Source organism: Methylobacterium sp. UNCCL125 (assembly GCF_900116795.1).
GTDB classification, from domain to species: domain Bacteria; phylum Pseudomonadota; class Alphaproteobacteria; order Rhizobiales; family Beijerinckiaceae; genus Methylobacterium; species Methylobacterium fujisawaense.
On the sequence record NZ_FPBW01000003.1, the window covers coordinates 1 to 353,278 of the forward strand.

Genomic DNA, 353,278 nt, shown 5'->3' on the forward strand with positions numbered 1-353,278 from the left:
GCTTATTCCCGCGGTTCGCCCGTCGGGTCAAGTGTGTGGCTGGCACGTCATATCCAGCGCGCCGGCCACTCGCGTAGGTTGATCGCCGCGACGAGGGGACGACGATGCGGTTGAGAACGGTTTGTGCGCTAGCAGGGCTGCTGGCGCTCGGCGGCTGCATCCAGTCCGTGACGATCCCGGCCCAGATGACCGCGCTGAAGGACGCCTGTCACGGCAAAGATCGGCCAATGGCGGGTGCGGGCGACTTATCGGTCTGGCGCTGCGGCGAGGGCGATAAGGCGAAATATGCCGTCTACAGGGGCGACGTCTTGGTGAAGGAGGCGAACGAGCTGGAGGCGTCCCAGGTCGCAGGTGGCCTTTCGTGTCTCTCCCGAGGGTTCAAAGCCAAGACACCCGAGTTCGAGGCGTGCGCTGCTAACGTCCAACAAGTCGCCTTGTCGGCGACAGGAAACTTGCGGGACCGTGAGAACGCCGAGGCCGCAGCGCGCCGTGAGCGAGCTGCTGATGCGCTGATCGCTGCTGGGGCATCGCTCCAAGCGACGCAGCCACAGACCGTAAACGTGCAGGCGAACTGCACCTCGATGCGAACCGGCACCATGGTGAGCACGTCCTGTAACTGATCCGTGCTATCGTCGCGTCATGCGACCGACCCGCACCCAGGTAGTCCTCTGCTGGCTGCTCTTCACCGCCGTGATGGCCGGCCTCTCGTGGTTGCTGCACGCCTACGTGCCGCCGATCATGACCAGCATGCAGGACGCGATCGGCGTCGGGACGCTCGGCATCCTGATGCTGCTCGGATGGCTGGTGCTCGCCTTCTTCGGGTACCGCCCCCTACTGCGTAATTGGCTGGCGCGCCGGCGCTGCACCCGCATTCGCCAGCGATAGCAGCCGGCTCGTGAACAGCTCGGCGTTCTTGCTGCCGGGCGGGGACTTCGCCAGCGCCCGCAGGTCCGGGAGCGCCTTCGGGTCAAACATCAGTCGCGCCACGGCCTCGCCCGAGTTCAGCATCCGCGCCCGCATCATGGCGTCGCCGATCCCGTGCTTCGCGCCGACGGCCAGACCGGCGATGCCGCCCTTCACGCCGCCGGCCGCTGCACCTGCCACCATGCCGGTGACCGCGTCTGAGACGGCCTGCCCGACGTGGGTCTTGCCGGACTGGAATTCCTTCTGGATGGCGTGGTTGAACGCCGTGTCCGAGCCCTTCGCCGGCCGGTAGCCGGTCGCCTCCAAGGTCGTCAGGAGCCGGTCGAGGCCGCCCCACCGCGTCTCACCCTCTGGCAGCGCGCGGATCACCGCTTCGAGGTTATGGCGCTGCTGCGCGTTGCCCCGGATCGCCGAGGCGAAGCCAGCGCCGCCGTACTGCGAGGCGATCCCCTTCGACTGCTGCGTCGCTTCGTTGAACACGGTCTCCAAGTAGGTCCTGGCGAGGCTCTGGGCGGCCCGGGCATCGTTGCGGGCCAGCGCCTGCATCGCGCTCGCCACCTCGACATGGCTGCCCGGCCCGGGGTTCGGCGCGAACAGGGCGCGGGTCGCGGCGGCCACGTCCGGACGCTGGGCGGTCTGCCCGAGCGGCGAAGCCTCGATCCGGGCCATGCCCTCGCGGGCCATCGTTAACCGCGACAGCCGGTCTCGCACCTCGGGGAGGGCGTCGAGGACGTCGGCATGCTCGCGCATCGCCGCCCGCAGCGTATCCGCCGAGAGGTCGCCGTTCCCGCCGGTGGCCCGGTCGAGGATCTGCGTCTCAACGTGGCGGCCGAGGGCTTGGCGCGCGTTCGGCGCCGGCTGGGCCAGCATTTCGCGCGCGGCGGACGGCTGGCCGACGATGCCCGGCACCTGCTCGGCCGGCGTCGCCATGCGGCCGGTGAGATCGTCCCGCCGGACCACGCGGCCGAGCGGGTTGTTGCCGGTGAACGGCTCCAGCGGGGCCGAGTTGGCGGCGAAGTTCGCGTCGGCCGTCGCCACCTCCGGCACGCTCTTCAACTGCGCGTCGAGCGCCGAGCGCGTGGCTTGGAGGTCGCGCACCTTCGTGGCGTCGCCGATGTCCTGCGCGGCGCGGATGCTGAAGTCGAGCCGCTCGCGGGCGTGCAGCAGGCCGGCAACGCTCATGTCGAGGTCGCCGCCGGGCTCGCGCAGGTCGCGGCCGGCCGCCGTTAGGGCGCCCCGCACATCACCCTTCGCCGTGCGACCCTGCTCCGCGACGGCGGCCAGCGCCGGGCGCGGGTCGACCTGCCCGAACCGGACGTCGGGGATCTCCTCCGTCACCGTCGGCGTCTTCACGAGAGGCCCGGGCTGCTCCCGCATCGCGTTCACGGTGCGCTCGAACGCGTCGAGGGGCTCCGCGGTCTCCCCGCGCATCAGGGCACCGAGGGTCCGCGACCGGAGATCGGGGTGGACGCTGGCGGGGTCGATGCCGACGGCGCGCAGGTCGCCGTTCAGCCGGGTCTCCGCCTGCGAGAGGGCGGCGGCATACTCGTCCCCGAGCTGCCCTGCGGTCGGACCGGAACCCATCGCCCGGCTGGAGCCGAGCGGGTACGAGGGGACGCCACGCTGCTCGTTCTGGAGCTTGCGCAGCAGCTCGGACGAGATGTCCCGCGCCATGCCGCCGTCGGCGTCGGGGCGGAAGTAGCCCTCCTCGATCAGCCGCTCGCGCCAGAAGTTGTCGATCGACTTCCCGCCCGGACGCGCCACGTTGCCGAGCCCGGGGATGCCGAACTTGTGCAGGTCGGTGGCCAGCACGTCGCCCTCGAGCGGCAGGCCGCCGTTCTGGGCGATGAACCGCCCGAGGCTGACCGGGCCGGCCTCTTGGATGGCGCCGTCGGCACGGCCCGGGGGCGGCCCGAGCGGCGCGGGCGCGCCATCCGCGAACTGCGGACGGCTGTACTGCTGCGGCGTCACGATGGGCTCGCCGGGGCGCTCCACCGTGGTCGTGCGCTCGATGCCGACCGTCTCCGGCGCGGCGCGGGCGGCGCGATAATCGATGTCCGCCTGCGCGGCTCGGCGGGCCTCTAGGCCATCGGCCACACCGCGGAGCTCGCCCTGGATGGTCCGACCAGCCTGCTCCGGAGTGATCCGGGGGCCGGTCGCCGCGCGCGCCTGGGACAGCGCCGTACCCTCCGGCGTCTGCATCACGCCCTGGCGCGCCGCGGTCTGGACGTCAAAGCCGAGACCGGTCGGGCTCGCGGGCTCGGCGCCGATGCGGTCGAACAGGGCGCGGCCGGCGTTGTCGACCTGCGCCGGACGGGCCGCGTAGAACTCACCCGCGATCCGGCTGCCCTCGCCGCCCGAGTTCGCCGCCACGCGGGCGAGCTGCGAGGCTCGCACCGCCTTGCCGCCGGTGGCCGCGTTCAGCGCCTCGTCCACCGACAAGGCGACCGGGCCGCCCGGGCTGTTCATCGCGCCATCGCGCAGCGACTGCGCCGCGGCCAGCTCGGATTCCGTGAGGCCGTGGGTCGCCTCGCGCAGGAGGTGCTCGCCCGGGTTGCCGCCCTTGATCGCGCGCACGACCCGGCCGACGCCGATGCCGATCGCCGGACCGGCCGCTCCGAGCCCGCCGCCGATCGCGGCGCCCTGCTCAATCGCGCCGAGGTCGCCACCGGACCGGACCGCCGCATCCGCCGCTCCGAGGCCGGAGCCGGAGACTGCGGAGGCTGCCATCCGTACGGGCAGCGCGGCGCCGGAGATCCCGAACGCCGCGGGCGCGGCCGCCATCAAAGGCAGGGCGCCGACAACGCCACCACCGACTTCGCCGGCACCGGCCGCGATCGGATGCTCGGCTGCCGTGCGCTCGCCGAAGCGTTCGACGGTCGCCAGCTCGTCGGAGAAGCGCGTGTCGTTCTTCAGCGCGCGGATGCCGGCGGCGGCGCGGTTCGCGCCCGCGAGCAGGTACGGGCCTACGACGGGAATGCCGTCGATCAGCCCACGGCCGACCGCGGCCGAGGCGTCACCCGGCTCGCCTGCGGTCGGAGCGTCCGAGAAGCCGCGGTGCAGCTTCAGCAGGTCCGCATCCGACAAGCCGGCGAGATCGGCCTTCGGCGCGGCGCCGGACGTCGCCTGAGGCGCAGGCGCGCTCTGGTAGAGGCGCTGCAGCTCGTCGTCGGAGATCTTCGAGAGATCCATCAGCGCATCATCCCGCGGCGGCGCATTTCGGCCTCGACCGCCGTGCGATCAGGGGCGGCCGGACGGTACTGGTAGATCTCGGGCTGCTCCACCTTGAAGAAGCCCGCGCGCTGCGCCGTCTCCGGCGTCGCGAACCGATCCACGCTCGCGTTGTGGTGGGCGATCGTGTTCTTGGCGAGGATCTCCTGCGCCTCGATGCCGGCGCGCAGGGCCGCCTCGACGCTGGACCGGTCACCCGACGAGATGGTCTTGCCGAGCTGGAGATCCATGTTGGTCGTGTGGCCGGACTGCGAGATGGCCTTCGCCAGCTCGGCGCTCTTCTGGGTCGCCGCCTGGTCGAAGAGCTGCGAGTTCGTCACGTAGCTGTCCGGGATGCCCAGGACCTGCGCGGTGATCGCCCGTGCCTGCGTCCGCCAATCGGCGCCGGCGCCCGCCACGATGCCCCGGTCGAGCGCCTCCTTCTGCCGGTTGATGGCGGCGATGGTGCCGATCGCGCCCTCGGCCTTCGCCCGGCTCTCGGTGATCGCCTTCACGGCGGCCTGATCCAGCTCGGCGTTGGCCTTCTGCGGAAGCTGGTTCGTGCCCTGCGTGAGGGCGACGTGCGGCATGCCCTTCTCGTCGTACGCACCAGGAGTCCCCGCGGGGGTGCCCGGGGGCGGCTCGATCATCCGACCGTCGGCGCCCATCGTGCCCCAGACCCGCGCGCCGCCCGTCGCCGGGGCGACCGGGGTCAGCGCGGACGGGCCATCGGTCTCGCCGATCCGGGACTTGTTCACGCCGACGATTGATCCGTCGGGGCGGGTGATGACCTGTACGTCATCCTTCGCGCCGGCCGCGGTGCCCTCGGCCTGCGCCTGCGCGCGGGCCTTCAGCGTCCCGAGGTCCTGCGGACCACCCGCCACCGGCACGAGGCCGGTCGACGTCCGGACGTAGCCCTCCGGCGCGCCGTAGTTCCCCGAGAGGAAGCTCTTCACGAAATCGGGGTTGCCGGCGAGCGCGACGGCGTCCTCGGCGGATGTGCCGGGCAGCTTCGTCATGATGGCGCGGGCCGTCAGGTTCTGGACGCCCTGCTCCTGCTGCGCCTTCCGGGCCTTCAGACCGAACTCGGCCTGCGCCAGCGCGGAGGCGGCGCGCTTCCCCTCGTTGTCCTGGTAGGCCTTCAGCCCAGCCGCCGCGCCGCGGCCGAACCCGGGTGTCGACATCAGGCCGATCCCGAGGGACGTCAGCAGGTCGCCGCCGCCGTTCGCGTTGAGATTTCGCAGCCCGTCGCCGATCCGGTCCAGGAGCGACGGCTCTGCGGCGGGCATGCCTGCCGTCGGGGCGGCTGCGGCGGGGGGCGCGGTTGACCCGGTCGTCGCCGGAGCGGCGGGCGCCGGCAGACTGCCAAAAGTCAGCGGGCGCGCGGGCGCGGCGGCCGGCGCCTCATCATCACCACGAGGCGCGGGTGGCGCGCTGACCGGCAGAGCGGGCGCACGCGAGCCGACGAGGCTCGGCAGCGGCGACCGCTCCGGCTCCGCAGCCACGGGCGCCGACATCTGCGGCGGCAGCGCGCCGAACATGCGCAGCGGCGCGCGCGCGGGTGCCTCGGGCTCGACCGCCGGCGCAGCGGCGGCGACCTGCGGCTGCATGGTCGGGGCCGTCGGGGGCACGAAGCCGGTGAAGCCGGGCGGGATCGCCGCCGGGACGTCGTCGGCCGAGACATCGACCTGCGGCCGCGCCTGCTGCATCAGGCGGGCGATGTCGGCCGGGGAGAGGGCGCCGAACGGCGTGAGACCTGCGGACACGACGCGCTCCTACTTGCCCATGAACTTCGAGGCGGTGCCGGCGATGGCCAGCCCGCCGCCGAGCAGCTGCTGGAGCACGCCCGGCTGCGGGATCTTCTGCACCGACGTGCCGCTTGAGGAGCCGCCGAGGCCCGCGATCGGATCGACGATCCCGGCGTAGAGGCCGAGTTGCTTCCAGGGCGACGCCTGCTGGTCGGCGAACTGCTCCTGCGCGGCGTCGAGCTGCGCCTGGCGGTCCGCGTCGAGGGCGGCGCCAACACCGGCCAGGGTGAGCCCGGGCTGCTGGAGATTGGCGATGTTCGTCCCGACCATGCCGAGGCCCTGGAGCGCCGCGGCCCGGTCCGCCTGTGCGGCCGACAGCTTCAGTCCGGCGGTCTGGATGCCGTTCTGGATGTTCTGATTGTCGATGCCGGCCAGCGCGGTCGCGCCGCCGAGCGCCGTGGTGTTCGTCGAGTTGTAGAGGCCGGCCCCGGACAGGGCGAGGCCGGCGTTCGCCTGCTCGGCGTTGTTGATCGACCCGTAGAGCCCCTGCTGGAGGCTGGTGCGGGCGTTGCGCGAGCTATCGATCGCCGTGGCCGCCTGCATCTGGCGGGTGCGCTCGTTGTCATAGTCGGTGTAGCGAGCCTGGGTGCCGATCGCGCCGAGGGAGTCGGCGATCGTCGCCGCGTACCGGCCCGAGCCGCTGCGGCCGGCCGCACCCATGGACTGGGCGATCTTCGAGGCCGCCTCGCCCTGGCTCCGCCCGATCACCGCGTCGAGGTACGGGTTGGCGCCACCGAGGAACTTGCCGTCGGCGGCATCCTGCAGCGACTTCTCCGTCTGCGTCTGCCCGGACAGGCCGTTGAGCAGGCCGGTGTAGCCGTCGGTCGAGAGGTTATAGTCGCCCCGCGTGAGCGCTCGCGCCGTCGAGTAGGCGAGGTTGTTCGGGTCCGCCATCTGGTCGGCGAGCTGGCTCACCCGCGACGTGTCGATCTTCCCGATGCTGTCGAGGCCCGAGAGCGCGGCCTGGATGCCCGAGGTGCTTCCGCCATTCGACAGCAGCCCGGTCAGGAAGCTGTCGCCAGCCTTGGCCGCGCCCTGGCCGGCGTTGGCGTTGCCGGCGATGGTGTCGAGCGCGGCCAGCGAGGTGTCGCCTAGACCGGCATAGCGCGGGCCGGTGTAGACCTGCGAGCCGACGCCCGAGTTGTACGCCGCGGTCGCGCCGGCGAGCACGCCCTGGAGCGCAGGCTGTGCCGGCGCCCACGGGTCGTTGTTCTGCTGCTGGACCGTGGTCTGGGTCTTGGTGCCGCCGCCCATGTCAGGCCCCGATGCGCTTGGTGAAGTGGTGGCCGAGCTCGCAGGGCGCGGCGGTGTAGTCCGGCAGCACGCGGGCCCAGCCGCGGCGGCCGACGAACTCGACGGTGGTGCAGCCCAGCCGGGCAGCGCCGCGCTCGACAGCGGCGATCACCGAGCGCCACGGGCCCGCCGCGCGGCCGCCGAGGGAGAGGACCCAGCAGGACAGGCGCCCGCCGCGGTGCTGGCGAACCTGCGTCACGCCCGCCGCCACGAACCGGTCACCCTCGAAGATCCCGACGAGCTGGGCCTCGCCCGCGGCGCAGGACGCGAGCAGGCCGCCCACGGTCAAGTCGCAGCGGGGCAGCGCGCAGGCGGCGCCCAGGCATGCCTCGACGCGCTCGGCGAGGTCAGGCGCGAGCGGCATCGACAGGGGCTGGAGGCGCATTCAGGCCCGGCGCATCTCGAAGCGGAAGGTGCGGTCGGTCGCTGGGTTCAGATCGTGCCCGAGCGTGAAGCTGCGGCGGTCGGCCGAGACCAGCCACACGGTCGCCCTCGACGCGGATTCCGTGATCGGGACCCAGCGCGGCAGCGCGCCCGGGCCGCCGTTTTCGCAGGGCACGACGGTTCGCGAGACCCCGTTGGCCAGGGTGAAGGTGTTCGACGAGATCGCGTTGGTGGCGCCGCGGGCGAGGTCGTCGATCGCACGGCTGAAGAGCGACAGGTCCTTCTCGTTCCGACCGGGGACGTTCATCGCGAGCCCTCTGCCGTGGCATCCGGCTCGATCGCCGAGACGTAGGACCAGGTCGTGCCGGCCGGGATCCGCACCCGGGCGCGGTGGTACCGGCCCGACGCGCGCGCCGGCGCGAACCGTTCGACGGTCGGCGCGGACTCGCTGAGCCAGCGGACGGGGGTCGAGGCCCCAAGGCTCTCGCGCACGCCCAGGGTCAGGCGCCAGTCGTCGGCATCCGTGTCGACGCGGCCCGCGCGCACGAAGGCCCGGTTCGGCCGCGCCAGCATGGCGTCGGGGGTCTGCACCACCGCTTCGAGCGGCGCCCCGTCGAGCACGGCGAGCCGGTTGTCGGTCGTCATCACCGCGAGCAGCGTCGCGCCGCCCTGGTACATCGGGTCGTCGAGCGAGGGCTGGGCCGGATCGTCAATCGACCCCTCGATGCTGTCGACCGAGGTGTCCGGCGTCGCGGCCGACATGCCGAAGCGGATCGGGGTGTTGAGGAACGACCAGCGGTCGAGGAGCCAGTCGTACAGCAGCGCCTCGCCCAGCAGGGACGGGTCCGAGGCGTCGGTGCCGGCGAGCCGGTAGGCGAACAGGATGCGCTCGCCGGTCGGGTCGCGGAACGCCACCGTCATGCCGACCCGCTCCGGGTCGACGCGGCCCTGGAAGAACCGGTTCACCCGCTCGGCGCCGATCGGCTGCGACGGGCCGCCGCCGATCACCAGGGCGTAGAAGCCATCCCGGTCGAGGAAGAAGATGCGCGGGCCGACCTTGGCGATGCACCAGGGCGCCACCGCGCCGCGGTTCTCCTCGAGCACGGAGCAGTCGAAGATGTTCCCGGAATCCGGGCTCAGCGTCATGCGCCGGATCGCCCGCTCCTGGAAGATCACGCCGTACTCGCCGCCGGCGAAGCCGGTCACCGCGCCGCCGTCGGGGAGCTGCTGCTCGTCGGCCTCGTGACCGTCGAGGCCGAGGCCCCACTGCTCGATGTCGCCGCTGTCCGACCACCGCACCGACTGCGGGCTATCGGGCAGCCCAGCCAGCACGAGGAAGTCGCCGACGACGCCCATGTGCCGGGCCCGGGGCGGGTTGCCGCCGAGGTCCGCGAACGGTTGTGTGCCAGCCTGGACGACGTCGATCGTGATCTTCTGCACCGGGGTGCCGGCCGAGCAGGCCAGCAGCAGGGTGCCGTAGACAGCGAAGGACCAGTAGTCCCCCGGCGGCACGCTGTAGGAGGTGTTCGGGTTCGTCACCTCGTGCCACGCCTGATCCGTCGTCTTGTAGACGAACAGGCCCTTCGACGTGCCGGCGACGTAGATCGGGAAGTTGTAGGTCGGCGAGAACACCGCGATCGCGCCGCGGCACTCCGCCGGCAGGGCGAGCGACAGCGGTACCGGCGCCAGGACCGGCCCGTAGCCATCCGAGCGCGGCACCACGTTGGTCGCGACCGCCGAGACCGCGGCGTCGACCGAAGCCGTATCGGGCGCGAACGGCGCCAGCTTGATCGGATCGGGCACGGCTTAGTTCGGCGTGTCGCGGGCGGTGGCCTCGGCCTGATCCTCGGCCGTGCGGCGCGGGCGCCCGCCCGTCTTCTGGGAGTCGCCCTGGCCCATCAGCGCCTGGAGGAACGCCATGCCGTCGGCGAGCCACTTCTGGTTCCGGGCCTCGTCCTTCTGGAACCGGTAGGCCTCGGCCATGACGCCGTAGAGGTACAGCTCCGGCGCCTTGGTCAGGAGCCAGTTCGTCGGCGAGGCGGCCGAGAGCGCCGGGATCTGCCGGTAATAGGTCAGGGAGACCTTGCCTGGCTGGAGCGAACGGGTCTGCACCTGGTCGCCGAGCACGGTGAAGTACTGCGGGTCGCCGTTCGGCCGGAACCGGTGCCGAAACTCCGGGCTGTCCGGCTCGACGTAGCGCAGCATCTGCACGCGCGAGAGGTCGGCCGAGGACCACTGGAGCGCGATCCACTCCAGATAGTCGGCCGGGATCGCGTACCCGGGCGTGCCGTCGACCCCGAGCAGCCCGGCGGTGGCCATCATCTCCCGGGTGCGGAGCTGCCGGTTGAGCCACGCCTCCGTGACGCGCACGAAGTAGGGCAGGAACTCGGTCAGGTCGGTGCGCGCGAGGTAGTTCTCGAACGCGGCCGACAGGCTCGGGTAGTCCGTGATCTCGCTGGCCATGGGCGCCTCAGGGGGTCGGTTCGGTGGCGCGCATGCGCGAACGGCCCCAGCGCGCGTCGCGGTCGAGCGCGGTCAGGTCGGCCATGGCTGCCTCCAGCATGGCGCGCCACGTCGCGACACGGGCGTCGCGGCGCAGGAATGGCTCGGCCTCCAGGAGGGCGGCGTAGAGGTAGAGGTCGGGGTGCTTGGCCAGCAGCCAGTTCGACGGCCGGCGGTCGCTGAGCGGCGGGATGCCCTGCCGGTAGACGAGGTTCACCGAGCCGAACGAGGCCGGCCGCACCCGCAGGAAGGCGTTGTCGAGCCCGAACTGCCACGCGTCGGTGGAGTCCGGGATCTCCTCCAGCGAGATCGATCCGAGGATCGTGAACACGCCCGCCGCGAGACCGGTCCCGCCGTGGGGCAGGAGCGGGTCGTGGAACATCGACGCGAAGGCGTGGGGCGGCACGTACTCCAGCCGCTCGCCACAGGGGCCAGTGAGCGACCGCCACGCCCGGTAATCGTCCGGGAGCGGCGTGGCGCCGTCGACGAGCGCGAGCGACAGGGCCGTCTCGTTGTCCGCGAGGTTCAGCCGCCGGTCGAGGCGGACCTCGGCCAGACGGATGAACGTCGGGATCCGGGAGCGCAGGTCGGCGCGCTCGAGGTAATCCTCCAGCGTGCCAGTCAGGTCGTCGAGATCGTCGAAGCCGGCCATCGGATCAGATCCGGCCCGCGCGGGTGCGGAAGCGGGCGTGGTTGCTGTCGTTGAGCCAGCGCGACAGGTACGCGCGATCCTGCTGCACAATCGCCGGCGCCAGCCGGTTCGACCAGATGTGCATCGGGACGCGGGCGACGAGCGCCATGTCGCCGAACGGCCGGTTCAGGTTCTCGACCTGGAGCGCGGCATTCTCGGCGAGGATCTCGTCGACCGGCATCACCTCCCGGATCCGCAGCTTGCCGCCCTCATCGAGCGCCCAGACCTGCTTACCGGTCAGCGGATCGTGGTCGATCAGGCACCAGTCGCCGTCGAACACGAGGTCGGATTCCGCCACGACGGCGGAGGTCGCGGCGGACTGCATCAGGCGACCTTCGCGCGATCGCGGCGGCCGATGCCGGCCTCGACGACGTCCATGGCCTCGTCGACGCCCAGCTCGGCGCTCTCGCCGGCGCGGACGCGGTACTCCTGGTCCTCCGGCAGGTCGGCCGGACGCGGACCCTTCGGCCAGTAATCGCGCTCCATCACGACGAGGACGGTCGCGGCGGGGACGGCGGCGGGCTTGTCGGTCGGCTTGGGGGCCGGGTTCGGGTTCGGGTTCTCGGCCACGCTGGCCTCCGGGTTCGAGGGGGCAGAAACGCGAACGGGGCGCCGGTTAGGGCGCCCCGCTCAGGGTCGTGTCAGGCTGTCAGCCGAGGATCAGGTCAGGTCCTCGATCGTGCCGTGGGCGGCCTCGTTCGAGACCTCCAGCGTGTACTCCGTCAGGAGCATCCGCTTGGTCGCGTCGCCGGTCTGGGCCGGCTTCACGACCTGCATCGGACGCAGCCACGCGAGCTTCACCATGGAGGGGTCGATCATCAGCACGCGGTTGGCCACGAACTGACGGTTCGGCACCGCGGACAGCGGACCGAAGTCGCCGACGTAGACGTCCGCGGCGGCCACGATGGTCGCCGCCTTGTTGCCGGTGTCGCGGCGCTGCTGGGCGATGCCCGGGAAGGCCGAGAACTGGCGCTTGTAGGCGACCGGCATCATCAGCATCGAGGGATTGCCGCCGGCCGTGTAGCAGGACTGCTGGATGTCCTTCACCTGGCTCTCGGCGAAGGCCCGCGCCGTGCCGGCGGTCGGAGCGACCACCTGCCCGGTGCCCTGATTGAAGCCGCCGTTGGCGCCACCGGCACCGCGGGAGACGTTCGTCACGAGCCAGGACGGGAAGCCGCCGAGCTTGCGCGGGGTGTTGGTGCCCCCGTTCGAGGTGGAGCCGCCGGCGTTGGAGGCCTGCGCGGACAGGAGGATGGCCTCCTCGTCCTTTTTCAGCTCCTTGCCGGCCTTCAGGCTCTGGTACTTCACCTCGGACTTGCGGCCCGCCTTGTCGACGGCCTCCGCAGTGCCCGAGACGATGATCGGCTTGCGGCTGATCTGGCAGACGTTGCCGACGCGGATGGTGCCGGCGCGCTGGGTGTACGAGAACTCGTCACCTTCCAGCTGCGCGTTGGTCGTGTCGGCCGGCGCCAGGGCGTCGGTCTGCCACTCGTGCTTCACCGCCTTGGCCTTGCCGCGCCCGATGTTCGAGATGAACGGCGTGTCGGCCTTGGAGATGTTGTAGATCGCGTCCTGGAGGTCCTCGCGCTGGCCCTTCTGGACGTAGGTATCGAGGGTGCCCGCAACCTGGGTCATGATATCCTCGGAGAGATGATCCGCCGGCGCCCCTCAGGCGAACGGACGGCTCGGGTCAGGAGAAGAGGCTGTCGTCGAGGAGGTCGGCGGCGGCCTCGATGGACCCGTCGCGCTCGAGCCGAGCCCGCGCCGATGCGACCGCATCCGCACTCCGGGTGCCCGGGGCCTGCCGTGCGGCGGCCCGGATCGGAGGAGCGGCCTGCGCGCGCTGGACGGCGGCGGGCTTCTTCGCCTGCAGCTCTCGCCACTTCGCTGCATCGGACAGCACCAGGAGGGCCCGGTGATCCTGGATGCCCTGCACGTCCTGCGGGCTGAGCCCGTAGTGCGCGCCTGCGGCCTCGGCCCTCGCGAAGAAGGCCTTGTGCCCCTCGGGCGTCCGGAGTTCCGGAACCTTGGACTGGAGCGTCCGATACTCGTTGGCGATCGCGTCGCGCTGCGCCGTCTGGGCCTGCTCGTCCGCGGCCTGCCGCTCCTGCTCGGATCCGGCGTTAGCGGTCTTGCGTGCGTCGGCGAGCTTCTGGAGCTCGGCCATCGCGGCCTTGTAGGCGCGATCCTGCTGCATGTAGCCGACCACGTCCGTGTCGATCAGCGCGGGGTCCGGCTCCGGGGGGAGGTGGGCCTTCACGATGTCGGTGGCGAGGTCGAGGATCGAAGCGAGCTGCTGGCGGTCGTTCGTGACGGTGGTGCGCTCGGCCTGGAGGGCTTGGCGCTCGGCCGCCACCTCCTGGGTCTTGCGCGTGTAATCGGCCTGGCGGAGGTAGCCGTTCTGCACTTCCTGGAGGGGTATCGCCTTCCCGTCGATGACGACGGTCTGCGGTCCATCGGTGGTCGGCTCGGGCTGCTCGGGTTCGGCCGGCGGCTCCTCCTCGGTCGGCTCGGGGGGCAGATCGCCCTCCGGCTCTTCCTCGGTGGGAGCCTCTTCTGCGGCGGGCTCGGTGCCGCCCTCGGGGTGCTCCTCGGAGGAGTCCTCGGCCAGCTCGAACGCGTCGTCGGGAACAAGGTCCGCGGCTGCGGACATGTCGAGTTCACCAGTCTCGGCCGGGGCCGAGGTGTTGGCATCGCTCATCGGTCAACTTTCAGAGGTGGATGGCCCCGCCCTCAGGCGAAGGAGGGCCCGGGGCGGTCGCTCAGCGCGGCGTTGGTCACGATGGACTCGACGTGCCGGCGGACGGCTCTGACGGCCTGAATGAGGGCCGTGTGTTCGATCAGCGCGGCCGGGTCGGCCACGTTGGCGCGGGCGAGGGCGTCGACGGCACCGGCCTCGATCTCACCCAACGCCTCGACGAAGGTCTCGTCGGCGAGGAGGGCCTGCGCACGCAGCGCGCGGGACGCGGGATCGCGGTCGCTCATCCCTGCCTCGGAATGTCGGTCTGGGCCGGCGAGTGCATCCCGGCCAGGATCTCGGTGCCCTTGAGCTGCGCCTCGAGGCCCATCTCCTCGCGGCGCAGGGCAAAGTCGCGCTCCAGCCGGTCGCGCTCCAGCGCCTCCTCCGAGACCATGCGCTCGCGCTCGACCTGGATGTGCGCCTCGGCCCGGGTGCGGTCGCCCTCGACCTGCGCGGCGATCTTCTGCTGATTGCCCTGCACCTGGGCCTGGATCTTGGCGACCTCGGCCTGCGCGCGGGGATCCTGCTGCTGCGGACGGCTCGCCATCCACTTCGCGAAGTCTTCGTCCGACACGTCGGCGAAGTAGGTCTCCGGCGCCTTCAGCCCGGACGCCTCGACCATCTTGTGCAGGGTCTTCACGTACATCGAGGGCGTCACGACCGGGTTGTCCGGGCCGAGCGTCTGGATGATCTTCTCCTGCCGGGCCGCGACACCGGCCAGCATGGTGAGGTCTCGCTCGCGCGAGCCGGTGCCCATGCCGATGTTGACCTCGACGTCCATCGACGCGTTCCAGGCGCGCGGATCGAACTCCACCCACTGGTCGCGGAGGCGTATCGTCCGCGGCCGGTCCTGATTGCGCACGATGATGCGCAGGATTTTCGAGAACAGCTTCTTGACGCCGAGCTTCGCCATGTTGCGGGCGATCAGCTCGACGCGGGCGTAGCTGGCGTCGTGCTCCAGCTGCTCGGCCGTGGCAGTCTGCGGCTCCAGGGCAGTCGCGTCGAGCGAGGCGGTCGCGCCGGAGACGCCGGTGCGGCGCTGGGCGATGCCGTCCACCGCCTGGATCGCGACGAGGATCTTGTCGGCGATCTGCGGGGTGACGACGTCCCGGACCGCGCCGGCCTTCTTCACGCGGATCACGCCGCCGAAGGTCGGGTTCAGCACCTCGTCCGGGTTGATGATGTCGTCCTGGACCGCCTCACGCTGCGGGCGGTTCTGGGCGTACGTGTTGTCGAGGACGCCGCGCCAGAGCGAGGTCTTCACCCGCATCAGATCCATCACGTCGTCGGCGATGGAGCGGCCCATCCAGCGATGCGGGACCACCTGCGGGGTTAGGTCCGCGAACGGGCGATCGTCGCTCCACTCCTCGTTCTTGAGGAGCTTGCGCCCGCCCGCTCCGCCGGCCGTGACGACCTTCCGGGACTCCGCGATGCCGTCACCATCGCAGTCGGCGAAGACGTAGGCCTCGACGATATCGATCTCGGTGTTCGCGCCCGAGCCCTCGGCCCCGACACCGGCATCCTGCTCGCGGTCGACCGTCTCGGACGGGGCGCCGTCGGAGGCCGGCAGCGACCACACCAGATCGCGCTTGTACCCTTGCTTGAGCAGGTCGGACCGGGTCAGCTTCGTGCGGTGCCAGACGCACCGGGCCGTGTCGACCGACTTCCCCCGGCGCGAGATGCCGAAGTCTTCCGGCGGCACGTTCTCGATCACCAAGCGGCCGGACGAGGTGCGGCGGCGGATCTTCACATCGTGCAGCGGCAGCGGCACCGACTGGCCCGTGGCCGGATCCTGGACCATCTGCGGCCGCTCGGCGTAGCCGACCACCTCGACGTCGGGGTCGTCGAACAGGATCACCAGCTGCTCGTCGGATAGCCCGGTGAACTGCTCGGCCTCCGTCTCCGGCGTCGGATCCCAGTAGGCCTTCACGATGCCGTTGCGGACCTGGAGGGCATCCATGATCCAGGTGAGCAGGATCAGGTAGCCGTCGCAGTCGTTCGCCCAGACGTGGTTCACGTAGTCCGTGGCCTGGTCGGCGCTCTTCTCGTCGCCGGGGCGGGCCGGGCTGTAGACCGCGACGCGATCCGAGCCGTCGAACACCCGCATCAGGCCGGGCAGCATGGTCCCGATGATGTCGGACACGTCGCGCGACACGACCTGAGACCGGCCCGTCTCGGCCGGGAGGTCGCGCACGACGCCGTCGAAGTACTCCAGCGCGGTCTCGCGGTCGCCCTTGGTCGAGCTGGTGCGACTGCGGCGCTCGCCGTTCAGCGTGAGATCGTTCTCGAAGGAGATGCCGCCGGCAATCTCCTCGTCGATCAGGCGCAGCAGATCGTCGTCGCTGACCGCATCGGTGCGCGCCATCGAGGATCCTGCAGATTGTAGAGGGTGACAACGAGACGGGGCAGCGCCCGCACGTCTCGCGGCGATAGCTCTCTGACGGGGTTCGCCCGTCGGGTCAAGCGAAAGCGTTTACGAAGACGGCAGCACCACGATGCCGACCTGCATGCCCGACGCCGAGGTGGCGTTGAGGTTCAGCCCGAGCGTCGCTGCGGCCGTCAGCGCGGAGAGTGTCAGGTTCCCGCCCTGCTCGATCACGCACTTGATCGAAGCGGCAGTGGCCGACGAGGCCGTGATCCAGCACTTCGGGATCCCGGTGCCGGCGTAGACCGGGCCGAGCACGACCTGCACCGGAGCCGAGAGCGCGCCTTGCGCGGTCCAGTCGAAGGTCGCCGTGCCGCTCGCGTCGAGCGTGACCGTCTTCGAGCGCGTGATCCGCGGCTGCACCGCATCACCGCGGCGGAAGGTGAGCGCCGACCCGGGCGCGCCGCCGGGCTGCTCCATCGGGGGCGCCGCCGTGGCAGGCTGCGGGATCTGCGCCTGCACGGCCGAGAGGGCGCCCTGCGTCGCATAGGCGGACAGGTTCGGCGGCGTGCTGGTGGGGCCCGCCGCCAGGGCAGGACCACACGCAAGCAGGAGGGCAACAAGAACGCGCACGACTGCCTCAGTAGCTCATCACCGCCACGGAGCCGCCGGCCGCCGAGCACGCCACGAAGATCGCGGCCTTGGTCCGGCCGGCGTCGTCGAAGGTGAAGGCCTGCCCGACCGCGAGCGGGTAGCCGGTGCCGTAGGCGCCCGCGCTGGGCATGATCTCGCACGCCACCGAGCCGATGTTCGACACGGTGCGGCGGTTGGCCGGATCAGCGGCCGAGACCTGCACGCCGGTGGTACCGATGCCGGTGGTCCGAGCGACCGAGAACGAAGCCGAGCCGCCGGTCGTGATGCATAGCTTGCCGATCGCGTCGACGACGAAGCTGGTGCCGTCGCCGGACGTGAGTACCGGACCGGCGCAGCCGGAGAAGACGCGCGCCTGCTGCGCCTCGGCCGGGGCGGCGCAGGCGAGCGCGAGCACTCCGGCGAGAGCGAGGAATCGGGGCTTCATGACGAGGTCCTGTGCTGCGGATCAGGAGATCCAGGCCGTGCTCGGCGTGCCCCAGTCCTGAGGCTTGGTCTCGATCACCGGCTCGGCGAAGGTCAGGGCGACCGCGTCCCAGAGGTCCGGCGAGGGGATGCCCATCGAGCGCATCTTCTCCTTCGACCAGAGCTGGATGTACCCGCGGCTGTTGTGGCTGTAGCCGGTCGAGCAGGCATCGGCCTGCAGCTCGTCGTCGTCCGGCAGGTCGACGCCGGCCGGGTCCATCAGCCAGTCGAGCGAGTTGAGCCAGATCTCGGCGCGGCGGTTCAGCGGGCCGGGCAACTCCTCGTCCGTGGTCGGCGAGACCCGCGCGGGCTGGAGCGGCGCGCCGCCGAAGTTCACCGGCACGACGATGTTGCGCCCCTCGGGGCCGTACCCACGCTCGACGAGGATGTCGTAGACGCCCGCGCCGTAGCCGCCGGTCACGTCGATGAAGCACTTGATCGGGCCGTCCCGGTCGATGTGGCCGGCGACGTAGTTCGCGCTCTCCGGGATCGACAGGCCGGGCTTGCCGCCCGCCCACAGCACCTTGCGGCCGCGGCGCTTGGCCAGCGCGTGCCGGTCGCCGCCCTGGTGCGCCGGATCGTACCCGAAGACGAGGGGGCCCGAGGGCTGCACGGTGCGCTTGCGGGCGGCCACGACCAGCTTCGAGCTGATGAGGCCGTTCGTGTTCGCCATCTGGAAAGCCTCGGCCGCATTGGCAGGGTATTCCTGCCGGAACAGGGTCTCGCCCAGGTCCGCGATCTTCCGGCGCCGCCAGAACATCTGCTCCGCGTCGAGCCCATAGGCCTCCGCGTAATCGACCTCGGACTCGCCCTGCTCGTCCGGGTCCGGCGACAGGGTGAAGTCGGGCGGGGACGCCTTCCGGTACTCGTCCTGCCAGAACCAGGGCACGAAGATCGCCTGGAACTCGCTCTCCCCACGCTCGGCCTTGCGCCACTGCTGGTGGAAGTAGTTCCCGACCCCGTTGGCCGTACTCTCCAGGATCACCTCGGTGCCCGGCTCGTCGGCGATGGCCTGGAGGATGCCTGAGGCGTGGCTCTGCGCGTGCGGCCAGAACCCGACCTCGGAGCCGTGGAACAGCTGGAGCGTGTTGCCGCGCCCGACCGCCTTCGAGCCGGCCGTGCCGACCTTGTAGCCGCTGTCCAAGCGGTCGAAGAGCAGCTCCTTCGCGTTCGCTGCGCCGGCCGAGGGCCGCACCAGCGAGGGGCAGTGCTCGTGATAGCGCGAGACCATCTCGAACAGCGCGGCCGTGGAATCGTCCTGGTGCGTCAGGATGAAGGTCCGGACGCCGCGCTTGTGGGTCGTGCGCCAGAAGAACCGGCCGCCGATGTAGGTCGAGGCGCCCTGCTGCCGCCCCTTCAGGATCAGCGCACGGACGCTCCCCGACGTGCGGAGCTGATCCTGCAAGCGCTCGTGGATGTACCGCTGCGCCCGGTTCAGCGTGAACGGGACGATCTTGCCCGACTTCGTCCGGATGCGCAGGCAGCGCGGCGCGTAGTGCTCGAAATCGTCCTTCAGGCGCTGGCGGATCTCGCGCTCGCGATCACTCAAGGTCGCCGAGAGCGTCCTCGTGGCTGCGGACGGTGTGATTGGCATCGATCCGCTGGCGGTTGGTGAAGACGTCGCCGACCTCCTTCGCCGCCTGGACGACGAGTTGGGCGGCCAAGGCGATGTTGCCCTGCGTCTCGGCGCGGTCGGCGAGCCGCTGGAGCGTCCGAAGGCGGGTCACGCGGTGCGAGATGCCGATCGACGCGGTGTCCTCGAGGAAGGCCTCGCGCGTGACACGGAACAGCTCGCGAAACTGCTCGCTCAAGCCCTGGCCGGCCCGGCGCTCCGGGTTGTAGGCCTCGACCTGCTGCGGCGTGACCACCTCGCCGAACTCAGCCTTGACCGCCTTCACCACCACCGAGGGCGGGTCGAAGCATGCAAGTTGCTGGACGATGAAGGTTTTCAGCTCGTCAGACAGCGCGCTCACGGGTGCATTTCCGTCAAAGCGGGATCAAACCCGGCGCCCGCAGGTGCCGCACGCGCCGACGATGTCCGCCTCGCACACGATCGGGGGCCGGTTCGCCGCCTCGACCAGCGCCGCGGTCTGGCCCGCCGCCGCACCGACGCCGTAGCGGGCGACGACGCCGACGAACTCTTCGACGTCGTGGCCGTGCATCGTGAAGATCGGCCGGCCGCTCGCCTTCGAGAACCGCGGGGCGCCGAACGCGTCCTTCGCCTGCGCGCAGTGGTACAGCTCGTGCTCGACGAGGGAGCAGAACGTGGCGTCGTCGGCTTGGTCCGCGAAGCCAGCGTCGAGCGTAATCATGAAATCCGGGACGAGGCCGAACCACGCCTCGACCTGCTGAAAGAACCGGGCCCGAGCCCACTTCCCGCCCTGGATGGACGGGATCTCGGCCTGCCCGACGACACCGTTCCCGCCGCGCGCGTTCGGCACGGACGTCCACATGAAGCCGAGCGTCGCCTCGCGGAGGTGCGCGTGCTCCTCGTTCAGCAGCACCGCGTCCTCGCTGATGAAGGCGGCGCGGGCCCAGGCCTCCAGCTCGGGGGCGGGCTCGAACGGGAGCGCCGTGAGGGCGCCTTCCTGTCCGAGCAGCCGCTCCGGCGGGCGAGGGCGGGCGAGGTTCATGCGCCGACCATCCCGTCGACCGCCACGCAGCGCGCCGACAGCGTGCGGCCGCGCGGGGCCTCGCCGAACTGCTCGATGGTGGAGGCGTGGCCCTCGCAGGCGAAGCGGCCGCCCCAGCGCCTACCGGAGACCGGTAGCAGCCGGCAGTCGGAGCCGCGGCAGGCACGGACCTCGATGCGGTAGCCGACCGTCGCGGCCTGCGCGGGGCGATCGAACACCCACACCCACGCCCAGCCGGCGACGAGCACCAGGAGGATGCCGGCGAGGTGCCGGAAGCCGACGATCTCGCGCATCAGCGGAGCACCTTCACCGGGATGCCTAGCAGACGCTCCGCATCCGCGCGCGGCAGCTTGGCGATCGGGCCGGTCGGCGCGCCGAGGTTCGCGGCACCGACGGACAGCTCGTGCTCGCCGCGATGGACGCGGGCCGGCGCGGGCCTGGCCGGGCGCGTGCCGAGCAGCCAACGGAGAACGATGCGCTTCAGCAGCATGGCCGGGCGTTCCTCATCGCCATGGAGCGGCGGACCTCGAACTCGCCGGCCCTGGCCTCGTCGAATGGCGTCTCGGCGGGGAGTTGGACCGCGGCCGGGATCAGCCCCTTGCGGCGGAGGTGGTCGCCGTAGGCCTGGGCTGCCGGGTCGCGCTGGAGGCGCTGCGCGTGGCGGAGCGCCCGGTCCGCGTCGGCCGGGGTGAAATCCGGGCGTGCGGTCACGCGAAGGCCTGGCGCAGCGCCGATGCGAACGCCGGGCGCGCAGCCTCGGCAGCCTCGCGCGTGGCGAAGCCCTCCTGGACGAGGCCGCCGGCGAGGCGAGCGCGCAGCAGGAAGGGACGAGGCCCGGCGGAGGGCTCGTGGACGAGTTCGATGCGCATCAGAGGAACCGCTTTCCGGCGTGGTCGTCGAAGGCGCGCGCGCGCCGGTCGTACTTCTGGAGCGTCGTCACGGCGGTGTGCCGGGTGACGTGCATGACCTTCAGGACGTCGGCTCCGGCGGCGAGCGCCGAGGTGACGAAGCCGGCCCGGAGGGAGTGGCCGGAGAAGAGCGAGGCATCGAGGCCGGCCGCCGCGGCGTGCCGCTTCACGATGTCGGCCACGGATCGATCGGTGAGGCGCTCAGCCGAGACCGCGCCGCCCTTGCCGACGGACCGGAACACCGGCCCCGCCGTGATGCCGGCGACCTTCAGCCAGGCGTCTAGCGCCTCGCAGGGCTTGAGCTTCGCGCCGCGCGGGACGGCGATCTCCTGGCCCGCGCCCTCCTGATCCGTCTTCGAGCGGCGGACGTGGACGATGATGCCGTCCGGCACCCGCTCGAGGTCCGCAACGTCGAGGGCGACGAGCTCGGACCGGCGGAGCGCGGCGGCGAACCCCAGCAGGATCAGCGCGCGGTCACGCAGCCCTGCCGGGCTGTCCGGGATCTTCCGTAGCATCTTCCGCAGGGTCTCGGCCGTGGCCGGCGCCTTCTGGGTCTGGCGGGTGCCGAGCGCCCGGCGGGCGCCGCGGATCGTGGCCTTCACCGCCTCCGATGCGGTCGGGTTGTCAAAGCCGGCGGCCCGGTGCGCCGCGGCGATGGCCGCCACGTGCAGGTCAATGGTCGCCGGCTTCCGGCCGGTGTCCGCAAGGTGGGCGACGTAGGCCGCGACAGTGGCGGGACTGGCTGGCAGCGTGTCGACCTGTCCCGCGGCCCAAGTCACGAACACGCGGAACGCCGAGATGTAGGCGACCCGGGTGCGATCCGACCGGGACGCCCCGGCATAGGCCTTCGCCCGGTCGAGCGAGACGACCGTATCCGCCGGCGCGGCGGGCACCGGCAGAAGGGACATCGTCACCCCGGAATGGTCTCAGAATATTTCGAGCGGATTTTTCCGCCCTCACGCTCTGCGGATCACTTCCGACAAGTTCCCTTGTCGGATGCGATCCGAGGCTCAGATCAGGCCGCTTTTCGCCGCCTCGCGACGGTGAACGGCTTGCCCTTCTCGCTCACCCCGGACTGGCCGAACGTACGCTTCTCGACGGTGCCAAGTTGCGGCCGAAGCTGGCGCACGAGCGCGGCGATGCGCTTGCAGTGCGAGTCCTTGGCTTCGAGATAGTCCGCCTGATCGCGGAAGCGCCGCCGGCAGAAGGCCGCGGCCTCCTGCTCGATCGCGGTCACTGTCGCATGCGCGCTCACGCGGGTGCGCCCGGCTGGATCATGGTGGAACGACCATATCGCGGAACCGCTGCCGCGTCTGCCGGAGCAACGCCTAAGCTGTTGAGCGGGTTCGGTGAAGTGGGGGGCGGACATGCAAAACGCCCGGCGGTCGTTCGACCCCGGGCGCGCGTCTCGCTTCATATAGATTCCTGCCGTTTCGCCCGTCGGGTGTCAAGCCGGGGCGGTTTCGGAGGCCTCCGCCTCCGCGGCCCGGGCCTTCAGCGCGGCGACCCGATCCGGCACCGTCGCGGCGTCGGCGGAGTAGATGTCGTCCGGGGCGTAGCGCCGGGCGCCCTCCGCGGTGTGGAAGTGATCCGTCACCGATTCCAGCAGCCACCGGAAGCGATCCCCGACCCGGCCCACGCCGCGGTCACCGCCCCCGACCGTGCACGAGGCGTAGGTCTTGAGGGTGTGGCCTTCGACCAAGATGGCCTTGAGGAAGCGAACCCCGATCCAGCCGATGACGCCGGCCAGCTTCTCGTCGAGTTGGGTGACGGCGCGGACCCGGAACACCTGCCGAAGCATACCCATCTCGCGAGGGGCGAGGTCCTCGCCGGACTGGCCGCCGGGCAGGATCCCGTATTGCGCGAGCCGATCCAGGCGACCGTCGACCTCGGATCGATCGCCGACCCACGCGGCCTGGAGGAGCCGACCGACTGCGAACTCCTGATCGCTGATCCGGCTGGCCGAGTGCTCCATCGTCAGGACGTCGAGCTGCTTGTTGACCTGCACCTCGACGAAGCTGCCGAGCTTCGTCGGATCGGTGACGATGCGCCGGCCGGGCTTGATCGTGGCGTCCCGCTCGACGTGCGGGTTGAGGCGCAGCCGCTTGCGCTGCTGGTTCGCGCGATGCCGCTCCTGCGGCGTCTCCAGTTTCCGGCGCGCCCGGGCGTCGGCTTCGCGCTTCTGGATGCGGTCGATCACGACCTTGCAGAGGTCTTTCGTCGTCGCGTCCTCGGCCGCTTGCTTGGCGGCGAGCCGCGCCTTCAGCTCGGCGTTGTCGGCCCGCTTCTCGGCGAGATCCGCCTGCCGGGCCCGAAGCACGGCGAGGCGGTCGACGGCGCCCGGCGGGTGGGAAGCCGGCGAACCGGCGAGGGAGACGGCCTTGTTCCTGGACGATGCCACGGTGAGCCCCTTGAGCTGGCCGGCCTTCCGCCGATCCGTGATACCCGATCTGCGTCCCGTTTTTGGACACACGCAAGCGTGATCTATGCCTGCGTCATTCCGATCGGCCGGTATCGCGTGCGTTCCAAGCATCGGCGAGCCGCTCGCAGGCTCTCTTCCAGCGCCGGTCGAAGGTCCGCCGCCAGATGCCGAACTCGCGGCAATGATCCGAGATCGTGCCGCCGGGCACCTCCTTCAGCAGACGGAGCCGGCGGTGGCGCTTGATCCGCCGCCGCGCCTTCGCCCGGGCCCAGGTGAGCAGGGCGATGCGCTCCTCGCTGTCCACGCCCAGGACATCGGCCGAAAAGTTGACCCAGTCATAGGTTCCTGGCGCCGCGTTCAGACTGAGCGGCGTGCCAACCCCCGCCCGGGCCGAGAAGATCGGCGTGTCGGGCAGGGCCTGGAATGCCGCGACGAGCCAGCGCGACACATCCTTGCAGTCGACAGCCGGCGGGTCCGGGCCTTCGATCCGTAGCGGGTTCGCCATCAGCACCGGACGCGGGTTCTCCCTACCGACCGTGCTGCTGGATCTGGTTCAAGCTCTGGTAGACCGACGTCTGGAACGCCATAAGCGGCCCCTGGAACAGGTGCTCCACGCCCTTTACCAGCGCCTGCGCGACGCCGCGCCCGAGCACTTCGTGAACGACGGCGTCGATCTCCTCCCGACGGGCATCCATGTGCTCTCGGATCGCCGCATCCACGCGCTCCTGGACGAGGCCAGCGACATAGCCGGGAAGGAATGGGGGTTCGTAGCGCTGGACCGTCTCGGTGCCCCAGCGATCCTTGCCCATGACCGGCCGCTGCTTGAACAGGCTCTCCTCGACGGCGCGCTCGACGAGCCCGCGCAGGACGTCATCCGGCATCAAGTCGCCGATGGCACCGCGGATGCGCTCCGCCACCCGCTCTTGGAAGTCGCCCTGCGTCAGGGAAGTGGTCTCGGCCATGGTGTGCTCCTGGTTGAGCTGGGAATCGGTCAGGCCGCCGAGCGGCCGAACAGGTCGGCCGCCGGCGGATCGGTCCGCGCGGTCTCGGCCGGCATCGGAGGCACAGCGGCGCGCGCCTCTACGATCGCGAGGCACTCTCGGTCGGCGCACGACCACATGCCGTCGCTGCGATTCCGAAAGACGCCGAAGCCGAACGAGGCGCCAAACACGCCGCACGAGGCGCAGGTGTGCTCGCCCGGCGGCTCTCGCTGAGCCTCAGCCGCCTTCCGCGCGGCCTCGCGGTCGCGCAGCTCCGCTTTCCAGAGATCGGGGCGTCGGCTCACCGCGCGCCTCCCGTCAGGCCATGTCGCCGGTCGTAGTGGGCGATCAGCCGGCCGATGTCGGGCCCGTGGCCGGTGGCGCGGAGCCGGGCTAGGTCCTCGTCCAGCTTCGCCCGCTGCGCCTGCGCGATCTCGGCCGGCGTCTCGGCGCGGTGACGATTCGAATCCGCCTCGCGCATGCGCTGGAGATGCGCCTCGGCCGCCTTCGCAACCTCCGCGCGCTGCTCCGCCGTCGGCACGTCGTAGATCTCGGCCTCAAGCACGCGGCGGATGCGCAGGAGCTGCGTCCGGAGCGGGATCAGGCCCTCGCGCGCCTCGTCGGCGAACTCGGCCGGGGAGGGCCGCCAGCGCTTCACCCAGGGCCGCAGCGTCTCGCCCGACCGGAAGCGCTCTGCCGCCGCGTGAATCGCGGCCAGCGGAAGGGCCTTCAGCGCCGCCACGTACTCCGCGATCAGCACCTCGTTCTCGTCGTCGCCGCGCCCGCGCCCCTGCTCGAATCCGAGGAGAACCCGGGTCACGACCGTGTCGACGTGTCGGGGATCCGAGGGCGCCGTCAGCTCGGCGTTAAGCCGCGCGGCGACGTCGGAGAGCACTCGACGCTCGGCTGTCGTGGCCGCCCTGTCCCGCCGCACGCAGCAGCGGGTCGGAAGGACGGGATGCGCCTCCAGCCTGCCATGGAGTGCCGAGATCCTCTCCTCGACCTGGGCCGGCGTCGGGGTCGTTCGCGTCGATGGCAGGCGGTTCGACATCGTAGGCTCCCATCTGGGATGCGGCGTGCTGACGGATGAGGCGGGCCGCGAGGCCCGTAGGCGCTGGCTGGGCAGGGCGGCCGCGGTCCGGGCGCCGACCCATCGCTTCGCGGCGGGCCTGGAGGCGCCGGTCGACCCAGCTCGTGAAGTCGGCCAGCTCGCGGCCGTCGGCGTCCTCGATCAGGCCGAGCACCACCACCGCCTCGTCCTGGGCGATCGCCAGCCAGTGGCCGATCAGGGCCAGGGCGGACCGCTGGGACCGACCAGTGTTCGCGCAGATCAGCGCGGCACCCCGGGTCAGCAGATCCCGGCGGAAGGCTCGGGCCTGCTCGGCCGCGCCTGCGCCAGCTTGCCCGACATCGTCGGCCGACCCGTCAGGGTCGGAACCGGGGGTCGGGGAGGGGTTAAGGGGTGGGGGTGGAGGTGCAGGAGGAGGGGGCGGACCATTTGGGGAGGGGACGGGGGGTGAATTACCGTCGCGTGACTGTAACGTTACGGTAATGCCACCCTTCTTCGTGTCCCTGTGCTTGCGGACCCGCGCGGCCTGCTTGGCACGTCGCTCGGCATCCTTCGCGAGTTCAGCCTCCTTGGCTGCCTCGACGCATCGAACCGCGATCTCAATCACCTCGATGGTGGCGCCGGCGGCCCGGAGTTGGGCGATCAGTTCGGAGATGCTCATGCACCCCTCCACTCTTCAGGGGTGCGATCCTTCTTGGCCGTGTTGCAGGACTTGCAGGACACGACGAGGTTCGCGGCATCGGTCGCGCCGCCCCGGCTCCAGGGCAGCACATGGTCCAGTTGCGGGTAGGCGGTGACGCGCTGGCAGTAGCGGCACACCGGCCCGTCACGGGCGATCACCTCGGCTCGAAGCTCAGGCGAGATGTGGCGCCCGTCGAGCACCACCAGGTCGCCAGCCTTCTCGTCGGCCTCGATCACCACGAGCAGCATCTCGGCCGAGGCTCCGGCCGCCACGAGCGCGCGGAGGGCTTCTGAACGGATCGCCATCGCCTACTCCGCGGCCATGAGGAGGGGATCGGCGCCGGCTTCGTCGGTGAAGTCCTCCCAGGACATGCGGCTGAGCTGCGTCGGGCCGCGATGGGAGAGGTCCCAGACGAACCACGCGAAGGCCATGTTCGAGGAGGCCTTCGGGCCAACCCAGCCGTCGCGGTGCATCATCGGCAGGCGCTTGCGGAAGCAATGCACCCGGGCCAGCGTGCCGGTGTCGAGGATGGAGCCGCGTGAGATGCTCTCGTAGAACGAGAACCGCAGCAGCATCATCACGCGCGGGCAGAGCCGCACTGCCTGCTCCACGAAGGCGCGAGCGTCCTTGTAGGGCGGGTTCGTGACGATGCAGTCGATGCCGTCAGGGGCCGCGTCGACCTTCAGGAAGTCGACGTCCGAGACCTGCCCCTTCCAGCCATAGTCAACGAGGTCGGTGGCCAGCACGTCGTGCCCGGCCGCGTACAGCTCGCGCACGATGGCGCCGGGCCCGCAGGCTGGCTCCCAGATCCGTTGTGGCAGCCATTCGGTCCCGATCAGAGCCCGCACGGCGACGGCCGGCGTCTCGTAGAGGTCGTTCCCCCGCTCCGCGTGCGCGTGCGCCTTGTTCTCGCGATGGGTCACAGTGCGGACCTCCGCAGGCGCGAGGATTCGGCGCTGGCGCGCACGACGAGGGAGATGCTGCCGGAGAGCGCGCGGCCCGCGAGGATGGGGCGGTGCCATGTCATGCCACCGCCTCCAGCGGAGGGCGCACAGGGGCGATCGGCTCAAGAGCGGCGCCATCCGAGAGGCCGCGCACCGTGGCGGCGACCTCATCGTGCTCGGCGTGCCACTCCAGGAGCGCCCGCACCGCGTTCCGGTCGTTGTCGACGACGCCGTGCCGCTGGAGCAGGTCGGAGATCGCCTTCACCGAGTTGTCGAGGTCCATGCGGGACGAGCGCGGCACGGCCAGGAGCAGGACGTACGCGCCCGGCACCCGGCCCGGCCGCTGCGCCTGGAGGCGCCAGCCGGCGCCGTCGATCCACGCCCGATAGACGTCGGAGCGATGCGGCCCCTTGCCCCTGCCGTGCCGATAGAGGACGTTCACCGAGGGCGGGACCGGCAGGAGCACGGTCACGGAATCGACCACGCGGCGGCCGGGTGGCGCGAACACGGGGCCATGGGAGGCGATGGGGCGGCGCATGGCGATCATCGGCTCGACGCGATGGCGTCTTCGAGGTCGATCTGGCGAGCGGCAGAGCCGCCGCGGCGGTTGCGCTGCGCGTGCGCCTCGACGCCGAGCGAGGCCGATGCGCGGGCGAGGCCAGCGCCGGTAGTCTCGACCGGCTCGATGCCCGGCCCGGAGATTGTGATGCGGGCCTCCGCGAACTCGCGGCTCACCGCGGCGCGGCCGAGCGGCGTGTCGGCCAGCATGCCCAGGGCCTGCATGTAGAGCTCGAGGATTGCCTCCTGCTCCTGGCGCTCGGAGTGATCCTGCTTGCGGATGCGGAGGATGGTCCGCATCGCTTTCGTGTCGAAGCCGCGGCCCTTGGCTTCGGCGAACACCTCTTTGATGTCGCCGAGGATGCCGGCCTTCTCCTCCTCAAGCCGTTCGATCCGCTCGATGAACTGTCGAAGTTCATCCGCGGCGACGCCATCGGCGGCCGAGACTTGATCGGGGGAAGATCTTGTGGCCTTCATAGCTCAACCCGTCGCAGGGGATTTCATCGTCCGCCCGGTCTGTTCGCGCAGGCCGGGCGGTTCTCGTTTCAGGGGTGTGGGCGGTTGCCTGGCAGGCGCGGGTCGTGGCCGTGGCGGCGCGGCACACACGGCTCCTCGACCGGCTGAGACCAGTTGTTGAGCGGCGGGTGGAGCTGCTGCTGCGCGGGCGCCGGCGTCTTCTCGGCCAGCATCTCCGCCATCCGCTCAGCCCAGACGAGGAGCGTGAGCAGCCCGTTCCGCACCAGCACGTTCGCGGCGGTCGAGGGCACGTGCTTCTCGACGCCCTCGCGCAGGGTCGCGAAGTGCGTCGGCAGGGTGGTGACGAAGGCGCCGTCGGACATGGTCAGGCTCCGAACGACAGGGGCGCGCGGGCCAAGCCCAGGAAGTTCTCGCGGGTCAGGCCGAACACACGGCGGCGCGGCCGCTTGTTCTTCTGCTGCTCGGCCTGAGTGGCCCAGCGGACATTGCCCGGCGCATAGTCTCCGAACGTGTCCCTACGATCCACAGTGTGCTTCGGCGTCGGACGAGGACCGATCTCGGCCAAGAACTGCTCGAAGCTCGTGAACAGGCACCGGATGCCAGCACCGCCATAATTGGCGTACTTCTTCGCCGCCTTGTTCGTGCAACGGGCCTTCATTGTCATGAAAATCCCATACTCGGGCGTGCCGACCGCCCCGTGCGTACGGCGAGCGGTAATCCGGGACGCGGCAGCACACGCATCACATCCGACCGGCGCCGGTGTCCTCCGGAGATTGCCGCCGCGCCTCGCGCACTCGGCGCCGCAGTCGCAGCGACACCGCCAAGCGGCGGTTCCGCGGGAGGTGCGGACCGCCTCGATTGCCACGAGGCCGCCGAAGCGCAGACCGGCCATCTGTCGGAAGTCGCGACGGGCCTTCATCGACCGGCATCCGCCAGGGACTGCCGAAGTAGGTACCCTTCGAGCGGCCAGAGCTGCCGGAAGGCATTGTCGTAGGCGTAGCGCTCGCCGACCTGCTGGTCGTAGTTCTCCGGGGCGGCTGGCGCGCTGTGGCCCTCGACGAAGAAGCCGTTCCGCAGCGTGATGATGCAGATCGTCAGGTGCCGGACGCGGAAGTACTCGACATCGGCGATCTTGGCCTTGATCGACGCTTCGGTGACGCGAGGCGCCGTCTTCGTCTCGACGATCGCCTGCGTCTCGCCGAGCGACAGCGCCGGCTCACCGCGGGCGTCGGCTTGCTGCGAGACCGGCGCATAGCCCGCCTCGAACACGCTGCGCGGCGAGTGCGAGAGGTAGCCATCGCTCTGCCCGGGGACCGGGGCGTACCGGACGAGGTAATCGCCCTCTTGCGGTGCCCCACGTGAGGCGAAGCCGGCCGGCACATCGACAACAGCACCGCCCTTCAGCGCGATGCGCCCGGAACCATCCGACCGGAACTCGGCCGCGGCGATCGGATAGGCCTCGACCTGCTTGTGCGAGACGTGCGTGGGCGCGAACGGCGGCAGGGAGCTGCCGACGATAACGCCCTGATCCGACGGCACCACGTCGCTGCCGGAATCCTTCGATCCGCACTCCATCGTTCACTCCTCCTCGTTCGCGGCCCGCCACAGCGGCAGGTCGTTCAGTTCCACCGGAAGCGCTTGAACCGGCTGGCGAAGCGGACGCGCCACGCGCGCAGCTGCGCCTTCAGCCGGGCGGTCTGCCGCACGAAGAAGAGCTTCACCCGCGCGCACAGCAGGGTGCGCAGGGCCAGCGATGGCGGCGGTGACCTGGACGTCATGGGCGAGCCTCCTGAGTTGCCGCTCGCATTCGGCGGCGTGGGCGGCCTCGATCCGCGCCAGGATGTGCGAGGCGATTTCCTTGGGCGGCCGGTACCGGAGCGCCCACAGCTTCCCGAAGGGGATGGCGGCGCGCGTCGCGATCCGGCGCATGGCGTTGGCCGTGTCGCCTGGTCCGCGGATCTCGAGGCGCAACAGCTCGTCGAAGGCGCTACGCGCCCGGATCACGTCAGCGTCTGGCATTTGAGCTTTCCGCAAAAACCTTTTGCACATCAGCAAATCCGTCCGTGGTTACTTGTGACCACGGATGGAGAGGGCCGACATGCAGAGGGAGTTCTTGAGGGTACGCACGACACACAGCGCGACCGCTGGCTTGGCGGCAGGGACGGGCGCGCAGGAGAAGGGACGACCCGGCCGAGGGTCCGAGTTTGCGATGGTCTCGGCCGGGTCGCTCGCTGGCGGGAGGCGTGAACCTGCGACCGCTGCGATGGGAGGAAGCTGTGCACAGCCGTGCGACAGCCAGTAAAGACGATGTCATGGCCCGTGCGTTACAGTTCTCGCGGACGAGAACGGCAGAACCGGCGATGTGCACGGGCAGCGACATTTCAGGCCGCCTTCCGGAAGAAGCGGCCAACCGCGCGAACGACGCACTTCAGTGTGCCGGCATCGTTCGTCGCGGGCCGAGGCTGCTCCGGCTCGCGAATGACAACCGCAAGGGGGAGCAGCAGCACGTCGCCGCCGGCGGCGCGGTGCGCAAGGTAGGCCTGCAGGTCCGCATCCGCCGCTTGGCGATCCAGCTCCTGCGCCGCTTCGTGCATCCCGAGCGCCAGCAGCGCGATGTCCGCGCTCCGGCCCGTCGCCGCTTCCTCGGGACGGCGGCGCTGGATCTGCTCCACCTCAAGGAATAGCCCCGAGGCGCCGAAGCGGAGGATCCGCGCGAGTTGCATCAGGCGATCGGCGGCGGTGAGGGCTTGCGGCATGGCAGTCGTCCGGAGGGAGACCGCCACCGAGGCCGCGGCCTCGACGCTGGCGACGGCAGGGGCACGCGGCGAAAGGCGAGGGGCGGCGCTCACTGGAGCGCTCCGCCGCAGACGATCAGCCCGGCGCCGACAACGAGGCCGACGTGGCTCGCGCGGCGAACCAGCGCGTCAGACGGACCACCCGAGATCAGGGCGCGCCCAGCGGTGCAGCTCAGGACGCACCACGAGCCGAGGAGGAGAGATGCGAGCCCCATCAGCGCCGGCCCTCCGCATCGGGGAGCAGACGCGCGTCCTCGGTCGCCTCATCAGCCGAGCAGAGGGTGCCGTTCACGATGCGGCCGTCCTCGGTCACGGCCCGGTACCGCACGGCGAAGGGCTCGCCCCACGCGCAGGGCCGACCGGTCAGCGGCGCCCGCGAGAGCGCGATCCCGTGAAAGCCGAGTTCGGTCAGGGTCGCCCGGGCGGCGATCGGGTCAGCCTCGCAGCCGGCCAGGACGAGCGTCGCGGCGAGGAGGAAGGCGCGGCGCATTACGCCGCCGCCCCCTCAATAGGCGCGCCGTTCTCACCGGGGATCCGGAAGAACTCGGGGCAGAGAAGGCGCCGGCTGATGCCGCATGCCTTCTCGATCCGCACGGCGAGGTTCGGCGAGCACCGCCCAACCTGCTTTGCCTTGTTGATGGCCGCCTGAGAGACCCCGCAGGCCTTGGCCAGCCTGGCTTCCGATCCACGGTCGCGGATCGCGGCTTCGATGAGAGGGCGAACGTCCGTCATGGCCGAGAATATGATCGGTTCGGTTGTTGGTTGTCAACAACCAGAATTCCCGAGCAGTTCCACAACCGAGGTTGTAGGATTCCACACGATGAGCTGGCACGAAGAGATCCGCGAGGCGCGCATCCGAAAGGGCTTGGGCCAGAAGGCCTTGGCCAAGCTCATCGACGTGTCTCAGGCCACCATCGCGAAGATCGAGGTCGGCCAGGTCCGCAGCACCGAGCACCTAGCGAAGCTCTGCGAGGCGCTGGACATCGACCCGTCCACGATGCCGGAGGAGGCGTTCGGCCGGTCGCGGCCGCCGCAGCGCCCAGCGCCGGCGAGCGCCGCGCCTGTCCCTGAATATGCGCGTGATCCGGCCTACTGGGCGGCGGCTGCCGGCCTTGTCGGCGACGTGCCGCTCTACGCGGCGGCGGAAGGCGGAGCCGGCGCGCTCATCATCGAGCGCGAGCCGATCGGTAGCGCCAAGCGGCCGCCGATCTTGCAAGGCGTGAAAGACGGCTACGCCATCTATCTAGTTGGTGAGTCCATGGTGCCGGAATTCGAGCCGGGCGATACGCTTTTCGTCAATCCACGGCTGCCAGTTCTGGCGAACACGTCTTGCGTTTTCTACAGCTCGAAAGCCGATGAGCCTCGCGCTATGGTAAAGCGCTATCTCGGCGCCTCTGATAGCGAGTGGCACGTACGGCAGTACTCACCGTCGAAAGATTTCGGTCTCGACCGCGAGGAATGGTCGACCCGCCACCGGATCGTATCGAAGAACTTCCGGTAGCCCTCAGAACGGCAGGTCCTCCTCGTTCGCCTCGCCGAGGCTCCGGACGACACGCGGCTCGTCGAACTCGCCTGTCTCGGGATTGCCTGTCCGAGCGAAGACCATCACGGAAGCTTTCCGCGGCGCGATGCGCTCAGCCATTCGAACCGCCGCGGCCTCGGTCCTCGCCTCCTGAGGAGGATCCATCCGGACGCCCTGTTGGTCCCGAGTGAAGCTCTGCACCACGTAAAACGTTCTCTCGACGCTACTTTGCGACTTCATCAGGTGCTCCCGGGACGTAACGCCCGGTCCAGATGTTCCTCGTTCGTTCTACCGTAAGTCAACTGCGGTTGTAGAGTGCGACCTGTGGACAACCACCGAACACCGGCTGCGGTAATTCGGTAGTTGACAACCAACAACCACGGTTATACCGTCCCTCCATCGCCTCCCTACGAGCCGATGGAGCCGCAGATGCTCACCGCCCTCGAAATCTACCTCTCGACCGCGCCGCTCCCCGAGGTGCTGACCTACGTCGGCCTCGGCATTCTGACGGTCGGCCTCGGCCCGTTCGCGCCGGCGTTCATCGCCCAGCACGTGGCCGCTGTCCGGGGCGCCCGCTGATGGGCGGCCGCATCGTCAGCGACGCCGACCGTCGCATCGCCGAGCGCGTGAAAGCCGCTCGCCTCTCGGCCGGCGTCAGCCAGACCCAGCTCGCGACCGCTCTCGGGATCAGCTTCCAGCAGATCCAGAAGTACGAGGCCGGCGCGAACCGCTGGTCGGGCGGCATGCTCCAGGGCGCCGCGCTTCGGATCGGCGTGCCGGTCGCCGGCTTCTTCGACGACGCGTCTGAGGCGGCCTGACCATGGCGCGTCTCGACCTCCCCGCCGGCTACCGGATCACCGGCTCCTCCGCCGGCTACGCCCTGCGCGGCCCCTACGGGCCCCTCGGCGACGACTTCGACTGCTGGGCCGAGGCCTGTTTCGCCGCCCAGGACCACGCCGATTCCCTCGCGCTGGAAGCCGCCGACGAGATGGCCGCCATCGCGGACTTCGAGGCCGATCAACTCCGCGAGGCAGCATGAACGCCTTCCGTGAAGCGCACCGGCACGCCCTGCCGGCCGAGAGCCTCGACGCGCTGGAGCCCGTCGCCTTCCCGAGCGGCGTCGCCCTGGCCGACGCTGTCGCCAGCTTCCTCCGCGCCTTCGACCACGGCCACCTCGGCTCGTTCGGGCGCTGCGGGGGCGAGGACAGCGCCTGGATCGCCGACATGCGCGAGCAGCTCGCCGCCTTCCGTGCGGACCGCGCCCTCGTCAGCAACCTGCAGGATGGAGGCGTCCGGTGAGCGCGACCCAGCCTCTGACCTTCAACCAGGAGGTCTTCATCGCGGCGGTGGACGAGCGGGCCGCGCTGCTCGGCCTGCCGACCTACAGCGAGATCGCCCACGCGCTCCCGCGGCACGTTGCGGCCCACGGGATGGCCGAGCGCAACAGCGCCGACCTCTACGCGATCCTGCGCACCCTCGAGGGCCAGGTCGGCGAGTTGCAGGTCCTCCTCGCCCGGACCGGCCTCGACCAGCCGCGCGCCGTCGTCGAGCTCATCCTGGAGGAGGCGCTGGAGAAGGCCACGGCCGCCAGCATGGCCGCCGGCATCGCGCTCTTCACCGCCGAGACCCGCGTCGACCTCGACGGGCGCGACGACGTCACCGTGCTCGCCGACGCCCGCACGCGGCTCCGAGCCGCCGGGAGGCGCGGATGAGCTTCGAGAAGCGGCTCCTCGACCTCTGCCTCGAAGAGATCCGGCAGACGCGCGGGTTCGAGGCCTGCGCCGACCTCACGCACATCGTCGCGTCGGCGCTCGCCGCGACGATCGCCGCCACGACCCAGGGCGATCCCACCGCCTCGACGCTGCTCGCAAGCGTCATCGCCGAGGAGCTCCCGGAGATGGTTGCGAAGCGCGCCGCCGTGTTCCGCCGCCCCGATCAGGGGAGGGCGCAATGACCCTCCCGCCCTTCACCCAAACCGAGGCCGTGATGACCCGCTCCGTGCTCCCCTTCGAGATGCCCGAGCCACGCGCCGTCACGCCCGCCCAGCGCGCGACCTTCCTCGGCATCCGGGCGCCGGTCCGTGTCTGCGAGAGCACCCTGCGCGGCCTCGCCGACGCCGACGGGACGGTGTTCGCGCTGATCCTGTCGACCGGCTCGCCGGGCATGGACCGCGAGCGGGCCGAGATGCTCGCCGCCGCCATCAACGCTGGGCTCGGCGTCGCCGGCCTGCCCATCACCGCAGAGGCGTGACGATGGCGCTGCTCGCCCCCGACGCACCCGCGCGCCCGTCCACGGTGCGCATCCACGCCGGCCTCTATCAGGGCACCGAGGAATGGGCTGCGGCCCGCTGCGGGATGCTCACCGCCAGCGAGATGTCGCTGATCCTCACGCCGACCCTCAAGGTGGCGCGGAACGAGAAGGAGCGCTCGCACCTGTACGAGCTGCTCGCCCAGCGCATCACGAAGTTCGTCGAGCCCCGGTACGTCAGCGACGACATGCTGCGCGGCCGGGACGACGAGGTCGAGGCGCTCACCCTCTACGCGAAGCACTACGCCGAGACCGAGACCGTCGGCTTAATCACCAACAACCGGTGGGGCTTCACACTCGGCTACTCGCCCGACGCGCTGGTCGGCAGCGACGGCCTCGTGGAGTGCAAGTCGCGTCGGCAGAAGTACCAGATCGAGACGTGGCTGGTGCACGTGCCCGAGGGCACGATCCCGGCCGAATACGCCCTCCAGATCCAGACCGGTCTCCTCGTCTCCGAGCGGCTCTGGTGTGACCTCGTCTCGTACTCCGGCGGCCTGCCGCTCGCGGTGATCCGCGCCTACCCGGACGAGAAGATCCAGCAGGCGATCGTCGACGCCGCCGGCGACTTCGAACAGCGGCTCCGCGACGCGATGAGCCGCTACCGCGACGCCGTCTCGTGGGCCGGCGGCATCCCGACCCAGCGTGTCGACAGGGAGATGATCTGATGAACGATCTCTCGCAGACCATCGCGCCGCGCAGCGACCAGCTCAACGCCGACGACCTGATCGGAGGCCCGCGCACCATCAAGGTTCGGCAGGTCTCCATCTCCAAGGGGGCGGATCAGCCCGCGTCCATCTTCTTCGAGGGCGACGACGGCAAGCCGTACAAGCCAGGCCTCTCCATGCGGCGCGTGCTCGTGAAAGTGTGGGGCAACGACACCACCCGCTACGTCGGACGACGGATGACGCTCTACCGGGACGACAAGGTCCGGTTTGGCGGTGTGGACGTCGGCGGCATCCGCATCAGCCACATGTCCGACATCGACGGCGTCGTCACGATGGCGCTCACGGACAAGAAGGGCAGCCGCAAGCCCTTCACGGTGAAGCCGCTGGCCGAGGAGCGCAGGCCGGCGCCGGAGAAGCTGAAAGGCGAAGTTGCGCCTGCTGGCGAGGAGCAGGGGGCCACGCGCCAGCCGGGCCCGCGCGAGCGTATGTTCGCCGCGGCCAGGGTCGAGGCCGCCAAGGGTAGCGATGCGCTGCGGGCGTTCCGCGACGGGCTTCCCGAGCGGGCTGATCGCGTCCTCGACGAGATCGGCGCCGAGCTGGAGCGGATCGCAGCCGGCGCGGACGTCGCCGACGACGATGGCTTCCCCGGCTTCGCGCCGCCGGCCGAGGAGGCCGCCTGATGTCCTGGCCCAGCCTCTTCATCGGGATCGTCATCAGCCTCGCCCTGGCCGGCGCCGTCTGGGCGCTCGTGTCCTCGCACCGCGCCCTCAAGGCCGAAGACGCCGCGCGCGCTGCGCCCGCCGATCAGCCCGAGAGGGACATCTGACCATGTGCAACGCGTGCGGGAACTACTGCTGCGGCAGCGACGTGTTCGACCGGTGCGGCTGCGACGGCTGCCGCGAGCCGGACTGCTGGAGTGACGAGGCCGACGACATCGACTTCGGCGACGACATGGGCGGCCCCGATCCGGACGACGGTGGCGTGCTGATGCCGCTGGCCGCGTGCGGTTGCGCGGCGGTGGCACGATTCATGTGCGAGGCGGTGGGTGAGCCTATCTCAGGCCGCGCGAGCGTCCTGCGCCACCTGGAGATCGAGCCAAAGGTCCAAGCCAAGCGGGCCCTGCTTGCGCAGAGCGACACGGGCGCGCCAGACCTCGCCATCACGCATGAAGGTCAGGTGCTCTGGGATGCCGCCGGCGGTGACCACGCGCACGTGGGCGGTCGCTTCGCTGGACGACAGCATCGTGCACGGCACGTCGAAGCTGCCGAGGCGGATCGTGGCCGTCGGGTGCGTGGACGCGTGAGTGAAGTGCTTGTTGGCCATGCTGAGCGTGTCCTCCAGGTGGAAGCGCCCAGGGTAGGGACCGCTTGGTTACCTGTCTGTTGCAGCGCAGCAACGACCGAAGCGGTTGCGGTGGCGAGATCATGACCGCGCTCCGCTGCCCCCGCTGCCCCCGCACGCTCGCCAGCACTGGGTTGCTGTTCTCGCACCTGAAGGCGAAGCACGGGCTCGAGGCCGCCCGCTTCTGCGTGTCGGATCACCCGGTCTTCGTCCGCGAGGCTGAGCGCCGCGCGCGGCGCCAAGGCCGCGACCCCGAGCCCAGCATGGCCGACCTCGTGATTGAGGCCACGCTCAACCGAGCCATGGGCCTGCCTGTCGATCGCGACATTGCGGAGATGTTCGATGTCTGAGGGCCTGAACGCGCCGGTCTTGCGCGTCCTCTCGCTCGGCGCCGGCGTCCAGTCGACGACGCTCGCGCTCATGGCAGCGCATGGCGAGATCGGCCCGATGCCGGACTGCGCCATCTTCGCCGACACGGGCGATGAGCCGGCCGCCGTCTACGAGCACCTGCACTGGCTCGCATCGGGCAACGTGCTGCCCTTCCCGGTGCACATCGTCTCCGCTGACAAGCTCAGCGAGCGCCTCCAGGCCGGCGAAGACCTCGCCCGGATCCCGTGCCACGTCGGTGCAGGCGGCATGTCGGGTCGCCAGTGCACCCGGAACTACAAGCTTCGCCCGATCCGGCGCGAGGTGCGGCGTCTGCTGGATGTCGGTCCGCGCGGCTACATCGCGCCCGGCGCGGTAGAGATGCGGGTCGGCATTTCGACCGACGAGGCGATACGGATGAAGCCGTCCGGCGCCGCATTCCTGACGAACCGGCACCCGCTGATCGAGCGCTTCATCTCGCGCGAGGACTGCAAGCGCTGGCTCGCCACGCACGGTTATCCGCTGCCGCCGCAGTCCCGCTGCATCTACTGCCCCTTCCAGAGCAATGCGGGCTGGCGCGGCATCCAGGCCGTTCCGGCGGAGTGGTCGTTCGTCGTGGACCTCGACAGGTGGCTGCGCGAGCCTGCCCAAGTCGCCCGCTTCCATGGTGAGCTGTTCCTGCACAAGAGCAAGCGGCAGCTGGAGATCGCTGACCGGTCCGAGCCGGCCCTGCCGCTGTTCGGCGGCGAGTTCGCGCACGAGTGCGAGGGGATGTGCGGTGTCTAGAACCGAAAGACCACGGGCCCTGTTTCCATATCGTGAATATTCAGGAAATGAGCGCCCCATTGAGCTTGATTGCAAGCTGATGATTGGCCCTTCTAGCCTCAAGAAGTGCTTTGCCAAGTGCAACTACGTGCCGACTGAATTCATTTCTGCGCTCCGCCCATTGGTCACCGAGAAGCCCAACAATCTCACTCTGCTTAGCATTGGCGATATATGGATATCCAGGGCTTGCAGCCCTGCTACTATCTCTAATAAAACTGACAGCAAGAAGATTCATGTCCCTGAGCGAAGCAACAACGGGACTGACATAGCCGACCAGTTCGGGCCCCCCGAAATATTTCCCCTCAAAATCGGAGATTTCTCCAATAATCTCGCCAAGCGCACCTATCTGATCCCTTATTTGGTTGTGGACCTCCGAAAAAATATTACGATCCCCGCCGCGATAGGCGGCAAGTTTCCATTCAATCTCCAGCGCGACCCTATTAGTATCAGCAAGGCGAGTGTGCACGGGATCGAACGAAACAATTTCCTGAGATCTCCTCACGATCAAGTCGTAGACTTGCACAGATCGTGCTTTTTCCATCTCCATGCGGCTTTCATTCATGCTTCTGAGCTGGAGGCCGTAGATAATGGCAGTGACGACTGCCGCTACCACGGCCAGCATTGTTTGATAGCGGTTGAGCCAAAAATCGAGACATCCCAGCTGAACAGAGCCGGCCTTATTATCGAAACCTGTTTCTCTACATATCTCAGCCATGGAGGCGCCGGTCGCCGTAATTGCAGCTATTGCAACTCCGATAATAAATATGAGTATTGGCGGATTTTTCTTCAAATAATCAACGATCGATCTCACCCAAGCTCTCCCACGGGCCTGCATTTTTTCAGACTGAATATGTTTCGATCGGGATCTAAATTTTTGCTTCAGGATACACCGTTGTTGTCGAGTGAGAGCCCGACAAGGCATCAGTTAGGCCGCTCGCCTGAGAGGCAATTTATGCGCCGTCAGGCGTTTGCTGGCTTTGCCGACTGCTTGCGGGGTAAAGCGCTCGGGGTTTTCGAGAATAAGGTACTCGAACAAATAGTCCGACAGGCCGGCGTCAACGAGTCTATGGAAGCCTCCAGAAGGTTGGCTAGATGCAGCGAGATCATTGAGCGTCTGCACGACACCTACTCGTTTCACTTTCTCTCGAGTGCGGGATGCACGCGACGTACGCCCATTCTCTTTTGTCAACAGTTCCTCAAAAACGGAGATGATCTCCCAAAAGCGTCTTTCGATCGGATCGGCAAATTGTCGTCCTTCGAGCTCGGAGATCCGACGGATGCAGGCCGTGACCAGATCCTGAACCTTCAGGCGCTCAGCGCTGGCCATCAACGCCCGCACCTTGTTCAGATCGTCGAGGTTTTGAGGATCGACGGGCCAAGCCATTTGCTGCTTCTCCAAAGTACGCTGGAGGATGCGCAGCAGGTCGTTACTCTAAGGTTGCACTCTCGGTCTGAGTGCCTGCCTGCCGGCCGCCTCCTCGACGGCGTGAGGCACGATGGCATGCCGGAGGTGCGCTCCTAATGGTCGCCTACAGCTTCAAGAAGCAATTCGGTCCGCCGATCTTGGCGAACACGAAGACCCAGACCATCCGGGCCGAGCGCCTCGGCCGATCGCGGCACGCCCGCCCAGGCGAGCAGGTCCAGCTCTACAGCGGTATGCGAACCCGCCAGTGCACGAAGCTCGGAGAGTCGCCCTGCATCGCCGTCTGGCCGATCGAGCTGCACCTGCGCGACAGCATCGTGTTCGCCAACGGCGGCTGGATCCGGACCCAGGAGGACCTCGACGCCTTCGCCCGACAGGACGGTTTCCGCGACTGGTCCGCCATGGTCGCTTTCTGGGCGGCCGAGCATCCCGGCGTCGAGGTGTTCGAGGGCGTGCTGATCCGGTGGCAGCCGCTCGCGCCGATCGCCGAGGCCGCGGAATGAGTACGGATCCCAAGCTTCTCGCCCATGCGGCCGCTCTAGGCCACGGGGACCTCGCGAAGGCGCTAGAGTACTTCCGGCCCCATCCTGGCACGAACGGCCCCGTTTCCCTTCGTGGGCCCGAGATGAGGCGTCACCTCGCGGTGATCGAGGCCGTGCTGGCTGGCGGCACGGCGTTAGAGATCCAATGCGCCGCCGCAGCGATGAGACAGGCAGCGCAGGACGTCGCTCACGGTCACGCGGATGCAATGGAGGGCAACCCGCCGACGGACGGCGAAACCGCCGCACGCCGCATCGCCGAGGACATTCGAGCGCTGCCCATCAGCGGCGAAGACAACGGAGGCGCAGCATGACGAAGCGCGCCCCGAAGCCCCTCCCGCCGCCAATCGACGACGAGCGCCGCCGCGCGGGTGAAGCCGCCCGAGCCCTGCGCGACGCGATTGCCGACCCATCGACCATGGGCGCGAAGACTGTGGCGCATGTCGACCTCGCGCGCCCCCGCCGCGGCGAATGGTGGGAGAGCTGGGCGAACCTGCCCGGTTTCCACCGGATCAACGGCAGGGCCGGACGCTACATCCACGAGCTGCTGCCTGGCTGGAGCTACGAGCGGCGCGAGATCCGGGCCGAGATGATCCCGGACCTCGAGGCGCTGGCCGAGCGCGGCGAGCGGCCGACCGAGGCGACGAGCGGGAGGGCCGCGTGAGACCGCTATCGAAGCTGATCGAGACGATTGCCGGAGCCGCCCGCGCCTTCCGTCAGAACGGGTGCCGACACGACTGGCGCCCCGAAGGCAATCTGATCGTGCGGCCCGGCAGACGTTTGGAAACCGCGGAGCAACGCTATCGCTGCCCAAAATGCGGGGCGACGCGTCAGGAGGGCATTTTCTGATGAGCCGCCGCTACGCCGCCGACACGTCGGTCCCGATGGACCGCAGCATCTCCGAGGTCCGGACCACCGTTCGGCGCCACGGCGCCAGCGAGTTCGCCCACATGGAGAGCGACACGCAGGCCGCGATCCACTTCACCATGCGCGGCCGGCGGATCCTGTTCCGGCGCGCGATGCCAGATCCGAAAGACGCCGATTTCACGAAAACCGAAACCGGCCGCGATCGATCCGCCTCGGCGGCCGAGACCGCATGGGAGCAGGCCTGCCGGTCGCGCTGGCGGGCGCTCGCCTTGGTCATCAAGGCGAAGCTGGAGGCAGTCGAGGTCGGCATCGTGGTGTTCGAGGACGAGTTCCTCGCCAACACGGTGCCGCCAGGCGCCAGCGTCACCTTCGGCGAGGCCGTCCGCGAGGACATGCGGCTCGCACACGAGAAGCGCGAGCTGACACCGCTGTTGCCGTACCTGGGAGGGAGCAGTGCCGCGTAGCGTTCGCACATCCGAACGGCCGGAGCGCCCCGCACTTCCGTTCGCACCCAAGGGCATCTCGCGGTTGGAGGCCGCCCGCTACGTCGGCGTCTCCGTGACCACCTTCGACGAGATGGTACGAGAGAGGCTGATGCCTCGGCCGAAGCAGGTTGGCTCGCGCGTGCTTTGGGATCGCGCACAAGTCGATCTATTCTTCGAGGCGCTGCCGGAACGCGAGGCGAACCAGGAGAGCGACGAGGATATCCTGGCGAGGCTCGGGTGACGCGCATCCGAGTGAAGGGGTTCAAGATCTTCGCGGACCGGCACGGCGCGATGCGGTGCTACCACCGGACGACCGGCGAGAAGATCGACCTGAAGAAGGCGCCGCTTGGATCCGCTGCGTTCTTCTCGGAGGTGGCGCGGATCGGGAAGAGCGCCGAGACCGCCGCTGCGCCCAAGGCCGGCACGCTCGGCAGCCTGATCGTCGCCTACCGCGCGCACGCGGCCTTCACCGACTTGGCCCCGCAGACGCGCGCCGACTACCAGAAGGTCCTCGACTATCTGAAGGACATCGACGGCACAGACCTTGAGCGGTTCACGCGCCCTTTCGTGGTGAAGGTCAGGGACCGCGCGGCCGAGCGGAAGGGGCGTCGATTCGGCAACTACGTGAAGGCGGTGCTGTCGCTGATGTTCGCCTGGGGGTCGGAGCGCGGCCACCTGCCGGCGAACACGGCCACCGGCATCAAGGATCTGCGCAAGAAGAAGGGTGAGCCCGACGCCAACCGCCCTTGGTCGGACGCCGAGCGCGAAGCTGTGCTGGCCGCCGCGCCGCCGCACATCCTCACTCCGGTCGCCTTGATGATGTTCACCGGCCTCGGACCGAAGGAGGCGCTCGGCCTACCGCGGGAGGCCTTTCGCGATGGTGAGCTGTCGACGAGTCGCGCCAAGACAGGCGAGCCAGTGTTCTGGCCCGCGCCGCTACCGCTCACGATGATCCTGGCCGCCGCGCCGGAGCACACGGCGCCGACCCTGTGCGCGAACTCCGAGGGCAAACCCTGGACGCTCAGCGGATTCCGCGCGTCGTGGCGGCCGATTCGATTGAAGCTGGAGAAGGCGGGGAGGGTGCAGCCAGGCCTCACGCTCTATGGGCTGCGGCACACCCTGGCCGTCGTGCTACGCGAGATCGGGCACGACGAGAGAGCCATCGCCGACGCGCTCGGACAGCGCACGATCGAGATGGCCCGGCACTATGCGAAGGGTGCGGATTTGGCACCGAAGATGCGAGCGCTGGTGGCTTCGCTGGACGCCGAGTTTGCGCGCCGAAGCGCGGGCGGCCGTCAAACCCAGAGGCCAGAAACGTCAAACCCGCCGGAAGGCGGTTTGGGTCAAACGAGCAAAATCAAGAAGTTAGGTGGTAGCGAGGGAGGGATTTGAACCCCCGACACAAGGATTATGATTCCTCTGCTCTAACCAGCTGAGCTACCCCGCCACGCGGCACGACCGTCCGCGAGGACGATGCGTGCAGTGGCCGCGGTATAGGAAGAGCGGACGCTCGCTGTCAACGGTTTTGGGTGCGCAAAGCGCGCGTCCGGATCGGGCTCGATCCATGTCCCGCCGATCGCGGACGGGACAGCCCGGCTGTCACCGGAAGTCGACCGTCGCCGATGCGGCGGCCATGTGCGGTCCGTCGAAGCCCGCTAGGTTGACACACGGGCCGCCTGAAGGCCCGTCACATCGCGGAGCGTTCGATGACAGCGCGCACGAACCATCGTTGGAACACCAGCCTCGCCGCCCTTCTCGTGCTGGGCGTGCCGCTCCTCGCCGGCCCGGCCATCGCGGCGGGCAACGACGCCACCTATCGCGCGGCCCTCACCGGCAGCAGCGAGGTCCCGGCGACCACAGGTGCCGGCACGGGCGAGATCACCGCGACCTTCGATCCTGCCGCCAAGCGCCTCAGCTGGTCGGGACGATACAGCGGTCTCACCGGCCCGGTCACGGCCGCCCATTTCCATGGTCCGGCCAAGGCCGGTGAGAATGCCGGCGTGCTGGTTCCGGTGACGGCGGCGAGCAGTCCCTTCTCCGGCGAGGCGATCCTCGACGACGCGAAGGCCGCCGATCTCGCTGCGGGCCGCATCTACTTCAACCTCCACACCGCCGCGAACCCGAAGGGTGAGATCCGCGGCCAGCTGGAGCGCGCGCCCTGATCCGGAACGGCGAGAGCCTCGACGTTCCCGATTGCGCCCGGTAGGCGGATCCCATCCTCCTGCCGGAGCTTTCGATGAAGCAGATCGACGCCATCATCGCCTGGACGCCCCTGCGTTGGGCAGAGCTGAAGCCGGAAACCGCCGGGCAGGTCGTCGTCCTGCCCGCACCCGACACGGCGGGCGAGGCGAAGCGCTACATGATGCGCGCCGGCGCCAGCTCGTCCGCCCTGGCCGCCCTGTCGGAAGAGGCGCGCATCGCCCGCCTCTTCATCGACTTCCAGACCCTCGTGGTCCGCGACGGGATCGACCCGCAGGCGGCCCACCGGGCGTTTCTGACGATCGACGAATATCGGTTCCGCATAGCCCCCGACACCGAGGGTGCGGAATTCGAGGATCCGCCCGAGGAGGATTAGCCTTCTGCCCGCGGCCGGCCGTTGCGTCGTGCTCACGCAAGCGTGAGAATTATGAATGCACACAGGCCGAAGCCGCCCTATCTTCCGATGGGTCGTGATTTCGTCCGAGGCCGGCCATGCCCGTATCCCGTCGCGCCGTCATCGCCGCAGCGGCCCTCGCCCCGCTCGCAGGGCGATTCGCCACCGCGGCGGAGCCGCTGATCCGCCGCCCGATCCCCTCCACCGGCGAGATGCTTCCGGCCATCGGGATCGGCACGTCCCGACGCTACGAGGTCGAGCCGACGCCCGACGCGGTGGCGCCGCTGAAGGAGGCGGTGAAGACCTTCGTCGCCCTCGGCGGCTCGGTGATCGACACGGCCCCGAGCTACGGGACCGCCGAGGACGTCCTCGGATTGATCCTGGCGGAGCCCGGCCTGCGCCAGAAAATCTTCCTCGCCAGCAAGGTCGACACGACCGGCCGCGATGCGACGCTGGCGGAGTTCGAGCGGTCGCTCAAGCGGATGAAGGTCGATACACTCGATCTCGTGGCGGTCCACAATCTGATCGACGTGACCGAGAATCTGGCGATTCTGCGGGATCTGAAGGATCGCAAACGCATCCGCTATGTCGGCGTCACGGTCTGGCGCGACAACCAGCTCGACGCGCTCGAAGCCGTCATGAAGCGCGAGACGCTCGACTTCATCCAGGTGAACTACGCCATTGACAACCGTGCCGCCGCCGAGCGTGTGATTCCGCTCGCCGCGGACCGCGGTGTGGCGGTGATGACCAACGTGCCGTTCGGCCGCGACCGCCTGTTCAAGGCGGTCCAGGGCAAGGAACTGCCGGCTTTCGCCAGGGACCTCGGCTGCGCGAGCTGGCCGCAGGTCTTCCTGAAATACGTGCTCGGCAATCCGGCCGTGACCTGCCCGATCCCCGGCATGGCGAAGGCCGCCTATGTCGAGGACAACCTCGGCGCCGCGCGGGGCAAGCTCCCGGATGCGGCACAGCGCAAGCAGATGGAGATGTTCATCGATGCGGTCTGATCTCACCTCGCGCCGCGCGGCGCTCGCCCTCGCGGCCGGACTCGCCGTCGCCGCGGCCATGCCCGCGCTGGCCCAGGACGGCCCGAAAAAGATCCGGATCGGCGTCATCGGGGCCGGAAATATCGGCGGTACGATCGGGACGCTCTGGGTCAAGGACGGCCACGAGGTGATGTTCGCCTCCCGCCACCCGGAGCAGTTGGCGGCGATGGTCTCGGAGCTGGGACCGAAGGCCAAGGCCGGCACGCCCGAGGAGGCGATCAAGTTCGGCGATGCCGTGTTCATCGCCGTCCCCTACAAGGCCTATCCGGAGCTCGCGAAGGAGATCGGCCCGGCTCTCAACGGCAAGGTCGTCCTCGATGCCGGCAACGCCACGCAGAAGCGCGACGGCGCGCTCTACGACGAGGTCCAGGCCAGCGGGATCGGCGCCACCTCGGCCAAGTACTTTCCCGGCGCCAAACTCGTGCGCGCCTTCAATGCGGCCAACTACAAGGTCTTCGCCAAGGAAGGCGCCGATGGCGGCAAGGGTCGCGCGGGCGGACGGATGGCGATCCCGATCGCCGGGGATGACCCGGAGGCTCTGAAGGTCGCCGAGGGCCTCGTCCGCGACGCCGGCTTCGATCCGGTGGTGGTCGGTCCGCTCAAGGAGGCCGACAAGTTCGCCATGGGCTCCCAGGGCTTCGGTCACGACGTGACCGCGTCGGAGATGCGCCAGAAACTCGGACTGGCGCAGTAGGGGCGTCATCCGATCCGTCGCCACGCCGTGCGGAGGCGACGGGTCGGACCGAGTCTCCGTGAGGGAGGCTTGCCCGAGGGAAAGCCCATTCCGGTGAGATCGGCCCATGTCTGAACCCGCACCCGCCCGCGGCACGCTCGCGCGCCTGATCGACGTTCAGCCCGGCGAGGGTCGGGCGCTGGCGTGGTCCTGGGCCTACATCTTCTCGATCCTGGCCGCCTACTACGTGCTGCGCCCGATCCGGGATCAGATGGGCGTCGCCGGCGGCATCGAAAACCTGCCCTGGCTGTTCACCGCCACCCTGGTCGGCATGCTCGCCCTCAACCTGCCCTTCGCCTACCTGGTGAAGCGGATGCCGCGGGCGCGGTTCGTGCCGATCACCTACCGGTTCTTCGCGGCCAACATCCTGGCCTTCGCGCTGACGCTCTATCTCGCCCCCGCCGAGTGGGGCGTGTGGATCGGCCGGGTGTTCTTCGTCTGGCTGTCGATCTTCAACCTGTTCGTGGTCTCGATCTTCTGGGCGACGATCGTCGACGTGTTCTCGAACGCCCAGGGCAAGCGCCTGTTCGGCTTCATCGCGGCCGGCGCGACGCTCGGCGCCATCGCGGGTTCGGCGACCACCGCGATCCTCGCCAAGAACGTCCCGACCTGGGGCCTGATGCTCTGCGCGGTGGTGCTCCTCGAGATCGCCGTATTCTGCATGCGCGGTCTCGCGGCCTTGTCGACGCAGCTGCACGAGGTGCCGGGCCGCGACCGCAGCGCCGATGACGGGCAGGATCGGACGATCGGCGGCAGCGTGCTCGCCGGCGTCACGCGAACCTTCGCGTCCCCCTACCTGCTCAACATCTCGCTGTTCCTGCTCCTGTTCTCGGTGACCTCGACCTTCCTGTATTTCGAGCAGGCGGGCATCGCCAAGCGGAGCTTCTCGGACCGGGGTGCGCAGACCGCCTTCTTCGCCAGCGTCGACCTCGCGGTGAACGTCCTGACGCTGGGAATCCAGCTGTTCCTCACCGGCCGGATCGTGAATCGCATCGGCGTCGCCCTGACGCTGGCGATCCTGCCGGCCTTCAGCATCCTCGGCTTCGCGGCGCTCGCCGTCTGGCCCACGATCGGCGTGATCGTCGCGTTCCAAGTCCTGCGCCGGGCCGGCAACTTCGCCATCGCGCGACCGGTGCGCGAGGTGCTGTTCACCGTCGTCCCGCGGGAGGATCGCTACAAGGCCAAGAGCTTCATCGACACGGTGGTCTACCGCCTGGGCGACCAAGTCGGCGCATGGTCGTTCACGGGCATCCAGGGCGTCGGATTCGGCAGCGCCGGCGTGGCGGGCGCCGCGATCCCGCTCTCGGTGGCGTGGCTCGTGAACAGCCTCTGGCTCGGGCGCGCACAGGACCGGCGCCGGGACGAGCAGGCGGCGGAGCCGGTCGGTGAGTCTGCGCGGCCCATGCCGTTCGGTCGCGGGGCGGCCTCGCCCGGTCGGTGAGCGACGCGGGCCGGCCTACCGGTGCCGCATGAAGTCCCAGATCAGGTAGGCCGGGAACGGCAGCATGATCGCGAAGAAGATCCAGTCGAACATCTGAGGCATCAAGCCATCTCCCGCTCGGCCCCCTCTGGTTCTACCGGCATGGCCGTGTGAAGTTCCGCGCGGCGGCGGCGGTCCGTTAAGAGGCGGTTTACCCTGACGGGCGACGTATCGCGCTCGGTCCGGGCGGGAGAGAGACATGGCGGGACCCGCATGGTCGGCGCCGCGGCGCTGGTGGCGCTCCGCCCAGCTCGCGATGGCCGTGCTCGGGCTCCTCGCCGTGACGCCGGCTCCGGTCGCCGCGCAGGAGCCGCTCTACATCCGCATCCGCCCCCTGCCGGACGCCGAGGCCGCGCGCGTGGCCCGGGAGATGCTCTGGGCGCGCCGGCAGGCCCATGCCCGTGCGGTGATCGAATCCGTCTGCACCGGCTGCCTCGGTGCCTGGAAACCCGAGACCGTCCCGGCGCCGAGCCCGGCTCCGGCGCCGACGGAGGACCGGATTGCGAACCTCACCGTTCCGATAGGGGTTGAACTCGACCCCGGCTCCGGGGCATCCGACCCGCATCCAGATTCATCGACCTCCGAGAGGCATCCATGACGCAAGCGCATCCGACCAGCGGCGCCGAGCCCGAAGTCGATTGCCCGGTAACCCTCGAGGTCCTGGGCTCCGTCTACCGGGCCGACGACTTCGACCTGCCGCTGATCCTGGAGCAGATCCCGCCGCTGAAGCGCGCGCAGCTGGCCACCTACCTCTACGGCAAGAGCCACATGCACAAGCTCGGGCTGAAGGTCGCCCGCTCCTGCGAGCGCGACGACCTCATCCGCGTGGCGGGCGAGATCGGCTCGGTGATCCACGGACAGGCGCACCTGAAGCCGTCGCGGCCGGCACCCGAGCCGGCCCCGCAGCTGCGCGCCAAGACTCCGCCCGGCCAGAAGAAGGTGAGCCTCGCCGGCGCCGCCGCGAAGCCCGCGATCAGCCTCGGCGGCTCGGCCAAGGTCCGTAACTTCGACTGAGAGCCGACGCGTCGGGTGAGCCGAGACCACGTCGCGCGCCTGAGCGGATCGGCCGATTCGGGTCCCGGGTCGCGCCGCGTGGCCCCGGGACGACGCAAGAGCGTACGACCGACGGGCGGAATCCGGCATTCCGTCGGCGTCAGCGCGTCGGAAGACCGGACAACCCGGACTTGTGCGTTGCACCCGCCCCGGCCTTCGGATAATCGCCCGCGATGAACACCGACCACGACAAGATCCTGATCGTCGATTTCGGCTCTCAGGTGACCCAGCTCATCGCCCGCCGGGTGCGGGAGGAGGGCGTCTACTGCGAGATCGTGCCCTTCACGAAGGCCGAGGCCGCGTTTCGCGAGCAGAAGCCCAAGGGCGTGATCCTCTCCGGCGGCCCCGAATCGGTAACCGTCGAGGCCTCGCCCCGCGCGCCCCAGCTCGTGTTCGATTCGGGCGTCCCGGTCTTCGGCATCTGCTACGGCCAGCAGACCATGGCGGCTCAGCTCGGCGGCGCCGTCGAGGGCGGACACCACGCGGAGTTCGGCCGGGCCGAGGTCGAGATCCTGGCCGATTGCCCCCTGTTCAAGGGCGTCTGGCACAAGGGCGAGAAGTACCCGGTCTGGATGAGCCACGGTGACCGCGTCACCAAGCTGCCGGACGGCTTCACCACCGTGGCGATCTCCAAGAACGCGCCCTTCGCGGCGGTGGCCGACGAGGCCCGCAACTACTACGCGGTGCAATTTCACCCGGAAGTGGCACACACCCCCCACGGCGCCCTGCTGATCCGCAACTTCGTGCGCGACGTGGCCGGCTGCTCGGGCGACTGGACCATGGGCGCCTATCGCGAGGAGGCCATCGCCAAGATCCGCGAGCAGGTCGGCTCCGAGAAGGTGATCTGCGGCCTGTCGGGTGGCGTCGATTCCGCCGTGGCGGCCGTGCTGATCCACGAGGCGATCGGCGACCAGCTGACCTGCGTGTTCGTCGACCACGGCCTCCTGCGCCTGGGCGAGGCCGAACAGGTCGTGGCCCTGTTCCGCGACCACTACAACATCCCGCTGGTCCACGTTGAGGCGTCGGGGATGTTCCTCGCGGCCCTCGAGGGCGTCTCGGATCCCGAGGTCAAGCGCAAGACCATCGGTCGCCTGTTCATCGACGTGTTCGAGGCCGAATCGAAGAAGATCGGCGGGGCGAAGTTCCTGGCGCAGGGCACGCTGTATCCGGACGTGATCGAGAGCGTGTCGTTCACGGGCGGCCCGTCCGTGACCATCAAGAGCCACCACAATGTCGGCGGCCTGCCCGAGCGCATGGACATGAAGCTCGTGGAGCCGCTCCGCGAGCTGTTCAAGGACGAGGTCCGGGTCCTCGGCAAGGAACTCGGCCTGCCCGAGGGCTTCGTCGGCCGCCACCCGTTCCCGGGCCCGGGCCTGGCGATCCGCTGCCCCGGCACGATCACCGCCGAGAAGCTGGAGGCCCTGCGCAAGGCCGACGCGATCTACCTCGACGAGATCCGGCAGGCCGGCCTCTACGACACGATCTGGCAGGCCTTCGCGGTGATCCTGCCGGTGAAGACCGTCGGCGTGATGGGCGACGGCCGCACCTACGATCATGTCTGCGCGCTGCGCGCCGTCACGTCGGTGGACGGCATGACCGCCGATTTCTACCCGTTCGACATGGCCTTCCTGGGCCGGGTCGCGACCCGGATCATCAACGAGGTGAAGGGCATCAACCGGGTCACCTACGACATCACCTCGAAGCCCCCGGGCACCATCGAGTGGGAATGAGCAGGCCCGCAGCCGTCATCGCGAAAGCCGCGAGCCGATTCTGGGGAGCGTGACGGCAGGATTCCGGGCGCTCCCGGATCGCGCCGCGTCGCGCGCCGGGACGATGCGGACACCGTGCCGTAGACCGCGCCCCGTCACGGCCCGCAGAGCGCCGGCTCGACCGCCTTCAGCGCCGGCCGGAACGCCGCGAGATGCAGCCCGTCCCGCAGGGCACCGGGCTTGGCATAGCCGGTGTCGCCGTCGCGCAAGGCCGCGAACGGGTCCGTGAACACGCAGCCGAGCCGGCCGCACAGGTTGCGCAGGCGCTGCGAGTAAACTGCCACCGCGCCGGCATCGACGAGCTTGCTGAGCTCACGCCCGACCGGGGGGAGGGCCGTCACCACGACGCGCGGGCTCAAGGTCTGGAGCCGCTTGATGATCGCCTCTGCGGCGGCTTCGAACTGCGCCGTCGGCCTGTCCAGCCGCGGGTTGTTCTTCACGAGGATGTCGTTGGTCCCGATCGTCAGCGCGGCGAGCCGGGGAGGGACCTTGAAGGTCAGGCGCGCGAGGTGGTCCGCATAGCTGGCCGCGGTCGAGCCGCTGATCCCGCCGTTGAGGAAGTCGAGGCCGCAGGGCCGCTGGCTGCCGGGCTGCAGTTCCACCTGGGAATCGCCGGCCCAGAACACGTAATCCGGCGGCGCCTCGTCGAGGCTGACCTGCACGGCGATCAGGCGCATCTCCGCGTAGGCCCGCGCATCGGCGGCCGGCCTATGCAGGCGCCACCCGGCGAAACCGCCGATCGCCAGCAGGGCGAGCCCACCGAGGATGAGAAGGGCGACGCGCCTCACGGCTCGGCCCCGGCCCGGTCGACCTGCGCGTCCAGCCGCGCATCCGTGGAGGCGTAGTAGGGTTTAATGTCGAGGAGCGGCGTGCCGTCGAGGCAGTCGAGCCCGCGCACGCGGAGCGTGTCGCCGTCGCGGCCGAGCAGTTCCACCACCGACAGGGCGATCGGGTTGGGACGGGCGGGCGAACGCAGGGAGAAGGTGCCGCGGGGACCGTCGGCGTGGCGCGGGCGCTGGATCACGAGGCCGCGGGTCGCCCGGTCCATCCAGTAGAGCAGGATCAGGTGCGTGCAGCCCGTGACGTTGCGCAGGCCGGGGACGTAGGCCGGATCGACCTCCACGGTGCAGACCGCATCGGTCTGCAGGCCGTTCTTCGGACAGTCGGATCGCGCCTGCCAGGGCGTGCGCAGCCGGCCGATGAAGTGGAGGCCCGCATCGAAGGTCGTGGGCAATTCTGCCCTCACTTCGCCGGGACGGGTTCCGAACTCATCCGCGTCCATGCCGCCTCGCTCCGCGCCGGCGGGCTTGTCGGCCATGTCTCCGCAGCCCGCAACCCCGCATCTCGCCCCCGGATGGTGCGGGGTGTAGATCCGGCAGCAGGAACGGAGGCGACATGATCGAGCGGGAATTGCGGCCGATGCAGGCGGTGGCCGATGCCGGGACCGCCGTCGACCGGCTGGTCGAGCTCTACGACGACGCGGCCGGCGCCCTGCGAAATGCCCTGGAGCGCTACCTCGCGGGGGGGCCGCCGCCGGACGCCACCGAGCGGCTCGCCTTCCGCTACCCGGAGCTGCGGATCAGCTATCGCCCGGACGGGCCGCTGCCGCGCGTCCGGCGCGCCACCGCCAAGCTCCAGGCGGCCGGGACCTACGCCACGACGGTGACGCATCCGGCGTTCTTCCGGACCTACCTGACCCGTCAGCTGGAGCCGCTGATCGCGGATTACGGCATCGCCATCGAAGTCGGGCTGAGCGCGCAGGAGATCCCCTATCCCTACGTGCTGGAAGCCGGGCTCGACGCGGGCGGCCGGGCGGTCGACGGCGCGGATCTCGCCACCTACTTCCCGGTCCCGCTCCTGTCGCTCGTCGGCGACGAGATCGCCGACGGGACCTTCGACCAAGTGGCGGGCGAGCCGCTGCCCCTGGCGCTGTTCGACGGCGTGCGGGTCGATTACTCCCTCCGGCGGCTGGTCCATTACACCGGCTGCGACTGGCGCGACGTCCAGCCCTGGATCCTGCTCACCAACTACCACCGCTACGTCGACCAGTTCGTCCGCCACGGCCTGGAGCGGCTGGCCTCGGGCGCGGAGGGGTTCGAGCGGCTGGTCCTGCCGGGCGGAGTCTCCGTGAGCCGCGCCGAGGCCGCCGAGGCCGACCCCGCCGCGGTGATCGCCGCCTCGCCCTGGCACCGGCACCAGATGCCGGCCTACCATTTGGTGGCGCGCGACGCCGACGGGACCCAGCAGGGCACGACGCTGGTCAATATCGGCGTCGGCCCCTCGAACGCGAAGACGATCACCGACCATCTGGCCGTGCTGCGCCCGGATTGCTGGCTGATGGTCGGCCATTGCGGCGGCTTGCGGCAGTCGCAGACGATCGGCGACTACGTGCTGGCGCACGCCTATCTCCGCCGCGACCGGATCCTCGACGAGCTCGTGCCGCCGGACGTCCCGGTCCCGGCGCTGGCCGAGGTGCAGGTCGCGCTCCAGAGCGCCGCCGCTTCTGTGACGGGCGAGCAGGCCGATGCCCTGAAGCGGCGCCTGCGCACCGGCACGGTGGTGACCTATGACGACCGCAACTGGGAGCTGCGCTTCAGCCAGGAGCGGCGGCGGATCAACCAGTCCCGCGCGATCGCGGTCGACATGGAGAGCGGCACCGTCGCCGCGCAGGGCTTCCGCCTCCGCGTACCCTACGGCGCGCTGCTCTGCGTCTCCGACAAGCCGCTCCACGGCGAGATCAAGCTGCCGGGCGCCGCCAATGCGTTCTACGACCGGGCCGTCTCGGAGCATCTCCAGGTGGGATTGGCGGCACTCGACGTGCTGCGCGCCGACCGGCACGGTCTCCACTCGCGCAAGCTGCGCAGCTTCGATGAGCCTCCGTTCCGGTGAGGGGCGCCCGGCGCGGTCTTCATCCGGTCCGCGCCCGAGGACGGCTCTCGCGACGGACTGCCACGTCGCCCCAAATACTCAAGCTTGGATATCGCGGCGTTTTGAAGTGTTGGGAGATTAATACACCTCGCTTCAAGCTGAGATTTCCCATGACTCGTATCGCACTTGTTTCGACCGCTCTTCTGGCAGCGGTCGCTTTCGCTCCGACCGGTGCGGATGCGCGCGGCTTCGGCGGGGGTGGCTTCCACGGCGGAGGCTTCGGCGGTGGCGGATTTCACGGCGGCGGGTTCGGCGGCGGCTTCCCCGGTGGCAGCGTGAGCGGCGGATCGTTCCGGAACGGCGGCTTCGGCGGCGGTGCCTTTCAGAACGGCGGCGTCGGTGGGGCGCGGGTCGGCGGCCTGGGTGGTGGCTTCCGGGGCGCGGGGCTCGGCGCTGCCGGCGTGGCCGGAGCCGGCGGGCTTCGGGGCGGCGGCCTCCGGACCGGCGGATTCCACGATGCCGGCCGGTATGGCGGGATCGGGAACCGCGGGATTGTCGGGCGTGGCTACGCCGACCGCGGTTACTACGGCCGGCGCTATGGCCGCGGCGTCGGCTACGGCCTTGCGGGGGTCGGGCTCGGCCTCGGGGTCGGCTACGGCCTGAGCGGCCTCGACTACGGGTACGACAATTGTGCCGACACGTACGGCTACGGGGCTTACGACCCGGCCGCCTGCAACGGCTACTACGGCTACGGCTACTGAGCCACGCGAAGCGGGTCCCCAGACGCCCTTTGAGACAGCACCGCGCCCGGCCGGCTCTCGGCCGGGCGTCCGCGTTCGTAAGCAGGCCGGCGCGGCCCATCGCACCGAGAGCCTTCGCGGTTGGCGAAGGCTCGCTCAACAACTCCCGAATTGCGAACCGTTCCAATACTACGAGGATGCCGCCTCCGGCGTAGCGTGGTGCGGGGACGATCGCGGTGAGCGGGGAGGGGTCGATTGCGGCGACGGCGGCACTGCTCTTGGCGTGCATGAGCCTCTGGGCGACCGCCCTGCTGCCCGAGATCGTCACGGCGCTCGCCTTCTTCGGACTGGCGATGCTGCTGCGGCTCGGCTCCGCCGCGACGGTGTTCTCCGGCCTCTCGTCCTCCGCCTTCTGGCTGGTCCTGTCCGGCCTGGTGGTGGGGCAGGGCATGACCCGGACGGGCCTCGGCGCCCGCATGGCGCGGAGCCTCGCCCTGCGCCTCTCGGGCTCCTACGGCCACTTCATCACCGGGCTGGTGGCGCTGAGCTTCCTCATCGCCTTCGTCATGCCGTCGAATCTGGGCCGCATCGCCCTGATGATCCCCGTGACCCTGGCGCTCTGCGACGCCTTCGGCCTCGCGGTCGGCCGCCCGGGACGGACGGGCGCGGTGCTGGCGGTCGGCATCGCCACGCCGATCCTGTCGGCAGCGATCCTGCCCGCCAACGTGCCGAACCTCGTCATGGCCGGCTCGGCGGAACACCTGCTCGGGCTGCAGCTCTCTTACCTGTCCTACTTCGTCCTGCACGCCCCGGTCCTGGCCGCGGTCAAGGGCGTCCTGCTGGTGGCTCTCATCGTCCGGCTGTTTCCGGACGACCTCGGCCCGACCGCGCCGACCCTGCCGGTGCTGCCGCCGCTCTCCGCGCCCGAGCGGCGCCTCGCGGTGATCCTCGCCTGCACGCTGGTCCTCTGGATGACCGACGCCCTGCACGGGCTCGCCCCCGCCTGGGTCGGCCTCGCCGCCGCGGTGGTCTGCCTGCTGCCGCGGATCGGGGTGCTGCCGCCCGAAGCGTTCCAGCAGGTCAACCTGCGGACCTGCTTCTACATCGCGGCGCTGCTCGGTCTGGTCGCCCTGGTCAACGAGACCGGTCTGGGCGGGCGTCTCGGCCATCTGCTCCTGGCGGTCGCGCCCCTGGCGCACGACGCGCCGACACAGAACTTCGCGGTGCTCACCGGCATGGCGACGGTGCTGACCCTGCTCGTCACCGCCAACGGCGCGCCGGCCCTCTACACGGCCCTGGCGGGCGAGATGACGGAGGCGAGCGGCCTGTCATCCCTCGCGGTCGTCTCCCTGCAGGTGATCGGCTACTCGACCATCTTCTTCCCTTACCAAGCGCCCCCGATCGTGTTCGCCAGCGAGCTCGGGGGCGTCCGCCTCGGGGACGCGACGCGCCTCACCGTGAGCTTCGGTCTCCTGTCGTTGCTGGTGGCCGCGCCCCTCGACTATGCGTGGTGGCGACTGCTGGGGCAGCTGAGGTGACAGAATCGGCAAAGTGTCGCCCCAGACGGCACATTGCGCCGCACCATGGCGGATTGCGGGTTGCCCGCTCAGCCACTAGCGCTACCAGATTAGAGATGGTCCAGTTCGCAGCTGCGAGGCTTCAACCCGATGGCACCCACCGCCCGCCCGACAGTGGCACAGCCGCTATCGCCCCATCTCCAGATCTATCGCTGGACCTGGACGATGGCGATGTCGGTGTTTCACCGTATCACCGGCACCGCGCTCTATGGCGGGACTGCACTGGTCGCCATCTGGCTCGTGGCTCTGGCTTCCGGACCGGTCGGCTACTCTTACGTGGCCGGCTTCTTCGGCTCGCTGTTCGGGCGCCTGATCCTGTTCGTCTATACGTGGGTGCTGATGCACCACATGCTGGGCGGCATCCGGCACCTGATCTGGGACACGGGCGTGGGCTTCGATCGGGAGAAGCGCCTGTCGATGGCCCGGCTGACCCTGATCGGCTCGGTCGCGCTCACCCTCGTCATCTGGGCGGTCGCCCTTCTGGTCCGCTGAGGAGGCCCACATGGCTCAGAAAGAGGTCCGGCAGGACACGCGCGTCTCGATCCGCACCCCCCGCGCCCGGGTCCGCGGCCTTGGCGTCGCGCACCACGGGGCCGGCCACTGGTGGCTGCAGCGGCTGACCGCCATCGCCAACGTCGTGCTGATGCTGAGCTTCGTGGTGATCGTCGCCAAGATGTCGGGCCGCGGCTTTGCGGAGGCGCGGCTCCTCGTCGCGACCCCCCTGGTGTCAATTCTCCTGATCCTGGCACTGCTGTCGGTTACGATCCACATGCGGCTCGGCATGCAGGTGATCATCGAGGACTATGTGCACGCCCCGGCCATGAAGATTGCGGCGGTTCTCGCCAACAACGCCTACGCGGTCGTCGTGGCCGTGGCCTGCCTCTACGCGGTGCTGCGCATCGGCTTCGGACAGCCGGCCTGAACCCCGCCAACCCCTATTTCGAGGAGCCGAACATGGCCGCCAACGGCACAAACGGCAGCGGGCCTGCCTACACCATTCACGATCACGCCTTCGACGTGGTGATCGTCGGCGCGGGCGGCGCCGGCCTGCGTGCCACGGTCGGCTGCTCGGAAGCCGGCCTGCGCACCGCCTGCATCACCAAGGTGTTCCCGACCCGCTCGCACACCGTGGCGGCGCAGGGCGGCATCTCGGCGTCCCTCGGCAACATGGGCCCGGACGACTGGCGCTGGCACATGTACGACACCGTGAAGGGGTCGGACTGGCTCGGCGACCAGGACGCCATCGAGTACCTCGTGCGCAACGCGCCCGCCGCCGTGTACGAGCTGGAGCACTGGGGCGTGCCGTTCTCCCGCACGGAGGAAGGCAAGATCTACCAGCGCCCGTTCGGCGGCATGACCACCGATTACGGCAAGGGCACCGCCCAGCGCACCTGCGCGGCGGCCGACCGCACCGGCCACGCCATGCTGCACACCCTCTACGGGCAGGCGGTGAAGAACCAGACCGACTTCTTCATCGAGTATTTCGCCCTCGACCTGATCATGGACGAGGAGGGCCGCTGCCGCGGCGTCATCGCCCTCGACCAGGCCACCGGCGAGATCCACCGGTTCCGCGCCCAGATGACCATCCTGGCGACCGGCGGCTACGGACGCGCCTATTTCTCGGCGACCTCCGCGCATACCTGCACGGGCGACGGCAACGCCATGGTGCTGCGCGCCGGCCTGCCGCTGCAGGACATGGAGTTCGTGCAGTTCCACCCGACCGGCATCTACGGCGCGGGCTGCCTGATCACGGAAGGCTCCCGGGGTGAGGGCGGCTATCTGACGAATTCCGAGGGCGAGCGCTTCATGGAGCGCTACGCACCGTCGGCCAAGGACCTCGCCTCGCGCGACGTGGTCTCGCGCTCCATGACCATGGAGATCCGGGACGGCCGCGGCGTCGGCAAGAACAAGGATCACATCTACCTGCACCTCGACCACCTGGATCCGAAGATCCTGCACGAGCGCCTGCCGGGCATCTCGGAATCCGCGCGGATCTTCGCCGGTGTCGACGTGACCAAGGAGCCGATCCCGGTCATCCCGACCGTCCATTACAACATGGGCGGCATCCCCACGAACTATCACGGCGAGGTGCTGACGCTGCGCGACGGCAACCCCGACACCGTGGTTCCGGGCCTGATGGCCATCGGCGAAGCAGCCTGCGTCTCCGTCCACGGTGCCAACCGCCTGGGCTCGAACTCGCTGATCGATCTCGTGGTGTTCGGCCGCGCCGCCGGCAACCGCTGCGCCGAGATCGTCGAGCCGAACGGCCGCGCCATGGAACTGCCGAAGGGGGCCACCGACAAGGCCCTCGAGCGCCTCGACCGGTTCCGCTACGCCAACGGCGCGACGCCGACCGCGGAACTCCGCGCCGAGATGCAGAAGACGATGCAGAACAATTGCGCCGTGTTCCGCACCGGCGAGGTTCTGGAGGAGGGCAAGGGCCTGATCCACAAGGTCTGGAACGCCGCCGCCGACGTGAAGGTCACCGACCGGTCGCTGGTCTGGAACACCGACCTCCTGGAGACCCTGGAGTTCGACAACCTGATCGGCCAGGCGGTGGTCACGATGGAATCGGCCGCCAACCGCACGGAATCCCGCGGCGCCCATGCCCGCGAGGACTTCCCGGACCGCGACGACAAGGACTGGATGAAGCACACCCTGTCCTGGCTCGACGAGGGCCGTCACCAGGTGAACATCGATTACCGTCCGGTGCACACCTACACGATGTCCAATGAGATCCAGTACATCGAGCCGAAGGCCCGCGTGTACTGATACGAACCTCTGCTCAACGACTGCGGCGGCGGGGCTTCTGCCCCGGCCGCCACGTCCTGCTCTAGCGGAAGCCGTCGAGAACCATGGCCCAGTTCAACCTTCCGAAGAATTCTCAGATCACGCAGGGCAAGTCCTGGCCGGCGCCTCCCGGCGCCAGGAACCTGCAGACCTTCAAGATCTACCGCTGGAACCCGGATGACGGGGCCAACCCGCGGATCGACACTTATCAGGTCGATCGCGAGGATTGCGGCCCGATGGTCCTCGACGCGCTCCTGTGGATCAAGAACAAGGTCGACTCGACGCTGGTCTTCCGCCGCTCCTGCCGCGAGGGCATCTGCGGCTCCTGCGCGATGAACATCGAGGGCCAGAACGCGCTCGCCTGCACGATGGGCATCGACGAGTGCAAGAGCCCCGACAACGCGCTGCCGGTCATGACCCGCAAGGACGAGGACGGGGCGATCCGGATCTATCCGCTGCCGCACATGCCGGTCCTGAAGGACCTCGTGCCGGACCTCACGAATTTCTACGCCCAGCACGCCGCCATCGAGCCCTGGCTGCAGACCGAGACGCCGGCCCCGGAGAAGGAGTGGCGCCAGACTCCGGAGGACCGCTCCCGCCTCGACGGTCTGTACGAGTGCATCCTCTGCGCGTGCTGCACCACGTCGTGCCCGAGCTACTGGTGGAACGGCGACAAGTTCCTCGGCCCGGCAGCCCTGCTGCAGGCCTATCGCTGGCTGATCGACTCGCGCGACGAGAACACGGGCCACCGCCTCGACGGGCTGCACGACCCGTTCCGGCTGTACCGCTGCCACACGATCATGAACTGCGCCAACACCTGCCCGAAGAGCCTGAACCCGGCCAAGGCCATCGCCGAAATCAAGAAGATGATGGTGGAGCGCACGCTCTGATTGCAGAGCCGGGCCACGTATTGAGGCCTGAAGGCCACACTGGGCCGAAAAGCCCGGCTCTCCGCAGCGGAGTCGTCTGAGCTTGGGAGGGCCGCCTTGCGGTCAGCGCAATTGGCACGGAGTCAGGGGCAAGCGCGTACGCGCCTCCAAGCCTGACCCAAAGTGGACCGATGCTGCGCCCGAGCCTGTCGACGTTCGCCGTTCTCTGCCTGGGCGCCAGCCTCGGCGCCTGTGCCTCGAGCCGCCTGGATGGGCCGAGGACGCGGGCGCCGTCGCCGCAGGCCTCCCTGGACACGGTGCCGGCCATGCCGTCGGGCACCGTGACCGCAGCCCCCCTGGCGCCTCCGCCCGGCGTGGCCGCGAGCCCCGACGCGCCGCCCCCGCCCGGTGCCCAGGCGGCCGCGCCACCCGCCGGTCCGACGGTGATCGCCGAGCCGGTCGCTCCGCCGGCGCCGCCGCCGCCGGTCGCCACCGGCGGTCGCTCCTCCGTGGTCGGAAGCTGGGATGCCCGCGATGCCACCGGAGCGAATTGCAAGGTGACGCTCTCGAGCACGCCGGCCCTCGACCTCTACAGGGCGACGGCGACGGGCTGCCCCAACAAGGATCTGGCCCGGGTCTCGGCCTGGGACTTCCGCGACGGGGAAGTCTACCTCTACCAGCCGGGCGGCTCCGTGGCGGCGCGGCTGCGCCAGGGCGGCGGCGGCCTGGAAGGCGCCCTGACCAAGTCGGGCGCCGCGCTGGCCCTGAACCGCTGAGACACCGCGGCGGCGCGACCACTCCGCACGGTTGGCGCGGGGCCGGTCGCGCTTACATGAGGGGCTCCCGCCGCGTCACGCCCCCGTAGACATGTTCCTCGATTGGCTTGAACGCCGCGTCGACCCCTTCGCGCCCTTCGACGAGGCGCGGATGCCGCCGCGGTCGATCATCGGCTTTGCCTGGTTCTACCTGCGCCCGATCCGCGCCGCCCTGGCGGCCCTGTTCGTCATCGCGGTAATCGCCGGCACGGTCGAGGCGTCCCTCTACCTCGTGATGCGCTGGTTCATCGACCTGCTCGGCTCGGCCGATCGGGCGACGGTGCTATCGGACCACGCGGTCGAACTCGGCCTCGTGGTCGTTCTCATCGCGGTGGTGCGTCCGCTGTCGATCTGGGCGCACGAGGTGCTGTCCAACCAGCTCATCGTGCCGCAATCGACCAGCCAGATCCGCTGGCGGGCGCATCTCTACACCCTCGGGCACGCGCTCTCGTATTTCCAGGGCGACTTCTCCGGCCGTCTGGCCAACCGCGTCGTCCAGGTGGGCCCGGCGGTGCGGGAACTCGCGGTCGTCTTCATCGACACGCTCCTCTACGTGGCGATCTACGCGATCACGGCGGTCGGGCTGTTCAGCGCGATCTCGCCGTGGCTCGCCGTCCCGGTGCTGCTCTGGATCGCCGCCTACGCGGCCCTGACCGCGTGGTTCGTGCCCCGGGCCCGGGCGCGCTCGCACAAGACCGCCGACACCCGCTCGACGCTCATCGGCCGGATCGTCGACAGCTACACCAACATCCTGACGGTCAAGCTCTTCGCCCGCGACCGCGAGGAGCGGGCCGCGGTGCAGGACGCGGTGGACGTCCACACGGCCGCCTATCTTCACCAGTTCCGGCTGGTGACCCTGACCACCAGCCTGCTTGGACTCCTCAACAGCACGCTCCTGATCGCCACCGGTGCCGCGTGCCTCGTCCTGTGGCGCGACGGCGGCATGACCACCGGCGAGGCGTCGGCGGGTCTCGCCCTCGTGCTGCGCCTGATCGCCATGTCGGGCTGGGTCATGCAGACCGTGCGCGGTGTCTTCGAGAATGTCGGCGTGGTCCAGGAGAGCATGCAGACGATGGCCCGGCCGCACGCCCTGGTCGATGCGCCGGACGCGCAGTCCCTCGTCGTCACCGGCGGCGAGATCCGATTCGAGGAGGTCGGCTTCCATTACGGACGCGGCGACGCCACGGTCATCGAGGATTTCTCCCTGACGATCCGCCCCGGCGAGAAGGTCGGGCTGGTCGGCGTCAGCGGCGCGGGCAAGTCGACCCTGGCGGGTCTGCTCCTGCGCCTCTACGACGTGGAGAGCGGGCGCATCCTGGTGGACGGCCAGGACATCGCCGCGGTGACTCAGCAATCGCTGCGCGAAGCCATCGCGATGGTCAGCCAGGACACGTCGCTCTTGCACCGCTCCATCCGCGACAACATCGCCTATGGCCGCCCCGGCGCCAGCCAGGCGGAGATCGAGCGGGCGGCCCGGCTGGCGCATGCGGACGCGTTCATCGCCGATCTCGTCGATCACAAGGGGCGGCGGGGCTACGACGCCCAGGTCGGCGAGCGCGGCGTCAAACTGTCCGGCGGGCAGCGGCAGCGGATCGCCATCGCCCGCGTCATGCTGAAGGACGCCCCGATCCTGATTCTCGACGAGGCGACCTCGGCCCTCGACAGCCAGGTCGAGGCGGCGATTCAGGACTCCCTCGACACCCTGATGGCCGGCAAGACCGTGCTGGCCATCGCGCACCGCCTGTCGACCATCGCGGCCCTCGACCGGCTCGTCGTCATCGACCGCGGCCGGATCATCGAGGAGGGGACCCACGCCGAGCTTGTTGCGCGCGGTGGCGTCTATGCCGGATTGTGGTCGCGCCAATCCGGCGGCTTCCTGGACGACGGGACGGCCCGATACGACAGCGCCGTCGCGTGAGCGCCGCACCGGCAGCGTTACCGGCAACATACCGCGACGATCGCGGGTCGACCTTATCGCCGCGCCGCACACAGCGGCTTGACTCGGGGGCGTCAGACAGTCTCATTGCTCAGATTAGAACCATAATGCTTTGTTCCTGGATCGAGCCGGGACGAGGGCACCTGCGGCCCTGACGCCGACGCATGGAGTTCCGAACCTTGGCGAACACATCAGCCGCCGCTCCCGCGGCCTCTGGTCATGAGGGCAGCCGCCGTGACTTTCTCTTCCTGGCGACCGGCGCCGGGCTGGCGGTCGGGGCCGCAGCCGCGGCTTGGCCGCTGATCTCTTCCATGGCGCCCGATGCGGACACGATCGCCGCCGGGGCGCCGATCGAAGTCGATCTGACGCCGATCCAGGACGGCCAGATCGTCAACGTCTTCTGGCGCGGCAAACTGATCTTCGTGCGCAAGCTCACCGCCAAGGAGGTGGGCGACATGAAGGCGGTCCCGCTCTCGGCGATGATCGACCCGGCCGCCTTCCCGACGCGGGTCAAGAACGGCCACGACCAGTGGCTGGTGGTCTACGGCAACTGCACGCATCTCGGCTGCGTGCCGATCGGCCACCAGGGCAATTTCGAGGGCTGGGCCTGCCCGTGCCACGGCTCGCAATTCGACGCGGTGGGCCGCGTGCGCCATGGACCCGCGCCCATCAACCTGCCGATCCCGCCCTACGCCTTCGAGACGGACACCAAGATCCGGATCGGCGAAGGCGGCAAGGAAGCGGCCTGAGGAGGACGGAAGCATGAGCGGAACGGCCAGCACCTACGTCCCCAAGAGCCGCGTAGCCAAATGGTTCGAAGCGCGCCTGCCCATCGCCGGGCTGGTGCACTCGTCCTTCATTGCCTACCCGGTTCCGCGGAACCTCAACTACTTCTGGACCTTCGGGGCGATCCTCGCCGCCTTCCTGGGCATCCAGATCGTCACCGGCGTCTGGCTGGCGATGCACTATGAGCCTTCGGCGACGGGTGCCTTCACCTCCGTCGAGAAGATCATGCGCGATGTGAACTACGGATGGCTGCTGCGCTACGCGCATGCCAACGGCGCCTCGATGTTCTTCGTGGCCGTCTACGTCCACATGTTCCGGGCGCTTTATTACGGGTCATACAAGGCCCCGCGCGAGGTGCTCTACATCCTCGGCGTCGTCATCTACCTGCTGATGATGGCCACGGCCTTCCTGGGCTACACGCTGCCCTGGGGCCAGATGAGCTTCTGGGGCGCGACCGTCATCACCAACATCCTGGCGGCGATCCCGGTGGTCGGCGACACGATCCAGACCCTGCTCTGGGGCGGCTACTCGGTGGGCAACCCGACCGTGAACCGCTTCTTCTCGCTGCACTACCTGCTGCCGTGGATGATCGCCGGCGTGGTCGTGCTGCACGTGTGGGCGCTGCACGTCACCGGCCAGAACAACCCGGCCGGGATCCCGATCAAGTCGGGCAAGGACGCGGTGCCGTTCACGCCCTACGCGACGATCAAGGACGTCTTCGCCACCTGCGTGTTCATGATCCTGTTCGCCTGGTTCCTGTTCTACCAGCCGAACTTCCTCGGCCACGCCGACAACTACATCCAGGCGAACCCGGCCGTGACGCCGGCGCACATCGTGCCCGAATGGTACTTCCTGCCGTTCTACGCGATCCTGCGTGCGGTCCCGAGCAAGCTCGGCGGCGTCATCCTGATGTTCTCGGCGGTGATCATCCTGGCCTTCGCGCCGTGGCTCGACACGTCGCGGATCCGCTCGTGCAACTACCGGCCGCTCTACCGCCAGTTCTTCTGGGTGTTCATCGGCGCGACCCTGCTGCTCGGCTGGCTCGGCTCGCAGCCGCCGGAGGGGGGCTACGTGCTGGCCGCTCAGGTCTGCACCATTTACTACTTCGCGCACTTCCTGATCGTCATGCCGCTCTGCGGCCTGTTCGAGACGCCGAAGAAGCTGCCGGGCTCGATCCTCGAGAGCGTGACCGGGCCGGGCAAGCAGGTGAGCGGATCCGGCATGCCGGCGGGCGCTGCCGCCGCACCGACCACCAAAGGCTGACGGGCTGACGACAGGACCATGATGATGACCCGCGTCCTCTCGACGACCGCCGCGGCCGCCCTGGCGGCCCTTCTGATCGGCGCCGTGCCGGTCTCCGCCCAGGAGGGGCATGGCGGGCCGATCCCGGCCCGCGTGAACTGGAGCTTCGCCGGCGTGTTCGGCCGCTTCGACACCGCGCAGCTGCAGCGCGGCTTCCAGGTCTACAAGGAGGTCTGCTCCGCCTGCCACTCGATGAAGCTGGTCTCCTTCCGCAACCTCGCCCAGGAGGGCGGACCGGACTTCACCGCCGGGCAGGTGAAGGCCCTCGCGGCGACCTACCAGGTGAAGGACGGCCCGAACGATGCCGGCGAGATGTTCGAGCGGCCCGGCCGGCCCGCCGACACCTTCCCGCCGCCCTTCCCGAACGATCAGGCGGCAGCGGCGGCCAACGGCGGCAAGGCCCCGCCGGACTTCTCGGTCATCGCCAAGGCGCGGACCTTCTCCCGGGGCTCGCTCTACTTCCTGACCGACTGGCTGCCCTTCGTCGGCTACTCGGAGCAGGGCCCCGACTACATCCACGCCCTGCTCAACGGCTACGAGGAGCCCCCGAAGGACTTCGCCCTGCCGGAGGGTGGCCACTACAACAAGTACTATCCCGGCCACATCATCGCGATGCCGCCGCCGATCACCGACGGGCAGGTCTCCTACCCGAAGAACGATCAGGGCCAGCCGGTCGTGCCCGAGACGGTCGATCAATACGGCAAGGACGTCTCGGCCTTCCTGATGTGGGCGGCCGAGCCGCACATGATGGACCGCAAGGCCCTGGGCTTCCGGGTGATCCTGTTCCTCATCATCCTGTCGGCACTGCTCTACTATGTGAAGAAGAAGATCTGGGCCGATGTCGGCGGCGAGGTGCACGGCCTCCAGCCGGAGCTGCACAAGACCTACTGAAGCGCGCTGCCGCGATCGACGAGACGGATGGGCTCCCGAAAGGGGGCCCATCTTTTTTGGGCTGGATCGCCATGTTAACCCGTGGCCACCGCGACGATCGGCTGGACGGAAGCGGGTTGAACCATCCCTCAACCTCATCCTGAGGTGCTGCGCAGCAGCCTCGAAGGACGGCTCCAGAGATCGCTGCGAATTCTGGAGCCCTCCTTCGAGGCCTCCGCTTCGCTCCGGCGCCTCAGGATGAGGTGGCGGATGGATCAGGCGGCCGTTATGTGCTGCGCGACCAGGGGAATACCTTCATGACGGCAGCGGTCCTCGGAGTGATGGGCGGGTCCGGCGTCTACGACCTGCCGGGTCTCGAGGACGTGCGCGAGGAGCGCGTGACGTCGCCCTGGGGCGAGCCCTCGGACGCCCTGCGCATCGGGCGGATCGGCGAGACCAAGGTCGTGTTCCTGGCCCGGCACGGGCGGGGACACCGGCTCTCGCCGTCGGGCATCAACTACCGCGCCAATATCGACGTCCTGAAGCGGGCCGGGGTCACCGACCTCGTCGCCCTCTCGGCCTGCGGCTCGTTCCGCGAGGAGCTGCCGCCGGGCCTCTTCGTACTCGTCGACCAGTTCGTCGACCGCACCCACGGGCGCGCCACCTCGTTCTTCGGCGACGGCTGCGTCGCCCACGTGTCCCTCGCCCATCCGGTCGGTCCGGGGCTGCAGGCGCGGATCGCCGTCGCCGCGAAGGCCGAGGACATCGCGGTGCATCGCGGCGGCACCTATGTCTGCATGGAGGGGCCGCAATTCTCGTCGCTCGCCGAATCCCGGGCCTACAAGGCCCAGGGCTTCGACGTGATCGGCATGACCAACATGCCCGAGGCCAAGCTCGCCCGCGAAGCGGAGATCACCTACGCCACCATCGCGATGGTCACCGACTTCGATTGCTGGCACCCGGGCCACGACGCGGTGGACGTCGCCTCCGTGATCGCGGTCGCCCGGGCCAACGCCGACAAGGCGGCGCGGCTCGTCGCCCGTCTCGCCCGCGATTTCCCGGCCGAGCGCGAGCCGTGCCCGGCGGGCGCGCACCGGGCGCTCGACGGCGCGATCATGACGGCGCCCGCGGTCCGGGATCCGGCTCTGCTCGCCAAGCTCGACGCCGTGGCGGGACGGGTCCTCAACGGGTAGCCGGCCGCCCTTTCCATTCGGCGGCGAGTCCCTCTAGAAGGCGCGGGCGGCCGCGGCCGCCCCAGACGCGAAGTCCAGACCGAAATGCGCAGCGCCTCCATCAGCCGGAAGACCGCGGAAACCGATATCGCGGTCACCGTCCATCTCGACGGGACCGGGCGATCCAATATTGCCACTGGGATCGGCTTCCTCGACCACATGCTGGATCTGCTGGCGCGGCACGCCCTGTTCGACCTGGACGTGAAGGTCGTGGGCGACCTGCATATCGACCAGCACCACTCGGCCGAGGATTGCGGCATCGCCCTGGGCCAGGCCTTCGCCAAGGCACTCGGCGACAAGCGCGGCGTCACGCGCTACGCCGACATCCACTTGCCGATGGACGAGGCGCTGACCCGGGTCTGCGTCGACATCTCGGGTCGCCCCTTCCTGGTGTTCCGCACCGCCTTCCGCGTGGAGAAGATCGGGACCTTCGACACAGAGCTGGTGCGCGAGTGGTTCCAGGCCTTCGCGATGAATGCCGGCCTGACCCTCCACGTGGAGACTCTCTACGGCGACAACGCCCACCACATCGCGGAGAGCTGCTACAAGGGGCTGGCCCGGGCCTTGCGGAAGGCCGTGGCGATCGATCCGCGGGAGGAGGGGCGCGTTCCCTCCACCAAGGGCTCCCTGTAGACCTGTTGTCGCCGGGCGCCCGGATCGGCCACGCGGCCGTCGCGGCGCACGCTGTCGGAGTTTCGCGATGCGGATGCGCAGCTACACGCTCCACCTGCCGGCCGATGCGCGGCCGGGCGAGTCGGTCGAACTCGACCGGGCCGTGCTGGTGCGGGACGGCTTTTCCTGGCCGGCCTTCGCCTTCACGGTGCTGTGGTTCCTGTTCCACCGCCTCTGGATCGCCGCCCTGGTCGTCCTCGTCGGCCTCGTGGCATTGGCCGCGGCCGGCTTCGTGCTCGGGTTGCCGACCGGTGCCGGCCTGATCGTCTCCCTGCTGGCCGCTTGGCTGATCGGCCTCGAAGCGTCGAGCCTCCGCCGCTGGACCCTGGCCCGGCGCGGCTGGCCGGCGCGTGACGCGGTCATCGCCGCGACGCCCGAGGAGGCCGAGGCCCGGGCCCTGAACCGCTGGCTCGAAGCCAGCCCGACAACGCCGCGGGCCCCGTTCCCGAGCGGTCCCAGCCGGCGGTCCGAGCCGGTGATCGGGCTGTTCCCCGCCCAGGAAGGCGCCCGGTGAGAGTCCGGGTGAGACGCGCATGAGCACCGAGACCGTCGCGATCATCGATTACGGGTCGGGCAACCTCCATTCCGCCGCCAAGGCCTTCGAGCGCGCCGCCCGCGAAAGCGGGTGCGATGCGCGGATCTGCCTGACCTCGGATCCGGAGGTGGTGGCCGCGGCCGACCGCGTCGTGCTGCCCGGTGTCGGCGCCTTCGCGGATTGCCGCCGCGGGCTCGATGCCGTCCCCGGCATGGTCGAGGCGATGACCCAGGTCGCGCACGAGGCGGGGCGCCCGTTCCTCGGGATCTGCGTGGGGATGCAGCTCCTGGCGACCCGCGGGTTGGAATATACCACGACGCCGGGCCTCGGCTGGATTCCCGGCGATGTCGGTCCGATCCGGCCGTCGGATCCGACCCTGAAGGTCCCCCATATGGGCTGGAACACCCTGCGGACCGAGCGCGACCATCCCCTGCTCGCCGGCATTCCCACCGGCGACGACGGGCTGCACGCCTATTTCGTGCACAGCTACGCGCTCAATGCGGAACGCCCGGACGACGTGGTGGCGCGCGCCGAGTACGGTGGCCCGGTCACCGCCCTCGTCGCCCGCGACAATGTCGCCGGCACGCAGTTCCACCCCGAGAAGAGCCAGCGGCTGGGCCTCGCGCTCATCGCCAACTTCCTGAACTGGCGCCCGTGAGCGCCGTTCGGCCCAGGCAAGAAGGACAGAAGCGCCCGTGATCCTGTACCCGGCGATCGACCTGAAAGAGGGGCGTTGCGTCCGCCTCATCCAGGGGGACATGGCGCAGGCCAAGGTCTTCGGCGACGATCCGGCCGCGCAGGCCGCGATCTTCGAGTCGCAGGGCTTCTCCTGGCTCCATGTGGTCGATCTCGACGGCGCCTTCGCGGGCGCGCCGCGGAACGCGGAGGCCGTCGACGCCATCCTCGCGCGGGTGAAGATCCCGGTCCAGCTCGGCGGCGGCATCCGCGAGATGAAGACCCTGGAGGGCTGGCTGAGCAAGGGCGTCGCCCGGGCGATCATCGGCACCGCGGCGGTGCGCGATCCCGGCTTCGTCCGGGAGGCCGCCCGCAAGTATCCGGGCAAGATCGCGGTCGGGATCGACGCCAAGGACGGCCGCGTCGCGGTCGAGGGCTGGGCCCAGACCTCCAGCATGACCGCGGAGGAGCTGGGGCGCCGGTTCGAGGACGCGGGCGTCGCGGCGATCATCTACACCGACATCGCCCGCGACGGCATCCTGAAGGGCCTCAACGTCGAGATGACCCTGGCACTCGCAGAGGCCGTGCGCATCCCGGTGATCGCCTCGGGCGGCCTCGCGTCGATCGACGACGTGCACCGGCTGCTGCAGCCGGATTGCGCGCTGATCGCCGGCGCGATCACGGGCCGGGCACTCTACGACGGCCGCATCGATCCGGAGGCGGCCCTGGCTGCGATCGCTGCGGCGCGCGGCCCGGCCGCGTGATAGTCTGAGGCCTGCGATATGAGACGGCGCCCGTGCTGAAGACCCGCATCATCCCCTGCCTCGACGTGAAGGACGGGCGCGTCGTGAAGGGCGTGCGCTTCGAGGGCCTGCGCGACGCCGGCGATCCCGTCGAGGCCGCCAAGGTCTACGACGCGGCCGGCGCCGACGAGCTGTGCTTCCTCGACATCACGGCGAGCCGCGAGGCCCGCGGCACGCTGCTCGACATCGTCAGCCGCACCGCCGAGGCCTGCTTCATGCCGCTCACCGTGGGCGGCGGCGTGCGCACCGTCGAGGACGTCCGCGCCCTGCTGCTGGCCGGCGCCGACAAGGTCGCGATCAACACCGCGGCCGTGAAGGATCCCGACCTCGTGGCCCGGGCTGCCGAGAAGTTCGGCGCGCAGTGCATCGTCGTGGCGATCGACGCCAAGCGCGTCTCGCCGCCCGGCGCGCCGGCCGCCTGGGAGATCTTCACCCATGGCGGCCGCGACCCGACGGGGATCGACGCCGTGGGCTTCGCGCGGCTGGTGGCCGAGAAGGGCGCCGGCGAGCTGCTCGTGACCTCCATGGACAAGGACGGCACCCGCTCCGGCTACGACCTCGCGCTGACGCGGGCGATCAGCGACGCCGTCACCGTGCCGGTGATCGCCTCGGGCGGCGTCGGCGGCCTCGACGACCTCGTGGCCGGCGTGGCCGAGGGCGGCGCCAGCGCCGTGCTGGCGGCCTCCATCTTCCATTTCGGGCAGGCGAGCGTCGCCGAGGCGAAGGCGCACATGGCGGCGGCCGGCCTCGCCATGCGCCTCGACGGCCCGGCCTCTTCCGCGAGGGCGCCCCTGTGAGCAGCTATCTTCTGGCGAACGCCAACCTCCTCGATCCCGAAACCGGCCGCGAGACCGCCGGCGCGGTGCTGGTACGGGACGGCCGCATCGCCGACATCGCCGCCGGTGCGGCGCCGGGTGCCCCGGCCGACGCGAAGCGCGTCGATTGCGCGGGCCGCGTGCTGACCCCCGGGCTGATCGATATGCGCGCCTTCGTGGGCGAGCCGGGGGCCGAGCACCGCGAGACCCTGGCCTCGGCGAGCGCCGCGGCGGCCGCGGGCGGCGTCACGACGCTTGTCTGCATGCCCGACACCAACCCGGTGATCGACGAGCCGGCCATCGTCGATTTCGTGCTCCGCCGCGCCCGCGACACGGCGAGCGTCAACGTCCTGCCGGCGGCCGCCATCACCAAGGGGCTTGCCGGCCGGGAAATGACCGAGTTCGGTCTGCTCAAGGAGGCCGGCGCGGTCGCCTTCACGGACGGGCTGCGGGCCGTGGCGAACGCCCAGGTGCTGCGTCGCGCCCTGACCTATGCCCGGGATTTCGACGCCCTGATCGTGCAGCACGTGGAGGAAGCCTCTCTCGTCGCCGAGGGCGTGATGAACGAGGGCGAGCTCGCCTCGCGCCTCGGGCTGATGGGGATCCCCCGCGAGGCGGAGACGGTGATGCTGGAGCGGGACATCCGCCTCGTACGGCTCACCGGCGCCCGCTACCACGCGGCGATGATCTCCTGTGCCGATTCGGTCGAGATCGTCCGGCGGGCGAAGCAGGACGGCCTGCCGGTGACCTGCGGCGTCTCGGTGAACAACCTCGTCCTCAACGAGAACGACATCGGCCATTACCGCACCTTCTGCCGGCTCTCGCCGCCCCTGCGCCACGAGACCGACCGGCAGGCGGTGGTGCGTGCCCTGGACGAGGGTGTGATCGACGTCGTCGTGTCGGATCACAACCCGCAGGACGTCGAGACCAAGCGCCTGCCCTTCGCCGAGGCGGCGGATGGGGCACTGGGCATCGAGACCCTGCTCGGCGCCGCGATGCGCCTCGTCCATACCGGCGACCTGGCGCTGCCCAAGCTTATCGCCGCGCTCACCGTGAACCCGGCGCGGATCCTCGGCCGCGAGGCTGGCCGGCTGGCGGTTGGTGCCCCCGCCGACCTGGTCCTGATCGATCCCGATCTCCCCTACGTCCTCGACAAGCGCCGGCTGAAGTCGCGCTCCAAGAATTCCCCGTTCGACGAGGCGCGCCTCCAAGGCGCGGCGGTGCTGACGCTGGTCGGCGGACGGATCGTCCACGCGGTCGACGATCTCGCGGCCGCCGCATGATGCTTCCCGATCTCGCGACCCCGGCCGCCCTCGGCGGCCTCGCCCTCGGCTACGCCCTGGGCTCGATTCCGTTCGGGCTGATCCTGACCAAATTCGCCGGCCTCGGCGACGTGCGGGCCATCGGCTCGGGCAATATCGGCGCCACCAACGTGCTGCGGACCGGCCGCAAGGGCCTTGCCGCGGCGACCCTGCTGGGTGACGCCCTCAAGGGAACTGTCGCCGTCCTGCTCGCCAAAAACCTGGGCGAGGGTGCGGCGCTCGCCGCGGGGCTCGGTGCGTTCCTGGGGCACCTGTTCCCCATCTGGCTCGGATTCAAAGGCGGCAAGGGTGTCGCGACCTTCATCGGCGTGCTCCTGGCCTTCAATGCCGCGGCGCTCGGTCTCTTTGCAGCGATCTGGCTCGGGCTCGCCTTCGCGCTCAAGTATTCGTCGCTGGCGGCACTTGCGGCATCCGCGGCGACACCCTTGGCCCTGTGGGCTCTCGGTGCGCCGGCCCAAGCTTTGCTGTTCCTCATCTTGGCCGTGCTGCTATGGTGGAAGCACGCGCCCAACATCCGCCGGCTCGCAAACGGCACCGAGGGGCGCATCGGCCAGAAAGGCTGAGCGCACGCGCGCCACGCGCGGACCTTGGGGAAGTGCATGCAGCTCACCGACGCGCAGCGGCTCGACTGGCTGCGGCTGATCCGGACCGAGGGCGTCGGGCCGCGCACTTTCCGGAGGCTGGTGAACCGGTTCGGCGGCGCGGCGGCCGCCCTGGACGCCCTTCCGGATCTCGCAGGCCGCCAGGGTCGGCGGATCACGCCTCCGACGCGCAGCGAAGCCGAGGCCGAGATCGCGGCGCTCGCCCGCCTCGACGGCCGCCTGATCGCCACGGGCGAGGCGGACTATCCCCGGCTCCTCGCGCAGGTCGACGCGGCGCCGCCGCTCCTGGCCCTGCGCGGCGCCGGCATCCTGAACCGCCCGGCCGTTGCGCTCGTCGGTTCGCGCAACGCCTCGACGGCAGGGCTCGCCTTCACGGAGCGGCTGGCCCGCGGCCTCGGGGAGGCCGGCCTCACGGTGGTCTCGGGCCTCGCCCGCGGGATCGACGCCCGGGCGCACAGGGCCAGCCTTCCGACAGGAACCATCGCCGTGATGGCGGGCGGCCAGGATCGGATCTACCCGGCGAGCCACGCGGCCCTGGTCGAGGCCATCCTGGGGGAGGGCGGCGCCGTCCTGGCCGAGATGCCCATGGGCTGGGAGCCCCGCGGACGCGACTTCCCGCGGCGCAACCGGATCATCTCCGGCCTGTCCTACGGGACCGTCGTGGTCGAGGCCGCCCGCCGCTCCGGCTCGCTGATCACGGCGCGCTACGCCCTGGAGCAGAACCGGGAGGTCTTCGCGGTCCCGGGCTCGCCGCTGGACCCGCGCGCCGAGGGCACCAACGACCTGATCCGCCAGGGCGCCACCCTCGTCTCCGAGGTCGCCCACGTCGTCGAGGTGCTGGGCCCGATCATCGAGCGCGGCCCGGACGCGGAGGCGGCGCCGGCGCGCGGTCGGCCGGACCTCGCCGAGCAGCCGGATTTCTGGGACGAGATCGAGTTCGACGCGACCGGCGCGGATTGCGATCCGATCCCGCTGTGGCCCGACCGCGAGGCTGCCGGCCGCCCCGTCTGCGAAGACGAGCCGCCCCAGCCCGCGGATGACCGGGCGCGGATCGTCGCCCTGCTCGGCCCGAGCCCGGTGGGCACCGACGAGCTGGCCCGGAGCGCCGGGGTCGGCGCTCGGACCGTGCAGAGCGTGCTTCTGGAACTGGAGCTCGACGGACGGATCGAGCGCCACGGCAGCGGCACGGTCTCCCTGGTCAGTCGCTGAGGAAATCGTCCTCGGTGTCGGCATCCGCGTCGGCGAGATTGCGCATGACGTCGAGGCAGCCCTGCAGGATGTAGGCGGCGGCGAGCTTGTCCACGAGTTCGCCGCGCCGCGCCCGGGAGGCGTCGGCCTCGATCAGCGCGCGGGTGACCACAGCGGTCGAGAGACGCTCGTCGAAGAAGACGTGGGGCAGGGGGAGGATCGGCGCGAGGTTGCGCATGAAGGCGCGGGTCGACTGCACCCGCGGCCCCTCGCTGCCATCCATGTTGAGCGGCAGCCCGACCACCAGGCCGCCGACCGCGTGCTGCCGGCAGAGGGTCGCGAGCCGCTGCGCGTCGGGGGTGAACTTCACCCGGCGGATCGTCTCCAGGGGTGTCGCGATCTGGCGGCCGAGATCCGACAGGGCGAGCCCGATCGTCTTGGTGCCGAGATCGATGCCGATCAACCGGGCGCCGCCGCGGGACTCGGCCGCGAAGGCGCGGATCGCGTCGAAGTTCATGACTCCGCCTGTTCGGTGCGCGCCAGGGTGGCCTCGGCAATACCCTCGAACCGGGCGGGGAGGGGCTCCGCGCCCGGCCCCAGAACCAGCGCCGCGGACGGCGCGGCGACCCGGGTGAAGAAATCGTCGAGGCTCTCGCCGCCGAACCGCACCGTCTCCAGATCGGGCGCGAGCAGCCAGACGTCGTACTCGCCGTCCGTCCCGGAGACGTCCCAGAACAGGAAGCTGCCATCCTCGCCCGCGCCGAAGAAGCAGGCGCGCTCGACGACGCTCGCTTCGCCGCCCTCGACATCGAAGCGGTGCGGCTCCGCGCCCTCTTCCAACATGGCGACGGCGGCACCGACGCTGTGGGCGATGAGCCCCGCCTGGGTCACCAGATCGCAGGCCGCGAACGGCGCCGGCACGGCGATGCGGAACTGCCCCCCCGCGAGGCCGACGCCGCAGGTTCGGCAGAAGGCGCGATAGGAGGCCGGCAGCGGAAAGCCGAGATCCGCCGCCGCACGGTCGAGAGCCCCTTCGTCCGGCACGAAGCCCGGCGCGAGATCCGCGAAAACCTGCTCCCACATCGATCCCGCTCCACCGTCCACAGGCTTCAGCTCCTGCGCAGATCGCCCCCGGTGCGCGCGGAGCCGTTCGCGTCTAGGTAGGTTAATGTTCCGTTAAACCACACTGTAGGGGCCCGCCTTGTCGACGAACGGCCAGCTCTCCTGTTCCGCACCGTCCGGATATCGGCGGGCGATGCCGCGCAAGCACCGCTGGATGCTGCTCCTCGCCTTCGAGATCCTGGTCGCGGGCTTCACCCAAGCCATGATCCAGCCGGTCCGGCAACCGGGAATCACCATCGAGATGTCGGTGACGCCCCACCACGTCGTGACCTGATCGGCCCCACACGAGTGTCGGCCTGCGAGTTCGGTCCCGGTGGCGTCGCCCGGGCCGGCCTTCGTCTGCTCTGGCACGCCGGCCTCCCGTCCGCTTCGACCCGCGTTGCAGCGCGTCGAGCGCCGATGCTATAGCCCGACCGACTTCGGGAGAGTGCTCCCGGGCAGGGACGAACGGGACGGCATGTCGGTCGACGAGAAGACGGTTCGGCGCATCGCGCATCTGGCGCGGATCGCGGTCACCGACGACGAAGTCGGGCCGCTGCAGGGCGAGCTGAACGCCATCCTTGCCTTTGTCGAGCAACTCGGCACGGTCGACGTCACGGGCGTCGAGCCGATGACCTCGGTGACGCCGATGGCGATGAAGAAGCGCGAGGACGTCGTCACCGAGGGCGGCCGCGCCGCCGACGTCGTCGCCAACGCGCCCGAGACCGAGGACAATTACTTCCTGGTCCCGAAGGTGGTCGAGTAGGCCGAGGACGGCCCGGACCTTGCGGACCGGATTTCTGGCGGGCAGGCGCGCGACAGCGCGCGCGGGGACGTGAACAGCGTGGATCCGAACGAACTCACCCTGGCCGAAGCGCGCGATGCCCTGAAGGCGAAGCGGATCTCGGCCCGCGAGCTGACCCAGGCGCATCTCGACGCCATGGCCAAGGCCCGCGTCCTGAACGCGTATATCCGGGAGACCCCGGACCGCGCCCTGGCGATGGCCGAGGCTTCCGACCGGAAGATCGCATCGGGCGAGGGCCGCCCCCTCGAGGGCATCCCCCTCGGCATCAAGGACCTGTTCTGCACGCACGGCGTGACGACCACGGCGGGCTCCAAGATCCTCGAAACCTTCGAGCCGCATTACGAATCGGCCGTGTCGGCCAATCTGTGGCGCGACGGCGCCGTGATGCTCGGGAAGCTCAATCTCGACGAGTTTGCCATGGGCTCGTCCAACGAGACCAGCGCCTACGGCAACGTGGTCTCGCCCTGGCGGCGCAAGGGATCGGACACGCAGATCGTGCCCGGCGGCTCCTCGGGCGGCTCCGCCGCGGCGGTCGCCGCGCGGCTCTGCCTCGGCGCCACCGCGACCGATACCGGCGGCTCCATCCGGCAGCCCGCCGCCTTCACCGGCACGGTGGGGATCAAGCCGACCTACGGGCGCTGCTCGCGCTGGGGTACTGTGGCCTTCGCCTCCTCCCTCGACCAGGCGGGCCCGATCGCCCGGACGGTGCGCGACTGCGCCATCCTCCTCGGCTCCATGGCGGGCCCCGATCCCAGGGATACGACCTGCACCGATCTGGCGGTGCCCGATTTCGAAGCCGCCGTGTCGCGCGGCGTGAAGGGCCTCACCATCGGCATCCCGAAGGAGTACCGGGTCGACGGCATGCCCGCCGAGATCCAGAAGCTCTGGGACGAGGGCGCCGCGTGGCTCAAGGCTGCCGGTGCGACGATCCGGGAGATCTCGCTGCCGCACACCGCCTACGCGCTGCCGGCCTACTACATCGTGGCCCCGGCGGAGGCCTCCTCGAATCTGGCGCGCTACGACGGCGTCCGCTACGGCCTGCGCGTGCCCGGCAAGGACATCGCCGGGATGTACGAGAACACCCGGGCCGCCGGCTTCGGCCGCGAGGTGAAGCGCCGGATCATGATCGGCACCTACGTGCTCTCGGCCGGCTACTACGACGCCTATTACGTCCGCGCGCAGAAGATCCGCACGCTGATCAAGCGTGACTTCGAGGCGGCCTACGCCGCCGGAGTCGACGCGATCCTCACGCCGGCGACGCCGTCGGCCGCCTTCGGCATCGGCGAGAAGGCCTCGGCCGACCCGGTGGAGATGTACCTCAACGACGTGTTCACCGTGACGGTGAACATGGCGGGCCTCCCGGGCATCGCCGTGCCGGCGGGGCTCGATGGCCAGGGCCTGCCCCTCGGCCTCCAGCTCATCGGCCGGCCCTTCGACGAAGAAACGCTGTTCGCGGTCGCGCAGGTGATCGAGGAAGCGGCGGGCCGCACCGTCCTGCCCGAGCCGTGGTGGTCATGACCGTCCCCTATTACCCCTGGACGATCTGGATCTGGGCCGGGTTCGATCCGGCGCTGATCGTGGTGGCGGTCTATCTCGGCTGGACCGCCAGCCAGTTCGGCAAGGTCTTCATCGCGGCGATCGCGGCGCTCGGATTCTCGGTGCTGTTCTCCTACGCGGTCAGCGCCGCCGGCATCCCCTGGCCGGCGCCGATCACCCGCGACGGCCCGACCTTTTTCCCGGTGCGCGCCGTCGCGGCTCTCCTCTGGGCCATCCTCGGCTACGGCGCCCGGCAGGCGGTCAGACGCCGCGCTTGATCTTTTCGCGACGCCGCCCGTAAGTGACCGGACGACATCCACGCCCACCCGCGCCCTCATCCTGAGGTGCCCGCGTGAGCGGGCCTCGACGGAGGCCTCCAGCCGGCCGCGCGATCCCTGGAGCCCTCCTTCACGGCTGCTGCGCAGCACCTCAGGATGAGGGCGTGGGTGGGGGGATCACGCCAAGCTCCTTTTCTCGGCCCGGACGACCATGAACGCACCCGTCGACCCCAAGAAGCTGATCAAGGGCGGCCTCCATGATTGGGAGGTGATCGTCGGCATGGAGATCCACGCCCAGGTGTCCAGCCGGGCGAAGCTGTTCTCCGGCGCCTCGACGGAATTCGGCGGGGAACCCAACGACCACGTCTCCCTGGTCGATGCCGCGATGCCCGGGATGCTGCCGGTGATCAATGCGGAATGCGTGGCCCAGGCGGTGCGCACCGGCCTCGGCCTGAAGGCCAAGATCAACCTGCGGTCGGTGTTCGACAGGAAGAACTACTTCTACCCGGATCTGCCCCAGGGCTATCAGATCTCGCAGTACAAGGACCCGATCGTCGGCGAGGGGGAGGTTCTCGTGGATCTGCCCGACGGTGCGTCGATCACCGTGGGCATCGAGCGCCTGCACCTCGAGCAGGATGCCGGCAAGTCGCTGCACGATCAGGACCCGACCCGGAGCTTCGTCGACCTCAACCGCTCGGGCGTGGCGCTGATGGAGATCGTCTCCCGGCCGGACCTACGCTCCTCCGAGGAGGCGAAGGCCTACGTGACCAAGCTGCGCACGATCCTGCGCTACCTCGGCACCTGCGACGGCGACATGGAGAAGGGATCGCTCCGCGCCGACGTGAACGTCTCGGTGCGCCGCCCCGGCGAGCCGCTGGGCACCCGCTGCGAGATCAAGAACGTCAACTCGATCCGCTTCATCGGGCAGGCGATCGAGACCGAGGCGCGGCGCCAGATCGCCATCCTCGAAGACGGTGGAAAGATCGACCAGGAGACGCGCCTTTTCGACCCGACCAAGGGCGAGACGCGCTCGATGCGCTCCAAGGAAGAGGCGCACGATTATCGCTACTTCCCCGATCCGGACCTGCTGCCGCTCGAATTCGACCAGGCCTATGTCGACACCCTGGCCGAAGGGCTGCCCGAGCTGCCGGATGCCAAGAAGGCGCGGTTCGTCTCCGCATTTGGCCTCTCGCCCTACGACGCCGGCGTGCTGGTCGCCGAGCGTGCCTCCGCCGACTACTACGAGGCGGTGGCCAAGGGCCGGGACGGCAAGGCCGCGGCCAATTGGGTGATCAACGAGCTGTTCGGCCGCCTCAACAAGGAGGGCCTGTCCATCGAATCGACGCCGGTCTCGGCGGACCAGCTCGGCGCGATCATCGACCTGATCGGCGAGGGCGTGATCTCCGGCAAGATCGCCAAGGACCTGTTCGAGATCGTCTGGACCGAGGGCGGCGACCCGCGCGCCATCGTCGAGAGCCGCGGCATGAAGCAGGTGACCGACACGGGCGCCATCGCGGCGGCGGTGGATCAGATCATCGCGGCCAATCCCGACAAGGTCGCCCAGGCCAAGGAGAAGCCGACTCTGCTGGGCTGGTTCGTCGGCCAGACCATGAAGGCCACGGGCGGCAAGGCAAATCCCGCGGCGGTGAACGCGTTGCTCAAGGCGAAGCTCGGGATCGATTGACACCCGATGGCCCGAGCGGCGCGAAGCAGGCCAGCTCTGGGATATCGCGTGTGGGCCGAGCCATCGGCGCGGCGACATCGCAGGCCGATTGACCCGGAGCGCGGACGGCGCGCCCGGGCGCTCGAACCACCGTCGGTGCAAGATCGCGTCGTGACGGCAGGCCTGCCTTCCGGGCTCCGCTACGCGGTTCCGGCCTGACCGGCGGACGAGACCACCGGTGGGCTCAGCTTCGCGCAGACAGGCGGTGAGCCGGCCGCCCTCGGGGCCACGACGAAATCCCGCCACGGCGAGGCCGGGCAGGCAATGAACCATCAGCTTCTGTCTTAGGGAAACCGCGGCGGAACGGCTCAAAGTGGGGCATTTTGCGTGTTCGAAGGCGCGCCATAATTGGCCGCTTCTGCGCCCCTGGAGCCGCGTCCGTCCGGCTGTCCGTGTGCTGCCGCTAAGTTCCGGGCCGAACCTGTCCCTGAACCGTCTAGGCGGCTTTCCGCTGCGGTGGAGTCATCCCTGTCTCCTCCAGCTTCCGGCAACCGGACGTCTTACGAAACCTGACACCGTCAAGGTTTCCGTACGGTCGGTGCCGGCTTTCGCCAAGCACAGGTGGAGACTGCGCCCGTCTTGCCGAGCCGTCAATAGCCATTTTGCCGGCACAGCGGCACCTCGCACGACATCGCCGGGGGATCGCAGTGCAGCGCCAAGCCCATCAATCACTTGGATCGATCCTTCGGCGCTGCGAAATATCGGCTGGGGGGCGCGTTACTTGCCGGCACCCATAGTGTTCTCGACGAGAAAGCGAATACCGCGGTCGAAAGACTCGTCCGTGTTACCGCGCAGGTCGACGCTGTAGGCCCGCTCGGGCGCGTCGCCGGTGAGGGGCTTCACGTAGACGTTCAGGTTGAGGATCAGGTTCGAGACCTTCTGCACCTCGCCGGTGATGGCGACGTCGGCGCCGAGTTCGCGGGCGAAGTCATCCGCACAGCCGTTGCAGCGCCGCAGGTCCGCGCTCTTGGCGACCGCCGCCCGGACCGGATCGGTCGAGATCACGATGTACAGGCCCTTTCTCTCCAGCAGAGCGCGCAGTTCGGCGCTCACCCGCTTGAGGCGCGCGGCGTCCGCTGCATCGGTCGGCACCGGGGACAGGTTCGAGAACTGGAAGTCGAACACCGCCGCCTTCAGCGGCGCGGCCGCGGCGGGCCCTGCGGTCAGCAGGAGGCAGGCGAGTCCAAGCCATCGGTTCATCGGAGTCTCCCACGCGGTGGTGTCTCCGGGAAACGGCATCACCGGCCATCGGGATCGCAGCGGCGCGGCGATTCACCTCTGATCGGCCGCCGCGGTGGGTCCGGCTGCCGGCGTCGTCAGGGCGGAGACCCGGTCGCGCAGGTCCATGAACCAGTTGGGCGCCGGGCCGCGGCCGCCGTTGACGAACACGGTCGCGGTCATGCCGGCGATGAGCGGGACGCCCGGCGGAACATGGTCGATGCGGATGCGGACCGGGACCCGCTGGGCGAGACGCACCCAGGTATAGACCGGGTTGACGTCCGGCAGCCCCTGCGTGCTCGCCGCGGCATTGGCCGTGGAGATGCCCAGCGTGATGCTGTGAACCGTCCCGGTGAGATGCGGATCGAAGCCCATCAGCTTCACGTCGGCGGTGTCGCCGACCCGGATGTTGGACATTTTGGTCTCTTCGAAATAGCCGTCGATCCAGAAGGAATCGGTGTCGACCACGTTGATGTTCGCGGTGCCGGTCCGGGCATAGTCGCCGACGCGCATCAGCAGGTTCGTCACCCGCCCGTTGACGGTGGATGTCACCCGGGTGCGCTCCAGGTTGACCTTGGCCTGCCGCAATTGCGCCTGGGCGCTCTCCAGCGCCGCCTCGGCGATCTTGGCCGCGCCGGCAAATTGCTGCTTCTCTTCGACGGAGGTCGACACCGTCGAGAGCGCCTGCCGCCGGGCCGACTGGGCGTTCTTCACCTGCAGGTCGGCCTCGCGGTTCTTGACCTCGGCATCCGCCGACGCGACCGCGACCTCGAAGTCGATCGGGTCGATGACGTAGAGGACGTCGCCCTTGCGCACGGTCTGGTTGTCCTGGACGCGGACCTCGACGATCTGCCCGGCGACCTGCGGCGCGATGTTGGCGACCTGCACCCGGACCGTGCCGTCGCGCGTCCAGGGCGCCGCCACGTAGAATTCCCAGACGAAGGCCGCCGCCAGGATCGCGGCGAGCAGGATCACGCCGGTGGCCGCCAGCCGGAAAGTCTTGGCGGCTCGGCCCCGGCGCGGGATCGCGGGCAACGGATCGCGCCGCCCCGGCGCATCGTCGCGGGCGGCGGGCTTCGGATCGTCCTCGTCGGCGGTCGTGTCGGGCATCAGATGAACGCTATCAGGAGGGCGAGAACACAGACGTAGAGGCCGGCCTCGGCGAGCGGGGCGTTGGCGACGTAGCGGCTGAAGCGGAGGCGCGCGAAGGCGAAGCGCAGGATGATCAGGATCACGAACGCCGCCAGGGCATAGGCGACGAAGGCCGTGACCAGCACCCCGCCGACATGGATGTCCTCGTGCATGGTAACCCCGGAAGAAGTCGCCCGTCAGAAGAGCGCGATGTCGAGGCGATGGAGGAATCGCCGGTGGCGGGTGATGGTCCGTGATGCGGTGACGAGATCGCTGGCCGCGCGGGCGGTGGTGAGCCGCACGGCCCGGCCCTGGCCGGCGGCGGCCCGGATCAGGTCACGCGCCGCGGTCTCGAGCCCGCGATCGTCGCCCGAAGCCAACGCGTCCCGTGCCCGCGGGATCGCGCCACGCAGGGCCTCGATGGACCAGAGGCGGCGCAGCTCCGCATGGGCCCGGGCGGCGGCGGCCTCCAGACGGGCGAGGGCGAAGGCGTGATGCAGGTTCGCCCGCCGCACGGCGCCGCTCCCCGAGCTGTAGCCGGCGAACTGAAACAGCCGGTCGGCATTCAGGCTGGTGCGGGTGGTGGCATCGCCTCCCTGGCCGATTAGCGCGTCGGCGAGCGCCCGCCGGGCCGAATCGAGGGCGAAGCCCCGCTGCTGCGCAGGTGTGACCGGCAGGACCAGGCGGACGACGATCGACAGGATCACGGCCGCCGCGACCACGAGGAACGCGTTCAGCAGGAAGGTCAGGGCGTCGTAGGTCTGCGGATTCGAGGGGCCGAGCAGGACTGGAAAGAACACGATCAGGATGAAGCCGATGCCGAAGGTCTTCGGGTTCAGCGACAGGAAGCAGCCGAGGAAGATCACCGGCGCCATGACGATCGCCAGCATCGGGAACCCCTGGACACCGTTCAGGAGCGCGAAGCGGGCGATGCCCGCAAGGGTCGCCGCGAGCGTCATCCCGATGACGACCCCGTTGGCGAATTTCTTCGGATCCGGCGTCACGGAGGACAGGGCCGCGGTGGCGGCCACTTGGACCAGCGCGAACGAGGCCTGCGGCAGGCCGAGCGCCACGAAGGCGGCGGCCGTCACGGCGAAGCTCAGGGCGACCCGCAGGGCGCCGCGGAGGGCGACCGGGAAGTCGCGATGGGTCGGCAGCCGGGCGTCGCGCAGGGGCTCGTGGCCGTCCGCCACCGCGCGGATGCCGTCCTGCGCGAAGGTGGCCGCACAGACGAAGTCGAGGGCGCGCTGGAGAACCACCACCTCGTCGAGGGGCCGGTTCCCGTCCCGGATCGCGGAATCGACCAGGTCGCGCAGGCGCTCGTCGTCGCGATCGAGGACATCGGGATCGGGCGCGTCGGCCACCCTTCGGCAGATCGCCATCGCCTCCGCGACCGCCGGGCTCGGATGGCGCAGGCACGCGGCCGCAGCCGCCACGCTGCGGATCGCGGCCGCCATCGCGTACAAGGCGGCGATGCAGCTGCGCGCGCCGGCCGCACGGAACCGGCCGTCGTCGAGTTCCCCCGTGATGGCGCTGGCATCGGCCCGCATCGGCGCGATGGTGCGGATCAGCGCGGCGGTCCGCGTCGCGCCGAGATCGCCGGATTCCAGCGTCTCCCGGGCATAGCTCCGCGTGTCGTCCCAGCCCTTGCGGAGCTGCGGCAGCAGCGCCCGCCACGTGCTCGGGGAGGCGAGGGCGTCGTTGATGAAGGTGATCACGACGATGCCGAGAACGATCACGGCGACGCGGGACACGGCGGCGTCGAAGGTGCCCTGCGGGTCGTCGATCTGGCCCAGGGCGACGATCGCCACGGTATAGCCGGACAGCATGGCGCCGTAGGCCCGTGTGTCCTGCAGGTACTGGGCGACGAAAACGCAGAGGCCGAGCCAGACGGTGAAGCCGAGGAGCAGCAGCACCCGGTCTTGCCCGAACAGGGCCATGAAGACGATCGACACCGCGGCCCCGATGAGCGTGCCGAGAAGGCGGTAGACCGCCTTGGAAATGGCCTGCCCGCGCTTGGGCTGGGCGAGAATCGCCACGCAGGTGGCGGCAGACGAGGCGCTGTCGAGCTGGAGCCAGAAGGCCATCGCCAGCGCCAGCATCATGGCGATCCAGATGCGCAGGGCAAAGGCCCAGGCCGCCGGCTTGGGCACCCAGGCATCGAGGAACGCCACCGCGCGGTCGAGAAGCGACCCGGCCGACGGATCCGCGGCGGGCGCGACGGTGGCCTCAGCCATGCCGGACCCGGCGCGGTGCGCCGTCCGCCGCCCGTGGGGACGGATGAAGGTCCAACATGTCCTCGCCTTTCCCGCCGCCCCGCCGCGGATATCTGAACAATCAAGAAGCGCTGCGGTTCGCGACCGGCTCAGGCTTTATCGCCGCCCTTCAGCCGCTTGTTGCACTTGCTCCAGTACTGCGGCCATTTCGGCCCCTGCGCGGCCTTCTGAGCGTCGGTCAGGGCGCGCCACTCGGCGCCGCAGGTCTTCTGCCGGTCGCGGGCAGCGGACTGGCCGGCGCTCGGCTGCTTCGCTGCGGGCGAGGCCGGCGCCGCCGAGGGCGCCTCGGAGGCCGGCGGCGCCTTGGCTGTCGACTCCTTGGCAGCCGGCTCCTTGGCGAGGACAGGCTGGGCGGCGAGCAGCGGCACGGACAGGATCGCGATCCTGACGAGACGATCGATCATCGGAAATTCCCCCTCGGGCGTCGTTGCGACGCCCGAGACGCAGTCTCGCCGCTCGCCCCGGGAGACGGCAAGCCCGGCGCCGCAGCCGCCAACAGCTGCCGCCACGCCGTGTCGAATCCTCAGGCCCGCTCTCGGGATGCCCTTGAGCGTGGCCGGGAAATCGTCTTCACTGTCGGGGTTGTCCGGAAAAGGCGGAGGACCATCGCACCGCCGACGATTGGGTCCAGGAGCAGACAGAGCATGGCAGCGGTGTCCGGGCGGCCGATCGACGTCCATACCTGGAGTACGCCGAACGGCTGGAAGATCCCGATCATGCTGGAGGAGTGCGGGCTCCCCTACCGCATCGTTCCCGTGGACATCGCCAAGAACGAGCAGTTCGCTCCCGATTTCCTGGCGATCTCACCCAACAACAAGATCCCGGCCATCGTCGATCCGGAGGGTCCCGGCGGACAGCCGATCTCGGTCTTCGAATCAGGCGCGATCCTGCAGTATCTCGGCCGGAAAACCGGGCAGTTCTATCCGACCGACGAGCGCGCCCGCGTCCTCGTCGACGAGTGGCTGTTCTGGCAGGTGGCGGGCTTCGGACCGATGCTCGGGCAGACGCACCACTTCAAGATCTACGCGCCCGAGAAGCTGCCCTACGCGATCGACCGGTTCACAGCAGAAGCCAAGCGTCTGTACGGCGTGCTGGAACGACGCCTCGAGGGCCGCGCTTTCCTGGCCGACGACTATTCCATCGCCGACATCGCGACCTTCACCTGGGCGAAGCTGAACTTTAAGCAGGGCGTCGACATCAACACCCTGCCGAACGTGGCGCGATGGCTCGAGAGCATCCTGGCGAGGCCGGCGGTGCAGCGCGGCCTCGCAGCGATCTGACAGGCGCTCAGTTCTTGTTCGCCGCCTGCTGGTTCACGTCCGGCACGCGGGTCCAGGTCTGGGATCCGCACAGGATCTTGAGCATGCAGCCCGAGACGTTGAGTTCGGCCTCGCTCTCGCGCTCCAGGCTGACCGTATAGATCTTGCCTTCTTCGATGTTGTAGAGTTCGCCGGTGTATTTCTCGTCGTCCGGCTTGAGCCCTTCGATGAGCTGCAGGCCGATCACCGGCCGCGCGCGCTTCTTCGGGTCGGGATTTTTGAGATCGGTGCGGGGAGCGCCGTTGTCGAAGGTCGGCGTCTTGAGCCAGACGACCTTGCCGCAGACGAGCTTCTGACCGGGCCCGCAGCGATCGATCCGGATCTTGGCGCGGCCGTCGCCGGTGAGCCAGGTGCCGGACGGATCCTTCGCGGTGTCGGCGGCGGCGGCGGTGAGGCCGGCGAGAAGCAGGCTGGCGCTGAGAGCGAGTCGCATGGTTCGTCTCCGGGATTGGGGCGTCGCGGACGCCCGAGGGGTGGACGAAGTCGGTTGGTGCGCGACTAGGCCGTCGCAATCGGGCGATTTTTCGGCCGTGTTGCGGCAGAGCCACGGCTGCGCTTGGACCGGCCGGATCCGGGACGCCGCTTGAGGCACGGGGGGGCGCCCGCTATAAGCCCGGCGCCGAAGCGAAATTTTCGCTGCCGCGGCGCGTCCGGCCTCCCGGCGTGCCGCAAACCTTTTCCACAGACAGACCGGACGCACCATGGCCACCGAGCGCACCTTCTCGATCCTGAAGCCCGACGCGACGCGGCGGAACCTGACCGGCGCGGTCAATGCCGTGATCGAGGAGGCGGGCCTCCGCATCGTCGGCCAGCGTCGCATCCGCATGACCAAGGAGCAGGCCGAGAAGTTTTACGAGGTGCACAAGGAGCGCCCGTTCTTCGGCGAGCTCGTGACCTTCATGACCTCCGGCCCGGTGGTAGTCCAGGTTCTCGAGGGCGAGAACGCGGTGGCCAAGTACCGTGAGGTGATGGGTGCGACCAATCCGGCCCAGGCCGCCGAGGGCACGATCCGCAAGAAGTTCGCCGAGTCCGTCGGCGAGAACACCGTGCACGGCTCCGACAGCGCCGAGAACGCCAAGATCGAGATCGCGCAGTTCTTCAAGGATTCCGATATCGCCGCTTGAGGCAACGGGCGGTGGCGGGTTGGGCACACCGACCCGCCATCGTCACGCACCGCACCCGGCGGCATCGGGAATGCCGCCGTGTGTGACCGGGCCGTCCTTGACGGGACGGAGCCCGGAAGCGTCCAACAGCCGAGCTTAGCCAACCTCAGCCCTCGGACGACCCCGACCATGACGATGCGCCGCCTGCCCCTGCTGATCGCGACCGGCCTATTCGCCCTCGGCGCGACCGCCGCCCTCGCGGGCGGATCCTCGGCCCCTTTCCAGCAGTACGAGCCGGATCCGGCCCTCAAGACCGCCAGCAAGGCCAATCTCGAAGGCCGCGTGCGCCACGCCTGCACGATCGTCCAGGCCCGCATGACCAGCGCCCCCGAGGCGTCCCTGGAGCGCCCCTGCGGCTGCTACGCCAAGCAGACCCTGCGCAGCCTCGACGCCGCCGAGATCGAGGCCTACCGGACCACGGGCTACTTCAACGATTCCGCCCGCGCGAAGGCCCTCTCGGCGCTGGACAGCTGCAAACTGCAGCGCCCCGTCTGAGGACGCAGACAGGGCTGCTTCGGTAGATGTCGCCTCTGCGAGCGCAGCGAAGCAGCCCAGCGCATCGGAACGTCGGCGAGCGGGCGATGCCGGATCGCCGGGCTCCGCCCGCAGGGACGATGGGCCGCCCGCTAAAGGCTTAACAGAACGCCGTCGGGCGCCTCGTCGGCGATCACCACGCGGTCGCCGTCCAGGCGGGCGCGGCCGCCGGCCACCAGGGCGAGCACGGCCGGGTAGAGACGGCGCTCCTGCACGATCACCCGGTCGGCGAGGCTGTCGGGATCGTCGTCCTGGCGGACCGGGATCGCGGCTTGAGCGACGATCGGACCCGCATCCAGTTCCGGCACGACGAAATGCACGGTGCAGCCGTGCAGGCGCACGCCGGCGTCGAGCGCCTGCCGGTGCGTGTGCGTGCCCTTGAACAGGGGCAGGAGCGACGGGTGGATGTTGAGCATCCGGCCGGCCCAGGACGCCACGAAATCCGTCGTCAGGATCCGCATGAAGCCCGCGAGGCACACGAGGTCGACCTCGGCCCCCCGCAGGGCGGCGTCGAGGGCGGCATCGAAGCCGGCGCGGTCGGCGAAGGCCTTGTGGTCGATGGCCTGCGTCGGGATGCCCGCCTCCGCCGCGCGGGCGAGGCCGGCGGCTTCCGGGCGGTTCGACACGACGAGCACGATCTCGGCCGGGAAGGCGGGATCCTGCGCCGCCTCCAGCAGCGCGACCATGTTCGAGCCGCGCCCCGAGATGAGGATGGCGACGCGGGTCTTGCGGGCGGTCGCCATCAGAGGGCGAGGTTTCCGCTGAAGGTCACGGGCTCGGAGCCGCGCGCCGTGATCCGGCCGAGGCGCACGGGCGTCTCGCCGGCCCGGGTCAGGGCCTCGTCGACGTCGTCCACCGCGTCGGCGGCGGCGATCACCACCATGCCGATTCCGCAATTGAAGGTGCGCAGCATTTCCGCCTCGGCGACGCCGCCCTCGCGGGCGAGCCAGCCGAAGACCGGGGGCGGGGTGACCGCGTCGAGGTCGATGGCGATGCCGACATCGTCCGGCAGGACGCGGGGCAGGTTGTCCGGGAAGCCGCCCCCCGTGATGTGAGCGAGCGCCCGGATCCCGTCCGTGGCGCCGAGCGCCGCCAGCAGGGGCTTCACGTAGATCCGGGTCGGCTCCAGCAGCGCCTCGCCGAGGCTGCGCCCGGGGGCGAACGGGGCCGGCGCGTCCCAGCCGAGGCCGCTTTTCGCGACGATCCGGCGGACCAGCGAGAAGCCGTTGGAATGCACCCCGGAGGAGGGCAGGCCGAGCACAACGTCGCCGGGCCGGATCCCCGGACGCGGCAGAAGCGTGCCGCGCTCGGCGGCTCCCACCGAGAAGCCCGCGAGGTCGTAGTCGGATCCGTCGTAGAGGCCCGGCATCTCGGCGGTCTCGCCGCCGATCAGCGCGCAGCCCGCCTGCCGGCAGCCTTCGGCGATGCCGCGCACGATTTCGGCGCCGACGCCCGGGACCAGCTTGCCGGTGGCGTAGTAGTCGAGGAAGAACAGCGGCTCGGCGCCCTGGACGATGATGTCGTTCACGCACATCGCCACGAGATCGATGCCGATCGTGTCGTGGCGCCCGGTCTCGATGGCGATCTTGACCTTGGTGCCGACGCCGTCATTGGCCGCCACCAGGATCGGATCGTGGAAGCCCGCAGCCTTCAGGTCGAACAGGCCGCCGAAGCCCCCGATCTCGGCGTCGGCGCCCGGGCGCCGGGTCGAGCGCACCAGCGGCTTGATCGTCTCGACCATGGCGTTGCCGGCATCGATGTCGACGCCCGCCGCCGCGTAGGTGAGCCCCGTCTTCGGCTCGTTGCCGTCTTTGGCCGTCATGCCCGCGCCACCTCGTTCCAATCTGGCCCCGCTCTAGCGGCTTCGCGCGCGCCACGCGAGTCGGCTGCGGCGGCGCCTTGATCGGCACGCGCCGCATACCCACTCTGCCCGCGGGCGGGGTGTCTGGGGGAGCGTCGACGTGCGCGCACGGGCTGTGATCGGGCTGGCCGCCGTGGTCGCTCTGGGATTGATCATCTACCTCCTCCGGGAAGTGATGCTGCCCTTCGTGGCCGGCATCACCCTGGCCTATCTCCTCGATCCCCTGGCCGACCGGTTGGAGCGCCTCGGCCTCGGCCGGCTGGCTGCGAGCCTGCTGATTCTGGCGTTGTTCGTCGTCGTCCTCGTGGTGACGCTGCTGATCCTGATCCCGCTCACGGCCAATCAGGTCGTCGCCCTGGTCAATGCGCTGCCCGGAATGGTGTCGCGGCTCCAGGCCATCATCGCGGAGCGCTCCGGGTCACTGCTGGAACGCGTCGGCGGCGCGAATGTCCTCACGGAGCTGCAATCCTCCGTCGGAACGCTGGCGACCCAGGCGGGGACGTGGCTCCTGGCCTTTCTGAAATCCCTCTGGTCGGGCAGCCAGGCCCTGATCTCGATCGCCTCGCTTCTCGTGGTGACGCCGGTCGTCGCGTTCTACATCCTGGTGGATTGGGACCGGATGGTCGCGGCCATCGACGGCTGGGTGCCGCCCCGGCACCGCGCGACGGTGCGTGACCTCGCGCGCCAGATCGACGGCGCCGTCACCGGCTATGTGCGCGGCCAGACCCTGGTCTGCCTCATCCTGGGCAGCTTCTACGCGATCGGCCTCTGGCTGGTCGGCCTCAACTTCGGCGTGCTGATCGGCCTGATCGCGGGGTTTCTCACCTTCATTCCCTATGTCGGCACGCTCACCGGCTTCCTGCTCTCCGTCGGCGTCGCCCTGGTCCAGTTCTGGCCATCCGGGGACTGGCTGTATCTCGGCCTGACCGTGGGCGTGTTCCTCGTCGGGCAGTTTCTCGAAGGCAACGTCATCTCGCCGAAGCTCGTCGGCGATTCCACCGGGCTTCACCCGGTCTGGCTGATGTTCGCCCTGCTCGCCTTCGGCACGCTGTTCGGCTTCGTCGGGCTGCTGCTCGCTGTCCCGATCGCGGCCTCCATCGGCGTGCTCGTCCGCTTCGCCCTGGCCCGCTATCTGGAGAGCCGCCTCTACCATGCCGGACAGCCGATCTTGATCGAGCACGACGGCAAGGACGCTGCGGCCTTGACCTCCACGGGCGGGGGGTGATCCTGGGCGACACATGCGCGAGAACGCACCACCCCGACAATTGGCCTTCGACCTGCCCCTCGACCCACGCTATGGGCGCGAGGATTTCCTCGTGGGACCGGCCAACGATGCCGCCTACGCGCTGATCGAGGCTTGGCCGGACTGGCCGGACAGTGTCCTGGTCCTCACCGGTCCCTCGGGCAGCGGCAAGAGCCATCTCGCGGCGATCTGGGCAGAGCGCGCCCATGCCTGGACCCTCCCGGCCGCCGAGCTGGGCACCGACGCGATTCAGCACCTCATCTCGAACGGCGCTCTGGTCATCGAGGACATCGACCGGACGGAACGGCTCGACGAGGCGGCGCTGTTCCATCTGCTCAACCGGGCGCGGGAGCGCGCCTGCCCGATCCTGCTGACGAGCGGCACCGGGATCGACGCCCTCGGCCTCGCCACGCCGGACCTGCGCTCGCGGCTCCGGCTGGCGCCGCGCATCGCCATCGAGGCGCCGGACGACGCCCTGCTGCGGGCGGTCCTGGTCAAGCTGTTCGTGGACCGTCAGCTGGTGGTCGATCTCGGGGTAATCGATTCGCTGGCCCTGCGCATCGACCGGTCGCTGGGCCGCGCCCGGGACGTCGTCGCCGAGCTCGACCGCGACGCCCTCGGGCGCGGACGCCGGATCAGCCGGCCGCTCGCGCTGGCCGTCCTGCGGCGCATGGGACTGGACGACGAGCCCGATCCGGCCGGCTGAACGCGGAATGCGGCGGCCGTCACGAAACTGTCGTGAAGGCCGCCGGTCTAGGGTGATACACGCTCCGCCGCCGCGAGGAGCGACGCGTAGAGACAGGGATCGGGGATGGAATCGACGCAGAAGCCCGTGGACCGCGACGCCGCCGACGAGGCAGCCGAGCCCCGTCGGCGCGCGGCGGCCAATCCGACGACGCGGCGCGCGCCCGCGACCCGGCGCACGCAGACCGACTCGATCGCCGCCGGGGCCGCTCCGGCAGCCGCCGCCGACGCCAGTGACGAGTGGCCGGCAGCCGCGGCTCCGGCGGAGCCCGTTGCCGGCGCGGCCCGCGAGCCGGTGCTGGAGGCCGGTCGGTCCCTCCGCCACTCGCCGGAGCGCTTCGTGAACCGCGAGCTGTCCTGGCTGCAGTTCAACCGGCGCGTTCTGGAGGAGGCGTCGAACCCGAATCATCCGCTGCTGGAGCGCCTCCGCTTCCTGTCGATCTCGGCCAACAACCTCGACGAGTTCTTCATGGTCCGCGTGGCCGGCCTGATCGATCAGGTGCGGGCCGGGATCACGGTCCCGTCGCAGGACGGCCTGTCGCCGTCCGAGCAGCTGGCCCGGATCGGCGTGGAGGTCTCGCGCCTCGCCGCCGACCAGCAGGCCCGCTGGCGTGAACTGCGCGCGGAGCTGCACGCCGCCGACATCGACATCGTCGAGCCCGCCGCCCTCTCGGCCGATCAGGCGGCGTGGCTGGAGGAGTATTTCCTCAACCACGTCTTCCCGGTCCTGACGCCGCTCGCGATCGATCCGGCCCACCCGTTCCCGTTCATCCCGAATCTCGGCACCACCATCGCGCTGATGCTGGTGCGTCCCAAAGACGGCCGGCTGCTGCGCGCCCTCATCCGCCTGCCCGGCGTGATCGACCGCTTCGTGCGCCTGCCGGTGAGCGACAGCGAGACCGCGGCGCGGCTGATCACGATCGAGCAGGTGATCGGGATGTTCACCGGGCGGCTCTTCCCGGGCTACCTCGTCAAGGGCAGCGGCGCATTCCGCGTCGTCCGCGACTCCGATCTGGAAATCGAGGAGGAGGCGGAGGACCTCGTCCTGCATTTCGAGACGGCCCTGAAGCAGCGGCGCCGGGGCGTCGTGATCCGGCTCGAGGTCGAGGCGGGCATGTCGGAGGATCTGCGCAGCTTCGTCGCCGACGAGCTGGAGATCGCCGCGGACGCGATCTTCATCGTGGAGGGCATGCTCGCCCTGAACGAGCTGTCCCAGGTGGTCGGGATCGACCGGCCGGACCTGAAGTTCAAGCCCTACAATCCCCGATTCCCGGAGCGCATCCGCGAGAGCGGCGGCGATGTCTTCGCGGCGATCCGACAGAAGGATTTCATCGTCCACCACCCCTACGAATCCTTCGATTCGGTGGTGCAGTTCCTCGCGCAGGCCGCCCGTGACCCGAACGTGGTCGCGATCAAGCAGACGCTCTACCGGACCTCGTCCAACTCGCCGATCGTCGCGGCGCTCGCCGAAGCCGCGGAGCTGGGCAAGTCCGTCACCGCGCTGGTGGAACTGAAGGCGCGCTTCGACGAGGAAGCGAATATTCGCTGGGCGCGCAACCTTGAGAAGGCCGGCGCGCAGGTGGTCTTCGGCTTCGTGGAGCTGAAGACCCACGCCAAGCTGTCGCTGGTGGTCCGTCGGGAGGGCGACAAGCTGGTCACCTACTGCCACGTGGGCACCGGCAACTACCACCCGATCACCGCACGGGTCTACACGGACCTGTCCTTCTTCACGGCGGACCCCGCCATCGCGCGGGACGTGTCGCGCATCTTCAACTTCATCACCGGCTACGCCGAGCCCGCGGAGCTGGAGCGGATGGCGGTCTCGCCATTGACGCTGAAGAATCGCCTCCTCGAGCACATCGACGCGGAGGTCGCCCATGCGAAGGCGGGTCGCCCGGCGGCGATCTGGATCAAGTGCAACTCGCTGGTCGACAGCCAGATCATCGACGCGCTCTACGACGCCTCGGAAGCCGGGGTTCAGATCGACTGCGTGGTCCGCGGCATCTGCTGCCTGCGGCCCGGCATCCCGGGCCTGTCGGAGACGATCCGGGTGAAGTCGATCGTCGGGCGCTTTCTGGAGCACGGGCGCATCTACGCCTTCGGCAACGGCGTCGGGCTGCCGCACCCGAAGGCCACGGTCTACATCTCCTCCGCCGACCTGATGAGCCGGAACCTCGACCGCCGCGTGGAGGCGCTGCTGCCGATCACCAATCCGACGGTGCATCAGCAGGTGCTCGATCAGATCATGCTGGCCAACCTGCTCGACAACCGTCAGAGCTGGCGCCTGCTGGCTTCGGGCGGCTGCGAGCGGATCCAGCCGGCCGATGGCGAGGAGCCGTTCAATGCCCACAAGTACTTCATGACCAACCCCAGCCTCTCGGGACGCGGGAAGGCCTCGAAGAAGTCGAGCCCGCGCGCCCTGAGCCGGCGCGCGCAGCGCAGCTGAGTTTCGCCGCGCAGCGACACTGGGCTAAACCTCCCGCACGGCGCGCCGGCAGGCGCACCGGGCTCATGAAGGACTCGGACGCTTGGGCAGCCCTCGTGCCAACCTCACCCTCGCGCATGATGCGGAGACGATCGGCAGCGCCGCGCATCAGCCGGTGGCAATCATCGATATCGGCTCCAATTCGGTGCGGCTCGTCGCCTATGACGGCCTGACGCGGGCACCGACGCCGCTCTACAACGAGAAAGTGCTGTGCGGTCTGGGCCGCAACGTCCTGACGACCGGTCGGCTGAACGAGGAGGCGGTGACCCGGGCGCTCGCCGCCCTCGCGCGGTTTCGGGTGCTGTGCGAGACGATGCGCGTGGGCCAAGTGTTCGTGCTCGCCACGGCGGCGGCCCGGGACGCCGAGAACGGTCCGGATTTCCTGCGCGCCGCGGAGGCGGCCTGCGGCCAGGAGATCCAGCTGCTCTCCGGACGGCGCGAGGCAGAATTGTCGGCGCTCGGCGTCGTCTCGGGCTTCCACGCGCCGAACGGGGTCGTGGGCGACATGGGCGGCGGCTCCCTCGAACTCGTGGACGTTCGCGGGACCGTGGTCGGTCAAGGGGTGACCATGCCCCTCGGCGGCCTAGCCCTCCAGGATCTGTCCGGCGGCTCGCTCAAGAAAGCATCGAAGATCGTCCGCGAGTATATGCGCAAGGCCGCGCCGCAGCTCGAGACCCTGCGCGGGCGGACCTTCTACGCGGTCGGCGGCACCTGGCGGGCGATCGCGCGGCTTCACCAGGCGGCCCGCGGCTACCCCGTCCACGTGATGCATGGCTACGCGGTGGAGCCGAGCGACGAGCTGAGTTTCCTGCAGGTCGTCGAGCAGACGGATGTGGCGCTGCTGCAGGACGTCGACGCGATCTCGGAAGCACGGCGCCCGCTGCTCGCCTACGGCGCCGTCGTGTTGGAGGAGATCATCCGGGTCGGACGCCCGCGGGAGGTGGCGATCTCGGCATCGGGGGTCCGCGAGGGCCTGCTGTTCGAGCAGCTCGACCGCGACACCCGGCTGCTCGATCCGCTTCTGGCCTCGGCTTCGGAGTTCAATGTTCTCCGGGCGCGCTCGCCACGCCACGGGGAAGAGTTGATCGCCTGGACGGACCAGTTCGTCGCGACGCTCGACGGTCACGAGACCGCCGACGAGCGCCGTCTGCGCCATGCGGGCTGCCTGCTGTCGGATGTCGGCTGGCGGGCACATCCCGATTATCGCGACGAGCAGAGCATCGCGGTGATCCAGAACGCGGCGTTCGTCGGTGTCGACCATCCGGGGCGGGCCTATCTCGCCCTGGCGGTATCGCTGCGGCATACCGGGCTCGCCCCGGAAAAGGCGAACCCGATGCTCCGGAGTGTGGCCGGTCCGCGCCTGTTCGAACGGGCCCGTCTGCTGGGCGCGTTGCTCCGCGTCGCCTTCCCGATCTCCGCCGGCATGGACGGTGCCCTCGGGCGGGCCCCGCTGGCCGTCGAAGACGGCCGCGTGGTGCTGCGGCTGCCCCATGCCTGGGAGGCCTTGAGCGGCGACCGCCTGTTGAACCGCGTTCGCGGTCTCGGACGCATCATCGGCCTCGACGGGCGCGTCGAGATTACGGGCGGATCCTTCTGATCTGATCCAGGCCGGGACCGGACGGAGCGACAGCGCACCTACGAGTCCGCCGCCGCAGGTCGGGTGAGCGACGCGGCGGATTCTTCGCCCTCGGGAATGCGGCGCGTCGCGTTCCTGCGCGCCCTCGTCGCGAACGCGCGATACGCCTCACCGCGACCCAGGCCTCGCAGGCAGCAGTTCCGAAGATAGGCAGACCGGCGCAGGCCGGTTCTCGGACGCGATGGGCATTCCCCCTTAGAACGAGCACGACACAGCGAAGCATTGCGCTAGATATCGCATCTCTTGAGATTTCATTTTTTCGTTTTCAATTTCTATAGGGACAGAATTACTCATAAGGCCGCTTAATAACAGTCGTAATTATCGATACGACCTCGTCAAACCAAGAACGATTCATTTTTAGCGCGTGCAATCGGCAGATTATTCCGCTAAGAGGCTGGAATAAATTTCTCCCAGAACGATCTTGGAATAAATCGGCATGAATTTGCTCGGCAAATTTTCAATTAGAGCAATGATGCTCACGATCATAATTGTAATGGCCGTTATGCTTCTGGGCTATTCGGGAGATAATCTGGTCTCTGCACACCTGACGGCGCAGCAGGCCCGGGAAGCTGTCAGTCTGTCCCGCGCGAGCCGGCACCTGCTCAAGACGATTCTTCCAGTACGGCTCGAACGGGGCTCCTCTCTTACCCTCGGCGGTGAGGACGTCGCCGACAATGACAGCCTCGCCGCCATCGCCACGAACCGCGAGGCGATGATCACAAACCTCAAGGTCGTCCTGGACCTGCTGCGGGACCAGAACGTGCCCGCCGTGACTGCAACACTCAACCGTCTCCATGCGGCTCAGGAGGCCGTGAACGCGCTCCGTCCCCGCGTGGATGCCGCCCTGCGTGTCCCGAAGGCGCAGCGAGACCCCACGCTGCTGCCGATGGTCCTCACCGCCTTTCAGGAACTTCTCGACGCGCTGACGGCGACCACGGACGCCGTGGATGCGGCGATCCCGCGCTCCGACGCGATCCTGCAGCGCTATCTCGTCCTCAAGCGGTCCGCCTGGACGACCCGCGTCGCAATCGGGAACGTCGCCCTGCGGGTCCAGACATCGTTGGCCGCCGGAACCTCTTGGTCGCTTCCCGAGACGGTGGCCGCGGCCGAGGAGCGGGCTCAGGTCCGGACAGCCTGGCTGAACACGAGCGAGGCTGCCGCCGACCTGTCGGAGACCGCGCGCGCGGCGTTCGAGAAAGCCAAGCACAACAATTTCGAGGGTGAGGCCGCCGCCGGGGCCAAAACGATCTTCGATGCCCTGAGCCAGCAGCGGCCCGCGCCCTACACGTTCCAGCAAGTGCGGCGACGGAACACCGCCGAGCAGATGACCATCGTCAATCTCGCCGATTCGGCCCTGGACGAGATGGTCGCCCGCGCCGAGACCCTTTCGGACTTGGCACGCCACGGTGTTCTGCGCAATGCCGCAGCCCTCCTGGCGGCCGCGCTGCTCGTCGTCCTGGGGCTCATTGCCCTGGTCGGGGGCGTGCTGCGGCCACTCCGGATCGTCGCCGGCGCGATGCGGTCGCTGACTGCCGGCGAAACGACGGTCGATCTTCCCGTGGCCGCGTATCGGAACGAGTTCGCCCCGATCATGGCGGCCGTGCAAGCGTTCCGGGACAACCTGACCCGCACCCGCGAATTGGAGGTCGAGGCCGAGCGGGCGCGCCTGGATGCCGATGACCAGCGGCGGGAGAGCCTGCGCCAGATGGCCCAGCGCTTCGAGCAGGCGGTCGGCGGCATGATCGGCCAGGTCGGGACGTCAGCCTCCGCACTGCAGGTGACGGCGCAGACGATGACCGCGACCGCCACGCAGACGGCCGGACAATCGGCAACGGTCGCGGCCGCCGCCGAGCGGGCGTCCAAGAACGTCAACACCGTCGCGGTCGCCGCCGAGGAACTGGGTGCATCCGTGCAGGAGATCGGGCGTCAGGCCGATGGTTCGGCGGAGCTCGCGCAGGTGGCTGCGGCCGAGGCCGATCGGACCGCGGCGCGCGTGCGAGAGTTGAGCAGCGCCGTGGACAAAATCGGCGACGTCGTGGGGCTCATCTCATCGATCGCCGAGCAGACCAATCTGCTGGCCCTCAACGCCACGATCGAGGCCGCCCGCGCCGGCGCCGCCGGTCGGGGCTTCGCGGTCGTGGCCTCCGAGGTCAAGGCACTGGCTGAGCAGACGGCCAAGGCCACGGCGGAAATCTCCGGCCAGATCGCGGCGGTCCAGGCGTCCACCGGTCAGGCGGTCGAAGCCATCGGGGCGATTACCGCCCGGATCCAAGAGATCAACGGCGTGGCGACCTCGATCGCGGCGGCCGTGGAGGAGCAGGGCGCGGCGACCCAGGAGATCGTGCGCAACGTCGGGCAAGCCGCCGTCGGAACCGGGGAGGTCACCAGCAATATCACCGGCGTCGCTCAGGCGGCGGAGAGCACCGGACAGGCCGCGAGTCAGGTTCTCGATGCGGCCTCCGTCCTGTCGAATCAGTCCGAGCACCTGACCGCCGAGGTCGGACGATTCCTGGCCAGCGTCCGCGTGTCCTACGCCGTTTCGGCCGCGCAGGTCAGGCTGGTGCAGGACAGCTTCGCGAAGGTGCAATCGCTGGGCGACACCGCCTCGGACTTGTTCTACGGGCGCCTCTTCGAGACCGCCCCCCAGGTCCGCTCGCTCTTCTCGAACGATATGAGCGCGCAGAAGCGGAAGCTGATGGCCATGCTGGCCCTGACGGTGGCGAACCTGGATAAGCCGGAAGCTTTGGTCGCGACGGTGCGCGACCTCGGGGATCGGCACGTCGGCTACGGCGCCCTGCAGGCTCATTACGAGCCCGTCGGCGCCGCGCTGCTGTGGACCCTGGAACAGGGTCTGGGCTCGGACTTCACGCCGGAGATCCGACAGGCATGGTCCGAGACTTATCGGGTCATCACCGGTCTGATGACCATGGCCGGAACCGCGAAGGCCGCATGAGCCGGTTTCCCTGCGCAGGCTCGATCGACATCGGCCTCTCCGCGCGCATGATCGCCCGGAGATGACCTGGAGAAGCGCGACGCCGTCCGTGATCGGGGCGTCGCCGCATCTCAGGCGACCCGATCGGAGAAGATCGCCTTCTTGACCACGGCGTGGACGCCCCAATTGCCGTCCACGACCTGCGTGATCCCGAAATCGACCGCCACCGACATCAGCGAGATGGCCTCGTCCTCGGTGAGCCCCTTCGCGTGCATCAGGAACTGGCGCATCTTCCGGAAGGCGTCGCGCATGGCGAGGTCGATGGAGGATTTCTGAAAGATCGCAGTCTGTGCGTCCGGGCCGAGATCGCGCAGGTAGTTCGGGTAGCTGAAGCCCGACAGCACCCAGTCTTCCCGGGTTTCGATCATCGGGAAATCGAGCGCTTCGAGCGGCGTTCCGGGCAGGTCGGCCTTCTTGTGCAGGATGAACTGAAAGGTGCCGGTGAGCGAGCACTCGATCGCGGTGCCGCACAATTCGGAATCGCCCTGGCTGGCATGGGGGTCCCCCACTGAGAACAGGGCGCCCGGCACCGCCACAGGAAAGTACAGCGTCGCGCCCTTGCCGATCCGCCAATTGTCGATGTTGCCGCCGGTATAGCTCGGCGGGATCGTGTTGACCCGGTCGGCCTCGGCCGGCGCGACGCCCATGGTGCCGAAGTGCGGACGGATCGGTACCCGGATGCCCTTGAGAACCTCGTAGGTCTTCTGCGTCTTGGAATGATCGACCGGCAGGCCGGGATAGTCGATGGTCGGGTGGGAGACGCCGAACGGATCGGTGACCCCGGGCCAGCGGAAGCTGTAGACCGCCCGGGCCCAGTCGCGCTCGCCGGTGGCGTCGACCTCGTAGATCGTGACGACCTCGCGCGGTTTATCGCCGGTGATCAGGTCGTTGTAATGATAGCCCCACCAGGCTGCCGCGTTGCTGCCGAAGGCGAGACCCTTGTATTTGGGATTGGCGCAGGGGCGGGGCGCCACGTCGAGGATCCGCACTTCCAACACGTCGCCGGGCTCGGCGCCGCGCATCGCCACCGGGCCGGTGCAGATATGAACGCCCTGACCGCCGCCGGGGCCGATCTTCGCGTCGAGGGCGCCGGCACCACGGGGCGAGACGCCCATCTTATCCTTGGTCCAGAGATAGACGCTCTCGGCGCCCGGATCGCCCTGGATCATCCGCTCGGCATCGTCGCTCGCCTGATGGGTGAGCGTCTCGATGGTGACGAAGTCCCCTGAGCCGATCTCGACCTTCGGCTTGAGGCTGCGGCTGAAGAAGCCCCAATGGACGGTCTCGGCATTCGCCGGCAGGTGATAATGCGCGGTGGCGGCGATCTTGGCCCCGCTCGCCTGGGCCAGAGCCGGGCTCACCAGCGAGGGGCCGCCCGCCGCGAAGGCCGCGGCGGCGCCGGTCGCCGCGAAGCTGCTCTTCAGGAACGCGCGCCGTTCCGGTTCCAGATCCCGCCGGAACCGGCGGCGATGCTCCTCGAAGGCGTGGCAGGTTGGATCGTCGCCCGCGCACATAGCGTCTTCTCCCGATGGTTTCGTAACCGCGGGAGCGGTAAGCAAATCGACGGCCACGCTCGCGGCCGTCGACCGGCGTTCCTCATTCGGAGATCATGCCGACGCCGCTCTCTTCGACCCTGGCCGAAACGGCCTCGTCCGCCTGAGCCTCGACGACGGCCGCAGCCGTGACGTTGACGATGCCGCGCGCGGTCACCGAGGGCGTCAGGATGTGAGCGGGCTTGGCCGGCCCGATCAGCAGGGGGCCGACCGGCAGGGCATCCGCCAGCACCTTGGCGAATTGGAACGCGATGTTGGCCGCGTCGAGATTCGGGAAGATCAGGACATTGGCCGCGCCCTTCAGCCGCGACCCCGGAAGCACGCGCTCCCGGACCATCTCGCTCAGCGCCGAATCCGCCTGCATCTCGCCGTCGACCTGAAGCTCCGGGTCACGCCGCTGCAGGAGCGCGAGGGCGTCGCGCATCTTCATCGCGGAGGGCGAATCCGACTGGCCGAAATCGGAATGGCTCAGGAGCGCGATCTTCGGGGTCATCCCGAAGCGGCTGACATGGCTGGCGCAGGCCTGCGCCACGTCGGCGATCTCCTCGGCGGTGGGGTTCTGGCGGACATGGGTGTCGGCCAGGAAGTAGGCGCCGTTATGGGTCACCACGAGGCTCATCGCCGCGCATTGCTCCACGCCCGGCGCGAGCCCGATCACGTCGCGGATGATGCGCAGCCGGGTCTCGAACCGACCCTCCAGGCCGCAGATCAGCGCGTCGGCCTCGCCCCGGCGCACCGCGATGGCGCCGATCACGGTGTTGTTGGTGCGCACCAGCGTGCGGGCCGCGTCCGGCGTGATGCCGCGCCGGCCCGCGACCTCGAGATAGGTCTGCACGTAGGCGCGGTAGCGGGGATCGTCCTCGGGATCGATCAGCTCGAAGTCGCGGCCGTGCTCGATCGACAGGCCGAAGCGCTTCAGCCGGGTCTCGACCACCCGCGGACGGCCGACCAGGATCGGCCGCGCGACCTTGTCCTCGACGATCGCCTGGACGGCGCGGAGCACCCGCTCGTCCTCGCCCTCGGCGTAGATCACGCGCTTGGGCTCGACCTTCGCCTTCGAGAAGAGCGGCTTCATGATCAGGCCCGACCGGTGCACGAACCGGTCGAGGCTGTCGACATAGGCATCGAAATCCGCGAGCGGCCGGCCGGCCACGCCCGAATCCATCGCCGCCTTGGCGACCGCCGGGGCGATGCGCAGGATCAGCCGCGGGTCGAAGGGGCTCGGGATCAGGGATTTCGGCCCGAACGGCCGGGCCTCGCCGCCATAGGCGCGGGCGACCACATCGGAGGTGGTCTCGTGGGCCAGACCCGCGATCGCCTTCACGGCGGCCTTCTTCATCTCCTCGTTGATCTTGTGGGCGCCGACATCCAGCGCGCCGCGGAAGATGTAGGGGAAGCAGAGGACGTTGTTGACCTGGTTCGGGAAATCCGACCGGCCGGTGCAGATCATCGCGTCCGGCCGCTCTTTCTCGGCCAGATCCGGCATGATTTCCGGATAGGGGTTGGCGAGCGCCATGATCAGCGGCTTCTCGGCCATCTCCTTCAGGTATTCGGGCTTCAGCACGCCGCCGGCCGAAAGGCCGATGAACACGTCCGCTCCCGGGATCACCTCGGCGAGCGTCCGCTTGTCGGTCTCCTGGGCGTAGATGTCCTTCCAGCGGTCCATCAGCTCCGGGCGGCCCTTGTAGACCACACCCTTGATGTCGGTGACCGTGATGTTCTCGCGGGTCGCGCCGAGCGAGACGAGCAGGTTCAGGCAGGCCAGGGCCGCCGCGCCCGCGCCGGAGGTGACGATCCGGACGTCCGACAGGTTCTTGCCGGCGAGTTCCAGGCCGTTGAGGACGGCGGCCGCCACGATGATCGCGGTGCCGTGCTGGTCGTCGTGGAAGACCGGGATGTTCATCCGGGCCCGGCACTGCTCCTCGACCTCGAAGCACTCGGGAGCCTTGATGTCCTCGAGGTTGATGCCGCCGAAGGTGGGCTCAAGGGCACAGACCACATCGACGAGCTTGGACACGTCCTTCTGGTCGACTTCGATGTCGAAGACGTCGATGCCGGCGAATTTCTTGAACAGGACGGCCTTGCCCTCCATCACGGGCTTCGAGGCGAGCGGACCGATATCGCCCAGGCCCAGCACGGCCGTGCCGTTGGAGAGCACCGCCACGAGGTTCTGGCGGATCGTGAGGGTCGCGGCCTCCTGGGGATCGTCGTGGATCGCCATGCAGGCGGCGGCGACGCCCGGAGAATAGGCCAGGGCGAGGTCGCGCTGGTTGCCCAGCGGCTTGGTTGCCTGGATCTCCAGCTTCCCGGGCTTGGGCAGGCGGTGGTAGACGAGCGCCCCGGCCTTGAGGTCCTCGGACATGTTATCGGCCATCGCCCACGCTCCCGCTCACCTTTTTCACCGAGGACGACGCGGTCGCGCCTCGCACGGGCTCGCGTCTTGACCGGTCTGTTGCACCGGCTGCGCAGGGGGCGCAACCCGCACAACGAGACGCGGCTCCACCTCGCCAAACTGGCGAGGACCTACGGCTTCTCCATAGGCGCCTATTCGTATGGGCGTCCAAAAGTCCGCTTCCCGGAGAGCGGGCGGCGGCTGACGATCGGCCGGTATTGTTCCATCGCCGACAAGGTCGAGATCCTTCTCGGGGGCGACCATCGGCTCGACTGGGCGTCGACCTATCCATTTGCGGCCATGCGCGGGCTGTTCCCGCATGCCCGGGCGCCCGAGGATTACCATGCCTCCCGGGGCGACGTGGTGATCGGGCACGATGTCTGGCTCGGGTCCGGCTGCATGATCCTGTCCGGCGTCACGGTCGGGCACGGGGCCGTGGTGGCGGCAAGGGCCGTCGTGACGCGCGACGTGCCGCCCTACGCCATCGTGGCGGGCAACCCGGCGCGGGTGGTGCGGCACCGGTTCGACGCGGCCACGGTGGCGGCGCTCGTGGCGGCGGCGTGGTGGGATCGGCCGCACGACACGGTCACCCGGCTGGTGCCGCTGCTGCAGAGCGGCCGGATCGCGGATCTGCTCGCGGCGTTGCGCGTCAGCGCGGATTCCCGTACCGGCGGGGCCCAAATCGACGACGACCCGAGACCTGGACGATGACCGACACGCCTCCCGACCGCCTCGCCGCCAACCCCAACAGCCCGTTCTACGACGAGAAGGCGCTGGAGCGCGGAGTCGGTGTCCGATTCAAAGGGGTCGAGAAGACCAACGTCGAGGAATATTGCGTGAGCGAGGGCTGGGTCCGGCTCTCGGCCGGCAAGACCCTCGACCGGGCCGGCAACCCGATGACCGTGAAGCTGAAGGGTACGGTGGAGCCTTATTTCCGGGACCCGTCCGCGGAGGCCTGATCGCCCTTCCTGGCAAGAGCGCCCTGGAAGTTGCGCACGGCCTCTGCGACGAGAATCCGAAGTCGCTCCGGGGAGCTCGGTCCGTCGATGATGAGGCTTGCGAGAATATCGGTGCGGCGGGACCGTTGCTTGGCGGTGCGCGGGTGGTTCGAGACGCGCAGGTGCCACGGGCCATCGGGCCGCTTCAGATACAGGCTGTCGCCGCGTTCGTTCCGGGCGACGACCGTGAAGCCGTTGGCCTCCAGCATCCGCGCCGCGAGGGCCAGCGCCTTCAGCGGCGAGAGCGGCCCGTCGGCGCTCACGATCCGGCGGGCTCGATCGTGCCGAGGCGACGCCGACCCAGCGCCCGCACCTTGAGCGCCAGGGCCGGCCGCTCGATTCCGTACCAGGACATGGCGGCGACCGGTACGGTCAGGGCGAGGGCGGGGGCCAGCAATGCGGCTCCCGAGACGTCCGGCCACAGGGCATGCAGGCTCTGCTGGATCGGCCAGCCGTAGAGATAGATCCCGTAGGACAGGTCGGCCGGCGGATCGAACGGTCCACGCGCCAACGGGCCGAGGGCGAGCCAGACCACGCCGTAAGCCTCGGCCAGGAACAGCAGGGCCGGATAGGCCGGTGTCCGCGCGAGGACGAACGCGCCGAAGGCCAGGCAGGCGAGGGCGGCGGCCGAGACCCGCAGGCGGGCGCGCCACAGATAGAGCCCGGCCCCGGCCGCGAAGATCATCGGCAGGCGCAGTGCCGTCTCGGTGCCCTTGGGCAGGTCGAGGCCCCGCAGGGCGCCCATGACGACCAGCGCCAGCGCCAGGCCCACGACAATGATCAGGGCCGACCAGCGCCGCCGGAGCAGACCGCACAGGGCGGCGACGAGAACGCCGAGATAGCACAGCACCTCGTATTTCAGCGTCCAGACCGTTCCGAGGGGCGCCCGGTACGGGTTGCTCTCGAAGACGCCGGGGAGGGCGGCGTTGCTCTTGAAGGTCGTCAGCGTCCCACGGATGAACGACCACAGGCCGGGGTCGCCCAGATACGCGGAGACGGGCAGGCGAGTCATGGCCGCGCCGAGCCCCAGCGATACGACCAGCGTCGCCGCCACGAGTCCCGGCAGGATCCGCAGGGTCCGGGCGATGGCGTAGTCGCGGATGCCGCGGCGGTCGCAGCTCATGGTGACGAGGAAACCCGACACGGCGAAGAAGCCGTTCACCGCGTGCTCCCCGAGCGTGTAGCCGGTCAGACGGGCGAGAGGCTCGTCGCCGGCCGCGCCGGTCGCGACGCTGAACGCGTGGGACACGACGACCGCCAGGGCCAGCATCAGCCGCAGGCCGGTGAAGCCGTTGCGCTGGGCTTCGAGTGCGGCCGCGATCGTCGAGGCGCTCATTCGGTCAGGCCCTCTTGGGCCAGGGCGTCACGGCCGCGCAGGAAGGCGAGGGCGCCCGCGGCCGAGCCGCCGTAGCGCTCCATGCCCGACCGGCGCAGAACCAGCGCCGACAGCAGCGCCTTCGGGACGTTGGTCATCAGGGTGGCGCGGCTCGGGTCAGGAAGGCCGTACTTGCGGCTGACATAGGCGCGCGACCAGGCCTGATGCCAGCGCGATCGGAACACGCGGCCCGGCTCCGGCGCCGAGGACCGGCCGCGACCGTGCAGCGCTTCGGCCCCGTGGACGTGGATCAGCGCTCGGCCGCGATCGGCGACGCGCCGGCAGAGATCATCGTCCTCGTAGAACAGGAAGATGTTCTCGTCGAAGCCGCCGAGATCTAGGAACAGGGCGCGCGGCATCATCAGGCAGGCCCCGGAGAGGAACGGTGCGCAGGCATCGCCCTGGGGCAGCGCAGGCCGGCCGCCGGGATTGACGAGATAGGGCGCCAGCAGCGAGCGTGCCTGGAAGAAGAAGCGCCCATCGGATTCGACGAGGCGCGGGGCCAGAAGGCCCGCATCGGGCCACATCCGGGCGGCCTCCAGCAGGGCATCCACCGCCCCCGGACGCAGGACCACGTCCGGGTTGACGATCAGGATGTGCTCCGCCGTCTCGGCGGCCCGGACGCCCCGGTTGTTGGCGCGGCCGTAACCCTCGTTGCGGGCGTTGCGGATCACCTGCGCGCCGGCAGCTTCCGCGACCGCCGCGGAGGCGTCGCGGCTGGCATTGTCGACCACGATCGCCGGGACGTGCTGACCGGCGAGCGCGGCGAGGCAGCCGGGCAGCACCGCGGCGCTGTCGTGGGCGACGACGATCGCGACGAGGCTCGGCACCGCGCGGCCGGTCCGCGGCCGGTCTAAGCGGACCTCAGGCCTTCTTCTCGGGCAGGTTGAGGCGGATGTGCAGCTCGCGCAGCTGCTTCGGGGTCGCCTCCGAGGGCGCGCCCATCATCAGGTCCTCGGCGCGCTGGTTCATCGGGAACAGCACCACCTCGCGGATGTTCGGCTCGTTGCACAGGAGCATGACGATGCGGTCCACACCCGGCGCGATGCCGCCGTGCGGCGGGGCGCCCATGCGGAGCGCATTCAGCATGCCGCCGAACTTCTGCTCCAGCACCTCGTGGCCGTAGCCGGCGATGGCGAAGGCCTTCTCCATCACGTCCGGGCGATGGTTGCGGATCGCGCCCGAGGACAGCTCCACGCCGTTGCAGACGATGTCGTACTGGAACGCCTTGATCCCGAGGATCCGCTTGGTGTTCGCGCCGTTCTCATCCTCGCTGGCGAGGGCGTCGAGGTCGAGCGCCAGGAACTCCTCGCGGTCGATGTTCGGCATCGAGAACGGGTTGTGGGAGAAGTCGATCCGCTTCTCCTCCTCGCTCCACTCGTACATCGGGAAGTCGGTGATCCAGCTGAACGCGTACTGGTCCTTGTCGCAGAGGCCCAGCTCGTCGCCGATGCGGATGCGCGCCTTGCCGGCAAGGCCGGCGGCCTTGGCCTCGGGACCGGCGGAGAAGAAGACCGCGTCGCCGGCCTTCGCGCCCGCCCGCTCGGCGATCAGCGCCTGAACCTCGGCCGGGATGAACTTGGCGATCGGCCCCTTGCCGGAGAGCTGGCCGTTCTCCTCCTCGAACACGACGTAGCCGAGGCCCGGCGCGCCCTCGGAGCGGGCCCAGTCGTTGAGCCTGTCGAAGAACGAGCGCGACTGCGCCGCCGCGCCAGTCGCCGGAATCGCCCGGACCGCGCCGCCGGAGGCGATCACGCCCTTGAACGCCTTGAACGCCACGTCATCGCGGGCGAACAGGTCGGTGACGTCGGCGATGATCAGCGGGTTGCGCAGGTCCGGCTTGTCGACACCGTATTTCAGCATCGAATCCGCGTAGGTGATGCGCGGGAATTCCTTCGTGACGCGCTTGCCGTCGGCGAACTCCTCGAACACCCCGCGCAGGACCGGCTCCACCGCCTGGAACACGTCCTCCTGGGTGACGAAGCTCATCTCGATGTCGAGCTGGTAGAACTCGCCCGGCGAGCGGTCGGCGCGGGCGTCCTCGTCGCGGAAGCAGGGCGCGATCTGGAAATAGCGGTCGAAGCCCGCGATCATCGTCAGCTGCTTGAACTGCTGCGGCGCCTGCGGGAGGGCGTAGAACTTGCCGGGATGGACCCGCGACGGCACGAGGTAGTCGCGGGCGCCCTCGGGCGAGGAGGCGGTCAGGATCGGGGTCTGGAACTCGAAGAAGCCGCCGTCGCGCATCCGGCGGCGGAGCGAATCGATGATCGCGCCACGCTTCATGATGTTGGCGTGGAGCTTCTCCCGACGCAGGTCGAGGAAGCGGTACCGCAGCCGCGTCTCCTCGGGGTATTCGAGGTCTCCGAAGACCGGCAGGGGCAGCTCGCCCGCCGGGCCGAGCACCTCGAGGTCGTCGATGTAGACCTCGACCGCGCCGGTCGGCAGCTCGGCATTCTCGGTGCCGGCCGGGCGCGTGCGGACGCGGCCGTCGATCCGCACGACCCATTCCGAGCGCACCGCCTCGGCGGCCTTGAAGGCCGGGGAATCGGAATCGATCACGCACTGCGTCAGGCCGTAATGGTCCCGCAGATCCACGAACAGCACGCCCCCGTGGTCGCGGATGCGGTGGCACCAGCCGGAGAGGCGGACACTCTGCCCGACGTCGGACGGGCGGAGCGCCCCGCAGGTGTGGGAACGGTAACGGTGCATGATGGGCTTCTTCTGAGGGAAGGCCGGCACCATTCACGCAAGGCCCCCCAAGTCAAGCGCGCGGCAAGCAGGACCGCTCCGAAAGCCGCGCCGCAATCGCCGTGCGGCCTACCGGGCGGACCCTCGAATCCCCATATGATGTCCATGAACGACAACGTTTTTTTCGCGCCGGAGCGACCCGCGAGGCCCGCGCCTGGAAGCGCTCCTGCCGGGTGGCGGACCCTGCCCCTCGCAGGCCATTTCGACCTCGTCTACGAGGACGCGGCCGGCGCCTGGAGCAACCGCTCCCTCGACGCGCGCGAGCTCAGGCTCGGTCCGGGCCGGACACTGCTCGGCGGCATCGATGCGCGACGCGGTGGCTATCGCGGGTTTCGGGTCGACCGGATCCGCCGGCTCGTCGATGGGGCGACCGGTGAGCGTATCGAAACCGGGATCCTCGACCGTCTGCTCGGGCGCGCGGAGGCGCAGCGACGGGCCGACGCCCTGCGAATCCGCCGGCAGACGCGGCTGCGCCGAAAGGCGGCTGTGGGGTCTCCGGCGTGACGAACGTCGCGCGGCGGTAACGGAACGCGCGCGAAAGATGGGGACCCGAGCGGGTGCGTCTCCCCATGTCGGCTGCGGTTGCGTATAGCCGATGCATGGACCTGATCACCACCACTGACGCGCTGCGCCAGATCTGCACACGTCTCGCCGAGCAACCCTTCGTGACCGTCGACACGGAGTTCATGCGCGAGACGACGTACTATCCGAAACTCTGCCTGATCCAGATGGCGGCCCCGGACGGCACAGGCGTCCTGGTCGATCCGCTGGCGCCGGGGATCGACCTCGAACCCTTCATCGCGCTCATGGCCGACGAGCGTACGGTCAAGGTGTTCCACTCCGCCCGGCAGGATCTGGAGATCATCTGGCTGATCGGCGGGATCCTGCCGCATCCGTTCTTCGATACGCAGGTCGCCGCCATGGTCTGCGGCTACGGCGACTCCGTCTCGTACGAGCAGCTCGTCAACGACGTCGCCAAGGCCAAGATCGACAAGTCTTCGCGGTTCACCGACTGGTCGCGGCGACCGCTCTCCGAGGCGCAGTTGAGCTACGCGCTGTCGGACGTCACCCACCTCGTGAGGATCTACGAGGTTCTCGTGGCCGAGCTGCTGCGCACCGACCGGGGCGCGTGGCTCGACGAGGAAATGGCAGTGCTGACCTCGCCCGAGACGTACCGTGCCGATCCCGCCCAGGCGTGGCGGCGGCTCTCCGGGCGGATGCGCAAGCCGCGGGAAATCGCCGTGCTGATGGAAGTGGCCGCGTGGCGCGAGAGCGAGGCGCAGGCGCGCAACGTTCCGCGCGGGCGGATCCTGAAGGACGAAGCGGTCATCGATATCGCATCCGCGGCGCCTCGGAACGCCGAGGCGCTCGGGCGGCTGCGGACGATCCCGGCGGGATTCGAGCGGTCCCGGACCGGGGCCGACATCGTCGCTGCCGTGGAGCGCGGGCTCGCTCGCGACACCAGCGCCGTCCGGATGCCCGAGCGGGTGCGGCGGAGCGGGGGCAACGGGGCCATCGTCGAGTTGCTGAAGGTGCTGCTCAAAGCGGTCTGCGAGACGGAGGGCGTCGCGCCCAAGATCATCGCGACGGTCGACGACCTGGAGGCGATCGCCGATGACGATACCGCCGAGGTTCCGGCCCTCCAGGGCTGGCGCCGGACCCTGTTCGGGGACAAGGCCCTGGCTCTGAAGCAGGGACGTCTGGCGCTCTCCGTCGAGGCCGGCCGCATCGTGGTGCGCCCGCCCCAGGGTGACACCGCGCCGGACGGCGTCGAGCGGGCCGGATGACAGCGCCGAGCCCGCAACGGGACAAATGACGCGCTCGGGCGTGACTCGCAGAAGGGCCGGGATTAAATGGCAATCGGATTGCCGCTTAGTCCCGCCCTTGCGCCCCGCGTATGTTCGAATCCAACGAGATCCTGAAGACGCTGACGGGGCGCGGTCTCGTATCGGCGGAGGGCTGTGAACCGGCTCGCGTCCGCTACCGGCTCGTGGTCGAGCGGCGCGAAGGCGGCATCGTCGCGTACGGCAACCTCTACGGCAGTTCAGCAGGCCTCCGGCCGATATGGCTCGAGCCGGATGCCCAGCTCAGGCTCTCCAACGGCCGCCGGCTCAACATCTCCGTGACGGATCTGGTCGGCGACGTCGCCGAGTTCGAGAGTACGGGACCGGTCGGCGCACTCTGACGCCCCGTCCAACACAGCACACCTGACAATCAGGCCCCCGGCGGCATCGCCCCGGCCAGAAACCGATCGTTCCGGATCCGGGACGATTCGGCAATTTGTCGCGCCTGACGCAGGCTGCGACGGACCGGATCCGCGAAAAATTCGGATGCGGCGACTGGGCGCAGACGGGCAAACCGGGAAAATTCGGCAATGAACGGGCGTCGGACCGTTCTGCAGTGCAGTTGACTCGCCGACGTCCCGCGCGTTCGCTTCGACCCGCCATGCGGCCAGACCAAGCGGGCGGCGCATGCAGACACCCAGCAAAGCTTGTTCGTTTGCAAGATCCGCATGGGAGGCGCCGACGTCTCCGTCAGTTCTGCCTCAAAGAACGGCAAGCTCCTTGTGCATCGCAGCATTTCTTTTCGCAAACGCATGACATCGACCATGCCTTTGTCATGCGAAGAGAAGCTTTCACCGTGTGACCACAGCCCTCGAACGGCGAGTTGACGGCGCTCAAAAATCTCTTAAGGTCCGTTCAAGCCTCGGTTTCGAGGGAGCCGCCTCAGGGATGGCGGTTCCTGGCTAGGGGATCAGTAGATCTCCTCGAAGTCCACTATGCCCGCTACCGAGGCGTCCATCCCTGTCGCAAACAGTCAGGTCGGAGTCCGCGTGACGCCGTTATCGCTGCGCGTCGCAAATACTCTCAAGACTTGTCGGAGGAACCCATGAGAGCGGTACATCTCCTTGCGCTCGGCGCAGGTGTCGCGGCCGTCGCCGCGCCGGCGCTGGCCAATGAAAGCGTCATGAAGGGCATCGCCAACCCGGCGGAACAGGTTCTTCAGACGGTAGATTACGCGAATACGCGTTATTCGAAGCTCGACCAGATCAACGCCAAGAACGTCAAGGATCTCCAGGTCGCCTGGACGTTCTCGACCGGCGTTCTGCGCGGCCACGAGGGCTCGCCGCTCGTCGTCGGCAACATCATGTACGTGCACACGCCGTTCCCGAACATCGTGTACGCCCTCGACCTCGACCACGAGGCGAAGATCATCTGGAAGTACGAGCCGAAGCAGGATCCGTCCGTGATCCCGGTCATGTGCTGTGACACGGTCAACCGTGGCCTGGCCTATGCCGACGGCGCCATCCTCCTGCACCAGGCCGACACCACCCTCGTGTCGCTCGACGCCAAGACCGGCAAGGTCAACTGGTCGGTCGTGAACGGCGATCCGAAGAAGGGCGAGACCAACACCGCCACGGTTCTGCCCGTGAAGGACAAGGTCATCGTCGGCATCTCCGGCGGCGAGTTCGGCGTGCAGTGCCACGTCACCGCCTACGACCTGAAGACCGGCAAGAAGGTGTGGCGCGGCTACTCCGAGGGCCCGGACGATCAGATGATCGTGGACCCGGAGAAGACCACGTCGCTCGGCAAGCCGATCGGCAAGGACTCCTCGCTGAAGACCTGGGAAGGCGATCAGTGGAAGACCGGCGGCGGCTGCACCTGGGGCTGGTTCTCGTACGACCCGAAGCTCGACCTGATGTACTACGGCTCGGGCAACCCCTCGACCTGGAACCCCAAGCAGCGTCCGGGCGACAACAAGTGGTCCATGACCATCTGGGCGCGTAACCCGGATACCGGCATGGCCAAGTGGGTCTACCAGATGACCCCGCACGACGAGTGGGACTACGACGGCATCAACGAGATGATCCTCACGGATCAGAAGGTTGACGGCAAGGACCAGCCGCTCCTGACCCACTTCGACCGTAACGGCTTCGGCTACACGCTGAACCGCGAGACCGGCGCCCTGCTCGTCGCCGAGAAGTTCGACCCGGCCGTCAACTGGGCGTCCAAGGTCGACATGGACAAGGGCTCGAAGAACTACGGCCGTCCGCTGGTCGTGTCGAAGTACTCGACCGAGCAGAACGGTGAGGACACCAACTCCAAGGGCATCTGCCCGGCGGCGCTGGGCACCAAGGATCAGCAGCCTGCGGCCTTCTCGCCGAAGACCAACCTGTTCTACGTGCCCACCAACCACGTCTGCATGGACTACGAGCCGTTCCGGGTGACCTACACCCCGGGCCAGCCCTACGTCGGTGCGACCCTCTCGATGTACCCGGCCCCGAACTCGCACGGCGGCATGGGCAACTTCATCGCGTGGGATGGCGTCAACGGCAAGATCAAGTGGTCCAACCCCGAGCAGTTCTCGGTGTGGTCCGGTGCTCTGGCCACCGCTGGCGACGTCGTGTTCTACGGCACGCTTGAGGGCTACCTGAAGGCGGTCGACGACAAGACCGGCAAGGAGCTGTTCAAGTTCAAGACCCCGTCGGGCATCATCGGTAACGTGATGACCTACCAGCACAAGGGCAAGCAGTACGTGGGCGTCCTCTCGGGCGTCGGCGGCTGGGCTGGCATCGGCCTCGCGGCCGGCCTGACCGACCCGAACGCCGGCCTCGGCGCGGTGGGTGGCTACGCGGCTCTGTCGCAGTACACCAACCTCGGCGGCCAGCTGACGGTCTTCGCCCTGCCGAACTAATCGGCCGCAGGGTTAGACGTGAAAAACGATGCCGGCGCGGGTTCCCGCGCCGGCATCCTTGTGATTAGACTTTCTCGCAAGAGGCTGCGGCTCGAGGGAGACGAAGAGCCTCGATCCAGGGAGACACATGCGTTGCTCAACCTCAGCAAGATCGTAACGCGGCCGGTTATCGCCGCCCTCGCCCTAGCGACCGTCTCGACGGTTGCCGTACATGCTGAGGATGCCAAGCCCGCCGACCCCAAGCTCGCCAATTCCTTGAACGCGAACGACAAGACCGCCGAGCAGGATCCCAAGCTGCTGAAGCAGGATGCTGCGACGAAGGTCGAGGACGGCAAGTATTTCGATGCCGACGGCCACCCGACGTTCCACGTGACCCAGGACGGCAAGATGCTCGACTGGTACACCTACTCGGGCTACCGCCGCTATCACGCCGAGTGCCACGTCTGCCACGGTCCGGACGGCATGGGTTCGACCTACGCGCCGGCGCTGAAGGATTCGCTGAAGCACCTCTCCTACGAGGAGTTCATCGGCATCCTGGCGGGCGGCAAGCAGGAGGTGAACTCCGCCGAGCAGAAGGTGATGCCGGCCTTCGGCGACAACAAGAACGTCATGTGCTACTCGGACGATCTGTACGTCTACCTCAAGGCGCGCGCCGCCGGGGCGATCGGGCGTATCCGTCCGTCGGATCATGAGGACAAGCCCGACACGGCCAAGAAGGCCGAGAAGGAATGCATGGGCGGCTGATGTCGTCTCTTGCCCGGATCGCCGTCCTCTGCGCCCTGACATTCACCGGGGCGCAGGGGGCTCTCGCCCAGCATCTGCCGGATACGGTCACCACGGACGTGCTGCGCGTCTGCGGGGATCCGGGCAACATGCCGTTCTCCGAACGCAAGGAGGACGGCTTCGAGAACAAGATCGCGGCGATCATCGCCGACGAATTGAAGATCAAGGTCCGCTACTACTGGCTGACCCAGGGGCCCGGCTTCGTGCGCAACACGCTCGGGACCGGCCTCTGCGATCTGATCATGGGTCAGGCCTTCGGCAGCGACCTCGTCCAGACCACCAATCCCTATTATCGGTCTGCCTATACGCTGGTCACGCGCAAGGGTGAGTACGAGGGCGTGACCGCCCTCGACGATCCGCGCCTGAAAGGCAAGAGCATCGGCGTGATCGCCGGGACGCCGCCGGTCAACCGCATGGGAGATCTCGGCCTCGTCTCGACCATGAAGGCCTACGCCCCCTATCAGCTCGACCCGGCCCGCAAGCATCAGACGGTCGCCGCCGAGATCATCGCGGCGCTGGCCGCCAAGGAGATCGACGCGGCCGTGCTGTGGGGGCCTGCGGCGGGCTGGCTCGCCAAGCAATCGGGCGTCGCGATGAATGTCGTGCCCCTGCTCAAGGAGCCGGAGCGGCCGCCGATGGCCTACCGGATCGCCATGGGTGTGCGGATCGGCGAGAACGATTGGAAGCGCTCGCTGAACACCGTCCTGCGCAAGCGTAAGGCCGATATCGACGCGGTCCTGCGCGCCTACGACGTGCCGCTCCTCGAAGAGGATGACAACAAGCTCGCGGAGCCGGCCGAGCGCTGACGCACCGTTGCGGGTCGCCGCTCGACGGCGACCCGGCCGGGTCGGCTCAGACGCGCGCGATACCGGTCCGGTCGAGCTTCGCCAAGGCATCCACCACGCGCTCGCCGCCGATCACGAGGTCGGGTGCGATCTCGGCCAGCGGCACCAGCACGAAGGCCCGTTCACGGACATAGCGGTGCGGCAGGACGAGACGCGCGTCGTCGACGGCGGCGCCCTCGTAGGCCAGGACGTCGATGTCGATCACCCGCGGCCCCCAGCGCTCCTCGCGGACCCGGCCGAGATCGTGCTCCACGCGGAGGCAGGCGTCGAGCAGGCCATGCGGATCGAGACTCGTCTCCACCGCCACGGCCCCGTTGAGGAACCAAGGCTGATCGGTCTTGCCCCAGGGCGGCGTGCGGTAGTCGGAGGACCGCGCGACGAGGGTGATGCCCGGATCCGCCGCGAGGCCCGCGACCGCGCGGTCGAGCATCGCGGCCATGTCGCCGACATTGCTGCCGATACCCAGATAGGCCCTCATCGGCCGGCTCCGCGACGACGCATGATCTCGATGCTGACACTGTCCAGAATGGCGGGAACGGGAGCGCTCGGCTTGTCGACGCGGACCGTGACGGCGTCGATGAGCGTGAAACGCGCCAGGATCTCCGCGGCGATGGCTTCGGCCAGGGCTTCGATCAGGTTGAATCGATGCTCGGTGGCGATCGCGACCGCCACCGCGGTGAGATCGGCGTAGCTCACCGTGCCGGCCACATCATCCGAGCGGCCCGCCGCGCCGAGGTCGAGCTGCGCTTCGAGGGAAATGTAGAAGCGCTGGCCGAGCACGGCCTCTTCGGCCAGCACGCCGTGTCGGCCGAACACCGCGATGCGGGTGACGCGGATCAAGTCGCCGGCCATGCTCAGCGCGCCTCCGGCCGCATCACGGCATCGACGACGCGCATCGCGTCGACATGCGCCGCAACGTCATGCACGCGCACGATGTCGGCGCCGAGCGTCGCCGCGACGGCGTGGGCCGCGAGGGAGCCGGTGAGCCGGTCTGCCGGCCGGGTCTCGCGATCATGCAGGCGTCCGAGAAGCGACTTGCGGGAAACACCGACCAGGACCGGAAACCCGAGGGCGCGGATCTCGGGCAGCCGCCGCAGCGCCTCGAGATGCTGGTTCCAGCTCTTGCCGAAGCCGACACCAGGGTCGAGCACGATCTCGGAATCGGCGAGGCCGGCGCGATGGGCGATGGTGAGGGACCGCTCGAAGAAGGCGAGCATGTCGGCCACGATGTCGAGATCCGGGTCGATCGTCTCCCGGTTGTGCATGATGATCACGGGCGCGCCGTGCGCCGCCGCCACGGAAGCGATGTCGGGCTCACGCTGGAGCCCCCAGACGTCATTCACGATCCGGACACCGGCCTCCAGCGCGAGGCGGGCCGTGGACGCCTTGTAGGTGTCGATGGAGATCGGCACCGGCAGACGGGGCGCGATTGCCCGGATCACCGGCAGGACGCGCGCCTGCTCCTCCTCGGCCGGGACCGGAACGTGACCGGGCCGGGTGGATTCCCCACCGATGTCGAGTATCGCCGCGCCCTCCGCGACGAGGCGCTCGGCCTGGGCCACGGCTTCGGCCTCCCCGGCGAACAACCCACCGTCCGAGAAGGAATCGGGCGTGACGTTGAGGATGCCCATGACCAGCGTGCGGCCGCCCAGAGAAGGCAGCAGAGCGGACAGGCTGGAGGAGGGTGTCACGGTGCGGGTCCCGTTCACGAGCGCGGTTCGGGAGCCGGTGTGCGCGAATCGCGAGGCCGGCGCAACGCCGGCCTCGCCTCGCAACTCAGCCGTGATAGCAGCGAATCTCGGCTTCGGCCTGGGCGCGGCGCAGGTCCGCCACCTTGTCGTCGAAGATCTTGGTCGATTTGAACTCGTTCGCCCGATTGCCGATGCCCTGCCGCATCGACAGGATGGTGCTCGCCTGGACGTACTTGTCGTACGGCAGGATCGCGGCGAGCTGGTCGAGCGAGCAGGAGCATTTCTGCAGGCTCTCGCGAGTCTGGCCGTTGGCGGCCATGCAGCCGAACACGTAATCGACCCGCGCGTCGGTCGGGTAATCGTTCTCCTCGGCGGCCCAGCCGGCCAGGCCCGACAGCGTCAGGGCGAGGGCAGCCAGGGCGCCCCGTTCAGCCAGCCTTCTGATCATAGTTCAGCTTCTCCTCAAGCAGCTCACCGCCATCCGCGCTCTTCGACGACGCCTCGATCGAGACGATCTCACCCGGGACGGACGGGGCAGTGACGAAGGTATAGGTCATGTCGTCCAGGCCGCGCATGCGCTGCGCCATGGAGTCGCCCTGAAAGGGCTTCGTTACCACGCGCCAGCCGTCGACTTCGCGGCCGCCGACCGTCACCTTCGTCGGCGTCACGGTCGCCTTCTCACGCAGACCCTTGCGGATGGCGAGCTTGAGGTAGCGCGGATTGGCCTCCAGCACCTTGGCCAAGCCACGCAGGTGGTTCTCCAGGAACAGGGAGACGATCGGGTTGCCCGCCATGTCCTCGAACGGGCCGGCCGGCACACGGTTCAGCCCGGAAAACATCACGACGCTGATATCCCGGCCTTCCGCGCTCTTTCCGGGCTCGACCTTCAGCTGGACCGTGTCTTCCAGCGGCGCCCCGAACGGCCCCTTCGCGATGCCCGAACGGCGCAGATAATCATAGGTCAGCGTCGACCCCGGCGCCGCATTCTTCATATGCGGCTGGTCGAACAGCAGATCCGCGGCGGACGGCGCAGCGGCCGCGTTGGCCTGGGTCACGATGGCGGGCTTCGACGCATCCTCGGCGAGGGCCGGCAGCACGGCCAGCCCGAGCGCGACGGACGTCGTAGCAAGACCCTTTACGACAAGACCTCTCACGAGTGGACTTCCTCCTTGAGCGGCGACCGAACGTTGCTGCCGATCGTCCGATAAATGTAATCCGGCGGGTTTTCCGCAGCTTCCTCCGCGGCAAGGGCCCGCACCTTGGCGTGGAGCGGGGAGAGCGAGCAGGCAGGATCGGTGGCGGCCGCGTCCCCGGCAAGGGCCAGGGCCTGACAGCGGCAGCCGCCCCAGTCCTTCTCGCGCCGGTCGCAGGAGCGACAAGGCTCCTTCATCCAGTCGGTGCCGCGATAGGCGGTGAAGGCGGGCGAGTCGCGCCAGATCTCGCCCAGCGTGTGATCGTTGACGTTCCAGAATTCCAGCCCCGGGATCGTCTCCGCCGCGTGGCAGGGGAGGACCTTGCCCTGGGGCGTCACGTTCATCAGCTTGCGGCCCCAGCCGCCCGCGCAGGCCTTGGGATATTTCGCATAATAGTCCGGCACGACGAGGTCGATGACGAGCTGGCCCTTCAGGCGCTCCCGGGCTGCCTCGACGATCCGGATCGACTCGTCCACCTGCGCCTTGTCGGGCATCAGCGCCGCGCGGTTGACGTAGGCCCAGCCGTAATACTGCGTGTGCGCCACCTCGAGCCGCTTGGCGCCCATCTTCACCGCGAGGTCGATGAAGCCCGCCACCTCGTGGATGTTGCCGCGGTGAATCACCGAATTCAGCGTCAGGGGCAGGCCGAGTTCGACAACCTTGGCGGCGAACTCGAACTTCTGCGGCTGGGCGTTCTTGAGGCCGCCGATCTTCTCGGCATTCTGCGCGTCGACGCCCTGCACCGAGAGCTGCACGTGGTCGAGCCCGACATCGTAGAGCGCCTGGAGCTTCGCGAGCGCCCCGCCGACGCCGGAAGTGATCAGGTTCGAGTAGAGGCCGAGATCGGCGCAGGTCTTGGTGATCTCGACGATGTCGTTGCGTGCCGTCGGCTCGCCGCCGGACAGGTGCACGTGCAGGACGCCGAGGGCCGCGGCCTCCCCGAGCACGCGCTGCCACGTCTGCGTGTCGAGCTCGCCCGACCGGCGGTCGAGTTCCAGCGGATTCGAGCAATAGGGGCAGCGCAGCGGGCAGCGATGGGTCAGCTCAGCGAGCAGACCCACCGGGGCCGGCGCATCGGGGAGGTTCGGCGTCAGCGCATTCATCGCTCAAGAACCCGTTTCTCCGCGAGGCCGTCGAGCATCACCAGGATGTCGGCCTCAATGGCCCGCGGCTCGGCCGCGTACGTCTTTCCGAGCTCGTCCGCGATGTCGGCGACGCTGCGCGCGCCGTCCACGAGCTTGAGCACCGCGACGGCGTTGTCGTCGAGATCGAAGGTGCGCTCGGGGGCGAGCAGAACCCACTTGCCGCGGGTTTCGTCGTTGCGCAGCCGGACGCCGCGCGGCAGCCGCGGACGGTCGCCGGCCGCCATCTTCCGGTTCCCGCCCACCCGGGCCGGAGACGCCTCGTTCACGAGGCCCTCGCCCGGTTGCCACGCGTCCGGGGGGACCATCCCGGGGGAAACGTAGGCGAAGTACAGGGCGTCGAGCTGCGTCCAGAGGACGTTGCACTTGAATGTCAGCGCCGCCATGGCCTTCCGCTGCAGCTCCGGCGTGGTCGCGTGCTGCTTGACGTAGTCCAGGGCGAAATCGGCATCCCGCGGCGCCTGGGTGAGACGCTTGTCGAAATACGCCAGCGTCTCCTTGGTGATGAAGTCGTAGTTCTTCAGCATCCCGGCGACACGCTCCGAGATGATCGTCGGCGAGAACATCTCGGTCAGCGACGAGGCGATCGCCTCCAAGAGCGTCTTCTCGGTGACGAAATGCACATAGGCCTCGACCGAGAACTTCGTGGCCGAGAGAATGCCGCGGGTCGACAGGACGTAGTCGCGGTCGAAGCCGACGCCCTCGGCAAGCTTGAGCCACCGCTCGATACCGCCGTCACCCTCGTGGTCGCCGTCATGATCGACGATGCGCTGGCGCCAGATCCGCCGCAGCGCCGCGTCGGTCATGCGCGCCAGCACGGCGGCATCCTTCACCGGAATCATCGCCTGGTAGTAGTAGCGGTTCAAGGCCCAGGCCCGGACCTGATCCTTCGACAGCTTGCCGTCATGGAGCAGGCGGTGGAACGGATGCAGGTTGTGGTAGCGGCGCGCGCCGATGTCGCGCAGGGCGGCTTCCAGCTCCGCGGGGCTCAGGAGACGCTGGCTGTCGGCGGTGTCGGGGGTCGGGAAGACTGCGTTCATGGCGTTTCCGGCGTCCGTCCTCGGGTCGCGTTTCCTGTGCGGTCGTTCCGCCCTCGGCAACGGGGCGAATGCCGTGCTTCAACGACAATATAGTGCCGGCGGCTTCCAGGCCCAACCGGATGACCCGGACGCGTGCCCCATTCGCGCGGCCAGCACCTGCGACACAGGGCGCGTACGAAATCCGTCCAACCTCTCGGTCGCCGAGGCACCTCGCCTGATGCGACGGAGACTCAACGCTCGACCCCAGCCTGGGGCGCGGCGATGCCGCGACGGAGTCCTCCTCGGACGCCTCAGGATGAGGATGCGGAAGGGGTCGACCGGATTCTACGTGCGCTCCACTGTCGTCACAGCCTCAAAGCGACAGGCTCAGGCCGTCATGCGCCACGGTCCAGCCGGCGGCCTCGACATCCGCCCGTTCCGGAGAGCCTTCGACCAGGACCGGATTGGTGTTGTTGATGTGCACGAAGATGCGGCGCCCGATCTCGACGGCCCCCAGGGCCTCGATCGAGCCGTTCTCACCGCGCATCGGCACATGGCCCATGCGCCAGCCGGTCTTGGTGCCGACGCCCGCCCGGATCATGTCGTCGTCGTGCAGGACGGTGCCGTCGAACAGCAGCGCGTCCACGCCGGCGATGCGGGCGCGCAGCCCGTCCGTCACCCGGGCACAGCCGGGGATGTAGGCGAGGCGCCGGCCACCAGCCTCGATCAATGCGCCAACCGTGGTCTCGGTCTCGGCGCCGATCTCCAGGGTCTCGTCCTCGAGCCAGAGCGGCACCTTGCCGGGAACGGGGAAGAGGGTGACCGACAGGCCGGGCAGGGGCTCGAAACGCTGATCCATCCCGATCGGCTGGCGGGCGACCACGCCCTCGGCCATCACGTCGAACACGCGATTGGCATTCACCGATTCGAGGATGCCGCGGGTGCCGTAAAGCGTGTAGGGCTGGCCTTCGCGGAGGGTCAGAAGACCCGCAACGTGGTCGACATCCCCGTTCGTCAGCAGTACCGCCTTGATCGGCGAATGGCGCAGGCCCTCGCGCGGGTGCATCTGCGCATTGTCGAAGAGCTGTTGCCGGATGTCCGGCGAGGCATTGATGAGCAGCCAATCAGACCCGTCGGCGGAGACCGCGATACTCGACTGGGTCCGGGGGCGTACCCGGTCCGGTTCGGACCGTGCCAGCGAACAGATGGGGCAGCGGCAATTCCACTGGGGAAGGCCGCCGCCAGCCGCAGAACCGAGGATCACGACGCGCATGTGCGGCTCCCGAGATCCCCGGTCCGTAAAACTCAGTTGAAGGTGTCGATCTCAGCCGACTCGTAGCTCGTCACTTCCATGCCGACGCAGATCTCGGACACGATCGGGGCAGCCCACTTCATGGTGTTTCTCCTCAGGCGATATCTTCACCGAGCGTCACGCGGATCCTAAGAGGACCCTAAGACACTGATGGCGCTCTCATTTCTGGCGCGGGAGAGGTATCGACGATTCAGGCGCGGGCTTCAAGCACTAAGTTGCCGGATCCTCCCAAATTTTTCGTGAGAGACTTCCTAAACGCCCGGAAACCATCACGAAACGCGCCGCCCTGCGACTAAAGTACAGTGGCTCACTGTCGAAAGTCGGGACCGCGCAGTTCGAGCATGAATCCCTTGCCACGCACCGTGACCAGGCCGGGACCGCCGTAGCGGACGAAATCGGCCATCTTCGAGCGCAGATAGCCGATATAGACGTCGACCACGTTGAGCGAGAGGCCACCCTGGCTGGCCCAGAGCCGGTCGAAAATATCGGCCCGGGAGACCGGCTTGCCGATGTTCTCCATCAACATGCCGAGCAGGTCGGCCTCGCGGGGGGTGAGGCGGGCGCTGGCCTCGCCGCAGCTGGCCTGCCGGGTCTCGAGGTCCAGCATCAGCTTGCCGACGGTGATGCGCGACCGCGGTGCCTCCGCCTGCTCGCGCCGCATCAGATGGGTCCGCAGGCGGGCGACCAGCTCGTCGAACTCGAAGGGTTTGATGATGTAGTCGTCGGCGCCGAGCGCCAGCCCTTCGGCCCGGTCACGAATCTCGTCCCGGGCGGAGAGGAACAGGATCGCCCCGGGAAAGCCGCCCTCCCGCAGGGAGCGGCAGACGTCGTGCCCCGACCCGTCCGGGAGGTTGATGTCGAGAAGCACGGCGCCGGGGGCCGGATCGTGGGCGGCCTTGAGCGCCTCGTCCACGCAGGCTGCCGTCCCGACTTCGAATCCCTCGGCTTCCAGGCCCCGAGCCAGAAGGCCGCGGATGTCGATGTCGTCCTCGACGATCAGGATCCGCGTCATGCGGCCGACTCCTTCACCTGCCCGCCGGTCGCGCCGTCGACCGGCCCCGCATCCCATGCCGGATCGAGGGCCGGGATGTCCAGGGTCACGCGGGCGCCGCGCCCGTCGGGCCCGGCACCGAGCCGAATCGTGCCGCCATGCTGCTCGACGATCCAGCGCGCCAGGGCGAGGCCGATGCCGAACCCGGTCTCGTCGGGACCCGCCCCCGATCCACGCCTGAAGCGTTCGAACAGATCGGCTTCGGATGCATTGAAGCCCGGACCGTCGTCCGTGACGGTGATCCGCCCGATGGGTCCCGGGCCCGCCGCCAGGGCAACCTCGACGCGGGTGAGGCCGGCGGCATGACGCAGGGCGTTGTCCACGAGGCTCTCGACGGTCTGGCGGATCCATTCGCGGTCGGCGAGGCACTCGACGTCCCGGGTGCCGGGATCGAGGCCGAGGCCGACGCGACGGCGAGCCGCTTCGGAGCTCATGTTGTCCACCGCCTCCGCGAGGAGCTGAGCGAGTCCCAGACGGCGCTTGTCGAACTCGATCTCGCCGGATTCCGAGCGCGCAACCCGCAGCAGGTCCTCGACCCGCAGCTTGAGACGCTGCGCCCGCTTCTTGATCGTCGCGAAAACCGGATTCGGGTCAACGCCCCGGGATGCGCCGCGCAGGGCGAGGTCGCACTCGCCCAGGATGACCGTGAGGGGGGTGCGCAGTTCGTGGCTGACATCGGCGAAGAAGCGGCGCCGGGATTGGTCGACGGCTTCGAGGCGGGCGTTGGCGGCCCGCAGATCGGCCGTGCGTGCCGCCACGGTATCCTCCAGCGCCGCCCGGTCGGCCGCAACCCGCGATTCCCGCCGGGCGAGGCGGGCGGCCATGCGGTTGACGTTGGTCATCAGCAGTCCGAGTTCGTCGCGCGTGGCGACGGAGAGCCGGGTGTCGAGGGCGCCGTGGCCGATGGCGCTCGCGGCCCTGCGGACCTCCTCGATCCGCGCCAGAGTCGGCCGGGTGACGCCGCGGTAGAGGATCGCCAGCAGCACGAGAGCCGCCGCCACCGCGGCGGCGGCGGCCAGACGCAGGCGCTCCGACAGCGCCCGGGCCTGCTCGGAGCCGAGGGCCATGCTGCGCCGTTCGGCCTCGATCAGGAAGGACAGGGGCTGGCCGGTCATGGCCCCGAAGCCGTTGAGCGCCCCCTTGATGGCGTCCTGGCGCCGCTCCGGATCGGTCTGGCGGCTGATCAGCGACACCTGCCGGTCCAGGACGGCGCGGGCCGCGCGCAGCTGGGCCATGGGGCGCGTACGGGCGGCGTACTGCATCCGGTCGGCCGGGTCGTCGCTCGGCGGGAAGCTCTTGGCGAGCGCCTCATCCACGGTGGTCAGGGCGCGGTCGGCATTGTCTCGGGCGATCGCCATCGCCTCGGGCTGCCCGTCGGGATTGCCGACGGTCTCCACGGCCGCCATGCCGAACTGGGTGAGGCGGCCCGACAGCTCGGCCAGAAGTTCCAGGCGACGCTGGGCCTCGAGGGTGCGGTCGACGGTCCGTTCCGCCGCCCCGATCGCCGCCAGCGCGGCCGCGGCCGCCAGCATCACGACGATGGCGGTGCCCCCGAGCAACAGGGCGAAGCGGACCTTCAGCGAGCGCATCGTGGTCGTCCCGCCGTCAATGCGGGACCGAGCATGTCACCGTCCGGCCGCTGAACCAAGGTGCCGTCACAGATCCTTCGGCAGGCTGCCCTTGGCGGCGCAGCGCCAGCGTTCCACGTGCCATTCGGGATGCGCGGCCTGCCAGGTCGCCAGCGCACTCTGCGAGTTGCGCAGGCAGACGAACGGGCTCGCTTTCTCGAACGACATCTCGATCCGGTCCTCTCGGCAGGTCGAGGGTTGGGCGACGAGGCAGATCGACAGCAGCAGCAACATGGGCGCGTCCCCGGGTTGCCGGCCTCGATCGGGCCGGCTTGGCGGAGAGCATAGGACGCGTCCACGCCCCTTGCCCAGGCGGCGTCAGGCCGCGACCCAGATCTCGCCCTTGGCGATGGTGGCGAGGTCGCCCGAGTAGCGACGCAGCGGCTTGGCGAGCAGGTCGGCATGCTCGGCGCTGAGGCCGCGCAGCGCCTTCCCCAGGAGCCGGAGGAACACGAGATCGTGCGTCCCCGTCTCCACGAAGGTCGAAGCCATCCGGCCGTGCGCACCCAGGAGAAGCGTTCCGCGGCGCATGCCGAGACCGGGGTGATCGCCCACCGCGAGGGCCGCCAGGGTTCCGGCGATCATGCGCGAGCCCGCGAAGGCCCCCGCGCGTCCGGCCACGATCGTCCCGCGCCGCATCCGGTCGCCCAGATGGGCGCCGGCCGTGCCGCGAATGATCAGCGTCGCACCGTCGAGTCCGGCCTTGGCGGCATAGACCGCACCGCCGGCGTAATCTCCGGCATCGCCCTCGATGGTGATCGTGCCGCCGGTGGCGCCGGAGGCCGCATAGGGCCCGGCATGGCCTGTGACGGTGACGCGGCCGCCCGCCATGCCGGCGCCGAGGCGCTGGCCGACATCGCCGGTGACCCGGATCGTGCCCGCCGACAGGGAGGCGCCGACCCGGTCGAGGCGCTCGTGGCCGCCCTCGAGGGTCAGGGTGTCGGAGCCGTCCAACGAGACGGCGAAGCAGTCGCCGAGGCGCACGCCGGTCCGGGTGGTGCCGATCTCCAGGCGCTCGGCTTCGCCCTGCGACAGGCGGCTTAGAGCCGCGGGGTTGATGTTGAAGAAGTCCAGGCGCTCCGGCGGAGCCGCACGCAGGGTGAGGGTGCTCACGGCTCAGCCCTCCGTCTTGGCGTCGTCGCGCGCGATCAGGTCGCGCAGATGGTAGTGGTGGCGGCCGAGATTGCCGCCGTAATTTCCGGCCGTGACCGCGATCAGCCCGTGCTTGCCGCCGATCTCGGTGGCCGCGTGCAGGCCGGCGCGCATCGAGTCGGACACGCCCTGCGAGGTCAGGGCGTCGATCACGATTTCCAGCACCACGCCGCACTCGGCCGGGAGCGCCGAGCCGGCGCGCCCCTTGAGGGTTGGGCAGTAGGCGTCGTTGGTCGAGGCCATCATGCCCTTGGTCCGGCCGCCGACCTTGGAGCCGGAACGGACGATGCCGCCGGGGAACGGCAGGATCGCGCCCGGCACCGCCTTGGCGGCCTCCACGGCGATCTCGGCGACCTTCAGCGTCTCGGCATGGTTGCGGCCGAGGAACAGCAGGTTGCCGCCACCGACGGCGCCGTCCACGGCCCGGACCGTGTCCTCGCAGAGGAACTCGCCGTCCATCACCGGAATGCGCCAGTAGCGCCGGGCCTTGCCGGTGGCGTCGGGCAGGCGCTTGGCCACCGCGAAGCCGTCACCGAAATAGCGGATCGCGCCGCCGAGCTTGATCTTGGTCGGCCCGTCGACGCCGGCGTAGCAGGCGGTACCCGGGCAGGTGAGGATGCACTGGCCGACCCGCTTGATCAGCTGGTCCTTGAGGCCGTTCGGCTCGAAGCCGAACAGCAGGATGCGCACGCCCGGCCGCCCGTCGGGAGTCTCCTCCGGCGACAGCTCGGCGTCGATGCCCGCCTCAGCGCCGCAGCCGATCACCGAGGTGGCGAAGCCCGTCATCGTGGTGGCGGCGATCATCGCCCACTTGGCGGTGTCGTTCGTGACGATGATGGCGGTGCCGGCCACATCGAACGCCTCCGCGAAGGTGTCGATGACCGGGATGCCGTTGAGGGAGAGATCAGACATCGTTCTTCCCGCGGCTCGCCCCTCTGATCACAACCGGCATGGCACCGCCTCGAAATTGTCCGGACCGTCGCCGAAGGCCGCGTCGGGCACGGCGAAGCTGTCGAGGCCCTCGCCGAACCGCTCCGTCAGGTAGGTGTCGGCGCGCTTCGCCATGGCCTTGTCGGACTCGACCGTCAGCGACAGCGTCCGGCCGGCCCGCCATTCCACCACCTCGCCGTCCTCGACGATCGGCACGCCGTCCTTGAGGACGAGCTTGGCGGCGGTGAACATCGCGGTTCGGTCGGTGTCGTCCCGGTAGACCGCCACGTCCGCCCGGGCACCGGCCCGCAGATGGCCGCGGTCGTCCAGCCCCAGCAGCTTGGCCGGACCCGACCGGGTCAGCTGCGCGATTTCCGAGAGCGTGTACTCGCGCTCCAGGCCAGGAAGGCCGGAGCGCTCGCCCACGATCTTGGGCAGCGTCGCGATCTCGCGGTCACGCTCCGACTTGTCCATCAGCAGGTGGATGATGCGCGGGTACTGGGTGAACGGGCCACCGTTCGGGTGGTCGGTCGTCAGGATCGTCCGCTCCGGATCGGTGGAGAGCAGCATGATCTCCAGGCCGATCGCCCATTGCAGCGAGCTGGTCGGGCCCCGGGGCCGGTACAGGAACGGCACCACGCCGCCGCCTTCGGCGTCGCCCGCGTTCAGCACCCACTTCTTCGGCTTCGCGCCCTTCCGGCCCGCGAACTGACGGAGGATGTCGAGGGACACCGTCACCGTCTGGCCGAACACCACCTGCCCGATGTCGAGGGTGGCGTTCGGACTGTCGGCGATCGCCTGCGCGATGCGCTCGGCGGCCGAGCGGAAACCGCCGGTGCCGGGATTGGCCGGATCGACCGCGCCGTAGGCGTAGAACTGCGCGTGGGCGAAGTGGATGCGCCGGCCCTCCGCTGCATCCAGGGTCGCCATGAAGCTGTCGTCCGCTCCGGGCAGGCCCAGGTTGTTGCAGTGGACGTGCAGCGGGTGCGGGACGCCGATCTCCTCGACCGCGTCGAGGAGCGAGCCCATGATCTGCCGGGTCGAGAGCCCGTAGCAGGGGATCTCGTCGTCCAGCGACAGGCGCAGCGCCCCGTCCTTGAAGGCGGAGGCGCCGCCCGCGTTGATGCACTTCACCCCGAGGCCGCGGGACTGGGCGACCGACAGGGCGACGAGGTCGCGCACGGCGTTGCCGCCCTGGCGCTCGCGCAGCATCTCCAGAAGCTGGTCGTCGTTGCCCATCACCGTGAGGGCGCCGCGGTCGAGCAGCGGGATGTCGGCGAGCTCGAGCTGCGTGCCCAGGGCGTGGGTCGGCGGCATCGCCGGCTCGACGGCCGTGGTGTAGCCCATCCGCGCGTAGGTCGAGCCGATCCAGGCCGCGGCCCCGCCCGCATGGGCGAAGGGATGGCCGTCGGGGGCCGCCTCGCTCACGTAGAGGTCGGGCAGGAGCAGCCGCGAGGTGATCACGTTGCCGCCGGCGATGTGCGAGTGCACCTCGACGCCGCCGGCCATCACAACGCAGCCCGCCGCATCGATCACGGCGTCGGGCTCGCGGCCCGGCGGATCGATGATGCGGCCATCCTCGATCCAGACGTCACCGACAGAATCGCGGGACGCGGTCGGATCGACGACGCGCCCGCCCCGGATCACGCTCAGCATGCGGAATCACTCCTCGACGCGGCCTGCAGCGTGGCCAGACGCTCCTTGAGCGCGGCCAGCACCGACGCGGCCGACGGCAGATCCGACGGCGCAGTGGCCGGCCAGAAGGTCAGGGCGGCGCGCTGCTCGTTCCACAGGACGCCGCCGTGGTCGCGGCCAGGCTGGCCGACAGAGATCACCACCTCGGCAGCCTGCGCCTCGCCTTCCGCGACTAGAGCCACGGACGGCACCGTGGACAGCCAGTCCGGGCGCGCCACCGGGACGGCACCGAGCCAGAGAACGGCGTCGGCCTCGCCAGCAGCGACCTGCCGGGCGGCGTCGAAGCGCCAGGGATCATGCTCGGGGACGCGGCGCCCGAAGCCGCTGCGCGGCGCCTGACCGGTCGTCCAGGCCGAGACCGGCACGACGGCCCGGTCCTGCCCGGCCGCACCGACCGCCAGGGTGAAGCAGCGTGTGGTCTCGCTCAGCTCCATGGCGAGGCCCTGGAGCATCTCGACACCGAACTCGCCGAGTTCGGCCGGATCGTAGAGCAGCACGCCGTACTGCGCGGCCGCGAGCCGGGACGCGATCTGCCCCGGCAAGGCGTCACCGGCGAGATGCCCGCGGGCATAGGCCCGCAGCTCGGCCACGGCCTCCGGCAGCCCGCCATCGGCGGGCCAGGCCAGCGCCGCACCGGCGTTCGCACCGACCGCCAGGAGGGCCCTGTCGGATCCGGCGGCACGCCCACGGGTCGGCTTGGCGTCGATCAGGCGTTTCATGAGCGGCGCCTGCCAGGGGGCGGCACCAACGACGAGAACCGTGTCGGCGCGTCCGACGGCCTCGGCAGGCGTCGTCGTGAGGGCACCGACCCGGCTCAGCGCTCCGAGCTCGGCATAGGTCCCGGCCGCGCCGGCGGTATCGACCGAGGCGCCGATGCGCCCCGCGAGATCATAGGCTGCGCGGATCGCAGCCACGTCGGCGCTGAGGCCGGCGATCACCGGCGCACGCGCCTTGGCGAGCAGGGATGCGGCCGCCTCGACGGCGGTGCCCGCGTCCGTCGCGCCACCCTTCACCCAGGCTGCCATGCTCCCTCTCGCAACGTTCTTGCTTGGTTTCGGAGCGGGCGACGGCCGTAAGACCGGACGAAGCAGGTGCGCCTCAGCATGAGGGTTCCCCACCGAATCGGAATGGCGCATCCGCCCGGCATGTCCGGGCAGCGGCAAACTCGGCGCGCCGTCGCAACCCCTAGGTTTGCATTCATCCGCGCACCGCGGCAAGGGGGGTCCGGCGGCGATCCGCATCGCAAGGTGGATCGCCAGGGGGTTTGCAAGGTGGTTCGCGAGGTGGATTGCGCGGATGGGCCGGCGCCGCCCCGCGATCCTGCGGACACCTTGTGCGGACAGGCCGAGCGACCGCGCAACCTGAACTGGAACCGAGCGCCGGAATTGCCGTGATGGCGGTGCGATCCAGGCCTGTCCAAGTTGCCTGGCCCCGGGCCACGTGTGAAAAGCGCGCCGCGCATGCGCCGGGCCTGCGGGATTCGAGGGACGTGTGTTGGGCGAGGTCCCTGAAAGGAACGAGGTGGCAGCGGACGGTGCCGTGCGGGTCGAGGCCCCGGCACGGCTGCATTTCGGATTCCTGGACCTGCACGGCGGTCTCGGCCGCCGGTTCGGCAGCATCGGGCTCGCCATCGATGCGCCGTCCCTCGCCCTGAGCGCCCGTCGGGCAGCGCGGCCTTCCGTGGAGGGCCCTGAAGCCGACCGCGTGCGCGGCTATGTCCGTGCCGCCGCCGCCCATCTCGGGCACGGCGAAGACGTGGCGGTGACGGTGGAGCGGGTCATCCCGGCCCATGCCGGTTTCGGTTCGGGCACGCAGCTCGCCCTCGCGGTGGCGGCAGCCATGGCACGGCTCAGCGGCGAGCCCTTCGCGCCGGATGCCTTCGCGGCAACCCTGGACCGGGGCAACCGGTCCGGCGTGGGCCTGCGCGCCTTCACGGAGGGCGGCCTGATCGTCGATGGCGGCCGCGGCGCGGACGGGGGCCCGCCTCCGGTCATCGCGCGTCTGCCCTATCCCGAGGCCTGGCGGATCGTCCTGATCCTCGATCCGGGCATGGCGGGCGTGCACGGGACGCGCGAGGTCGAGGCGTTCCGCGATTTGCCGCGCTTTCCCGAGGCCCAGGCGGCGGAGATCTGCCGGATCGCGCTGATGCAGGTCCTGCCCGCGGTCGCCCTGGCCGAGCCCCAGGGCTTCGGTGCCGGGATCACCCGAATCCAGACGCTGATCGGCGACCATTTCGCGCCCCATCAGGGGGGCCGCTACGCCAGCGCCGCGGTGGCGGAGGCGCTGGCGAGCATCGCCGCGCAGGGCGTGCCGGGCTACGGGCAGTCCTCCTGGGGGCCGACCGGCTTCGCCCTGATGGCGTCCGAGGCCGAGGCCCGCGCCCTGGTGGCCGGCCTCGACCGCGGCGGTCCGCTCCGGTTCGTCATCGCCCGGGGTCGCAACAGTGGCGCTTCGGTAACCGGTCCGGCGTGAGCCGCCCACCCCGGACTTGACCCGGGGCACCGCTCCGGGTTTGGACGGTGGACAGGCGCATCTGTCGCGCGCCGCATGAGGATTCTATGGCCCGCTCGATCCTCCACATGCTGACGCCGCTCCGGCACATGAGCCCGTTCGACGTGAACATGGCCGTGGATGCCGGGTTCGAGACGGTGGTGACCTACACCGAGGTCAGCCTCGCCGACGTTGTCTCGCTGACCCAGGATTCGATCTTCTCGCGGTCGCCGGCCGACGGGACGCGAACGGGCATCTTCATCGGCGGCAAGAACGCCGAGGACGCCCTCGACATGGTCGACCGCGCCAAGAAGGCCTTCGTGCCGCCCTTCGTGAATCACGTCTTCGCAGATCCGGCCGGCTCGTTCACCACCGGCGCGGCCATGGTGGCCCAGGTCTCCCGCGCCCTGCCGCAGAAGTTCAACACCGACCTCACCGGCAAGCGCATCGTGATCTTCGGCGGCGCCGGCGTCGTCGCCTACGTGGCCGCGGTGATCGGCGCCCTGCAGGGCGCCACCACCGTTCTGGTCGGGCACGACGGCGAGGAGCGGGTCTCGAAGATCGCCTTCACGATGAAGTGGCGCTTCGGCATCGAGGTCGGCGCTGTCGACGGCACGACCCCCGAGGATCGCCGCGCCGCCATCCGCGACGCCGACGTCATCCTCTCCGCCGGGCCGGCGGGCATCCCGATCCTCACCGCGGAGGACCTGAAGTCGGCGCCGAAGCTGCTCGTCGCGTCGGATGTCAACGCCGTGCCGCCTGCCGGCATCGCGGGGATCGACGTGAACGCGGTCGATGTCGCCCTGCCCACCGGCAAGGGCGTCGGCATCGGCGCGCTGGCAGTCGGCAACGTGAAGTACCAGACGCAGCGGCGCCTGTTCGACCGGATGCTCGCCTCCGACACGCCGCTCTGCCTCGATTTCCGCGACGCCTACGCGCTCGCGGTGGAGATCGCCGGCTAGTCCGATACGAGCCGGCCCCGGATGGCGGATGCGGTCCTGATCGCCGCCCAGGCCGGGCGCGCCCTGGCCGAGGCGGCGCGGCGTGCCGGGCTTCGTCCTTACGTAGCCGATCTGTTCGGGGACGCGGATACGCTCGCCGCCGCCGAGGCCTACCGGCCGCTGCCCGGCCGCTTCGGAACCGCGCCGGCCGTGGACGCGACGGTGGCCGCGCTCGACCATCTGGCCGGAGCCGCCGGCCGCCCGATCGGGCTCATTCTGGGCAGTGGCTTCGAGGACGCGCCGGACTTGATCGGGCGCCTCGCCGCGCGGCACCGGCTGATCGGCGCGTCGGCCGAGACCGTCTCGACCCTCAAGGCGCCCCTGGCCTTCGCGGCCCTCTGCACACGCCTCGGCGTGCCGCATCCCGCGGTGGCAACCGACCCGCCGCCGGATCCGCGGGCGTGGCTGCTCAAGCGCGCGGGCGGCAGCGGCGGCAACCACATCCGGGCTGCGACCCGGTCGCCGGCACCGCAGGGCCACTACTTCCAGCAACGCGTACCGGGCCGGCCGCACGCCCTGAACTTCCTCGCCGACGGCCGGACGATCCGCATCCTCGCCGTCACCGAGCAATGGTGCGCGCCGTCGCCGATCCGTCCCTTCCGCTATGCCGGGGCCCTGGCCCGCGGTGCCGGGGAAGCCCCGGCGCTCCCCGTTGCGCTCGTGGACGCCATCGCCGCCGGCACCGAGCGGATCGTCGCCGCGACCGGCTTGCGGGGGCTCGCCAGCGCCGACCTGCTGGTCGAGGGTTCGGCGTGGTGGCTCACCGAGATCAATCCCCGGCCCGGCGCGACGCTGGACATCCTCGACCGGCGCGGGATTCCGCTGCTTCCCGCCCATATCGCGGCCAGCCTCGGCACGATGCCGGACCCCGGGCCGCATCCGGCGGATGCGGCGGCCGCGCAGATCTGTTACGCGGACCGGGAGCTTGCGCCTGTTCCGGACCTCGAGTGGCCGGACTGCGTGCGCGACCGTCCGTGCCCCGGCTCGGTGGTCCGCCGCGACGCGCCGCTCTGCACGGTGCTGGCCGAAGGCGCGGACCGGGCGGAGGTGCTCGCCCTGTTGGAAACGCACACGGCGCGCCTGCGGGCCGTCTGCGCGGCGAAGAAAACTCACCCCGAGGAAGCCCTGTCATGAGTGCCAGCCAATCCTATCCCAGCATCAACGCGCTCGCGGCGCCCCTCGTCGAGCGGCTCGTGGCGGATGCCGCGACGCTGCGGCTCTCCGTGACGCAGGCGGCCGGCGGCGCCCGGATGGTCGATGCCGGCGCGCAGGCGAGGGGGTCGATCGAAGCCGGGCGGCGCATCGCCGAGATCTGCCTCGGCGGCCTCGGCACCGTCACGATCGCGCCGACCGGACCGATCGCCTCGTGGCCCTATTCGGTGACGGTCCACGCCGCCGACCCGGTCCTCGCCTGTCTGGGGAGCCAGTATGCGGGCTGGAGCCTCGCGGACGAGACCGGTGATTCCGGCTTCTTCGCCCTCGGCTCGGGGCCCGGCCGGGCGGTGGCGGCCGTCGAGGACCTGTACCAGGAACTCGGCTTCCGCGACTCCGCCACGAAGACCGCCCTCGTGCTGGAAGCGGCGGGCGGGCCGCCGGAGAGCGTCGTCGCCAAGGTCGCCGAGGCCTCCGGCCTGAAGCCCGAGGACCTGACCTTCATCTTCGCGCCGACCCAGAGCCTCGCCGGCTCCACCCAGGTCGTGGCCCGCGTCCTCGAGGTGGCCCTCCACAAGGCCCACACGGTCGGCTTCGACCTGCACGCCATCGTGGACGGGATCGGCTCGGCGCCGCTGTCGCCGCCGCACCCGGACTTCATCAAGGCGATGGGCCGCACCAACGACGCGATCATCTACGGCGGACGCGTGCAGCTCTTCGTGGATGCCGACGATGCCGATGCCAAGCAGCTCGCCGAACAGCTGCCCTCGACGACGTCGAGCGACCACGGCGCGCCCTTCGCCGACATCTTCGGCCGGGTGAACGGCGACTTCTACAAGATCGACGGCGCCCTGTTCTCGCCGGCCGAGGCGATCGTCACGTCGGTGCGCACCGGCGTCACCTACCGCGGCGGCCGTCTGGAGCCGACGCTGGTCGACGCGTCCTTCGCGTGAAGCACGCCGGGCTCCCTCTCCCCTGCGGGAGAGGGAGCCCCAACCGGATCCGGATGGCGACATCTTCCTGGCCCCCCCGCAGGCGGGTGGCAGCGTGACGATCAGGACCCCCATGCGCATCGGGCTCGCGGCCGATAACGGCACCTGGCACAAGAACCGCCTGCTGGCGGCCCTGCGCGCGAGCGGCGTGGAGCCGGTCCTGTTCTCCCTGGCGGACGTCGCCGTGGTCACGGGCGGCAGCGAGCCCCTGCGCGTGCCGGGCTTCCCGGACGCGCTGCCGGACGGCGTGCTGATGCGGACCATCGCGGGCGGCACCTTCGAGGCGACGACGATGCGGCTCGGGGTGCTGCACGCCCTTGTCGCGTCTGGTGTCACCGTCTGGAACGCCCCGACCGCGATCGAGCGCTCGGTGGACAAGGCCGCCACGTCGCTGCTCATCGACCGGGCCGGGCTCCCGACGCCGGAGACCTGGGTCTTCTCGAAGCGCGAGGCGGCGGCGTCCCTGGTCGCCGCCGAGGCACGGCCGGGTGCGCCCCTGGTGCTGAAGCCGCTGTTCGGGTCACAAGGCGAGGGACTTGCCCTCATCGAGCGCCCGGAAGACCTTCCCGACGAGGAGGCAGTGGCGCGGGTCTACTATCTCCAGCGCTACGTTCCCCGCCGGGACGGATTGTGGCGCGATTACCGGGTGTTCGTCTGCGACGGACGGGCCATCGCCGGCATGATCCGCGAGGGCGACGGCTGGATCACCAACGTCCACCGGGGCGGCCGGCCGCTCCCCTGGGCGATGCCGCGTGCCGCCGCCGAGTTGGCCGAGGCGGCCGCCGCCGCGGTCGGCGTCGATTATTCCGGCGTCGACCTCGTCGAAGACGGGGAGGGCGGGTTCTCGGTCCTGGAGGTCAATTCCATGCCGGCCTGGTCGGGCCTCCAGACCGTGTGCGAGACCGATATCGCCGCCGCGGTGGTGCGCGGCTTCCTCGCCGCGGCCCGCGGCGCCAGCCGTCCCCGGCTCGTGGTGGCATGAGCGGACCAGGCACGAGCGGAACCGGGATGAGCGGCCTCGACGCGGCGCTGATCGGCACGCTCTACCGGGCCGCCTGCCTCGCGGAGCTCGACGCCCTCAAGCCCGGCAATGTCCACGCCTACGCGCCCGGCCATCGCATGGTGCTGGCGGATTTCGTCATCAGCGCCGATGTCTCGGCGCCGGCCCTGGCCCGGGCGGGCGCCGGCGTGGGCATGCGGATCCGCGACGGCGTCGCCGCCACGATGGCGGCGGTGGGCCAGAACACCAATCTCGGCATCCTGCTCCTCTGCGCCCCCCTGGCCGTCGCGGCCGAGCGGGGCCTGACCGTCGCGACGGCGCTCAAGACGCTGAACACCACGGATGCGGACGCCGTCTTCGCGGCCATCCGCCTCGCCAATCCGGGCGGCCTCGGCCGAGCCGAGCACCACGACGTCGCCCACGCGGCGCCCGCCGCCCTGCACGATGCGATGACGGAGGCCGCCAACCGGGACCGGATCGCCCGCGCCTACGTGACGGACTTCTCGGAAGTGCCGGCGATCGGGCTCGCGGCCCTGGCCGAGGCCCGCGCTGGGGGGCTCGACACCACATGGTGTACGACCGCGATTCATCTCGCCTTTCTCCAGGCGGTTCCCGACAGCCATGTCGCCCGCAAGCACGGGGCGGCGGCGGCCGAACGCATCCGCCGGGAGGCCGAGGCCCTCCGCGCCAGGATCGACCTCGCCGCACGGCCGGTCGACGCGCTGCTGGCCTTCGACGCGTCGTTGAAGGCGCGGGCCATCAATCCTGGCACGAGCGCCGATTTTACGGTCGCGACGCTGTTCTGGGACGCCCTTGCGGCTGCAGGCGCACGGCTGGCCTGACCCGGGTGCACGATCCGGGGATCGCGGCACCGGACAGATGGAAATTCCTTCGTGTCAGAGCCTTGCGCGGGTTGTGAGCCGCTGGGCCCCGCTGTAGGGTCCGCCGCGCTGTCCGGCCCAACCGGCTCGGCCCATCCGGCTCGGCCGGCATGGTCGGGCGCCGATAACAAGGATGGCTTCCCGGCCGCGGCACCGCCCGGCGCGCGGCTCTATTTCGGAATCCAGGGAGAGACACCGAATGGCGAAGATCACCAAGGTTCAGGTCGGCGAAGCGCTCGTCGGCGAGGGCAACGAGGTCGCCCACATCGATCTCATCATCGGACCGCGCGGCTCGCCCGCCGAGACGGCTTTCTGCAACGGCCTCGTGAACAACAAGCACGGCTTCACCAGCCTGCTCGCGGTCATCGCGCCGAACCTGCCGTGCAAGCCGAACACCCTGATGTTCAACAAGGTCACCATCAACGACGCCCGTCAGGCCGTCCAGATGTTCGGCCCGGCCCAGCACGGCGTTGCCAAGGCCGTGCAGGACGCGGTGGCCGAGGGCATCATCCCGGCGGACGAGGCCGACGACCTGTACATCCTGGTCGGCGTGTTCATCCACTGGGAGGCGGCCGACGACGCCAAGATCCAGAAGTACAACTACGAGGCGACCAAGCTGTCGATCCAGCGCGCCGTCAACGGTGAGCCGAAGGCTTCGACGGTCACCGAGCAGCGCAACTCGGCGCAGCACCCCTTCGCCGCCAACGCTTAGATCGGGGACGGTCCTGGGCAGAGCGAGCCTCCGCCCGCACCGCGGGGCCTGCTCCAGCGACTGGCTTCGATCTTCCTTGGCCGATAGGTAAGCCTTTGAACGGGACGGCGAAAGCCGTCCCGTTTTTCGTTCGTCGCCTGCCACTCGAACCGCCTTGAGACGGGGCTTCGGGCGCCGGCGCGCTGGACTCGTCACGGTCGGCGCGCGCGACCGCGGACGCGCGGACTGAGCCCGAGACGTCGGCCTCCCCTCGACCGCTGTGCGCCTTCGCGGCAGGGTGAGGCGCGGTCGCACCGGTGACGCGGCGGCGCCGCCGACGTCGAGGCTCCGCCGTTGATGTGGAAGAACTCCATCGCGGCGCGCGGATACTCTGTTGTCGCGGCCGCGCCAATCAGAGCCGCAAGGTCAGGTCATGCCAACAGCCGCCGAAGAATCCGCAGCCCTGCGCGATGATTGGATGCACGGCGGCCATCTGGTCCTCGCCGCGGATCCCGATCCGTCGGATCACGCGGCGATCCATGCCTGGATCCTCGACGTCATCGAGGGCGGCGGCGGAGACCCCGATCAAGACGGTATCCGCGACCTGATCTACCACAGCCTGAACTTCGACATCCCTTTCCAGGCGACCGAGCGTGTCCGGCAATCCTTGATTGCCACTGTGCGAGCCCGCCTTCAGGCCCCGGCATCGCGTCAAGGCCGCTGAGCCCGACCAGACTCCGCCGCGCGCGCCGAGCAGCCACGGCAGCGCCAAAAGAAAAGGGGCCGCCTCTCGGCGACCCCCTTCCTCCGTCATGCGCGGTGGCGTGGACTTAGAAGTCCATGCCGCCCATGCCGCCGCCCGGCATCGCCGGAGCAGGGCTGTCCTTCTTCGGGGCGTCGGCGACCATCGCCTCGGTGGTCACCAGCAGGCCGGCGACCGAGGCCGCGTCCTGCAGGGCGGTGCGCACCACCTTGGCCGGGTCGACGATGCCGGCCTGGATCATGTCGACGTACTCTTCGGTCTGGGCGTTGAAGCCGTAGGTCTCGGAGTCCGCCTTGTCGGTGATCTTGCCGACCACGATCGAGCCCTCGACGCCCGCGTTCTGGGCGATCTGGCGGATCGGGGCCTCGAGAGCCTTGAGGACGATCTTGATGCCGGCCTGGACGTCCGGAATGTCGGACTTCAGGGCAGCGACCGCCTTCTTGGCGCGCAGGAGCGCGGTGCCGCCGCCGGGGACGATGCCTTCCTCGACCGCCGCGCGGGTGGCGTTGAGGGCGTCGTCGACGCGGTCCTTCTTCTCCTTGACCTCGACCTCGGTCGCGCCGCCGACGCGGATCACCGCGACGCCGCCCGCGAGCTTGGCCAGACGCTCCTGGAGCTTCTCGCGGTCGTAGTCCGAGGTGGTCTCCTCGATCTGCGCCTTGATCTGGCTGATCCGGCCCTCGATGTCGGCCTTCTCGCCGACGCCGTCGATGATCGTGGTGTTCTCCTTCTCGATCCGCACGCGCTTGGCGCGGCCGAGCATCGGGAGCGTCACGTTCTCGAGCTTGATGCCGAGGTCCTCGGCGATCATCTGGCCCTTGGTCAGGATCGCGATGTCCTCGAGCATCGCCTTGCGGCGGTCACCGAAGCCCGGCGCCTTCACGGCCGCGACCTTCAGGCCGCCGCGCAGCTTGTTGACGACGAGCGTGGCGAGCGCCTCGCCCTCGATGTCCTCGGCGATGATCAGGAGCGGCTTGCCGGTCTGGACCACGGCCTCGAGCACCGGCAGCATCGCCTGGAGCGAGGAGAGCTTCTTCTCGTGGATGAGGATGTAGGGATCCTCGAGCTCGGCGACCATCTTCTCCGCATTCGTGATGAAGTACGGGGACAGGTAGCCGCGGTCGAACTGCATGCCTTCGACGACGTCGAGCTCGGTCTCGGCGGTCTTGGCCTCCTCGACCGTGATGACGCCCTCGTTGCCCACCTTCTGCATGGCGTGGGCGATCATCTCGCCGATCTCCTTGTCGCCGTTGGCGGAGATCGTGCCGACCTGAGCGACCTCGTCGGAGGTCGAGACCTTCTTGGCGCGGGCGATGATGTCCTTCACCGCAGCCTGGGTGGCGAGGTCGATGCCGCGCTTCAGGTCCATCGGGTTGATGCCGGCGGCGACGTACTTGGCGCCCTCGCGGACGATGGCCTGGGCCAGCACGGTCGCGGTGGTGGTGCCGTCACCCGCGATGTCGTTGGTCTTCGAGGCCACTTCGCGCACCATCTGGGCGCCCATGTTCTCGAAGCGGTCGGCGAGCTCGATCTCCTTGGCGACGGTGACGCCGTCCTTGGTGATGCGCGGGGCGCCGAAGCTCTTCTCGATCACGACGTTGCGGCCCTTCGGGCCGAGCGTCACCTTCACGGCGTCTGCGAGGATGTCGACGCCGCGCAGCATCTTGTCGCGGGCGTCGGCGGAGAAACGAACGTCTTTCGCTGCCATTGTGTGCCTCTTATCTGGTTGGGTTGCGCCCCAAGACTATGGAAAGTCTCAAAGGGCGGTGAGAGGTGATCCGATCAGACGGCGACGACGCCCATGATGTCGGATTCCTTCATGATCAGGAGGTCCTGACCGTCGATCTTGACCTCGGTGCCGGACCACTTGCCGAACAGGACGCGGTCGCCGGCCTTGACGTCGAGCGGGTTGACACGGCCCTGCTCGTCGCGGGCGCCGGGACCGACGGCGACGATCTCGCCTTCCTGCGGCTTCTCCTTGGCGGTGTCCGGGATGATGATGCCGCCCTTGGTCTTCTCCTCGCTCTCGATGCGACGGACGACCACGCGGTCGTGCAGCGGACGGAACTTCATGAGCTGCCCTCTTGCTTCAGGTCTGGAGTTGGCGTTGATGCGGCCGGCGGGACCGCTCGCGAACTCGACTGTTAGCACTCTGTCTCGGCGAGTGCCAAAGACGGCGGCGAGATAGGCTCGCTGCGGTTCCGAGTCAAGGCTGTCGCACCCCCGCGCGACGGTGCGATGACGCGCCGGCGGCCTTCCTTCTCGCCCCATGGATAATGCGCCGTCATGTTGAGCCTGCACGGACCCGAAGGCCCGGTGGCGTTGCAACCCGGCAGCCCGATCGCGCGCCATACGGTATGGCTCGACCTGAACGACCCGAGCCCGGAGGAAGCCAAAGCGGTCGAGGCGGCGACCGGTCTGCGCGTGCCGTCCCGGGCGGCGCTGTCGGAGGTCGAGACGTCGAGTCGCCTGCGCCGGGTGAAGGGCGGCCTGTCGCTCTCGACGCCGATGATCACCTTCGAGCAGAGCGCGTCGCAGGTGAAGCCGCTGGGCTTCCTGTTGACCAAGGACCACTTCGTCACGATCCGCTTTCACGACCTGCGCGCCTTCGACTCCTCCGCGAAGCGCATCGCGGAGGGCGATGACAGCACGACCCCGAGCGAGATCTTCCTCGTCGTCCTGGAGGAGCTGGTCGACAGCCTCGCGGACGCCCTGGAGGACATGGGATCGGAACTCGACACGCTCTCGACCCGGATCTTCGACTTCGACGTCCGGGGTGCCGAGCGGCGGCGCCTGGAGAGCCCGCCGCCCCGGCGCCGCGACCTCGCCCTGCGCCGGATCCTGCGGGGCATCAGCAACCGCGGAAAGGTTCTGGGGAAGATCCGCGCCAGCCTGCTCGGGCTCGAACGGATCGTGCCGTTCGTCGCCGCAGCCTGCGACGGCATCGGCCTGCCGGAGGACGCGCGCTTCGAGACGATCAAGCGGGACATCGAATCCCTCGACGAGTTCGAGACGCGCCTCGCTGAGAACGTGCAGTTCCTGCTCGACGCGGCCCTCGGCCTCATCACCATCGAGCAGAACAACGTCTTCCGGGTGCTCACCGTCGTCTCGGTGGTCGGCGTCCCGCCGACGTTGATCGCGTCGATCTACGGCATGAACTTCAAGCATATGCCGGAGCTGGACTGGACTCTCGGCTATCCCTACGCGCTCGGCCTGATCCTTTTCAGCGCCATAGCGCCTATAGTATACTTTCGAATGCGCGGTTGGTTCTGATATTCAGACTGTTTTAACAGCACAAAAAGCGTCTCGCCAAGTGTTAATAGCGCTGAAATCGTCTACCCCGACCTCGAAGGCACTCCGTCATCGCGATCAAAAGTCTTCGATTGTCTACCGCCAAACGGAGACCAGCATAACGCAGCAAGAAAGAGTTCATTAACGCTGCGATGCGATACCCGCGGGCGAGGAATGCGAGTGTCGAAATGTTCAACCGTACGACTTTCAACGAAGCCCAGGCCAAGATCGATGCCCTGGATCGTTCGCTCGCGATCATCGAGTTTTCGATGGACGGAAACGTCGTCCATGCGAACAAGAATTTCTTGAAGCTGATGAAGTATGATCTGCCGGATATTCAGAACCGGCACCACCGTCTCTTCGTAGATAGGGCCTATGCCGAGACCGCAAAGTATACGGAATTCTGGGACAAGCTGAAGACGGGCGAGTACGTCACCGGCGAGTTCCTCCGCCTGGACAAGGACGGCAACTCGGTCTGGCTGGAGGCGACATACAATCCCGTCCTCGACGCCCGTGGCCGGCCCGTGAAGGTGGTCAAGTTCGCCTCGGACATCTCCGCCAAGAAGAAGGAGATCAACCGGCTCCTGACCATGATCGACAACGTTCCGGTGGCCGTCATGACGGCCGACCTCAAGAACGACTTCAGGATCGACTATATGAACGCCACCTCGCGCCGGACCCTCGGGACGATCGACCAGCATCTGCCGGTGAAAGTCGACGACATGCTCGGCCGGTCGTTCGACATCTTCCACAAGAATCCGAGCCACCAGCGCACCATGCTGGCGGATGCGAGCCGGCTGCCGCACTCCACCAAGATCAAGGTCGGACCCGAGACCCTAAACCTGCGCGTCACGGCCGTGAACGACGAGAAGGGTCAGTATCTCGGGCCGATGCTGACCTGGGCCGTGGTCACCGCGCAGGTGAACATGGAGACCGACGTCAAGCGGGTGGTCGAGGCGGTGGGCTCGGCCATCCAGGAGATGCAGAACTCGGCCGAAGGGCTGATGCAGTCCGCCGAATCCGCACGGCACAAGGCCTCGTCGGTCGCGGCAAATTCCGAGCAGATGAACGGCGCGATCCAGGAGATTTCCGGTCAGGTCGGGCGCGTCTCGGAGCGCGCGCAGCAGATCGCCGCGCAGGCCGGGACCACGGACGCGACCATGCGCCAGCTCGCCGAGAATGCCCGCAAGGTCGACGCGGTGGTCAGCATGATCAAGTCGATCGCCGACCAGACCAATCTCCTGGCGCTGAATGCGACCATCGAGGCGGCGCGGGCGGGGGCCGCCGGCCGCGGCTTCGCGGTGGTGGCCTCCGAGGTCAAGGCGCTCGCAGAGCAGACCGCCAAGGCGACTGGCGAGATCACACAGCAGGTCTCGGCGATCCAGAGCGCCACCGGCGAGGCGGTGGGAGCGATCGAGATGATCACCGCGGCGGTGGGCGAGTTGTCCAAGCTGACCCTGGCGATGGCGAGCGCCGTCGAGGAGCAGGCGGTCTCCACCCACGAGATGGCGGGCAATATCGGCGGTGTTTCCGAGGCCGCCAATGCCACCGGTCAGCTCGCCCGGGCCGTCCAGGATGTCGCCGAGAGCCTCGCGGGCCACTCGGCAAGCCTGTCGGACAGCGTGACCCGGTTCATGAAGACGGCCTGAGGCCGGATCAGACCGGGCGCCTCGCCGCGGCGCCGTCCTGCCGAACGAAGCGAGGCGATCCCGTCGGCGCGGCGCATCGAGACGACGCGCCGCGCGAACGTGCGCGGGATGACGGGCGCGCTCAGTCCCGGGCGAGCTGCGCCCGGCCGATGGCGAAGACCCGGCCGTCGCCGAGGAGGTGGGCGGTGAATCCCTTCGGGAACAAGCCCTCGATGGCCTTGTCGCGCACGTTCAGCCCGCCCGCATAGGCGCCGAAGGCCGGCATCACCAGCCGCGTGCCATCCGTGACGAAGCAGCGGCGGCGGACGGCCCGCCCCCGCATCGCGACCTTCCCGCAGGGATGGAGATGGCCGGCGATCTCGCCGGGAACGGGCTCCGGGCTCGGCTCGTGGCGCAGGACGAGGCCGCCGAGGGTCAGCGCGTCGGCGTAGCGCCCGCCGACGCCTTCGTTCACGGCCGCATCGTGGTTGCCGGCGATCCAGACCCAGTCCCGGCCCTCCTGCAGCGCCGCCACCAAGGCGCGGTCGCCCGGCTCCATGCGCTCGGGCCCGCGGGCGTCGTGGAAGGAGTCGCCCAGGGCGACCACGCGGGCGGGCTCGTGACGCGCCACCGCCTCGTGGAGGCAGGCGAGCGTCTCGCGGGTGTCGTAGGGCGGCAGGAACTGGCCGGATCGGGCCGCGTAGGACGAGCCCTTCTCCAGGTGGAGGTCGGACACGATCAGCGTCCGGTGCTCCGGCAGCCAGAGGCCGCCGCAGAGATCGAGCACCAGGGTCTCGCCCGCGAGCATCAGGGTGGGGTGCTTGTGAGTCTTCTCGAGTCTCAGGCCGGCCGCCAAGATCGCATCCTCGGTGTCGTCGGGGGAGGGCGGATCGACGGTCAGGACAGAGCCTCTTGGAGAAGCTCCGCCTCGGCCTCGGCCAGGATCTCGTCGGCGCCCTCGCCGTAGACCCGCTCGCGCCCGATCTCGAGCATCACGGATACGGAGAGCGGCGAGACCCGGTCGAGAGACCTTTGGATGATTCGCCCCTGGATGCGCTCTAGCATCATGCCGAGGCGCCTCACGTCGAGGAGTCCGGTTGCCGCATCCTGCCGCGCCGCCCGCAGCAGGAGGTGGTCGGGCTGGTGCTTGCGCAGTACGTCGTAGATCAGATCGGTCGAGATCGTGACCTGCCGGCCGGATTTCTTCTGCCCCGGATGGTGGCGCTCGATCAGCCCGGCGATGACGGCGCATTGCCGGAAGGTGCGCTTCATCATGGCCGATTCGTCGAGCCACGCCTCCAGATCGTCGCCGAGCATGTCGACCGCGAAGAGGTCGCCGATGAAGTCGGGATCGCGGGCGGCGCGTTCGGAAACGTCGCGGGTCGTCCAGATCGCGATGCCGTAATCGTTGGCCGCGAAGCCCAGCGGCCGCAGGCCGTCGCGCTCCAGCCGGCGGGTGAGCAGCATGCCGAGCGTCTGGTGCGCGAGGCGGCCCTCGAATGGGAAGGCGGTCAGATAGTAGCGTTTGCCCCGCGGGAACGTCTCTACGAGCAGATCGCGCTCACCCGGCAGGACCGAGCGGCGGCGCTGCTGGACCAGATACTCGCCGATCTGCTTGGGCAGGCGATCCCACGCGAACGGGTCGGCGATGAGTGCCCGGACCCGGGCGGCGAGGAAGGTCGAGAGCGGGAATTTCGCGCCCGCGTAGGACGGGATCGCCGGGTCGGTGCCGGGCGGGGCGCGGGTCACGAGGCACTCGTCCTCGGCGAGGCCCTCGAAGCGGAGGGTCTCGCCCGCGAACAGGAAGGTGTCGCCGACGGTCAGCGTCTCGGCGAACTCATCCTCGATCTCGCCGAGCACCCGGCCGGATTTCGGCAGGACCGTGCCGGGCTTGCCGCGCAGGGTCCGGCCCAGACGGACCCGGACCCGCGCCGCCTCCACGATGGTGCCGACATTCATCCGATAGGCCTGCGCGGTGCGGGCGTCGCGCACGCGCCAGAGCCCGTCCGGGCCGCGCAGGATCTTGGCGAAGCGTTCGTAGGCGCGCAGCGCGTAGCCCCCGGTGGCGACGTAATCGACCACCTGCTCGAAAGCTTCCCAGGTGAGCCCGGCATAAGGCACCGCCGAGACGATCTCGTCGTAGAGATCGACCGGGTCGAAGGCGTCGGCGCAGGCCATGCCGAGCACGTGCTGGGCGAGGACGTCGAGGGCGCCCTGGCGGGCATCGGGGGTGTCCTGCGCGGCTTCCTCGACGGCGTCGAGCGCCGCCTGGCACTCCAGCATCTCGAAGCGGTTGCCCGGGACGAGATAGGCCTTCGAGGGCTCGTCCATGCGGTGGTTGGCCCGGCCGATCCGCTGCATGATCCGGCTCGCGCCCTTCGGCGCACCGACATTGACCACGAGATCGACGTCGCCCCAGTCGATGCCGAGATCGAGGGTCGCGGTGCAGACGATCGCCCGCAGCTGACCCGCCGCCATGGCGGCCTCGACCCGGCGGCGCTGCTGCGCGTCCAGCGAGCCATGATGGATCGCGATCGGCAGCGCGTCCTCGTTGAGCCGCCACAGCTCCTGGAAGGTGTACTCGGCCTGAAGCCGGGTGTTCACGAAGACCAGCGTGGTCCGGTGCTCCTTGATGAGCTCGTAGATGGCCGGCATCGAGTGCCACGCGGTGTGGCCGGAGATCGGCAGCGCCCGGCCGAGATCGAGCATGCGCAGATCCGCCTTCGCGCCGCCCGCCACCGTGACGAGATCGGCCATGGGGGGCGCGACCTGCCCCCTCTCCCGAGCGGGAGAGGGCTGGGGTGAGGGACGAGGAGTCTCAGGATCAGGCACGTCGGCGCCGGGCGTCGCGGTCGAGTCAGGTTCTGTGAGTTCTCGTTCTTCACCCTCTCCCGCTCGGGAGAGGGGACCCACGCCCGGTCCCACAACCGTGTCGGCCGTTTCGTCGTGCAAAGTGGGAGGCGCACCCGCAGACGGGGGGAAGGGAAGCGGCCCCTGCGGCACCAGATATTTCCGCAGCTCATCCGGCTCGCGCACCGTCGCGGACAGCCCGATCGCCGCGAGCCCCGGGCTCAGGCGATGCAGACGCGCCAGCGCCAGCGACAGCAGGTCGCCGCGCTTGGACGTCACCAGCGCGTGCAACTCGTCCAGCACCACGCACCGCAATCCGGAGAAAAACTCGGCCGCCTCGCGGTGGGCGATCAGCAGCGCCAGCTGCTCGGGCGTGGTCAGCAGGATGTCGGGCGGACGGCTGATCTGACGGGTGCGCTTGTGCGCAGGGGTATCGCCGGTGCGGGTCTCGACGCGCACCGGCAACCCCATCTCGGCGATCGGCGCGTCGAGGTTTCGGGCGATGTCCACCGCCAGCGCCTTGAGCGGCGAGACGTAGAGGGTGTGGAGCCCCGCCGGCTTCAGCTTCTGCGTCCCGCGCTCAGCGAGGGCGACGAGGCTGGGCAGGAAGCCGGCCAGCGTCTTGCCGGCCCCGGTCGGCGCCACGAGGAGGGCCGACCGGCCGGCGCCGGCGATCCGCAGGAGATCGAGCTGGTGCGGCCTGGGCGCCCAGCCGCGGGCCGCGAACCAGGCCTGGAACCGCTCCGGAAGGACCTCGGACAGGTCGCTCAGGCGAGCGCCATCAGGAAACGGTCGATCAGTTCCAGGGCCCTCTCGCTCATCGGGCTCGGATAGCGGGCGAACACGTGACACCCGCCGGGATAGACCGCGGTGTGGCCGCCATTGCCGGCCGCCGCCCAGCGCGCCGACATGTACAGCGTGTCGTCGAGGAGGGGATCGGCAGTGCCGATGGTGAACAGGGCCGGCGGCAGCCCCTTCAAGTCGGCATAGATCGGCGACACGTCCGGCCGACGCCGGTCGATGCCCTCGCGGACATAGCCGTCGGCGAACTTGGTCAGGTCGCGGGTGTTCACGACGAGCCGCTCCTCGCCCCAGTTCCGGACCGATGGGGTGAGGCCGAGGTCGAAGAAGCCGGCATTCAGGTTGGCGCCCCGGAAGGCCCGCGGCAGGTTGTGCTTGTCGCGCAGCCGCAGCAGCACCATCACGGCGAGGTGCGCGCCCACCGACTCGCCCCCGATCGTCAGGGCGTGAATGCCGAACTCGACCTTGCCGGGGCCGGCCAGCCAGAGGGCCGCGGCCTCGCAATCGTGCAGCGCCGCCGGATAGGGATGCTCCGGGGCGAGCCGGTACTCCACCGAGAGGGCGACGAAGCCGCAGGTGTCGGCGATCCGCTCCAGCCAGGGATCCTGCTCGTCGGCGGAGCCCCAGACCCAGCCGCCGCGATGGATGTGCAGATAGGCGCCGCGCAGCTTCGTACCGGGCTTGGGCCGGACCACGCGGAGCTTGAGAGGACCACCGGGCCCGTCGATCGTCAGCCACTCCGCCCGGGCGCTGTGCGGCATGGCCGGCGCCGCCTTGGTGCCCAGGCGGCGGCGCTCGCGGACTTCGGCGATCGGCAGCGACCAGGGATCGGGCAGGGCGGCATGCGCCGCCACGATCTCGGCATTGATCCGGATCGTCTCGGGATCGATCGTCGCCGGGTCGAACAGGGCGTGGTCGATCATCGTGCGTATGGTCCCGTCGGCACTCGAGCCTCTCACAACACTCCCATATCCCGGGAGTTCTCCCTTTGGTCGAGGGGGCGCTGCGACAACCCGGCGTCGTGCCCCACCCCGTCCTGCATCTTGGCCCTGCATCTTGGCGTGCGCGTCGCCGCTTGCCATCTGCACGGCGCAGGAGAAACCCGCCAACGCCCGATCCGCGTTCCGGTTTCGACGCGGTGTGGTGCGCCGGCCACGGTTCCGCCCGCTTCGTCGCCGATCCGAAGGCCCTGAGGCTTCACGAGGACGCAATGCTCGTCGATCACGACCGGCGCCGGCAAGGCTATCAGCAGGGCGCGCCGCCGAACGCCCCCTACGGGGCGGAGACCTACCGGTCACGACCCTCGGCGCTCCGGCGCTTCCTCGGCGGCTCGCCCGCCGGCGTGTTCCTGCGCCTGCTGTTCCTGTCGGTGCTGGTCGGCGCCTTCATGTCGATGCTCGGCCTCACGCCCGGGCGGCTGTTCTGGCACGTCTATGATTCGGCGCGGGCGCTGATCGATGTCGGGCTCGCCTCGCTCCACGATTTCGGCGGCTGGATCCTCGCCGGGGCGATCGTGGTCGTGCCGCTCTGGCTGATCGCGCGCCTCTTCGCCGTCTCGCGCTGACCGAATCCGAGGCCGACCGGCACAGTCAGGCCCGTCATCCCGGCGCCGCGGAGCGGAGCCTGGGAGCCTGACCCGCCGATGCCCTCGTCCGGCTTTGCGCGGACGGCGCAGCTTTCCAGCGTGAGGCCTGATGCACGCCGCCAGTTCCGGCCGCCCGACGAACCGCCGCGTCCTGGCTCTGGCGCTGCCGATGACGGTCGCCAACGTCACGACGCCGATGCTCGGCTTCGTCGGGGCGGCGGTGATCGGCCGGCTCGGCGACGCAGCGCTGCTCGGCGCCATCGCCCTCGGCGCGGTGATCTTCGACGCGATCTTCTGGTCGTTCGGGGCGCTTCGCATGGCGACCGCCGGCCTGACCGCGCAGGCGGTCGGCGGACAAGACGAGCCCGAGGTCGATCGCATCCTGGCCCGGGCGCTGGCGGCGGGCGCCCTGATCGGCCTGGTCCTGGTGGTCCTGCAGGAACCGCTCGCCCAGCTCGCCTTCCGGATCAGCGGGGCGAGCGAGGCCGTGATTGCGGGCCTTGCGACCTATTTCCACATCCGCATCCTGTCCGCGCCCTTCGTGCTGGCGAGCTACGGCGTGCTCGGCTCGGTCCTGGGGCGCGGGCGCACCGATCTCGGCCTGCTGCTGCAGGTCGCGATCAACCTGACCAATGTCGCGCTGACGCTCACCCTGGTCCTGGGCTTCGGCCTCGGGCTCGCCGGGGCGGCGCTGGCGACGCTGGGCGCCGAGGCGCTCGGGCTCGGCCTCGGGTTGGTCCTCCTGGCGCGCCTCGGCGCGCGGCCGTTCCGGGTGCCGCTGCGCGATCTCCGCGACGCCACGGCGCTCCGCCGGACGCTCAGCGTCAACGGCGACGTGATCCTGCGGACGCTCGCCCTGATCACCGGCATCGTGCTGTTCTCGGCGCTGGGCGCCCGGCAGGGCGACGTGGTGCTAGCGGCGAACTCGGTCCTGTGGAATCTCTTCCTGATCGGCGGGTTCTTCCTCGACGGCTTCGCCACGGCGGCCGAGACCCTCTGCGGCCAGGCGGTGGGCGCCCGGGACGCGGACGCATTCGATGCGGCCGCCACCCTGTGCCTGCGCTGGTGCCTCGGCTTCGGGCTCGCGGTCAGCCTGCTGTCGCTGGCGGGCGGCGCGGCCTTCATCGATGCCGTAACGACGAACGGGCCGGTGCGCGAGGCGGCGCGCTCCTACCTCGTCCTCGCGGCCCTGGCGCCGCTCGCCGCCGCTGCGCCCTTCGCGTATGACGGGATCTACATCGGCGCGACCTGGACCCGGGCGATGCGCAACCTGATGGCGTGCGCGCTCGCCGCCTATTGCGCGATCCTCGTGCTGGTCGAGAGCCTGGGCCTCGGCAATACCGGGCTGTGGCTCGCCTTCGTGGGCTTCCTGGGCGCCCGGGGCCTCGGACAGGCGATCGCCTTCCCGGGCCTCGCCCGGGACACGTTCCGGGAACCAGCGTCATCCGCACGCGAACAGGCGGCCTAGGCGGATTCCGCGTCCGTGCGAGGCGAGCGGCCTGCTAGCGCGGATCCTTCCAGGTGGTGGGCTGGGCGGACGGCGCGGCGCGGGCGACGGTGCCCGTGGTGCGCGGCATGACGGCCTCCGCCCGACGCGGGTAGGACCGGCGCGGCGCCGCGGAGCCGTAGCGGCGGCCCCGGCGGACATGGCGGCGCCCGCGCTCCGTCGAGTTCCCCACGAAGCCGCCGACCACGGCGCCCGCGACGGCACCGATCGGCCCGCCGACCAGCGCCCCCGCGACCGCGCCGGAGCCGACGCCGAGGGTGGTCCGGCTCTGGGCCCGGGCCGCCTCGGGTGCCGCCAATGTCCCGAGCAAGGCCAGGGTGACCAAGACTTTGCGCATCGTCGAGTTTCCGGGTTCCAAGAATTGGTTTCGTCCGGCCTTTAAGCGGCGGAACATGACCAAACCGCGGCTTCGATCTGCGCAGAGAGGCCGCGGTATCAAACCGCCCGGGAACTCACCGGCCCCGATCGTCAGGGTGTGGCGCGGCCGGTTTCGTGCTTTAGGGTGCAGTGCAACGACAGGAGGCCGCGCGACGGCCCAGGAGGGAGAAGCCGATGGCCACGACGACCGATCTGCGCCTGCGCCGGAGCGTGCTCTACATGCCCGGCTCGAACCAGCGGGCGCTCGACAAGGCCAAGACCCTGCCGGTGGACAGCATCATTCTCGACCTCGAGGATGCCGTCGGTCCGGAGGAAAAGGAGATCGCCCGGGAGCAGGTCTGCGCAGCCGTGAAGAGCGGCGCTTACGGCAGCCGCGAGCTGATCATCCGGGTCAACGCCCCGCAGACCCCCTGGGGTGAGGCGGATCTCCACGCCGCCATCGAAGCCAAGCCCGACGCGATCCTGATGCCGAAGGTCTCGTCGCCGGCGGTGCTAGAGAGCATCGCCGACCGGCTCGAATCCCTCGACGCCCCGGAGGGCATCGCGATCTGGGCGATGATCGAGACGCCGGCCTCGATCCTCAACATCCAGGAGATCGCACGGGCCAAGCGCGATCCGCGCAACCGCCTGACCTGCCTTGTGCTGGGCACCAACGACCTCGCCAAGGACACCTGGGCCAAGATCGTGCCCGGCCGCGTGCCGATGCTGCCCTGGATGATGATGGCGCTGGCCGCGGCCCGGTCGGAGGGCTTGGCCATCCTCGACGGCGTGTACAACGACATCGCCGATACCGAAGGCTGTCGCGAAGAGTGCCGTCAGGCCCGCGACCTGGGCTTCGACGGCAAGACGCTGATCCACCCGACGCAGCTGGAGCCCGCCAACACGTCCTTCGCCCCCACCGAGGAGGAGGTGCGCCGGGCCAAGCTGGTGATCGAGGCGTTCGAGCGCCCGGAATATGCCAAGCGCGGCGCGATCAAGCTGGAGGGTCGGCTCTACGAGCGGCAGCACCTCGGCGTGAACCGCCGGGCGGTCACCTGGGCCGAGGCGATCAAGGCGAAGGGGTTCTGAACCGTCTTCCAGCCCGCAGCGCCACCCTCTGCCGTGTCGCGCGGGCCTGGGTCATCGCGCGACCCTCGTGATGACGGGTCCGCACTTGTTCATCATGTGGCGCACCCGGCGGATTCGTAGCGCGTCCGCTGGGTGCGCCCATCGCGCGCCGTGACCACGACGAGCCCGGCCTCCTCCAGGCCGACCAGCGACCGCAGCACGAGCGCGTGCTCCACCCCGACGGTGCGGGCGAAGGCGCGGCTGTCGCCCGGCAGGCCGAGATCCAGCGCCGCCAGGAGACCCGCCGACAGCGGGTCGAGGCCGGGATGAGCGGCCGAAACCCGGTCGAGGGCGGCGACGAACGCCGCCTCGTCGGGGCCCTGGCTCACGCGGCCACGGGCGCCTGCAGGGTCACCAGCACGGATTTGGAGGTCGGCGTGTCGCTCTTCTCGCCGAAGGTCGACAGGGGCACCAGCACGTTCAGCTCCGGATAGTAGCCGGCCAGCGATCCCCGCGGCATGTCGAAGGGCACGAGGCGGAAATTCTCCGCGCGGCGGGTGATGCCGTCGTCGTGCGTGCCCACGATGTCGACGCGCTCGCCGAGCCGGTCGCGGATCGCCGCAAGGTCGTCCGGATGGGCGAACAGGACGCGGCGCTCGCCGTAGACGCCGCGGTAGCGGTCATCCATCCCGTAGATCGTGGTGTTGTACTGGTCGTGGCTGCGGAACGTCTGCAGCACGAACGTGTCACGGGCCTTCCGGGCGGCCTGATGTTCGGTTTCGGCCGGAAGGGCATCCGCCGAGAAATTGGCCCGGCCGGTGGCCGTCTCGAATACCCGCTCGGCGGCGAGGTTGCGCAGCATGAAGCCGCGGGGCTTGCGCACGCGGGTGTTGTAGCCGGTGAAGCCCGGGATCGTGGCGGCGATCGCCTCGCGGATCCGGTCGTAATCCGCGGCGAAGCCGGCCCAGTCGATGGCGGAGGCGCCGAGAGTCGCCTGCGCCATCCCGGCGATGATGGCGATCTCGGACCGCAGCTCCTTCGAGGCCGGCTTGTTGATGCCGCCCGACCCGTGGACCATGCTCATCGAATCTTCGACGGTCACGATCTGGATCTTGCCCTCTTCGGTCCGGTCGATCTCGGTGCGGCCGAGGCAGGGCAGCAGGTAGCCGACCGCGCCGGGCACCAGATGGGCGTGGTTGAGTTTCGTGGCGATGTGGACGGTGAGCCGGCACGACGCCAGCGCCTGCGCCACCACCGGCGTGTCGGGCGTCGCCCGCAGGAAGTTGCCGCCGAGCCCGATGAAGGCCTTGGACGTGCCGTCCCGCATGGCGCGGATCGCCGCGAGCACGTTGTGGCCGTGCCGGCGCGGCATGGCGAGGCCGAAATGCTGCTCCAGGGCGTCCAGGAAGGACGCGGAGGGGCGCTCGTTGATGCCGACCGTGCGGTCGCCCTGAACGTTCGAGTGGCCCCGGACCGGGCACAGGCCCGCGCCGGGGCGGCCGATATGGCCGCGCAGGAACAGGAGGTTGGCGATCTCCCGGATCGTCGCCACCGAGTGCCGATGCTGGGTCACGCCCATCGCCCAGGTGGCGATGACCCGCTGCGCGCCGAGATAGACGTCCGCCATGGCGGCGATCTCGTCCATCGTGAGGCCGGACTGGTCGAGGATCGCGTCCCAGGAGGTCGCCTCAACGGCCGAGCGATAGGCGTCGAGACCGGCGGTGTGGTGCTCCAGGAAGGCCTGGTCGAGGAGCGACGGCCGGCCGGCCGCCAGGGCCTCGGCGTCGCGGGCGAACACGATCTTGGCGATGCCCCGGAAGGCCGCCATGTCGCCGCCCGAGCGCGGCTGCAGATAGTGGCTGGCGATGGGGCGGCTCGAGCCGCGGAGCATCTCGACGGTGTTCTGCGGATCGGCGAACCGCTCCAGGCCGCGCTCGCGCACCGGGTTGAGCACCACGACCTGGGCGCCGCGCTCGGCCGCCCGGCGCAGGTCGCCGAGCATCCGCGGATGGTTGGTCCCGGGATTCTGGCCGACGCAGAAGATCGCGTCCGCCTTCTCGAAATCCTCCAGCAGGACCGTGCCCTTGCCGATGCCGATCGCATCGATCAGCGCCACGCCGCTCGCCTCGTGGCACATGTTCGAGCAGTCGGGGAAATTGTTGGTCCCGTAGGCCCGGGCGAAGAGCTGGTACAGGTAGGCGGCCTCGTTGGAGGCGCGGCCCGAGGTGTAGAACTCGGCCTGGTCCGGATGGTCGAGCCCGCGCAGGGTCGCGCCGATCTCCGCGAAGGCCGCGTCCCAGCTCACCGGCAGGTAGCGGTCGCTCGCCGCGTCGTAGCGCATCGGATGCGTCAGGCGGCCCTGGCCCTCGAGGGCGTAGTCGCTCCAGTCCCGCAGCTCGGTCAGCGTGTGCTTGGCGAAGAAGGACGGCTTCGTGCGCTTGTCGGTGGCCTCCCAGGAGACCGCCTTCACGCCGTTCTCGCAGAACTCGAAGGACGAGCCGTGCTCCGGGTCGCCCCAGGCGCAGCCGGGGCAGTCGAACCCGTCGGGCTGGTTGGCCTTCAACAGCGCGCGGGCGCCGGTGAGGGGCGCGCGGCTGCCGAGCAGGTGCTTGCCGCAGCTCTTCAGAGCACCCCAGCCGCCGGCGGCGGATGAGCGCTTGGAAGACCCTTCAGATTGGGCCATGAACCGTCCTGGATTGGCTGACGCGACGTGTCTCGCAGACGCGAGATAAGCGGCTCTCCAGGTCCCTCACAATGGCGTGCGGGCGCAGGCCCCTCATGCATGGGGCACAGGCTAAGCTCCCACTCCGCAAAGCCTTTCTAAACTGGCGCGTCCCCTCTCACGCGGTGCGGGCGAGTTCCGCGGCGTCCCGTCCGACCACCGTGGCGAGGCTCGTGACGCCGGCCCGGTCCATCTGCGCCAGCAGGCCCGCCTTGATGCGCCCGACCAGTCCCGGGCCCTCGTACACGAGCGCGGAGTAGAGCTGCACGAGACTGGCCCCGGCCCGGATCTTGGCCCAGGCGGCCTCCGCCGAATCCACGCCGCCGACACCGATCAGCGGAATCGTGTTTCCGACCCGCAGGCGCGTCTGGGCCAGCATCCGGGTCGCCGGGCCGAAGAGCGGCCGGCCCGACAGCCCGCCGGTCTCCCGGGCGAGCCCCTGCTCGCGGAGGCTCGCCGGACGGGCCACGGTGGTGTTGGACACGACGAGGGCCTGGACGCCGCGCCGTTGCGCCGTTGCGCAGACCGCGTCGAGGGCGTCCAACGCCATGTCGGGGGCGATCTTCAGGAGGATCGCCGCGTCGGCACCCGCCGCGTCGCGGGCCTCGACCGTCCGGGCGAGCAGTTCGTCGAGGAAGGCCTCGCCCTGGAGGTCGCGCAGGCCCGGGGTGTTGGGCGAGGAGACATTGACGGTGACGAAATCGACCAGCGGCGCGAGGGCGGCAGTGCAGGCCGCGTAGTCGGCGAGGCGGTCGGTGGACTCCTTGTTGGCGCCGATGTTGACGCCGACGATCCCGGAGCGGCCTTTCCGGACACGCAACCGGCCGGCCACCACCGACACCCCCTCGCTGTTGAGGCCGAAGCGGTTGATCACCGCCCGGTCGGCGGTCAGGCGGAACACCCGCGGCCGCGGGTTGCCGGGCTGCGGTCGCGGCACCACCCCGCCCACCTCGACGAAGCCGAAGCCGAGGCTCAGCAACGCGTCGGGAACGCGCGCGCCCTTGTCGAAGCCGGCGGCGAGGCCGACCGGGTTGGGGAAGCGGCGCCCGAGCAGGTCGACGGCGAGCCGCGGGTCGTCCGTCGGCGGGCCAGCCGCCGGAAGGAGCGCCAGGGCGTGCAGCGTCAGGTCGTGCGCGCGCTCCGCGTCAAGGCGATGGAGGAGCGGCCGGACGAGCGGGAAGGCGGCGTCGATCATGCCGGCAGGATCCCGGCCGGAAATGCGTGCCGCCCGTCGCCGTCCAGCGGCATTTCGTCCACCGCGACCACGGCCGAGAGCGGCAGCGGACCGTAGAGGTGCGGGAACAGGTCGCCCCCCCGGGAGGGCTCGTAGCGCAGGCCGTCGTCGAGCGCCTCGGCCTCGACCGCAACGAGGAGCAGGTCGTCCTGTCCGGCGAAGTGTCGGGCGGCCGTCTCGGCGACCTGGGCGGCCGTCGAGAAATGGATGAAGCCGTCCTGGCGGTCGATCGGCGCCCCCGTGAATTGGCCCGCGGCCTCGGCCTCGCGCCACAGGGCACGCGGACAGATCTTGTAGATGAGCGGCATCGAAGCTCCCCGGAACCGACGCGTCGATAGAGGCGCCGGGCGCCGGCGGCAACACCGATGCGCTTTGCCGATTCGAGGAGCGATTGCAATCTGACGCCCGTAGTTCTACTTTCCTACAACTAGGCTGGACGTCACACAGCCCTGTCCGGACCGGCAGAGCGGATCCGGAAAGTAAATTGTCAAGTATCTCCGCGCGTACCCGGCGGGTTTTGAACGGACCCGGCGGACAAACCGTCTCCGTGCCCCCGAGGCAGCCGGATCCCGGCTGGTGAGACGGGGGTGCCGGCCCGCTGAGGGTGAGCCTCCGAGTCCGCGATGCTGTCGCACGAGCAGATCTGGAACGCCATCGACCGGCTCGCCGAGCGCCACGGCTACTCGGCCTCCGGGCTCGCCCGCCGCGCCGGCCTCGACGCCACGAGCTTCAACCGCTCGAAGCGCGTGGGCGCCGACGGCCGCAAGCGCTGGCCCTCCACGGAATCGGTGTCCAAGGTCCTGGCTGCGACCGGATCGAGCCTCGACGAGTTCCTGCGGCTCATCGAGGCGCGGGAAATTCCCGCCCGCACCATGGTTCCGCTGATCGGCCTGACGCAGGCCGGCGCCGGCCGCCTGTTCACCGACGAGGGCATGCCCACCGGCGGCGCGGGCTGGGAGGAGATCGAGTTTCCGGATCTCGGCGAGGAGCGGGCCTTCGCGCTGGAGATCCAGGGCGATTCCATGCTGCCGCTGTTCCGGGACGGCGACGTGCTGATCGTGTCGCCCACGGCCAGCGTCCGCAAGGGCGACCGCGTCGTGGTCCGCCTGCATGGCGGCGAGGTCCTGGCCAAGGAGCTGAAGCGGCGCACGGCCCGGACCGTGGAGCTGGCCTCCCTGAACCCCGAACACGAGGACCGAGTCCTGAATCTCGGCGAGATCGCCTGGATGGCGCGGGTCATGTGGGTGCGCCAGTAGCTGGTGCTCGCGGCGGCCGGCGCTTGGCCGTGACGCCGTTCATCGCTATCGCTGGCCCGTCGCGGACCTTCCGCATCCGCTGAGCGCGAACGCAGCATGGTGCAGCCCGGGACGGATCACAGTGCGGGCAGGGGGGAGCCGCTCGGCGGCGAGGCCCGCTCGCTCCTCGACGCGCTGCCGACGCCCAGCCTCCTGCTCGATCCGCAGGGCCGTGTCCTCCACGCCAACCCGGCCCTGGAGCATCTCGCCGGGTATCCGGCCGAGCGGCTCGCCGCGCAGGGTCTGGACCTCATGCTGGCCCATCGCACGACGGCGCTCGATCCCGCCGGCCCCGCGAGTCAGGAATTCCTGGCCGCACGCGCGGACGGGACCACCTTCTGGGCCCATCTGGACACGGCGCCGCTTCCCGGCACCCGCAACCGCATCGGCCAGATCCTCGACGTCACGGCGCGCCGCGAGGCCGAGGGGGCGCTCGCCCTCTCCCGCCAGCGCGAGGCACTGGGGCTGCTGACCAACAGCGTGGCGCACGAGTTCAACAACTTCCTGCAGATCCTGATCGGCTACATCGACGGGCTGAAACGTCGCCTCGGAGACCGGCAGGAGCCGTTCATCCAGCGGGCGATCGCCCGCTCAGCCGACGCCACCGAGCGGGCGGCGATCCTGACCCGGCACCTGCTGGCCTATTCCCGACGCATCGCGCCCGACGTCCGGGCGGTGGACCTCGACGCGATCGTGGCGGATCTCGCAGGCCGCCTCGAGCCCGATCTGCCGCCCGGCATCCGTCTCACCGTCGCGGCGACGCCGGGCCTGCCCCGGGCGATCAGCAATCCGACCCAGATTGAGTTCGCCCTGCGGCATCTCGTCGCCAATGCCTGCGAGGCCATGCCGTCCGGGGGAACGCTGACTCTGTCGACCTTTCGGATCGATCCCGGCGACCGGTCCTTGCAGCAGCCGGGCCTCGGCAGCGTCGGGATCGCGGTCGGGGATACGGGGCTGGGCATGTCGCCCGAGATGCTCACCCGGGCCCTGGCGCCGTTTCAGACCAGTCACGAGGCGGGGCGCGGCGCGGGCCTCGCGATCGTGCATGGGCTGATGAAGCGCCAGAACGGCACCATCACCCTCGACAGCCGCAGCGGGGAGGGGACCCAGGTGCGCCTCGTCTTTCCGGCGGCTCCCGAGCGCACTCTCCACTGAGCCGCCGGGTCCGACGCGCGGCGCAACGCAACCCCGGGCAGCGGGCCTTCGGCGTGCCCGGCTCGGCCGGATCGCCGTTCACCGCGTCCATGGACGGGGGGCGATCCCGTGGAAAACGTCATCCCGGCGCCGTCGGGCAGGACTAAAACCCGAGCCGGGCCGTTCCCATATCGTCACTGGCGCTCCGCGCTCTTCGGTTCTCGTCCTCTGAGGCGTGTACATGTTTACTGAGATTTCGCGCCGCCGGCGTGTGGCCGCCCTCCTGGCGCTGGCCGCTGCGCTGACCGTCGCGGCGCCCGTCGTGGAAGCCCGTCCGGGCGGCGGCGGATCGTTCGGATCCCGTGGCTCGCGCACCTACACGGCCCCCTCGGCCACGCCGACGGCCCCGGGTGGCGGCATGACCATGCAGCGTTCGCAGACCGCGCCGTCCCCCGGCATGGGCAGCCCCGGCATGCAGGCTCCGGCCGCGCCCGGCCGGCGGTTCGGCGGCGGCTTCTTCGCGGGCCTGCTGGGTGCCGGCCTGATCGGCGCACTCCTCGGCGGCGGCTTCTTCGGCGGCCTCGGTGGCCTCGCCTCGATGATCGGCCTGCTGTTCCAGGTCGGGCTCGTGGTGCTCGTGGTGATGCTGGCCCTGCGCTTCTTCCGCCGCCGGAACGAGCCGGCCGGCGCCGGTGCCCCCTATGCCCGCTCGTCGCTCAACGACGAGCCCGGCGCGCGCGGCCCGATGGGCGCTGCTCCGGCCGGCCCCGCCGCCGGCATGTTCGGCGGTGGCCAGCGGCCGCCGCAGACACGCCCGGTCCAGATCGGCCCGGCCGACTATCAGGCGTTCGAGCGGCTGCTCGGCGACGTTCAGGATGCCTATTCCCGCGAGGATCGGGTGACGCTGGGCAACCTGTCGACGCCCGAGATGGTCGGCTACTTCGATGAGGAGCTGCGCAACAACGCGGCCCGCGGCGTGGTGAACACGATCTCGGACGTGAAGCTGCTGCAGGGCGATCTTGCGGAAGCCTGGGGTGAGGATCGCACCGACTACGCCACCGTGGCGATGCGCTACGCCCTCAAGGACGTGATGGTGGAGCGGGCCAGCGGCCGCGTCGTCTCGACGGATACGTCCGAGGCGACGGAGCTCTGGACCTTCCTGCGCCAGCCCGGGCGCGGCTGGGTGCTCTCGGCGATCCAGCAGACCCGCTGATTGCGCCGCGCTCCGGCCTCCGGGCCGGAGCCGCCGTGCAGGCTTTCAAGCCGGCGCCGCCCCCGCGGTGCCGGCTTTTCTGTGCGCGTCCCACCGGTTCGCCAGATCGACGAAGCCTGCCACCGGGATTTCCTCGGCCCGCGCCGTCTCGACAAGCCCGGCCGCGGCCAGCAGGATGCCGGGCTCGGGCGTCAACGCCTTGAGGCTCTGACGCAGCATCTTCCGGCGTTGGCCGAAGGCCGCGCGGGTGACGGCTTCCAGCGCACCGGCGCGGCAGGGCAAAGGCTCCGCCCGCGGCACAAGCCGCACCACGCTCGACGTCACCTTCGGTGGCGGCACGAACGCCGAAGGGCTCACGTCGAACAGGATCTCGGCCTGGGTCCGCCAGCCGCAGAGCACGCCGAGCCGGCCGTAATCGGCCCGCTCCTCGGGACTGGCGACGATGCGCTCGGCGACTTCCCGCTGGAACATCAGCACGGCCTGATCCCACCAGGGCGGCCAGGCTTCACCGTCGAGCCAGCCGGTGAGCAGCGCCGTGCCGACATTGTAGGGCAGGTTGGCGACGATCCGGGCGGGCCCATCGCCCACCAGCGGCCGCGGATCGAAGGCGAGGGCGTCGGCGTCGACCACCTCGAGGCGTCCCGGATAATGGGCGGCGATCTCGGCGAGCGCCGGCAGGGCGCGCGGGTCGCGCTCGATCGCCACGACGCGGGCGGCGCCCTCGGCGAGGAGCGCGCGCGTCAGGCCGCCCGGACCGGGGCCGACCTCCACCACGGTCACACCCGCGAGGGGACCCGCTGCCCGGGCGATCCGCCCGGTCAGGTTGAGGTCGTACAGGAAGTTCTGGCCGAGCGCCTTCTTCGGCTCCAGGCCGTGGCGGGCAACGACGTCGCGCAGCGGCGGAAGACCGTCCCCTGCGCTCATGATGGCTCTCTCACAGCTCGTCCTCGGCGTCGAAGTGGTGGGCGCCCGGGGATCGCGGCCGCCCGGCATAGACGCTGAACGGAATGATTTCGGCACCGCCCAACGGACTGCTTCGCAGCGCCGCGTTGGCGGCCAGCCGATCGGCGAGGCGCAAAGCCGCCACGAGGCTGTCGGGCCGGGCGATGCCCTGACCGGCGATATCGAAGGCCGTGCCGTGGTCCGGTGAGGTCCGCACGAAGGGCAGGCCGAGGGTGACGTTCACGCCGTCGTCGAACGCGATGGTCTTGATCGGGATCAGGGCCTGGTCGTGCGTGGGCGCGAGGGCGACGTCGTAGGTGGTCCGGGCGCGGGCGTGGAACAGGGTGTCGGCCGGGAGCGGCCCGCGGATGTCGATGCCCTGTGCCCGCAGCCGCGCCACCGCGGGGGCGAGGACGTCGCGGTCTTCATGGCCGATCGTCCCAGCCTCGCCCGCATGCGGGTTGAAGCCCGCGAGGACGAGGCGCGGCTCCGGCAGACCGAACCGGTCGCGCAGGTCCCGGGCGACGATCAAGGCGGTCTCCTCGACGAGGTCCTGGGTGAGGAGAGCCGGCACGTCCTTCAGCGGCACGTGGATCGTCACCGGAACCACCGAGAGCTCCGGGCTCCAGATCATCATCACAGGCCTGGGCGGCGTCTGGCCGGGCGGGACCGAGAGGGCGGCCAGGAACTCGGTGTGGCCCGGATGGGCGAACCCCGTCCGGGTCAGCACGAACTTGGCGATGGGGTTGGTGACCACTGCGCTCGCGCGTCCGGCCTTCACGAACGCCACCGCCGCCGTGATCGACTCGATGGTCGCGCCGGCATTGACGGAATCGGGCACGCCCGGCTCGGCGGCGACGCGGGCGCCGCTCGGCAGCGACACCACCGGGAGGGCGCGCGGGAACACCTCGGCGGCGGTCTCGGGATCGACCTCGGCCACCGGAACGGGGCGGCCGAGGCGGTGGGCGAGGCGCTCGACGAAGTCCGGATCGGCCACGAGGAAGAACGGCGGCAGCGGCTCCGTGCCGCCCCGTCCGAGCCACGCGCTGAGCGCCAGCTCCGGACCGATGCCGGCAGGATCTCCGAGGGTGAGGGCGAGGGGCGGCATGGGCGGTCTATAGCGCCGGCGGGCCGCGGGCGCATCCTCGGCGCCACGGGTCCGAGCCGCCGGGGAGCGCGGGTCCACGGATAGTGGCTCCCGAGGCCCACAGACGCGGAGAGCGGGACTTTACCGCACCGAGGCGATGCCGTCCGCGGTGGTGGCGGTGCCGACGTTCTGGCGCAGATCCGCCTCACCCAGCGTCTTGAGTTCGACCCGCAGCAGGACGGTCTGGTTGCGCTCGCGGACGCCGGTGGCCGTCGCGATCGGGGAATTGATGTAGTTCAGCGAGACGGTGGTGCATTCGTCCTGATAGCCGCCGCCGAAGCTCGCCCCCGAGAGATAGAAGCGCCCCGGATTCTGGTAGATCGGCACGGTTCCGATCGGGTTCGCCAGATAGGAGCTCAGGGCATCCGTATAGGTGTTGCGCACGTCCAGGTAGTGCGTGAGGTCGACGAGCAGCGAGCCCGACACGAACCAGTTCGGCGTGATGTTGTAGGTCGCGGACGCCGTGACGCCTTCGCGATAATGGCTGTAGCCGAGCAGCGGCTGCGCCTCGTAGTAGGAATAGAAAGCCGACAGCGTCAGCGGCGCGAACGGCGCGAATCGTGCCGTCACGCCGGTCTCGAACCGCGCCACGTGGAAGTCGGCCTGGTTGAACCGGGCACGGCTGATGAACGTGATGTTCTGGTTCGGCGAGACCTGGAACCGGCCGACGAAGTCCGATCGCTGCGTCTCGAGCCCGGAATCCAGGCCGGTATTGGCGATGTCGCCGCGACGGAACGAGTTGACGCCCGCGAGCTGGATCGACTCGCCGAACAGCACGTTCGCGTACCAGCCCGACGGGGTCACGACGGAGTACTGGCCGCCGAGATTGGTGCGCACGCCGCCTTCGACCCGGTCGTAGCCCGAGAACTTGTCCCATTCGAACAGCGACGTGTCGTCGAAGACGAGGCTCTGCGCGTCCTCGTTCGGCAGGCGGCCGATCCGGGTCTCCGACGGGCGCGCGATGATCTGGCCGATCGGCTCCAGGGTGTGGACGCCGAGCGCGCCGAAATTGGCGACGAACGGGTAGCGGTAATCGAGGCCGATCGCCGGCATGACCCGGCCGGCGAAGCCGTCGTCGATCTTCGCCACCTGCGGCGCGAGATCGTTCTGGTAGCCGGAGAAGCTCGGATTGGTGAAGAACGCGTCGGTGCGCAGATACGCGAACGGCGTGAACTTCTGGCCCCAGTCGTCGATGAAGCTGCGGCGCCAGGACAGTTCCGCGGAGGCGCGGGTGTTGGTGCCGGCGAGCCCGTCGATCGCGCAGAGGCCGCGCTGGAAGACCGTGCAGGTCTGGTAGAGCGGGAAGCTGACGCCGTTGACGCTCGGCGAGAACAGGTAGCTCGAGGTCCGTGGCAGGCCCTGGTACTGCGTGGTCTCGCGGGTCAGGCTGGTGATGTTCGCCTGGAAGCGGACCTCGCCGCCGATCTCCGAGGGACCGTTGACCCGCTTGTCGTAGTCGATCACCGGGGCGACGATCGGCTGCTGCTTCTGCCAGTCGAAGCTCGACAGGCCCTTGAAGTAGTAGCCCCGCGCCTCGAACCACGAGCGGTCGCCCTGGCCGATCAGGTACGCCGTCGAGGTCGCCTCACGGAAATAGTCCGTGGTGATGTTCTGGTTGCGGATCCGGTAATTGTCGAGGAACCACTTGTCGGTGACGCCGACGAGGTCCCAGCCCGTACGCCAGCGCGGGTTGATGTAGAACCGGCCCTGCGACTCCACCGAGCCGCGGAAATCGCGCTCGCCGGCGCCGAGGGGGCTCGGCAGGAAGGCCGAGGGCGTCGTCTGCGAGATGCCCGAAAGGCGGATGTTGTAGAAGCCGTTGTCGATCCGCTGGCGGAACTCGCCCTGCGCGAGCAGGCCCTGCCGGCTGAGCAGCGTCGGCGTCACCGTCAGATCGTAGTTCGGCGCCAGATTGATGAAGTAGGGAAGCGACACGCCGTTGCCGAGGGCGGTCGTCGTGATGAAGCGCGGCGTCAGGAAGCCGGTCTTGCGCTTCACCGTCGGATCCGGCGCCTCGAAATACGGCAGGTAGGCCACCGGGATCCCGGCGATCTCGAGCGTCGAGTCGTCGAAGTAGACCGTGTGGGTCTCGTTGTCGTGGATGATCTTCTTCGCCTTGATCTGCCACAGCGGCGGCGTCTCAGGGTTGTCCTTGCACGGCTCGCAGGCCGTGTAGCTGCCGGATTCGAAGCTCGTCTGCTCGCCGTTCAGGCGCTCGGCCCGCGGCGCGGAGAACCGGGTGCGCACGGTCTCGAACTTGCGCTGGACGGTCTGCTGGCCGCGGAAGGCATCCACGAAGCCGGTCTTGAAGTCGTCGGTGAGCTCCATGCGCGCGCCGGTCACGACGCCGCCATCGGCCTCGGTGAGGCGGACATTGCCCTCGGCGAAGACCCGGCCGGAAGTCCGGTCGTAGCGCACGCGGTCGGCCTGCAGGGTCCGGGGCCCGTAATGCAGCTCGGCGTTGCCCCGCGCCGTCACGGTGCCGTGGTCGTTGTCGTAGATCAGCTCGTCAGCTTCGACGAGGAGCTTGTCGCCGGGCTTGCCGGCCGTCACGGCGGGCAGGCCCTGGGCATGGGCGGACAGGCCCCCCGCCAGCGGCGCGGCGAGCGCCAGCACAGCTCGGAAACCAGCCTTCCGCAGGATGTCGGCGACCTTACGCAACGCGCGTCCCAACCCCTGTGACGTCTGCCGCCACCAACCTCAACACCCGTCTCCCGTCCCGCGAAGGCTCGCGGAAGTCAGCCGTCTTCCTGGTACAGAAGCGTGAGCGTACCGAGAAGACTGCCTACCACGGCCGGGAACCAGGCCGCCACCGGTGCGGCGACGAGTCCGGACGCCCCGAGCCCCTCCATGACCTGTCGGACCACGTAGAGAGCGAAGCCGGCCGCGACGCCACCGAGCACGAGTTTTCCGACACCACCAAAGCGGAAGAACCGTAAGGAAACGGTTGCGGCGACGATGACCATGGCCACGAACAGCACCGGCCTTGCCCACAGGACATCGTACTGGAGCCGGTATCGGGTGGCGTCCAAACCGGCCCGCTCGGTCCGCGCGATCGTTGTGGGAAGTTGCCAGAAAGGCACAGATTCGGGGGGCGTGAACCCCTGACGCACCTGTGCGGGGTCGAGGTTCGAGGCGATCAGGTAGGTGTCGAACGACTCAGGGGGCGTGTCCGGTGTGAGAACGCGCACATCGGAGAGTTCCCAGTAGCCGTCGTGCAGCGTGGCGCGGGCCGCGACGAGCTGCTCGGCGAACTTGCCGGCCGCGTCGAAGGTGAAGACCGACACGCCGGCGAGGGTGGTCGTGCCCTCGATGGCGGTCTCGGCGCGGAGGATCGCCTCGCCGTCGAGGCCCTTCTGGCGGATCCAGAGGTCCTTGCCCGAACTCACCTTGGTGGATTTGGCGAAGATCTTCGCCTCGATCTCGGTGGAGCGCTGTTTCAGCAGCGCCGAGACCGGGTTGTAGACGCCGACGGCCAGCGCACCGAGGGTGAGGGCCACGAAGAAGCCGGGCTGCAGGAACTGCCACGCCGAGATCCCGGCCGCCCGCGCGACCACCAGTTCCAGCTTGCGCGAGAGCTGGAGCAGGGCCGCCATGGAGCCGAACAGGATCGCGAAAGGCAGGACGCCCTCGGCCACCGCGGGGGTGCGATAGAGCGAGAGCTGCGCCATCAGCCCCGCGGAGGCGCCCTGGGCCTCGCCAGCGCGGCGGAGGAGCTCGACGAAGTCCAGGGTGTAGACCAGGGCGAACACGGTGACGAACACGCCGAGCACCGTGCGGAGGAACCGGGCGGCGAAATACCGCCCGAGGGTGGGGCCGATCAGCATCATCGGGTTCAGGCCGCCGGCGCCAGGCGCGGGCCGCGGAACAGGCCGCGCACGATGCGGGCCAGGGCGGCGTTGAATGCGCGGACCCGCGGTCCGAAGAAGATCAGGAGGCTCGACAGGACGATCGCCAGAAGCGGCACGCCGTAGACCGCCCCCACGGCCGCCGGGCTGCGCGCGGCGGCGCTGACCGCCGCGAAGCCGCCGATGCGCAGGGCCACCACGGCGAGGATTGCCCCGGCGACCGCGACGCCGCGCCCCTGCCGTGTCGTGCGTGGGTCGCCCAGCGCCGCGAAGGCGATGAAGACCAGGGCCAGCGGGTAGAGACAGGCGGAAAGCCGGTCGTGCAGCTCCGCCCGGAATCGGCCCTTCTGCAGCTTGTAGTAGCCTTCGGTCGTGTCGGGGAACAGGAGCTGCGCCGTCGATCGCTCCCGGGGCTTGTAGATCGTGTCGGAATCCGGGGGCGCGAAGGCGGCGAGGTCGATCGTGTAGCGCTCGAAGGTCAGGATCGACGAATCGCGGGAATCCTTCTGCTGCTGATGGACGCTGCCGTTCTCCAGGATCAGATAGCTCTGTCCATCGACGTCGGCCGCGTTGCCGCGCTCGGCGAGGTAGACCTTCGTCTTCCCGGCCTCACGCCGGTCCTGGATGAACAGCCCCTTCAGGGTGCCCCCCGGGCCGCGCTCGCGGAAGTGGAAGGTGATGCCGTTGTCGAGCTGGGTGAACTGCCCCTCCTTGACGACGTTCGCGATGAAGTCGCCGCGGACCCGGGTGATCACGTCGCGCAGCTCCTGGAAGCTCGCGGGCATCACCACCACCACCAGGAATCCCACCAGGAAGCTGACGAACAGCGCCAGGGTCAGGAAGGGGCGCAGGAGCGAGCGGGGCGGCATCCCGGCCGCCGACATGACGATCAGCTCGGAATCGCCGTTCAACTTGTTGAGGGCGTAGATCGTGCCGATGAACAGGGCGACGGGGGCGATCACCACCACGAGGGTCGGCAGGGACAGGCCCGTGACGAAGAGGAAGACCAGCAGCGTCTGGCCCTTGGCGGTCACGAGGTCGAGCTCGCGCAGGGCCTGCGTCAGCCAGATCGTGCCCGTCAGCCCGATCAGGCAGGCGAGGGTGGCGCCCAGGGCGATCCGAAAGATGTAGCGCTCGATCTGCCTCATCGGCCCGGCAGTCCCGCTTCAGCATCGTCCCGAAAGGTGGTGCCGGCTTTCGGGCAAAGACGATGCGAATCCAAAGCTCGAGGCCGTCGTGCCGGATCCTTCAAATCCGGCATGATGGTCCCATCCTCTTGCGCCCTCGGAGCGGCAGGGACCCGACAAAAGGGGCGATTCCAGGGCTGTCACGCCGCGTTGCGTTCTCCGTCTCAGCGGCTACACAGAGCGGATGGCCCGCGCCTCGGCGCGCGGGTACGTAGTACGGCTCCGGGATAACGGGCAGGGCGACGGGTATGGCGGACGGTATCGAGATCGGTTTCGGTCCCCTGGAGCAGAGCGGCCACGGCCCCGGCGGATCCGGCGATCTCGTGGTCTTCGTCGGCGACGACCTGTCGCTCGGATCGGCGGCCCGGGAAGTGCTCGGCGCCTCCGGGGCGGATCTCGTGGCCCGCGCCGCGGCCTCCGAGAAGTTCAAGGGCCGCGCGCTCAGCGCGCTGACGCTGCCGGCCCCTTCGGGCGTCGGCGCCGACCGCCTCGTGGTCGTGGGCCTCGGCTCCGAGAAGGATCGGGCCAAGACCGACTGGCCGGCGCTCGGCGGCTTCACCGCCGGCAAGGTGGCGGGGCGGACCGCCCGGGTCGTGCTCGACTGGCCCGGCACGACGGTCACGGCGACGCAGGCCGGCGAGTTCGCCCTCGGCGCGCGCCTGCGGACCTACGCGTTCGACCGCTACAAGACCAAGAAGAAGCCCGACGCCGACGACAAGTCCGTCACCGCGCTGACCCTGCTGCTCGCCGATCACGGCGCGGCCGCCCGCGAGGGCGAGGGCGCCCGGAGCCTGTCAGACGGCGTGATCCTGGCGCGCGACCTCGTGAACGAGCCGCCGAACGTGCTCTTCCCGGCGGAATTCGCCCGCCGCGCCTCGGAACTCGCCAAGCTCGGCGTCGAGATCGAGGTGCTGGAGCCGGCCCGGATGCGGGAACTCGGCATGGGCGCGCTGCTCGCGGTGGCGCAGGGCTCGGCCCGCGAGCCGCGGATCGTGATCATGCGCTGGAACGGCGGCCCCGCGGCGGAGCCGCCCGTGGCCCTCATCGGCAAGGGCGTCGTGTTCGATTCCGGCGGCGTCTCGATCAAGCCCGGCGGCGGCATGGAGGACATGAAAGGCGACATGGGCGGCGCGGCCGCCGTGGTCGGTGCCCTGCATGCCCTCGCCGCGCGCAAGGCGCGCTGCAACGTGGTTGGCGCCATCGGCATCGTGGAGAACATGCCGGATGGCGGCTCCTACCGCCCCTCCGACATCCTGACCTCCATGTCCGGCCAGACCATCGAGGTGATCAATACCGACGCCGAGGGCCGGTTGGTGCTGGCCGACGTGATCACCCACGTCATCCGCAGCACCAAGCCGAAGGCGCTGGTCGACCTCGCGACGCTGACGGGCGCGATCATCGTGGCGCTGGGCCAGGACATCGCCGGCATGTTCTCGAACGACGACACGCTGGCGGGCAACATCCACGCCGCCGGCGAGGCGACCGGCGAGAAGGTCTGGCGGATGCCGCTGATCCCGGCCTACGACAAGGCGATCGATTCGAAGTTCGCCGACATGAAGAACACCGGCGGCCGTCACGGCGGCGCCGCCACCGCGGCCTCGTTCATCAAGCGCTATGTTGAGGACGTGCCGTGGGCGCATCTCGACATCGCGGGCGTGGCGATGTCGTCGAACGCCAGCGAGATCAACCGCAGCTGGGGCGCGGGCTGGGGCGTGCGCCTCCTCGACCGGCTGATTCGCGACCATTACGAGGCCCGCTAAGGCGGCCGCGACGGTCCAGACGCCGCGCGCCGGTCCGGGCAATCTCAGCATGGCCGCACACGCCAACGCCGCGCGCGATCGGGCCGATCCGGGTGACGGGACGTCCGGAGGCCGCGTCGGCGGCCTCCTCCTGGCAGCCGTCGGGCCGATTCTCGCCATGCTGGCCGCCCTGGCGCTCGTCGCCGTCACCGGCCTGAGCCAGCGTGGTTCCGTGCCGGAGGCCCTCGAGCCCTGGATCTTCGGCTACTTCATCGGCCGCTACCCGCTCTTCGCCTTCGCGCTGGTCTACGGGCTGGGGCATCTCGCGCGCGCGGCGGCGGAGCCGGGTCCCGCCTCCGTCCCGCGCCGGGTCCTGTTCGGCCTCGCGGGGGCGGCCGCCCTTCTCGCCGCCGGGCTCTATCCCACCTTCGGCGGCCTCATCCTGCGCGGTGCCTTCGCCACCGGCGGCATGGCGTTCCTCACGCATCAGCCCCTGTGGCTGGCTTTCGGACTCGGCGCCGCTGTGGGTGCCCTGCTGTTCGGCGGCGTCCTCGGGCTGTTCGCGGTCGCGGCCAACCGCCCCCTGCGGCCGCGCCTGCGCCGGATCGGATTCGGAGCGCTCGCCTTCCTGGCCCTGTGGTTCGGCGCGATCCTGATCGGCCTCGCCGGCGACCTAGGCGTCGGCCCCTGGCCGCGCCGGGCGATGCGACCGGAGGAGGCCGCGCTCGCCGCGGGCCTGCTGATCGCCGCTGCTCTGCCCCACACCGCTCTGGCGACATTGCGCCGGCATCGTCGGGGCGTCTGAGCCCCCTGCCTTGCGGGCCGGCCTCCGTTCCCGCAGAGTCTGCGCGACAGGCGTAGCGAGACCCGGCCACCGAGAGTCGGGCCCGCGGGAGGCATCGCGATGCACGAGGCGAACGTGATCGAGCACGGCGCTCAAGCCGCTACGGCCGGCGCGTTGCCGGCCACGCCAAGCGGCGGGTCCTCCGACCGACCCTGGCTGGCCTCCTACCCGTCCCGGGTTCCGGCGGAGATCGACGTCGCGGCCCTCGGGACCCTGGTCGGCCTGTTCGAATCCAGCATGGCCGCCTTCGCCGACCGGCCGGCGATGCTGTGCTTCGGCTCGACCATGACCTACGCGACCCTCGGCCAGCAGGCGCGCGACCTCGCGGCCTGGCTGCGCGGACAGGGCCTGGCAAAGGGCGACCGGGTTGCGATCATGCTGCCGAACGTCCCGGCCTATGCGGTCGCGATCTTCGGCGTTCTCTTGGCGGGCGGGACGGTGGTCAACACCAACCCTCTCTACACACCCCGGGAATGCGCGCAGCAGATCAACGATTCCGGTGCGCGGATCCTGATCGTCCTGGAGAATTTCGGCGCCACGGTCGCGGCAGCCCTGCCGGACGTCGCCCTGGAGCGGGTCGTCCTCGTGGGCCCGGGCGACGGGCTCGGGCTCAAGGGCCACGTGATCACGCTCGCCAGCCGGCATGTGCGCAAGGCCGTGCCGCCGTTCCGCCTTCCGGAGGGCCTCGCGATCCCCTTCGCCACCGTCCTGCGCCGGGGCCGGTCGATGCCGCGGGCGACGGTCCCGGTCGAACCGGAGGACCTCGCCTTCCTGCAATATACCGGCGGCACCACGGGCATCGCCAAGGCGGCGATGCTGAGCCACCGCAACATCATGGCGAATGTCGAGCAGTCGCAGCTCTGGTTCAACTCGAAGGATCCGAGCGTCCCGCGCTGCGTGGTCACGGCCCTGCCGCTCTACCACATCTTCGCGCTCACGGCGTGCTTCTTCCAGTTCATGCGCAGCGGCGGATCCTGCCTCCTGATCCCCAATCCGCGCGATTGCGACGGCATGGTCAAGACGCTGAGCCGCACCCGCTTCACCCACCTGATGGGCGTGAACACCCTGTTCAACGTGCTGATCAACCACCCGAAGATCGGCACGGTGGATTTCGCCAACCTCGACTTCGTGGTCGGCGGCGGGACCGCCGTGCAGCGGGCGGTCGCCGAGCGCTGGAAGGCGCTGACCGGCAACACGATCATCGAGGGCTACGGCCTATCCGAGACCTCCCCGGTCGTGTGCGTCAATCCGCACGGCATGCGGGATTTCTCGGGCACGATCGGCTACCCGCTGCCCTCCACCGAGGTCTCGATCCGCGACGTCGCCGGCGAACCGGTCCCGATCGGGCAGCCCGGCGAGATCTGCGTGCGCGGCCCGCAGGTGATGCGCGGCTACTGGAACCGACCGGAGGAGACGGCCCGGGCGATGACGGCGGACGGGTTCTTCCGGACGGGCGACGTGGCGATCCTGCAGGCGGACGGCCAGATCCGGATCGTCGACCGGATGAAGGACATGATCCTGGTCTCCGGCTTCAACGTCTATCCCAACGAGGTCGAGGACGTCCTGGCGGCCCACCCCGCCGTGCTCGAATGCGCGGTGGTCGGCGCACCGAGCGAGGAAACCGGCGAGATGGTGGTGGCCCACGTGGTCCTGAAGGATTCGTCGGTCTCCCCCGAGGCACTCCGGGCGTATGCGCGCACCCAGCTCACCGGCTACAAGGTGCCCCGCCGCGTGGTGTTCCACGAGACGCTGCCCAAGACCAATGTCGGCAAGGTGCTGCGGCGGATGCTCCGCGACGAGACTCCGCCGGCCTGAGCTCGGCCGATCGTCGGGCGCCCGCCTGCGTCCAGGTGCCGCTCACCTGCGGCGTAACGCCGGGATGCGGGTCGCCGAAAGGTGAGGCTGCGGCGCTTGCGCCCCTGTCGGCTGCGGCCGATCTGTGGGTTGTGCGCGCAGGACATCCGAGGAGACGGCCATGTTGATCAAGCGCAAGCGCGGTTGGGAGATTCCGGAGCATCTGGCGACGCCGGAGGCCGTCTTCATCAACCGGCGGGCCCTGATCGGCGGTGCGGCCGGGCTCGCGGCCGGCTCGCTCCTCGGCCCCCGTCAGGCCCTGGCGGCCGCAGGCGACCCGTCGCTCTATCCGGCGCCACAGAACCCGGCCTACACCCTCGACCGGCCCCTGACGCCCGAGCGCTTCAGCGCCGACTACAACAATTTCTACGAGTTCGGCACGTCGAAGACGGTGCTACCGGCAGCAAATGCCCTCAAGACGCAACCCTGGACCCTGAAGATCGACGGCCTCGTGGAGAAGCCGTTCGAGATCGGCGTCGACGACCTGATCCGGAAGGTGGGTCTGGAGGAGCGGCTCTACCGCCACCGCTGCGTCGAGGCGTGGTCCATGGCGGCGCCCTGGACAGGCTTCCCGCTGGCGAAGCTCGTGGCGCTCGCCAAGCCCGCCTCGGGCGCGAAGTACATCCGCTTCGAGACCTTCATGGACAAGGCGATGGCCCCGGGCCAGCGGGCCTTCTTCTACCCCTGGCCCTACACGGAGGGCCTGACATTGGCCGAGGCCGGCAACGACCTCGCCTTCATGGTGACGGGGGTCTACGGCAAGCCGCTGCCCAACCAGTTCGGGGCGCCGATCCGCGTCGCGGTGCCGTGGAAATACGGGTTCAAGTCGGCCAAGTCGCTGGTGAAGATCTCCTTCACCGCCGACCGGCCGAAGACCTTCTGGGAGGGGCTGCAGGCCTCCGAGTACGGCTTCTGGGCCAACGTGAACCCGGCCGTGCCGCATCCGCGCTGGAGCCAGGCCACGGAGCGGGTACTCGGGACCGACCAGCGGGTGCCGACGCTGATCTACAACGGCTACGGCGAGCAGGTCGCCGGCCTCTACAAGGGCCTCGAAGGCGAACGCCTGTTCGTGTGAGGGGCTGCTCGGCGACACCCCCTCAGGCAAACCCGCCCGAGCCTCGCCCCACCGGGCGGGGCTTCAGATCCGTGTCGTCACGCGCCTGTACGCGGTATCGGCGTCCACTGCGGCGGCGCGCACGCTAGCGCGGGCAGCCATGGGCGCGCTCGAAGGCCTGCAGCTCCGCCACGGTCGCCTGTTCCTGGCGCGAGAGCGGTATGCGGTCCATGGCGTCGTACCGGCAATCGGTATTGCCAAAGGTCCGGATCGCCCGCGGCGTGCTGAAACAATAGCCGGCCTGCTTGTAGATCAGGTTGCGCTGGTACCAAGCTTCCGCGCAGTCATCCGCCATCGCGTTGGTCGAACCCGCGACGAGGATCAGAGCGTAGAGGGCAGCGCGCATCGAATCGTCTCCGTGAGAAGACGCGACTCAAGCATCGGATGCTCAGTAGGTCCAGCGCTGCGCCTTGGAGACCAGGAAGTCGCGGAACGCCTGGACCCGGGCGACCGAGCGCATCTCCTCGGCATAGACGAGGTAGCTCTCGAGGCTCGGCATCTCGGTCTCGCGCAGCACCTGCACGAGCTGCTGACCGCCATCCACCGCGTAGTCGGGCAGAATCCCGATCCCGGCTCCCGCCTCCATCGCGCGCTGGAGGGCGCCGATGTTGTTCACGGTCAGGTGGACCTGACGCCGGTCCCGGCCATCGCGGCCGGCATCCGCCAGCCAGTGGGCCGCGAGCAGGTACGACGGCTCGTTTCCGCCGAACGAGACGAGGCGGTGATCGTCGAGTTCTTCGATGGTCTTGGGCTCGCCGAAGCGCTTGACGTAATCCGGGCTCGCGAAGGCATGGTAGTGCACGGTGAACAGCCGGCGCTGGATCAGATCCGGCTGGGCCGGCCGCCGCATGCGGATCGCCACATCGGCTTCGCGCATGGCGAGATCGAGTTCCTCGTTGGTGAGGATCAGCTCGATGCGCACATCCGGGTAGAGGTCGAGAAACTCGCCCACCCGCTGCGACAGCCAGGAGGTGCCGAGGCCCACAGTGGTGGTGACCTTGAGATCACCGGTCGGGCGCTCGGAGGTCTCCACGAGCCGGGCGCGGGTATTCTCCAGGCGCAGCTTCATGTCCCGGGCGGCGCGGAACAGGAGATCGCCCTGTTCGGTCAGCAGCAGGCCGCGGGCATGGCGGTGGAACAGAGGCGCCTTCAGCTCGCGCTCCAGGGCGCTGATCTGGCGGCTCACCGCCGATTGGCTGAGCCCGATATCGTCACCCGCCTTGGTGAAGCTCCCCGCCTCCGCGACGTTGAGGAAGATCCGGATCTTATCCCAGTCCAAGGCAAGAACCCCTACCAGCGCGCGCCCGCGGGTCGCGCCCGGGTCAGGATGGGCACGAAGCAGCGGGCAGATCACCGGGCGAACTGCGCGGCGCCGAGGGCGGATGACCGCTCGCGGCACCGCGCGGGCATGCAATCGGTGCATCCCGGCGCAGTCAGCACTCCTATGCACACAGCGCATGATGCGACGCAAGCGGTGAAGGCGGGAAGTTGTTGAAATGGTGGGCGCTGCGGGCGAAGCGCCGCGGCCGGTGCCGCCGGCATTCCGCTGCGCCGGCCTGGACCGGGCTCTCGCCGATCGTGCGGCTGGCGAGGAATGTCTCGGCCTCCGGCGCCGCCCGTCAGCCCATGCCGGCGGCGAAGAACGCCGTCTCGCCCGCTCTGCCCGGCGGCACCGCGCGCTGCCGTCCGAGCGGAGGTGCTCCCCCTGTCATTGCGGGAGCCGCATCTGCTTGCGGAAGCTTTTATCGAAGGCGCTTGCGGGCACGAAACGGCGCAGCAGGCTGACCCGCCGGGCCATCTTGCCGGCGGTGTACCGGCTCTTCGGTACCGCCGCGGTCGCCGCCGTCACGACCCTCTCGGCCACGATCCCCGGCGCGTCGGCAACCACCATGACGTCGCGCATCAGCCGCTCCTGGCCGGCGCGCGCGGCGTCGTAGACGGCGAGCGGCGCATCCGGCGTAACGAGGTTCCGGTCAAATGCCGTGCGGGTATAGGCGGGCTCGACGAGGACGACCCGGATGCCCTGGGTCCTGACCTCGTGGTCGAGGGATTCGGAATAGCCTTCGAGCGCATGCTTGCTCGCAGCGTAGAGCGCCATGTACGGGGCCGGGACGAGCCCGAAGGCCGAGCTGATGTTGACGATGCGACCGCCTCCGCTTGCCCGCATCAGGGGCAGGACGGCCCGGGTCATGCGGATGGCGCCGAACAGGTTGACGTCGAACAGGGCCTGAGCCTGCGCGGTGGTGGATTCCTCCGCGCCGCCGCTGATGCCGAAGCCGGCGTTGTTGACCAGCACATCGATCCGCCCCGCCCGGGCGAAGATCGCCTCGACAGCGCCCGCGACCGACGCATCCGAGGTGACGTCGCAGGGCAGCATCGTGATGCCGCCTTCCACGACACGGTCCACCGTTCGGCTGGTGCCGAACACCCGGTAGCCCGCGGCCTTCAAAGCTCTCGCTGTCTCGAGGCCGATGCCCGAAGCGGCCCCTGTCACGACCGCGATCCTGGTTTCGCTCTGCTGCACGATGGTCTCCTTCCGAGGCGGCCTGCATCGCAACCGCTCCCCATATAGATTATGATCATAATCTATAATGACAAGGGGAAAGCGTGCCCTGTCGCCGCGGAGGCGCGCCCCTATCCCCTCTTGGAGGGTCCCGCCGCCGTATCCCGTTCGGGCGCTTCGGCACCCAGCGAGACGCGAGCCGCCCCCAGTATCTCCTCGGCCAGCGCTTCGTCGTCGACCGCGCGAGCCAGGACGACGGCACCGACCAGCGTCGCGAGCGAGGACAGCGCACGCTGCCGCCTCTTCTGTTTCGGCGTCTTGGGCACGAGGGCCGCCATCAGGTCCACCATCCCGCGCACGCCTCGCGTGAAGCGGGATCGGACCGGGCTGTCCGGGGCTTCCCGTGCGACGTCGTTGGCGAGCGCAGCGACGGGACAGCCCATCCCGGGGGCGCGCACATGGGCGATCGACAGATAGTTGGACACGAGGCTGTCCAACTGTCCCCGTCCATTGTCGGTCAGCGCGGTCTCGAAGGCTTCGGCCGCCAGCGCGTCCTTGTTGGCGAATTGGCCATAGAAGCCGCCATGGGTGAGCCCCGCGGCCCCCATGATGTCGGCGACGCCGACGCCATGGAGCCCCCGCTCACGAAACAGGGTCGCCGCGACCTCGACCACACGCTGGCGGTTGAGTTTGGCCTGCTCCTGCGAAACTCTCGGCATCCCCGGATCCTCAGTGCGCCGCGACCATGTTCAATTTAGATGTTTAGTATCATTTTTGAAGGGATCGGCTGTCGCGTTCTCTGCCCCAGCGCGGGCGGTAGCTATGCAATAGCTGGCGGACGTTTCGCCTCGATTGCGGTGCGTTCGGGGACGATCGGCGCGTGGATGTCCGGCGGAGGCTTGCCGTCGGGGACTTCACCCGGCACGCGGATGTCGGTCTCGAGCACCGCGTCCGCGTTGCGGATCTCCAGGTTGGCGATCTGGGCGAGCGGCCTCGGATCGCTTCGAGACCTTCTTCCGACGCCCGCAGAACGTCCGCTTACCCACACCCGACGGCCGAAGCGGACTGACCGCCTCCGCCCAAGTTCGGTCCTCTGGGACCTGTCGGTGTCGTGGAGGCAAGGCACGCCGTTCCGGGAACGCTTCGAGCCGTAAAGGTCGGCTTGCGCGGTGCCGAGGAGCGTTTTGAGGCCGCTTCAGGCAAGAAAGGACGGGCTGGTACCCTGGGGCAAGAGCCAGAGGATGGGGCCGCCGGGCCATGCGCGCGCCAGGGTCGTGACCTCCAGCGCGTCGAAGCCCGGCGCCGCCACGTCAGTGCGGCGCTGGATGCAGGGCGCGCGTCCGCTCGCCTAGTCGTAGGCGCCGATCATCTCCGGTTCCTGCAACTCCTCGGTCCTGACCTTCGGGTCCGGGGAGTGCTCGGCGAGGAACTTCTCCGCCTCGAGCGCCGCCATGCAGCCCATGCCGGCAGCGACTACCGCCTGCCGGTAGACGAACTCGGCGCAATCGCCGGCGGCGTAGACGCCCTCGACGCTGGTCCGCGTCGTGCCCGGCACGATCTTGATGTAGCCGCCCTCCAGCAGTTCGAGTTGGCCAGCGAAAAGCTTCGTCGCCGGGTCGTGACCGATGGCGACGAAAAGGCCGTCGGCAGGCACGTCCCGCGTTGCGCCGCTGCCGGTGTCGCGCAACCGCACGCCGGTGACGGCCTTCACCGGCTCCCTTCGGCCGAGGACCTCCTCGACCACGTGGTTCCAGATGACCGAGATCTTCGGATGGGCGAACAGCCGATCCTGCAGGATCGGCTCCGCCCTGAAGCGGTCGCGCCTGTGGATGACGGTGACCTTCGAGGCCAGGTTGGCGAGGTACAGGGCTTCCTCGACGGCGGTGTTGCCGCCGCCGATCACGACGACCTCCTTGCCGCGATAGAAGAACCCGTCACACGTCGCGCAGGCCGACACGCCTGCCCCGTTGAACTCGATCTCGGAGGGCAGGCCGAGCCAGCGGGCCTGGGCCCCCGTGGCGGCGATCAGGGTATCGGCGACGTAGGTGTCGCCGGAATCCCCCTGGGCCACGAAGGGGCGCTGAGACAAGTCGACCGACACGATGGTGTCGGAGAGGATCCGGGTACCGACGTGCTCGGCCTGCAGGCGCATCTGTTCCATCAGGTCGGGCCCCTGAACGGCGGTCGCGAAGCCCGGATAATTCTCCACGTCCGTGGTGATCGTCAGCTGGCCGCCGGGCTGGATGCCCGTCACGAGGATGGGCTTCATGTTGGCCCGGGCGGCGTAGATGCCCGCGGTGTAGCCGGCCGGTCCGGCCCCGATGATGAGGACCTTCGTCTTGTGAGTGGTCATGGCGAGCCTGGACGTAGCGAGGGAGCGGAGATGTCTTGAATGTGCTCTACGCCGCAGCTTCAAGCACGGGCCGCGGACGGTCGTCGTTCGCCGGGCAGGTGTTAGGATCCACACACATCCGGGACGCCAGCGGTTCGGAAATCGTCGCGAGCACGTTCGGGATCTCGGTCCCGGCGGTGCCGGGCGTCTCGCTCCGGGAGCCACCGTGGCACATGGGCAAAGACCCGTCGCTGATCGCCGTGGCCGGTTGACTGGGCGGCGCGGGGATGGGCTTCATGTCGGCCAAGGCGGCACAGAAGCCCAACGTGCCGGCGGCGTGCCCGGAGCCGACGATCACGCGTTTGGCGTATGTGTGGGCCATCTGTTTCGGCCTCCTCAGGCCGGTCCGGCCGCGCGTCGTGCGGCATAGACGTCGGCGAGCGCCTGAGCGATCACCGGCGTCGCGTCGATCGGCTTGTACGTCAGCTCCGCCAACTGACCGGTGAACGGCCGCAGCGCTCCGGCGATGGCAAGCCCGGCGAACATCCGCCGATGCCGAATATAGGTGCGCGGCAGGTCGAACAGCAGGACCGGCGCGCCGGTCGCCACCGCTTCGCTCACCATGTTGGCCGAGTCGGAGGTGACCACGATCGCCTCGGCGAGCGCCAGCATGGCGACGTAGGGATTGTCGCCGGACCCGTCCCAGAGGAAGCCGCCGGTCTCTGCCGCAAGGGCCTTCACGGCTTCGCGGAGCGGGTTGGGCGTCCGGCGGGAAATCGTCACCATGAGCCGGCAGCCCTGCGCCGCCAGCCCGCGCAGATCCTCCACGAGACGGATCATGTCGGTCTTGCGGTAGCTCAGATGCCGGCTGTCGCCGCCGACCAGGACCGCCACCCGCGGACCGTCGAGGCGCGCGAGGCGCGGATCCGGGTGGGCCCGGGCGGCGGCCAGTCGCGCGGCCGTGACGAGATGCGGAGCCGTGAGGGTCGTGAAGACGTTCGGGCCGCGCAGGTCGTCGTAATCCGGCACCCAGATGAAGTCGGCGCTGTCCGCGCCCATCCGCGGATCCTTCAGGAAGGCCGTGAAGGTCCGGCCACCCGTGGCGCGGCGCACCGCCCGCAGGTAGGGCACGGACCGGCGCCCGGACGCGATCAGGATGTCGGGGTAGGGGCCCGACAGGGCGCCGGCGCGCCGGCGCGGGCCCTCGCGGGGGTCGATCGGCCCCCACGGTGCCATCCACCCGAACGGTCCGGAGGCGGGCACCTTACGGGTCTCGAAGGCGAGCCCCAGGGTCTCGGCGATGCCGACGCACTGGTTCTCGTCGCCGGCCTTGCCGTCGGTGACGATCCAGGCGCGGGCGCGGGCGAGTTCGGGCAGGCGCCCGGGCCGCGAGTCCAAGCGGCTGAGCGGCGCGGTCTGCGACTCCGTCACGTCGATGCTTGCCATGCTCCTCACCGGAAACGCCCTACGCCGCGGGCCGGGGCGGACGGCCCTTCTCTAATCCCGCGGCAGGTCGCGGGCGAGCCACTGGGCATAAATGTCGGCGATCGCGGCCAGCCGGCGTTGCTCGAATTGCGGATCGTACCACGCGCCCCCGTAGCTGGACGGCGTCGCGGTCATCTGCGGATAGCGTCCCAGCACTTGGCCCTTGGGCCCGACCAGCAGGGCTTCGCCCTCCATGTAGTCGGTCTGGAAATTGCTGCCGAAGCCGGGCCGGTCGCCACTGCCGACATAGGGGCGCAGCGACAGACTGGTGACGACCACGACGAGGCGCGGCCCGCGGCCGCCGATGCGACCGGCGAAATTCTTCCGCAGGGCCGATGTGAGATCGGAAGCCAGCGCCTCGGCCTGCAGGCCTGCGCCCTTGTCCACGAGCGGCCGCACATCGACCCGGATGTCGGAGAAGACGGCGGTGGCGGGAAAATCGCCTGCCGCCGCGGATCCCGCGACGACACCGAGAATCAGGCCGGCAAGCCAGCCCCAGGAACGCGGGCGCATGCCTCAGCCGCCGTACTGGACGGCGACGACCTCGTAGGACTTGCCGCCACCGGGGGTGGTGACTTCGACGGTGTCGCCGACGCCCTTGCCGATCAGGGCGCGGGCGATCGGAGACGTGATCGACACGCGCCCGGAGCGCACGTCGGCTTCCGGCTCGCCGACGATCTGGTAGGTCTTCTCCTCTTCCGTGTCCTCGTCGACGAGCTTCACGGTGGCGCCGAACTTGATCTTGTTGCCCGAGAGCTTGGTGACGTCGATGATCTCGGCCCGCGCGATCATGCTCTCCAGCTCCATCACGCGTCCCTCGTTATGGGACTGCGCCTCCTTGGCGGCGTGATATTCGGCATTTTCCGACAGGTCGCCCAGGGCACGGGCCTCGGCGATCGCCTGGATGATGCGCTGACGCTCCACCTGCTGCCGGTGCTTCAGCTCCTCTTCGAGGGCTGCGAAGCCGCGCACCGTGATCGGAACCTTGTCTATCGTCATCGTCTCGCGCCACAATGAAGAGGCCCGGCCGAGAGTGGAGCACTCTCTCCGGGCCACGAGATAAAGTCAGCGGAACCCTCAGGTTCAGGCCGCGAAGTATTCCTGCAACGCGCGGACCTTGAGATCGCCTTCTAGATAGGCCTTGATCCCCTCGGCCGCGGCCATCGCGCCGGCTAGAGTGGTGTAATACGGCACCTTATGCAAGAGGGCCGCGCGCCGGAGCGAGCGCGAGTCCGAGAGGGCGCCAGCCCCCTCGGTGGTGTTCAGCACGAGGTGGATGCCGCCGTTCTTGATCGCGTCGACCACGTGCGGCCGGCCTTCGAGGACCTTGTTGATCCGCTCGGCCGGAACGCCGTTCTCGACCAGATAGCGCTGCGTGCCGCCCGTGGCCAGGATGGTGAAGCCGAGATCGGACAGGAGCTTCATGGTCGGCAGGATGCGGGCCTTGTCGGCATCCCGCACCGAGACGAACACGGCGCCCGCCTTCGGGACCTGCGTGCCCGAACCGAGCTGGCTCTTGGCGAAGGCCACGCCGAAGCTGGTATCGAGCCCGATCACCTCGCCGGTGGAGCGCATCTCCGGACCGAGGAGCACGTCGACGCCGGGGAAGCGGGCGAACGGGAAGACCGCTTCCTTGACGGCGATGTGCGGCAGGGTCTTCGGCTTCAGGCCGAAGGTGGACAGCGCCTCGCCCGCCATGAGCCGGGCCGCGATCTTGGCGATCGGCTCGCCGATGACCTTGGCGACGAATGGTACGGTGCGCGAGGCGCGCGGATTCACCTCCAGCACGTAGATGACGCCGTCCTTGATGGCGTACTGCACGTTCATCAGGCCGACGACGTTGAGCGCCAGCGCCATCGCCTTGGTCTGCCGCTCCAGCTCGTCCATGATCTCGGGCGAGAGGGAGCGCGGCGGCAGGGAGCAGGCCGAGTCGCCGGAATGGATGCCGGCCTCCTCGATGTGCTCCATGATGCCGGCGATGAACACGTCCTTGCCGTCGCAGACCGCGTCGACATCGACCTCGACCGCATCCGACAGGTAGCGGTCGAACAGGAGCGGGTTCTTGCCCAGCACCGTGTTGATCTGGCCGGTCTTGTCGTTCGGGTACCGGGCCTTGACCTCTGAGGGGATCAGGCTCGGCAGGGTATCGAGGAGGTAGTCGGCGAACTGCGTCTCGTCGCGGATGATCGCCATGGCGCGGCCGCCGAGCACGTAGCTCGGGCGCACCACGAAGGGCAGGCCGAGATCGGCCGCCACGAGCCGGCTCTGCTCCACCGAATAGGCGATGCCGTTCTTCGGCTGCTTCATCCCGAGCTTGTCCAGCAGCCGCTTGAACTGGTCGCGGTCCTCCGCGAGGTCGATGGCGTCGGGCGAGGTGCCGAGGATCGGCACCCCGGCGGCCTCAAGGGCCCGGGCGAGCTTCAGCGGGGTCTGGCCGCCGAACTGCACGATGACGCCGTGCAGCGTGCCGGCCTGCTTCTCGGTCTCGATGATCTCCAGCACGTCCTCGGCGGTGAGCGGCTCGAAATAGAGCCGGTCCGACGTGTCGTAGTCGGTGGAGACCGTCTCCGGGTTGCAGTTGACCATGATGGTCTCGTAGCCCACCTCCGACAGCGCGTAGCAGGCGTGGCAGCAGCAATAGTCGAACTCGATGCCCTGGCCGATCCGGTTCGGGCCGCCGCCGAGGATCACGACCTTCTTGCGGTCCGAGGGTTGCGCCTCGTCCACCACCGCGCCCGCGAAGGGCGCCACGTAGGTGGAGTACATGTAGGCGGTGGGCGACTTGAACTCGGCCGCGCAGGTGTCGATGCGCTTGAAGACCGGGCGCACGGACAGCGCACGCCGCGCCGCGCTGACCGCGGCCTCGTCGGTCTTGGCGAGGACGGCGAGGCGCGCATCCGAGAAACCGGCGGCCTTGAGCTGGCGGAAGGCGCCGGGGGTCTTCGGCAGGCCGTGCGCCTTCACCCGGTTCTCCAGGTCGATGATCGCCTGCAGCTGCTCCAGGAACCACGGATCGATCTTGCACGAGGCATAGACCTGCTCGTGGCTCACACCCAGCCGCAGGGCCTGCGCGACCTTGAGAAGCCGGTCCGGGGTCGGCGTGCCGATCGCCGCCTTGATGGCGTTGTGGTCGTCGCCCTTGCCGAGGCCCTCGATCTCGATGTCGTCGAGGCCGGTCAGCCCCGTCTCCAGGGAGCGCAGGGCCTTCTGGAGCGATTCGGCGAAGCAGCGGCCGATCGCCATGGCCTCGCCCACCGACTTCATGGCGGTGGTCAGCGTCGGCTCGGCGCCCGGGAACTTCTCGAAGGCGAAGCGCGGGATCTTGGTGACGACGTAGTCGATCGTCGGCTCGAACGAGGCCGGGGTCGCGCCGCCGGTGATGTCGTTGGCGATCTCGTCGAGCGTGTAGCCGACCGCGAGCTTGGCGGCGACCTTGGCGATCGGGAAGCCGGTGGCCTTCGAGGCCAGCGCCGAGGAGCGCGACACCCGCGGATTCATCTCGATCACGATCATGCGCCCATTCTCGGGGTTGATCGCGAACTGCACGTTGGAGCCGCCGGTCTCGACACCGATCTCGCGGAGCACCGCCAGCGATGCGTCGCGCATCACTTGGTATTCCTTGTCGGTGAGCGTCAGCGCCGGGGCGACGGTGATCGAATCGCCGGTATGGACGCCCATCGGGTCGATGTTCTCGATGGAGCAGACGATGATGCAGTTGTCGTTCTTATCCCGAACGACCTCCATCTCGTACTCCTTCCAGCCGAGCACGCTCTCCTCGATGAGCACCTCGTTGGTCGGAGACGCGTCGATGCCGCGCTCGACGATGTCGAGGAACTCCTCGCGGTTGTAGGCGATGCCGCCGCCGGTGCCGCCCATGGTGAAGGACGGGCGGATGATCGCCGGCAGTCCGACCTCGGCCAGCGCCATCAGCGCCTGCCCGATCGCATGCTCGCCGTAGCGCTTGCGCCGGTCGGTCTCGCCCGCGGCCCAGCTCTTCTCGAAGGCGGCCAGCGCCTTCTGCCGCGCCTCCGGCTCCGCGTTGGCGGCTTCGATGCGGGCGATCTCGGCGAGGTAGGCCTGCCGGTCGGCCTTCTTGGCCGTTGAGGCGTTGGCCAGCGCCGATTTCGGGGTGTCGAGCCCGATCTTGGTCATGGCGTCGCGGAACAGGCTCCTGTCCTCGGCCTTGTCGATCGCCTCCGCGGTGGCGCCGATCATCTGCACGCCGTACTTCGCCAGCACGCCCATCTTCTGGAGCGACAGGGCGCAGTTCAGCGCCGTCTGGCCGCCCATCGTCGGGAGGATCGCGTCGGGGCGCTCCTTCTCGATGATCTTGGCGACGATCTCGGGGGTGATCGGCTCGACATAGGTCGCGTCCGCCATGTCCGGATCGGTCATGATGGTCGCGGGGTTCGAGTTCACCAGGACGATCCGGTAGCCCTCTTCGCGCAGCGCCTTGCAGGCCTGGGTGCCGGAGTAATCGAACTCGCAGGCCTGTCCAATGATGATCGGACCCGCACCGATGATCAGGATCGAGGAGATGTCGGTGCGTTTGGGCATCTGCGGCCTTGTCGGGCCAAGCGCGCCCGATCGGGCAGGGCTGACTTCAGCCCTGCTCCCGGACGCGCGTGGCGGGATTGTCGTTGAGCCCCGCGTTTACACGGGCCACGGGCGCATTGGAAGGCCGGGACAACCGCGCATCCTCACGGTGCGTTCGACGCATGGATGCGACGCCGGTCGGCCGAATTGGAGCTCTTATAAATGAACGCCCGCGCGGGAAGATTTCTTGCTGGGTTCCGGAGCGATTTGTAGGCCTCGATCGATCGGCCGATCCGTCGATCGATACCACAACGAGTCGAGACCGAAGATGCTCTGGCCAGCCCCTATTTCCGCAATGCTTCTGATCGGATCGATCCTGGGCGCGAACGCTTCGGAAGTCGCCATCAAGACCCTGAACAGCGGTCCGGGCGGGATGATGGTCTTCGACCCGGCCTACGTGAAAATCCAGCCCGGCGACACGGTGCGGTTCGTGCCGGCCGACAAGGGGCACAATGCCGAGCTGATCAAGGGCATGGCACCCGAGGGGGCAGCGCCGTTCAAGACGGTGGTCGGCAAGGAGGAGACCGTGACCTTCGACAAGCCCGGCCTCTACGGAATCAAGTGCTCGCCGCACTACATCATGGGCATGGTCGGCCTGGTCCAGGTCGGCGACAAGCCCGACAATCTGGAGGCGGCCAAGGCGGTCCCGCAGAACAAGCTGGCCGCCAAGCGCTTCGAACCGCTGTTCGCGAAGGTCGAGTAGGCAAACGGGGTGGCGCCAGGCCGCCCCGTCCCGACTCAGAGGCCGGCGTGAAGCGCCGCGACGGCCCGGTCGATCGAGAGATAGAAAACCCCGAAGGCCACCACGGCGGCGGCCGCGAACTCGACGGCGACGTTCGAGAGCGTCTGCGCGCGGCGCAGCGCCTCGCGGCCGAAGTAGAGAGAAACCCAGGCGAGGGCGAGGACCGCCGGCAAGGCGAACAGGTAGGACACCGTGCTCTCGACGCGGTCGAGCCCGCCCGTCGGATCGATGAGGGCTCGGATGTTGCGCACCCAGGGGGCGTAGAAGGCGGCATAGACGGCGGTCAGCCAGGACAGACCCACGGCGACGCCAAGGTGGAACGTGAAACTGCGATGCAGGCGGGAGAAATCGTCGCGCGCCTCGTCGATGGTCATCCGGCAATCCCCTGCGACGGGCCGAATGCGCGGGACGCGGATGCGCCGCCGTTCAGGGGCCGTCGTGGGCTCTCTTAAGCTGCCCGATCTGGCGGATTTTATGGCCCCGCCGCGGCCCGATTGGGATCGGGCCGCGGGAGCAACGCGGGCTCGGATCCGGTCTCAGGCGCCCTTGGCGGTTTCCGGCGTGCCGGAGCGCATCAGCGTCACGAAACGCTCGAACAGGTAGTGGCTGTCGCGCGGGCCCGGGGAGGCCTCCGGGTGGTGCTGCACCGAGAAGGCCGGGCGGTCGGTGAGCGTCAGGCCGCAATTCGAGCCGTCGAACAGCGACACATGCGTCTCGACGGCTGTCTCCGGCAGGCTGTTCGGATCCACCGCGAAGCCGTGGTTCATCGAGACGATCTCGACCTTGCCGGTGGTCTTGTCCTTCACCGGATGGTTCGCGCCGTGGTGGCCCTGGCCCATCTTCACGGTCCGGCCGCCGAGGGCGAGGCCCATGAGCTGGTGGCCGAGACAGATGCCGAAGGTCGGCACCTTCGCGTCCAGGAGCTTGCGAATCACCGGGACCGCATAGGCGCCGGTCGCCGCCGGGTCGCCGGGGCCGTTCGACAGGAACACGCCGTCCGGCTTCAGCGCCAGAATCTCCTCCGCCGCGGTGGTGGCCGGAACCACGGTGACATCGCAGCCGGCCTGGGCGAGGAGGCGCAGGATGTTGCGCTTCACGCCGTAGTCGATGGCCACGACCTTGAGGCCCTCGCCGGGCGCGCGCTTGCCGTAGCCGTTGCCGAGCGCCCACACGGTCTCCGACCATTCAGACGGTGCACGGCTGGTCACCGGCGGCACGAGGTCGAGCCCTTCCATGGGGGCGAGGGCCGCCGCCCGGGCCTTCAGGGCCTCGCGGTCGAACTTGCCCTCGGGATCGTTGGCGATCACCGCGTTCGGCATGCCCTGGTCGCGGATCCGGGCGGTGAGCGCCCGGGTGTCGACGCCGGTGATGCCGACGATGCCGCGGGCCTTGAGCCAGCCGTCGAGATGCGACGACGAGCGCCAGTTCGACGGCTTCGTCACCGCCGAGGCGATCACCGTGCCGCGCACGCCCGAGGCCGGCGCCGCCTCCAGGCTCTCCAGATCCTCGTCGTTGGTGCCGACATTGCCGATATGCGGGAAGGTGAAGGTGACGATCTGGCCGGCATAGGAGGGGTCCGTCAGGATCTCCTGGTAGCCGGTCATCGCGGTGTTGAAGCAGACCTCGCCGTCGGCCACGCCGGTCTGACCGATGCCGAAGCCCTCCAGGATGGTGCCGTCAGCCAGCACCAGCAGAGCTGTCGCGACGGGCTCGGCCCAGGGCTCGGGCGCCCGAGTCTCGGGGGCATGCGCGGCGGCGTCTTGCAGCATGGGCTGAGTCTCGCTTATGTCCGGCCGAAGGCGGGCACCGGGTTGCGGCGCTCTCGGCTTGCAGCATGATCGTGTGCGGCGCTCTTAGCGAGCGGCCCGCGATGGGGTCAATGTGGTCCCGGCGCCCGCAGGGCTCAACACCCGCAAACCGCAGGCCAGTCCCCCGCTTCGACCGTTGGAAGGTTCACCGAGATGCTGCGCGCGCGCTTCACCACCGAGATGAAGGAGGCCATGAAGGCCGGCGACAAGGAAAGGCTCGCCACCGTCCGCATGATCCAGGCCGCCCTCAAGGACAAGGATATCGAGGCGCGGGGTCTCGGCAAGGAGCCGGCCTCCGACGAGGAGATCCTGTCGCTGCTCCAGAAGATGATCAAGCAGCGCACCGAATCGGCGTCGGTCTACGAGCAGGGCGGCCGCCCGGAACTCGCCGCCAACGAGCGCGCCGAGATCGCCATCATCGAGAGCTTCCTGCCGAAGCAGATGGACGAGGCCGAGATGAAGGCGGCCGTCGAGGCGGCGATCGTCGAGACCGGCGCGGCCGGGCCCAAGGACATGGGCAAGGTGATCGGCGCCCTGAAGGGGACCTTCGCGGGCCGGATGGATTTCGGCAAGGCGAGCGGTCTGGTGAAGGCGGCGCTGGCCGCGAAGGGCTGAGCCTCTCCCCGCAATCCTCCACCGGATTTCGAGCGCGTGAGGGACTCCGTTACGCCTCACGCGCTATAGGTGCGGGTTCACGCAACCCATCCCAGGCCCCGTGCGCTATCCGCCCCACATCCTGGAAGAGATCCGCTCCCGGCTGCCGGCCTCGTCGGTGGTCGGCCGCCGCGTGCAGTTGAAGAAGGCCGGCCGCGAGTGGCGCGGCCTGTCGCCGTTCAACGCCGAGAAGACGCCGTCCTTCTACGTGAACGACCAGAAGCAGTTCTATCACTGCTTCTCGTCCTCCAAGCACGGCGACATCTTCACCTTCCTCATGGAGACGGAGGGTCTCAGCTTCCCCGAGGCGGTCGAGCGGCTGGCGGGCGAGGCCGGCGTCAGCCTGCCGGCCCCCACCGAGGACAACCGCGCCAGCGAACGCAAGCGCGCCGGGGCGATCGAGGTCATGGAGATGGCCGCGCGCTGGTTCGAGGACCGGCTTCGGGCGGGGCAGGGCAGCGAGGCCCGCGCGTATCTCGAACGCCGCGGGCTCAAGGACGAGACGCAGCGAGCCTTCCGCCTCGGCTACGCGCCGAACGATCGCTACGCCCTGCGCGACCACCTCGCCGGGCAGGGGGTCGACAAGGCGCTGATGGTCGAACTCGGCCTCATCGCGGCCGGAGAGGGCGTCTCGGTCCCGTACGATTATTTCCGCGACCGGGTGATGTTCCCGATCACCGACACACGCGGCCGGGTCGTGGCCTTCGGCGGGCGGGCTCTCGCCAAGGAGGTTCGCGCCAAGTACCTGAATTCCCCCGAGACGCCGCTCTTCCACAAGGGCCGCACGCTCTACAACCTCCACGGCGCGCGGAAGGCCGCGCACGAGCGCGGGTCGATCATCGCGGTCGAGGGCTACGTCGACGTCATCGCCATGACGCTCGCCGGCCATCCCGAGACCGTTGCGCCCCTCGGCACCGCGCTGACGGAGGATCAGGTCGGCCTGCTCTGGCGCCACGCCGACGAGCCGATTCTCTGCTTCGACGGCGACAAAGCCGGCCAGCGGGCGGCCTTCCGGGCTCTCGACATCGCGCTCCCGCTCCTCGCGCCCGGCCGCTCGCTCCGAATCGCGCTGCTGCCCGGCGGCCAGGATCCCGACGACCTGCTGCGGTCGGGCGGCCCGGCGGCCATCGATCAGGTGCTGACGGCGGCGTTGCCGCTCTCCGAGCTGCTGTGGCGGCGCGCCCTCGAAGCGGGGCCGGTCGACACGCCCGAGCGGCGCGCCGGCCTGACGCAGACCCTGCGCACCACCGTCGCGACGATCCGCGACGAGACCGTGCGGCGCTATTACCGCGACGATATCGAGGAGCGCCTGCGGAGCCTGTCACCCCGCAGCGCGCGAGCCGCCGCCGGCGGGGCTCCGCGCGGACGCCCGCGCTTCACCCGGCCCGGCGAGCCCGTTTCGCCGCGCATCACCGGGAGTCCGAGCCCCTCCATGACGGCCTCGGCAGGCTTCACGGGCGCCGCTTCGGTGCGCGAGGCAGTGATCGTGGGCACGCTGCTTGCCCATCCCGAGATGATCGCGGAGTTCGGCGAAGAGACCGCCGATCTCGATTTCGAGGATCCGGATGCCCGGGGGATTTTATCGGTCCTCCTGGCCTGCGCCGCCGAAGACGAGCATCCGGTGCCGGAAGTGTTGCAGAATCGCATCAATCGCGCCGGACTCGCTGCGGCTGCCGAGAGAATCCTCGCCCTGGCCCGCTCTCGGGACCGCACGACCCTGGCCCCGCACGCCGATCCCGCGCACCGCGCAGACGCCCTGAGACAGGCGATGATCTTGCACCGGCAGGCAGGAGCGCTACATAGCGAACTTCGCGAAGCACGGCAGGCGTTTGAAGACGATCCGACCGATGCCGGATGGGCATGGCTCTGCGAAGTGAAGGCGAGGCTGGAAACCGTCATCGCCGCCGAGGCGGAGGCCGACGCACCGGTGTCGAGCGACTCGACGGCCGCGTGATCCCTGTGTCATGGCGGTGGCGGCGGGCGGAGTCTCGCCATAGTTAACAATCGGTCAAGCCTCAGGCTTGCATACGGAAACCGACGACTCAAGGCGACTGGAGCAATCCGGCGCCGATCTCATACAGCGGCGCCGACGGCGTGGAGCGGCCCCATCGGGGCCTCCGCAACGCGCCGCGTGCGAAACAATAGGCTGATCATGGCGACGAAGGCAACGGAACGGGACGAGACGGACGCTGCCCCCGAGCAGCAGACCGACGGGCCGCTCCTCGACCTGACGGATGCTTCGGTCAAGCGGATGGTGAAGCTCGCCAAGAAGCGCGGCTACGTGACCTACGAGGAGGTCAACGAGGTTCTGCCTGAGGGCCAGTCCGATCCGGACCAGCTCGAGGACGTGCTGTCGCAGCTCTCCGAGATGGGCATCAACGTCGTCGAGGCCGAGGAGACCGACGAGGCGGCCGGCGAGAAGGCCGCCGAAGGCGAGGAAGAGGAGGCCGAAGGCGGCGAGGTCGCCGAGGTCGCGCCGGCGCGCGCCGTCACCGTCGCCACGACCACCAAGGAGCCGACCGACCGGACCGACGATCCGGTGCGGATGTACCTGCGCGAGATGGGCTCGGTGGAGCTCCTGTCCCGCGAGGGCGAGATCGCCATCGCCAAGCGCATCGAGGCCGGGCGCGAGGCGATGATCGCGGGGCTCTGCGAGAGCCCGCTGACCTTCCAGGCGATCATCATCTGGCGGGACGAGCTCGTGGAGGGCAAGGTCCTCCTGCGCGACATCATCGATCTCGAGGCGACCTACGCGGGGCCGGACGGAAAGAACGCGCCGCAGCTCGGCGAAGGCGAGGAAGGATCCGAGGACGGCGAGCCGCCGGCGCCCCCAGAGGGCGGCGACGACGAGGACGACCTCGAGAACAACGTCTCGCTGGCCGCCATGGAAGCCGAGATCAAGCCGCGGGTCCTCGAGACCTTCGACGCGATCGCCGCGAACTACCGCAAGCTGCGCAAGTTCCAGATCGAGGGCACCGAGCGCAAGGCGGCGGGCGAGCAGAACACCCCGGCCCAGAACCAGAAGCAGGCCGAGCTGAAGGACATCGTCGTCGCCGACGTGAAGTCCCTGTCGCTGAACAACAACCGCATCGAGGCGCTGGTCGGTCAGCTCTACTCGATCAACAAGCAGCTGATCGGCCACGAGGGCCGGCTGATGCGCTTCGCCGAGAGCCACGGCGTGGCCCGCGACGAGTTCCTGCGCCACTATCAGGGTTACGAACTCGATCCGAACTGGATGGAGCGCGTCGGCACGCTGGGCGGCAAGGGCTGGAAGAACCTGGTCGAGCGCGGCTCGAAGCAGGTGGCGGAGCTGCGCGCGCAGATTCTCGATCTCGCCTCCGAGACGGGCTTGGAGATCGGCGAGTACCGCCGGATCGTCAACATGGTCCAGAAGGGCGAGCGCGAAGCCCGGCAGGCCAAGAAGGAGATGATCGAGGCGAACCTGCGCCTCGTGATCTCCATCGCCAAGAAGTACACGAACCGCGGCCTGCAGTTCCTGGACCTGATCCAGGAGGGCAACATCGGCCTGATGAAGGCCGTGGACAAGTTCGAGTACCGGCGCGGTTACAAGTTCTCGACCTATGCCACGTGGTGGATCCGGCAGGCGATCACCCGGTCGATCGCCGATCAGGCCCGCACGATCCGCATCCCGGTGCACATGATCGAGACGATCAACAAGATCGTCCGGACCTCGCGCCAGATGCTGCACGAGATCGGCCGCGAGCCGACCCCGGAAGAGCTGGCCGAAAAGCTGGCCATGCCGCTGGAGAAGGTCCGCAAGGTCCTGAAGATCGCCAAGGAGCCCATCTCCCTCGAGACGCCCATCGGCGACGAGGAGGACAGCCACCTCGGCGACTTCATCGAGGACAAGAACGTCGTCCTGCCGATCGACGCGGCGATCCAGTCGAATCTGCGCGAGACCACGACCCGGGTGCTCGCCTCGCTCACGCCCCGCGAGGAGCGTGTGCTGCGCATGCGCTTCGGCATCGGCATGAACACCGATCACACCCTCGAGGAGGTCGGCCAGCAATTCTCGGTGACCCGCGAGCGCATCCGTCAGATCGAGGCCAAGGCACTGCGCAAGCTGAAGCACCCGTCGCGCAGCCGGAAGCTCAGGAGCTTCCTGGACAACTGAGCCCACGCCGCGGATTACGCGGCGCTTTCCCGTCGACCGCGTTGCTTCGGCGCTGCGCGGCATCCACTCTGGCGCCATGCTCGAACGCCGCCCGCCACCGCCCGGATCCCCGACGGCCTTCGCGGACGGATCGGAGGCCGACGACGTGCCCTTCGGCGCGCTCCAGCCCTCCGTCGGCATCCGCGACTGGCTGCTCGGCGAGGGGGCGCGGATGCCCAACGCCGAGGAGATGCTCACCGGGCTCGCAGAGCGTCTGATCGCCGTCGGCGTACCGGTGGACCGGGCATCGACGGCCATCGACACCCTGCATTCGGAATATGCCGGCGTTGGCCGGATCTGGACCCGGGACGGCGGCACCACCGTGCGGCTGTTCCCGCACGGCGCCCGCTCGACGGACGCCTATCTCAACAGCCCGTTCCATACGGTCCACGCCACCGGCGATTGGCTGATCCTCGACCTGTCCAAGACGCCGGACGACGCCTACGCGATCGTTCCGGACCTGAAGGCCGGCGGCTACACCCACTACGTGGTGGCGCCGTTGTTCTTCACGAACGGCACCCAGAACGGCATCACCTTCGCCACGCGGGCCCCTGATGGGTTCCGGGACGACGACATCGCGATCCTGCGCTTCGTCATGCCGGCGCTGGCGGCCGTGATGGAGATGCGCGTCCTCAACAAGCAGCTCGACCACGTCCTGCGGCTCTATGTCGGCGACGAGCCGCACCGGGCGATCCTGGCCGGCGACATCCGCCGCGGACAGGTGACGCGGATCCGCTCGGCGATCCTATTCGCCGATATGCGCGACTACACCCGGACCTCCGCCGACATGACGCCCGAGGAGGCCGTCGGCCTGCTCAACGTGTTCTTCGACTGCCTCGTGCCGCCGATCGAGCGGGAGGGCGGCGAGGTCCTGAAGTATCTCGGCGACGGTCTGCTGGCGATCTTCCGGGAGTCCGGTGACGACCTCGGTGGCGCGGCCAAAGGTGCGCTCACAGCGGCCCAGCACGCCCTGGCGGCCCTCGACGAAGCGAACGCCCTGCACCAGTTCCCGGTACCGGTGGCCGCGGGCATCGCGCTCCACCACGGCGAGGCCGCCTACGGCAATGTCGGGTCCGGCTCCCGCCTCGACTTCACGGTGATCGGCCGCGACGTGAACCTCGCGAGCCGCATCGCGCAGCTGAATCGCACCCTCGGCGAGCCGCTGCTGATGTCCAAGCCCTTCGTGGACTTCCTCTGGGGGGATCCGATCCCGCTGGGCGAGCACCGGCTCAACGGGTTCGACGAGCCCATGGCGGTCTTCCGGCCAAAGTTCCTGCGCCCGCGCAAATCCAGCTGAGCCCCTCTCCGATCGCGTCCTCGATCGGCTCTCGGCGTCAGGAAGCCGTCCCACCCGTCCGCCGTGAACCCGGGCTCGCAGCCGATCCGTGCGCCGCTCGGCTCACCACGTCGGCACGAACGGCAGAGTGTAGGGGTTGTGCCGGCAACCCCAGACCGGGTCGATCATCCTCGCCATCACCTCCCGGGCCAAGGCGCCGGCATGTATGGCCACCTCCTTCGGGACATGCCTCCGTTCGAGGATCTTCAGGCAGGCATGTCCGCACGCGCTGTACTGGCCGATATGGTACGCGTTGATGGCGAACTCTTCGAGCATGCCGTATTGGTAGACCCACGGATTCAGGGAAATCCCCTCGCTCGGAAGTTCGAGTGCCAGGCCCGCCTCCGCGTATCGATATCCGTCCGCGAACCGCTTCCTCAACCGGCAGAACCGACTGGCCCCGTGGCGCGCTTCCGCCCGCGCGGGGCGGACGGAGGTCGCGCGCTCGTAGAGCTGCAACACCCTGTCCTCCGGCTCATCGAGGCGCTCCGCGTTCACGGCGGCCATCAGCAGATTGTAATAGACCTCCTCGTCCCATCCGCCCAGCTCTGCTCGTTTCAGAAAGCATTCGAGAGCTTTCCTGTATTCTCCAGCAGCATTATACGTTGTCCCGAGGTACATCGTGTATCGGGCGATCATGTGGGGATCGGTCTCGACCGCCAACGCCTTCTTGAGAACGGCGATATCCCGCGCGTCCGCCGAGGTGTCTCGGTGACGGGCGCCGTCATCACCCCGGCGCATCGCGAGGGGAAGGACCGGTGTCTCGGAGACGCCGGGGCAGCTGAGAAATTCGTGCAGGACGCCCCGGTAGCGCCAGTTTTCCCGGCATCTGACCAACTGGGTGCGCCAGTATCGCGTCTGCTCGTCGATGATCTCGAACCGATAGCCGGGCGCATGCAACTTCGGCATCGTGAAGTCGGCCGGGATGACCAGCTCATCATCCGCATCGATGATCAGAGCGTACTGCGCGTGACGCCGCGCGAGTTTCAGGGCCTCGTTCCGATTGAAGGCAAAATCGACCCAGGGGCGCTCGACCAGGGCCCCCGGTATGTCCGCGAGCGCGGCACGGATAATATCCTGTGTTCCATCCGTCGATCCAGTGTCAACGATGATCCAATGATCGATGATCGGACGAACAGAGTCGATGCACCGACGGATCACGTGGGCTTCGTTCTTCACGATCATCGATAAGCAGATCGCGGATTCGCGATTCTTCATCCTGAAGCCGCCCCGTCATGCACTCACGCCTCGAACGCGCAGTCATCACGGCTACTAGCACCACATCAGCGCATTGACAAAACGACCGATTGCTCCATGACAATTCTGATTGATCGGCGTATTTGCAGCTTTATCGGGGTCAAACTCAGAAATATTCAAACACAATACACTAAGATCTATAAATTAACCGATAAAGATTGAATTATTCAACCGGTCGGGGACCATCCATCATCGGGCCGTCCGTGGCCTGCGCACCGAATATTTTCCGCACAGGATCGGCCGCGTGATCGACCTGGTCCCGCAGCCGATCCCGGGGAGACGGGCCGCGCCAGCCGCCGTTGGCGCACCGCGACCCCAGAAATCGGCATGGGCGTTCGGGCGTTTCAGCCCCTCAAAGTCATCGTGCTGCCGGAGACGCCGAAATCGCGCAGGCGTCTGAGGAATGACATGCCCAGCAGGCTGGTGGACAGGAGCCCGCGCGGGATCACGACCGCATCGACGTCTCGCACCGTGATCGATCCGATCTGCACGATCGCGATCCGGATCGGCGCCACGCGAACCGTCCCGTTCGCGGTGTTCCAGACGCGCGTGAAGTCGGACGCAGCGACCTGGATCCCGATCCGCGCGGCGTCCTCCTCGGAGAACGCGCAGGCGCTCGCCCCGGTATCCACCATCATCGGCAGCGAACGGCCGTCCAGCAGAGCGTTGACGAAGAAATGGCCGTTGCGGCCAGCCTGGAGGGCCACACCGGCGGCGGCACGGCCTGCGAGATCCGGCTCCGGCAGCGGTGCGACGGCGAGCGCGACCGGCGCCGCCCGCATGCCATCGCGCACCTTCAGGACGGCCGTGACGCCGAGAAAGCCGAGCATGCAGATCAACAGGATTGTGCGCACGCAAATTCGCCCGTGACGTGGAGTGCCGGCGCCCGGAGGAGGTCCGGGATCCCGGCGATCAGATCCCAGACGCGTGAAGGGATGGTGCGCGCCGCCTATCGCGACCGCTGTCCGCGCGCCGATTCCGGTCCGCTTGGTGTCTGGACTGTCACCGCGACCCGCGGATTGTCACGGGAATGATGCAGGGGCGGCGGCGCGGGGTTGACCGACACAAGCCGTGACGCCACATCTGCGTCTGTTCCAGGGAGATCCCCGGCAAGGGGCTGAGAAACCGCTGGCACGTCCCTCAGGACCTGCGGCGCGGAAATCCTTCGAACCTGATCCGGCTCATACCGGCGTAGGGATTGGACCGCGGCCGCCCGAAAGGCAGGCCACAGCTTCTGGCAGAAGCGCACGGCCCGCTCCCCGCGACGGCAATCCGCGGAGATGCCTGTGCCCTTCGACCGACCTGCCTCACCGATCGGCCGCCGCCGCAATCCCGAGGGCGTCGTCGCGCCCGCCGTCCTGCCGGCGCGGACCGACGTCGCCGTCATCGGCAGCGGGCTGATCGGTCTGTCGATCGCGTGGCGGCTCGCGCGGGCCGGCCGCACGGTGACCGTGCTGGAGCGGGAGACGATCGGCGCGGGCGCGAGCCTCGCGGCCACCGGCATGCTGGCTCCGGCCGCCGAGCACGAGCCCGGCTCGGACCCGCTTCTGCCGCTCGCCCTGGACTCGCTCCGGCTCTGGCCCGGCTTCCGCGACGCCCTTGAGGCCGAGTCCGGCCGAACCATCGACTATCGGGCCGACGGCACCCTGGTGCTGGCGGTCGGCCGCGACGAGGTCGAACGCCTGCGCTTCCGCTACGACCTGCAGCGCCGCTCGGGACTCGACGCCACCTGGCTGCCGGGCAGCGAGGTGCGGCGCCTGGAGCCCGGCCTGCGCCCCTCCGTCACCGCCGGGATCCACTGCCCGCCGGACCATCAGGTCGATCCCCGTCTGGTCATGGAGGCCCTCAACGAGGCTTGTCGCCGGGCCGGCGTGATCCTGGTGGAGCGGACCGCCGTCACCACCCTCGACTGGTCGGGCGGCCGCGTGACCGGGATCCGCGCCGGCGACCGCGTCGTCGCCGCGGAGACCGTCATCCTGGCTTCCGGCGCCTGGAGCGGGGAGGGCGGTCTGCTCCCCGACGCGCTCGCCCTTCCGGTCCGTCCGCTGAAGGGCCAGTCCCTGGCGCTGCGCACCACCGCCCGCACCGGCACCCTCGCGCGGATGGTCTGGACCGAGCAGGTCCACATGGCGCCGAAGAGCGACGGCCAGCTCATCGTCGGCGCGACCGTGGAGGATTGCGGCTTCCGGCCCGGCGTTACCGCGGGCGGGCTCTACGCGCTGCTGGAGGGCGCCCGCCGGGTGCTGCCCGGTATCGAGGAGATGGAAGTCGAGGGCGTCTGGAGCGGCTACCGCCCGACCTCGGACGACGACGCGCCGATCCTCGACACCATCGCACCGGGCCTCGTCGCCGCCACGGGGCATCACCGCAACGGCTACCTGCTCGCCCCGATCACCGCCGAGGCGATCGCCGCGCTGGTGTTGCACGGCGCGCTGCCCGAGGTCGCCCGTCCCTTCACCCGCCTGCGCTTCGGCCAACCGGACGCGCTGAGGGCCTCGGCATGAAGCTCGTCGTCAACGGTGAGCCGCGCGACTGCGCGGCCGAGACGGTGGACGCGCTGTTCCGCCTCGAGGCCGCGGAGAGCGGCATCGAGAGCCCGCAGGGCGTCGCCATCGCGCTGAACGGCCGGGTGCTGCGCCGCCGCGACTGGGGGGAAACCCGGATCGCGGAGGGCGACCGCGTCGAGATCGTTCGCGCCATGCAGGGAGGTTGAGCATGGATCAGACCCATACGCCGCTGCGTCCCGAAGGTGGGGATGACAGCCTGACCATCGCCGGCGTGAGCCTGTCGTCGCGACTGTTCATCGGCACCGCCGGCTATCCGACGCAGGCGATCATGCGCGACGCCGTCCAGGCGAGCGGCGCCGAGGTGGTCACCGCCTCGATCCGCAGGGTCTCGCTGCAGGGCCACGGCTCGGACACGGTCAAGATCCTGAAGGGCAAGCGCTTCCTGCCGAATACCGCCGGCTGCGAGACGGCCCGCGACGCGATCATGACCGCCGAACTCGCCCGTGAGGCGCTCGATACCAACTGGATTAAGGTCGAGGTGATCGGTGACCGGGAGACGCTCTACCCGGACGTGATGGAGCTGATCGAGGCCTGCCGCCATCTCGTCGATGACGGCTTCGTGGTGCTGCCCTACTGCAACGACGACCCGATCGTATGCCAGCGCCTGGAGGATATTGGCTGCGCCGCCGTGATGCCCATGGGCTCACTGATCGGGTCTGGGATGGGCATCGCCAACCCGGCCAATCTCGAACTGATCTGCCGCCGGGCGAAGGTGCCGGTCGTGGTCGATGCCGGGATCGGCACCGCCTCGGATGCGGTGATCGCCATGGAACTCGGCGCCGCCGCCTGCCTGATCAACACCGCGGTGGCCAAGGCCGACGATCCCGTGCGCATGGCCCGCGCCATGGGCCGGGCGGTGGAGGCCGGACGCGACGCGTATTGCGCCGGGCGCATTCCCCGCCGCGGCCGGGCCGAGCCATCGAGCCCGCAGCTCGGCCTCGTCGGCTCGTGAGGGCGCTGCCGTCGCCGCTGCTCGCGGTGACGGACCGGCACGGGCATCCACGGCCGCTCGCCGAGACGGTGCAGGCGATCCTCGATGGCGGCGGGCGCTGGATCTGGTTCCGGGACCGCGATCTGGAGACGGACGCCCGTCGGCGCCTCGGCGAGGCCGTGGCAGAACGCGTGCGGGCCGCGAAAGGCGTCCTGACGGTCGGCGGTGACGTCGCGTTGGCGCGCGCCCTCGGGGCCGACGGCGTCCATCTCGGCGGCGGCTCGAGACCGGAGGCCATCGCGGCGGCACGGGCGGCGCTGGGAGAGCGGGCGCTGATCGGCGTGTCGGCCCATGCGGCGCACGAGGTCGCCCAGGCGGCGTCGGCCGGTGCCGATTACGCCACCCTCAGCCCGATCTATGCGACCGCCAGCAAGCCGGGCTACGGCCCGGCGCTCGGCCTCGCGGGGCTCGCGGCGGCCTGCGATCGCGAGCTTCCGATCGTGGCGCTCGGCGGTCTCGACGCGGACCGAATCGGCGGATGCCGGGCCGCCGGGGCGGCGGCGGTCGCCATCATGGGTGGGCTGATGCGAGCGCGCGAGCCGGCCGAGGCCGCGCAGGCCGTCCTGAAGGCCTGGAGCTCGGCCGATCGCGCCCCCGTCTGAGGGGCGCCAGCCGGTCGGCGCACGGGCCTCGCGACCGGCACGGACCCGGGGCCCTTTGCTCCGCTCGGGACGACGGGCGGGGCGATATCAGCCGCAAGTCCGCGCGGACACGGCGCCGGATCGGATCTTCGCGCAAGCCCTATTTGTCCGCCGGCCCGTAAGGCGGCCGCGGGATGGCCCGATGCGCGGCCCGGAGCGCCGCCGACCAGCGCTCGCGCAGGTCGTGGAAGTAGCCCTCACCAGCCTCGATCCGGTGATTCACTTCCAGCGTCAGCGCGTTCCGGCGAACCAGGGCGATGTCGATCGGCAGCCCCACGCCGAGATTCGACCGCATGGTCGAATCCATCGAGACGAGGCTGACCTTCAGGGCGTCGTACAGCTCGGTCGTGTATCTCACCGCCCGGTCGAGGATCGGCTTGCCGTACTTGTGCTCGCCGATCTGAAGGAAGGGCGCATCGGTGCTGCACTCGATGAAATTGCCGGCCGAATAGATCAGGTACAGGCGCATCTCGCCATTCCCGATCTGGCCGCCGAACAGCAGCGAGATCGAGAACCGGATGTTGGCCGCCTCGAACCCGTCCTTCTCGATCGCCCGCACCCGTCGGATGGCCCGGCCGATCAGCTGCGCGGCCTGGAACATGGTCGGCGCCTCGACGAGCTTCTGCGGCGGCTCGTCGTCCTCCTCGCCGGGCACGCCCTCCTGAAGCATGCTGAGAACAGACTGGGTGATCGAGAGATTACCGGCCGAGGCGAGCATCATCACCCGCTCGCCCGGTACGTTGAAATGGTGCAGCTTTCGGTAGGTCGAGATATCGTCGAGCCCCGCATTGGTGCGGGTGTCGGCGACCATCACCAGCCCTTCCTCGACCAGGACACCGACGCAGTAGGTCATCGTCTTCGGGTTCTCCTACGGCCGGCGGACCGGTGTCTGAACGATCAGGATTGGGCGGCGGTCCTGCCTTGCTCGACCCGGAGCTTCACGTCCAGTGTTTCGGTGCCACCCCCCGTGCGGCTGCCGCGGATCGGGGCTGCGCCGAGATAGTCCAGGCCCGTTGCGACGCGGATGTAATTGTCCGAGGGGCTGACGTCGTAGCACGGATCGAACGCCACCCAGCCGAGATCCGGCACCAGGGCCTCGACCCAGCCATGGGGCGCCTCGACATCCGCCTGCCCGTCGTCCCGGGCCCGGTAACCGGCCACGTAGCGGGCCGGGATGCCGATGTGGCGGGCGGCGGCAAGGAAGACGTGGGCGAGATCCTGGCAGACGCCGCTCCCGGCCGCGAAGGCCTTGGCGGCTGGAACCGCGCTGGAGGCGGGGCCGGGCTCGTAGGTCACCGCGCCGCGGACGGCGCCCATCAGCCTGTGCAGGAGAGCCAGAACCGCACCGTCGCCCTCCGCGGCGACGCGTTCCGCGAAGGCGTGCAGCTCGGGGCTCGCCGCGCACAGATCCGTGTCGCGCAGGAAGAACTGATCCGGCAGGCGCTCCACAGTGCCGCGCACGACACCGTTCGTGTCATCGGTATCGACCTCGCCGGTCACGCGGATGGTGAGGGCGTCGGCCGGCTCGTCCGGGGTGAACCAATGGACGACATTGCCGAACCCGTCCTCGCGGGCGGTGAGCCGCCCGTCGATGGTGGTGTCGATCCGCCACGTGCGGACGTATTGGCCGTCATGATCCCGGGGCGTCAGCCTCAGGACCTGCACGAGCCCGCGGGCCGGTTGCTCGTAGGTGTAGATGGTCTCGTGAACCACGCGGATGCGCATGCGCTGTCCTGTCCGTCTCGTTCAGCCGACCAGATACTGCTTGGCGATCGCCTCGCCCACCCTGTTGTTCTCGGCAATGAACACTTCGACGAATTCGTGCAGCCCTGAGGCGAAGACTCGGTTGATATCCTCGCCTTCCAGTTTCGCCAGCATGTTGCCGGCGAGCCGCTGGCTCGGGCCCCGGCGCCCGTAGGCGTCGGCGATGAGATCCAGATACTCGACGATCACGCCGTAGCAGTTGGCGAAGGAGCGCGGCATCTGCTTGTTGAGCATCAGCAGGTCGGCCACCAGCAGCGGCTTGACGCTCTCGCGATACACCCAGTGATAGGCATTGAACGCCGAGACTTCGCGCAGGATCGTGGTCCACTGGAAGTAGTCGAGGCTGCCGCCCACCGTCTCGTCGTGCGGCAGCAGGATCTGGTACTTCACGTCGAGGATGCGGGCGGTGTTGTCGGCCCGCTCGATCGCCGTGCCGAGCCGTGTGAACCAGAAGGCGTCGTTGCGCAGCATCGTCCGGAAGGCCGAGCCATCGAAGGTCAGCGAGACGGTCTTCACCCAGTCGAGGAAGCGGCCGAATTCGTCGCGGTTGAGGTCCTTGCCGGCGTAGTTGCGCAACTCCAGCCACGCGCCGTTGATCGCGTCCCACATCTCGGTGGTGAGCGCCGTGCGCACCGAGCGGGCATTCTCGCGGGCCGCCTCGATGCAAGAGCGGATCGAGGACGGGTTGTGCGGGCTGAAGGCCAGAAAATCGCAGACCGTGTCGGCGTTCACCGCACTGTAGTGCGTCTTGAACGCGTCCGGGTCGCCGGCTGAGGCGAGGGCGGATTCCCACTCGTTGCTCCCGCCGCCGCCGTAGCTCGTCGGCAGCGAGGCGAAACGGTGGGCCGCATCGAGGATGCGGGCCACGAAGTCGGCCCGCTCCACGTAGCGCGAGAGCCAGAAGAGATTGTCGGCAGTCCTGGAAAGCATCGGTCTTCAGCCAAGTCGTGCGGACCACGGTGTCCGCGCCTCGGAACGTCCGGACGTCGCGGACCTTAGGCGTCGAGCACCCAGGTGTCCTTCGTGCCACCGCCCTGGCTGGAATTGACCACCAGGGATCCTTCCTTCAGCGCCACCCGGGTCAGACCGCCCGGCACGATCCGGATCTTGTCCGCCCCGCACAGCACGAAAGGCCTCAGGTCGACGTGACGGGGCGCAACGCCGGAGGCCACGAAGGTCGGGCAGGTGGAGAGCGAGAGAGTCGGCTGGGCGATGAACCCGTCGGGCGCGTGCTTGAGCTTTCGGGCGAAGTCGTCCAGCTCGCGCTTGCTGGCGTGCGGGCCGACCAGCATGCCGTAGCCGCCCGAACCGTTGACTTCCTTCACCACCAACTCGGAGAGGTTGTCCATCACGTACGCGAAGGCGTCCTTCTCGCGGCAGCGATAGGTCGGCACGTTGTGCAGGATCGGCTCCTCGCCGGTGAAGAATTTCACGATCTCCGGCATGTAGCTGTAGACGGCCTTGTCGTCCGAGATGCCGGTGCCGACCGCGTTCGCCAAGGTGACGGAGCCGCGCTCGTAGGCGTTCATCAGGCCGGGCACGCCCAGCACCGAATCGGGCCGGAAGACCAGCGGGTCGAGGAAATCGTCGTCGAGGCGGCGGTAGATCACATCGACCTTCCGCGGCCCCTCGGTGGTGCGCATGTAGACCACGTCGTCCTTGGTGAAGAGGTCGGATGCCTCCACCAGCTCGACGCCGAGCTTGTCGGCCAGGAACGAGTGTTCGTAGAACGCAGAATTGTAGCGGCCTGGCGTCAGCAGCACGACCGTGGGGTCCCGGGTCGTCGAGCCCGGCGCGAGGCTGCGCAGGGTTGCGAGCAGGGAGTCCGGGTAGTTCTCCACCGGCGCGACCCGGTGCTTGGAGAACAGGTCCGGGAACAGGCGCAGCATCACCTCCCGGTTCTCCAGCATGTAGGAGACGCCCGACGGGATCCGGGCATTGTCCTCCAGGACGAAGAAGTCGTTCTCGCCGGTCCGCACGATGTCGATGCCGGCGATGTGGACGTAGAGGTCGTGGGGGACCCGGAAGGACCGCATCTCCATGCGGTAATGGGCGTTCCGGTAGACGAGATCGGCCGGGATGATGCCGGCCTTGATGCACTCCTGGGCGCCGTAGATATCCTTCAGGAACAGGTTGATGGCGGTGACCCGCTGCTTCAGCCCACGCTCCAGGAAGGCCCATTCCGGCTTGGTGATCACCCGGGGAATGATATCGAACGGGATCAGGCGCTCCGTCGACTCGTTGTCGCCGTAGACCGCGAAGGTGATGCCGATCCGTCGGAAGAGCAGCTCGGCCTGGCTGCGACGGGTGTTGAAATGCTCGGGTGGCGTGGATTCCAGCCAGGCCTTGAGCTGGCCATAGGCGTCACGGACGGCAGCCGGATCGGATGCGCCGATCCCGTTCATCTCGTCGAAGGCCGTCACCGCCATCTCACTCCTCCCGTACGCTCCCGCTTCTGAGGCAAGAGGCGCGCCATTCATTCATGGCTATATCCGCAGGCGATAACGCTCAAGGCGGCCGGAGGATCAGATGAGCTTCAGGCCTTTCAGGCTAGCGTGACCGTTGCGGCCGAGGATCACGTGATCGTGCACCACGATCTTCAGCGGCGCCAGGACGGTCACGATCTCGCGGGTCATCGCCACGTCGGCGGCGGACGGGGCCGGATCGCCGGACGGATGATTGTGGGCCAGGATGATCGCGGTCGCCGACAGTTCCAGCGCCCGGCGGGCGACCTCGCGGGGATAGACCGGCGTGTGGTCGACGGTGCCGCGCCCCTGCACCTCGTCCGCGATGAGGTGGTTGCGCTTGTCGAGGAACAGGATGCGGAATTCCTCGCGCGGCGCGAACGCCATGGTGGCGCGCAGGTACTCATGCAGCGCGCTCCACGATGCCAGAAGCGCGCGCTCGCGGATCGCACCGCGGGCAAGCCGCCGGCCCGCCGCCTCGATCACCTTGAGGTCCGAGGCGACCCCGGCGCTCACCCCTTCCACCTCCAGGAGCCGCGCCGGCTCGGCGCTGACCACCTCGGCGAAGCTGCCGAACCGGGCGACCAGCGCCTTGGCGAGCGGCTTCACGTCGCGCCGCGGGATCGCCCGGAACAGGACGAGTTCCAGCAATTCGTAATCGGGGAGCGCGTCGCCGCCGACCGTCGCGAACTTCTCCCGCAGGCGGTCCCGGTGGCCGTGGTAGTGCGGCGGCTCCTTCTCCACGGACGACGGGACGGCACTGTCAGCGAACAGCCCCGCCTCACCCTCGTCCGGCCCCGGCGCCACGGCCGGTCAGGCCGCCGGGTTGACGGGCTGGTGCAGCCCCTTCGGCGAGATCGTAAAGATCTCGACGCCGGTCTCGGTGACGCCGACGGTGTGCTCGAACTGGGCGGAGAGCGAACGGTCGCGGGTCACGGCGGTCCAGCCGTCGCCCAGCACCTTCACGGCGGGGCGCCCGAGATTGATCATCGGCTCGATCGTGAAGAACTGGCCGGGCTTGAACGGCACGTCGTAGCTCGCCTCGACGTAGTGCAGGATCGTGGGCGCGTCGTGATAGGTGCGTCCGAGCCCGTGTCCGCAGAAGTCGCGCACCACCGAGCACCGCTCGCTCTCGGCAAAGGATTGGATCGCCCGGCCGATGTCGTTGGTCGAGCCGCCGGGCTTCACCGCCGCGACGCCGCGCATCAGCGCCTCGTAGGTGATCTCGCACAGGCGCTGGGCCTTGCGCGGCACCTCGCCGACATAGGCCATGCGGCTCGAATCACCGTGCCAGCCGTCGAGGATCAGGCAGATGTCGAGGTTGACGATATCGCCCTCGCGCAGGGGCTTGTCGTTGGGGATGCCGTGGCAGACCACGTGGTTGATCGAGGTGCAGATCGACTTCGGATAGCCGCGATAGAGCAGCGAGGCCGGATAGGCGCCGTGATCCATGGCGAAGGTGTAGGCGAGCTTGTCGAGCTCCTCGGTGGTGACGCCGGGCTGCGTCGCCTCCATGAGCAGGTCGAGGGCCTCGGCGGTGAGGCGCCCGGCCCGGCGCATGCCCTCGAAGCCCTCGGGACCGTGAATCGGCGGTTCCGGGGCGCGGCGCGCACCCTGCGCACTGGCCTGTTCCTGCTGCATGGTCGGGACTTTTTCGCGGCGTCGTCAATCGGGCGTCGCTCTATGTACGGTGCGGCGCGCTGGAGGCCAAGCCGCGTCCGATGCAGGAGGAGCGAGGCTTGCGCCGGCTGCGGGGCTGGCGGCATAAGCGGCCGCGAGGCGCCCGGGCGCGCGCGGGCAGATTCGCTGCGCGATCGGTCACGGGGCAGGCGAGGGCCGGATGGCAGGCAAGGCGGTACCGCACTTCCACAACGAGCCGGGCGTGCCGGTGATCACCGTGGGCGTGAAGGAGTTCATGTGCATCGGCGCGCTGCCGCCGTTCGACCACCCGCACGTGTTCCTCGACATGGGCGCCGACAACGAGATCATCTGCCAGTACTGCTCGACGCTCTATCGCTACCGGGCCGGCCTGAAGGCCGACGAGGCGGAGCCGCAGGCCTGCGTGTGGCGGGACGACGCCAAGCTCGCGGCGGAGTAGGCGCCGCCCCCCGTGCCCTCTGACAGGCCATCTCTGCGGATCGGGATCGTCGGTGCCGGGATCGGCGGGCTGACGGCGGCTTTGGCGCTGTCGGATGCCGGCCATGCCGTGACGGTAATCGAGCGCCGGACCGGCTTCAGCGAGGTCGGGGCCGGGATTCAGATCTCGCCCAATGCGAGCCGGGTTCTGGCCGGCCTCGGTCTCTCGGCCGCCCTGCGCCGGGCGGCGAGCGAGCCGCCGTCGGTGGAGATCCGGGCCCTCGACAGCGGCCGCCGCATAGGCAGCGTGGCGCTCGGCGCGCAGGCGCAGGCGCGCTTCGGCGCGCCCTACTACGTCATCCACCGCGCAGACCTGCAGACCCTGCTCCTCGACGCGCTGCGCAGTCGTTCGGCGATCCGACTGATGATGGGCCGCACCGTGACGGCCGTCGCCCAGACACCGTCCGAGGCCGCCCTCACCGTCGAGGGCGCGAGCGGTGCCCAGGATGTCGCCTTCGACCTCGCGATCGGTGCGGACGGGATTCGGTCGCGCCTGCGCGCCCATCTCGATACGGCGCCGCTTCGCCCGGGCCAGGCCGCAGCGTGGCGGGCGCTGATCCCCATGGAGGCGGTACCGGAGGAGTTGCGCGGCGCCGCGACCGGTCTCTGGCTCGGCCGCGGCCGGCACGTGGTGCATTACCCGGTGCGGGACGGCCAGTTCCTCAACGTCGTGGCGGTCGTTCCCGAGGCGGTGAGCGACGAGGGCTGGGGCCGCCTCGGGGAGCCGGCCGTCCTTCGCGGGCATCTGCGCGGCTGTGCCGGGCCGCTGCGCGACCTTCTGAGCCTTCCGGATTCCTGGCTGGTCTGGTCGCTCGCCGACCGGGCCGTGGCGCGTCCGCTCGCTCGCGACCGGGTCGCGCTGATCGGCGACGCGGCCCATCCGGTCCTGCCCTACCTCGCGCAGGGGGCGGCCCTGGCGATCGAGGATTCCGCAGTCCTGACGCGTGCCCTCGCGGACCATGCGGATGTGCCGGCGGCGCTCGCCGCGTTCTCGGGCGCGCGGACCGCCCGGGTGCGACGCGTCCAGAAGGCGGCACGGAGCAACGGCCGCACCTATCATGCCGGCGGCGTGGTGGCGCTCGTGCGCAACGCCGTGATCGCCCGGCTCGGCCCGGACGGCATGCGCGACCGCTACGCCTGGCTCTACGGCTGGACGCCCCACGCTTGATCGGGCCCGCCGCCCCCGCTACCGAGGGCGCATGCGGACGTGGCGGAACCGGTAGACGCACGAGACTTAAAATCTTGCGGCCGCAAGGCCGTGCGGGTTCGAGTCCCGCCGTCCGCACCACCCCGCCATCGCGACGCGCCCGTCCGTGCGGTCGCAACCGGTTCGCAGCCCCGTGAAACCCAGCCCGCGCACCGCCCGTCGGACCGGGGCGCCGGAGGAGAATGGCGTGGTCTACGTGCTCATCATCATGCTCGCCGGCTCGGGCTCCGCGATCGGATCGGTCGAGTTCAACAGCAAGCAGGCCTGCGAGGCCGCCGCGAAGCAGATCGCCGAAGCGGAGCGGCCCTATGGCGGGGCCTCCCCGGTCACCGTGTGTGCGCCGCGGGGTTGAGACGCCTGCGGCGCGGGTCGGCCGGGATCGGTCGCATTTGAGCGATCACCGAAACCGGCTCTTGTCGTCTCCCTGCCAGGATCGCCCGCGGGGAGATTCCGACATGATCGACGCCCTTCAGACCGCCACGACCGGCATGACCCGGGCCACCGACCGGCTCGGGAACGCGGCCGAGACCATCGCGGCGAGCGGTGCCCCGGTCGGCGACACGGCTCTGCCGCCCGCCGCCCAGGTGGATCTCACGAGTGCCGCCGCGGATCTGGTCGGGTCCAAATCGGCCTTCGCGCTCAATGCCGCGGTGGCGCGCACCGCCGACCGCATGATGGGCCAGCTTCTCGATATCAGCGCCTGAGGGCGGGCAGGGCGAGGCAGGCCAGGATCGCGGCCGCCGCGAACAGCAGCGCCACGCCGACGAGCCGATAGGCGACCACACCCACCAAGCCGCCGCCCAGGAAGGCGCCGACGGTCAGCAGATACAGCCGCAGCCGCACCGGATCATGGGGTTTCAGCCGATCGGACGCGGATGCGTCGCGGTCCAGCCAACGCGCGAGCTCGATCCCGATATCGGTGATCATGCCGGTCACGTGCGTGGTCCGCACCCGCGCCTCGGAGATCTTGGTCACCGCCGCATTCTGCAGGCCCAGGATGAAGCTCAGGCCGAGGACAAGGGTGTGGCTCCGGACCGGCTCGGCAAGCGGCAGGACGAGCAGGCCCACGGCGACGAGGAGGAGCGCCTCCGCGCAGACGCTGTAGGCATATGCGCCGGGACCGGCCTTCCGGCGGCGGCGCCGGATCATCAAGGTCGAGGTCGTTGCCCCGAGCACGAACAGGACCACGAGCAGGCAGGCCTGCGCGGCGAGGACGAGATCGCCCGTGCCTGTGCGGTCGGAGATCGCCGAGACGTTCCCGGTCATGTTCGAGGCGTAGAGGCCGACCGCGTAGAACCCGGCGGTGTTCAGCGCGCCGGCCACCCCCGCAAGCGACAGGGCGAGCGCCCTGTCGGCCGCCGGGCTGCGCGTCTCGCCTTCGTGGACCAGCATGGATGCGTCGGTTGAGTGTCGGAGGCCGAATCGGCCCGATGCCGCCGCCGTCTTAAGCCACGCGCCCGGGCGCCGTCACGGCACCCGGAGCGCCCCTGGGCTCCCTAAAACTAACCAGCCGCGATAACCGTAGCCGCCATCCCAGTCGCCGCGCCAGTCACCGTGCCAGTGGCGGGCGGGGCCGTAGCCGACAGGAACCCGCTCGTACGTCACGGTCCGGCGTGTAGCGTAGACCGGCGCATCCTCCTCGTAGACGCGGTAGACCGGGGCCGGCCGTACCGCCACCGGGGCGGGGGCGTAGCCGTAATCGGCATAGCCATAGCCGTAACCGGGCGCCGCATGGGCCTGGGTTGCGGCGCCGATCAGCGCGCCGGCCGCGAGGCCGCCGATGATGCCCGCCGCGATAGCGCCGCCGCCGCGGGCTTCAGCGGTCGTGGAGGCCAGGGAGCCCGCGCCGATCAGCGCGGCGGCCGAGAGCAGAGCGATGCGTGTCATGACCTGTCTCCAGAAAACCGGGGACCGCCTGCGGCGTCCCGGATCACGAGAGAGACAGTGCCAAACCCGCGCTGCACCGAAGCTGAAGCCGCCCTGCAGCAACTGTTCAGCTTGTCGGCGCGCCCTCCGGATCGGGGGCGGTCCGGATATACCCGCGGGAGATCAGGCGGCTGCGCTCACGGGTGCGCCGCTCGGCCTCCATCAGGTCGGACAGAGCGTCGGCGATCGCGCACCGCAGGGCGATGCCGGCATCGCCGCCGGCAAAGCCGAGATACGCGGTGCTGATCGCCTCGACGGGGCACACGTGATCATCGCGCTGGGCCAGGACCTGGGTCAGCATCGGGTTCTCCTTCGTTGCGTCCGGGAACGAAAAGAGAACAAGCCATAAGGGTTAACGTTCCGTCAACGTCGCCCCGGCCGTTCGCGCAACGCCCTCCGAACCCTGTGGAAAACACCGATTTCCCAGCTGAAGGGCTGTGGATAAGCCGGCTCACTCGGGCAGGCGCGGCAGGGGCTTGCCGTCCGCGGGAATCGCATAGCGCGCCGCGTTCAGCTCCATGGCCAGGAACGTGTAGTAGCCCGAGATCGCCGCCAGATCGACGACACCGGGCTTGCCGAACCGGGCCTCGGCCCGCGCGAAGGTCGCGTCGGAGACGCGCTTGGTGTCCTGCAGTTCCGCGGTGAAGTCGTAGACGATGGTCTCGTCGTCGCTCATCTTCGCAGGCCGGCGGCCGTCGCGGATCGCCGCGATGATCTCGGGGGCGATACCGGCCTTCTCGGCGATCGGCGCGTGGACGTACCATTCGTAATCCTGCGTCCAGCGGCGGGCGGTCATCAGGATCACCAGTTCCGAGAGCGTGGTGCCGATCTTCGGCTTGAAGCGCAGGTAGTCGCCCATCGACCGGGCCAGCGTCATCACCTCCGGGGAATACATGAGCGGCTCGAACGGCCCGAAGGGCGGCTTGCCCCGGGCCTGCGCGAAGGCCTCGGCCGCCTGCTTCTGCTCGGGGCTGTAGTCCTTCGGCGGGATGGTCGGCAGCCGGTCCTGCGCCTGCGCGGCGGCCGTCGCCAGCGGCAGGGCCAGGGAGAGGGCGGCGAGCGTCAGCGCGCGGCGGAAGGGGTTCATCGGTTCTCTCATTCTGGGTGTTGTGCCGTCAGGCCGCACGATCGCGGCAGCGCCGTCCATATGCCAGGGTCCGCACGGCGAAGACCGTGTCGAAACCCGCGCGGCGTCACGGACCGGCCAAGCCGGTTGCGCTCGACGCCGCGCCGCGCCATCAGCGGCCGCGATGGCCGGCTCCGCATCCATGCTGCCGATCGAGGCAGCGCTCCCCGATCTGCGTCGCGCGCTCGCCGCGCGGAATGCCGCCGTCCTGGTAGCCCCTCCCGGAGCCGGCAAGACGACCCGCGTGCCCCTGGACCTGCTGGGGGCGCCGTGGCTCGACGGGCGCAGGATCATCCTGCTCGAGCCGCGCCGCCTCGCCGCCCGGGCAGCGGCCGCCCGCATGGCGCAGACGCTCGGCGAGCCGGTCGGCGGGACCGTCGGCCTTCGGGTCCGCCTCGGCTCGAAGATCTCGGCGCGGACGCGGATCGAGGTGGTCACCGAGGGCGTCTTCACCCGCATGATCCTGGACGATCCGGAACTCTCCGGGATCGGCGCTGTCCTGTTCGACGAGTTCCACGAGCGCTCCCTGGACGCCGACCTTGGCCTCGCGCTGGCGCTCGACGCGCAGGGCGGCCTTCGGGAGGATTTGCGGATCCTCGTCATGTCGGCGACCCTCGACGGCGCCCGGGTCGCGCGGCTGCTGGACGACGCGCCCGTGATCGCCTCCGAGGGCCGCGCCTTTCCGGTGGAGACCCGATACGCGGAGCGCGATCCGAACCGGCGGATCGAGGATTCGATCGCCGAGGTGACGCTGCGGGCCCTGCGGGCGGATCCCGGTTCGATCCTGGTGTTCCTGCCCGGACAGGCGGAGATCCGCCGGACCGTCGACCTGCTGGCCGAGAAGGTCGGACCGGACGTGCAGCTCGCGCCTCTCTACGGGGCGCTGACACCCGCCGAGCAGGACCGCGCCGTCGCCCCGGCGGCCGCCGGAACCCGGAAGGTCGTTCTCGCGACGAGTATCGCCGAGACCTCGCTGACCATCGAGGGCGTCCGGATCGTGGTCGATTCGGGACTGGCTCGGGTTCCGGTCTACGAGCCGGGCCTGGGCCTGACCCGTCTGGTCACGGCCCGCGCCTCCCGCGCCTCGGTGGACCAGCGCCGCGGCCGCGCCGGCCGCACCGAGCCGGGCCTGTGCTGGCGCCTCTGGTCCGAGGCCGGCACCAACGCCCTCGAACCGTTCACGCGGCCGGAGATCCTGTCCGCCGACCTCGCCGGGCTGCTCCTCGACTGCGCCGCCTGGGGCGTGACCGATCCGGGCACGCTCGCCTTCCTCGACCCGCCCCCCGCGCCGGCCCTGACGGAGGCCCGCGCCCTGCTGACCGAACTGGGGGCGCTCGATGCCGATGGGCGCCTGACGCCGGTCGGCGCGCGCCTGCGAGCCCTGCCGCTTCCGCCGCGGCTCGCCCGTATAGTGGCGGTCGCGGCCGGAAACGGCCACGCACGGGCCGCCGCCGACCTCGCCGCCGTGCTGGTGGAGCGCGGCCTCGGGGGGGACAGTCTCGACCTCGACGAGCGGGTCGAGCGGTTCCGCCGCGACCGCGGCGGACGCGCCGCCGACATGCGCCGGCTCGCCGACGGCTGGGCCCGGATCGCCGGGGCAGGCAATTCCGCGCTCCCGGATGCCGGCCCGGTCGCCGCCGGCCCGCTCCTGGCGCTCGCCTATCCCGACCGGGTGGCCCGGGCGCGCGGCCGCGACGGCGAGTTCGTGATGGCGAGCGGACGGGCCGGTCGCCTCGACCCGGCGAGCCCGCTCGCCCGCGAAACCTATCTGGTGATCGCCGATCTGGCGGGATCGGCCGCGAGCGCCCGGATCCTGGCCGCGGCGGCGATCGGGGCCGAGGCGATCGAGCGCCTCTTCGCCGACCGGATCGAGTCGCGCACCGAGATTGCCTTCGACCCGCAGGCCGCCGCCCTGCGGGCGCGGGCGGTCCGGCGACTCGGCGCGGTCAGTCTCGGGTCACGGCCGCTGCCGGTGCCGTCTGATCCGGAGAGCGCCGAGATCCTGGCGCGGGGCATCGCCGATCTCGGGATCGAGCGACTGCCGTGGACGCCGGCCCTGGCGCAATGGCGCGCCCGGGTGATTTTCCTCCACGCCGCCGAGGGCGACACCTGGCCGGACCTGTCGGACGCGGTGCTGGCCGGAACCGCGGAGACGTGGCTGGCGCCGTCCCTCGTGGGGCGCGCCACCCTCGCGTCGGTCACCGCGGACGATCTCGCCGGCGCCCTCCAGAGCCTGGTGCCCTGGGCGCTGCGCGCCCGGCTGGACGCGGAGGCGCCGACCCACGTGGAGGTCCCGACCGGCTCGCGCATCCCGGTGGATTACACGGCCGAGGAACCGGCGCTGGCCGTCCGGGTCCAGGAGCTCTTCGGCCTCGACCGGCATCCCCGGGCCGGAGGACGGCCGCTCGTCCTGCACCTGCTGTCGCCGGCCCAGCGGCCGATCCAGATCACCCGCGATCTGCCCGGGTTCTGGCGCGGATCCTGGGCGGCGGTGCGGTCCGAGATGCGCGGCCGCTATCCGCGCCATCCCTGGCCGGAGGATCCGCTCAGCGAGGCGCCGACCCGCCGGGCCAAGCCGCGCGGAACCTGACGGCCGCAACGCCCTTCCTCCGCATCGACACCAACGGATCGGACGCGATGACCACGGACACGACCGCTTTCGACCCCGCAGCCGCCGGCTGGGCGCTGGTGGAGGACAAGGGCTTCATCGCCCATGTCGGTCCGCTTCATGTCCGCGGCACCGACGGCGCCTACGCGTTTCGGGCCGAGCAGAAGCACGCCAACCTGATCGGCGTGGTCCATGGCGGCATGCTCATGAGCTTCGCCGACCGCGCGCTGGGCGAGACCGCGATGCAGGCCGCGGGCGGCGCCAATTGCGTGACGATCCAGCTGGAGATGAAGTTCATCGATGTCGGCCGCCTCGGCGACTGGATCGAGATCCGGCCGCAGGTGGTCAAGCGCACCGGCTCCCTCGTGTTCATGCGTGGCGACGTCCGCGACGACACGCGCCTCCTGGCCTCGGCGGACGGCGTGTGGAAGATCCTGCGCCGCCGCCCGGATTGACCATCTCAGGACATCTGTCCTAGCTTGCCGCCGCGCGTCGCGTCGTTCCGACCGGGTGCGCAATGGAGGATCGCATGCGATCGTCGCAGACCGATACATCCGGCGTCGAGGCGAAGCGCGGTCCGGCTCGACCCTCTCGACGCGCGATCCTCGCGGGGTTGGCGGCCTTCGCCGCAACGCCCGACGGAGCGGAGGCGCAACCTAAGCCGCCCAGCACGGTGACCAATCCGCCGCGCGACTTCCGGCCCGGCGCGGCCCCCACCACCTACTTCACCGATCCGGACGTCGTCGCGGTCGACCCGGCCTTCGAACCCTACATCGTGCCGAACAGCGCCATCCGCCGGCTCTGGACCGGCGCCCTCTGGGCGGAGGGGCCGACCTGGAACGCCGTCGGCCGCTACCTCGTCTGGAGCGATATCCCCAACAACCGGCAGATGCGCTGGCTGGAGGAAGACGGGCACGTCTCCGTCTTCCGGATGCCGAGCAACAACGCGAACGGCAACAGCTTCGATCATCAGGGGCGGCAGATCAGCTGCGAGCACGCCACCGGTCGGGTCGTGCGCTACGAACTCGACGGGGCGGCGACGATCCTGGCCGATGCGTTCGACGGCAAGCCGCTCAACTCGCCCAACGATGTGGTCCAGCATCCGGACGGCGCCTACTGGTTCACCGATCCGCCCTACGGCGCGCTGCTCTACGAGGGGCTGCCGGACGCGGCGGGCGGCCCGAGCAATCCGCAGGGCCATCTCGACCCGCGGCTCGGCCAGCCGGCCGGGACAGCGTCCCGGCGGCGGGTGCTGCCCAACGCGGTCTACCGCATCGACCCGTCGGGGCGGATCGACCGGGTGCTCACCGACGATGAGGTGCCCGATCCGAACGGCTTGTGCTTCTCGCCCGATCACCGGACGCTCTACGTCTGCTCCACGGGGAAGGGACCGGGGGATACGGGGCCCGGCGGCAAGGGCGAGATCTACGCCTTCGATGTCGGAGGCGGGGCCTTACTCTCGAACAAGCGCCTGTTCTCGGATTGCATCGTGGACGGCGTGAAATGCGGCCCCGACGGCCTGCGGGCCGATGTCGACGGCAATCTCTGGGTCTCCAGCAATGCCGGCCGGGCCGTAGGCTACAACGGCGTCACCGTCTGGTCGCCGAAGGGCAAGCTCATCGGACGGATCCGCCTGCCGGAGGTGTGCGGGAACCTCACCTTCGGCGGCCCGAAGCGCAACCGCCTGTTCATGGCGGCCAGCCAGTCGCTCTATGCGCTGACGGTGAACACGCAGGGTGCAGGGCCGGCCTGAGGATTCGGGTGCGCCCCGCAGCGCTCCGCGGCGGCAGGCGACCCACCTCTCACGCCCTCTCGCTGGGGTGCCCGCGGCAGTGGGCCTCGAACGATTAGCCCGCGTGTGATCCCAGAAGCCCTCCGTCGAGGCATCCCCGCCGGGGCCCCAGGAGGAGGGCGCGGATCGGTGATCCGGCCTTCGCGCATGCGTGCGTCGGGCCGATAGCGCGGCCCTGCGATCGGGACCGGATCCGGCTGGATCCTTCGGCCGGCCATGGCTGACGGCGCACCGGCACGCTATCTGTCATGGGTATGAGCGTGGATCCCGCCCCCGACCCGACCTTGAGCCGCCTCAGCGCGGCCCTCGGGGACCTTCCCAAGCGCGGCCTGCCGCCCGTGGAACGCTGGGATCCGCCCTATTGCGGCGCCATCGACATCCGCATCGCCGCCGATGGAACGTGGCACCACAACGGTTCGCCGATCCGGCGGGACAAGCTGGTCAAGCTGTTCGCCAGCATCCTGCGGCGCGAGCCGGATGGCCGGACTGTCCTGGTCACGCCGGTGGAAAGCGTCGGGATCACCGTCGAGGATGCGGCCTTCGTGGCCGTCGAGATGGCCGTCGACGGCACGGGAGCGGACCGGCGCCTCTCCTTCCGTACCAATGTCGACGATCTGGTGAGCGTCGACGCGGAGCACGCCCTGCGCTTCGAGGAGGGGCCGGACGGGGCCCTGAAGCCCTACCTCCATGTCCGCCGCGGGCTGTGGGCGCTCGTGACCCGGGCGCTCACCTACGACCTTGTGGATCTCGCCGAGGAACGCCTCGTCGACGGGAGGCCCTGGCTCGGCCTGTGGGCCGGCGGCACCTTCCACACCATCGCACCGGTCGCCGCCGCGTGAGCGACCCGCTCGCCGAGTTTCTCGCCCGCGCTGCGGCCGGCCTGTCGCCGGATCCGCCGGGACCGGACGATCCGACCTCCAATCCCCGCGGCGACCACAGCCTCGATCCGGATGGCACGGCCGTGATGCCGCCGCCGCCCCATCGCCGGGCCGCGGTCCTCGTCCCGGTCGTGCGCCGCGCGGACGGTCCGAGCCTCATCCTCACCATGCGGGCGGCCAACCTGCGCGACCATTCCGGACAGGTCGCGCTGCCGGGGGGTAAGATCGATCCCACCGATCCCGGCCCCGCGGATGCGGCCCTGCGGGAGGCCTTCGAGGAGATCGGGCTGCTGCCCGCGGCCGTGCGGCTGCTCGGCTATCTCGACCCGTATCTCTCGGGCACCGGATTCCTGGTGACCCCGGTGATCGGCTTGGTCGATTCCGAGGTAACCCTGACGCCGAACCCTGCCGAAGTGGCCGATGTCTTCGAGGTGCCATTCCCGATTCTCATGGATCCGGAACGCTATCGCCTGCGCTCCCGCGCCTGGCAGGGCCGCGAGCGCTGGTTCTATGCCTTGACCTACGGCGAGCGGCTGATCTGGGGTGTCACCGCCGGGATTCTGAACAATCTCCGGGAACGGCTCTATCCGGAAACGGAGTCGGGCGACGTTGGTCGCCCGGCGCGATAGGCTGCCAGGCATGCTGCGCCGCGTCCTCGAAGAGTTTGGCCTCTTCCTCGTCCCCTTCGCCCTCTTCCTGGTCTACCTGCTGCTGTCCGGCCGCAACCCTCTGCGCCGGGTGCACTGGGACCCGCACCTGTTCCGCCTCGTCCTGGCCGGGCTGGCGGTGGTGATCGGCACGCTCGTCTACGAGGGGCTGTTCTCCGAGCGTCGCTCGGCGGGCTACGTGCCCACCCACATGGAGAACGGCCGCCTCGTGCCCGGTGGATTCCGGTGAACCGCGCGCTCGACCAAGTCGGTCTCATGGCCCTGCTCGACCGCCCGGGCGTGCGCCGCGTGCTCGCGGCCCTGGATGCCCCCGGTGCCGAGACCCGCCTGATCGGCGGCTGCGTACGCGACGCGCTGCTCGGCGTGCAGACCGCCGACATCGATATGGCGACCACCCTGCTGCCCGAGGCGGTGATGCATGCGGCGCAGCGGACGCGCGGCCTCAAGGCGGTGCCGACCGGGATCGAGCACGGGACGATCACCCTGGTGACCGAAGACGGGCCGATCGAGGTCACAACCCTGCGCGAGGACGTCGAGACCGACGGACGGTACGCCGTCGTCCGCTTCGGCACGGACTTCCTCCGCGATGCCGAGCGCCGGGACTTCACGATCAACGCGCTCTCGCTCGGTGCGGACGGAACGCCGCACGATCCAGTGGGCGGCCTGCCCGATCTCGAAGCCGGGCGGGTGCGCTTCATCGGCGATCCGGCGACCCGCATTCGCGAGGACGCCCTGCGGATCCTGCGCTTCTTCCGGTTCCAGGCGCGTTTCGGCGCCGGGGCGCCCGATGCGGCGGCGCTCGCCGCCTGTGTGGCCGCGCGGGACAGTCTGGACCGGCTCTCCCGCGAGCGCGTGCGCGCGGAGTTCCTGAAGCTGCTGGCGGCCTCCGGCGGTCCGGCCATGGTGGCGACGCTGAGCGCGACCGGCCTGCTGCAGCGGATCACCGGCGGCGTCGGTGAACTCGGGCGGCTGGAGCGCGCCGCCGCTGCGGGATTGTCTCCGGTGATGCGCCTCGCGGCCCTCTCGGTCGGGGCTCGGCACGACGCGGATCGGCTGCGCGAGCGGCTGCGTCTCTCGAAGAGCGAGCACGGACAGCTCATCGGCTACGCGGAAGCGCTGGCCGATCTCCACGGACGTGCGGTGCTGGATGGGGTCGCGGCGCGGGCGCTTGCGGCCGGGCACGGCCTGTCGCGGCTGGCAGACGTGCTGGCGATCCTGGCCGGGGAGCCGAGGCCTGCCGTAACGGAGACGGCGATCAGCGCCTTTGAAACCCTCAAGGGGGAGGGGGCGTCGCCGGCCTTTCCCCTGGCGGGGGCGGATCTGGTCGCGGCCGGCGTGGCGCCGGGTCCCGGGATCGGGCGTGGGCTGGCCACGGCGCGGAAAGTCTGGCTGGAGTTGGGCTGCCCGACGGATGCCGAGGCGCGGGCCGACCTCCTGGCGCGGGCGCTGGAGGGCGCCCGCTGAACGAGGCTCAGAGCTTCAGGAGCGCCTTGGTCTCCTGGAGCTGGACGATCTGGCCGTTCAGCTCCTCGCGCTTCTGCAGGTCCTCGGTGGCGTCACGCTGCATCTCGATGGCCTCGATGTCGCGGTCGAGGGATTCGTGCGTCAGCTCCTCGATCGGCGCAGCACGCTCGGCGAGCACGGTCACGGCCGTCGGGCCGATATCGGCGAAGCCGCCGCGAACGTAGATCCGCTTGCCGCTGCCCTGGCTCTCGGTGACCACGATGACGCCGACCCGCAGGGAGGTCAGCACGGGCGCGTGGCCCGGCAGCACCGTCATCTCGCCCTCGACGCCGGGCAACTGCACGGCGCTCACCTCGCCGGAATACAGCGTCCGCTCGGGGCCGACGAAATCGAAGTGGAAGGTGGCCATCTCAGGACGATCCCGGATCCGCAACAAGCTCTCCTCCCCGTGCGGGGAAGAGTTGGAGGTGGGGGAGGTTCAGGATGGAGCGCGGCAGCTTCGCCTGCACCATCCCCACCCCCGATCCCTCCCCGCGAGGGGGAGGGGAGGGCGTCGTCTTACGCGGCCTTCATCTTCTTGGCCTTCTCCTGGGCCTCCTCGATGGTGCCGACCATGTAGAAGGCCGCCTCCGGGAGGTCGTCGTAGTCGCCGTTCACCAAGCCCTTGAAGCCCTTGATGGTGTCCTCGAGGGCGACCTGCTTGCCCGGCGAGCCGGTGAACACCTCGGCCACCGAGAAGGGCTGCGAGAAGAAGCGCTCGATCTTGCGGGCGCGGGCCACGGTCAGCTTGTCCTCTTCGGACAGCTCGTCCATGCCTAGGATCGCGATGATGTCCTGGAGGGCCTTGTAGCGCTGCAGGGTCTGCTGCACCCGGCGGGCGACGTCATAGTGCTCCTCACCGAGGATGGTCGGCGACAGCATGCGCGAGGTCGAGTCCAGCGGATCCACCGCCGGATAGATGCCCTTCTCGGCGATCGAGCGCGACAGCACGGTCGTGGCGTCGAGGTGGGCGAACGAGGCGGCGGGCGCCGGGTCGGTCAGATCGTCGGCCGGCACGTAGATGGCCTGCACCGAGGTGATCGAGCCCTTGGTCGTGGTGGTGATGCGCTCCTGCAGGGCGCCCATGTCGGTGGCCAGCGTCGGCTGGTAGCCCACCGCCGACGGGATGCGGCCGAGAAGCGCCGACACCTCGGAGCCCGCCTGCGTGAAGCGGAAGATGTTGTCGACGAAGAACAGCACGTCCTGGCCGTCGTCGCGGAACTGCTCGGCGATGGTCAGGCCGGTCAGGGCGACGCGCGACCGGGCGCCGGGCGACTCGTTCATCTGGCCATAGACCAGGGCGCATTTGGAGCCCTCGGCGGAGCCATGCTCCTTCGGGTCCACGTTCACCTTGGACTCGATCATCTCGTGATAGAGATCGTTGCCCTCGCGGGTGCGCTCACCCACGCCGGCGAACACCGAGTAGCCCGAGTGCACCTTGGCGATGTTGTTGATCAGCTCCATGATCAGCACGGTCTTGCCGACGCCGGCGCCGCCGAACAGGCCGATCTTGCCGCCCTTCGCGTAGGGGGCGAGCAGGTCCACCACCTTGATGCCGGTGACGAGGATCTGCGCCTCGGTCGACTGCTCGGCATAGGAGGGGGCCGGCTGGTGGATGGCGCGGTAGGTGTCGGCCTGGACCGGACCGGCCTCGTCGATCGGCTCGCCGATGACGTTCATGATGCGGCCGAGCGTGTTCATGCCCACCGGAACCTTGATCGGCTCGCCGGTGTCCGTGCATTCCTGGCCGCGGGTCAGGCCCTCGGACGTGTCCATAGCGATGCAGCGGACAGTGTGCTCGCCGAGCTGCTGGGCGACCTCGAGGACGAGGCGGGCGCCGTTGTTCTTGGTCTCGAGGGCGTTCAGGATCTCGGGCAGGTGGCCCTCGAACTGCACGTCGACCACGGGGCCGATAACCTGGGTGATCTTGCCGACCTTGTTGGAGCCGGCGCCGGGGAGTGCGGTGTTCGCCATCGTTAACCTACCCTTCAAGCTGTGCGTTCAGGCGGCGGAGCCTCAGAGGGCTTCCGCACCCGAGATGATCTCGATGAGTTCCTTGGTGATCATGGCCTGACGCGTCCGGTTGTAGATCAGCGTCTGCTTCTTGATCATCTCGCCCGCGTTGCGGGTGGCCGAATCCATGGCGCTCATGCGCGCGCCCTGCTCGGAGGCGGCGTTCTCCAGGAGCGCCCGGTAGATCTGCACCGTCAGGTTCTTCGGCAGCAGCGTCTCGAGGATCGCCTCCTCGGAGGGCTCGAACTCCAGCGCGGCGTTGCCGGCCGCAGCCTTCGCGGTCGTGTCGACCGCGGGCAGCTCCGCGGGGATCAAGCGCTGCGCGGTCGGGATCTGCGAGATGACCGAGCGGAACTCGGAGTAGAACAGGGTCGCGACGTCGAACTCGCCGTTCTCGAAGCGGGTCAGGATCTTGTCGGCGATCCCGGCCGCGAACTCGTAATCCACCGGGCGGTTGCCACGGATGTCCATGCTCTCGACGATCTGGTCGCGGTACTGCCGCCGCAGCGCGTCGAGGCCCTTCTTGCCGACCGTCATGATCTTGACGGTCTTGCCCTCGGCGGCGAGCTTCTGCGCGTATTCGCGCACCGCGAGGCGGACGATCGACGAGTTGAAGGCGCCGGCGAGGCCGCGGTCGCCCGTGCACACGACGAGCAGGTGCGTCTGCTCGGAGCCGGTCCCGGACAGGAGCCGCGGGGCGCCGACGCCGCCGACGAGGTTACCCGCGAGATTGCCGAGCACGGCCGACATCTTCTCGGCATAGGGACGGCCCGCCTCGGCGGCCATCTGCGCACGGCGCAGCTTGGCGGCGGCGACCATCTGCATGGCCTTGGTGATCTTCTGCGTCGCCTTCACCGAGGTGATGCGGTTGCGCAGGTCCTTCAAACTCGCCATCGGGTGAGGTCCAGGTCCGTTCTATGGGCCTCTCCTTCCCTCGGCGGGAAGGAGCCGGAAGTTCGGGCGGTGCAGCGCGGATCGCAATCCCCCTGCACCACCCAAGATCCCTCCCCGCGGGGAGGGGCCTCACATCAGCCGATCGACTTGGCGACGCTCTCGACGACGCTCTTCAGCTTGCCGGCGTTCTCGTCCGACAGGTCCTTGGAGGCGGCGATGGAGTCGAGCAGGTCCTTGTGCTTCGAGCGGAGCGTGCTGAGCAGCGCGTCCTCGAACGGGCGGACCTTGCTGACCGGCATCTTGTCCAGATAGCCGTTCACGCCGGCGTAGATCACCGCGACCTGCTCTTCCATCTTCAGCGGCGAGAACTGCGGCTGCTTCAGGAGCTCGGTGAGCCGCGAGCCGCGGTTCAGGAGCGCCTGGGTGGAGGCGTCGAGATCGGAGCCGAACTGCGCGAAGGCGGCCATCTCGCGGTACTGCGCGAGCTCGCCCTTGATCTTGCCGGCGACCTTCTTCATCGCCTTGGTCTGAGCCGAGGAGCCCACCCGCGACACCGAGAGGCCCACGTTCACCGCCGGGCGGATGCCCTGGTAGAACAGGTCGGTCTCGAGGAAGATCTGGCCGTCGGTGATCGAGATCACGTTGGTCGGGATGTAGGCCGACACGTCGTTGGCCTGGGTCTCGATGACCGGCAGCGCGGTCAGCGAGCCGTTGCCGGCGGCGTCGCCCATCTTGGCGGCGCGCTCCAGCAGGCGGCTGTGGAGGTAGAACACGTCGCCCGGATAGGCCTCGCGGCCCGGCGGGCGGCGGAGCAGCAGCGACATCTGGCGGTAGGCCACGGCCTGCTTGGAGAGATCGTCATACACGATCACGGCGTGCATGCCGTTGTCGCGGAAGTACTCGCCCATGGCGCAGCCGGCGAACGGCGCGATGAACTGCATCGGGGCCGCGTCGGACGCCGTGGCCGCGATGACGATGGAGTATTCCAGGGCACCCTGGTCCTCCAGCACCTTCACGAACTGGGCCACCGTCGAGCGCTTCTGGCCGATGGCGACGTAAATGCAGAAGAGCTTGGCCTTCTCGTCGCCGCCGGCGGCATGGCCGGGCTTCTGGTTCAGGATCGTGTCCAGGGCGATGGCGGTCTTGCCGGTCTGGCGGTCGCCGATGATCAGCTCGCGCTGGCCGCGGCCCACCGGGATCAGGGCGTCGATCGCCTTCAGGCCCGTGGCCATCGGCTCGTGCACCGACTTGCGCGGGATGATGCCCGGGGCCTTCACGTCGACGCGGCGACGCTCGGTGGAGACGATCGGGCCCTTGCCGTCGATCGGGTTACCGAGGGCGTCGACGACGCGGCCGAGCAGGCCCTTGCCCACCGGCACGTCCACGATGGCGCCGGTCCGCTTGACGGTCTGGCCTTCCTTGATCTCGCGGTCGGAGCCGAAGATCACGATGCCGACGTTGTCCTGCTCGAGGTTCAGGGCCATGCCGCGCACGCCCGACTCGAACTCGACCATCTCGCCGGCCTGGACGTTGTCGAGGCCGTAGGCGCGGGCGATGCCGTCGCCGACGGACAGGACCTGCCCGACCTCGGAGACCTCGGCTTCCTCGCCGAAGTTCTTGATCTGCTCTTTCAGGATCGCGGAGATCTCGGCGGCGCGGATGTCCATACTCGGGCCTCTGTCGCTGATGCGTCTATGCGTGTTCGGATCGGATGGGGGCGCTTAGCGCGCGGCCCGCATCGCGAGGCGGATACCGTTGAGCTTGGTCTTGAGGGAGGCGTCGACCATGCGCGAGCCCATCTTCACGACGAGGCCGCCGATCAGGCTGGGATCGACCACGAGATCGACGTCGACCTCGGCCTTCGCGATGTCGCGCAGCGACGCCTTGATCTCCTCGATCACCGCGTCGGAGGGCTTCTCGGCCACCCGCACCTGGGCGCGGACGATCCCCTTCGAATCCTGAACCAGGCTCCGGAAGGCGCTGATCATGTCCGGGAGGGCGAAGAGCCGCCGGTTCGCGGCCGCGAGGCGGATGAAGTTGCCGGCGAGACCGCCGATTTCCGCCTTTTCGAGCACGGCGCCGATGGCGGCTGCCTGCTCCTCGGCGCTGAAGACCGGGCTGCGGATGAGGCGGCGGAGATCCGCGCTCTCCTTCAGCAGCGTGTCGAATTGATTGAGGGATTGGGCGACCGCGTCGACCTGGCGCTCGTCGCGCGCGAGCTCGAACAGGGCGGAAGCGTACCGGCCCGCCACGCCTGCGACCAGGGGACCAGCCTCGGAACCGTTCTGCGCCACCCGTCGCTCTCTTCTCTGGTTGCCCGCCCGCTCCGCGCGCTCCGGCAGGAGCGCGGTGCGTGACCGTTCGGGACGTGGGATCGTGCCGGCAACGGACAGGGTCAAGACCTGTCCTCGCGGCGCGGCGACCGCCTAGCATGCCAGCATGGCCGCACGCAACACGGCAGGCGCACCGCGCAGCGCGTGACGACGGCGGAAGTGTGACGCCGGAGCTGCCTCAGCAGGCGAGCCGGTCGCAGCGCCGGACGCTGGCGATCATCTGCGCCATGGCGCGCGCGCCCGGATGGCCCAGGATGCCGTTGTTGCCGAGCACGTAGGACGGCGTTGCGTAGAGGCCGAGATCCGCCGCCATGCGCATCTGGCTCTTGAGCGCCGCGCGCACCTCCTCGCTGTCGGCGATCGCCTCGACCTCCGCCTGGGGGATCCCCAGCGCGGCCGCGGCGGCGAGCGCCCCGGGCCCGTCGATGCGGCCGGGCTTGCCGAGCAGCGTCTGATAGAAGCGCCAGGCGGCGTCCGAGCCGAGCATGCGCTGCACGGCCAGCATCACCTTGGCGGCCTGAGCCGATTGCGGCGACAGGATCGGGTTGTGGACAAGCCCGATGCGCAGGTCCGCGTCGCCGGCGTGCAGAGCGACCACGTCGGCGGCGGCCTTCCGGCAATACGGGCAGTTGAAGTCGAAGAATTCGTAGAGCGTGGTCGCGGCGTCCCGCGGTCCCACGTAGGTGACCCCGCGCAAGGCCGGAATCTGCCCGGTGATCTCGCCCGGCAGGATCGAGTTCGCCACCGCCTTGCCGTCATCGCCCGTGACCGCGACGCGCTGGCCATAGGATTGCGCAGCCGCCCGCCCGAAACCCGAACCCAGCAGGATGCCGGCGGCGGCGAGGATCAGGCGACGGGAAACAGGCATGGGACACGTCCAGGGCATCGGGGTCCCGCTCCGGTCGCGCCGAAGCGGAGCGGGACCAGAACCAGGGAGGCGAGTCGGTTTGATGGCATATCGGCGTGACGGTGGCGCTACCGCAGCCCCTTCGGCCGGTCGCCGGTCGCCCAGGCCAGCGCCTGCTCCAGGCGGTCATTGCCCCAGAACAACTCGCCATCATCGGCCAGGAACGTGGGCGCCCCGTAGATCCCACGGGACCGCGCCTCCTCGACGCTGACCCGCAGCTTCGTCTTGTTGGCCTCCGCGGCGGCGGCGCGCACGGTCTGGGTCCCGTCGAGCCCGAGCGAATCGACGATCTGGGCCACGGCCGCGGGCTCCGCGATCGAGCGGCCCTCGGCGAAACTCGCGGTGAACACCGCCTTCGAGAACGGCACGAGCCAGTCCTGGTCCTGGCCCAGGATCGCCACCCGCACGGCACTGAGGCTGTTCTGCGGAAACTGCGCGGGGCGCGTCACTGGCGGCAGGCCGAGCCGTGCAGCTTCGCGCTCGACGTCCCGCCACATGTTCTTGCCCTTGGCCGGGTAGAGATTGAAGGGCGAGGTCGTCCAGCCCTGCGCCGCGAAGAGCGGCCCGACCAGGAACGGGCGCCACCGGATCGCCACGCCCGCCTCGGACGCCGCCGCCTCGACGCGCATCGCGGCGAGGTAGGAGTAGGTGGAGGCGAATTCGTACCAGAACTCCAAAATTGGCTGGCGCGCCATAGACTTCGCTTCTCCGATGCACTCTTGCGGCGATGACGACTGGCAACGCCCGCGCCATTTCTCGCACGGCCGCAAGGCCACCGTGAGGCGAAACGCGGCCGATCTCTCGCCATCAGAGCTACGCGCGAGACGGCGCGCCGGTTGCAGGCCGGTGACACCCGCGATAAGCCGCTGACGCCCCGCCTCAGTTCCGGAAGTCGCATGTCCGTTCCCGCGAAGAGCCCCGTGAAGAAGGTCGTGCTGGCCTATTCCGGCGGCCTCGACACATCGATCATCCTGAAGTGGCTGCAGACCACCTACGGCTGCGAGGTCGTGACCTTCACGGCCGATCTCGGCCAGGGGGAGGAGCTGGAGCCGGCCCGCCACAAGGCGGAGCTGCTGGGCATCAAGCCCGAGAACATCTTCATCGAGGATCTGCGCGAGGAGTTCGTCCGCGATTACGTCTTCCCGATGTTCCGGGCGAACGCCGTCTACGAGGGCGTCTACCTGCTCGGCACTTCGATCGCCCGGCCGCTGATCGCCAAGAAGCAGATCGAGATCGCCGAGAGGGTCGGGGCCGACGCGGTCTGCCACGGAGCGACCGGGAAGGGGAACGATCAGGTCCGCTTCGAACTCGGCTATTACGCCCTGAAGCCGGATGTGACGGTGATCGCGCCCTGGCGCGAGTGGGACCTGCGCTCCCGTGAGCAGCTCATCGCTTTCGCCGAGCAGCACCAGATCCCGATTGCCAAGGACAAGCGCGGCGAGAGCCCCTTCTCGGTGGACGCGAACCTCCTGCACGCCTCATCCGAGGGCAAGGTGCTGGAGGATCCGGCGATCGAGGTGCCGGACTACGTCTACTCGCGCTCCCTCTCCCCCGAGGAGGCCCCCGACCAGCCGACCGTCGTCACGATCGGCTTCGAGCGCGGCGACGCGGTCTCGATCGACGGGGAGGCGCTGTCGCCCGCGAACCTGCTGGCGAAGCTCAACGAACTCGGCCGCGCCAACGGCATCGGCCGGCTCGACCTCGTCGAGAACCGCTTCGTCGGCATGAAGAGCCGCGGCATGTACGAGACACCGGGCGGTACGATCCTGCTGCCGGCGCACCGCGCCATCGAATCGATCACCCTCGATCGCGGCGCCGCGCACCTGAAGGACCAGCTCATGCCGCAATACGCGGAGCTGATCTACAACGGCTTCTGGTTCTCACCGGAGCGCGAGATGCTCCAGGCGCTGATCGACAAGAGCCAGGAGAAGGTCACCGGTACGGTGCGGCTGAAGCTCTACAAGGGCGGCGTCCACGTGATCGGCCGCGAGAGCCCGCACTCGCTCTACGACCAGGATCTCGTGACCTTCGAGGAAGGCGCCGTCGCCTACGATCACCGCGACGCGGCGGGCTTCATCAAGCTCAACGCGCTCCGGCTGCGCACCCTGGCACAGCGCAAGAAGCGCGAGGGCTGAGGCTCGCCGGCGCCCGCCGACGCCGCAGCGCGTCAGGCGGGCTGCCAGCCGGCAGCCGACCGCCGGAAGGCGCCGGGCCCGAGATCGGCGTAGCGCAGGAAGATCTGCAGGGCCGGCTGCAGCTCGCGATGGAGGCGCACCAGCCGCGCCTCCGAATCGTCGTCGTCGTTCGCGGCCGCCCCGGCCACCGCGGCGAGATGGCGTGTCATGGCGGCGGTGTAGGAGGCGTCTTCGCCGTAGGGCCGCTGCGGGTCGACGTGCGGAACACCCTGCGCCGCGTTCCAGCCGACATTGAGCCGGGGGATCAAGGCCAGGTGCTCCGGAGTCACCGCGAAGGTGATGACGTCCGGCGTCTCGCCGGTCGCCGCATCCCGGAAAACGTCGCCGACCGCGCCCGGATCGAGCTTCGCCAAGCCATTGTGGTACTGGTATCGACCCGGCTTCAGCTGCGCGTTCTGAACGAAGACGGCGAGGCCGTCCTCGAGCGACCGGTGCTCCTCCTCGGCGCCCTCGTCGTCCCCGGTGACGTTGGCGATGTCGCCGTCGCGATCCAGGCTGCCATAGGGCGCCGCCGGGTGAACGGTCGGCGCCCCGGGCTCGGCGCCATCCCAGGCAACGACCATCCGGCGGATCAGGGCGATGCGCTCCAGGCTCAGGTCGTAGACGGCATCGCTCATCGTGTGTGGGTCCGCGTCCTCAGGTGGTGACGCTCCTCTTACAGACCGGATTCGGCCGTTGCTACCGCTGCGGACCCCGATGCTCTTTGAGTGAGCGGGCCCGGCCGAGGGATGTACCAAGCGGCTCTCCCAACTCTGCGAAGGCGGCTCCGCGTATGATCTGCTCACCGGTCTTCACCAGCGATCGCAGCCACGCCGTTCGCCTCGTGAAAGCGGGCACAGTTCCGGCCGACGTCCATCCGGCCGATATCGTGGAGATCGGGCGTTCGCGGGCTATTGTGCCGGAGGGGCACCAGTGGAAAGATCTGTTTTAGTATGAGCCGCGCGCCGGGGAATAATCCATGACAGATCTCGGGAAACCACTCGCGGAGTGGCGCGAGCAGTTTTGATTTTTTGGCAGATTTGCGATACTAATATTTGCATATAAGCATAAAATACGAACCGTCTGCTGCAAATCATTGACCAAGTTCTGCAGCAGACCAGATCTTCCTCTTGAGCATCACGCCGAGGGAATTGCAGCACGACGCGGGGAAATTCACACGCCGAGCTGAGAATCGGACGGCGATCACGCAATTCGTGGCCCGGCGCGAGGCAGCGCCCTTCGCCGACAAGGCGGCAGCCAATCATGGACCCGCTCGCGCCGAGCTGCAGAGGGCCGGCACGCCCTGCAGCGCGTACGATACACAGATCGACGCGCCCGGCGCGAACCCTTCGGACTTCAGACGGGCACGCAGCGCGCCCGGATTGAAAGCGGGATCGCCTATGGTTCGATCCGCCGCCGCTGAAGACCGGATTGCGGCCTCGCGCCGATTGCGGACGGCGCGGCTGTCCGGGCGCACGGCACGGACGATGCCGCAACGCTCGGTCCGGGGCTCTGGACTCAGCCGGATCCGCACGACTGGAGCTCACCCGCTGTTGGCCAGGCATCCATATCCCGTCAGCGGCGGCCCCGAAACAGCCGACGATCGCGCCCCTGACCGGAACCAGGCCGCTATCGCCGCACGCAGCCGGTGAGCCCTTCAATCTGACCCATCATGGCCTGGATCCGCGCGGCGCGGCGGCGCACGCCCGGAGAGGGGCGACCGGCGCTGCGGGTGATCGGATTGGGCAGGACGGCGGCGAGGAGGGCGGCCTCGTTCCGGGTCAGCCGGCTCGCGTCCTTGCCGAACCAGTGCCGGCTCGCCGCCTGCGCCCCGTAGATACCGTCGCCCCACTCGGCGACGTTGAGGTAGATCTCCATCATCCGGCGCTTGCCCCAGAGCGTGTCGAGCGCCAGCGCCAGCGGGATCTCGACCGCCTTGCGGATGTAGGACCGGCCCGGCCACAGGAAGACGTTCTTGACCGTCTGCATGGCGATGGTCGAGGCGCCGCGGCTCGGCGAATCCTCATCGTCGACCACGTCGCGGATCGCGCCGAAATCGACGCCGTGATCGAGGCAGAAGCGCTGATCCTCGGAGGCGATCACCGCCAGCGGTAGGACGGGCGCGATGCCCGAGAGCGGGACCGGATCGCGGCTCACCGGTTGAAGCGTCAACCACCGCCCGAGCATCAGGGTCGACGGCGGCATCACCGCGCTATAGACGAGCGCCAACGTCAGCGTGAGGACGAATCCGATCGCGGGGAGCAGGAGCAGCATCCCGACGATCCGGCGGACCGGGCGGGAGCGCCGCGGGCGCGCGAGCGGAAGGTCACGACCTGCCGTCTCTCGCCTGCGTCCCGCCCCATCCACCGTGAGTTCGTTCCCGCTCAACTGACGCTCGATTGGTTTCTAAGGCCAGGACCGGACGTAGCGCCCGATGACCCCGACCCCCTCAACGCAGGCACCGACCGGTTCGGTCAAGGCAGGCACGCCAGCCGTCGATTTTACCCACAGGTTGACGGAGGTCGCCGGGAAGGTCGAGACCTTCCTGGTCGAGCGCCTCGGACCGGACGTCGGCCCCGGCGAGATCGCACGGCCGTCCCGCCTGATGGAGGCCATGCGCCACGCGGTGCTCGGCGGCGGCAAGCGGCTGCGGCCGTTCCTCGCCATCGAGACGGCGCGGATGCTGGGCGGATCCGAAGCTGCGGCCCTCGCGGCCGGGGCGGGGGTCGAGCTGATCCATTGCTACAGTCTCGTCCACGACGATCTGCCGGCTATGGACGATGACGACATGCGCCGCGGTAAACCGACGGTGCACAAGGCCTATGACGAAGCCACCGCCATCCTGGTCGGCGACGCCCTGCAGACTTTGGCCTTCGAGATCGTGGCCGATCCGACCTGGCAGCCGGAGGCGCGGATCCGCGCCGACCTCGTCCTCGGCCTTGCCCGTGCCTCGGGCCTGGGCGGCATGGTCGGCGGCCAGCTTCTCGACCTCACCGCCGAGGGCCGGTTCGGCGTTGCCAACATGGACGTGGACGACACCCTGCGGATGCAGGCGATGAAGACCGGGGCGATCCTGGCCTTCTCGGTCGAGGCCGGCGCAATCGTCGGCGGAGCCGACGAGAGCCAGCGGGCCGCCCTGCTGCGCTACGGCCTCGCCCTGGGCCAGGCCTTCCAGATCGCCGACGACATCCTCGACCGGGAGGCCTCGCCGGAGGCCATGGGCAAGGCCACCGGCAAGGACAAGGATGCCGGCAAGGCGACGCTGGTCGATCGTCTCGGCATCGACGGCGCGCGCGCCGAATGCGACCGCCTCGTCGGCGTCTGCGAGGACGCGGTCTCGTCCTGGGGCGAGGGCGCGCGCATCCTGCGTGACGCCGCCCGCTTCACGGTGGCGCGCAAGACCTGAGCGTCTCGGCAGTGCCGTCCCCTATCGGCGTCGATCCGGTGGGGGGCGGAGGAAGGCCGGACGGGTGAAGCCGCCCGGATCAGGCGCGGCGGCTTCGTGGGTCCGGTGCGCCACCGCGAGAGCCGCAGGGCGGCGCTGGCCTGCGGGACGTGGGTACCCGTGGAGCTGCGGGCCTTGCGCCCGCAGCGCGCCGGTACAGAGCGGCACCGTTCCATTCGGATCCGGGGGAAGCGGACCCGCGCGGGCCGATCGCCGCTTGCGCGGACGTGGTCCGGTCTCGGTCTGTCGCGGCGCGGACCGGCTGTTCAGAGCCGGTTGTTTTTGTTGTGGACATCCAGGCACACGGCGGCGAGCAGTACGACGCCCTTGATCACCTGCTGCCAGTCGACGCCGATTCCCAGGATCGACATGCCGTTGTTCATGATGCCGATGATGAACGCGCCGATCACCACGCCCGACACCTTGCCGATGCCGCCGGCCGCGGAGGCGCCGCCGATGAAGCAAGCCGCGATCACGTCGAGCTCCAAGCCGACGCCGGCCTTCGAGTTCGCGGTGTTGAGCCGGGCGACGAAGATCATGCCGGCGAGGCCGGCGAGCGCACCCATATTGGCAAAGGTCAGGAAGGTGAGGCGCTCGGTCTTGATGCCGGAGAGGCGGGCCGCCTTGATATTGCCGCCCAGCGCATAGATCCGGCGCCCGATCGTCGTCCGCGTGGTGACGAAGCCGTAGAGCATCACCAGCGCCAGCAGGACGAGCAGGACGTTGGGCAGGCCCCGATAGGCACTCATCTGCCACGCGAAGGCAAGGATGAGGACGGCGGTGACACCGTTGCGGCCGATGAAGCTCGCCAAGCTCTGCGCCGCCTCTCCGGTCCTCACCTGCGCCTGCCGCCGCCGCCAGTTCAAACCGACCAGCGAGGCGACGAAGACAAGCGCGATCAGCAGGGACGTCGCAGGTCCGGCGAAGTTGGAGAGGAATCCCTTGGCCAGCAGCTGGAACACCTCCGGAAAGGGGCCGATGGAGGCGCCCTGCAGCAGCACCTGGGTCAGGCCTCGGAACACCATCATTCCGGACAGGGTGACGATGAAGCTCGGTATGGCGAGATAGGCCACGAAGTAGCCCTGCAATCCGCCGATGACCGCGCCGACCGCGAGGCACAGAAGGGAGGCGGAGAGCGGGTCGAAACCGAAGCGGACCATCAGCAGCGCCGCGAGCGCGCCGACGAAGCCGACCACGGATCCGATCGACAGATCGATGTGGCCGGCCACGATGACGAGCAGCATCCCGAGCGCCATCACGACGACGTAGCTGTTCTGCAGGATGAGGTTGGTCAGGTTCAGCGGCTGGAACAGGACGCCGCCGGTGGCGACTTCGAAGAACACCGTGATCACCGCCAGCGCGAAGAGCAGCCCGTAGGTCCGCAACTGCGTCATCGGCAGCCGGCCGCGTCGGCCCCGCGGCTCGCTTGCGGCCGTGTCGCCGTTAACGTCGCCGCCGGGAAGCATGGACTTGCTCATCGTGATGTCGGTCATCCGTTCAGGCCCTTGGAGCGCATGATCGCGCGCATGATCGCTTCCTGGCTGGCCTCGGCGCGCGAGAACTCGGCGACGAAGCGTCCCTCGTTCATGACGTAGATGCGGTCGCAGAGGCCGAGCAGCTCCGGCATCTCCGAAGAGATCATCAGGACACCGCGCCCGTCGTCGGCCAGTTCGTTGATGATGCTGTAGATTTCGTACTTGGCGCCGACATCGATGCCCCGGGTCGGTTCGTCGAGGATCAGCACCTTGGGCTGGGTGAACAGCCACTTGCTCAGCACGACCTTCTGCTGGTTGCCGCCGGACAGATTGACGGTCTGCTGCGTCACCCCGAAGGAGCGGATGCGCATCTTGGTGCGATAGCGGCCGGCGACCCGCTGCTCGGCCTCCTCGTCGATCACCGTCACGGTCGAGATTCCGGGAAGGTTCGCCAAGGTCGTGTTCCGGGCGATGTCTTCGCCCAGCACGAGCCCGAGCTGCTTGCGGTCCTCGGTCACATAGGCGATGCCCGCAGCGATCGCCCGGTCGATCGTCGAGACGTCGACTTCGGCGCCGTCGATCCGGACGGTGCCGCGGACGCCCTGACCGTAGGAGCGGCCGAAGAGGCTCATGGCGAGTTCCGTTCGGCCCGCGCCCATCAGGCCGGCGATCCCGACGATTTCGCCCCTGCGCAGGGTCAGGCTGACGTCGCGCACCACCGCGCGATCGCCGTGAAGCGGGTGGTGAACGGTCCAGCCGCAGACCTCCATCAGAAGGTCGCCGATCCGCGGCGTCCGCACCGGATAGCGGTTCTCCAGCGTGCGACCGACCATGGCCCGGATGATGCGGTCCTCATCGACCGCGCCGCTGCGGCAGTCGAGGGTCTCGACGGTGGTGCCGTCGCGCAGGACGGTGATCCGGTCGGCCACCTTCGCGATCTCGTTGAGCTTGTGGGAGATCAGGATCGAGGCGATGCCCTGCGCCTTGAAGCGCAGCAGAAGCTGCAGCAGGGCTTCGCTGTCCGTCTCGCTGAGGCTCGCGGTCGGCTCATCGAGGATCAGCAGCTTGACCTCCTTGGAGAGCGCCTTGGCGATCTCCACGAGTTGCTGCTTGCCGACACCGAGATGGGTGACGAGGGTGTCGGGGCTCTCATCGAGGCCCACCATCGCCATCAGCTCACGCGCCCGAGCGGAAACCCGGCCCCGGTCGATGATCCCGAAGCGGGCCGGCTCGTTGCCGAGGAAGATGTTCTCGGCGATCGACAGATAGGGGACCAGGGCCAGTTCCTGGTGGATGATGACGATTCCGAGGCGCTCGCTGTCGGAGATGTTCCGGAACTGGCCGGGCCGGCCCTCATAGGTGATGCAGCCCGCGTAGGATCCGTGGGGATAGACGCCGCTCAGAACCTTCATCAGCGTCGATTTCCCGGCACCGTTCTCGCCGACGAGGGCGAGGATCTCGGCGGGCTCGACGGTGAGGTTGACGTCGTCGAGGGCCTTCACGCCGGGGAAGGTCTTGGAGATTCCCCGCATTTCGAGGACGGGCTGCATGCGACGCCTACCAGCTCGGACTGCACCTTCGGCCCCCGCGCCGGCTCGTGCGGCGCGAGGATGGGAATCGCCGGAGCCGGCGGGCTCCGGCCAGGCTTCGATCACTTGAGCTGGTCGAGGGTGTAGTAGCCCGTATCGACGAGGGCCGATTTCCAGTTGGCCTTGGTGACGATCACCGGCGTCAGCAGGTAGGACGGGACGATCTTCTTGCCGTTGTTGTAGGTCTTCACGTCGTTGACCTCGGGCTGCTGGCCAGCCTCGATGGCGTCGATCATCGCCATCGTCACTTTCGCCAGATCCCGGGTGTCCTTGAAGATCGTGGCCGTCTGCTCGCCCGCGATGATCGACTTGACCGATTGCAGCTCGGCATCCTGGCCGCTGACCACCGGCAACGTCACACCGCCGGACCCGTAGCCCACGCTCTTGACCGAGGAGAGGATGGCCGTGGAGATGCCGTCATAGGGCGACAGCACGGCATCGAGATGCGCGGTGCCGTAATAGGCCGAGAGCAGGTTATCCATCCGGGCCTGGGCAGTCGCCGGATCCCACCGCAGGATCGAGACCTTGTCCATGCCGAACTGGCCCGAGCGGACCACGAGCTTCTTCGAATCCAGGTAGGGTTTCAGCACCGACAGGGCGCCGTCGTAGAAAAAGTATGCGTTATTGTCGTCGGGCGAACCGCCGAACAGCTCGATGTTGAAGGGCCCCTTGCCCTCCTTCAGCCCGAGGGCGTCGACAATGGACGTGGCCTGCTGAACGCCTACCTTATAGTTGTCGAAAGTCGCATAGTAATCAACGTTCGGCGTTCCCTTAATCAGCCGGTCATAGGCGATGACGGTGACGCCCCGTTCATGGGCCTTGGCCAGGACATCACTCAGGGTCGTGCCGTCGATGGAGGCGACCACCAAGATCTTTGCCCCCTTGGTGAGCATATTCTCGATCTGGGCGAGCTGCGTCGGGATGTCGTCGTCCGCGTATTGCAGGTCGGGTTTGTAGCCTTTGGCCTTCAGCAATCGGACGATGTTATTGCCGTCGTCGATCCAGCGCTGGGAGGATTTCGTCGGCATGGCGACACCGATGGGATCGCTGCCCGCGGCCTGTGTTGATGTAACGGCGAGCGCCCCCAGAAGCGCAGCACTCAGGATTGACGGTCCGGAGCGCAATTTTTTCTTGGCGATCCCGGAAATCCAGTGCTTGACGATCATGATTTTCCCACTTCTTATCGTTATATTTATCCGATCAAATTGACGATCTCGCTTTGCCGAGATCGCGAAATACAAACTCAACGAACCGTTTTATTGGTACAAACGCAGATGCACCCGGCCATCCACTGCGATACAGCCGACATGTGGCGCGAGAAACGGCTGCAAATATCTATTCTCCGGGCCCATTGAGACTTTTTAACTGGACATCGGGCTCTTCGGAACGTCGCCTCCCGGAACCGCCGACGTCAGCGCGCGAGACGCGCGATCTCCTCTCCTATGGAATTGGCTGCATCCAACCCGTTTTTCGTGACTGATTTGTATGAGTTATGAACTGGGCCGTCAATCGGCCCGCCTGGCTTTGCGCGTCAAAAATACGTGGCTTTGACGGGCGCGAGAGTCATGCGCGGCAGGTCGAGTGTCAGGGCGCTGACGGCCGCCTCTCGGCCGCGATCGGGCGACCATCGGACACGACGAGGTCGCCTGTCGGGGTCACCGCTTCGCTGTCGCCGTGCTGGGCGGCATCCCGACCGGACAGGAGAAGATTGCGACGACGTGATCGGCCCGGCCGGCTCGCCGGATCGATTCAGGGTTCGCCTTCATGCGCAACGCGCTGTGCGTGCTTCGCGCGATCAGCGAAGTTCCGGCGGCCGCGATCGCAATCCGCCCCTGGAACGAGGCTCGACCATGGGGCCGCGGGGCGACCGGCGCGACCATGTCCGGTCGGTTCTGGGCACAGCGCTCAAAACGCACCGCAGGAGGCGTACCTGGACAACACCGGGCTGACCCCGGGGGCCGCCCATCGACGGCGGCCGACCGTCGCGAATCCGGGGCGGCTCAGCCGCGCCCGACGAACGGCATCTTGGTGGCCATGATCGTCATGAACTGCACGTTCGCCTCCAGCGGCAGGCTCGCCATTGAGAGCACCGCCTGACCCACATGGTCGGGATCCATCACCGCCTCGGCACGCAGGGAGCCGTCCGCCTGCGGGACACCGGCCTTCATCTTTCCGCCCATGGGCGTATCGGCATTGCCGATGTCGATCTGTCCGCAGGCGATGTCATAGGCGCGCCCATCGAGGGAAGTCGCCTTGGTCAGCCCCGTCACGGCGTGCTTGGTCGCCGTGTAGGCGATGGAATTCGGCCGGGGCGCGTGCGCCGAGATCGAGCCGTTGTTGATGATCCGGCCGCCCCGGGGATTCTGATCGCGCATGATCCGAAAGGCATGCTGCGTGCACAGGAACAGGGCGGTGAGGTTGGTATCGACCACCTGCCGCCAAGTCTCGAGCGGCAGATCCTCCAGCGGAACCGCCGGGGCGCCGATGCCGGCATTGTTGAACAGCAGGTCGAGGCGGCCGAATTCCGCCCGCGTGCGGGCGAACAGGGCGGCGATCGAGTCGGGATCGGTCACGTCGGTGGACACCGCGAGAGCCCCGTCGCCGATCTGCGCCGCGACGTCGTCCAGGGGCTCCCGACGCCGCCCCGAAAGCACGACGCGCCATCCGGCGCCGGCGAGGGCCAGGGCGGCAGCCTTGCCGACCCCCGTCCCAGCCCCGGTCACGATCGCGATTCGCTCAGCCGTCGACATGCGTTCCTCCCGGTTCCGGCGTTGCTCCGCCTGTAGCGGATGGCCGGCGCGGCGCGAAGAGATCAGCGTTTCAGATGCGCGCCGCGGTCACGGTGCGTAGCGACGGGACGCCTGCTCTATGGTGGCGCGTCGCGCGCCGGACGGGGAGGGGGACGGAACGATGGGGCTCAGTGTGTCGCCAGGGCTGCGCCAGACGATCGCCGCGGCGGTGGCAGGGTGAGCGCCCCCGAGATCCCGTTCCTGGCCGGGCTCGACGCGGCGGCGGTCGCGGCCGTTCGGGCCCGCATGGTGCCGGTTGCGGTTCCGGGTGGCCGGATCCTGTTCGAGCAGGGCGAGACCGGAAACGCCCTCTACACGCTCGTCTCCGGCGTGGTCGGCGTCTCCACCCGCGACCACGCCGGTCGGCCGACCCGGATCGCGCGCCTGCGCCCGCCCGAAACCTTCGGCGAGATGGCCCTGCTGTCGGACGCTCCGCGGGCGGCCACCGTGGTGGCCCTGCGCGATTCGCATCTCCTGCGGCTCACTCGGGATGCCTTCGAGGCGGTCATCGCCGAGCATCCGCATACGCTCCTCTACTTCGCCCGGATGCTCGCCGACCGCCTGCGGGCGATCTACGATGGCCATTCGGTCCACCATGCGCCGCGAATCTTCACGATCCTGGCCGTGACGGAGGGGCCCGATCCGGCCCATGTTGCGCGGCAACTCGCCGGCGCCTTCGACGCCCTGCTGCCCGGCGCAACCGGCTGTCTCACCGACTGGCCGGAGGGGGCTGACGAGGCCTGGTTCCAGGCCTTCGAGGACGGCCATGCGCGCACGATCTTCGCAGCGCACGACATCGACTGCCCCTGGTGCCGGCAGAGCCAGCGGCGCGGCGACCACGTCCTGCTCCTGGCCGAGCCCGGCGCGCCGCCGCGGCCCGGCGCGGCAGCCTATCTCGACCGGGTCCGCTCCGATTGGATCCGGATGGATCTCGTCGTCCGCCAGGATCCGGCGGCCCGGCGCCCGAAGCCCCTGCATCCGGAGGTCGCCGCCCTGCCTGCGGCGATGCGAATCCAGCTCCGAGACGGCAATCGGGGCGATCTGCATCGCCTCGCCCGGCTCGCCAGCGGCGCCGCACGGGGCCTCGTCCTCGGCGGGGGCGGAGCGCGCGGGCTGGCCCATCTCGGGGTGCTGAAGGCCCTCGACGAGGTCGCCTGCACGCCGGATTTCGTCGGCGGGACCAGCATGGGCGCGATCATCGCGGCGAGCCTCGCCATGGGCTGGAACGTCGCGGAGATCCAGGCGCAGATCGAGGCGTTCTTCGCCACCAGCAATCCGATCAACGACTACACGCTGCCGCTGCACGCCCTGACCCGCGGCGCCAAGGTCGATACCGGTCTCGCGGCGCGTTACGGGGGGGTGTGCATCGAGGATCTCTGGCTGCCGTTCTTCTGCGTCTCGTCGAACCTGACCACCGGCAGCACCATGGTGCATCGCTCGGGCGACCTGCCGAAAGCCCTGCGGGCCAGCATCGCGATTCCCGGCCTCCTGCCGCCGGTGCTCTGCGACGAGGGCGTCCTGGTCGATGGCGGCATGATGAACAACCTGCCGGCGGATGTCGCCGCCGGGCTGGAGCGCGGACCGGTTCTGGCCGTCGATGTCGGGACCGACCGGGCGTTCCAGGACATGCCGCAGCGCGGCTGGAGCGGCCGGCTCGTACGCAAGCTGATCGGCTCGCCGCTGGCGATGCCGGGTCTGGCACCGCTGCTGCTGCGCGCCGCCACCGTGTCGAGCGACGCCCAGAGCCTGATGGCGGCGGCGCACGCGACCGCCGTGCTCAAGCCCCAGCTCTCCGGCATCGATCTGCGCGCCTGGTCGCGCTTCCGCGAATCGGCGGAACTCGGCTACCGGGAAACCCGCGCCGGCCTTGCGACCGGGAGGCTCGCGCGCTGGCTGGACCCGGTGCGCTGAGATGTCCGCGTGCGGCGGCGCACGCGCGGGTCCCTCGGCCCTGTAACTCCGGGCATTCGGTGACGATGTCTCCTGCAGGATGTCCTTTGGAGATCAGAGCCATGCCCCACACTGCGACGCCTATGACCGAAACCGTGACCGGTTCCGAGCGGGACCGGACCGCTCCGGACGATCGCTCCGCACCGCACGCCCTGCTGCACGGGGCCGCCTTCGTCCTCCTGTGCCTCTGGACCCGGACTGCGCCGGAGCGCCTGCGCGACCAGCTCTCGCCTGAGGCGGAAACCTGCGGCGCGCTCGGCTTCTGAGCGGATCGGATCTGGACGCGGAGGCGTTTCCCGCCGCCGGCAAGGCGGGCAGGACGGAGCGCACGAGAACATGACCGTCGCGGGTGTGAGGTTGCGCCGGGTCGAGTTGCCGGAGGTGGGCCTGAACGTGGCCGAGGCGGGTCCCGAGACAGGACCGCCGACCATCCTGCTGCACGGTTTTCCCGAATTCTGGTTCGGCTGGCGCCATCAGATCGGGCCTCTCGCCGAGGCGGGTCTGCGGGTGATCGCGCCGGACCAGCGCGGCTACGGCCTCAGCGACAAGCCCGCGGGGATCGCCGCCTATCACCTGGATCGTCTGGCAGGCGACGTTCTGGCCCTGGCTGACGCCTATGGCGCTCCCACGGTCCGCCTGGTCGGACATGATTGGGGCGGCCTCGTCGCGTGGTGGGTGGCGAGCCGCCATCCCGAGCGGATCGACCGGCTGGCGATCCTCAACGCGCCGCATCCCGCCGTGGTCGGCACCTACATGCGGCACCATCCGGGCCAATGGCTGCGCAGCACCTATGTCGGCCTGTTCCAGATCCCGCACCTGCCCGAACGGCTGCTCACGGCCGATCGCTGCCGGGCCCTGCGCCGCGCGCTGACGACCACAAGCCGCCCCGGCGCCTTCGCGCAGGCCGACCTCGACCGCTACGTCGAGGCGTGGCTGCAGCCGGACGCGATGACCGGCATGCTGAACTGGTACCGGGCCCTGGTGCGGCTTCCCCGGGCGCGGCCGCCCCGGGTCCGCGTCCCGGCGTTGATCCTCTGGGGGCGACGGGACACCGCGCTGCAATCCGGCTTGGCGGAAGCCAGTCTCGCTCTCTGCGACGCGGGGCGCATCCAATGGTACGCGCAGGCCAGCCACTGGCTGGCGCATGAGGAACCCGCTTCGGTCAGCGCCGACCTCCGCACCTTCCTGTGCTGAACCCGTGTTCTGAACCACCGAGCGAACACGGCTTCTCGCCCGCCGCCCGGGCTGAGGTGAGAGCCGAAATCAATGCACGGACGGGTATCGCCGATCCCGGCACCGTCCCGCCCGGAGACGCGACGGCCGCCGCATCGGTCCGCACGCCGTCCAAAGAACGGGTATTATTTTTAACGCCGTGATCCGGAACATTACGATCACTTGTTTCTTAGCTGGTGGCTCATAGAAGCTGATCGGAGCTACTCCACGATGTCTGTTCGTTCTTTTCTAACCGCGGGTGTGGTCTTCGGTGGCCTTCTGGCCGGAACCGTCGCGTCGCAGGCCGCGCCGGCGATGGCGCAGCCCGGTCTGACGGGATCTGATATGGTCGAGACCGTTGCGATGCATCGGCATTACCGCATGCACCGCCATCACTCGGCCCGGCACCACCGCCGGATGCGGCGCATGAACACGATGCGCCACGGCGACCCGAATGCCCGCAATCCGTCGCGCCCCGGCTACCAGCAGCAGCTCGGCAACACCACGGGCGGCCCGCGCCACTGAGTTCCCAATGGCGCTCGGACCCGCGCTGCGTGCGTCGGATCCGGGCGCCATCCACCGGCGATACGCCTTCTCCCCAGCTGCGTCGGCTTGATCGGCCTGATTCGCCGTCGACGCTCTGCTAAGAGGCGGCATGGCCCGAACCGCCGTCCGCCCCGCCGCCGATACGACGCCCATGCCCGGTCTGGACCCGGCCGGCGCCACGCCGATGATGGCGCAATACATCGAGATCAAGGCTGCGAATCCGGACTGCCTCCTGTTCTACAGGATGGGCGACTTCTACGAGCTGTTCTTCGAGGATGCGGAGATCGCGTCCCGGGCGCTCGGCATCGTCCTGACGAAGCGCGGCAAGCACGCGGGCAGCGAAATCCCGATGTGCGGCGTGCCGGTCGACCGGTCCGACGACTATCTGAATCGCCTCATCGCCCTCGGTCACCGGGTGGCGGTCTGCGAGCAGACCGAGGATCCGGCCGAGGCCAAGAAGCGTGGGCCGAAATCCGTGGTCCGCCGCGAGGTCGTGCGGCTCGTCACCCCCGGCACGATCACCGAGGATCGGCTCCTCGACCCGGCCCGGGCGAATCTGCTCCTGGCGATCGGCCGCCGGAAGACCGGGGAGGGTGCCGTCGCCTACGGCCTCGCCGCGGTGGACATCTCCACCGGCCGCTTCTCCCTGAGCGAGGTCGCGGGCGGCGACCTGTCCGGTGCCATCGCCCGGCACGACCCGCGGGAGATCGTCCTGTCGGAGGCGATCCACGCCGATCCGGCCCTCGCGCGAATCTGGCAGGAGAGCCGCGCCGCGATCGTGCCCCTGGCCCAGGCCGAGCTTGAGCCCGCGGCCGCCGAACGTCGCCTGCGCGAGCAATACGGAGTCTCGACCCTGGAGGGGTTCGGCCAGTTCACCCGGGCCGAGATCGCGGCGGCCGGGGCCGCGCTGCTCTACATCGCCCGCACGCAGCTCGCCGCGCGACCCCCGCTCTCGGTTCCGACCCGCGAGGATGGCGGCGCGACCCTGGCGATCGATGCGGCGACGCGCGCCAATCTCGAACTCACCCGCACCCTGTCGGGCGAGCGGACGGGAAGTCTGCTCGCCACGATCGACCGGACCGTAACGGCAAATGGTGCCCGGCTGCTGGCCGAGCACTTGGCCGGCCCGCTCACCCATCTCGACGCCATTACCCGGCGGCACGCGGCGGTGGCCCATCTGGTCGAGGACGGCCGCCTGCGCGGCAGCCTGCGCGACGCCCTTGCGCGGGCCCCCGACCTCGCCCGGGCGCTGTCGCGAACCGGCCTCGGCCGTGCGGGACCGCGCGACCTCGCGGCCATCCGCGACGGCCTCGCCGTGGCGGCGGATCTCGGCGCCCGACTCGCTGCGATTCCCGACCTCCCGGAGGATCTCGCCCGGCTCGCCGAGCACTTGGCGGAGGCCAACCCGGATCTCATCGCCACCCTGGCGGCGGCGCTGGCCGACGATCTGCCGCTGAGCCGGCGCGACGGCGGCTTCGTGCGGGCGGGCTATCATCCGGAGATCGACGAGGCGCGAACTTTGGGCCAGGATTCCCGCAAGGTGATTGCCGCCTTGCAGGCGCGCTACGCCGAGCAGACCGGCTGCCGGACCCTACGGATCAAGCACAACAACCTCCTGGGCTTTTTCATCGAGGTTCCGCAATCCGTCGGCGAGGCCTGCCTGAAGGGTCTCCAGAGCGAGTTCGTCCACCGCCAGACCATGGTGGACGCCATGCGCTTCACCAGCGTCGAACTGGGCGAACTCGAGTCGAAGATCTCGGGCGCCTCCGACCGGGCGCTCGCCCTGGAAGCGGCCGTCTTCGACGACCTCGCGGCCCGCGTCTTGGCTCAGGCCGAGGCCATCGCCGAGGTGGCCGAGGCCCTCGCGGGTCTCGATGTGGCGGCGAGCCACGCCGAACTCGCCGTCGAACTCGACTGGCGCCGGCCCGTCGTCGATGAGTCCTTGAGCTTCGTCGTGGTCGGCGGGCGCCATCCGGTGGTCGAGGCGGCACTGCGCCGGGCGGGCGAGCCGTTCATCGCCAATGATTGCGACCTGTCGGGCGATACCCGCGGGCGGATCCGCCTGATCACCGGCCCGAACATGGGCGGCAAATCGACCTTCCTGCGCCAGAACGCGCTGATCGCCGTGCTCGCCCAGATGGGCGCCTTCGTGCCGGCTGCGGACGCGCGCATCGGCCGGGTCGACCGGCTGTTCTCCCGGGTCGGCGCCGCGGACGACCTCGCCCGTGGCCAGTCGACGTTCATGGTCGAGATGGTCGAGACCGCCGCGATCCTGAATCAGGCGACCCGGCGCTCCCTGGTGATCCTGGACGAGATCGGCCGCGGCACCGCGACCTTCGACGGCCTGTCGATCGCCTGGGCGTGCCTGGAGCATCTCCACGAGGTGAATGCCTGTCGGGCGCTCTTCGCGACGCATTTCCACGAGTTGACCGCCCTCGGTGACCGGCTGGCGCGGCTGGACAATGCGACCCTGAAGGTGGCCGAGCATCGGGACGGCGTCGTGTTTCTGCACGAGGTCGTGCCCGGCGTCGCCGAGCGCAGCTACGGTCTGCAGGTGGCGCGGCTCGCAGGTCTGCCGGGCAGCGTCGTGACCCGGGCCGGGGCGATCCTCAAGAGTCTCGAGAAGGCCGAGATGGGCCGCCCCGCCCGCGCGCGGATCGACGACCTGCCGCTCTTTGCCGCCCTCGCGCCACCACCGCCGCCGGAGCCGCCGCAGGAGGACCCGCTGGGTGCGCTCCTCGACGCCATCGACCCCGACGCCCTGACGCCGCGGGAAGCGCTGGATGCGCTCTACCGGTTGAAGCGCGAGCGAGCGACGCGAAGCTGAGACGGCGAAGCCCCGTAGCGACGCGCCTCGACGCGCGTCAGACGGGCGCGGGCGAGAACCCGTCCGGACAGGCCGGCCCGTGGCGACCGGCCCGGCGATCGGCCACGTAGTCGAGGGTGCTGGCCACGACGCGCTCGGAATAGGGTTTCGCGATCACGCCGATCGCCCCGGCGAAATCCGCCGGAATGCGCTTGGCGTTGGCGGTCATGAACACCACCGTGGTGCGTCGGTCGGCCGAGAGCGCCCTGGCGACGTCGATTCCGGTCGGACCGTCGACGAGGTGGATGTCCACGAGCGCAACGTCGGGCGCGGTGGAGCGGCCCATGGCGATCGCCTCGGTGGCGTTGCCGGCGACACCGACCGTGACATGCCCGAGATCGTCCAGCAGGCATTCCAGCTCGAGGGCGATCAGGGCCTCGTCCTCCACCACGAGGATGCGGAGCGCGGCGGCGTTCCCGGTCCCCATGCGTTCATCGTCCTCCGGCCCCGTGGCCGCCGAGCTTGAAGCCTGCACGTCGATTTCTCAAGCCGGCTGCTGGAGCGGGATATCGATGTCGACGGTCGTGCCCGGACCGGCATCCGCCCAGGCGATGGTCCCGCGCATCTGCCGGACCACCATCTCCACCAGATTTCGCCCGAAGCCGGCCGGATTCGGAGCCGCCGCGGCGACACCGACGCCGTCGTCGCGGATCGTCATATGCATCCCTCTCTCGGTGCGGCGGGCGACGATCGACACGCGTCCCTCCCGCTCGCCCGGGAAGGCGTGGCGCAGGGCGTTTGCCGTGAGTTCGTGGATCATCAGGGCCAGGGGCGCCGCCATCGCGGCAGCTACGGCGATCGACTCGACGTCGGCCTCGACCCGGCGCCGCTCCGGATCCAGGCCGGCATTCATGTCGGCCAGGAACTCGGCCGCGAAGTCGCCGAGGTTGAAATGCGTGCAGTCGCCCTCGGAATACAGCATCCGATGGGCTGTCGAGAGCGCGCCGATCCGCTCGGCCATGCCTTGGAGCGCGTCCCGCGCCTCGCCCTCGGGCGTTCGCCGGGCCTTCAGCAGCATCAGCGAGGAAATCACCTGAAGATTGTTCTTAACCCGGTGATCAACCTCGTGCAGCAGGGCCGTCTTCTGCTCAAGGGCGGTGGTCAGATCCTGGGTCCGCGCGTTGACGAGGCGCTCCAGCTCGTCGTTGGTGCCGCGCATCGACACTTCCATCTGGTGGACATAGGTCATGTCCGCCTGGGCGGCATAGAAGAAGGCGAGACCCTCGGCGTCGTTCACCGGCGTGATGGTCATCGCGTTCCAGAAGGTCGTCCCGTCCTTCCGGTAGTTGAGCAGCTCGACGGAGATCGGCTCCGCGGCCTGTACGGCCGAGCGGATCCGCTCGACCGTGAAACGGTCGGTGGCCGGACCCTGCAGCATCCGGCAGTTGCGCCCGACGATCTCGTCAGCGGTGTAGCCTGTCACCTGCAGGAATGCGTCGTTCGCCCAGGCGATCGGGTTGTCCGGAGCGCGGGCATCGGTGATCACCATGGGCGACGGGCTGCGCGCGAACGCGTCGACGAGCGTCGCCAACGGCGGAGCGGACTCGGATCGGAGACTCAACGCATCATTCCACGACTGGGCGGCGTGCCCGTTCGTCCGGCGGCGCCTCCAACACGCCGCGATCCGTGGGACGTGGACACCGCGTTAAGCAAGCTTCTACCAAGATTGAGGCGCAACACATCACGATCCAGCGAAAACCGGTGCGGCGTAAGGCTGCCACGATTTCGCGAGATCAAGGCCACGAAGGCTCAGGAGTTCCATGCCATGGCGAACCAGCCACAGGCGATGCGTCGCTTCCGGCTCCGCGACATCGTCGAGGACCGGCGGATCGTGCTCATGCTGGCTCTCGGATTCTCCTCGGGCCTGCCGCTGCTCCTGGTCCTCGGCACCTTCACGCTCCGCCTCGCCTTCTCGGACATCGACGTGCGGGCGATCGGCCTGTTCAGCTACGTGGCGCTGCCTTACTCGCTGAAGTTCCTCTGGGCGCCCGCGATCGACAGGCTGAACGTTCCGGTGCTGAGTGCCCGCCTCGGGCGCCGCCGGGCCTGGATGGTGACCACGCAGGCCGCGGTCGCCCTGTGCCTGACCCTGATGGCCTTCTCGGATCCGAAGACCAACCTCGCGCTCCTGGGACTCGGGGCCTTCCTGGTGGCCTTCTGCGCGGCGAGCCAGGATGTGGTGATCGACGGCTGGCGCATCGACGCCGCCGGCAGCGACTTCCAGGGTATCCTGGCGGCGACCTCGAACCTCGGTTACCGCCTCGGCCTGATCACCGCCGGCGCGGGCGCGCTGTTCATCGCCTCGGCGGGGGGCTGGACGCTGGCCTACCTGATCATGGCGGCGCTCATGCTGGTCGGGATGATCGCCGCCCTGCTGGCCCCGGCCTTCGACAGGCCTCGCACGGTTCAGGCGGAGACGCCCGGCCGCTCCCGGTTCTGGTCGATGCGCCGCGCCGTGCTGGAGCCGCTCACCGAGCTGCACGGCCGGTTCGGCGGCGCGCTCTGGGGCATCCTCCTGCTCGTGGCCTTGTTCCGGCTCCCCGATTTCCTGTCCGGCGTGATGGCGAGCCCGCTCTACCGGACGCTGGGCTTCGACCTGAAGGAGATCGCCACCGTCACCAAGCTCTACGGCATCTGGGTCGGCATCGCGGGCGGGTTCGCGGGCGGATGGGCCCTGGCCCGGCTCGGCCTGTTCCCCACGCTGCTGCTGGGCGCCTTCCTGGCCGCGTCCTCGCACCTCGCCTTCGCGTGGCTGGCGGCCGGCGCGCCCGAGATCTGGCGCCTGACGGTCGCCATCTCGATCGAGAATTTCTGCGGCTCCTTCGCCGGCATCGTGCTCATCGCCTACATGTCGAGCCTCACCAGCCCGGCCTACGCGGCGACGCAGTACGCGCTGTTCTCCTCGCTCTACGCGCTGCCGGGCAAGCTGATCGCGGGCTCGTCGGGTTTCGTGGTCGCGGCGATCGGCTATCCGGCCTTCTTCGTCATGACCTCCCTCGTGGGTATCCCGGTCCTGGTGCTCTGCGTCGCGGTCGGGCGCAGGACCGGGCAGGCGGAGGCCGCGGCGGCACCGGCGCGGGATGCGCAGGAGGCGGGGAACCGCATCCCGGGGCCCGAGCTTCCTACCACGGCGCGCGCGCCAGGGGCGGCGTGAGCACGACAGATCCAGGGATTCACGGATGAGCACGAGCGACCTCACCTTAGCCGGCGAGACGCTGCCGGCGGCGACTCCAGAAAAGACGCTGAGCGACGCGGACCTCGCCGCCCTGCGCCGCGCCGTGCAGGTGCTGGAGCGTCCGAGCCTCGCGGGGCGGCTCTCCGCGGCGGCCGGCGCGCCCCTCGACATCATCGGCCGATCGCTGCCGGCTCCGGTCACCGAAGCCGTCAGCCGCAGCACCGAGGCGGCCATGCGGGGGGCGCTGCGCGTCGCCCTGGCGACGCTGCCGCGCCGGGAACTCGTTCCGGCCGAAGGGGAGGGCCTCGGTTCCGTCGCCGCCAAGGCCGAGAGCCGGTTCGCGCAGCTCCTCGGCTCGGGCGACGCCAAGCACAAGGCGATGGCGGCACTGTCCGGCGCGGTCGGAGGCGCGTTCGGCCTCGCGACGCTGGCCGTCGAGCTTCCGGTCTCGACCACGCTGATGCTGCGCTCCATCGCCGAGATCGCCCGGGAGGAAGGCGAGGATCTCGAGACCCCCGAGGGGGCGCTCGCCTGCGTCCAGGTCTTCGCCCTCGGCGGCCGGGCCACGGCAGAGACCGAGGCGGGCGCGGCGCTCACCGAGAGCGGCTATTTCGCCGTCCGCGCGGCCCTGGCCAAGACGCTGTCGGAGGCGGCTCGCTATGCCGGCAGCAAGACGCTCCTCGACCAGTCGGCCCCGGCGCTGATCCGCTTCACAGCACAGATCGCCGCGCGCTTCGGTCTGGTCGTGTCCCAGAAGGTCGCCGCGCAGGCGGTGCCGATCCTCGGCGCCTTCGGCGGGGCGGCGGTCAACACGGCCTTCATGAACCATTTCCAGTCGGCCGCCCGCGCGCATTTCACGGTGCGGCGCCTGGAGCGGTCCTACGGGGCCGCCACGGTGCGGGCCGCTTACGAAGTCGAGAAGGCGGCCCTCGGGATCGCTTGATCCGCCCACGGCAAAGCCGCAAGGATCCGCGCCATCCGCACGGGGCGGAGAAACGGAGGCGGCTCTGATCGGCAACGGCGAGATGGTGGCCCGGCTGGCGCTGGCGGCCCTGTTCGGCAGCGTGATCGGCCTGGAGCGCGAGCGCCTGCTCTGGGCCGCAGGCCTGCGGACCCACATGCTGGTCTGTGTCGGCTCCTGCCTGATCATGCTGGTCTCGGCCTTCGGATTCGCCGACGTGCTGGGCACCGCCCACGTGGTGCTCGACCCCTCCCGAATAGCCGCGCAGGTGGTCTCCGGCATCGGCTTCCTCGGAGCGGGGACGATCCTGCTGCGCGGCGAGGTGGTGAAGGGTCTCACCACGGCGGCCAGTCTCTGGGGGGTGGCCGCGATCGGGCTGGCGATCGGCAGCGGCCTCTACGTGCCGGCCCTGGCCGCGACGGCACTCATCGTCGGCATCCTGGCGGGTGTGAAGCCCTTCGAGCAGCGCTGGCGCGACCGGATGCGCGCCCAGACCCTCCGGCTGACCGCCCGAAAAGGCGCGATGTCGCTCGACACCGTGCAGGCGGCGACGGGCGAGCGGGCCTCACGGGTCCGGACCTTCACGGTCCATCCGGGTCCTGATTCGGACCACGAGGAGGTGACGATCACGTTCGTGCGTCTGTCCCGGACGAGCTTCGAGGCCATCGCGGCAAAGCTTCGGGCGATGCCCGATGTCGCGTCGGTGGAGGTGGCCGAGGACTGATCGTGCCCGACGCTGCCCCTCGATCATGAGAACAGCGACGTGACTCGAAGGCGCGCGACGAGAGCCCCCAGGGAAAGCCTGGGCTGAGGCGACTCAGGCCGCCCCGGCGCCCTCGCCGTCGAGGAACAGGCGGTAGGCCGGGTTCTCGGTCTCGTCGGTGGCCGGGTAACCGAGGGCGTCGATGGCGGCGTCGAACCGGGCGCGCTCGGGCGGCGGCACCGCGATCCCGGCGAGCACCCGGCCGTAATCGGCGCCGTGGTTGCGGTAGTGGAACAGCGTGATGTCGAAATCCGGCCCGAGGGCGTCGAGGAACTTCATCAGCGCACCGGGCCGCTCCGGGAATTGGAAGCGGAACAGCCGCTCGTGCGCGACCCCGACGGCACGGCCGCCGACCATGTAGCGGACATGGACCTTGGCCATCTCGTTGTCGCTCATGTCGAGGACGCGATAGCCGGCCTCGCGCAGCGAAGCGATCAGCGCCTGCTTCTCGCGCTTGCCGCCGCTGACGTTGATGCCGACGAAGATCTGCGCCTCCGAGCCCGGCGCATGGCGGTAGTTGAATTCCGTGATCGCCCGCGGTCCGAGGGCGTTGATGAAGGCGCGGTAGGCGCCGGGGCGCTCGGGGATCGTCACGCCGATCAGGACCTCGCGCTGCTCGCCGATCTCGGCGCGCTCGGCGATGTGGCGCAGGCGGTCGAAATTCAGGTTCGCCCCCGAGGAGATGGCGATCAGCGTGCCGTCACCGCCCTCGCGCTCGGCATACAGCTTGGCGCCGGCGAGGCTCAGCGCCCCGGAGGGTTCCGACACCGCGCGGGTGTCGTCGAAGATGTCCTTGATCGCCGCGCACATGGCATCGGTATCGACGGTGATGACCTCGTCGAGATGCGCGCGGCAGAGCCGGAAGGTCTCCTCGCCGGCCTGACGCACGGCGACGCCGTCGGCGAACAGGCCGACACTGGGCAGGCTGACCCGCGTATCGGCCGCCAGTGCCGCGGCCATGCAGGCGGCGTCCTCCGGCTCGACACCGATCACCTTGGTGCCCGGCCGCAGATACTTCACGAAGGTGGCGACGCCGGCAGCGAGGCCGCCGCCACCCACCGGCACGAAGATCGCCTCGATCGCGCCGGTATGCTGCTCCAGGATCTCCTTGCCGATGGTGCCCTGGCCGGCGATCACGTCGGGATCGTCGAAGGGGTGCAGGAAGGTCAGGCCCTGTTCGGCCTCGAGGGTCTTGGCCTGCGCGAGCGCCTCGTCGAAGGCGTCGCCGTGCAGCACGACCTCGGCCCCCCGGGCCCGGCAGGCATCGACCTTGATCGACGGGGTGGTGCGCGGCATCACGATCACGGCGCGCGCGCCGAGCTTGGCGGCGGCCAGCGCCACGCCCTGCGCGTGGTTGCCCGCCGAGGCGCAGACGACGCCGCGGGCGATCTGGTCCGGACTCAGGCCGGACATCTTGTTGTAGGCGCCGCGCAGCTTGAACGAGAAGACCGGCTGGAGATCCTCGCGCTTCAGCAGGACCGGCCGCCCGAGCCGCTGCGTCAGCCGGGGCATCGGGTCGAGTGGGCTCTCGATCGCCACGTCGTAGACGCGGGCGGTGAGGATCTTGCGGATGTAGTCCGTCACGGTGTGGAGTCTCGGCCGATGCGCGGGGCTGTGCCGGCCAGATAGACCCTCCGGCCCGCGGATGCGAGCGCGCCCACGCGCGGCAGGTCAGCCCAGCCGCTCGACCAGCGCCGCCACCCACACGAGCAGCGCCGCCATCTGGGCCATGAAGGTGCCGGCGGAGGCGAGGTCCTTCACCGTACCGATCATCGGGTGATGCCCCGGATGGACGTGGTCGCAGAGCTTCTCGACGGCGGTGTTGAGGAATTCGGCGGCCAGCATCAGCAGCAGGCTGACCATCAGGGCGACCCGCACCCAGAGTGTCGCGCCGAGGAACAGGGCGACCGGCACGCCGAGAGCCAGGAGCAGGAGTTCCTGCCGCACGGCCCGCTCGGTGCGCGCGCCGTGGCGCAGGCCGCGCCAAGAATTCAGAAAGGCGAGAACCAGGGCGTTCATCGGATGGCGGTCTCCGGCACGGACCGGCTGATCCACTTGGCGAGCAGCGGACCGGTGAGCAGCACCACGAACAGGCGCAGGGTCTGGACCGCCAGCACGAAGGAGACGTCCGCCTTCGAGCCGACGGCGATGATCGCCACCGAATCGAGGCCGCCGGGACTCGTGGCGAGGACTGCGGTGAGCAGGTCGATGGGCAGCAGCAGCGTCAGCCCCCAGCCCCAGGCCGCGCAGAGGGCGATGACCGAGAAGGTCGCCGCCAGGATGCCGGGCAGGGCGGTGAATGTCAGGCGCAGCGTCTCCCGGGTGAAGCGCAGGCCGACATAGATGCCGATGCAGGCATAGGCGAGTTCGAGGAGGGGCACCGGCAGCGCCATGCGCACGAGCCCGGTGGCGTGGAGGAGGCTGCCGAGCACCATCGGGCCGACCTGCGCGCCGGCCGGCACCCGCAGGGCGAGCGCCGCGCCCGCGCCCACGATGGCGACGGCCAGCGTCGCGAAGACGGAGAGCGGACCGGTCACCTCGGCGACGCCAGCCGAGGCCCCGGGAACCGGCGTCTCCATCAGGAAGCGGGCGGCCAGCGAGGCCGAGAACACCACGGCCGCGACGCGCACGTATTGCATGAAGGCCACGAGGCGCGGATCGGCACCGAAATCTTCGGCCATGGCGACCATGGCGGAGGCGCCGCCGGGGGACGATCCCCAAGCCGCGGTGGTCCCGGGCAGCACGCGCAGGCGGGTCAGGATCCAGCCGACCAAGCCGCTGACCGCGACGGTGACCAGCACGACCGCGACGATGAGCGGCCCGTCCTCCACCAGGGTCTGGGCGATCTGCCCGGTGACCGCATGCGCCACGAGGCAGCCGATCGCCGCCTGGGAGGCCTGGAAGGCGGCCCGGGGTACGCGGAGGCGCGAACCGCCGACCCCGAACGCGATGGCCGCGATCATCGGCCCGAGCAGCAACGCGGCCGGGAACTGCGCCTGCATCAGGCCGTATGAGACGGCCGCGGACGCGGCGGCGAGGGCGGCCCAGAGGCCGAGGATGCGGAGAGAGAGCAAGGCGACCGATCGGGAGAGGCCCGCTTCAGACGGCAGGCGTCAGGCGCGCGCTATAGCGCAATATTGGCCCTGTCACGGCAGAGTTTCGACACGGCCGCCCCGCGCAATCGTCAGGGCTCGTGGGTCAGGGCGGCGAAGGCGGTGTCGAGGCGTGCCCGGGCGTCGGCCAGGCCCTTGCGGCGGTCATCGCGCCATGCGCGATCGGCCTCAAGCCGCTCCCGGGCGCGGGCCAGCATGCGCCGGACCTCAGCGGGCTGCGGGCCGCCGAGGCCCGCAGCCGCGTCGATCATGCCCCGGGCCGACAAGGCCGCCCGGAAACGCGCCTCGTCGAGGGGCAGGTCCGGCTTCAGGCCCGTCCCGGCGGCGGCCTCGGCGTAGATCCGCCGCACCTCCGCGAACGGGAGATCGGCGGGCCGCAGATCGTGGCTGCGGCCGTAGCTCACCAGCTCGGAGGCGAAGTGGTGGCCGAGCCGGAACGGCACGTCCGCCTCGCGCTGAAGCGTGTCGGCGAGTTCCGTGGTGGTCGAATAGTCGGCGGCGACCTCGTCGGCGGCCCGCGCCCGGTCCACGACCAGCCCGTCGAGGACGCGGGTCCAGCGCCGGCACAGCTCGGCGGCCTCGGCGAGCGTCCGGCCCGGCGGCTCGGCCTGGTTGCGCTTGTAGTCCGGCATCCCGGAATCGACGTTGTGCGCCATGATGACGAAGGCCTGCGCGGCCCCGACCACGTCGCTCGCCTTCATGCGCAGGCCGTAGAGGGCGACGGGATTGCGCTTCTGCGGCATGATGCTGCTCGGCCCGGTCAGCGCCCCCTCCCGCAGCAGGATCCACGGCCGGGTCTGGTGATACTGGGCGTAGAGGTCCTGCGCGAAGCTGCCGGCCGTGGTGGCGAGTGTCGCGGAAAGCCCGGTCAATTCCAGGCCCATATCCATCGGCGCGAGCTGGCCGGCATCGTAGCTGTTCTCCACGGGCGCATCGAATCCGAGCAGCTCGGCCAGGCGCTTGCGGTCCACCGGGAAGCTCGACGTCCCGAGGGCGGCCGCGCCCAGGGGTGACAGGTTGAGCCGCGCCCAGGCCTCGCGGAGGCGCTGCGCATCGCGGGCAAGGACGGCCGCGTAGCCGAGATAGAGGTGGCCGAGCGTCGTTGGCTGGGCCTGCACGCCGTTTGTATAGGCCGGGACGATCGTGTTGGCCTCGCGGTCGGCCACGGCCAGCAAGGCCCCCCGGGTCTCGTCCAGGGCTTGGGCGAGGGCGAGGAGGCGGTCGCGCTGCTCAAGCTTCAGCACCGTCGGGATGATGTCCTGGCGGCTGCGCCCCGAATGCATCCGGGTGGCCTCCGGGCCAGCAATGGCGGTGATCAGCGGCTCGATCCGGAGATAGTCGTCCGGCCGTTCCGCGCCGGGCTTGGCGGCGTCGGCGGCGACCTGATCGAGCGCGCGGGCGATGGTCGCGGCCAGGGGGCGCGGGACGATACCGGTCTCGGCTGTCATCACCAGGGAGGCCCGGTTGATCTGATCGATCCGGGCGAAGCTGTCCGTCGGCGCGGCGTGGGCGCCGAGGGGGGCGAGCAGCGCCAGAATTGCCCCGATCATCCTGCGCCGCATCGGCCCGTTCCCCATGCCCTGATCAGTCCTGATAGACGCGCCAAGCGCGACCGTCTTCATCACAGCGGGGCCAGGTGCCCGCGACACCGCCGCTCACGCCACAGCGTCGTCGCCCCGGCAGGCCGTGGTTCCGGGCGGCGCGTGCGCCCGGAAGAAGGCGGCGAGGTTCGCCAGTCCCGCGGCGCGGGGATCGCTCGCCCGCCAGACCAGCGCGATGGTCCGGCCGGGACCGTCGACATCGAAGGCCCGGGTGACCGTCAGGCCGCTGGGATCGGGGCTGGCGGGCACCGCGAGGGCCGGAAGCAGCGTGTAGCCGGCGCCGGCGGCCACCATCGAGCGAAGCGTCTCCAGGCTGGTGGCATGGCGGCCGACCGACGAGCCGGCGCCGCAGGCCGCGATCGTCTGGTCGCGCAGGCAGTTGCCCTCATCGAGCAGCAGCAGGTCCGGCCCTGCGATCTCGGTCGCCGAGAGCGCGCCGCCCCGGGCCAGGGCGTGCTCGGCCGGGCAGGCGAGCCAGAACGGCTCGACGAAGAGCGGCGAGACCGCGAGACCGTTGGAGGGCAGCGGAAGCGAGACCAGGGCCGCGTCGATGCGGCCGTCGCGCAGGCCCTCGACGATGTCGGCGGTCCGCGATTCCGACAGAGAGAGCGTCAGCAGCGGGTACTGCTCGCGCAGCGGTCGCAGCACCAGCGGGAAGAAGTAGGGACCGAGCGTCTGGATCGCCGCCAGGATGAGGCGCCCGGTGAGCGGCGAGCCGCGGCCCTCCCTGGCGAGGGCCAGCAGCCGCTGCGCCTCCGCCAGGACGACGCGTGCCTGCCGGATGATGGCTTGGCCCGATTCGGTCAGCAGGATCCGCCGGTTCGACCGCTCGAACAAAGTCAGGCCGAGCGCGGTTTCCAGCTTGCGGATCTGCACGCTCAGCGTCGGCTGGCTGACATTGCAGCGTTCGGCGGCCCGGCCGAAATGCCCCTCGTCGGCCACCGCGACGACATATTCGAGATCCCGGAGGGAGAGGCCAGCCAGATTCATAGGCTGTATCTATCAGAACCTTTGTGACGATGCATTTGCCTCGAGGTCATGCCGGGGTCATAACCTTTTTCCAGAACGGTTCCAGGCTGGCCTCGGCCTCCGAGAGCCTTCGCTGAACGGAGAGACGATACGCATGAGCGATCAACGCCCGATCCTGACCACCCGCCAGGGCCATCCGGTCCGGGACAACCAGAGCACCCGGACGGTCGGTGAGCGCGGCCCGGCGACGCTCGAGAACTACCAGTTCATCGAGAAGATCACGCACTTCGACCGCGAGCGTATCCCCGAGCGCGTCGTCCACGCCCGCGGCGCCGGTGCCCACGGCTGGTTCGAGGCCTACGGCAAGATCGGCGACGAGCCGGCCTCCAAGTACACCCGCGCCCGCGTGCTCACCGAGACCGGCGTGAAGACGCCGATGTTCGTGCGCTTCTCCACCGTCGCCGGCGCCAAGGAGAGCCCGGAGACCGAGCGCGACCCGCGCGGCTTCGCGGTGAAGTTCAAGACCGTCGACGGCAATTGGGACCTCGTGGGCAACAACCTCAAGGTCTTCTTCATCCGCGACGCGATCAAGTTCCCCGACATGATCCACGCGTTCAAGCCGGATCCGGTGACGAACCGCCAGGAGGCGTGGCGCTTCTTCGACTTCGTGGCCCAGCACCCCGAGTCGATCCACATGGTGACGCACCTGAAGTCGCCCTGGGGCATCCCGGCCAATTACCGCGAGATGGAAGGCTCGGGCGTCAACACCTACAAGCTGGTCAACGACCAGGGCGAGGCGGTGCTCTGCAAGTTCCACTGGATCCCCAAGCAGGGCGTCCGGAACCTGACTTCGCAGCAGGCCTCAGAGATCCAGGCCAAGGATGTCGGCCACGCGACCCGCGACCTGTACGACAACATCAAGGCCGGCAACTTCCCCGAGTGGGAATTCGCCGTGCAGATCATGCCGGACGGCCCGAACGACCACCTGTCGTTCGACCCGCTGGACGACACGAAGCTGTGGCCGGTGGACCAGTTCCCGCTGCTGCCCTGCGGCCGGATGGTGCTCGACCGCGTGCCGGACAACTTCTTCGCTGAGGTCGAGCAGTCGGCCTTCGGCACCGGCGTCCTCGTCGACGGCGTCGACTTCTCGGACGACAAGATGCTGCAGGGCCGGACGCTGTCCTACTCCGACACGCAGCGCTACCGAGTCGGGGCCAACTACCTCCAGTTGCCGATCAACGCGCCGCAGCCCGGCGTGAAGGTCTACTCGAACCAGCGCGACGGCCAGATGGCCTACACGGTGGACGGGACGGGCCCGAACAAGCACATCAACTACGAGCCCTCGACCCTGGCCGAAGGCCTGCGCGAGGCGCCGAAGCCCGCCAAGGACTATCACCAGCCGGTCCAGGGCAATCTCGGCCGCTACCAGACCTCGCGCACCGAGGACGACTACACGCAGGCCGGCGTGCGCTACCGCTCCTTCGCGGATTGGGAGCGCGACGACCTGATCGCCAACCTCGTCGCCGACATGAAGCAGTGCCCGGAGCCGATCCAGCTGCGGATGGTCTGGCACTTCTGGCACGCCGACGAGGATTACGGCCGCCGCGTCGCCGAGGGCGCCGGGATCGACCTGGAGAAGGCCAAGGCGCTTCCGCCGCTGCCGGGGCGCGCCGCTCCCGGCAAGCGCCTGCAGTCCGAGACCTACACGGACGGGTCGCAGGCCCACCGGGTCGCCGCGGAGTAAGCGTCGCGGGTCCGCCGCCCATCGAAGCCCCGCGCGGTCATCCGGCCGCGCGGGGTTCTTGTTTGAACCTCCGGCGGGGACGGCGATGGCGAGTGTCGTGCATCGAGGGCTTGGCCCGAACGCCGTCATCGGCGGCATGCGGATCTTCTATCTGGCGCGCAGCGACGAGACGGCCGACGCCATGGGTGTCTATCGGGTCGAGATGGATCCACGGACGCCGGGAGCCGGGCTGCACCGCCACGCCCGGTTGACCGAGACCTTCTCGGTCGAGGCGGGCCGGCTCGCCCTTCATGTCGACGGCGCGGATCACGACCTCGGGCCGGGCGACTTCGCGCTGATCCCGCCCGGCATTGCCCACGCCTTCGCCAATCGCAGCGACCGGCCGGTGCGCTTCACGCTGAGCTTCGCGCCGGCGCTGGGCCGCGAAGGCTTCTTCGAGGGGCTGGCCCGGCTGGCCGCGGCGGGGCGTCTCTCGGATCGGGCGGCAATGGCCGACCTGATGGCGCGCTACGATCAGGAACCGCTGGCCGGTTTCGCGGCCTGGAGCGAGGTCAGCGGCTGAGCCGCAATGTTCCGCGCCTGGGGTTCGCCCGCGCAGACCTTGCGGTCGCGGCCGGCGGCTTGACCGATCAGGATCGCCGCGACGGCGATGGCGACGAACAGGGCACCCGGCACGCCCCAGCCGCCCGTGGCCTCATGGGCCAGGCCGAAGACCAGCGGCCCCAGGCAGGCGCCCGTATAGCCGATGCCCTGCGCCATGGCCGAGAGTCCTGCGGCGCTCGCCGCGTCGGCGGCGCGCAGGACGATCAGGGTGAGACCCAGGCCGAAGCAGCCCCCGATCCCGAAGCCGAGTGCGCCGGCGGCGGGAATACGCAAGGATTCCGCGCCGAAGGCGAGGACCAGGAACGCCACGGCGGTGAGGCCCGGGATGGCGACGATCCAGGCCCGCTGATCGCGGGCGCGGGCGGCCAGCATGGCGGTCAGGAGCGCGCCGGGCGCCTGAACCAGGGTTGTCAACGAGGCGTAAAGCCCTGCATCCAGCGGCGTGAGACCACGGCCCTGCAGCAGCAGCGGCAGCCAGCCGAACAGGATGTAGGCGAGCGACGATTGCAGGCCCATGAAGCCCGTCACCCACCACGCCAGCGGGTCGCGGAGCAACCGCCCGGCGGAGGGCGCGGCGGTCGAGGTCGTCCGGCGGGCGAAGGGGATCCACACGAAGGCGGCAGCGAGCGCCGGCAGGGACCAGATCGCCAGGGCGGAAGGCCAGCCGCCCCCGAGGGCGTGCTCCACCGGCACCGCCGCCCCGGCGCCCGCGGCCGCGCCGAGGCACAGGGTCATCGTGTAGAGGCCGGTCATCAGGCCGCCGCTGGCAGCGAAATCACGCTTCACCAGAGCCGGCAGCAGGACGTTGTCGAGGCCGATCCCGATCGCGGCCAGCGCCGTTCCGGCGAAGAGCGGCACGAGACCGCCCAGGCCGCGAAGCGCCAAGCCGGCGACCAGGATCGTCGAGCCCGCGAGCACGGCGAGGTCGGGCCCGATCCGGCGGATCAGCGGCGCGGCCACCGCACAGGCGATGCCCAGGCACAGGACCGGCAGCGTGGTGAGGATGGCGGCGCCCCCGGCACCGAGGCCCGTCCCGTCCCGGATCGTCGCCAGCAGGGGGCCGACCGTGCTGAGCGCCGGACGCAGGTTGAACGCCACCAGCATCAGCGCGAGTCCGAGCAGGAACCGATTCGCGGTGGCGCGCTCCGCGCTCACGGCCGCCGCCGCGCGACCACGGCACCGCCGAGGCAGGCGGCGAGCATCAGCGCGAAGGCGGCATCGCCGAACCGACCGTAGAGCGTGCCGCCGACGATGCGTGCGGGCAGATCTGCGTCGAGCCACGTCTCCTCGTCCAGCCGGGTGCGGGCGACGATGCGGCCATGCGGATCGATCACGGCGGAAATCCCGGTGTTGGCATCCCGCACGAGGGGCATTCCCTCCTCGACGGCGCGCAGGCGCGCCTGGGCGAGGTGCTGGCGCGGACCGGGCGTGTCGCCGAACCACGCGTCGTTGGTGACGTTCAGGATCAGCCCCGGCGGCTGCGGCGACGGCGCAGCACGCCCGGCCGGTAGGATCGCGCCCGGGAAGATCGCTTCGTAGCAGATGGTCGCCGCCACCGGCGGCAGACCCGGAACCGCCAGGATCCGCTGCCCGGCGAGCGTCCCGGCCGAGAACCCGCCGGGTATCGCCACGAACTGGCGCAACCCCACGGCCCGCAGGGCGGCGTCGAGGGGCGCCGGAAGGTACTCTCCGAAGGGGACGAGGTGGACCTTGTCGTAGCTGTCGGAGATCTTGCCGTCGGACCCGATCACCATGACGGCGTTGAAGTAGCGCAGGCGCTCGCCCGGCAGCGGCTCCTCGGCGCGGGCCGCGCCGGTGATCAGCTCCTGCCCAGGCTTCAGCCCCGCCGCGACCTTGGCCAGGGCGTCGGGATCGCGCTGGATGAGGAACGGGAAGGCGGATTCCGGCCAGACGATGTGGGTCGGCTCCGGCGCTCCGGCCTCCGTCGGACGCTGGCTCAGCTCGATGTAGCGGTCGACGATGTCGGTCCGGTTCTCCGGCCTGAACTTGGCATCCTGAGGCAGGTTGGGCTGGACGAGTCGCAGCCGGACACCGGCCACCACCGGATCGGGCGGGCCGAGACGCTCGGCCCCGTAGAGCGCCAGGCCGGCGAGCAGGATGGCGGCCGCGGCGCTCGGCCCGAACCGGCCGCGGAGCCCCCCGCCGTTGGCGAGGGTCGCGGGTGCGGCGCAGACGAGCACGGCCAGGATGCACAGGCCGTAGAGCCCGATCACGGCAGCCCATTGCATCAGCCAGAGATTCTGGGCCAGCGCCATCCCGAGGGTGTTCCAGGGAAAGCCCGTGAACACGTGGCCGCGCAGCCAGTCGGCGGCGCCGAGCCCGAAGGCGAGGGCGGCGATCCGCGCCGCGCCCCGGCTCCACAGCAGGCCCGCGGCGCCGAACCCGGCGCCGTAGAACAGGCCGAGGGCGAAGGGCAGACCGACCACGCCCAAGGGCAGGGCCCAGAGGAACTCGTCGGCCTCCACCAGGAAGGCCTGGCCCAGCCACCAGAGTCCGGCGGTGAGGTAGCCGAAGCCCCAGGCCCATCCGACCAGGAAGCAGGGCCAGAACCGCCGGAGGGTGGTCCGCCCGGAGGCGGCCCCGTCCTGCAGCCAGACCGCGACTGTCAGGGACAGGGCAAGGGCCGGCAGGATCCCGTAGGGCGGCATGGCCAGCGCGCCGAGCGCGCCCGCGAACCACGCCAGCCCGAGGCGGCGCCAGCCGGTCAGATGCGTGATCGCCAGCACGGCGCCCGGCACATGCGCGCGCTCCGGATCGGGCAGGGGATCCCGCATCGGCCCGCGCATGGATGCACCGGCCGCTGCGGGCGACCGGGCGAAACCGTCCGCCAGACCCGTCACGCCACGACCGTCACGGGTGCGGCGTCTCGGCGACCGGGGGGCTCGATGGCGGGGGCAGGGCGAGCGGCACGACGGTCCCGATCCGCGCCGCGCCCTTGTGGAACCGCAGGCGCTTCAGACGCCGCGGATCGGCGTCGAGCACCTCGAATTCGAGATCGCCCGGACCGGCGATCAGCTCGCCCCGCGACGGGACGCGGCCCGCCAGCGTCACGATCATGCCGCCCAGCGTATCGATCTCCTCGGCCATCTCGCCGACCGCCGCCACGAGGTCCACGCCCGTCACCTCGGAGACCTCGGCCAGCGGCGTGCGCGCGTCGGCCACGAAGACCTCGCCCTCGCCGTCGACGCGCTGGACGAAACTGTCCTCCGCGACGTCGTGCTCGTCCTCGATGTCGCCGACCACGACCTCGATCAGGTCCTCGATGGAGATCAGCCCGTCGGTGCCGCCATACTCGTCGATGACGAGCGCCATGTGGGTGCGGGTCGCCTGCATGCGCACCAGCAGGTCGATCGCCGGCATGGAGGGCGGGACGAACAGGACCGGCCGCTGGATGCGCGTCGCCGCCAGGGTCGTCGTCAGGTCGACCTTTCCGAGGTCCAGGCCCCGCGGAACCCTTGGAGCCGGTCGGCGCGGCCGCGGTGCGGCCGCCGCATCCGCGGTACCGTCGACCACGGTCTCTGCGGGCTTCACGACCGCGGCGGCACTGCGCCGGGCCGGCTCGGCCTTGGCGGCGATGTGATCGACGAGGTCGCGGATGTGGACCATGCCGCGGGGGTCGTCGAGGGTCTCGCCATAGACCGGCAGCCGGGAATGACCGGCCGTGCGGAACAGTTTGAGCAAGTCACCGAGACTCGTGTCGTTTGACACGGCGACGATGTCGGCCCGGGGGACCATCACGTCGTCGACGCGCACCTTATGCAGGCCGAGGACATTCTTGAGCATGACACGCTCAAGCGGCGTGAGGCCGCTCTCGCCGGCATCCGGCTCCGCCAGCGCCTCCTCAAGACCCTCGCGCAGCGAATCGCGCGGCTTGAGATGAAGTGCCTGGAGCAGGCGGTCGTACCAGGGCTCCCGATGCGGGGATTCACCCTCGGTGGAACTGGGCGCGGCCAGGGCCGCGCCGCGACTTCGATCGTTGCTCATGTCTCTCGGGTCTGGGGTCGATCGGGCGTCGCGCGCTCAGGCATAGGGATCCGGGATGCCCAGCGTCGCGAGAGCCGCGACCTCAAGGGCTTCCATGGCATCGGCCTCGGCCTCGCCGATCTCGTGGTCCTGACCGAGACAATGCAGGATGCCATGGACGAGCAGATGGGCGAGGTGATTCTGGAGCGGCTTCGACTGCTCCGCACTTTCGCGCACCAGGGTCTCGTAAGCAAGGACCACGTCGCCGAGGGGCGTCGGAACGCCGGGATGCACCGGCTGCGGAGCGGCGGGGAAGGACAGGACGTTGGTCGGCTTGTCCTTGCCGCGCCAGGTCCGGTTGAGGTCCTGCACCGCGGCATCGTCGGCCAGCAGGATGCTGACCTCGACAGGTCCGTCCGGCCGGTCGGGGGCGATGGCGAGGCCGGCTTCCACGGCGCGCGTGACCCGGGCTTCGAGGTCCGGGATCGCCGTCTCCCAGCGCGCGTCCTCGACGGCGAGATCGATCGCGTGCGGCATGCTCACGCCAGCGGCCGTCGGCGGGGATTGGGATTGCGGTCGGCCTCGGCGCTGCCGTGGGCGGCGCGCTCGTAGGCGGTGACGATCCGGCGCACGAGGTCGTGGCGGACCACGTCGACGTCCTTGAACCGCACGCGCCCGATCCCCTCGACACCGTCCAGGACGCCGACCGCTTCCACGAGGCCGGATTTCTGGCCCGGCGGCAAGTCGATCTGGCTGGGATCGCCCGTGATGATCATGCGGGAGCCCTCGCCCAGGCGGGTGAGGAACATCTTCATCTGCATGGAGGTCGTGTTCTGCGCCTCGTCGAGGAGCACCACGGCGTTGGTGAGGGTGCGGCCACGCATGAAGGCCAGCGGCGCGATCTCGATCGTGCCGGTCTGCAGGCCGCGGTCGACGTGACGCGCCTCCATGAAGTCGTAGAGGGCGTCATAGATCGGCCGCAGGTAGGGATCGACCTTCTCGCGCATGTCGCCGGGCAGGAAGCCCAGGCGCTCCCCGGCCTCGACCGCCGGACGCGACAGGATCAGCCGCTCGGCATGGCCCTGCTCCAGGAGCGATACGGCGTGGCCGACCGCGAGCCAGGTCTTGCCGGTCCCGGCGGGCCCCTCGGCGAAGACCAGCTCATTGGTGCGCAGGAGCTTGATGTACTCGTCCTGTGCCGGATTGCGGGCCCGCACGGCGCCGCGCTTGCGCGTTGCGATCTGCTCGAAATGCGGCGTATCGGCCTCGGCGGCGATCGCCGCCGCCGGGAACAGGGTCGCCTGGGCGGTGGCTTCGCGGATGGCGCCGTCGACGTCGCCGAGGCTGAGGGTGCTGCCGCCGGTCCGCACCCGGGCGTAGAGTTTCTGGAACACCCGCCGCGCCGTCTCGACGGCGTCGGCGGGGCCCTTGATGACGAGATGGTTGCCGAGCGCCGTGGCGGTCACATCCAGCCGGCGCTCGATATGGGCGACGTTCTGGTCGTATTGGCCGAAGACGAGGCTCGCGAGGCGGTTGTCGTCGAAAGTCAGCGGCACCTCGACCGCCTCGTCCGATCCGGCCGGCAGCGCCGCCGGGCCGCGACCCCGGAGCGCGCCGCGCGCGCCCCCACCGTCCGACGCGCTCAATCCGTCATCCTCGCCATCCGTCCGACCGTTCCGATCCTCACGCCGCCGCAGCCTCCGAGACGAGTTCCCCGAACAGGCTGTTGGCGCCCGCCTCGGTGATCCGCACCGGCACCACCTGTCCGATATGGTGCGGCGCGGCGTCGAACTGGACGGCCAGCAGGTGCGGCGTCTTGCCCGCGACCTGACCCGGGTGACGTCCCGGCTTCTCCACCAGCACGTCGAAGACCCGGCCCTCGGCCGCCCGCTGATAGGCGTGCCGCTGGCTGTCGAGGAGCGCCTGCAGCTCGGCGAGCCGCGCGGCCATCACGGCCTCAGACACCTGATCGGTGCGGTCTGCGGCCGGCGTCCCGGGACGGGGGCTGTACTTGAACGAGAATGCGCTCTCGAACCCGACGTCGCGCACGAGCCGCAAAGTCTCGGCGAAATCCGCATCGGTCTCGCCGGGGAAGCCGACGATGAAATCGGAGGACAGGGCGATGTCCGGCCGCACGGTCCGGATCTGGTCGATCAACCGGCGATAAGCATCGCCGGTGTGCTTCCGGTTCATGGCGGCGAGGATCCGGTCCGACCCCGACTGCACCGGCAGGTGCAAGTAGGGCATCAGGGCCGGCACCTCGGCATGGGCCCGGATCAGGGCCTCGTCGAAGTCGTTCGGATGGCTCGTCGTGTAGCGGATCCGCGCGATGCCGGGGATGCTGGCCACCGCCCGCACCAGCGCGGCAAGACCCACGGGCGCGCCGTCGGGCCCGTCGCCGTGATAGGCGTTGACGTTCTGACCGATGAGGGTGATCTCGCGCACGCCCCCTTCGGCGAGCTTCTCGGCCTCAGCGAGCACGGCCGCCACGGACCGCGAGACCTCCGCACCCCGGGTGTAGGGCACCACGCAGAAAGCGCAGAATTTGTCGCAGCCCTCCTGCACGGTCAGGAAGGCCGAGGCCCCGAGGGTCCGCCGGCGGGGCAGGTGGTCGAACTTGTCCTCGACGGGAAATTCGGTGTCGACGACGCGGCGCTCGCGGGACCGTGTCAGGAGATCGGGCAGGCGGTGATAGCTCTGCGGCCCGACCACCACGTCGACAGCGGGCTGCCGCGCCTGGATCTCGGCGCCCTCGGCCTGGGCGACGCAGCCGGCCACGACGATGCGGGTGTCGAGGCCTTTCGCCTTCCGTTCACCTTTCAGGACGCGCAGCCGCCCGAGTTCGGAATAGACCTTCTCGGCAGCCTTCTCGCGGATATGGCAGGTGTTGAGGACCACGACATCCGCGTCCTCGACCGAGTCGGTCGCCGTGTAGCCCTCGGCGCCCAGGACGTCGGCCATGCGGGCCGCATCGTAGGCGTTCATCTGGCAACCGTAGGATTTGACGTAGGCCTTCTTCAACGCGCGCCGTCCTGAACCAATCCGCTTCCATCCCCACGCCCGTCCCGCGACGCGGGCCGGCGCGTGGCCTGTAGCACGGATCGCGCGGCCCGTCGCGGCGCCAAAACACGACCGGCCGCCCGAAGGCGGCCGGTGCAACGGTGCGGCGGAGGATTCCTCCGCCGGCCTCAGTGGGCCGCCGGCGCGGCGGCGGGCAGGTCGATGACCATCTGCTGGAAGAAGGGCACGTAGGCCTGCAGCATCACGAACAGGCCGACCAGGCAGGCGAGCGCGATCGAGTGCCAGAACACGAAGCGCAGGATCTTGCCTTCCTGGCCGAAATAGCCCGTGGCCGTGGAGGCGACGACGATCGACTGGGCGTCGATCATCTTGCCCATGACGCCGCCGGACGAGTTCGCCGCCGCCATCAGCACGCCGGACAGGCCGAGCTGCTCGGCCGTGATCCTCTGGAGGCCGCCGAACAGCACGTTCGAGGCCGTGTCCGACCCGGTGAGCGCCACGCCGAGCCAGCCGAGGAGCGTCCCGAAGAACGGGTAGAGGATGCCGGTTCCGGCGAAGGCGAGGCCGAGGGTCGCATCGACGCCCGCGTAGCGGGTGAGGACGCCGAGCGCGAGCATCGCCGAGATCGTGATCAGCGAGTACCGCAAGGCCCAGATGGTCTCGAAATACGCCGTCACGAGGCGCACCGGCGAGAACCGCATGATCAGGCCGGAGATGATCGCGGCGATCAGCACGCCCGTGCCGGTGTAGGACATGTAGGTGAACAGGAAGACCGCGCCCTCGGGCACCGGCTTGGCCACCACCGGGGGCACCTTCATGATCACGTTGTGCAGGCCCGGCACCTCGTACTTCCAAGTGAAGATCGGGTTGACGATGCCCTTGAACCAGCCGGTTCCCCAGATGGCGACGACCACGGACAGGATGACCCACGGCACCCAAGCCCAGAGGATTTCGCCCTGGGACGCCGTGCGTGCGCCGATATGGACCGGGGGCGTGCCGGGCACGCCGGCGCCGAGCGCCACGGGGCGCGGGCCGGCCACGGCGAGCGACGGATCGTGCCCGCGCAGCGCCGGCGACGTCCAGATCTCGCGGGGCTGCCAGACCTTCAGGAACAGGACCAGGGCCAGCATCGAGGCGATCGAGGCGCCGATATCGACGATCCAGGGATTGACGTAGTTCGAGATCAGGAACTGCGCGACCGCGAAGGAGGCGCCGCAGACCAGGATCGGCGGCCACACCCGGATCATGCCGCGGAAGCCCGCGAACACCCAGATCAGCCAGAACGGCACGATTAGCGAGAACAGCGGCAGCTGCCGTCCGATCATCGCGCCGAGGATCTCCGGCGGGTAGCCGGTCACCGAGGCGAGGCCCTGGATCGGCGCGCCGAGCGCCCCGAAGGCCACCGGCGCGGTGTTGGCGATGAGCGACAGGCCCGAAGCGGCGAGCGGCGAGAAGCCGAGGCCGATCAGGATCGCGCCGGTGACGGCGACCGGGGTGCCGAAGCCGCCCGCGCCCTCGAAGAAGGCGCCGAACGCGAAGGCCACCAGCAAGAGCTGCAGGCGCCGGTCGGCCGTGATGCCGGCCACCGATTGCTGCAGGATCGCGAACCAGCCCTTCTCTACCGTCAGCCGGTAGAGGAAGATGACGTTGAGGATGATCCAGCCGATCGGGAAGAAGCCCGTGACCATCCCGAGGATGGCCGCCCGGCTGGCGAGATCGGTCGGCATTCCGAAGCCGACGATGGCCACCAGCATGGCGAGGCCGAGGGCGATGACGGCCGCGATATGGGCCTTCACGCGCCCGCTGGCGATCATGGCGAGCAGTGCGATGACCGGCACTGAAGCGGCGAGCGTCGAGAGCCAAGCGCTCCCGAACGGATCGTAAACCTGATTCCAGGTTTGCAACGGGCGTCCTCCACAAATCCCGACTGTTCCGGGTTGCGGCCTAGCTAGCAGACGGGTTCGACCCGCTCAATGCGCTGCATCATGTATTCCAGGGTCGTGCCTCTCGATCTTCGGAGATCTGCGGCCCCAAGATCTCGCATCCAGCCTGACGTCCGCGCGGGTCCGACGCCGGAACGGGCCTGTTCGGGCGCTAACACACTCGCCCGACGAACGTTTTCTGCAGCCCCGTAACCGCGGGCCGAAGACGGCCGAACGTCCGGATGTGCTGCACGATCAGCACAGTTCGCGAGGTTTCGACATGCGCAACGGGTTACAGCTCTCCGCCGCCTTCTTCGCCGCCGCGCTGGCCGCGGCTCCGGCCGTAGCGGAGACCATGAACAAGGATGCGATGAGCAAGAATTCCATGGCCAAGGACAGCATGGCCAAGGACAGCATGGCCAAGGACCCCATGCATAAGGGAGCCATGGAAAAGTCGGCTCCCATGGGAAAGACCGATGCCATGGACAAGGGTCCGATGAGCCGGAGTGACGCACCGAAGCGGTAGAGCACGGCAGACGCGCGGCGGAGACCGCCCGGATCGGCAGATCCGTCGCGCGTCTCGAACCGCGCTGCCCACGACCGCGGCGCCGGGGACCACCTGCCGAGCCCGCGGTCGAACGGCTCCGCTCAGACCGTCGCAATCTCCTGACCCTGGAGGCCGCGGTCGCTGGCCGCTGGCCGGACATTCGGCGCGGGCGCGACCCCGTCGCCGCCCGCGCCGATGCCCCGCAGGGCAGCGCGCACCTCGGCCTCCGCGGCGGCCGTGGCGGCCTTCCGGTCGGTTGTCGCCTCGAAGACGATCGGCGCCCCCCAGACGACGTGCACGTCGATGGGGCCGCCCTGCACGAAGGCGGCGAGGTGGGGGGTCAACTCCATGTCCCCGTACCAGGCGATCTCGGCGCGCTCGGCCCGCGTCACCGGCAGGCCGTTGCGACGGGGATAGGTGATGGCCAGCGGCTGGAGGCGCACCCGGCCGCGCCCGGCCTCGGCTTGCAATGCCGCCCGGGCTGCGCCGACCAGGGAGGAGCGGAATGGCAGGAGCCGGGTTCCGTCGCCGGTGGTCCCCTCCGCGAACAGAACGACGAGCTCCCCTTCGGCCAGCCGATGACCCATGGCGGTGCTGACGGTAGCGGTTGCCCCGCGCCGCTGCCGGTCGATGTAGATCGTCCGCTGCAGCCCCGCGAGGGCGCCGATCAGCGGCCAGCCGGCGATCTCGGACTTCGCCACGAAGGAGAGCGGCCGCAGCGAGCCCACCGCGATGATATCCAGCCACGAGACGTGATTGGCGAGCACCAGGGCCGCCTCGCCGGGGGCAGGGGGTGTTCCGCTCTGCATGACCCGCACGCCGAACAAGCGCAGGAAAACGCGGTGGAACAGGACCGGCGCCAGGGCCGCGCGGCGACGCAGCAGCCGCAGGGCGATCCAGTGCGGAGGCCCCAGCACCGCGAAGGCGAGGCCGAGAGCCGCGACGCGCCAAGCGATACCGAGGCGGCTCACGGCGTCACAGATCGGCGCTCATCGTCAGCGCAGTCGCACGGCTGCCGTCGGCCTTGAGATAGTAGCCGGTGCGCGAGCCCACCTGTCGGAAGCCATGGCGCGCATAGAGCCGCAGGGCGGGGGCGTTGCCCTCGTCGACCTCCAGATGCACCCGGGCAACCCCGGCGAGGGCGAGGCTCGACAGGTGCTCGCGGAGCAGCTTGCGGCTGTGGCCGCCGCCGCGCAGCGCCGGGGACAGGACCACCGTCAGGATCTCGGCCTCGTCGGCCGCCCGGCGCGAGAGCACGAAGCCGTGGAGCGTGCCCGCACGCCACAGGGCGTGCGCCTGGGTCGAACGCTCGCAGAGCATGCGCTCGAATTCGTGGGCCTCCCAGGGGCGCGCGAAGGCGGTCGCGTGGAGCCGGGCGAGGGCAGGGGCCTGCGCCGCGTCGCGGAGCGGGGCGACGTAAGGCTCCGGGGTCAGCGCGTCCCACCACGCGAACCACCAGTCGAAGGGCCAGAAAGGCAGCGGGCGGGTCATCGCCGTGCGATCCGCGCATGATCCTGCGGCCGGGCATCCGGCCCGCGCAGGTAGAGAGGCCGTGCCAGCGCCTGCGCCGGGTCTGCGACGAGACCGAGGGAGGCTACCGACGCGATATCAGGGCCGGATACGTTGGCGACGCGCGCCGCGACGCCGCGTTCGGCGAGCGCCGTGGCCAGCATCGGTGCACCGGAGCCCGTGAGCACCACCGGGCCGGAACCCAGCTGCTCGGCCGCTGCCTCGACGGCGAGGTGCGCGGGGGCGAGGCCGTCGCCGGGACCGAGGGCCTGGACGTAGACGGCGCCGTGGCGGGCATCGATCACCGCCGCGATCGTGCCCTCGACGGTCTCCGCCAGGAGGGGAGCGAGGAGAGCCGAGAGGGTGCCGACGCCGACGACCGGCTTTCCGGTGGCGAGTCCGATGGCCCGGGCCGCCGACAGGCCGACCCGCAGCCCGGTGTAGCTGCCCGGCCCGACCGTCACGGCGACGCGGTCGATCGCCTCAAATCCGCCCTCGACCCGGGCGATTACCCGGTCGATCAGCGGCAGCAGCGATTCCGCGTGGCCGCGCGCCATCGGCAGCGCCTCGGCGGCGAGGGGCGCCTCAGACTCCTCCGCCATGACGCAGGCGGCGCAGGTGTCCAGCGCTGTGTCGATGGCCAGGATACGCACGCTCACTCCCACAGGACGGTCCGAACCGGCCGCTTCCTCCTGCGTCACGACGGACGCGAAGAGTCTCAAGCGTTAGAGCAAAACCGCCGCTTCGTCAGCGGCGGGGGAGACCGAGCCAGCTCTTCGGCGGTCGAGTGTTGCCGGCTTGCGCCGCTCGGCCTGCACACTGGGAGGCCCCAAGGCCGCACCAAGGTCGGACGCCTTCGCTCGGCGCGCGGCCGCGGCACGGATCACGCCCTCTGGCGCCGGCGACGACGCGCGTCACCCGCTTGAGACGCAGCGTCGACGGCCATGGGAAAGCTCGAGGACGATGCCGGCCGGCAGGATCCTCGAGCTATACCGCGGAAACGGATCGTCAGATCGCCTGGACTTCGCGGATCTCCGGCAGGAAGTGCCGGAACAGATTCTGCACGCCGTGCCGCAGGGTCGCCGTGGAGGACGGACAGCCCGAGCAGGCGCCCTTCATTTCCAGGTAGACCACGCCCTCCTTGTAGCCTCGGAAGGTGATGTCGCCGCCGTCGCCCGCCACCGCCGGGCGCACCCGGGTCTCGAGCAGGTCCTTGATGGTCACGACGGTGTCGTGGTCGGCCTCGTCGTAGAACTCGTCGCTGGGCTCGATCTCGCCGTGGCTGCCCTCGGCCATCACGGGCACGCCGGACTGGAAGTGCTCCATGATCGCACCGAGCACCGCCGGCTTCACCTGCGCCCATTCCGAGCCGTCCTCGGCCTTGGTCACGGAGATGAAGTCGTGCCCGAAATAGACGCCCGCCACACCCGGGACGGTGAACAGCGCCGCAGCCAGGGGCGAGCGGGCGGCGGCCTCGGGATCCCGCGCCTCGAAGGTCGATTCCGGAAGGACAACACGGCCGGGCAGAAACTTCAGGGTGGCCGGGTTCGGCGTGGCTTCGGTCTGGATGAACATGGTGGGATCACTCCGCTGCGCCGGTTCAAGGCCGGCCGGGACAGGCGCCGCGAGGCACCGCCTTCCATGTGGACCGGCAAGCGGATTTTCTCAACCGGTCGTGGCGTCCGCGCCCATCGACGAGAGTGGACATTCCTGCAGCGGCGCGACAGGACGGGCGGAATCGGGATGCCAGAGGAGCCGGCAGTGGACGTGACCGCGGACCAGACCCTCGCGCAGGAATTGCTGAAGGATCTGCGCGAGACACAGATCAAGCTGGAAGCCGCGCGGACGGAGGCGGCATCGCTCAAGGTGCTGCTGGCGTTGCGCACCCATCAGCACGACCAGGCCTGGCAGGACGGGCGGCGCCTGGCGGCCGCGCTCGAAGACGCGGAGGCGCGCACGAAGGCGGCCACCGAGCAGGACGCGGCGCGGGAGAACACCGCGTCGGCCGAAGCCGTGGCGATGGCCGACGAGCGCACCGAGGCGGTCCGGACCGTGCTGTCGGCCGTCCTCGCGAGCATCGGCCAGCGCGCCCTCGACCGGCGCCGGTTCCAGGAGATGATCGCCCGGGCCGGACGCGAGGCGCCGGATCAGGGACCGGGTGCGGCTCGCCACGCGGTACTCCTGACCGAGGCGCGGCGGGTGCTCGGGATCGCCGAATAGGCCGCGCGCACGTTCGCTCGGAGCGGGCCGCGTCCGGCTCCCGGCCCCGGCGGGCAGGGTTAACCAACGCTTAACCTGGCTCTCCCATCGTCGATCCCGGGACGGACAGGAGATCGACTGCATGCTGATCAGCGAGCACCAGGTGCGCGAATGCGCCTACTACATCTGGGAGAACGAGGGCCGGATTCACGGCCATGCGGCCGCCCACTGGATCCGCGCCGAAGCCGAGCTGCGCGCCAACGCGATGCTGGCGGCCGGCGTCGCCTCCAAGACGGTCGAAGCTCCGAAGGCCACCAAGGCCGCCGCTGCGAAGACCGCCGCTGCGAAGACCGCTTCGGCCAAGCCCGCGGCCGCCAAGCCTGCGACCACGAAGTCGGCCTCCGCTAAGCCGACCGCCGCCAAGCCGACCGCCGCCAAGCCGACCGCTGCCAAGCCCGCGGCCGTGAAGGCCGCCGCGAAGCCGGTGGCCCCGAAGACCGTTCGCGCGTCCAAGGCGGCGGTGACCGCCGGCCTCGCCGCCAAGGCGAAGCCTGCCCGGACCGCAGCCTCGATGCACTGACGGGCCGGCGCCGCCGCGCCGATGACGTTTCAGGAGCCCGCTTCCCGAGGGGAGGCGGGCTTCCGTCGTTCCAGCATCCGGGTCCGCGGGTCCGGTCTCAAGGAACAGGCTGGCCTCGGCCCGGTTGTCCGGCCGAACGCGGGCGCCGGGCACCGCGAGGGGGCTCGCGATGCGCGCGGCGATTTTCGACATCGACGGAACGCTGCTCGACAGCGTCGATCTGCATGCCCGGGCCTGGGTGGAGGCCTTCGCGCATTTCGGGGTGACGACCGACCCGGCGGAAGTGCGCCGACAGATCGGCAAGGGCGGCGACGAGTTGATGCCCGTCTTCCTGTCGCAAGAGCGGATCAGGCGCGAGGGCGAAGCGATCGAGGCGTACCGCTCGGACCTGTTCAAGCGGTGCTACCTGCCGGATGTGCGGCCCTTCCCCGGTGTCCGCCCGCTGTTCGAGCGCATCCACGAGGCCGGCCTGACCATCGCCCTGGCCTCGTCCGGCAAGCGTACCGAAGTGGATCGCTACACCGAGATCCTCGGGATCGGCGATCTCGTGGACGTCGCCACCAGTGCGGACGATGCCGACCGCTCGAAGCCGCATCCTGACATCTTCCAGGCCGCCTTGCGGAAGCTCGACGGCGTGGCGCCGGACGCGGCGCACGTCGTCGGCGACACGCCCTACGATGCCGAGGCCGCTGCAAAGGCGGGACTGCCCACGATCGGCCTACTCTGCGGCGGCTTCCCGGAAGCGGATCTGACCGCTGCGGGCTGCGTGGCGATCTATCGAGATCCCCAGGACCTGCTCGCCGGGTTCGCGTCCTCGCCGCTGGCCGGCACCTGAAATCGCAATCGGGCAAGCCGATTCGGACTCTCAGCCCGAGTCGTCCACACTTTACCGCCGCGCTGTTGCCCCACGGTGACGGAGACTGATGCCGGCTACGTAATCGCGCGAAAGGGGCTGGTGTCCGTCGATCGAAAGGCGTAGCGACCCGCCCGCCAATCTGGACTCTTTCGAAGGACGAGCGCCTCGCATGCCCCAGACTCATCAGGCCGGCCCGGCACCGCGCTACGTTCCGGCCGCCAAGTCCCTGCCGGAGCAGATCGCCGACGCCGTTGCGTGTCGTTCGACCCCGCTCAGCCATTTGCTGCGCCTGATGGCCGCGCTCGATGCCGAGGGTGGCAACGAGGCCCTGCGTCTCCGCCTCCGCGCGCGGATCGGCGCGCCGCTCGACGCCTGACAGCGCCGCCGCCGCTCAGCGGCGTCGGCTGCGATGCCGCCGACCACCGCGCCGGGCCGCCGGCGCGGTCACCTGTGCGACGCGCTTCATGCAGGCGAAATAGATTCGCCGCCCGATCTCCTCGAGTTCCAAACCCTGAGGGTTCGGCGTGGAGAACACCTTGGCGCGGGCCTCAAGGCGGCATGCCGCATCCTCGGGGCTCCGAATCGGAGGCTCTGCGCGGGCCGTTCCACAGCTCAGCGCCGATGCGATCCAGACCGCGGCGAACATCGACACGCGGGTGCTTTCGAGGATACGCGGCATACTGATGTTCAGGGCTCACACGCTCAAGACGTGAGAAATAGCGCGTCTTGCTGAGCCGTGAAGCTTCGTCAGAGTGCTGGCCTGACCGAAAAACGCGGGCGTGCCCGGCTTACGGGACAACCCAGAGACACCGCCCCGCATCGGCAACACTCATGCACTCGTAAGGCGCCCCGCCGATCAAGGCCCGTTGCTCGACGGCGCCGATGGCGCTGCGCGGGATGCGGCGGCAACCGGTTTCCCCAAGCGCTTGACGCTCGGCACCTGCGGCAGCATCGATCCGGCGTGCGGAGATCAGCGTCTCGCAGGCGGTCACCGTCTCCGAATCCTGCGCGTGCGGCTGTTCGGCGGCGAGGAGGATCGGCAGAGCGCCGACGATGAGGGCCAGTCTCGTCCAGGTTTGCATCGCGACCTCGGCTGCGCCCGCCGAGCGAGGACGTCGCGGGTTCGACCGGCCCCAACGCGCGGGCACACGCAGCGGTTGCCGAGCCGGCATGCCCCAAAACGCGAAGACGCCCGCCTGGCGGGCGGACGTCTTCGGTTTCCGTGGCGCGAATGAGCCGTCGGTGCGCGTTCAGCGCTTGGTCTTGACCTTTGCCTTGCGGGCCGCGTAGCGCGCATCGCGCTGGGCCTTCTTGGCAGCCAGTTCGGCCGACTTGCGCTCCTGCGCCGCGGCCAACTCGGCGGCCTCGCGGGCGAGCTGGGCGGCGAGTTCCGCCTCCTCCCGCTGACGCTTCTCTTCGGCGGCCTGCCGCTCGGCGGCGATCCGGGCCGCCTCGCGCTCGCGGGAACGCTCCTCGCGGGCCTTGGCGATCTCCGCGCGGGCCTTCGCCTTGGCGATCACCTCCGGATCATCGGCCGGCGGACGGGCCTTGAACTTGGCCAGCAAGGCGGCCTTGGCGTTCTGGGAGTTCTGACGACGGTCGTCGAAATTCCTGTAGTCGAATGCGCTCATCTGACCTTTCTCAGTTGGGTACGTCTCGCGTGTCGCGGGGACATCCGGCGGGGCCGGGCACGTACTGAGTCTGCCGGTTCCAACGCCATCCCCGCGCCCCGGAACCGCACCGATCCATCGGCTGTACCGATGGTTCGACCCGAACGCTCGGCGTGCGTCTGAACGCTCGGGTCGGACCATTGTTTCGAAGATCGCAGAGCCCTTAACCAGAGCTCCCCGCACGATGCAATCGTCGGAACCTGCGCAGGCGGGCGACAAAGCGACAATCCACGCCGTCTCTGTAAGAGTTTCGTCCGGCGATGCGGAAAAACCTCAAGCCGAGGGCCGAGCCGCAAGGTCGGCACGCCCGCGTGCGGCTCCCGTCATCCTGCAGGTCTGACTGTGGATGGTGTAGGTAGGTCGCGTGCGCGCTGAGAACAAGGATTGAACGTTCGCAATTCACCGACACATGGACAGCCGGGCCCGGGCGACGCCGTCTCAGGCTATACCTGCGCGGTCTTGCTTCCGGGCGAAGCATTCTTCGATCGCAAAGCAGACCTGCAAAATCGGCAGTCTATAGGAGGTCTTGGCTAGCCGGCCACGTTCAACGGCCGCCGAAGCCGCCTCGACCGGAGACCGGGCGCGCCCAAATCCCGGTCCTGCTTACAACGCGGCGCCCAAAGCGCGGGCAACTGACCCCGCCGCCCGCGGATGCCGCGTCACGTTCGGCGATATGCTCAACATTTAGGCACAATCGGATGCCGATCGGCAGTCCTATCGCGGCCTGCGCGGCACAAGGCCTGCTTCCCCCGCGAGACCTGCCTGAATCGACATCACACCGAAAGCAGCGATGCCCGAGACCTGCCCGCCCTACGATCCCGAGACCTATGCTGCCGTCACGGCAGCGCTGCTCGGCCTCCCACTCGATCCCGCCTGGATGGGACCGATCACGGCCAATCTCCGTGTCCTGGCCGCGGCGGCCGCGTTGGTGGAGGCGTTCCCCCTCGCCGACGAGATCGATGCGGCGCCGAGGTTCGAAGCGTGAGCGCATACGAGCTTTCGACGGCCGTCGCGGTCGCCGCGGCCATCACCGACGGCCACACCACCGCACGGCAGGTCGTCACGGCGGCTCTCGACCGGATCGAGCGGCTGGACGGCCGTGTCGGCGCCTTCACCGACGTGGTGGCTGCCCGCGCCCTGGCCAGAGCCGACGCCCAGGATGCCGCGCTGAGCGGCGGAGCGAAGCCGGGACCGCTGACCGGCGTGCCGTTCGCGGTGAAGAACCTGATCGACATCGCGGGCCTGCCCACCCGCGCCGGATCGAAGATCAATCGCGAGCGGCCTCCGGCCGAGCGGGACGGTGCCCTGTTGCGGCGCCTGGAGGCGGCGGGAGCCATCCTCGTGGGCGCCCTCAACATGGGCGAATACGCCTACGACTTCACAGGCGAGAACGTCCACGACGGCGACGCCCACAATCCGCACGCCCTCGATCACATGACCGGCGGCTCGTCCGGCGGCTCAGGCGCGGCCCTCGCCGCCGGCATGGTGCCCCTGACGCTGGGCTCGGACACCAACGGATCGATCCGCGTCCCCGCCGCCTTCTGCGGCTGCTTCGGCCTCAAGCCGACCTACGGCCGGCTGACCCGCGCGGGCAGCTTCCCTTTCGTGGGGAGCCTCGATCATCTCGGGCCCCTGGCCCGGAGCGTGACCGACCTCGCGCTCGCCTACGACGTGATGCACGGCCCCGATCCGGACGATCCGGTGGCGACGCTCCGGCCGGCGGAGCCGGTCCTTCCGCATCTCGATGCGGGGATCGATGGCCTGCGCATCGCGGTGGCTGGCGGCCATTTCGCGCGCGGCGGCGACCCGGACGCCTTCGCGGCGGTGGCGCGCGCCGCCGAGGTCCTGGGTGCGCGCGGCACGGTCGAGTTGCCGGAAGCGCACCGCGCCCGCGCGGCCGCCTACCTGATCACCGCCGCGGAGGGCGCGACGCTGCACCTCGACCGCCTGCGGACGCGCCCGCAGGATTTCGATCCGGCGGTGCGGGACCGGTTGATCGCCGGGGCCATGATCCCGGCCCCCCATGTGGAGCGGGCGCAGCGGTTCCGCCGCTGGTACCGGGCTCGGGTGCTGGAGCTGTTCGAGACCGTCGACGTGATCCTGGCCCCGGCCACGCCCTGCCGGGCGCCGAAGGGCGGACAGACGCACTTCGTCCTCGACGGCGTCACGCTGCCGGTGCGTGCCAATATCGGCGTGTTCACGCAGCCGATCTCGTTCATCGGCCTGCCGGTGGTGGCGGCACCGATCCGGCTGTACGCCGGATTGCCCCTGGGGGTCCAGGTGATCGCCGCGCCCTGGCGCGAGGATCTCGTCCTGCGCGTGGCGCGTCACCTCGAACGAACCGGCGTCAGCACGGCGCCGATCGCGGAGCTTGCCTGATGATCATCGACGATCCCGCCGTGAAAGCCGAGGTCGAGGCCGCGTTCCGGGCCTACGAGACGGCACTGACGACCAACGACGTCCCGACCCTCGAGGCCCTGTTCCGGGACGATCCGCTGACCATCCGCTACGGCATCGGCGAGAATCTCTACGGCATGGACGCGATCCGCGCCTTCCGCCGGGCCCGCTCGCCGGTGGGCCTGGAGCGCACGCTGGCGCAGACGCAGATCACCACCTACGGGCGCGACTTCGCCACCGCGATGACGCTGTTCGCCCGCGCCAGCGCGCCGGGCAAGATCGGCCGCCAGAGCCAGACCTGGGCGCGCTTCCCCGAAGGCTGGCGGGTGGTCGCCGCCCATGTGAGCCTGATCGACGCGCAATAGCCACGACACGCTCCCTGCATGCAGGACGATCCGTCTGGCCGCAGGCTTGCATAAGGTCGAGCGTATCCCGGGCCCTCAGGCTCGGGCCAACGTGAGCACCCGACGCAAGATGCTGTCCCGTCTGAGAAAACTCGGCGCCCGTGCGGCGCTGGCCGGCGCCCTGGCACTCTCCGCGAGCACCGCTGCCCTCGCGCAGGGGACGCTGCGGATCGGCATGACCGCCTCCGACATCCCTCTCACCACCGGCCAGACCGACAATGGCGGCGAGGGCATGCGGTTCATGGGCTACACGGTCTATGACGGCCTGATCAATTGGGACCTGTCGAGCGCCGAACTGGCCTCCGACCTCGTGCCGGGCCTCGCCACCAGCTGGGGCGTCGACGCCACCGACAAGACCAAGTGGACCTTCAAGCTCCGGCCGGGCGTGAAATTCCACGACGGCTCGGACTTCACCGCCGACGCAGTGGTTTGGAACCTCGACAAGCTCCTGAAGGCCGACGCGCCGCAATACGACCCGCGCCAATCCGCCCAGGGCAAGACCCGCATCCCGGCGGTGGCGAGCTACCGGGTGGTCGACCCGCTGACCGTCGAGATCACCACCAAGGCCCCCGACGCGACGCTGCCCTACCAGATCGCCTGGATCATGATGTCCTCGCCCGCCCAGTGGGAGAAGCTCGGCAAGTCCTGGGACGCCTTCGCCAAGCAGCCCTCGGGCACCGGCCCGTGGAAGCTGACCCTGTTCGCCCCGCGCGAGCGCGCCGAGATGGTGCCGTTCAAGGAATACTGGGACGCGAACCGCGTCCCGAAGCTCGACAAGCTCGTTCTGATCCCGCTGCCGGAGGCCAATGCCCGGACCGCAGCGCTCCGCTCCGGTCAGGTGGACTGGATCGAGGCGCCCGCTCCGGACTCGGTGGCGTCGCTGAAGAGCGCCGGCTTCACCGTCGTCACCAACGCCTACCCGCATAACTGGACGTGGCACCTCTCGCGCGTCGAGGGCTCGCCCTGGAACGACATCCGCGTGCGCAAGGCGGCGAATCTCGCCATCGATCGCGACGGTCTGAAGGAACTGCTCGGCGGCCTCGCGATCCCCGCCAAGGGCTTCATGCCGCCCGGCCATCAATGGTTCGGCCATCCGACCTTCGATGTGAAATATGACCCCGACGCCGCCAAGAAGCTGCTCGCCGAAGCCGGCTACAGCCCCGCGAAGCCGCTGAAGCTGAAGGTGGCGATCTCGGCCTCGGGCTCGGGCCAGATGCAGCCGCTGCCGATGAACGAATTCGTCCAGCAGAACCTCGCCGACGTGGGCATCCAGGTCGATTACGAGGTGGTCGAGTGGAACACGCTCATCAACATCTGGCGGGCCGGCGCCAAGGCCGACATCTCCCGCGGCGTCTCGGCGATCAACTACTCGTACTTCATCCAGGATCCGTTCACCGGCTTCATCCGCCATCTGCAGTGCAACTTCGCCCCGCCGAACGGCACGAACTGGGGCTATTACTGCGATCCCGCGATGGACAAGCTGTTCGATCAGGTCCGCAACACCTTCGACAAGGCCGAGCAGACCAAGGTCCTGGAAAAGATTCACGAGAAGTATGTCGACGACGCGCTGTTCATCATGATCACGCACGACGTCAATCCGCGGGCGATGAGCCCGAAGGTCAAGGGCTTCGTCCAGGCGCAGAACTGGTTCCAGGACTTCTCGAAGATTACGATGGCGACGGCGGGGCAGTAGCGCCGCCGTCGTGCCTGCGAGCTATCGGAGGCACGGAGCGGGTTTTCTGGAGGGGCGGGTTCCCTCTCCCATGCGGGAGAGGGACAGGGTGCGGGGTGCGACCTCTCCGGATGGACCTGATCCCTCACCCCAACCCTCTCCCGCACGGGAGAGGGGGGATTGTCGCGCCTCGCAAGGACCGAAGCGTGATCTTCGAAGGCTCTCCCCGGCGGGGGCGACCGGACGGCGACAAAATATCGGTGGGCCAAAAGGCGAATAATGCTGCTCTACATCCTCAAACGGCTGGTCTACGTGACGCCCGTGGCGTTCGGGGTCAGCGTCGTCTGCTTCCTCCTCGTCCATCTCGCGCCGGGCGATCCCCTGAGCGCGGTCCTGCCCGCCGACGCCACCCAGGCGACCATCGACGAGATGCGGGCCGCCTACGGGTTCGATAAGCCCCTGCCGGTCCAGTACCTGATCTGGCTGTGGCACGTGCTGCACGGCGATCTCGGCACCTCCATCGCCACGGGCCGGCCGGTGCTCGGCGAGGTCAGCCGCGCCGTGGTGAACTCGCTGATCCTCGCCTCCGTGGCGACCGTGATCGGGTTCACCTTCGGCACCCTGTTCGGCTTCGTGGCGGGCTACCACCGCAACTCGCTGGCCGACCGGGCCGCCTCCGCCGTATCGGTCTTCGGCGTGAGCGTGCCGCATTACTGGCTCGGCATGGTCCTGGTGATCGTGTTCTCGGCCAATCTCGGCTGGCTTCCGCCCACCGGCGCCGGGCCCGACGGCTCCGGCAACTGGCGGCCCGACTTCGAGCACCTGCGCTACCTGATCCTGCCGGCGATCACGATGTCGGTGATCCCGATGGGGATCATCGCCCGCACGGTCCGGGCGCTGGTGGCCGACATCCTGTCCCAGGACTTCGTCGAGGCCCTGCGCGCCAAGGGCATGGATGAACGCGGCGTGTTCCGGCACGTGGTGCGCAACGCCGCCCCGACGGCGCTGGCCATCATGGGCCTGCAGCTCGGCTACCTGCTGGGCGGCTCGATCCTGGTCGAGACCGTGTTCGCGTGGCCGGGCACCGGCTTCCTCCTGAACGCCGCGATCTTCCAGCGCGACCTGCCCCTGCTGCAGGGCTCGATCCTCGTGCTGGCGATGTTCTTCGTGGCCCTCAACCTGCTGGTGGACGTGATGCAGACCGCCCTCGACCCGCGCATCGAGCGCGCCTGACCCGGAGCCCGATGATGACTGCTCCCGTCACCGCCGCCTCCGTGGCCCTCGACGGCGGCGTGCTTGCCGCCGAGGACGTGACCCACGGGCCGGAGGCCGCCTTCGCCCCGTCGCGGGGCTTCTGGGGCCATGTCGGCCACCGTCTGGTGCGCGACCCCGTCGCCATGGGCGCCGGCGCCGTGATCCTGATCGTCGTGCTCATCGCGATCCTCTCGCCATGGATCACCCCGATGGATCCCTACAAGGGCTCCATGCTGCGCCGCCTGAAGCATGTCGGCGACGCCACCTACTGGCTGGGCTCGGACGAGCTCGGCCGCGACATGATCAGCCGGCTGATGCTGGGCTCGCGGCTGTCGCTGTTCATCGGCGTCACCCCGGTGCTGATCGCCTTCGTGATCGGCTCGGGCATCGGGATCCTGGCGGGCTATGTCGGCGGCTGGACCAACACGATCCTGATGCGCACCATCGACGTCTTCTTCGCGTTTCCGTCCGTGCTCCTCGCGATCGCGCTGTCCGGGGCGCTCGGCGCCGGCATCTTCAACTCGATCGTCTCGCTGACCTGCGTTTTCGTGCCCCAGATCGCCCGGGTGGCGGAGAGCGTCACCACGGGCATCCGCAAGCGCGATTACATCGACGCCGCCAAGCTGTCGGGCGCCTCGGCGTTGACGATCATGCGCGTGCAGGTGCTGGGCAACGTCGTCGGGCCGATCTTCGTCTACGCGACCAGCCTGATCTCGGTCTCGATGATCCTGGCCTCCGGCCTGTCGTTCCTCGGCCTCGGCGTGCGCCCGCCCGAGCCCGAATGGGGCCTGATGCTGAACACCCTGCGCACCGCGATCTACGTCAACCCGGTCGTGGCCGCCCTCCCGGGCGTCTGCATCTTCATCGTCTCGATCGCCTTCAACCTGTTCTCGGACGGGCTCCGGTCCGCCATGGAGATTCGCCAGTGAGCGTCATCCCGGACGCACCCGACCCGTTCGCCCGCGACCGCGGCGGACCCGCCCAGCCGCTCCTGTCGGTCTCGGGCCTCATCAAACACTTCCCGGTCCGCAAGGCCGGCGGAAAGAAGCAGGTGGTCCGCGCCGTCGACGGCGTCGATTTCGACGTGCTCAAGGGCGAGACGCTGGGCATCGTCGGCGAATCGGGCTGCGGGAAGTCGACCACCGCCAAGCTGCTGATGGGCCTGATCGAGCGCGATTCCGGCCAGATGTTGTACGACGGTCAGGCCATCGGCGAGCGCGCCATGCCGTGGCGGGCCTACCGCCGTCAGGTCCAGATGGTCTTCCAGGACAGCTACGCCTCGCTCAATCCGCGCATGACCGTGGAGCAGTCGATCGCCTTCGGCCCGAAGGTGAACGGCGTGCCCGGCCGGGAGGCGGTGGAGCGCGCCCGCGCGCTGCTCGCCCGCGTCGGCCTGGAGCCGAAGCGCTTCGCCGGGCGCTACCCGCACGAGATCTCCGGCGGCCAGCGCCAGCGGGTCAACATCGCCCGCTCCCTCGCCCTGGAGCCGCGGCTCGTGCTGCTCGACGAGGCGGTCTCGGCGCTCGACAAGTCCGTGGAGGCTCAGGTCCTGAACCTGCTCCTCGACCTCAAGGCCGAGTTCGGCCTGACCTACATCTTCATCAGCCACGACCTGAACGTCGTGCGCTTCATCTCCGACCGGGTGATGGTGATGTATCTCGGCCGGGTTGCGGAGATCGGGCCGTCCGACACGGTGCTCGACGCACCGGCGCATCCCTACACCGAGGCGCTGCTCGCCTCGATGCCGTCGCTCGATCCCGACAACCGCACCCAGGCCGCGCTGCTGGCCGGCGACCCGCCGAACCCGATCGACCCGCCCCCGGGCTGCCGCTTCCACCCGCGCTGCGCCCTGGCGGAGGGCGTGTGCAACCAGAAGGAACCGCCCCTCGACGCGATCCGGCCCCTGCACCGTGTCGCCTGCCTCGCCCGTCAGCCCGGATCGGGCCATTCCGCGGCCCGCGCAGACGCGCTCGCCGCATGAGCATGCCCATGAGCACGCCGATGAGCACGCCGATCTCTTCCTCAGAACCCGCAGTCGTCCTCAAGGACCTGCGCGTCGCCTTCGGCAAGGTTCAGGTGGTCGACGGCGTCGACCTCACCGTGGAGCGCGGTCAGGCGATGGCGCTGATCGGCGAATCCGGTTCCGGCAAGAGCGTCACGCTCCGCGCGATCCTGCGGCTGTTCCCGGAAGGGCGCAGCCGCATCGAGGGCCGGATCCTGGCCGCCGGCAGGGACGTACAGGCGCTCACCAAGCGTCAGCTCGCCGATTTCCGCGGCGGCGACGTCTCGATGATCTTCCAGGAGCCGTTGCTCGCCTTCGACCCGGTCTACACCGTGGGCCGGCAGATCACCGAGGCGATCTTGCGCCACGAGACGATCTCCAAGGACGAAGCCCGGAAGCGGGCGCTGGCCCTGTTCGAGCGGGTGCGGATCCCGAGCCCGGAGCGGCGGCTCGACAACTACCCGCACGAGATGTCGGGCGGCATGCGCCAGAGAGCGATGATCGCGCTGGCGCTGGCCTGCCGGCCGCAGGTGCTGCTCGCCGACGAGCCGACCACGGCGCTGGACGCCACGGTGCAGATCCAGGTGCTGCTGCTCCTGCGCGAGCTCCAGCGCGACCTCGGCCTGTCGATCATCATCGTCACCCACGATCTCGGCGCGGCCGTGGAGGTCGCCGACCGGATTGCCGTGATGTACGCCGGCAAGATCGTCGAGACCGGCACCGCCCATCAGGTGGTCCTGAACCCGCACCACCCCTACACGATCGGCCTTCTGCGCAGCCGGGCGGAAGGGGCGCTGGCCAAAGGCTCCCGGCTCGAGACCATCCCGGGCAGCCCGCCCGACCTCGCGAACCGCCCGCCGGGCTGCCCCTTCGCGCCGCGCTGCTTCCTGGCCGAGGAGCGCTGCCGCCGGGAGATGCCGCCGGTCGCCGAGATCGCCCCCGGCCACCGCGTCGCCTGCTGGCGGACCGAGGAGGCCTCGGCGGCCTACCGGGCCGGCCCGACGCCCGTGCGCGCCGCCGAGCCGGTCCCGGCCTGACCTCGACGCCCCCGCGCCGAGGCTTTATCCGGCTCGGCGCGGTCCCGCGGTGGCGGACCGCGTCCGATCCGGCCGCGCGGGCGTCACGATGAGCCAAGTCCTCTCCGAGCCAGTCTCGTCCGAGATCCTGCTCGTTCCCCGGGGCGAGGCCGGGCACTTCCTGACGGCGGCCCTCGGCTGGCTGGGCAAGCGGATCACCGTCACGGCGCAGCCCGGCACGGCGAATCACGTCCTCTGCCTCCCCGTCCTCGATTTCGTGCGCCTCGGCTTTCCGGAGGCGAACGGCCGCCTCGACCTCCTCGAACCGGGAGACGCCGAGAACCTCCGTGCCGGGCGCGCCGCGCTCCTCCTCGATCTCTCCAACGAGGGGCCGGGCCTGCACGCGCCGACCTTCGAGGCGCTTCACCGCAACCTCGCGGGGCTCGGCATCCCGCGCGATCGGGTGATCCTGGTCACGCAGAACCGGCTGCTGCGGCTCGATTACGAGCGGCTCTACGGCGAGGGCCTGCGGTTCTGGACCTTCGAGTTCTTCCCGCTCCAGGTTGCCCTCTGGCTGGACGCCGAGGCGGGTCCGCGGCTCTTCCCCCAGCATGCCCTCGATCGCACCGGTTACACGCCCTTCGCCCGCGCCTCCGGCCCGGCCCGCTTCCTCTGCCAGAACGCGGCTTTGCGCTGGCACCGGGTGCTGCTCTACCGGTGGTTCCAGCTCAAGGGGTTGGACAGGGACGGGCTGATCTCCTTCCACGGCATCGGCGAGGACAACCCGAAGGCGGGCGGCATCAACGTCTTCCACGCCCCGCCGGAGATCGAGGCGGCTTTCGGCCCCCTGCTCGCCGATGTCGGCAGCTGGATCCCGCGCCGGGCGCGGCGGATCGATGCCGATCAGGGCACCGACATGGTCATGACCCTCGACACGGGCGCCTACGCGGAGTGCGACCTGACCGTCATCTCGGAGACCGACTTCTTCGAGCTGGGTGTCGAGCGCATCACCGAGAAATCCATCAAGGCGGCGGCGACGGGCCTGCCCTTCGTGATGGTGGGCGCGCCGCGCGCCGTCGAGCGGCTGTCCGAACTCGGCTTCCAGACCTTCGGCGGCCTGATCGACCACCATTACGATTTCGCGGCCGACCCGGCCGAGCGCCTGCCGCTCGTGTTCCGGTCGATCGAGCGGGCCTGGGCGACGTGTCGGGGCGACCGGGCGCGCTGGCATCGTCTGGCCCGGGAGCAGGCTGAAGCCAACGTCGCCCATGCCCGAACCGGATTGCTGCCGCAGCTCGACCGGGTGATGGTCGCCCCGCTGATCGTGCGCCTGGCCCGGTTCATGGAAACGGGCGCGATCGTGCACTGACGGCACTCCGACCGTGACCGCAGCCCCTCTGTCGCCGGACCGCCATTGCACCACCTGCGGGCGCGGCCACTAGATCGCCGTCCAGTTCTGCCCCTTCTGCGGCGCCGCCCAGGAGCCGCCGCGGTCCGGCCCGGATGACGGGCCCGTCCCCGCGGTCCACGTCCTGCTGGTGCCGTCACCGGAATTGGACTGACCGGCGCGCGCGACGGCGCCGTCCGCCCCGGAAGCCCTGCTTCACCCAGCGCCTCCATTGCATCGACCGCCGCGCTCGGCCGTACCGGCCCGGCGGCCCCGCCGCGTGCCGCGGCCCCGCCGGGTCGTGCTGGCGCTCTTGACCATCGGCGCGCTCGCGTGGCTCGCGCAGGGCAGGCGGACGGGGCGTCCCGCGCCGGTCCGGATCACGGCTCAGGCCGGCTGGACGCCTGTGACCCTCGCGCCCTTCCGGGGCGCAAGGCTGCTGCGGGTCACGGGGGAGACCGCCTTCAGCCTGCGCATCGACGGGGAACGCATCGTGCGCGTCGCACCGGACCGCGGCGCGACCGTCCGGATGAAGGCCTGCGGAGCCTGGACGTGCGGGCCGCCCAAGGGCGCACCGTCGTCACGCTGACACCGCAACCGGAGTGATCGGGACGGCGCGCAGGGTCTCCGCCAGGCGCAGCACGGCCGGGTCGATCGCCCGCTCCGGCACAGCGGCATAGCCGAGCAGCAAGCCCGGCTCCGCCGGCCCGGCATGATAGGCCGAGAGCGCGACCGCGGAGATTCCCGCCCGGCCGAGTGCGGCTGCGGCGGCCACGTCGGTGAGGGCTGCGCCCCAGGCTGGCCCCGGCCGGGCGATGACGTGCATCCCGCCCTCCATGGGGGCGATTGCGGCGACATCCCCGGCATGGCGGCGCGCGGCCTCGATCAGCGCCTCCTGGCGCAGGGCGTAGAGGCGTCGCGTCCGGCGGAGATGGCCGGCGAGGTGTCCGTCCTCGATGAACCGGGCCAGCGCCCACTGACCGATCCCGGGCGGGGCGGGCCCCGTCTCCGCGAGGGCCTGATTCACCGGCGCCACGAGCCCGCGCGGCAGCACGAGATAGCTCAAGCCCAGTGCGGGGAGCAGCAGCTTGGAGAAGCTGCCGACGTAGATCACCCGTCCACCGCGATCGAGGGCCCGCAAGGGCGCCAGCGGACGCCCGGCATAGCGATAGGCTCCGTCGTAATCGTCCTCGACGATCCAGCCCGAGACCGCCTCGGCCCAGGCCAGGAGGTCGAGGCGATTCTCCAGGCTCATGGCGTACCCGAGGGGGTAATGGTGGGCCGGCGTCACCACCGCGAGCCGCGCCTCCGCCGCCGGCGCGGCGGCCAGGGCCACCGACAGGCCGCCGGGACCGACCGGGACGGGCACCGGGCGCAGGCCGGCGCTGGCGAGGGCCTGCGCGATGCCGGGGAAACCCGGCTCCTCGACCAGGGCGGTCTCGCCGGGATCGAGCAGCAGCTCGGCGAGCAGGCGCAGGCTCTGGCGGATGCCCGCCGTGACGATGACGTCCTCGGGCTCGCAGGCGACGCCGCGGGCCTGTGCCAGATAGGCGGCGATGGCGCCGCGCAGGGCCGGCGATCCGCGCGGGTCGGGCTTCTCCGTCGGACCGTGGCGCCACTCGGCCTGGAGCAGGCGAGCCCAGACCTCGAACGGGAAGGCGTCCTGCGCAGGCCGGCCGAGGGCGAAGGCGTCGGGCACGCCCGGCCCCGCCATGTAGCGCCGTGCCGGAGCGGAGACGAGGCGGGCACCGCGGCGCGACAGGTTCGGGGCCGGCTCGGCGCCCGGTCGCCGGATCGGGCTTGGCGCGGGAAGCGCGTCGTCGGGAAGTGTCGCGGCGACGCGGGTCGCCGAGCCCGGCCGCGCCGTCAGGTAGCCCTCGGCGGTCAGCTGCTCCAGCGCCAGGACCACGGTTCCGCGCGCGCAGCCGAGATCGGCCGCCAGGACCCGCGAGGCCGGAAGCCGGGCCCCGCGCGGCAGGCGGCGGTCGAGGATCGCGGCGCGCAGGGCCTCCCGGAGCTGCGCGTGCAGCGGCGTCGAGGCAGCGGCATCCAAGGCCAGCGTCAGCGGCAGGGGGCTTCGGGACATGGCGCAAACTGGTCCAGTCGCAGTTCGAGAATTGGACCTTTTGCCTGGACCGCCGAACGGTCAAGCACGCGTGGGCATCACCGCCGCAGGACGGACCCATGTACCAGCCGCCTCACTTCCGGGACGATTCGCGCGCCGCTCAGCACGCGCTGATCCGCGCCTATCCCCTCGGCCTGCTGATCACGGCCGGCTCGGGCGGCCTGACGGCGAACCCGATCCCGTTCCTGCTGGATGAGGCCGGTCCCCACGGCGTGCTGCGGGCGCATATCGCCCGCGCCAACCCGCAGGGCCGGGATCTCGCCGCGGTGGAGGAATGCCTGATCGTGTTCCAGGGGCCGCAGGGCTACGTCACCCCGAGCTGGTACGCGAGCAAGCGCGAGCACGGCCGCGTCGTCCCGACCTGGAACTACGCCACCGTCCATGCCTGGGGCCGGCCGCAGGTGATCGAGGATGTGGAGTGGCTCGGGCGCCAGATCGCCGACCTCACCGCCCTGCGCGAGTTGCCGCGGGCCGAGCCGTGGGCGGTGGCCGACGCGCCGGAGCCCTTCGTGGCCGCCCAGGTCCGGGGAATCATCGGCATCGAGATTCCGATCACGCGGATCGAGGGGAAGTGGAAGATGAGCCAGAACAGGCCCGAGGCCGACCGACACGGGGTCATCGCGGGGTTGCGCGCCGAGGGCGAGGCGGGTCTCGCCGGGCTGGTCGCCGAGCGGAGCGGACTGTGAGCGCGCGCCTCAACGCCTTCGGCCAACCCATCGGCCCGGCGCTGCCGGACTGGAGCCCGCGTCCGCGCCCGCCGCGGACGCCGATGGAGGGCCGCACCTGCCGGCTCGTCCCGCTCGACGCCGCCGCCCATGGCGAGGCCCTGTTCGAGACCTACAGCGCTGCCCCCGACACGCGCGGCTGGACCTACCTCGGCGACGAGATGCCAGAGAGCGCGGCGGCCTACCGGGCGCGGCTGGAAACCCAGCAGACAAGCGAGGATCCGCTGTTCTACGCGATCCTCGATCCCGCGCGCGGCGACGCGCTCGGGATCGCCTCGTATCTCCGGATCGATCCGGGTAACGGCGTGATCGAGGTCGGCCATCTCCATTTCGGGCCGCGTCTGCAGCGCTCGCCCGCCGCCACGGAGGCGATGGCGCTGATGATGGCCCGAGCCTTCGACGAACTCGGCTACCGGCGCTACGAGTGGAAGTGCGACAGCCTCAACGCCCCGTCCCGGGCGGCGGCATTGCGGCTGGGCTTCACCTTCGAGGGCATCTTCCGCAACGCCGTCGTGGTGAAGGGCCGCTCCCGCGACACGGCGTGGTTCTCGATCACCGCCGCGGAGTGGCCGCGGGTCCGCGCCGGCTGCGCCGCATGGCTGGACCCGTCGAATTTCGACGGGGAGGGCCGGCAGCGGCACGGGCTCGCGGACCTGCGCGCCGCTTCGGGCTGAGGCATCCTCAGGCCCGACCGGCCAGGAACGCCTCCGCACTGCGCAGGCTGAGCGCCATGATGGTCAGCGCCGGGTTCGCCGCGAGCGAACTCGGGAAGGTCGAGCCGTCGCAGATCCACAGGTTGTCGATGTCGAAGCTGCGGCCGTGCGGATCGACGACGGCGCTCGACCCGTCGCGGCCCATCCGGCAGGTCCCGAGCGTGTGGGCGACGCGCTCCAGCACCCAGATGTCCTCGGCCCCCGCCTCCTCCCAGAGCCCGCGCATGACCTTCGTGGCATGCGCGTTGAGGCGGTCCTCGTTGGTGCCGTAGCCGAAGCTGATATGGGCCTTGCGCATCCCGTGCGCGTCGGTCTCATCGGCGAGGGTCAGCACGTTGGCGTCGCAGGGCAGGGTCTCGCCGTTGATGCCGATGCCGGCGAGGCGGTTGTAGCGGTCGAGGTAGTCGAGGAGCGGCTTCCCCCACAGGCCGCGCCCCCGCGCCACCGCATTGCCGAAGGTCACCGGCACCACGCCGAGGCTCTGGATGAGGTAACCGCCGGCGAAGTCGGCGCCGGCGCGGATGAAATCCTCGGTGATCAGCGAGGACGGATAGCCCCGGTTCATCCGGACCTCGTTGTCGAAGGTGCCCCAGACCTGGGTCGCCACGTGCCCCATGTAGTTGCGCCCGATCTGGCCGCTGGAATTGGCGAGCCCGAGATTGAGCAGCAGGCGCGGAGTCTCGACGGCCCCGGCACAGAGGAAAACGGCGCCGCACCGCTGCCGGCGATCCTCGCCATCCTGGCGGTAGACCACGCCGATGACCCGGCCGTCGGCAGCGCGCTCCAGGCCGTGGACGAAGGCCTCGGCCCGGATCTCGGCACCGTGGGCCACCGCGTACGGCAGGTAGGTCACGTCCATGCTCGCCTTGGCGCCCGTGCGGCAGCCCTGGTGGCAGAAGCCGCAATTGATGCAGGCGTTGCGGCGGGGTCCGTCCTCGGACTGGAAATCCTGGGAGACCACGGCGGCGGGCGCGTCCGCCCACCGGATGCCGCGGGCCTCGCAGGCCCGCGCCATGATGTCGGCCGGGCCATTCCGCGGGACCGGGGGCAGGGGATAGCGCCGGCCGGCATCCCACGGATAGCTCGGCGCGCCCGACACGCCGAGAAACCGCTCCACCCGCTCGTAGAACGGAAGCAGGTCCTCGTAGGTCAGCGGCCAGTCGACGCCTTCGCCGGTCTCCGTATGGAGCCGGAGGTCGCGGGTGTCGGCCCGGGGCACGAAGGCACCCCAGTGCAGCGTCGAGCCGCCGACACCCGTGCCGCTGTTGTTCGCCCCGAAGGCCTCCGGGGTCGCGCCGCCGCTCAACCGCTCATCGGTCCAGTAGATCTCGTCCGCCAGCGTCTCGTCGAAGGCGAAGCGCTCCGGCGTGAAGTTCGGTCCGGCCTCCAGAGCCACGACCCTGAGGCCCGCGGCGGCGAGGCGCGCGAGGAGCGGCGCGCCGCCCGCGCCAGTCCCCACCACGACCGCATCGACGACGTCGTCCGCGCGGTAGGTCCGCATGCCCGCGAGATTCATCGTCCTGCCTCCGTCTGCAGCGTTTGGGGCTCCCAGGGTTCCGGCGCGTCGAGCCCGACCGCGTGGAAGCCCGGCAGGCCGTCGGCGATTTCTCCCGGCCGGTCGCCGCCGGCACCGATGCCCGAGAAGCCGATCCGCGCCAGCGCCGCCGGGTGGCCGAGCCAGAGCCGCACCGCGTCGGCGCGGAGATCCTCGAACCAGAACCGCATCCGGTCGGCGTCGAGCCGGCCTCCGAGGGCGTCCGGGACCGTCAGGTCCCCACGCTGGCAGAGGGTGAGCAGCGCGTCCTGCCGTGGCGCGTCGAGGGTTGTGAACGGGCGGCCCTGCGCGGCCCGGGCGGCGGCATCCAGGGTGCGCAGGGCGGCGCGGTAGGCGTCCGCGTCCGGCGGTAGAGCCGAGAAGCGCCAGCCGTCGCCGGCGCCGGACGCCAGCCGCCGATCGAGGCGGGCCGCGAGATCGAGATGCGGCACCGGCATCACCCGGGCGAGGGCGGCCCGCAGGATCGCGAGTTCCACAGGGTCGAGGGCCGCCGGTCGATAGGCGGGGTCGTCCGGCGCGGCGCGCTCCGCGAGCGCCTGGCGCAGGCGGCCGTTGACCCGCTCGGAGGCGATCAGCGCCGCGTAGTCCGGCGCCACCGTCGGGGCCGCCTCAACCGGTCGGCGGGGCCGGTTGTCGAAATGGGCGCGCAGCCCGTCGGCCAGGGCGGCCGGCCGCTCCAGCGGCAGGAGATGGCCGACGCCGTCGACCGTCACGAGGCGATGATGTGCGAGGTGGGGCGCCGTCAGGGCCTGCTGCGCGTCGGGTCCGAGGTCGGCGTCCTCGGATCCGGCCAGAATCAGCGCCGGGGTGCGCAGGACGCCGACGCGGCGGCACCAATCCTCGTTGGCGCCCGCCTCGAGCCAAGCCTTCCAGGCGGCCGGCGCGGCCCGCAGGACGTCGGCTACCGCCCGTTCCTCGGTCTCAGGGTCCAGCCGGTCGCCGACATTCGCGCGTACGAAGGCCTGAGCCTCGCGCCGCCGCGTCTCGGGATCCGCATCGATCCAGGCGAGCATCTCGGCGCGCCGGTCCTCCGGGATCGGCTCCGGGCTCGGCGGCGAGCCGGAGACCAGGATGAGATCGGTGAGGCCGGTCAGACCCGCTTCGCCATCCTCGGCCCGGCGCGCCAAGGCCAAGGCGACCTTGGCCCCCATGCTGTGACCGGCGATCCCGAACCGGGCCGGAGCCCGCGCGCGGATGGCTTCGGCCACGTGATCGGCCATCGCGGCGACGGAATAGCCCGGCGTGCCGGCGGCATCGCCGAAGCCCGGCAAGTCGACCGGCACACATGTCAGCGGCGTCCCCGCGAGGGCACGCGCCAAAGGCTCCCAGCTTCGGGCGCTGCCCCCCAGGAAGTGAAGGCAGAACAGGACTTCAGGTTCGGACATTGCGGAGACATCGCGCGGTGCCAGAGTGCTTCAAGCGTACGCGACGCCGCATGGCCGACGTTTTGCCCCGGACCGAACGGTCAAGCCGGGACGGCGTGCGATCAGGGCATACGGAGGAGACCGTGGTGACGGATCTTGAACAGGCTTGGCGCGTGGAAGAAGCCTGCCTCAACGCCTGGCCGAGCCCGCGCGAACTCCTGATCCACGGCTACCTGCTGCGCGCCGCGGGCGGGCGTTCGAAGCGGCAGAATTCCGTGACGCCCATGCGGGGGAGCGGTGCGCCCGGACCGGCCATCGAGGCCGCGCGCGCCATCTACGAGCGTCTGGGGCGGCGCGCGATCTTCCGGATTCCGGCGATCGCCCCGCTGATGGAGCCGCTCCTGTCCCGCGCGGACTTCGCCGTCGTGGACGAGACCTGCACGCTGCTCCGCGCGCTCGATGACCTGCCGGCGGTGCCTGAGCCGGCAGCGACGGTCGCCGCCGTCCCCGGTGAGGACTGGCTGGCGGTGCGCGATGCCGTGAACCACGCGGACGCCGCAGCCGCGCAGGTCTTCCGCGACACCGTCGCCGCCCTGTCCCTGCCGCGGGCCTTCGCGGCGGCCGCGGCCGAGGGCGGGATCGGCGCGATCGCCTTCGGGGTGCTCGACGGTGGTTGTCTGGTCATCGAGGCGGTGGCCACCCCCGAACCCCTGCGCGGCCGCGGCCATGCCCGGCGCGCCGTGGCCGCGCTGCTGCGCTGGGGGAGGGCGGAGGGCGCCCGGGCGGCCTGCCTGCAGGTCGTCGCGGCGAACACGCCGGCGCGGGCGCTCTACCGCGCCCTCGGCTTCGAGCGCGAACTGTACCGCTATCACTATCGGGTCGGTCCGGAGCCCGGCTGAGACGCGAGCCGGATCGCGGCCCAGTCCCGCACCCGCTCCGGCCGTGGTCTCAGGCGTCGAACAGCGAGCCCTGCCGCGTCGGGGCAGGGCGCGTACCGGTCCGCCTGCCCGGCGTCGCCGGCGAGGCCGCGCTGCCGCGACGCGCGGGCTTCGCCGACGGGGATGGATCGGAGTTCCCGGACGGATCGGCCCCGTCGGGCACGGCCGTCACGGTCCCGTCGGCGAATTGCAGACTGAGGCGGGTGGCCGCGGCCGCATCCGCGGCGCGGCGCATCGGCAGCCCAGCGGCATCGCGCACCAGCACGTAGCCGCGGTCGAGCACGGCGCGGTAGCTGAGCGAACCGAGCAGGCCCGCCAGCCCGTCCAGACGGTCGCGGCGGCGCTCGATGCTGCGCGCCCCGGCCTGGGCGAGGCGCTCCGACAGCGCGTGCAGGCGGTCGGTGTGGCGCGCCTGCAGCGCCCGGGCCCGTTCCAGGCCGGCCTCCCGCGCGACGACGAGGCGCCGCCCGAGCTGGATCAGGGCTTCGCCCTTGCGCTGGACGTCGTTGCGCAGAGCATTGAGCGGCCGGTGGTCGATCCGCGCCAGCCGCGCGCGGGCGTTGGCGAGGACCACGTCGGGCGAGCGCCGGGCCATCCGGTCGAGGAGGAGCTGGAGCCGCGCGCGATGGCGGCTGGCGCCCGCCGCGAGGGCCGGGGCGAGGCGCGCCTCGGCGAGGTCGAGCCGCTGGCGCTTGGCCGCCAGCAGGGCGTCGGCGCTGGGCAGAGCGCGCCCGAGGGCGCGCAGATCCGACCGGTCGCGGTCGATCCGGCGCCCGACCGCCCCTCTGCCACGGGCGGAGAGGTCCGCCACCGTGGCGATCAGGTCGGCGCGGACCGGCACCGCCATCTCGGCGGCGCCCGTCGGGGTCGGCGCCCGGCGGTCGGACACGTAGTCGATCAGCGTGGTGTCGGTCTCGTGCCCGACCGCCGAGATCAGCGGGATCGCGCTCTCGAAGGCGGCGCGGACGACGCATTCCTCGTTGAAGGCCCAGAGATCCTCGATGGAGCCGCCGCCGCGGGCGACGATCAGCACGTCCGGGCGCGGGATCGCGCCGCCCGCCGGAAGCGCGTTGAAGCCGCGGATCGCTGCCGCGACCTCCTCGGCCGCGCCGTCGCCCTGGACCCGCACCGGCCAGACCAGGACGGGCCGCGGGAACCGGTCCTCCAGCCTGTGGAGGATGTCGCGGATCACCGCGCCGGTCGGCGAAGTGACGACGCCGACGAGCTGCGGCAGGTAGGGGATGGGCCGCTTGTGCTCGGGGGCGAACAGCCCCTCGGCGGCGAGCAGCTTCTTGCGCTCCTCCAGAAGAGCCATCCAGGCCCCGAGACCCGCCGGCTCCAGGTTCTCGATGACGATCTGATAGGAAGACTTTCCTGGAAAGGTGGTGATGCGACCGGTGGCGACGACTTCCAGCCCCTCCTGGGGGCGCTGGCGCAGGCGGCCGAACACACCCTTCCAGACCACCGCGTCGATCCGGGCCTGCCCGTCCTTCAGGGAGAAATAGGCGTGGCCCGAGCCGTGCTGGCCGCGATAGCCCGAGATCTCGCCGCGCAGGCGGACATGGCCGAAGGCGTCCTCCAGCGTGCGTTTCAGGGCACCGGCCAGTTCGCCCACCGACCATTCGGGCTGGTTGGCATTGAGCACGCGGGTCGGCGGGATATCCGCCGCGGGCTGGGCTGCGGGGCGCGGGGGCGGCACGAGGGGCATGGCCGGACGCTAGGGGGCTCCGGCAGGACAGTCAAAGGTCCGCTGTGGAGATGCGGTCGTTCGGCCGGAGCGCTGCGCCGCTACTCCACCGCGAGTTCGCGCGGACGGTCCGAGATCGCCACCCGCGGAACGAGGAGCGACAGGAGCAGCGTCAGCACCGCCACGACGAAAACCGTCCAGAACGTGCCGTGCAGGGCGTGCTGCAGCCCGTGCCGGATGGCTTCGCCGCCGGCGCCCAGGCTGCCGGGATCGTCGAGCAGGCGGCGGAGCTGGTCGGAATTCACCGCCGGGCCGCTCGACGGGTGCGCCAGCCGGTAGTTCAGCACGGCGCCCAGCACGGTGGCGCCAAGGGTCGAGCCGAGATTGCGCGAGAAGATGTTCGAGGCCGTCGCCGCCCCGCGCTGCGCCCAGGCGACGCTGTCCTGGATGATCACGATGGCGGCGGTGGACAGGAAGCCCATGCCGAGCCCCATCACCACGGAGCCGCAGGCCGCCACCACGGGGGATGTATCCGGCCCGAGCGCCACGAAGGCGATCGCGCCGAGGGGCAGGAGGGTCGCGCCGACCAGCAGGATCGGGCGCAGGCCGAACCGCACGAAGCTGCGCGCCGCCGTGGTGGCGCCGATCGGCCAGCCGAGCACCATCAGGGTCAGCGTCAGGCCGGCGATCAGGGGCGATTGCCGCAGCACGCCCTGAACGTACATCGGCAGGAACGCCGTGAGCCCGATCACCGTCATGCCGGAGAGCAGCGTCGCGGTGTTGGCCGTCGCGATGGGGCGCTGCATCCACAGCTGGATGTCGAGCATCGGGTCCGGGGCACGCCGCTCCTGGACGACGAACAGGATCGCGGCCACCACGAAGGCCAGCGCCGGCCACAGGGCCGCTTCGGCCGATTCACCGGCCTCGGTCAGCGCGAGCATCAGCGCCGCGATGGCCGCGGTGAACAGGGCCGCGCCGATCACGTCGATCTGGCGGCTGCGGCGCTCGACGCCCTCGTGGAGGAAGCGCAGGAACAGGCCGGCCGCGATCACGCCGATCGGCAGGTTGATCCAGAAGATCCACGGCCAGCTCAGATGGCCGATGATCAGGCCGCCGACCAGCGGCCCGGCCACCGACGAGATCCCCCAGACACTGGCGAGGAAGCCTTGGACCCGGCCGCGCTCGCGGGCCGAATACAGGTCCCCGACGACGGTCAGGCTCACCGGCTGGATCGCCCCCGCGCCGACGCCCTGCACGAGGCGGAACAGGATCAGCGAGGGCATCGACCACGCGAGCCCGCACAGCAGGGAGCCCGCGAAGAACACCGCGATGCCGAACAGCAGCACCGGCCGGCGCCCGTAGAGGTCCGACAGCTTGCCGAACACCACCGTGGTGGCCGTCTGGGTCAGCAGGAAGGAGGCGAACACCCAGGCGTAGAGGTGGAGGTCGCCGAGCTGTCCGGCGATCTGCGGCATCGCCGTCGAGACGATCGTCGCCTCGATGGCGATCATGAACATCGCCGCCATCACCGCGGCGAGGACCAGCGGGCGGCGCGTCTCGGAAGGCTTCGGCATGGCGCCGGTCTAGGCCCCACGAGCGTGCCGACCTAGCCTCGAAACCGGCGACCGGTTCTCGGGCCGCGAGAGCCGTGCGCGAGCGCACATACACCGGCACCTGGCCCCGCGGCCCGTGCATGGGCATGGCGCCGCGATGCTCAGGGCGCATGCGGCCGGTCTGTTCAGGCCTCCGCATCGGCGTCGAGGTCCCGCCCGCGCGTCTCCGGCAGCAGGAAGGCGGCAACGGTCCCGACGAGGCTGAACGCGGCGAGATAGTAGGCCGGCGCGAGCCGGTCGCCGGTCGTGGCGATCAACCAGTTCACCACGTAATTGGTGCTGCCGCCGAACACCGAGACCGAGACCGCGTAGACGATCGACAGCCCGGCGCTGCGGACGGCCCGCGGCAGCGCCTCCGGAATGCCGACGATCACCGCGGCGGCGTTGATGGAAGACAGCGCTGACAGCAGGAAGGTGACCGCGTAGACGCTGGCGGCGCTCGGCGCCTGCACGACCCAGGCGAAGGCCGGAACCGCCAGGATCAGGATCAGCGCGCGCGGCCAGATCATCACCGGCCGCCGGCCGACCCGGTCGGCGAGCCAGCCGCCGAGCAGCGGAAAGATCACGGAGGCGAGCCCGAGCGCGATCGGCACCGCCGTGGCGGCCGTCTCGCTCAAGCCGAGCGTCGCGCCGGCGAAGACCGGCATGTTGGTGCCGACCGCGTTCGACACGGTGGAGGCGGCGATGACCAGGAAGGTCAGGCCCAGCAGCCGGCCATGCTCCCGCAGCAACCGGCCGACCACCGCCAGGGTCGAGGCGGCCGCGTCCGGATCCTCCTCGGCGCCGGCCGTCTCCGGCAGATGACTGCGGATGACGAGGCCGACCGGCACCACGCACAGGCCGAGGGCGAACATCAGCCGCCAGCCCCATTGCGCCATGGCCTGGTCGCCGAGGACGAGCGCCAGGGCGGTCGCGAAAATCCCGGCGAACAGGGCCGCACAGCCCTGGCTGGCGATCTGCCAACTCGTCACGAAGCCGCGCTTCTCCGGCGGCGCCGCCTCCAGCAGGAAGGCAGTGGACGGGCCGACCTCGCCGCCGAGGGCGAGCCCCTGCACGAGCCGTCCGGCGATGACGATCACCTGCGCCCAGCCGCCGATCGTCGCGTAGGCGGGGCAGGCGGCCAGCATCAGCATGCCGACCGCCATCAGCGCGATGGTGATCAGCATCGCGGGCTTGCGGCCGGCACGGTCCGCGAAGGCGCCGATCAGCACGCCGCCGATGGGCCGCATGACGTAGCCGATGCCGAACAGGGCCAGCGACGCCAGCAGGCTGTGGGTCGGATCGTTTGCCGGGAAGAAGGCCTCGCCGATCGGCTTGGCGAAGAAGGCGTAGACCGTGAAATCGTAGAACTCGAGAGCATTGCCCAGGACGACGGCCCCGACCGACTTGCGGTCGAGCGTAGGATGATGTGCGCCGGGATGCGGTGCGGTCCGGGCGTCCATCAGCGGGCCGATCCGTCGACCGGGTGCTTGGCGAGACCGCCGGTCACGGATTCTGCGCCATCCGCCAGGGCTTCGTCATGACCGGACAGCCGGAGCGCGGGCGCTTCCGTCCCCTGCGCGCAGGCGCGGGCTTTCGCGGCCGAGCCCTTGGCAGATGCGGCTCGGCCGAGCGCGCGGGCATCGAGATCGTTCGGGGGCGAATCCATTCGGGCGCAGCTCCGTATCGGTAGGCTGCGCCGCGATGTAGGGCGCGGATCGCGCGCGTCGTCGCTCTCAGTGACGCGTCGGATCCTCCGACGGCGGAAGCACGACGGCCTCGCTGAACGGGAATTCCAGCACGACCTCGCCGTCATCGTCCATGACCACGAGGCATGCGGTCATCAGCCGGGCCTGATTCTGCGGATTGCGCAGGGCGGCGCGGATCGTCTCCTGGGCCATCTCCCACGCCGCGTCCGGATCGCGCAGCTCGGTCCCGGTCGGGTCGGAGACGACATCCGCGCCGATATGCGTATGGAAGAAGTACCGCGGCATGGCTTTTACCGGCTCGGAGGCGTCCGCCAGGGCGGAGCGATCCGCGATAGGTGGGGATCGCCGGTCCTTGGACCAAACCGCAGCGCAGGCCGCCCAGCCGCGCCCGTCCTCAGCCGTTCGCGGCGCGTCTGTCCGGTGCGGACGGGACCGGGCGGAGGGCCCGCACTTGGCCGGTGACGCCGGCCGCGCGGTGCTGCTTCTCCATGGCCATGAGCGGACGCAGTTCCGGCTCGGCGAAGTCGAGGAGCTTGGCGTTGCGCCAGCGCGGCTTACCGGAGCCGCGGCCGAACCAGCGGGGACGCTCTTCCTCGACCAGCAACACCAGTCGCCCCGTCCAGGTCTTTCGGAACCAGAAACGCCCCGTCAGAGACATCGCTCAATCCTTGCAGCAGAGCCGCCCCCGTCTTGGTGCCTCAATAGCGAACTCGGCGGTTCGCGTACGGTCAGAAGAAGCAGAAGGCCCGACGAAATCCCGCTATCCACAGCAGCCGGCGCAGCGGCACGGCGGGGAGCGCCTACCGCGCGATGTGCCGGAGGGAGAGTGCCAGGACGACGAGCCAGACGCCCCCCGAAACGGCGAACACGAACCCGCGGAGGATCGCCGTCTCCAGCGCCGCGTGCGCCGAGCGCCGATCCGGTGTTCGTGACACGCCGCCCCTGCGCGAAGGATCGGGACGCGCTCCGACCGGCCGCTGCTCCGGCACGGCGAGCAGGCGCGTCAGGCTGTCCGGGAGCGGTCGCGGGTTTGTCTGCACGGCACCCGCGAACCTACAGGGCTCAGAGCCGGGGCGACAAGCCGTGCAGGGGCATCCCGGCTCGCCGCTCCCGGCGCCCGCTGCGATCCGATTTGTCGGCTTCCGGCCCCATGCTACAGCGCGCGTTCGGCGGGCTTGTCCGCCCGTCGGTCCGCGGATGTCACAGCCCCCTGTCTTGATCACCGGCGTCGCCGGCTTCATCGGGAACCAGCTCGCTTTGCGTCTTCTCGAGTCCGGCCGCCAGGTCGTCGGACTCGACAGCGTCAACGCCTATTACGACGTGCGGCTCAAGGAGGCCCGGCTTTCCCGTCTCGCGGGCTTCGAGGGCCACAGCTTCACGCGGCTCGACCTCGCGGACCGGGACGGCCTCGACGCGCTGTTCCGCCGGCACGACTTCCGGACGGTGATCCACCTCGCCGCCCAGGCGGGCGTGCGTCACTCGCTCACCGATCCCCATGCCTATGCCGCGAGCAACCTCGTCGGCTTCCTGAACATTCTGGAGGCCTGCCGCCACGGGGGTGTGGAGCATCTGCTCTACGCCTCATCGAGTTCCGTCTACGGCGGCGGCACGACCATGCCGTTCTCGGTGCATCAGAACGTCGACCATCCGCTCAGCCTCTACGCCGCGACCAAGAAGGCGAACGAGCTGATGGCGCACAGCTACAGCCATCTCTACGGGCTGCCGACCACCGGCCTGCGGTTCTTCACCGTCTACGGCCCCTGGGGGCGGCCGGACATGGCCCTGTATCTGTTCACCCGCGCCATCCTGGCGGGCGAGCCGATCCGGGTGTTCAACGAAGGGCAAATGCTCCGGGACTTCACCTACATCGACGACATCGTCGCGGGGATTCAGGCTCTGACGGAACGGCCGGCCACGCCAAACCCCGCCTGGAGCGCTGCCGAGCCGGATCCGGGGACCAGCGCCGCCCCCTACCGGATCTACAACATCGGCAACAACGAGCCGGTGGCGCTTCTGGAGATGATTGCACTCCTTGAGGCGGCCCTGGGCCGCAAGGCGGAGAAGATCCTGCTGCCTATGCAGCCGGGCGATGTTCCGGCGACCTACGCCGACATCGACGATCTCGTGCACGAGACCGGGTTCCGCCCCGCCACGCCGTTGAAGACGGGCATCGGGCACTTCGTCGATTGGTATCGGACCTACCACGGCGTCTGAGACAGGCGCGGTGAGCGCGCGACCGGCCGCCGGCGGCCGGACGGGGCTTCCGGCCATCCGGGGAGCCAAACCGGCCGCACCGTGTTGAGGCAGGCGGCGCGCCGGGTCGGCCGCCGATCTGAACACGGGCGACGGCTTTGCCAGACTAGGCCGTTGCGCCCGCCGGGCAGATTCATTTAGAGCTATTCCAGGCAGGCAAGCTCTGCCCGCATCGCTGCCGCAACGGTGGCCAACAGGAGGAAATCCATGCGTTCACTCGTTTTCGGCGCCGTCCTTGCCGTTGTCATGCCGCTCGCGGCACAGGCCCAGGAGGCCGGGGATGCGGCCGCCGGCGAGAAGGCGTTCGCTCCCTGCAAGGCGTGCCACAATTTCCAGAAGAACGGCGTGGGCCCTGATCTGAAGGGTGTCGTCGGCCGCAAGGCGGGCACCTACGAGGGTTACAACTACTCCGCCGCCCTGAAGAACTCGGGCATCACCTGGGACGAAGCCAACCTGCACGAGTGGCTGAAGAACCCGAAGGCGAAGGTCCCGGGCACCAAGATGATCTTCCAGGGCTATCCCGACGACAAGAAGATCAACGACGTCATCGCCTACCTCAAGACGCAGTCCTGAGACGCGAATCCGCGCAAGCGAGAACCGGGAGCGACCGCGCGGTCGCTCCCGGGCCGGGTGCGGTCCCTAGTCGGACGCGAGACCTGCCTGAAGGCTCAACCTGAGGGTAACGAGATCGTGAAGGAGATCCTTGCGACCCTGGATGTCGAAGCCGGTCAGGCCGCCCGCCTCGTCGGGGATGCAGGCCAGTTCGTCGCGCAGGGCTAGGCCAGCCGGGGTGAGGAAGATGCTGACCTGACGCTCGTCGACCCGGTCGCGGGCACGGCGAACCCGGCCTGAGGCCTCGAGGCGCTTCAGGAGCGGCGTCAGCGTTCCTGAATCCAGGAACAGACGATTGCCGATCTCCTTCACCGAAAGGCCGTCCTGCTCCCAGAGCACCAGCAGGACGATGTATTGCGGATAGGTCAGCTCGTAGCGCCCGAGAAGGTTTCTGTAGGCGCGACCGAAGGCGTGCGCGGCGGCGTAGACCGCGAAGCACAGCTGATTGTCGAGGCGCTGCCGCTCCTGCTGCGAAGGCTGATCGGCACGCGTGTGCCCCGCCTGATCCAGCTCAGCGCCGATCTGCGAGGCCGAAGGGCCTGACATAGGAAAACTCTCTCTGGTAAAGGCTGGCTCGCGTACCGGTATGGCGAAAGGCCCCTCTTAGGCATTTCGCATAACCTATACAATTGGGGCGATCGACCAGGATTGCCACGCGTTCTGTGCGGTGATCCTCAGCCATCCATCAACGGATGCAGATCGCGGACCATCGCCTTCAGGCGTTCATCGAGCACGTGCGTGTAGATCTGCGTTGTCGAGATGTCGGCATGACCGAGCAGCTCTTGGACGATGCGCAGGTCGGCCCCGTTCTGCAGGAGATGGCTGGCGAAGGCGTGACGGAGCACGTGGGGGCTGACGCGGTCCGGATGCAGGCCGGCCGCCGCAGCGAGCGTCTTCAGGTCGCGGGCGAAGGCCTGCCGGGTGAGATAGCCGCTGTCGCTGTCGGCGGGGAACAGCCACGCGGAGTCCTCCGGCACCGCCGGAAGATGGGCCGACATGGCGGCGCAAGCCGCCTCGGTCAGGGGGACCAAGCGCTCGCGGCCGCCCTTGCCCTTGATGAAGAGGTAGCGCTCGCGGCTCACGCCCGCCGCGCGCGGCAGCGCGACCAGCTCCGAGACGCGCAGGCCCGTGGCGTAGAGCAACTCGAGCAGGCACACCATCCGGCGTGCCCGGCGGGCCGGCCCCGGCGGCTGCTCGGCGGCGGCGGCCGCCTGCGCGGTGGCGAGCAACCGGTCGACTTCCGCGATGGAGAGCACCTTGGGCAGCGACCGTCCCCGGCGCGGTCCGGAGACCGCGACGCTGGGATCGCTCTCGGCGCCCCCCTCGGCGTACAGGAACTTGTGGAAACCGCGCACGCAGGACAGGCGCCGCGCTGCCGAGGAGGCCTTGAGGCCGCGGGTCTCAAGATCGATCAGGAAGGCCCGGAGCGTGCCGGCATCCACGGCGTCGAGCGCGGTCCCCGACCGGGCGAGGTAACCGAGATAATCCTCCAGATCGCGCCGGTAGGCGGTCAGGGTGTTGAGGCCGGCACCGCGCTCGGCGGCCAGCATGTCGAGATAGTCGGCGGCCTCGGGGCAGAGCGCCCGGCCGGCATCGCCGGAGACGTCCGACCCGCTCAACGGTTGCCGGGCTGGAGCTTCGAGGCGGGGATGGAAACAGTCATCTCCCGCGGCGTCGGCTGGACGAAATTCGCCAAGGCGAACATCGCAGCGAAAACCAGGCCCGCCAGGATCGCGAGGGTGGCGAAGAAACGGAATAGGGTCGGCACGTCGGTCGAACCTCGGGCAGACGGGCGCTGGCGGCGGGAAGGGGGACGGGCGAGGGCTGTCTCCGAGCCGCCGCGGGTGCTCGGGTTCGACCACGCGAACGCGGCGCTGACAAGGCCCACAACGACACAGCGATGCGTTTCGCAGCCCGCTTGAATCGCGCTAAGAGCCTGCCGCAGGATGGAGGCAGCCCGGCGACAGCCGCTCGGGGGCCGGTGAGGAGGCGGGGACGCCACACGGATGCGATGCAGGAGTCGATGCAGGAGGCCATAAGCGAGGAGGCGGCGGGTGAACCGATCGAGGCGCGTCTGCGCCGCGCGCTCGGCCTGCGCTCGATCGTGCTCGTCGGCCTCATGGGGGCGGGCAAGAGCACCGTCGGCCGGCGCTTGGCGAGTCGCCTCGGGCTGATCTTCAAGGATGCCGACATCGAGATCGAAGCGGCGGCCGGCCTGACGATCCCCGACATCTTCGCCATCTATGGCGAGCCGAGCTTCCGCGACGGCGAGGAGCGGGTGATCTCGCGGCTGCTCCGGGCCGGCCCGCTGGTCCTGGCGACCGGCGGCGGCGCCTACCTTCGCGAGGCGACGCGCGCCCGCATCGCCGAATCCGCGGTCTCGGTGTGGCTGAAGGCCGATCTGGACGTGCTGATGCGGCGCGTGCGCAAGCGCGGCAACCGTCCGCTGCTGCAGACCGAGGACCCGGAGGCGACGATGCGGGACCTGATGGCCGTGCGCCACCCGGTCTACGCCGCCGCCGACGTGATGGTCATCTCCCGGGAGGTGTCGCACGACCGGGTCGTCCAGGACGTGCTGGAAGCGCTGGACGCCCATCTCAGCGGCGAAGGCTCCGTCCCCGTTGCCGCCCAGTGAGACCCGAGCGAACCGCCCCATGACCGAGCCGACGCCCCGTCAGGACCTCCTGACCGTCCACGTGCCCCTCGACGCCGGCCGCGCCTACGACATCCTGATCGGCCGCGGGCTGATCGACACGGCCGGCGTCGCCGTGGCCGCGCTCGGGGGGCGCCGCGCCGCCATCGTGACGGACGCCACCGTCGGCGCCCTCTATGCCGCGCGGCTTCGCACCAGCCTGGAGCGCGCCGGCCTTCAGGCGGGCGTGGTGACGGTGGCACCGGGCGAGGCGTCGAAGTCCTATGCCGGCTTTGCGGAAGTCTGCGACGGCCTGCTCGCCCTCAAGGTCGAGCGCGGCGACCTTGTCGTGGCCCTGGGCGGCGGCGTGGTCGGTGACCTCGCCGGCTTCGCGGCCGCCACCCTGCGGCGGGGCGTGCGCTTCGTGCAGGTGCCGACCAGCCTCCTTGCCCAGGTCGATTCCTCGGTGGGCGGCAAGACCGGCATCAATGCGCCGCTGGGCAAGAACCTGATCGGCGCCTTCCACCAGCCGCGTCTCGTCCTGGCCGATACGGCCGCCCTCGACACCCTCTCCGAGCGCGAGATGCGCGCCGGCTATGCCGAGGTCGCCAAGTACGGGCTGATCGCCGATCCGGGCTTCTTCGACTGGTGCGAGGCGAACTGGCGCGGGATCTTTTCCGGCGGCCCGGAGCGCGAGCAGGCGGTCGCCTCCTGCTGCCGGGCCAAGGCCGCGGTGGTCACCCGGGACGAGCGGGAGGACGGGGAGCGGGCGCTGCTCAATCTCGGCCACACCTTCGGCCACGCCCTGGAGCGCCTGACGGGCTACGATTCCGCCCGTCTGGTGCATGGCGAGGGCGTGGCGATCGGGATGGCGCTCGCCTTCCGCTTCTCGGCCCGGCTCGGGCTCTGCGGCGGGCAGGATGCCGGCCGCGTCGCCAACCATCTCGCCCTCGCCGGGCTGCCGACCCGTCTGCAGGCGGTCCCGGGCGGATGCGGCACCGTCGAGTCGATTCTCGACGCGATGACGCAGGACAAGAAAGTCCGCGACGGCGCGCTGACCTTTATCCTGGCCCGCGGGATCGGCCAGAGCTTCATCGCCCCGGGCATTGACCGGGCGGCGGTGGCGGCCTTCCTGGAAGACGAACTGGCGTCGCATCGAGACCTCTGAAGTGCTCGATAGTCGGCGGTGGCCTTGCCTAACGCAGGCCGTGCCGCTATGAGCCTGCCACGTCCGGCGCCGCACACTGCGTGCGTCGGTCACGGTTCCTCGGAACCAGGGCCGCAATAGCTCAGCTGGTAGAGCACCTCATTCGTAATGAGGGGGTCGGGGGTTCGAATCCCTCTTGCGGCACCACCACTTAGCCCTGCGCTTGCTGACCGAATGACCGGCCCGGCATGCATATGGCAGGCAGCATGGCGAACAACTCGACCATCTCCGAGCTGCGCTAGGCCGCCGTGGTCAGCGGCCAGGACATCGACGCCACCGTCGATGCGGTGCCGGCCGAGCTCGTCACCGAATCGTATCCGCTCGCGAAGGCTGGGCGCCGATCTCGTCGCGTCCCTCCGTACGCACACCTGGGCGACCGAGGCGCTGATCGCCGACAAGCCGGCGCGCCTGGAGGCCAAAGGCCCAGCCATCAGCCAGAAGCAGCGGACCGCGATCCCGTGGCGCTTCGCGAGGGCTGCTCCCGCCTCTCTTGATGCGAGCCCCGCGGCGTCATGTAACAAGGCTGCTTTCGACCCGCCTCGGTGACACGCGGGAGAATATCAAGGCTGCGCGGGCGGCAGTTGAATGGACGCCTCGCACCACAGCGCGACCGGCGGCCGCGTAGTCGCAATCTCGCGACCAGCCGGCATCGTCATGTCTTGAGCCAGCGCATCTCAATGACTGGATCTACTACTGCAGACCGCGGTGATCTCGTCGAATTCGCGGGGATAGTTATCGAAATTTATCTCTCTGAGCCGCAAGCGATCGGAAATTACATAACCAGCAGCAGATGGCCAGCCGGCAGCAATACGAGAATACGAGACGAATCAACTTAAAGTAGAAAATGCGGAGTTCAATCCTTCTCGAAAAGTCTACACTTAAAGAAAGTTTACTGATATTTTATTAGTTTATGAAAGAATTGGCATAGAAACGTCGATATTAAAAGCAGGTTAAGATGCTGTCTCTCCGTCCCAGCCATCACGCGAAATTGAATGCGCTCGACAGCTCTCACGCACTGATCGAATTCGATCTCGACGGAAAGGTCGTCACCGCCAACGCCAACTTCCTGTCGATCCTCGGCTACCGACTGGACGACATCAAGGGGCGGCATCACTCCATCTTCGTCGACCCGGTCGAGCGCGAGAGCGCAGCCTACAAGGCGTTCTGGGACGCTCTGCGCAGCGGTGTACATCAGACATCTGAATACAAGCGCATCGGCAAGGGCGGCCGCGAAGTCTGGATTCAGGGGAGCTATACCCCACTCATCGGGCGCAACGGCAAACCCTACGGCGTCTTCAAATGCGCCACGGACATCACAGCGCAGAAATTGCGCAACGCCGATTTCGAGAGCAAGCTGAACGCCCTCGACCGCTCGCAAGGGATCATCGAATTCAACCTCGACGGGACGATCATCACCGCCAATGAGAACTTCCTCGCGGTGGTCGGCTACAGCCTCGACGAGGTGAAGGGCAAGCACCATGCGATGTTCGTCGATGCGGCAGACCGCGATACCGCGGCCTACCGGGCCTTCTGGGACCGGCTCCGGAGCGGCGAGTATCAGCAGGCGGAGTACAAGCGCATCGGCAAAGGCGGCCGCGAGGCCTGGATCCAGGCCACCTACAACCCGGTCCGCGACGCCGCGGGCCGCCTCGTGAAAGTGGTGAAGTTCGCCACCGACATCACCGAGGCCGTGGCCGAGCGGCTGCGGCGGGCCGAAATCCACCGGGGCGTCGACCGCGACCTCGACGTGATCAGCAGCTCGATCTCTCATGCATCGCAGCAGGCGGTGAGCGCGGCAAGCGCGGCCGCCCAGGCCTCAGGCAACACCCAGAGTGTCGCCGCCGGGTCCGAGGAGCTTGCCGCCTCGGTCGGCGAGATCAGCGCCCAGGTGAACCGCGCGCTGCAGGTCACGGGGCGGGCTGTCGAGCAGGCGGTCGCCACCTCGACAGTGGTCGCCGGCCTCGCCTCCGCCGCCCAGCGCATCGGCGAGGTGGTCGAGATGATCAACACGATCGCCGGGCAGACGAACCTGCTGGCGCTGAACGCGACGATCGAGGCCGCCCGGGCCGGCGAGGCCGGCAAGGGTTTCGCCGTGGTGGCCACCGAGGTGAAATCCCTGGCGGCCCAGACCGCGAAGGCGACCGAGAGCATCAGCAGCCAGATCGCGCAGACGCAGGACGCTGCGAATCAGGCCGCCACCGCCATCGCGGGCATCGGGCAGACGATCGGAGAGGTCAACGAGATCTCCTCGGCCATCTCGACGGCCGTCGAGCAGCAGGCTGCGGTCGCCCAGGAGATGTCCATCAACATGCAGGCCATGACCCAGGCCGTAGGGGAGATCAGCCGCAATGTGAGCGTGATCGCCGCCTCGACCCAGGAGGTCGACACCTCAACGCGGCTCGTGCGCGAGGCGTCACGGGCCATGGTGTCTTAACACCGCCCGTCGCTGCCGCTTCTGCCTCTGCGGTCGTCCGCTCCAGCGCGGGCCGCCGTAAGGCCGTCCGTCGCGGAGCGCGCGAGTCGGTTCGACCGCGGGACCGGGAGGCTCAAGACGGTGAGGCGCCGTCGACCCGTGGCGGCACCTCACGCTTCCGCACGATCCGGGCCCGGTCCCGCAGCGTGACCTCATGGGTCGGCCATTCGCGGCAGGCAGCCTCGAACGCGGCGAGCGCCATCGACAGCGGGTAGATGGTGGCGAGGTGCAGCGCGACGTTGCCGCCGGCGTCGCGCCAGACCTCGATCGTGTAGGGCACCCCAGGCGGCACCGGCGGGATCTGCTTCGCCGGCGGCGGCAGCGTGATCGCGGCGAGGCAGAGGTGCTCGTATTTCCGCGCGGGCGCAGCCCCGGGCCGGCGCTGGTAGCGGCACGACGCCGTCAGATGGCGGAGCAGATCCACCGTCGGGACGTCGGCGCCGTAGCGATCGATCAGGCTGGCCACGGTGTAGCGTCCCGAGCGCTTGCAGGGCGCGCAGTCGACGTAGACCCGACCAGGCTGGACGTTGCCCAGGCGCCCCATTCTGGCGCTCCTCCGCTTGCGAACGAACGCAGAACAAGCCCGAGGCGGGGGTAAGCTTCAAGGCGCCCGCGCCTCCGATCTTCGCAACCGGTGGACGAATGTGAATGGCGGCCGATTTCGTCTGTCTCCGCATCGACTTATAAGCGAACCGCGCTCGGATGATATCGGCCCGCGCCCAGGCCATCGCCTGTCTCGGCCTGCGGACCGCCACGAAGAAGCAGCACGTGGCCGAGCATGCCGCCGACCGGCGGTCCGGCAACTGGGGGCTCGGCGACTCTCACAGGCCAGTGCGTCCGAGAACGATGCCGCCCCACGGTCGAGGGCAGCATCCAAGCCAGGAGGCTCCATGAGGCCGGCTGCGAGCGATGAACGGCTCTCCCTCGACGCCGTGTCGGTCGAGGACCTGAACGCCGCCCTCCGCGTAGTCCGGCGGCTGCCCCTGGAACTGCTGGGCTTCCTCATCCTGTTGCCGATCGTCGGCATCGGCCTGTCGTGGCTCAGTACGGCCCTCGCACCACCCTATGGCCTCTCCATCTTCGGGCAAGGCCTCGTGACCTGGGGCCTGCTTCTGACGCTCGCCCTGCTGTTCGGGCTGTTCTGGTGGCGGGGACGACAGGTCGGGCTCCTCCTACACGACCCGGCCATCCTGGCGTCGCCGGTCATGAGCCTGATGTCGGTGCCCGGCGTGTTGGCCGCGCGAGCGCAGGCCTTGGGCCTGGAATGGAGCGGGTTCTACGGGCCGCTCCGCCCGCGCCGGAAGTGAGTCCGCGTCTAGATCAGGCCGCCTGACGATCCCGCGGTCAGCGTCTGGCCAGCCCGGTTCACGAGCTTCGCGAAGGCTAGCGCGGCCGCCGAGGCCTGGGTCTCGGACGGAAAGGTGCGGTCCGATTCCAGGACCGTCATCTGCGTCGCGTCGAGCAACACCCAGGTCCAGAGGTGGCGGCCGGTGGCGCGGATCTCGAAGTGCATGGCAGGCTCGTGGCGCAATGGGACATGCCCGCACCATGCGCCGCGAAAAGGCCTGACGCGTTAATGGCTTGGCCGGCGCAACAACCTGCGTCGGCTAACCGCGCGGTTGCCCCCGACATCCTCGCAGATCACAGGCGGGATCAGCCGCGCCCCTTGGCCGCGAACTCCCAGACCGGCGGTCCCCAGGTCTGACCCGGCTTGGTCCGGTAGCCGGAGAAGCGGTCGAACACGACCCGGTCGGGCTCGACGCCGGTGACCCGGCTGTCGTTGACCATCAGGGCGCCGGCATATTCCACGCGCAGGAATCCGTGCTCCGGATGGACCCCGAACAGTTGCGGCGCGGTCCAGCCGAGCCGATGCGCCTCGGCGCCGAACTGGTCGAGGAAGGCCAGCGCGCTCGCCCGCATCGCCGCCCACTTCGCCGGCAGGAGATACCGGCACGGCGAGGCGTGCTCGGACAGGCGCTCGATCTGATCGCGCCAGGACGCGACGGCGGGCGGGAGGTCGGACATGACGGCCGGGGTAAGGGGCGCAGACTTAATAGACCGTCATCGGGTGGAGAATGGCAGACGGAGGGAGAAGAACGTCGTGATCGCGCCGCTGCGCTAACCCTGAGCTTCTGACAGGAGCTTATCGCGTGGTTTGTGCTTGGCTCGCTCGTGCGCCAGATTTGGTCGATGTCGCTCGAGGACGCCTATCGTGCTTGGCAGACCGAGCCTGCGTCGAGCTTCCGGGACCTCGATGACGTGGTACTGCGCGTCGACGCAATCAGCGATGACGGCGACCTCACCGCCGCGGGCACGGAAGGCACGATCGTCAGCATGCATGATGATGATGCGCGCTTCGTCGTGAAATTGTCCGAGCCGGACGGTGTGCTGATGACAGCTCTGCCGCATCAGCTTCCGCTCGCGAACAGATCGGACGTCGAGCGCGAAGCTCATCCCGGTCCTCTTCACGATCGATGGCCCGATCCCCAAAGCGATCCCGTCAGGATCCGCGCGGCCCCGCCCCGATCTGCTCACGGGACGGGGGAGTGTCCGATCTCGCCAACGATGAGCCATGCCCATACGCCGAGCGGCTTAAGGCCAAGACGCTGACACCCGAGTTACAGCGCCGCCGGTGCATCGAAGCCGCGCGTGACGCTGGCGCCGGCGAGGATCAGACCGACTTCGATGCCGCCGTGGGACAGATCAAGGCGCCGGGGAAGGCCAAGGGCCGAGCGAACTCGCGGCGTCGTTGAGCCGGACCCCCGCGAAGGTGAGCGTCGCCGTGTAGACGACGGTTCCAGCCTCATCGCGGACCAGGACAACGAAGGCTTGGTTGTCCCCGTCGCCCGGGATCGCGAACCGCGCGATCTCGGGCAGGCTTCGCATCGCAAGAGCGCGGGCCGCCTCAAAATTAGCGCAGTCGCTGCCTTCCTCGTCGCGATGGAAGCTTCGGTTGCTGATATCGAAAAAGTACCGCGGCATGGGGCGCTCCACAGTAAAGGGGCGGGAGCACGCGCTACTCTCGGCCACTGACGCCCGAATCAATCTGCCAGCGATAGGCGCACCTTTACACGGTCATGCGTGGTCGGCATTGATCTGGATCGCCGAATACCGCCTATCTCGTATGACCACACTGCATCATCGCTGACGAATAAACGCGGACCGGGCGGCCCTTCCGGGATCCGCGCCCTGGGGGATGAAAAGCCGGATCCGCGGCGCGAAGCGGTCGTTGCCCTGCGCCTCGGCGCGATGTTGATCGCGTTCCGCGGCTGGAGCGCTGCCGTGAGGGCCTGCTCGATCTCGGCGATGCTCGGGATCGGCGCGGCGATACCGGCCCCGGGCGCGCGCCGCCCGTCCGGACGCCGCCGACGATGGATCCGGTGAGGCGCACAGCGCGTCGATCACGGCGCTGGCTCCGATGCCCTCGGACGGTCTCCGGCGGAGACACCTGACGGTCCGATCGGTTCGTCCTGAACCGCCCGACGGCGCCAAGCCGTGAGCAGAGCGGCGAGGGCGTCGGGGTCCAATCCGTAGCTGTCCGGCAGCCCGGCTCCACGCCCGGTGAGCTGGCGGTTCAGGGCGACGAGGCGGCCCTCTCCTACGCGCGCATCGTCGAACACGACCATCCGCTGCATCGTGCCCTTCACGGTCACCGCTGCGAAGCCGCTGACGTCGTGCCAGGACATGCGCCGCGACCGGCCGGCCTGCACGATCGTTAAGCCCGTCCCGTCGAGATGCAGCGACGAACCCCGGATCGCCACGAGGATCAGGACCGGCAGGCCGCCCAGGAACAGCACGACGCCCGGCCAGAGCAGCACCTGCATCGTCACTGACGGCGCCTCGTGCATCAGCATCCAGAGCATGACCCCGCCGAAGACGGCCGACAGGGTGGCGAGAAACAGGATCTTCTTCACCGAGGCCCGTAGAACCACCGGACCGGGATAATGCGCGAGCACGGTGTCCGCCGAGCGGATCTCCGATTCCAGCAACCCGGGCCGCATGTGCCAGACGGAGACCGCCGCACAGACCCCGAAGAACGCTGTCGTCGCGACGCCACCGTCCGCCCCCGTGACCATCATTCCGATGCCGCCGGCGACGAGAACGAGGCTGAGGCCGAGCAGCAGCGCGTATCGGAAACGGGAACCGCTCGCTTGGTTCGACACGGACGACCTACCCCTGATGGGCGCGGCCGATCAGGTTCGTCCGCGTCCGGTTGCGCATGGTCACGCCAAGGCCAGCACGCCCGCGACCACCGCCACGCCGACCCCGAGCCACGCCACATAGTCGCCGATCAGGCCGCTGTGCAGCACCTCCAGCGCACGCGTCGGCGCCGATTGCGTCGCGCTCACCGGTCGGACCACCAGCGCCGGCAGGCGTCTCCGGAACAGCCCGTAGCCGGCACCCGCCAGCGCGGCGACCACGGATGCCCATGGCAACCAGCCTGGTCCCTCCGCCAGGGTCTCCACCGCCGGCCGGTGCAGAAAGGCCGACGCCGCCCGCGGAAGGGCGTGCTCGATCAGGCCCGCCGGCACACCGACGTCGAGGGCGAGCAGAACGCAGCAGGGCGCCAGCATCAGCCAGAGCGGCCGATTGGCCTTCTCGCGCTCGTCCTCGCTCGGTGCCCCGGCCTCGTCGCCGGGATCGGGCCCCAGGCCCAGGAAGATGCGTCCTGCCGCCCGGAGCACCGCCGCCCCCGTCAGGGCCGCGCCGATGGCGCCGGCCGCCAGCGCGATCCCGTGCCCCTGCTGTGCCAGCGCGCCCTGGACCAGGCGCGTGCCCTGATCGAGCACGCCGAGCGGGAGGCCGCAGAGCAGCAGCCCGGCCAGACCCATGGCGATCCCGGCGGGCCAGATCCCCCGTCCGAGCCCCCGCAGGGCGATCTCGTCGATGCTGGCCTGGGTCGCGAGCAGGATGCCGGCGATCATGAACAGGGCCCCCTTCACCAGCCCGTGGCCCACCACGTAGACCAGCATACCGCCGGTCCCGTCCACCGAGAGGGCCCCGAGGCCGGTGAGCATGATCCCGGCATGCGAGATCGTCGAGAAGGCGAGCATCCGCTTCAGGTGGCGCTGCAGCAGGGCCATCCAGCCGCCCAGGAGGGCCGTGAAGCTGCCCAGGCCGATGAGGAGCGCCGGCAGGGCGTGCCGAACCTGATCGGAGCCGCCGAACACGACGGCGCTCACCTTCGCGAGGCCGAACAGCCCGAGCGAGACCATCGCCCCCGAGAAGATCACCGAGACTGGGCTCGGCGCCACCGCGTGGGCGTCGGCGAGCCAGAACTGGAACGGCACGATCGCGCCCTTGATCATCAGGGCGGACGCCACGAGGCAGAAGGCCCCGGCCACCACCGGATCCCGGCCGCCTCGCGCCACGGCGGCCGCGATGCCCTCGAAATCGAGCGTGCCGGTCTGGGCGTAGATCAGCCCGATGCCCCCGAGCATCAAGAAGCCCGCGAGGCTGTTGACCACGGTGAAGTTGATGGCACCCGCCAGCGACGATTCCGCCAGATGGTAGGCCGTCAGCGCGAAGGCCGCGACGCTCATCACCTCGAACCACACGAACAGGTTGAACATATCGCGGGTGAAGCAGAACCCGACCATGGCGGCCAGGAACAGCAGCATCAGGATGTGGAAGTGGCCGTGGGTGCGATCGAAGAAGCCCCAGGCGAACACGAAGGTCAGGGCGTAGAGGAGGCCGATGAAGGCCGCGACCCAGCCGCTGGCCTCGTCCACCGAGAAGCCGATCCCGAGATGGACGCCGTCGCGCGGCTCCCAGCCGCCGAACCAGTAGACCAGGGGCCCGTCGGCGGCATGCACGGCGATGACGCCGCAGAGCACCGCGACGCTCAAGGCCGCCAGCGTCGCCAGGATGTCGGGGAGGCGGCCTGGCAGGAAATGGGCGGTCGCCAGCATCGCCGCGCAGATCACGAGCGGGATGGCGACCGGTAGCGGGAGGAGGGCGGCGGGAAAAGCGGTCACGAGGCTTTCCGCTCCCCATCGCCCACCCGGTTCGATCCCCGATCGCGCCCGGACTGGCCGCCCGCGCGCATCGGCCGGAGCTTCTCCGGGTCCAGGCTGCCGCCGCGCTTGTAGGCCTGGATCGTCAGGACGAGGAGAAGCGCGGTGAGCGTTGCGCCGACCACGATGTCGGTGAGCACCAGCGCCTGCATCACCGGGTCGACGGCGGGCGTTCCCGGCGGGTGGTCGTAGAAGATCGGCGCGATGCTGCCCCAGCGATAGCCGAGGCCGAGCAGGAGCACGTAGGTCGCCGATTGGCAGACGCCGAGGCAGCCCACGAGGTGGATGAAGTTGCGGCTCGTGGCGATGCCGTAGAGACCGATCCCGAACAGCCACGCGGCAACCGCGTAGGGGAGAACACTCACGCGGATTCCTCCCCCGGTTCCTCGGGCTCGCGCGCCTCGCGGGTCTCCTCCATGAATTCCAGGAAGAGCTGCGTGAAGCCGCCCGTCACCGCCAGGGCGACGCCGAGGTTCTCGACGAGCATCAGGCCGCCCGAGAACAGGTCGCGGAAGGTGCCGAGCGGCAGGATGTTCTGCATGAAGGCGGCGCCGGTGAGCATCGGCGCCAGCCCGCACAGGGCGAAGAGCAGCGCCCCCCCGCCCTCCAGGGCGTCGAGCCAGTGGCTGCGGATGGCGTCGCGCCAGCCGGCATAGCCCTCGCCGAGATAGATCAGCAGGGTCCCGGAGGCGAGGATGACGCCGCCCTGGAAGCCGCCGCCCGGCGTCACGGTCGCGTGCAGCACGACGTAGAGGCCGAACAGCGCGGTGAGCGGGCCGGCGATCCGGCAGGCGAGCACGACGGCCTCCGAGCGCGGGATCACGGCGCGGCCGGGCCGGCGCATGGCGCGCTCGGTGTTGCCCTCGCCGCGCCGCCCGCGCAGCAGCACCACCGTGCCGGTGATCGCCGCGAGCAGCATGAACTCCTCGCCGAGGGTGTCGAGGCCGCGCAGGTCGAAGTTGATGGCGCTGACCATGTTGGCGACGTGCCGTGCCTCGGGGGCGACCGCGTTGATGCGTTCGCCATACTGCGCGATCGTCGATCCGAAGGCCGGCAAGCCGGCGATCACCGCCGCCGCGCCGGGGAGCAGGGCGAGGCCCGCGAGGGCCAGAAGGACGATCCGGGCGTTCGGGCTCACGAATCTTCCTCGGGCGGCTGGGTCTTCACCGCCATGAGCGCCACGAGGAAGAGGAGCGGGACGGCCGCCGTGCCCACCGCCAGTTCGGACAGGGCGACGTCGGGCGCCTGAAGGGCGTCGAACAGGATCGCCAGGACGAGCCCGTTGACCGCGATGGCGAAGACCTGCCGGGCGGGATCGCGCACGAGGACCACGGCAGTGCCCGAGATCGCGGCGAACAGGAACAGCAGCGGCAGGATCGCCGTCATGCCGAGCGCCCCTCGCGCATCAGCACGGCCCGGCCGGAGACGTGCGACAGCACCGCCGCCCAGGCGAGGAACACCACCATCATCACCAGGATCTTGAGCGAGCGCCCGGAGAGGCCGTCGGCGAGGAACGCCGCCATGGTGACGAGGATCGAGGCCGCGACGTTGAGGAAGGCCAGCGCGTGCAGCCGGTCGAGGGCCCGCGGCAGGCGCCACAGGGCGAGCGCGGCGAGCCACGTCACCGCCACCGCGAGGGCCAGCAGGACACCGATGACGACGCTCATATCCAGCGCTCCAGGAAGACGGCGAGCAGCATCGTGCCGGGCAGGTTGAGCAGAACCAGGGTGAGGGCGAGGTCGGTGATCGAAGCCTGGTCCGTGGCGAAGGCCATAAGCGTCAGGATCAGGACCGTGACGCTGCCGGCGAGCTGGTAGGCGGCGAAGCGCTGGCCGGGCCGGCCCCGCCACGCCAAAGCCGCCGCAACGGCGAGCGGCGGCAGCAGCGCCAGGATGGCGGCCGTCCAGACCGTCATCGCGCCTCCTCCAGGCCGTGCGTCACCACCGTTCCGTGATCGCGGTCGAGGGTGAGGACGTAGCTGTCGGGGGCGAGCGAGGCGGCGAGCAGTCCGACGGCCCGCGCGGCCGGCGCCGTCGCACCGTCGGGCGTCGCCCAGGCGAAGTCGGAGGCGCTCCGCTCGCGGGTCGTCCCGCCGCCGGCGCCGCCGCGCAGGGCCCTCACCAGCTGGCCGCCCACCTGAACGGTCTCGCGGGGCAAGCCGCGCAGCGCCCGCCAGATCGGCCGCAGCGTCCCCCGGTCGAAGCGGAACCGCACGCCGCCGCGCCGGCCGACGCCCCACCACCACAGCGTCCCGAGGCTGGCGCAGACGAGGGCGGCGAGTCCCTCGTTCACGCTCACCGAGCCGGCAAAGACCATGTAGGTCAGTGCTAGGGCGACCCAGATCGCGAGGCCATCACGCCCCGAGCGCCTTCTGAGTCCGCTGATCGGTCCTGCCCGCATCGATCCTGACCGGAGCGCGCCCCGCGGAAGCGTGGCCATGCGCATGACCGACCGAACGTCACGGCGGGCGCCCGCGTTCCCGGAACCCGAAGACACGCTTCCGTGTAGGGCGATCAGAGATGGGAGTGCGCATGAAGGCCGAGATCCTGAACATCCGCTTCCTCCACGAGGGCTGGAGCCGGTTCGGCATCGCGCAGGTGCGCCTCGCTGACGGCGCCGTGGTCGAGCGGGAAATCGAAGATCACGGCAACTCGGTGGGGATCCTGCCCTACGACCCGGAGCGGCGGGTCGCGACGCTCGTGCGCGAGTTGCGGGTCCCGCCGCTATTCGCGGCCGGCGAGCAGGTCCAGCTGGAAGCCCCGGCCGGCCTGATCGATGACGGCAGCCCGGAGGAGAATGCCCGCCGGGAGGCGATGGAGGAGGTGGGCCTGCGCCTGCACGCCCTGGAATTCGTCGGCGCCGCCTATTCCTGCGCGAGCCTCACCACCGAGAAGATCCACCTGTACCTCGCGATCTACGGCTTGGCGGATCGGGCCGAGGCTGGCGGCGGGGCCGAGGGCGAGCACGAGAACATCCGGGTCGTCGAGATCCCGCTGGCCGAGCTCGCCGCCCGGGCCGACCGCGCCGAGATCACCGACCTGAAAACGCTCACCCTGATCCTGGCGCTCCGGGCACGCCATCCGCAGCTGTTCCACCGGTGAGGAACCGCCAGCGCGCATTCGCCCAGGGTCTGCTGACCGCGCTGGTGCTGGCCGGGGTCGCGTGGATCGCGTTCCACCTGCGCTGAAAGCGACCTGCGTGAAGGACACTCATGCGGGCAGTAAGCTCCGAAGAGCCGTCGGCACGTCTTGATCGCCGGCCACGGCGGGCCCATCGTTCGCGCAAGACTCGGGAGGTCACCGGATGACGCGCGCCTGCATCGTGGGCTGGGCCCACACACCCTTCGGCAAGCTGGAGGAGCCGGATGTCGAAGGGCTGATCGCCCGGGTCTCGGGCGAGGCGCTGGCCCATGCCGGCGTCGAGGAATCCCAGGTCGACGGCATCTATGTGGGCTCGATGAACACCGGCTTCTCGAAGCAGGGCTTCGAGGGCGCGCTGGTGGCGGTGAATCGGCCCGGCCTCGCCCACGCCCCGGCGACCCATCTGGAGAACGCCTGCGCCACCGGGTCGGCGGCCCTCTACGCGGCCCTCGACTTCGTCGACAGCGGCCGCGGCCGCGTGGCCCTTGTGATCGGCGCCGAGAAGATGACGGCCAAGACCGTCGCCGAGACCGGCGACATCCTCCTGGGCGCCTCCTACCGGAAGGAGGAGGCCGACATCGAGGGCGGCTTCGCCGGCGTGTTCGGGCGGATCGCGGCGGGCTATTTCCAGCGCTACGGCGACCGCAGCGAGGAGCTGGCCCGGATCGCCGCCAAGAACCACCGCAACGGCGTCGGCAATCCCTACGCGCAGCTGCGCAAGGATCTCGGCTTCGACTTCTGCAACCGGGTCTCGGAGAAGAACCCCTACGTGGCCGCTCCCCTGCGGCGCACCGACTGCTCGCTGATCTCGGACGGCGCGGCGGCCCTGGTTGTGGCGGATGCCGAGACGGCGGAGGGTCTGGAGCGGGCGATCGGCTTCCGTGCCCGGGCCCACGTCAACGACATCCTGCCGCTGTCCCGCCGCGACCCGGCGGAGTTCAAGGGCGCGCGGATGGCCTGGGAGAAGGCCCGCGCGCAGGCCGGGATCGCCAACGAGGACCTCTCCTTCGTGGAGACCCACGATTGCTTCACCATCGCCGAGCTGATCGAATACGAGGCGATGGGCCTCGCAGCCCCCGGCGAGGGCTACCGCGTGGTGCGCGAGGGCCTGGCCGAGAAGGGCGGGCGGCTGCCGATCAACCCGTCCGGCGGCCTGAAGGCCAAGGGCCATCCGGTCGGCGCCACCGGCGTGTCGATGCACGTGATGGCCTGCCTCCAGCTCATGGGCGACGCCGGCGAGATGCAGGTGCCCGGTGCGGAACTCGCCGGGATCTTCAACATGGGCGGCGCGGCGGTCGCCAACTACGTGTCGATCCTGGAACGGCGGCGCTGAGCGGAGGCTCGGCGGCCCGGCGACGATCCAGAGGGGCAGGCTTCCTCTCTGGACCGGACGAGGATCGAACGCGAGAGGTCAGGTCCTTCGGGAGGTCTCGCCGTCGCCGTCTTCGCGACCGGAGCGCGGCAATCCAGCAGGGCGATGACGGCCAGCGCACATTGCCGTGGTTCGCTGCGGTCGCGGCGGATGAGGAGAGGGGCCGCACGCCCCTCGGACGCGAGCGTCTCGCTCAGCCGAGCCGGTCCAAGGCCTGCGTGAGATCGGCGATCAGGTCGGCCTCGTCCTCCAATCCGATGGAGAGGCGAACGGTTTCGGGCCCGACCTGCGCGGCGGCCTTCTCGTGTTCCGGCAACTGCCGGTGGGTGGTCGAGGACGGGTGGATCGCCAGCGACTTGATCTCGCCGATGTTCACGAGGTGCGAGATCAGCTCCAGGGCGGCGATGAACGTCAGGGCCGCCGGCTCGCCGCCCTTCAGGGCGAAGGTAAAGATCGAGCCCGGCCCGTTCGGCGTGTAGCGCCGGGCGAGGTCCTCCCCGGGCTGTCCCGGCAGCATCGGATAGCTCACCCAATCCACCGCCGGATGGTCCTTGAGGAAGGCCGCGACCGCCCGCGCATTGGCGCAGTGCCGCTCCATGCGCAACGGCAGGGTCTCGATGCCCATGAGCGTCAGGAACGCGTTCATCGGCGACAGGCCGGGCCCGAGGTCGCGCAGGCCGAAGAACCGGCAGGCGGCCGCGAACGGGGTTTCGGGGAAGGCCTTGGTCAGGACGAGGCCGTCATAGTCCGGCCAGGGCTCGGTGATCAGGTTGTAGCCGCCGGCCTTTTCCCAGTCGAAGCGGCCGGCGTCGCAGATCACGCCGCCGATGGTCTGGCCGGAGCCGCTCAGGAACTTCGAGGTCGAGTGCCAGACGATGTCGGCGCCGTGCTCGATCGGTCGGATCAGGGCCGGCGAGGCCAGGGTATTGTCCACGACGAGCGGGAGATTGTGGCGCCGCGCCACCGCGGCGATCCCATCGAGGTCCACCACCGACGCGCAGGGATTCACGATCGATTCGCAGAAGATGGCCCGGCAGTCCGGGGTGATGGCCGCCTCGAAATCCTCCGGGGCCATGCCGCGTGCGAAGCGGGGCTTCAGGTCGTAGCGCCCATCGAGGCGGCGCATCAGACCGAGTGACCCGCCGAACAGGCGTGGCGAGGCGACATAGGCGTCGCCGCTCTTCATCAGCGTCATCAGGACCAGCTGCATGGCGGACTGTCCTGAAGACACCGCCACGCCGGCCTTCGCGCCCTCGAGATCGGCGATGCGACGTTCCAGCGCGGCGACGGTGGGGTTCGAGCCGCGGGAATACGAGAAGCCTGTCCGCCGGCCGGCGAAGATGTCCGCCGCCTGCTCGGTCGAGTCGAACACGAAGCCGTTGGTGAAGTAGATCGGCTGGACCCGCGCGCCCGTGGCGGGGTCCGGCGCCGCGCCGGCATGGATGGCCCGGGTCGCGAAACGGTGCGGTCGGTTCTGATCCGTCATGGCTCTCGGTCGGGTGTTCGATGCCCGGACCGGGGCGTCAGCCCGAGCGGATCCGTGCGTCACGCCGCGCGGCGGAGGAAGGCCTGCAGGGTTCGGACCAGGGTGGTCGGCTCGTAGGGCTTCGGAATGAACCGGGCGCCCTCCGGCATGTCGTTGGGACCGGGCGTACCCATGCCCGACACCACAAGAACGGGGATCGACGGCCAGCGATACGCCACGAGGCGGGCGAGGGCGAAACCGTCCATCGAGCCCTGCGGCATGTCGACGTCGGTCATCAGGACGCCGACATCGTCACGGTTCTCCAGGACCTTCAGCGCCTTGTCGGCGTGCGTCGCCTCGACGACGGTGAAGCCCGCATCCGCAAGGGTGTCAGAGGCCTCCATCAGCAGGAGGCCGTCATCCTCCACCAGGAGCACCACGGGTTGATCGGACGGGCTATCTGACATCAGACCTGCGAAGGTGAGTCTCAATTCCGAAGTCCGCGCCCTATTCCTCCGGGGCTCCCCCCGTCAAGGCGCGGGACCGGTTCGGTCAGGCCGCCTCCTCGCGCTTGCCCAGGCGCTTGTCGAGATAGGTGTCCACCGTCTGTGTCAGTTCCTCGACCTTGCCGTCGAAGAAGTGGTTCGCGCCATCGACCATCTGGTGCTCGATGATGACGCCCTTCTGGGTCTTCACCTTCTCGATCACCGGCATGACCTCGCGGGCGGGCGCCACACGGTCCTCGGAGCCGTGCACGAACAGGCCGGAGGAGGGGCAGGGGGCCAGGAAGGTGAAGTCGTAGCGGTTCGCCATCGCGGCGATGGAGATGAAGCCCTCGATCTCGGGGCGGCGCATCAGGAGCTGCATGCCGATCCACGAGCCGAACGACACGCCGGCGATCCAGCAGGACTTCGCCTCGGGGTTGACCGACTGCACCCAGTCGAGGGCGGCGGCGGCATCCGACAGCTCGCCCGAGCCGTGATCGAAGGAGCCCTGGCTGCGGCCGACCCCGCGGAAATTGAAACGCAGGGCTGCGAAACCGCGATTGGCGAAGGTGTAAAAAAGGTTGTACACAATTTGATTGTTCATCGTACCCCCGAACTGGGGGTGCGGGTGCAGGATGATGGCGATCGGCGCACCGCGCTTCTTGGGGGCTTGATAACGGCCTTCCAGGCGGCCGGCCGGGCCGGTGAAGATGACTTCGGGCATCGCTCGTCTCTCACTCTCGAGATCGCCCGCCGGGCGATCGGCACGGCGACGCGGCAGCCTTGACTCGTCGCGCGCGCCCCATAAAAGCAGTCTTAGAATGGTTCTAGATGATTAGAACTATTCTAAAGAAGCCGCCTGAAGCTTCGCGCCGGCTGCCACGCCGACCGGATTGGGGCGGCGGGATCTCATTCTCTCGGCGCGCCTTAGCACGGCGAGCCGGTGCGCGGGCAAGGAATTGTGACGCGCCGCAGCAGAGGACTTAACGGAACGCGGATGAGCCGGGGACGCGCCTATCTCGACTACAATGCGACAGCTCCGGTCCGTCCGGCCGTCGCCGAGGCGGTGGCGCGCGCGCTGATGCTCCCCGGTAACCCGTCCTCGATCCACGCGGAGGGTCGGGCCGCCCGGGCCGCTCTTGAAGCGGCCCGCGCCGAAGTCGCGGCCCTGGTGACGGCACGGCCCGAACAGGTCGTCTTCACCAGCGGCGGCACCGAAGCCGCCAACGCCGCCCTGTCGGGCGCCCTGCGTCGCCGCAGCACGCCAGCTCCGACCCGGCTGCTCTACTCGGCGACGGAGCACCCCTGCGTCGCGGCGGGTCACCGGTTCCCGGAAACGGCCGCGGAGGCGCTGCCGGTCACGGCCGACGGCGTGGTCGACCTCGCCGCCCTGGGGACACGGCTCGCCGCGCTGTCCGACGAGTCCGTGCTCGTCTCGGTCCATGCCGCCAACAACGAGACCGGCGCCGTGCAGCCGCTGGCCGACATCGTCGGGTTGGCTCGCGAGCACGGCCGGACCTTGGTCCACAGCGACGCGGTGCAGGCGGCCGGGAAGATCCCCCTCGACATGGCTGGCCTCGGCCTCGACGCGCTGACCCTATCGGGCCACAAGTTCGCGGCGCCGAAGGGTGTCGGCGCGCTGGTGCTGGCCGACGGCGTCACCCTGGAGACCGCCTTTTTGCGGGGCGGCGGGCAGGAGCGCCGGCAGCGCTGCGGCACCGAGTGCCTGCCGGCCATCGTCGGCATGGGCGAGGCCGCCCGGATCGCCCGCGAGTCGCTCGACCGGGAGAGCGCGCGCCTCGGGGCGCTGCGCGACCGGATCGAGGCTGGCATCCGGGCCCTGGCGCCCGACGCGGTGGTGTTCGCCGCCGGGGCCCAGCGCCTGCCCAACACTCTCAGCTTCTCGGTCCCGGGCCTCGATGCGCCCTCGGCCCTGATCGCCCTCGACCTCGCCGGCGTGGCGGTGTCGTCGGGCTCGGCCTGCTCGTCAGGCAAGGTCGCGCGCTCGGCGACGCTCGCCGCGATGGGCGTCGGTCCTGACCTCGCCGGGGGGGCGCTGCGCGTCAGCCTCGGCTGGAACACGGTGGACGAGGAGGTGGCATGCTTCCTCGACGCCTTCGAACGGGCCTTGCAGCCCCTATATAGACGGCGAGGACAGGCGGCCTGAGGGCCGCGCCCCCGCTATCCGACAGACGCTTCCCGGCCCTTGACGCCGGAGATGCCCAGGAGACGCTGATGCCTGCCGTGCAGGAAACCATCGACCGGGTCCGCTCGATCGACCTCGACCAGTACAAGTACGGGTTTGAGACCACCATCGAGATGGAGAAGTCCGCGAAGGGCATCTCCGAGGACGTCGTGCGCTTCATCTCGGCCAAGAAGAACGAGCCCGCGTGGCTGCTGGAGTGGCGCCTCGACGCCTACAAGCGCTGGCTGACCATGAAGGAGCCGGAGTGGGCGCGGGTCTCCTACGACAAGGTCGATTACAACGACATCTACTACTATGCGGCGCCCAAGCGTCCGGCGGCGATGTCGCTCGACGAGATCGATCCTGAGATCCTGAAGACCTACGAGAAGCTCGGCATCCCGCTCCGCGAGGTCGAGGTGCTGGAGGGCATCGCGCCGGAGCGCCGCGTCGCGGTCGACGCCGTGTTCGACTCGGTCTCGGTGGCCACCACCTTCAAGAAGGAGCTGGAGAAGGCCGGCGTGATCTTCATGCCGATCTCCGAGGCCGTGCGCGAGCATCCCGAGCTGGTGAAGAAGTACCTCGGCTCGGTCGTGCCGGTGACCGACAACTTCTTCGCCACGCTCAACTCGGCCGTGTTCTCGGACGGGTCGTTCGTCTACATTCCGCCGGGCGTGCGCTGCCCGATGGAGCTGTCGACCTATTTCCGCATCAACGAGCGCGACACCGGCCAGTTCGAGCGCACGCTGATCATCGCCGACAAGGGCTCCTACGTCTCGTATCTCGAGGGCTGCACCGCCCCGAAGCGCGACGACAACCAGCTCCACGCCGCGGTGGTCGAGCTCGTCGCCCTGGACGATGCCGAGATCAAGTATTCGACGGTCCAGAACTGGTACCCGGGCGACAACGAGGGCAAGGGCGGCATCTACAACTTCGTGACCAAGCGCGGCGATTGCCGTGGCGCCCGCTCGAAGATCTCGTGGACGCAGGTCGAGACCGGCTCGGCGATCACCTGGAAGTATCCGTCCTGCATCCTGCGCGGCGACGATTCCCGCGGCGAGTTCTACTCGATCGCGGTGTCGAACGGCATGCAGCAGGTCGATTCCGGCACCAAGATGATCCATCTCGGCAAGAACACGACGAGCCGGATCATCTCGAAGGGCATCTCGGCGGGCCGGTCGCAGAACACCTACCGGGGGCTCGTCTCGGCCCACAGGAAGGCTTCCAACGCCCGGAACTTCACGAACTGCGACTCCCTGCTGATCGGCGACCAGTGCGGCGCGCACACCGTGCCCTATATCGAGTCGAAGAACGCCTCGGCGGTGTTCGAACACGAGGCGACAACCTCGAAGATCTCCGAGGACCAGAAGTTCTACTGCCAGCAGCGCGGCCTCTCCGAGGAGGAGGCGACCGCACTCATCGTCAACGGCTTCGTCCGGGACGTGCTGCAGCAGCTGCCCATGGAGTTCGCCGTCGAGGCGCAGAAGCTGATCTCGATCAGCCTGGAAGGCTCGGTGGGCTGACCGCCTGGGCGGTTTCGACGACGACGTGCTGCGGGCCGCGCATCGGCACAGCGCGCGGCGCGCCGACGAGGTCAGGAGCAGCGTCCTGTGCGGATGCTTCTTCTGCCTCGAGGTTTTCACACCGGACGAGATCGCGGGGTGGATCGCCGATGATGGCACCGCCCTCTGTCCCCGGTGCGGCATCGACGCGGTGATCGGCGATCTCTCCGGCTACCCGGCCGGGAACCTCGCGTTCCTGCGGGCGATGCGAGACGAATGGTTATGAAGGACTTGGACTGACATGCTGGAAATCAAGAACCTCGTCGTGCAGATCGAGGACAACCGCATCCTGAACGGCCTGAACCTGACCGTGAACGACGGCGAGGTCGCGGCGATCATGGGGCCGAACGGCTCGGGCAAGTCGACCCTGTCGTACGTCATCGCCGGCAAGGAGGACTACGAGGTCCTCGACGGTGAGATCCTGCTCGACGGGCAGAACGTGCTGGAGATGGCCGCCGACGAGCGCGCCGCGGCCGGTATCTTCCTGGCCTTCCAGTACCCGCTGGAGATCCCCGGCGTCGGCACCATGACCTTCCTCAAGGCCTGCCTCAACGCGCAGCGCAAGGCGCGCGGCGAGGCGGAGCTGTCGACCCCCGACTTCATCCGGGCGGTGAACGGCGCCGCCGACAAGCTCGAGATCAATAAGGAGATGCTCAAGCGCGCCCTCAACGTCGGTTTCTCCGGCGGCGAGAAGAAGCGCATGGAGATCCTCCAGATGGCGCTGCTGCAGCCGAAGTTCTGCGTGCTCGACGAGACCGATTCCGGCCTCGACATCGACGCCCTGCGCATCGTGTCCGAGGGCGTGAACGCGCTGCGCGACAAGAACCGCTCGTTCCTGGTCATCACCCACTACCAGCGGCTGCTCAACCACATCGTGCCCGACACCGTGCACGTCATGTCGAAGGGTCAGATCGTGAAGACCGGCGGCAAGGAGCTCGCCCTCGAACTCGAGGCCTCCGGCTACGCCGAGTATCGCACCAACGAGGCGGCCTGAACCATGGCCGGCGTCACCAACCTCCGCTCCCCCGCCGAGGCCGGCCTGTCGAAGCTGTTCGAATCGGCCCGCCAGAGCTTCGCCAGCGAGACGGCGATCGCCCGCGAGGAGGCGTTCCGCTTCTTCGAGGCGACCGGCCTGCCCAGCCGCCGGGTCGAGGCCTTCAAGTACACGGATCTGCGCGCCGCCATCACCGAGGCCGCACCGCCGGCCGATGCGCCGAGCCTCGAGGTCGCCAAGGCGGCCGTCGCGCAGGCGAAGGGCTTCTCCGGCATCGAGGCCGCGCGCCTGACCTTCGTGAACGGGCACCTCATCGGCGAACTGTCGGATCTCGATGCGATCCCCGAGGGTGTCACGGTCGTGCCGATGTCGGAGGCCCTCGCCCAGGGCCATGCCGGCCTGAAGCAGCTCGCCCCGGTCGCACAGGCCCGGGAGAACCCGGTCTACCAGCTCAACACCGCCTTCCTGGCCGATGGCGCGGTGATCACGGTCGCTGCCGGTGCGAAGCCGGTGCGGCCGCTGCATCTCCGCTTCGTGGGCACCGGCGACGCGCCGTTCTCCACGGCGACCCGCGTGCTCGTCCAGCTGGGCGAGGGCGCGGAGTTCAGCCTGCTGGAGAGCCATGAGGGAACGGACGGCCTCACCTGCCAGCCGAACGACGCCCTCGACGTGGTGGTCGGCCCGAAGGCTGCCTTCCGGCACACCCGGCTGAACATCGAGGGCGATGCCACCATCGCGCTCTCGACCCTGTCGTTGAAGGTCGAGGCCGAGGGGCAGGTGGAAACCGTGAACCTCGTGACCGGAGCGGTGCTGTCGCGCCACCAGATCTTCGTCCACATCGCGGGCGAGGACACGAACGTGGTCGTCAACGGCGCGGCCATGCTGCGCAGGGGACAGCTTGCCGACTCGACGCTGCTCGCCGACCATGCCGCCGTGGGCGGTGTCGGCCGCGAGCAGTTCAAGTGGATCATCGACGGTGACGCCACCGGCGTGTTCCAGGGCAAGATCATCGTCCGTCAGGCCGCCCAGAAGACCGACGGCAAGATGAAGTCTGACTGCCTCCTCCTCACGGACGAGGGGCAGATGATGAACAAGCCGGAGCTGGAGATCTTCGCCGACGACGTCGCCTGCGGCCACGGGGCCACCTGCGGTGCGCCGGACGACGATCTGCTGTTCTACCTGATGGCCCGCGGCCTGCCGCGCGCGATCGCCGAGAGCCTGCTCGTGCAGGCCTTCGTGGGCGAGGCGGTGGAAGCGGTCACGCACGAGGGCGCCCGCGCGGCGCTAGTCGGCGAGATCGAGGCCTGGCTGAAGGCACGGGTGTAGCGTCCGCAACCCGCTCCGTCCTGCACGCGATGCGCTCTCCTCCCCCGTGCGGGGAGGAGCCTGAGGTGGGAGCGGCGCCGGTCGAAGTTGGGCGGCGCCTCATGACCCACCCGCACCCTTACCCCTCCCCGCATGGGGGAGGGGGCCCGTCCTCTTCGAAGGGTGGGCGCTCAGTGAGTGAGAAGCGATGAACGCACCCGTCCTCACCCCCACCTACGACGTCGAGGCGATCCGCAAGGATTTCCCGATCCTAGGCCAGCAGGTCTACGGCAAGAAGCTGGTCTACCTCGACAACGCCGCTTCGGCGCAGAAGCCCCGTCAGGTGATCGACGCGATGGTCTCCTGCATGGAGACCGGCTACGCCAACGTCCACCGCGGCCTGCACTACATGGCGAACGCCGCCACGGAGGGCTTCGAGGGCGCCCGTGAGACCACGCGGCAGTTCCTCAACGCCGCCTCCACGGACGAGATCATCTTCACCCGCAACGCCACCGAGGCCTACAACCTCGTGGCCTCGTCGATGGGCTGGGCCGGCCTGATCGGGGAGGGGGACGAGATCATCCTCTCGATCATGGAGCACCACTCCAACATCGTGCCCTGGCACTTCCTGCGCGAGCGCCGGGGCGCCGTGATCAAGTGGGCACCGGTGGACGACCAGGGCAACTTCCTGGTGGAGGAATACGAGAAGCTGTTCTCGCCCCGCACCAAGATGGTGGCGATCACCCACATGTCGAACGTGCTGGGCACGGTGACGCCCGCCGCGGAGATCGTGCGTATCGCCCACGCCCACGGCGTCCCGGTCCTGCTCGACGGCGCACAGAGCGCGGTCCATCAGCCCGTCGACGTGCAGGCGCTCGATTGCGACTTCTTCGTCTTCACCGGCCACAAGGTCTACGGGCCGACCGGAATCGGCGTGCTCTACGGCAAGAAGGAATGGCTGGAGCGCCTGCCGCCCTACCAGGGCGGCGGCGAGATGATCCGGACGGTGAGCGAGGACGCGGTCACCTACAACGAACCGCCGCACAAATTCGAGGCGGGCACCCCGGCCATCATCGAGGCTGTCGGCCTCGGCGCGGCGCTGGAATACATGATGACGCTGGGACGCGACGCGATCGCCGCCCACGAGGCGAAGCTGACGGCTTACGCGCAGGAGCGGCTCGGCGCGATGAACGCCCTGCGCCTGATCGGCACGGCTGCCGGCAAGGGCGGTGTGATCGCCTTCGAGATGAAGGGCGCTCATGCCCACGACATCGCCACGGTCATCGACCGCCAGGGCGTGGCGGTCCGGGCCGGGACCCACTGCGCCATGCCGCTGCTCCAGCGGTTCGGCGTGACCTCGACCTGCCGCGCGTCCTTCGGGCTCTACAACACGACCGCCGAGATCGATGCCCTTGCCGAAGCCCTCGGCAGGGCGGAGATGCTGTTTACCTGATATCTGGATCCGAGGCTGGTCCCGTCCGCGCGGGTCCGGGGAGAGTGAAGCGATGACCACCGACGCCACCATCACGGGGGGCATGAACGCCCCCGCCGTCGAAGGCGATTCCGCGATCCCGCAGGCGGAGCTCGATCGCCTGACCGACGACATCGTCGCGGCCCTGAAGACCGTCTACGATCCCGAGATTCCGGCTGACATCTACGAACTCGGCCTGATCTACAAGGTCGATATCGGCGACGATCGGAAGGTCGCCATCGACATGACGCTGACCGCCCCGGGCTGCCCGGTGGCCGGTGAAATGCCGGGCTGGGTGGAGAACGCGGTGAGCGCCGTGCCGGGCGTCCAGTCCTGTTCGGTGACCATGGTGTTCGATCCGCCGTGGGATCAGAGCCGCATGTCGGACGAGGCGCGCGTCGCCCTCGACATGTGGTAGGGCGGACCGGCGTTCACAGGCTCCTGAACACGCATGGGCGCGTGCCGCGAGGCACGTGACCGCGCTTGAGTTTCGCTGCTGCGACAAGGGCATAAGCCGAAACGTTGGTGTTGCGAAGGAATGGACGGCACCGGCGGACCTGCGGCAATATACGTAGCCGTTAAGGTCTCGCTAACCATCGCGGCGCAGAGCGGAGACGGCCGCAGCAACAGCGGCAACTCCCTCGATACGGTTGGTGGAAACGGATGGCTTCGGGCTACGTGGTCGCGGCGTTCCTGGAGGCGGCCGGGCTGGTCGGCCTCGTGATCGCGGTGCTCCGGATACGTACGGAACGCCAGGCGAAGGCCGCCGAATTGCGGAGCTTTCTCCGCTCCGGGCAGATCCCGTCCGCCACCGCCGGAACGCCCCGCCGCGTGGACTTCGCGTCGCACGCGGTCGCCGTCCCGTTCACACCGGGACGCGGCAGCGGATTGCAGGGCCGCCCTTCGGCAGCCCGCTCGGCGCTCGGACGCGCCATCGTGCGCGGCGGCCCGGCCCTGCCGGCCCACCTGACCGGTGCCATCAGCGCAGGATGATGTCGAGGCCGCTGCCGAAGAGAACGACGGCGCTGAGCGTCAGCATGAACTTCAGATCTTCCAGGCGCGCGCTCATGATCGATCCTCGTTGTTCGGCTGACGGGCCGCCGCTGCGATGTCCCATCATCATCCAAAGCGTGGGATTCTCGCGAGTCCTTTCAGGTTCCGTTAGGGATTTACCGACGGTTTCTGTTTACTAACGTTACCGCTGCGTTAATTCGGGATCCGCAGGCGGCGGTTCATCTTGGTCCGATCCGATGCGGCGCTACGCACCTGCTGGCAGCAGGAAGGTTCGAGCCATGGCCCCATCACCGCCCACGACCGTCCGGCGGGCGCTCGATTGGCTGTTCCGCGACAGGAACACCGGCGCCATGACGGTGGCCCAGTGGCCCAATCTGCCGCTCTGGCTGTTTGCTGGCTTCAGCCTGGCCGCTTGGACGGCGCAGGAGCAGGGGCCGCTCGCATCCTGGCTGTCCCTTGGGGCAGATCTTGCGCTGGCTTGGTGGGCTGCCGATGAGCTGCTGCGCGGCGTGAATCCCTGGCGTCGATTTCTCGGCGGTGCGACGATCCTGGGATTGGCCGCGCTGTTCGCCCTGCGCCACGCGGCCTAGGGCGGCATTGCCGCCACCTATAGTTGTATTTTTTGATGATGTTCCAGCGTGGAGGTTGCTTCACGCTTGCCGAATCCGGAGGCAGGCCCACCGATCTGCCTCTACGCGCCAGCCATCCGGCCTTAAGTCGCAGCCCTCTTCCGAGGCAGAGCCATAACGGTAGGTTGCACCCGCCGCGAGAGTGTGAATGGTAGAGCCGCGCCGCGCGAACGGCGCGTTTGTGGGACCCCGTGCATTCGCGCTCGGCTGAAGGATTGGTTTCGAAGAGATCATGACGGACGCGGGCGGATTCGATCTCGACGGCGCGGCCCAGTCGGCTCGTGAGCGGGACAAGCTGCTTCGAGACATCGCCCGCATGTTGAACGTTCCGGAATCCACATTCCGGAGGCCGCCAGCCTCCGGGGGAACCCGCGGCCCGAGCGCCGCGGAATGTGCCGCGCTGCTGACGGCCTTCTCGCGCATCGAAGACCCGGATCTCCGGAAGGAGTGCGTGGCGCTGGCGGAGCGCTACGGCCGCACGTAAGGGACGCGGCGTCCTCGCGGTGCGGTGGCACACACGGGGTCTGTCAGCACCGTGATTGCCGCGTGCTATAGGGGCGCCCGCTACCGAAGACGGTCCGATCGGTCGGCCCACCGCGTTTCCGGTGCCGGCCTCATGGCTGCCGGCACCGCGCATGCCCCAGCTCGTTCCAGGCCCCGATGCCGATCATCTCCATCTCGAAGCTGTCGAAGACCTACACGTCCGGCTTCACCGCCCTGCGCGACATCGACCTCGCCATCGAGCGGGGGGAGATCTTCGCGTTGCTGGGTCCGAACGGTGCCGGCAAGTCGACGCTCATCAACATCGTGTGCGGCATCGTCACCGCCAGTTCGGGAAGCGTTCTGGTCGACGGCCACGACATCGTGGCGGATTACCGCGCCGCGCGCCGGGCGATCGGCCTCGTGCCGCAGGAACTGACTACCGACGCCTTCGAGACGGTGCTGAACACCGTGAGCTTCTCCCGCGGTCTGTTCGGGATGAAGCCCGATGCCGGGCATATCGAGCGGATCCTGCGGGCGCTGTCCCTCTGGGACAAGCGCGACAGCCGGCTGATGACCCTGTCGGGTGGGATGAAGCGGCGGGTGCTCATCGCCAAGGCGCTGTCGCACGAGCCCCGGGTGCTGTTCCTCGACGAGCCCACCGCAGGCGTCGACGTGGAGCTGCGCCAGGATATGTGGCGCCTCGTGCGCGACCTGCGCCAGCAGGGCGTCACCGTCATTCTCACCACCCATTACATCGAAGAGGCCGAGGAGATGGCCGACCGCATCGGCGTGATCCGCCGGGGCGAGATCATCCTGGTCGAGGAGAAGGCCGCGCTGATGCACAAGCTCGGGCGCAAGCGGCTGACCCTGCATCTCCAGCAGCCGATCACCGCGGTGCCGCCGGAACTCGCCGATTACGGCCTGGCGCTCTCCGGGGAGGGCAGCGAGCTGGTCTATACCTATGACACCCGCGCCGAGCGGACCGGCATCACCGGGCTTCTCACCGGCCTGGCGGCGGCGGGAATCCGCTTCAAGGACCTTCACACCGAACAGAGTTCGCTGGAGGACATCTTCGTGGGCCTCGTGCGCGAGGAGAGGGCACAGGCATGAGCGCGGCGTTCACCCTGAACTGGCCGGCGGTCCGGGCCATCTACCGGTTCGAGATGGGCCGCTTCTGGCGCACCGCCGGGCAGAGCATCCTGGCTCCGGTCATCTCGACCACCCTGTACTTCGTGGTGTTCGGCGCCGCGATCGGCTCCCGGGTCTCGGCGGTCGACGGCGTGCCCTACGGGCTGTTCATCGTGCCCGGCCTGATCATGCTCTCGCTGCTCACGCAGAGCATCTCGAACGCCTCCTTCGGCATCTACTTCCCGCGCTTCGCCGGTACGATCTACGAGATCCTGTCGGCGCCGATCTCGCCGCTCGAGGTGGTGCTGGGCTTCGTCGGCGCGGCGGCCTCCAAATCGATCCTGATCGGGCTGATCATCCTGGCGACGTCGGCCCTGTTCGTGCCGCTGCGGATCGATCACCCGCTCTGGATGCTGGGCTTCCTGCTCCTCACCGCGGTGACCTTCAGCCTGTTCGGCTTCGTCATCGGCCTGTGGGCGGACGGCTTCGAAAAGCTGCAGCTGGTGCCGCTCCTCGTCGTGACCCCGCTCACCTTCCTGGGCGGCAGCTTCTACGCGATCTCCATGCTGCCGCCCTTCTGGCACGCCGTGAGCCTGCTCAACCCGGTCGTGTACCTGATCAGCGGTTTCCGCTGGGCGTTCTTCGGCAAGGCGGACGTGAACATCGCGATCAGCCTCGGCATGACCGCGCTGTTCCTGGTGATCTGCCTCGGCCTCGTCACCTACATCTTCCGGACGGGCTACCGGCTGAAGAGCTGAGGCTTCAGGGCTGCGCGGCCAGGAAGGCCAGCACCCCGTCCCGGTGCGGCTTGGCACCGACCGCGGTGGAGTGGTCCTTGCCCTCGATCTCGAGGGCCCGGGCGTCCGGGATCAGGGCGGCGAGCCCGGGGCCGGAGCCCGCGACCGTATCGAGAGTCCCGACCGAGACCAGAACCGGGACCTCGATCTGCGCGAGTTCCCCCCGGCTCAGCGTCTGACGTGAGCCGCGCATGCACGCGGCCAGCGCCCGCAGGTCGCTGCGGGTCTGCTCGGCGAAGGTGCGGAAGGCTGCGGCCGTCGGGTTGGGCGCCGGCGTCCCGGCGGGCGCCTCCAGGGCCTCGGCGATCCCAGAGGGCAAACCCTTGCCTTCGATGAGGTGCATTCCGAGGCCGCCGATCAGGGCCGAGCGAACCCGGTCCGCATGGTCCAGGGCGATGTGGGCGGTGATCCGCCCGCCCATCGAGTAGCCCATGACGTGAGCGCGCTCGATGCCGAGATGGTCGAGAAGCCGGATCGCGTCGTTGGCCATCGCGTCGGAGCTGTAGGCGGCCGGATCGTAGAGCTTCTCGCTCTCGCCGTGACCGCGGTTGTCGAGCGCGATCGCGCGGTAGCCGGCCTGGGTCAGGGCGCGCACCCACTGGGTGTTGACCCAATTGACCGCATGGTTCGACGCGAAACCATGGATCAGAAGGATCGGCTTCCCGGCCCCGTCCGCGGGCGGGACGTCGATATAGGCGATCCGCACGCCGTCGGAATTGAAGGACTCCATGCCGCGCAACCCGTGTTCATCAAGCTCGGCCACGGCTTAGACCACCGGAGCGCGCCGGAGCAACGTGGATCGATCCGCTTGCGGCTCGGGGCGCCGGCTGGCAAACCGCCCCGGTCATGACCGACATCCAGCCCTACGGCACCTATGAACCGTCCGGTCTCGTCGCGGCGATCACCCGCCGCACGAACCGGATCCCGGCCGAATCCTGGTACGGGCGGCGCCTCGCGCTGTTCCTGCGCCGGATCGCCATCGCGCGGCTCGGGGGCAAGCCCCTCGACGTGACCCGCTACGGCGCGCGGATGCGGCTGCACCCCTACAACAACAACTGCGAGAAGAAGGTGCTCTTCACCCCGCAGTTCTTCGATCCGGAGGAGCGCGCGCTGCTCCAGAAGCACCTGCCGAGGGACTGCGTGTTCCTCGACATCGGAGCCAATGTCGGCGCCTACGCCCTGTGCGTGGCGGCCTTCTCGGGCCCGGGGGCGCGGATCGTCGCGGTCGAGCCCCAGCCCGACGTGTTCGACCGCCTGACCTACAACATCGCCCAGAACCCGTTCCACACCGTGAAGGCGGTCGCCTGCGCGGTAGCCGACAAGGCGGGCGAGCTGACCCTGTTCATCGATCCGCGCAACCGCGGCGAGTCGAGCCTGCGCATCGTCGGCACCAACGAGGGAGCGCGGATCACCGTCCCGGCGGTGACGCTCCTCGATCTTTTGCGCAGCGAGGGCCTGACCCGGGTCGATGCCGTCAAGCTCGACGTCGAGGGCGCCGAGGACCTCATCCTGGAGCCGTTCCTGCGCGAGGCGCCGGACGCGCTCCTGCCGCGGATCCTGCTGATTGAGAACGGCACCGGGCAGTGGCAGCTCGACCTGCTGCAGCATCTGGCGCGCTACGGCTATCGCGAGATCGCCCGCTCCCGGCTGAACCTGATGTTCGAGCGCAGCACCGTCAGGGCGGCGTGACCACCGGAATCTCCCCGGCGAGGACGACGCCCTCCGGCCCGACGGCGCATCGGTAGGCCCGGACTGCCACACCCGCCGCTCGCGCCTCCCGGAACGCCCGGTCGAAGGTGGGGTCGATGTCCCGGGCGACGTCAAACGCCTCGGCCTTCATCTGCACGACGATGACCACCAGCGCCCGGCCCCCCTCGGCCACGACCTGAGCCAGGTCGCGCATGTGCCGGGCGCTGCGGGCGGCTTTGCAATCCGGGAATTCCGCGAGGCCCGCCCGACGCATCATGTGGCAGTTCTTCACCTCGACGTGGCAGGGGCCGGCCACCGCGCCGCTCGCCAGGAAATCGACCCGGCTGGCCTCGGCATAGCGGACCTCCGGCTTCAGCGTGTCGTGGCCGGCGAGCGCCGTGATCGCGCCGGCGCGAAAGGCCTCGGCCACGAGGGCGTTCGGGCGCAGGGTGTTGATGCCGACCCATTGCAGCCCCCCGGGCAGGTCGGCCTCCACCAGCTCCCAGGTCAGCGGCAGCTTGCGCGCCGGATTGGTCGAGCGCGACAGCAGCACCCGGGCGCCGGGCGTGTTCAGCCCGAGCATCGCTCCGGGATTGGGACAATGCACCGTGACCCGTCCCTCATCGGTATCGATGTCGGCCAGGAAGCGCTTGTAGCGTTGCACGAGCCGTCCCGGCACGAGCGGCGCGGCGAACTGCATCGGATCCTCGGGGTTCACGTAGTCGCGGGCAGCGGTTGCGCTATCTGCCTGCAGGCCCCGCCCGACGCCAGAGTTCCATGCCCCAGCCTTCCGAATTCGTCACCGCCGCGATCCTCGTCATCGGCGATGAGATCCTCTCGGGTCGCACCAAGGACAAGAACATCGGCACGATCGCCGACTTCCTCACCGCCGCCGGCATCGACCTGCGCGAGGTGCGGATCGTACCCGACGAGGCCGCCATGATCGTCGAGGCGGTCAACGCCCTGCGTGCCCGCTACACCTATCTGTTCACCACCGGCGGGATCGGCCCGACCCACGACGACATCACCGCCGATTGCGTGGCCGAGGCCTTCGGGGTCGGCATCGATGTCGATGAGCGGGCGCGTGCGATGCTGCTGGAGCGGCACAAGCCCGAGGACCTGAACGCGGCGCGCCTGCGCATGGCGCGGATTCCGTTCGGAGCCGACCTGATCGCCAACCCGGTCTCGAAGGCGCCGGGCTTCCGCCTCGGCAATGTCCACGTGATGGCCGGCGTGCCCGGCATCATGCAGGCCATGCTGGATTCGATCGCCCCGACGCTGACAGGCGGCGCCGCGATGCTGTCCGAGACGATCGAGGCGGCCGACCTGCCGGAGGGCAACTACGCGGGCGACCTCGGCGAGATCGCCAAGGCGCGGCCGGCCGTCTCCATCGGCTCGTATCCCGCGATGACTCCGGACGGTTTTCGCAACCGGATCGTCGTGCGCAGCCGGGACGCGCAGGCGCTCGCGGAGGCACGGAGCGCGGTCGAGGCGCTGGTGGCGCGTCTCTCGGCCTGACGGACTATCCTGCATCCGATCGGATCGAGTTGCGTTGCGGAGCTGGGCGGATGGTTCGGGACAAGAATAAGCGCGGCGATCCGGAGGCTCGCCGCGACGCGTTGCTGAGGGAGGTCTCCGAGATCGTCCGGCCCGATGCCTACGTCCTGCACGAGGTCATCCGGCTCGGCGGCGACGAGGAGCTGCGGCGCCATGGCCTCGCCCTGTTCCTCTCGGCCTTCGCCGCCGGCCTGAGCATCGCCCTGTCCCTGATCGTGCCGGGGGTCCTGCGGAGCCACCTGCCCGAGACCGATTGGGCCAAGATTGTGAGTTCGATGGGCTATGCGGTGGGATTTCTGGTCGTCGTCCTCGGGCGCCAGCAGCTCTTCACCGAGAACACGATCACGCCGATCCTGCCGCTGCTGCACGACCGCTCGGTGAAGACGGGCCTCCGGGTCATCCGGCTCTGGACCATCGTGCTGTCGGGCAACATCCTGGGAACGCTGGCGATCGCGACGCTGCTCGCCCATTCGGGCGCCTTCGAGCCGCCGGTCCTCAAGGCCTTCGCGGAGATCAGCCACGATGCCATCGCGCACGGCTTCTGGGCGACGTTCATCAAGGCGGTCTTCGCCGGCTGGATGATCGCCCTGATGGTCTGGTTCCTCCCCGCCACGGCCAGCGCGGCGCCGTTCGTGATCCTGCTGATGACGTGGCTGGTGGCGCTCTGCAGCCTCGCCCACATCGTCGCCGGCTCCGTGGAGGCCTTCTACCTGGTCGTTACGGGGGCGGCCTCAATGGGCGATTACGGGCTGAAGTTCTTCCTCCCCACGCTCCTCGGCAACACCTTCGGCGGCGTGGCGCTGGTGGCGGTGCTGAATTACGGGCAGGTCGCTCCGGAGGTGGAGGAGACCAAGGCCGTCGAGGGCGAGCGGACGGATTAGACCCGGACGCCCGGTCCAGAACTGGTCCTGCCACCGCGCGGATCGAGCGCGGTCCGACCCGAAGCGGCCCTCAGCCGATGCGGCCTCGGCCGGACGGCTGGCGCCGACCGAGACGACGACCGCCGTCGCCGTGCAGAGGCCTCGCAGTTCCCGAAACGAAAAAAGCCGCCCGAAGGCGGCTTCTCATTGCGGCGATGCGGGCGCGATCAGGACCGCATGCGGGTCCGGACCTCGCCGAGGCTCGCACGGATCAGGCCCTGCGCCGCCTCGCCCTGCATCCGCTCGCGCAGGATGGTCTCCGATACCTTCACCGCAGCCTCCGCGGCAGCGGCGCGGACCTGGGCCTCGGCCTGCGCCTCGGCCTGGGCGATCTTCGTCTCGGCAGCCTTGGTGCGGCGGGCGAGGAAGTCATCGAGCTTGCGGTGACCCTCCTCGGCGGCGCGCGCGGCCTCCTCGCGGGCACCGGCGACGATCGACTCGGCCTCCTTCTCGGCCTCGGCGCGGCGACGCTTGTAGTCGGCGAGTACGGCGGCCGCTTCCTCGCGCAGGCGCTTGGCCTCGTCGAGTTCGTGGCGGACGCGGTTGGCGCGGCCGTCCAGACCCTTGGTCATCGTCGAGAAGGCACCGGCCTTCCAGGCGATGCCCATGAAGATGACGAACGCGACGGCGACCCAGAATTCGGCTTCGAGCAGCATCGTGGGATCCCGTTCAGTGTGCGGTGGCGTCGAGGGCGCGGTCGAGGGTGGCCCGGTCGGGGGCCTGACCCGTCAGACGCTCGACGATCGCCGAAGCGGCCTCGCCCGCGATGGAGCGGACATTGCCCATGGCGGCTTCAGTCCGCGTGCGGATCGTCGCCTCGGCAGCGACGAGCTTGGCGTTCAGCTCCGCCTCCAGCGCCTTGCGCTTGGTCTCGGCCTCGGCGGCCAGCGTGTTCCGGGTGGTCTGCGCGATGTCGCGCGCCTTGCCCTGGGCATCCCGGAGGCCGGTCTCGAAGGCCACGCCGGCGGCATCCGCCTCGGCCTTCATCGCCTGCGCCTGGTCCAGGTCGGCACGCAGGCGCTCGGCGCGGGCGTGCAGGATCGACTGGATCCGCGGCAGCGCGATCTTGTCCATCAGGTAGTAGAGGAGCCCGAAGGCCAGGGCGAGCCAGATCAGCTGCGCCAGGAAGCCCGACGTCTCGAAGGGCGGGAAGGCGCCCGAATGCGCTTCCGTATGTTCGACATGGCCCGGCACGAGCTTCGTGTCGGCGCCCGGGGGCGGCGTGGTGAGGGGATTGGGCTGCGCCATGAGACCGCTACACTGACACCGTTCGGTGAGGCCACCGCCGGCGCGGTGACGGACGAAGGCGGACGCCCCGTCGCGGGAGCGTCCACCCGTTCATCGGGCCGGAGCCCGGGAGGAGACCGCGGGGACCGCGGCCTCCGGGGCGCCGATCAGACGGCGAAGAGCAGCAGCAGGGCGATCAGCAGCGAGAAGATGCCGAGCGCCTCGGTGAGGGCGAAGCCCAGGAGCAGGGTGGCGCGCTGGCCGTCGGCCGCAGACGGGTTGCGAAGGGCGCCGGCGAGGAACTGACCGAACAGGTTGCCGAGGCCGATGCCCGCACCCGCCATGCCGAGGCAAGCGAGGCCGGCGCCGATGTACTTCGCAGCGACGGGATCCATGGTAACTCCTGAGGTCTCTTCAGATCGAAACGTGCAGTGACGTTTGCGGCGGGTGGAGCCGGCCAGGTCTGACGACTAGTGGCCGGGGTGAAGGGCGTCGTTGAGGTAGATCGCCGTCAGCGTCGCGAAGACGTAAGCCTGAAGCGCCGCAACGAGGAACTCGAGAGCGGTCAGCGCGATCGTCAGGAACAGCGGGAGCGGCGATAGCACGCTCCAGGCGCCTGCGAGAAGAAGCTGGACCACGAAGAAGGCGAAGATCTTCATCGCGATGTGGCCGGCCAGCATGTTGGCGAACAGACGGACCGACAGGCTGATCGGGCGCGAGATGAACGAGATCACCTCGATCGGCACCAAGATCGCGAGAAGCGGCTTCGGCACGCCCGACGGCACGAACAGGCCGAAGAAATGGGTGCCGTGCTTCATCACACCGAAGATCACCACGGTGGAGATCACCAGCGCCGCGAGGCCGAAGGTGATGATCAGGTGGCTGGTCACCGCGAAGGCGTAGGGGATCATCCCGAAGAGGTTCAGGACGAGCACGAACATGAACAGCGAGAACACCAGCGGCAGGAACCGCTTGCCGCCGTCGCCGGTCGCTTGATGCACGGTATCGGCGATGAATTCGTAGAAGATCTCGGCCAGCGCCTGCATGCGGCCCGGCACGACCGAGCGCGACGCCGTCGCCACGATGGTGATCAGCGCGATCACCCCGACAGCCGCGAACATGTAGAGGGCGGACTGTGTGAACGCGAGCTGCTGATGGCCGATATGGCCCAGCGAAACGAGCGGCTTCAGCTCGAACTGATGAATCGGGTCGATCGTGACCGCCATTCCCGCTTCCGCCCTTCTTGTCCGGCGCGCCGACGGGTGTCGGCCGCCCCACATTCCCTACCGATCGGCGCGCCTTATGGCTCCTGCCGATCGCGCCGTCCCGGACGCGCGCCGGCGAAACCCGACACCCGCATCACGTTGTAGATCCCCGCGACGAACCCCAGCATCAGGAGGACGATCAGGCCCCAGGGCTTCGTCCCGAAGACATGATCGACGATCCAGCCGAGTATGCCCCCTGCGATCACGCCCGCGACGAACTCCGTGGAGATCGTCATGGCCTGGCCCAGCGAGGATGGCCCGCCGTTCCGAGGGCGCGTCGATGGATCGGGAGCAGCCTGCGGCCGCTTCCGTTCGATCTGCGTCTCGAGACGTCTGAGCCTCGCGGAGAGTTCGCTGTCCGTCGGCGTCTGCTGGGTCCCTTTCCCGTCCCTCTGGTCGTCGCCGTTCACGGCTCAAAACTCATCGGGCAGGAGGATCTGGAACCCGCTGGACACCCCCAGCAAGCGGGGCGCACCATAGTTTCGCCTATCTTGAGTGTCAAGGCGAACCCCATACACAGTAAGTCTTTGATTTTGAGTTGGAATTCCAGCTTCAAGCGACGCGCCGGAGCCGCGTTGCGCACAAGGCTCCGGCAGGGCTCTCAGGCCCCGATCAGCGGCTTGATCACCTTCTCCATCCCCTCGACGGTCATCTCGCCGGTATAGCGCTCGCCGTTGATGAAGAAGGTCGGGGTCGAATCGACCTTGAACACGTCGAGGCCGCGCTGCTTCACGGCGTTGACGGCGCTGTAGATCTTTTGGTCCTTCAGGCAGGCCTCGAACGTCTGCTTGTTGTAGCCGGCCTGCCGGAGCATCTGCTCCAGGGCGTCCACAGGCTTGGGCGTGAAGGCCCAGGCCTGCTGCTGGTCGAACAGCAGGTCGGTGATCGGGTAATACTTGGAATCGCCCTGGCAGCGCGCCAGCATGAAAGCCGCCGTCGCCAGCGGGTCGAGGGGGAACTCGCGGAGCGTGAACCGCACCTTGCCGGTGTCGATGTAGCGCTCCTTGAGGGTCGGCCAGGTGTTCCGGTGGAAGGCCGCGCAGTGCGAGCAGGTCATCGACGCGTATTCGATGATCGTGCACTTGGCGTCCGCCGGGCCGAGCCAGACATCGCCGAGGGGACCCGGCTGCAGCAGCGCGGCCATCTCGGAATTCTGCGCCCGGGCGGGCCGCGCGAGATAGGGCAGGGCGAGACCGGCGCCGAGGGCGAGGCCGGAGAATTTGAGAGCGTCGCGTCGCGTCGTCATCGGGCAGGCTCCGCCGGATTGAACAGTCGTGGCGTTCCGAAGCCGGTACTCGGGCGCGACCGTCCTGGCAAGGTGACCGAATCGACCGCTCACCGGTCCGGGCGCGTCGCCACCGCGGCGATGCCGAGGCGATCGAGGGCGGCGCGCAGGCCGTCATCGGCGATCCCCGCTACGGCGCGCTGCACCTCGACGGCGGCGGCCGGATCGATGCGGGCGGGGGAGGGCGCTCGGGCGCCGCGCCCGACCCGATCCTGCTGCAGAACGATCCGCGAGACGCAGGCCCAGCCGTAATGGGCGTTGATCCGCTGGATCACCACCGGCGCGAGATGCTGCAGCTCGAGGGCGAAGACGCCCTCGACGCGCACCACCAGCGTCCCGGATTCGGGCGTGCCGGCATCCTTCCGGCGACGCTTGGGCCATTCGAGCTTGGAAGGCCGGCAATATCGCGCGAGCCGTTCGCCGACGATCTCCGGCCAGGCGGCCAGGATGTCGGTCGACGCGAAGCCCTGCGCCGCGAAGGCAGGTCCGATGCAGCTCTCGATCAGCTCGGCCAGCGGTTTGACGCGCGCCATGGTGGTTCCGGCCCTGTGGATCCGCGAAGGTTAGCGCAGGATGGTTGACGAAGGGAGCACGGGGCCGCGCTGTCATCGCCCTATGATCGCCGCCGACCTGCGGCTATGCAGCCTGAACGCATGCCGACCCGCACCGCCACGGATCCCAAGCCCGGCCCCGAACCGCGCGCCGACGAGCTGCTCGCCTGGTACGACCGGCATCGGCGGGTGCTGCCCTGGCGGGCGCTCGCCGGCGAGGTGCCCGATCCCTACCGGGTCTGGCTGTCCGAGGTCATGCTGCAGCAGACCACGATCGCGGCGGTCCGGCCGTATTTCGAGCGCTTCCTGACGCGCTTCCCCGATATCGTCGCCCTGGCCGACGCCCCCGAGGAGGCGGTGATGTCGGCCTGGGCCGGCCTCGGCTATTATTCACGCGCCCGCAACCTCCATGCCTGCGCCAAGGCGGTCGCGGCGGCTGGCGGGCGCTTTCCCGACACGGCGGACGCCCTGCGCAAGCTGCCGGGAATCGGCGCCTACACGGCTGGGGCCATCGCGGCGATCGCCTTCGACCGGCCGGAGGCCGCCGTCGACGGCAATGTCGAGCGGGTCCTGAGCCGGGCCTACGCGGTGGAGACGCCACTGCCGGGCAGCCGGCCGGAGATCCGCCGCCTGACGCAGGCGCTGGTCCCGGAGGACCGGCCCGGCGACTTCGCCCAGGCGCTCATGGATCTCGGCGCGACGATCTGCACGCCCAAGCGCCCCGCCTGCGCCCTCTGCCCGTGGATGCTGCCCTGCCGCGCCCGGTCGCTCGGCACCCAGCAGACGTTCCCGCGCAAGATCAAGGTCGCCAAGGGCGCGCTCCGCCGCGGTGCGTCCTTCGTGGTGATCCGCAGCGGCGACGAGGCGGTGCTGCTGCGGACGCGCGCGCCGGAGGGGCTGCTCGGCAACATGGCCGAGCCGCCGGGCAGCGCCTGGGAGCCGGACTACGACGTCGCCGCCGCCCTCCTGGACGCGCCGCTGGATGCCCGGTGGAAGCGGCTTCCGGGGCTCGTGCGCCACGGCTTCACGCATTTTCCGCTGGAGCTGACGGTCTTCGTGGCCCGTGTCGCGCTCGCGACACCGGTTCCGGCCGGCATGCGCTTCACCCCGCGCAGCGCCCTCGACGACGAGCCGCTCCCCGGCCTGATGCGCAAGGTCCTGGCCCACGCCTTCGATCCGAAGCCGGAGCCCGAGGCGAAGCCGCGCGGACGCCCCCGGAAAGAGCCGCCGCCGATGCCGCTCCTCGCGGCGATGGAGGCGCCGGTGTCGATGCCGGATCCGGACCCGCGCCCGCGCGTGCGGGCCGTTCCGAAGCCCCAGCCGAGGCCGGCGCCCGCGCCACCGCCCGAAGCGGACGATCTGCATGAGGGCGAGGTGGAGCCGCCCGCGACACCGACCTCGCCGCGGCGCCGGGGCCCGGCCCGAAGACGGCCCTGACCCGGTCGCACCGCACGTCCGGGGCTGCCAGCAGGCGCGAGCCCCGGAATCCAGCGACCCTGCCGGTCCGGGACGGTGCGTTCAAGCGCAGTGCCGGCGCGGTTCCGGATTGCGGGCGCAGCGACGGGGCCCAGGGCAGGGCGACATCCGACAGCGTCATGCCAGCCTGGATGGCGTCGCTCCGCCCGCGCGGACGGCCGCGACGTTCGTCAGCCGTTCGCCATCGCCTGCCGCAGGCCCGCCCGGTAGGTGTCGATCACCACCGGCTTGCCGCCGCGCTCCACGTGCCAGAAGGTCCAGCCATTGCAGGCCGGCAGGCCCTGGACCAGGGCGCCGATCTTGTGGATCGAGCCGATGACGAGGCCGTTGTCGAGCTGGCCGTCGGGGCGGACCGTGGCGCGGAAGCGGCGGCGCTCGTCCGTGACGGTCTCGCCGGGGCGGATATGGCCCGCCTCGATCACCGACAGGAACGGCACCCGCGGCTCGGCGCGCTTGGTCGGCGCCACCATGAGGGCGGCCTTCGACAGGGTCTCGACGGCGGCGATCCGCTCACGGGCGGCCGCCGCGTAGGTCTCCTCGCGCTCGATGCCGATGAAGCGGCGGCCGAGGCGCTTGGCGACGGCGCCGGTGGTGCCGGTGCCGAAGAACGGGTCGAGGACCACGTCGCCGGGATTGGTCGCCGCCAACAGCGTCCGGGCGAGCAGGGCCTCGGGCTTCTGGGTCGGATGAACCTTGCGCCCGTCCGCATCCTTCAGCCGCTCCTCGCCGGTGCAGAGGGGGATGAACCAGTCGGAGCGCATCTGGAGGTCCTCGTTGCCTCCTTTCAGCGCCTCGTAGTGGAAGGTGTAGCCCTTCGAGTCCGCCGAGCGCGAGGCCCAGATCAGGGTCTCGTGCGCATTGGTGAAGCGCTTGCCGCGGAAGTTCGGCATCGGGTTGGCCTTGCGCCAGACGATGTCGTTGAGGATCCAGTAACCGAGATCCTGCAACGCGCTCCCGACCCGGAAGATGTTGTGGTACGAACCGATCACCCAGAGGGTCGCGTTCGGCTTCATCACGCGGCGGCAGGCGGCAAGCCAGTCCCGGGTGAAGGCGTCGTAGGCCTCGAAGGTGGCGAACTTGTCCCAATCGTCGTCGACGGCGTCGACGCGGCTCTGGTCCGGACGCAGCAGCCCGGCCTCGCCGAGCTGGAGGTTGTAGGGCGGATCGGCGAACACGCAGTCGACGCTCGACGCCGGCAGAGCGTTCATGGCCGCGATACAATCCCCGACGAGAACTTGGTCGAGGGGTAGGGAACGCTGGGCGGGTACGAGACCCATCCGTGGCGCCGACGCGGGCCGCCCGGCACGCGAGACCTGTTTCCGGGCGACGGCGTCGGCAGCCACGGTACGCGGGGAAGCCATGGCAAACACCGGTTACGCGACTGACCGGCAGACCATGCCTCCGGTACGGTAAAGGTCACGTTGTCGAATTCGGCGGCGCCGCGTCCCGTTCTGGGGCTGCAGATTTTGCCGACCCCGCTCTCGGACAATCCTGCGACAGATTAAGCAACGGTTACCCGGCGGTCCCGGGCGCCGTTTACGCGGCGATGACCCGTCACATCTGCGGGCGTCCGGCCCTAGCGCAGGGCCTGGACTGTCCGAACCGCCGGGCATGCCGGGCGGCGGCCATAAGGTCTGGTTTCCGCGTCCGCTTCCAGCTCAGCGGGATGCAGGGTCACAGCCGATGCAGGGCTTAGGAAAATCAGCCCATTTCGGCGCGCCGCAGGGTGGCCTGGACAGTACTTTTCGAATACGCGAAAGATCCAAACAATGCATTCTCCGCGAAACAAACGGAAACAAACCGTAATAAACCTCCATGTAATAATCATGATCAGGACGAAATCGGCCAAAATGTGACAGAATCGGCCCGCAAATGCCTGCCATAATCCGGCCGATTTCGGACACGACTGGCGCCGCCCCGACAACAACAAAGGGAATGCGTCGAGAATGTCGTTTGGTTTCGGTAAGCTCGTTGTCTCACTTGGAATGCTGTCCACCGTCGTCGGAACAAGCCTCCCGGCCGCCGCGCAGAGCGGAGCGGCCTCCTGGTATGGAAGCGGTCATCGCACCGCGAACGGCGAGCGTTTCAACCCCAACGGACTGACCGCCGCCCATCGCAGCCTGCCGTTCGGCACCCGGGTCCGCGTCGAGAACAGGCGGACCGGCCGCTCGGTGGTCGTTCGCATCAACGATCGCGGTCCCTTCGTGCGCGGCCGCATCATCGATCTGTCGCGTGGCTCCGCCCGCGCTCTGGGCATGGGCGGCACGACCTACGTGTCGCTGCAAGTCGTGCACTGATCCCTCACGGGCGCCGCACGCGCCGGGCCGCCGCCCGTCCGAGAGGGCGGGGCGGCTCCCCGGGCGTTGTCTGCCGCGCCCGGACGCCCCATCTGCAGCCGGGTTCAGCTCGGATCAGTGCCCATGCCCAAGCCCCTCATCGTCGACATCCCGCACGACCTCGGCCGCGATGAGGCCAAGCGTCGCCTGGAGCACGGCACGGATCAGGCGCGGGCCTTCCTGGCCAAGAGCGGCATCACCGTGGATCAGCTCGCCTGGACGGGGGACCGACTCGATTTCGGCGTGTCGGCGATGGCCCAGAAAGTCGCCGGGACGATCGACGTGGGCGCCGAGAGCGTCCGCCTGGAGGTGAAGCTGCCGTTCCTGCTCGCCCTCTTCGCCGAGAAGATCCAGAAGGTCGCGAGCAAGGAGGGCAACCTCCTGCTGACGAAGAAGTAGCGCTCCGGAACCGGATCGGCCGGTCTCTGTTTCCGCGGGACCGGTGCCGAAGCGCGCCGTCGGTCTCGTGGAGGATTACGGTGCCCGATTACACCCTCGCCGATCCGGGGCAGGTCCCCGAGGTCCCGCCGCAGCCGGCTCCGGTGCCGGACCGGCCCTACGATCCGCCGCAGGCCCCGACGCAGCCGCCCGGACCGGAGATCCCGGGGAACACCCCGGCCGAGGCGCCGGGCGTCCATCCGCCGGAGATCCCGGTCAACGATCCGGGCGCGCCCGAGATCAGCCCGCCGACGGGACCGGCCAATCCGATCGCCTGACCGGCCGACGAGGTCGCGGGGCGGCGCCGTTTGAACAGGCCGCCCCACACTGCCATAAGCCGGCCCATGGCCGCTCCCCCGCTCCTCACCCTCCAGGACGTCGCCCTGACTTTCGGCGGCACGCCCCTGATCACCCGTGCCGACATCGCCATCGCGCCGGGTGAGCGCACCTGCCTCGTCGGTCGGAACGGGTCGGGCAAGTCGACGCTCATGAAGATCGCCGCGGGACTCGTCGATCCCGACAAGGGGCGCCGTTTCGTCCAACCCGGCACGACGATCCGCTACCTCGCCCAGGAACCCGACTTCACGGGCTTCGACACCACCCTCGATTTCGTCGAGGCCGGGCTGCCGCCTGGCGAATCGACCCACCGCGCCCGTTACCTGCTGGAGAGCCTCGGCCTCACGGGTGCCGAGGATCCCACCAAGCTCTCCGGCGGCGAGGGGCGGCGCACCGCACTGGCGCAGGCGCTCGCCCCCGAGCCCGACGTGCTGCTTCTCGACGAGCCCACCAACCACCTCGACCTGCCGGCGATCGAGTGGCTCGAGGCCGAGTTGAAGGGCACCCGCGCGGCCCTCGTGCTGATCAGCCACGACCGGCGCTTCCTTTCGGCCCTGTCGCGGGCCACGATCTGGCTCGACCGGGGCGAGACGCGCCGGATCGACCAGGGCTTCTCCAGCTTCGAGGCGTGGCGCGACGCCTTCTTCGAGGAGGAGGAGCGGGACCAGCACAAGCTCGACCGCAAGATCGCCGCCGAGGAGCACTGGCTGCGCTACGGGGTCACCGCCCGGCGCAAGCGCAACGTCCGCCGCCTCGGCAACCTGCACGAGCTGCGCCAGAACCGGCGCGAGGTGCGCCGCCCTGTGGGCAGCGTCAGCATGCAGGCCTCCGACGCGGAATCCTCGGGGAGCCTCGTGGTCGAGGCCCGCGACATCGCCAAGAGCTACGGGGAGCGCAAGATCGTCGACGGGCTGTCCCTTCGGGTGATGCGGGGGGACCGGCTCGGCATCGTCGGGGCGAACGGCGCCGGCAAGAGTACCCTGATCAACCTGCTCATGGGCCGGCTCGCGCCCGATTCCGGGCAGGTCGTCCTCGGGACCAACCTGCTGCCGGTGGTGCTCGATCAGGCCCGCGCCGTGCTGGAGCCCGGGATGACCGTCACCGACGTGCTCACCGGCGGCCGCGGCGACAGCGTCGTGGTGAACGGCCAGAGCCGCCACGTGATCGGCTACCTGAAGGACTTCCTGTTCACCCCCGAGCAGGCCCGCACGCCCGTCTCGGTCCTGTCCGGCGGCGAGCGCAACCGCTTGCTGATCGCCCGGGCCCTGGCCCAGCCGGCGAATCTCCTCGTCCTCGATGAGCCCACGAACGACCTCGACCTCGAGACCCTCGACCTGCTCCAGGAGATGCTGGGCGACTACCAGGGGACGCTGATCCTGGTGAGCCACGACCGCGACTTCCTCGACCGCGTGGCGGGCAGCGTGCTGGTGTCCGAGGGCGCCGGCCGCTGGGTCGAGTATGCCGGCGGCTACAGCGACATGCTGGTCCAGCGGGGCCAGGGCGTCGAGGCGCGGACCGTCGCGCCGAAGGCGAAGGAGCCGCGCGAGCGCAACGCCGCACCGGCGGCCCAGCCCGCGGGCAAGCCCAAGCTCGGCTTCAAGGACCAGCACGAGTTGAAGACGCTGCCGGCCCGCATCGAAAAGCTGGAGGCGGCGATCGCCCAGCTCAAGACGATCCTGGCCGACCCCGAACTCTACGCCCGCGATCCGGCCCGGTTCGACAAGGCTTCGACCATGCTGGCGCAGGCCGAGACCGAGCTGTCGCAGGCGGAGGATCGCTGGCTGGAGCTGGAGATGCTTCAGGCGGGGTGACCGCCGCAGCATCAGGCCGCGAGACGTACCGGACCGGAGACCGCATGACCGCCTACCAGATTCTCGAACAGCGCTTCGCCCGGCTCGCGGCCCTCGAGGGCGCGGCCGGGATCCTCGGCTGGGACGCGCAGACCCTGATGCCGGACGGCGCCGCCGAGGCCCGCGGGGACCAGCTCGCGATTCTGCGCGGGCTCGCCCACGGGATGCTCACCGCTCCCGAGGCCGCCGAGGAACTGGCGGCCGCCGAGCAGGGCGGCGACCTCGAACCCTGGGCCGCCGCCAACCTGCGGGAGATGCGCCGCACCCAGGCCCATGCCACGGCCGTCCCCCGCGACCTCGTCGAGGCCAGCTCCCGCGCCGTGTCCCGCTCGGAGATGGTGTGGCGCGAGGCGCGGCGCGACGCCGACTTCGCCCGCCTCGAGCCCCACCTCGCCGAGGTGCTGCGGCTCCAGCGGGAGATCGGCCAGGCGAAGGGCGCGGCCCTCGGGCTCGACCCCTACGACGCGCTTCTCGACGGCTACGATCCCGGCATGCGCCGGGCGACGATCGATCCGCTCTTCGCGGATCTAACCGGCTGGCTGCCGGACCTGATCGCCCGCGCGCGCGAGATCCAGGCGTCCCGTTCGGCGCCGCTCCCGCTCGCCGGCCCGTTCGACGTGGCGGTGCAGCGCGATCTCGGCCTCAGGCTGATGGAGGCGGTGGGATTCGACTTCACCCGCGGCCGGCTCGACATCAGTCTGCATCCGTTCTGCGGCGGCGCCACCGACGACGTCCGGATCACCACCCGCTACGACGCGGCCGATTTCGGGCGGGCCCTGATGGGCGTTCTCCACGAGACCGGACACGCCCTCTACGAGCAGGGCCGGCCGGCCGCGTGGCGGAACCAGCCGGTCGGCGCGGCGCGGGGGATGAGCCTGCACGAGAGCCAGTCGCTCATCGTCGAGATGCAGGCCTGCCGGAGCCGGGACTTCTTCACCTTCCTGGCGCCGCTCCTGCAGGCGGCCTTCGGGCGTTCCGGACCGGAATGGTCGCCGGAGAACCTGCACGCGCTCAACATCCGGGTGGCGCCGGGCTTCATCCGGGTGGATGCCGACGAGGCGACCTACCCGGCCCATATCCTCCTGCGCTACCGTCTGGAGACGGCGATGATCGCGGGCGACCTCGCGGTGCGCGATCTGCCGGGGGCGTTCAACGACGGCCTGCGCGATCTCCTCGGCCTCACCGTACCAGACGACCGGGTCGGTTGCCTCCAGGATATCCACTGGCCGAGTGGCGCCTTCGGCTATTTCCCGACCTACACCCTCGGCGCCCTGGCCGCCGCGCAGCTGTTCCGCGCCGCCCGATCGGCCGAGCCGGCCTTACCGGACCGCCTCGCGCAGGGCGATTTCGGTCCCTTGCGGGACTGGCTCCGGACGAACGTCCACGCGGTCGGAAGCCTGCTGGACACCGACGCGCTGCTCACCCGCGCCACCGGGACGCCACTCGGCACGGAAGCGTTCCGGGCGCATCTGGAGGCACGCTATCTCGCGGGCTCGGGCGCCTGAGGAGGGCCGCGCGCCGGGACGGGGCGCTTCCAGCCCCTTCTACAGCGCCACCACGTCCACCGCTTCGCCGAGCCTGTCACGGGCGATGTCCGCCACGTGGCGGTGGTGCGTGAACAGGATCGGCTGGACCCGTTCCCCGATCGCCGCCAGGGCGTCCAGACCGTAGCCGGTCCGGGTCTCGTCGAAGGTCGAGAACAGGTCGTCGCCGATGAAGGGCGCCGGCTCGGCGCGTTCGGCGTAGTCTTCCAGGTAGGCCAGCCGCAGGGCGAGGTAGAGCTGGTCGCGGGTGCCCTCGCTCATGCCCTCGATCGCCACCGTGCCGCCCCCGGCGCGCTGCCCCGCGAGCTTCGGGGTGTCGGCCTCGTCGTAGATCTGGGCAAGGCCGGAGAACGCGCCGCCGGTGAGGGCCCGGAACAGCGCGCCCGCCCGGGCGACGAGGGGATCCTGCTGCCCCGCGCGATGGCGGGCCACCGCCTGCCCCAGCATCAGACCGGCGAGCCGCAGCACGGCCCAGGAGCGCGCCGCCGCCTGGAGATCCGCCTCCGCCGCCTTGCGCTCGGCGAGGGCCAGTTCGGCGCCGGTGCCGCCCTCCAGTTCCGCCCGGCGCCGCTCGGCGCGGTCGCGGTCGGCGAAGATCATCTGCCCGCGTTCGGCCTGCTCCTCGGCCTCGAGCGCCAGACGCGCCAGTTCGGCCTCGATGGCCTCTGGGGGTAGGGTCTCGAGACCGGCGCGCAGCTCGGCCTCGGGAAGCCCGTCGGCTGCGCCCGCGAGGCTGCCGCGGAGCCGCAGACGCTCGGCGCGCAGCAGCTCCCGGGCGCTCAAGCGGCCGAACAGACGATCGATCTCCGCAGTCGGGGCAGCGGCGAGGTCCGGCATCGCCTCGGCCACCAGCCGGACTAGGGTCGCCCGGGCCGCCTCGTGCGATTCCGCGGCATCGCGATGCGCCAACTCGGCCTCTTCGCGGCGGCGGTCGAGCTCGGCACGCCGCGCTTCCCGGGCTTGCGCGGCGACGAGGCGGCTGTGGAGGGTCCGGATCGCACCGGCGGGCGGCGCCTGCGCGAGATCGGGCGCCAGGGCCTCGACCAGGGTGGCCACCGTGACCCGGAACGCCTCCATGTCCCGCCGGATGCCGGTGGACCGGCGCTGCAGGGCGGCCCGCTCCGCCAACCGGTCCGGCACGCTCCGCCATGCCTCCAGCGCGCCCTCGGCCTCTTCGGGCCCAGCCGCACCGTCGAGCCCGAGGGGCAGCAATGCCGCCGCCCAATCGGCCTGCCACGCGGCGCGCCGAGCGGCGATCTCGGCGAGGGCCCGCTCCAGCCGCTCAACCGAAAGTCCGGCGGCGCGCACCAGACCGGCAGTCTGAAGATTGGCTTCCCAGCGGCTTGCCAGGGTGGCGACCCGCGCTTCCAGACCGTCCAGCGCGGCAGCGATCTCGAGGTCCGGTGCGGCGTCGAGCCCGGCGCGGTTGCGCAGATCGGTCAGCGGCGCTCGGGCGGCCTCGATCCGCACCCGGAGGCGATCCGCCTCGATCCGCTGCGCGGCGAGCCGCTGCTCCGCTTCGATCAGGCTCTCCACCTCGGCGAGCCACGCCGCCATCTCGGCCGGCGGGCCGGGCACGAGGGCGGCGGGCCGCCAGGCCTCCTGCCAGGCCGCCTCGCCCGCGGCGAGCTCGGCGGCGAGGGCGGCGAGGACCTCATCGGCCTGCGTGGCCTCCGCCTCCTCGGTGGCGAGGCGCTCCAGGTCGGCGGCGTGGGCCGCGACCCGGGCTGCATCGGAGGCCCGCTCGTCGGCGACGCGGTCGGCCGACAGGAGTGCGCGCTCGAAGGCTGCGATCTCGGCGATCCCGGCCGGGCGCCCTTCCGCCAGGGCATCGCGGAGAAACGCGAAGGCGGCATCGCGGGTCGCCCGCAGCGCGTCGAGCCGCTCCCGGGTGGCGACGGGCCGGCCGGCCTCGCGCTCACGCAGCCGCGCCTGGGTGGCGGCGACCTGCCGGTGGGCGGTGTCGCGACGGTCGGCGGCCCGCTCGTGCTCGCGGGTCTTGGTCTCCAGACGCTGACGGTAACGCGCCACCGTATCGGGAGCGGGCAGAGGCGTCCGGACGAGGACGGCGAGGTCGGCCACCGGAGGCGACAGCCGCCCCGCCTGGTTGTGCAGCAGCGCCGCCTCTCGGCAAATGGCGGCGTCGAGGGTCTCGCGGGCGGCGATCCATTCGTGCAGGCGGGCGAGGGGCTTCAACGCTTCCCGCAGGGGGGTCGGATCCCGGGCCGCATCCGCCGCCTCCATCTCCCGGGCGAGGCGCTCCCGCTCGGCGCGGGCGGCGGCGAGGTCACGGGCGAGCTGATCCTCCGCGGCCGCGAAGGTCCGGCCCTCCCGGATCAGGCGCTCGATTCGTGCGCGCGCGGCGTCCGGAGGCTGCCCAGCCTCGAGCGCGGCGAGATCGGGGGCGCCGATCCGGCCGCGCAGCCGCTCAAGCTCCAGCCCGACCTTGTAGGCGTCGCCCTCGATCCGGGGCAGGTCGGTGCCGCCCTTCTCGAACTCCTTGGTGCCGCTGAACGCCGCCAGGATCTCGTCGGCCCGGTGGGTCAGCGCCGGCTCGACCGGTACCGCCTCGGCCTCGCTCCGGGCCCGGTCGTGCGCGGCTTCGGCCCGCACCGCCTCGGCTTCCGCGGCGCGGCACGCGTCAAGGGCGGCCCCGAAACGGGCGATCCAGGCGGGATCGGCATCGGCGAGGTCGGTCTCGGCGGCGATGCGCTCCTCCAGCGCGTCGATCTCGGCGATGATCGGCCGGACGCGCTTGAGCCGCTCCAGCCGGGCGCGCGCCACCGCGATGGCCTTCTGCTCAGCCCGCAACGCCTCGAGCTGCGCGGCCGCCGCGGCGATCTCGTCGTTCAGCGCCCGCCAGTCGCCGGCGCGCAGGCCCCGCTCGCGGATCGCCCGCCGTGCCGTCTCGTGACGCTCCAGGGCTTGGTAGAAGGTCCGGTGCTTGGCTTGGCGCGGGGCGAAGATGGCGTCGGCCTCCGCGTCGAGTGTCGTCTGCAGCTCCGTGAGTCCGCGCAGGCCCGAACCTGCCGCGAACAGGCTCGCGCCAACCTCGCCCTCCACGTCGACCATCTCGCGCCCGCCGGCCCGGAGGCTCGCCGCGTCGAGGCCGAAGGCCCGGCAGAAGACCGGCCGGGACAGTCCGCCGAGGAACGGCGCCAGCGCGTCGTCGGGGAGCGGCGCCTCGGCGGCGTCGATGAGGGTCCGGCTGTTGCCCTTCCGGCGCCGGAAGGACAGACGGCGGCCGTCGGCGGCGGCGATCTCCGCGCCGAGGCGCAGCTGCGGCATGTCGTGCAGGAAGGCGTAGGGGGTGGATTTCCCGAAGCCGAACAGCAGGTCGGTGACCGCCGCCAGCGCGGTGCTCTTGCCGGCCTCATTGGCGCCCAGCACCACGTGAAGGCGCGCATCCGGCCGGAATTCGACCGTGCGGTCCGTGAAGGCGCCGTAGCGCTCCAGGGCGAGGCGGATCAGCCGCATCGGACCTCCATGGGCGATCGCCTCAGCAGTGCCGGCCGCCGAGGCGCCCGAGGACCAGCGCCTCCGCCTCGGCACAGAGGGCGTCGAATTCCGCGTCGAAGTCGGCTTCCGCTGCGGCGGTCAACGGGATCCGGCTACCGATCTCGGCCAGGGCCGCCTTGGCCTTTGTGCGGAAATCGGGGTCGCGGTCGAGCTCGGCCAGCAGCGCGGCGGGGTCGATGGCGGCACCGGAGGGCTCCACCGCGGCGCGCGGGCGGCACGTCTCGATCTTCAGGCGCTCCAGCCAGATATCTTCGTGCAGCCGGTGCGCGGCCGCCTGGATCTCGGCCGTCAGGGTCTCCCGGTCGGCCGCCAGGGCGTCGTGGGCGCGGGTGGTGCCGACGAGGTGGACGCGGACCAGGAGCAGCCGGCGGGCCGCGACGGCGGCGAGCGGCCTCAGGGCCGCCTCGACGGCCTCCACGGCGCCGCGCGGGTCGGCCGCCGCCGCGAGGTCGACCGCGATCCGCTCGAACCGGGCCCGATCGAGGGGCAAGCGGCTGACGCCCGTCACCCGCCCGTCGGCGACGTCCACCACGACCGCCCCCTTCTCGCCGCACTCGCGCACGCTCCGGCCCTGGAGATTGCCGGGGAACACGATCCAGGGATCCCGGGACAGCTCCGCGTATTCGTGGATGTGGCCGAGCGCCCAGTACTCGTAGCCCCGGGCCGCAAGGTCGGCGACCGAGCAGGGGGCATAGGTTTCGTGGGCGGCGTGGCCGGTGCAGGAGGTGTGCAGGACCCCGAGATTGAACCAGCCCGGCACAGCCGCCGGATAGGTGAGCGACAGGTTCTCTTCGACGGCCCGACCCTGGAAGCTGCGGCCGTGGATCGCGACCCGCAGCGCGTCGAGGCGCAGGGTGCCGGCGCGGGCCGCCGGGAACACATGCACGGAGTCCGGCAGCGTGATCGAGCGCGTGATGACGCTCTCGGCGTCGTGGTTGCCGCGCACGAGGATCGTCGGGATGCCGGCACGGTCGAGGCGCGCCACCTGCCGGGCGAAGAACAGGCCGATCGTGGTGTCGGCCCAGTCGCCGTCGTAGACGTCGCCGGCCACCACCACGAAGGCGACCGACCGCTCGATCGCTTGGCTCACCAGGTCCTCGAAGGCCTGCCGCCCGGCCGAGGCGAGGCGCCGGGCGAGATCCGCGTCACGCGTGGCGAGGCCCGAGAGCGGGCTGCCGAGATGCAGATCCGCCGCGTGGATGAAGCTGAACGCGGTCATCGGTCTCCGGGAGGGATCGGTGGCGAGCCGGGGCGCGCGATCGCGCGCAGCCGTCGGCATCACAATGCGGGCTCTTAGGCCGCCGACAGGGGTCGCCTCAAGCTGCGGCATGCGACGAGCTGTGGGGCACGTCGCCGGGGACGGCCTCTGTTGCTCGTCGATCGGGCCCTTCCGCGGCGTCGGTGCGAATCCGGTCGAACGTCCCGGCCCCGGGCGCGTTAGAGCGTGGCGGTGACGGGAGAGCCGCGCGATGAGGTACGAGACCGGCCCGATGAATCCTGCTGCACGCCCGGCCCGCCTCACCGCCGCACCGTCGCACGCCCTGCCGATTTACCCCGCCGATCGGCCGCATCAGCCCTTCAAGATCGTGAGCTGGAACCTGCTGCGGCGCACCGGCGCGGCGGTTGACGACGTGGCCGCCCTCGTCGCCCAGGAGAAGCCCGACCTGCTGCTGATGCAGGAGGCGACCCGGGCCATCGGCTTCCTGCTGGACCGGATCGGCGGCCACTACGCCTGGGCACCCCTGCCGGGCCGGATCCACGGGCTGGCCATGTGGAGCCCCAGGCCCTGGCCGGCGCCGCCCCGGGTCATCGCGCTGCCCTCGGGGGCGCTGGTGCACCGGGTCTGCCAGATCCTGGACCTCGGCGAGTTCGGCGTAGCCAACGTTCACCTGTCGCATGGGCAGATGCTCAACCGCCGCCAGCTGCGCCGCATCGTCAGCGAGCTGCCGCCCCGGGCCGCGGTTCTCGGCGATTACAACATCGTCGGCCCCGCGATGATCCCGGGTTTTCGCGACGTCGGACCGCGTCAGTCGACGCACGCGATGGTCGAGGTGCTGCCCCTGCGGCTCGACCGCTGCCTCGCCCGCGGCCTCGTCTGCCACGCCCATGCGGTGCTGCCGCGGGGGCCCTCCGATCACCGGCCGATCATCGTCCATCTCGGCCCGGCCCCCGAGGCGCATGCCCCGGGACGCTTCAAAGGTATGGCAGCAGCAGTCGCACGCCTGCGTCGCGCAAACGGACCGGCAGGCCGCGCGCGGCGAGATCCTCCCACCTGAGCTGCGTCTCCATCTTGCCGCGCATGAACCGGTCGAGCGCGGCCGCGCAATCCGCGTCGATGATCTCGACGTTCAGCTCGAAGTTGAGCCGGAAGCTGCGCATGTCCCAGTTGGCGCTGCCGACGAAGCACCAGATGTCGTCAACCACCATCGCCTTGGAATGATCGAAGGGCGGCTCGTCGAGCCACACCTGCACCCCGGCCCGCAGCAGCGGCTCGAGATGCGCCCGGGTCGCCCAGTCGATGAACGGATGGTCGCTGACCCGCGGGATGATCACGTCGACGGTGATGCCCCGCATCGCGGCCTGGGCCAGAGCGCCAGTCACCAGTTCGTCGGGCAGGAAGTAAGGCGTTACGAACCGGACCTTCCGGCGCGCGCAGGCGAGCGTCTGAAGGATGACCTGCTCGATCTTCTCGACGTCCGCATCCGGGCCGGAGGTGACGGCCCGGGCGACGCTGGGCCCGCACGGCTCGAGATCGACGAACCACGGTTCGCCGTCGAGGATCTCGCCGTCCACGAAGGCCCAATCCGCCGCGAAGGCGGCGGCGAGTTGCTCGACCACGGGCCCGGTCATACGGAAATGCGTGTCCCGGATCGGATGCTCGGGCTTCAGCGCGACGCGATTCGCGTGCGAGATGTTGAGACCGCCCGTGAAGGCGATGCGCCCGTCGAGGATCAGCAGCTTCTTGTGGGAGCGCAGGTTGAGGAACGGCATCCGCCACGGAAGGGCCGAGTGCATGAACAGGGCCACCGGCACCCCGGCCGCCGTCAGCCGGCGGTAGACGGGCGTCCGGAAGTAGCCGCCGCCGATCCCGTCGATGATGACGCGCACCTTCACGCCGCGGTTCTGCGCCTCGACGAGGGCGTCGCAGAATTCGCGGCCGGTGGCATCGTCCCGGAAGATGTAGCTCGACAGGCCGATGCTGGCCTGCGCCTCGCGGATCGCCGCCAGCATCACCGGATAGGCCGCGTCGCCGTTTCGGAACATCTCCACCGCATTGCCCGCGAAGGCCGGCAGGCTGGTAATCCGCCGGATCGCCCGGTCGAGGGGCCAGAGCGTCTCCGGCACCACGGCGTCGTCGGTGTCGGGCAGCTGCGTCGCATCGGAGGGCTTGGTCCGCAGCCGCCGGGCGCGGCGCGAGACCCGGTTGATGCCGAAAGTCAGGTACAGGGCGGTCCCGAAGATCGGCGACAGCCACGCGAGACCAATCCAGCCGACCGCCACGCTCACCCGGCGCTTGCGCAGCAGGGCATGCAGGGTGACGCCGATCGCCAGCGCGACGCCGATCAAGGCCTCGACATCCGCCCGCATCAATGCGGTCGACTGAACCCAGCGGAAGAGCGCGTTTTCCAAGGTCTCGGTATCCGGGTTCGCGTCGGGAGGCACCGGATTGGCCCAAGGCCCGTGCGGCGGGCGGGATTAATCCGCCGGCTTGGCCGGATGCGCAATGGCGGCGGTCCCGGCGGGCCGCTCGCAGCGATAGGGGCCGCTGCCGTCCAGCGCCCCATACAGGACCCGGCCGCCGGAGGCGATGCAGCGCGTTTTGGCTTCGGCGTAGGGCCGGTGGAAGCTCCAGATGGTGATCATGGGACCGATCGTGGCGAGGCAGATGCCCCCGAAGATCACGGCGGCGGCCCAGGTCGCGCCGTTGCGATCCGGCCGCGGCGGTCGCGGCGGCGGCATCGCCCCGTAGAAGGCCAGCGTCAGTCCGAACAGGTCGATGGTGCTCATCAGCCGTTCCGCGTTGCGGCGCCGCGTCCGACAGGATCGGGTGTGCCGAACCACCTAGGGCAGGGCGCGTCGTTACCTATAAGCACGGCGCCGACCGGCCTGCGTCGTATCGCGCCACCGCGCGCGATCTCGCAGCCTCACGGCTCCCAGCGCGGCGGCCTCTTGCCCAGGAAGGCGTCGATGCCCTCCTGGGCGTCGGCCATCATCATGTTCCGCGTCATCACCTCGGCGGCGTAGCCGTAGGCGTCCTCGAGACCCATCTCGAGCTGGCGACCGAACGCCTCCTTGCCGATCGCCAGGACACGCCGGGCCTTCCCGGCGATCCGCGTCGCCAGGGCGCCGACCGCCGCGTCGAGTTCCGCCTCCGGGACCACCCGGTTGACGAGGCCGATCCGCAGGGCCTCCGCGGCGTCGATCGGCTCGCCCACCAGAAGCATCTCCAGCGCGGCTTTGCGCGAGACGGCGCGCGACAGGGCGACCATCGGGGTCGAGCAGAACAGGCCGATCTGCACCCCCGGCGTGGCGAAACGGGCCGTCTCGGTGCAGACGGCGAGGTCGCAGGTGGCGACGAGCTGGCAGCCGGCGGCGGTGGCGATCCCGTGAACCCGGGCGATCACCGGCTGCGGCAGGCGCGTCAGGCTCAGCATCAGCCGGGCGCAGGTGCGGAACACCGCCTCTGTCGCCGCGCGGGAGGGATCGGTCCGCATCTCCTTGAGATCGTGCCCGGCGCAGAAGGCGGGCCCCGCCCCCTGGAGAATCACGACCCGGACCGCCGGATCTGCGCGGATGGCGTCGAGCTGATCCTGGAGGGCGCCCATGAGGGCCATCGACAGGGCGTTGCGCGCCTGGGGCCGGTTGAGCGTCAGGGTCGCGACCCCGTCGGCGTCGCTGCGCAGCAGTACCGGCGCCTCCGGAGCTGTCGCGGCGTGGGCCGTGGCTGAGGTCATCGCGGCGTCTCCCGGTGCCGGCCTCCCTGGCACGGGGCCGATCTCGTCAAGCGAGGTTAGCACGCCGGCTCCGGCTCCGCGATGCCGGCGCGGCGAGCCGCGCCGTCGGCCGTCCTCGAACCAACCCGGCGGCGCGCGGTGCGCGGGCACCGGTCCCGGACCGGGTGGGCTGCCCGTCAGGCCTGCTCGGCGAGGGCGAGGTCGAGGCTGGCGTAGTCGGCGCCCGGGCCGTTCCACCAGACGGCGGGATAGCTGGCGAGCCGACCCATCAGCCCGGCATAGACATCGGCAAGGTTTGTATCGACGACGACCAGCGCGGCATCCGACTGGGACAGGCTATCGGCGAGGGCCTGGCCGCGGCCGGCGCAGTCCAGGCAAACCACGCGCAGGCCGAGGCGGACGAGGCCGAGCCGCATGGCCTCGGCCTGACCGAGATCCTGCACCAGGAGCGCCACGGTCTGACCGGCGCGCAGGCCCTCGCTCCAGGCCCAGCGGGAAAAACGGTGCGGGCAGATCGCGGCGGCGGGTCCGGACGGTGCCACGCGACGATCCGCGTTGGCCCCTCCCGCATCGCCTGTCCGGACGCGCCGGTCGGCGTCCCGCGCCGGGACTGGAAGGAATGCCGCAGGAGGATGGACGCCGTACATGCGATGCGGACCGCCTGAATCTGGACAAATTGCAGGCTCTGGCGTGACGCGAGCAGGTTAACACTCTCTCACGCGCCGGCGTTCCACCGAAAAACGACGCCGTTTTCGTCGGCGTGCCGGTCAGGGACTGCCCCTATGGCCAACAGGCCGTGAAAGTAGATGCGCGGATTGCCGGCAAATTCCGTCGCATTGGCGTGCGCACCGGACCGGCCTATGTCCCGGTGCCAGACGTGGCCCGCAAGAGGCCCCGCTCGATCGAGGAAACTACCGCGCATGCGCCCGACCACGACCCGGATCGCCCTCCTCGCCGCCGCCGCGCTGACGGCATTGCCGGCACAGGCGCAGATCCGCAACGCGCCGTCGCCGCGCGCCCTGGAGTTCGCCTCCTACATCTTCGCCGCCTCCAATGTCTGCGGCTACCGGATCGGCAGCGCGCAGTTCGAGGCCCTCCTGGCGAAGCAGAATGTTCAGATCGCCGACGTTCAGCCGCGGGGGCCGTTCGGCAACCGTGTGCAAACCATGTTCACGCTGATGTCGAACCAGATGGCGCAGAACCGCGACCAAGCCTGTCTCGCCGTCGCTGGCGAGTACGGGCCAGAGGGCACGGTGGCCAAGAACGTGCTCCTGCCGGCGGGCCAGGAGCCGGGCGCCCCGACCAAGACGCCTGCGGAGCCGGCCGAACCCGCCAAGCCGCAATAGAGATCGGCGACGGCGTCAGCCGAGGCGCCAGTCGATCGGGCGGCGCCCCTGCGCGGCGAGCCAGCGGTTGGCCCGGCCGAACGGGTCGGAACCGGGGAAGTCCCGGGCGCGGTTGAGCGGGGAGGGGTGACCGCTCTCGAACACGCCGTGGCGGTCCGCGTCGATCAGCGCGGCCCTGGCCCGCGCCTGCGCGCCCCAGAGCAGGAACACCGCCGGCTCCGGGCGATCCGAGACCGCGCGCACCGCCTCGTCGGTGAGTGCGGCCCAGCCATAGCGCAGATGCGCTCCGGACTTGCCGGCCTCGACGGTGAGGGCGCTGTTGAGCAGGAAGACGCCCTGCCGTGCCCAGGGCGTCAGGTCGCCGCCGGCGGCGCGGTCGGATCCGGCCTCCGCCAGGATCACCCGCAACGACGCGGGCAGGCGCCCCGCCCCGACGAACGAGAAGGCGAGGCCGTTGGCGTCGCCCGGGGTCGGGTAGGGATCCTGTCCGAGAATCACCGCCTTGACGTCCTGCAGCGGCGTCTCCCTCAAGGCGCGGAAGATCCGGTCCGGCGCCGGCAGCACCTGGGCCCCCGCGGCGATTCGTCCGTCGACACGGGCCGCCACGACGTCGGCCTGACCATCGGCGAAGAACGGCAGCGTCAGCCAGGACGAGCCGGAGGCGCGGAAGGCTTCGAGGGCATCGGCCACAGGCGTATCGGTCATGGTCTCTCGCGGGTCGGATCGGGGCCGAGATAGCGGGCAGCCGGGCGCCGTCATCCGGGCAGCGGTTGCGGCCCGAGGCCCCGCGTGTTTAGGGACATGGGTCGAGCGTGCCGCATATCGCGGTGCGGCATGTGGCGTCCGGTCTTCGCCGGGCGGCTTCGCACCCTACATGGAAGCACACCCCACGGGGAATTGAGCCCCCGGCCAGGTTCAGGCGTCCGCGCCGGCGGCCGGGTATCGGAAACCAGAAGAAGGATCTCGGCGCGCGGCGCCGGAACGCTGCCATGAACGAACGCGTCGAACCCGCCGCGCTGGCGAATGGCCGGCCCCTCGCACCGCTCAAGCCCGCGGCCGACACCCTGCCGGCGGATCACCCGAAGGTGGCCTGGGGTCGCGTGGGCGTGCTCCTGATGAATCTCGGGACGCCTGAGGGCACGTCCTACTGGCCGATGCGCCGGTACCTCAAGGAATTCCTGTCGGACCGGCGCGTGATCGAGGTGCCGCGGCTGATCTGGTGGCCGCTCCTCAACCTCATCATCCTGACGAAGCGCCCCGGGCCGAAGGGCCGCGACTATGCCAGCGTGTGGAACAACGCCCTGAACGAGGGGCCGCTGAAGACCATCACCCGCGGCCAGAGCGAGCGCCTCCAGGCCGCCATGGGCGAGTCCGTGGTGGTCGACTGGGCGATGCGCTACGGCAAGCCCGAGGTCGCCGGGCGGATCCAGGCGCTCCTCGACCAGGGCTGCGACCGCATCCTTCTGGTCCCGCTCTATCCGCAATACGCGGCGGCGACCTCGGCCACCGCCTGCGATCAGGCCTTCCGGGCGCTGATGGACATGCGCTGGCAGCCCACGGTGCGCGTCTCGCCGCCCTATCACGACGACCCGGTCTACATCGCCGCCATGGCCGATTCGATCCGCGAGGGCCTCGCGAAGCTCGATTTCGAACCGGAGGTGATCCTCACCTCGTTCCACGGGGTGCCGCGGAGCTACCTGCTCAAGGGCGACCCCTACCATTGCCAGTGCCACAAGACCGGGCGGCTGATCCGCGAGGCCCTGGGCCTGTCGCCGGACAAGATGCGCGTGACCTTCCAGTCGCGCTTCGGCAACGAGGAGTGGCTGAAGCCTTACACCGACGAGACGGTGATGGACCTCGCGAAGTCGGGCGTGAAGCGGATGGCGATCGTCGCCCCGGGCTTCACGGCGGACTGCCTCGAAACCCTCGAAGAGCTCGACGGCGAGAACCGCCATTACTTCGAAGAGAATGGCGGCGAGCGCTTCGCCTACATTCCATGCCTGAACGACAGCGACCTCGGCATGCGGGTGATCGAGCACGTGGTACGCCGCGAGCTTCAGGGCTGGGTCTGAGATCGGCGCCGGGTTGCCGCTTGCGGCGCGGCCCGGCCCCCCTATTATTTTCCTAAGCTGAACGGGCGCATCGGTTCGGCACGGGAGGATCTCATGGCGTTCTTCATCGGCATCGCGTGTCCGTGGCTCCTGATCGCGGTGCTCGACAGGATCGCCGAGGGGCGCCGGAGCGCCGAACTCGCGGCCCTCGGGCTCACGCCACAGCCGGCCCCGGCACAATCCAGCTACCTCGTCCCCGATCGGCCGTATTGAGGCCCGGCTGGGGCGTGACCCAGCCGGAACCTCGCCCCACGTCGGGCGGGCCCCGCATTGCCGTCACAGGCCGAGCGACGTGACCCAGGACAGCGCCGCTCTAGGACAGCGCGACGCCCGGAAGCGTGCCGTCACACGCATCGTTTCCGGGCGGTCGAAACTATGGCGGCTTTTCCGGTCCGTAGAACCGGACGACCGTTTCGCTGCGGGCCCGGTGCCGCGCGGACCGACCCATCATCTCTTCAGAGGGCTGGACCGAATCAGAACCCGGCCCGGCCCTCTGTCGCATCCGGCTTACGGCTTCTTCGGCTCCGACTCCGGCTGAGCGGCCGGCGGCGCGTCGGTGCGCTCGATCTTGGCCTCCGAGCGGAGCTTCAGGATCATGTCCTGCTGCGCCTTGCGGATCAGGTGCTGGTCGATCTGCTCTTTCAGCTCGTCGAAGGTCGGCTGCGGCTTCGTCCGCTTCTCCTCCACCTTGATCACGTGCCAGCCGAACTGGGTCTTGATCGGGTCAGAGACCTGTCCGGGCTTCATCGCGAACGCGGCGTTGGCGAAATCCGGGACCATCCGTTCCTTCGTGAACCAGCCGAGATCGCCGCCCTCGGTCTTCGAGCCCGGATCCTTGGAGGCCTCGGCGGCGACCTTGGCGAAATCCTCGCCGCCCTTGATGCGCGCGGCGATCTTCTTGGCCTCGGCCTCGTTGTCCACGAGGATGTGGCGCGCGTGCACCTCCTCCTCGGGCTTCATCAGCTTGACGGTCTGGTCGTAGATCGCGTGCTCCGCCTCAGGCGTCACCGCGCGCTTGGCCTCCTGCTCCAGGTAGTCATCGAGCAGCAGCTTGTCGCGGAAATAGGCGAGCTTGCGCTTGAATTCCGGCGTGTCGCCGATCTTGGCGGACTCGGCGGCCTGCGCGCCGACGCGGAGATCGACCATGTAGTCGACGAGCAGGTTCTTCTTCTGCGCCTCGTCGACGCCCGGCAGCGACAGGGCGGGATCGTCCGCCGCGATGGCGAGGTCGCCCTGCGTGATCGGCTTGCCGTTCACGCTCGCCACGACCGAATCCGCGCTCGGCGCGGCGGCCGGTGTGTTAGCCGCCGGTGTCGGAGCCTTCTGGGGGGCCTGGGCCAGCGCCAGTCCCGGCATCGCGATCAGGACGGCGAGCGCGCTGGCGCGCCGGAGAAGGGCGGTGTTCGGCATACGGGCGAAGTCCTCGGCTCACGTCTTGGCGCCGCACCGGATCGGCCGGGCGGCAGACCGCGGCACAGGTGGGCCGCGTCGGGCGAGAAGGCAAGCGCGGCCATTTCACCGGTGCCGGAACCGTGACCGTACCGGCATGCGTTGAGGGCTGCCCCTTCCAGGTGCGCCGGGCGATGTTTACCTCTATAAGCCCGGCCAACTCCGTCCAGGCCGGCCCGCCACGCTCACCCGTGTGCGGGCTCGCGCGTCCGCAGGTCAACGATGCTCGGCTCCTTCGCCAAGAAGATTTTCGGCTCCTCGAACGACCGCCGCGTCAAGGGCTATCGCCCGCGCGTGGCGCAGATCAATGCGCTGGAACCGGAGATCCAGGCCCTCTCCGACGAGGCCCTGCGCGCCCGCACCGATATGCTGAAGGCGGAACTCGCCAACGGCAAGAGCCTCGACGACATCCTCGTGCCGGCCTTCGCCACGGTGCGCGAGGCGGCCAAGCGCGTCTTCGGCCAGCGCCACTTCGACGTGCAGCTCATCGGCGGCATGGTGCTCCACGAGGGCGGCATCGCCGAGATGAAGACCGGCGAGGGCAAGACCCTGGTGGCGACGCTTCCGGTCTACCTGAACGCCCTGGAGGGCAAGGGCGTCCACGTCGTCACGGTGAACGACTACCTCGCCTCGCGCGACGCCGAGTGGATGGGGCAGGTCTACCGATTCCTGGGCCTCAGCGTCGGCACCATCGTGCACGGGCTCGACGATGCGCAGCGCAAGGAGGCGTATGCCTGCGACATCACCTACGGCACCAACAACGAGTACGGGTTCGACTACCTGCGCGACAACATGAAATACGAGATGTCCCAGCTGGCGCAGCGGGGCCATAATTTCGCGATCGTCGACGAGGTCGATTCGATCCTGATCGACGAGGCGCGGACGCCGCTGATCATCTCGGGCCCGGTGGACGACCGTTCGGAACTCTACGTGGCGGTGGACGCGCTGATGCCGCGCCTGCGCAAGGAGTTCTACGACCTCGACGAGAAGCAGCGCACCGTCTCGCTCACCGAGGAGGGGAACGAGTTCATCGAGGAGGCGATGCGGGAGGCGGGCCTCCTCAAGGAGGGCGACCTCTACGACGCCCACAACGTCACGCTGGTCCACCACGTGAACCAGGCCCTGCGCGCCCACACGCTGTTCACCCGCGACAAGGACTACATCGTCAAGAACGACGAGGTGGTGATCATCGACGAGTTCACCGGCCGCATGATGCAGGGCCGGCGCTACTCGGAGGGCCTGCATCAGGCGCTGGAGGCGAAGGAGCGGGTCACGATCCAGCCCGAGAACCAGACGCTGGCCTCGATCACCTTCCAGAACTACTTCCGTCTGTACAAGAAGCTCGCCGGCATGACCGGCACCGCCTCCACCGAGGCCGACGAGTTCGCCGAGATCTACAAGCTCGACGTGGTCGACATCCCGACCAACAAGGAGGTCGAGCGCGTCGACGAGGACGACGAGGTCTACCGCACCGTCGCCGAGAAGTACGAAGGCATCATCGCCGAGATCGACAAGGCGCATACCCGCCACCAGCCGATCCTGGTCGGCACCGGCTCGATCGAGAAGTCGGAGCACCTCGCCGAGATGCTCAAGAAGGCCGGCTACACCCTGCTCGACTATTCCGACCCGAACGCGCTCACCGACGTCTACGCCGCCGCCCGTGAGGGCCGGGTGACCAAGCGGTTTGCCGTGTTGAATGCCCGCTTCCACGAGCAGGAAGCCTACATCGTGGCCGAGGCGGGTGTCCCCGGCGCGATCACTATCGCCACCAACATGGCGGGCCGCGGCACCGACATCAAACTCGGCGGCAATCTCGAGATGCGCATCGAGAAGGAGCTGGGCCACCTCGCGGACGGTCCGGAACGCGCGTCCGCCATCGAGGCGATCAAGGCCGAGATCGCCGAGAACCGCGCCAAGGTGCTGGCCTCGGGCGAGCCGGCCGATCCCGCGGCAGGGCGCAAGAAGGACCTGCCGGGCGGCCTCTACATCATCGGCACCGAGCGCCACGAATCGCGGCGCATCGACAACCAGCTCCGCGGCCGCTCCGGCCGCCAGGGCGATCCCGGCCGCTCGAAGTTCTACCTGTCGCTTCAGGACGACCTGATGCGCATCTTCGGCTCCGACCGCATGGACGGGATGCTGCAGAAGCTCGGCCTGGAGCAGGGCGAGGCGATCATCCACCCCTGGATCAACAAGGCCATCGAGAAGGCGCAGCAGAAGGTCGAGGCGCGCAACTTCGACATGCGCAAGAACGTGCTCAAGTACGACAACGTCATGAACGACCAGCGCAAGGTCGTCTTCGAGCAGCGCCGCGACTTCATGGGGCAGGAGAGCGTCCGCGAGACCGTGGACGAGATGCGTGAGGGCGTGATCGACGACCTCGTCGCCCGCCACATCCCGGAAAACGCCTATGCCGAGCAATGGGACGTCGCCGGCCTGCGCGACCAGGTGAAGGAGATCCTGAATCTCGACGTGCCGGTCGAGGACTGGGCCAAGGAAGAGGGCATCGCCGACGAGGAGATGCGCGAGCGGCTGATGAAGGCCGCCGAGACCGCCTATGCCGAGCGGACCGAGAAGAACGGCGCCGAGGTCACCGCCTATATCGAGAAGCAGGTCCTGCTCCAGACCCTGGACCACCTGTGGCGTGAGCACCTCGTGACGCTGGACCACCTCCGGCAGGTGATCGGCTGGCGCGGCTTCGCCCAGCGCGACCCGCTCAACGAATACAAGTCCGAGGCCTTCGATCTGTTCGGCGGCCTCGTGACCGCTCTCCGCGAGCAGGTGACCGCCCAGCTGTCGCGGGTGGAGATCATGTTCCAGGAACAGCAGGAGGGTGAATTCCCGACGGCGCCTCCGGAACTGCCGCCGATGTTCGCCCAGCATCTCGACCCGGTCACCGGCGAGAACGAGATGGACCATGCCGGCTTCGGCTCGGGCAGCGACGGTGGCGGGGGGCCGGCCTACGGCTACGCGGCGCAAGGCCTGGCGGCGGACGGGGCCGTGCTGGAGCGCGACCCGAACGACGCGAGCACCTGGGGCCGCGTCGGCCGCAACGAGCCCTGCCCCTGCGGTTCGGGCAAGAAATACAAGCACTGCCACGGCAGCCTCCAGGCCTGAGGCCGGGATGCCCGCGCGGGCGCTCTTCATCGCCGGGGCCGGAACCGAGATCGGCAAAACCTACGTCACCGCCGCCCTGACCCGCCGCCTGCGGGCGCAGGGCCGGGCGGTCCGGACCGTGAAGCCGCTCGCGAGCGGCGTCCCGTCCCTCGGCGATCCCGGCTTCATCGAGAGCGACACGGCCCGGCTCCTAGACGCGCAAGGCATCGCCCTCGACGCGGAGGCCGTGGAGTTCTGCTCGCCCTGGCGGTTCTCGGCGCCGCTCTCGCCCGATCAGGCGGCCGTGCTGGAGGGGCGGGCCCTGGACCTCACCGACCTCGTCGGTTGGTGCCGCGCAGAGATCGCCCGCACGGAGGGCACGCTGCTCATCGAGGGCGTCGGCGGCCTCATGAGTCCGGTCACCGCGGTTGCCACCGGCCTCGACTGGCTCCGGGCGCTCGGCGTGCCGGCGCTGCTCGTCTCCGGGAGCTATCTCGGGGCGATCAGCCACGCGCTCACCGCCTGCGAGACCCTGCGCCTCCACGATGTGCCGTTGCGCGCCGTGGCGGTCAGCGAGAGCCCGGATGCACCGGCCCCCGCCGCGACCGTCGCCGCCGCGATCGCCCGGCATGCCGGCGCCCCCGTGTTCTGCCTGCGCCGCGGCGAGACCTGCCCGGAGGATCTGGCCGGCCTGATCTGATCGCGGCCGGTGTCCGTTGCTGGACGGCGCGGCCGCAGCCGCTAGCTTTATCGTTGCGGCATCACACCCGGCGCCGGAACGCGATGTCCGGATGTCGAGACCGGGTAGCCCTCGGGGAATCCTGCATTGAGCCAGACCCTTGCCCCGGCGGCGAAGACCCGGCCCGAGACCGGCACGACCGACGCGGATGCGGCGCGCGGCCGGCTCCGACCCGCCCTGGTCCTGGGCGCGCTGGGCGTCGTGTATGGCGACATCGGCACGAGCCCGCTCTACGCGTTCAAGGAAGCCGTGAAGGCGGCGACCGCCGGCGGGGCGTCGGTGCCGGCGGCGGCCACGGGGGCGGTGTCGCTGATCCTGTGGTCGCTGATCCTGATCGTGTCGCTGAAATACGCGGTGCTGATCCTGCGCGCCGACAACCGCGGCGAGGGCGGCATCGTCGCCATGCTGGCGCTGCTCGGCGCCCGGCAGGCCCGGCCGGGCACGGGGAAGGCGCTGCTTCTGGTGGTCGGTCTGGTGGGGGCGGCGCTGCTCTACGGCGACGGCGCGATCACCCCGGCGATCTCGGTCCTCTCGGCGATCGAGGGCGTGAAGGTCGATGCGCCGGCGCTCGGCCCGTACGTGGTGCCGATCACGCTCGTCATCCTCGTCGGGCTGTTCCTGGTCCAGCACAAGGGCGTGGCCGCCATCGGCCGCGTGTTCGGGCCCGTGATGCTCGTCTGGTTCCTGGTGCTGGGGCTGCTCGGGATCGCCGGCATCATCGCCAAGCCCGAGATCCTGGCGGCGGCCAACCCGTTGCGGGCGGTGGACTTCCT

The 353,278-nt window shown here is 69.7% G+C and carries 375 protein-coding genes, 3 tRNA genes, 1 pseudogene and 1 riboswitch; of the genes and pseudogenes, 181 read left to right on the forward strand and 198 right to left on the reverse strand.

Annotation, left to right across the window (positions count from 1 at the left end; translation table 11 throughout):
- Positions 1-104: 104 nt before the first annotated feature.
- Both BM396_RS01755 and BM396_RS01760 read left to right on the forward strand, forming a co-directional pair.
- The gene (locus BM396_RS01755) at positions 105-620 is read left to right on the forward strand and encodes a hypothetical protein (protein WP_043388130.1); all 516 of its coding nucleotides are present in this window, start codon (positions 105-107) and stop codon (positions 618-620) included.
- Between the two features lie 19 nt (positions 621-639).
- Positions 640-885 carry a hypothetical protein gene (locus BM396_RS01760; RefSeq protein ID WP_043388131.1) on the forward strand — a complete coding sequence of 82 codons (246 nt, stop codon included), beginning with the start codon at positions 640-642 and terminating at the stop codon, positions 883-885.
- Here BM396_RS01760 and BM396_RS01765 read toward each other — a convergent pair.
- The 42 genes and pseudogenes from BM396_RS01765 to BM396_RS01960 form a co-directional block, all read right to left on the reverse strand.
- A complete protein-coding gene (locus BM396_RS01765) occupies positions 832-4,116 on the reverse strand; it encodes a hypothetical protein (protein ID WP_043388133.1) in 3,285 nt (1,094 codons plus the stop codon). The genes BM396_RS01760 and BM396_RS01765 overlap by 54 nt on opposite strands.
- Positions 4,116-5,900 (reverse strand): hypothetical protein, encoded by a 1,785-nt coding sequence (locus BM396_RS01770; RefSeq protein WP_043388135.1) that lies wholly within the window; start codon positions 5,898-5,900, stop codon positions 4,116-4,118. The genes BM396_RS01765 and BM396_RS01770 overlap by 1 nt, the downstream gene beginning before the upstream one ends.
- 9 nt (positions 5,901-5,909) lie before the next feature.
- On the reverse strand, positions 5,910-7,196 hold the full coding sequence (locus BM396_RS01775; RefSeq protein ID WP_043388136.1) for a hypothetical protein: 1,287 nt from the start codon (positions 7,194-7,196) through the stop codon (positions 5,910-5,912).
- A 1-nt stretch (position 7,197) separates the two neighbouring features.
- On the reverse strand, positions 7,198-7,620 hold the full coding sequence (locus tag BM396_RS01780) for a hypothetical protein (protein ID WP_043388138.1): 423 nt from the start codon (positions 7,618-7,620) through the stop codon (positions 7,198-7,200).
- The gene (locus tag BM396_RS01785) at positions 7,621-7,926 is read right to left on the reverse strand and encodes a hypothetical protein (protein WP_043388140.1); all 306 of its coding nucleotides are present in this window, start codon (positions 7,924-7,926) and stop codon (positions 7,621-7,623) included.
- Positions 7,923-9,422, reverse strand: a complete 1,500-nt coding sequence (locus BM396_RS01790; protein WP_091994650.1) for a hypothetical protein — start codon at positions 9,420-9,422, stop codon at positions 7,923-7,925. The genes BM396_RS01785 and BM396_RS01790 overlap by 4 nt, the downstream gene beginning before the upstream one ends.
- 3 nt (positions 9,423-9,425) lie before the next feature.
- Entirely contained in the window at positions 9,426-10,082 is a 657-nt protein-coding gene (locus BM396_RS01795) for a phage adaptor protein (RefSeq protein ID WP_091994653.1), read from the reverse strand.
- Between the two features lie 7 nt (positions 10,083-10,089).
- Positions 10,090-10,773 carry a phage adaptor protein gene (locus BM396_RS01800; protein WP_043387902.1) on the reverse strand — a complete coding sequence of 228 codons (684 nt, stop codon included), beginning with the start codon at positions 10,771-10,773 and terminating at the stop codon, positions 10,090-10,092.
- 4 nt (positions 10,774-10,777) lie between these two features.
- The gene (locus tag BM396_RS01805; protein WP_043387901.1) at positions 10,778-11,137 is read right to left on the reverse strand and encodes a hypothetical protein; all 360 of its coding nucleotides are present in this window, start codon (positions 11,135-11,137) and stop codon (positions 10,778-10,780) included.
- Positions 11,137-11,382 carry a hypothetical protein gene (locus BM396_RS01810; RefSeq protein ID WP_043387900.1) on the reverse strand — a complete coding sequence of 82 codons (246 nt, stop codon included), beginning with the start codon at positions 11,380-11,382 and terminating at the stop codon, positions 11,137-11,139. The genes BM396_RS01805 and BM396_RS01810 overlap by 1 nt, the downstream gene beginning before the upstream one ends.
- A gap of 90 nt (positions 11,383-11,472) precedes the next feature.
- Positions 11,473-12,447 (reverse strand): DUF5309 domain-containing protein, encoded by a 975-nt coding sequence (locus BM396_RS01815; protein ID WP_043387899.1) that lies wholly within the window; start codon positions 12,445-12,447, stop codon positions 11,473-11,475.
- 55 nt (positions 12,448-12,502) lie between these two features.
- Positions 12,503-13,513, reverse strand: coding sequence for a hypothetical protein (locus BM396_RS01820; RefSeq protein WP_043387898.1), 1,011 nt, complete (start codon positions 13,511-13,513; stop codon positions 12,503-12,505).
- A gap of 32 nt (positions 13,514-13,545) precedes the next feature.
- Positions 13,546-13,797, reverse strand: a complete 252-nt coding sequence (locus BM396_RS01825; protein WP_043387897.1) for a hypothetical protein — start codon at positions 13,795-13,797, stop codon at positions 13,546-13,548.
- Positions 13,794-15,917 carry a portal protein gene (locus tag BM396_RS01830; RefSeq protein ID WP_043387895.1) on the reverse strand — a complete coding sequence of 708 codons (2,124 nt, stop codon included), beginning with the start codon at positions 15,915-15,917 and terminating at the stop codon, positions 13,794-13,796. Before BM396_RS01830 ends, BM396_RS01825 begins: the two co-directional genes overlap by 4 nt.
- Before the next feature lie 108 nt (positions 15,918-16,025).
- The gene (locus BM396_RS01835; RefSeq protein ID WP_043387893.1) at positions 16,026-16,550 is read right to left on the reverse strand and encodes a hypothetical protein; all 525 of its coding nucleotides are present in this window, start codon (positions 16,548-16,550) and stop codon (positions 16,026-16,028) included.
- A gap of 7 nt (positions 16,551-16,557) precedes the next feature.
- Complete coding sequence (locus tag BM396_RS01840) at positions 16,558-16,995, reverse strand: hypothetical protein (protein ID WP_043387891.1); 438 nt, start codon at positions 16,993-16,995, stop codon at positions 16,558-16,560.
- Between the two features lie 21 nt (positions 16,996-17,016).
- Complete coding sequence (locus tag BM396_RS01845) at positions 17,017-18,582, reverse strand: terminase large subunit (RefSeq protein WP_051976294.1); 1,566 nt, start codon at positions 18,580-18,582, stop codon at positions 17,017-17,019.
- The gene (locus BM396_RS01850; RefSeq protein WP_051976293.1) at positions 18,575-19,006 is read right to left on the reverse strand and encodes a DUF2280 domain-containing protein; all 432 of its coding nucleotides are present in this window, start codon (positions 19,004-19,006) and stop codon (positions 18,575-18,577) included. Before BM396_RS01850 ends, BM396_RS01845 begins: the two co-directional genes overlap by 8 nt.
- A 24-nt stretch (positions 19,007-19,030) precedes the next feature.
- Positions 19,031-19,666: a putative metallopeptidase gene (locus BM396_RS01855; protein ID WP_081948811.1), complete on the reverse strand. Its 636-nt coding sequence runs from the start codon at positions 19,664-19,666 to the stop codon at positions 19,031-19,033.
- The gene (locus BM396_RS01860) at positions 19,663-19,959 is read right to left on the reverse strand and encodes a hypothetical protein (protein ID WP_043387889.1); all 297 of its coding nucleotides are present in this window, start codon (positions 19,957-19,959) and stop codon (positions 19,663-19,665) included. The genes BM396_RS01855 and BM396_RS01860 overlap by 4 nt, the downstream gene beginning before the upstream one ends.
- Positions 19,959-20,156 (reverse strand): hypothetical protein, encoded by a 198-nt coding sequence (locus BM396_RS01865; protein WP_043387887.1) that lies wholly within the window; start codon positions 20,154-20,156, stop codon positions 19,959-19,961. Before BM396_RS01865 ends, BM396_RS01860 begins: the two co-directional genes overlap by 1 nt.
- Positions 20,147-20,377 carry a hypothetical protein gene (locus BM396_RS01870; protein ID WP_043387885.1) on the reverse strand — a complete coding sequence of 77 codons (231 nt, stop codon included), beginning with the start codon at positions 20,375-20,377 and terminating at the stop codon, positions 20,147-20,149. The genes BM396_RS01865 and BM396_RS01870 overlap by 10 nt, the downstream gene beginning before the upstream one ends.
- Positions 20,374-20,535, reverse strand: a complete 162-nt coding sequence (locus BM396_RS32570) for a hypothetical protein (protein ID WP_012322585.1) — start codon at positions 20,533-20,535, stop codon at positions 20,374-20,376. The genes BM396_RS01870 and BM396_RS32570 overlap by 4 nt, the downstream gene beginning before the upstream one ends.
- Positions 20,535-21,482, reverse strand: coding sequence for a site-specific integrase (locus BM396_RS01875; protein ID WP_043387905.1), 948 nt, complete (start codon positions 21,480-21,482; stop codon positions 20,535-20,537). The genes BM396_RS32570 and BM396_RS01875 overlap by 1 nt, the downstream gene beginning before the upstream one ends.
- Positions 21,483-21,589: 107 nt before the next feature.
- The gene (locus BM396_RS01880; RefSeq protein ID WP_244538787.1) at positions 21,590-21,811 is read right to left on the reverse strand and encodes a hypothetical protein; all 222 of its coding nucleotides are present in this window, start codon (positions 21,809-21,811) and stop codon (positions 21,590-21,592) included.
- A gap of 210 nt (positions 21,812-22,021) precedes the next feature.
- Positions 22,022-22,975 carry a hypothetical protein gene (locus BM396_RS01885; protein ID WP_043387881.1) on the reverse strand — a complete coding sequence of 318 codons (954 nt, stop codon included), beginning with the start codon at positions 22,973-22,975 and terminating at the stop codon, positions 22,022-22,024.
- A gap of 94 nt (positions 22,976-23,069) precedes the next feature.
- Positions 23,070-23,501: a hypothetical protein gene (locus tag BM396_RS01890; RefSeq protein ID WP_043387904.1), complete on the reverse strand. Its 432-nt coding sequence runs from the start codon at positions 23,499-23,501 to the stop codon at positions 23,070-23,072.
- Between the two features lie 22 nt (positions 23,502-23,523).
- Entirely contained in the window at positions 23,524-23,958 is a 435-nt protein-coding gene (locus tag BM396_RS01895) for a hypothetical protein (protein ID WP_043387880.1), read from the reverse strand.
- Positions 23,959-23,987: 29 nt separating this feature from the next.
- Complete coding sequence (locus tag BM396_RS01900; protein WP_043387878.1) at positions 23,988-24,281, reverse strand: hypothetical protein; 294 nt, start codon at positions 24,279-24,281, stop codon at positions 23,988-23,990.
- Positions 24,278-24,796 carry a hypothetical protein gene (locus BM396_RS01905; RefSeq protein WP_244538788.1) on the reverse strand — a complete coding sequence of 173 codons (519 nt, stop codon included), beginning with the start codon at positions 24,794-24,796 and terminating at the stop codon, positions 24,278-24,280. The genes BM396_RS01900 and BM396_RS01905 overlap by 4 nt, the downstream gene beginning before the upstream one ends.
- Before the next feature lie 46 nt (positions 24,797-24,842).
- Positions 24,843-25,706 carry a hypothetical protein gene (locus tag BM396_RS32050; RefSeq protein WP_139239440.1) on the reverse strand — a complete coding sequence of 288 codons (864 nt, stop codon included), beginning with the start codon at positions 25,704-25,706 and terminating at the stop codon, positions 24,843-24,845.
- The gene (locus tag BM396_RS01915; RefSeq protein ID WP_091994660.1) at positions 25,703-26,032 is read right to left on the reverse strand and encodes an HNH endonuclease; all 330 of its coding nucleotides are present in this window, start codon (positions 26,030-26,032) and stop codon (positions 25,703-25,705) included. Before BM396_RS01915 ends, BM396_RS32050 begins: the two co-directional genes overlap by 4 nt.
- Positions 26,033-26,035: 3 nt before the next feature.
- Entirely contained in the window at positions 26,036-26,650 is a 615-nt protein-coding gene (locus BM396_RS01920; RefSeq protein WP_091994663.1) for a TRM11 family methyltransferase, read from the reverse strand.
- Between the two features lie 100 nt (positions 26,651-26,750).
- Positions 26,751-27,209, reverse strand: coding sequence for a RusA family crossover junction endodeoxyribonuclease (locus BM396_RS01925; protein ID WP_244538789.1), 459 nt, complete (start codon positions 27,207-27,209; stop codon positions 26,751-26,753).
- Between the two features lie 227 nt (positions 27,210-27,436).
- Positions 27,437-27,706 (reverse strand): annotated as a pseudogene (locus tag BM396_RS01930) (DUF2312 domain-containing protein); the annotation flags it as partial.
- A 68-nt stretch (positions 27,707-27,774) separates the two neighbouring features.
- Positions 27,775-28,068 (reverse strand): hypothetical protein, encoded by a 294-nt coding sequence (locus tag BM396_RS01935; protein ID WP_043383566.1) that lies wholly within the window; start codon positions 28,066-28,068, stop codon positions 27,775-27,777.
- 2 nt (positions 28,069-28,070) lie between these two features.
- On the reverse strand, positions 28,071-28,370 hold the full coding sequence (locus BM396_RS01940; protein ID WP_139239441.1) for a hypothetical protein: 300 nt from the start codon (positions 28,368-28,370) through the stop codon (positions 28,071-28,073).
- Positions 28,371-28,621: 251 nt separating this feature from the next.
- The gene (locus BM396_RS01945) at positions 28,622-29,281 is read right to left on the reverse strand and encodes a Gp49 family protein (RefSeq protein WP_081948683.1); all 660 of its coding nucleotides are present in this window, start codon (positions 29,279-29,281) and stop codon (positions 28,622-28,624) included.
- Positions 29,282-29,284: 3 nt separating this feature from the next.
- Entirely contained in the window at positions 29,285-29,725 is a 441-nt protein-coding gene (locus BM396_RS01950; protein ID WP_051976100.1) for a hypothetical protein, read from the reverse strand.
- 362 nt (positions 29,726-30,087) lie between these two features.
- Entirely contained in the window at positions 30,088-30,462 is a 375-nt protein-coding gene (locus tag BM396_RS01955; RefSeq protein ID WP_139239442.1) for a hypothetical protein, read from the reverse strand.
- Between the two features lie 89 nt (positions 30,463-30,551).
- Positions 30,552-30,716, reverse strand: coding sequence for a hypothetical protein (locus BM396_RS32575; protein WP_158713285.1), 165 nt, complete (start codon positions 30,714-30,716; stop codon positions 30,552-30,554).
- Positions 30,716-30,991: a hypothetical protein gene (locus BM396_RS01960; RefSeq protein WP_043383571.1), complete on the reverse strand. Its 276-nt coding sequence runs from the start codon at positions 30,989-30,991 to the stop codon at positions 30,716-30,718. The genes BM396_RS32575 and BM396_RS01960 overlap by 1 nt, the downstream gene beginning before the upstream one ends.
- A 330-nt stretch (positions 30,992-31,321) precedes the next feature.
- On the opposite strand from BM396_RS01960, the gene BM396_RS01970 reads away from it, so the two are divergent.
- The 11 genes from BM396_RS01970 (at position 31,322) to BM396_RS32585 (ending at position 35,821) form a co-directional block, all read left to right on the forward strand.
- The gene (locus tag BM396_RS01970) at positions 31,322-32,002 is read left to right on the forward strand and encodes a helix-turn-helix domain-containing protein (RefSeq protein ID WP_043383577.1); all 681 of its coding nucleotides are present in this window, start codon (positions 31,322-31,324) and stop codon (positions 32,000-32,002) included.
- A gap of 450 nt (positions 32,003-32,452) precedes the next feature.
- A complete protein-coding gene (locus BM396_RS32580) occupies positions 32,453-32,602 on the forward strand; it encodes a hypothetical protein (RefSeq protein ID WP_158713286.1) in 150 nt (49 codons plus the stop codon).
- The gene (locus BM396_RS01980; RefSeq protein ID WP_043383741.1) at positions 32,602-32,841 is read left to right on the forward strand and encodes a helix-turn-helix domain-containing protein; all 240 of its coding nucleotides are present in this window, start codon (positions 32,602-32,604) and stop codon (positions 32,839-32,841) included. Before BM396_RS32580 ends, BM396_RS01980 begins: the two co-directional genes overlap by 1 nt.
- A gap of 2 nt (positions 32,842-32,843) precedes the next feature.
- Positions 32,844-33,062 (forward strand): hypothetical protein, encoded by a 219-nt coding sequence (locus BM396_RS01985; protein WP_043383583.1) that lies wholly within the window; start codon positions 32,844-32,846, stop codon positions 33,060-33,062.
- Entirely contained in the window at positions 33,059-33,322 is a 264-nt protein-coding gene (locus tag BM396_RS01990) for a hypothetical protein (protein ID WP_043383585.1), read from the forward strand. Before BM396_RS01985 ends, BM396_RS01990 begins: the two co-directional genes overlap by 4 nt.
- Entirely contained in the window at positions 33,319-33,735 is a 417-nt protein-coding gene (locus BM396_RS01995; RefSeq protein ID WP_043383588.1) for a hypothetical protein, read from the forward strand. The genes BM396_RS01990 and BM396_RS01995 overlap by 4 nt, the downstream gene beginning before the upstream one ends.
- Positions 33,732-33,977 (forward strand): hypothetical protein, encoded by a 246-nt coding sequence (locus BM396_RS02000; protein WP_043383591.1) that lies wholly within the window; start codon positions 33,732-33,734, stop codon positions 33,975-33,977. Before BM396_RS01995 ends, BM396_RS02000 begins: the two co-directional genes overlap by 4 nt.
- On the forward strand, positions 33,974-34,273 hold the full coding sequence (locus tag BM396_RS02005; protein WP_043383593.1) for a hypothetical protein: 300 nt from the start codon (positions 33,974-33,976) through the stop codon (positions 34,271-34,273). Before BM396_RS02000 ends, BM396_RS02005 begins: the two co-directional genes overlap by 4 nt.
- A gap of 2 nt (positions 34,274-34,275) precedes the next feature.
- Entirely contained in the window at positions 34,276-34,995 is a 720-nt protein-coding gene (locus tag BM396_RS02010) for a YqaJ viral recombinase family protein (RefSeq protein ID WP_043383596.1), read from the forward strand.
- A complete protein-coding gene (locus BM396_RS02015; protein WP_043383598.1) occupies positions 34,995-35,675 on the forward strand; it encodes a hypothetical protein in 681 nt (226 codons plus the stop codon). The genes BM396_RS02010 and BM396_RS02015 overlap by 1 nt, the downstream gene beginning before the upstream one ends.
- Entirely contained in the window at positions 35,675-35,821 is a 147-nt protein-coding gene (locus BM396_RS32585; protein WP_158713287.1) for a hypothetical protein, read from the forward strand. The genes BM396_RS02015 and BM396_RS32585 overlap by 1 nt, the downstream gene beginning before the upstream one ends.
- Positions 35,822-36,051: 230 nt before the next feature.
- On the opposite strand, the gene BM396_RS02020 is transcribed toward BM396_RS32585, so the two are convergent.
- Positions 36,052-36,318, reverse strand: coding sequence for a hypothetical protein (locus tag BM396_RS02020; RefSeq protein WP_043383600.1), 267 nt, complete (start codon positions 36,316-36,318; stop codon positions 36,052-36,054).
- 101 nt (positions 36,319-36,419) lie between these two features.
- Here BM396_RS02020 and BM396_RS02025 point away from each other — a divergent pair, with 101 nt between their 5' ends.
- Positions 36,420-36,686 (forward strand): hypothetical protein, encoded by a 267-nt coding sequence (locus BM396_RS02025; protein WP_043383602.1) that lies wholly within the window; start codon positions 36,420-36,422, stop codon positions 36,684-36,686.
- Positions 36,679-37,488: an adenine nucleotide alpha hydrolase family protein gene (locus BM396_RS02030; protein ID WP_043383605.1), complete on the forward strand. Its 810-nt coding sequence runs from the start codon at positions 36,679-36,681 to the stop codon at positions 37,486-37,488. The genes BM396_RS02025 and BM396_RS02030 overlap by 8 nt, the downstream gene beginning before the upstream one ends.
- A 40-nt stretch (positions 37,489-37,528) precedes the next feature.
- Here BM396_RS02030 and BM396_RS32055 read toward each other — a convergent pair whose 3' ends face one another.
- Together BM396_RS32055 and BM396_RS32060 are read right to left on the reverse strand one after the other, a co-directional pair.
- Positions 37,529-38,338 carry a hypothetical protein gene (locus tag BM396_RS32055; RefSeq protein WP_139239443.1) on the reverse strand — a complete coding sequence of 270 codons (810 nt, stop codon included), beginning with the start codon at positions 38,336-38,338 and terminating at the stop codon, positions 37,529-37,531.
- A 114-nt stretch (positions 38,339-38,452) separates the two neighbouring features.
- Entirely contained in the window at positions 38,453-38,911 is a 459-nt protein-coding gene (locus BM396_RS32060; RefSeq protein WP_139239444.1) for a hypothetical protein, read from the reverse strand.
- A 137-nt stretch (positions 38,912-39,048) separates the two neighbouring features.
- On the opposite strand from BM396_RS32060, the gene BM396_RS02040 reads away from it, so the two are divergent.
- From BM396_RS02040 to BM396_RS02065, 6 genes are all read left to right on the forward strand, one after another.
- Entirely contained in the window at positions 39,049-39,453 is a 405-nt protein-coding gene (locus BM396_RS02040; protein WP_043383610.1) for an ASCH domain-containing protein, read from the forward strand.
- Entirely contained in the window at positions 39,450-39,803 is a 354-nt protein-coding gene (locus tag BM396_RS02045; protein WP_043383612.1) for a hypothetical protein, read from the forward strand. Before BM396_RS02040 ends, BM396_RS02045 begins: the two co-directional genes overlap by 4 nt.
- Positions 39,800-40,153, forward strand: coding sequence for a hypothetical protein (locus BM396_RS02050; protein ID WP_043383615.1), 354 nt, complete (start codon positions 39,800-39,802; stop codon positions 40,151-40,153). The genes BM396_RS02045 and BM396_RS02050 overlap by 4 nt, the downstream gene beginning before the upstream one ends.
- Before the next feature lie 184 nt (positions 40,154-40,337).
- On the forward strand, positions 40,338-40,820 hold the full coding sequence (locus BM396_RS02055) for a hypothetical protein (protein ID WP_043383617.1): 483 nt from the start codon (positions 40,338-40,340) through the stop codon (positions 40,818-40,820).
- A gap of 94 nt (positions 40,821-40,914) precedes the next feature.
- The gene (locus BM396_RS33195) at positions 40,915-41,082 is read left to right on the forward strand and encodes a hypothetical protein (RefSeq protein WP_244538790.1); all 168 of its coding nucleotides are present in this window, start codon (positions 40,915-40,917) and stop codon (positions 41,080-41,082) included.
- Positions 41,079-42,233 carry a tyrosine-type recombinase/integrase gene (locus tag BM396_RS02065; protein ID WP_199807248.1) on the forward strand — a complete coding sequence of 385 codons (1,155 nt, stop codon included), beginning with the start codon at positions 41,079-41,081 and terminating at the stop codon, positions 42,231-42,233. Before BM396_RS33195 ends, BM396_RS02065 begins: the two co-directional genes overlap by 4 nt.
- Here BM396_RS02065 and BM396_RS02070 read toward each other — a convergent pair.
- A tRNA-Met gene (locus BM396_RS02070) sits at positions 42,212-42,288 on the reverse strand. The genes BM396_RS02065 and BM396_RS02070 overlap by 22 nt on opposite strands.
- 259 nt (positions 42,289-42,547) lie before the next feature.
- On the opposite strand from BM396_RS02070, the gene BM396_RS02075 reads away from it, so the two are divergent.
- From BM396_RS02075 to guaA, 8 genes are all read left to right on the forward strand, one after another.
- Complete coding sequence (locus BM396_RS02075; protein ID WP_043383623.1) at positions 42,548-43,003, forward strand: CHRD domain-containing protein; 456 nt, start codon at positions 42,548-42,550, stop codon at positions 43,001-43,003.
- Positions 43,004-43,077: 74 nt separating this feature from the next.
- Positions 43,078-43,416 carry a hypothetical protein gene (locus tag BM396_RS02080; RefSeq protein WP_043348958.1) on the forward strand — a complete coding sequence of 113 codons (339 nt, stop codon included), beginning with the start codon at positions 43,078-43,080 and terminating at the stop codon, positions 43,414-43,416.
- Positions 43,417-43,532: 116 nt separating this feature from the next.
- Positions 43,533-44,438: an aldo/keto reductase gene (locus tag BM396_RS02085; RefSeq protein ID WP_043383626.1), complete on the forward strand. Its 906-nt coding sequence runs from the start codon at positions 43,533-43,535 to the stop codon at positions 44,436-44,438.
- Positions 44,428-45,171 (forward strand): NADPH-dependent F420 reductase, encoded by a 744-nt coding sequence (locus BM396_RS02090; RefSeq protein WP_043383628.1) that lies wholly within the window; start codon positions 44,428-44,430, stop codon positions 45,169-45,171. Before BM396_RS02085 ends, BM396_RS02090 begins: the two co-directional genes overlap by 11 nt.
- A 106-nt stretch (positions 45,172-45,277) precedes the next feature.
- Positions 45,278-46,651, forward strand: coding sequence for an NTP/NDP exchange transporter (locus BM396_RS02095; RefSeq protein WP_043383631.1), 1,374 nt, complete (start codon positions 45,278-45,280; stop codon positions 46,649-46,651).
- Positions 46,652-46,889: 238 nt separating this feature from the next.
- On the forward strand, positions 46,890-47,288 hold the full coding sequence (locus BM396_RS02100; protein WP_043383635.1) for a hypothetical protein: 399 nt from the start codon (positions 46,890-46,892) through the stop codon (positions 47,286-47,288).
- Positions 47,285-47,704, forward strand: a complete 420-nt coding sequence (locus BM396_RS02105; RefSeq protein ID WP_043352116.1) for a hypothetical protein — start codon at positions 47,285-47,287, stop codon at positions 47,702-47,704. The genes BM396_RS02100 and BM396_RS02105 overlap by 4 nt, the downstream gene beginning before the upstream one ends.
- Before the next feature lie 212 nt (positions 47,705-47,916).
- Positions 47,917-49,473 carry a glutamine-hydrolyzing GMP synthase gene (gene guaA / locus BM396_RS02110; RefSeq protein WP_043383638.1) on the forward strand — a complete coding sequence of 519 codons (1,557 nt, stop codon included), beginning with the start codon at positions 47,917-47,919 and terminating at the stop codon, positions 49,471-49,473.
- A gap of 134 nt (positions 49,474-49,607) precedes the next feature.
- Here the strand turns inward: guaA and BM396_RS02115 are convergent, their stop codons facing one another.
- Together BM396_RS02115 and tsaA are read right to left on the reverse strand one after the other, a co-directional pair.
- The gene (locus tag BM396_RS02115) at positions 49,608-50,300 is read right to left on the reverse strand and encodes an SGNH/GDSL hydrolase family protein (protein ID WP_043383641.1); all 693 of its coding nucleotides are present in this window, start codon (positions 50,298-50,300) and stop codon (positions 49,608-49,610) included.
- Positions 50,297-50,830: a tRNA (N6-threonylcarbamoyladenosine(37)-N6)-methyltransferase TrmO gene (gene tsaA / locus BM396_RS02120; RefSeq protein WP_244538791.1), complete on the reverse strand. Its 534-nt coding sequence runs from the start codon at positions 50,828-50,830 to the stop codon at positions 50,297-50,299. The genes BM396_RS02115 and tsaA overlap by 4 nt, the downstream gene beginning before the upstream one ends.
- 77 nt (positions 50,831-50,907) lie before the next feature.
- Between tsaA and BM396_RS02125 the strand changes: the two genes are divergently transcribed.
- From BM396_RS02125 to dprA, 21 genes are all read left to right on the forward strand, one after another.
- The gene (locus BM396_RS02125; protein ID WP_043383644.1) at positions 50,908-52,401 is read left to right on the forward strand and encodes an AMP nucleosidase; all 1,494 of its coding nucleotides are present in this window, start codon (positions 50,908-50,910) and stop codon (positions 52,399-52,401) included.
- Between the two features lie 149 nt (positions 52,402-52,550).
- The gene (locus BM396_RS02130; protein ID WP_043383647.1) at positions 52,551-53,141 is read left to right on the forward strand and encodes a hypothetical protein; all 591 of its coding nucleotides are present in this window, start codon (positions 52,551-52,553) and stop codon (positions 53,139-53,141) included.
- A 215-nt stretch (positions 53,142-53,356) separates the two neighbouring features.
- Entirely contained in the window at positions 53,357-54,658 is a 1,302-nt protein-coding gene (locus tag BM396_RS02135) for an SLC13 family permease (RefSeq protein WP_043383650.1), read from the forward strand.
- A gap of 129 nt (positions 54,659-54,787) precedes the next feature.
- The gene (gene sdhC / locus BM396_RS02140) at positions 54,788-55,189 is read left to right on the forward strand and encodes a succinate dehydrogenase, cytochrome b556 subunit (RefSeq protein ID WP_043383652.1); all 402 of its coding nucleotides are present in this window, start codon (positions 54,788-54,790) and stop codon (positions 55,187-55,189) included.
- Between the two features lie 10 nt (positions 55,190-55,199).
- The gene (sdhD, locus tag BM396_RS02145; protein ID WP_043383655.1) at positions 55,200-55,619 is read left to right on the forward strand and encodes a succinate dehydrogenase, hydrophobic membrane anchor protein; all 420 of its coding nucleotides are present in this window, start codon (positions 55,200-55,202) and stop codon (positions 55,617-55,619) included.
- A gap of 32 nt (positions 55,620-55,651) precedes the next feature.
- Positions 55,652-57,469, forward strand: a complete 1,818-nt coding sequence (sdhA, locus tag BM396_RS02150) for a succinate dehydrogenase flavoprotein subunit (protein WP_043383658.1) — start codon at positions 55,652-55,654, stop codon at positions 57,467-57,469.
- Positions 57,470-57,552: 83 nt separating this feature from the next.
- Positions 57,553-58,377 carry a succinate dehydrogenase iron-sulfur subunit gene (locus BM396_RS02155; RefSeq protein ID WP_043383661.1) on the forward strand — a complete coding sequence of 275 codons (825 nt, stop codon included), beginning with the start codon at positions 57,553-57,555 and terminating at the stop codon, positions 58,375-58,377.
- A 170-nt stretch (positions 58,378-58,547) separates the two neighbouring features.
- Entirely contained in the window at positions 58,548-59,132 is a 585-nt protein-coding gene (locus BM396_RS02160) for a protease inhibitor Inh/omp19 family protein (protein WP_043352132.1), read from the forward strand.
- 91 nt (positions 59,133-59,223) lie between these two features.
- Positions 59,224-61,089, forward strand: coding sequence for an ABC transporter ATP-binding protein (locus tag BM396_RS02165; RefSeq protein ID WP_043383663.1), 1,866 nt, complete (start codon positions 59,224-59,226; stop codon positions 61,087-61,089).
- Between the two features lie 182 nt (positions 61,090-61,271).
- Positions 61,272-61,856, forward strand: a complete 585-nt coding sequence (petA, locus tag BM396_RS02170) for a ubiquinol-cytochrome c reductase iron-sulfur subunit (RefSeq protein ID WP_078946996.1) — start codon at positions 61,272-61,274, stop codon at positions 61,854-61,856.
- A 13-nt stretch (positions 61,857-61,869) separates the two neighbouring features.
- Positions 61,870-63,156, forward strand: coding sequence for a cytochrome b (locus BM396_RS02175; protein WP_043351447.1), 1,287 nt, complete (start codon positions 61,870-61,872; stop codon positions 63,154-63,156).
- A gap of 18 nt (positions 63,157-63,174) precedes the next feature.
- Positions 63,175-64,086, forward strand: a complete 912-nt coding sequence (locus BM396_RS02180) for a cytochrome c1 (protein WP_043383665.1) — start codon at positions 63,175-63,177, stop codon at positions 64,084-64,086.
- Between the two features lie 296 nt (positions 64,087-64,382).
- Positions 64,383-65,258 carry an S-methyl-5'-thioadenosine phosphorylase gene (locus tag BM396_RS02185; RefSeq protein ID WP_043383750.1) on the forward strand — a complete coding sequence of 292 codons (876 nt, stop codon included), beginning with the start codon at positions 64,383-64,385 and terminating at the stop codon, positions 65,256-65,258.
- 84 nt (positions 65,259-65,342) lie between these two features.
- Positions 65,343-65,930, forward strand: coding sequence for an imidazoleglycerol-phosphate dehydratase HisB (hisB, locus tag BM396_RS02190; RefSeq protein WP_043383667.1), 588 nt, complete (start codon positions 65,343-65,345; stop codon positions 65,928-65,930).
- 67 nt (positions 65,931-65,997) lie between these two features.
- On the forward strand, positions 65,998-66,483 hold the full coding sequence (locus BM396_RS02195; protein WP_078946997.1) for a DUF2628 domain-containing protein: 486 nt from the start codon (positions 65,998-66,000) through the stop codon (positions 66,481-66,483).
- Positions 66,484-66,502: 19 nt separating this feature from the next.
- Positions 66,503-67,162: an imidazole glycerol phosphate synthase subunit HisH gene (gene hisH, locus BM396_RS02200; RefSeq protein WP_043383669.1), complete on the forward strand. Its 660-nt coding sequence runs from the start codon at positions 66,503-66,505 to the stop codon at positions 67,160-67,162.
- 37 nt (positions 67,163-67,199) lie between these two features.
- Positions 67,200-67,943, forward strand: a complete 744-nt coding sequence (gene hisA / locus BM396_RS02205; RefSeq protein ID WP_043351439.1) for a 1-(5-phosphoribosyl)-5-[(5-phosphoribosylamino)methylideneamino]imidazole-4-carboxamide isomerase — start codon at positions 67,200-67,202, stop codon at positions 67,941-67,943.
- A 32-nt stretch (positions 67,944-67,975) separates the two neighbouring features.
- Positions 67,976-68,779: an imidazole glycerol phosphate synthase subunit HisF gene (hisF, locus tag BM396_RS02210; RefSeq protein ID WP_043383671.1), complete on the forward strand. Its 804-nt coding sequence runs from the start codon at positions 67,976-67,978 to the stop codon at positions 68,777-68,779.
- Complete coding sequence (locus BM396_RS02215; RefSeq protein WP_043383672.1) at positions 68,776-70,080, forward strand: dihydroorotase; 1,305 nt, start codon at positions 68,776-68,778, stop codon at positions 70,078-70,080. The genes hisF and BM396_RS02215 overlap by 4 nt, the downstream gene beginning before the upstream one ends.
- Positions 70,080-70,682, forward strand: coding sequence for a glycerol-3-phosphate 1-O-acyltransferase PlsY (plsY, locus tag BM396_RS02220; protein ID WP_043383753.1), 603 nt, complete (start codon positions 70,080-70,082; stop codon positions 70,680-70,682). The genes BM396_RS02215 and plsY overlap by 1 nt, the downstream gene beginning before the upstream one ends.
- Positions 70,683-70,718: 36 nt before the next feature.
- Positions 70,719-71,930 (forward strand): DNA-processing protein DprA, encoded by a 1,212-nt coding sequence (dprA, locus tag BM396_RS02225; RefSeq protein WP_043383674.1) that lies wholly within the window; start codon positions 70,719-70,721, stop codon positions 71,928-71,930.
- On the opposite strand, the gene ruvX is transcribed toward dprA, so the two are convergent.
- Positions 71,920-72,426, reverse strand: coding sequence for a Holliday junction resolvase RuvX (gene ruvX, locus BM396_RS02230; protein ID WP_043355472.1), 507 nt, complete (start codon positions 72,424-72,426; stop codon positions 71,920-71,922). The two genes, dprA and ruvX, sit on opposite strands and share 11 nt — an antisense overlap.
- The gene (locus BM396_RS02235) at positions 72,423-72,992 is read right to left on the reverse strand and encodes an SMI1/KNR4 family protein (protein WP_043383676.1); all 570 of its coding nucleotides are present in this window, start codon (positions 72,990-72,992) and stop codon (positions 72,423-72,425) included. Before BM396_RS02235 ends, ruvX begins: the two co-directional genes overlap by 4 nt.
- A gap of 172 nt (positions 72,993-73,164) precedes the next feature.
- Between BM396_RS02235 and BM396_RS32590 the strand changes: the two genes are divergently transcribed.
- The 5 genes from BM396_RS32590 to gatB all read left to right on the forward strand — a co-directional run bounded on the left by BM396_RS32590 (position 73,165) and on the right by gatB (position 77,313).
- Positions 73,165-73,305, forward strand: coding sequence for a hypothetical protein (locus BM396_RS32590; protein ID WP_164706408.1), 141 nt, complete (start codon positions 73,165-73,167; stop codon positions 73,303-73,305).
- A 183-nt stretch (positions 73,306-73,488) separates the two neighbouring features.
- Complete coding sequence (gene gatC / locus BM396_RS02240; RefSeq protein ID WP_043355468.1) at positions 73,489-73,776, forward strand: Asp-tRNA(Asn)/Glu-tRNA(Gln) amidotransferase subunit GatC; 288 nt, start codon at positions 73,489-73,491, stop codon at positions 73,774-73,776.
- Positions 73,777-73,854: 78 nt separating this feature from the next.
- The gene (gene gatA, locus BM396_RS02245) at positions 73,855-75,333 is read left to right on the forward strand and encodes an Asp-tRNA(Asn)/Glu-tRNA(Gln) amidotransferase subunit GatA (RefSeq protein ID WP_170867456.1); all 1,479 of its coding nucleotides are present in this window, start codon (positions 73,855-73,857) and stop codon (positions 75,331-75,333) included.
- Positions 75,330-75,629 (forward strand): hypothetical protein, encoded by a 300-nt coding sequence (locus BM396_RS02250; protein ID WP_043354732.1) that lies wholly within the window; start codon positions 75,330-75,332, stop codon positions 75,627-75,629. Before gatA ends, BM396_RS02250 begins: the two co-directional genes overlap by 4 nt.
- Before the next feature lie 211 nt (positions 75,630-75,840).
- On the forward strand, positions 75,841-77,313 hold the full coding sequence (gatB, locus tag BM396_RS02260; RefSeq protein WP_043383681.1) for an Asp-tRNA(Asn)/Glu-tRNA(Gln) amidotransferase subunit GatB: 1,473 nt from the start codon (positions 75,841-75,843) through the stop codon (positions 77,311-77,313).
- A gap of 756 nt (positions 77,314-78,069) precedes the next feature.
- On the opposite strand, the gene BM396_RS02265 is transcribed toward gatB, so the two are convergent.
- The 5 genes from BM396_RS02265 to BM396_RS02285 all read right to left on the reverse strand — a co-directional run bounded on the left by BM396_RS02265 (position 78,070) and on the right by BM396_RS02285 (position 82,381).
- Entirely contained in the window at positions 78,070-78,552 is a 483-nt protein-coding gene (locus BM396_RS02265; RefSeq protein ID WP_043383682.1) for a DUF3280 domain-containing protein, read from the reverse strand.
- A 72-nt stretch (positions 78,553-78,624) separates the two neighbouring features.
- On the reverse strand, positions 78,625-79,680 hold the full coding sequence (locus tag BM396_RS02270; RefSeq protein WP_043383683.1) for an efflux RND transporter periplasmic adaptor subunit: 1,056 nt from the start codon (positions 79,678-79,680) through the stop codon (positions 78,625-78,627).
- Entirely contained in the window at positions 79,680-79,874 is a 195-nt protein-coding gene (locus tag BM396_RS02275) for a DUF1656 domain-containing protein (protein WP_043347071.1), read from the reverse strand. The genes BM396_RS02270 and BM396_RS02275 overlap by 1 nt, the downstream gene beginning before the upstream one ends.
- A 24-nt stretch (positions 79,875-79,898) precedes the next feature.
- Complete coding sequence (locus BM396_RS02280; RefSeq protein ID WP_043383685.1) at positions 79,899-81,938, reverse strand: FUSC family protein; 2,040 nt, start codon at positions 81,936-81,938, stop codon at positions 79,899-79,901.
- Positions 81,939-82,066: 128 nt separating this feature from the next.
- On the reverse strand, positions 82,067-82,381 hold the full coding sequence (locus tag BM396_RS02285; protein WP_043347072.1) for a hypothetical protein: 315 nt from the start codon (positions 82,379-82,381) through the stop codon (positions 82,067-82,069).
- A gap of 240 nt (positions 82,382-82,621) precedes the next feature.
- Between BM396_RS02285 and BM396_RS02290 the strand changes: the two genes are divergently transcribed.
- Complete coding sequence (locus BM396_RS02290; protein ID WP_043383686.1) at positions 82,622-83,257, forward strand: glutathione S-transferase N-terminal domain-containing protein; 636 nt, start codon at positions 82,622-82,624, stop codon at positions 83,255-83,257.
- A gap of 7 nt (positions 83,258-83,264) precedes the next feature.
- Here BM396_RS02290 and BM396_RS02295 read toward each other — a convergent pair whose 3' ends face one another.
- Positions 83,265-83,729: a DUF2147 domain-containing protein gene (locus tag BM396_RS02295; RefSeq protein ID WP_043347075.1), complete on the reverse strand. Its 465-nt coding sequence runs from the start codon at positions 83,727-83,729 to the stop codon at positions 83,265-83,267.
- A 268-nt stretch (positions 83,730-83,997) separates the two neighbouring features.
- On the opposite strand from BM396_RS02295, the gene ndk reads away from it, so the two are divergent.
- Entirely contained in the window at positions 83,998-84,420 is a 423-nt protein-coding gene (gene ndk / locus BM396_RS02300; protein WP_043073092.1) for a nucleoside-diphosphate kinase, read from the forward strand.
- A gap of 168 nt (positions 84,421-84,588) precedes the next feature.
- Positions 84,589-84,954, forward strand: a complete 366-nt coding sequence (locus tag BM396_RS02305; protein ID WP_043383689.1) for a hypothetical protein — start codon at positions 84,589-84,591, stop codon at positions 84,952-84,954.
- A 131-nt stretch (positions 84,955-85,085) separates the two neighbouring features.
- Here the strand turns inward: BM396_RS02305 and purN are convergent, their stop codons facing one another.
- Both purN and purM read right to left on the reverse strand, forming a co-directional pair.
- Positions 85,086-85,736 carry a phosphoribosylglycinamide formyltransferase gene (gene purN, locus BM396_RS02310; protein WP_043383690.1) on the reverse strand — a complete coding sequence of 217 codons (651 nt, stop codon included), beginning with the start codon at positions 85,734-85,736 and terminating at the stop codon, positions 85,086-85,088.
- The gene (gene purM / locus BM396_RS02315; protein WP_043383692.1) at positions 85,736-86,815 is read right to left on the reverse strand and encodes a phosphoribosylformylglycinamidine cyclo-ligase; all 1,080 of its coding nucleotides are present in this window, start codon (positions 86,813-86,815) and stop codon (positions 85,736-85,738) included. The genes purN and purM overlap by 1 nt, the downstream gene beginning before the upstream one ends.
- A 139-nt stretch (positions 86,816-86,954) precedes the next feature.
- On the opposite strand from purM, the gene BM396_RS02320 reads away from it, so the two are divergent.
- The 5 genes from BM396_RS02320 (at position 86,955) to BM396_RS02340 (ending at position 95,915) form a co-directional block, all read left to right on the forward strand.
- Complete coding sequence (locus tag BM396_RS02320; protein ID WP_043383693.1) at positions 86,955-88,079, forward strand: AI-2E family transporter; 1,125 nt, start codon at positions 86,955-86,957, stop codon at positions 88,077-88,079.
- A gap of 13 nt (positions 88,080-88,092) precedes the next feature.
- The gene (locus tag BM396_RS02325; RefSeq protein ID WP_043383695.1) at positions 88,093-88,803 is read left to right on the forward strand and encodes a P-loop NTPase family protein; all 711 of its coding nucleotides are present in this window, start codon (positions 88,093-88,095) and stop codon (positions 88,801-88,803) included.
- Between the two features lie 105 nt (positions 88,804-88,908).
- Positions 88,909-91,287, forward strand: coding sequence for an RNA degradosome polyphosphate kinase (locus tag BM396_RS02330; protein WP_043383697.1), 2,379 nt, complete (start codon positions 88,909-88,911; stop codon positions 91,285-91,287).
- Between the two features lie 82 nt (positions 91,288-91,369).
- Positions 91,370-92,923: an exopolyphosphatase gene (gene ppx, locus BM396_RS02335; RefSeq protein WP_043383698.1), complete on the forward strand. Its 1,554-nt coding sequence runs from the start codon at positions 91,370-91,372 to the stop codon at positions 92,921-92,923.
- Between the two features lie 532 nt (positions 92,924-93,455).
- Positions 93,456-95,915 (forward strand): methyl-accepting chemotaxis protein, encoded by a 2,460-nt coding sequence (locus BM396_RS02340; RefSeq protein WP_244538792.1) that lies wholly within the window; start codon positions 93,456-93,458, stop codon positions 95,913-95,915.
- 110 nt (positions 95,916-96,025) lie between these two features.
- On the opposite strand, the gene BM396_RS02345 is transcribed toward BM396_RS02340, so the two are convergent.
- The gene (locus BM396_RS02345) at positions 96,026-97,468 is read right to left on the reverse strand and encodes an acetamidase/formamidase family protein (protein ID WP_043350875.1); all 1,443 of its coding nucleotides are present in this window, start codon (positions 97,466-97,468) and stop codon (positions 96,026-96,028) included.
- 82 nt (positions 97,469-97,550) lie between these two features.
- The gene (locus BM396_RS02350; RefSeq protein ID WP_043383701.1) at positions 97,551-99,881 is read right to left on the reverse strand and encodes an NADP-dependent malic enzyme; all 2,331 of its coding nucleotides are present in this window, start codon (positions 99,879-99,881) and stop codon (positions 97,551-97,553) included.
- Between the two features lie 78 nt (positions 99,882-99,959).
- Here BM396_RS02350 and BM396_RS02355 point away from each other — a divergent pair, with 78 nt between their 5' ends.
- Entirely contained in the window at positions 99,960-100,610 is a 651-nt protein-coding gene (locus BM396_RS02355; RefSeq protein WP_051976103.1) for a CatB-related O-acetyltransferase, read from the forward strand.
- A complete protein-coding gene (locus BM396_RS02360) occupies positions 100,607-100,858 on the forward strand; it encodes a DUF3297 family protein (protein ID WP_043353490.1) in 252 nt (83 codons plus the stop codon). Before BM396_RS02355 ends, BM396_RS02360 begins: the two co-directional genes overlap by 4 nt.
- On the opposite strand, the gene BM396_RS02365 is transcribed toward BM396_RS02360, so the two are convergent.
- Genes BM396_RS02365 through aspS form a run of 4 tightly spaced genes read right to left on the reverse strand, consistent with a single transcriptional unit; the run spans position 100,828 to position 104,981 of the window.
- A complete protein-coding gene (locus BM396_RS02365; protein WP_043383704.1) occupies positions 100,828-101,160 on the reverse strand; it encodes a type II toxin-antitoxin system HicA family toxin in 333 nt (110 codons plus the stop codon). The two genes, BM396_RS02360 and BM396_RS02365, sit on opposite strands and share 31 nt — an antisense overlap.
- On the reverse strand, positions 101,157-102,233 hold the full coding sequence (locus BM396_RS02370) for an acyltransferase family protein (protein WP_043383706.1): 1,077 nt from the start codon (positions 102,231-102,233) through the stop codon (positions 101,157-101,159). The genes BM396_RS02365 and BM396_RS02370 overlap by 4 nt, the downstream gene beginning before the upstream one ends.
- Positions 102,230-103,102 carry a glycosyltransferase family 2 protein gene (locus tag BM396_RS02375; RefSeq protein ID WP_043383709.1) on the reverse strand — a complete coding sequence of 291 codons (873 nt, stop codon included), beginning with the start codon at positions 103,100-103,102 and terminating at the stop codon, positions 102,230-102,232. The genes BM396_RS02370 and BM396_RS02375 overlap by 4 nt, the downstream gene beginning before the upstream one ends.
- Before the next feature lie 34 nt (positions 103,103-103,136).
- A complete protein-coding gene (gene aspS, locus BM396_RS02380; protein WP_043383756.1) occupies positions 103,137-104,981 on the reverse strand; it encodes an aspartate--tRNA ligase in 1,845 nt (614 codons plus the stop codon).
- 144 nt (positions 104,982-105,125) lie between these two features.
- Between aspS and BM396_RS02385 the strand changes: the two genes are divergently transcribed.
- From BM396_RS02385 to xoxJ, 6 genes are all read left to right on the forward strand, one after another.
- Entirely contained in the window at positions 105,126-105,524 is a 399-nt protein-coding gene (locus BM396_RS02385; RefSeq protein WP_081948687.1) for a hypothetical protein, read from the forward strand.
- 95 nt (positions 105,525-105,619) lie between these two features.
- A complete protein-coding gene (rnd, locus tag BM396_RS02390; RefSeq protein WP_043383710.1) occupies positions 105,620-106,807 on the forward strand; it encodes a ribonuclease D in 1,188 nt (395 codons plus the stop codon).
- Between the two features lie 110 nt (positions 106,808-106,917).
- Entirely contained in the window at positions 106,918-107,205 is a 288-nt protein-coding gene (locus BM396_RS02395; protein ID WP_043356694.1) for a hypothetical protein, read from the forward strand.
- A 704-nt stretch (positions 107,206-107,909) separates the two neighbouring features.
- Positions 107,910-109,715 (forward strand): lanthanide-dependent methanol dehydrogenase XoxF1, encoded by a 1,806-nt coding sequence (xoxF1, locus tag BM396_RS02400; protein WP_043356691.1) that lies wholly within the window; start codon positions 107,910-107,912, stop codon positions 109,713-109,715.
- A gap of 132 nt (positions 109,716-109,847) precedes the next feature.
- A complete protein-coding gene (locus tag BM396_RS02405) occupies positions 109,848-110,459 on the forward strand; it encodes a c-type cytochrome, methanol metabolism-related (RefSeq protein WP_043383711.1) in 612 nt (203 codons plus the stop codon).
- Positions 110,459-111,304: a rare earth element methanol dehydrogenase accessory protein XoxJ gene (gene xoxJ, locus BM396_RS02410; protein ID WP_236952854.1), complete on the forward strand. Its 846-nt coding sequence runs from the start codon at positions 110,459-110,461 to the stop codon at positions 111,302-111,304. The genes BM396_RS02405 and xoxJ overlap by 1 nt, the downstream gene beginning before the upstream one ends.
- Positions 111,305-111,350: 46 nt before the next feature.
- Here the strand turns inward: xoxJ and folK are convergent, their stop codons facing one another.
- The 16 genes from folK to BM396_RS02490 all read right to left on the reverse strand — a co-directional run bounded on the left by folK (position 111,351) and on the right by BM396_RS02490 (position 125,181).
- The gene (gene folK, locus BM396_RS02415; protein ID WP_043356679.1) at positions 111,351-111,821 is read right to left on the reverse strand and encodes a 2-amino-4-hydroxy-6-hydroxymethyldihydropteridine diphosphokinase; all 471 of its coding nucleotides are present in this window, start codon (positions 111,819-111,821) and stop codon (positions 111,351-111,353) included.
- Complete coding sequence (gene folB, locus BM396_RS02420) at positions 111,818-112,195, reverse strand: dihydroneopterin aldolase (protein ID WP_043383712.1); 378 nt, start codon at positions 112,193-112,195, stop codon at positions 111,818-111,820. The genes folK and folB overlap by 4 nt, the downstream gene beginning before the upstream one ends.
- Before the next feature lie 2 nt (positions 112,196-112,197).
- Positions 112,198-113,034, reverse strand: coding sequence for a dihydropteroate synthase (gene folP / locus BM396_RS02425; RefSeq protein ID WP_043383760.1), 837 nt, complete (start codon positions 113,032-113,034; stop codon positions 112,198-112,200).
- An 85-nt stretch (positions 113,035-113,119) separates the two neighbouring features.
- The gene (locus tag BM396_RS02430; RefSeq protein WP_043383718.1) at positions 113,120-113,482 is read right to left on the reverse strand and encodes a hypothetical protein; all 363 of its coding nucleotides are present in this window, start codon (positions 113,480-113,482) and stop codon (positions 113,120-113,122) included.
- Positions 113,463-114,188 carry a hypothetical protein gene (locus tag BM396_RS02435; protein WP_043383720.1) on the reverse strand — a complete coding sequence of 242 codons (726 nt, stop codon included), beginning with the start codon at positions 114,186-114,188 and terminating at the stop codon, positions 113,463-113,465. Before BM396_RS02435 ends, BM396_RS02430 begins: the two co-directional genes overlap by 20 nt.
- The gene (gene pqqE / locus BM396_RS02440; protein ID WP_043383721.1) at positions 114,185-115,330 is read right to left on the reverse strand and encodes a pyrroloquinoline quinone biosynthesis protein PqqE; all 1,146 of its coding nucleotides are present in this window, start codon (positions 115,328-115,330) and stop codon (positions 114,185-114,187) included. Before pqqE ends, BM396_RS02435 begins: the two co-directional genes overlap by 4 nt.
- Positions 115,327-116,409, reverse strand: coding sequence for a pyrroloquinoline-quinone synthase PqqC (gene pqqC, locus BM396_RS02445; protein ID WP_043383722.1), 1,083 nt, complete (start codon positions 116,407-116,409; stop codon positions 115,327-115,329). Before pqqC ends, pqqE begins: the two co-directional genes overlap by 4 nt.
- Positions 116,410-116,761: 352 nt before the next feature.
- A complete protein-coding gene (gene pqqB / locus BM396_RS02450) occupies positions 116,762-117,661 on the reverse strand; it encodes a pyrroloquinoline quinone biosynthesis protein PqqB (RefSeq protein WP_043357095.1) in 900 nt (299 codons plus the stop codon).
- Positions 117,662-117,693: 32 nt separating this feature from the next.
- Positions 117,694-117,783, reverse strand: a complete 90-nt coding sequence (pqqA, locus tag BM396_RS02455; protein ID WP_012317526.1) for a pyrroloquinoline quinone precursor peptide PqqA — start codon at positions 117,781-117,783, stop codon at positions 117,694-117,696.
- A gap of 224 nt (positions 117,784-118,007) precedes the next feature.
- Entirely contained in the window at positions 118,008-118,712 is a 705-nt protein-coding gene (locus tag BM396_RS02460; RefSeq protein ID WP_043357098.1) for a response regulator transcription factor, read from the reverse strand.
- Positions 118,709-120,340: a sensor histidine kinase gene (locus BM396_RS02465; RefSeq protein ID WP_043383723.1), complete on the reverse strand. Its 1,632-nt coding sequence runs from the start codon at positions 120,338-120,340 to the stop codon at positions 118,709-118,711. Before BM396_RS02465 ends, BM396_RS02460 begins: the two co-directional genes overlap by 4 nt.
- A gap of 66 nt (positions 120,341-120,406) precedes the next feature.
- Positions 120,407-120,613: a hypothetical protein gene (locus BM396_RS02470; protein WP_043357102.1), complete on the reverse strand. Its 207-nt coding sequence runs from the start codon at positions 120,611-120,613 to the stop codon at positions 120,407-120,409.
- Positions 120,614-120,697: 84 nt separating this feature from the next.
- Positions 120,698-121,492: a formylmethanofuran dehydrogenase subunit C gene (locus BM396_RS02475; protein WP_043383724.1), complete on the reverse strand. Its 795-nt coding sequence runs from the start codon at positions 121,490-121,492 to the stop codon at positions 120,698-120,700.
- A 3-nt stretch (positions 121,493-121,495) separates the two neighbouring features.
- Complete coding sequence (gene fhcD, locus BM396_RS02480; protein WP_043357106.1) at positions 121,496-122,443, reverse strand: formylmethanofuran--tetrahydromethanopterin N-formyltransferase; 948 nt, start codon at positions 122,441-122,443, stop codon at positions 121,496-121,498.
- A gap of 27 nt (positions 122,444-122,470) precedes the next feature.
- Positions 122,471-124,117 carry a formylmethanofuran dehydrogenase subunit A gene (locus BM396_RS02485; RefSeq protein ID WP_043383725.1) on the reverse strand — a complete coding sequence of 549 codons (1,647 nt, stop codon included), beginning with the start codon at positions 124,115-124,117 and terminating at the stop codon, positions 122,471-122,473.
- The gene (locus BM396_RS02490; RefSeq protein ID WP_043383726.1) at positions 124,111-125,181 is read right to left on the reverse strand and encodes a molybdopterin-binding domain-containing protein; all 1,071 of its coding nucleotides are present in this window, start codon (positions 125,179-125,181) and stop codon (positions 124,111-124,113) included. The genes BM396_RS02485 and BM396_RS02490 overlap by 7 nt, the downstream gene beginning before the upstream one ends.
- Before the next feature lie 469 nt (positions 125,182-125,650).
- Here BM396_RS02490 and BM396_RS02495 point away from each other — a divergent pair, with 469 nt between their 5' ends.
- The 8 genes from BM396_RS02495 to BM396_RS02530 all read left to right on the forward strand — a co-directional run bounded on the left by BM396_RS02495 (position 125,651) and on the right by BM396_RS02530 (position 133,087).
- Complete coding sequence (locus BM396_RS02495; RefSeq protein ID WP_043383727.1) at positions 125,651-126,628, forward strand: beta-ribofuranosylaminobenzene 5'-phosphate synthase family protein; 978 nt, start codon at positions 125,651-125,653, stop codon at positions 126,626-126,628.
- An 86-nt stretch (positions 126,629-126,714) separates the two neighbouring features.
- Entirely contained in the window at positions 126,715-127,608 is an 894-nt protein-coding gene (locus BM396_RS02500; RefSeq protein ID WP_043383728.1) for an NAD(P)-dependent methylenetetrahydromethanopterin dehydrogenase, read from the forward strand.
- A 21-nt stretch (positions 127,609-127,629) separates the two neighbouring features.
- A complete protein-coding gene (locus BM396_RS02505; protein WP_043383729.1) occupies positions 127,630-128,781 on the forward strand; it encodes an ATP-grasp domain-containing protein in 1,152 nt (383 codons plus the stop codon).
- Complete coding sequence (gene mch, locus BM396_RS02510; protein WP_043383730.1) at positions 128,778-129,752, forward strand: methenyltetrahydromethanopterin cyclohydrolase; 975 nt, start codon at positions 128,778-128,780, stop codon at positions 129,750-129,752. The genes BM396_RS02505 and mch overlap by 4 nt, the downstream gene beginning before the upstream one ends.
- Positions 129,753-129,864: 112 nt before the next feature.
- Positions 129,865-130,773 (forward strand): ATP-grasp domain-containing protein, encoded by a 909-nt coding sequence (locus BM396_RS02515; RefSeq protein ID WP_043383731.1) that lies wholly within the window; start codon positions 129,865-129,867, stop codon positions 130,771-130,773.
- A gap of 26 nt (positions 130,774-130,799) precedes the next feature.
- Positions 130,800-131,633, forward strand: a complete 834-nt coding sequence (locus tag BM396_RS02520; RefSeq protein WP_081948685.1) for a triphosphoribosyl-dephospho-CoA synthase — start codon at positions 130,800-130,802, stop codon at positions 131,631-131,633.
- A gap of 238 nt (positions 131,634-131,871) precedes the next feature.
- Complete coding sequence (fae, locus tag BM396_RS02525; protein ID WP_043353182.1) at positions 131,872-132,384, forward strand: 5,6,7,8-tetrahydromethanopterin hydro-lyase; 513 nt, start codon at positions 131,872-131,874, stop codon at positions 132,382-132,384.
- A 373-nt stretch (positions 132,385-132,757) separates the two neighbouring features.
- Positions 132,758-133,087: a hypothetical protein gene (locus tag BM396_RS02530; protein ID WP_244538793.1), complete on the forward strand. Its 330-nt coding sequence runs from the start codon at positions 132,758-132,760 to the stop codon at positions 133,085-133,087.
- A 106-nt stretch (positions 133,088-133,193) separates the two neighbouring features.
- On the opposite strand, the gene groL is transcribed toward BM396_RS02530, so the two are convergent.
- Both groL and groES read right to left on the reverse strand, forming a co-directional pair.
- On the reverse strand, positions 133,194-134,834 hold the full coding sequence (gene groL / locus BM396_RS02535; RefSeq protein WP_043755635.1) for a chaperonin GroEL: 1,641 nt from the start codon (positions 134,832-134,834) through the stop codon (positions 133,194-133,196).
- A gap of 74 nt (positions 134,835-134,908) precedes the next feature.
- The gene (groES, locus tag BM396_RS02540) at positions 134,909-135,199 is read right to left on the reverse strand and encodes a co-chaperone GroES (RefSeq protein ID WP_010682002.1); all 291 of its coding nucleotides are present in this window, start codon (positions 135,197-135,199) and stop codon (positions 134,909-134,911) included.
- Positions 135,200-135,412: 213 nt separating this feature from the next.
- Between groES and BM396_RS02545 the strand changes: the two genes are divergently transcribed.
- Complete coding sequence (locus BM396_RS02545) at positions 135,413-136,399, forward strand: CorA family divalent cation transporter (protein ID WP_043383190.1); 987 nt, start codon at positions 135,413-135,415, stop codon at positions 136,397-136,399.
- A 206-nt stretch (positions 136,400-136,605) separates the two neighbouring features.
- Complete coding sequence (locus BM396_RS02550; protein WP_043383193.1) at positions 136,606-138,066, forward strand: methyl-accepting chemotaxis protein; 1,461 nt, start codon at positions 136,606-136,608, stop codon at positions 138,064-138,066.
- 121 nt (positions 138,067-138,187) lie between these two features.
- On the opposite strand, the gene pdeM is transcribed toward BM396_RS02550, so the two are convergent.
- From pdeM to BM396_RS02565, 3 genes are read right to left on the reverse strand one after another with little or no spacing between them, the layout of a single operon-like run.
- Positions 138,188-138,901, reverse strand: a complete 714-nt coding sequence (gene pdeM / locus BM396_RS02555) for a ligase-associated DNA damage response endonuclease PdeM (RefSeq protein WP_043351737.1) — start codon at positions 138,899-138,901, stop codon at positions 138,188-138,190.
- A gap of 41 nt (positions 138,902-138,942) precedes the next feature.
- Positions 138,943-141,666, reverse strand: coding sequence for a ligase-associated DNA damage response DEXH box helicase (locus BM396_RS02560; RefSeq protein ID WP_170867462.1), 2,724 nt, complete (start codon positions 141,664-141,666; stop codon positions 138,943-138,945).
- Positions 141,663-142,619 (reverse strand): alpha/beta hydrolase, encoded by a 957-nt coding sequence (locus BM396_RS02565; protein WP_043383200.1) that lies wholly within the window; start codon positions 142,617-142,619, stop codon positions 141,663-141,665. The genes BM396_RS02560 and BM396_RS02565 overlap by 4 nt, the downstream gene beginning before the upstream one ends.
- A 287-nt stretch (positions 142,620-142,906) precedes the next feature.
- On the opposite strand from BM396_RS02565, the gene BM396_RS02570 reads away from it, so the two are divergent.
- Entirely contained in the window at positions 142,907-143,260 is a 354-nt protein-coding gene (locus tag BM396_RS02570) for a DUF6460 domain-containing protein (RefSeq protein ID WP_043351744.1), read from the forward strand.
- Positions 143,261-143,390: 130 nt separating this feature from the next.
- Positions 143,391-144,749, forward strand: coding sequence for an MATE family efflux transporter (locus tag BM396_RS02575; RefSeq protein WP_170867458.1), 1,359 nt, complete (start codon positions 143,391-143,393; stop codon positions 144,747-144,749).
- Positions 144,750-144,783: 34 nt separating this feature from the next.
- On the opposite strand, the gene BM396_RS02580 is transcribed toward BM396_RS02575, so the two are convergent.
- On the reverse strand, positions 144,784-145,125 hold the full coding sequence (locus tag BM396_RS02580) for a hypothetical protein (RefSeq protein ID WP_043383204.1): 342 nt from the start codon (positions 145,123-145,125) through the stop codon (positions 144,784-144,786).
- 215 nt (positions 145,126-145,340) lie between these two features.
- On the opposite strand from BM396_RS02580, the gene BM396_RS02585 reads away from it, so the two are divergent.
- Entirely contained in the window at positions 145,341-146,234 is an 894-nt protein-coding gene (locus tag BM396_RS02585) for an HpcH/HpaI aldolase/citrate lyase family protein (RefSeq protein ID WP_043383208.1), read from the forward strand.
- Positions 146,235-146,326: 92 nt separating this feature from the next.
- On the opposite strand, the gene BM396_RS02590 is transcribed toward BM396_RS02585, so the two are convergent.
- The 4 genes from BM396_RS02590 to BM396_RS02605 form a co-directional block, all read right to left on the reverse strand.
- The gene (locus BM396_RS02590) at positions 146,327-146,602 is read right to left on the reverse strand and encodes a hypothetical protein (protein WP_043383211.1); all 276 of its coding nucleotides are present in this window, start codon (positions 146,600-146,602) and stop codon (positions 146,327-146,329) included.
- Positions 146,599-148,896 carry an FdhF/YdeP family oxidoreductase gene (locus tag BM396_RS02595; protein ID WP_043383213.1) on the reverse strand — a complete coding sequence of 766 codons (2,298 nt, stop codon included), beginning with the start codon at positions 148,894-148,896 and terminating at the stop codon, positions 146,599-146,601. The genes BM396_RS02590 and BM396_RS02595 overlap by 4 nt, the downstream gene beginning before the upstream one ends.
- Positions 148,897-149,053: 157 nt before the next feature.
- Positions 149,054-150,130 carry a quinone-dependent dihydroorotate dehydrogenase gene (locus tag BM396_RS02600; RefSeq protein ID WP_043383217.1) on the reverse strand — a complete coding sequence of 359 codons (1,077 nt, stop codon included), beginning with the start codon at positions 150,128-150,130 and terminating at the stop codon, positions 149,054-149,056.
- Positions 150,127-150,477: a DUF952 domain-containing protein gene (locus tag BM396_RS02605; RefSeq protein ID WP_043383220.1), complete on the reverse strand. Its 351-nt coding sequence runs from the start codon at positions 150,475-150,477 to the stop codon at positions 150,127-150,129. The genes BM396_RS02600 and BM396_RS02605 overlap by 4 nt, the downstream gene beginning before the upstream one ends.
- 315 nt (positions 150,478-150,792) lie before the next feature.
- Here BM396_RS02605 and BM396_RS02610 point away from each other — a divergent pair, with 315 nt between their 5' ends.
- From BM396_RS02610 to BM396_RS02620, 3 genes are all read left to right on the forward strand, one after another.
- Positions 150,793-151,425 (forward strand): S24 family peptidase, encoded by a 633-nt coding sequence (locus tag BM396_RS02610; protein WP_043355978.1) that lies wholly within the window; start codon positions 150,793-150,795, stop codon positions 151,423-151,425.
- Between the two features lie 96 nt (positions 151,426-151,521).
- Complete coding sequence (locus BM396_RS02615) at positions 151,522-152,619, forward strand: two-component system sensor histidine kinase NtrB (RefSeq protein ID WP_043383223.1); 1,098 nt, start codon at positions 151,522-151,524, stop codon at positions 152,617-152,619.
- Between the two features lie 220 nt (positions 152,620-152,839).
- Positions 152,840-153,811, forward strand: a complete 972-nt coding sequence (locus BM396_RS02620; protein WP_043383225.1) for a TIM44-like domain-containing protein — start codon at positions 152,840-152,842, stop codon at positions 153,809-153,811.
- A gap of 45 nt (positions 153,812-153,856) precedes the next feature.
- On the opposite strand, the gene rsmA is transcribed toward BM396_RS02620, so the two are convergent.
- From rsmA to lptF, 5 genes are all read right to left on the reverse strand, one after another.
- A complete protein-coding gene (gene rsmA, locus BM396_RS02625; RefSeq protein WP_043355983.1) occupies positions 153,857-154,735 on the reverse strand; it encodes a 16S rRNA (adenine(1518)-N(6)/adenine(1519)-N(6))-dimethyltransferase RsmA in 879 nt (292 codons plus the stop codon).
- Between the two features lie 10 nt (positions 154,736-154,745).
- On the reverse strand, positions 154,746-155,861 hold the full coding sequence (gene pdxA / locus BM396_RS02630; RefSeq protein WP_043383228.1) for a 4-hydroxythreonine-4-phosphate dehydrogenase PdxA: 1,116 nt from the start codon (positions 155,859-155,861) through the stop codon (positions 154,746-154,748).
- A gap of 120 nt (positions 155,862-155,981) precedes the next feature.
- Entirely contained in the window at positions 155,982-158,561 is a 2,580-nt protein-coding gene (locus tag BM396_RS02635; protein ID WP_051976088.1) for an LPS-assembly protein LptD, read from the reverse strand.
- A gap of 77 nt (positions 158,562-158,638) precedes the next feature.
- Positions 158,639-159,727: an LPS export ABC transporter permease LptG gene (gene lptG / locus BM396_RS02640; RefSeq protein ID WP_043383368.1), complete on the reverse strand. Its 1,089-nt coding sequence runs from the start codon at positions 159,725-159,727 to the stop codon at positions 158,639-158,641.
- Positions 159,728-159,735: 8 nt separating this feature from the next.
- Positions 159,736-160,896, reverse strand: a complete 1,161-nt coding sequence (lptF, locus tag BM396_RS02645; RefSeq protein WP_043383234.1) for an LPS export ABC transporter permease LptF — start codon at positions 160,894-160,896, stop codon at positions 159,736-159,738.
- A gap of 287 nt (positions 160,897-161,183) precedes the next feature.
- On the opposite strand from lptF, the gene BM396_RS02650 reads away from it, so the two are divergent.
- From BM396_RS02650 to msrP, 4 genes are all read left to right on the forward strand, one after another.
- On the forward strand, positions 161,184-162,695 hold the full coding sequence (locus tag BM396_RS02650; protein ID WP_043383236.1) for a leucyl aminopeptidase: 1,512 nt from the start codon (positions 161,184-161,186) through the stop codon (positions 162,693-162,695).
- Positions 162,696-162,744: 49 nt separating this feature from the next.
- Positions 162,745-163,479: a hypothetical protein gene (locus BM396_RS02655; RefSeq protein ID WP_043383238.1), complete on the forward strand. Its 735-nt coding sequence runs from the start codon at positions 162,745-162,747 to the stop codon at positions 163,477-163,479.
- Positions 163,480-163,578: 99 nt separating this feature from the next.
- Entirely contained in the window at positions 163,579-165,333 is a 1,755-nt protein-coding gene (locus tag BM396_RS02660) for an AMP-binding protein (protein WP_170867459.1), read from the forward strand.
- 160 nt (positions 165,334-165,493) lie between these two features.
- Positions 165,494-166,447 carry a protein-methionine-sulfoxide reductase catalytic subunit MsrP gene (gene msrP, locus BM396_RS02665; protein ID WP_043383242.1) on the forward strand — a complete coding sequence of 318 codons (954 nt, stop codon included), beginning with the start codon at positions 165,494-165,496 and terminating at the stop codon, positions 166,445-166,447.
- A 124-nt stretch (positions 166,448-166,571) separates the two neighbouring features.
- On the opposite strand, the gene BM396_RS02670 is transcribed toward msrP, so the two are convergent.
- The 5 genes from BM396_RS02670 to trxB form a co-directional block, all read right to left on the reverse strand.
- Positions 166,572-166,832, reverse strand: coding sequence for a YARHG domain-containing protein (locus BM396_RS02670; RefSeq protein ID WP_043356002.1), 261 nt, complete (start codon positions 166,830-166,832; stop codon positions 166,572-166,574).
- A 42-nt stretch (positions 166,833-166,874) separates the two neighbouring features.
- Complete coding sequence (locus BM396_RS02675; protein WP_043356004.1) at positions 166,875-167,765, reverse strand: LysR family transcriptional regulator; 891 nt, start codon at positions 167,763-167,765, stop codon at positions 166,875-166,877.
- Positions 167,766-168,194: 429 nt separating this feature from the next.
- A complete protein-coding gene (locus tag BM396_RS02680) occupies positions 168,195-169,010 on the reverse strand; it encodes an oxidoreductase (RefSeq protein WP_043383245.1) in 816 nt (271 codons plus the stop codon).
- A gap of 110 nt (positions 169,011-169,120) precedes the next feature.
- Positions 169,121-169,708, reverse strand: coding sequence for a TetR/AcrR family transcriptional regulator (locus BM396_RS02685; RefSeq protein WP_043383248.1), 588 nt, complete (start codon positions 169,706-169,708; stop codon positions 169,121-169,123).
- A 629-nt stretch (positions 169,709-170,337) separates the two neighbouring features.
- Positions 170,338-171,342, reverse strand: a complete 1,005-nt coding sequence (trxB, locus tag BM396_RS02690; protein ID WP_043383250.1) for a thioredoxin-disulfide reductase — start codon at positions 171,340-171,342, stop codon at positions 170,338-170,340.
- Positions 171,343-171,377: 35 nt separating this feature from the next.
- Between trxB and BM396_RS32065 the strand changes: the two genes are divergently transcribed.
- Positions 171,378-171,593: a hypothetical protein gene (locus BM396_RS32065; protein ID WP_139239445.1), complete on the forward strand. Its 216-nt coding sequence runs from the start codon at positions 171,378-171,380 to the stop codon at positions 171,591-171,593.
- A 124-nt stretch (positions 171,594-171,717) separates the two neighbouring features.
- Here the strand turns inward: BM396_RS32065 and BM396_RS02700 are convergent, their stop codons facing one another.
- The 4 genes from BM396_RS02700 to carB all read right to left on the reverse strand — a co-directional run bounded on the left by BM396_RS02700 (position 171,718) and on the right by carB (position 177,363).
- A complete protein-coding gene (locus BM396_RS02700; protein ID WP_043383257.1) occupies positions 171,718-172,767 on the reverse strand; it encodes a mitochondrial fission ELM1 family protein in 1,050 nt (349 codons plus the stop codon).
- 51 nt (positions 172,768-172,818) lie between these two features.
- On the reverse strand, positions 172,819-173,319 hold the full coding sequence (locus BM396_RS02705; RefSeq protein WP_043356024.1) for a hypothetical protein: 501 nt from the start codon (positions 173,317-173,319) through the stop codon (positions 172,819-172,821).
- A gap of 3 nt (positions 173,320-173,322) precedes the next feature.
- Positions 173,323-173,799, reverse strand: a complete 477-nt coding sequence (greA, locus tag BM396_RS02710; RefSeq protein WP_170861838.1) for a transcription elongation factor GreA — start codon at positions 173,797-173,799, stop codon at positions 173,323-173,325.
- Between the two features lie 90 nt (positions 173,800-173,889).
- On the reverse strand, positions 173,890-177,363 hold the full coding sequence (carB, locus tag BM396_RS02715) for a carbamoyl-phosphate synthase large subunit (protein ID WP_043356025.1): 3,474 nt from the start codon (positions 177,361-177,363) through the stop codon (positions 173,890-173,892).
- Positions 177,364-177,670: 307 nt separating this feature from the next.
- Between carB and BM396_RS02720 the strand changes: the two genes are divergently transcribed.
- On the forward strand, positions 177,671-178,105 hold the full coding sequence (locus BM396_RS02720; RefSeq protein WP_043356028.1) for a pseudoazurin: 435 nt from the start codon (positions 177,671-177,673) through the stop codon (positions 178,103-178,105).
- 35 nt (positions 178,106-178,140) lie between these two features.
- Here BM396_RS02720 and BM396_RS02725 read toward each other — a convergent pair whose 3' ends face one another.
- Both BM396_RS02725 and carA read right to left on the reverse strand, forming a co-directional pair.
- Positions 178,141-178,518, reverse strand: coding sequence for a hypothetical protein (locus tag BM396_RS02725; RefSeq protein ID WP_043356030.1), 378 nt, complete (start codon positions 178,516-178,518; stop codon positions 178,141-178,143).
- Positions 178,519-178,680: 162 nt separating this feature from the next.
- Positions 178,681-179,913: a glutamine-hydrolyzing carbamoyl-phosphate synthase small subunit gene (carA, locus tag BM396_RS02730; RefSeq protein ID WP_043383260.1), complete on the reverse strand. Its 1,233-nt coding sequence runs from the start codon at positions 179,911-179,913 to the stop codon at positions 178,681-178,683.
- Positions 179,914-180,105: 192 nt separating this feature from the next.
- Here carA and BM396_RS02735 point away from each other — a divergent pair, with 192 nt between their 5' ends.
- The 4 genes from BM396_RS02735 (at position 180,106) to BM396_RS02750 (ending at position 186,077) form a co-directional block, all read left to right on the forward strand.
- Positions 180,106-180,567 carry a GatB/YqeY domain-containing protein gene (locus tag BM396_RS02735; protein WP_043356034.1) on the forward strand — a complete coding sequence of 154 codons (462 nt, stop codon included), beginning with the start codon at positions 180,106-180,108 and terminating at the stop codon, positions 180,565-180,567.
- A 100-nt stretch (positions 180,568-180,667) separates the two neighbouring features.
- A complete protein-coding gene (gene dnaG, locus BM396_RS02740; protein ID WP_043383263.1) occupies positions 180,668-182,560 on the forward strand; it encodes a DNA primase in 1,893 nt (630 codons plus the stop codon).
- Between the two features lie 198 nt (positions 182,561-182,758).
- Positions 182,759-184,741: an RNA polymerase sigma factor RpoD gene (gene rpoD / locus BM396_RS02745; RefSeq protein ID WP_043356038.1), complete on the forward strand. Its 1,983-nt coding sequence runs from the start codon at positions 182,759-182,761 to the stop codon at positions 184,739-184,741.
- Between the two features lie 76 nt (positions 184,742-184,817).
- Positions 184,818-186,077, forward strand: a complete 1,260-nt coding sequence (locus tag BM396_RS02750; protein ID WP_043383266.1) for an adenylate/guanylate cyclase domain-containing protein — start codon at positions 184,818-184,820, stop codon at positions 186,075-186,077.
- 102 nt (positions 186,078-186,179) lie between these two features.
- Here the strand turns inward: BM396_RS02750 and BM396_RS02755 are convergent, their stop codons facing one another.
- Both BM396_RS02755 and BM396_RS02760 read right to left on the reverse strand, forming a co-directional pair.
- The gene (locus BM396_RS02755; RefSeq protein ID WP_244538794.1) at positions 186,180-187,301 is read right to left on the reverse strand and encodes a glycosyltransferase; all 1,122 of its coding nucleotides are present in this window, start codon (positions 187,299-187,301) and stop codon (positions 186,180-186,182) included.
- Between the two features lie 416 nt (positions 187,302-187,717).
- On the reverse strand, positions 187,718-188,227 hold the full coding sequence (locus BM396_RS02760) for a TIGR02281 family clan AA aspartic protease (protein ID WP_244538795.1): 510 nt from the start codon (positions 188,225-188,227) through the stop codon (positions 187,718-187,720).
- Positions 188,228-188,460: 233 nt separating this feature from the next.
- Positions 188,461-188,589: riboswitch (TPP riboswitch) on the forward strand.
- A 64-nt stretch (positions 188,590-188,653) separates the two neighbouring features.
- Here BM396_RS02760 and thiO point away from each other — a divergent pair.
- From thiO to BM396_RS02780, 4 genes are read left to right on the forward strand one after another with little or no spacing between them, the layout of a single operon-like run.
- Positions 188,654-189,877: a glycine oxidase ThiO gene (thiO, locus tag BM396_RS02765; RefSeq protein WP_043383275.1), complete on the forward strand. Its 1,224-nt coding sequence runs from the start codon at positions 188,654-188,656 to the stop codon at positions 189,875-189,877.
- On the forward strand, positions 189,874-190,086 hold the full coding sequence (gene thiS, locus BM396_RS02770; RefSeq protein WP_043356047.1) for a sulfur carrier protein ThiS: 213 nt from the start codon (positions 189,874-189,876) through the stop codon (positions 190,084-190,086). The genes thiO and thiS overlap by 4 nt, the downstream gene beginning before the upstream one ends.
- Positions 190,087-190,088: 2 nt before the next feature.
- Positions 190,089-190,892, forward strand: a complete 804-nt coding sequence (locus BM396_RS02775) for a thiazole synthase (protein WP_043383279.1) — start codon at positions 190,089-190,091, stop codon at positions 190,890-190,892.
- Positions 190,889-191,533 (forward strand): thiamine phosphate synthase, encoded by a 645-nt coding sequence (locus BM396_RS02780; RefSeq protein WP_043383283.1) that lies wholly within the window; start codon positions 190,889-190,891, stop codon positions 191,531-191,533. The genes BM396_RS02775 and BM396_RS02780 overlap by 4 nt, the downstream gene beginning before the upstream one ends.
- 139 nt (positions 191,534-191,672) lie before the next feature.
- Here the strand turns inward: BM396_RS02780 and BM396_RS02785 are convergent, their stop codons facing one another.
- The 6 genes from BM396_RS02785 to map all read right to left on the reverse strand — a co-directional run bounded on the left by BM396_RS02785 (position 191,673) and on the right by map (position 197,442).
- On the reverse strand, positions 191,673-192,425 hold the full coding sequence (locus BM396_RS02785) for a proteasome-type protease (RefSeq protein WP_043356054.1): 753 nt from the start codon (positions 192,423-192,425) through the stop codon (positions 191,673-191,675).
- 44 nt (positions 192,426-192,469) lie between these two features.
- Positions 192,470-193,297, reverse strand: a complete 828-nt coding sequence (locus tag BM396_RS02790; protein WP_043356055.1) for a transglutaminase family protein — start codon at positions 193,295-193,297, stop codon at positions 192,470-192,472.
- A gap of 21 nt (positions 193,298-193,318) precedes the next feature.
- The gene (locus BM396_RS02795; RefSeq protein ID WP_043383286.1) at positions 193,319-194,266 is read right to left on the reverse strand and encodes an alpha-E domain-containing protein; all 948 of its coding nucleotides are present in this window, start codon (positions 194,264-194,266) and stop codon (positions 193,319-193,321) included.
- 65 nt (positions 194,267-194,331) lie between these two features.
- On the reverse strand, positions 194,332-195,765 hold the full coding sequence (locus BM396_RS02800; protein ID WP_043383289.1) for a circularly permuted type 2 ATP-grasp protein: 1,434 nt from the start codon (positions 195,763-195,765) through the stop codon (positions 194,332-194,334).
- 96 nt (positions 195,766-195,861) lie between these two features.
- Complete coding sequence (gene radC, locus BM396_RS02805; RefSeq protein WP_043356061.1) at positions 195,862-196,608, reverse strand: RadC family protein; 747 nt, start codon at positions 196,606-196,608, stop codon at positions 195,862-195,864.
- Between the two features lie 6 nt (positions 196,609-196,614).
- Positions 196,615-197,442, reverse strand: a complete 828-nt coding sequence (gene map, locus BM396_RS02810; protein WP_043383292.1) for a type I methionyl aminopeptidase — start codon at positions 197,440-197,442, stop codon at positions 196,615-196,617.
- 199 nt (positions 197,443-197,641) lie between these two features.
- Between map and BM396_RS02815 the strand changes: the two genes are divergently transcribed.
- From BM396_RS02815 to BM396_RS02830, 5 genes are all read left to right on the forward strand, one after another.
- Complete coding sequence (locus BM396_RS02815; protein ID WP_043356067.1) at positions 197,642-197,899, forward strand: zinc-finger domain-containing protein; 258 nt, start codon at positions 197,642-197,644, stop codon at positions 197,897-197,899.
- A gap of 12 nt (positions 197,900-197,911) precedes the next feature.
- A complete protein-coding gene (locus BM396_RS02820; RefSeq protein WP_043383295.1) occupies positions 197,912-199,105 on the forward strand; it encodes an FAD-dependent monooxygenase in 1,194 nt (397 codons plus the stop codon).
- A gap of 33 nt (positions 199,106-199,138) precedes the next feature.
- Positions 199,139-199,225: transfer RNA gene (locus BM396_RS02825), tRNA-Leu, on the forward strand.
- A gap of 52 nt (positions 199,226-199,277) precedes the next feature.
- A complete protein-coding gene (locus tag BM396_RS32595; RefSeq protein WP_124263037.1) occupies positions 199,278-199,496 on the forward strand; it encodes a hypothetical protein in 219 nt (72 codons plus the stop codon).
- 103 nt (positions 199,497-199,599) lie between these two features.
- Positions 199,600-199,848: a hypothetical protein gene (locus tag BM396_RS02830; RefSeq protein ID WP_043383298.1), complete on the forward strand. Its 249-nt coding sequence runs from the start codon at positions 199,600-199,602 to the stop codon at positions 199,846-199,848.
- Here BM396_RS02830 and BM396_RS02835 read toward each other — a convergent pair.
- The 4 genes from BM396_RS02835 to BM396_RS02850 all read right to left on the reverse strand — a co-directional run bounded on the left by BM396_RS02835 (position 199,838) and on the right by BM396_RS02850 (position 202,157).
- Positions 199,838-200,536 (reverse strand): YoaK family protein, encoded by a 699-nt coding sequence (locus tag BM396_RS02835; protein ID WP_043383301.1) that lies wholly within the window; start codon positions 200,534-200,536, stop codon positions 199,838-199,840. The two genes, BM396_RS02830 and BM396_RS02835, sit on opposite strands and share 11 nt — an antisense overlap.
- Positions 200,537-200,611: 75 nt before the next feature.
- Positions 200,612-201,031 carry a hypothetical protein gene (locus tag BM396_RS02840; protein WP_051976089.1) on the reverse strand — a complete coding sequence of 140 codons (420 nt, stop codon included), beginning with the start codon at positions 201,029-201,031 and terminating at the stop codon, positions 200,612-200,614.
- Positions 201,032-201,137: 106 nt separating this feature from the next.
- On the reverse strand, positions 201,138-201,371 hold the full coding sequence (locus tag BM396_RS02845; protein ID WP_043383304.1) for a hypothetical protein: 234 nt from the start codon (positions 201,369-201,371) through the stop codon (positions 201,138-201,140).
- Between the two features lie 150 nt (positions 201,372-201,521).
- The gene (locus BM396_RS02850) at positions 201,522-202,157 is read right to left on the reverse strand and encodes a carboxymuconolactone decarboxylase family protein (protein ID WP_051976090.1); all 636 of its coding nucleotides are present in this window, start codon (positions 202,155-202,157) and stop codon (positions 201,522-201,524) included.
- Between the two features lie 163 nt (positions 202,158-202,320).
- On the opposite strand from BM396_RS02850, the gene hrpB reads away from it, so the two are divergent.
- From hrpB to BM396_RS02885, 7 genes are all read left to right on the forward strand, one after another.
- Positions 202,321-204,786: an ATP-dependent helicase HrpB gene (gene hrpB / locus BM396_RS02855; protein ID WP_043383307.1), complete on the forward strand. Its 2,466-nt coding sequence runs from the start codon at positions 202,321-202,323 to the stop codon at positions 204,784-204,786.
- Between the two features lie 47 nt (positions 204,787-204,833).
- The gene (locus tag BM396_RS02860) at positions 204,834-205,259 is read left to right on the forward strand and encodes a PaaI family thioesterase (protein ID WP_043383310.1); all 426 of its coding nucleotides are present in this window, start codon (positions 204,834-204,836) and stop codon (positions 205,257-205,259) included.
- A gap of 74 nt (positions 205,260-205,333) precedes the next feature.
- Positions 205,334-206,557: an SMP-30/gluconolactonase/LRE family protein gene (locus tag BM396_RS02865; protein WP_043383312.1), complete on the forward strand. Its 1,224-nt coding sequence runs from the start codon at positions 205,334-205,336 to the stop codon at positions 206,555-206,557.
- Between the two features lie 293 nt (positions 206,558-206,850).
- Positions 206,851-207,435, forward strand: coding sequence for a DUF1285 domain-containing protein (locus BM396_RS02870; RefSeq protein ID WP_043383315.1), 585 nt, complete (start codon positions 206,851-206,853; stop codon positions 207,433-207,435).
- Positions 207,432-208,103, forward strand: a complete 672-nt coding sequence (locus BM396_RS02875) for a CoA pyrophosphatase (protein ID WP_043351712.1) — start codon at positions 207,432-207,434, stop codon at positions 208,101-208,103. The genes BM396_RS02870 and BM396_RS02875 overlap by 4 nt, the downstream gene beginning before the upstream one ends.
- A gap of 10 nt (positions 208,104-208,113) precedes the next feature.
- Complete coding sequence (locus BM396_RS02880) at positions 208,114-208,371, forward strand: DUF6111 family protein (RefSeq protein ID WP_043351706.1); 258 nt, start codon at positions 208,114-208,116, stop codon at positions 208,369-208,371.
- Positions 208,368-209,606: a CCA tRNA nucleotidyltransferase gene (locus BM396_RS02885; protein ID WP_081948675.1), complete on the forward strand. Its 1,239-nt coding sequence runs from the start codon at positions 208,368-208,370 to the stop codon at positions 209,604-209,606. The genes BM396_RS02880 and BM396_RS02885 overlap by 4 nt, the downstream gene beginning before the upstream one ends.
- A gap of 7 nt (positions 209,607-209,613) precedes the next feature.
- Here BM396_RS02885 and BM396_RS02890 read toward each other — a convergent pair whose 3' ends face one another.
- The 7 genes from BM396_RS02890 to BM396_RS02920 all read right to left on the reverse strand — a co-directional run bounded on the left by BM396_RS02890 (position 209,614) and on the right by BM396_RS02920 (position 216,487).
- Entirely contained in the window at positions 209,614-210,015 is a 402-nt protein-coding gene (locus BM396_RS02890) for a F0F1 ATP synthase subunit epsilon (RefSeq protein ID WP_043383318.1), read from the reverse strand.
- Between the two features lie 149 nt (positions 210,016-210,164).
- On the reverse strand, positions 210,165-211,619 hold the full coding sequence (atpD, locus tag BM396_RS02895; RefSeq protein WP_043383320.1) for a F0F1 ATP synthase subunit beta: 1,455 nt from the start codon (positions 211,617-211,619) through the stop codon (positions 210,165-210,167).
- Positions 211,620-211,661: 42 nt separating this feature from the next.
- A complete protein-coding gene (locus BM396_RS02900; RefSeq protein WP_043351709.1) occupies positions 211,662-212,552 on the reverse strand; it encodes a F0F1 ATP synthase subunit gamma in 891 nt (296 codons plus the stop codon).
- A 134-nt stretch (positions 212,553-212,686) separates the two neighbouring features.
- Positions 212,687-214,219: a F0F1 ATP synthase subunit alpha gene (atpA, locus tag BM396_RS02905; RefSeq protein WP_043383323.1), complete on the reverse strand. Its 1,533-nt coding sequence runs from the start codon at positions 214,217-214,219 to the stop codon at positions 212,687-212,689.
- Between the two features lie 54 nt (positions 214,220-214,273).
- A complete protein-coding gene (locus tag BM396_RS02910; RefSeq protein WP_043356492.1) occupies positions 214,274-214,846 on the reverse strand; it encodes a F0F1 ATP synthase subunit delta in 573 nt (190 codons plus the stop codon).
- Between the two features lie 217 nt (positions 214,847-215,063).
- Positions 215,064-215,753: a DsbA family protein gene (locus tag BM396_RS02915; protein WP_043383325.1), complete on the reverse strand. Its 690-nt coding sequence runs from the start codon at positions 215,751-215,753 to the stop codon at positions 215,064-215,066.
- 107 nt (positions 215,754-215,860) lie between these two features.
- A complete protein-coding gene (locus tag BM396_RS02920) occupies positions 215,861-216,487 on the reverse strand; it encodes a 2-hydroxychromene-2-carboxylate isomerase (RefSeq protein WP_043383327.1) in 627 nt (208 codons plus the stop codon).
- A 201-nt stretch (positions 216,488-216,688) separates the two neighbouring features.
- Here BM396_RS02920 and BM396_RS02925 point away from each other — a divergent pair, with 201 nt between their 5' ends.
- Positions 216,689-217,927 carry an argininosuccinate synthase gene (locus BM396_RS02925; RefSeq protein WP_043383329.1) on the forward strand — a complete coding sequence of 413 codons (1,239 nt, stop codon included), beginning with the start codon at positions 216,689-216,691 and terminating at the stop codon, positions 217,925-217,927.
- A 32-nt stretch (positions 217,928-217,959) separates the two neighbouring features.
- Here the strand turns inward: BM396_RS02925 and BM396_RS02930 are convergent, their stop codons facing one another.
- Together BM396_RS02930 and mtgA are read right to left on the reverse strand one after the other, a co-directional pair.
- The gene (locus BM396_RS02930) at positions 217,960-218,604 is read right to left on the reverse strand and encodes a hypothetical protein (RefSeq protein WP_043356500.1); all 645 of its coding nucleotides are present in this window, start codon (positions 218,602-218,604) and stop codon (positions 217,960-217,962) included.
- A gap of 991 nt (positions 218,605-219,595) precedes the next feature.
- Positions 219,596-220,240 (reverse strand): monofunctional biosynthetic peptidoglycan transglycosylase, encoded by a 645-nt coding sequence (gene mtgA / locus BM396_RS02940; protein WP_043383331.1) that lies wholly within the window; start codon positions 220,238-220,240, stop codon positions 219,596-219,598.
- Between the two features lie 160 nt (positions 220,241-220,400).
- On the opposite strand from mtgA, the gene BM396_RS02945 reads away from it, so the two are divergent.
- A complete protein-coding gene (locus BM396_RS02945; protein ID WP_043356504.1) occupies positions 220,401-221,372 on the forward strand; it encodes a polyprenyl synthetase family protein in 972 nt (323 codons plus the stop codon).
- A 305-nt stretch (positions 221,373-221,677) separates the two neighbouring features.
- On the opposite strand, the gene mmsB is transcribed toward BM396_RS02945, so the two are convergent.
- From mmsB to BM396_RS02970, 4 genes are all read right to left on the reverse strand, one after another.
- A complete protein-coding gene (gene mmsB / locus BM396_RS02950; RefSeq protein WP_244538798.1) occupies positions 221,678-222,805 on the reverse strand; it encodes a multiple monosaccharide ABC transporter permease in 1,128 nt (375 codons plus the stop codon).
- A 95-nt stretch (positions 222,806-222,900) separates the two neighbouring features.
- Positions 222,901-224,436, reverse strand: a complete 1,536-nt coding sequence (mmsA, locus tag BM396_RS02955) for a multiple monosaccharide ABC transporter ATP-binding protein (RefSeq protein ID WP_043383335.1) — start codon at positions 224,434-224,436, stop codon at positions 222,901-222,903.
- 101 nt (positions 224,437-224,537) lie between these two features.
- The gene (gene chvE, locus BM396_RS02960; RefSeq protein ID WP_043383379.1) at positions 224,538-225,599 is read right to left on the reverse strand and encodes a multiple monosaccharide ABC transporter substrate-binding protein; all 1,062 of its coding nucleotides are present in this window, start codon (positions 225,597-225,599) and stop codon (positions 224,538-224,540) included.
- An 876-nt stretch (positions 225,600-226,475) separates the two neighbouring features.
- Entirely contained in the window at positions 226,476-227,225 is a 750-nt protein-coding gene (locus BM396_RS02970; RefSeq protein WP_043383338.1) for an SDR family oxidoreductase, read from the reverse strand.
- A 216-nt stretch (positions 227,226-227,441) separates the two neighbouring features.
- Here BM396_RS02970 and BM396_RS02975 point away from each other — a divergent pair, with 216 nt between their 5' ends.
- The 5 genes from BM396_RS02975 (at position 227,442) to mutS (ending at position 233,799) form a co-directional block, all read left to right on the forward strand.
- Positions 227,442-229,175, forward strand: a complete 1,734-nt coding sequence (locus BM396_RS02975) for a patatin-like phospholipase family protein (protein ID WP_043383340.1) — start codon at positions 227,442-227,444, stop codon at positions 229,173-229,175.
- A gap of 101 nt (positions 229,176-229,276) precedes the next feature.
- Positions 229,277-229,480, forward strand: a complete 204-nt coding sequence (locus tag BM396_RS02980) for a hypothetical protein (RefSeq protein ID WP_043383381.1) — start codon at positions 229,277-229,279, stop codon at positions 229,478-229,480.
- A 70-nt stretch (positions 229,481-229,550) separates the two neighbouring features.
- A complete protein-coding gene (locus tag BM396_RS02985) occupies positions 229,551-230,408 on the forward strand; it encodes an alpha/beta fold hydrolase (protein WP_043383343.1) in 858 nt (285 codons plus the stop codon).
- 249 nt (positions 230,409-230,657) lie between these two features.
- On the forward strand, positions 230,658-230,951 hold the full coding sequence (locus BM396_RS02990) for a hypothetical protein (RefSeq protein ID WP_043356526.1): 294 nt from the start codon (positions 230,658-230,660) through the stop codon (positions 230,949-230,951).
- Positions 230,952-231,081: 130 nt separating this feature from the next.
- Entirely contained in the window at positions 231,082-233,799 is a 2,718-nt protein-coding gene (mutS, locus tag BM396_RS02995; protein ID WP_043383346.1) for a DNA mismatch repair protein MutS, read from the forward strand.
- A gap of 37 nt (positions 233,800-233,836) precedes the next feature.
- Here the strand turns inward: mutS and BM396_RS03000 are convergent, their stop codons facing one another.
- Complete coding sequence (locus BM396_RS03000) at positions 233,837-234,265, reverse strand: response regulator (RefSeq protein ID WP_043356529.1); 429 nt, start codon at positions 234,263-234,265, stop codon at positions 233,837-233,839.
- 57 nt (positions 234,266-234,322) lie between these two features.
- On the reverse strand, positions 234,323-235,369 hold the full coding sequence (locus BM396_RS03005; protein WP_043356531.1) for a histidine kinase dimerization/phosphoacceptor domain -containing protein: 1,047 nt from the start codon (positions 235,367-235,369) through the stop codon (positions 234,323-234,325).
- Positions 235,370-235,603: 234 nt separating this feature from the next.
- On the opposite strand from BM396_RS03005, the gene BM396_RS03010 reads away from it, so the two are divergent.
- The 3 genes from BM396_RS03010 (at position 235,604) to BM396_RS03020 (ending at position 238,698) form a co-directional block, all read left to right on the forward strand.
- A complete protein-coding gene (locus BM396_RS03010; protein ID WP_043383348.1) occupies positions 235,604-236,992 on the forward strand; it encodes an AmpG family muropeptide MFS transporter in 1,389 nt (462 codons plus the stop codon).
- Between the two features lie 25 nt (positions 236,993-237,017).
- Entirely contained in the window at positions 237,018-237,956 is a 939-nt protein-coding gene (locus BM396_RS03015) for an EcsC family protein (RefSeq protein WP_043383350.1), read from the forward strand.
- Between the two features lie 82 nt (positions 237,957-238,038).
- A complete protein-coding gene (locus tag BM396_RS03020) occupies positions 238,039-238,698 on the forward strand; it encodes an MgtC/SapB family protein (RefSeq protein WP_081948678.1) in 660 nt (219 codons plus the stop codon).
- Positions 238,699-238,791: 93 nt separating this feature from the next.
- On the opposite strand, the gene ilvA is transcribed toward BM396_RS03020, so the two are convergent.
- From ilvA to BM396_RS03045, 5 genes are all read right to left on the reverse strand, one after another.
- Positions 238,792-240,384 carry a threonine ammonia-lyase, biosynthetic gene (gene ilvA, locus BM396_RS03025; protein WP_075379635.1) on the reverse strand — a complete coding sequence of 531 codons (1,593 nt, stop codon included), beginning with the start codon at positions 240,382-240,384 and terminating at the stop codon, positions 238,792-238,794.
- 24 nt (positions 240,385-240,408) lie between these two features.
- A complete protein-coding gene (locus BM396_RS03030; protein WP_043356538.1) occupies positions 240,409-240,756 on the reverse strand; it encodes a diacylglycerol kinase in 348 nt (115 codons plus the stop codon).
- The gene (locus BM396_RS03035; protein WP_043383361.1) at positions 240,753-241,811 is read right to left on the reverse strand and encodes an AbrB family transcriptional regulator; all 1,059 of its coding nucleotides are present in this window, start codon (positions 241,809-241,811) and stop codon (positions 240,753-240,755) included. Before BM396_RS03035 ends, BM396_RS03030 begins: the two co-directional genes overlap by 4 nt.
- Positions 241,812-241,921: 110 nt before the next feature.
- Positions 241,922-243,412, reverse strand: a complete 1,491-nt coding sequence (locus BM396_RS03040; protein WP_043383384.1) for an argininosuccinate lyase — start codon at positions 243,410-243,412, stop codon at positions 241,922-241,924.
- A gap of 93 nt (positions 243,413-243,505) precedes the next feature.
- A complete protein-coding gene (locus BM396_RS03045; protein ID WP_043383364.1) occupies positions 243,506-244,441 on the reverse strand; it encodes a LysR substrate-binding domain-containing protein in 936 nt (311 codons plus the stop codon).
- A gap of 133 nt (positions 244,442-244,574) precedes the next feature.
- On the opposite strand from BM396_RS03045, the gene BM396_RS03050 reads away from it, so the two are divergent.
- Both BM396_RS03050 and BM396_RS03055 read left to right on the forward strand, forming a co-directional pair.
- Positions 244,575-246,164, forward strand: a complete 1,590-nt coding sequence (locus BM396_RS03050; RefSeq protein WP_043356544.1) for a catalase — start codon at positions 244,575-244,577, stop codon at positions 246,162-246,164.
- Positions 246,165-246,249: 85 nt separating this feature from the next.
- Positions 246,250-246,726, forward strand: a complete 477-nt coding sequence (locus tag BM396_RS03055) for a cupin domain-containing protein (protein ID WP_043356545.1) — start codon at positions 246,250-246,252, stop codon at positions 246,724-246,726.
- On the opposite strand, the gene BM396_RS03060 is transcribed toward BM396_RS03055, so the two are convergent.
- The 7 genes from BM396_RS03060 to BM396_RS03090 form a co-directional block, all read right to left on the reverse strand.
- A complete protein-coding gene (locus BM396_RS03060) occupies positions 246,678-247,922 on the reverse strand; it encodes an MFS transporter (protein ID WP_043383942.1) in 1,245 nt (414 codons plus the stop codon). The two genes, BM396_RS03055 and BM396_RS03060, sit on opposite strands and share 49 nt — an antisense overlap.
- Complete coding sequence (gene lnt, locus BM396_RS03065) at positions 247,919-249,562, reverse strand: apolipoprotein N-acyltransferase (RefSeq protein WP_244538796.1); 1,644 nt, start codon at positions 249,560-249,562, stop codon at positions 247,919-247,921. The genes BM396_RS03060 and lnt overlap by 4 nt, the downstream gene beginning before the upstream one ends.
- A 76-nt stretch (positions 249,563-249,638) precedes the next feature.
- Positions 249,639-250,772, reverse strand: a complete 1,134-nt coding sequence (locus BM396_RS03070) for a hemolysin family protein (protein ID WP_043383936.1) — start codon at positions 250,770-250,772, stop codon at positions 249,639-249,641.
- Between the two features lie 36 nt (positions 250,773-250,808).
- Complete coding sequence (gene ybeY, locus BM396_RS03075) at positions 250,809-251,288, reverse strand: rRNA maturation RNase YbeY (protein ID WP_043383933.1); 480 nt, start codon at positions 251,286-251,288, stop codon at positions 250,809-250,811.
- A 2-nt stretch (positions 251,289-251,290) separates the two neighbouring features.
- On the reverse strand, positions 251,291-252,337 hold the full coding sequence (locus tag BM396_RS03080; RefSeq protein WP_085987604.1) for a PhoH family protein: 1,047 nt from the start codon (positions 252,335-252,337) through the stop codon (positions 251,291-251,293).
- 97 nt (positions 252,338-252,434) lie between these two features.
- Entirely contained in the window at positions 252,435-253,772 is a 1,338-nt protein-coding gene (gene miaB, locus BM396_RS03085; RefSeq protein ID WP_043383929.1) for a tRNA (N6-isopentenyl adenosine(37)-C2)-methylthiotransferase MiaB, read from the reverse strand.
- A 167-nt stretch (positions 253,773-253,939) separates the two neighbouring features.
- On the reverse strand, positions 253,940-255,676 hold the full coding sequence (locus BM396_RS03090; protein WP_043383926.1) for an L-lactate permease: 1,737 nt from the start codon (positions 255,674-255,676) through the stop codon (positions 253,940-253,942).
- 262 nt (positions 255,677-255,938) lie between these two features.
- On the opposite strand from BM396_RS03090, the gene BM396_RS03095 reads away from it, so the two are divergent.
- Positions 255,939-256,220 (forward strand): pentapeptide MXKDX repeat protein, encoded by a 282-nt coding sequence (locus BM396_RS03095; RefSeq protein ID WP_244538797.1) that lies wholly within the window; start codon positions 255,939-255,941, stop codon positions 256,218-256,220.
- Between the two features lie 122 nt (positions 256,221-256,342).
- Here the strand turns inward: BM396_RS03095 and BM396_RS03100 are convergent, their stop codons facing one another.
- The 4 genes from BM396_RS03100 to BM396_RS03115 all read right to left on the reverse strand — a co-directional run bounded on the left by BM396_RS03100 (position 256,343) and on the right by BM396_RS03115 (position 259,325).
- A complete protein-coding gene (locus tag BM396_RS03100) occupies positions 256,343-257,212 on the reverse strand; it encodes a lysophospholipid acyltransferase family protein (protein WP_043383921.1) in 870 nt (289 codons plus the stop codon).
- 4 nt (positions 257,213-257,216) lie between these two features.
- The gene (locus tag BM396_RS03105) at positions 257,217-257,732 is read right to left on the reverse strand and encodes a GNAT family N-acetyltransferase (RefSeq protein ID WP_043345740.1); all 516 of its coding nucleotides are present in this window, start codon (positions 257,730-257,732) and stop codon (positions 257,217-257,219) included.
- Positions 257,729-258,403, reverse strand: coding sequence for a tRNA (adenosine(37)-N6)-threonylcarbamoyltransferase complex dimerization subunit type 1 TsaB (gene tsaB / locus BM396_RS03110; protein WP_043383958.1), 675 nt, complete (start codon positions 258,401-258,403; stop codon positions 257,729-257,731). Before tsaB ends, BM396_RS03105 begins: the two co-directional genes overlap by 4 nt.
- 355 nt (positions 258,404-258,758) lie before the next feature.
- The gene (locus tag BM396_RS03115; protein ID WP_043345741.1) at positions 258,759-259,325 is read right to left on the reverse strand and encodes a NifU family protein; all 567 of its coding nucleotides are present in this window, start codon (positions 259,323-259,325) and stop codon (positions 258,759-258,761) included.
- A 186-nt stretch (positions 259,326-259,511) separates the two neighbouring features.
- On the opposite strand from BM396_RS03115, the gene BM396_RS03120 reads away from it, so the two are divergent.
- The 4 genes from BM396_RS03120 (at position 259,512) to BM396_RS03135 (ending at position 261,761) form a co-directional block, all read left to right on the forward strand.
- Positions 259,512-259,970 carry an atp-dependent helicase gene (locus BM396_RS03120; RefSeq protein ID WP_335633064.1) on the forward strand — a complete coding sequence of 153 codons (459 nt, stop codon included), beginning with the start codon at positions 259,512-259,514 and terminating at the stop codon, positions 259,968-259,970.
- 121 nt (positions 259,971-260,091) lie between these two features.
- Positions 260,092-260,529 (forward strand): DUF2934 domain-containing protein, encoded by a 438-nt coding sequence (locus tag BM396_RS03125; RefSeq protein ID WP_043383916.1) that lies wholly within the window; start codon positions 260,092-260,094, stop codon positions 260,527-260,529.
- 169 nt (positions 260,530-260,698) lie between these two features.
- Positions 260,699-261,364, forward strand: a complete 666-nt coding sequence (locus BM396_RS03130) for an HAD family hydrolase (RefSeq protein ID WP_043383913.1) — start codon at positions 260,699-260,701, stop codon at positions 261,362-261,364.
- A gap of 190 nt (positions 261,365-261,554) precedes the next feature.
- Positions 261,555-261,761 carry a hypothetical protein gene (locus BM396_RS03135; RefSeq protein ID WP_043351410.1) on the forward strand — a complete coding sequence of 69 codons (207 nt, stop codon included), beginning with the start codon at positions 261,555-261,557 and terminating at the stop codon, positions 261,759-261,761.
- Between the two features lie 15 nt (positions 261,762-261,776).
- Here the strand turns inward: BM396_RS03135 and BM396_RS03140 are convergent, their stop codons facing one another.
- From BM396_RS03140 to BM396_RS03150, 3 genes are all read right to left on the reverse strand, one after another.
- Positions 261,777-262,064: a hypothetical protein gene (locus tag BM396_RS03140; RefSeq protein WP_043383910.1), complete on the reverse strand. Its 288-nt coding sequence runs from the start codon at positions 262,062-262,064 to the stop codon at positions 261,777-261,779.
- Between the two features lie 109 nt (positions 262,065-262,173).
- Entirely contained in the window at positions 262,174-262,467 is a 294-nt protein-coding gene (locus tag BM396_RS03145; protein ID WP_043383909.1) for a hypothetical protein, read from the reverse strand.
- Positions 262,468-262,635: 168 nt separating this feature from the next.
- Positions 262,636-263,016, reverse strand: coding sequence for a DUF6481 family protein (locus BM396_RS03150; protein ID WP_043351405.1), 381 nt, complete (start codon positions 263,014-263,016; stop codon positions 262,636-262,638).
- A gap of 829 nt (positions 263,017-263,845) precedes the next feature.
- Between BM396_RS03150 and BM396_RS03155 the strand changes: the two genes are divergently transcribed.
- From BM396_RS03155 to BM396_RS03205, 10 genes are all read left to right on the forward strand, one after another.
- Positions 263,846-264,040 carry an AtzG-like protein gene (locus BM396_RS03155; RefSeq protein ID WP_043351404.1) on the forward strand — a complete coding sequence of 65 codons (195 nt, stop codon included), beginning with the start codon at positions 263,846-263,848 and terminating at the stop codon, positions 264,038-264,040.
- The gene (locus BM396_RS03160) at positions 264,037-265,434 is read left to right on the forward strand and encodes an AtzE family amidohydrolase (RefSeq protein ID WP_043383907.1); all 1,398 of its coding nucleotides are present in this window, start codon (positions 264,037-264,039) and stop codon (positions 265,432-265,434) included. The genes BM396_RS03155 and BM396_RS03160 overlap by 4 nt, the downstream gene beginning before the upstream one ends.
- A complete protein-coding gene (gene hpxZ / locus BM396_RS03165; protein WP_043351400.1) occupies positions 265,434-265,817 on the forward strand; it encodes an oxalurate catabolism protein HpxZ in 384 nt (127 codons plus the stop codon). The genes BM396_RS03160 and hpxZ overlap by 1 nt, the downstream gene beginning before the upstream one ends.
- Positions 265,818-265,926: 109 nt before the next feature.
- Positions 265,927-267,549 carry an ABC transporter substrate-binding protein gene (locus tag BM396_RS03170; RefSeq protein WP_043383905.1) on the forward strand — a complete coding sequence of 541 codons (1,623 nt, stop codon included), beginning with the start codon at positions 265,927-265,929 and terminating at the stop codon, positions 267,547-267,549.
- Positions 267,550-267,807: 258 nt separating this feature from the next.
- Positions 267,808-268,761 (forward strand): ABC transporter permease, encoded by a 954-nt coding sequence (locus BM396_RS03180; RefSeq protein WP_043383901.1) that lies wholly within the window; start codon positions 267,808-267,810, stop codon positions 268,759-268,761.
- Positions 268,762-268,775: 14 nt separating this feature from the next.
- A complete protein-coding gene (locus BM396_RS03185) occupies positions 268,776-269,711 on the forward strand; it encodes an ABC transporter permease (RefSeq protein ID WP_043351394.1) in 936 nt (311 codons plus the stop codon).
- Positions 269,708-270,763, forward strand: coding sequence for an ABC transporter ATP-binding protein (locus BM396_RS03190; protein ID WP_043383899.1), 1,056 nt, complete (start codon positions 269,708-269,710; stop codon positions 270,761-270,763). Before BM396_RS03185 ends, BM396_RS03190 begins: the two co-directional genes overlap by 4 nt.
- Positions 270,764-270,783: 20 nt before the next feature.
- On the forward strand, positions 270,784-271,821 hold the full coding sequence (locus BM396_RS03195; protein ID WP_043383955.1) for an ABC transporter ATP-binding protein: 1,038 nt from the start codon (positions 270,784-270,786) through the stop codon (positions 271,819-271,821).
- Positions 271,822-271,909: 88 nt separating this feature from the next.
- Complete coding sequence (locus tag BM396_RS03200; protein WP_043383897.1) at positions 271,910-273,169, forward strand: hypothetical protein; 1,260 nt, start codon at positions 271,910-271,912, stop codon at positions 273,167-273,169.
- Positions 273,170-273,467: 298 nt separating this feature from the next.
- Positions 273,468-273,776: a hypothetical protein gene (locus tag BM396_RS03205; protein WP_139239446.1), complete on the forward strand. Its 309-nt coding sequence runs from the start codon at positions 273,468-273,470 to the stop codon at positions 273,774-273,776.
- Here the strand turns inward: BM396_RS03205 and BM396_RS03210 are convergent.
- On the reverse strand, positions 273,768-275,273 hold the full coding sequence (locus BM396_RS03210) for a MocR-like pyridoxine biosynthesis transcription factor PdxR (RefSeq protein WP_043383892.1): 1,506 nt from the start codon (positions 275,271-275,273) through the stop codon (positions 273,768-273,770). The genes BM396_RS03205 and BM396_RS03210 overlap by 9 nt on opposite strands.
- Positions 275,274-275,371: 98 nt before the next feature.
- On the opposite strand from BM396_RS03210, the gene BM396_RS03215 reads away from it, so the two are divergent.
- Together BM396_RS03215 and BM396_RS03220 are read left to right on the forward strand one after the other, a co-directional pair.
- Positions 275,372-275,998: an FMN-binding negative transcriptional regulator gene (locus BM396_RS03215; RefSeq protein ID WP_043351384.1), complete on the forward strand. Its 627-nt coding sequence runs from the start codon at positions 275,372-275,374 to the stop codon at positions 275,996-275,998.
- Positions 275,995-276,711: a GNAT family N-acetyltransferase gene (locus BM396_RS03220; RefSeq protein WP_043383890.1), complete on the forward strand. Its 717-nt coding sequence runs from the start codon at positions 275,995-275,997 to the stop codon at positions 276,709-276,711. Before BM396_RS03215 ends, BM396_RS03220 begins: the two co-directional genes overlap by 4 nt.
- A gap of 7 nt (positions 276,712-276,718) precedes the next feature.
- Here BM396_RS03220 and BM396_RS03225 read toward each other — a convergent pair whose 3' ends face one another.
- The gene (locus BM396_RS03225) at positions 276,719-278,266 is read right to left on the reverse strand and encodes a GMC family oxidoreductase (protein ID WP_043383887.1); all 1,548 of its coding nucleotides are present in this window, start codon (positions 278,264-278,266) and stop codon (positions 276,719-276,721) included.
- Positions 278,263-279,690 (reverse strand): alpha/beta hydrolase, encoded by a 1,428-nt coding sequence (locus BM396_RS03230; RefSeq protein ID WP_043383884.1) that lies wholly within the window; start codon positions 279,688-279,690, stop codon positions 278,263-278,265. The genes BM396_RS03225 and BM396_RS03230 overlap by 4 nt, the downstream gene beginning before the upstream one ends.
- A 125-nt stretch (positions 279,691-279,815) precedes the next feature.
- Between BM396_RS03230 and BM396_RS03235 the strand changes: the two genes are divergently transcribed.
- The gene (locus BM396_RS03235; protein WP_043383882.1) at positions 279,816-280,568 is read left to right on the forward strand and encodes a GNAT family N-acetyltransferase; all 753 of its coding nucleotides are present in this window, start codon (positions 279,816-279,818) and stop codon (positions 280,566-280,568) included.
- A 49-nt stretch (positions 280,569-280,617) separates the two neighbouring features.
- Here the strand turns inward: BM396_RS03235 and xseA are convergent, their stop codons facing one another.
- The 7 genes from xseA to BM396_RS33610 all read right to left on the reverse strand — a co-directional run bounded on the left by xseA (position 280,618) and on the right by BM396_RS33610 (position 286,530).
- Positions 280,618-282,315 carry an exodeoxyribonuclease VII large subunit gene (xseA, locus tag BM396_RS03240; protein WP_043383879.1) on the reverse strand — a complete coding sequence of 566 codons (1,698 nt, stop codon included), beginning with the start codon at positions 282,313-282,315 and terminating at the stop codon, positions 280,618-280,620.
- Between the two features lie 80 nt (positions 282,316-282,395).
- A complete protein-coding gene (locus BM396_RS03245) occupies positions 282,396-283,868 on the reverse strand; it encodes an MDR family MFS transporter (RefSeq protein WP_043383876.1) in 1,473 nt (490 codons plus the stop codon).
- A 164-nt stretch (positions 283,869-284,032) separates the two neighbouring features.
- Positions 284,033-285,349 carry an MFS transporter gene (locus BM396_RS03250; protein WP_043383873.1) on the reverse strand — a complete coding sequence of 439 codons (1,317 nt, stop codon included), beginning with the start codon at positions 285,347-285,349 and terminating at the stop codon, positions 284,033-284,035.
- Positions 285,349-285,555, reverse strand: a complete 207-nt coding sequence (locus tag BM396_RS03255) for a hypothetical protein (RefSeq protein ID WP_043383871.1) — start codon at positions 285,553-285,555, stop codon at positions 285,349-285,351. Before BM396_RS03255 ends, BM396_RS03250 begins: the two co-directional genes overlap by 1 nt.
- A 67-nt stretch (positions 285,556-285,622) precedes the next feature.
- Positions 285,623-285,880 carry a DUF6894 family protein gene (locus BM396_RS03260; protein WP_043351991.1) on the reverse strand — a complete coding sequence of 86 codons (258 nt, stop codon included), beginning with the start codon at positions 285,878-285,880 and terminating at the stop codon, positions 285,623-285,625.
- A 109-nt stretch (positions 285,881-285,989) separates the two neighbouring features.
- Positions 285,990-286,253 carry a hypothetical protein gene (locus tag BM396_RS03265; protein WP_043351989.1) on the reverse strand — a complete coding sequence of 88 codons (264 nt, stop codon included), beginning with the start codon at positions 286,251-286,253 and terminating at the stop codon, positions 285,990-285,992.
- A 142-nt stretch (positions 286,254-286,395) separates the two neighbouring features.
- Positions 286,396-286,530 (reverse strand): hypothetical protein, encoded by a 135-nt coding sequence (locus tag BM396_RS33610; protein ID WP_280142382.1) that lies wholly within the window; start codon positions 286,528-286,530, stop codon positions 286,396-286,398.
- A gap of 262 nt (positions 286,531-286,792) precedes the next feature.
- On the opposite strand from BM396_RS33610, the gene BM396_RS03275 reads away from it, so the two are divergent.
- Both BM396_RS03275 and BM396_RS03280 read left to right on the forward strand, forming a co-directional pair.
- Positions 286,793-287,809 (forward strand): NAD-dependent epimerase, encoded by a 1,017-nt coding sequence (locus tag BM396_RS03275; protein WP_043351988.1) that lies wholly within the window; start codon positions 286,793-286,795, stop codon positions 287,807-287,809.
- Positions 287,810-288,055: 246 nt separating this feature from the next.
- The gene (locus tag BM396_RS03280; protein WP_024831013.1) at positions 288,056-288,421 is read left to right on the forward strand and encodes a c-type cytochrome; all 366 of its coding nucleotides are present in this window, start codon (positions 288,056-288,058) and stop codon (positions 288,419-288,421) included.
- A gap of 66 nt (positions 288,422-288,487) precedes the next feature.
- On the opposite strand, the gene BM396_RS03285 is transcribed toward BM396_RS03280, so the two are convergent.
- The 3 genes from BM396_RS03285 to BM396_RS03295 all read right to left on the reverse strand — a co-directional run bounded on the left by BM396_RS03285 (position 288,488) and on the right by BM396_RS03295 (position 290,228).
- Positions 288,488-289,006: a MarR family winged helix-turn-helix transcriptional regulator gene (locus BM396_RS03285; RefSeq protein WP_043383865.1), complete on the reverse strand. Its 519-nt coding sequence runs from the start codon at positions 289,004-289,006 to the stop codon at positions 288,488-288,490.
- Between the two features lie 128 nt (positions 289,007-289,134).
- The gene (locus tag BM396_RS03290) at positions 289,135-290,079 is read right to left on the reverse strand and encodes a site-specific tyrosine recombinase XerD (protein ID WP_043383863.1); all 945 of its coding nucleotides are present in this window, start codon (positions 290,077-290,079) and stop codon (positions 289,135-289,137) included.
- Positions 290,076-290,228, reverse strand: a complete 153-nt coding sequence (locus BM396_RS03295) for a hypothetical protein (RefSeq protein WP_043351982.1) — start codon at positions 290,226-290,228, stop codon at positions 290,076-290,078. The genes BM396_RS03290 and BM396_RS03295 overlap by 4 nt, the downstream gene beginning before the upstream one ends.
- A gap of 255 nt (positions 290,229-290,483) precedes the next feature.
- Between BM396_RS03295 and BM396_RS03300 the strand changes: the two genes are divergently transcribed.
- The 4 genes from BM396_RS03300 (at position 290,484) to BM396_RS03315 (ending at position 294,733) form a co-directional block, all read left to right on the forward strand.
- On the forward strand, positions 290,484-291,095 hold the full coding sequence (locus BM396_RS03300) for a shikimate kinase (RefSeq protein WP_051044824.1): 612 nt from the start codon (positions 290,484-290,486) through the stop codon (positions 291,093-291,095).
- Positions 291,096-291,114: 19 nt separating this feature from the next.
- Positions 291,115-292,260 (forward strand): 3-dehydroquinate synthase, encoded by a 1,146-nt coding sequence (gene aroB, locus BM396_RS03305; RefSeq protein ID WP_043383861.1) that lies wholly within the window; start codon positions 291,115-291,117, stop codon positions 292,258-292,260.
- A 110-nt stretch (positions 292,261-292,370) separates the two neighbouring features.
- A tRNA-Thr gene (locus BM396_RS03310) sits at positions 292,371-292,446 on the forward strand.
- An 808-nt stretch (positions 292,447-293,254) separates the two neighbouring features.
- Complete coding sequence (locus tag BM396_RS03315; protein ID WP_043383858.1) at positions 293,255-294,733, forward strand: methyl-accepting chemotaxis protein; 1,479 nt, start codon at positions 293,255-293,257, stop codon at positions 294,731-294,733.
- Between the two features lie 112 nt (positions 294,734-294,845).
- Here the strand turns inward: BM396_RS03315 and BM396_RS03320 are convergent, their stop codons facing one another.
- On the reverse strand, positions 294,846-295,316 hold the full coding sequence (locus BM396_RS03320) for a hypothetical protein (RefSeq protein WP_043383856.1): 471 nt from the start codon (positions 295,314-295,316) through the stop codon (positions 294,846-294,848).
- A 346-nt stretch (positions 295,317-295,662) separates the two neighbouring features.
- Between BM396_RS03320 and BM396_RS03325 the strand changes: the two genes are divergently transcribed.
- Entirely contained in the window at positions 295,663-296,079 is a 417-nt protein-coding gene (locus BM396_RS03325; RefSeq protein ID WP_043383852.1) for a hypothetical protein, read from the forward strand.
- Positions 296,080-296,087: 8 nt separating this feature from the next.
- Here the strand turns inward: BM396_RS03325 and BM396_RS03330 are convergent, their stop codons facing one another.
- Both BM396_RS03330 and BM396_RS03335 read right to left on the reverse strand, forming a co-directional pair.
- On the reverse strand, positions 296,088-296,285 hold the full coding sequence (locus BM396_RS03330) for a hypothetical protein (RefSeq protein WP_043351974.1): 198 nt from the start codon (positions 296,283-296,285) through the stop codon (positions 296,088-296,090).
- 140 nt (positions 296,286-296,425) lie between these two features.
- Positions 296,426-296,797: a hypothetical protein gene (locus BM396_RS03335; RefSeq protein ID WP_043351972.1), complete on the reverse strand. Its 372-nt coding sequence runs from the start codon at positions 296,795-296,797 to the stop codon at positions 296,426-296,428.
- 165 nt (positions 296,798-296,962) lie between these two features.
- On the opposite strand from BM396_RS03335, the gene BM396_RS32600 reads away from it, so the two are divergent.
- Complete coding sequence (locus BM396_RS32600; RefSeq protein WP_158713288.1) at positions 296,963-297,382, forward strand: hypothetical protein; 420 nt, start codon at positions 296,963-296,965, stop codon at positions 297,380-297,382.
- Positions 297,383-297,475: 93 nt separating this feature from the next.
- Here the strand turns inward: BM396_RS32600 and BM396_RS03345 are convergent, their stop codons facing one another.
- The 9 genes from BM396_RS03345 to BM396_RS03385 all read right to left on the reverse strand — a co-directional run bounded on the left by BM396_RS03345 (position 297,476) and on the right by BM396_RS03385 (position 303,189).
- Complete coding sequence (locus BM396_RS03345) at positions 297,476-297,754, reverse strand: DUF6894 family protein (protein WP_043383849.1); 279 nt, start codon at positions 297,752-297,754, stop codon at positions 297,476-297,478.
- Positions 297,755-298,173: 419 nt separating this feature from the next.
- Positions 298,174-298,935, reverse strand: coding sequence for a hypothetical protein (locus BM396_RS03350; RefSeq protein ID WP_199807249.1), 762 nt, complete (start codon positions 298,933-298,935; stop codon positions 298,174-298,176).
- 60 nt (positions 298,936-298,995) lie between these two features.
- Positions 298,996-300,750, reverse strand: coding sequence for a complex I subunit 5 family protein (locus BM396_RS03355; protein WP_043383845.1), 1,755 nt, complete (start codon positions 300,748-300,750; stop codon positions 298,996-298,998).
- Positions 300,747-301,154: a sodium:proton antiporter gene (locus BM396_RS03360; protein ID WP_043351959.1), complete on the reverse strand. Its 408-nt coding sequence runs from the start codon at positions 301,152-301,154 to the stop codon at positions 300,747-300,749. Before BM396_RS03360 ends, BM396_RS03355 begins: the two co-directional genes overlap by 4 nt.
- Positions 301,151-301,927: an MnhB domain-containing protein gene (locus tag BM396_RS03365; RefSeq protein ID WP_043383843.1), complete on the reverse strand. Its 777-nt coding sequence runs from the start codon at positions 301,925-301,927 to the stop codon at positions 301,151-301,153. The genes BM396_RS03360 and BM396_RS03365 overlap by 4 nt, the downstream gene beginning before the upstream one ends.
- Complete coding sequence (locus tag BM396_RS03370; RefSeq protein WP_043383840.1) at positions 301,924-302,175, reverse strand: Na(+)/H(+) antiporter subunit B; 252 nt, start codon at positions 302,173-302,175, stop codon at positions 301,924-301,926. Before BM396_RS03370 ends, BM396_RS03365 begins: the two co-directional genes overlap by 4 nt.
- Entirely contained in the window at positions 302,172-302,456 is a 285-nt protein-coding gene (locus BM396_RS03375) for a monovalent cation/H(+) antiporter subunit G (protein ID WP_043383837.1), read from the reverse strand. Before BM396_RS03375 ends, BM396_RS03370 begins: the two co-directional genes overlap by 4 nt.
- Positions 302,453-302,704, reverse strand: coding sequence for a monovalent cation/H+ antiporter complex subunit F (locus tag BM396_RS03380; protein ID WP_043351953.1), 252 nt, complete (start codon positions 302,702-302,704; stop codon positions 302,453-302,455). The genes BM396_RS03375 and BM396_RS03380 overlap by 4 nt, the downstream gene beginning before the upstream one ends.
- Positions 302,701-303,189, reverse strand: coding sequence for a hypothetical protein (locus BM396_RS03385; RefSeq protein WP_043383834.1), 489 nt, complete (start codon positions 303,187-303,189; stop codon positions 302,701-302,703). The genes BM396_RS03380 and BM396_RS03385 overlap by 4 nt, the downstream gene beginning before the upstream one ends.
- Positions 303,190-303,320: 131 nt before the next feature.
- Here BM396_RS03385 and BM396_RS03390 point away from each other — a divergent pair, with 131 nt between their 5' ends.
- Both BM396_RS03390 and BM396_RS03395 read left to right on the forward strand, forming a co-directional pair.
- Positions 303,321-303,890, forward strand: a complete 570-nt coding sequence (locus BM396_RS03390) for an NUDIX domain-containing protein (RefSeq protein WP_043383950.1) — start codon at positions 303,321-303,323, stop codon at positions 303,888-303,890.
- Between the two features lie 202 nt (positions 303,891-304,092).
- Positions 304,093-305,262 carry an acetyl-CoA acetyltransferase gene (locus BM396_RS03395; RefSeq protein WP_043351950.1) on the forward strand — a complete coding sequence of 390 codons (1,170 nt, stop codon included), beginning with the start codon at positions 304,093-304,095 and terminating at the stop codon, positions 305,260-305,262.
- Between the two features lie 232 nt (positions 305,263-305,494).
- On the opposite strand, the gene BM396_RS03400 is transcribed toward BM396_RS03395, so the two are convergent.
- The 3 genes from BM396_RS03400 to BM396_RS03410 form a co-directional block, all read right to left on the reverse strand.
- Complete coding sequence (locus BM396_RS03400; RefSeq protein WP_043383831.1) at positions 305,495-306,787, reverse strand: O-acetylhomoserine aminocarboxypropyltransferase/cysteine synthase family protein; 1,293 nt, start codon at positions 306,785-306,787, stop codon at positions 305,495-305,497.
- Positions 306,788-306,846: 59 nt separating this feature from the next.
- The gene (locus tag BM396_RS03405; protein WP_043351947.1) at positions 306,847-307,233 is read right to left on the reverse strand and encodes a response regulator; all 387 of its coding nucleotides are present in this window, start codon (positions 307,231-307,233) and stop codon (positions 306,847-306,849) included.
- An 85-nt stretch (positions 307,234-307,318) separates the two neighbouring features.
- On the reverse strand, positions 307,319-307,975 hold the full coding sequence (locus BM396_RS03410; protein ID WP_043351944.1) for an alpha/beta hydrolase: 657 nt from the start codon (positions 307,973-307,975) through the stop codon (positions 307,319-307,321).
- Positions 307,976-308,248: 273 nt separating this feature from the next.
- Between BM396_RS03410 and BM396_RS03415 the strand changes: the two genes are divergently transcribed.
- The 12 genes from BM396_RS03415 to BM396_RS03470 all read left to right on the forward strand — a co-directional run bounded on the left by BM396_RS03415 (position 308,249) and on the right by BM396_RS03470 (position 318,777).
- Positions 308,249-309,418, forward strand: coding sequence for a cysteine desulfurase family protein (locus tag BM396_RS03415; RefSeq protein ID WP_043383828.1), 1,170 nt, complete (start codon positions 308,249-308,251; stop codon positions 309,416-309,418).
- A gap of 68 nt (positions 309,419-309,486) precedes the next feature.
- The gene (sufB, locus tag BM396_RS03420; protein WP_043351940.1) at positions 309,487-310,956 is read left to right on the forward strand and encodes a Fe-S cluster assembly protein SufB; all 1,470 of its coding nucleotides are present in this window, start codon (positions 309,487-309,489) and stop codon (positions 310,954-310,956) included.
- Between the two features lie 25 nt (positions 310,957-310,981).
- Positions 310,982-311,221 carry a hypothetical protein gene (locus BM396_RS03425; RefSeq protein WP_043383825.1) on the forward strand — a complete coding sequence of 80 codons (240 nt, stop codon included), beginning with the start codon at positions 310,982-310,984 and terminating at the stop codon, positions 311,219-311,221.
- Positions 311,222-311,236: 15 nt separating this feature from the next.
- Complete coding sequence (gene sufC, locus BM396_RS03430; RefSeq protein ID WP_043351937.1) at positions 311,237-311,989, forward strand: Fe-S cluster assembly ATPase SufC; 753 nt, start codon at positions 311,237-311,239, stop codon at positions 311,987-311,989.
- 3 nt (positions 311,990-311,992) lie between these two features.
- The gene (locus BM396_RS03435) at positions 311,993-313,315 is read left to right on the forward strand and encodes a SufB/SufD family protein (RefSeq protein ID WP_043351935.1); all 1,323 of its coding nucleotides are present in this window, start codon (positions 311,993-311,995) and stop codon (positions 313,313-313,315) included.
- A gap of 187 nt (positions 313,316-313,502) precedes the next feature.
- Positions 313,503-314,747: a cysteine desulfurase gene (locus tag BM396_RS03440; RefSeq protein ID WP_043383822.1), complete on the forward strand. Its 1,245-nt coding sequence runs from the start codon at positions 313,503-313,505 to the stop codon at positions 314,745-314,747.
- Positions 314,748-314,799: 52 nt separating this feature from the next.
- Positions 314,800-315,183, forward strand: a complete 384-nt coding sequence (locus BM396_RS03445) for an SUF system Fe-S cluster assembly protein (RefSeq protein WP_043351932.1) — start codon at positions 314,800-314,802, stop codon at positions 315,181-315,183.
- 245 nt (positions 315,184-315,428) lie between these two features.
- Positions 315,429-315,758 carry a hypothetical protein gene (locus BM396_RS03450; RefSeq protein WP_043351931.1) on the forward strand — a complete coding sequence of 110 codons (330 nt, stop codon included), beginning with the start codon at positions 315,429-315,431 and terminating at the stop codon, positions 315,756-315,758.
- Positions 315,759-316,057: 299 nt separating this feature from the next.
- Positions 316,058-316,369: a hypothetical protein gene (locus tag BM396_RS03455; protein ID WP_043383819.1), complete on the forward strand. Its 312-nt coding sequence runs from the start codon at positions 316,058-316,060 to the stop codon at positions 316,367-316,369.
- Positions 316,370-316,640: 271 nt separating this feature from the next.
- Positions 316,641-316,892: a beta/alpha barrel domain-containing protein gene (locus tag BM396_RS03460; RefSeq protein ID WP_043351927.1), complete on the forward strand. Its 252-nt coding sequence runs from the start codon at positions 316,641-316,643 to the stop codon at positions 316,890-316,892.
- 176 nt (positions 316,893-317,068) lie between these two features.
- Positions 317,069-318,001 (forward strand): ABC transporter ATP-binding protein, encoded by a 933-nt coding sequence (locus BM396_RS03465; RefSeq protein ID WP_043351926.1) that lies wholly within the window; start codon positions 317,069-317,071, stop codon positions 317,999-318,001.
- On the forward strand, positions 317,998-318,777 hold the full coding sequence (locus tag BM396_RS03470; RefSeq protein ID WP_043351924.1) for an ABC transporter permease: 780 nt from the start codon (positions 317,998-318,000) through the stop codon (positions 318,775-318,777). Before BM396_RS03465 ends, BM396_RS03470 begins: the two co-directional genes overlap by 4 nt.
- A 4-nt stretch (positions 318,778-318,781) precedes the next feature.
- Here BM396_RS03470 and BM396_RS03475 read toward each other — a convergent pair whose 3' ends face one another.
- Entirely contained in the window at positions 318,782-319,546 is a 765-nt protein-coding gene (locus BM396_RS03475) for an alpha/beta fold hydrolase (RefSeq protein WP_043351922.1), read from the reverse strand.
- Positions 319,547-319,662: 116 nt separating this feature from the next.
- On the opposite strand from BM396_RS03475, the gene BM396_RS03480 reads away from it, so the two are divergent.
- On the forward strand, positions 319,663-320,505 hold the full coding sequence (locus tag BM396_RS03480; protein ID WP_043351921.1) for an FkbM family methyltransferase: 843 nt from the start codon (positions 319,663-319,665) through the stop codon (positions 320,503-320,505).
- Here BM396_RS03480 and sfsA read toward each other — a convergent pair.
- Positions 320,492-321,205, reverse strand: coding sequence for a DNA/RNA nuclease SfsA (gene sfsA / locus BM396_RS03485; protein WP_043351919.1), 714 nt, complete (start codon positions 321,203-321,205; stop codon positions 320,492-320,494). The two genes, BM396_RS03480 and sfsA, sit on opposite strands and share 14 nt — an antisense overlap.
- A gap of 77 nt (positions 321,206-321,282) precedes the next feature.
- Between sfsA and BM396_RS03490 the strand changes: the two genes are divergently transcribed.
- Both BM396_RS03490 and BM396_RS03495 read left to right on the forward strand, forming a co-directional pair.
- Complete coding sequence (locus BM396_RS03490; RefSeq protein ID WP_043383816.1) at positions 321,283-322,023, forward strand: competence/damage-inducible protein A; 741 nt, start codon at positions 321,283-321,285, stop codon at positions 322,021-322,023.
- 50 nt (positions 322,024-322,073) lie between these two features.
- Positions 322,074-322,943, forward strand: coding sequence for a formate/nitrite transporter family protein (locus BM396_RS03495; protein ID WP_043383814.1), 870 nt, complete (start codon positions 322,074-322,076; stop codon positions 322,941-322,943).
- 206 nt (positions 322,944-323,149) lie between these two features.
- On the opposite strand, the gene BM396_RS03500 is transcribed toward BM396_RS03495, so the two are convergent.
- From BM396_RS03500 to BM396_RS03530, 7 genes are all read right to left on the reverse strand, one after another.
- Positions 323,150-323,635, reverse strand: a complete 486-nt coding sequence (locus tag BM396_RS03500) for a F0F1 ATP synthase subunit B family protein (protein ID WP_170861837.1) — start codon at positions 323,633-323,635, stop codon at positions 323,150-323,152.
- Positions 323,636-323,651: 16 nt separating this feature from the next.
- Complete coding sequence (locus BM396_RS03505) at positions 323,652-324,230, reverse strand: F0F1 ATP synthase subunit B family protein (protein ID WP_043383811.1); 579 nt, start codon at positions 324,228-324,230, stop codon at positions 323,652-323,654.
- A gap of 146 nt (positions 324,231-324,376) precedes the next feature.
- A complete protein-coding gene (locus tag BM396_RS03510; RefSeq protein WP_007566773.1) occupies positions 324,377-324,604 on the reverse strand; it encodes a F0F1 ATP synthase subunit C in 228 nt (75 codons plus the stop codon).
- Between the two features lie 75 nt (positions 324,605-324,679).
- Entirely contained in the window at positions 324,680-325,435 is a 756-nt protein-coding gene (locus BM396_RS03515) for a F0F1 ATP synthase subunit A (RefSeq protein ID WP_043351912.1), read from the reverse strand.
- A 74-nt stretch (positions 325,436-325,509) separates the two neighbouring features.
- Positions 325,510-325,884 carry an AtpZ/AtpI family protein gene (locus BM396_RS03520; RefSeq protein ID WP_043351911.1) on the reverse strand — a complete coding sequence of 125 codons (375 nt, stop codon included), beginning with the start codon at positions 325,882-325,884 and terminating at the stop codon, positions 325,510-325,512.
- A 191-nt stretch (positions 325,885-326,075) separates the two neighbouring features.
- Positions 326,076-326,720 (reverse strand): DsbA family protein, encoded by a 645-nt coding sequence (locus BM396_RS03525; RefSeq protein ID WP_043383808.1) that lies wholly within the window; start codon positions 326,718-326,720, stop codon positions 326,076-326,078.
- Between the two features lie 89 nt (positions 326,721-326,809).
- The gene (locus BM396_RS03530; protein ID WP_043383805.1) at positions 326,810-327,292 is read right to left on the reverse strand and encodes a DUF721 domain-containing protein; all 483 of its coding nucleotides are present in this window, start codon (positions 327,290-327,292) and stop codon (positions 326,810-326,812) included.
- 120 nt (positions 327,293-327,412) lie between these two features.
- Between BM396_RS03530 and mutY the strand changes: the two genes are divergently transcribed.
- The gene (mutY, locus tag BM396_RS03535) at positions 327,413-328,747 is read left to right on the forward strand and encodes an A/G-specific adenine glycosylase (protein ID WP_043383803.1); all 1,335 of its coding nucleotides are present in this window, start codon (positions 327,413-327,415) and stop codon (positions 328,745-328,747) included.
- Between the two features lie 209 nt (positions 328,748-328,956).
- Here the strand turns inward: mutY and BM396_RS03540 are convergent, their stop codons facing one another.
- Positions 328,957-330,147: a site-specific DNA-methyltransferase gene (locus tag BM396_RS03540; protein ID WP_269466602.1), complete on the reverse strand. Its 1,191-nt coding sequence runs from the start codon at positions 330,145-330,147 to the stop codon at positions 328,957-328,959.
- Between the two features lie 585 nt (positions 330,148-330,732).
- Between BM396_RS03540 and BM396_RS03545 the strand changes: the two genes are divergently transcribed.
- The 5 genes from BM396_RS03545 to BM396_RS03565 all read left to right on the forward strand — a co-directional run bounded on the left by BM396_RS03545 (position 330,733) and on the right by BM396_RS03565 (position 335,251).
- Complete coding sequence (locus tag BM396_RS03545) at positions 330,733-331,083, forward strand: septal ring lytic transglycosylase RlpA family protein (RefSeq protein WP_051044822.1); 351 nt, start codon at positions 330,733-330,735, stop codon at positions 331,081-331,083.
- A gap of 123 nt (positions 331,084-331,206) precedes the next feature.
- Positions 331,207-331,521, forward strand: a complete 315-nt coding sequence (locus BM396_RS03550; RefSeq protein WP_043383800.1) for a polyhydroxyalkanoic acid system family protein — start codon at positions 331,207-331,209, stop codon at positions 331,519-331,521.
- 80 nt (positions 331,522-331,601) lie between these two features.
- Positions 331,602-331,838: a hypothetical protein gene (locus tag BM396_RS03555; protein WP_043351899.1), complete on the forward strand. Its 237-nt coding sequence runs from the start codon at positions 331,602-331,604 to the stop codon at positions 331,836-331,838.
- Between the two features lie 66 nt (positions 331,839-331,904).
- Positions 331,905-333,707 (forward strand): ATP-binding cassette domain-containing protein, encoded by a 1,803-nt coding sequence (locus tag BM396_RS03560; protein WP_043351897.1) that lies wholly within the window; start codon positions 331,905-331,907, stop codon positions 333,705-333,707.
- A 44-nt stretch (positions 333,708-333,751) separates the two neighbouring features.
- Positions 333,752-335,251 (forward strand): carboxypeptidase M32, encoded by a 1,500-nt coding sequence (locus tag BM396_RS03565; protein ID WP_043383797.1) that lies wholly within the window; start codon positions 333,752-333,754, stop codon positions 335,249-335,251.
- Positions 335,252-335,290: 39 nt separating this feature from the next.
- Here BM396_RS03565 and BM396_RS03570 read toward each other — a convergent pair whose 3' ends face one another.
- Complete coding sequence (locus tag BM396_RS03570; protein ID WP_043383796.1) at positions 335,291-338,767, reverse strand: ATP-binding protein; 3,477 nt, start codon at positions 338,765-338,767, stop codon at positions 335,291-335,293.
- Positions 338,768-338,789: 22 nt separating this feature from the next.
- Positions 338,790-340,028, reverse strand: coding sequence for a metallophosphoesterase family protein (locus BM396_RS03575; protein ID WP_043383793.1), 1,239 nt, complete (start codon positions 340,026-340,028; stop codon positions 338,790-338,792).
- Between the two features lie 271 nt (positions 340,029-340,299).
- Between BM396_RS03575 and BM396_RS03580 the strand changes: the two genes are divergently transcribed.
- Positions 340,300-341,085, forward strand: a complete 786-nt coding sequence (locus tag BM396_RS03580) for an endonuclease/exonuclease/phosphatase family protein (RefSeq protein WP_244538799.1) — start codon at positions 340,300-340,302, stop codon at positions 341,083-341,085.
- On the opposite strand, the gene BM396_RS03585 is transcribed toward BM396_RS03580, so the two are convergent.
- The 4 genes from BM396_RS03585 to BM396_RS03600 form a co-directional block, all read right to left on the reverse strand.
- Positions 341,003-342,439 (reverse strand): phospholipase D-like domain-containing protein, encoded by a 1,437-nt coding sequence (locus tag BM396_RS03585; RefSeq protein WP_043383790.1) that lies wholly within the window; start codon positions 342,437-342,439, stop codon positions 341,003-341,005. The two genes, BM396_RS03580 and BM396_RS03585, sit on opposite strands and share 83 nt — an antisense overlap.
- A gap of 66 nt (positions 342,440-342,505) precedes the next feature.
- Entirely contained in the window at positions 342,506-342,817 is a 312-nt protein-coding gene (locus tag BM396_RS03590) for a hypothetical protein (protein ID WP_043383787.1), read from the reverse strand.
- Positions 342,818-342,954: 137 nt separating this feature from the next.
- Positions 342,955-343,764 carry an enoyl-CoA hydratase gene (locus BM396_RS03595; protein WP_043383785.1) on the reverse strand — a complete coding sequence of 270 codons (810 nt, stop codon included), beginning with the start codon at positions 343,762-343,764 and terminating at the stop codon, positions 342,955-342,957.
- 176 nt (positions 343,765-343,940) lie between these two features.
- Positions 343,941-344,306 carry an AMP-dependent synthetase gene (locus BM396_RS03600; protein ID WP_236952860.1) on the reverse strand — a complete coding sequence of 122 codons (366 nt, stop codon included), beginning with the start codon at positions 344,304-344,306 and terminating at the stop codon, positions 343,941-343,943.
- 378 nt (positions 344,307-344,684) lie between these two features.
- On the opposite strand from BM396_RS03600, the gene BM396_RS03605 reads away from it, so the two are divergent.
- Entirely contained in the window at positions 344,685-345,110 is a 426-nt protein-coding gene (locus tag BM396_RS03605; RefSeq protein ID WP_043353176.1) for a hypothetical protein, read from the forward strand.
- 15 nt (positions 345,111-345,125) lie between these two features.
- On the opposite strand, the gene BM396_RS03610 is transcribed toward BM396_RS03605, so the two are convergent.
- Positions 345,126-345,815 (reverse strand): uracil-DNA glycosylase, encoded by a 690-nt coding sequence (locus tag BM396_RS03610; RefSeq protein WP_043383780.1) that lies wholly within the window; start codon positions 345,813-345,815, stop codon positions 345,126-345,128.
- Positions 345,816-346,099: 284 nt separating this feature from the next.
- Between BM396_RS03610 and hemH the strand changes: the two genes are divergently transcribed.
- Both hemH and BM396_RS32605 read left to right on the forward strand, forming a co-directional pair.
- A complete protein-coding gene (gene hemH, locus BM396_RS03615) occupies positions 346,100-347,182 on the forward strand; it encodes a ferrochelatase (RefSeq protein WP_043353172.1) in 1,083 nt (360 codons plus the stop codon).
- Positions 347,183-347,275: 93 nt separating this feature from the next.
- Positions 347,276-347,434, forward strand: a complete 159-nt coding sequence (locus tag BM396_RS32605; RefSeq protein ID WP_164706403.1) for a hypothetical protein — start codon at positions 347,276-347,278, stop codon at positions 347,432-347,434.
- A 294-nt stretch (positions 347,435-347,728) separates the two neighbouring features.
- On the opposite strand, the gene BM396_RS03620 is transcribed toward BM396_RS32605, so the two are convergent.
- Entirely contained in the window at positions 347,729-348,631 is a 903-nt protein-coding gene (locus BM396_RS03620; RefSeq protein WP_043383777.1) for a peptidylprolyl isomerase, read from the reverse strand.
- Between the two features lie 261 nt (positions 348,632-348,892).
- On the opposite strand from BM396_RS03620, the gene secA reads away from it, so the two are divergent.
- From secA to BM396_RS03635, 3 genes are all read left to right on the forward strand, one after another.
- The gene (secA, locus tag BM396_RS03625; protein WP_043383775.1) at positions 348,893-351,787 is read left to right on the forward strand and encodes a preprotein translocase subunit SecA; all 2,895 of its coding nucleotides are present in this window, start codon (positions 348,893-348,895) and stop codon (positions 351,785-351,787) included.
- A gap of 7 nt (positions 351,788-351,794) precedes the next feature.
- The gene (gene bioD / locus BM396_RS03630; RefSeq protein ID WP_043383772.1) at positions 351,795-352,466 is read left to right on the forward strand and encodes a dethiobiotin synthase; all 672 of its coding nucleotides are present in this window, start codon (positions 351,795-351,797) and stop codon (positions 352,464-352,466) included.
- A 126-nt stretch (positions 352,467-352,592) separates the two neighbouring features.
- A partial coding sequence (locus BM396_RS03635; RefSeq protein WP_170867460.1) for a KUP/HAK/KT family potassium transporter occupies positions 352,593-353,278 on the forward strand: 686 nt, incomplete at its 3' end.

Coding starts and splice junctions, on each gene's coding strand:
- BM396_RS01755 (WP_043388130.1), top strand. CDS start 105: ATGCGGTTGAGAACGGTTTGTGCGCTAGCAGGGCTGCTGGCGCTCGGC.
- BM396_RS01760 (WP_043388131.1), top strand. CDS start 640: ATGCGACCGACCCGCACCCAGGTAGTCCTCTGCTGGCTGCTCTTCACC.
- BM396_RS01765 (WP_043388133.1), bottom strand. CDS start 4,116: ATGGATCTCTCGAAGATCTCCGACGACGAGCTGCAGCGCCTCTACCAG.
- BM396_RS01775 (WP_043388136.1), bottom strand. CDS start 7,196: ATGGGCGGCGGCACCAAGACCCAGACCACGGTCCAGCAGCAGAACAAC.
- BM396_RS01780 (WP_043388138.1), bottom strand. CDS start 7,620: ATGCGCCTCCAGCCCCTGTCGATGCCGCTCGCGCCTGACCTCGCCGAG.
- BM396_RS01785 (WP_043388140.1), bottom strand. CDS start 7,926: ATGAACGTCCCCGGTCGGAACGAGAAGGACCTGTCGCTCTTCAGCCGT.
- BM396_RS01795 (WP_091994653.1), bottom strand. CDS start 10,082: ATGGCCAGCGAGATCACGGACTACCCGAGCCTGTCGGCCGCGTTCGAG.
- BM396_RS01800 (WP_043387902.1), bottom strand. CDS start 10,773: ATGGCCGGCTTCGACGATCTCGACGACCTGACTGGCACGCTGGAGGAT.
- BM396_RS01805 (WP_043387901.1), bottom strand. CDS start 11,137: ATGCAGTCCGCCGCGACCTCCGCCGTCGTGGCGGAATCCGACCTCGTG.
- BM396_RS01815 (WP_043387899.1), bottom strand. CDS start 12,447: ATGACCCAGGTTGCGGGCACCCTCGATACCTACGTCCAGAAGGGCCAG.
- BM396_RS01820 (WP_043387898.1), bottom strand. CDS start 13,513: ATGAGCGATGCCAACACCTCGGCCCCGGCCGAGACTGGTGAACTCGAC.
- BM396_RS01825 (WP_043387897.1), bottom strand. CDS start 13,797: ATGAGCGACCGCGATCCCGCGTCCCGCGCGCTGCGTGCGCAGGCCCTC.
- BM396_RS01830 (WP_043387895.1), bottom strand. CDS start 15,917: ATGGCGCGCACCGATGCGGTCAGCGACGACGATCTGCTGCGCCTGATC.
- BM396_RS01840 (WP_043387891.1), bottom strand. CDS start 16,995: ATGAAGCCCCGATTCCTCGCTCTCGCCGGAGTGCTCGCGCTCGCCTGC.
- BM396_RS01855 (WP_081948811.1), bottom strand. CDS start 19,666: ATGAACCTCGCCCGCCCTCGCCCGCCGGAGCGGCTGCTCGGACAGGAA.
- BM396_RS01860 (WP_043387889.1), bottom strand. CDS start 19,959: ATGCGCGAGATCGTCGGCTTCCGGCACCTCGCCGGCATCCTCCTGGTG.
- BM396_RS01865 (WP_043387887.1), bottom strand. CDS start 20,156: ATGCTGCTGAAGCGCATCGTTCTCCGTTGGCTGCTCGGCACGCGCCCG.
- BM396_RS32570 (WP_012322585.1), bottom strand. CDS start 20,535: ATGCGCATCGAACTCGTCCACGAGCCCTCCGCCGGGCCTCGTCCCTTC.
- BM396_RS01875 (WP_043387905.1), bottom strand. CDS start 21,482: ATGTCCCTTCTGCCGGTGCCCGCCGCGCCGGCGGATACGGTCGTCTCG.
- BM396_RS01890 (WP_043387904.1), bottom strand. CDS start 23,501: ATGGCGAACCCGCTACGGATCGAAGGCCCGGACCCGCCGGCTGTCGAC.
- BM396_RS01895 (WP_043387880.1), bottom strand. CDS start 23,958: ATGGCCGAGACCACTTCCCTGACGCAGGGCGACTTCCAAGAGCGGGTG.
- BM396_RS32050 (WP_139239440.1), bottom strand. CDS start 25,706: ATGAGCATCTCCGAACTGATCGCCCAACTCCGGGCCGCCGGCGCCACC.
- BM396_RS01915 (WP_091994660.1), bottom strand. CDS start 26,032: ATGGCGATCCGTTCAGAAGCCCTCCGCGCGCTCGTGGCGGCCGGAGCC.
- BM396_RS01925 (WP_244538789.1), bottom strand. CDS start 27,209: ATGCGCCGCCCCATCGCCTCCCATGGCCCCGTGTTCGCGCCACCCGGC.
- BM396_RS01935 (WP_043383566.1), bottom strand. CDS start 28,068: ATGTCCGACGGCGCCTTCGTCACCACCCTGCCGACGCACTTCGCGACC.
- BM396_RS01940 (WP_139239441.1), bottom strand. CDS start 28,370: ATGACAATGAAGGCCCGTTGCACGAACAAGGCGGCGAAGAAGTACGCC.
- BM396_RS01945 (WP_081948683.1), bottom strand. CDS start 29,281: ATGGAGTGCGGATCGAAGGATTCCGGCAGCGACGTGGTGCCGTCGGAT.
- BM396_RS01950 (WP_051976100.1), bottom strand. CDS start 29,725: ATGCCAGACGCTGACGTGATCCGGGCGCGTAGCGCCTTCGACGAGCTG.
- BM396_RS01955 (WP_139239442.1), bottom strand. CDS start 30,462: ATGCCGCAAGCCCTCACCGCCGCCGATCGCCTGATGCAACTCGCGCGG.
- BM396_RS32575 (WP_158713285.1), bottom strand. CDS start 30,716: ATGGGGCTCGCATCTCTCCTCCTCGGCTCGTGGTGCGTCCTGAGCTGC.
- BM396_RS01960 (WP_043383571.1), bottom strand. CDS start 30,991: ATGCGCCGCGCCTTCCTCCTCGCCGCGACGCTCGTCCTGGCCGGCTGC.
- BM396_RS01970 (WP_043383577.1), top strand. CDS start 31,322: ATGAGCTGGCACGAAGAGATCCGCGAGGCGCGCATCCGAAAGGGCTTG.
- BM396_RS32580 (WP_158713286.1), top strand. CDS start 32,453: ATGCTCACCGCCCTCGAAATCTACCTCTCGACCGCGCCGCTCCCCGAG.
- BM396_RS01980 (WP_043383741.1), top strand. CDS start 32,602: ATGGGCGGCCGCATCGTCAGCGACGCCGACCGTCGCATCGCCGAGCGC.
- BM396_RS01985 (WP_043383583.1), top strand. CDS start 32,844: ATGGCGCGTCTCGACCTCCCCGCCGGCTACCGGATCACCGGCTCCTCC.
- BM396_RS01990 (WP_043383585.1), top strand. CDS start 33,059: ATGAACGCCTTCCGTGAAGCGCACCGGCACGCCCTGCCGGCCGAGAGC.
- BM396_RS02000 (WP_043383591.1), top strand. CDS start 33,732: ATGAGCTTCGAGAAGCGGCTCCTCGACCTCTGCCTCGAAGAGATCCGG.
- BM396_RS02005 (WP_043383593.1), top strand. CDS start 33,974: ATGACCCTCCCGCCCTTCACCCAAACCGAGGCCGTGATGACCCGCTCC.
- BM396_RS02010 (WP_043383596.1), top strand. CDS start 34,276: ATGGCGCTGCTCGCCCCCGACGCACCCGCGCGCCCGTCCACGGTGCGC.
- BM396_RS02015 (WP_043383598.1), top strand. CDS start 34,995: ATGAACGATCTCTCGCAGACCATCGCGCCGCGCAGCGACCAGCTCAAC.
- BM396_RS32585 (WP_158713287.1), top strand. CDS start 35,675: ATGTCCTGGCCCAGCCTCTTCATCGGGATCGTCATCAGCCTCGCCCTG.
- BM396_RS02020 (WP_043383600.1), bottom strand. CDS start 36,318: ATGGCCAACAAGCACTTCACTCACGCGTCCACGCACCCGACGGCCACG.
- BM396_RS02025 (WP_043383602.1), top strand. CDS start 36,420: ATGACCGCGCTCCGCTGCCCCCGCTGCCCCCGCACGCTCGCCAGCACT.
- BM396_RS02030 (WP_043383605.1), top strand. CDS start 36,679: ATGTCTGAGGGCCTGAACGCGCCGGTCTTGCGCGTCCTCTCGCTCGGC.
- BM396_RS32060 (WP_139239444.1), bottom strand. CDS start 38,911: ATGGCTTGGCCCGTCGATCCTCAAAACCTCGACGATCTGAACAAGGTG.
- BM396_RS02040 (WP_043383610.1), top strand. CDS start 39,049: ATGGTCGCCTACAGCTTCAAGAAGCAATTCGGTCCGCCGATCTTGGCG.
- BM396_RS02045 (WP_043383612.1), top strand. CDS start 39,450: ATGAGTACGGATCCCAAGCTTCTCGCCCATGCGGCCGCTCTAGGCCAC.
- BM396_RS02050 (WP_043383615.1), top strand. CDS start 39,800: ATGACGAAGCGCGCCCCGAAGCCCCTCCCGCCGCCAATCGACGACGAG.
- BM396_RS02055 (WP_043383617.1), top strand. CDS start 40,338: ATGAGCCGCCGCTACGCCGCCGACACGTCGGTCCCGATGGACCGCAGC.
- BM396_RS02075 (WP_043383623.1), top strand. CDS start 42,548: ATGACAGCGCGCACGAACCATCGTTGGAACACCAGCCTCGCCGCCCTT.
- BM396_RS02080 (WP_043348958.1), top strand. CDS start 43,078: ATGAAGCAGATCGACGCCATCATCGCCTGGACGCCCCTGCGTTGGGCA.
- BM396_RS02085 (WP_043383626.1), top strand. CDS start 43,533: ATGCCCGTATCCCGTCGCGCCGTCATCGCCGCAGCGGCCCTCGCCCCG.
- BM396_RS02090 (WP_043383628.1), top strand. CDS start 44,428: ATGCGGTCTGATCTCACCTCGCGCCGCGCGGCGCTCGCCCTCGCGGCC.
- BM396_RS02095 (WP_043383631.1), top strand. CDS start 45,278: ATGTCTGAACCCGCACCCGCCCGCGGCACGCTCGCGCGCCTGATCGAC.
- BM396_RS02100 (WP_043383635.1), top strand. CDS start 46,890: ATGGCGGGACCCGCATGGTCGGCGCCGCGGCGCTGGTGGCGCTCCGCC.
- BM396_RS02105 (WP_043352116.1), top strand. CDS start 47,285: ATGACGCAAGCGCATCCGACCAGCGGCGCCGAGCCCGAAGTCGATTGC.
- guaA (WP_043383638.1), top strand. CDS start 47,917: ATGAACACCGACCACGACAAGATCCTGATCGTCGATTTCGGCTCTCAG.
- tsaA (WP_244538791.1), bottom strand. CDS start 50,830: ATGGCCGACAAGCCCGCCGGCGCGGAGCGAGGCGGCATGGACGCGGAT.
- BM396_RS02125 (WP_043383644.1), top strand. CDS start 50,908: ATGATCGAGCGGGAATTGCGGCCGATGCAGGCGGTGGCCGATGCCGGG.
- BM396_RS02130 (WP_043383647.1), top strand. CDS start 52,551: ATGACTCGTATCGCACTTGTTTCGACCGCTCTTCTGGCAGCGGTCGCT.
- sdhC (WP_043383652.1), top strand. CDS start 54,788: ATGGCACCCACCGCCCGCCCGACAGTGGCACAGCCGCTATCGCCCCAT.
- sdhD (WP_043383655.1), top strand. CDS start 55,200: ATGGCTCAGAAAGAGGTCCGGCAGGACACGCGCGTCTCGATCCGCACC.
- sdhA (WP_043383658.1), top strand. CDS start 55,652: ATGGCCGCCAACGGCACAAACGGCAGCGGGCCTGCCTACACCATTCAC.
- BM396_RS02155 (WP_043383661.1), top strand. CDS start 57,553: ATGGCCCAGTTCAACCTTCCGAAGAATTCTCAGATCACGCAGGGCAAG.
- BM396_RS02160 (WP_043352132.1), top strand. CDS start 58,548: ATGCTGCGCCCGAGCCTGTCGACGTTCGCCGTTCTCTGCCTGGGCGCC.
- BM396_RS02165 (WP_043383663.1), top strand. CDS start 59,224: ATGTTCCTCGATTGGCTTGAACGCCGCGTCGACCCCTTCGCGCCCTTC.
- petA (WP_078946996.1), top strand. CDS start 61,272: ATGGAGTTCCGAACCTTGGCGAACACATCAGCCGCCGCTCCCGCGGCC.
- BM396_RS02175 (WP_043351447.1), top strand. CDS start 61,870: ATGAGCGGAACGGCCAGCACCTACGTCCCCAAGAGCCGCGTAGCCAAA.
- BM396_RS02180 (WP_043383665.1), top strand. CDS start 63,175: ATGATGATGACCCGCGTCCTCTCGACGACCGCCGCGGCCGCCCTGGCG.
- BM396_RS02185 (WP_043383750.1), top strand. CDS start 64,383: ATGACGGCAGCGGTCCTCGGAGTGATGGGCGGGTCCGGCGTCTACGAC.
- hisB (WP_043383667.1), top strand. CDS start 65,343: ATGCGCAGCGCCTCCATCAGCCGGAAGACCGCGGAAACCGATATCGCG.
- BM396_RS02195 (WP_078946997.1), top strand. CDS start 65,998: ATGCGGATGCGCAGCTACACGCTCCACCTGCCGGCCGATGCGCGGCCG.
- hisH (WP_043383669.1), top strand. CDS start 66,503: ATGAGCACCGAGACCGTCGCGATCATCGATTACGGGTCGGGCAACCTC.
- plsY (WP_043383753.1), top strand. CDS start 70,080: ATGCTTCCCGATCTCGCGACCCCGGCCGCCCTCGGCGGCCTCGCCCTC.
- dprA (WP_043383674.1), top strand. CDS start 70,719: ATGCAGCTCACCGACGCGCAGCGGCTCGACTGGCTGCGGCTGATCCGG.
- ruvX (WP_043355472.1), bottom strand. CDS start 72,426: ATGAACTTCGACGCGATCCGCGCCTTCGCGGCCGAGTCCCGCGGCGGC.
- BM396_RS02235 (WP_043383676.1), bottom strand. CDS start 72,992: ATGTGGGAGCAGGTTTTCGCGGATCTCGCGCCGGGCTTCGTGCCGGAC.
- BM396_RS32590 (WP_164706408.1), top strand. CDS start 73,165: ATGCCGCGCAAGCACCGCTGGATGCTGCTCCTCGCCTTCGAGATCCTG.
- gatC (WP_043355468.1), top strand. CDS start 73,489: ATGTCGGTCGACGAGAAGACGGTTCGGCGCATCGCGCATCTGGCGCGG.
- BM396_RS02250 (WP_043354732.1), top strand. CDS start 75,330: ATGACCGTCCCCTATTACCCCTGGACGATCTGGATCTGGGCCGGGTTC.
- gatB (WP_043383681.1), top strand. CDS start 75,841: ATGAACGCACCCGTCGACCCCAAGAAGCTGATCAAGGGCGGCCTCCAT.
- BM396_RS02265 (WP_043383682.1), bottom strand. CDS start 78,552: ATGAACCGATGGCTTGGACTCGCCTGCCTCCTGCTGACCGCAGGGCCC.
- BM396_RS02270 (WP_043383683.1), bottom strand. CDS start 79,680: ATGCCCGACACGACCGCCGACGAGGACGATCCGAAGCCCGCCGCCCGC.
- BM396_RS02275 (WP_043347071.1), bottom strand. CDS start 79,874: ATGCACGAGGACATCCATGTCGGCGGGGTGCTGGTCACGGCCTTCGTC.
- BM396_RS02280 (WP_043383685.1), bottom strand. CDS start 81,938: ATGGCTGAGGCCACCGTCGCGCCCGCCGCGGATCCGTCGGCCGGGTCG.
- BM396_RS02285 (WP_043347072.1), bottom strand. CDS start 82,381: ATGATCGATCGTCTCGTCAGGATCGCGATCCTGTCCGTGCCGCTGCTC.
- BM396_RS02290 (WP_043383686.1), top strand. CDS start 82,622: ATGGCAGCGGTGTCCGGGCGGCCGATCGACGTCCATACCTGGAGTACG.
- BM396_RS02295 (WP_043347075.1), bottom strand. CDS start 83,729: ATGCGACTCGCTCTCAGCGCCAGCCTGCTTCTCGCCGGCCTCACCGCC.
- ndk (WP_043073092.1), top strand. CDS start 83,998: ATGGCCACCGAGCGCACCTTCTCGATCCTGAAGCCCGACGCGACGCGG.
- BM396_RS02305 (WP_043383689.1), top strand. CDS start 84,589: ATGACGATGCGCCGCCTGCCCCTGCTGATCGCGACCGGCCTATTCGCC.
- purN (WP_043383690.1), bottom strand. CDS start 85,736: ATGGCGACCGCCCGCAAGACCCGCGTCGCCATCCTCATCTCGGGGCGC.
- purM (WP_043383692.1), bottom strand. CDS start 86,815: ATGACGGCCAAAGACGGCAACGAGCCGAAGACGGGGCTCACCTACGCG.
- BM396_RS02325 (WP_043383695.1), top strand. CDS start 88,093: ATGCGCGAGAACGCACCACCCCGACAATTGGCCTTCGACCTGCCCCTC.
- BM396_RS02330 (WP_043383697.1), top strand. CDS start 88,909: ATGGAATCGACGCAGAAGCCCGTGGACCGCGACGCCGCCGACGAGGCA.
- BM396_RS02340 (WP_244538792.1), top strand. CDS start 93,456: ATGGCCGTTATGCTTCTGGGCTATTCGGGAGATAATCTGGTCTCTGCA.
- BM396_RS02345 (WP_043350875.1), bottom strand. CDS start 97,468: ATGTGCGCGGGCGACGATCCAACCTGCCACGCCTTCGAGGAGCATCGC.
- BM396_RS02350 (WP_043383701.1), bottom strand. CDS start 99,881: ATGGCCGATAACATGTCCGAGGACCTCAAGGCCGGGGCGCTCGTCTAC.
- BM396_RS02360 (WP_043353490.1), top strand. CDS start 100,607: ATGACCGACACGCCTCCCGACCGCCTCGCCGCCAACCCCAACAGCCCG.
- BM396_RS02370 (WP_043383706.1), bottom strand. CDS start 102,233: ATGAGCGCCTCGACGATCGCGGCCGCACTCGAAGCCCAGCGCAACGGC.
- aspS (WP_043383756.1), bottom strand. CDS start 104,981: ATGCACCGTTACCGTTCCCACACCTGCGGGGCGCTCCGCCCGTCCGAC.
- BM396_RS02385 (WP_081948687.1), top strand. CDS start 105,126: ATGAACGACAACGTTTTTTTCGCGCCGGAGCGACCCGCGAGGCCCGCG.
- rnd (WP_043383710.1), top strand. CDS start 105,620: ATGGACCTGATCACCACCACTGACGCGCTGCGCCAGATCTGCACACGT.
- BM396_RS02395 (WP_043356694.1), top strand. CDS start 106,918: ATGTTCGAATCCAACGAGATCCTGAAGACGCTGACGGGGCGCGGTCTC.
- xoxF1 (WP_043356691.1), top strand. CDS start 107,910: ATGAGAGCGGTACATCTCCTTGCGCTCGGCGCAGGTGTCGCGGCCGTC.
- xoxJ (WP_236952854.1), top strand. CDS start 110,459: ATGTCGTCTCTTGCCCGGATCGCCGTCCTCTGCGCCCTGACATTCACC.
- folK (WP_043356679.1), bottom strand. CDS start 111,821: ATGAGGGCCTATCTGGGTATCGGCAGCAATGTCGGCGACATGGCCGCG.
- folB (WP_043383712.1), bottom strand. CDS start 112,195: ATGGCCGGCGACTTGATCCGCGTCACCCGCATCGCGGTGTTCGGCCGA.
- BM396_RS02430 (WP_043383718.1), bottom strand. CDS start 113,482: ATGATCAGAAGGCTGGCTGAACGGGGCGCCCTGGCTGCCCTCGCCCTG.
- pqqE (WP_043383721.1), bottom strand. CDS start 115,330: ATGAATGCGCTGACGCCGAACCTCCCCGATGCGCCGGCCCCGGTGGGT.
- pqqC (WP_043383722.1), bottom strand. CDS start 116,409: ATGAACGCAGTCTTCCCGACCCCCGACACCGCCGACAGCCAGCGTCTC.
- pqqB (WP_043357095.1), bottom strand. CDS start 117,661: ATGCGCGTCGTGATCCTCGGTTCTGCGGCTGGCGGCGGCCTTCCCCAG.
- pqqA (WP_012317526.1), bottom strand. CDS start 117,783: ATGAAGTGGGCTGCCCCGATCGTGTCCGAGATCTGCGTCGGCATGGAA.
- BM396_RS02460 (WP_043357098.1), bottom strand. CDS start 118,712: ATGACGCGGATCCTGATCGTCGAGGACGACATCGACATCCGCGGCCTT.
- BM396_RS02465 (WP_043383723.1), bottom strand. CDS start 120,340: ATGCGCTCGCTGAAGGTCCGCTTCGCCCTGTTGCTCGGGGGCACCGCC.
- BM396_RS02470 (WP_043357102.1), bottom strand. CDS start 120,613: ATGTTGCTGCTGCTGTCGATCTGCCTCGTCGCCCAACCCTCGACCTGC.
- fhcD (WP_043357106.1), bottom strand. CDS start 122,443: ATGTCTGATCTCTCCCTCAACGGCATCCCGGTCATCGACACCTTCGCG.
- BM396_RS02485 (WP_043383725.1), bottom strand. CDS start 124,117: ATGCTGAGCGTGATCCGGGGCGGGCGCGTCGTCGATCCGACCGCGTCC.
- BM396_RS02490 (WP_043383726.1), bottom strand. CDS start 125,181: ATGGCAGCCTGGGTGAAGGGTGGCGCGACGGACGCGGGCACCGCCGTC.
- BM396_RS02500 (WP_043383728.1), top strand. CDS start 126,715: ATGGCCCGCTCGATCCTCCACATGCTGACGCCGCTCCGGCACATGAGC.
- BM396_RS02505 (WP_043383729.1), top strand. CDS start 127,630: ATGGCGGATGCGGTCCTGATCGCCGCCCAGGCCGGGCGCGCCCTGGCC.
- mch (WP_043383730.1), top strand. CDS start 128,778: ATGAGTGCCAGCCAATCCTATCCCAGCATCAACGCGCTCGCGGCGCCC.
- BM396_RS02515 (WP_043383731.1), top strand. CDS start 129,865: ATGCGCATCGGGCTCGCGGCCGATAACGGCACCTGGCACAAGAACCGC.
- BM396_RS02520 (WP_081948685.1), top strand. CDS start 130,800: ATGAGCGGCCTCGACGCGGCGCTGATCGGCACGCTCTACCGGGCCGCC.
- fae (WP_043353182.1), top strand. CDS start 131,872: ATGGCGAAGATCACCAAGGTTCAGGTCGGCGAAGCGCTCGTCGGCGAG.
- groL (WP_043755635.1), bottom strand. CDS start 134,834: ATGGCAGCGAAAGACGTTCGTTTCTCCGCCGACGCCCGCGACAAGATG.
- groES (WP_010682002.1), bottom strand. CDS start 135,199: ATGAAGTTCCGTCCGCTGCACGACCGCGTGGTCGTCCGTCGCATCGAG.
- BM396_RS02545 (WP_043383190.1), top strand. CDS start 135,413: ATGTTGAGCCTGCACGGACCCGAAGGCCCGGTGGCGTTGCAACCCGGC.
- BM396_RS02550 (WP_043383193.1), top strand. CDS start 136,606: ATGTTCAACCGTACGACTTTCAACGAAGCCCAGGCCAAGATCGATGCC.
- BM396_RS02565 (WP_043383200.1), bottom strand. CDS start 142,619: ATGATCGACCACGCCCTGTTCGACCCGGCGACGATCGATCCCGAGACG.
- BM396_RS02570 (WP_043351744.1), top strand. CDS start 142,907: ATGCTCGTCGATCACGACCGGCGCCGGCAAGGCTATCAGCAGGGCGCG.
- BM396_RS02575 (WP_170867458.1), top strand. CDS start 143,391: ATGCACGCCGCCAGTTCCGGCCGCCCGACGAACCGCCGCGTCCTGGCT.
- BM396_RS02580 (WP_043383204.1), bottom strand. CDS start 145,125: ATGCGCAAAGTCTTGGTCACCCTGGCCTTGCTCGGGACATTGGCGGCA.
- BM396_RS02585 (WP_043383208.1), top strand. CDS start 145,341: ATGGCCACGACGACCGATCTGCGCCTGCGCCGGAGCGTGCTCTACATG.
- BM396_RS02595 (WP_043383213.1), bottom strand. CDS start 148,896: ATGGCCCAATCTGAAGGGTCTTCCAAGCGCTCATCCGCCGCCGGCGGC.
- BM396_RS02600 (WP_043383217.1), bottom strand. CDS start 150,130: ATGATCGACGCCGCCTTCCCGCTCGTCCGGCCGCTCCTCCATCGCCTT.
- BM396_RS02605 (WP_043383220.1), bottom strand. CDS start 150,477: ATGCCGCTCATCTACAAGATCTGTCCGCGTGCCCTGTGGCGCGAGGCC.
- BM396_RS02610 (WP_043355978.1), top strand. CDS start 150,793: ATGCTGTCGCACGAGCAGATCTGGAACGCCATCGACCGGCTCGCCGAG.
- BM396_RS02615 (WP_043383223.1), top strand. CDS start 151,522: ATGGTGCAGCCCGGGACGGATCACAGTGCGGGCAGGGGGGAGCCGCTC.
- BM396_RS02620 (WP_043383225.1), top strand. CDS start 152,840: ATGTTTACTGAGATTTCGCGCCGCCGGCGTGTGGCCGCCCTCCTGGCG.
- rsmA (WP_043355983.1), bottom strand. CDS start 154,735: ATGAGCGCAGGGGACGGTCTTCCGCCGCTGCGCGACGTCGTTGCCCGC.
- pdxA (WP_043383228.1), bottom strand. CDS start 155,861: ATGCCGCCCCTCGCCCTCACCCTCGGAGATCCTGCCGGCATCGGTCCG.
- lptG (WP_043383368.1), bottom strand. CDS start 159,727: ATGCTGATCGGCCCCACCCTCGGGCGGTATTTCGCCGCCCGGTTCCTC.
- lptF (WP_043383234.1), bottom strand. CDS start 160,896: ATGAGGCAGATCGAGCGCTACATCTTTCGGATCGCCCTGGGCGCCACC.
- BM396_RS02650 (WP_043383236.1), top strand. CDS start 161,184: ATGGCGGACGGTATCGAGATCGGTTTCGGTCCCCTGGAGCAGAGCGGC.
- BM396_RS02655 (WP_043383238.1), top strand. CDS start 162,745: ATGGCCGCACACGCCAACGCCGCGCGCGATCGGGCCGATCCGGGTGAC.
- BM396_RS02660 (WP_170867459.1), top strand. CDS start 163,579: ATGCACGAGGCGAACGTGATCGAGCACGGCGCTCAAGCCGCTACGGCC.
- msrP (WP_043383242.1), top strand. CDS start 165,494: ATGTTGATCAAGCGCAAGCGCGGTTGGGAGATTCCGGAGCATCTGGCG.
- BM396_RS02670 (WP_043356002.1), bottom strand. CDS start 166,832: ATGCGCGCTGCCCTCTACGCTCTGATCCTCGTCGCGGGTTCGACCAAC.
- BM396_RS02685 (WP_043383248.1), bottom strand. CDS start 169,708: ATGCCGAGAGTTTCGCAGGAGCAGGCCAAACTCAACCGCCAGCGTGTG.
- trxB (WP_043383250.1), bottom strand. CDS start 171,342: ATGACCACTCACAAGACGAAGGTCCTCATCATCGGGGCCGGACCGGCC.
- BM396_RS02700 (WP_043383257.1), bottom strand. CDS start 172,767: ATGGCAAGCATCGACGTGACGGAGTCGCAGACCGCGCCGCTCAGCCGC.
- BM396_RS02705 (WP_043356024.1), bottom strand. CDS start 173,319: ATGCGCCCGCGTTCCTGGGGCTGGCTTGCCGGCCTGATTCTCGGTGTC.
- carB (WP_043356025.1), bottom strand. CDS start 177,363: ATGCCCAAACGCACCGACATCTCCTCGATCCTGATCATCGGTGCGGGT.
- BM396_RS02720 (WP_043356028.1), top strand. CDS start 177,671: ATGCTCTGGCCAGCCCCTATTTCCGCAATGCTTCTGATCGGATCGATC.
- BM396_RS02725 (WP_043356030.1), bottom strand. CDS start 178,518: ATGACCATCGACGAGGCGCGCGACGATTTCTCCCGCCTGCATCGCAGT.
- carA (WP_043383260.1), bottom strand. CDS start 179,913: ATGCTGCAAGACGCCGCCGCGCATGCCCCCGAGACTCGGGCGCCCGAG.
- BM396_RS02735 (WP_043356034.1), top strand. CDS start 180,106: ATGCTGCGCGCGCGCTTCACCACCGAGATGAAGGAGGCCATGAAGGCC.
- rpoD (WP_043356038.1), top strand. CDS start 182,759: ATGGCGACGAAGGCAACGGAACGGGACGAGACGGACGCTGCCCCCGAG.
- BM396_RS02750 (WP_043383266.1), top strand. CDS start 184,818: ATGCTCGAACGCCGCCCGCCACCGCCCGGATCCCCGACGGCCTTCGCG.
- BM396_RS02755 (WP_244538794.1), bottom strand. CDS start 187,301: ATGATCGTGAAGAACGAAGCCCACGTGATCCGTCGGTGCATCGACTCT.
- thiO (WP_043383275.1), top strand. CDS start 188,654: ATGCCTGTGCCCTTCGACCGACCTGCCTCACCGATCGGCCGCCGCCGC.
- thiS (WP_043356047.1), top strand. CDS start 189,874: ATGAAGCTCGTCGTCAACGGTGAGCCGCGCGACTGCGCGGCCGAGACG.
- BM396_RS02775 (WP_043383279.1), top strand. CDS start 190,089: ATGGATCAGACCCATACGCCGCTGCGTCCCGAAGGTGGGGATGACAGC.
- BM396_RS02785 (WP_043356054.1), bottom strand. CDS start 192,425: ATGACCTACTGCGTCGGTGTCCTGGTCGAGGAAGGGCTGGTGATGGTC.
- BM396_RS02790 (WP_043356055.1), bottom strand. CDS start 193,297: ATGCGCATCCGCGTGGTTCACGAGACCATCTACACCTACGAGCAACCG.
- BM396_RS02795 (WP_043383286.1), bottom strand. CDS start 194,266: ATGCTTTCCAGGACTGCCGACAATCTCTTCTGGCTCTCGCGCTACGTG.
- BM396_RS02800 (WP_043383289.1), bottom strand. CDS start 195,765: ATGGCGGTGACGGCCTTCGACGAGATGAACGGGATCGGCGCATCCGAT.
- map (WP_043383292.1), bottom strand. CDS start 197,442: ATGCAGCAGGAACAGGCCAGTGCGCAGGGTGCGCGCCGCGCCCCGGAA.
- BM396_RS02815 (WP_043356067.1), top strand. CDS start 197,642: ATGGCAGGCAAGGCGGTACCGCACTTCCACAACGAGCCGGGCGTGCCG.
- BM396_RS02830 (WP_043383298.1), top strand. CDS start 199,600: ATGATCGACGCCCTTCAGACCGCCACGACCGGCATGACCCGGGCCACC.
- BM396_RS02835 (WP_043383301.1), bottom strand. CDS start 200,536: ATGCTGGTCCACGAAGGCGAGACGCGCAGCCCGGCGGCCGACAGGGCG.
- BM396_RS02840 (WP_051976089.1), bottom strand. CDS start 201,031: ATGACACGCATCGCTCTGCTCTCGGCCGCCGCGCTGATCGGCGCGGGC.
- BM396_RS02845 (WP_043383304.1), bottom strand. CDS start 201,371: ATGCTGACCCAGGTCCTGGCCCAGCGCGATGATCACGTGTGCCCCGTC.
- BM396_RS02850 (WP_051976090.1), bottom strand. CDS start 202,157: ATGAACCCCTTCCGCCGCGCGCTGACGCTCGCCGCCCTCTCCCTGGCC.
- hrpB (WP_043383307.1), top strand. CDS start 202,321: ATGGCCGGCTCCGCATCCATGCTGCCGATCGAGGCAGCGCTCCCCGAT.
- BM396_RS02860 (WP_043383310.1), top strand. CDS start 204,834: ATGACCACGGACACGACCGCTTTCGACCCCGCAGCCGCCGGCTGGGCG.
- BM396_RS02865 (WP_043383312.1), top strand. CDS start 205,334: ATGCGATCGTCGCAGACCGATACATCCGGCGTCGAGGCGAAGCGCGGT.
- BM396_RS02870 (WP_043383315.1), top strand. CDS start 206,851: ATGAGCGTGGATCCCGCCCCCGACCCGACCTTGAGCCGCCTCAGCGCG.
- BM396_RS02880 (WP_043351706.1), top strand. CDS start 208,114: ATGCTGCGCCGCGTCCTCGAAGAGTTTGGCCTCTTCCTCGTCCCCTTC.
- BM396_RS02890 (WP_043383318.1), bottom strand. CDS start 210,015: ATGGCCACCTTCCACTTCGATTTCGTCGGCCCCGAGCGGACGCTGTAT.
- atpD (WP_043383320.1), bottom strand. CDS start 211,619: ATGGCGAACACCGCACTCCCCGGCGCCGGCTCCAACAAGGTCGGCAAG.
- BM396_RS02900 (WP_043351709.1), bottom strand. CDS start 212,552: ATGGCGAGTTTGAAGGACCTGCGCAACCGCATCACCTCGGTGAAGGCG.
- atpA (WP_043383323.1), bottom strand. CDS start 214,219: ATGGACATCCGCGCCGCCGAGATCTCCGCGATCCTGAAAGAGCAGATC.
- BM396_RS02915 (WP_043383325.1), bottom strand. CDS start 215,753: ATGCCTGTTTCCCGTCGCCTGATCCTCGCCGCCGCCGGCATCCTGCTG.
- BM396_RS02920 (WP_043383327.1), bottom strand. CDS start 216,487: ATGGCGCGCCAGCCAATTTTGGAGTTCTGGTACGAATTCGCCTCCACC.
- BM396_RS02925 (WP_043383329.1), top strand. CDS start 216,689: ATGTCCGTTCCCGCGAAGAGCCCCGTGAAGAAGGTCGTGCTGGCCTAT.
- BM396_RS02930 (WP_043356500.1), bottom strand. CDS start 218,604: ATGAGCGATGCCGTCTACGACCTGAGCCTGGAGCGCATCGCCCTGATC.
- mtgA (WP_043383331.1), bottom strand. CDS start 220,240: ATGCTGCTCCTGCTCCCCGCGATCGGATTCGTCCTCACGCTGACGTTG.
- BM396_RS02945 (WP_043356504.1), top strand. CDS start 220,401: ATGACCCCGACCCCCTCAACGCAGGCACCGACCGGTTCGGTCAAGGCA.
- mmsB (WP_244538798.1), bottom strand. CDS start 222,805: ATGACGCAGTTGCGGACCTACGGGCTGCTCTTCGCGCTGGCGGTGATC.
- mmsA (WP_043383335.1), bottom strand. CDS start 224,436: ATGCAGCCCGTCCTCGAAATGCGGGGAATCTCCAAGACCTTCCCCGGC.
- BM396_RS02970 (WP_043383338.1), bottom strand. CDS start 227,225: ATGTCGACGGCTGAGCGAATCGCGATCGTGACCGGGGCTGGGACGGGG.
- BM396_RS02980 (WP_043383381.1), top strand. CDS start 229,277: ATGCCCCACACTGCGACGCCTATGACCGAAACCGTGACCGGTTCCGAG.
- BM396_RS02985 (WP_043383343.1), top strand. CDS start 229,551: ATGACCGTCGCGGGTGTGAGGTTGCGCCGGGTCGAGTTGCCGGAGGTG.
- BM396_RS02990 (WP_043356526.1), top strand. CDS start 230,658: ATGTCTGTTCGTTCTTTTCTAACCGCGGGTGTGGTCTTCGGTGGCCTT.
- mutS (WP_043383346.1), top strand. CDS start 231,082: ATGGCCCGAACCGCCGTCCGCCCCGCCGCCGATACGACGCCCATGCCC.
- BM396_RS03000 (WP_043356529.1), bottom strand. CDS start 234,265: ATGGGGACCGGGAACGCCGCCGCGCTCCGCATCCTCGTGGTGGAGGAC.
- BM396_RS03010 (WP_043383348.1), top strand. CDS start 235,604: ATGGCGAACCAGCCACAGGCGATGCGTCGCTTCCGGCTCCGCGACATC.
- BM396_RS03015 (WP_043383350.1), top strand. CDS start 237,018: ATGAGCACGAGCGACCTCACCTTAGCCGGCGAGACGCTGCCGGCGGCG.
- BM396_RS03020 (WP_081948678.1), top strand. CDS start 238,039: ATGGTGGCCCGGCTGGCGCTGGCGGCCCTGTTCGGCAGCGTGATCGGC.
- BM396_RS03030 (WP_043356538.1), bottom strand. CDS start 240,756: ATGAACGCCCTGGTTCTCGCCTTTCTGAATTCTTGGCGCGGCCTGCGC.
- BM396_RS03040 (WP_043383384.1), bottom strand. CDS start 243,412: ATGCGGCGCAGGATGATCGGGGCAATTCTGGCGCTGCTCGCCCCCCTC.
- BM396_RS03045 (WP_043383364.1), bottom strand. CDS start 244,441: ATGAATCTGGCTGGCCTCTCCCTCCGGGATCTCGAATATGTCGTCGCG.
- BM396_RS03050 (WP_043356544.1), top strand. CDS start 244,575: ATGAGCGATCAACGCCCGATCCTGACCACCCGCCAGGGCCATCCGGTC.
- BM396_RS03055 (WP_043356545.1), top strand. CDS start 246,250: ATGGCGAGTGTCGTGCATCGAGGGCTTGGCCCGAACGCCGTCATCGGC.
- lnt (WP_244538796.1), bottom strand. CDS start 249,562: ATGCGGGATCCCCTGCCCGATCCGGAGCGCGCGCATGTGCCGGGCGCC.
- BM396_RS03070 (WP_043383936.1), bottom strand. CDS start 250,772: ATGAGCAACGATCGAAGTCGCGGCGCGGCCCTGGCCGCGCCCAGTTCC.
- ybeY (WP_043383933.1), bottom strand. CDS start 251,288: ATGCCGCACGCGATCGATCTCGCCGTCGAGGACGCGCGCTGGGAGACG.
- BM396_RS03105 (WP_043345740.1), bottom strand. CDS start 257,732: ATGACCCGCCCGCTGCCTTTCTGGCCCTTCGACTGGTGGTTCGCGTGG.
- BM396_RS03115 (WP_043345741.1), bottom strand. CDS start 259,325: ATGTTCATCCAGACCGAAGCCACGCCGAACCCGGCCACCCTGAAGTTT.
- BM396_RS03125 (WP_043383916.1), top strand. CDS start 260,092: ATGCTGATCAGCGAGCACCAGGTGCGCGAATGCGCCTACTACATCTGG.
- BM396_RS03130 (WP_043383913.1), top strand. CDS start 260,699: ATGCGCGCGGCGATTTTCGACATCGACGGAACGCTGCTCGACAGCGTC.
- BM396_RS03135 (WP_043351410.1), top strand. CDS start 261,555: ATGCCCCAGACTCATCAGGCCGGCCCGGCACCGCGCTACGTTCCGGCC.
- BM396_RS03140 (WP_043383910.1), bottom strand. CDS start 262,064: ATGCCGCGTATCCTCGAAAGCACCCGCGTGTCGATGTTCGCCGCGGTC.
- BM396_RS03145 (WP_043383909.1), bottom strand. CDS start 262,467: ATGCAAACCTGGACGAGACTGGCCCTCATCGTCGGCGCTCTGCCGATC.
- BM396_RS03150 (WP_043351405.1), bottom strand. CDS start 263,016: ATGAGCGCATTCGACTACAGGAATTTCGACGACCGTCGTCAGAACTCC.
- BM396_RS03155 (WP_043351404.1), top strand. CDS start 263,846: ATGCCCGAGACCTGCCCGCCCTACGATCCCGAGACCTATGCTGCCGTC.
- hpxZ (WP_043351400.1), top strand. CDS start 265,434: ATGATCATCGACGATCCCGCCGTGAAAGCCGAGGTCGAGGCCGCGTTC.
- BM396_RS03170 (WP_043383905.1), top strand. CDS start 265,927: ATGCTGTCCCGTCTGAGAAAACTCGGCGCCCGTGCGGCGCTGGCCGGC.
- BM396_RS03180 (WP_043383901.1), top strand. CDS start 267,808: ATGCTGCTCTACATCCTCAAACGGCTGGTCTACGTGACGCCCGTGGCG.
- BM396_RS03185 (WP_043351394.1), top strand. CDS start 268,776: ATGACTGCTCCCGTCACCGCCGCCTCCGTGGCCCTCGACGGCGGCGTG.
- BM396_RS03195 (WP_043383955.1), top strand. CDS start 270,784: ATGAGCACGCCGATCTCTTCCTCAGAACCCGCAGTCGTCCTCAAGGAC.
- BM396_RS03200 (WP_043383897.1), top strand. CDS start 271,910: ATGAGCCAAGTCCTCTCCGAGCCAGTCTCGTCCGAGATCCTGCTCGTT.
- BM396_RS03210 (WP_043383892.1), bottom strand. CDS start 275,273: ATGTCCCGAAGCCCCCTGCCGCTGACGCTGGCCTTGGATGCCGCTGCC.
- BM396_RS03215 (WP_043351384.1), top strand. CDS start 275,372: ATGTACCAGCCGCCTCACTTCCGGGACGATTCGCGCGCCGCTCAGCAC.
- BM396_RS03225 (WP_043383887.1), bottom strand. CDS start 278,266: ATGAATCTCGCGGGCATGCGGACCTACCGCGCGGACGACGTCGTCGAT.
- BM396_RS03230 (WP_043383884.1), bottom strand. CDS start 279,690: ATGTCCGAACCTGAAGTCCTGTTCTGCCTTCACTTCCTGGGGGGCAGC.
- xseA (WP_043383879.1), bottom strand. CDS start 282,315: ATGCCCCTCGTGCCGCCCCCGCGCCCCGCAGCCCAGCCCGCGGCGGAT.
- BM396_RS03245 (WP_043383876.1), bottom strand. CDS start 283,868: ATGCCGAAGCCTTCCGAGACGCGCCGCCCGCTGGTCCTCGCCGCGGTG.
- BM396_RS03250 (WP_043383873.1), bottom strand. CDS start 285,349: ATGGACGCCCGGACCGCACCGCATCCCGGCGCACATCATCCTACGCTC.
- BM396_RS03255 (WP_043383871.1), bottom strand. CDS start 285,555: ATGGATTCGCCCCCGAACGATCTCGATGCCCGCGCGCTCGGCCGAGCC.
- BM396_RS03260 (WP_043351991.1), bottom strand. CDS start 285,880: ATGCCGCGGTACTTCTTCCATACGCATATCGGCGCGGATGTCGTCTCC.
- BM396_RS03265 (WP_043351989.1), bottom strand. CDS start 286,253: ATGTCTCTGACGGGGCGTTTCTGGTTCCGAAAGACCTGGACGGGGCGA.
- BM396_RS03275 (WP_043351988.1), top strand. CDS start 286,793: ATGTCACAGCCCCCTGTCTTGATCACCGGCGTCGCCGGCTTCATCGGG.
- BM396_RS03280 (WP_024831013.1), top strand. CDS start 288,056: ATGCGTTCACTCGTTTTCGGCGCCGTCCTTGCCGTTGTCATGCCGCTC.
- BM396_RS03285 (WP_043383865.1), bottom strand. CDS start 289,006: ATGTCAGGCCCTTCGGCCTCGCAGATCGGCGCTGAGCTGGATCAGGCG.
- BM396_RS03300 (WP_051044824.1), top strand. CDS start 290,484: ATGCAGGAGGCCATAAGCGAGGAGGCGGCGGGTGAACCGATCGAGGCG.
- aroB (WP_043383861.1), top strand. CDS start 291,115: ATGACCGAGCCGACGCCCCGTCAGGACCTCCTGACCGTCCACGTGCCC.
- BM396_RS03315 (WP_043383858.1), top strand. CDS start 293,255: ATGCTGTCTCTCCGTCCCAGCCATCACGCGAAATTGAATGCGCTCGAC.
- BM396_RS03320 (WP_043383856.1), bottom strand. CDS start 295,316: ATGGGGCGCCTGGGCAACGTCCAGCCTGGTCGGGTCTACGTCGACTGC.
- BM396_RS03325 (WP_043383852.1), top strand. CDS start 295,663: ATGAGGCCGGCTGCGAGCGATGAACGGCTCTCCCTCGACGCCGTGTCG.
- BM396_RS03330 (WP_043351974.1), bottom strand. CDS start 296,285: ATGCACTTCGAGATCCGCGCCACCGGCCGCCACCTCTGGACCTGGGTG.
- BM396_RS03335 (WP_043351972.1), bottom strand. CDS start 296,797: ATGTCCGACCTCCCGCCCGCCGTCGCGTCCTGGCGCGATCAGATCGAG.
- BM396_RS32600 (WP_158713288.1), top strand. CDS start 296,963: ATGTCGCTCGAGGACGCCTATCGTGCTTGGCAGACCGAGCCTGCGTCG.
- BM396_RS03345 (WP_043383849.1), bottom strand. CDS start 297,754: ATGCCGCGGTACTTTTTCGATATCAGCAACCGAAGCTTCCATCGCGAC.
- BM396_RS03370 (WP_043383840.1), bottom strand. CDS start 302,175: ATGACGGCGATCCTGCCGCTGCTGTTCCTGTTCGCCGCGATCTCGGGC.
- BM396_RS03375 (WP_043383837.1), bottom strand. CDS start 302,456: ATGAGCGTCGTCATCGGTGTCCTGCTGGCCCTCGCGGTGGCGGTGACG.
- BM396_RS03380 (WP_043351953.1), bottom strand. CDS start 302,704: ATGACGGTCTGGACGGCCGCCATCCTGGCGCTGCTGCCGCCGCTCGCC.
- BM396_RS03385 (WP_043383834.1), bottom strand. CDS start 303,189: ATGCGGGCAGGACCGATCAGCGGACTCAGAAGGCGCTCGGGGCGTGAT.
- BM396_RS03390 (WP_043383950.1), top strand. CDS start 303,321: ATGAAGGCCGAGATCCTGAACATCCGCTTCCTCCACGAGGGCTGGAGC.
- BM396_RS03395 (WP_043351950.1), top strand. CDS start 304,093: ATGACGCGCGCCTGCATCGTGGGCTGGGCCCACACACCCTTCGGCAAG.
- BM396_RS03400 (WP_043383831.1), bottom strand. CDS start 306,787: ATGACGGATCAGAACCGACCGCACCGTTTCGCGACCCGGGCCATCCAT.
- BM396_RS03405 (WP_043351947.1), bottom strand. CDS start 307,233: ATGTCAGATAGCCCGTCCGATCAACCCGTGGTGCTCCTGGTGGAGGAT.
- BM396_RS03410 (WP_043351944.1), bottom strand. CDS start 307,975: ATGCCCGAAGTCATCTTCACCGGCCCGGCCGGCCGCCTGGAAGGCCGT.
- BM396_RS03415 (WP_043383828.1), top strand. CDS start 308,249: ATGAGCCGGGGACGCGCCTATCTCGACTACAATGCGACAGCTCCGGTC.
- sufB (WP_043351940.1), top strand. CDS start 309,487: ATGCCTGCCGTGCAGGAAACCATCGACCGGGTCCGCTCGATCGACCTC.
- sufC (WP_043351937.1), top strand. CDS start 311,237: ATGCTGGAAATCAAGAACCTCGTCGTGCAGATCGAGGACAACCGCATC.
- BM396_RS03435 (WP_043351935.1), top strand. CDS start 311,993: ATGGCCGGCGTCACCAACCTCCGCTCCCCCGCCGAGGCCGGCCTGTCG.
- BM396_RS03440 (WP_043383822.1), top strand. CDS start 313,503: ATGAACGCACCCGTCCTCACCCCCACCTACGACGTCGAGGCGATCCGC.
- BM396_RS03445 (WP_043351932.1), top strand. CDS start 314,800: ATGACCACCGACGCCACCATCACGGGGGGCATGAACGCCCCCGCCGTC.
- BM396_RS03450 (WP_043351931.1), top strand. CDS start 315,429: ATGGCTTCGGGCTACGTGGTCGCGGCGTTCCTGGAGGCGGCCGGGCTG.
- BM396_RS03455 (WP_043383819.1), top strand. CDS start 316,058: ATGGCCCCATCACCGCCCACGACCGTCCGGCGGGCGCTCGATTGGCTG.
- BM396_RS03460 (WP_043351927.1), top strand. CDS start 316,641: ATGACGGACGCGGGCGGATTCGATCTCGACGGCGCGGCCCAGTCGGCT.
- BM396_RS03465 (WP_043351926.1), top strand. CDS start 317,069: ATGCCGATCATCTCCATCTCGAAGCTGTCGAAGACCTACACGTCCGGC.
- BM396_RS03470 (WP_043351924.1), top strand. CDS start 317,998: ATGAGCGCGGCGTTCACCCTGAACTGGCCGGCGGTCCGGGCCATCTAC.
- BM396_RS03475 (WP_043351922.1), bottom strand. CDS start 319,546: ATGGAGTCCTTCAATTCCGACGGCGTGCGGATCGCCTATATCGACGTC.
- BM396_RS03480 (WP_043351921.1), top strand. CDS start 319,663: ATGACCGACATCCAGCCCTACGGCACCTATGAACCGTCCGGTCTCGTC.
- sfsA (WP_043351919.1), bottom strand. CDS start 321,205: ATGCAGTTCGCCGCGCCGCTCGTGCCGGGACGGCTCGTGCAACGCTAC.
- BM396_RS03490 (WP_043383816.1), top strand. CDS start 321,283: ATGCCCCAGCCTTCCGAATTCGTCACCGCCGCGATCCTCGTCATCGGC.
- BM396_RS03495 (WP_043383814.1), top strand. CDS start 322,074: ATGGTTCGGGACAAGAATAAGCGCGGCGATCCGGAGGCTCGCCGCGAC.
- BM396_RS03505 (WP_043383811.1), bottom strand. CDS start 324,230: ATGGCGCAGCCCAATCCCCTCACCACGCCGCCCCCGGGCGCCGACACG.
- BM396_RS03510 (WP_007566773.1), bottom strand. CDS start 324,604: ATGGATCCCGTCGCTGCGAAGTACATCGGCGCCGGCCTCGCTTGCCTC.
- BM396_RS03515 (WP_043351912.1), bottom strand. CDS start 325,435: ATGGCGGTCACGATCGACCCGATTCATCAGTTCGAGCTGAAGCCGCTC.
- BM396_RS03525 (WP_043383808.1), bottom strand. CDS start 326,720: ATGACGACGCGACGCGACGCTCTCAAATTCTCCGGCCTCGCCCTCGGC.
- BM396_RS03530 (WP_043383805.1), bottom strand. CDS start 327,292: ATGGCGCGCGTCAAACCGCTGGCCGAGCTGATCGAGAGCTGCATCGGA.
- mutY (WP_043383803.1), top strand. CDS start 327,413: ATGCCGACCCGCACCGCCACGGATCCCAAGCCCGGCCCCGAACCGCGC.
- BM396_RS03540 (WP_269466602.1), bottom strand. CDS start 330,147: ATGGCTTCCCCGCGTACCGTGGCTGCCGACGCCGTCGCCCGGAAACAG.
- BM396_RS03545 (WP_051044822.1), top strand. CDS start 330,733: ATGTCGTTTGGTTTCGGTAAGCTCGTTGTCTCACTTGGAATGCTGTCC.
- BM396_RS03550 (WP_043383800.1), top strand. CDS start 331,207: ATGCCCAAGCCCCTCATCGTCGACATCCCGCACGACCTCGGCCGCGAT.
- BM396_RS03560 (WP_043351897.1), top strand. CDS start 331,905: ATGGCCGCTCCCCCGCTCCTCACCCTCCAGGACGTCGCCCTGACTTTC.
- BM396_RS03565 (WP_043383797.1), top strand. CDS start 333,752: ATGACCGCCTACCAGATTCTCGAACAGCGCTTCGCCCGGCTCGCGGCC.
- BM396_RS03570 (WP_043383796.1), bottom strand. CDS start 338,767: ATGCGGCTGATCCGCCTCGCCCTGGAGCGCTACGGCGCCTTCACGGAC.
- BM396_RS03575 (WP_043383793.1), bottom strand. CDS start 340,028: ATGACCGCGTTCAGCTTCATCCACGCGGCGGATCTGCATCTCGGCAGC.
- BM396_RS03580 (WP_244538799.1), top strand. CDS start 340,300: ATGAATCCTGCTGCACGCCCGGCCCGCCTCACCGCCGCACCGTCGCAC.
- BM396_RS03590 (WP_043383787.1), bottom strand. CDS start 342,817: ATGAGCACCATCGACCTGTTCGGACTGACGCTGGCCTTCTACGGGGCG.
- BM396_RS03595 (WP_043383785.1), bottom strand. CDS start 343,764: ATGACCTCAGCCACGGCCCACGCCGCGACAGCTCCGGAGGCGCCGGTA.
- BM396_RS03605 (WP_043353176.1), top strand. CDS start 344,685: ATGCGCCCGACCACGACCCGGATCGCCCTCCTCGCCGCCGCCGCGCTG.
- BM396_RS03610 (WP_043383780.1), bottom strand. CDS start 345,815: ATGACCGATACGCCTGTGGCCGATGCCCTCGAAGCCTTCCGCGCCTCC.
- hemH (WP_043353172.1), top strand. CDS start 346,100: ATGAACGAACGCGTCGAACCCGCCGCGCTGGCGAATGGCCGGCCCCTC.
- BM396_RS32605 (WP_164706403.1), top strand. CDS start 347,276: ATGGCGTTCTTCATCGGCATCGCGTGTCCGTGGCTCCTGATCGCGGTG.
- BM396_RS03620 (WP_043383777.1), bottom strand. CDS start 348,631: ATGCCGAACACCGCCCTTCTCCGGCGCGCCAGCGCGCTCGCCGTCCTG.
- secA (WP_043383775.1), top strand. CDS start 348,893: ATGCTCGGCTCCTTCGCCAAGAAGATTTTCGGCTCCTCGAACGACCGC.
- bioD (WP_043383772.1), top strand. CDS start 351,795: ATGCCCGCGCGGGCGCTCTTCATCGCCGGGGCCGGAACCGAGATCGGC.